Origin of the sequence: Paenibacillus sp. FSL H8-0280, assembly GCF_045040665.1 — a bacterium.
Taxonomy (GTDB): Bacteria; Bacillota; Bacilli; order Paenibacillales; family Paenibacillaceae; genus Paenibacillus; species Paenibacillus xylanexedens_A.
The window spans coordinates 5,305,772-5,767,144 of record NZ_CP150296.1; the positions used below are offsets into that span (position 1 = coordinate 5,305,772).

Sequence of the window (461,373 nt, forward strand, 5' to 3'; positions counted from 1 at the left end):
AACCGCTATTCGATCACTGATATAGCGGACGGCGCCGAGACCGTGTCCGATGAATAGATAAGCGAGCCCCTCCTCCTTCTGGAGCTTTTTCAGGAGATTCAGAATCTGTGCCTGGAGAGAGACGTCAAGAGCGGAAACAGGCTCGTCACACACGATCAGCCTGGGGTTTAGGGACAAAGCTCTCGCAATGCCAATTCGCTGTCGCTGTCCTCCTGAAAATTCATAAGGATAACGACTTTTGTCTTCTTTCGAAATTCCGACTGTTTCAAGCAGCATATCCACCCGATCCCGAACAGACGAACGGCTCTCGAGTCGGTGCGCTAGCAGAGGCTCTGCCAGAATATCACTGATCCTCATCTGGGGGTTAAGCGAGGAGTATGGGTCTTGGAAAATCACCCCTATGCTCGCCCGGGTTCGGCGAAGTTCCCTCTTGCCGAGTTCTGCCAATTCCCGGCCCGCATAGAGAACCCTTCCTTCATAAGGAGTCTCTAGTTGAAGCAACGTGCGACCGACACTCGACTTACCACAGCCCGATTCTCCGACGAGACCGAGCGTTTCTCCTTCGCGAATCGAGAAGCTGACTCCGTCGACCGCCTTGACGTATTCTGTGACCTGAGAGAAAATGCCCTGCCGGATCGGATAATATGTCTTGAGACTTTCTACGCTCAGCAAAGGTGGTCTCTCCTTTTTCAAACCTGGCATCTACAGCTCCTCCCTGAACCGAAGCTAGTCGTTATTCGATCATGGATTGAACGTCCACTTGGCGACATTGTTCGTCAGGCCGACTGTACTGGTCTCAAGGCCTTTGCCAAGGTCTAGATTTTTGGCCGCAGCATACATTTGCTTGTCAGCGAACAGAGCGATAACCGGAACATCGTCGTGCAGGATTTGCTGAACCTGCTTATAAATCTCGAAACGCTTGGATGGCTCCAGCTCCTCCGCTCCTTGGACCAGCAGCTCGTCGACTTCGGCGCTTGAATAGTCTGCGATATTGAAGCTGACTCCTGTCTTGAACAGCCCTAGCACGGAGTTCGGATCGAGAATGAATCCGAGATTAATTATCGTCAAGTCGTAATCGTGCTTAAGTGCTCTTTGATAGGTTGTCGGAAAATCAAGCTTTGTCACTTGTACCTTCAGACCGACTGCTTTCAGATTCTCCGCAATGATGTCAGAAGCTTGTTCACGGATCTTGTTACCTGTCGGAACGACGAATTCAATCGTCTGATTGAAGTCCCAGCCCGCTTCCTCCAACAGTGCTTTCGCTTTCTCCGGATCGTAGCCATACAGTGGTATTTCCTTATTGTAGTAAGGGTGGTTTTGGCCGAGCATGCCATCCACGAGTTCGCCTTGCCCTTTGAGCAATTGATCTACAATAAGCTGGCGGTTCATGGCATAAGCGATTGCTTGCCGCACTTTTGAATCCGGGAACTTCTTCGAATTGATGAACATAATGTTCGGATTGTTCGCATCGCCGTAGCCCGTAGTCACATTCGCCATATTGGCTACCTTGTCAAAATCCTGCACCGGAATAAGACCTACACCCGGAGAAGTCAACTGTATGTCCCCTGTCTGGAGCTGCGCTGCCAGATTTGTCGCCGGCATCATCTTGATGTAAATATTCTTGATATTTGGCGCACCTTCGTAATATTGCTCGTTCGCGGTCAGCTGAACGTACTGGTCCTTGGCGAATTTGACGAACTTGTAGGCCCCGTTGGTGACCGTAGGATTCATCATAAATTCATTTTTGTTCAGGTCCACCGGGGCTACATCTTTCAACATATGCTCTGGCAAAAAGCGGAAGTATGTGCCGAATTGACTCTTGAATTGATTCGTCTCCATCGGGTTTTTCGTTTTGATAACAAAAGTGTAATCATCAACCTTCTCATAAAATCCCAGCTCCGTTTGCCCCTCCTCTCTCTTACCGGCTTCGTTCAGTCCAGTGACAAACGTCATGTTGAGGAGCGTCTTCACGTTAACGTCCGTGAACATCCGGAATGTGAACTCAACGTCGTCCGCCGTGAACGATTCCCCGTCACTCCACTTAGCATTCTTGTTCAGCTTGATGGTGAAGTTCCGGTTGTCCGTCGTTTCGATTGATTCAGCAAGCTTCGGATCGAATCCATATTCGCTGTTCATCGCAACAAGCGTATCGCTCATCAACGAGTTAACGAAAACACCTGCATTGTCCAGATTGAAGACATCGAATGTTGTCACCGGATTCACAAGACCGATATAAAGAGGCTGACCGGAGCCTCCGGAAGCAGAAGCGCTCTCGCCATCCGATCCCGGAGACGTTGTTTTATTGCTGCTAGAATTCGAACCGCAGGCCGCGACCAATACCATTAATAATGTCAGTACTCCGCAAATCCAAACTTTACGCACCCTTTTCATCTGATCTCCTCCACCTGATTATCTTTTTGAATGCCATATTTGAGAGATGCATTGTGGTTTATTGTTTAGGGTCGAGTGCGTCGCGCAGCCCGTCACCTACGAAGTTGATGGCGAGCACCGTCACCAGAATCATGATTCCGGGAGGCAGCCAAAGCCAGGGCTGGTCGGTCATGACGCTAATGGATTGAGCGTCCGTCAGCATATTGCCCCAACTGGCGGTCGGCGGCTGTACGCCCATGCCTAGGAAACTCAGCCCTGACTCCGCCATGATTGCCGCCGCAACACCAAAGGTCGCATTTACGATGATCGGTGCCAGCGCGTTCGGCAGGATGTGCCGGAAGACAATGCGCGGCGTGCTGAGCCCCAGGGCGACTCCAGCTTTAATGTAATCCATTTGCTTGAGCGTCAATACACTCCCCCGGACAAGTCGAGCGATGGACGGCCAGGAAAACAGAGCAAGAACAAGTACGAGCGTCCAAAGCGTTGGGCCAAGCACACTGACGACAACGAGAATAACCATCATGTAGGGGAATGCCATAAACATATCGGTAATTCTCATGACCATCATGTCGACCCAGCCACCAACATAAGCAGACCAAAGACCGATGATCGTTCCAAACGCCACATACAGAGCGACCGTTCCGAACCCAACCGTGACAGCGACTCTCGTCGCGTATAGCAGACGGGACAGCACGTCCCTTCCCACCTGGTCGGTTCCAAGCCAATGGGAAGATGAAGGCGCGGCAGAAAATTCGGCGGTTACCGCATAAGGGCTATGCGGGGAGAGCCACGGGGCAAAGATGGCGATGAGGATAAGCAGCAAGGTAACGACAAGACCGGCGACGGCCAGCCGATGTTTCAGGAAACGCCGGGCCATTTGCCGGAAGACACCCTCGGGCTCTTCTTGTTGAATGGGAAGAATGACTCCTCCGGCGACTGGGGTTTGTACAGCAGACATCGAGTCCGCCTCCTCTCATTCGTGTTCGTTTCACAGCAATAAGCCTTAATTTAATGATATTGGATGCGAGGATCGGCTACCGAGTAGAAAATATCCGTGAGCAGATTGGCGGCCAGCACAATGATGGCAGCGACCAGATTAAGGCCCATGATGGTGGAATAGTCGCGGGACATGATCGATTGGATGGTCAACTGACCGATGCCCGGCCATTGAAACAACTGCTCAACAATGACGGCTCCCCCGAAGAGCATCGGGATTTCCATTCCGACGACGGTAATGATCGGAATCAGAGCGTTGCGTAGCGCATGCTTGTTGGTGACATAAAACTCTTTGAGCCCCTTGGCTCGCGCTGTTCGCAGGTAATCCTGCTTCAGTACATCCAGCATGCTGGCCCGGATATAACGCACTTTGCGTCCCGCAATACCGACGGCTAGTGCTATGGAAGGAAGCACTAAATGACTGATTCGGTCGCCTAACCCTCCTCCTCCACCAAGATCCTCCGTTCCGCCGACGGGAAGCCAGCCCAGTTGAACAGCGAAAATATAAATGCACACGAGACCAAGGAAAAACTGGGGAATCGAGGTTCCGACAAACGATAGTCCAGTCATGAGATAGTCAAATTTCGAGTTTTGCCGGACAGCGCTCATAATACCGATCGGCAGCGCGATCAAAAGGCCAATAAGCAGAGCACAGATGCCGAGCAGCACCGTCTGCCCCAGACGCTCACCGATGAGCGAAATTACGGATTCGCTTGTGCTGAAAGAGTATCCGAGATTGCCGGACAGCAGTTGCCCTAGCCATTTGAAATATTGAATGATGATCGGATCGTTCAATCCAAGCTGCTCCTTACGCAGCTCAAGCAGCTCCGGAGGTGTGTCCGGTGTCATGTACATGTCGATCGGGTTACCCGGCGCAAGGTTGATGATGACAAAATTGATAATTGTAATGCCAAACAAGACGGGAATCGCAATCAGAATGCGGCGAATGACGTAAGTAAACATGCTCTCTCTCCTCTCTTGCGATTTATCCTGTAGTCAATGGATAATGACAAGCCGCTGCGTGTTCTCCTCCTTGCAGAAGAGGCTCCTCCTCCTTGCACTTTGCTTGAACGAACGGACAACGGGTATGAAACCGGCAGCCTGACGGCGGACTAGCGGGACTTGGCACATCTCCCTGAAGAACGATTCGCTCCTGTCCACGCTTGCGGGGATCCGGTACCGGATAAGCATTGAGCAAAGCTTGGGTATACGGATGGCGCGGACTCGCAAAGATCCGTTCCTTCGTTCCGATCTCAACCACCTTGCCAAGGTACATAACAGCGATGCGGGTACTGATGTACTTAACCGCCCCTAGACCATGAGCGATGAACAAATAGGTGAGTCCGAGCTCCCGCTGCAGCTCCTTCAACAGGTTCAAGATCTGTGCCTGAATGGAGACGTCGAGCGCGGATACTGGCTCATCGCACACAATGAGTTTCGGGTTCATGGAGAGTGCGCGGGCGATGCCGATGCGTTGCCGCTGGCCGCCTGAGAATTCATGAGGGAATCTCTGCTTGTAACTGCGGGGAATGCCAACCGTATCCAGAAGGGTATCTATTCTTGCCTCTAGCTCTGCTCCACTGGCCAGACCATGCACCCGCATCGGCTCGGCCAGCAGCTCCTGCACCCGCATCCGGGGATTAAGAGAGGAGTAGGGGTCCTGAAAAATCATCTGCATTTTCGTTCGTTCCCCGCGGAGGTCCGACATTTTGCTTGTCGTAATTTCTTGCCCTTCAAACCAGATTCGGCCGGCCGTTGGATTCTCGAGTCGAATGATGCTCCGGCCGATGGTCGACTTGCCACAACCCGACTCCCCAACAAGTCCTAGCGTCTCTCCTTGGTACAGCTCCAGCGAAATGTCGTCCACTGCTTTGACATTCCCGACTGTACGGGATAACAATCCTCGTTTGATGGGGTAGTACGTCTTTAAGCCTTCGATTTTAAGCAGAGGTTCTTGGGCCACTCTGCGTTCCGCAAGCGTCATATGACCCCCTCCTCTCGCGTCTTCCAGGCACCGGGATCCTGTGACATCCAGCAGCGCACTTGATGTCCCTCCTGAACCGGAAGCAGCTTCGGCGCTTCGGAAAGACATTTCCCTGCGGCAAACTCGCAGCGAGTATGGAATCGGCAGCCCTTCGGCATGTTGGTAAGTGGAGGCACCGCACCCGGGATGGAGGTCAGCATCTCATCGGCATCAGTTTCAATGTGGGGAATGGATCTCATCAATCCTTGCGTGTAAGGATGAAGCGGCTTCTCAAACAGGGTAAACACGTCCGTTTCCTCGACCACCTGACCGGCGTACATGACCACAACCTTGTCCGCCATCTCCGCAACAACGCCGAGATCATGGGTGATGAGCATGATCGAGGCACCCATCTCTTCGCGGAGCTCCTTCATCAGATTCAGAATCTGTGCCTGAATCGTCACGTCCAGTGCGGTCGTAGGCTCATCGGCGATGAGTAGCTTCGGCTTACAGGAAAGTGCCATTGCGATCATCACCCGCTGTCTCATTCCCCCGGATAGAGAGTGTGGGTAGCTCTTCATAATCGCTTCAGGACGGGGGATGCCGACCTTTTCAAGCATTTCGACTGCGTATCTTTCAGCAGCCTTGCCTCTCAATTCGGTATGTAGCCGGATGGCTTCCGTCAATTGATTCCCAATAGTGAACACTGGATTGAGTGAGGTCATCGGTTCCTGAAAGATCATCGCAATATCTCCGCCGCGAATCAGGCGCAACTCGGCCTCAGGCAGCTTCGCGAGATCCTTGTCCATGAACCGTATTTCCCCCTCCCTGATGCTGCCGTTCTTGCCGAGCAGCCTCATGATCGAGAGAGAAGTGACACTCTTACCGCAGCCCGATTCGCCGACGATACCGATGGTTTCCCCCTTCTCCAGCTTAAGGCTGACCCGGTCCACCGAAGTGACTTCCCCTTTTTCCGTTTTGAAAACGGTCCTTACGTCCTTAAGCTCTAGTAGCATGCGCAGCCCCTCCTTTGCCTCAATATTTGGTATGCCGCTAAGCAGTTTTATGTTATGTTTGTTAACATTTAAAAGAACATCCTAAAACCCTATTATGAAGGCACCTGTGAAATCCCACACTTTTTTCTCTTTTTTCTTGGGAAAAACTACATATTTTTCATAGGACACTTATGCTATATTTCAAATATAAGATTTATTTTCTTGCGAACGCCCCCTAATATTTCAATCATGTATCTCTTCTTGTAACTTTATTTAACGTCAATATGACGATTAATTAAAGACACTTTACATTAGCTTTTGGAATCATTTCTTGGCATCCATGCCTCCGTAAGACCAGAAAGGTATCAAATTTTAAGAATTAATAAAAAAGAAGGGAGTGTGGGCCGTGTACAATCTTCTTATCACCGATGACGAGAGCGAAATTCGCAACGGTCTAAGTAACTATTTCCCATGGCATGAATTCGGTTATCAAGTTGTCGGGCAAGCGTGCGACGGTGAGGCTGCACTCGCCTTTATCCAGGAGCAGCCTGTGGATGTGCTTCTCTGTGACATCCGCATGCCCTCCTTATCGGGCATTGATGTAGCAGAACGGCTATATCGACAAGGCTCGGAGGTCAAGGTTGTTCTTCTAAGCGGCTTTAAGGAATTCGAATACGCGCAGTTGGCCGTACAGTATGGAGTCAAGAGATATTTGACAAAACCTACTAAATACACGGAAATCGCCGAAGTGTTCGGACATCTCCGAAGCGAAATGGACAATGCAAAAATGCCTGCCCCTCCCCTCTCTGCATCAACCGCAGAGAGCGTCCTGGCGGACCAGACCATCGAGAAGGTTAAGATTTACTTGCAGGATAACTTGTCCGCCGCCACCCTGGAGAACGCCGCAAAGCATGTTTTTCTTAACCCCTTCTATTTAAGCAAATACTTCAAGACCAAGACCGGCGAGAACTTCTCGGATTATGTGACGAAGCTTCGCATGCAACATGCGGCCGTACTTCTGAAGACTACCTACTGCAAGACGTACGAAATCAGCGAAATCGTCGGGTACAGTAACGCAAAGAATTTCACGCGAATGTTCCGGAGCTTTTTCGGCATGACTCCCAGAGAATATCGGAACGAGGAATAACTTATGATCACGACCACCGTCCGCTTTTTCATCAAGAACCTGTTGACCTTCCTATTGCCCATGCTGATCCCTCTCCTCGTTCTCGGTGCTCTGTCCGCCTTCCTGATCCAGCAGTACGTCGTTCACGGAATTAACAACAACAACATGAACATGCTTAAGCAGACCAAGGAGAACATTGAACTTCTGTTCAATGAACAGAACTCCCTGAACCTGCATATCATCGCCAGCACGACCCAGTTCATGAACCTCAAGGGTATGCTGAACAAGCCCCTGCCATCGGCAGAGGATTACCAACAACTGGCGGTCTTAAAAAATTTTATCGATTCACCCTCCATTGCCAGCCCCTATATTGATTCCATCTATATTTTTCTAAATAACGACAACCAGCGCTACATTTCATCCGTTACCGGAGGCTTCATCGAGCTTGGAGAGGATCCAGACCACTTATGGTACGACAGCTATCTAAAGCATGAGCATTACGAAGCAATCTGGACGGAAAGCCGGGCGGTTCCGCGCTATAATCTGAACGAAGAGATTGAATATGCAGATGTCATTACCATGTACCGCAATTTCAAGGTGTCAGATGACACTCGCGGTGTTATTGTCCTTAATATCAAACGGGAGTATATTGAACGCAGATTGAACGATCTCTCTACAGCAAAAGGGCAACTGCTCGCCGTTGTCGATCAACAGGGCTCTGTTATATTCCGCAATAACGCCCGGTACGAGCTAAGTCCCGAGGAATTGGAACAGGTCATTTCAAGTAAAAGCAACTTTATTACGACACACACTCCGAATGACGAGGCCTTGATCAATATGATTTACTCCAAGACCTATGACTGGGTATTCATCTCCGTCACTCCAAAGCAAACCCTGTACACCGCGCTTAATCGCCTGCTTCGCATCGGGGCTGTGCTGATGATCATGGCGTTGCTCGCAGCGCTTCTGCTAGCCTTTCATTTGACGAAGAAGAATTATTTGGACCTTAAGATCATCATGTCCATTCTCGGCGCAGCAGAACAAGGAAAGCCGCTCCCTTTACACCGCACAAAGGGTAACAGCGTTCACAGCCAAATCATCCGCAGTTTGCTTCAAAATTTTATCGAGCACAACTATATGCGCGTTCAACTTTCAGAGAGCCAGTATAAAACGCAAGCCGCCCAGTTCGCCGCCCTACAATCGCAGCTCAACCCTCATTTTCTCTATAATACGCTGGAGACGATACATTGGAAGGCAGCAGGTTATACAGAAGGGCCGAATGAGCTAACGAGCATCGTGGAGCATTTGTCCGATATTCTGCGGTACTCCCTGGACGGGCAAAATGGACTTGTGCCGCTTAACGTGGAGATCGCCAATACGAAGAGCTACACAGCGATACAGAAAACAAGATATGGGGAGCGATTTTACATTTGGTGGGAGTATGACGCGGAGCTAGAGAAGTACCATGTGCCCAAGCTGATCTTCCAGCCACTGATCGAGAACAGCCTACAGCATGGCTTGAGTCGTTCGGATCAGAAGCTGGCAGTCAAGATCAAGATTCAGCGTTGTGGCAATTCCCTCCGCTTGGCCATCATTGACAACGGCAACGGTATATCGGAGGAGCGAATGGTCGAGCTTCGCACGAGGTTGTTTAGTGATTCGACGGATGCAAACCACATCGGCCTTATTAATACACAGAGAAGAATTCAGCTTGCTTACGGTCATAAAAGTGAGCTTCACATCAAGAGCAAGCCCGGCTGGGGAACGCTAATTGACATTACGCTTCCAATCAGTTAGTTCGTGGATTGGTGACTGGGGTGTTACAATATTTTTCACATGTTTTTCACTTCCAGATGTTTGTCCTGGAAATTTAAAAAGCCCAGTCACTAGGACTGGGCTTTGGTTAAGCATGAGATCTGGCAAGATCCCTGAGCTTCGCTTATTCTTCTGTAGCTTTTTCTTCAGCTGCCGGTTCAGCTTCCTCAGCAGAAGCCGTTGGCTCTTCCTCAGCGGCTTGTGGCGGCATGACGGAAGCGATGATGGACTCAGGTGATGTTATGAGTGTCAAACCTTTGTCCAGTTTGATATCCGCAGCAGTCAAGCGATCGCCAATATCCAATCCGCTGACATCCACCTCAATGGACGTTGGCAGATCTGCAGGCAATCCTTCTACTTCCAGCTGTGTCTCCTGTGTCTGGAATACACCGCCAGCTTTCGAGCCGGCCGCTGTACCCTGGAAGTCGATCGATACACTTACGCTGATCGGCTTGTTCTTGGAAATTTGCAGGAAGTCTACATGCAGCAAACGTCCGTTACGCTCTTGCTGATCCTTGATCAGCACCGGAACCGTTTTACCGCCCTCCACATTCAGGTTGAACATTTCGGAGCGGCCTGTGCGTGCCACTTTCAGCATTTCTTTTTCATCTACATGTATTGAAGCACCTTCAAGTCCCGGGCCGTAAACGACTGCGGGAACTCGTCCGCCTTGTCTTAACAGGCGCAGTGCTGCACCTTTCTTTTCCGTTCTTGGCGTTGCTGTAAGTTGAGCCATTTTTCCGTTGGATTTCATGATTGAACATCCTCCTTCAAGGGATCACTACATTATATTTGTTGGAAAGCGCTGAGGCTTATCACATAGACCATAATGGTCTTTTTTCCTTTGGCCGAATCGTGGGCCATATCTATATTTACCCCAATGATAGAGGATCTCAAACACGAAACAGGACAATTAATTATTTTTTGGCAAGTTATGCGGCTTATAATCAGACCAAAAAAGCAGTCGGAATCTCTTCCAACTGCTGATTTAACAAGGTTTTGACGAACTACGTTCGACGTTATAAATTAAGAAACTATGCGCTATCACGATCCTCTGTTTTTTCGCTTTCACGAATGATCTGCATCTCGTCTGATCCGCTACGGACAATAATGTGTACATCCCCATCTTCAGGTACAATGTCCACGTAACGGTCTCCGCACGTATCTTTAGCTTCCCATTCGTTCAATCGAATGATCAATCCCAGGTGATGCAGACCCGGAGCAACGCGGAAGCGGGCTTCGGCGGCATTTCCGACTTGTTCCAGCCGTACTGCTCCGTCCTCCATACCTGTGCCCCATACCCAGACATCCCAACCTTCATAATGCTGGTCTTCCCGTTCGTATCGAAGCGTGACGGTTCGCGAAATCTGTTTATGAATCGTCACGGCAAGCGTTGCCCGGATTCCTCCAGCTTCAGCAATAATATGGGTTACTCCAGGTGTCATCGCACGTACGATCCCTGCTGCACTCACCACTGCAAGTTCTGGATGAGAAGAGCTCCAGCGTATATTCGAATCCTGAAGCGGCTGACCAAATTGATCCAGAACCAAGGCACGGAAGCGACTGATTCGAGTCATGTACATGACTGGTTCGCCCACAATTTCGATTCGTTCAGCATGACGATAATCCACTTGTAACATACAGCTTGCCGTTATGTCCCCACAGTGGACTGTAATCGAAGCTTCCCCTCGTTCCAGTGCATGGATTGTTCCATCAGGCTGGATCTGAATAATAGCAGGATCAGAAGAAGTCCAGGTAACTGGAGCTTTTTCTACCACATTACCAATGCTGTCCCGTGCGATCGCTCGCAGTTGAGTGGTCTCCTGTGGACTATATACCTGACGAGGAAAACTAATCTCCACTGTTGATGGTTCAGCGCCTCCAGCATGCTCTGTGTCATACAGTACCATTAAGGACCATCGTTCTACCTGAACAGTACCACGAACAGTCTCGATCAAGTCTGTGCCTGCCTGATGATCATTGACTACAACATGCCAGTCCCCTTCACCCAGGTCGACATGCTGTTGGTGCTCCGTTCCGTTATAGATGACCATAATCTGATTCCAGGTGTCCTGATTCGCACCATCATGAAGTATAAAGGCAACTACATTGCCATCCGCACGAATAACACGAAGGTGATTTCGAACCTGTTCAGCATCAATCATACGAAAAGCGGGATGTGTGCGCCGCAAATGAATAAGACCACGATAGTAGTCGAACACTGGTCTGAACCGTGATTTGTTGGCCCATGTGATAGCGTTCACCGCATCCCCGCTCCGATAACTGTTATGATCACCGGCTTTGGATCTGAGCATCTCATCCCCTGAATGCAGAAACGGAATTCCCTGAGAAGTAAGCAGAATGCCGGAGGACAGTAACGAGCGACGAACCATCTCATGATTCAAAACATCATCTGCATCCACATACCGATATGGATCTGCTGCTTTTACCGCCGACTCAGCACTTCCGCCACCCACGGGCTGTCCGTCCTTCCATACGGGAAATCCTAATTCATGTCTAAGGTTCATTGTTGTCGCAATTTTATCCCACAGATTGAGATTGTCATGGGCAGTTACATAATTGACAACTTCCACAGGTGAAGATGTGAAATCATCCAGTGCTCCGGCTAATCCTCTGAGAACCTCATATTCCTGTCCTCCAGCACCCGTGACAAACCCTCTGCCACTGCCATCACTATCGCCCTTGATTGCACTGCGAAAATGATCATTAAATACTGCAAACCCCTGACCTCGCTGGGTTCCTTTTAAGGTTTTACGGTCCAAAGGTGAATCTCCACCCATCCAGGGTTCCCCATAGATCAGAAACGCCGGATCGATCTGCTCCCTCAATTCGCGTGTCAATTCATTCATCGTTTCCGTATCAATCAGGGCCATGAGGTCAAATCTAAATCCGTCCACATGATATTCTTCTGCCCAATATCGGAGAGAATCCAAAATATATTTTCGCACCATTGGACGTTCTGTCGCCAATTCATTGCCTACACCAGAACCATTACTGAGGGTGCCGTCCTCCCGATAACGGTAATAATAGCCTGGTACAATCCGTTCAAAAGGTCCCTCTTCCACGCTATACGTGTGATTATAGACAACATCAAGTACAACGCGAATGCCTTGTCTGTGTAACGATTGAACGAGTGATTTGAGCTCCCGAATTCGAACTGCAGGATCACGAGGATCTGTCGCATACGAACCTTCGGGAACGTTATAATGCTGGGGATCATACCCCCAGTTGTATGGTGCTCTGACATTTGAACCCACATCTGCTGTAGCGAGTTCATTCACCGTCTGATAATCCGCCACAGGCAGAAGATGTACATGAGTGACTCCCAGTTCGGCAAGATGGTCTACGCCAATACTATTGCCTGCTCTATCCGTCAGACCGGATGCCGTGAATGCCAGATATTTTCCCTTATACGGAATGTCTGCATGTGGGTCCGAGGAGAAATCACGAACATGCAACTCATATAACACGGCATCGACAGGACGCAGAAAAGCAGGTTTGACATCCAGGTCCCAATCAACCGGATTGGTGGTCTCCGGATCTATAATAGCCGTTCGTTGTCCATTAGCCGTTACCGCTCTGGCATAAGGATCAACAACCACTTCAATCCGCTGATCATCATGGATAATTCGGTACATATAATAATGTCCTGCCCAATCGCCGCTGAGCTTCAGGCTCCATATTCCGTCCGCATCGCGCGTCAGAGTATGTTCCTGCCCATTTTCATGATCTTGTACTTTACCACTATCGTTGTAATGCCCTTCATCGTCAAAAACCAATATATAAACCTGTTGTGCCGTAGGTGCCCACAATTTAAAAGTACTTGCTGCACGAGTATATGTTAAGCCAAGATCGTTGCCTTCGTAACAAAAAGAAGTCCATTCCGGCATCGTTCCCACCGCCTTTATATCCATTGTTTTCGTGTTGTCCCGATGTTACGGAGCGGGACGTGATTTGTCAACCCGGGGTTGTCTGTACTCATCATATCGGTCCAATTTGCATATTCAATTAGCAATCGCTTTCAAAATATAGGATATGAAAACAAGCGCCATAGATTGACAGCATTTGTACCTGTCCTGACAAAAAAAGTTTGGAATATACAAGAATAAATTGCAGGATGTCATTGGGTTGAGATTAAAATGCACCAACAGGTGCACAACATAAAAAAGGTGGACATATGACGATATATAGTCCTGTGACCAAGGCAATGGTTTCTGACGCATCAACAAATCCCCCTTTCTTACGGGAAAGGGGGATTTGTTTTATCTCAATTTATTTGATTAAATTCGATTGATTGGATATCTTGAACGTGTCCTTGTTAACGATTTTACTAATGGTTTGTTGGTACCCTTCAATTCTTGGCAAGCATTGCGTTCATTAGGAATTGGAATACATCACCGTAAGGGATATCGCATTCACATGTACCTGACCATCCTGTATGGTGCGTATCGTATTAACGTCTGCTTGTCCTTTTTCTACAATCACATTCCATGTCCCTGTGGGAACAGCGATGTCACGGTTTTCTTTTGCCGCGTTGTATATGACAACAATACGTTCCCATGAATCGCTGGTTGCTGTACCGTTCAGTTCATAGGCTAGCAGCCCATTACCTTTTTCGATTAGACGAACATGCTTCTCGATCTCTTCCCGGGTACGAAGCCGAAAGGCTGGATGTTCTCGCCGAAGACGGATCAGCCCACGATAATAATCAAATACCGGCTTGAACAGCTGCTTCTGTTCCCAATGTATCGCATTGACCACGTCTCCACTCTGGTGGCTGTTGGCGTCCCCATATTTGCTGCGAAGCAGCTCATCTCCAGCCGCGATCAGGGGAACACCCTGAGAGGTTAGAACAATACCATTAGCAAGCAGACAACGCCTAACGGTCTCATTCTCCAGAATGTGTTCCGGATCGATCTGCAGGTAAGGTTTAGCCTTCTCTACGGCCTCCTCCACACTCTGGCATCCACGAATACTTCCATCCTCGTCATAGGTGAGGAAATTCAAGGTATCGTGGAGTCCTTGTGTACGTGCGACTTTGTCCCACAGGTTGAGATTATCATGTACCGTTACATAGTTAATCGTCTCGGATGGACCATCCGTAAAATCCTGTATGGCTCCCCGGACGCCAGTCCACAATTCGTCTTCTTTCCCGTCCGCACCCGTCGCAAATCCCGTACCCATGCCATCGCTGTCTCCCTTGATCACTCCGCGAAAATTATCGTTAAACACAGCAAAACCCGCCCCGCGTTGCGTTCCTTTTAGGGTCATATCATCACCAAGCGGCGAATCCAGTGCGCCCCATGGTTCACCATATAACAATATGGATGGGGATACTTCTGCGTGTAACTCCGCTGCAAGCTGTTTCATCGTAGTGGTGTCGATCAGGCCCATCAGGTCAAATCGAAAACCATCCACATGATACTCCTCTGCCCAGTAACGGACCGAGTCGATGATAAACTTGCGAACCATGGTGCGTTCAGTAGCCACCTCATTGCCCGTACCTGAACCATTGCTGTAGGTCCCATCGGCGTTTTGACGATAGTAGTACCCTGGTACAAGTTTTTCAAAAGAGCTGCCTGTCGTATCAAACGTATGATTATATACCACATCCATAATGACACCTATTCCCTTGTTATGAAGGGCCAGCACCATTGATTTGAACTCAAGAATTCGTGTCTCCGGATCATCTGCACGTGATGCATAGGAACCTTCCGGGACATTGTAATGGAGCGGATCATATCCCCAGTTATAGTTGGAGGCATCAGACGTATCACCATCTACTCTGGATTCATCCACCGTCGCAAAATCAAATACAGGTAGCAGATGCACATGGGTAATCCCGAGTTCAACCAAATGATCGATCCCCAGTGTGTTGCCCTCCGAATCACGCAGACCCGTCTCGGTAAAAGCCAAGTATTTGCCTTTATTCGTTATACCAGATGATGGATGAATGGAAAAATCACGTACATGCAGTTCGTACAGGACTGCATCTAGAGGAATGGTCAATTCCGGGCGAATATCATCACTCCATCCCTTCGGATGTGACTGCTCCAGTCTGACAATTACACCCATTTCTCCATTCATGGTCACTGCTCGGGCGTATGGATCTACAGCATGGGTTGAATGTCCATCTTCAAAAGTAGGCTTGTACATGTAACGGTAGCTGTTTAAATCACCCTCCAGTTCCAGAACCCAGATGCCTTGTTCTTTCTTTTGCATAGGTAACGCCTGCTGTTTCCGTTGATTGGGCTCTTCCTCCGGGCTCCCCCCTGTCAAAGGTGGGTACAGAAGTAGTTCCATCTGAACGGCGAACGGTGACCAGACTTTGAAGCGACAGGACTGTGCTTCTAATGTGACACCTAAATCTCTTCCTTTGTATGTATCTTCTGAAATCAATAGTTCCTGCTTATCCTCTTCAATCATGTGTGTTGTTCCCCTCTCGTTGAGAAAATTGATGAATATGGATGGTACGAGTGCTCCTTACCCTTTATACCCGTTCTGCTGCCCAACCATAATCCGAATTACACATAAAAGAAGACAAACGTCATGTAGATTCACATTACGCCTGCCTTCTTTATGGGTAAAACGATACCTCTCTAATGTGGTACCTGGGATTGGAAATCATTTCGGCTGGATTGATCAGCGTGGTACAAAACCACGTCCCCATCTTGCATCGGCCAACTTCTCCCCTGACCATCTACCGGGCTGTTATCAAAACCTTCCATTTGCCATTGATTCATCAACGGTGCATGAATATATTGCAGATGTGGTGCACTCGTATTACCACTGCGCAATGTTTCGATATTGAAGTTAACCACAATGTAACCGCCCCTCAGAAATACCGTTGCCTTCTCATCCAACCGGTTTTGTCTGGCAAGCGACTCGAGATCGGTTCCTTTGGGTACTGCATATACATCTGCTGGCAAGCTATATTCCCCATACCAGCGCTGAATCGCTGCATTTGCCCGATCCACATTAACACTGGAGGGAATATCTGTTTTTGGGCCAATGAGTGTGCGGATCTGTGAAGGAAGAATCATCCAGTCATAACGACCTACCCACGTTTTATGATGAGAGGTCTGATCCACGAAACGAACCATATGTTCCGCCATTGTACCCTGATTGCGTTCCTCCGCCGACAGCTCATAGGTATACTGATAACGCGCTGTATCACCTAACTCCGTACCGGGGACATTCCGCAACCGTGAGTTCAGGACAACAAAACGTTTTTCTAAATCTTGTGCAGATCCGATACGAATGAGTCGTTCCTGTCCTCGATGGTAGTATAAATCCACTTCTTGCCGGGTGGTGCCATTTTTACTCACAAAAGAGAACGTTGGCGTAATTCGGATACCATCCTGTTTCCCAAACATATTGCCCTTGGTTTTCAGATCAAACTTGAAATGGTAACCTGTCTTCACTGCAGCATTTCGGAAACCCTGTACCGGATGACTGCCGGGACGAATAGGCAGTACATAGGGAGCCAAGTTACCTCGGGGATCTCCGTCGATACTGTTTTCTCCGGTCCAATAGCTCACACCTGTTGGTTCCGGGCTGCCCATCCGCTTGCGGAACACATTCTCCCAGTTGTAATCTGAAATATCGGTGATGTGAAAATCATATAATCGTCCGATAACCTCTACAGCAACGGTATCTGCTGCGGCATGATGGGTCAGATTCGTGTTGGCATCCTGTTGTTCTGTGAAGTTTACAGGTGCATTTTCGGCGATATTACGAAACTCAACTTGGTAATTCCCTTCATCTACCCATACAGGAAGATAAAAAGGGGTGTCCAACTGATTTACCGGAATATCCACCCATGTCAGGGCCGGGATAAATTGGCTTTTGGCAGCGTTATAAACATCGAATGGGAAACGAACCTGTTTGATCCGGAAATATTTCGCATAATCATGGTTTCCATAACCAGGGTAATTCGCTACATTCAGATGCTGCCCTGAAGTTGGGATCCGTACAATAAACGGACGCTCTAAAATAAGTGCAGCTCTGGTCGGATCAGGCGTAGTCTTCTGATTATGCGGCTGATCATCTGACACCCAGGCGTAGTTCACAACTGGAGTATGTACTGTCACCGAGTTGATGCCCAAAATGGGGAATTTCTGATCCTGCCCTCCGTTAACATTGCCAGGGAGCAGTCCATACGTAATCTCACCCGTGGTCGGCTGGTTAGCTTTGTTCATCAACGTATTCTTGATCGTCAGACGGTTCTCGTACAGAACATCATCTCCAATCACGCCAGGCTGTGGGATCTCCACAGGTCTTGGAGCAGTTTTCTCCACTGGGGCAGGATCAACAATCGTTGCTCCATTAAAGGTTACCTTGTCGTTATTAACGGTGTTCTCTCTAACCTCAGCTTCAGCTTCAGATTGAAACAATGACGTTTCATCTGGCGTAGAGGGTTCAGTAGAACCACCCGGAACCCCTTTGATGCCAAGATCAATTTCTCGACATGGTGCAGGTTTCACATGACTGGTAACCGCAGTATCCATAGCCGATTGCAAAGTCGGTGGTGTATATGCATTGGGCATAAGGGTCACTGTGTCACCATAACCGCCTAATGCATAGTTAGAGACCTTAGCCTCATTTAACTTGTATACCTCCAGGTTATCGATCTGCCAATAGCTATATGTCCTTGTTACTTGCATCGTTTTATCCCCAGGCACATCACGTTCTCTCGGCTGAGGAGGTGTTCCTGGATCCCCCTCACCACTAGATGCTCTTCCCGGGATCGTCCAGGTTTTATGATAAACCCTTTTCACTTTAACGGTGTAAGTCACCGTCCCTGTCATATTAACCCAACGGTGCTGAAACAGATATTCCTTAGCCAAGACATTGGCATAGAGATCTTCCGAAGTTGGAATACCACGGGTAACATCGAACTTCTCAGATCCCCGATCGTCTGCCTTCAACACACCTCGAACAGACGGGTCCATAACCGATGCTTCAATAACTGTGCCTCTACTCGGTGGGCTGATGGTCACAGGGCAAGCGTTCGCAGGGTCGCCCCCCGGATCGCCATCATTACCACCTTCTCCATTATCCGTGCAGTCCTTCACCTCAAGCACCTGAGTTCCTTGTTCATCCAGTTGCTGGGCTGAATCAAGAAAATGGGCTTTGATAGTAGTGCTACCCACGATCCCTTTTGTCGTAATTTTGCCATCAGCACCAATCGTGGCTATAGTCGGATTCGAGCTCTGCCACGTCAATTTGGGATGAGCCGTCAGTTTATGAACAGTGCGATCCGGTTTGGTTAGAACTGCTTCTGCCTGTAGAGGTGTCGTATTGGCTTTACAAGCATTCGGCAGATTCACAACGAGTCCTGGCTCAGACGCGACTGTTATGGTGGCGGTATCCGAGATCAGATATGTACCATTGTTCCAGATCGCACGCACAGTGACCGTGCCTGGACTTTCAGCTGTTAACATCCCTGTTTTCAACTCTATACTCGCAATCGTCTCGTCAGAAGAAAACCATTTGATCTCTGCCTCTCTTCGCGATACGTCGATGCCCTCATTAAAATCTGTTTCACCATAATGTCTTGTGCTAACTTCGGCTTTCATCTGCTTTGTTTGTCCAATAGTCAAAACCGAATCTGGTGTTACATCGATTTCTTTTTCTTCAACCAGATCACCTTCCCAGATGATGTCCATTGGTGTATGGTAGGCAACGATTTGCTTCACACAGTTTCGAATTGTTTTACCACCATTTTCATAGTCCCTTCGATTAGTAACTGTGTGTGAGCCTCCTGTTTTGGTAATAATTTTTACGATTGTATTTCCTTCTCTTATAATCGTATTACCCACACCAGTATAAGACGACTGTAGTGTAGTTGATTGGTAATCTACGCTTTTAATACGGATTTTATCTAGCATTCTCTGTGTAACAGTCTGTGATTGAAAATCTGGCCAAGATATTGCAGGCCATTCAGAAAAATCGACCTCATTAGGAATTTCCTTCTCATCTGGATATGGAATAGAACATGAATTAGGATTGAGGTTATTCGAAAAAGTTGGTCCAGTAGTGTGATCTGCTTTGAAATTACCATCATCAAGTTGATACCAGTAAACACCTGGATTTGCTATCCTTTTTTCAGACTGTACCGTATTAGATATTTTTTGTTTCTTAGGTCCATATGGATCTGAACTTGCAGCTTCTATTGAGGATGTTAAATTCAAACATAGTATAGTAATAAGAACCATTGAGATAAAAATTAAGGATTTCTTCTCAACATGAGCACACAAAAATATTCCACCACCATTAAGTTTGACTTACATATTCTGAATTTTTAGTATATTTCCACTTTTTTGATTAAAGGAATATGCTCCATTTTTACCTTCTAAAACAGATGTCACCCAAAATCTCTTCTTTATATCTTTCTTAATCAAATCACTCGATCTCTCAGGGATAGTCACTAGGCCATTCTTGAATGCTTGCTTAAGATCCAAACGATTAAATTGTAAAAAACCACTATATAGCCCTCCATTAAAAGTGATTGGATCGGATCTCTCAATTTTTGATGTGAAAGATATATCTGCAAAAGCCATATAGTTGCCTTTGAAAAGATGTGTCTCTGGACCAATGAATAATGTTGCATAGAGACCTTTTGCTTTACCTTGAGTAACATCTACAACAATATATCTATGCAGTGTAACTACACCGGAATTATTGGATAATTTAATTTCTTCTCTTGCTAAATCACTTACTTTAGCGGAGTTATTACTATACCTATAATTACTAATCGTCGTTAAATTCGTCCCCGTCGTGCCGACCTCTCTCATTTCATTCAGGTCACTATACTTCCCGGCATCCGTGCCCTCTACGTCCATATAACGCAGCAAAATGGCTGACACTTCTGCACGTGTGGTGGAATCCGCAGGTTTTAATGTGCCATCCTGAAATCCACCGACAATGCCGGTCCCACGAACTAGGGCAAGATACGGAATCTGCTCGGCACCAATGGTGCCACGGTTCACTTCCGGTGTGGGAAGCAGCGTATTTTTTGTATCATTAAAAGCATCCTGGAAGCTGCTCCCGGACTTGATCAGTCCATTGGCAATCCATTTCATCATCTCGTAACGTGTCAGTTCCGCATTTGGATTGAACCCTTTGGCATAATCATCAGTGTTAATGAATCCTTGTCCGACAAGTTGGCTAACCGCCGCTTCAGACCAATGGCCCTTGAGATCAGCAAAGGAATTCTGCCCCTCTACCTTCTCCAGTCCAGTCGCGCGGGCGAGTATTGTCGCATATTCCCCACGCGTGATTTTACCATTGGGACGAAACGTTCCGTCCTGGTAACCAGAGATCAGATTTTTTTCATAAGCTTTGGCAATTGTTGCTTGAGCCCAGTGGCCCTTGATATCTTTGAACTTGCTAAGGGCACTGTCACTCGTTCCCGATGCAGCATTCGCTGTTGAGGTCAGATGTACGGGTCCAACGGGCAATAGTGTTCCTGCCAATACAACTGTCGTTAACAACCCTACGATCCAAACATTCCGTTTTTTCTTCTTCTCATGTCCTTCGATCTGCTTCTTCAATCTACTCACGCTCCTATGTACCTTAGTATGGGGGGTCTTTGCTTAGTCAACCTAGTCACTTCTCTTCATAACCAAAACCTAAATTTGACATAATAATCAATATTCTACCATGTTGTACTAGGCTATTGGTATTATTTTTCGTCCATCCCCATCACGTCAAGGCGTGCGTGCCTCCTTCCATAGACCCACTTCATTCGCCTAAAACACAAAAAAAGGCCATGAATCCGCAGATTCATAGCCTTATGCTTTAAGGGTGTGGTCTTTCTTATGATATTGGAAAATGAACTCACTCATAGAATAAACCATATCATTCCATTTGATCAACCCTTTTTTTATTCCATCCAGCTTTATTTTCCGTTTAACTCCTTATAGGATGCTTCGAGTTCCGTGATCAATTGATCACCACCGGCTTTTCTCCAGCTTGCGATTTCCTGCTCCCAACCAGCATCATCGATTTTCCCCATAATGTACTTGGTCTGCGCATCCCAGATCATCTGATCCAACTCCTGACCACGCTCGGTATAGATCGCCGAAGACAAGGTGAGTGCCGGATTAGCAATGGCGTACTGCTCATTCTCACGCGCCATCTTTGTACCTTTCATACCAATTGGAACATCGACCAGTTCAGGTACATTATAACCTTCAATACTTAACAGATTATCCCGGTATGGCTTCACTTCACGCTGATAAGCGTCAAAATCCTTAAGTTCGGTTTTCCCATCAGCAGTCTTGCTGTAGTGCACATCAAGCAATCCACGGAGCTGCAACGTGCTTAATTCCTCATCCATCAACTGATCCAGGAACGTAAGAACCTTCTTCAATTGCTCCTCATCCGTAACGGATGCCTTCGGGATGACTAGCATTCCGTAGTTTCCTGGCTCCCCGGCGATACGAATGCCGTCGGTTCCCTGGAACGGAGCCACATCAATCTCTCCGTCCGGAGCATTAGGCGTAAGCCGTTGCTGAGAGGACTTTCCGTTCTGGGCCACACCGTTAAGCTTCATGCCAACCAGGCCGGAATCCATTTTTTTGTCCGCATCAGAAGGGTCCAGGGCAGGGAAATCACTATTAATCAGTCCCTCGCTGAACAGTCGCTTGAAGAGTTTCATCGTATCCACATATTCCGGGGTCAAGAACTCCGGGGTCAGTTTCCCGGCATCATCCACACCCCATTTGTTAACGCCGCCAATACTTACAGCGATCCGCGTCAGTGGCGACGAAACACCCTCATTATACTTTTTGAAGAGCAGTGCACCGTACGTATCTTCCTTACCATTCCCGTCAGGGTCATCCTTACGAATAGAGCGCATCACTTCATACCAGTCATCCAGCGTTTTGGGTATATCCAGCTTCAACGTATCAAACCAGTCCTTGCGATATACGATCGCAGTCCGTCCAATATCCCGGAAGTTCGGAATACCGTAGACCTTGCCTTCAATTTTGATATTGTTAAAATAAGCCTCGGATTGGGCAGTCAGGTTTTTATAATCCTTCAAGTAAGGCCCAAGTTCCCAGAACAGTCCCGTTTTGGCGGCATTAAATGTTGTCGGTACATAATTCACACGCATAATGGTCGGCATCTCGCCTGAAGCAACCATAACATTCACCTTATCATCAAAAGCAGACTGCGGAATCCACTGTACATTGACATCCGTATTTGTATATTCCTCAATCTTCTTTTCAATCCCGTTCTCCTTGGCCGGAATATCACCTACCTGCATTAAAGAGATGGAAATAGGAAGTTTACCTTCCCCTGCAGCAGGCGCTTTTTCTCCCCCGCAACCTGCAAGCAATCCAGCGGACATTGCACCAATTACAACGATTCCGCCTAAACGGGACATTGGACCTTTTGGACTCATGAACCATCTCTCCTTTTTGATAGCCAAATTGTTCAGCAATCTTGCCTCACTTCACTCAAACCAAACATGTATGCGCTATCATAAATGTTCTAAAAAGAAGAACCAGCATTACGCCAGTTCAATCTCCACTCCCGCCAAAATGAACGGAGCGACCGACTTCGGATCATTGATCCGAATGGACTCGGTCACATAATACTCGTATGACCCGTCACGATACGGGCTTCCTCCGAGACCGGCTCCGCCATTACACTGCGTCAAGGACAGCACGCCTTCATGGTCCGTTTGCAGCAGCTGCTGAAGCAGACCCTGATATCCTTTTTCCGCAACCGCTTTGAACTTGCCACTCAGATATCCTTTACGCACACCTTTGGCCAATGCATAGACAAACATTGAGGTCCCGGAAGCCTCCAGATAGTTCCGCTCACGTCCCGGTTGATCCAACAAATGTGGCCATAGTCCGGTCTGTTGATCCTGTACATGCACTAGTGCGTTTGCTACCCGTTCGAAGATACCCACAATCTGCCCGCGCTGCGGATGATCTACCGGCAGATAATCCAATGTATCCACAACCGCCATCACATACCAGCCCATCGCCCGGCTCCAGACATGTGGAGAACATCCGGTCTCTCCCGAACTCCAGCGCTGCTCTTTGCTCTCATCCCAGGCATGGTACAAGAGACCGCTACGCGGATCACGTGTACGTTGCTCCACCAGCAGGAGCTGCAGAGCCGCCTTGTCAAACCACTTCTCTTCTCCCGTCACTGCGCCATACTGGGTCAGATACGGAGTAGCCATGTACAATCCATCCAGCCACATCTGGAAAGGGTAAATCTTTTTGTGCCAGAATCCGCCTTCACTTGTATGTGGCTGTCCCTTAAGCTGAGTCATAAGCAAATCCGCAGCTTTGCGATACTTCTCTTCACCCGTTTTTTCATGCAGCAGGAACAGTGATTTTCCCTGATTGATCTGATCCAGATTATATTCCTCGATCGTATAGGATCGAATGGAGCCATCGTCCTGAACAAAATGATCCATCAGCTCACGGATGTAATCAAAATACTTTTGCTCCCCCGTGTGCGTATACAGCTCCTCTAGTGCTTTCAGCAGGCAGCCATTCTCATAATGCCAAGTGGAGTACAGCTCATGGTTGCGATAACTTTCCATGAACTGCTGTGCCATGCGCACCGATGTGAATTGCAGTGTTTCTTTCATGATCAAGCCTCCGCTTCCGGCTCTTTATTGAGCCTGTTTTTTATAATCTTCGGCATATTCCTCACGTATCTTGTTTCCACCAGCATTGCCCCAATTCTCGATTTCCTTTTCCCAGCCGCTTTGATCGATCTTGCCCATAATGTATTTGGTTTGTGCATCTGCAATTACCTGATCCAGGTCTGCCCCGCGGTCACCATAGGTTGGAGAGTATAACGTCAGCGCAGGGTTTGGCACAGCGTGCTCCGCCAGTTCCTTGGCAAGTGCCGTACCTTTTTCACCCAGTTCGGTATCCTTCAACTTCGGTACGTTATATCCTTCGACATAAGGCAGGTTGTCACGGTAAGGCTTCACTTCACGCTGGAATGCATCGAAGTCACTCATCTCCACCTGATCTTCGCCCACTTTGGTGTAATGTTTGTCTTCCATACCACGCATCAACAGGGTCGCCATCTCAGGGTCCATCAGTTTATCCAGGAAGGAGAGCAGGTTTTTGAGTTCTTCTTCCGATTTCACCGTTGATTTAGGGAATGCCAGGATTCCGGAGTTACCCGTCTGTCCTGCAACACGATCTCCGTTCGCTCCAAGCAAACCAGCGATGTCTACCACACCATCCGGATTGTTTTTGGACAAACGCTCTTGCTGACTTTTTCCGTTTTGAGCAACACCAACACGGATACCGACAACACCGGAATCATACTTTTTCTCCGCTTCCGTAGAGTCGAACACGGCAAAGTCTTGGTTCAGCAGCTTCTCATCGTACAAACGTTTCAGCAGATCCAGCACCTGCATATATTCCGGTGTCATGAATTCCGGCGTGAAGCTGCCATCATCCTCGACCTTCCACTTGTTAGGAGCACCAAAACTTACGCCAAGGCGCGTTGTGAAGGAGTATTGGTCCTCATTATATTTTTTGAAAAGCATCAGCCCAAACGTATTATCCTGACCGTCTCCATCCGGATCGGAGGTTGCCAGCGTCTTGATCGTTTCATACCATTCATCCGGTGTGGCTGGCACCTTGAGATTCAGCTTCTCGAACCAATCCTTGCGATAAATCACTGTAGCCCGCGCAATATCCGAGAATACAGGAACCCCGTAGATCTTGCCCTCTACCTTGATGTTGTCAAAAAAACGCTCGTTCTGTGCCGACAGATTTTTGTAGTCTTTCAGTAAAGGCCCCACTTCCCAGAACACGTCATTACGCATCGCGCTGGTCACCGTTGGGTTATATTGCACCTTCACAATTTTTGGCATATCGCTTGAAGCGATCATCACGTTAATTTTGTCATTATAGGCCGAAGCCGGAATCCACTGGATATCCAGTTTGGTATTGGTATACGCTTCAATCTTTTGCTGAACTTCATTGCCTTTGCTTGGCACATCACCCACCTGTGCAATGGCTATGGACACATTTTGTACGCCGCCCTCGGCAGCCTGACCCTCGTCTGATCCGCATCCTGCCAGCAAACCTGTCACGAGTGCCAGTGTGCTTAAGACAGCTACGGCTTTCTTTTTTGTTGCTTTCATAACATGAAAACCTCCCTTTTTTTATGCAGTCATAGTGAACTGACTTCGAACCATGTGCCGACTCAACCTTTCACCGAACCCAGCATAACTCCTTTTGCAAAGTGCTTTTGCAGGAATGGGTATACCAGCATAATCGGGATTGTGGAGAATACGATAACTGCCATGCGAATGGTGAGCGGCTGGATCTCAGTCTCTTCGATACTTGTGTCTCCGATTCGGCTCTGTGCCAGAATGACAATCTCACGCAGCCAGACTTGGACAGGCCACTTCTCACTATCGTTGATATAGATAACAGCGCTGAAGAAACTGTTCCAGTGGGCCACCGCGTAAAAGAGTGAAAATGTCGCCATGGCTGGCATGGACAACGGCAGTACAATCCGGAACAATACGCTGACATCGTTACATCCATCAATTTTGGCTGCATCCTCCAGTTCGTCGGGAATGGCCTGGAAGAAGTTTTTGAGTACAATCAAGTTAAATGCACTAATAGCGGTAGGCAGCATCAGTGACCATAACGTATCCGTCAGATGCAAAGATTTCACAACAAAGTATGTTGGAATCATTCCGCCACTGAAGAGCATTGTGAACAATACACCCAGCAAAATGGGCTGGCGTCCACGCAAATATCTTCTAGAGAGCGGATACGCCATAAGTGATGTAAACAGCAGGTTAATGAAGGTACCGATCACGGTAATATAGACCGATACACCCAGACTGCGAATCAAGGTATCTGTAGAGAAAATGTAACGGTACGCGGCCAGAGAGAACTCTTTTGGAAAAAGAATGAATCCTCCCTTAGCCACTTCATGCGGACTGGTAAATGAGACAGCCAAAATATAAATGAACGGGATGACCGTCACGATTCCAATCAACAGCAGCAAGCCGTGATTGAGAAAATCAAAGATCCGGTTGCCCCACGTTTTATCCTGTTGCATCTTAATGTTCACTCCTGTCTGGTGAAGAACGTCTGCTCCCGAGGGTTAGTAGACGCCTTCCTCCCCGAATTTTTTGGCCAGCGTATTGGCACCAAGAACAAGCGCCAGCCCGACAACCGATTTGAACAACCCGACAGCAGCACTATAACTGTACTGTGCCTGGGTAAGCCCCTTCGTGTACACGTAGGTATCAAACACCTCGCCCACATCCCGGTTCGTCGGAGTTAGCATCAGGAAGATCTGTTCAAAGCCTGTATCCAGGAAATTGCCCAGACGCAGAATGAGCAAAATGACGATTGTACTGCGAATGGCCGGTAGAGTAATGTGCCAGGTTTGGCGCCAGCGATTGGCTCCATCAATCCGTGCAGCTTCATAGAGCTGTGTATCAACACCAGAGAGTGCTGCAAGGAAGATAATTGTGCCCCAACCGACTTCTTTCCAGATGGATTGTCCAACAATCATCGTTCGGAACCAACCTGGTTCAAGCAGGAACGCCACTTTTTGTCCCGTCAGGTTATAGAGCAATTCATTAATCGCACCACCCTCAGTTGTGAACAGCATGTAGAACACACCGACAACAACAACCCAGGAAACAAAGTGTGGAACATAAACAAGAGTTTGTACAAATCGTTTGAAACGTTCACGGCGAACTTCATTCATCATGAGTGCCAGTACAATTGGCAGTGGGAAAAAGAACACAATGTTATAAATGGCAAGCAAAAACGTATTCCGAAATAATGTCCAGAACTGCGGTTCTCCGAAGAAACGCTGGAAATGTTTGAACCCTACCCAGTCACTTCCCAAGATGCCCTTGTAAGGCGTGTAATCCTGAAAAGCCATCGTGATGCCATACATGGGTATGTATTTGAAAATAACAAAGTAAAGCACACCCGGTATTAACATGATATACAGCCACCGGTTTTTGATAATGTCTCTCCACAGCAGGTTTTTGTCACTGCGGGTAGCGGGCCGTGTTCGAGCCGCCGTTTCGGCTTTCATATTGTCTTCCTCCCCACATTGGAAACGATTACAAAATATCACTTCCTGATTCATGTCTTCATTGTGGAGGATAAACGAATGACTGGCTATCGTCTCGTTTTAGCCTTTTATTTTTCCTTATGTAGCAAGGGTTTAACTCATTTCCATCACAGAGTTCAAAGGCGCAATGAACTGCTTTCAACCTCTATATTCCTGTCTTAACTTCATGGAGAAAAGTGGTCTTTTTCCTTCATCCGAACATAAAAAAGCCTGCCTGCCATGGCGGGCAGAGCAGGTTTGTTTTATCGCTGCTGCTCCCGGTACTTGCCGGGGGTTGTTCCTGTGATTTTGCGAAACGTACGGATAAATGCGGTTGGATTGGTATAGTTTAATTTCTCGGCAATCTCCGATATTTTAAGATTTGTTGTTTGCAGCCAGGTCTTCGCTTTTTCCATACGATACTCTGCGAGATATTCCGTAAAATTGACTCCAGCTTCCTTCTTGAATACCCGACTTAGATACACAGGGTGAAAATTAAGCTCAGCGGCACAGGCTTCTAGCGACAATTCACGATCATAACGTTCCTCGATCAAACGAATCATACGTCTCGCAATATTCATGTATTGGGATTCTTCCTGTTCTCGCCAGAAACGGATGACGGGCAGGAACAGCCGCTTGCGGAACCAATTGGTCATTTCGTCCAATGTGGACAACTTCAGCAAATGTGACATGGATGCTTTTTCACCCAGTACTTCGGCCACATCCCCGCCCTGCTCCTGCACAAGCTGATATACACGAGACAATAACTGAACCATAATGACGGGGTATTCACTGAAATGAAGCTTTTTGTCTGCAAGTAGCCCCAAATATTGCTTAAAGTAGGCGTCCGTTTTCTCTTCATCTCCTTGCTTGAGGGCAGACGCGAGCTGATCCTCGATCATACGTAACTGGGTATACAACGCGGCCTCCATCTGACCACGTGGCTGAATATCCTCGTAATGCAAAATAATACGGCTACCCAGACTTACCCGGCCTTGCAGAGCCTCGCGGCTCTCCTGAACCGCTCTGGGCGTATCTCCGATACATGCGTATGAACGACTGATGCCAATACTTACGGGCAGATTCAGGTAGGTCACGACACGTTCACGAATCCAGTCTGCCTGGGTATGCATCCATTCCTTCAGCTGCACCTCATCCGTCAGTTCGGAGGCAAGTACGGTGACCTGAGCATCATCCAGCATGACTGGGGTGAACCGAACTGCCGAAGGAAGGAGCTCACCTACCATATTGTTGACAGCAAACAGCAGCAGATCGCGATCCTGTTCCTCATATCGTGTCCCTTCCAAGGTATCGATCTGGAGCATGAGTACGCCAAGACTCGCCCACCCTGTCGGGAAATCGTACAATTCTCCCTGATATCTGAAATCTTCTTCCGAGATTTTACCTGTCAGCAGTTTGGTCATAAAAAACTCCTGGAGGTGCACATGCTGCCCCTTCATCTGCTCACGCATCGTTTTCTCCGAACTGAACAAGGTTGACAACTGCTCCTCAATATAGATAAATTCATCCTGACGGCGTCCTGACGGAGCAACTGGGGAATCCAAACCCTTCGTAAATTGCAGCAGTCTGGAGATCGGGGAGTACATCCGCCGACTGCCGTATATGGCGAACAATCCCGTTACACATAACATGACCAGTGTAGCGATACCGGTGACCAATGCAATTTTCTGTGACTGGGCCGTAATCTGTCCAAGAGATACAACGGACACGTATAACCAGCCATTGAGTGGAGATTGCCTATAGCTAACCGCCACTTGGTTACCTTCCACCTCCGCACTGAAGAAACCCTCTGGCTGGCCCGTCGTTTGCACCATTTCCTGAATTTCTTTATTCAGCGCGTCATATTTCCCGCCTTGCTGCATATCGTTCAGAAAATACTTTTGCTCCCGATCCAGAACGTACATATCTCCAGAATTCGTATTTCGGCTCAAAAACGTACTCAGTTCCGTATCGGCGATATCAATCACAAGAAATCCCTTTGGTTTCACATTGGTTGGTATCATCGGGATTTTGAATACCATACTGACCACATTATCCGATGATATAAGGGTAGGTGCCTGTTCGGGTGTTAGTTCACCCATACCTGCTGACACAGGTACACTTTCTTTGGCTGAACTGGCATTCTGAGTGACCCAAAAAAGGCTGTTGGTATAACTTAGGTAGGAGCCAATCCGGTCTCGAATGCTAAAATCATCCAATTTGCCAAAAGAACGCATCGAAACGACCCAATCTTCATCCAGATTAACCAGATAGGCTTGGTCAATGTTCGTAACCGCTTGCAAGTTGTTAAATCCGGATGTCAGATCACGAATCTCCTGAAACTCGCTGCTGTCTAGTGGTTTCTTCATCGCTTGTAGTACCAAGGGCGAATTAACATACTGGATGGATGATAATTGCAGGCTGCGCAGAACTTGTTCTACCCTCATTTGGGTCTGATGCAATATCTGAAGATTGCTCTCACGCACTTTCTGCTCAATGTCACGCGATGCAATTGTATACGAGACGGTACCAATAACAATGACTGGAAGGGCTCCGAGGATCAGGGTAAAGCAGAGCAAACGCAGTAAATACTTCGGCAAGAAGAGCATCCTCCTTTATACGTATGTTTATTAAAATAAATCGCTTTCATTGGATTATTTTACTATTGTTATTTTAAAACCCATTCTTATTCAAGTCCACTCATTTATTCTAAAGGTTGACTTCAAACCAATTTCCAGTTTATATTGGTTGCATATTCCTCAATCAAAGGAGAGATTTTTAATGTCGGTGAATGTTCTTAACTAACCAAGTTTCATATTCAGGAGTTTGGCCTTTCATTGCGCTTGTGCCCATATGGCATACGTGTATTTCATGATGCGCCAGATCCCTGTACTTAGTTAAGAACAGCGGATATCATAAATCGCCTCCGGGATTGTAATTGTCCGGGTCTATTTCCGCGCTGAGTTCAGCGCGGATTTTTTAATATAGACCTTAGTGGACTTTGCTTTCCCATACGTTTAGGGCGGAGAATGACGTTTGTTCATTCTCCGCCCTTTTTGCGTTTTCCAGGAATATGTTTCAGCGCGTCAACTGAAATCCCAACTCAAATTCAAGGAGAGATTACGCATGAATGAAAACACATTAAACAGTTTGGGCTATCCACAAATTCAAAAAAACGTTGCAGACTGCGCCCTGTCTTATCTGGGCAAACGTTATGCCAGAGAACTAAAACCGATGGTAGATGCTCACCTGATCCAGCTCCGGCTGGAAGAAACAGCTGAAGCGGCTGCGTTGATTCGCTTCGGGGCCAGTATCCCCCTCCCTTCACTCGACGGAATGGAAACGATTATGGATCTGCTTGGCACCGGTTATCTATTCAGTGAACGCGACTTCAGTCATCTCGCTCAGTTCCTGCGGAGCTGTGCCCAACTTATGAAATACATGGAGGGCAAATCCGGGGCCGCTCCCACCGTCAGTCGTTATGCAGCATCCATGATTCTGATCGAACCTTTGCTAAGTGAGATCGAGCGCTGCATCCATAGTGGACGCATTCAGGATCAGGCGAGCAAGGAACTGATTCGTATTCGTAAAAAAATAACGGTGAATGCGGAACGCATGAAACGAAAGCTTGATTCTCTAGTGAGTAAACATCGCTCCATCATGCAGGAGCATGTCATCAGCCAACGCGGAGGAAGAACAGTTCTGCCCATTAAGAAAGAGTTCCGTAAACAGGTGAAAGGCAGTGTGCTTGATGAATCCGGGAGCGGGCAAACCGTATATATCGAACCTGTTGAATTAGTAAGTTTACAGATGGAATTGGCCGCTCTGCAAGCGGAGGAGTCCCGAGAGGAGATGAGAATTCTCGGTGATTTAACCTCCCTGGCCGAATCGTATAACCGTGAAATCGCACTCAACACCGAAACGGTAGGTGTATTGGACTTCCTGTTTGCCAAAGCCAAATATGCGGCCACCATGGACGGACGTACCGTTCAAGTCAATACTCAGGGCCACATTAGCCTTCAACGTGCACGTCATCCGTTCATGGGTTCTTCCATGGTTCCCCTTGATTTTGCAATCGGCAGAACTTACTCGTCGCTCATTATTACTGGACCGAATACCGGGGGTAAAACGGTCGCACTCAAAACACTTGGTTTGCTAACCTTGATGATGCAATCCGGTTTGCTTATTCCGGTGGAGGAAGGTGGCGAGATGGCTGTTTATAACGAAGTAGCGGTTGATATTGGTGACGGGCAAAGTTTGGAACAAGCGCTCAGTACATTCTCAGCACATATTCGCAATATGATTGGCATACTGGAACAGGCCAATACGTCAACTCTGGTGCTCATTGATGAGATGGCCTCCGGCACAGATCCCGGTGAAGGTGTTGGACTTTCTATCGCCATGCTGGAGGAACTTCACAGCCGCGGAGCAACCGTTGTGGCGACAACACATTTTGGTGAAATCAAACATTTTGCAGCTGCCACACCAGGATTCGAAAATGCCCGCATGGAATTTGATACCGTTTCTCTCCAGCCGCTGTATCGATTGCGTATCGGAGAAGCTGGTGAAAGCTATGCTTATTCCATCGCATTAAAGCTGGGCATGCCACAGCGAATTATCGAGCGATCCAAGTCCCTGTCAGATCAAAGTATTTCAAGAGATCGTACATTCGTGTTCGCGTCATCTCCTTTGGAAACACCGGTCCTGACGCCTGATCGTTCCGTTGCAGAAGCAGACGGCCCAGCAGAGTTATCCAAGTGGAATCAGTCAAAGCAGTCGAAACAGTCGAAACAGTCAAAGGATTCAATCGGTCTCAACAAAAAGACAACAACCAGAGAGTCGGATTCTCCTGCTCCTGCCAAAACGTTTCGCAAAGGAGATCGGGTGTATGCGGCCTATCTTAATCAGTCGGGCATCGTCTGTGATGTCGAGGATAGCCGTGGAAATATCGGGGTCATGCTCAGAGGACGCAAAGTCAAAATCCATAAGAAACGCCTGACTCTGCATATATCTGCCAATGAGCTTTATCCAGGTGACGATTATGATTTGGACATTGTGCTAGAAACAAAGGAAAATCGAAAGAAGCGTAAATTGATGGGACGCAAACATGTGGAAGGCCTTCAGATCGAATTACCGCCTGAAGAATAGCCGATGGGAGAAACAGATGTAGTGGAATGGTAGTCATATATACACAGTGAATTCCATAATCACCAGCATATTTCTGTTATACTGGGACCAGTATGTTTAACTTCAGCTCGTAGCTATTCACAGGGAGGGAAGAACCCAATGTCTGCAGAACAAGACAATCAAGAGCGCAGCAATATCGATGTTCTTGTCTGCCCATTATGCGGGGAAGCTAATCGCTGTTCCTATGCCGCAGGACATCCGCATTCGGAATGCTGGTGTAACCGGGCTACTTTCCCCGAAGGTGTATTTGACCGTATTCCGGCAGAGCAGCGCCGAAAATCGTGCATATGTCAACGCTGTTTGGATGACTATACCGATAAACACCAACCAAAAGAAGAGCCACACAGTTAACAACTGTATGGCTCTTCTTCATTATGCATCATCTATACTGTTAGCTGGCTAACACTGCTCTTACAGTTGGTTATACTGGGCAACAGCCTGTTCCAGCACCGGATGATGCTCATCCATGGACGTATAATGATGGAGTGCAGCCACAATCCCCTTCTGGCGGATCATGTCCTGCAGTTCAACTGCTTCCGGATCATCGGAGACATCGAATTTGCAGGCAGCTGCCATGCCCATAGCCAGATAAGTCGTTTCGGTTCCATCCGCATAGGCCTGAAGGGCTGGGCGAACCAGACGATCATTCGGAGACAACTTACGCAGCGGGGAACGACCAACACGAGTAACCTCATCGGTGAGATACGGGTTGACGAACCGTCCCAATATTTTGACAATATACTGCTCATGCTCTTCTGGGCTGAATCCAAATCGTTTCACCAGAACTTCTCCGGTTTCCTGCAAGGCACCATATACAATGGATTTCACCTTTTCATCGGCAATAGCCTTCTGGATCGTGTCATACCCATGCACATTACCGATGTACGCAGCAACGCAGTGTCCTGTGTTAACCGTGAACAGCTTCCGTTCGATATACGGCTCCAGATCATCGACATATACGATGCCCTCAATCGGTTTGAATGCAGGAGCCATCTGGGAACGATCCACTACCCACTCGTAAAAAGGCTCCACCTGTACATGCAACGGATCTTCATGCTGCTGAATAGGCACGATCCGGTCTACAGCTGAATCTGGAAAATAAACGTACTGATCCGCAAGGGAACGTACCTCTTCACTGAGCAGAGCATATACATGCTCTTTCAATTGTGTACTGGCTCCAATGGCGTTCTCGCAAGCAATAATGTGAAGAGGGTTTTGAGCAGGACCGGAACTCAGTCTTTTCTCAAGTCCCTTCGCAATACCTGGTGCAATATGCTTCAGTACGTCCACGCCCACTGCGGTTGTAATCAGATCAGCTTCCACCACGGTTTGGGCAACCGTCTCCAGCTGGGTTCCATCGATTGCATTTACACCTGTAACGGTCTCCTGATCCTTGCTCTCGTTAGCCAGTTCCACCGTATACTGCCCCCGTTGCTGGAGAGCTGTTACCAAGGTCTGATTCACGTCGGAGAAAATCACCTCATACCCTGCACGGGAGAGAATCAATCCGATAAACCCGCGTCCAATGTTACCTGCGCCAAAGTGTAGGGCCTTCATAGCTCCATTTCACTTTCCAGAATAGCAATAACTTCTTCGGCAGTTTTAGCCAGGCGCAGAGCCTCCATATTCTCATCCTCAGCACAGATCACCGCGATGCTAGTCAAGATCTCCATATGTTCTCCGCCTTGAGCCGCGATACCAATGACCATATAGGCTTTTTCTTCGCCAAAATCAACACCTTGTGGATACTGAATGACAGAGATACCTGTGGATAAAATGAAAGCTTTGGATTCCTTTGTACCATGCGGAATAGCCAGGCCGTTCCCTACATAGGTCGAGACAATCTCTTCACGTTCAATCATCTTCTCAATGTAATCAGCGGTAATATGTCCCGCATCCTTCAGAATCTGTCCTGCCATACGAATCGCTTCGTATTTGTCCTGAGCCGTCGCATTCATGATGACTTTATCTGTTGTTAACATACTCATAATGGTTGACCTCCAATTTCGATTTTACTGCGATAAAATCCAACCAGTTCCTGGGACAGGTAATGAATGAGTTCATCCCTGATTCCCTTTTCCAGCAATGTAATCATTTCTTCCTGTAATAACAGTGCGCTGATCTCACTGAGAACCTCCAGGCTTTCCTTGGATAATTCTCTGGGACCAAGCATCAAGAGGATATGGGTAACTCCTGCCGGATCATCCGGCGTACGAAGGAGTGGCTCCGCGAGCTGAAACAAGCTAATGGACGGCCTGTAAATTCCCTCACTGCGTGTATGAAATAATGCAAGTCTTGTGCCGGGAATCTTCTGACTCCCCACTGCTTCACGTGCCTCCAACCGTTTTGCGATCTCCCCCGGTTCCTTCAGCACACCAGATCCATGGAGTACGTTGCACATCGCATATACGGTTTTATAGAAACCGATATCTTGGTTATCCAACGGATACACCTGAAACTTGCCAATAATTCGGACGATTTCAACTAAAATAGCTTCCATTCCATCCGGGTCCGAGTAACGACTTGTCGTCTGAACCTCGGCTTCACGAGGCTTGTGATGCTGTCGTTGTAACGTTGTTGTTCGGATAAAATGACGCAGACGTTCGCTCTCTTCAGCCGTAAGCAGTGGACTCACTTTGTAATACTGATGCTCATCCATCGGCAGATCAACAGTGGATAACACCAGATCATATTGATCTGTAGGTATCCGGGCAGCTTCATACCAGGACACGCTGTCCATGATCCGAATCTCAGGAATCTCCTTGGACAGTCGGCTGGAAAGCATGCGTGATGATCCAATTCCGCTTGTACACACGATGATTGCCCTGATCTCCCGTTTCAATGCACGTAACCTCTCAATGGAAGCTCCAAAGTGCATGACCAGGAAACCAATTTCCTCATCCGGAACGTCTGTGCCTGGCCAAGCTTGATGCACGGATTTTTTGACCTCTTCAAAGAGGGAATCATAATCCTTGCGAATCTGCTGCAGTAGCGGATTACGAATCATCTGTTGTCCTTCAATTCGCTCCATTACAGGTTGCATATGACCAAGTAGACCTTCTCGAAGCAAACGATCCTCATGAAAGGCATAATGCGTTCTCGCTTGCATCTGATCAATCAGTGAATGTACCCTGTCTAGTAAAATCAAGTCGTCTATTGGCAACAGCCGCGAAGAATGAATCCGCTGCTCCGTCTCAACTAATAGTCTGTGAAAATAAGCTTGCTCATCTTGGGAGAATGTCAGCCCCAGCTGGGTCGATAACACACCACACAAGCGGGAAGCCATATAAGGTGGAACCTTCATCTCATCCTGCTCTGCGACTTCATCTCCCTTGTTCTCCAGGGGAGGTATACGGCCAATGCCAAAGCCTTTACGAATACGTACAACCGCTACGGATAATTGAATCAGCAACTTCATGTATTGGCGTTCCGGGATGTTCTCCAGCCATTCGATATCTGGTTGCCATAACGCATTTTCGACCGTAAGTACATCACCATGTCCAATCATATCCAACAATTTTTGGTTTACGATGGAGCCCCCTTGTTCAGGTTGTCTTCCGAACAGGTCGGATTCATCCAAAAATTCGAGAGCAAGTGCAGCTATGGCTGTGCGATGAATCGTCTCACTTCCGTTAATCTTGACGCCATATCCACGTCTGCGAACCAGCTTTAGTCCCGCCTGACGAATCCGTGACTCCAGATCGTCCAGATCAGTGGTTACGGTTGATACGGTCACTTTCAGATCCGAAGCCAAGGCGAGTAACTTTACAGGCTCCGGTTCATCCAGCAGGATACAAAGCATGAAGAGCTTACGCTCTTCTGGCGTAAACTCTACATATTCTTTACCCTCTAGTTGCTGGCGCAATACAGCCAGATCATCGGAACTGGCATCGATTCGGATACCGGTTCCTGATTTTTTTTCCAGCTTCATGCCCAAAGGTTCAAGCCATTGTTCAATCATTTGCAGCTCCCGGTGAACCGTTCGGGTACTGACCTTTACTTCAACGGCGATTTCGCCGGCAGTGACTTCATGTGGATGCTCCAGCAGGAACTCCACGATTTCACGTTGTCTTTTGGTAATACTCATATCTCAGCCTCCGGCTCAGGGAAAACAAATGCGTGCAATTACTTCAGACGTTCAACGAGCGCATCGTATTCCGGGCTTTTTAGGAAGTTGTCGATGGATATATGTTCTGCGTTCGGCGCAACGGAGCGGGCACGATCGGTCAATACTTGTTGTGTGATCACCACGTCTGCATCCGGCGGGATATCACTGATAGCCGTATTGGTCACCGTAACGTCAATCCCCTCTGCCTTCATCTTCTTGCGTAGAATGGAAGCACCCATGGCACTTGACCCCATGCCTGCATCACAGGAGAAGACAATTTTCTTCACGTCTGTTTTGACTGTAGAAGAAGCCATATCTGCGGCTCTGTCTGCTTCACGTTGATTAGCCGTAATACCAGCGTTTGGCACGGTTCCTTGACTCTTCATGTCTTTCATCCGACTGGATGCGGACTCCAGATCTTCGTCCTTTTGTTTACCCGTTTTCAGCAACACTGCTGCAACCAGGAAAGAAACGACGGCTGCTACAAGCACCCCTGCGAACATCGGCAGGTATCCACCTTTTGGTGTTAAGAAGAAATACGCGATAATACTACCCGGTGATGGTGCTGAAACAAGTCCTGCTCCGGTGAGCATGAATGTTAATGTACCTGCGACGCCACCCGCAATTGCAGCAAGAATCAGAATCGGTCTCATCAGAATGTAAGGGAAGTAGATCTCATGAATTCCCCCGAAGAAATGAATGATTACGGCACCCGGTGCAGAAGATTTGGCCATTCCGCGTCCGAAGAAACAGTAAGCAAGTAAGATACCAAGTCCCGGACCCGGGTTTGATTCAAGCATGTATAATACGGATTTCCCTAATTCTCTCGCTTGATCTGTTGCAATTGGTGTAAGAATCCCGTGGTTGATTGCATTGTTCAGGAACAATACTTTACCTGGTTCAATGATTAGGTTGACCAGCGGCAGCAAACCAAGATTCATTAAGCCCTGTACACCGGCAGATAATACTTTGCTAATCGCTTCTACAGCAGGCCCGATGCCCAGTAGCGCAAAAATCCCCAAGATCCCGCCAATAATACCGGCTGAGAAGTTGTTAACAAGCATTTCAAATCCGGCTTTAACTTTACCTTCAATCGATTTATCGAATTTTTTGATAATCCATGCGGCCAGTGGTCCGGCAATCATGGCACCTAGGAACATCGGAATATCACTACCCACGATGACCCCTATGGTCATAATGGCACCCACGACACCACCACGCTGACCATGCACCATCGTACCCCCGGTGTAACCAATTAACAGTGGCAGCAAATATTTGATCATCGGATCGACTAGCTGCGCAAGCGTCTCGTTAGGGAACCAGCCTGTTGGAATGAACAGAGCCGTAATTAATCCCCAGGCGATGAACGCTCCCATATTAGGCATGACCATACCACTCAGGAATCGGCCAAAACGCTGAACACCTACCCGTAGCCCACCTTTGGAATTGGACGATTGGTCCAAATTACTCATTGTATTATCCTCCTTGGATCAAGTGATTATGATTTATGAAAGGGGTATCATTTCTCCCCTGCTGTAATCCTAAGCGAGAATGCTCTCCTGTTCAATCAAATGAAAGCGTACTTTCGTCATGAACAATGATGACAACATTAGGTTATGTAATCGTTTTAATTGATGCATAATGGCTGAACCCATTGGTACACAAGGCTTTTCTTGCCTATGACTTTTGTCATTTCCAGAATCATTTTCTAACCTATAGCTTGGTCCAATCAGGTGATTTACATCCACAATCTGCTTCAATCCACATTCAAAACCATTCTTGGAAAGCACAAAAAACCTGTGCAAGCATCCGGCTCACACAGGTCGAAACAATATGAAGCTCATTTCATTTGGTTATAAAATATATGTTAATAAGTACAAGTTCGTTGATGCTATTCTTCCGTATGTTTACGATATGCGTCTGCATTCATCAATGTAGACAATGCTGCTGTCAGATCTCCCTCAACACGGATCTCAATCATCCAGCCTTCCTCGTAAGGAGAGCTGTTCACAAGTTCAGGGGAGTCCTGCAACGAATCATTCACTGCAATAATTGAACCTGTGACGGGAGAGAACAAGTCCGAAACCGTTTTGACCGATTCGATCGTTCCAATGCTGTCCTCTGCTTTTACATTGGTTTCAAGGTCAGGCAATTCCACAAACACAATATCACCCAGCTGATGCTGCGCGAACTCGGTAATGCCAATACGTACAGTATCCTCCCCTACGGTTTGCACCCATTCGTGCTCTTCACTGTACAGGAAATCACTTTTCAATTCGCTCATCGATATCCGCCTCGCTTTTCATTAATGAGTACATGCGTTCTTTGACCTTAACCTTTTTCCCAGAACATAGCGTATGATATTTTTGAATCAAATGTCAAGATACCTCACAATTTATTTGCTGAACACCTCTAAATCCTGTAACCGGATTACACTCTTTCTTCATATACTGGTGAATATTAGAATAGTAAGCGCAGTCTTTCTAAATACACGAACGATAACATTAAAAATAAATTAAATATTCGGTTTTTAATCATTATCTATGATATCGTTCTTGACATCGGTAGTGGATTCACGTTTTAATGAGAGGAGTAAATGTGTTTATTGGACTATGTTATACCCGCGGATGAATGTAAAGGGAGAGATTACCCGTGACACCCGATTCGGGATGTGCATGTGGTAACGCCGAAGGAGTAAACCACCGATAAGCGGGGGTGAATCTCTCAGGCAAAAGGACTTTTACGGGACGCAACTCTGGAGAGCATCTATTCGCCCTGTGCGGGCGTTATGATCACCCAAGGGGAAACCTGCTGCACATCGTAGCGGGGTAACTCTCAGGTACAAGGGACAGAGCCTTAGAATACAGCGTGCTACTTGGCATGCCGATTCTTTGGCCTGTCCTTTTCCTTTTTCCCAAAAAACGAAAAACAGGATGTAGAACGGCGCTGCCATAGCTGCCCTTACCATACTTATGTGATGAAAATATCTAGCTGAAAATTTAAAAATACCCTGGTTCATTGATCCACGATTGTATATCCGGCCGGCTGACGGCCTATGACGAGGTGATTTGATGTCCGATTTGCTTAGAACACCACTCTTCCCACTGTATCAGCAATACGAAGGCGTACGGTGCATTGATTTTGGAGGCTGGGAGCTTCCGGTACAATTTAGCGGAATCCAGAAAGAACATGAAGCAGTACGCGAGCGCGCGGGACTGTTCGATGTATCCCATATGGGCGAATTCACAGTACAGGGTGAGCAGGCTGAAGTTTTTTTGCAACAAATGATGACCAATGATGTGACCACGCTGGTTCCCGGTCAAGCCCAGTACACCCTGATGTGTTATCCAAATGGCGGTGTGGTGGATGATCTGCTCGTGTATAAGCTGGAAGATCAGCATTATATGCTTGTGGTTAACGCCTCCAACATCGACAAGGATTGGGCGTGGCTGCAAGAGCACTTGATCCCCGGCGTAAGTATGACCAACGATTCGGAGCAAACGGCGCTGCTCGCCTTGCAAGGTCCACTGGCTGTAGACATTATCGGGAAAGTTACAGATACGGATGTAAGCTCGATTGAACCGTTTCGTTTTGTGCAGGATGCTGAAGTATGTGGAGTAAAATTACTGTTGTCCCGTACCGGATATACCGGTGAAGATGGCTTTGAACTATATGTTCCTGCGGACCAGGCTGCTGTGGTCTGGAATGGATTAATGCAAGCCGGTGAAGGTCACGGACTTGTACCGACAGGCCTCGGTGCTCGGGATACACTGCGCTTTGAAGCAAAGCTCCCTCTGTATGGACAGGAATTGTCGGCAACTATCTCTCCACTCGAAGCTGGCGTAGGTATGTTTGTAAAGCTGAATGCAGGACCTTTTATCGGACACGAAGCCTTGTTACAGCAAAAAACTGACGGGCCCGCCCGCAAACTGGTCGGCATCGAAGTGTTGGAGCGCGGTATTCCCCGCCCCCACTATCCGATTTACGCCGAAGGCGTACAGATTGGTGAAGTGACAACAGGCACGCAATCACCTACATTGAAGCGTAATCTGGGGCTTGCCCTCATCGACAGCAAATACGCTGCGCTGGGAACCCCGCTTGAGATTGAGATCCGCGGCAAGAAACTGAAAGCGGAGGTCGTGAAGACCCCTTTTCATAAACGGACACGTACGTCGAAGACACCTACTCAAGGAGCTGATCAAGCATGAGCAAGCACCGTTACATTCCCATGACCGAGCAAGATCAGAGCACGATGCTCGCAACCATCGGTGTGGATACGCTGGAGGATCTTTTTCAGGACATTCCGCAGGAGATTCGTTATCAGGGCGAGCTGCCCGTATCCTCCAAACTTGATGAATATGCGCTGACACGTCATATGTCCAAACAAGCTGGCGCCAACGCCAATTTCGAAACACACGCCAGCTTCCTCGGCGCAGGCATATACGATCATCATGTTCCTTCCGTCATCAATCATGTCATTTCCCGTTCCGAGTTCTACACTGCCTACACACCTTATCAGCCTGAGATCAGCCAAGGTGAACTGCAGGCCATTTTCGAATTTCAATCCTACATCTGTGAATTAACCGGTATGGCTGTAGCCAATGCCAGTATGTATGACGGTGCAACAGCTTTTGCGGAAGCCGGTAATCTGGCCGCAGCGGCAACTCGTCGCAAACAGCTCATCGTATCCCGTACCGTTCATCCGGAAGCCCGTCAGGTATTGCAGGCATATGCGCACGGACTCCGTCTGGAGATTGTCGAGATTGGTTATAAGGATGGCGTCACTGACTGGGATGCCCTGCAAACCGCCATATCAGACGATACCGCTGCTGTCATGATCCAGAGTCCGAACTTCTTTGGTGCCGTGGAAAATGTGAAGCAGGCTGCCGACCTCGTGCATGCGCACAAGGGCCTGCTCGTTGTAAGTGCCAACCCGCTATCGCTGGGTCTGCTGGAAGCCCCAGGCAAGCTGGGTGCCGACATCGTTGTAGGTGATGCGCAGCCCCTCGGCATCGCCGCTTCACTCGGCGGTCCAACATGCGGATATTTCGCTGTATCCCAGCCTCATATGCGCCGAATTCCTGGCCGAATCGTAGGCCAGACCACGGATCGCAACGGCAAGCGTGGTTTTGTACTCACACTGCAAGCACGTGAACAGCATATCCGCCGCGAAAAGGCGACATCCAACATCTGTTCCAACCAAGCTTTGCTTGCACTCAGCGCATCTGTGTATATGTCCATCATGGGTAAACTGGGTATGATCGATGTCGCGGATCTGAATTTGCAAAAGAGTCATTACACCCTGAATACATTAACTGCAATTCCTGGAGTTAACCTTACTTTTAATGCACCAACATTTAATGAATTCGTGATTAAACTTCCTGAAGGAACAGACGTGAATGCTCTTCAGTTGAAACTGCTGGATGCGGGCTTTATTGGTGGCTACGAACTTGGACGTGATTATCCGGAGCTTGCCGGACATATGCTGATTGCTGTTACAGAACGGCGCACTAAGGAAGAGATTGACGAATTCGCACGAGCATTGGAGGGATCGCTGTGACTCAGGAAACGACGACAACGACAACATCGGTACAAGGACAATCGGAAGCGAGTACAGCTGTCTCCACTTCGGCTCAATCTGTGTTAGAAAAATTCAACGCACAGACCTTATCTCCTGCTTCGGAACAATCATTGATTTTTGAACTCAGCAGCCCTGGACGTGTCGCTTATTCCTTGCCAGAATGTGACGTTCCTCGCCAGTCTGCCCATACGTTGATTCCCCGGGAAATGCTCCGTTCGGAAGCAGCGGCACTGCCGGAAGTGTTTGAGGTAGATGTTATTCGACACTATACCGCTCTGTCCCGCCGCAACTTCGGCGTAGATAACGGATTCTATCCACTGGGCTCTTGTACGATGAAATACAATCCAAAGATTAATGAGGATGTTGCCCGTTATAACGGTTTTGCCAAAATCCATCCGTACCAGCACGAATCCAGCATTCAAGGTGCACTAGAACTGTTATATACGTTGCAAAACGACCTTGCAGGTCTGACAGGTATGGACGCTGTGACCTTGCAACCAGCCGCTGGTGCCCATGGAGAATGGACTGGACTTATGATGATTCGTGCCTACCACGAAGGTCGTGGCGAACAACGTACCAAAGTCATCGTGCCTGATTCCTCTCATGGTACCAACCCGGCAAGTGCAACCGTTGCAGGATTTGAGACTGTGACAATTCCATCCCGTGCAGACGGACTGGTCGATCTGGACGCGCTCCGTGCGGCCGTTGGTTCCGATACGGCAGCATTGATGCTGACCAACCCGAATACACTTGGTTTGTTCGAGAAAGACATTCAGGAGATTGCATCCATCGTACACCAGGCTGGTGGCTTGTTGTATTACGACGGAGCCAACTCCAATGCCATTATGGGCATTACACGTCCGGGTGATATGGGCTTTGACGTGGTGCATCTGAACTTGCACAAAACGATGAGTACACCTCATGGCGGTGGTGGACCAGGTGCCGGACCAGTTGGTGTGAAGAATCGCCTGATTCCATTCCTGCCTAAACCAATGGTGATCAAGAATGATGATGGTATGTATGCATTCGATCGTGAAGGCGATCAATCCATTGGCCGGGTGAAAGCCTACTACGGTAACTTCGGTATATTGGTACGTGCCTATGCCTACATTCGTACCTATGGACCGGAAGGATTGCGCCGTGTATCTGAATGTGCGGTACTCAATGCTAACTATATGATGGCCCGTCTCGCACCTTACTACGAGATTCCGTATCCGGGTGTATGCAAACATGAATTTGTCATGTCTGGTCGGGGGTTGAAGCAATATGGTGTACGCACACTTGACGTTGCCAAACGATTGCTTGATTTTGGATATCACCCACCTACGGTGTACTTCCCGCTCAACGTGGAGGAATGCATCATGATCGAGCCGACAGAAACCGAAAGTAAAGAAACGCTGGATGGGTTCATTGATACGATGATACGGATTGCCAAAGAAGCGGAAGAGACACCTGAATTGGTCCTGAACGCACCTTACGGAACACCGGTTACTCGTCTTGATGAGACAACCGCGGCACGCAAACCTGTACTGAATTGTGCTTGCAGTTAAGCACTAAGTGTATTACTAATCATGCTCTTGCTGATGTTAACTACACCAGTAAGAGCATTTTTTTGGCTAGACATTACAGGACCTTTCTCCTCGTACTCCCCTTCTAATTCCTATACGTTCGAGCAACAAAAAAAGCCAGTACCCGCTGTAACAGCGGATACCGGCAAAATCGCTGCATCAATGCAGCTCATTATCGGAAAAAGAAAAACCTCAAATCCGGAGGAAACCCCGGCAAAATTACGCTTGAATGCTTTGAACCAATTCAACAACTTGTTCAGCCGTTTGCATATCCAGAGCTTTAGCAGCCAGTTCCTGCATATCCGCACGGGACAGCTTGGTGATCTGACTACGAGCTGGCAGAATGGAGGTTGCGCTCATGCTGAACTCATCCAATCCAAGACCAAGCAGCAATGGAATTGCTGTTTCGTCTCCTGCCATCTCACCACACATACCAACCCATTTGCCTTCACGATGCGCTGCATCGATAACCATTTTAACCAAACGCAAAATGGCTGGGTTGTAAGGTTGATACAGATAAGCTACTCGTTCGTTCATACGGTCAGCAGCCATCGTGTATTGAATCAGATCGTTCGTTCCGATACTGAAGAAATCCACTTCTTTCGCAAATTGATCCGCCAGAACTGCAGTCGAAGGAATTTCGACCATGATTCCGAGTTGAATGCTGTCAGAAACAGCAATACCTTCAGCAACCAGCTTCTCTTTCTCTTCGAGCAAGACAGCTTTTGCTTCACGGAATTCACCGAGTGTTGCGATCATTGGGAACATGACACGCAGGTTTCCATGTACGCTTGCACGCAGCAATGCACGCAATTGTGTACGGAAGATATCCAGACGGTCCAAACACAGACGAACTGCGCGGAAGCCGAGGAATGGATTCATTTCTTTTGGCAGATCCAGGTATGGAAGCTCTTTGTCTCCACCGATGTCGAGTGTACGAACAACGACAGGTTTGCCTTCCATTTTTTCCAGTACCGCTTTGTAAGCATTATACTGAATGTCTTCGGAAGGAAGCTTGTCTCTGCCCATGTACAAGAACTCGGTACGGTACAGGCCTACAGCCTCGCCGCCGTTTTCCAGAACACCCGTTACGTCATTTGGTGTACCAATGTTAGCTGCAAGTTCAACATGAACGTTGTCCACCGTTACCGTTGGCTCATCACGAAGTTTTCTCCACTCTGCACGTTGTGCATCATACTGTTCCTGTTTGGCACGGTATTCAGCAATAACTTCATCAGTAGGGTTAACCAGTACGTGACCATCCAGACCGTCAACAATAATCATATCGCCTTGTTTCGCTTGAGCCAAGATGTCCTTGGTTCCAACAACAGCCGGAATCTCAAGAGAGCGAGCCATAATTGCCGAGTGAGAAGTACGTCCACCAATGTTGGTTGCAAAACCTTTAACAAATTGGCGGTTCAATTGAGCCGTGTCGGAAGGTGTTAGATCCTCCGCAAGCACAATCACTTCTTCATTGATCTCAGCCGGACTCATGAAGTCGATACCAAGCAAGTGATTTAGCACACGTTTGGTAACGTCACGCATATCTGCAGCACGTTCCTGCAGGTAAGCACTCTTCATGTTCTCAAACATGGAGATAAATTGCGATGCCGTTTCGTTCAAAGCAAATTCTGCATTGATCATGTCATCCGCAATTCTAGCTTTAACCGGATCAATTAGTTCCGGGTCATTCAGAATGAGCAAATGCGAAGCAAAAATCTCTGCTTTTTTCTCGCCAAGCTCTTGTAAAGTACGCTCTTTGATCGCCTCAAGCTCAGCCTGGGATTTACCCAGAGCTGAGTCGAGTTTCGCGATCTCTGCGTCAACGTCGTTAATTTGGCGTTTTTCTACAGAGTAGTCAGGATGCTCCAAGATAAACGCCTTGGCGATAGCAATACCCGCCGAAGCCGCGATCCCGGAGACATTAAGCATTAATTTCGCCCAACCCTTCGTTAACCATAACGTCAGTCAAAGCTTGAAGAGCTTCAGCTTCGCCTTCGCCTTCAACGATGATGCTGATAGTGTCGCCTTGTTCCAATCCGAGGGAAAGAACACCCAGGATGGATTTCAAAGTTACTTTTTTACCGTTAGCTTCTGCAAAGGATTCTGCACCTTTGAATTTGTTTGCTGTATTAACCAGGGCTGTCGCCGGACGTGCGTGGATACCATCTTCATCTGTAATTCTGAATGTTTGTTGCATTACAATCATCTCACTTTCAGTAGTTTGGTTTAGGCATTGCATATATTTACACTTGCTTGCCATCGTCGTAACACTTCTTATTTTATCTCAATGATTGGCTGTTCGCCAACTTTCAGCACTCCACTCTTCTTCAGAGTTACTGTGGAGCCCTCTGGCAGGTTAGTGAAAATAACTGGTGAAATGATCGAAGGAGCATTTGCTTTGACATACTCCAGATCCACTTCCATAATCGGCTGACCTGCCGATACCAGATCACCTTCCTGTACCAGTACGTTAAAGCCTTGACCTTTCAGCTTCACCGTATTAACACCTATATGAACAAGCACTTCCTTACCACCATCGGACATGATGCCCACGGCATGTTTGCTTGGAAATACATTAAACACTTTACCATACACAGGAGAAGTTATCGTACCATCATGTGGCAAAATTGCGAATCCATCACCTGTCATTTTCTCAGCAAAGACCGGATCAGGTACGTTTGTAATGTCCAGCAATTCACCATTGACTGGCATGACGATATCCTCAGCAACGATGCGCTCGCCCTGCTCACCTTGTGCCTTCTCCTCTTCAGGAGTTGGTTTGGCAGCTGCTGGCGTTGGTGCTGGAGTTCGTCCTGCAATAATATCCTGCATCTGAGATTTGATCGTGTCGGAACGTGTTCCGAAGATGGCTTGAACATTATTACCCACTTCAAGTACACCAGATGCACCCAATTGTTTCAAACGATCTTTTTTCACATTGGATTTCTCATTAACTTCAATCCGCAAACGAGTAATACAAGCGTCCAGATGTTTGATATTTTCCTTGCCACCGAAAGCTTCGAGAATGTTATGTGGCAGGTCATCCGTTGAACCAGAGCCTCCGCCAGATTCGGTTTCAGGCGTTGCATCTTCACGTCCTGGTGTTTTGAGATTGAATTTGCGAATGATAAACCGGAAACCGAAGTAATAGATCACCGCAAGAACCAATCCGACAATAATAACGTCCCACCAAGGTGTACGGTTCGGAATAATCCCGAAGATCAGGAAGTCAATGAACCCACCGGAGAAGGTCATACCGATCTTTACACCCAGAATTTGCATGGTCATGAAAGACAAACCTGCAAAGATACAGTGTACTGCAAACAGGATTGGTGCTACAAACAGGAACGAGAACTCAAGTGGCTCTGTAATCCCTGTCAGGAACGAGGTCAGCGCAGCTGAACCCATGATCCCTGCAACATACTTTTTGTGCTCCGGTCTTGCTTCATGGTACATCGCAAGTGCCGCTGCTGGCAAACCGAACATCATGAACGGGAATTTACCAACTTGGAATGTTCCTGCTGTGAGAGCAACGCCATCACGTAACTGGCTGAAGAAAATCTTCTGATCCCCACGAATAACATCTCCGGCTTTATTCACATACTCACCAAACTCAAACCAGAATGGGGAGTAGAAAATGTGATGCAAACCGAACGGAATCAATGACCGTTCCACAACTCCGAAGATGAATGCCGACAAGGTCGGACTTGTATCTACCATGAAGTGAGATACAGCATTCAGTCCATTTTGAATCGGAGGCCAGATAATCACCAGAAGCAACCCGATTACAAGGGATACTACCGATGTGATAATCGGAACGAAACGTTTACCTGCAAAGAAACCGAGGTAAGACGGCAGTTCGATTTTGAAAAACCGATTGTAACACAGCGCGGCGGCAATACCTATGATAATACCTCCGAACACGCCTGTACTTAATGTTGGGATACCCAAGATGCTGGCATAACCCGGTACTTCACCGATCATTGCCGGAGTAACACCTACCGCAGATCCTAATGTAACATTCATGACCAGGTAACCGATGATCGCTGCAAGACCTGCAACGCCTTCGCCACCAGCCAATCCGACAGCTACACCGACGGCGAACAACAATGCCAGATTATCAAATACGATCTGACCTGCGTTCATCATAATTGTTGCGATCGAGTTCACCCAAGGGGTGTCGAGCGCCGTTACATACTGCAAGAAATCTGGATTAACCAGCATGTTACCGATTCCAAGCAGCAAACCTGCCGCAGGTAGAATGGCTACAGGCAACATGAGAGCTTTACCTACTCTTTGCAATACACCAAAAAGCTTTTTGAACATCGCGTCGTTTCTCCCTTTCGTCTAATTTATATGTTGTGATGCAAGCAAGGGAACACAAAAAAAAGGCATGAATTAATAAAGTAAACTGTGCCAACCTTGGGGTATAGCATACCCTGTACAAGGAAAGAACAATCACACTTTAATTAACTCATGCCTGATCGAGTCAGTAACACGTCGCTTATGTTTATTCAGTTGCTTGATTACGGAAACCATTGTAGCACCAGTTCTAATCTATTGCAAGCCTTTACACCAAAAAAATAAATTCCGCATTCCATCACTGGAATGATCTCACTTATTCTCTTCTTCCTTCCGCTGATTCAGCCTTTGCAGATGAATGGTCAGATAACCTACCTCTGCAGGATAAACCGGCAGTTTCAGTCTTTTCTCCATTACTTTGGTCAGTTTCCATGCAAGCGAGTACATTTCGGGATACTCCAACTTAAGCAGGGAATCCAACTTATGAAGCTCTTCCACTTTGTCTCCACGGCGAACACGCTCAAGGGCGAACCGAAGATGCGTCAGCAAACGAGAGTAATCCAGCGATTCCGTTTCAAACGAATAATCGAGTTGATCAGACACCAGGTTCACCAAATCAGTGATCAATTGTGAATGCTCACGTACCTGGGATATATTTTGATTGGTCATTGCGCTATAGATATGGAGGGCAACAAAACCAATCTCGTCCATCCCCAGATCTACACCCATTTTCTCTTTGATCAGACGAACAGCGTATTCTCCCATTCGATATTCTTCAGGGTAAATCTCGCGGGTTTCATATAAAAATGGATTTTGTATGATAATGCCCTGCTCCTTGCGTTTTAACGCGAAAGAAATGTGATCGGTTAATGCAATATGGATATGTTCATTCAGAGGAACGTCCGTACGCTCTGCAATATACGTAATAACTTCGTTAATAATCTCGATCAGTGCTTCATCCACCTGTGGAAGAAGCTGTTTGTACTGCTCTTGCTCCTGCTGGTTTTTCAAAATGAACATTTTCTCCACAGCCATCAATGGAATGTGATCACTCGGTTTTCGGTTAAAGCCAATGCCTTTACCAATAACAACGACTTCCCCGTGTTCTGGATGCTGTGCAATGATTACATTATTATTTAGCGCTTTATCTACATGCAAGCTGCTCATTGTTTGCACCTCTTTTTCACACCATCTTAGGTGTGATTAAGTCACACCCTGTTACGAACGAAAAGACACCCGGAGCGGGCAAACCGCGCCGGACGTCTCGCTTAAAAAGTAACAAAAATTCGCCTTAAGGTCAATAGAGCAACCATGCAAGATTCGAAGTGCTTCTTACTCGTCAACTCCAGCTCTTTCCACAATCTTGTCGATTATCGAAGGAGTTGTAACAGCCTCGCTCTGTTGAATGGCAACTGGCGCAGGTGTTTTAGACTTCGTAAGGCCTTTAATCAGCTGCTCTACATCGATGCCGGATACACTTTTGAGCATCTCTGGAGCGGTCGCCATAAGTTCAGTAACATAGTTACTCACTCGTGCTGCACCTTCACCTTTACCTGTATCTACCACCGTCAGTTTATCAATGGATGCAATTGGCTCTGCAATTTTACCAGCCAGTTCAGGCAGCATTTTGACAATGATATCGAGTACAGCTGCTTCGCCAAACTTCTGGAACGCTTCGGCCAGTTTTTCTTTTGCTTCTGCTTCTGCAAGACCACGCAAACGAATAACTTCTGCATCTGCTGTACCTTTGGCAAGTTCCGCATCCGCCATGGCCTGACCTTCAAGTCGCTTCTGTTCAGCTGTTGCTTTGGCATGTGTTTCGATGGAATACTGTACTGCATCAGCTTCACGCATTCTTTTGGCTTTATCCGCTTCGGCAGCCTGCTCTACCGCATAACGATCCGCTTCTGCCTTTTTCTTCACTTCGGCATCGTATTGCTTCTCACGTACGACGATTTCTTTTTCCTGGAGGTCAATCTCACGTTCTTTACGAACGAGTTCAACCTTCATTTCTTCTTCCACCACGGTCTGTCTCGCACGAGCTTCATGGATATGGTACGCCTGGTCGGCTTCCGCTTTGGCTGTATCCTGATCCCGCTTAAACGTGGCTACTTTCAGTTCTTTCTCTTTGGCTGCCTCAGCGATATTGGTATCACGCAGCAACTCTGCTTTTTGACCCTGCTCTTCCGCATTGGCCTTCTGAATACGTGCATCACGCATCGCTTCCGCTTCAGCTATCTCGGCATCTCGCTTCACAGCAGCAATTCTCGGTTTACCGAGAGCATCCAAGTAGCCCTGTTTATCACGAACATCCTTGATGGTAAATGAGACAATTTGAAGGCCCATTTTCTTCAGATCTCTAGCTGCTACACCTTGAACCTCTTGCGCAAACCGATCCCGGTTCCGGTATACTTCTTCCACCGTCATTGTACCGAGGATGGCCCGCAAATGCCCCTCCAGTACCTCCTGTGCTTCGCTTCTCAGCGCTTCAACAGGTTTACCGATGAATTGCTCAGCTGCCGTAGCAACGTCTTCTACAGCGCCTCCAACCTTGATAATAGCTACACCGTCAGCAATAACCGGAACCCCTTGCTCCGTGTATACTTCAGGTGTGGAGACATCCAGCTTGTGGGACAATAAGGAGATAAACTCGGATTGCTGGAATACCGGCAGGATAAATGCACCGCCACCACGAACAATCTTAATTTTTCGGCCAGAATCATCATCGGAGATATTTTTGCTACCCAGGAATGATCCCGTAACGATCATTGCCTCATCCGGTCCAACCGTTTTGTATCTCGCCCAGAAAGCCAAACCTAAAATTAGAATGACACCGACTACAACTATAGGAATCAGCAATACATCCCAATTCAAATTCAAATTATCCATTCCACATCTCTCCCCTTATTCATTCATGATGAGTGCTTAAACTACTTAGGTGATAAGAATACTTTATAAATCTTTAAGTACATTTTCATCCCATTCCGACACACGCAGTACACCATCTACAACATCCACCACGACAACACGGGCTCCCGCCGCAATGGGGAGGTGTTCAAAACTGGATGCCGTTTGAATCGTACTACCGGAAGCAAAACGAATCATCACTTCGCCAAAACCTTTTTCCGGCACCGGAATGGTGATTTCCCCAATTTTCCCGGATAACTCTTTCATCGAAAATGCAATCGAGACATCGCTGTTACGCATCGGTTTGATATATGCGAAGAATACCAGCATGGCTGCAGCAATACCTATAAGCAGGGATAGTATTAGACCGGACATTGCACTTAATGAACTATAACGTGTCAGTAAAATACCTGCCCCACCAAAGGTTGTAATGGAACCAGCTAACACAACGGGTTTGAAAAAATCAAGACCTGGCATTTCGAAGGCTCCGTCCAGCAAGCCGTCAATCAAGTCACCCAGCACAAGGCTGACAACCGCAAATATTGCTCCTCCGATCAGACACCCCCAATAAATTGTCTCCATCCCCTGTTCCTCCTCTCTCTGCCGCAAATTCATCCTAACTGGGCATTCCACATGTAAATAAATACGTAGCTAACATCAAAATGTTTCAAAATCTTTCCTCAAATGTATTCTGAACCCGATAATGGGTATTATCACGACATTCTGTTCTTCTTGCTCCATGTTCCTCCATCATTCACGTGTACAGCCCGAATACATGAAAAAAACCGCAAGCCCCCATGAAGGAGACTTGCGGTTATTGGCAACAGGATGTGTCCTTTCACTTGTCAGTGATTATAGAATTACAGAGAAGCCTTGTAGATGGATACAACATCTTCCCGTTGCAGTTTTTTGAAATTACCGAATGGGCCAAACAGCATCGCTTTGTCTGCCATTACGTCGATCTGGCTATCATCGATATCGTAATCAGCCAAACGGTTAGGTGCACCAATGGATGTCCAGAATTTGCTGAGCGCATCGATACCTTCTTCGGCAATCTGTCTGTCCGACTTGCCTTCAGGGTTCACTTCGAATACATTAATTGCCAGACGTTTGAATCGATCCACATTCACGTCCAGGTTATGTTTCATCCAGTGTGGGAACAAGATTGCCAGTCCACCGCCGTGTGGGATATCATACACTGCGGATACCGCGTGTTCAATATTATGTGTTGCCCAGTCTCCTGCGAGACCCATATTCAGCACGCCATTCAGTGCCATTGTTCCGCAATATAGAATCGTTTCGCGCAGTTCATAGTTCTCCAGATCTTCAACCAGACGAGGTGCTGCGTCCATAACGGTACGCAGAATCGTCTCACAGAAGCCGAGTTGAACCGGTGTGTTGGCATCTAGATGGAAGTAATGCTCCAATACGTGGGACATCATATCCACCATACCGTACACCGTTTGGTCCAGTGGAACAGTGTATGTATTCACTGGATCCAGGATGGAGAATGCAGGAAATGAGTATGCGCTACCCCAGCCCAATTTTTCTTGTGTATCCTGATTCGTAATAACCGAACCTGAGTTCATTTCCGAACCCGTTGCTGCCATCGTCAATACCGTACCCAGTGGAAGAGCGTCCTGTGCAACGGCTTTGCGCTGAGCAAAATCCCACATATCGCCATCATATTTGGCACCTACAGCAATCGCTTTGGAACAATCCAGTACACTGCCGCCACCTACAGCGAGGATCAGGTCGATGTTATTGGTTTTACAGAGGTCTACCCCTTTATGCACCGTAGAAAGACGCGGGTTCGGTTCCACACCAGCCAGTTCAGTCACTTCTGCTCCAGCTTCCTTAAGCAAACCAATTACTTGATCGTACAGCCCACTGCGTTTGATACTGCCGCCACCATATACAAGCAGAACCCGTTTACCGTATTTCGGCACTTCTGTTTTCAATGCTTCCAGTTGTCCTTTGCCGAAAATCAGCCGGGTTGGATTATAGAATTGGAAAGATCTCATATCTATTGTCGCCTCCAATGGAGTTTAGAATTTTTAGTGCAACTCCAATTATAGTACCCTGTTTATAGAAAAACAAATCGATAGTCACTCACTTTATAACAACCCGTTAATCTCCAAATGGGCTCGAAACATCTCGCTCGTTGAAGGCAAATTCTCAGCATCCACCCATGTTTCTGAGGCCCACAATCCAGCCTGTATGAATGCCCGCGGACAATGGATAAAACACTCTTCCACATCTACAATGACAGCCGCACCTATGGTTTTACCACTCCAGCCCATACTGGCGATGAATTCCTCATCCTTGGTAATGGATGCTGTGCCATTAATACGCAGCACTTCATTCATACCCGGAATCAAAAAGAGCATGCCAATACCAGGGTTCGACAACATGTTCAACAACGAGTCTATCCGCCGATTGCCTGGGCGTTCGGGATAAACGAGCCGGTATGTATCATAGACTTTCACAAATCCCGCTCCATCACCCCGAGGTGACACATCACTTTTTCCATCACGATCGGAGGTGGAGAGGAAAAATAATGGTGACATGGATAGAAAGTTCTGAACATGTGAATCCACAAATGAAATTGCCTTGTTACGCACATGTTCATGCGGTTCACCCACCATGCCTTGCAGTTCCTCAGCATCTGTAATCAACGGAATATTCAATGTCTGCTTTTCCAAATCATTAACCCCATTTCCTCAATTCATCATGGTACTCTAGGACTTCACTCCATTATAACTGGCCCGGAGGCTCATTCCAATGCGCACAAAAGACAAGAACTACTAGACGCCAAGAACACCCGCTCATGATTGAGCGGGTGTTCTTGGTTTGTAGACTACTATTCAGTGTATCCCATGCTGCTTACAAAACGATGGAAAGCCTGGCGTCCTGCTTCATCATATTTGTAGACCCCTGCATGTTCCAGAATCTCGGCAAATTTCAAGCCAACTTCCTGCTGTACAATGGCAACGGCTTGTTCTTTGTCCAGGTTAGGACCAAACCGTTCAATCAATTCTTCCGCCCAGCCCAGATGTTTGTTCAACACATGATCAGAAGCTTTGGCGGCTTCAGCAAGTTTGGCATCTCCAGCGAGGATATCCGCGATACTGTCCAGTTCTTCTTTCAAACGACCTGGCAGGATGGCAAGCCCCATCACTTCGATCAGACCAATGTTTTCTTTCTTCAGATGGTGCATTTCACGGTGCGGATGGAAAATCCCTTCTGGATGCACATCATTTGTACGATTGTTACGCAATACAAGATCCATCTCATAACCACCATCTGCACTACGACGAACGATTGGTGTTACCGTATTGTGTGGTACTTGTTCCCCGTCCACTTCACTAAACGCTTCGATATCTACAGCAGAATCACTGTAGACCTTCCACGCTTCATATACGGCGTTGCCCGCTTCAAGCAGCTCTGCAGGATCGTGTGAAGCCAGACGCATTACGGACATTGGCCATTTCACAAGACTCAACGTAAGTCCAGGTGCATCCGCATGGCGGAAGACCGCCTCTGGCTGTGCATTTTGAATCGCGAATGTATGACGTCCACCCTGGAAATGGTCATGTGTCAGAATCGACCCACCTACAATCGGCAAATCTGCGTTAGATCCGATAAAGTAATGCGGGTACTCCCCGACAAACGCAAGCAGTCTGCGCATTGTATCTTTGGTCAGCTTCATCGGCACATGATCATGATGGAAAATGATGCAGTGCTCGTTGTAGTACACATACGGCGAGTATTGGAACAACCAAGGTTCGCTGTTAAGTTCCAGCGGAATGACTCTCAGATTCTGGCGAGCCGGGTGATTCACCCGACCAGCATAACCTACATTTTCACGACACAGTTGGCATTTTGGATATACCGGAGGCGGAAGCAATTTCGCCATGGCAATTTCCTTTGGACTTTTCTCCGGCTTCGACAGGTTGATAGTAATCTCCATGTCTCCATAGGCCGTGTCCTGTGTCCAGTAGACGTTCTTCGAGATCCGATCCATACGGATGTAGTTGGAGTTAATCGACAAGTCATAGAATTGAGATGTGGCCGCCTCAATGCCTTCCGTCTGCTCCGTGTGGCGGAATGCGCGTACCACCTCGGATGGACGAGCCATCAAATGACCCATGATTTTGGCATCCAGCAAATCACGGAACGTATCACTATTTTCAGGAATGAGTCCAATGGAAAATCCATAATCGATCAACGTATCCAGCATAGCCTGTGGGCCATCGGGCACAGTCGTGTCCAACTCACCGGCATAAGGCTCTGAGAATCCGAATTGTTCCAGCAAGAGGTTGCGGCTGTAATCCCAATCCGCCTCCTCGATTAATTGTTTCTGCAAGGCAAATGCAACCAGACGTTCAATGGCATGCAGTGCTTCCTGCTGCTCCGGTGTCCGCTCTGTGGCACCTGCTGCAATATGAGTCTGTGACATAAGGTGTTCGCCTCCTAGTTTTTTCCGTAGCCGTCAGGACGTGATTGGTGCCAGCTCCAAGCGCTTTGAATGACATCTTCCAGATTGGTCCATTTTGGATTCCAACCCAGGACTGATCTTGCTTTTGCAGATGAAGCTACCAGCACAGCCGGATCACCTGCACGACGTGGCTCCTGTACAACCGGGATATCCAGGCCAGTCACTTTTTTAGCTGTTTCGATCACTTGTTTTACCGAGAATCCTGTACCGTTACCAAGATTGAACACATTACTGTTCTCACCTTTACGAAGATAATCTACTGCACGCAGATGTGCATCAGCCAAGTCGCTCACGTGGATATAGTCACGGATACATGTGCCATCTTCTGTTGCATAGTCGTCACCAAACACGGCGATGTGCGGGCGTTGTTTCAATGCTGTTTGCAGTACAAGTGGAATCAAGTGACTCTCTGGTTGGTGATCTTCACCAATTTTGCCGCTGTCATGAGCACCAGCTGCATTGAAGTAACGTAAGGAAACGTATTTGATATCCTGAACTTTATCGAACCATGACATCATGCGTTCCATCATCAGCTTTGTTTCGCCGTATACGTTGGTTGGTTCTGTACGATCACTCTCTTCGATTGGCACTTTCTCAGGCTCACCGTAGGTAGCTGCTGTAGAGGAGAAGACGATGCGGCGTACGTTCGCTGCATTCATCGCTTCCAACAGACAGAGTGTACCAAACACGTTGTTGTCATAATATTTAACCGGGTCTTTCATACTCTCGCCTACGAGTGAGTTGGCTGCAAAGTGAATGACTGCATCGATTGAATTCTCAGCGAACAGCTTCGCCAGAATTTCTTTGTCACGAAGATCCCCTTCATACAACTTACCGCCGAGCAACGCTTCACGATGCCCTGTCTGCAAGTTATCCAGTACAACAACCTCTTCCCCACGTTCCAACAATGCTGCTACCGTATGAGATCCAATATACCCTGCTCCACCTGTCACCAAAATTGCCATTTTACTTCGCCTCCTTCAATTCTTTGACACCATCACCTACACCGCATACATAGAAATCACCTTTGAGACGGGTACGCGCTTCATATGCAGCGCCCACTTCACTTACAAAACGCTCGACATCATTCTCATGCACAAGTGATACGGTACAACCGCCAAATCCTGCGCCAGTCATCCGAGCACCAAGCGTGCCTGGAATCCGCTGAGCTTCTTCAACCATAACATCCAGCTCATCACAGCTTACTTCGTACAAATCGCGAAGCGATTCATGAGAAGCGTTCATCAGCTTGCCGAAGGATTCCAGATCATTGATCCGCAATGCCTCCACCGATGCGAGCACACGCGCGTTCTCTTCCACAACATGTTGTGCACGCTGTCTTACTTTCTCATCTTTGATCTGATCCTGTAGTGTTACGAACTGCTCTGGCGTCAATTGAGCCAGGTAATTCAGTGCAGGCAGCTGTTCCTTCAAGATGGCAAGTGCCTGCTCGCATTGGGAGCGACGTTCATTGTAAGCCGAATCCACCAGACCGCGGCGTTTGTTTGTGTTACCGATGACCAATTTGTATGAGCCTGTACGGAAAGGAACCTTTTCGTATTCCAGTGTGTCACACATCAGCAGGATCGCATGATCCTGAGCACCGTTTGCGACAGCGAACTGATCCATGATTCCACAGTTGACGCCTACGAACTCATTTTCCGCTTTCTGGGACAAAAGCGCCAGTTGAACCGTATCAATATCCGATACACCCTCCAGAGACTGAATCGCAAATCCGGTGAGTACCTCCAGAGATGCAGATGATGAAAGTCCTGCCCCGTTCGGAATCTCCCCGTGGTACAAGAAGTCGTAGCCTTTTGTTACATTCACGCCTTTGCCCTGCAATTCAACCATGACACCAACAGGATAGTCGGTCCATTCTCCGGTTTTTTCCTTACCTATGGAGGAAGTGTCTAGTGCCCCTTCATAAGACATGTTCGTGGAAGCCAGTTGCAACTTGTTGTCCTCACGCTCACGAATGATCAATGTTGTTCCGAATTCAAGTGCTGCCGGAAGCACGTATCCACCGTTATAGTCAATGTGCTCACCGATCAGATTCACACGCCCAGGGGCATGAAATACACGGATGTCCGCTCCACTCTCTCCGTACTTCTCAATAAACTTTTGTTTCAATTCAGTTACGTTCACTGCTGGTGCACCTCGCCTCGTTGTTGTGTTTTTCTTAATGTTATTATATAAGAAAGCGGTGCCTCTTGTAATGCAACCATGTGTGTTTCATATGGATAAATGTGACCTTAAGGCGTATAATGATCGGAGCATCCCGGAAAGAAGGAAACGACCATGTCAGAGCAATCCAACCCCAAGAAAGAATCCCTTGCATCTTCTAACGAAAAAATACAGGAATCACCTTCCGGTAAAAGCGGAGCACTCAGTTATTCGGTTGCCTCCAATCCGGTCTATTATGAACAAGGCGCACTGCATGTCCTGTTTGCCGGGGCAAGCCAGACCCTTCCGGGTCACGCCATCGGACCTAAATTGTTTGATTATTATCTGCTGCATTATGTAGAAAAAGGGGCGGGTACGTTCCGTACCGAACTGCACACCTACGAGTTATCCGCAGGTGATTGTTTCCTCATTCATCCTGGGCAACTGGTAAGTTACCAGTCTCACGCCCGCAACCCATGGCAATATCGCTGGATTGCCTTCACAGGCAGCCAGGCTGGCCAACATACCGAGGAAGCCGGGTTCCGCCCGGAGAAGTCCGTTTTTCATGCTGGACCATCCTGTGGGATATCCGATTGGCTATCCGTGATGCAGGATGCTTTTGCCGAGCGCAAAGAAAGCTCCCATTTCACATCACTGGGTACGTTATATATGATTCTAGCCGAAGCACAGAATCACCTTTCGCAGGGCCAAACCTTAATTCCAGGTGAATCCTCCATCCGACGTACGGTGAAACAGATGATTCAATATATGTCTACCCAATATGCCTATCCTGTCTCCATTGAACAAATGTCTGCGAGTCTTGGATACAACCGCGCGTATTTATCCCGTATTTTCAAACAGGAAACCGGTCTTTCGCCAGTCACTTATCTGCTCAAACTGCGGATCGACAAGTCGCGCCAACTCCTAAGAGAACGCCCGGATCTGTCCATCGAACAGGTATCTGCATCGGTCGGACTGCCAGACGCGCTGTATTTCTCCAAACAGTTCAAACGATTTCACGGTGAAGCGCCTAGCCTGTATCGAGAGAAAATACTGTCCCGCCCACTACATCAGGGGTTACAGAAGAACGCTCAACAAAACAAACGGTGAGCAAGATAACGGCCGGAACCACATACGACAAAAAAAGGTGCATTCCGCCATTATGGCTAAGATGCACCTTTTACACTTTATTTATTTGTCATCAGGCTGCGGAGACAGAATGGATTCAATCCGTTCCAATTCCTCTGTAGAGAAATCCAGCTGACTAAGCGCAGCCACATTCTCTTCAATCTGTGAAGGACGGCTTGCGCCAATCAGCGCAGAAGTTACCCTGCCATTCCGCAGCACCCAGGAGAGTGCAAATTGGGCCAAACTCTGGCCGCGGGCTGCTGCAATCTGGTTCAGCGCACGCACTTTGCGGAGCGTCTCTGGAGAGATGTTGTTTTCATTCAGGAATACCGATGGTCCTTTGGCACGTGAGTCTTCCGGGATACCATTCAAGTATTTGTTCGTGAGCACACCTTGTGCCAATGGACAGAATGCAATACTGCCTGTTCCATACTCATCCAGCACGTCCTGCAAACCATCTTCAATCCAGCGCTCCAGCAGCGAGTATTTCGGTTGATGGATTAACAGGGGCGTACCCAGACCTTTCAGAATTTCGGCAGCCTGTCTTGTCTGCTCTGCGGGATAGTTGGAGATCCCTACATAAAGGGCTTTGCCCGATCGAACAATATGGTCCAGTGCCATCATCGTTTCTTCCAAAGGCGTCTCGGGATCATAACGATGTGAATAGAAGATATCCACATAATCCAGGCCCATACGCTTCAAGCTCTGATTCAGACTGGACACCAGATTTTTGCGTGAACCCCACTCGCCATACGGCCCGGGCCACATATAATATCCCGCTTTGGTGGAGATCACCAGTTCATCCCGATAAGGTTTCAGATCTTGGGCCAGTACCTGTCCAAATAACTGCTCTGCTGAACCTGCCGGTGGACCATAATTGTTGGCAAGGTCAAAGTGTGTAATGCCCAGATCAAATGATCGGGTAATCATATTACGGCCATTCTCAGCGTTATTAATACCGCCAAAATTATGCCACAGCCCCAGTGAAATCGCTGGCAGTTTCAAACCTGAACGTCCAACGCGGTTATATTTCATCGTTTCATAGCGAGTATCGCTTGCTACGTAGACCATCATGAATCCCTTCTTTCCCCAGGTTCCGCCTCTTTTGTCCGGTCTGTGCCGGAGAATGCGGTTGTTCAGTCCATACGTTTAACCAAGAAGCTGGTCCACATTATTCATTACCTCGCCAATCGGATCTGTAATCAGCAAATCAGCCCTGCGGTCATAAGCAGTAGGTGTAGCGTTCAGCAGAACGGTATGTTTTCCCTGAAAATACGTAATTAACTGGGCCGCCGGATATACCGTCAGTGACGTGCCTCCCACGAGTAACAGATCTGCAGAAGACAGTGCATCAATGGAACGATACAAAGTCGTCTGATCCAGCTCCTCTTCGTACAGCACCACATCCGGTTTGATCACACCACCACATGTGGTACAGCGAGGCACGGTATCTTGGGACTGTATAATATCATTCAGCGTATAAAACTGCTTGCAATCCATGCAGGCATTACGATGAATTGAGCCGTGAAGCTCAAAGACATTGCTGTTGCCTGCCTTCTGATGCAGTCCGTCGATATTTTGCGTGATCACTGCCTGAAGTTTCCCCTCATGCTCCAGACGGGCCAACAGTCGATGGCACCCGTTAGGTTCCGCATCTGGATGAAGCATTTTGCCTCGATAAAAATCATAAAAAATATCAGCATGTTGATCAAAAAAATGTCGGCTTAACAACTCTTCCGGTGGATAAGGCGAATGCTGCTCCGTCTGATACAGACCCGCAGCCGAACGGAAGTCGGGAATCCCGCTTTCCGTTGAAGTCCCGGCCCCTCCGAAAAAAACAATACGGGAGCTTTCCTGAATCCAGGCAGCCAGTTGTTCTGTTGCGTTCATCCTCTCTCCTCCTTTTTTTACTATATAAATTGAACTAAAGAATATTTACACTGGCCACTCCATTTTGTAGAAATGTTGAGTTCAATTTATATCGTTCAACCAAACCAGAGTGACTTATATAATCACGCTTATCTCATTATAATGACGAATAATGGCATGGGCATCAACCAGGTGGGATCCTTGATCTAACTGTGGACAGTAACCAAGCGTATAGGATACCTCTGCGTGCCTCCCCATCTGCATATCCCCATTGCTGTCTCCAATGACAACGGCCTCCGCAGGATGGATATGTAATTCACGGCAAGCCAAGAGTGCTGCTTCTCTATCCGGTTTGCCCTGGGTCACCCGATCACAGCCCACAATGGATGTGAAAAAGGAACGTATCCCCATCCAATCCAGATGTGTTTCTGCTGCTGCTGTGCTGTCTGAAGTGACGACCGCCAGTGGTAAGTCCGCTGCCTTGCATTTCTGCAAGAAATCCAGCAATCCTGACATGGGTTCAGCGGATTTGCGCTCTCTTACCGATCTCATGGCTACACTTGAAAATTTGCGTATCGTTGTGATCGCTTCATTCCATGGCATACCTGCCGCATATAACTGCCCGGCAAGCAATCCCGTGCACTCATCCACAGTCGCAATGGCCAGCGGGCCTTGCGGATCATATCCAACAATATGACCTTGGGGATTATGGATGGTGCCCAGAACGTGCTCCCGTTCAACCGTAAATGAAGCTCCAAGTTCATTCATACGTGATTGCAACTGATCCAGTAATGTCTCTGCCCACGGTCCCCATAGCCGGAGAAATTCCAGTAGTGTTCCATCTTTATCAAACAGGATACCTTTACATGGGATCTGCGCTCCATTCACTTGAAGCATGGTCATCCGTATCGCCTCCATCAAGTATGCTATAAATGCATACAGCCCTTAGTGCAGAATAATCAAAACCTACTTGATGGTACTTAACCAAGCCAGAACTGTCTTGACGGTCTGATTCAGCTGTTCTTCTCCACTCACTTCCGGCTCGCCATCTCCTTTTTGATGACCATAATCACCGAACTGGGCGTGGTTTCCACCTTCAATGGTGTAATATACCGTGTCTTCTGGAAGATACATCCGTCCACTCTGATACTTCGTAGCATTCACGACTTCATCTTTAGTACCCAGAATAGATAAAGCAGGTATTCCAAGTGACTTTACGCTTCCTTTTTCATCCGGGTAGGATGCCAGAAAGAAGATCCCGTGAAGTGCATCTGGATGTGCGGCTACATAACGTGCAGCCATGGATCCACCGAGAGAATGTCCACCCATAACAAATTGTTCATCTGGATATGCGGCCAGAATCTCATCTGCCAAGTTTGGCTTAAGCACTGCCAGGTTAACTGGCATCTTGGCAATAATCGTGTGATGACCCGCAGCAGCCAGCTCATGCGCAAGTGGTGCATAACTTTCCGGTTTTACCAGTCCACCAGGATAGAAAAGCACACTTTTCCCAGACGGTTTATCGGGCACAAAATCAATCCAGTTCTCTTGTTCACTCACCGTCACCGGATTGGCTGTTTCCATAGCTGTTTGGGCTGTTTCCTGTGGACCGTATGGTGTGAATAATTTCCACGCAACAAATCCACATCCAATGACAATGAGCGCCAGAAGTACGAGCAGGAATTTCCCAATGCCCCTCTTCTTGCGCCCTGTATTATACCGATTTCTCAACGTTTATCACCTTTCTTCACTTCCGCAGGTGCCGCGGCTAACAGAATTGGGAGCCTTTGTTTATCAGGCTCCCCTTCTACGAATTGAAAAATATTATTCAGCCTTGGCCTTGCGGTAAGCATCCATATATTGTTCCGCTTTGCGACGGACATGACTCAGGTCACCCGTCTTCACAGCTTCCGATGTCAAGTCGGAGCCGATCCCTACAGCGACTGCTCCACCCTTGATCCAATCTCCCAGATTAGACAAGGATACCCCGCCAGTTGGCATAAAATTCGCCTGCGGCATAGGGCCCTTCATCGTTTTGATAATCGAAGGATCATACAGATTACCCGGGAACAACTTCACAATGTCCACACCAAGCTCCAATGCGCGTTGAACATCAGCAATCGTCATCACACCAGGCAGAATCGGAATTCGATACAGGTTGCAGATCTGAACGGTATCCGGATTCAGGGAAGGTCCAACGACAAACTCGGCACCCGACATGATGGCCGCTCTTGCCGTTTGCGGTTCTAGCACCGTTCCCGCACCAATAATCGCGAATTTCTCTGGATCTTGTGTGTTCCAATGGTATACACGGCTTAATTTTTCAATGGCTTTGAGTGCACTGGGTACTGTCATCGTAATCTCGATAACTTTAATGCCACCCGCAATCGCTTGCTCGGCCATGGCAATGACTTGATCCGCAGAATCTGCACGCAGAACTGCCACAACCCCATTGTCCGTAATCTTTTGCAATAGCTGAAGCTTCTTCATTTCATTCTCTCCCTTGTCAATGTGGTGGTTGTGTATACAAGCCTTACATTTAAGAACGAAGATGAGCCATATATGATCTCAGCAGCGACTAGCGCTCAACATGGGCAACGTTGTTCAGCTTGGCCTCGACCTGCCCCCACGTCGGGAGCGCCTCCCAATCGCCAACAGCCTGTATAACCATGGAACCGGTCAAATTGCCGAGACGGGTTGCTTCCTGCGGGGAGTATCCTTTTAATAAACCCGATAAAAATCCCGCGCAGAATCCATCTCCTGCACCTACCGTATCCAGAACATAATCCGCCTTAAAGTACGGAACTTCAGTTAGGGTACCATTCGCCAATACGTAGGTCAAATCAGGGCCACCCTTCACAATGCACACAGCATTCATGGCAGATAAACGCTCAAGTACTTTTTGATCATTTTCTTCGTTATATAGAAGTTTCATCTCGTCCAGACCCGGTAAAAAGTAGTCCGCCAGTTCAGCTAAACGGAGTATAATCGGACGGGCCTCATCCGCAGACCATAGTTTGAGACGCAGATTTGGATCAAAGCTTACTTTCACCCCTGCCTGTTTGGCAATATGTATGGCCGCCTCTACGGTTGCAAGTCCGGACGGGCTTATCGCTGCCGTTATACCCGTAACATGCAATATCTTCGCCCCGGCAATATAGTCGGGATCCAGATCATCAGGTGTGATCGCACTTGCAGCAGATAGCTTCCTATAATAATGCACAGAGGCTTTCCCGGAAGCGTTCTCACGAATCATCAAACCAGTAGGCTCGTGATCACTCAACCTTACCCGGGATACATCTACGCCTTCACCGCGAATGGCTTTCAGAATCATACTGCCGATCGGATCATTGCCCAAGCGTCCAAACCAACCACTGGTATGCCCCAGGCGGGATACGCCAATAGCCAGATTGCTCTCAGCACCCCCGAAAGACTTGTCCAGTGTGGCTGCATATTCCAGCCCTCTTGTATCCTTGGCAGTCAGCAAACCCATACTCTCCCCAAACGTAATAATTTCCGGGCTTGGATAGGGACTCGTTGACATGATTTCTTCCCTCCTTATAATTACATTCCCTCATCTTCTTTTTCTATTGTCATCCTCTATGCAACCGTTGTCAATCCCGTTGCGTTCATTTTGTTGTCACAGCTTTAATAAAAGATAACGCTTACCAATGTGAATTAAATCACAATAGATAATGAACATCCATATTACCCTTATTACAGATGCAAATGAATTTGCAACCAGGGTCTATAAGGGGGCTACACCATGAAAAATCAGACACTGATCCGGGATGATCAGGAATCTTTCTTTTACAATCTGCGCTTTATGCTTATCGTCTGTGTCCTTGCTGGTAATGCACTTGAACCACTCATCACACGTTTTGCAGGAGCGGAAGCTCTGTTCCTGTGGATATATACGTTTCACATGCCACTCTTTGTATGGGTAACCGGGTATTTTGCGACACACTCACTCCAGGGTGCATCTGGGCGAAATGTCCTGAAGCAGATTGCACTACAGTATGTACTGTTTCAGTCCTTATACGCACTAATGGACTTTACCGTATTCCACACACCCCATATGAGGCTATCCTTCTTTGCACCTTACTTGCTGTTATGGTTTCTCGCGAGTCATTTCTGTTGGCGACTGTTGCTTCGTCTGGCGATTTCCTGGAAACCGATATATCGGGTGATTGGATCGATTGCGCTCGGTATAATTGCCGGGTATTTGCCCATCGACGGGTTCTGGCTCAGCTTCAGCCGTACGTTTGTTTTTCTGCCGTTTTTTGTCATAGGTTATGACTATGGAGCAACCATCCGTTCACATCTATTATCCGGTTGGGGGCGAAAAACCGCAGCCATCCTCTCTGCTGCACTGTTGGTATGGATCGGGTATGGTGGTTTGAACATTTCATCCGGATGGTTACTCGGCAGCATGACGTACGCCGAACTGGGTCACCACGAATGGTATGCCGGCATCTTCCGACTTGGAATCTACCTATTGGAGATCGCATCGGCAGCACTGTTCTTGGCCTGGGTACCTTCCTTGACTTCCAGACTGACGGACCTTGGACGACGTACACTCTATGTGTTCCTGCTGCATGGGTTTCTCGTTCGTCTCGCGATCTGGTCCGGAGTCTACAGTTATATGGGAAGCTCGGCGTATATTCCAGTCATACTTGTCATTGCCATACTCTTCGCAGTCACACTGGCTCTGCCGGCTGTACGTCACATGTTCAAACCCGTAATTGAACCGGATATATCCCGATTTTCTTTCAATCGACATGAGGTGTTTAAACGGTCGGCCTAATGCTCTGACGGATCTCTTCACCATCGATTCTATCCTAGTGAATTGTTTCAGGCTGGAAATAAGGTGGTAAATTAGGGATACGCGCTACAAAAAACAACTTATCGTTGTAAGGAGTGATTTGTAATGGCACGTCAACAGACGTCAGAACACAAGATGAGTCGTGAGGAAGCTGGCAGATTAGGTGGCAAAGCGACTTCCAAGAACCATGATCGAAGCTTCTACCAGATGATTGGAAAAAAAGGTGGAGAAGCGACTTCAGATGCCCATGACACTGACTTTTACAAGCAGATTGGTCGCAAGGGCGGCGAAGCAACCTCCGAAACTCATAATAAGGAATTCTATCGTGAGATTGGACGCAAAGGCGGAAGCAACTAATGAATTCCGCTTGCCACATCGAAACATGATCATAGCTTTCCCGTAAATCAAGAAGTCTAATTCCATGAAAATGGTTTGAGGCTTCTTTCTATTGATTGTAGAAATATGACGACGGTTGTGATAGACTCAATAGAAAAACCGGGTGTTCACGGGTTTAAAGCAGCAAAGAATTTCACAAACTACGGGGAGCTCGACACCGGCATGCCGGTCCTTTTTTTTAGAGTACGGATGAAATTAAACGACAGATGCACTGCCATTTACTTTTCCATTCATGTTGCTCAATATTATATATTTGGGGGGAAATACACCATGTCAGCCAAGAAGATGCGTTCCGATATGATCAAAAAAGGTTTTGACCGCGCACCACACCGGAGTTTGCTCCGCGCAGCGGGCGTTAAAGAAGAGGATTTCGGCAAGCCGTTTATTGCCGTATGTAACTCATACATCGATATCGTGCCCGGCCATGTCCACCTTCAGGAATTCGGTAAAATTGTAAAGGATGCTATTCGTGAAGCCGGTGGCGTTCCATTCGAATTCAACACCATCGGAGTAGATGATGGTATTGCCATGGGACACATTGGTATGCGTTACTCGCTGCCAAGCCGTGACATTATCGCGGATTCCGTGGAAACCGTTGTATCTGCACACTGGTTCGACGGCATGGTATGTATCCCGAACTGCGATAAAATTACACCCGGCATGATGATGGGTGCACTCCGTTGTAATATCCCTACCGTGTTTGTCAGCGGTGGACCGATGAAAGCCGGTCGTGACAGCAATGGTAAGGCTCTGTCCTTGACCTCTGTATTTGAAGGCGTAGGCGCTTATCAAGCAGGTAAAATCGATGACAAGAGTTTGCTGGAGCTTGAACAGTTCGGTTGTCCAACGTGTGGATCATGCTCCGGTATGTTCACAGCGAACTCCATGAACTGTCTGGCTGAAGCGATGGGACTGGCTATGCCAGGTAACGGAACCATCCTGGCTGTTGCTCCTGAGCGTCGTGAGTTTGTTAAACAATCTGCTAAACAACTGATGGAACTTATTAAAATGGATCTGAAACCACGTGATATCGTTACTGTAGAAGCGATCGATAACGCGTTTGCACTGGATATGGCGATGGGTGGATCTACGAATACAGTACTGCACACGCTGGCACTGGCTCATGAAGCAGGCATCGAGTATCCAATCGAGCGTATCAATGAAGTAGCTAACCGCGTTCCGCATCTGGCGAAACTTGCACCTGCTTCCGATCTTCACATCGAAGACGTTCATAATGCAGGCGGCGTAAGCGCAGTGCTGAACGAGTTGCTCAAGAAACCAGGCGCAATTCATGGTGACTGCATTACAGTAACAGGTAAAACGATCCGTGAGAACGTTGAAGGAAAAGAAATTCAGGATACAAATGTCATTCACCACCTGGATAACCCGCATTCCGAAAAAGGCGGCCTGGCTGTATTGTTTGGTAACCTTGCACCACAAGGCGCTATCATCAAAGTTGGTGCAGTTGATGCTTCAGTTGGCGGATACCACAAAGGTCCTGCCATCTGCTTTGACTCCCAGGAGCAAGCGCTCGAAGGTATTGCTAACGGCAAAGTAAAAGAAGGACATGTTGTTGTTATCCGTTATGAAGGACCAAAAGGTGGACCAGGTATGCCTGAGATGCTGGCTCCTACTTCCCAGATCGTAGGTATGGGATTGGGTGCCAAAGTTGGTCTGATCACCGATGGACGCTTCTCCGGCGCATCCCGCGGAATCAGTATCGGACATATCTCTCCGGAAGCAGCTGAAGGTGGTCCAATCGCCTTTGTTGAAGAAGGAGACATCATCGAGCTGGATCTGAACAACCGTATCATCGAATTGCACATCAGTGACGAAGAGTTTGAACGTCGTCGCGCAGGTTGGAAAGGCTTTGAACCGAAAGTAAAAACCGGTTACCTGGCTCGTTACTCCAAACTGGTTACCAATGCAAGCAACGGTGGCGTACTGAGTATCTAATTCACTAATAAATAAAGGGTTGCTCTTCTGCCAAATCTGGCGAAGGGCAACCCTTTTCTTTTGCTGGTTGGTGTGATCAGTCCGTTTAGTTCCGCTCTGGCAGTATCTCTTTTTCAATTAACAACGATTCATCTCTGGATTGTTCTAACGTTGCTGCCACCTGCGTCATATGTTGACCGTAACGTTCCAGCAGTACATCCAGCGGCATGGCAATCATCTTGGGTACCAATTGTTCTGTACGCTGTTTCAAACGTTTGGTTCCTGCCGGATGGATCACACTTAACAGCAGTTTCAGGTATACTTTGGATGCAGCACTGAACGGTCCTGGGGGCAATTCTTGTATGGTAAATCCAAATTTTTCTGGGCCTCTGTTAATCATGCTCACACCGTATATCGCCTTGGCAGAGCGTAACTCAGGTTCGAGTGCCACCATGCGTGCCAGATCCGGCAATTGCTGTTCCATGGTCCGAATCATGCGAATAGCCAAATGCATACTGGAACGTGATGTCACTCCAAGTTCAAACAACTTCTGATTGTCAAAATGCAGTTCTATCACCGGATCTCCATTTTGAATAACATGGCCGTCATTCATCTCCACCCGTGCTCCGTGATATACACGTGATCTGAAGTGCAGCATCGGGTCCTCTGGCGAAGCCGTCCGTAAATGATATACCCAGTGGAACAACTTCTCCCAGCCCAGCCATAGGGCAACAACGATTCGTTTCCATAGTTTCAATGGTGTCTGTAATTGCGATTTGTTCTGAGATTCGCTCACTGTGATACCTCCCATCAACGTATCAACGCGTACGCTTTGCAGGCCTAGCCGTTCAGCTTCCTGTAGTACGACTTCCAGCGCCTGAAGCATCTGCTCCGGCGCGTGTGCATCAGCACCAAGGGTCGTTCCTCGATCATGCAGCAGCATGACCTCTCCACCTCTCAGTTCCTTCAGCATCCGTTCGGTCAATCTTTGGGCACCTACTCGGCTTCTCCAGTCTTCAAACATGGAGGACCACAGTACAATCTTTCGTTCTTTCTTGCTGAAAAAATCAAACAAATTCATAATCCCCCACGGTGGACGATAATAACAAGTCTTCACGCCGGTTACTTCATGAATAATCTGACCTGTTCGCTGAATCTGATCTCGAACGGTACGTGGCCGCATGAGCCAGTTCGTCTTGTGAATATAATTATGAATGCCAATAAGATGACCTTCCTCATGTATGCGCTGTATGAGTTCAGGATGACTCGCTGCATGTTCTCCAACGACAAAAAATGTGGCTTTTGCCTGATGCTGACGAAGCAGATCGAGCAGTCTTGGCGTATAATGTGGATCTGGCCCATCGTCAAACGTTAATGCAAATTGTGTATCACTTCTTCCCCGTCGAAATACACGAAAACCAAAAAGCCTGCTGATTAAACTTGGAATAAAGGCGTAAAAAGATGAAAGATACAATAACCACAGTAAAATACTATGAAGTATCGTTGTCATGTTGCAAGCTCCCCACTTCTCCTGCTGAATTACGGTGCACTATGGGCACTATCTAAAATAAACCGCCTTTAATTTTATCATAGTTCAGACTTTTCTTGAATCCTGTTTTCCCAAAAAGATAGCTATCGTGTACAATAAATACAATCTAATTATTGCCATCAAAGGAGCCATGTCCATGCTACCGCTTTACAAAAAATACGGGCGAACTGTCTTTGACATCGCATTGCTCGTATTAACCGTGTATGTGATCATGTACAGTTTCAGTCAATTATACCATGTGGCTGCACCGGTCTTTCTATCATTCATTGTGTATTGGATGATTGAACCGCTGGCCAAATTTTTACATCGCAAAGGATTGCCCAAGACACTTGGAGCCGCCATCTCCGTCTTGTTGTTTCTTGCATTGATTGTCGCTGCCTTTTTTGGGGTAGGCTTGATTATCATTTCACAAATTTCCAATCTTCAAGATAATTTTCCCGTATACATTGAAATGATACAACGTGAATTCACTAATCTGGTGTTATTCATTCAGGACAAGTCAGACGCTCTCCCTGATGGAGTTATGGAAAAAGCGAATGATTATTTTGCAACACTGACCGGGTTCCTGTCCAAATGGGTAACTAGCGGAGCGCAATTCGTCGTAGGTTTCCTCAGTTCATTCTCTTCGTTTATTACGAACTTCGGAATTGCGATTATTCTGGCATTTTTTCTCAGTATCGAGATTGAATCCTGGCGCAAGTTCGCCCGTGCGAAAACGCCCAAAACATTAAAGTTAGCTATTGAATTCATGCGTAATCACGTGTTCAAAACAATCCGCTCGTATCTGAAGGCACAGATGATCATGATGCTCATTACGTTTGTATTGATTTATGCAGGTTTGTTAATTTTGGGAACCTCTAATGCCTTTACCATTGCAGCAGTCTGTGCGGTTTTTGATCTGGTACCATTGCTTGGCGTCCCTGTTGTGTTTATTCCATGGATCGTCTACTTATTCATTATTGGAAATAGTAGCCTGGCGATTGGCCTGATTGTGATTCTGGCAGTGACGATGCTGACAAGACAATTGCTGGAACCGAAAATATCGGGTAACTCGATTGGTGTATCTTCGGCGTACTTGATGCTTTCGTTTATGCTGATCTCCCTTTCGATCTTTGGCCTGGCTGGTGTAGTGTTATCTCCAGTGCTTCTGATCCTTCTGAAAGAACTGTTACAACAAGGATACCTGCAAAAGTGGATTCACCTGCCAAAAGATGAATTTGAATCCTCTCCATTGGTCATGGACCCACCCGTTAATAAGGCCTCAGCGAATTCTGCCGAGTCTACTGTACACCGTCCCATTCCTGCGAAGGATCATGAGGACTCCGCCAAATAGTCCATCACCTTCCTGAAGAGAGCCGTCGCCTGATGTTGGCTGTCAGGAGAGACATTTTGAACAAGAACAGCTACAGCATATTGGGGTTGTTCTACCGGTCCATAACCAATGAACCATTGATTGTTGCGCTTCTCTCCATGTTTCTGTACTTGAGCTGTACCTGATTTCCCTGCAACATGCCACCGTGCACGCTGCAGGGATTTTCCTGTTCCCACACGGACTACCTTATTCATCCAGGATAACAGTTTATGCGCTGTTGCGGGAGCAATCTGTCCTGATGCTGAAGGTGAATCATGCAAGGGCATCTCCAGCATGGTGCCACCATCCGCATATCGAATGCGCTTAACGAGACGTGGGGCACTAACCTTTCCATCATGTAACAGTGTAACGATCAGATTGGCAGCTTGCAGCGGTGTGACCAAGACATCGCGCTGGCCGATTGCTGTCTGTATTTTCGCACCTTCATCAGCAGAAGAAACAGCCTCTGTTCTCACACGCCCGTGATCCTCATGATCAAAGTGTCGTAACACAGGCATTCCTGCCATCTGCTTCCCCTCCCAGCCAATCGGACGCGCGAGTCCCAGACGATCAGCCGTGTTCTCCAGTTGTTCCATACTAAGCCTGCGCGCCGTTTCAGCGAATACGATGTTACAAGACTCAGCGAATCCTTGCTCCAGATTTAGGTCTCCATGCCCGTGCTCCTTCCAGCAAGACAGCCCATATCTTCCGTACTCACCACCACAATGGAATTCTTCTCCATTAGAAACCGCATGATACTCCAAAGCAGCAGCCGCAGTGACAATTTTGAAAATGGAACCCGGTACAGCTCCCTGTACTGCACGATTCCCCCAGGACGATTCTTTAGGGTCCACATGTTGTGGCTGATAGAAAGGACGGGAGATCATGGCACGAACATCTGCGTTAGCGGCATCAAGCACAACAACGGCCCCCTCTTCTAATTTAGATTCTTCTGTCAGCTGCTCCAATCCACGCTGTAAGTCAGCATCCACCGTGGTTTCCACACGTAAAGGATAATGACTATTGGCTGGTGCGATGACGTGCGGCTGTATCTCAGGGATAATCTCTCCACCGCCCGAGACCATACGTGATACCAGCGTAGGGCCAATTCCCCTTAACAGCGGTTCAAGTGTCCTCTCCAGTCCAGCTGCTCCTGCTTTCATGGCAAATGGCTGTTTCACTTCATCCTGATGCCCAGTTAGAACTTTGGAGGACTCAGGCTGTTCAGCCAGATATCCCATCCACTGCATTCCTGTATGCCCCTGAAGATACCTTGTCATCATCGGATAGATGCCAGCTCCTTGCAGGTGCAAACTACGTAGGTGCTCCACCTGGGCAGCGGTCAAATGAACAGGCTGATGTGTACCTGCTGTCCAGAAATGAGGTATACTTTCCTGATTCCATTCCTTCTTCAATTGATCCGGATCGGTATGTAATATAGCTGCCAACTGTATCATCTCGGAGCCTTCTAATGCCCCATACTTGCGTAATGTCTCTAATGGACTTGCCTGTGGAAAAAGAACCAGTCCCCATTGCAGCTTACCGGTCAACGCCTCACCCTTGTAATCCGTAAATTGTCCCCGCCCCGGGTCAAGCATCACCCCGCGTTCACGCTGCAATACAGACATTTCACGTACCGTTCGGTGAAATCCAGGCATCGTCTGATTCACCTGAACGATCTGGACCCATCCCAATCGTAATATAAGCAATCCAAAGACAAGAGTTAGAAGAATACAAGTTATATAGATTCGCCGTTTCGCAAGGAGATGCATCCCAATCTCACCTTTTGTCGTTTTGACATATTATTGCTGATATGGCTTGGAATTATCCGGTAAACAAAAAGAAAACCTGTCCCATGTGCGGGACAGGTTCTCCTCATTGCAATCTTGGCTTGTTACACCGTAAAGCGTGACAAGGTTTCTTTCAGTTCAGTAGACACATTCTCCAGTTTGCCAGACAGATTGACCAGCTGGTTACTGATATTTTGCTGTTCACTGCTCAAGGAAGCTACTTCTTGGGACGTTGCAGAAGATTCTTCAGCTACAGCGCTGACATTGCTCATGGCTTCAGACAACGTACCTTGAGATTTGTTCAAATCTCCAATAGAACCTGTCACCATGCCCAGACGTTCCACAAAGGCACCCATCTGTTCCTGTACGGAAGCAAAGATGACGTTGGTATCTTTAACCGCATCCATCTGTTCCTTGAATAACGGATAAGCTGCCGACAAAGCATCAACGGTCTCATTCATTTCAGTCATGATTTTGTCTGTAATCTCTCCAACCATCTCAATGGATTGTCTGGATTGAGCCGCGAGCTGACGAACCTCATCAGCCACCACCATGAATCCGCGTCCGGCTGCACCGGCACGTGCTGCTTCAATGGTTGCATTCAGGGAAAGGATATTTGTCTGTTTCGTTATGTTTTGCAGCACTTCAAGCACTTTCAGAACAGAAGACGTACTCTCTTTCAGCGAATCAACCTTATTCACCAGTGCACCAATCATTTCTTCTGTCTTCTGAGTTTTGGTCATCAACTGATTCAGATGTTGTGTTCCTGTCTGACTGGACTTCTCTACATGACGAGCAGAATCACCCATCTGTTCATTAGCAGCGATTACACTCTGCATCTGACGAGAGATATTGTCAGTTAATTCATTGCCACGTTCCGCTTCGGTTGCCAAACTGCCTGCACCGCCTGCGATCTCTTCTGTAGCTACTGCGATCTCCGAAGCAGATACAGCCGTTTTCTTGGATGCACTGCTCAGCTCAGAGGCCGTATCCAATACTTCCTGTGCAGAACGATTGGTTTGTTCAACCAGCTTAGTAATCTGCTCCATCATCAGATTGAAGGCAGTCGAGAGCTGACCAATTTCATCCTGGGAGCTATATGGTGTACGAACTTTAAGATTACCTTTCGCACCTTCCTGCATCAGGTCTTTCAATTTGCCGAGTGGACGAGCGATCATACGCACCATCCAGATCCCGATCAATACTGCAATCCCCGCATCAATCAGCGCCATCCACAGGGTCAGAGTCAGAATGCCTTTTGCGTCCTGAACCAAAACAGAGGTAGGTATCATACCAACCAGTTTCCAATTGGATGTATCCATCGTACTGTATACAGCCAGCATTTCCGTAGATTTGCCATCTACCGTATAATCCGTATTCGTACTACCTGCTGGTTCCGTCAACTCTTTGACAAATGCAAGCTCTGTTTCTTGTCCTGTACGATCCGAGATGGAGGATGCAACCACTTTATTATCCGGAGCAATTAGTTGAAGAATAGCTCCTGGCCCCAGATCAAGCGATTTCAATTGTTCCTCCAAAACTTCCAGTTTCAGTTCAATAACCAGAACATACGACTGAGTAGTCCCCTGCAAGTTTTTCATGGAACGTGCAATTTTAAACGTTGGCGTTGAGCCATCTTCCTTGACCTCTGTTGGAAGCCAGCGATAACCGCCCGCCTCAATTAACTCACTGTACCATGCTTCCTGGCGAATGCTGCCCATGGATGAACTGTTGCTGCCGGTACCCATAATGGACTTTGTATCGTCCGTAGGTACCAAATAAATCGCTTCCATAGATTTATTTGTAAATGCAACATTGGACAGTTGCTTGTTGATTGAACTTGAGTTCACGAATGTATCATACGCAGTCAAATTCGTATCTGACATTTTTTGTAGCAAGGACTGCATTTCCGGATCAAAGAAAATCTGTGTGGATGTATCCACAAATCTCTCCAAAATAATGTCCATTTTTTGTTTGGTCTGATCAATGGTCTCCTGATTGGCACGCGAAGCATTTTTCTCTATCGTACCCTTGGCTTTTGAATAGGATAATAGACCTAAACTCACTACAAAAATCATGATCCCCGCAAAAAAGATCAAGAACAGTTTAACCCCTACGGATTTGACCGGATTTGCCTTCCTAATTTGTTTGAAAGAAGACCCTCCAAGGTTTTTCCAATCCCGGTTTTTTAATTGTTTTTTTACCCAATCGGTCTTGATCCAGCCCAGCTTCAATTTACTACGGTCAAACTTAAGTAATTTTTTCCCATTCCCTGTAATTTTACTTTTACCTACTTTTTCTTTCTTCACTTTCTGAACCTGCTCAGGGTTAACCTGCTCGGATTTTATCACTTGCTCCCCACTGTCTTTCTGCTTCTTTTGAACCATTCCCATTCACCTGCCAGTTATTTACTTGTTGGATTTTTCTTTCTCTCCCCTATAAATATGTAGTATTCGACAGCTTTCTTCGTTCCCCTTTCACTTTCCAGAAATATTTTACAACTTTATTCCTATTTTTCTATAAAAAAAAGACCCCCATCTGCCGATAAACGGAGGTCCCCATGTAAATTTCATAACACTATGTTGTTAAATCATAATACAATATTGACACATTGTAGGTATTTGAGCCTACTTCTTTTTTCTCATCATATCGAAGTACGAAACCGGTTGATCTACCTTCATTTTAATCAGTTGCAACGGGTGACGAGCAGCATCTAGAACATTGCCTTCTTCATCCTGTATTTCACCGACCACCTGTTTGAAAAAGTGACCTCCCGGACCGAAAAATTCGATTTCCTGTCCTGGTTTGAAGTGATTGCGCTGTTGAATGGTTGCCATTCCTGTTTCAGCATCATACCCCATGACCAAGCCAGCGAAGTCAAAAGGTACGGCCTTTTCTTCCGGTTCATAGATATGATCTTCATGGTCTGGTGTGTCATAGAAAAATCCGGTATTTAGCGGACGATTCGCCGCTTTGTTCATTTCTTCAACCCATTCAGGTTTCAGAACATAATTTTCCGGGTCTGCCATATAGGAGTCAATAGCTTGACGGTATACGTTAACCACAGTTGCCACATAGTGGATCGATTTCATACGTCCTTCAATCTTGAAACTGTCCACGCCCACATCAATCAACTCGGGAATATGGCCAATCATGCACAGATCCTTAGATCCCATGGAGAATGAATTATCCTGTTCCTGGAACAGAGGAAGCTGATTCTCACCCAGTTTGAATGGCGCAGGTGCCTTCATCTGTATGTCCTCTTCGCTGACCCACACCGTATCTTCTCTCGCATCCTCGAACAGATCATACTTCCAGCGACAAGACTGGCAACAGCCACCCCGGTTGGAGTCGCGATCCGTAAAGTGATTGGAGAGCACACAACGTCCGGAATACGAGGAACACATCGCCCCGTGAATAAAGGCTTCAATTTCGATATCCACATTGGCCTTGATCTCTTCAATCTCTTCAAAGCTGGTCTCACGTCCGAGAACAACACGTGGGAGTCCTTCATCTTTCCAGAACTTCACGGCTTGCCAGTTGAGTGTGGATTGTTGAGTACTTAGATGTACCTCAAGGCCTGGCACAGCACGAAGGGCTACTTCAATAATAGCCGGATCAGCTACGATGATCGCAGAGATTCCCGCATTATAGAGGTTTTGCAGGTATGTTTCGATACCCTCAACATCCTCATTATGTGCATAGATGTTCGTCGCTACGAACACTTTGGCTCCATACTTTTTGGCAAACTCCACACCTTCACGCATCTCTTCAAAACTAAAGTTATCCGCGTTGGAACGCAGTCCATAGGCCTGTCCACCGATATATACGGCATCTGCACCATAATGGATCGCAAATTTCAGTTTTTCCAGATTACCCGCCGGAGCTAGCAGCTCCGGTTTGTCCAGACGGTTACGTTTCCCCGAGAACTTCCGCTGTACCGCCACTGTTTCCATTCTGTTCACCTCGTCTATTAATACACTTGTTCTTTATAGAAAAATCCAAACGACAATTCACGTTCAGGGTCCTGTAACTTCCGCACCTCAGCGAGCCACTCTTCAGAGAACGCATATGCATCAGCATCGGCTACATAACTGTCAATCGCTGTCCGATATGCACGTACAACAGCTTCATTGTAGGTAAGTGATTTTAACATACCTTCAATTTTGAAACTGTGCACACCCGCCTCCATCAACAGATGAAGGTCTTCGAGGATACATATATCCTCAGAGCTCATAATGTGTGTACCGTTAATGTCCTCATAGATCGGGAATTTCTCATCCCGGCGTTCAGCCTCGATCAGGAAAAATCCCCGTTCTTTGCCTAGATGTCCCTCAACCGGCCGCCCTTGATGAGCCATATAACTTTGTACCAGACTGCGCTTGGAATGATAAATATTCGTCATGCCATGCACCTGAACCTGAGCTTCCACCTTCAAAAAAGGAACCATTTCCGTCAACTCGTCCATATTCAGCTCACGGGCAAGTACAACGCGACTCGCTCCCTTGGTTCCCCAATAGTTGGCCGTCGCATAGTTCGTTGAAGTCATCTCTGCGTTCCAGTGCAGCTTCACATGTGGTGCGTATTCCTTCATGGTAGCCAGCACGGATGGATCATTAAACTCCACACCATCAATACCGATTCTGCCAAGTGCTTGAACATATTCAGGCAATTCTTTCAACAGTTCGTTGGACATCAGATTAGTCATGGATACATACACACGCGCCTGATGTTTGGCTGCAATGGCAACCACCTCTGCTGTCTCTTCCACGCTAAAGCTGCCTGGAAGACGCATGCCGAATCGATCATCTCCAATGACCAGAGCATCTGCTCCCGCCTGGAGCAGCACTTCTGCCTCTTTCACATTCGCTGCTGTAACGAGCAGTTCATGTTTCTTACTCATATAATCCCCTCCGCTTATTGCGCAGCCTTACTTTTGGCTATATTTTGCTGGTGTTCCTTATACGTTTTGGCAAATAGATGTCCAGACGAGCCATCCTTTTTAGTCACATAGAACAGATACTCCGAAGCTTCCGGATTTAGCGCTGCTTCAATGGACGGAAGACTTGGACTGGCAATTGGACCTGGTGGCAAGCCTTTATTCAGATACGTATTATACGGACTTTTCACCTTAAGATCTTTGTAAAACAATCGTTCCTTTGGCCTATCGAGCAGATATTGCACGGTAGCATCAATCTCCAGCTTCATATCCTGATTGATCCGATTGTAGATTACACCTGCAACCAGAGCACGTTCCTCGTCCACCACAACTTCTTTCTCCACAAGTGAAGCAATCGTCAGCAGTTCATGCAGGGAAAGGTTCTTTTCCTGAAGCTTGGCTTCCAAATCAGGAATGGAATTGATCTTGGTCTGGAATTCTTCCAGCATCCGCTGCATCACATCATGCGTGGAACTTCCCTTTTTCAGTTCATACGTCTCCGGGAACAGATACCCTTCCAATACGTAGCGAAGTTCTTCATCCACTGGAATATCTTTGATAATATCTACATCGAAGGCCGAAGGATCATTGGCCAGCTTGATGAATTCATCCCGATCTACAACATGCTCATAAGAAAGCTTACCCGCCATTTGCAGAACGTTATAACCCTCCGGAATCGTAAATTTCACCATTTCTTCCGGTACAACTTCGCCACTACTCAGCTTGCTAACAATCTCATCATATGTCACGCCAGGATTCATAGAATATGTACCCGCCATGAAATTAGAACCTAGTTTCTTCCACTTTAAATACCCTTTGAAGGTTAACCCACTTCGGATGAGGCCTTCTTCTTGAAGCTGATCCGCGATTTTCGAAGTTCCCGATCCGCTCTTAATCTCGAATACGACCGGTTCTGTAGAAGCTTCCACAGGACGCATCATACTCCATACGTAACCGCCAGCGCCTCCGGCAAGAACTACAATGATAAGCAGTATGACTACTATTGCTTTCCCTTTCAAAAAAGAAACAACTCCTTTACACAACCAAAAAGAGCGGACTTCTCCGCCCTCCCGGTTTTTTCAATTTGAAGCTGATTAATCTTCGTCAATGGGGAGTGTACACTCATCATACAGCTCCGAGATGTTCTCCCACTCATCATCATCGTCGATCGTAACTAACTCTGGTATGATCTGGTCTTCACTTCCAGGTGATACCCGCAGAAGTTCAACCTCGTCATAAGGTCGCAACGAACTGCGGAGCACCGCGTACTGTTGACCGTTCACTTCGAACTCAGCCAACAAGTCATACGGTTGTGATTTACCGTTCTCTTCCTCGAGCTCAACATGAGCACCGAATGCCAGACGCAGTGAATCTGTCCATTTCAGGTCTTTGCGGCTATATTCCGTCATTTAGTTCGCTTCCTCTTCATCTTCAGCAAGAAATGTATTAAACGTCTCCTCGACGATATCCCATTCGGCATCATCTTGGATGACGAAAAGTTTAATATCGTCGCCCTCTTCTTCATAACGGAATGCATATACATCCGTTTCGCCATCTTCAGGTTCAACCGGAGCAACCATCATGTACTTGGCCTCCGAACCATCTACTTCAAACTTCATGATGACTTCAAATTCCTCTTCATTACCCTCGTCATCCGCAATGTAAATAATTTCCGCTTCTTCTTCCATACCCAGTTGATCTTCAGCCATTGTTGATCCCCCTCACCTTCTACTATTGGCATCCAAATAATTTTGCAAAATCAAGCTTGCGGCCATTTTGTCCACAACCTGCTTGCGTTTTTTCCGACTGACATCCGCTTCGATCAGCGTACGTTCTGCTGCCATGGTTGTCAGCCGTTCATCCCAAAGGTGAACAGGTAAATTCAGTTCATCCCGCAGGCGTTCGGCAAAAGCAATGCAGATCTCACCGCGCGGTCCTACGGTGCCGTTCATGTTTTTGGGAAGTCCGACTACGATCTCACTAATCTCATGCTCACGCACAAGTTCGGCAATCCGAGCGAACTCGCCTTCATCACGGCGGCGTTCTAGCACTTCCAATCCCTGGGCAGTCCAACCGAAGGCGTCACTCGCGGCAACTCCGATTCTTCGGTCCCCATAGTCCAAACCTAATATTTTCATCCATGCTCTCCCATCCTGGGGCCTGCTCAGGTCGATTACAAATAATCGCCTTCTCAAGCTTCAGGCTGTCTTCTGTCGGTTCATTTCCCGCTGCCTGCAAGGCTGCAACACAGCGGAAGCGGCGTACATTACCGGTGATTGGCCAGATAGGAACGTACAAGCTCTTCAATCAGCTCATCGCGCTCCTTTTTACGGACCAGACTACGTGCGTTGTTGTGACGAGGAATGTATGCCGGGTCTCCAGAAATCAGATACCCAACAATCTGGTTGATCGGATTATACTCCTTATCGACCAATGCATCATATACCGTGAGAAGAATCTCTTTGGATGATGCTTCCTGTTCGTCACCTTTCACATTAAATTTAACCGTCTTATCCATGGAGTCCATTGATGACACCTCGCTCCTGCATGAACATGGGGACCATGTCCTGCCGAATTGATTTCTGTTTATATAATAACATATTCTGACTGCCACAAGTAAACAAAGGATAAGGCAATTGTGTTTTTTGCTTGTCCTTTACTGGCTTCAGCATATTGCATCATTCGATTCCACACGCTCTCGGGTACAAAAAACAAACGAACAGAACCATTTCGATTTATTTTTTGACGATTGAAAGCCACTCAATGGATTTATGCATTATGCCCGCTAACCAGCGAAACCGCCAGTTTCAGCGCTTCATCCAGCTTGGTCGCATCCTTACCTCCGGCTTGCGCCATATCTGGACGTCCACCGCCACCGCCGCCGCATACTGCTGCGACTTCTTTGACGATTTTGCCTGCGTGTAATCCTTGTTTTACTTGTTCAGCAGGTACTGCTACAACAAAATTCACTTTGCCGTCCGCTGGAGCACCCAATACGAGTACCGCGTTAGGCAATTTCACTTTCAACTCATCTGCCACTGTACGCAGCGCATCCATGTTCGGAGCATCTACGCGTGCTGCCAGCAATTGTGTATTTCCTGCTTGTACCACTTGATCGGTCAATTGGCCAGCTTCCATAGCACTCAGCTTGCTTTGCAGGGATTCAGTCTCTCTAGCTGCTTCTTTCAGTTGTTGGTTCAGACCTTCAATCCGTTTAGGTACATCAGCCACATTTGCTTTGAGCAGTGCTGCTGATTGTTTAAGCAGTTCCAACTGGCTTTCCACATACAGATATGCGCCGCGGCCAGTTACAGCTTCGATCCGGCGTACGCCGGAGCCAATTCCGCTCTCGCTCACCAGTTTGAAGATTCCGATCTCTGAAGTATTATTTACGTGACAGCCGCCACAAAGTTCCAAACTGTAGTCTCCAACTTGAACGACACGTACAATATCTCCATATTTTTCACCAAACAGGGCCATCGCACCCATTTCTTTGGCTTCATCAATAGCTTTCAGCTCAATGTTCACGTTCAGACGATTCCAGATCTGTTCATTCACCTGACGTTCAATCTCTGTCAACTCTTCCGGCGTAATACTACCGAAGTGAGAGAAGTCAAACCGCAGACGTTGTGGCTCTACGAGCGATCCTGCCTGGTTTACGTGTGTGCCGAGCACATCTTTGAGTGCCTTGTGCAGCAAGTGGGTAGCCGTATGGTTTTTGATAATGTCGCCACGTTTCGCTGAGTCTACTTCGGCGTTAGTCACATCACCTACACGCAGTTCACCAGACTCCACAGTCACCAGATGTACATGTTGTCCAAGTGGAGCTTTGAACAAACCTTGTACTTTTGCTGATACACGAGCACCTCGCAGCAAGCCCTGATCACTCACTTGACCGCCACTTTCCGCGTAGAACGGAGTCTTGTCCAGAACAACCTGACACGTCTGTCCTTCGCCTACAGATTCAACAAGGGCGTCACCAGCTACGATGGCTACCACTTTTGCTTCCGTCAACAGGTCAGTATAACCAACAAACTCGCTTTTAACCTCCAGGTCAGCAAGTGGTCCGCCTTGGACTTTCATGCTCTCGTTCTCTTGACGTCCAGCACGTCCAAGCTCACGTTGTTTCTGCATGGAAGCATCAAAACCTTCACGGTCCACAGTCAGACCATGCTCTGCTGCATAATCTTCTGTCAGGTCAAACGGGAAACCGTACGTATCATACAGTTTGAAAGCTTCAGGTCCGCTAATAACGGTGCGTCCTTCGGATTTGGCTGTGCCGCTGATATCAGCCAGAATAGCCAGACCATCTGTGAGTGTTTCGTGGAAACGCTCTTCCTCGGTTTTGATTACTTTGGCGATGAACTCCTGTTTGTCTACTACCTCAGGGTAGTACATGCCCATCACTTCACCAACGGTTGTAGTCAGTTCATACAGGAATGGACGGTCGAGTCCAAGCACTTTTCCATAACGAACTGCACGGCGAAGCAAGCGACGGATGACATATCCACGTCCTTCATTACTTGGCAGAACGCCATCACCTACTGCAAAAGCAACCGTACGGATATGATCGGCAATGACTTTCAGTGCAACATCAATCTCTACGCTGTCGTTATATTTCACACCTGCAAGAGCGGCTGTTCTTTGAATCATCGGTTGGAACAGGTCTGTGTCAAAGTTGGAATCCACATTTTGCAGAATGGAAGCAAAACGCTCCAAACCTGCACCTGTATCAATGTTTTTGTTAGGAAGCGGTGTGTAGCTACCATCTTTGTTATGGTTGAACTGGGAGAATACCAGGTTCCATACTTCCAGGTAACGTTCGTTTTCCCCACCTGGATACATTTCAGGATCACTCATGTCGTTTCCGTAAGCTTCGCCGCGGTCATAGAAGATCTCGGTACAAGGTCCACATGGGCCTTCGCCGATATCCCAGAAGTTTTCATCCAATTTAATGATACGCTCAGCAGGCAGTCCTACTTTTTCGTTCCACAGTTTGAAAGCTTCTTCATCTTCCGGATATACCGTTACGGAAAGACGTTCCGGATCGAATCCGATCCACTCTTTGCTGGTCAAGAATTCCCAAGCCCATGTTACGGTCTCTTCCTTGAAGTAATCTCCAATAGAGAAGTTGCCAAGCATTTCGAAGAACGTATGGTGACGACGCGTTTTACCAACATTCTCGATATCATTGGTACGGATACATTTTTGGGAGTTCGCTAGACGCGGGTTCTCCGGCTTCTCACGTCCGTCAAAATATGGTTTGAGCGGTGCCATACCCGCATTGATCCACAGAAGAGAAGGATCGTTGTGAGGTACGAGCGATGCGCTCGGCTCGATTTTGTGACCTTTACTTGCAAAAAACTCTATCCATTTGGACCGGATTTCACTGGCTTTCATACTGGATGCCCCCATTAAATTATAATAGTCCGTTGCGTATTCGCTCCGGTTGGTCAACATTGTTTTTGTAAAAATAAACACAAAAAACGCCCCTGAATAATCAGGGACGATGTTATCGCGGTACCACCCTGGTTATTGCTGTTCATCCCTTGCTGCACGGACAAACAAACAATCTCCTCGTTCATGCGAAATAACGGTCGCGCCCGGCAGGGTTGTCCTGCACTCCGAAATTAGCTTTCCGCCGCTTCATCTTTCAAGACTCTTCCAGCCATCAGCTCAGGCTCACCCTGATCTGAAGAAGTCTATTCTCTGAGGAAAGGAACCCTCGGCGTACTTTATTTCATCATCGATTTCATGTTCTCAACATACACACTCATTATATCGGTAGCACAAGCGGGTGTCAACGCGGCCTCGTTGATGTTTTAACCCTGTTATTTAGTCGGTCCTTCGTTTGATGTAATAGGCGAAAAAGTGTTGCACAATCACCTTCAGCACAGCAAAAACAGGTACTGCCAGAATTAAACCTACAATGCCTGCCAGTTCACCTCCGACGAGCAGTGCAAATATAATCGACAGTGGATGCAGATGCAACGTACGTCCCACCACCTGAGGAGAAATAACGTTACTCTCCAACACCTGGCACAGTGTGTTCACAATGACAACAAGTAGTACCATTTTAAACGATACGGTTGATGCCATGACCACAGCAGGAGCAGCTCCAAGGAACGGCCCCAAGTAGGGCACAATGTTAAACACAGCTACAATGCTTGCAAGTAGCAGGGCATACGGCATATCAATGATGATATAACCAATGTAGGCAAAGATACCAACAATGACACAGACAATAAACTGTCCCCGAATGTAGTTCCCCAGTGCAGTATCAATCTCTTTCATCACCGAGACAATCGCTTTACGACGTGAACGCGGAAGATACGCCACAATGGTACGCTCGAATACCTCAAAGTCTTTTAACATATAAAAGATCAGAAATGGCACGATAAACACATTGAATAACACATTAATGGTCGCCCCGATATTGTCCATGAGCACAGTAATTCCCTGAGTTAGTCGATCCTCCATCTGAAAAAACCAGCTGTTCATGCCTGTTCGCACACTTGGCGGCATTAATTTGTGATCCATATTGTTCATCAGGCTCTGGGCACGCATGGATAGTTCCGGCATATGCTCGTTGAGTTCCCCCAGCTGTTCAATCAATACCGGAATCACATTCATCAGAATGACACCAATGCAGGTCAGGAAAAAGGCATATATGAGGAGTACCGCAATCGTACGCGGCACCTTGCGCCCTCCCAGCATGCTGACAATCGGATTAAGTACATAGGATATGATAAGGGCTACGATAAAGGGTGCCAGCACTGTTTTCAGGAAAGCATATATATGAAGCAGTAATGGCCGTAGCAGCCAGATAAAATATAGAATAATCAATCCGAGCAGCAGCCAGATCGCGTAACGGAACAGCTTGTTTTTGGTTAATTGCTCCACTTTGCATCTCTCCTTTTGGACTGGCTCTGAGAGTCAGTATATGTAGGAAAGGTAATATTTATTAACAAAGCGCAGAAGTGGAAGGAGCAATCCGAACTTTTTTTCTTAAACCAAAAAACGCCTCCTTCATCAGAGAAGGAAGCGCATTTTGCAGTATAGGTTAGCATATAATCATACATACACCAGCCGAACCACTATGTAACCGCATCTATATACATCTGCCAACAATTAACGACAGCCTCCCATGACAGACATTGTCATGAAACCGCATATAGAGGAAGTTATTCTGCTTATTAAGAAGAAGCGTGAAGATGAGGGAAGTCTTGTGGCAGCTCGTCCCCGAAAAACAAATCATCCAGGGAGCTCAGCGTACCGTCTTCTTCCACCTGATATACAGACATTTTCTCACCGTTCACCGTTAATTCGATAAAGCATCCCCAGCAATAAAACTGGTGGGAACCAATTTTCCCGATATCTTTGGAACTACAGTTTGGACATTTCATATTCATTCACCTATCCATTAACAGAATGAATGGCATTTTCCAAGCGTTGTTCACTCAGAGACGGCACCATAATGGCACTTTCCCCGATGGACATATCGCTTGTACATGGCAGCCATTTGCGGCCCTCGATCAGATCGGACACAAAACCGTCCGTAATTTCAATCCCTATTATTGTATTTCCCAACTCTTGGTCAAAATAAACATCGGAGACACGCCCGAGCAGCAAACCTTCTTCGGTGAGCACGGACATCTCCTTCAATTTAGACCGACCGAGGAGGTACGTGTATTTTATGTCGTCGGCTCCCGTCTTGCGGACAGCCTGTTGATTACGGATCATGACGGCATCTTCGCCGTAGGCAACGATATCTTGCCACTGCACGATTTTGACATGATTGGTAAACAGACCTTTATTCTCAAGCTCAATGCCTTCGATCTCCCAATCATCATTCACAATGAAATCCTGGATTTTACCGACCTGCTTCCCGTCCTCAACATCAAAAACGGCAAGTCCGATCATTTCCTGAAGCTTCATCGCTGGGTCCCCCTCATCTTCTTATCATTAAATAGGCGCGGCGCTATTGCTAGGTATGCCCAAAGTTGATGAGTGGCAATCAGACGCCGATCATCAAAACCGCTTCTATCCAACCGATGAAATGGAACTTCTTCCCTCCTTCTGTTCCATGTGTAAAGTTCCCCTTAGGGTCTATTACGCAGACGTCCAAGAATGGTTCCAATTTTTTCGGCGGTTATCATGATTTCTTCCGTAGTATTACCCAATCCCCAGCTAAATCGAATCGCAGAGTGTAAAAATGTTTCAGGTAATTTCATCGCTTTCAGCACATGAGAGACTTCAAGTGACCCGGAAGTGCAGGCAGAACCGCTTGCAACAGCAATCCCTTCCATATCCAGATTCATTAACATTGTCTCTGTGGACACTTCCGGAAAGCTGATATTCAGAATGTTTGGCAGCGTATGCTCCAGATGTCCATTCACGTGAAAGTGCTCCGTACCCACATGAATTTCAAGCTGTTCCAACAAAAGTTTACGCAATTCCAAATCATGCTGACGATGCACCTCCGTTTGAGCTGATGCAATCTTGAGAGCCTCTGCAAATCCGGTAATACCTGCGATATTTTCCGTACCAGCGCGCCGCTGACGCTCTTGCAATCCACCGTGAGCTCTTGCTTCCAGCACAATTCCTCGTCGTACATAGAGTGCACCTACGCCCTGAGGTCCATTGATTTTATGCGCTGAGAAGCTGATCAGATCCACAGGCAGTTCCTTACAGGAAATATTCTGGCTACCCAGAGCCTGAACCGCATCGGTATGGAACAGAATATTATGCTTACGTGCAAGCTCACCCACCTCGCGAATAGGCTGAATCGTGCCTACTTCATTGTTGGCATACATCATGGTGATTAATACCGTATCCGGTCGAATGGCCTCTTTCAACTCATCCAGATTAATTCGTCCATAACGATCAACAGATAGATAGGTTACTTCATAACCTTGCCGCTCCAATTCCTGACACGTATGCAAAACAGCATGGTGCTCAATTGCGGTCGTGATGACGTGTTTCCCCTTATCCTGCCTTGTTGAGACTGCTCCGAAAATGGCCAGATTATCACTCTCCGTGCCACCTCCGGTAAATACCAATTCGTCCGGGAAACAGCCCAAAGACGCCGCAATGACATCCCTTGCTCCGCTGACAGTCCGTTTGGCCTCACGCCCAAAGGCATGGATACTTGATGCATTGCCAAATTGTCCTGTCATGACGTTCATCATCGCTTCTGCGACTTGTGGATGCATAGGTGTCGATGCGGCGTGATCCAAATAAATTCGTTTCATTTATCTTCACCCCGTTATATGTTAAATTTCTATCTCATGGCAAACTGTCAAAATTAGAAATTGAAACGGATGCTCTATTGTCACATCTTCGTGTATAATGTTATATATCCATTTCAAAAAGGAGAGAGAGACATGAGTGATCCCATTCTCGGGCAGATTCTGAATCAGCTTCAACAAATGGACAAACGATTCGACAGCATTGATGGACATCTTGGAAAAATAGACCACCGGCTTGATGCTATGGAAGAGAGGCTCGGTGCCGTAGAGAGCAGACTGGACACTGTCGATGACAGACTGAATACCATGGAAAGCAGATTGGACACCATAGAGGAACAAACTAACAACATTCCGCTTCTTCAACAAGCTGTTCTGGAAACATTGACTATTACGAAACGTCTTGACGCTTCCCACTCTGCCTCTGAACGCAAAGTAACTACCGAATTAAATACCCATCAGCACAGCATTGATATTTTGAATCGCCGTCAGTTACGCATGGAAGCTGATATAGAAACCTTAAAAAGTCGCTGATTTACAAGTGATCCAGTTAAGTTCACACTTGACCATCTTGTAAATCCCGCGGCTGAATACATAGCCCTGCTCAATTAAAATGATCTGTAGAAATTGAAGAACAGAACAGAGTACCCATTGGCATGTCTAAAGCCCCCAAGTTGGGGGCTTTATTGTGTCTTGTGTGATGCGAATTAATGATCTTAAATGTAGAACATGTAGCTGTCTTTTTTGTCCTGATCCTGGAAGGTAATCAGGTCTTTCAGTGTTGTGGAATCCAACACTTCCGCAATGCCGTCACGAATACGCAACCACAGATCACGCTTCGCTGGATCATCTTCCTCCGTGAAATCTACTGGAGAGATTGGCCCTTCCAGTACACGGATTACATCGCCTGCAGTCACAGTTGCAGGATCACCCGCAAGGATATAACCGCCGTAAGCACCTCTAATACTTTTCACCAGTCCTGCATTACGTAGTGGAGCAATCAGTTGCTCCAGGTAATGCTCCGAAAGCTGGTTGCGCTCGGCAATGCTTTTAAGTGATGTAGGGCCTTCGCCTGTTCTGGCAGCAAGCTCCATCATGATTGTGAGGCCGTAACGGCCTTTTGTCGATATTTTCAAAGGAGTCACCTCTTTCAATTTTCAGAAACGATTGGAAACTTTATATTTAATCCTATGGTCCATGACCGTATGTTTCACGATCTGTCCACAGCGGAGATGCATTGAGATTAGCATAAACCTTCTAATCCTCCGTATTCCGATCATAACCCTCAGCTAATGTTAACATATCTGCATGCTTTATGGAAAAGAAAGATTGACGATATTCCAAAATGTGCGTCTGTGGTGGACACTATCTAAAATTGGCCGGGTGTATCGTATCTTGAGTCCGGTTATGCTAGAATAAGAAACGAAACACATTTATATATAGAAATGGTGATAACGATGTCCAAAACAATTGAAAATACACGGGTCGTCGTTGGCATGTCCGGAGGTGTCGATTCTTCCGTTACCGCACTGCTGCTGAAAGAGCAAGGTTACGATGTCATCGGCATTTTCATGAAAAACTGGGATGACACCGACGAGTTCGGCCACTGTACCGCTGAAGAAGATTCAGAGGATGTACGCCGCGTATGTGAACAGATCGGCATTCCTTACTACACTGTCAACTTCGAGAAAGAGTATTTTGATAAAGTATTTACCTATTTCCTTGATGAATATAAGTCGGGCCGCACGCCAAATCCGGATGTCATGTGTAATCGTGAGATCAAATTTGGTGAATTCCTGAACAAAGCTCTGGATCTCGGCGCAGATTATGTAGCTACAGGACACTATGCTCGCCTGATTGAAGAAGATGGCACACTCAAGTTGCTTCGTGGTGTGGACAACAATAAGGATCAAACGTATTTCCTTAACGCACTCAATCAGAACCAGCTGTCTAAAGCCATGTTCCCGATTGGTCATCTGCCCAAACCGGAAGTACGCAAAATCGCAGAAGCGGCTGGTTTGTATACTGCCAAGAAAAAAGACAGCACAGGTGTCTGCTTCATTGGTGAGCGTAATTTCAAAGAGTTCCTGAGTAACTATCTGCCTGCCAAAGGCGGAGACATGGTTGATATCGCAACCGGTGAAGTCAAAGGTCGCCACGACGGTCTGATGTACTACACACTTGGACAGCGCCAAGGTCTTGGCATTGGTGGTTCCGGCAATGGTGAACCCTGGTTTGTTGCAGACAAGAACCTGGAGAAGAATCAACTGCTTGTTGTTCAGGGCGATGCCCATGCAAGCCTATACTCCACAGGTCTAACCGCAACGGGTGTGAACTGGATTGCTGGTGCAGAGCACATGCCTAATGTGCCATACCGTTGTACTGCCAAATTCCGCTATCGTCAGCCGGATCAAGGTGTAACATTGACCTGGCAAGAAGATGGAAGTGTGGATGTACAATTTGACCAGCAACAAAAAGCCATTACGCCAGGACAAGCCGTTGTTTTCTACGACGGAGAGGTCTGCCTGGGTGGGGGTACGATCGATCAGGTGCAAAAAATACCTGTACCCGCAATGCAATAATAGAGCTTGTCCATTAAAATGCAGATTATACACAATACCGTGTATCCCTATTAAAAAAGCCGTCTTTCATGTATACCATGAAGGATGGCTTTTTTCCTGCTTATTTTTGCAAAAAAATTAAAAATAGTTCGTTATGCAGTCAACCAGACTCCTGCCCAGGCGGCCAACACCCCAACTACAACCGAACTGATGACGTAGAGCGCCCCGCTTGCATATCGTTGTCGACTCATAAGTCCTAACGTCTCATAACCAAAGGTAGAGAACGTCGTGTACGCACCGCAAAATCCGGTTCCCCAAATCACCCAGATTCCATCTGAGATCATTGCAGATTGGTGCCACCCGTATAACAACCCAAGCAGCAGTGAGCCACTGATGTTGATGATCCATGTTCCCCATGGAAAAGCCATTCCCAGCAAGCCAGAGACCCATTTTCCCAGACTGTAACGCAGTACTGCACCCAGCACACCTGCAAAACCAATCCACAGGATCATGAGGCATCACCCTCTTGTCTTTGTGCTCCCAACATACGATGTCCAAGGCTCATTCCCAGCGCACAGAGCAACAACCCTGCCAACAAACTTACAATCATATAAATAGCGGCACTGATCCATTCGCCCCCTTCGGATAAACGAACAATATCCAGTGTAAACGTGGAGAATGTCGTAAATGCACCAGTAAAACCTGTACCAATCGCAAGTCGAAGTTGTGGTGTTATTTTGCCTGGAACAGCTATGGTAAAGAACCAACCCAAAAAAAGGCTGCCCATCGCATTGATTAACAGCACTGCCCAAGGGAACCCCCCATGGACAGTTGGTATCGCTAACTGTATGGCATATCGGGTTAATGTACCGAGAAATCCACCCGCCCCTATATACAAAAGCTCTTTCATGTTGTGTGCATCTCCCGAGTGATCTGACTGATCTTATAGATCTCTGCGCCGCTGTTGGTTCAGCCTGATCTTCGATTCGTTACCCTGCTCCGTTGCCTCATAGAATACTCTCCGTGAGAGCTGCTTTGGCAAATATTCTTGTTTCACGTAATGCCCCGGATAGTTATGTGGATATTGATAACCCTCATGTCCAAGCTTCACAGCACCCGAGTAATGCGTATCTCGTAAGTGAAGCGGAACTTCTGCCGATTTCACCTCATCAATCGCGTTCATGGCTTTGGAAATGGCGGTGTACACCGCATTGGATTTTGGACTTTCGACCGCGAACAGAATCGCTTGTGCAATGTTCAGCTTGGCTTCAGGCCAGCCGTTATTTCGGTAAGCATCAAGTGCTCCAATCGCCTGAGTCATGGCTTGCGGGTTCGCAAGTCCAATATCTTCACTGCTTGCTGCAATCAGACGCCGAATGAAGGTCATCGGGTCCATGCCGAGCTTCTCCACCGCGTATAGAAACCAAAACAACGCCGCATCGCTGGAACCCCGAATACTCTTGTGAAATGCAGACAGCACATCATACTGTGTGGATTCATCTGCCTTCACAATGGGGCGTCGAATAGACTCCTCAGCTACACTAAGCGTAATATGAATGGACCCATCCATCTCCGGTGGCGTGGTCAACGCAGCCAGTTCAAGCGCATTAAGCGCACGCCGAATATCTCCGTTGGCCATCGTAGCAATATGCTCAAGCGCCTCATCGTCTGCCTGCAGTTCCATGAACCCCAGACCTTTGTCCGCATCGCTCAATGCTCTGCGCATCGCAATTAGGGAATGATCCTTGTTTAGCGATTCTAGCTGAAACAGAGTAGAACGGCTCATCAAGGCCCCATTGACATAATGAAAGGGATTCTCTGTTGTTGCGCCGATAAAAATAATCGTACCCTTCTCTACCGCTGGCAATAACGCATCCTGACGTGAACTGTTAAACCGATGTACCTCGTCGAGGAACAGAATGGTTTTGGTTCCATACAGCTGTTTGTTCGTTTGCGCCTGTTCGATGACTTCACGCACATCCTTAACGGAAGCTTCCACTGCATTCAGACGTACGAACTGTCCTTGCGTTTGCTGAGAAATAATATGTGCCAAGGTTGTCTTGCCACATCCCGGAGGGCCGTATAACAAGATGGACGAAATCTGATCAGCCTCGATGGCGCGCCGGAGTAATTTCCCTGGTCCAATAATATGTTCCTGTCCAATATATTCATCCAGATGCTCAGGCCGCAAGCGGTCCGCGAGCAATCTAGCTTGTGGTTTTGAGTCCTGTTGAAACGAAAATAAATCCATTGCTCATCACTTCCTTAACGGATTGCCTTGCCTTGAATACAATTACACTTCTGATGGTTCTCCACTCTCTATCATATCATACTCTCGCGGTAACATAGCCATAAATGCATGAAGTGCACTGCTGACAAAGGCATCCTTGCGAGTAATAAAATGAGTCATCATGCGATTCATGCCTACGGGGAGTGTATGCGTGCGCAATACTCCATTTTTGATCTGATGCCTAATCACAATCTCTGGTAATAAGGAAATTCCCATACCGGACGTAACTCCACTAATAATCGCTTCAAGGGTTCCGAATTCCATAATTACTGGGCGGGTAACACCACTCATCTCTAACCATTCCTCCAAAACCTGACGATAGGAACACCCCATGCTGTAGACAAGAATAGGTTTACTCTTAAGATCTTCATCCGTAGGACCCATACCAGAATAGACAACAAATAGTTCCTCATCAAATACGGGAATAGAAACGATATCAGGATGATCACAGGGACAGCCTATAAATGCTCCCTCCAATTCATACCCAATAACCTGATCCATAAGCATCTGCGAATTTCCAGTAACCAGTGACAAGGAGACATCTGGATACTGTTTATAATATCTGACGAAAAGTTCCGGTAGTCGCACGGCCGCTGCAGTTTGTGTAGACCCTATTCGCATTGGACCCGCTGGTGTGCTCGTCGCCCGAAGCGCCTTGGAAGCATCATTCAGCAAACCAATAATTTTATCTGCATAGGTCAGCAGCATCTCTCCGGCTGGAGATAACGTCATGCCTCGGTTATGGCGAATGAACAACGTTGTACCCACTTCTGCTTCCAGATGCCGGATTCGTGCCGTTACGTTGGATTGAACATACCCCAGTTTAGAAGCAGCTTTGGTCAGATTCCCTTCCTGTGCAACACACTGAAATATTCTAAGATCCCCGCTCTCCATGGTCCCCCCACTCTGACATCATTCAAAATGATATCCACTTCATTACCAATCATTATACTTCATGTGTAAACCGGACTACAATTCATGTAGATCCCAAACCAGTCATCTGACTGGATGATGATAAGGAGTGTTCAGCATGACATACTGGAAAAATAGAGTTGCTCTGATCACAGGTGGTGGAACAGGTATAGGCCGTGCTGTAAGTGAGATGCTCGCTGAACGCGGAGCCTTAGTCGCTGTCAACTATTCCCGCTCACAAGATGCAGCAAACGAGACTGTTCAACACATTCTGAATACGGGAGGCCAGGCATTCGCCGTTCAAGCTAATGTTGCCAATGATCTTGATGTCCGGCGGATGGTCACTACAGTAACTGAAACCTATGGCCCGATCACTGCACTTGTAAATAACGCTGGAATCACGCACCATATCCCCATGCACGATCTGGAGTCTGTTACAGATGACGTCTGGAATGAGCTGCTTGATGTGAATGTGAAAGGCATGTTTCATTGCGCTCGTGCCGTGACGGAAGGCATGAGACAGGCTGCCGGTGGTTCTATCGTGAATTTGGGCAGCATCGCAGGCAGTACAGGCTCGGGCTCCTCCCTCCCTTACGCCGTCTCCAAAGCGGCAGTTCATGGGCTGACCTTATCACTTGCGCACGCACTCTCACCACACATTCGGGTGAATGCCATCGTCCCTGGCGCAGTTGCTACAAGGTGGTGGGCTGGAAACGAGGAGCGAATGTATCGTCTTGGCGGAGAAGTGTTATTACAGCATATTGCCTCACCTGAAGATATCGCACACATGATCTATGCTGCGCTGGAACAGCAATCCATGACCGGGCAGCTAATTACTGTAGATAGCGGACAGACGTTATGAGCTCCAGTCATGATAGAGATACCCGGATTATCAAACCATTGAAATATACACTATTGATCATTTTGACAACGTTAATCATGGGCACTTCATTTCCAGTTGGCAAGATCGGCATGTTATATGCCCCACCTTTCCTGCTCATGGGCATACGTTATATACTGGCAGGTGGCTTGATGGCCTTGTTCCTTCGTAAACGTCCTCTGCCTACTGGATGGCAGTCATGGTTGAAAATAATCCTTATTGGCCTGTTCCAATCCGCAGGAGTGATGGGCTGCGCCTACTACAGCATGAACTGGATTACATCCGGTGAATCCGCCATTATTACGTTTACCAATCCGCTACTGGTCATTATCCTCAGTGCTCTCTTATATAGAGTGACCTACCGTTTCAGTCAGTGGATCGGTGTTATACTCGGTTTCATCGGGATTATGTTAACCTTTGGATGGCAGATGAGCTTTAGTCCTGGAACCTGGATTGGATTTGGTGGTGCGATCTCCTTTGCCGTGTCCACATTGCTCATCAAACGCTGGGGCGATGGCTACGATACTTTTGTCTTAACAGCCTATCAGATGCTCGCGGGAGGTGCTGCGTTGCTTCTGCTGAGCGTATGGACTGAACAGCCTCACTTTATGGTCAATACCACCTCGGTTATGGCGCTGCTCTGGTTAACGCTTGTTTGCTCCATCATTCAGTTCTCACTCTGGTTTTATCTGCTTCAGAATAGTGACCCAGCCCAAACCAGTTCGTATCTGTTTCTGGCGCCGTTCTTTGGTGTATTATCGAGTTGGATTTTGCTGGGAGAACACGTTCAGTGGTTTGCATTGGCAGGCGGTTTATTTATTGGTGTTGGCATATTCCTGGTGAACCGTCGCTCATCTAAATGAGAAATAGCGTAACATAAACTTGCACTTCTTCATCGTTCTTCCTTGGAAGATTAATCATTTCTCACACAAAAGCAAAAAAGGCATGCGCTTATGGGACTTTCCCATGAACGTCATGCCTTTTGTTGTTTGTTGTATAAGTAAACTCTATTTAACCAAGCTCTGGCCAACCCTGAATGGTTACGGGTTCGCCATCGGGATTATGTGTTGCAGCCGCATAGATTGGCAGTACACCGTCATGGAACAACCACAACTCGTGCAAGGCCCGTGTACAACCAACGTACAACAGCTTTGCATCACCCGCATTTGGCAAATAATGCTTCTGGTCTACGTCTGCCACAATAACGGCATCAAACTCCAACCCTTTGGACAGATAGACAGGCAAAACGGAGTGTCCACCCGTGTACTGCTTTTTGCCACCATCGATCAGGTTTAGATCCCAGCCTGCGGCCTGTAGGTCACGGTGAAGTTCCTCTGCTTCATGCAGTGTACGGGTCAGGATGGAGACCGTTCGGTAGTCTTTAACGGTTAACACCTTCAAAGCCTCTTCAAGGCTCGCCGTCCGCCCTTCGCCTCCATATGCTAATGTCCGAACCGGATCACCACTACGGAAAACAGGAATCGCCGTAATCCCGCTCTTGACACCACGTTCCAGAATCGTGTTTGCATAATCGATGATTTCCATTGTTGAACGATAACTTCGGGTCAATGCAAAGTATGCATTCTGTTCCTCAGGAAATAGAGAACTCATCTCTTCCCACGCATGAACACCACGGTACTCATGAATCCCTTGGGACAAGTCACCCAGTATGGTGAAGGAATGCCCTTTGACGAAACGATCCAATAACGCCACATGGAAAGGTGAAAAGTCCTGGGCTTCATCGATCACAATATGGTCGAATCGCTCCGAACCCTCAATATCATGGACCAATGTATGAATGTATACCAATGCAGGCAGATCCTCTTCACGGACGATATCCTGTTTCAGATCTGTTGCCGTTTGTTTCATGACTAGTTTTGGAATAAGCCCACTGAGCGAGGCTGGCACAGAGCCGCCCTTTGCAGCTTTGAACAGCTGTTTGTATAATGTAAGCGGCTCGTATTGAGGCCATTTTTTGGCATAAGCTTTCTCACGAGTAGACGCTTTTTTCTTGCGTTCTTTGCGCACAGCTTCTGGCATCGGTTTCTTAAGTTCCATCTCAATCCAGCGGTGAACCCGCGCCATGACCCGTTCTTTGCGTTTGGCCAGCGGATAATGTTTGTATTCCTCACCGAACCAGTTCTCGATCTCCGTCTTGCTGAGCACCTTACCATCCCATGGACTGAAGTCCATATCCGGTACGGAATCCGCTTCCATCCCCGAGAGCCACTCTCGAATAAGCTCCATGAAACGGATCGATCCTTTGTAACGTCCAGGTACATCATCATTCAATTCAGGCCGTGCATCAGGTGTTTCGAACCAGGTGTTCAAAGTATCCGACGTATTCGCCAAAGGCATCTCCAGCCCCAGCAGGTTCATCGCCCAATCCGGGAATGTCCGCTGCTGGATGTCCCCCACTCCGAGTTCCGGAAGCACATCCGAGATGTAATCCAGGAACATGTGGTTGGGTGCAAAAATAACCATTTTCTCCGCAGATACTTGCTCCTTGTACTGATACAGCAAAAAGGCAAGCCGATGTAGGGCAACCGTTGTTTTCCCAGATCCCGCTACACCTTGAATGATCAATGCGGTGTTTCTAGCCGCACGAATGATCAGATCCTGCTCCGCCTGAATCGTAGATACGATATCACGCAGTTTGTTATCCTTGTTCTCTCCCAGACGATAAACGAGGAATTCATCAGATACCGCTGGCTGGTCGCTGTCACGGTTATATGTATCCGCCACACGTTCCAATATCCGCTGCCGAATGACAACGTTTCTTTTCAAATATACGAGACCTTCAATAAGACCTTCCGGGGCTTCATACGTAGCGGAGGCTTCGCCTCCGGTAAATGAGTAAAACAGGCTGGCGACAGGAGCACGCCAATCGATGACGAGCGGATGCTCTCCCACCTCTTCGCGGTCTACGCCGATTTTGCCAATATACAGCGGTTTCCGTGCACCACTGCCCTGTTCTTCGAAATCCAAGCGTCCGAAATAGGGTTGCTGCGCGCTCTTGGACAAGGCGGTGCGGCGCTCTTCGCGTCCAGCTTCCAGCACTTGTTCTGTGAAGTCGTGGCCGGTATACACCGGAATGTTCTGCAGCCGTTCTAGCTGACTATCCACTTCCTCCATCGTTCGCTCTAACCTGTACTCTTCTTCTTGATAGGCACTTTGAAAGCTGTCTGACATGTTTCAGTTACCTCCTAAGAATATGTTTTGCTCTGCATCGCCTAGATCTGGAAATACAAAAGGATACTTACTATATCACATAGGGCAATTGAAAGCCACATCCGTTTTGTTGGCTTACTTTTGTAAGACATGATCTCATCTGAATTGATAATTAATGATGGCACTGACAAGCGCACAACAACCAAACAAAATAAACCACCAGGCCCACTTGTTTCTGGCCTGCCTGCGCCTGCCGTTCAATGCGCCGTTAATCCCAATTAGCAGTACGATGGAGGAAAAGCTGATTCCTACGATCCAACCAGCCATGATATCTGCCCCCTTTGTTTTCAGTACACGATCGGTGTCTCATTTCCTGGATTTCAGATGAAAAGCTCCTCCTCGAATATCCACTTGGAATTCACTTTTTCCACTTTTGTGTATTAGATTATTGCTGTCCCCATGAAGGGGAGTCAGATCATATTCACTTTTTAATGCTCCTGATCTTTCTTTAAGTATAATTTGGAAACCTTCGTTATCTGGGATGGAAATCACTACTTTTGATCCTGTGGATACGGAATGCAAGCTCTCCGGCATCTTGAGACAATCCATATTCAATCCTCTGCCTGTAGTTGTATACTGCAAGTGACGGAATTCCCCTGATATGTCGATCTTGGCTGAATGGGATTGAAGATTGAATTTATCTGCACTAAGGTGCTGCCCTTTCACTACGGATGCCAATGCGCACAGTTCAAGCTCATCCATCCTCCCTGATAGATCTACACGACCTGAGGTGATCTTACATTGACAGCGAGTGGCCAGAAGCCGATTCAACCGGAGGTGTCCTCCTGTGGAGATCAGCGAAATACTGTTAAAAACCCGAGCTGGTACATGAATCTTCAATGCTGTTCTACCTACATTTAACCCGATGAGTCCTCTCCTTTTTCTCCCGTCCACAATGCTTAAGGTATCCCCTCGTATGTTAACTTGCATCAGCCTTCGCTTGGAAAACCACGCATCCGCATATTGCATAACGTGAATCAGTTCATCCACACTCGGAAGAACTCTGATATCTCCTGACAACCAATTTAGCTGTATATCTTGAATGGGTTGATCAATGTCTATGCTCTTGCATATGGCAAGCTCACTACTTTTCAACATCTTCTCCCTCTCCATTTCAAACAATCAGGTATATGTTTATTCCGCCTCCGCATAGCCTCCTGTGCTGGCATGGCGATTCGTAATTCGCTGAATGAGCTGTTCGCTAACGATATCTGCTCCCAAGAGCTTCATCATGTGTTGCAAAAACTTAAGCCTTTCCAATGTCTGCTCCTGATCTCTGCCAAATAGAAGAGGGTTGATCCAGATGTTGACGAGCAGCATGAAGATTTCAGCACACTCCAGCGGATATTCGACTGAAATGGACCCATCTTCCTTGCCTTGCTCCATAATGTCGGCAATAATTTGAGCATCCTTCAGAATACCTTTTCTTATGCCGCCAAGAACAAACTGCGGATTCTTGATCTGAGTGCTAAGAACCTGATCAATTGAGTTAGACTGAATTCCAGGATCAACGATAACATTTTCCAAAATACTGATGAGCTTCTGTCTGGCATTTGGAGCATGCGTGTTCTGGATGAGTTCCATAAACATGTCTTCTGCCCGCCCAAGCTCCTTCTCCATCACTGCACTAAGGATATCCTCCTTGGACTTGAAATGATGATATATTGCACCTTTGGACATACCTAATTTTTCTATAATGTCTTGAATACTGGTCTTTTCATATCCCTTTTCGGTAAACATTTGAGTTGAGACTGCCAGAATCAGGTCCAGTGTCTGCTCAGGGTATTTATTTCTAGCCATAAGTTCCTCCTTATTCATACCAACGGTCGGTATCCACAATATAGATTATGTTGGTCTTAATGTCAATATGAGGAATTTAAACAAAAAGAAAAAAGGATCTCCGTTGAAATACCTCATGGGTATAACGGAGACCCTCCAATAATGGAGATTACTCTTCTATTTGTACTATTGCTGCGTTGCCTTCCTGTGCCACAAACTGCTTCTGTGCCAATTCACGATATACCGGATGATTGCTAATTAATTCCGTATGCGTTCCTGTTCCGGTAACATGTCCATGCTCCAATACAACAATTTGATCGGAATCCACCACTGTGGACAAACGGTGCGCGATCACGATCGTGGTTCTGCCTTCCATCAGGTTGGACAAAGCCTGTTGTACTTCATACTCCGAGGTGCTATCCAAACTGGATGTTGCTTCATCCAACATAAGAATATCCGGACTGCGCAGTAAGGCTCGAGCAATAGCAATTCGCTGACGTTGCCCCCCGGATAACTTGATTCCTCTCTCGCCCACTTCCGTGTCATAACCCTGTGGCAGCTTGTCTATGAAGTCGGCAGAATAGGCCATCTCAGCAGCTCGCCTTATCTCATCCATCGTGACCTCACGGCCCAATCCGTACGTGATATTGTCTTTGATCGTACCCGCCATAAGTGGACTTTCCTGAGATACATACCCGATCTTGCTGCGCCAGGAGGCTAACGAATATTCCGTTATGGCTTGTCCCCCATATGAAATATGGCCTGAGTCGGGCATATAAAACTGCTCCATCAAGGAGAACAGTGTTGATTTGCCGCTACCGCTTGGACCGACAATGGCAGTCACCTTGCGCGTGGGAACCGTCAGATTGATTCCGTGCAGCACTTCCTCACCTGTGACATAGGAAAAGTGTACATCATGGAATGCAATCGTCTCATTTCCTTTTGGCGCTACCTTGGTGCTGTCATGTGGCTCTTCTTCATCAGCAAGAATAGCTTGTATGCGCTCTGTTGCACCTACAACTTTCTGTAACCGGGAGTATAACGTTGTGAATTGTCCCATTGGCATAATAACCTGGAACAACAGCAAAATGAACGCAACCAGTTCACCAGGCGACAACAGTCCAGACGCTACGCGCATTCCCCCCACACCCAGAATAACGACTAGAACGGCAGTCATGACAAATGTAAACAAAGGACCGATCAGAGCAAGAATGCGTGCTTCCTGCAAGCCAAAAGCAAACATTTTACGAATCCGGGAATCCCCTGCTTCCACTTCCTGTTTCTCCGTGCCGTAGGCTTTTACCAAGCGAATCTCGCCAATAACCTGACTGAGCACGGACGTAAGACCTGCCATCTCGTCCTGCTGTTTCTTGGAGATCTTGTACATTTTCTTCCCGACCGGTAACAGAATCAACAGCGTAAGTGGCACCAGACTCAGAATAATGAGCGACATCACCCAGTCCAAATAGAACAGTAACGCCACGCCACCTACAACAGCAACGATGTTGGATACAAAGGAAACCAGATAATCCGCGATCAACGTCATGATCTGGCTTGTATCATTCGTAATCCGACTCATCGTATCGCCTGTGCGGTTACGATCAAAATACGGCATTCGTAGCGACAATACCTTGTTCCACAGCTTCGTGCGTAGTGTTGCGACCACGCGTTGTCCTGCGTAATTTAACATATAAATGCTGATACCCGAGGCAATCGCCTGAATCACAAATGCCCCCAGCAACAATAAAATCACAGATTTGTTCAATGCCGAAGTGGTAAGTCCATCAATCAGACCTTTGGTCATCAATGGAACGATCAGTCCGGCTGTTGTTTGAATCAGGGTTAAGATGAGGGCAAGAATCAAAATCAGTTTTGGCGGATTCGTGGAAGCGATAAGCTTGACGAAATCCTTAAATCCCTTTTTTCCTACCTTCGGTTCATTCTGCCCTGTTTGTTGCTGCTCTTCCATTCCCGTTCCTCCCGTTCTCCATCTGCTCACCAGAGATCATACGTATGAACTTACATGACGTTGCCTTTTGTTATTACAAAACTCCATGCAACACAAAATTGGCTAAAAAGAGGATGGAAATGCCATACATGACCACAGGCACCTGTTTACCTTGACCTGCTGCCAGCTTCGCTAATGGATAGGCAATGAATCCAAACGCCATACCGTCCACGATGCTATATGTAAATGGAATCATGACCATTATCAGAAATGCTGGGAATGCCTCTGTGAAGTCACCAAAATCCATATCTTTCACACCTTGCACCATCAGGCCACCAATAATGATCAAAATGGGAGCAATTGCACTGTCTGGAATATAACCGAGTAGCGGAATGAAGAAAAAAGTAGCTCCGAATAACACGGCTGTAACGAGCGGAGTCAAACCTGTGCGACCGCCTGCTGCAATTCCGGCTGTAGTCTCGGCTGCGGCAACCGGAGGACTACTTCCGAATACACCTGCCAGCACGGTGCTAATGGATAGAGCACGCAGACTACCTTTGAACCGCTCTGGACGACCAATCATCTGTGTCTGAGCCGTAATTAATCCGATATTTTCGAACACCACAATGAGCAGTAGCAAAAATACCGCGATCCAGAAGGCAACATCAGCCAGCTTCATCAAAGACAATTCGCCAAATAACCCACCGTATTGACGCAGCGCATCCATCGCTGATACGGACTCACCCGGGTTCACTGCACCAAGTACATAGGCAAGACCTGTCCCGACCAGAATACTGATCAGAAGTCCACCCTGTACGTTCCGTATAAATAAAATCAAGGCAAGCACCAGCGTAACGCAGGCTGTAATGACGTTCGGATCATTGAAGTGCCCAATCGCAACAAACGTAGTCTGGTGTGCGATGACAATTCCACTTTTTTGTAAACCGATAAATGTCAGAAACAAACCTATTCCCACCGTAATCCCGTGTTGCAGATTTTTCGGGATTGCTTCGCTGATCATTTTGTATAGTGACGTAAACGCAACAATGGCAAACAGTATACCTGTAACGGTTACAACGGCCAGCGCTTCTTGCCAGCTTAATTTCATGGAATGTACAAGTGTATACGTAAAAAATGCATTAATCCCCATTCCGGGTACTACGATAATGGGTGATTTTCCGCCAAATGCCATGAGCAAACAGCCTGCAATGGACGTCAGCAGGGTTCCAACCATGGCCGCCTGTAAGGGCATCCCGGCATCGGAAAGAATTGTAGCATTGACCATAACGATATAGACCACGGCAAAATAGGAAATGGCTCCCGCCACAACTTCCTTCTTCCACTGGTCTCCTGGCTCCATGCCAAGACGTCTGGTCATCCATCCGTGTTTCATTTCGTTCTATTCCCCTCTCTCTAATTATAAATTCAACTAAAGAATGTTTACACTTGCCACTCCGATGACAGAATAACCTTTCGATCGCTGTTATCCCCAGATTTTTTGCATTTCCTTCTCTAAGGGGAAAACCCGGTGATAGCGTATGCTTCCGATGTAGCTTTTTTCTGTCCTCTCCGTTCTCGTGTAAAAAGTTAAGTTGAACCTATATGACCGTAAATTCATTATGTATGTATCATCATTTCGCGCAGCAGTGAATATCATACACGGTTTTGACTTTGAAGTACATGACGTAACTCTGACATTTATTTAGGAATACAGTTCGGCTATCATAGACGATTGACGTCCCATCCGCTCCGGTCTTGCGAAGTATGTTCACACAAAAAAGCGCAGATGCCTTATCGGCATCCACGCTGTTCTGTTGGCAGCAAGTTACTGCTGCTTGTTCTCTGCAATTTCTAACAAATCCTTAATCGCAACACTGACCATAATCAGTCCGGCTACCGGAGGCACAAATGAGTTACTCGCAGGTGGCTGTTTAGCCTTGCGAATTTCCGGAGCATTCTCGGGAACGATTTTTTGTGTTACGTCCTCACGCGGTTTCATCGGCTTTTCAGTCGAGAAGACCACTTTCACACCTTTTTTGATGCCGTCTTTACGAAGTGTGGTACGTACAACACGGGCAATCGGGTCCATGGTCGTTTTCGAAATATCCGCAACCTGGAATTTCGTTGGATCCATTTTATTCGCCGCACCCATGCTGGATATCATCGGAATTTTACGTTTCAGGCACTCTTTAATGAGATGGATTTTGTAAATAATCGTGTCGGATGCATCCAGCACATAATCCAGTTCATATTTGAACAATTCCTCATACGTCTCTTCCGTGTAAAACATATTTAATGCAATTGCATCACATTCCGGATTGATCAGTTTCACACGTTCCACCATCAGATCCGCTTTTTTCTGCCCCACTGTCGTAGTCAGAGCATGAATCTGGCGGTTAATGTTGGTGATGTCCACGACGTCTTTATCAATCAGGATGATGCGCCCAACGCCGCTACGGGCAAGAGCTTCTACAGCAATACCACCTACGCCGCCAATACCGAGCACAGCGACTGTACTATTCTTTAATGCATCCAGACCTTCAGGTCCGATCGCAAGTTCTGTTCTTGAAAATTGATGGAGCATTGAGAATCGATGCCTCCTTTATTTCTTTTCCGCTACCGGTTTACGGGCTACACGGATGTGAAGTTGTTCCAATTGAGAGTCATCCACTTCGGATGGTGCATTCATGAGCAGATCCGTTGCACTTGCCGTTTTCGGGAAGGCAATCGTTTCACGTAGATTTGTGCGGCCTGCCAGCAACATCACGAGACGGTCCAGACCAAAGGCAATACCACCATGCGGTGGAGTTCCATATTCGAATGCTTCCAACAGATAGCCGAATTTCTCATTCGCTACTTCTGGTGAGAGTCCAAGGGCAGCAAACATTTTCTCCTGAACATCACGTTTGTAGATACGCATTGAACCGCCACCTACTTCATAACCATTGAGAACAAGGTCATAGGCTTGAGCGCGGATTGCACCTGGATCTGTGTCAAACAGATGTACATCTTCGTCTTTTGGACGAGTGAACGGATGGTGTTCTGCCACATAACGTTTCGCATCTTCATCATATCCGAGGAGCGGGAAGTCCACAACCCAAGCAAATTTGAATTTGCTGTCATCGATCAGTCCGAGTTGACGGCCGATTTTCAGACGCAATGCGCCCAGAACGTCAGCAACCACTTTTTTAGTGTCTGCGGAGAAGAGCAACAAGTCGCCATCTTCAGCACCAGTACGTTCTTTGACAGCTTCGATTTCTTCAGGCGTGAAGAACTTCACGATTGGCCCTTTGAACTCGCCGTCTTTTACTTGAATCCAAGCCAGACCTTTCGCACCGTAACGTGCAGCAAATGGTCCGAGATCATCGATCTCTTTACGGCTCCATGTGCCACAGCCTTTAGCGTTCAGCACTTTCACTTCTCCACCTTTTTCGATGACGGAAGCAAATACTTTCACACCACTGTTTGCTACGATATCGTTCATTTCAACCAGTTCCATACCAAAGCGCAGATCTGGTTTGTCTGAACCGTATTTACCCATTGCATCTGCATACGTAATCCGTTGGAAAGGCAATTCAAGCTCAATGCCTTTTGTTTCACGCAACAATTTGGCCATCAGTTCTTCCATCATTGGCAGCAGGTCATCCTGTTGCAAGAAAGAAGTCTCGATGTCGACTTGAGTGAATTCTGGTTGACGGTCTGCACGCAGATCCTCATCCCGGAAACAGCGAGCGATCTGATAATAACGCTCAACGCCACCCACCATCAGCAATTGTTTGTAGATTTGTGGGGATTGTGGCAAGGCGAAGAATTCACCTTCATGCACACGGCTCGGTACGAGATAATCACGCGCACCTTCCGGGGAGCTCTTAGTCAGGATCGGTGTTTCCACTTCAACGAACTCTTCTCCATCCAGGTAGTCACGGAACACTTTGGATGCTTTGGAACGCAGTTTCAATGTTTCGAACATTTCCGGACGACGCAGGTCCAGGTAACGATATTTCAAACGAAGGGATTCATCAACTTCGACACCATCTTCAATGAAGAATGGAGGTGTTTTGGCTGCATTGAGCACTTCGATTTCTGTGATTTGAACTTCAATTTCGCCAGTAGGCAGGTTTTTGTTAACTGTTTCTGCATCACGTTTAACAACTTTACCCGTTACAGCGATAACATACTCGCTACGTACGCGATCTGCGATTTGCAGAGCCTCACCGGAATAAGCCGGGTTAAAGACAACTTGTACAATCCCGCTGCGATCACGCAGATCGATGAAGAGTACGCCCCCCAAGTCACGGCGGGTCTGAACCCAACCGTTCAATGTTACTGTTTCACCGATGTGTGCGGGTGTTAATGCGCCGCAATGATGACTTCTTTTCATAACCAAACTCCTCATTATGTGAATTTCCGTTCTGTATGGGCAGTTAGTGCCTGCTCTTCAACAGTCCGGTTACGTGTAGATCATGTATTCGAAAAGGCATGTTACCTCTGGCTCGCCAACTTACGCTTAATTTGGAATCGTCGGTGAACCTCAGTACTTTTGCCGGATCAATTGTGTTACTCGAAAGGAAAATTTTGATCTTAATGTCGTACTTCGTGCTTATTTACCTTCGCGAATTGCCGTTACCAGATCATCAAGCTTCACGGTTTGTTGCTCACCCGTATCCATCGACTTGAGGGCGATCTCACCACGCTCCAGCTCGTCATCACCAAGGATGGCAGTGTAGCGGGATTTGAAACGGTCAGCTGATTTCATCTGTGCTTTCATCTTGCGGCCCAGATAATCACGTTCCCCAGACAGTCCAGACTGACGAAGTTTGAACAACAGTCGGTTCACTTCACGATCAGCAGCCTCTCCCAGAGCAACAAAGTATACATCCAGTGGAGCCAGCGTAGTAACCTCAATGTTTTGGTGCTCCAGAATCAGTTGAATACGCTCCAGACCAATACCGAAGCCGATGCCTGGCTGATCAGGTCCGCCGATATCTCCAACGAGACCATTGTACCGACCACCGCCGCCAACCGTATCTATTGCTCCAATCCCTTGGGCTTTTAATTCAAAAGCAGTTAGCGTGTAATAATCCAAGCCCCGAACCAGACGATTGTTCACAGCATAATCCACACCGAAATCATCCAGGTATGCCTGTAGCTTGGCAAAATGATTCAAAGACTCTTCATCCAGACTATCCAGTATCGACGGTGCCCCTACGAATTTGTCCTGATCGACTTTACAGTCGAGTACACGCAGCGGATTACGCTCCATGCGTGACTGACAGTCCTTACACAGGCTGTCTTTCATCGGTCTGAGGAACCCAAGTAACGTCTCGCGGTATTCTGCACGGCTGGTTGAATTACCAACGGAGTTGATTTCCACTTTGACATCCTTCAAGCCGAGTTCTACGCACAACTGGTAGCCCAGTGCAATTACTTCCGCATCAATTGCCGGGTCCAGCGCACCGATGGCTTCTACACCAAACTGGTGAAACTGACGCTGACGGCCTGCCTGCGGACGCTCGTACCGGAACATTGGACCGATGTAATACAGCTTGCTCACATCCGGTTCGCCGTAGATTTTATTCTCTACATACGCACGGACAACACCCGCTGTTCCCTCCGGACGAAGAGTCATGCTGCGATTACCTTTGTCATCAAAGGTATACATTTCTTTCTCAACGATATCGGTAGTCTCTCCTACACCGCGTACAAATAAAGAAGTCTGTTCGAAGATCGGTGTACGAATCTCACGGTAATTAAACCGTCGACACAGATCTCGTGCTTTTTCTTCTACGTACTGCCATTTCTCGACAACTCCAGGCAGTAAGTCCTGCGTTCCAGTCGGTTTTTGAAAAGCCATCTTGATCCCTCCAGCATTGATTTTTTTCTCTAAAAGTTAAAAAATTCTACACGTGATCACTGCGCGGGCAGAACAACCTTACAATCGCTGTTATCCCCAGATTTTTTGAATTAATTTTATAATGTGGAAATCGGGTGATAGCATATGCTTCCGAAGTAGCTTTCTTTCAGAAAGCTTTTAGGCGAATGCTTCGCTTTTACAGGTTTTTTCTGCACTCTCCGTTTTCGTGTATTTCTTTTAAATCAACTTATATAACAAAAAAATCCCTCGCCCTGTCTGCTATGTATAGCAAACAAAGGGACGAGAGATTGTGTAATATACATTCACCCGTGGTACCACCCACATTCCGGAAACCTGACACTTTAGCCGTTCAGGTGATCTCTGATGATTCAAGATTGCATACAGCACCCTGATCAAGCAGATATTCCGCTCTACGTGTAACGCACGTCCTGCGCAGGCCGGCTACTGGTCAACAGATTATCTCTGCTGTGTTCGCCGTCTGTTCTCGGGGAAGTCATTCGTCCGCTCATCAAGAGAATCCTTACAGCCTGGGGATTCCTCTCTGGTCATGTGGGCACGGAGTACTTGGTCCCGTCATCAAATCAGTAATATAGTTCAAAAATCGACTTGTATTGACTATAGTCAACGTATTATTTTCTGATTGTAATGAACCGCAGTGCTAAAGTCAAGGGTTAACACAAAAAGATAGCTCTAAAAAATTTTGCTCACACGCAGCATGGTATGTGGAGTCCACAGAAAATATGGCTAGTAGAAGCTGGATTTATCATATGAATTCCAACTTCTATTCGCTTCTTATTCCTCTATTGTTGCAGCATCCACTTCAACAGATCCGGCGCGCTCGCCCATAAACGGGAATGCATAATGACATATTCAATCGCTTCGTCGGAGTCGCCAATTCCGACAAAGTCAGGGAGGTTATGCGGCAGCCGTTTCAAACCCAACAGGTAATCAGGCACATGTTTGTTCACACCCCGGGCCACACGGTACAGCATTTTGAGCTGGGAGGTGATTCCGTTTTTCTTATACTCCAGAATGATCTTGTCATAGGCAAAGGCCGTTACGGCGTCACCTCTTCCATACTCCTCCAGCAATTGCTCTGCCTGATCCAATTGGTTACTGTATAAATACACAGCAGCGAGCAGGTAACGTGCTCCGGTATTGTCTTCCGTATTAAGCTCCAGAATATGCTCCAGAATATGTGCTGCTTCTTTCGTATCTCCGCCAAACCAGCAGGATTCGGCATAGCTTTTGCATATCCGGATATAGGGACGAGTCTCATGAAGCCCCCAGAAGTCCCCTTTGTTCTCCTCAAAGAACAGTTCGCCCAGTTCACGTTTGCCAGCAGCGATTCCTTCCTTGAGGTAAGATCGTGCATCATTCTCATTGTCCGATTCCTCAGCTAGAATAAGATATGCATCAGAGCTGTCAGGATACATCTCCAGCGCTGTTTCCGCCAGATGTACTTTCCGTTTGGAAGAGCTCGCTTCCCTCGCCTTAGACAGCAGAGCCTGTGCTTTGTCTTTCGATGTGCCTGGACCGTTCAGCATCAATAGCTCGTCCGTTTCACCGCCCATGCCGTATTCTTCGATGTAACTATTCATCTCCTTAACCTTCCGGGAGATCGTGCCTGTCGTTACCTCATATTTATCAGCCAGCTCAGCCTTTGAGACATTGAAGCCGTATTCCTCGGACAACAAATACTCAATTGCAGCAGAGAACGAGCCTGTCTTCTTCACAGTAGGGCGGGTCTGACGGGAGTAGCCGTTCCATAACACCAGAGCTTCCAAAATTACCTCTGGCTCGTATTGGTTCCTCATGTTCTCAATAGTCTGCAGGGCCAGCTGTTCGTGAGCCGGGTGCTCCCATTTCAAATCGCTTGCCACCATCTTTTTCAGCTTGGTCAAGGTCAGTTTACTCTCAGGTTGAATGGAGGCTTCCCGAACCAGTTGCTCCGTTGATATTATCCCCAGTATGGATTCTACTGCAGAGGACTCCTTGTTCAGACAACATTTCTTATATTTTTTCCCACTACCGCATGGGCATAAATCATTTCTTCCAACCTTACTCAAAACTAATTCCCCCTTAAATCTGTCTCTAGCCATTCGCATGAGAACTCTGTTGCTTTAGCATTGTAGGTGTCATTTCTCAAGAGGCATTCTATATAACTTTCAAATTCCATCGATCAAGTAGAAACGGCTGCCCCTTACTTAAATAAAAAAGGCGGGGCCATTTCAGCGATTATATGTTCATCTGGAATATGACGGATCACTCTGGCGATGAGTTCCTCATACTCTCTGTCATAGGATTGAATTCGCCTGAACCCAATCGCTGGAGCTAGATTTACCGTCCAATGTAGCCCAACTATGAAAACAATTCGCTGTAGAATATATAAACCCATCTCTCTATTCTAGCAAAAATTGAATAAAGGGGTAAGCTCTGCCCAAAACATACACATTCTCAGCTCAAAAAAAATAGCCTGCACACGGTGTGCAGGCTCAAAGGATATATAAAAAAAGGGGGTCATGTGTGTTATTATAAGCCCACTATGTTAAAGGCTTATGTATCTAATATTACAGTAATATTACAAAAATGATAGCGCTTTATAAATTAGTTTTTTAATATCCTCCTGATTAAAAAGCCCTTGCACATCACTCGACTATGTGGTCGAGCAGTGCAAGGGCCAAGAAGTATCTACACGTTAATTCAAATCTTCCACATAGGCATGGTTGGAACGAAGCTTATGAACAATCTCGTCATAATCCTCATCCCTTACTTTGGCAGACAGAACATAATGCAGATCATTATAATCGGCCGAAGACACATCTGCAGCATTCAGCATGTCTCCATCCTCATTCACTCTGTCACGAGTATCCCGTTCTGCATCACGGTCCACATTGGCTACCACAGGGATCACATTTTCGCTGGCTGGAACACCAGGGGCTGCACCTACACCCATTGCACCATTGGTACCTACGCCACCTGCTGTATTATAAGGCACCAGTGGCACCATAACACGCGTGTCTCTACCTATCGCACTGTCCAGTTGACCTACTTCCAAATGCTCTGTACGAAACGTCTGAAGTGAAGTTCTTGCTCCCTCTGCCTCGTCCTCGGTTCGAAAATACGCCTGAATATGTTTTGTCATGTCAAACCCTCCTTTTTCGGAATGAAATGCAACGTGAAGTTTGTAAACGTCACGATGTTACGTAGTTAAGATACATCAATGTATGTCAGTTGTACTGGCTGAAGTTATATAACTTTTAGCAGTTCACGTACAAACGCTGGCTCATCTTCAGGCGTACGGGATGTAATATAGTTTCCATCCACAACGGCCTCATGATCCTTGAACTCTGCCCCTGCGTTTACCATGTCATCCTTAAGCGGTGGATAGGATGTAATCGTGCGGCCTTTCAACAGACCAGCACTAGCCAAAATCTGAGGACCATGGCAGATCGCTGCGATTGGTTTCTTCGCACTGTTGATCTCGGTGACAAACTTCAAGATGTGCGCATCAGTTCGCAAATTCTCAGGGGATGATCCACCAGGAATCACGACCGCATCATAATCTGAAGCGGATGCATCAGCGATCGCCTTATCTGTGGTATAGGAGGCCTTTCCTCCTTTACCTTTAAGGGTCTCACCGGCTTTTAATCCGATAATCTCCACTTCATGTCCAGCTTTTTTTACTTCGTCATACGGGACCTGCATCTCCGAATCTTCAAAGTCATTCGCCAATAAAAAAGCAACTTTACTCATAACGTATGTTCTCCTTTCCGTGTTCGAACTTTCTTTATAAAATCGGGTCTTGCAGTACATTGGCACTTCGTTGTGCCTCATTTTGTTATTACCCTCACCAGAGTAATTTATAACAATCCAATGTAATTTCATTTTGTAACGAAGTCGTCAAACGAACACTTAAAAAGTTCTACTCACGACAAAAAGTCCTGATTCGGGAAGGAATCAGGACTTTTTTAGAATCTGTATAATCCAAATATCGGATGTTTATATACCTGTGTAAACATTCAAGATCGCGGAAGATGACTCTGCTTCCCTTTGTCCGAATCCTGAAGTGCCCAGATCGTTGCAACATACTCAGCAGCCGAACGGGCAAGGTGCAATGATTCATACAGGTTGCCAGGGAGCAACAAAGGTTCTGTACGGGTACGTGTTTCTTTCTCAGATTGGCGCATAATTGGATGGATACTCCTTTGATCATGAAATAGTCATCAACGAATTATCCCTTATTATGGCCTGAACCCTATGAAATTATGCACGTGGTTCCTGACGAACCGGACTTTCAAGCATCAAAGTCACGGGTCCCCAGTTGGTAAATGTTACATCCATCATCGCTCCGAAACGCCCGGTTTCCACCTGAATACCTTTATCCCGTAGCAGTTGATTAAACGTTTCATATAACAGTTCTGCCGCTTCAGGTCGGGCCGCAGCCGCAAAGCTCGGGCGCTTTCCTTTGCGACAATCTCCGTACAGGGTGAACTGGGAAACAGACAATACAGCACCGCCAACGTCAAGCAGACTGAGATTCATCTTCTCCTGATCATCCTCAAATATCCGCAACCCACTAACTTTGTCAGCCAGATACTGGGCATCCTTCTCGGTGTCCTCATGGGTAATGCCTACGAGCAGCATTAATCCGGAATCGATCTTACCTGTCAGCTCGTCTCCCACGGTCACCTGAGCCTCTTTACAGCGTTGTACAAGCACCCTCATCTTACAGGCTCCTTACTGCATAATCCGATGCACCGAATAGACATCTTTCACACGTTTGATCCGTTCTACAACGGATTGCAGATGATCCGTATTACGAATCAGAATTGTGACGTGCACCAATGCTAATTTATTTTTATCTGTCCGTCCTGTGACGGCAGATATATTGGTTTTACTTTCGGATACAGCCTGAAGTACCTCGTTAAGCAAGCCATTCCGATCATGGCCTGTAATCTCAATATCCACACTGTAACTTGCTTCGATATTCTCTTCCCACTCGACCTCAATAACACGTGCTGCTTCTTCTCCATCTGCACTTGTCGGGATATTTGGACAGTCACTACGGTGTACGGAAACGCCGCGTCCGCGTGTAACGTATCCGATAATGTCATCCCCAGGTACAGGATTACAGCATCGTGCGAATCGAACAAGCAGATTATCGATGCCTTTGACACGAATACCGTTGGTTGGTCGATTTCTGCGCTCAGGTGCAGGTTTCAGCTCGCGCATCTCGGAATTTAATTCCAGCAAACTGGACTCTTCCTGCTCTTTACGCAGTTTTTCGGTTGCTTTTGTTACAATCTGTGCAGCAGTAATCCCACCGAATCCAACAGCAGCAAGCATGTCATCAATATCGTTAAACGCATATTTTTTGGCAGCTTCCATCAACTTGTCATCCGTCATCCACGCAGAAGGATCAAGCCCCATACGTTTTAGTTCACGCTCACAGCTCTCCCGACCTTTTTCAACGTTTTCTTCACGGCGTTCCTTCTTGAACCATTGCTTGATCTTTGCTCGTGCATGAGAAGATTTCGCAATTTTCATCCAGTCCTGGCTCGGTCCGTAAGAATGTTTAGACGTCAAAATTTCGATGATATCACCTGTCTTCAGATGATAATCGAGCGGAACAATCCGACCGTTTACTTTGGCACCAATGGTCCGATTACCAACCTCCGTATGGATTCGATAAGCAAAATCCAAAGGAACAGAGCCGATTGGCAATTCGATGACTTCTCCTTTTGGCGTAAATACAAATACCAGATCCGAGAAGAAATCCATTTTGAGTGACTCTACGAATTCTGATGCATCCTGTGCTTCGTTTTGAAGTTCAAGAATTTCACGGAAGAACGTAATCTTGTCTTCAAAATGATTTCCGTTCGCAGCGCCTTCTTTGTAGGCCCAGTGAGCAGCAATACCAAATTCAGCAGTCCGGTGCATATCCCATGTCCGGATCTGTACTTCTGTTGGTTCGCCATTGGGACCAACTACCGTTGTATGCAGCGATTGATACATATTCGCCTTTGGCATCGCAATGTAGTCTTTGAAGCGTCCAGGCATCGGTTTCCATAACGTGTGTATAATTCCCAAGGTAGCATAACAATCCTTGATATTATCCACAATAATACGAATGGCGAGCAGATCATAAATTTCGTTAAACTGCTTGTTTTTGGTGGTCATTTTCTTGAACACGCTGTAGATATGTTTCGGGCGGCCCGAAAGGTCTGCCTGAATTCCCATCTCATCCAGCTTGTTCGTAATTCCATCCATAACCGTATCAATATATTGCTCACGTTCTGCACGTTTTTTGTGCATCAGGTTTGCAATTCGGTAATACTGCTGCGGATTCAAATAACGGAGGGCGATGTCCTCCATTTCCCATTTGATTGCAGAGATACCCAAACGGTTTGCAATCGGACAAAAAATTTCCAGCGTCTCATATGAAATCCGGCGCTGGCTTTCTTCCGACTGAAACTTGAGTGTCCGCATATTATGCAGACGGTCAGCCAATTTAATCACGATGACACGGATGTCCTGCGCCATGGCGATGAACATTTTGCGGTAGTTCTCGTTCTGCTGTTCTTCCTTGGAGCGAAACTGAATACGTTCCAGCTTCGTCAAGCCGTCAACAAGCATGGCACACGTATTGCCGAAATGATTGCGGATCTCTTCAAGTGAGACCGTAGTATCCTCTACTACATCATGAAGAAGCGCTGCTATTATGGAGATGGTGTCCATCTGCATGTTCACAACAATGTCGGCAACCGCAAGCGGATGCAGAATATACGGTTCTCCCGATTTTCGCGTCTGTCCATGGTGGGCCTGATCAGCAAATTCGTAAGCTTCTCGTATGCGCACCAGATCGGGTTCTTTGATATATGCCCCGGCCTTCTCGAGTAATTGCTCTATGCCCATTCTGATCTGTTCCGTGTCCTTTCTATACCAAATGGAACCCGTGACAGTGCTGCAACACAGGTTCCCCGTAAAAGTAATTTCCTATAATTATGACGCTTCGCCCGTTTCCCGTCAACTGCTGACGAATAAGAGCGCTTATCCAATTTTTATATTGGTGATCTGAAATACTTCTATCCCATTTCCCTATGACTCACAGGGGATTGGATGTATTTCTTATTTCTTATGTATTATTGCCGTTATTTGCTGAAATAGAAGGAAAATTCATGAAAATATAAATTCCATCGCTTTGCTACGTCAAAAATGTTATTGCTTAATTAAGAGAAACTCTGTAATCTATTGAAAGTTTGTGTTTCGGAAAAGGAGATGAAATTCATTGCAACGTGAAATTCAGGTTAATCAAAAGATGCCACTTGGCTCGGGTTCACTGCTTAGCCTTCAGCATTTGTTCGCCATGTTTGGCAGCACGGTGCTTGTACCAAACCTGTTCGGTGTTGATCCAAGTATGATCCTGCTGATGAACGGGATTGGCACACTGTTGTACATACTGATGTGTAAAGGTAAGATCCCTGCATATCTCGGGTCCAGTTTTGCCTTTATTGCACCTGTCACAATGGTATTAAAACAACATCCAGAGAATGGCTACTCCGTGGCACTTGGAGCTTTTATCATAACAGGACTTGTGTTCTGCCTCGTGGCCCTCATTATTAAATTTGCGGGTACCGGATGGATTAACGTAGTCTTCCCACCAGCGGTTATGGGCGCCATCGTTGCTCTGATCGGTCTGGAGCTTGTACCTGTTGCAGCTGGTATGGCAGGATTGATTAACTCTGATCCTGTTGCTAACCCGAACTGGGTGCCGCAGGCCAAACCCATTATTCTATCCATGGCCACGCTTGGTATCACTGTCATTGGAGCCGTAACGTTCCGTGGATTCCCCAAAATCATTCATATTCTAATCGGAATTGTATCCGGATATGTATTAGGCTATTTTATGGGTCTGGTTGAAAAAAAAGCTATTGCAAACGCTGATTTCATCTCACTGCCAACCGTAACAACGCCTACATTTGACTGGTCCGTTATTTTTACCATTTTACCTGTAGCGCTTGTGGTTATCGTTGAACATATTGGACATTTGCTTGTAACGAGCAGCATTGTAGGCAAAGATCTTTCGAAAGACCCTGGGCTTCATCGTTCCCTGCTTGGTAATGGGGTCTCCACCATTTTGTCCGGGTTTGTAGGATCTACTCCTAATACAACCTATGGTGAGAACATCGGTGTTATGGCACTGACTCGTGTCTACTCCACATATGTCATTGGTGGTGCAGCAGTCATTGCAATCGTACTCTCCTTCTCAGGAACATTCTCGGCGCTTGTGGCTAACATTCCTGTACCCGTTATGGGCGGCGTATCCCTGCTCCTGTTCGGGGTTATTGCAGCATCTGGTCTGCGTATTCTGGTTGAACAGAAAGTCGATTTTGCCAAACCGACCAATCTGCTGCTTACTACACTTGTATTGGTCATCGGACTGAGTGGTACAGAAGTTACCTTCTACGGCGTTCATCTGAAAGGGATGGCATTGGCAACCATCGTCGGAATCCTGATGAGCTTGTTGTTCAAACTGTTTGAAGTGTTGGGTTGGTTGAATGATGATTCGCGTAAACAGCCTATCACTGAAAAAACGCCCGATTAATTTCCATCGTATACACATCAAAAAGCCTGTTCTCCCTAACCTTTAGGTTGGAAGAACAGGCTTTTTGATAATCATTAATGCTGTATATTATTTCCCGGGAAAAGGGAAAAGCGATTCAGGTTTTAATCACAACACTCCAAGTGGAGATTTTAAACTTAGTAGTTCATCAATGTGAATACATCGATTTTCTCTGGCAATTTAGCACGACCATTCAGATCAGACAGTTCGATCAGGAAAGCAGCACCAACAACGTTCCCACCCAATTGTTCAATCAAGTTGATGGAAGTTGCAATCGTTCCACCCGTTGCGAGCAGATCATCTGCGATCAGGACATTTTGACCTTTTTCAATCGCATCTGTGTGCATCGCGAGTGTATCCTTGCCATACTCGAGATCATAACCAACTTCAATCGTCTCTCCAGGCAGTTTTCCACTTTTACGAATCGGAGCAAAACCGACACCAAGAGCGTATGCCAGAGGGGCGCCCACAACGAAACCACGTGCTTCAGGTCCAGCAATAACGTCAATTTTGAGATCAGAAACCATCACTTTCAGTTCATTGATCGCATTGCGGTACATTTCTCCATCTTTCAACAATGTTGTAATGTCCTTAAAGCTGATTCCCGGTTGTGGAAAGTCAGGGATGACACGAATATAATCTTTAAAATCCAAAATAATCTCCTCCTAAAATAAATACACAAACTTCCATCTAAGATACGCCCTTCATCCGGGATATCATCCATTGTGTCAGTTGCGGTGTGGCTGCATCCAGCATCACCTGTTCTATTTCGGCCATGTTTTCGAGCGCCTGATAGTGACGTGAAGCGGTTAGTTCACGCTTAGGCGGGTTATCCACAAACGCAATTTTGCCGTTATCACGGGTAATGAAGGATAACTCTTCGAATACATCCAACATCATCGTAATCATGCGCGGCGAACAACCACACTGACGACTGAGCACAGGAGTAATCTCTTGTTCCTCCACGGGTTCAGCTTTCCATTTCAACACCTGCATATAAATACGCTTAAAGAGTTCTCTGGAAGGCATCTGAAGGCGATCTCGGCGGTTGCCTGATCCGTGCAGAAGGATGATATTCTCAGCTCCACTGAACAAAGCCAGCATGGCATTAAGTTGTTCCGGGGTTTCCGGCGTATCAAACACAAATAACGTCCGGACTTGTTCCTGTCCATAATGCTGTGCAGCAGCATTACACGGAAATAACCCGACCTTTCTATCATATACCCAAAGGCAAGGTTCATACAATGAATTTCCCTCGGAAACATCTGTTTCTTTCCGAACAATAGCACCAACAGAACCAGATTTATATCGCAGATGCACCTCAAGTGAGCTCAAGAAATGTTTCATCGCATTTAAAGGCTCGGCATTACCGCGCAAATCAAACACTTGGACCTGAGGAACATGAATGTCCTGAAGCATCAATTGAGGTTTTCTCATCCCATTCCATTCATTGATGGACAGTTCTCCCATCACATCAATAACGGAACCTGGGAGAAGAAACTCTGCTAACGCTCCCTTGCCAAAAGCGACGGTTTCCAGTTGCTGACCATCCTGTTCCAGAACCAGTTTCAGATGGCGTTTCTCTCGTCCCATTGTTCTGGTTTCCTTCACAGTCACACTTCTCAATACAAACCGTGGCGAAGGATTGCTCATTCCAAAAGGCTGCAATCTGTCGATCTCCTGGATCACTTTCAGCGGAACATCACTGATTCTGCATTCATCATCCGCAAGACGTTGAGGTACAAAGTCCTCTTCAGTTAATACAGATGCAGCAAACTCATTCAAACCAGCCTCAAGTTCTTCCAGCTGATCCCGATGCAAGGTCATACCTGCTGCAGCAGGATGTCCCCCGTAATGGTCCATGGTGTGTTTATTGACTGTGAGCGCCTCATAGATATCCAAGCCATCAATAGAGCGCGCAGAGCCCTTGCAGACACCGCTCTCTGGATCGATCCCAAGGATAAGTGTAGGTCGGTAATAACGCTCCAGCAATTTGGAAGCCACAATACCAACCACTCCGACGTTCCAGCCCTCACCAGCCAATACGATTACATCTGGAACGGATCCTGAACGAAGCTGTATCTTTTGTTCCAACTGTGCCGTTGCTTCTTGTAATATGCCCTCTACGACTTGCTGCCGCTCCCGATTCAAAAGATCAAGCTGGCCCGCAAGCGTATGAGCTTCATCCAGATTCTCGGCGGTGAGAAGCGATACCGCTCTCCCGGCATGATCCAAACGTCCACTGGCATTAATACGAGGCGCCATGGCAAAGGCAATATTAATCGAAGTCACCTGACTCTGATCCACACCACTGATTTCCAGCAATGCACTTACACCAGGAAGACGTGAACCACGCATCGATTCTATTCCATAACTGACAATAACCCGGTTCTCCCCTTCCAAAGGCATCAGATCGGCAACGGTGCCGATGGCAGCGATCTCCATCCATTCACCGGGCACTTCTCCGATTAATGCCTGAGCGAGCTTCAAGGCTACTCCCGCTCCTGCCAAACCTTTAAAAGGATACGGACAGCCCGGAAGTTTCGGGTTAATAAGTGTAAAGGCTTCGGGCAAAATTTCAGGCGGCTCGTGGTGATCTGTCACAATAACTTCGATGCCCAGCGTTGCCGCATAGGCAATCTGTTCAACAGCACTGATTCCGGTATCTACGGTAATAATCAATGAAACGCCTTGTTGATGCGCCCAATCCAACGCATGGTTGTGCAATCCATACCCTTCATTCGAGCGATGAGGGATATATATATCGTACGAAGCCCCAAGATGACGCATCAAATGGATCATGAGCGATGTGCTCGATACGCCATCAGCGTCATAATCCCCGTAGATCAAAATATGTTCTTCCCGCTCCAATGCCAGCTTGATACGTGGCACAGCTTCATTCATGCCGAGGAGAAGATAGGGATCATGCATCTGATTCAGATCAGGATGCAAAAAACGTTCGGCCTCCTTCTCATTGTGCACTCCTCGACTCACAAGCAAACGTCCAACAAGGGGTGAAACGGAAAGCGCCTGCGAGAGTCCCGCAGCCGCCTCCAAATCGATATTCGGTGTATTCCACCGGTATTGCGAATAAAGCAATGATAACGCTCCTTTCCTGATCTACTGGACCCGCGCTTCACTACTGAATTAATGTCGCTTCGTGATCGGGCAGTTCATGATTGGATTTATAGGGATAACCTGGATCATAAGGTATCGCTTGAATCTGTACTTCTTTCACATGACTGAAACGGGTGAGCAGTAGTGTCTTGGCCCGATTAGCAATCTCCTGTGCTTCCAGTATTGAGATTCTTGGATTCACACTAATGACCAGCTCAATCGTAACGTCATGTTCCTGTTCACGTGCAACCAAATGTTCAATGGTAATGATGCCATATACCCGCTGTACGGTCTCTTTGAAATCTGACGCTTCTTCCTGCTCCAGTTCCTGAACGAGTGAGCCATAGACTGTGTCCACAATCATTCGGTAACCCTTGTGAAGCACAAAACAGGAAGCAATCAACGCAGCCGTGGGGTCCAGGTAGAGCAGCATGCTCAAACCCGTCTCTTCACCAGCCATCGATCCTATAATGCCGATTAACACGGTGAGCGAACAATAGAGTGCACGGCGATGTTGCTGTGCATAGGCCAGCGCCTGAGACTGGTTTCGTTTACGGAAATATCTGTACTGAAATTGAAAAATCGCTTCTTTCACAGCCAAAGCTGCAACAGCCACCAAAAGTACCGACTTGCCTGGTGCTTCCGGTTCACTTCCGGAGAGACTACCCAATGCGGAGATAGCAAGTTGTAATCCACCCATGAGGATCAGGACAGATAACAATACTGAGATTCCGGGTCTAGCAACACGTGAATGTTCTTTAAACCGGCCTCTGTGAGCCCTGCTCTTATCGCGTACAGACTTGGAGGGAAAGAGACCAGCCAGGGCAGAACCAGCTTCAGAAGCAGAATACAAGCCGTCAGCGAGCAATGATTTGCTGTTTGCCATATAACCGACTCCCGCTTTGATCACCGCAAGTCCCATATTACCAGCAATACCGCTCCATGTGGCAGCCTGAGCAGATGGGATATGTTCTCTGGTCATGAATATTCCCCCTTAATTCTGTACATAAAGTTGCAAAACCGCGCCTGGCAGACGCGGCTCACAATAAGATGTTTAGTTAGATTCTTTAGCTACTGTTTTTGGCTTTTCCACTTGTTTACCTTTAAGCATCAGCCATAGTGGAGCGGCGATATAGATTGAAGAATATGCACCGAACAGTGTTCCGATAACCATCGCAAGTGAGAACATGCGAATGGATTCTCCACCAAATATGAACAAACAGATTGAAGCTGCAAACACCGTGAATGTTGTATTCAGGGAACGTGTCATCGTTTGAGCCAAACTGCGATTGACTACTTCGCGTAGGTCGGCTTTGGTTGTCTTTTTGGCAAAACGCAGATTCTCACGAATCCGGTCAAAGATAACGATCGTATCGTTGATCGAGAACCCGACAATGGTCAATACTGCAGTAATAAAGGTCAGATCGACTTCCAAACGGAAGATTGAGAACACACTTATTACGACAAATGCGTCATGGAAGAGTGCGATAACCGCAGCCAAACCAAAGCGCCACTCAAATCGAATCGCAACATAGATCATGATCCCGATACTTGCAATGAGTACCGCGTAGATCGCGTTGCGCTCCAATTCTTTGGCCATCTCTGGATCGACGGTATTTACTTCATAGGAAGCCGATGCATCCAGTTTGGTAAATTCCTGTTTAAATTTGCTCTCTTGGGTCTCATCCAGTTCATTGGAGAACCGAACATTTACACGGTCAGCCCCCGGTGTAATGGTAACATCACCCTCATCAACACCGATGTCCTTAACGATAGGTTTAATCTGCTCCGCTGTGATTGCTTTGGATACCGAGATATCCACATTCGATCCAGCACGGAAATCAACTGCATAATTCAAACCCAAAGCCAAAATGCTGATGATCCCCGTAATCGTCAGAATAATCGAGAAGATATAGGCAATCTTACTACCTTTAACATAATCAAAATTCCAATTAAAGCGCACGAATTTCACTCTCCTTCACTCCGAAGTACTTAGGCTTCTTCAACACGTTACCCCGTACAAGCAGGGTCAACAGGAAGCGGGAGAAGAAAATATTCGTGATAATACTGGTGACAATATCAAAAATCAGCACGAGTGCAAAACCTTTAACCGCACCTGTTCCCAAGAAGAACATAACAGCCGCAGCAATAATGGTTGTGATGTTGGAGTCAATGATTGTTCGGAAGGAATGTTTACCACCCGCTTTAACCGAAGACAAGATCGACTTACCACTGCGCATCTCTTCTTTAATCCGTTCGTACGTGATGATATTGGCATCCACCGCCATCCCTATACCCAGGATAAACGCCGCAATACCTGGAAGGGTAAGCACGAATTCTCCTAAATAGAAGATTGCAAGTACCAGCCACGTATGTGTGATCAAGGCAAAACTCGCGATAATACCAGGAATGCGATAAAGCCCAATCATGAACACTAGAATAATAACGGAACCAATCAATCCCGCTTTAATGGTCTGATCCAGAGAAAGCTTACCAAGTGTTGCACCAACACTTTGTGAATACTTCTCTGTAAGTTTCAGTGGCAATGCACCCAGGTTAATGGTGTCACGAAGCTGGTTTGCTTCGTCACGTGTGTAAGCACCCGAAATCTGAGCGGAACCATCTGTCAACTGTTGTCTAACGGTTGGAGCAGATAACAGCTCATCATCCAAATAAATAGCGAGAGGTTGTCCGATCAAACGTTTGGTAATCTCGGAAAATTTGGCTTTGTCTTTCACTTGAATGTCAATCATCGGCTCATTCAATTGAGTGAACACAACTTTGGCTGCATTCTCAACAAATTCATTTCCGCGAAGCTCAATTTTGGTGTATTCGCCTTCCTTGTCGTTCTCAGCTTTACTACGGAAGGTCAGAACAGCCGGCTCTTTCATTTTGGCTCTAACTTCAGCCTCGTCCGTAACCCCTGCCAACTTCAATCGAATCCGGTTGCTTCCTTCAGTGGTTACCTCCGGTTCGCTTGTTCCGAGCGCATTGGCGCGGCTTTCAAGACTTTTGGCCGTTTGCACCAAAGATGCTTTGGTGACTTGTTGACCTGCTTCGAGCGGCTCTGCTTCATATAAGATCTCGTAGCCTCCCTTTAAATCAAGGCCCAAGCGTATATTTTTGAGCAGTTCCGGGCTTGTTCCCACCATTACCCCTGTGGTGACAAGCACGACCAGAATGAAACTGATAATTCTTTTCATGCCGTTCCTAGATCCCCTTTCGTTCTCAATATTCCTATTATAGCGATGCCGTAAAAAGCAGTCAATTTTCAACAAAAAAGATCCCTTTCGTCTAGAAAGAGGACCCCCGGTATGCAGACACGGTCATAAAGTTCATAAAGCTTGTTGCTTTCAGTGACAAAATGTCGTTCACCAGCTGGTGAAGCGGTGGAATGCCCTGTTTTTCATATTTATGACTGACGCAATTCCAGACATCTTTGCTGGTGACATATTCGTAACCGACAAGCCTTAATTCCTCCGCTTTGCTACGGCAGAGCATCTCTATTGACTGTTCCAACTCCACATCATTCATTTCTTCCAACGGGGAGCCTCCCTTCGTACATCCAAGCCTTTATGCGGCATCAATATTACATGATTCGACTTCGCCTGATCATATTCCTTCTTGCTGATTATGGTTCTTTTTGTTAATCGTGTCCAAGTTGTCATGAGAAGATAAAGGACTGGCATAGGATGAAGAACAACGGCTTTGTCCCGTTTATGTTGATAGCCTGTACTTTCAACCGGGAAAGAGGGGTAGTCTTGAAGAAACAGACATTTATCCAGGGGGCCATGATCCTGCTCGCGGCAGGCATAATTAATCGAATACTTGGTTTCATTCCGCGCATTGCGCTGCCACGAGTCATTGGTGCAGAAGGTGTTGGCATCTACCAATTGAGCTATCCCTTTTTTATCGTACTGGTGACATTAATTACGGGTGGTATTCCGCTCGCCGTAGCCAAGCTCGTAGCCGAAGCTGATACCGGTGCCAATCGTTATTCCCCCCAGCGAATCCTGCAAGTAAGCTTAAGCTTTACGTTGACCTTGGGTGTAGTATTCATGTTTTTGTGCATCCTATTTGCACCCTGGGTTACCAAGTACGTGCTCACAGATGAGCGGGTATACCATACGTTCGTTAGTATGAGCCCCATGATTGCCATTATCGCCGTATCTGCTGTCTACAGAGGGTATTTCCAAGGTAAGCAAAACATGATGCCTACTGCCATTTCATCCATTGTTGAAACCATCATTCGTATCGTCTGTGTCATTTGGTTTGCCTGGCTTCTCCTCCCCCACGGGATTGCCCAAGCTGCTGCTGGTGCCATGCTGGGAGCGCTCGTTGGAGAATTCGGCGGTATGCTTGTACTCTTGTGGAAGTATAACAGGCAGAAGAAAGAGTTACCACTCGCTATGCAACAGAACATGTCCAATCTCACAGCCAAACCTTCAGCCAAACCTTTAAACCCAATACCTTCAGTTCTGAAAGAAACGGGTACTCCACAGCCGGGATTAATCCGGCGTTTGCTTGCAATCTCTATTCCTGTTACAGCAGGCCGATTGGTTGGCTCCTTATCCTATTTGGCCGAAACTATTGTTACTGCCCAGAGTCTGGCTCTGGCAGGCATATCCAAAGGGCTCGCTACAGCACAATATGGTGCATTACAAGGTATGATTATTCCCTTGCTGCTGCTGCCGGGGGCACTAACCTCATCGCTCGCGACATCACTTGTGCCTTCACTGTCTGAAGCTTCTGCTCAGGGAGATCGCGCACTGATTCACAAAAGAATGCATCAGGCATTACGCTTGGCACTTGTGACAGGTGCTCCGTTTTCTGTGTTTATGTATGTGCTTGCCGAACCGATGTGTCTTGTTCTGTATAATGATGCATCGATCGGAAGCATGCTGAAGCTAATGGCTCCTTTTGCTTTGTTCATTTATATTCAAGCTCCTCTTCAAGCTGCATTACAAGCTCTTGACCGTCCGGGTAAAGCATTGCTGAATACGTTTATCGGTGCTGTTATCAAAATCACGTTGATTTTAACACTTGCTTCCCGGCCTGAATATGGCATCTTCGGTGCAGTCATCGCCATCTGTGTGAACTCTACGGTAGTTACCCTGTTACATGCCCAAAGCGTACGTAGCCTGCTACAGTTCCGCTTCAAGATGATGGATTGGGTGAAGACGGGTGCAGGAATGTTTATTATGGGAGCAGCGACCCTACTCGTATACGAAGAGACTGCCATGATATTGCCTTTTTGGGTGAGGATGCTTCTCGCTCCTTTAGTCGGGCTTATCGTGTATTTCATCGTTATGGGCTGTACGAAAATGATTGACTTTCATGATCTGTCTCGTGCTCCTTTGATAGGTTCATGGTTCAAACGTCGGTCAGGCAAATGATTTTCATTTTTTATCATCTTTTGGACTGACATATATCTTCCCATTGTGGTCAATGGAGCATATAAATACATCTTTGAAATCCAGAATTCCGTTATGTTGAATTTGATTTTTCAGCCAAAATCTCGTTTTCTGGATGATCTCCAGATTCTGATCCTGGACCTTTCCGTCCATAATTAAGGGTAGTGGCAGACCTTCATATTTAATATTTGGAAATCCGTCAATCTGGTTTTTTCCCGTTTTGGATTTACTGGAAGAAGAATCTTCTAAGTCAGAACCGGAAGAATTGCTGTCGTTAGAAGTATTCTCATCCTTGGGAAAAACGGTCAACTTGCCTGTGGTCTCCAAAATAGCGAAATCAACCTCACCGATACTGTCTACATTCTGTTCACGGAGTTGTTGCAATAGATCATCCAGATTATATCGTTGCTTCCGCATCTCATCCCGGTGAAGAACGCCTTTGGAGATCAAAACAGTAGGTTTGCCATCAATTATCAGGCGAAGACGCCGACTTTTAAGACCTATAAAGGCCATTCCGATCTGTACAATGATCAAGGTAAGCATGGGGGCAATCCCATAAGAGAGTGGTTTATCAATATCTTCAATGACAAAAGCAGCCATTTCAGCAAGCATAATGGACACGACCAGATCAAACATGGATAGCTTACCAATCTCACGTTTACCCATAACCCTCATTGCACAATACACCAGAAAGTACATGAGAATGGTTCGAAAGATATGTGATCCGACATCTGGGAAGTTCACAACAGGGGTCCTCCTTCGAAACTGAGTTTTTAACAGTTAGCTGGGTAGTGCAATCCCTATTTTGACCTGAACCTTACATGCTCATGCAGAAATAATCCGTTCATTTAATGGAAAACAGTTCATAAGTCCGAAGGCTTGACCATACACTGTATTAACTTATAACTTGTACAAGGGGGTTGCTTCATGCAATTGATCCGCCGCTTGGTTTCGTTTCGAGTGTCCAATCCGATTCTGTCAGGCCTCTGTCAGGCTTTTGTATGGATGTTTATCGGGGCATTTATTCTCTCCTTGTTTCTCTGGATGAGCGGAATGCGGGAACAGGACCTCTCGTTGTATACCTATGTTGTTCATGGCTTGTCATTATTGGTTGGTGGTTTTGTCGCAGGCAAACGTTCTGGTGAAAAAGGATGGTACTACGGAGGGATTACCGGAATCGTATATGGACTCCTTGTGCTGTTGATCGGATTTCTCGCGCTGGATGCTTCGTTTAATTGGAAGGATAGTTTACAACTGATTAGCGCGTTCTTCATTTCAGCTCTCGGTGGCATATTCGGTGTTAATACGCATCGCTCCTAACTGACTGGTAAAGAACATCGACCTTCCCTCATAAATCAAAAAAAAAAGAACCGGGTCTCCAGGGAGATCCGGTTCTCTACTAGGGAATACGCCACAAACGTACCCTCGTTATTCTATGTTACAGTAACTATTCAACAGCCGTATCACGAGCTACAGCCGTGCTGATTGCATTACGATCAAATGTAAGCTTAGTTACATCGTTTACACGCAATACAACCACATCGTCCGTAATCTCAGCGATCGTACCGTGAAGGCCACCAATCGTTACAATTTTATCGCCCTTTTTCAATTGGCTCAGCATCGAATTCCGTTGCTTTTGCTTTTTGTTCTGTGGACGAATCATCAAGAAGTAGAAAATTGCAACCATGAGTACCAAAGGTACGATCAAAGATACGATCCCACCGCCTTGCGCTCCTGCTAGAGGCATTCCTTGAAACATTCAAACTCCCCCTTATCGACTATACATACAGATATTGCTTGTTACGCCAGTTCCCTTAAAACCTCAATCAGAAACCTTTGTCATTGTCATGAAGACCATATTGATCGAAAAATTCATCCCGGAAATCAAGCAAACGATCTTCCATAATGGCTTTACGTACATTACGCATCAAATTCTGCAGGAAATGAAGATTATGGATCGTTGTCAAACGCAGGCCAAATGTTTCATCTGCTTTGATCAAATGACGCAGATAAGCTCTGGAATAGTTGCGACAAGTGTAGCAATCACATTCAGGATCTAATGGTCCAAAATCGTTTGCAAACTTGGCATTACGAATTACCAGACGTCCTTGGCTGGTCATCGTTGTTCCGTTACGGGCAATCCGAGTAGGCAGAACACAATCGAACATGTCCACTCCACGAATAGATCCCTCAATCAACGCATCGGGCGAACCTACCCCCATCAAATAACGTGGTTTATTGGACGGCAACAAAGGTAACGTATAATCCAGTACACCATACATCAAATGTTTCGGTTCTCCAACACTCAGTCCACCAATAGCATACCCCGGGAAATCCATGGAAGTCAAATCTGCGGCGCTCTGACGGCGAAGATCTTCATGCATGCCTCCCTGTACGATGGCAAACAGACCTTGATCATGCGGACGAGCGTGACTTTCGAGACAACGTTCTGCCCAGCGGCTCGTTCTTTCGAGTGATTTTTTTACATATTCATATTCAGCCGGATACGGTGGGCATTCATCAAACGCCATCATAATATCGGAGCCAAGTGCATTCTGGATTTCCATGGCCACTTCAGGTGAAAGGAACTTCTTGTCTCCATTCAAGTGGGAGCGGAAGTTAACGCCTTCTTCCGTAATTTTGCGCATCTCGCTGAGAGAAAACACTTGGAATCCGCCGCTGTCCGTCAGAATTGGACGATCCCAGTTCATGAATTTGTGCAACCCGCCAGCTTCACGGATGATTTCATGTCCTGGTCTCAGAAACAGGTGATAGGTATTACTCAAAATAATCTGAGCATCCATTTCTTTCAATTCTTCAGGACTCATTGTTTTGACAGTCGCCTGTGTACCTACAGGCATAAAGGTTGGTGTCTCAATAACACCGTGAGGTGTATGTACACGTCCCAGACGTGCACCGGATTGTTTGCAAGTTTTGATATGTTCATACGTAATTGCTGCCATTGGTTTTAATCATCCTCTAAAAGTTAATCGTTATACCGTTATACTAATATATCAACATGGCATCGCCGAAGCTGAAGAACCGGTATTTCTCTTGGATGGCTTCCTCATATGCCTGCATAATATGTTCCCTGCCTGCTAGTGCACTAACCAACATAACCAACGTGGATTTCGGGAGATGAAAATTCGTAAGCATCCCATCGATCACTTTGAAGGAATAGCCCGGATAGATGAAAATGCTGGTCCATCCGCTGCTCGCTTGCAGTATTCCATTTTCAAATTTGCTGCCTACCGTTTCCAAAGTCCGACAGCTCGTTGTCCCAACCGCAAAAACACGGTGTCCATTCGCTTTAGTCTGGTTAATCAGATCTGCCGTTTCTTGTGACAAGGAGTAATACTCCTCATGCATAACATGATCTTCTACGACGTCGACCGACATCGGTCTGAACGTTCCCAGTCCTACATGAAGCGTAATGAAGGCGACATTAACACCTTTGGCACGAATCTGATCCAACAATTCATCCGTAAAGTGCAGTCCCGCTGTAGGTGCAGCCGCCGATCCTTCATGCTTGGCATACACGGTCTGATACCGTTCGCGGTCATCCAATGTCTCTTTGATATAAGGTGGCAACGGCATCTCACCCAGACGGTCCAGAATCTCCTGAAAGATTCCATCATACGTAAACGTAAGTGTACGTGCCCCCATTTCGCCCTCTTCTTCAATGATTGCCTTCAGTTCCTCACCAAATACGATGACCGAACCGGCTTTCAGCTTTTTACCCGGCTTAACCAGTGCTTCCCACTTGTCACCTTCCACATTTTTGAGCAATAACACTTCCGCTTTTGCTCCGGTATCTTCTTTTGTACCGAATAGACGGGCTGGTAGAACACGTGTATCATTCAGAATCAATGTATCGCCGGGATTCAGAAAATCGATAATATCAGGAAACGTTTGATGATTAATCTCACCACTATCTTTGTTCAAGGTAAGCAAACGGGATGCCGTGCGATCAAGCAACGGCGTCTGTGCTATCAATTGCTCCGGTAATTCAAAATCATATAAGTTCACATTCATTTAGTTTCATTCCTTAACAATAGTCGCATTTTGATAATAGTGTTTCAATATTGCCTGGTAATCATACCCTTCATCTGCCATGCCTTTGGCTCCCCATTGGGACAAGCCCAATCCGTGGCCATTGCCCTGACCGATGAACATGAAGGTCTGACCCTGCGTCACCGCTCTCGCTTGACCATCACCACTCATAACCACAAGTGCATTACTAGATGATGTTCCTGCGCCAGAAGAAGACAATACAGAGGCACCATTTGAGCCGGTTTTACTGGCTGTTTTGCCGTCAGCGCCTAATACAGTATAACTTCCGGTCCCTGCAATATCAAATAGAGTGCTCGGTAATCCACCGAGCGCAGAGCGGTATGTATCGGCATATTTCACCGTCATAGCCTGTCCGTTGGCAGTGACTTCAAGTGCTCTTCCGGAAGGTCCACGCTTGGTCACTTCCAAGGTTGAGATTGAAGCAGGAACAGACGCTGTTGTTTTACCCTGAAGGGATTTAACCAACTGGGCAGACGTGAAAGGTCCTCTCACCCAAGCATAATCGTTGGATTGAGCTACTTTTGCCAGTACAACAGCTTCGTTGCCTGGATTCATTTTGGCTACAGGTTCAACGGTGGATTGAATTAACGGAACGGCACGCACATTGGTATTCTGAGCCGTTACCGTCACTTTTGCCAGTCCTGCATTGGTCTTGGTCGTTAATTCTTTGATGTTGTCCTCACGAATGTACCCGCTAACGCCTGTACCCAGCAGCACATGGTACCACGTATGTAATCCTGCCTGGGCTGATGTATCCCCTGAGCTAACCACATTGGTGAACACACCTACTCCGCCGTTCCATACCTCAGAAGGATGAGCCGTCTGGCCGCCAGCATTGGAGGAGAATACAGCTTCGATGATTTTCCCACCGCTCTTGACCACTTCTCCAGCCGTTGCATCCACTGCACTGGTTACTTTATCGTTCTCCGAACCAATCCCGTTATAGGCTTGGCTGAGCGTTGTATCCACGACATTCGCAATTTTGAAACGTTCACCCTGTTGAAGCGCGTAGGATCGAGCAGCTACGGCTTGAACTTTCAGAGCTTCAGCAGGCCAGGAGGAATACACCTCTGCCCCTACGACAGAGTACAGGTATTGCTCCAGTGGAACGACGTTGACCAACGCCAGATCACCGCTCACGATGCTGATTTCCATATCTCCACGATACGTTCGCTGGGAACGCTCCACTACTTTGATACCATTGCCATTCCCTTGTACTAATGCTTTGGATTCAGTACCTGCAATAGTGTAATGCGGAGCTGTTTTGAGTGCATCCGTACTTAATCCTGCATCCTGGCGGATGATGAGCCCTGCACTATTGTTGACAGGTGAAAGGCTTACCCCCGGAGCTTTGGCTTCCACACTGTTCTTCAATGCGGTTAATTCCGCATCCGTTGAAGCTTCACCCACCCATACCGCGTATGCTTGGCTTCCTCCACTCAGTTGAAGGACTGGATAGACACTACTAACTCCTGCTGATAAAAGGTTGGCTTGTGCTGCCTCTGCTTCCTGAATCGAACCATAGGTTCCAGCAGACAGGCGTTTACTTCCCGTTACAGCTGGCTTTTGACCAGCCAATTGAGCTGCCGCTACCTTTTGTACTCGTGTAACAGCTTGTCCTGCCAGTGCCTCCGTTGCATAGTTGCCTGTGTAGAGCTGGTAAATAGCATTTCCATTCACAGACGTTGTGAACAGCAACGGTTTATCTGCGGTTGCCTGCAACAATTTTGCTGCTGCAGATGCTGCCTTGAAATCCGCTGTTTCCAACACTTTCACTCGAAATCCATCTGCGCTGAAACGGACCTGCCCTGCCAGAAGGCTTACATTTGCGCCACTCTCCGATTGGATGCTCCATTGTCCTGTCGATTCAAGCGTAATGAGTGGTGTAGTTGATTTATACGTACTGCCCAGATTCGCAAACATGGCTACCCGGATCGTCTGTCCATCATTTCCTGCTGCATATGCAGGCACTTGCAGACAACCCACTGTCAAAAGAGCTGCCGCCAGTACCTTCAATCGACGACTCCACTTCTTCGTTTGTATTGCTTTTCCCACAATCAGACTCCTCTCCATGCATTTCTTTCATTTTATATCGGGTTAACACGTGATTATTTCAAGGTTTATGGTGAACGTTCAAATGAGCATGTTCAACAGATTCGATTATTTCCCATCTCTTGGTGGAACAGGAAGACCCAAATGATGATAGGCGAGATCTGTTACGATCCTGCCTCTTGGTGTACGCTGAATCATACCAATCTGAAGAAGATACGGTTCATAAACATCCTCGATCGTCTGACTTTCTTCACCGATTGTAGCAGCAATGGTATCCAATCCTACGGGACCTCCCCGGAAGCTGTTGATCATCGATTTGAGCATCTTATGGTCAATGTCATCCAAGCCACGTGGATCGATCTGGAGACGTTGCAGCGCTTCTTCCGCCAGTGTCTGCGTTATAATCCCATCACCACGTACCTGCGCAAAGTCGCGTACTCGTTTTAACAAACGGTTGGCGATCCTTGGTGTCCCACGTGAGCGTAATGCAATCTCTTCAGCAGCATCTCCCACAATCTCCACACCCAAAATTTCTGTGGATCGTGAGACGATGTAAGCCAGCTCATCAACCGTGTAGAATTCCAATCGACTGATAACACCAAATCGATCTCGAAGTGGAGCAGACAGCAAGCCAGCACGCGTTGTAGCCCCAATCAGAGTGAATGGTGGCAGATCCAGCCGAACGGAACGTGCACTTGGACCTTTACCAATCATAATATCCAATGCCGAATCTTCCATAGCGGGGTACATGACTTCTTCAACCGTACGATGCAAACGATGAATCTCATCAATAAACAGGACATCGCCTTCCTGCAGATTGGTTAACAATGCTGCAAGATCACCCGGGCGTTCAATGGCCGGGCCTGACGTAGTTCGTAAATTAACACCCAATTCGTTGGCAATAATGTTGGCAAGTGTTGTTTTACCAAGTCCAGGTGGTCCATATAACAAAACGTGATCCAATGCCTCATTACGAAATTTGGCAGCTTCAATATATATCTTTAAATTTTCCTTCACCTGATTCTGCCCGATATATTCATTCAGATACCGGGGACGAAGACTCAACTCAACATTTTGGTCCTCCATCATCAGGTTCGCGGAAATAATCCGATCATCCATGTTCATCCCTACCTTTTTTTGCAGGCTACAGCTATATTATAATATGCAATTTGTATTATCCCGTAAACAGCATTTGCAGCGCCTTTTTCATCAACACATCAACGGAATCTGCTGTAGTAACATCCTTTTTCAATTTGAGCCATACTTTATCAAGCTCACTGTCAGTATACCCAAGTGCCTTGAGACCTTCACGTGCCTCATCCCAGGCTGAACCACTTCCCGACTCTTCCGATGGAGGAGCGAACAAACCTGTTGCATACGCTGCCGCGCCAAAGCTATCCAGCTTATCCTTGAGATCCAGAATCATGCGTTGTGCAGTCTTCTTGCCGATGCCTGGCAATTTGGTCAAGAACGTAAGATTCTCCTGATAAATCGCCGTAACCACATGTTCTGGTGTACCTCCAGCGAGTATGCCCAGAGCTACTTTTGGACCGATACCGGATACTTCAATCAGTTTACGGAACAAACGCTGCTCATCCCGTGTAACAAATCCAAACAGCAACATCGCATCCTCACGCACATGATGGTGAGTGTATACGGTAATTTCGCCTTCTTGCTTCGCAAACGCAAATGGATTTGGACAGAATACGCGATACCCTACACCATGAACATCCAGCACAATATAATCATTCTCTACATGAATGAACTGTCCTCTTAGAAAATCAATCATTTTCGCAATACCTCATTCAACTTGGAATTTAATGTATAAGAGTGTGCGTGGCACACGGCTACAGCCAATGCATCCGCTACGTCATCCGGCTTAGGAACGACCTGAAGACGCAAGAACATTTTGACCATCTCCTGTACTTGCTTCTTCTCTGCTTTACCGTACCCCACAACAGCCTGCTTGATCTGCATTGGCGTATACTCTGCAATAGGCAAACCCTTCTGTGCCGCAGCAAGAACCATGACGCCTCTAGCCTGACTGACAGACATCGCTGTTGTAACGTTCCGATTGAAAAAAAGTTTCTCCAGCGCTACTGCGTCCGGTTTGTATTTATCAATCAATTGCACCATACCTTCATATACGTGAAGCAACCGTTCCTCTTCAGGGGTATGAGCTTCCGTCTGAATACATCCATATTGTACGGGTACCACCTTACTGCCGATTTTATCCACAAAACCAAAACCAACAATCGCAATCCCCGGGTCAATTCCCAAAAAACGCAAAACCATCTCTCCCTCACAAAAGCGAACATATGTATCGTTCATTTCATTATAACAAAAGATAGACCCTGCGGCAGGAAAAACTTTGTCTAACTGATTACTCGTCTTTATTCGTGGATTTTTTACATGTTTATTCGTATTTTCAACTATTTCAGTTCAAACGACAAAAAGGACATCTCTTCGATGTCCTTCATCATATTCCACATATTTTTGGGTCTATCGCTTGGTTACGTAACCACCAATGTTATTGCTATTGGCACCGTCGTTTCAGTACTTCACAATTTTAATACCGTAGGCGAGGACGTTTGGATTACCCGCCATTACGGATTAAATGGTGATCTTCATCCACGGCATAGTCACTGAACGTAGAGATTACGCTATCATATTCATCCTTGTCCTGAATCCGAATACCCTGCTGCAATTGCTCTAGTACGCCTTCAGGCAAAGAACTCTCCAACGTCCCAACATCCAACTGAAAGAACGTACGAATAACCTTCTCTTCTGCAGGCTTACCCTCGTACAAATTAAGGTTCCCTACAGCATCTATGCTGATATAAGCCTGTTGTTTACAATGCGGTGAAAGGTCATCTACACGTTGCTTCAAATGCAACTCATCTGATGTTCCAACGGTAGCATCCCATTCCGGATGTTGAGCTAGCAGCATCTTCAACTGTGGTCTAGCCATCTTGCCTAACTGCTCTGTTTCCAATCCGCAGATGTACTTTGTCTCCAAAACCACACTTGTTAAATGATCCGGATCAGAATCAAGTTGCTCTACTAACGCCTGAATCTCCTGTTCTGATCTTGTTTCCTGCGTAACAGGGCCCATCACACTGGTTGCCTCACTAAAATTAGTTGTCAGCAAACGCTCAATCGCCGATGAGATGGACAACCCGCTGTAAGCCAATATCGTAACTGCAAGCAAAGCCGCCGTTATCCATACTGTTCGTTTCCACCGTCTCCAGCGTCTCTTGAATTGTTTTCTGAAGTTAAACGTGTTCACATGAACCCCTTCTATCACTTTTTAAACCTATTGTGACCTAAAGAACGAGGCTTTATGCACAACTAACTTGTGGTCTGAAGAAGGAACAGACATGTGTTAGCTTAGAGAATTTGTCATAGTTAATATCGAACTTGCATTTATAGAATCTTATATTGATAAATATAAAAAAAACACTATCTAATTATAGATAGTGTTTTTAGAGATCGGGATGACACGATTTGAACATGCGACCCCCTGGTCCCAAACCAGGTGCTCTACCAAGCTGAGCTACATCCCGTTATATATACCGGCGAGAGGACTCGAACCTCCACGGTTTCCCACTCGATTTTGAGTCGAGCGCGTCTGCCATTCCGCCACGCCGGCAAATTTGAAGTTATAATGGCGCGCCCTGAGAGATTCGAACTCCCGGCCTTTTGATTCGTAGTCAAACGCTCTATCCAGCTGAGCTAAGGGCGCAAATATTGGAGCGGAAGACGGGAATCGAACCCGCGACCCTCGCCTTGGCAAGGCGATGCTCTACCGCTGAGCCACTTCCGCACACGGTATTATTAATATAAAAATGGCGGAACCGACGGGATTCGAACCCGCGATCTCCTGCGTGACAGGCAGGCATGTTAGGCCAACTACACCACGGTTCCAGATCACTTTCTCAAAGGAAAGTATAATTGCGGGGGCAGGATTTGAACCTGCGGCCTTCGGGTTATGAGCCCGACGAGCTACCGGGCTGCTCCACCCCGCGTCGTTATAAAGTTATATGGTGGAGGCTGAGGGGATCGAACCCCCGACCCTCTGCTTGTAAGGCAGATGCTCTCCCAGCTGAGCTAAGCCTCCATATTATGACCCGTAGGGGATACTCTCACTTCGTTCGAGACTGCGAAGCAGTTGCTAACGAAGTTCATCCTCCGACGAACCTTTGGGATTCTCATCCCTTGTTGAAGCAATAGGTATTGCTATGACCCGTAGGGGATTCGAACCCCTGTTACCTCCGTGAAAGGGAGGTGTCTTAACCCCTTGACCAACGGGCCTTACTGGCTCCCCGAACAGGGCTCGAACCTGTGACAACTCGATTAACAGTCGAGTGCTCTACCAACTGAGCTATCAGGGAATAATATGCATTTGCAGTGCAAATGCAATTCATCGTACAACATCAACATGCAGAGCCTGTTTTCTATGTATGATGAAAGAGTTCGCTTGGCGGCGTCCTACTCTCCCAGGACCCTGCGGTCCAAGTACCATCGGCGCTAGAGGGCTTAACGGTCGTGTTCGGGATGGGTACGTGTGGAACCCCTCCGCCATCGCCACCAAACGCATAGCTTAGCTTACATTTCAGAGTTTTGTTCTCTGAAAACTAGATTCGAAACGAAACACGCGAATGACAACTTGCTATTGGATAAGCCCTCGACCGATTAGTACTGGTCAGCTCCATGCATTGCTGCACTTCCACCCCCAGCCTATCTACCTCGTCGTCTTCAAGGGGTCTTACATACTGGGAAATCTCATCTTGAGGGGGGCTTCACGCTTAGATGCTTTCAGCGTTTATCCCGTCCGTACATAGCTACCCAGCGGTGCTCCTGGCGGAACAACTGGTACACCAGCGGTACGTCCATCCCGGTCCTCTCGTACTAAGGACAGCTCCTCTCAAATTTCCTACGCCCACGACAGATAGGGACCGAACTGTCTCACGACGTTCTGAACCCAGCTCGCGTACCGCTTTAATGGGCGAACAGCCCAACCCTTGGGACCTACTTCAGCCCCAGGATGCGATGAGCCGACATCGAGGTGCCAAACCTCCCCGTCGATGTGGACTCTTGGGGGAGATAAGCCTGTTATCCCCAGGGTAGCTTTTATCCGTTGAGCGATGGCCCTTCCATGCGGTACCACCGGATCACTAAGCCCGACTTTCGTCCCTGCTCGACTTGTAGGTCTCGCAGTCAAGCTCCCTTATGCCTTTGCACTCTTCGAATGATTTCCAACCATTCTGAGGGAACCTTTGGGCGCCTCCGTTACTCTTTAGGAGGCGACCGCCCCAGTCAAACTGCCCACCTGACACTGTCCCCGCACCGGATTACGGTACCAGGTTAGAACCTAGATACGATCAGGGTGGTATCCCAACGTTGCCTCCACGCAAGCTGGCGCTCACGTTTCAAAGGCTCCCACCTATCCTGTACAGATCGTACCCAAATTCAATATCAAGCTGCAGTAAAGCTCCATGGGGTCTTTCCGTCTTGTCGCGGGTAACCTGCATCTTCACAGGTATTAAAATTTCACCGGATCTCTCGTTGAGACAGCGCCCAAGTCGTTACGCCATTCGTGCGGGTCAGAATTTACCTGACAAGGAATTTCGCTACCTTAGGACCGTTATAGTTACGGCCGCCGTTTACTGGGGCTTCGGTTCACAGCTTCGGATTGCTCCTAACCACTCCCCTTAACCTTCCAGCACCGGGCAGGCGTCAGCCCGTATACTTCGCCTTACGGCTTCGCACAGACCTGTGTTTTTGCTAAACAGTCGCTTGGGCCTTTTCACTGCGGCCCCCTCGTGCTATTCACACTACCGGGGCACCCCTTCTCCCGAAGTTACGGGGTCATTTTGCCGAGTTCCTTAACGAGAGTTCTTCCGCGCGCCTTAGAATACTCTTCTCGCCTACCTGTGTCGGTTTGCGGTACGGGCACCTTCACCTGGCTAGAGGCTTTTCTTGGCAGTGTGAGATCATGACCTTCGCTACTACAATTTTCGCTCCCCATCACAGCTCAGCCTTACAATGTGCGGATTTGCCTACACATCAGCCTTACTGCTTAGACGGACATCCATCAGTCCGCGTCACTACCCTACTGCGTCCCCCCATTGCTCATAACGGCTTACGGTGGTACAGGAATTTCGACCTGTTGTCCTTCGACTACGCCTTTCGGCCTCGCCTTAGGTCCCGACTTACCCTGAGCGGACGAGCCTTCCTCAGGAACCCTTAGGCTTTCGGCGGATCAGATTCTCACTGATCTTTTCGTTACTCATACCGGCATTCTCACTTGTATAATGTCCAGCGCTCCTTACGGTACACCTTCAACCCTTATACAACGCTCCCCTACCCCTGATGCAAAGCATCAAGCCATAGCTTCGGTGGTGTGTTTAGCCCCGTTACATTTTCGGCGCAGAGTCACTCGACCAGTGAGCTATTACGCACTCTTTCAATGGTGGCTGCTTCTAAGCCAACATCCTGGTTGTCTGTGCAACTCCACATCCTTTCCCACTTAACACACACTTGGGGACCTTAGCTGATGGTCTGGGCTGTTTCCCTTTTGACAATGGATCTTAGCACTCACTGTCTGACTCCCGGAAGTAAGTCTATGGCATTCGGAGTTTGACTGAGCTTGGTAACCCTTGCGGGCCCCGCACCCAATCAGTGCTCTACCTCCACGACTCTGTTTTCCGAGGCTAGCCCTAAAGCTATTTCGGGGAGAACCAGCTATCTCCGAGTTCGATTGGAATTTCTCCGCTACCCCCACCTCATCCCCGCATTTTTCAACATGCGTGGGTTCGGGCCTCCAGTGCGTGTTACCGCACCTTCACCCTGGACAGGGGTAGATCACCCGGTTTCGGGTCTACGTCCACGTACTAAGTCGCCCTATTCAGACTCGCTTTCGCTGCGGCTCCGGCTCTTCACCTTAACCTTGCACGGGAACGTAACTCGCCGGTTCATTCTACAAAAGGCACGCCATCACCCCTAAAACGGGCTCTGACTTTTTGTAAGCACACGGTTTCAGGTTCTATTTCACTCCCCTTCCGGGGTGCTTTTCACCTTTCCCTCACGGTACTGCTTCACTATCGGTCGCTAGGAAGTATTTAGCCTTGGCAGATGGTCCTGCCGGATTCATACGGGGTTTCACGTGCCCCGCACTACTCGGGATCCGTCTCGGAGGGAACAGACTTTCAACTACAGGGCTTTTACCTTCTTTGGCGGGCCTTTCCAGACCTCTTCGCTTAACCGGTTCCTTTGTAACTCCATGTGAGACGTCCCACAACCCCAAAGAGCAAGCTCTCTGGTTTGGGCTTCTCCGCGTTCGCTCGCCGCTACTGACGGAATCACTATTGTTTTCTCTTCCTCAGGGTACTTAGATGTTTCAGTTCCCCTGGTATGCCTCTACACAACCTATGTATTCAGTTGTGAGTAACTGGAAATTACCCCAGCTGGGTTTCCCCATTCGGACACCCCCGGATCAAAGCTTGCTTACAGCTCCCCGAGGCAGTTTCGTTGTTCGCCACGTCCTTCATCGGCTCCTAGCGCCTAGGCATCCTCCGTGTGCTCTTAGTAGCTTAACCATTTTGTTCCGGTTTCGGTCGCTCGCTTCCCTTGTTTTGCTTGCGCAAAGCCAAAAGTCGCTCTCACCCGATACCATCACAAAAGCAATTTAACTACCTTTATAAACACTTCACTTGTTTACACAAGATCAGCTTAAAGGAATGTTCTAATTCGCGTTTGTTTCGTTTCGATATCTAGTTTTCAAAGAACAAGCTCCATGCAAAAGCAAGCTGTTTGAGAGTTTGAGCTCTCAAAACTGAGCAACGAGTGAGTAACTAGCCGACCTGGCTAGATTTTGTATTTGAATGTTTCCGTTGCAGGAAACGATTCTCCATAGAAAGGAGGTGATCCAGCCGCACCTTCCGATACGGCTACCTTGTTACGACTTCACCCCAATCATCTATCCCACCTTCGGCGGCTGGCTCCTTGCGGTTACCCCACCGACTTCGGGTGTTATAAACTCTCGTGGTGTGACGGGCGGTGTGTACAAGACCCGGGAACGTATTCACCGCGGCATGCTGATCCGCGATTACTAGCAATTCCGACTTCATGCAGGCGAGTTGCAGCCTGCAATCCGAACTGAGACCGGCTTTGTTGGGATTGGCTCCATCTCGCGATTTCGCAGCCCGTTGTACCGGCCATTGTAGTACGTGTGTAGCCCAGGTCATAAGGGGCATGATGATTTGACGTCATCCCCACCTTCCTCCGGTTTGTCACCGGCAGTCTATCTAGAGTGCCCACCCGAAGTGCTGGCAACTAAATATAAGGGTTGCGCTCGTTGCGGGACTTAACCCAACATCTCACGACACGAGCTGACGACAACCATGCACCACCTGTCTCCTCTGTCCCGAAGGAAAGATACATCTCTGCATCGATCAGAGGGATGTCAAGACCTGGTAAGGTTCTTCGCGTTGCTTCGAATTAAACCACATACTCCACTGCTTGTGCGGGTCCCCGTCAATTCCTTTGAGTTTCAGTCTTGCGACCGTACTCCCCAGGCGGAGTGCTTAATGTGTTAACTTCGGCACCAAGGGTATCGAAACCCCTAACACCTAGCACTCATCGTTTACGGCGTGGACTACCAGGGTATCTAATCCTGTTTGCTCCCCACGCTTTCGCGCCTCAGCGTCAGTTACAGCCCAGAGAGTCGCCTTCGCCACTGGTGTTCCTCCACATATCTACGCATTTCACCGCTACACGTGGAATTCCACTCTCCTCTTCTGCACTCAAGTCACCCAGTTTCCAGTGCGATCCGGGGTTGAGCCCCGGGATTAAACACCAGACTTAAATGACCGCCTGCGCGCGCTTTACGCCCAATAATTCCGGACAACGCTTGCCCCCTACGTATTACCGCGGCTGCTGGCACGTAGTTAGCCGGGGCTTTCTTCTCAGGTACCGTCACCTTGAGAGCAGTTACTCTCCCAAGCGTTCTTCCCTGGCAACAGAGCTTTACGATCCGAAAACCTTCATCACTCACGCGGCATTGCTCCGTCAGGCTTTCGCCCATTGCGGAAGATTCCCTACTGCTGCCTCCCGTAGGAGTCTGGGCCGTGTCTCAGTCCCAGTGTGGCCGATCACCCTCTCAGGTCGGCTACGCATCGTCGCCTTGGTGAGCCGTTACCTCACCAACTAGCTAATGCGCCGCAGGCCCATCCCCAAGTGACAGATTGCTCCGTCTTTCCAGTTCTCTTCAGGCGAAGAAAACAATTATTCGGTATTAGCTACCGTTTCCGGTAGTTGTCCCAAACTTGAGGGCAGGTTGCCTACGTGTTACTCACCCGTCCGCCGCTAAGTATCAAGGAAGCAAGCTTCCTATCAACTCCGCTCGACTTGCATGTATTAGGCATGCCGCCAGCGTTCGTCCTGAGCCAGGATCAAACTCTCCAATAAAGTATTGAAAAGAGCGATAAGCTCATTTTGAATCTGACGAGATTAAAAATCTCATTTGTGCTCCAGTCGATTCAAGCCAAGGCTTGTCTCAAACTTTCGCGTTCATTCTGCAAGCAGAATGTTTACTCACTCGTTGTTCAGTTTTCAAAGATCAAACTTGTTTCATCATCTCTTGTGTTTCCCTTGTCAGCCGTGTGTTTCAGCGGCGACTTAAATAATATATCATACGGCTGAATGTAATGCAACAGTTTTTTTCATTTCTTTTCTTTAGTAGTTTTGCATTAGCTAAAGCTATCATATCCGTTCCCTATCTTGTCCTATCATATTAGGTCATGCTCATAGGGTACAAATATTTTAACACATTTATGAAAGGGTTTACAATAACTTCTTAATAAAATACTTTATATCATTTCCTGAGCAACTATATCTCCGTTGTGTGCAACTCAATGTTCACTCAGGTAAGCGGGAAGCCAGCTCTCTATTGCAGAGCTGGCTTCCCGCTTATATAACAGGTACCTCACTTATTCATCAATCGCAATCCTCAGGTTAGTTTTGTATCCATGGATTACGACGCTTTTTATCGGATTTCCGTTGGTTGGAAGTAGCTGCACCCTCTCTGGATGCTTTCCCGGACACGGATACCTTGGATTTATTCTTCAGAGGAGCCTTGTTTGTTCTGCGTTTTGCAGCGGCCGGCTTACTCCCTGCTTGCTTGGACTTCCCTTCCGAATCTGATCCAACCTCTTCAATTGCTACCTGACTTAAGTTAGCGTCTTCACGCCCCCCTTTTTTGCCCCCCTTCCCTTGCCCCTGAGGAGGATACATTTCACCAAATGCTCCAAGCGGGGACGGCGGAACCATGTTCTGAGTAGGGTACGGATTCTGATAAGCATACTCAATAGGCTGGTTTGGCATCGTTGATGTGGACATTTCAGGCGGCATACCGTACGAAGGACCGTACATATTCCAAGCCGGATCCTGATAACCATGAGAAGGATAAGTATACTGAGGCATATGTGTATGTGAGCCACATCCGCATGGAGGGTACGGAAGCATTGAGTATGGAGATATGAAAGGCGGCTGATGATTCATATGACTAGGTGCTGCATACGTTGGGAATGGAGTGTTCACTTCGCCAGCTGGCGCAATCGGAAATGAGTTATTTTGCATTTCTGCGGACAGATTCGGCATAACGTTATTGTGGTTATAACCCTGCTCCGCGCCAGTCCACGGACTGTTAGGCAGATCACTGCCACTATAAGGACTAACTTCCGGAATCCCTGGAAACGACGCATTGTTACTCGCTCCTGCCGTGTACATGTCTTGCTGAGCACCGTACACCTCTTGTACAGGAACCGGGATTTGAACATAAGGGTGCTCGGCAGGCGCATGATGCAACTTATTACCGCAACCACAAGGTTTTTTGGTTGCTGGTGCAACCTCAGTTGGAGACTTTGTATTAGGCATTACAGGCAAAGGCATAATTTCAGGCGATAGATTAGGCATTGTGTATTTCTTGGATTCTGCTACCGGTTTTACATAAACTTCGGGTTTAACCTCTTCTTTTTTATGCGTTTCCTTTTCGGGTTTCACTTCAGGAAGCTCCGGTAACTGCGGCAGTACCTCCAGTTCAGGCTTCACATTCGGCTTCTCCGTATTGACTGGTGGTGGAGCAGGCAGCGGAACAGGAACAGGTACAGGTACAGGAACCTCTGCTACCGGAGCAGGGGGAGTTGGCGCTACTGGAGCCGGTGGTTCCGGTTCTTTGACTCCCGTGTATTCCTTACCTTCAGGTGACAACTTTTCATGAGCAGCAATGTTGCCGGCACCCGAATTAGATGTGCTGTTTCCTTGTGCGTGCATAGATGGAATATAAACTGTCTCCCCCACCAGCAGAGCGTTCGGATTTTTCAACTGTGGATTGGCATTGACCATGTCTTTTAAAGGAACTCCCCAGGCTTGTGCCAACTTCCATAACGAATCTCCTTGCTGCACCTTGTGACTGTGGAGCACACCCTCCGGTTTCGGTGTTACTGGCTCGGCAGGGATTTTGACCTTCATGCCAATATCCAACTTGTCGGGATTTGTGATTTGCGGATTAGCCGCGATCAATTTGTCCAGCGCTACATTGTATTTTTGGGACAGCAGATATAATGTGTCGCCTTTTTTCACCATGTGTATTTTCACAGGGAACTAACCTCCTAGACGTCATACTTGGGCAGTACATTCGCCCATACCGTTACTACATCCTATGCAGAAACCGGGCTAATGACATCAACTAAACAAAAAAAATCCTCCTGTCTCCAAAATCCCCATACTCCAGGTATGCAGAATTTTATCGGACAAGGAGGATTCCTGTTCCCTATGTTATGCAATTCTAACTTAAGATTCCCACACTTTATATCCATCTTTGTCAACAATCTGACGGAATGCTTCCAGCAGTCTCAGCGTTACCGGACCTGCAACTCCCGTGCCGATTGTTCTTCCATCGACTTCATATGCAGCGATAACTTCTGCAGCTGTCCCGGTGAAAAAGACTTCGTCTGCGATATACACATCATGCAGGGTGAATGGTACTTCTTTTAATTCAAGCTCCAGTTCGCCACATAGATCAATAATCGCTTGACGTGTAATCCCTTCAAGTGCTCCGAGATAACAAGGTGGCGTGTACACTACACCATTTTTGATGATGAAGATGTTATCACTTGAACCCTCAGTAACGTAACCTTGGGAGTTCAGCATAATTGCTTCACCAGCACCTGAATAGTTAGACTGGATTTTAACCAGGATGTTATTCAGATAGTTTAACGATTTAATTTTTGGATTCAATGCGTCCGGAATGTTCCGGCGTTGGGATACCGACACGGCTTTCAATCCAGTAAGATACGCTTCCTCCGGATAGATCGCCAATTGCTCCACGATGATGATTACGGATGCCTTAGGGCAACGTAATGGGTCCAACCCCAGATTACCAGGGCCACGCGATACAATAAGACGAATATAACCATTACGCATATCATTACGGCGCACCGTTTCAGCCATGACTTCCAGCATCTCATCAATGGACAGCGGAATGTTCAAACTAATGGATTTCGCCGAATCATACAAACGATCCAAGTGGGCCTTACATCTGAAAATATTTCCGTTATAGATCCGAATACCTTCGAAAATCCCGTCTCCATACAAAAATCCATGGTCATATACCGAAACGGTTGCGTTCTCCTTGGTCACATACTGACCATCCAAATAGATCCATTGTTCTGCCACCGATGACTGCACCTCCATAAAATATCCATTCCCTGTACTCCGAAACGTTATTAACCCGTCCATTGTACACCAAATGACAAGCCATTACTCGCACATTCTACCCCGACTTATGACAACCTTCTAACATTCCCAAACACCATCAGGTCAATTATTTCGAAGGATATGTATAACAAGGATAGCTACCCAGAACGCGCACCTGACAATTCAATGCTTCAATCTCTGCCATGGCTGCGGTAAGCAATACCGAATCTACCGTTTCCACAACATCAATGTAAAAATAGTAACTGCCCAATCGTTTCTTCGTCGGACGAGATTCGAGACGGGTCAAGTTCAGCTTCCGCCAGGCAAAAGCCGACAATACTTGATGCAACGCACCCGGTGCATCTTCTGGCAACGTCACCAGCAAGCTGGTTTTTACATGATCCGGTTCACGTGGAATGTTCACAGGTTCATGGCCGATGAGCACAAAACGAGTGTAGTTGTTGTCATGATCTGTAACCCGCTCAGCCATAATGTCCAATCCATGCTTCTGAGCAGCAAGTTTGGTACCAATCGCTACCCAGCCCTTACCCGGATTTTTTTTCACAATTTCTACAGCTTCGGCTGTACTGTTCACACCTTCAAGGTCGGCCCCAGGCGAATGTAGCCGAATAAAATTCTGACACTGTGGAATAGCCACAGGGTGAGACATAATCTTGGTAATTCTACCAAAGTCATACTCACCACTCTCTGTCTTAAATTCTGAGCCATGTCCAATCACATTCTGGATGGATGGGTATACCCACTCTGCTTGCATCGGAATGTCTACTTCATTCACAAGCCAGTCCATATGAAGACTAACAGAACCTTCAATGGTATTTTCAATCGGAATGACACTGTATTGTGCAATCCCGCTATCCGTTGCTCGAAAAACATCCGAAATGAGCTTGGAGTGAAGCAAATCTAATGGTTCCCCGTTGAAAAGGAAATCAATTGCCTCATGAGAGACTGAGCCTTCAGGTAATACTGCAATTCGTTTCATGCATTAACTTCCCCTTTGATTCTGTCCAGAAAAGGACGTTCGTCTTGATCAGGCAGCACGGTTACACCGTCCAAATCCGGATCGAGCCACAGTGCAGAAGCAGATATGCCCTCCCGCTCCATGGTGTCCAGCAAATATTGTTCCAATCCCGCTTTCCGGGTGTCATGACGATCTACCAAAGTCAATACGGTCGGACCAGCTCCGCTCAGGGCAGCTCCCAACGCTCCATGATCAACAGCATGTTCCAATATCTCAGCCATGCCTGGCACCAATGATGCCCGATATGGTTGGTGAATTCGATCTGACATCGCCTTCTGAATCATATCCAGTCGTCCACTCGCCAAAGCGGCAACGAGCAGTGAAGATCTGCTAATGTTATGCACCACATCAGACATGCCAAATTGCTCTGGAATCACATTCCTTGCTTTTGAAGTAGACAGCTGGAATTCAGGTACAATAACCAAAGCCTGCAGATCCTGGTGTGGTTCAATACGTATATGATCTACCTGTTGACCATTCCATGCAGCCGTAATAATACCGCCATACAGAGATGCTCCCACATTATCAGGATGCTTCTCGAGGGATGTGGCCATATCCAGAAGCTTGGCATCGGATAAAGGAGCACCAATCAATGCATTCGCTGCTGCCAATGCACCAACGATGGCTGATGCACTGCTCCCGAGTCCCCGCGTAAGCGGAATATCGGAATACATGGAAATCTCCAATTCAGGGATGGATACCCCAGCTTCATTGAATACCATCTGTGCAACTTCGTAAATCAAATTCGATTTATCTGTTGGCAGGCCTGTCAAATGATTGCCGTGAAGATGAAATGACGTCTGCTCGGCAGGTTTCATTTCCAACCAGGCATACAAAGACAATGCCATGCCCAGGGTATCAAACCCTGGACCTAGATTGGCTGTGCTTGCAGGTATTTTTACGGTTACCTTTTCACGCAAACTCATACAGATTGCTGCTCCAGTTGTGCAATAGCCGCCATTACTGCTTCTTCCGTATCTTCAACAACAAGTGGCTCAGTCGCTACTGTTTTGATCGCAATATTAGGATCTTTCAGGCCATTACCTGTCAGTACACAAACTACAGTCTCTCCGCCTTTAAAGTACCCTTCACTCTTCAGTTTGTATACACCGGCAAGGGAAGCCGCAGAAGCAGGTTCAGCAAAAATTCCTTCCCGAGAAGCAAGTGTACGATACGCTGTCAGGATTTGTTCATCTGTTACATAGTTGATCTGTCCACCAGATTCCTCAGCTGCAGCCACTGCCGTTTCCCAGCTCGCCGGATTACCGATTCGAATTGCTGTTGCTACCGTTTCAGGTTCAAGGATCGGCTCACCTTTGACAATGGCCATCGCACCTTCCGCTTCGAAACCAACCATACGTGGAAGCGTGTTGGATTTACCTGCCTCTTTATATTCTTTGAAACCTTTCCAATAAGCCGAGATATTACCCGCATTACCGACTGGAATAGCCAAAACGTCAGGCGCTTCGCCCAGTTGTTCAATTACTTCAAACGCTGCTGTCTTCTGTCCTTCAATCCGGAACGGATTCACAGAGTTTACAAGCGTGATCGGATGTTTGGCTGTGATCTCACGCACAATCTCCAGTGCACGGTCAAAGTTACCATTAATCGCAATCACTTTAGCTCCATAGATCATGGCTTGGGCCAGTTTACCCAGTGCAATGTTGTTATTCGGGATCAGTACGATACAATTGAGGCCACCACGTGCGGCGTAAGCTGCTGCAGCTGCTGACGTATTACCTGTGGATGCACACATGATCGTACGGCTGCCCTCTTCCATAGCTTTGGCAACAGCCATAACCATACCGCGGTCTTTGAAAGATCCTGTAGGGTTCAAACCTTCGTATTTGAAGTAAACATTCAAACCGAGCTCCTCAGACAGATTCTCTGCATGAATCAACGGTGTATTTCCTTCCTGAAGCGTAAGCAGGGGTGTATTTTCATTAACTGGAAGGTGCTCTCTGTACGTTTGCAAAAGTCCTTGATATCTCATTGTGGGTAAACTCCTTTATGTTTTAATAATCTGAAATGATGACCTGTTGAACCGGATATGATTAACTTGTACGTTATAACTGAAATAATTGAGATGCCGTATGGGATAAGGACAATTATCCTTCGACCCGGTAGACACTCTTAATGCGGCGAATGACGCTGAGTGATTCAAAATGTTTTAACACTTTATCCATGCTTGCCTTACTTGCATTATGTGTAACGATAATGATCTCGGCATCCGGGTTGTGCTCATTCGGCTGTTGAACAACCGACGCCAGACTGACATCATATTCTGCGAAAATTTGTGTGATTTGTGCCAATACACCGGCTTTGTCGTCTACGTGTAGTAAAATAAAGTTTTTCGACACGATCTGCTCGTCACTTTGTAGTCGCTTAATCTTATAAGGCACAATTGCTTTGAGACCGTTCACGCCAAGTTTAAGGTTTTTGGTAACCGCCACAATGTCAGCTACAACCGAAGTTGCCGTTGGAAGTTCTCCCGCACCCGCACCGTAGAACATCGTCTCCCCTACAGCTTCACCGTGTACATATACTGCGTTGAACACACCGTTGACTGAAGCAATCGGGTGATTCTGTCTAACCATAGTCGGCTGAACGCTGATCGTGATCTCATCGCCAATACGGTCCGCAATACCAAGTAATTTCATCTCATAGCCCAGTCTTTTGGCATACATAATGTCTTCACGAGTTACGGAGGATATTCCTTTAACGGTTACATCCTTCAACTCCACATTGGTACGGAAACCGAGTGTACTCAAGATCGCCATTTTGCGAGCTGCGTCAAGTCCCTCTACATCGGAAGTTGGATCCGATTCGGCATATCCCAGAGCCTGTGCTTCAGCCAGTACTTCTTCATAGGATGCACCTTCCTGACTCATTTTGGTCAGAATAAAGTTCGTTGTTCCGTTCACTATCCCCATAATGCGGGTAATCCGATCAGAAGAGAAACCTTCAATCAGCGTACGAATGATCGGAATCCCTCCAGCAACACTCGCCTCATAGAACACGTCACATTGTTTTTCCTGTGCCTTCGCCAAGATCTCTGTACCGTGCAATGCCATGAGATCTTTGTTTGCTGTTACGATATGTTTCCCACGTTCCAATGCTTCAAGAATATACTCCTTCGTCTGATCAATGCCGCCCATGACTTCAACGATGACATCAATATCCGGATGACGAATGACTTCCCAAGGATCTTCCGTAAGTTTGGCACGGTCTACAGCAATAACACGTTCTTTCTCTGTATTTTTCACTGCGATCTTCTCGATGACAATCGGCGATCCAACCTGACTGCTCAGATCCTCCTGATTCCCTTCCACAATGCGAACGACTCCCGTTCCGACAGTTCCCAGACCCAACAATCCGACTTTTACTGGTTTCACTAACGATCTACCCCCTAATGTCTATTCTTGTCTGTCAGTCCTGTATGTTAAAGCCTATTTAACCTTGGCCTACAATACGCGTGCGTCTTACTCCAGGCATATCTTGCATTCGATCCAGCATTTCACCAATTTCGCCATGAAGATGTGTCGTTTCAACTGAAATGACAACATTGGCTCTTCCCTGAAGCGGTATACTCTGATTAATCGTGAGTACATTAGCTCCATAACCAGCTACATGTCCAAGCACACGAGACAAGATACCCGACTGATGCTCCAGATCAATGGAGATCGTTACAATTCTCTCGCGCTCAAGCTGGTTGATCAGATGAATTCCATCCTTGTACTTGTAAAAGGCACTCCGGCTTAATCCGACCTGTTCAACCGCCTCATGCACTGTTTTAACATCACCAGAAGCCAGTAGTTCTTTTACCTGCATGGTCTTCACCACTGCCTCTGGTAAAATATCTTCCCGTACTAAGTAATAGCGTTCGTTCACAGAACGTCCTCTCCTCAAAGACTCATGTATTCATATAGTGGACATTATATAGGATCTATGACAAAAGGGCAATACATGACACGCCTATTTTTTGAAATACGTTCCTCACAGTATACAAGTTTATCCCTCTCTCATGTCAGGAAAAAACAAAAAAAACGCAGAGTTGCGGGTCAACTTCCCACTTCTCTGCGTTCCTATATCGATCTGTCTCTCCACGGAAGACGGCCACTTAGTAGTAACTGCTGCCTTCCACGAATTCGAATTCAAAGTCTCCAATACGTACGATGGTGCCTTCTACAGCTCCGCGCTTACGCAACTCAGCGTCCACACCCATATAACGCAGTGTACGTGCGAGTTTCAGTATAGCTTCATGTGAGTTCAGTTGCATCCGTTTCATCATGCGGTCAATCTTGGCACTTTCGACAACGAACATTTCATTCTCACGCACAATTTTGAAACCATCGTCTTCTTTTTTGTCCAGACTGTATACTTTACGTTCAGATACATCTGCTACCTCTTCAACCACTCGCTCGTCTGGAACCTGATCCAGCAGATCAGCTGCACGATACAGAAGTTCTTGAATCCCTTTCCGGGTCAAGGATGAAATTGGCATCACTTCAATATCAGGTTGAACCTCACGAACTTGCTGTAAAAATTGCTCCAGGTTCGCTTCAGAGTCTGGCATATCCATCTTGTTAGCTGCTACAATTTGCGTTCTCTCGGCGAGAAGCGGATTGTACAACTTCAATTCGTCATTGATTTTCTGCCAGTCTTCAAAAGGATCGCGTCCTTCCGAACCCGACATATCTACGACATGAACAATAATACGAGTACGCTCGACATGACGCAGGAACTCATGTCCCAGTCCGACTCCTTCATGCGCACCTTCAATCAGTCCAGGCAAATCGGCCATCACGAAACTTCGGCCTTCTCCTACACCGACTACACCCAGATTCGGTGTAATGGTTGTGAAATGGTATGCCCCGATCTTTGGCTTGGCTGACGAAACGACAGAAAGCAATGTGGATTTCCCGACACTCGGGAAACCAACCAGACCAACATCTGCCATAACTTTCAGTTCGAGCACGATGTAACGCTCCTGTCCTTCTTCACCATTCTCGGCAAGTTCAGGTGCAGGATTGTTCGGTGTAGCAAATCGGATGTTACCCCGTCCGCCCCGACCACCACGAGCAATAACAACCTGTTGACCGTGACGTGTCATATCCGCCAGTACTTCTCCACTATCTTCATCCAAGATGATAGTTCCTGGTGGAATGCGTACAATCATGTTCTCCGCGTTTGCACCATGCTGACTTTTATTACGTCCCTTCTCACCACGTGGGGCCTTGAAGTGACGCTGGTAACGGAAATCCATCAACGTACGCAAACCTTCATCCACGCGGAAAATGATGTCAGCTCCTCTGCCTCCATCGCCCCCCGCAGGTCCGCCGTTTGGTACATATTTCTCACGACGGAACGAAATAATTCCGTCCCCTCCGTCTCCGGCTTTTACATAAATCTTCGCTTTATCTACAAACATTGGTTAACCCCTTCTTCCTATATTCCACACGGCATTCTGAATTGTATAAACGTATCCTCAGACGGAAACTGCTCCGTTCTGACTTTTTTTCCTTTGAGTACGGCAGTAAGCTGCCGCAGTGTTTCCGGATCGGGTGTTTGATCCCCATCCAGTCGGACAACCACATCTCCATGATCCTGTCCGAAGTTTAAGGTCAGTTTGCGAACCTCTCCCCAAGAAGACCGGCCGCCGCCATATTGATAGGCCCTGATTGCATCCGCAATCGCCCCGGTAAGTGACTCGCCATCCTCGGGAGAGACCAGAGCACTAAGCTGCAACTCATCTTCTATTTCCACATGCAAGTCCAGCGCAATTCCACTGGCGCGAAAAGACTGAAGATAAAATACGAGGGAAGGAATACCTAATCTGGAGATTCGGCTTTCTTCTGTAACCCGCTCTTTTATTCTTTCCACACATTGCAAGGATTTATCAAGTTTGCCCAGCCGAAGATATCCATATAACACCTGAAGGTCGTTCATCCAGTCGTGTCGATGATGATTTAATGAAGCGATTGCTGTTTTTTCCATGGATTGTATGATGGCTCTACGTTCCGCCTCCGCCTGTTTCTTCATCGCATTCACAGAAATGAGCAATACTGCGACGGACCATAATGCGCACACGACGCTTGAGATCATCGCCGGATACAACATAACGAAAACCAAAGGAATCAGAAGTGAACATGCCGCAATCCACGGCACTCTTTTCCAAGATTTCATGGCTTCTCCCCGTTCTACAAAACTCGGTTGGTCTACACCCACCGTAACCAAGTATAACATGTCTTTTCTGCCAGTTCATTATCGAATAACCGTTGAATACAAAAAACCTTCGGCAAAAATGCCGAAGGCTCCTTAGGCGGAATGCCGATATTACGCTTCTACTGCTGCTGCTACAGGAGCAACATTAACAGGGTAGATGCTTACTTTTTTGCGATCGCGTCCCCAACGTTCGAATTTAACAACGCCGTCGATTTTCGCGAACAAAGTGTCATCTTTACCGATGCCAACGTTAGTTCCTGGGTGAATTTTCGTTCCGCGTTGGCGAACGAGAATGCTACCACCAGTTACAGTTTGACCATCAGCACGTTTAACACCCAGACGTTGAGCATTACTGTCACGTCCGTTCTTCGTGGAACCTACACCTTTTTTCGATGCGAATAACTGAAGATTTAATTTCAACATGATTGGTTGTCCTCCTTCTTTGCTTATTTGAATTGCTGTATTTTAATATACTTCCCGTATGACTCTGCAATATTAGAGAGCATAACCACCATGGATTCGAGTAACAATTGTACCTGGGACCAAGTTTCCCCTCTCTCTAACAAAGGTAAAGAACCACTTAAAAAGCCATTCTTCATCTTGGCATCCATTTCGACACCGGTCAATGTTTCAATCGAGTTCACCGTACCCACTGTAACAGCGGATACCCCGGCACATACGATGTCTTCTCCCCGCTTGGCAAAATTAGCATGCCCTTCAATGGAAAAACGTTCGATGTTCCCGTCCTCATCACGAAAGATTTGAACGATAATCACTTATCGCACCTTCTTTACGCTTTGATTGTTTCGATAGTTACTTTAGTGTACGGTTGACGGTGACCTTGCTTCACATGGTAGTTCTTTTTAGGTTTGTATTTGTATACGATAACCTTTTGTCCTTTGCCATGTTTCTCCACTTTAGCCGTTACAGTAGCTCCAGAAATCAATGGTGTACCTGCTGTCAAACCTTGATCGTTAGATACAGCCAGGACACGGTCGAACGTTACGCTTTCGCCATCGTTCGCAGTCAATTTCTCGATGAACAGAACATCGCCCTCTTGGACTTTGTACTGTTTGCCGCCTGTTTCAATAATTGCGTACATTTGCCTTGCACCTCCTCATGTCTCAGACTCGCCCGTTCTCAGGTGACAGTGTCCTTGCGGAACTGTTCTTATACCCGGCCAGTGCGGTTACAGCATGTGCAAGACCATTAGGCTAAACACATACTTGAAGATTATATCACGCAATATATCAAAAATCAATGCAAAGGTGAAATATATCTTTTTCCCGTACCATGGCAGGAAGAACACGGCTCCACATAGGGTAACGTACTTTCTTCCCGCACTTTCTTACGGGTAAGTTCGAGCAAACCCAGCTTGGTCCAACCCATTACAAACGCTTTGGTCCGATCCTTCTTGAGCTCACCCTCCAAGGTTGCTGCGACTTCATGCCGATTCGAGGCTTCCTCCATATCAATGAAGTCGACAATAATCATGCCACCGATATCTCGCAGGCGCATCAGACGGGCAATCTCCACTGCTGCCTGTATGTTGGTCTCTGTCACGGTCTCTTCCAGACTGTCACCGCCAGCTCCCGTATATTTGCCTGTGTTCACATCCACTACAGTCAGAGCTTCGGTATGATCAATGACAATGTATCCGCCTCCGGGCAACCACACTTTCCGGGCAAAATCCTTATTCAACTGTTCCTGCACACCATAGGCAGCAAAGATGGATTCTGTTCCCCGGTACACCTGTACTTTGGGTTGATAACCAGGACTAATCTCTTCGAGCAATGCTTTTACCTCACGGGCTTGTCCTTCACTATCAGTGATGACTTCGTCACTCCCTGGCGTATACACATCTCTGATGATTCGCTGTACCATGCTATGATCCCGATGCAAGAGGCTTGGCGAAGGCAAACTGTCCGCTTTTTCACGAATCAGATACCACTGCGCGCGTAATGTTTCCAAGTCCGACTTAATGGCTTCATGCTGCTCTTCTCCAGATACGGTCCGAATTATAAGTCCTTCTTCATCCCGCCTCAGTTGCTCCCCAAGTGCCTTAAGACGGGAACGATCCCCTTCACGGGCAATTTTCTTGGATACCGCTACATAGTCAGCAACAGGCATGTAGACAAGCCAACGGCCCGGAAGTGAATAATGAGTCGTCACCCGGGCTCCCTTGCCTCCTACCGGTTCTTTCAGAACCTGAACAATGACTTCCTGACCCGGACGAAGCAACTCCGAGATGGAAGGCTTCACCTTGGGCTGTTTCTCCAGATGGGGATGCAACACATCGTCCACATAAAGAAACGCATTCTTTTTCTGACCAATATCCACAAAAGCAGCTTGCATACCTGGTAACACATTCACGACCCGTCCCTTGAAAAAGGAACCCAGCAGTCCTCGATCGCGTGTACGCTCTGCCGTAAATTCCACAGCTTTGCCTTCTTCCAGAAGCGCCATTTGCATGAGGTTATGTTCATTATGTACTATCATTTGTTTCATGGCTTCACCTCTAGAAGACAATTCAAATCATCCACATCCATTTCAGTATCTTTTCAATTCTCATTGTACATATATTAACCCATTTCAGAACAGGTCCACCAGAACACTACAATTGATCACCATTTTGTTGAAAATAGGAACCGATAATCCGTTGCTCAGGCAAGACGGCCATAATTCGACCCTGTCTGTTCATCACGTATACCATATGGTATCTTTCTCTCTTTAATAGACGCAAAATAGTGTCCAAAGGTTTCGCCGGAAATGAGATTATTGGCTGCGCCAAACTGCCAGTAGCCGCGTGACGAGCGAACGCACCCTCTCGATTCATCAGAAAACGAATAAAGCGATAGGGCACATTTCGGTAATCCGTTACGTTGGAATAGAACAAAAAAAGGCCGATTAACAGAATGTTGAGTGGTAGGCCATAGTCTCCAGTAAACCATCGGCTGATAGCATATAAAATAACCCCTACGCTACACAGAATGCTAATTCTGTAAGTCCACATTAATGTTGTATAGTAGGGTGCCCACAGACTGACAAGTGCCTGAACAATTTTACCTCCGTCCAGAGGAAGTACAGGCAGCAGATTAAATAGGGCAATGAGCAGGTTCCCCTGAATGATATAGTTGAGAAAAACCGGATCGCCCAGATTGCCATACTGCAACAGCAAAACCACACCAACCATCAGCATGTTTTGTAATGGACCTGCCAGAGCAATGATGATTTCCCGGTAGGCCGTGATCGTACCTCCATCTTCGATAACCGCTACTCCTCCAAAAGGAAGCATCTGGATCGACAAGACACGATAGCCCAGAAGTGCTGCAGCCGCAGCATGTCCACATTCATGAATGAATACAATGGCAAACAACGTAATAAGCTCAATAAAATGTCCAGTCAGAAGGGAGGCCATCATGATAATTACAAAAAACGGATGAAACGTAATATGGACTCCCCACACCCTAATCAAGGGCAACAACTTCCGCCGGGTCTACGTACTCCTCCCCCTCTTTGACTGCAAAATAGAGCGTGGCCGGTTGTTCACCACCCGTAGCCTTGAGACTCCCCACTGGATTCCCCGCTTCCACCCAATCATTCACGTTCACTTCACTCTCGTTCAACCGACCGTATATTGCCGTGACATTGCCTGTATGCTGGATGACAACTGTGAATCCACTTGCTGCATCGCCGATAACCTCCATGACACGCCCAGCATCAGAACTTGCGACCTGTATAAGTTCTGCACCTGCGGCATCCGGAACGATCTCAATTCCCTTCATGCTCAGCGCGAATGGCTGAACAACTGTGCCTGAGATCGGTTTCCCCAGTAACTGCCTTACTTTCAATCCGTTCACGGCATCCGTCGTATGTCCGAGGACCGGAAGAAACGAAGGTGTTCCTCCAAAATGCCGTTCATACCAGGCCGCGGCTGAGGAAAAATCCATATCCCGATGGAGTGCATCCGCAATTACTGTTTTGGGTGATGTCGTCCACGATGTATCCAACTGAAATAGCCCCCACACTCCGCCAAATATCATAGCGCTAATAACCGTCCGTTTGAGAAGTGACTTGAACAGGTTGAATCTCGAATGCCCCCCTGGAACGAAATGACCATTCTCTTTTTTCCATAACCATTCCGGATCTCTTTCCTGTATCCCCTCACTAGGCGCAAATGGTTTCGGGTGTATGATCTCATTCTTGTCCAACAGTGAACCTACTTTTTGCTCCTGTAAGACCTCCACAGTGGCACCATCCATCAGTCGCCGAATGCGTTCTTCTCGTCTCTGCTTAATTCTGAGTTTCGTGTTCATGGAATATCCTCCCGCCGAGGCTTGTTTACTACATCCTATGAAGAGGTGGTTGATAATATGAACAAGCCTGCCAGCAGGTAACAAAAAAAGCCGGGCTATAAGCCACGGCTGTCATGTAATCAGATAATGAATAAGTCCATTTAAATGAGTTAACCCATTCCCAAGAACTTTTTGAAACGAGTAAAAGCTCCCTTTTTCTGCTCCAGCTGCATCAATGGGACCGTATCTCCCAGAATGCGTCGTGCAATGTTGCGATACGCAATTGCCGCAAGTGAATCCGGATTCATGACCGTAGGTTCTCCTGAATTGGCCGCTTTGATGACCAGTTCATCATCAGGCACGATGCCAATCAGGTCAATATTAAGTACTTGTAAAATACCATCGATATCTAACATGTCACCCGATTTAACCATATTATTGCGAATTCGATTCACCACCAGCTTTGGTGATTGAATGTGCGAACTCTCCAGCAGGCCGATGACACGATCCGCATCACGTACTGCAGCATTTTCCGGTGTAGTGACCACGATGGCTTGGTCTGCTCCTGCTACCGCATTTTTGAAACCCTGCTCTATACCGGCTGGGCAATCAATAATGACGTACTCAAAATCTTTTTTTAATTCAAGGATAATATCCTTGACCTGTTCTGGCGACACTGAGTTTTTGTCTCTCGTCTGCGCCGCAGGCAACATGTATAATTCTTCGAAACGCTTGTCTTTGACCAAAGCCTGATTCAGACGGCAGCGGCCGTCCGCAACGTCGCACAGATCGTAAATAATACGGTTTTCGAGTCCCATCACGACATCCAAATTACGAAGGCCGATATCGGTATCTACCAGACAAACCTTTTTGCCGAGCAGCGCCAGCGCTGTCCCGATGTTTGCCGAGGTGGTTGTTTTACCCACGCCGCCTTTACCCGAAGTGATCACGATCGCCTCTCCCATGAGCTACACTCCTTTAAACACATTAAAATCTCGGCGTAACCGAACGATATTGCTCATTTTGTCTATCTGCATCTGATTGTCCTGTAAGTAAGCAAATTCCATTCCGGTCTCTCGGCTCTCCCATTCATCGGGAGGACGACTGATGATATCCGCAATCCGTAGCTGCGTCGGTGCAAATACCGAAGCGGCAATGATCGCTTCCTCGTCCCCACCAATTCCGGCATGAGCCATACCTCTGAGTGAACCCAACACATATATATCTCCGGTACACGTCACTGTGCCCCCCGGATTGATATCCCCAAGAAACAGGAGATTTCCTTCATGATGAAGCACCTGACCTGAACGCACCATACCACACATGGTTACAATCGGCGGCGGTCCTTTAACCTCCGGTTGGAGTGCAGGTGAGTCGATGGATCGAATAAGCAGATTCCCTTTTTGCTTCAATATATCGAGGATTGCTTCTTTCTGGTCCTCTGTCACTTCGCGGGCACCCAACTTGATATCCACATGAACAATCGGTCCGGTCAAAATATTTTGATGGCTGTGTTCCAGCTTATAGCGGAGCTCATAGAGCAATTCCTCGAATTCACATTGATCGTCCAACAGGAAAACCAGGCCGTCTCGGATGCCTTTAATCGTTACGTGATTCGATTTTACCGTCATAAGCCTGTCCCTCCCATCTCATTACATTTCGTGCCCGGGGCCCCAAGTTCCTGCTTTGCGCTCCATAAATGTATTTAGGAAGCTTCTTCTGTCTTGCTCCGTCTTTTGCCGATCCGCTCCAGTTGTTTCCGAAGGGGGACATAAATGATCAAGGCAAACACAAAATGAATGAACAAATTAGGAATCATGTATTCAATCAACGCCCAGTCAAAGGTCACGTGGTTAAGTTGGAAGAGCTTGTACAGGAAAAATAGCATGGTGTCATTAAGCAGACTTCCCAAAATGACAACCGATACCATAACCGGCAGTGGTGCACGTGGTGCTTGAAAAATGAGTCCCATCATGTATGCCGATAAGCCCATCGAGAATCCATAAGGTCCAATCATCTCGCCGTAGAATACAACGTCATGCAATAGTCCAAAAAATATACCGAGTACTAGTGCCGTATGACGATGATGATATACAGCGATAAACAAAATTACGATATAGACCAGATTGGCAGAAATACGCATCTGCCAGCCAGAAGGGATGAGCAGCGGCAAAATTGTGCCTTCCACAATGAACAAAAGGAATAGTAACAGGAACAAAACTTGCTTACGTGTTACCATTATTCTTTTACCTCAGGCGGGATAATGACAATCAGCTCTTTCCAATCAAGGAAGCTTGCGTATGGTTTGATAATCGCAGTCCGCGTTAAACCGTACTCCCCAACTTCAACCTTTTCCACTTCACCAATCCGCATATACTTGGGAAAGTTATTGATGATCCCCGAAGAGATGATCTCATCACCCTTTTTGATATTTGAATCCTCCGAGATTTTAGTCATCTTGAGCATGCCCGTCTTCGGATCGTAGCTCTCAATCATACCAAACACTTTCTCTTTACCTACTGCCGTTGCTGCAATGGCATTGGATGTCGGATCATTGGCGTCCATGGACGTTAACAGATTAACCGTTGATGTATATGAGCTGACATGACTGATCACGCCGACCAGCCCTTCCTGGGAGGTAACGGCCATCCCCGGCTTGATTCCCGCATTTTCACCGATATCAATGTTAATGGTTCTGCTATTTGGATCCGAATTGGCACTGATAACCTGAGCAATTCGTGAACCGTAATTATAGCGATTCTTCTGTTCTTCTGTGAAATTGAGCGCTTTCTGAAGTTGCTCATTCACTTGCTCCATATCATTGTACTTCAGCCGATCCCGGGTATAGTGACCCATTGCGATGCGAAGCTCTTCATTCTCATCATATACCGTACGCATGTTCGCTACATCTTTGAAAAAGCCCGCTACATAGGAAGCGGGCTTGTAAAATACGTATTGTACAAATCCAACTGAATCCTTCAGGAATTTCTCCGGCCAGGATAGAGTGGTTCGCGGACTGAGCGTAAAGCCCATTAACGCGATAAATGTAACAAGGCCCACCAGCAAAACAAAAAGTCTTTTGTTGCCTAGCAGTTTAAACAGTTCGAACACCCTCTAACATCCATATTCTCTTCCGAGCCATGCCCGGCGGGGAGACTGTCAGACCTGTAGTCCCTGCGAGAATATCAGCCGATCCTCCCCTGTTAAGCGGGTAATAGCTCATCCCCGGGGTTAACCGGGTCCTCTATAAAGATATCTTGCCACTTGGTCGCTATGCCAAGTTAGGCAAATACCAATTAACGTTTGGAACGAACTGCCGAACTGCTTCTGCTTTTGAACAAATGAATATTCTCTAGCGCTTTACCTGTTCCGATTGCTACACAATCCAGCGGGTTCTCAGCCACAATGACAGGCATTCCTGTCTCACCAGCAAGAAGCTTGTCCAGGTTGCGAAGCAACGCCCCACCACCTGTAAGAACGATACCCCGATCCATGATATCGGCTGCAAGTTCAGGCGGGCATTTTTCCAGTGTTACTTTTACCGCTTCAACAATTGCATTCACGGTATCAGCCAGCGCTTCACTGATCTCGTCCGAAGTAATCGTAATTGTCTTCGGCAGTCCTGTTACAAGGTCACGTCCACGAATTTCCATCGTTTCTACTTGTTCCAATGGCATAGCTGATCCGATGTCCATCTTCAATTGCTCCGATGTACGCTCACCGATCATGAGATTGTATTGGCGTTTGATGTACTGGATAACGGATTCATCCATCTCGTCACCTGCTACACGAACCGAACGGCTCGTTACAATACCACCAAGAGAGATAACAGCCACTTCCGTTGTACCGCCACCAATATCGACAACCATACTACCCGTTGGTTCCCATACAGGCAGATCTGCACCGATTGCAGCAGCAAAAGGCTCTTCAATCGTATAGGCTTCACGTGCCCCAGCCTGTTTGGTTGCATCTTCAACCGCACGTTGTTCTACTGCTGTGATCCCGGACGGTACACATACCATCACGTTTGGATGACGTTGGAACATGGAGCGCTGTTTCTGCGCCTCACGGATAAAATATTTGATCATTGTTGCCGTTGTATCGAAATCGGCAATAACGCCATCTTTCATTGGACGAATGGCACGAATGTTACCTGGTGTACGTCCAATCATTTTTTTGGCGGCTTCACCTACTGCCTCGATGCTATTTGTATCTGTCCGTATAGCGACAACCGAAGGTTCTCGCACCACAATTCCTTTTCCTCGTACATAAACCAACGTATTTGCTGTCCCCAAGTCAATACCCAAATCTTTCGTAAAACCACCAAACATAACATAATCTCCTTTTCTGCCTCATATAGCCGCCCCATTCTGATCCAGAGCGTAATAATTTTATTCCCACGCAATACGTGGAGCTAATATTCGCATTTGTTTTTTTGCATTTGTAAAGTGAACCTATCTTTTACGGACAACGCCGTTAACATTCATAGGAAAACATCAACGCCAACCATTATATTATACTAAGCCCTTCTCCTTCAAACTTACGTACGTTCCATCTCCGATAATAATATGATCAAGCACGTCAATGCCAACAATAGCGCCTGCTTCAATCAGTCTCTTGGTTATTTGGATATCCTCCGGACTGGGCGTAGGATCACCACTCGGATGGTTGTGTGCGCACACAATCGATGCGCTGCTGCATTTGATGGCAGCCCGGAACACTTCACGTGGATGTACAATCGAAGCGTTAAGGCTGCCCATGGAGAGTGTTTCCTGGGCAATAATATGATTTTTGCTATTCAGAAAGAGACACACAAAATGTTCTTTTTGCAAGTAACGCAATTGTTCGATCAGGATATCAGCTGCATCACGCGGTGTACGAATTGAAGTCGACTGTGTAAGTCTGCTTTTGGCAATCCGATGACCCAGCTCAATGCCGGCTTTCAATTGCACAGCCTTGGCATTGCCAATCCCTTTCATCCCGGTCAGTTCTTCCAGACTCAAATCCATCAACGAGCGAATGCCACCCGCTTCGGCCAGAATCCGCTGTGCCATATGCACCGCGGATTCCTGTCTTGTGCCTGTTCGAAGTAAAATTGCCAGCAATTCAGCATGGCTTAAGGCGCCCGCCCCGTATTCCATCATGCGTTCTCTCGGGCGTTCTTCCTGGGGGATGTCGCGCATCATGTATTGAGGCGACTCCATATGTTCCCTCTTTTCATTTCACAACATTTGGCTTCATTCATGTTCGTGGCAACACATGTACGCCGAACCCGTCCAACATATCACTTAGCAAAGATAGCGGCAAGCCAACCACATTAAAATAACATCCTTCAATGCGGTCGATCAGTGAAGCACCAATGCCCTGAATGGCATATGATCCTGCCTTATCTGAAGGCTCACCTGTCTGCACATAAGCACGGATGGTCGCATCCGACAGCTCTTTCATCGTTACATCGGTCTGGCGGTAATGAACTAACGACTGTCCATTGCCGGCATCAATACAAGCGACGCCCGTAAACACCCGATGTACGCGGCCCTGCAGCCGGGATAACATACGTTCAGCATCCGCTTCGTCTAAAGGTTTGCCTAGAATCTCACCATCCAGAACAACAACGGTGTCACTACCAACAATAATGGCTTCCTGCTCGCGGCCTTCAAGCCCGCGATACACGGCAAGCGCCTTGCGCAAAGCAAGTTCCTGTACCGTCTGTTCAGGTGTCCACTCTGGTGGTGTATCTTCATTGGCATGACTTGGTATTACATCAAACGCTAGGTGGAGTGATGCGATCAGTTCTTTGCGCCGAGGCGATGTGGAGGCCAGAATAATAGGGCGCTGTTGTGTGTTATCCAAAATGAACGGCTCCTTATGCCACGGCAACATCCTGTCCGGATCACGATAATAGATGTCACTGGTTTAATTTTTTTCGTCATAACTCGTCATTCTCCTACAGTCTGCGATACAGCCACACAGCGGCAATCATACCGATCAGACTCAGAAGGCTCATTTGAAATTGAAGTGAAATATTATAACTGATAATATCCAGATCAGCCTGTGGCGACCAACGTATGGTCGTGGCTTTCGTAAGAAAGGCTACTGCCTTTACAGGCTGCAGTGCCTTGGCGATCCACGCTCCGGCCATCCAGCCGAGCAGCAGAAACAGCAATAACATGCCGAAGTTTTTTTTCATCGGTAATCTTCCCTCGCCATTTTTTGACACCCACATTATTATACGGGGTTTTGTACGTCAATACAAACACAAATCCGGCAAGGGGAACTATTTCCAGTTCCTTGCCGGATAGGTATTTCCAAGCGTTGTTATGGGAAAGAGCATGTTACTGCTTAATCGCTTCGAGCCATTTTTTCTGCTGCAGTACATATTCCATCAGATCGGACTGCACGGACCACATGTGCACATCATCCGGGTTTTTGTTGTACTCCGAGATAGCCGTAATTGCACTGTTCATTGATTTCTCCATTCCACCAATAATAGGTTGTACATCTGCGGTCAGGCCAGGTGTAAGACTATTCAATCCCGTCAGCCATGACTCGTGCTTATTCTGAATCGCGGTCATCGTTTCTGTAGAGACTGCTGCCGGAGCAGACTGTCCCAGCTGTTGAATGGACAAGGTAGATAATTGTTCAACCAGTGCAGAACTGTTTGTGAAGAAAAGCTGCACATCCTCTTGCTTGCCACCGAATATAGCCGGATTGATCTCAGGGTTCACAATCTCTTTGACGTACAGTTCAACTCCCTGGGCTTTTAGCCTGGAGCTTAGTAGCTTGGCCTCTTCACGATCAGCCGAAATGCCTGCATATACTCGATTGCCATCTTCAGGATCAGAACCTGCGGCTATACCTGCCTGAGCCAGCTCAAGCTTGGCCTGCTCAGCTCGTTCAGGAGAACTGAATACGCCGTATTGAAGTGCATAATACGTGCTGCCAGTCGTAGCTGTCTGAAGCTCTTGCTCTGTACCAGCAGCCCCCTCCTGACCCGTCACGGTGGAAACCGCCTGATTGACTGGCAGAAGATCGCCTGGCTTCGCGGCTCCTTCTTTATTAAAAAATGAAAGAATAACCATACCAAAAAGTGCTCCGGTAACAAGTGCCCCAGTGACAGAACCAATCATTTTCCAGCCCCTTGGAGGGCGATTGCGTTTATAGGAATAGTTTTCCGAATCTGCAAGCCAGTCGTGGCCTTGATCATCATGGGTATTGGACAGATCACGACGCTCTTCCTCCGGATTATCGGTGTGATTAACATAACCGTAACCGGAACGGTTCCCAAAATAATGGGCCTCATCCAAGTTCAAGTTCGAATCATGAGTCACCCGCTCGTCAGGTTCAGGTACAGTAGAGCTTGTCAGCACCGTCTCTCCCCAGTCTCCGGGGATATCCTCAGGCGTCCATGATGGGGTTGTATCCATCTGCTTAGGCGTTAGCGATTGATTATGCGGTAATTCTTCACTTAACGTCACCAATGGACTGGACGCGGATATCCTCTTGTTTTCAGGCTTGTCCGACTCATGATCCCCGAAGCGAAACGTCATTCTAGCATTGCTCACCCGTACCCTCTCCTTTGTCCCATTTATATAAGCTATATGCAGAGACTGGAGAATACATTCCATATAACGCAAAAAACGCCTGCTTCGTATCGAAGACAGGCGATTTCTCAATTGATCTATTTCAAACCTTTGGCTAGTGTATCGCCGACTTTCCAAATATCACCTGCACCCATCGTAATCACAAGATCTCCTGGCTGCAGACGATGCTGCAAATCAGCGACAACTTCTTCTTTTGTAGGAAGGTAACGTGCAGAAGCATTACTGTTTTGAACGATCAGTTCAACCAGTTTGGCTGAGGTTACCCCTTCGATCTGTTTTTCGCCCGCAGGAGAATAGATATCCGTAATAAGCACTTCATCCGCTTCCGCGAAAGCACGACTGAACGCATCCAGCAGGAAGAACGTCCGCGTATAACGCTGTGGCTGGAATACCGCAATAATGCGTTTGCCCGTTGCCTTGGCGGCACTAATGGTAGCTTCAATCTCAGTCGGGTGATGAGCATAATCATCGATGATCAGCATATCGCGCGCCTCACCCAATACCTGGAATCTGCGTTTGGCTCCGTGGAACTGGATGATAGCTGCCACAATCTTCTCAAATGGAATCCCTGCTTCCAGACAGGTAATCACAGTAGCCATCGCATTATAAACGTTATGCTTACCCGGCACTGATAGCTCCACCGTGCCCATAGCAGCACCCTGATGATTCATCGTAAAGGAGATACGGCGATCGCCCAGTACAATATCCGTTGCCGTATAATCTGCTGCACGATCAATACCATAGGTTGTAATCCGTGACTTGAGTTCTGGCAAAATCGCTTGAACATTCTCGTCGTCAGAACACACAATCGCTGTTCCTTCCGGACGAATCTGGCTCAGGAACTGCACATAAGCTCTTTTGAGCTCCTCAAAATCACTGTTGTAATTCTCCAGATGATCTGCCTCAATATTGGTTACAATACCGAGCCATGGATGGTACTGCAAAAACGAACCATCGCTCTCGTCCGCTTCAGCGACTACCCAGTCGCCTTGACCGGCCTTCGCGTTGGTACCCACATTCATGATTTCTCCGCCAATAATGTATGTCGGATCTGTATCACATTTATCCATAACAAGTGCAATCATGGATGAAGTGGTTGTTTTACCATGAGCCCCAGCTACAGCCACACCTTTACGTTCGTTCAACAAACGTGCAAGCATCTGGGAACGATGCAGAATCGGAATGTTCAGCTCTGCAGCTGCTACCCGTTCCACATTATCAGCAGGCGCTGCCGTAGAGTAGACAACCAGGTCTGCTCCAGTGACGTGCTCTGCCGTATGTCCGATATATATTTTCGCTCCCTTGGCTGCCAACTTCTCGGTCAACTCCTGTGAAGCGACATCCGATCCGGTAACGGTGTATCCCATTTCCAACATAACTCTTGCGATGGCACTCATGCCATATCCGCCAATCCCTATAAAATGAACGTGTTCCGATGTATTTAACAAAACTTTCACCAACCTTTTTCAGAATCGGTTTGATGCAAAAGGGCTGCCCGCACATCCGCAATCAGGTACAGTGTGCCGGAGACCACCCCCAGATCTTCCGCTTCCGTCCGTGACTTCAATAGATCAAGTGCCTTTGCCCATTCGGGCTCGACGATGATTTCCAGTTCCTGCTTCGCAATGGCGGGACGTACCCGTTCGACAATCTGCAGCAATTCGGCTGCATCCATTTTGCGTCGGAAATCTGGCTCGGTCAGGATCAGCGTATCCACTAGTGGCAGTATATGCTGCAAATACGCTTCGTGATGCTTATTTGCCAACATACCCATCATCAAAATTAACTTGTTGTGTGGATAGACATCCATAATGCTCTTGGCCAGTGACTCTGCCCCTTCCGGATTATGTGCTCCATCGAGCACAATTCGGGGTTCATCGACGACTTTTTCGAATCTTCCTGCCCAGAAAGCATTCTCCAGTCCAAGTGCAATATCGTTGTCATCCAGCATAAATGCCATGTATTGTCTAAGCAATTCAAGCACCATAAGTGCAGCCGCTGCATTGTCACATTGATGTGAGCCCTGCATGCGTATGCGAACGTCCAGATCACGGAACGGGCCTGTAAAATGAAAAGATTGTCCGTTCTCATTGCTGTCCAGTCTATGATAAGAGAATTGATCTCCAGCCAAATACACGCTTGATTGAAGCTGCTGTGCTTTCTCCTGAATCACCTTCACAGCTTCGGGTTGAGTCGCGCAAGTCACAACGGGTACTCCCGGCTTGATAATACCTGCCTTTTCTCCAGCAATCTGCTCAATCGTATCTCCAAGCACATCCGTATGATCCATACCAATGTTGGTGATGACGGACACAACAGGTGCGACAATATTCGTTACGTCCATCCTTCCCCCTAGCCCCGTCTCCCATACCACAACGTCAGGGTAACACTCCTCTGCATAGTACAGAAGCGCCAGAGCCGTGGACACCTCAAACATCGTGGGTGATCCAAGCGGAGTGGAGGCCATTTCCATGACCAGTGGATGTAATCGGTTCGAGAGCTTAAGCAGGATTTCTTCAGGAATATCCTCACCGTTGTATTGAAAACGGTTTGTAAACTTGGTGATATAAGGCGACGTAAAGGTACCTACATCATATCCAGCCTGAAGAAGCACTGACGTCAAAAAAGCGCAAGTCGAACCTTTGCCGTTCGTTCCCGCGACATGAATAAATTTGAGACGTTGGTGTGGATTGCCTAACATGGACATCAGACTCTCGATTCGTTCCAATCCAGGTCGGATGCCAAAAGGAATAAGGCCATTGATCCAGTCCACGGCCTCGTTATACGTAAGTAAAGGAGTTGCTGCATCTGTCCCGTCTAATTCCGTCATCTGATTCACCTTCGGTCCCGAGTTTGAGTGAAAAAAGCGGCCGGATGGCATAATGGCTCCATCCGACCCAAATATATTAACCTTTAAGTTCCTTGATTCGTGCAATCACTTTATCCCGTTTATCGGAATAATCTGCTTGCTTGGCGCGCTCTTCCTCAATAACTTTGGCAGGAGCTTTGGCAACAAAGCCTTCGTTCGCCAGCTTTTTCTCTACACGGAGAACTTCGCCCTCAAGGTTCTCCAACTCTTTCTCCAAACGAGCCACTTCCTGCTCGATATCAATAAGACCTGCGAGCGGCAAGTATAGTTCTGCCCCAGTAATGATCGCAGTCATTGCCTTGTCCGGTGAGTTTAAATCCAGCCCACTATCGAACTCGGAAGTATTACAGAAACGTTTGATGTAGTGACTGTTACGCTCAATGATGCTGGACGTTTCAGGACTGTTTGCTTTGACCATCAACTCGATCTTTTTGCTCATCGGCACGTTCACTTCTGCCCGAATGTTTCGAACTGCACGAATGGTATCCATCAGCAGGTTCATCTCGGCAACAGCCTCTGGGTTCTCAAGAGCAGGATCATATACCGGCCATGATGCCAGCGTAATGGTCTCACCTTCATGCGGCAGATGCTGCCAGATCTCTTCGGAGATGTATGGCATAAACGGATGAATCAGGCGCATGGTCTGATCCAGCACATAAGCAAGCACGGATTGTGTTTTCTTCTTGGCAACCGGATCTTCCCCATAGAAGGACAGCTTAGCAAACTCAATGTACCAGTCACACAGGTCATCCCAGATAAAGTTATACAACACACGACCCGTTTCCCCAAATTCATACGCTTCGATTAGACGCGTAATATCGCGGGAAGTTTCGTTCAGACGATGCAAAATCCAATAATCCGCTGTACCAAGCTCTCCGCTAATGTCACGTTCCTCATAGGTGAATCCTTCCAGATTCATCAATGCAAAGCGCGAAGCATTCCAGATCTTGTTGGCAAAATTACGAGCCTGCTCTACCCGTTCCCAACGGAAACGGAGATCCTGACCTGGCGTGCTGCTGGTTGAGATCATGTAACGCATTGCATCTGCGCCATATTTCTCAATCACATCCAGCGGATCTACGCCGTTGCCCAGTGATTTGGACATTTTGCGTCCATCTGCATCACGAACAAGACCATGCATCAGCACATCCTTGAACGGAATCTCATCCGTGAATTCCAGTGCAGTGAAAATCATACGTGCAACCCAGAAATATATGATGTCATACCCTGTCACAAGTACACTTGTCGGATAATAACGTTTCAGGTCTTCCGTATCTTCCGGCCAGCCTAGTGTGGAGAATGGCCATAAGCCAGAGCTAAACCAAGTATCGAGTACGTCTTCGTCCTGTCTGAGCTTGCGTCCAGCATACTCTGGCAGCGTTGTTGGATCTTCAGCAGATACGATGATTTCACCCGTTTCTTCATCATACCAGGCAGGAATACGATGTCCCCACCACAGTTGACGGGAAATACACCAGTCACGAACGTTTTCGATCCAGTTCAGATAGGTTTTCTCAAAACGATCTGGAACAAAATTAACTCCTTCGCCGCTCTGTTGTTTCTTAATCGCTCTCTCTGCAAGTGGCTTCATCTCAACGAACCACTGTGTAGACAGATACGGCTCAACAACAGCTCCGGTACGCTCACTGTGTCCAACCTGATGCGTGTGATCCTCGATATTGATCAATACGCCCTGCTCTTTCAAGTCAGCAACAATCTGCTTGCGGCAGTCACTGCGATCCAGTCCCTGATACTTGCCAGCCTCAGCATTCATTGTGCCGCTCTCATCCATTACCGTAATTTGAGGCAGATCATGACGAAGACCTACTTCAAAGTCATTTGGATCATGCGCAGGCGTGATTTTAACAGCACCACTTCCGAACTCTTTATCCACATAATCATCAGCGATAATTGGGATTTCGCGTCCAATGATAGGCAGTACAAGTACTTTACCAACCATATCTGCATAACGCTCATCCTTCGGATGAACAGCAACCGCTGTATCACCCAGCATCGTTTCAGGACGCGTTGTTGCCACTGTAACGTAGCCACTTCCGTCTTTGAGCGGGTAACGCAGATGGTACAAGTGACCCTGTACCTCTTTATATTCAACCTCAATGTCGGACAGAGCTGTCCGGTTCACCGGATCCCAGTTAATGATGCGTTTGCCTCGGTAAATAAGGCCTTTTTCATACAGCTGAACAAATACTTTGCGAACGGCTTGGGACAGACCTTCATCCAGCGTAAAACGTTCACGTGAGTAATCAAGCGACAATCCCATTTTGCCCCATTGCTGACGAATTGTAGTGGCATATTGATCTTTCCAGTCCCATACTTTCTCCAGAAACTTCTCGCGTCCCAGATCATAACGAGTCAGACCTTCTTCACGCAGCTTCTGCTCCACTTTGGTTTGGGTAGCAATACCTGCATGGTCGGAACCCGGAAGCCACAGTGCGTCATAACCTTGCATCCGTTTGGTGCGGATCAGAATATCCTGCAGTGTAAAATCGAGCGCATGCCCAATGTGCAGCATCCCCGTCACATTTGGGGGCGGAATTACAATCGTATACGGCTCGGCATCTTTACGTTGACCGGCTTTGAAATATCCACGTTCCATCCAGGTGGAGTACCATTTATCCTCTGCCGCCTTAGGATCGTAAGTGGTTGGCATTTCTGTTGCAGCTGATTTTTTTTCCTCAGACATGTGTCATTCCTCCGTTACTTCATCATCTTCGCCAAAAAAAACAAAAAAAACCTTTCATCCATCAAAGGACGAAAGGTTAGCTTTCGCGGTACCACCTTTGTTTCACGCCTACAGCAAGATAGACTTCACCCTCTGTACATGACGTGACACTTCAAGCAGATAACGGCTGCTACCGGCCCATCCTACCTCAGAAATAAATGACGATAGATCTCATTCATCTCTTGTATTCAAACAGGCAACTCCCGGGCGACTTCGATCAGTTGGTTCCTGCGGAATCTCACAGCGCTGCAATTCCACTCTCTGAAAGGTCATACTGTCTACTACTCCCGTTCCACGTTGTTCTTCAAAAAACCTACACACATCATACCTTGCTCGTGCGCGATAGTCAACCTGACAACAGTGGATAAAGAGCGCTGGAATGCAGGTTTAGGACGAATCATGCAAAAACCCGCAATCCTCAAGGGGATCACGGGTCGTAACGAAGGCTTTAACTACGGATTAAGGGATGTACAATATCTGACCTTCTTCCACAACCTGCTCAGATAATCGGTTATACAACTGAAGTTCCCTCGTGCTCAATTGATATCGATCTGCAATGGCATCCAGTGTATCTTCTCGCTGAACGATGCACAGTTTCACCTTGCGGAATGGGGTCTGGTCCACGATCGTTCCCAGGAACAGGTTCTTCCATTCCACATCATCAGCTGGATACGTTTCTTCCTGTACCACACCCGCAGGAACTTCATCGCCTCGCTCCACTTCAGCATCGCGTGCCGCTCTGCCCGAGGATAACAAGGAAGAGATACCTACGCCCTCTTCTTGCCGTGGTGCGGATTCCTTTTTGCTGCCAAAAGCAACCTTCAGCTCCGGCTTGTCTTCCGTCTCAGCCACAGGTTCAGGAACAAATGCTTCGTTCTGCACGAACTCGTCTACCCCAGTCGCTTCAAAAGACGGTCGGTCTTCCTCAGCATTGTCTGGTTCGGACGAAGCAAATACACCTTGCCAGTTCTCCGCCTGTGATTCGACCGGGACATCGGCAACTGCCTGGTTCTCCTGCTGAGGTACAGATCTCGCTGATTCGAAGTGCCATACCTCTGGTGCGTCCGGTACATCTGGGGCTGCCAACTCATTAGATGATTGGGCTACAGGCTCTGAGACTGCTTGATCTTCACCTCTCGAGTTCGCAGGCAATGCATCCACGGAAGGCTCGGACCAACCCGAAGACTCATCTTCCAGAGGCAGCAATGGTTCCGACTCAGGGTAAGAAGCTAATCGATCTGCGGTCTCAGCCATAAATGACGAGATCGGAGAAGGTTCGCTGTATTGCTCATGAGATGCCAATTCATCTCCATTCGCTGTCAGAGATGCGGGATCTTCGTTTGCATCAGGTTGTCTGTTTTCGTTAGCGTACTCCGCGCTTTGCTCCTCAGATTGAAGTGGCTCGGCCGATGACGAATTCGCATATTCTTGCTGCCATTCTTCGCTATTCCTTAATGTCTCTTCCCTTGTGGACAGGTCAGCGAATTCCGGAGCACCATATGCAAGTTCTGCTGCATTCGCAAGTCTCTCTTCCTCACTCCGCTGGAGCAGGTACTCTTGTGCAAATGTGTTGGGGTCGCTGCCTGTCTGTGCTGCTTCATCGGAACGGTTGGATTGCTGAGCATCAGGTGAATGAACAACTGTAAACTCATCTGCTGACCACACTTGTGGCTCTTCAACAGGAAAGCCCTCGATGCCTCGCAACGACAACACGCCTGTAATGTTCAGACTGCGATTGGATAACAGATCCACGTCAAAATTTTCGATCTCGATGGAAATATCCTCAATCGATCTGACCCGGTTCAGCGGCACTGTGATCTCCACGGGAATGAAATGTTTGAGCTCCTCTGAAACCTCATTTTCTCCTCTGTACGCACCTGTAAGTAAAAGATGTCCTCTTAATGTGGCATGATCATCCTGCCCTATGACTTGAATGCGCGGGTATAGTTCAATCTCCTCCAATTCCTCAATCGCAGGGACTCCCTCAGACAAATGAACGCGCTCATAAATATCGAACCGCAAACCATAAGGTTGATTCAACAAAGGTGGCGTCCTCCTTTCGGCATATGTTCACCATGATCCTTCTCATGGGACTGATCCATGGTCCAAATCCTTCGTTACCCCATCTATATGCCTTGAATGAGATGAGCATGCCACCTTTTGAAAAACCTTGCTATATATGTTCAACTCATGGATATTAACACTGTCACTCCAATGACAGAACAACCCTCTGATCACTGTTTTCCCCAGATTTTTTTGATTCCCTTCTTCAAAGGGAAAATCTTGGGATAGCTTATGCTTCCGAAGCAGCTTTCTTTCAGAAAGCTTTTAGGCGAACGCTCCGCTTCTTCACGTTATTTCTGTCCTTTCCGTTTTCGTGTAAATAGTTAGTCGAACTTAAATAGTGTATTAATAAATTAACTCTCTCGCTCTGCCAATTGTGTGAAATCGGATGGCCAAGGATCATTCACTTCAATCATGGCTCCAGTTAACGGGTGGCTAAACTTCAGCACCTCTCCATGAAGCGCCTGCCGACCAATGGCATCCGCTCTACCTCCATACAACGCATCACCAATAAGCGGGTGTCCCGCGTAACTTAGGTGTACACGAATTTGGTGTGTTCGTCCTGTATCCAGCTTTAATCGTACAAGGGTTGCTCGTTCCCATACTTCGGCGATCTCCACATGAGTAACAGCTTCCTGTCCACCTTCGGAGACACGTCTACGCTGTTTATGATGCCTATCCTTGCCAATTGGAGCATCAATTTTGCGGAGTTCAAGGGGGATTTGTCCACCTGCAATAGCTACATAATGGCGGCCAATTTCTTTGCGACGCATCGCTTCATCCAGTTTGGCGAGGGCAAATGTATTTTTGGCATACAGGACAGGTCCGGTTGTATCCTCATCCAGTCGATGAACATGGCGTACGCTCGCCTGTATTCCGTTCATTTCATAATAAGAGGCAACCACATGATCCAGCGTGATGGCCTGATCAGCACGGCTTCCATCCGGATGCAGTTTCATGCCTGCCGGTTTGTGCATAACCAGACAGAAATCATCCTCATACAATACATCCACATCAGCCCAGCGTGGCTCAACATCGATTGGCTGGGACGCAAAAAGGGCCAGCCGAAGCCGGTCCCCTGCAAGTTGTATTCCTCGGTTTGCTTTAAGCTGACGGAGCAGTTTCTCCGGAAACTGAAGCTCAGACAATAGCCATTGCTCTGCAGCCATCGGTTTGTCCGAACTGCCTGTTACGGCTTTCCCTGGCATCAGCTCAAGCCATTCCCCGCGGCGTTTCCAACTTTTAATAGTCATAGCGATTGAAGAGCTTTACGATTCGCCTCGATCGTATCGTCAATATCCTGCTCTGTGTGCACACCAGAGACAAACATGCCTTCGTATTGCGAAGGCGCAACACTCACACCTTGATCAATCATGGCCGCAAAATAACGACGGAATTGATCCAGATTGCTTTCTTTGGCAATATCATAATTGGTTACTGGAACGGCACTAAAGAATGGACAAACCATGGAACCCACACGGTTAATGGTTATTGCAATACCCGTCTCAGCTGCATTTTTTTCGAATCCGGCTTGCAAACGTGCAGACAGTGTCTCCAGACGGTCATAGACCTCTGGTGTTAACAATTTGAGCGTCGTATATCCTGCTGCCATAGCCAGCGGATTCCCGCTAAGTGTACCCGCCTGATAGATCGGTCCCGTAGGGGCAATCTGTTCCATCAGATCCCGGCGACCACCATAAGCACCAACCGGGAGTCCGCCACCGATCACTTTACCCAGACAAGTCAGGTCAGGTGTAACCCCATACCGTCCCTGAGCACAGTTCAATCCTACGCGGAAACCGGTCATGACTTCGTCAAAAATAAGCAGGCTGCCATATTGCGTTGTCAAACTGCGCAAGCCTTCAAGGAATCCGGAAGCCGGAGGTACAACCCCCATGTTACCCGCCACAGGTTCCACAATAACAGCGGCCAGTTCTTCACCATAACGTTCAAAAGCAAGCTTCACGGACTCCAGATCGTTATAAGGTACCGTAATTGTATTCACAGCTACGCCTTCAGGCACGCCTGGACTATCTGGCAACCCCAGCGTTGCAACACCTGAACCCGCCTTGATCAGCAAACTGTCCGCATGTCCATGATATGATCCTTCAAACTTCAGAATTTTACTGCGTCCGGTTACCCCGCGTGCCAGTCGAATGGCACTCATGGTTGCTTCCGTACCGGAATTAACCATCCGCACGATATCGATAGAAGGTACACGCTCACAGACCAGTTTTGCCATCTCGGTCTCCAGCAAGGTAGGTGCACCAAAGCTTGTTCCTTTAAGGGCTGTCTCACGCAAAGCCTCAACAACGTCAGGGTGTGCATGTCCCATGATGAGTGGGCCCCACGATCCCACATAGTCAATAAAAACATTGCCATCAATATCGTAGATTTTGGACCCTTCGCCGCGCTCAGCATAGATCGGAGTAAGTCCCACCGATTTGAATGCGCGCACAGGGCTGTTCACCCCCCCGGGTATGTACTGCTTCGCTTCCTCAAACGCGCTGCGTGAGCGCTCATCATTGCGACGATTACCTTGTTGTGCAGTCATGAATATCCTCCTTCATGTAATTTATTTTATTTCTCAGCCAGCCAGCGTGAAGCGTCTTTTCCGTAGTAGGTAATGATCATATCTGCACCTGCGCGTTTCATGCTGAGCAGGATTTCCATGGCGACTTTTTTCTCATCGATCCAGCCTTGAATCGCCGCTGCCTTAACCATGGCATACTCGCCACTTACATTATAGGCAACAAGCGGAAGATCAAATTGATCCTTGATGGTGCGCATAACATCCAGATAGGAAAGGGATGGTTTTACCATCAACATGTCCGCTCCTTCCAGCACATCCGTTTCGGCTTCCCGCAAAGCTTCACGTGCATTGGCCGGGTCCATCTGATACGATTTGCGGTCTCCGAATTGGGGTGTGGAATCCGCAGCTTCACGGAATGGACCATAGAATGCCGACGCGTATTTTACAGAGTAGGACATGATCGGAATATGACTGAATCCATTTTCGTCCAGCCCGGCACGGATCGCCTGTACAAATCCATCCATCATGTTGGATGGTGCAATAATGTCCGCTCCTGCTTTGGCTTGGGACACTGCCGTTTGCACGAGCAGATCAAGGGATTCGTCATTTAACACATCTCCGCAGATGTGACCGTCAATCTCCACGGTGTGTACCATACCGCAGTGACCATGATCCGTGAATTCGCATAGACAAGTATCTGCAACAACCAGCAGTTCTGGGTACCAGGATTTGATCAATCTTGTCGCTTCCTGCACAATGCCATCTTCAGCAAAGCCAGATGAACCAACACTATCCTTAGTCTCCGGAATACCAAACAATAACACCGCTGGAATTCCCAGCTCGGCAATTTCCGTTACTTCCTCCTGAAGACGATCAAGCGAGAAGCGGAATACGCCAGGCATGGATTTAATTTCAGATTTTACATTTTCTCCATACGTTACATAGATCGGTTGAATAAAGTCGTCCACGGTTAAATGGGTTTCTCTGACCATATTGCGAATACCTGTGGATTGGCGTAAACGGCGATGCCGTACAATTGGAAAACTCATACGTGTAAAACCTCCCTGAAAGTTAAATAGAGCAAAAAGGGAAGCGCGCTGGTATCCTATCGAATTCAGCACGCTTCATATGTTGACATGATTACATGGATCAATTTCATAACTCGCTAAAAATGGATTTCGTAACTAAATATAGACAAATTGAACCGTTTTGATCTATATTTAGCCTTGATTGAAGCAGCTAAAGGTATTATGAAATTGATTCCCATGTGTATTAATTTCGAAGAGCGCCTTCTTTGGTGCCTGTCCGTTTCCAGTCGCATAGCACGGTGATCAAGCTATCCATCGTTGCTTCCTCTGCCATCAGTGTAACCTTTAGTCCAGCGGCTTCTGCCGTCTTTGCTGTAACAGGTCCGATACACGCAACCTCCACATCTTTTAATAAAGGCAGAGGATCTTGCAACCCCATACGTTTCAACATACTCATGAAGTTGGTAACCGTCGATGAACTTGTAAAGGTCACCGCATGAATTCCACCTTCTTCGAGTAGCTTAAGCAGTTCATCATCATCCTCACCAGCGAGGATCGTATCGTAGGTGATGGCTTCGGTGACCTGAAGTCCTCGTTCTCTCAACTGATCACGTAACCATGTACGTGCCAGATCCCCGTGCGGAAGCAGTACTTTCTGACCTTCCTTCAATTCACTTTCAAAAGCCTCAAGCATGCCTTCGGCCTGGAAAGGACCTTTGACAACCTCTGCAACGATGCCATGTTTGCGCAAAGCATCTGCTGTGGAAGGTCCTACGGCAGCAATTCTCGCTTGATGAATCGAGCGAATATCCTTGCCTTCCTGTTCCAGATGGCGGAAGAAAAACTCCACGCCGTTCACACTTGTGAAAAACACCCAGTCATAGGTATTTAAAGCACTGAAGGCGTCTTTGACACTTTGCTGCGCAGATTCAGTAGACGGCATGACCGTCTCAATGACCGGAAACTCATACGGTTCCCCGCCGAGTTCCTCAATGCGATTCACCAGTTCACTCGCCTGACTGCGAGCACGGGTCACCAGAATTCGTTTGCCAAACAGTGGCAGCGCTTCTGCCCATTTCAATTGTTCCCTTTGATTGACGACATCTCCTACCACAATAACAGCTGGTGGTTGGAAATTGGCCGCAATCACTTTTGCTTCTATATCTTCAAGGGTACCTGTAAGGGTATCCTGTTCCGCTCGTGTTCCCCAACGAATCAGAGCTACCGGTGTTTGCGCTGGACGACCATGACGAATCAATTGTTCGCTGATATATCCAATTTTGGCAACCCCCATCATAAATACCAGTGTACCCGTTGCATTCGTCACTTTATCCCAATGGATACTGCGATCAAGCTTGTCCGGACTCTCGTGCCCCGTAATAATAGAGATGGAAGATGCATAGTCACGGTGAGTCACAGGAATTCCGGCATACGCAGGTACACTTATCGCAGCGGTTACCCCAGGCACAATCTCAAACGGAATCCCGTTTTTGTACAGCAAACCTGCCTCTTCGCCCACGCGTCCAAAGATCGTTGGATCGCCACCCTTAAGCCGAACCACAACCTTGCCTTCAAGAGCCAGATCAACCAACAGTTGATTGATCTCTTCCTGTTTCATCGTATGCCGATCCGGGCGCTTGCCCACGTAAATCTTGACTGCGCCGGGTTTCATTTGTTTCAACAATCTCGGACTTGCCAAACGATCATAGACTACAGCATCGGCTTTACCGATGGATTCCCACCCTTTTACCGTAATCAGCTTTGCATCCCCAGGACCTGCTCCTACCAAAAAGACCTTTCCCACCATGTCTTCATCCCCTAACTTCTGCCAGTATCTGCTCTGCTCCCCGTTCAATCAATCTCCAAGCCACTTCTTCACCCAGACGAACCGGGTCTTTGCCGATCAAAGCTTCCTTAAGAATCAGTCCACCATCCGGCGTGCCGACCATACCTGTTAATTGTAACGTGTTTTCACCATTCAGGGAATCCGCATCTTCCTGAGGCAGCCATACCGCATGAGCACCAATTGGAACCTGACAGCCCCCATTCAATACACTGAGAAAACGGCGTTCCGCCTGTACAGGAAATGCTGTCTCCGGATCGTTATACAGCTGCAGCAAGTGCAATAGTTCCTCATCGTCTTCACGACATTCGATACCAAGCGCGCCTTGACCCACTGCCGGAAGGCAAGCTGTTTCCGTCAGGTACTCTGTGATCCGGTCTTCCCAGCCCATACGGTACAATCCTGCAGCTGCCAGAATAATCGCATCGAATCCTTCGGTCTCCAGTTTCCGCAGACGGGAATCAATATTGCCGCGAATCGATTCCAATTGCAAATCCGGACGATAGGCCTTTAGTTGACTCGACCGGCGCAGACTGCTTGTTCCGACTCTAGCTCCTTCTGGCAGTTGATCCAGAGTAAGTCCACCATTGGAGATCAGCGCATCCCGTGGATCTGCACGACGGGGAATAGCACCATTGATTAATCCTTCGGGTAACTCGGAGGGCATATCTTTCATGCTATGCACAGCCATATCAATCGTACGATCAAGCATCGCCTGTTCAATCTCTTTGACAAACAAACCTTTGCCTCCGACTTTTGACAACGTTACATCCAGAATGAGATCTCCCTTGGTAACAATCTTATGTACTTCAAAGTCAAAAGCTAATCCTTCCCGCTCACAAATATCACGTAAATCCTGAATGACATGGCCTGTTTGGGTTAGCGCAAGCGCGCTCTGTCTACTTCCAACTTTAATTGTACGCATATCTACACTTCCTCCTGATTACGGGATATCCAGTCCCCGATTTCTTCTTCGGTCCACCACCGAAAATGGCCTGTACGAATATCTTCTAATATGTGCATTTCAGTTAATTGCCGAAGCAACGCACTTCTGAGACTTGAAGATGATACGCGTGACTTCACCTCGGTCCTCATCTGGTGCAAAAACTCAAGGTACGTCTCATACTCATCACCGAATTGTCGTTCGAGTGTGGCACGTATCTCCGCAGCTGCTGCCGGTCCCGCTCCTGCTGTGGATATCGCTATGCTTAATCTCCCACGCCTTACCACGCTTGGCGTAATAAAGCTGCTGTGCTCCGAAGACATTGCGTTATTCACCAATATGCCCGCAGCCTCAGCATCCCGAACCACAGTTGAATTGACCTCTGAATGGTCAGTCGCTGCATATACGAGAAAGGCCCCCCGCAAATCTCCATTGCGGTAGGACCGGTCTATCCATTGAATTCGGGATTCATGATGCAGTTGTTTTAATACGGGAGTAAGCTCCGGACTAATGACCGTAATCTGTGCCTCGGCATGCAGTAATCCCTTAATTTTACGTTCGGCAACACGTCCACCACCAACCACGCAGCACTTCTTGCCTGAAGTATTCACAAATATCGGCGTGTAACGGTCCATCCCCTTCACTCTCCCGTCCAACGATGAAACGCTGAATACGCATTGGATAAAAAACTTATAATGACAAATCCGTACCCAATCAGTGTCCATCTTGCCATGATAATTGTAGAGAACTGTTTCCTTCTCTTAGATACGAAGTACCCCACATAGATGGCTATAGCAAGACCTGTCGCAATAACTTTGAGATCCAAGAGTAGAATCCAGCGTCTTTCCGCCACAATGGATAATACGGCAAGCATCACAGAAACGCCAAGGAGCGGTGTACCTATGAAATTAGCACCATCCATGTATTTGCCGATCACTTCCAGGCTTGGCATCCGTCGCATCGTATCATTCCACTTTTTTTTCTTCAACTTACGGTGCAGGAACAGATATAACATGGCAAATACCGTAGCAACGGTTAACGCCGCAAAACCAAGATTCGCCAAGGTAATATGCATAATGAGTAATCCATGTACCGTTTGCCAGTTATGCAGTGATATCTCTCCGGCCGTAAACCACAGTCGGTTTAATACCGTAACGGAAAAACCTACAACATTTAGCAACAATATCACAAATTCAGAACGCTGGATGCGAGTCATGACAAGAGACATCAGCACAATACTGAATGAAAATATAAACAAAAAATCAAAGGTAGTATAGATGGGGAAATGGCCTTCAGTCCACATGCGCAATATGACATGTGTTACCTGCAATCCCCAAACAACGACAAGAAACCCTGTGCCTGTCCGCTTCGCCCCCGCATTGCGTCGAATGCAGTCCGAGAAATAGAACAGTAGGCTCAGGGCATACATATAGATTAGAGCTTCATAGACTTGTTCAGCAAGGGTCAAGCTGCCCACCCGCCTTATACGCCTGCCGGAGCATAAGCCGGCACGGGGTCTTGCCGGTTTTCGTTAAGGTGAGCAGCTGGTTTCGCCAGAGCTGTGGCATCACTCTGACTCACTTTTTCAGCGGCCACCTCTACTGCATCTTCCAGAGCGAAAATCTGAGTAAACATGCGCAGAGCTTCATCACCTTGCTTCGTGCCTGCCATTTCTTTAATCCGATTAATCGGATCTGTCGTCATTTGGTTCACAATACTCTTGGTCAAACGACGAATGACTTTACGTTGATGTTCATCCAGCTCAGGCAGTTTATTAAACAGGCTATCCATCGTTTCTTCATGAATGGAGACACCTTTTTCCTGCAAAGCCCGAATAACGGGACGAACACCCAACGTTTTGAGCCAATGGTAATAATCCTCCATCTCAAGCTCAATCATTCTCTCAATTTTGGCAGCTTCCACCTTACGCATCTCCAGGTTGCTCTCCACGATTCCTTCCAGATCATCAATGTCATAGAGAAATACGTTGGATAATTCACCAATCGCCGGATCAATATCGCGTGGAACCGCAATATCAATCAGGAACAATGGACGAGATTGACGACGCTTCATGCTCTCTCGTACCACTGCTGCATCCATGACATAACGTTCAGCTCCAGTGGAACTAATCACAATATCAACTTCATTAAGTCGATCTAGTGCCTGTTCCATGGTACAAGGTGTCCCCCGGAACTTGGCTGCCAATTCTTCAGCTCTTGCGAGCGTGCGATTCGCCACGATGACCTCGGATGCCCCGTTGGCATAGAGATGTTTCACGGTTAGTTCACTCATCTTGCCGGCACCCAAAATGAGCACCTTCTTGTCTGTGAACATGCCAAAAATCCTCTTACCGAGTTCAACAGCAGCATAACTGACAGATACGGCGCTTTCCCCAATGGAAGTCTCCGAATGTGCCCGTTTGCCCAATGTAACTGCCTGCTTAAATAACTTATTAAACCAGGTACCTGTTGATTTCTCTTCCTGCGCTTTAAGAAAAGCCTGTTTCACCTGTCCAAGAATCTGAGTCTCACCAATGACCATGGAATCTAGTCCGCAGATGACGCGGAACAAATGGCGCATGGCTTGATCATCTTCATATATATATAAGTGTTGCGTAAATTCTTCCCGTGGTACATTAAACCATTGTTCCATGAATGTTCGAATAAAATAACCACACATGTGAAGACGGTCCACCACAACATACAACTCGGTACGGTTACATGTGGCTACGATTACACCTTCCAATACACTCTTGGTCAGCTTGAGCTGCTGCAGCGCTTCAGACAAGTCCTTTTCTGCAAATGTGAATCGTTCCCTAACCTCTACAGGCGCCGTGCGATAATTCAAACCAACGACAACGATGTGCATTGCAAGTTCACCTGCCTAATAAATTTCCAATCAAAGTGCTTACTGCATATGTCTATCCATTTATGATTGACATGGTTAATTATATCACACATCATAGCCGTGACCGGGTCATTTTTATGAAATGTTTATGAAATCACCATGTTCATCATCATATGCACTGTCATTTATTGTAGTGTCTCACCAAAGTTCACCGTTATGCGTTAAAAAGTGTCGATTATGAATATTCATAACGATACGCATATTAAAACAAATAGCCATGGAATTATTCCATGACTATTTGAGTTTGGGAGGTTATGTGTCCATCCCGATATGTGAACATTGTGTATGCAATATACTTTTATTTAAACCCGTTCAGTCTGGTTGTTCATGTCTGGTGTTTCAACTTGCAATTCGCCCAAACCACGTACCAACTTCTTTGCATACGTTTTTTCAGGCTTTAATACGGATACCAGGTAGTCAATAGCAAGCTGTGGATCTACAGTCTCCCCACAAGTGTAACAATCAATCGCTGCAAAACCTCTCTCAGGATACGTATGAATGGAGAGATGGCTCTCAGACAATAGTACAAGTACGGTCGCTCCCTGTGGATCAAACTGCTTGGACTGTACGGACATCACTGTCGCGCCACATGCCTCCGCTGCTTCAACCATTTGGGCTTCCAGATACTCTGCATTGTTCAGTAGATTAAAGTCGACACCCCAAGTATCAACAGCAACGTGTCTTCCGAAAGTTGAATATTCCATCCTTCGGTTCCCCCTTCCTAGGAATAAAATGTTTGAAAAATTTCATCCGCTAGGACCTACGTCATTCACTTCCCGAGGGAAAAATCTCTCGCAACATATAATGTCCTGAGTGAATCCTGGTTCCTATATTGTTTTCAACGAGATTAAAAATAACATTGAATCTGAGTGAAATCAACCCTTTTCCAGAAGATTGTAAAATAAATATTTTCAATTCGGAATATTCCATCTCACATCAAAAAATCCCCCTGAAACCTCCACATTGGCGAGTGCCACTGCCCGGAAGATACAAGGGAATTCATTACATTCATATACGTTTATAAACATACAATTTTAAGTTAATAGGCTTCAAGCTCAAACAACCGTTTTTGATGTCGAGCAAGGGTCTCATCAATCTGATGGAGCTGATCAGCAGTCGCATCTTTTCTAGTGTCCAGCAGTGAATCGATCTCGGCATACACACGGTTGATTTCGCGTTCTACATCTCTGGCCTGGAACAGATGTTGCAATTCAAGCAACGTATTTTTGTATTCATAGATCACTCGGGTGTTCTCCCCGGTTTTCTCCACAATTTTGCGGACAGTGCCTTGAGCATAAACATACGTCATGGTGAACCCTTTATAGATCCGATGAACGACCCCGTCACCTTTGAAAGTCACAAAGAGCTTCCGGACAACGTTGGTTAAATGCAGATTCACCAGGCGGCAAGATAACTCACAGATATAAAACCCTTCTATGCGGTCAAAAGGGAAATGTACTTCTTCTCCACTTACATCCCCCAGCACAACCTCCTGACAACCATTGTCCAACACCTTAACCCGATGATGAAGCCTGCCGTCTTCTGTCATGCGCAAAAACTGATGCATCTGGGGTTCTGACAATTTCATAGTGGCCTTAACATACTCTGTGGCTAACCGCTGAGCCATACAAATCCCTCAATTCTTTCCCGATTGTTTTGTCTTCCTGCACATGTAGCAGTCATCTCAAAATTCTTCAGGCCGGCAAGGCCGGTATTTTTGGTACTGTTGGCAATATGCACCTATGCTCATTATACACTACCCTAACGCTATTTTTCTCCAGACCCAGATGATGAATTCTCACGAAATCCCATAAAAAACCGGATTAATCTGGATCTCATCATAGATTCACTTAGCATGCTCACTTTCCTGCACTAAAACGGTATACTATCTCGGTTATCCGTTAATTTCGTTGGTTTCTTCCTCATCAGAAGCACCCTCTGCTTCCAGTACTGGTGCATACTTATCTATGCGGGCATGGCGGGTAATGATGTCCCATAACTCTTCTTTCCCCAATCCCTCTTCGGATGAAAACGGCACAAACAAATCCCCTGAACGAAGACCCAGTGATTCTTTAATAACTTTGATATGTTTGGCTCTGCGTGTTTTTGGAATCTTGTCCATCTTGGTTGCTACGACAACCAAAGGCAATCCGTTATGACGAAGCCATTCATTCATCATCTTGTCATCCTTGGATGGCTCATGTCTCATATCCACCATCTGCATAACCAGTTTCAACTCTTCGCGTCCGAGCAAGTATTTCTCCATCATTTTGCCCCAGGCAAAGCGTTGCTCCTTGGAAACTTTAGCGTAGCCATATCCCGGGAAATCGACGAAGTAGAGATCCTGATTAATTTTATAATAGTTCAGTTGCTGTGTCTTACCCGGTGTTGAGCTCGTCCGAGCCAGATTTTTACGATTGATCAAACGGTTGATCAGAGAAGATTTTCCCACATTGGAGCGTCCCGCCAAAGCAATCTCTGGCAGACCGTCCTCGGGGTATTGTTCAGGCCGAACGGCACTGATAATAAATTCAGATTGATTTACTTTCATATTGTATCTTTCCTCTCTTGAACGCCTGTGCTATGCATCACCTGTTGAAGGTATTATGCCATGGATTGTTCTATCATACCAAAAAAACCGTTCCAGCGGACGCCGAAGCCTCCGCAGAACGGTCTACTCTTCATACGAACCTTTCGGATACGTGGATTACAGGTGAATTCCTGCCTGCTCAACAAGTGCATGCTGCAATACCTGATCCATATGGGCTACAGGGACAAACTCCACATCTTCCTTGATGCTGTCTGGAATGTCACGCAGGTCCCGTTCGTTATCCTTAGGCAATAATATTTTTTTATAGCCGGCACGATGGGCTGCCAGTGATTTCTCTTTTAGACCACCAATCGGAAGCACACGTCCACGCAGTGTTATTTCACCAGTCATCGCGATATCCTTGGACACATGTTTGTTCGTCAAGGCTGAGATTAACGCTGTTGCCATCGTAATCCCGGCAGATGGACCATCCTTCGGAATTGCTCCTTCCGGAACGTGGATATGAATATCGTTCTTCTCATGGAAGTCAGGCGAAATCCCAAGCTGTGTAGCTTTGGAACGGGTGTAACTGAATGCGGCTTGTGCCGATTCCTTCATGACATCCCCCAGTTTACCTGTGAGAGTCAATTTACCTGTTCCAGGCACAACTGTCACTTCAATGACAAGGGTATCTCCACCCACTTCAGTCCACGCCAGACCTGTTACAGTACCAATCTGATCTTCCAGTTCGGCCATACCATAACGGAACTTGCCAGGTCCAAGGTAGTCTTTGATCTCATCTGATGAGATGTTAATCTGACCTTCCACACCAGATACGATATTTTTGGCAGCTTTCCGGCACAACGAAGCCATCTGCTGTTCCAGATTACGCACACCGGACTCCCGTGTATATTCACGAATTACACGCAACAACGCGTCATCCGGAATTTCCAATTGCTCTTCTTCCAGACCATGGTCCTGCTTCTGTTTGGGCAACAAATAGTTTTTCGCAATTTGCAGCTTCTCCAGCTCCGTGTAACCAGGGATGTTGAGCATTTCCATCCGATCCAGCAATGGACGCGGAATATTGTGCACCGTGTTGGCAGTTGTTATAAACATAACGTTGGATAAGTCAAACGGCAATTCTACAAAGTGATCACTAAACGTATTATTCTGTTCCGGATCAAGGACTTCAAGTAACGCTGCAGAAGGATCTCCGCGGAAGTCTGAAGCCATCTTATCAATCTCGTCCAGCAGGAATACCGGATTCAGTGAACCTGCCGTTTTCATCCCCTGGATGATACGCCCAGGCATGGCGCCTACATAAGTGCGTCGGTGACCACGAATCTCAGCTTCATCACGTACGCCGCCAAGAGATATTCTTACAAACTCCCGACCCAGTGATCTGGCGATCGAACGGGCAAGTGATGTCTTACCGACCCCTGGAGGTCCAACCAGACAGAGAATTGGCCCTTTGAGCTTCTTGACGAGCTTCTGGACAGCCAGATATTCAAGCACACGCTCTTTGGGTTTTTCCAATCCGTAATGATCTGCATTGAGCACATCTTCGGCTTTTTGAATATCCAAATCATCCGCTGTCATCTGACTCCAAGGAAGGCCAAGCAGCCAATCCACGTAGTTGCGAATGACTCCGCCCTCGGCTGAACTTGCAGGCATCTTCTCCAGTCGATCAATTTCTTTCTCGACCTTTTCTTTCACCTTGTCCGGCAAGCCGAGTTCTTCCATCTGAGTGCGAAGTTCCTCGACCTCACCCGCACGGCCTTCTTTTTCACCCAGTTCTTTCTGGATCGCTTTCATTTGCTCGCGCAAATAATATTCCTTCTGCGTTTTCTCCATCTGTTTCTTCACACGTTGGCTGATCTTGCGTTCAAGCTCCAGCACTTCGCGCTCATTATTCAGGATATCCAGCAATTTCTCCAGACGTTCCCGAACGTCGATGGTCTCCAGAATTTCCTGTTTATCCTTGATCTTCAAGGACAGGTGACTCGTGATAACATCGGCCAGACGCCCTGGTTCTTCGATGTCAGACACCGCTGCGAGTGTCTCTGGTGTCACTTTTTTGGACAGATTAATATAATTCTCGAACTGGTTCAGAACGGTACGCATCAAGGCATCCGTCTCCGGATGGGTGTTCTCCTCTTCAGGCAGCTCTTTAGCCAGTACTTCATAATATTCCTCGTTGTCCGTATATTCAATAATTTCAGCCCGTTCCAAGCCTTCCACGAGTACACGAATCGTACCGTTCGGAAGCTTCAGCATCTGTCTGACCTTGGCCACGGTTCCGATTCTGAAAATGTCCTCTTGTGTTGGTTCTTCAATATTTACTTCGGCTTGGGAACATAGGAGAATCAGATGTTCTTCTACCATCGCTTTTTCTAAAGCCTTGACCGATTTCTCCCGGCCCACATCGAGATGCAGTACCATACTCGGGTAGACGAGAAGTCCTCTTAAAGGCAGTAAAGGAAAACGACGACCTTTCGCTTTGCTCGGTCCCATCGCTTTCGCACCTCCAATGGCTCTCAGGTTGTAGTCATTCATTATTCTATCAAATGTTCACATAAAAAACCAATGAAGGGAAGCGCTTAGCAGCTTCCCGAATCTGTAACCTGTCCTGGACGAGGCACGTCCGCACGCAAATAGGAAGCGGATGCCGGTGGAAAAATCTCCGGTGCAGGTGCAACTGTCTCCTCTGCAAGCTTCGTTTGTTCCATCTGTTGTGATTCCGGAACCCAGGCGAACACTTCACGGAATACGTCCTGTACCGTATCTACCGGGATAACACGCAAGCCATCCAGATTCTCGAAAATGGACTGCCAGTTCTCCGCAGGAATAATAACGGTCTTCGCTCCTGCCTGAAAGGCAGCCTCCACCTTGGCCAGTACGCCACCAATAGGCTTAACCCGACCATGAATACTGATCTCGCCAGTCATCGCTGTCTCATGATCCACAGGGCGTCCCTGAATGGCTGATGTAATGGCAGTCGCCATCGCAATCCCGGCGGATGGACCATCAATAGGCGTCCCACCTGGGAAATTCACGTGTAAATCGTAATCATTCGGACGAATACCCATGGCTTTTAATACGGTTAACACATTTTCAACCGAGCCTTTGGCCATACTTTTTCGCCGGAGTGTACGCGAACCGCCTCCAATCTCTTCTTCATCCACAACGCCTGTAATGTTGATTCGGCCTTGATCTTTAAGAGCCGGAACAGCAGACACTTCGATCTCCAAAATGGTTCCCATATTCGGTCCGTATACCGCCAAGCCGTTAACAAACCCCACCTGCGGCTGTGTAGGGACCTTCCGATCAGGGCGTGGCTGAATCTGACTGCTACCCGCCACCCACTCCACATCAGACGCCTGAAGCGTCTCACGCTTCTCTGTCAGCGCAAGTCCAGCAGCCAGCTGGATGATATTGACCGCTTCACGTCCATTGGTTGCATATCGCTTGACCACATCAACGGCATCCGGACATGGACTGAACCCTATTTTCTGAACAGCATCCTCTGCAATTCGCCCAATCTCCTCAGGCAACAAAGGACGGAAATAAACTTCCATGCAGCGGGAACGCAAAGCTGGTGGTAATTCATGAGGCGAACGTGTCGTTGCTCCAACAAGGCGGAAATCGGCCGGCAGGCCATTTTGAAAAATATCGTGGATATAAGCAGGAGTATGCGTGTCTTCCGAGTTATAGTACGCACTCTCCAAAAACACCTTGCGATCCTCCAACACTTTCAACAGCTTATTCATCTGTATCGAATGTAATTCACCAATTTCATCAATAAAAAGCATTCCCCCATGCGCTTTCGTCACAGCGCCCGGTTTTGGTTGGGGAATACCAGCAACGCCCATGGCTCCTGCTCCCTGATATATCGGATCGTGGACCGAACCAATTAAGGGGTCCGCAATTCCACGCTCATCAAAACGGGCTGTTGTTGCATCCAGCTCAGTGAATTTCGCGTCTGGCTTGAAAGGAGAAGACGGATTCTTCTTGGCCTCTTCCAACACAACCCTTGCGGCAGCTGTCTTCCCGACTCCGGGAGGGCCATAAATAATAACATGTTGCGGATTCGCACTGCATAATGCAGCTTTAAGGGCACGCAGCCCGTCTTTTTGCCCAACAATATCGTTAATGGTAGCTGGACGCGTCTTCTCCGACAAAGGCTTGGTGAGTGAGATTGAACGCAGCTTGCGCAGCTTCTCCAGTTCCTTGCGAGATTCTCGCTCAACGGCACTGCGGTTCGTTTTCTGACCACGTAGCAGGTTCCAGAAATACAAACCAATCACCACTCCAAAAAATAACTGAATCAACATGATGACCATACCAAATTCCATGTCTTCACATCCTCCTATTTTGTCGCTATTCTCATATGAGATCATGCTAATACTTGGTAGTATAGCCTTTTCAACGCGACGTAAACGGGCGATGCGGAATTTGTATGCGAGAAAATAAAAAGCCCGCCATCGCTGGCGAGCTTTTGTTGTAACAAGATATGAATCAATCAGTGCGAACGACCAGGAATAACACCTGTCTCTTCGTAGGCTTCGACGATTTTGTCGATCTCTTTTTTTAATTCCTCAACCATGATTTCTTCAGGCACTTTACGGATCATCTTACCGTGACGGAACAAGAGACCTTCTCCACGAGCACCGGCAATCCCGATATCCGCTTCTTTAGCCTCACCTGGACCATTAACCGCACAACCCAACACCGATACTTTAATCGGCACCTTTAGTTTGGAGATATACTCTTCCACTTCGTTGGCAATGGAGAACAGGTCGATATCCAAACGTCCACACGTTGGGCAAGAGATCAATGTGGCTGCATTTGTAATGAGTCCAAATGTTTTGAGCAGATCACGAGCAACCTTGATTTCTTCTACCGGGTCCGCACTCAGTGAGATCCGCATCGTTGAACCAATACCCATCGACAACAAGGCTCCCATACCTGCGGAGCTTTTGATCGTACCCGAGAACAGTGTACCCGCTTCTGTAATCCCGAGATGCAACGGATACGGAATGATTTGAGCTGCTTTGGTATACGCCTCAATCGCCATCGGCACATCCGATGCTTTGAGAGATACGATGATATCATGGAAATCAAGCTCTTCCAAAATACCAATGTGATACAATGCACTTTCTACCATAGCATCTGCCGTAGGATATCCATACTTCTCAAGGAGATGGTTTTCCAGAGACCCCGCATTTACTCCAATCCGAATCGGAATGCCGCGGTCTTTACAAGCCTTAACCACTTCTTCCACTTTTGCACGTTTACCGATGTTACCTGGATTAATCCGAACTTTATCGATGCCGTTCTCAATCGCAAGTAAAGCCAGCTTATAGTTGAAATGAATGTCCGCTACAAGCGGTATATGAATGCGTTTTTTGATTTCCTTGATGGCTGCGGCAGCTTCCTCATTATTCACCGTTACACGTACCACTTGACAGCCCGCTTCTTCCAGTCGCAGAATCTCTGCAACCGTAGCTTCAACGTCTGCCGTTTTGGTTGTACACATACTTTGGATAATGACTTCGTTACTGCCACCGATCGTTACGTTTCCCACTTTCACGGGACGTGTATCCTGTCTTAAATACATGAGTGATTTCTCTCCCCACAACGTCAAAGCTCCACCCTGACAGAGACATGAATTCGCCTTCTGCCAAAGTGGAGAACTGACAAGTCTATATTTCAGAGTTCAACGGGATTCAGGCCTTTTATTAGGCGCTCTCTTCCTGCTTATCGTCCTTTGATTGGCTTAGTTCAGGCACGACTCTTTTCTCAACAACTTCTTCGGTAATGACACAGTTCGTAACATCTTCACGTGAAGGCACTTCATACATGATTTCAAGCATGATACCTTCAATGATGGCACGTAATCCACGTGCACCTGTGTTACGTTTAATTGCTTCTTTTGCAATCGCGAGCAATGCAGCTGGTTCAAAGACCAGATTCACATTGTCCAGCTCAAGCAGTTTTTGGTACTGTTTGGTAAGCGCGTTTTTTGGTTCGGAAAGAATCCGTACCAGCGTATCTTCATCCAGCGGCTCCAAAGTGGAGATGACTGGCAGACGGCCTACAAATTCCGGAATCAGACCAAATTTCAGCAAATCTTCCGGCAATACCATACCCAGGTATTCACCGGGTTTCAGATCTTTTTGCTCAGAAACGGTATTAAAGCCAATGACTTTTTTACCGATCCGGCGTTTGATCATTTGCTCCAGACCATCAAAGGCACCGCCGCAAATGAACAGGATGTTTGTTGTATCGATCTGAATGAATTCTTGATGAGGGTGTTTGCGACCACCTTGTGGTGGTACAGAAGCCACAGTTCCTTCAAGAATTTTCAAGAGAGCCTGTTGCACACCTTCGCCCGATACATCACGAGTAATGGATGGGTTTTCGGATTTACGCGCTACTTTATCAATCTCATCGATATAAATAATGCCACGCTCTGCTTTTTCCACATCATAATCAGCAGCTTGAATCAGTTTGAGCAGGATATTCTCTACATCCTCACCTACATAACCCGCTTCTGTTAATGACGTAGCATCCGCAATAGCAAAAGGAACATTCAAAATTTTCGCCATCGTTTGCGCAAGCAACGTTTTACCAGAACCTGTTGGTCCTAACAGCAAAATGTTACTCTTTGACAATTCAACGTCTTCAATTTTGCTTTGTGTGTTGATCCGTTTGTAGTGATTATACACGGCAACAGACAATGATTTTTTCGCTTGTTCCTGTCCAATAACATATTGATCCAGAATATTACGAATTTCTTTTGGTTTCGGAATATCTTTCAGGTCTACTTCTTCATCATGACCAAGTTCTTCCTCAACGATTTCGGTGCAAAGTTCGATACATTCATCACAAATGTACACGCCTGGTCCAGCGACCAACTTGCGTACCTGCTCCTGAGATTTACCGCAAAAAGAGCATTTCAATTGCCCTTTCTCATCGTTAAATTTAAACATGAAACCACCCCTTTAGGAATTGATCGGTCTACTGAGCACCTGGTCAATAATGCCGTACGTCTTAGCTTCTTCAGCGCTCATGAAGAAGTCACGGTCGGTATCCCGCTCAATTTTCTCAAGAGGCTGACCCGTACGATCGACGTATATTTGATTCAGTTTCTGACGTGTTTTAATAATCCATTCTGCGTGTATCTTAATATCCGCAGCCTGTCCTTGAATGCCGCCAAGCGGCTGATGAATCATTACTTCGCTGTTTGTCAGCGCATATCTCTTGCCAGGTGCACCGGCTGTCAGCAATAACGAGCCCATGCTTGCTGCCATCCCTACGCAAATGGTAGATACATCCGGCTTGATAAATTGCATCGTATCGTATATACCCATCCCTGCGGTGACAGAACCACCAGGTGAGTTAATGTACAAGCTGATATCCTTCTCAGGATCGTCGGCTGCCAAAAACAAAAGCTGTGCTATGACAAGATTGGCTACATCGTCATCAATCGCACTGGTTAGAAAGATAATGCGATCTTTCAGCAAACGTGAATATATATCGTAAGACCGCTCGCCTCGATTGGTTTGTTCTATAACCATTGGCACCAGACTCATGAGACCAACCTCTTTTCTACATGTAATTAGACATAGGCCACCTGTAAAGCAAACCCAAATTCATTCTAACACTTTCCTGTGACAATGTCATTTTTCACAAGAGGGGTCAGACATCCGTTTGTTTACTTTTTTAGCCTGATCATATTTAACCATGTTTTCTATGTATGTGCAAATTGAAGCCATCCTATGCCGTCTTGCCGTTTTTTATTTGCATGAAGTACATAGGTATGTAAAAAGTGTACACGGATCAATAAAATTAGTGTTCATCCATATAATTACTTCATTTTCTATAAAATGGATGTCACAATTTAAAAATAAGGCACGCAATAATTCACGTGCCTTATCGTTTATTCAACTGACAAGTTGATAACAGCTTGTCTTATTTTTCGTCAGCTTCTGCAACAACTTCTTCAGCTGGAGCTTCAACTGGTTCAACAACTGTGCTGTTCTCAACAAGAACGTCAATCGTTTTGCGCAGTTTAACTTCATCGCGAAGGCTGTCCAGGGAACCATTACCTTCGAGGATGCCACGGATCTCATCAGCAGGACGCTTGTAAGATTCAGCCATTTTCTCGAGTTCTTGATTCACTTCTTCGTCAGATACTTCAATGTTTTCCGCTTTACCTACAGCTTCAAGCACCAGGTTGTTGCGAACACGTTTGGAAGCATCTTCTTGCATTTGTCCTCTCAGGTCAGCTTGAGTCTGGCCAGAGAAGCTCAGGAACATTTCAAGGTTCATACCTTGGTTACGCAGACGGTTGTCGAAATCACGCATCATGTTTTGTACTTCGCTCTCAACCATTGCAGCAGGAATGTCCACTTCAGCGTTCTCAGCCACTTTTTCTACAACTGCATTTTCTTGTGCAGCTTTGGCTTCGTCAGCTTTACGGGATTCCAATTGTGTTTTCAGGTCAGCTTTGTACTCTTCAAGTGTGTCAAATTCGCTAACATCTTTAGCAAACTCATCATCCAATGCAGGAAGTTGTTTGCGTTTGATTTCGTGAATTTTCACTTTGAATACCGCTTGTTTGCCAGCAAGTTCTGCTGCATGGTAGCTCTCTGGGAAAGTCACTTCTACGTCTTTGAAGTCGCCTGTGGAAAGACCCACAACTTGCTCTTCAAATCCAGGGATGAATGTGTTGGAACCCAGTTCCAAGGAATAACGCTCAGCTTGTCCACCTTCGAAAGGTACACCATCAACGGAACCGTCGAAGTCGATTACTGCAACGTCGCCGTTAGCAGCGGAACCTTCGTCGATTACAACGAGTTCAGCGTGACGTTGTTGAAGACGCTCAAGTTCTTCAGCCACTTCTGCGTCAGTTACTTCACCTTTTGCTACAGCAACTTCGATTCCTTTGTACTCACCAAGAGTAACTTCAGGTTTCACAGTTACTTTTGCTTTGAACTTGAATGTTTGTCCTTTAGCGAATTGTTCAACATCTACGTCAGGACGATCAACCGGGAAAATATCCGTTTGGTCGATTGCTTCTGTATAAGCTTCAGGAAGCAAAATGTCGATTGCTTCTTGATAAAGGCTCTCTACACCAAAACGTGCTTCGAAGATGGAACGTGGTACTTTACCTTTACGGAATCCAGGTACGTTTGCTTGTTTAACCACTTTATTAAAAGCTTTGTCGAGTGCTGCAGTTACACGATCTGCATCCACTTCAACCTCAAGAACCCCAAGGTTCTTCTCTATCTTTTCCCAAGTTGCTTTCATTGTATACTTTCCCCTCCAAAATTCACATGTTCACGTAGGCAATCACGTACAAAATAACCATTTTAGTATAAACAAGATTAGATTCTTTTTCAAGGGGAATCCCTTGATACGGTTTAAGGAAAACGTTTCCGGCCTCGATTAACCGTCCAAACCGGCAGATACAAATTGTTTCATGGAACGATAAGCCTGCTCCAGTCGAAAGCGCATCGCGCCTGTCACAGCATACATTGAGCGGGTATTTTCCTCATCATGCGAACCACCCAGACTGTCTGCAACGGTCATATGTAGAGCTGCTGCCCATATATCTGTCATGGAATCATTTTCTTCCAGCATCGATACATAATCACGGGTTCCATACACCGCCATGACATATTGTATCCACAGTTCCTGGGCAAAATAAAAGAGCGTAGGTTCATGAACCTCCGTCTGATCTGCCACTCGTTCCAGAATCTGAACGATTTGGAGCGGGAATTCCTCTGGTCTAAGAGGCACGGTGTCGATCTCGACTTCAACCTGCTCTTCGCCTCTCGTAAACAGGATCATACCTTGAACACCTCGGCGACGCAAGGTTTGCAGCACCCGAAATTGAAGCAGAGGGTGAAGCGACTTATCTTTTAACCAACTGGTAAGTGCCTCGTCAATCTTCGGCAGATCAAGATAGGCCAGCTGCTCCAAAGCCAGCATCGTCTGTTCAGACAGCGGCTCTTCCATTACTGTGCGAAGCATTTTATCTGCATAGCCATCATCCTGTTCAAGCTTCATTCGGGCATGCTGCCGTGCCATGTCTTCCTCACTAATCTCTTCTTTCTCTTCTCGTTCTTCAAGAACAGCAGGCGAGGTTTCTTCATATTGAGGAAACGCAGCCTGAAGCCATTCGAGCAGAGCCCGCCATTCATCATAGTGGCGCTCTTCCTGTCCCTGACATTGCAGCAAAAAGTGAAGCAATTTCATCGCTTCACCATACCGTTCATTTTCAAGCATAACTGTCAATTGAATCTGGTAATAGTCCAGCGTCTTAGGAAACAGCACAATATTGTTGTTATGCTCGGTTTCCGGGGTCGTGGATTCCTTAATGGGAGCACCTCCTCTATATCCTGAATCTCCAGTCGGAATCAACATAAATAGATGTATATATTAAAACGATTGTCGATCTATTTTCTGAGTTCTCCTGATATTCTAACATAACCTTAAATATAATGAAAAAAACGTTACTGCCGCCAAATATCATATACGAAAAATAGTTTAAAATAAAATGCTTGATATTCCTGTATGCATATGATAAAATCAATTTTGCTTGAAAAAATTCATGTCTCAGTAGCTCAGCTGGATAGAGCAACGCCCTTCTAAGGCGTCGGTCGGGGGTTCGAATCCCTCCTGGGACGTATTAAAAGAAAACTTCCTTCGGGAAGTTTTTTTGCGTTCTGGGGATGGGACCCCAACGGTTTGTCGGAGCATTCGCTTCGTTAGCACCACTTCGCAGTCTCGACTGCAAGGAGAGTATTCCTCCTGGGACGTATTAAGAAGAAGCTTCCTTCGGGAAGTTTTTTTGCGTTCTGGGGATGGGACCCCAATGGTTCGTCAGAGCATTCGCTTCTTTAGCACCACTTCGCAGTCTCGACTGCAAGGAGAGTATCCCTCCTGGGACGTATTAAAAAGAAGCTTCCTTCGGGAAGCTTTTTTTGCGTTCTGGGGATGAGAATCCCAACGGTTCGTCGGAGCATTCACTTCGTTAGCACCACTTCGCAGTCTCGACTGCAAGGAGAGTATCCCCCTGGAACTATTTAAAAAGAAGCTTCCTTCGAGAAGTTTTTTTGCGTTCTGGGGATGGGACCCCAACGGTTTGTCGGAGCATCCGCTTCGTTAGCACCACTTCGCAGTCTCGACTGCAAGGAGAGTATCCCCCTGGGACGTATTAAAAAGAAGCTTCCTTCGGGAAGTTTTTTTGCGTTCTGGGGATGGGACCCCAATGGTTCGTCGGAGCATTCGCTTCGTTACATGCTCTATGTCGCTGTATTGGAGCGTCCGCATTTGCTCACTCTATAAGCAACACGTTGAAGTATCGATGTTCTAACGAACACAGGACACTTTATTTGCTCTAAATTCAGCACTGTGGAATTCTAACGAATCTTAGAGAGCTTATTTCACCATTCCGAGGTATTAACTCACTTATTTGCGTTTCATAGCCTGATTAATGTCGCTGAGGTTCGTTAGAATCTGAAAATAGCGGTTTTACTCATTATAAGACCTCGTGGATTCGTTAAAGTTCACAGGGTAGTCAAGACACCCAAAGTCCATTGGGTGTTTTTTCATTTCATTGCTCAACATTGACATGGAATGTTATGCTTACGGAGTGGGTAATGTAACAATCCATACATATTAACTTCTTAGGAAACAGGAGATTTTATCAATGTCATCTTCAATACAGCAACACTCATCTATCCATACCGAGGAAGAACATTCTTCGACATCCAAAAGATTCGGCCTTTTATTAGCAGGCATTATCGTCATCGCCGCTACCATGAGGTCACCGATTACAGCAACCGGACCTGTAGTGGAGATGATCCGCTCAGATACAGGTATCGGCCATACGATGGTCGGGCTTCTGACCTCACTACCTTTGCTCGCCTTTGCAGCAGTCTCCCCCTTTGCACCACGTCTTGCCAAACGTTTAGGACTCGAATCTGCTCTGCTATTGGCTGTTATGATCGTAACCATTGGGGTGGCATTACGCTTGTTGCCTTCCGTTCTCTCCTTATATGCAGGAACCGCAATTTTGGGATGCGGCATTGCATTAAGCAACGTGCTTTTGCCAAGTTTGATCAAACGTGATTTTCCATTACGGGTAGGTATCGTCACCGGATTATACTCTGTATCCATGAATATATTTGGCGCCATCGCCTCCGGTGTGAGTGTGCCCGTAGCAGGAGCCACATCTATGGGTTGGCGTGCTTCGTTAGGCATGTGGGCCCTGTTGTCCATATTGGCGCTTCTCTTGTGGCTCCCCCAGATCGCCGCAGGACGTCAGCGAATGTTATTCATAGCCACACAGAGTGAAGGGACGCCTGTACGTCTACGGACCTCTTCCCTGGCCTGGTTCATTACTTTATTTATGGGTCTGCAATCTCTAATATTCTATACAACGATCACCTGGCTTCCCGAGATTCTCGCTGAGCAAGGATTCAGCCCCACCTCAGCAGGGTGGATGCTCTCCCTGATGCAGATGGTTAGTGTACCGGCTACCTTTATCGTTCCAATCCTCGCCGGCCGAACGCGAGATCAGCGTGTTCTAACTGCGATAACGTGCTCTTCTTTAATTGTCGGGTATGCTTTATTGTTAAGTGGCATCGCTTCGCTCGTTACCATCGGTGTCACGTTGGCAGGAATAGGTGCTGGAGCTTCATTTGGAATGGTAACCATGTTCTTCGTCCTTCGCACAAAAGATGCCAGACAAGCTGCCAGCCTGTCCGGAATGGCTCAGTCCTTCGGATATATGCTTGCTGCAGTGGGACCTCTACTGTTCGGCATGCTTCATGACTGGACAAAAGGATGGACCCTGCCGTTGCTAATACAGGTCATTCTGGCCGTTGCTCTGCTAATCGCTGGGATTCAGGCCAGCAAAAATAGAATGATCGGTTAGCCATACAATTCATTTATAAAAAAACAAAACGGCCTCCATCCTGCAAATCAGGATGGAGGCCGTTCATGCATAGGACAATTCCTTCATTAATTTAATCAATTTCAATGAGGAATGAACTTACTTCACTTTTACCTTAATCGTGTCTGTGCTGGTAACGCCGGCTGCGTTAATTAACTCTGCCCGATACGTATACGTGCCCGATGCTTTCCCGGACAGTGTAGTCACAGCACTTTGTGCATAAGGTGTAGCCGAACGGAGTTCTTGCGTATCGATCAACTTATCATTTTCATAGAGACGATACTCTGTAGCGTTGGTTCCCCACCACAGGTTCATGGTCACCTTATAATGGCCGTTGCCATCCCAGTTATCCTGAGAGAGAACCGCTTTGCCTGGCGTTGCATTGGTAACCCGAACAGTCAACGTCTGACTACGCGTTGTTCCCTTGTCGTTTGTCAGCTCAGCCACATACGTATACGTGCCGTTGGCTTTGCCCGTGATCTTCGTCTGAGCAAACTGCGCCCAAGGCGCGTTGTAAGTCAACTTCTGCGTATCAACCAAAACCCCGTCCTCATATAACTTGTAGCTAGTTCCGTTCTCGCCCCACCACAGGTTCATTGTAACGATATACGCGCCCTCTGGTAAGCCGTTGCCTACCCAGTTATTGTGAGACAATACAGGCGTACCTGGGGCCTTAGTTGCCGGAGTTTCAGGTTCGGTCTCCACAGCTTCCAATTTCAGTGCCGTATTGGCTGTACCCGAAAGCCCCTGTTGGTCTTTTACTGTAAGTTCAACAGCATAATCGCCTGCTTCAATTCCCTCCAAAGGAAGGCTGAAGGTACCATCAGCTTGTACTTCAAAGACTCCTTCTTTATAAACAGATCCATCCTCATTTTTCACAACATACGTTGCTTCCAGTGAAGCTGCCGGATCAAACGTGATGTCCCATCCGCTGGCAAGCGCAGGAGCTACACGGAAGTACAAGTCTTCCACGCTACCATTAAGAACAGCAGACTCATCCTCTTTGAACTCCAACGCTTCTGGTGCAGTTACAGCCGGAGCTGTCTTTTTCACCAAAAATGGCGAAGTGTCTTCCTTATAGGTTTTGCCGTCCGTACCAATAGTAGTGATGTCTACCGTATATAAACCATCCGGAATCTCAGTCACTTCATCGGTTGTGTAATCTGCATATGAGCCGTCCCAAGCAAGGTTGTATCTTGCATTGGCATTGAAGTTAAAATAGTTACCAAAGATGGAGCCGATATAACCATCTTGATAATATCCACCTTCCGGATTAAGACCATCATAGATCTCAATCAGGGCAAAAGTCATCGGATTATAGAACTCCATCGCTACATTAAGGGTATCCAACGTACCATCAGCCTTCAATGGATAGTGGAATGGATTTTTTTCAGTGCCTTTTACGGTTTCAATATATTTAACCCCACTCAACGTAACGTTGAAATGAGCAACATATGGCACAGTAAAAGTATTGGTTCCGTTCGAGAACTCAATGTATCCTTGGGCTTCTGTAGTGGCAGTAACCCCTCGTGGAACGGTGATTGTCACTGCAAGTTCTTCCTCACCATTCAGTGTGAAGGAACTCTTGTCTACGGCAACGGATACACCAGCGACATTACGAGTTGGATTCACATGTACGGTGTAATCCCCACTACTACCATTCAGCGCTTCAACTTTAATTGTTTTGGTAATCGTCTTTTCATCTGTGCTCAGGAAATTACCGTAGTTGATACTTCCGGTGATATTTTCCTTTTCAACAACAGAGCCACTTTCTGTGTATTGAGTTACATCAAGTACTTTGACAAAAGCAACAGGATCAATGGTATTAACAGCCTGAATACGGCCAGCACCTTGATCAAATACATCAAACTTGGTTGTATCCAGCACTTTACTATTGTTCATCAGTGCAACTTTGATATCAAATGGCGTCCAGTCCGGATGTTTCTCAATCAACAGCGCAATCAAACCTGCTACATGAGGTGTAGCCATACTTGTACCTGATTTACGATCATAAGCTTGTGCGTAATCTGCGTCTGGCTCATCCTTGCCGTAGGCAGGAATCGTAGACAAAATGCTTGTACCTGGTGCAACAATATCCGGTTTGATGTCCAGCGTTACCTTAGCAGGTCCACGTGAACTGGATGAATTCATTTCATCGCCCGGAGTTTGGGAACGTTCAAAATCACTAAAGCTCACTTCAACGGCTTGGCCTGCGTCCAGCTCAGCCTTGATCACATCTCCATCTTCCTTGGACATGCTCAGTGTTGGAATGAGTTCAAAGTTATCGCCCAGACTCACACCGATTGGACCCGGAATGTTGTTATATACAATAACAGCCAAGGCTCCGGCCGCTTTGGCATTGGCGATTTTCTCTACAAATGCGAGTTCACCACGCTGTATTAATGCCACTTTACCTGTAAAATCCTTGCCTTCAAAATCAGTTGGCTTACCCAGTGCTGCATATTCAAGCTCATATTTCACTGTCAAAACAGTTTCAGGGTCTGCTGACAGGCTCCATCCCATCAGATCCAGACGGTAAACCGACTCTGTAATAGCCAGTGGAGCTTCAGTCGGAGCAATTACAGATTCTTCTTCCACAGGGGCAGCTTCAGGAGAAGCTTCAACGGGTGCAGAAGGTGATGCAGATGGAATATTTTCTTCCGTTGCAGCTTCTCCTACATTCGGAACTTCAGCTTCGTTAGAAACTGTGTCCTTCACAGCTGCTGCACTTTCCTCATCAGCAGTTGCGGGTACACCTTGCTCTGAACTTTCAGGCTCTTCTGTTCCAGGTGCCGTCCCCAGTTCAGGAGATTGTTCAACCTCTGGCACCGGTTGTTGCTCAGGTTGTGTCTCTTCGCCTTCCTCACCAATCCAGAAGTGAGTATCCGCTGTAATAAGCTGGCTAGGGCCTGTGGAGTTACCTACAGTGATGGCCATGGCAGATGCCCCCGGAGAACCGAGTGTATACCGGTTGGGTCCGTCATTGCCACTGGCAACTACTGCTGTCACACCAGACAACATCGCATTATTCAGGGCTACCGAGGTAATATAACTTGGATCGTTAGCGGCATTCCCCAAAGAGAGATTAATTACGTCCATACCATCTTCAACAGAACGATCAATTCCGCCGAGTACCCATGAGGTTTGACCACTACCATACGGTCCAAGTACACGGTAAGCATAGATATCTGCTTCAGGAGCAACGCCAACAATCCCGTAATCCCCTGCTTCACGAGCAGCAATGGTACCGGCTACGTGCGTACCGTGGGATGTGTAAAAGGCACTTCCCCTTTCATTAAACTCAGGTTCCCCTGAACTTTTCCATTCTTGATATGTCGCTTCATACGGATCATTGTCGTTTCCAACAAAGTCCCAACCGCCTTTGTAAGCTTCCTGCAAATTAGGATGTTCATAGTCAATGCCTGTATCGATGACACCCACTTTGATGCCATTTCCTTTGTAACCCAGATCCCATACTTCAGGTGCACCAATAAAAGGCGCAGTGTCTTTCATGTACGGGTTCACTTCATCTGTCTCCGGCGCTATTGTAACTTCAAGGTCAGGATATACGCTGACCACGCCAGGTATTTGAAGCAATTGTCCCACTTGGTTTCCTTTAAGCTCAATCGCTACACCATTCAGGGCATATGCATATTCTTCTAATACTTCATGTTTGATTTTCTTCTGAGTGAGGCTATGTACAAATGACTGTTGTTGTTGCTCAACTTGAGTCACAGCCTTTGTTTCCATAGAGGAGGTAAAAGATTTTCCGGAGAGGGTTGATTCACCTTGCGCTACTGCAACAGGTTTATTGGAAAGTTCAACGATCACTCGGGTGTTCTCTCCACCCAGACCTTCCAAGCTTTTATCCAAAAATGGATCTGCGGCAAGTTTTGCTTCCCGTCCTGCAAGAATCTCTCTCCATTGTTTGGCTTCGGCTGTACTAGGTAAGTTGTCAAGCTGAATAACTGAATCTGTGGGAGCGGCTCCAGCCGCGGGGAGAATAATGGAAAAGACCATCAGAACACTTAATAACGTGGATATCAATCGTTTACTCAAGGCTTTGCCCCTCCTTTTAAATGTGAATACGTCACCTAATGATGGGTTCCTGCTGTTTGTGCGTACTGCAATACACACTCCAATTTCACCACCTATCTGCAAGAAGGATTGACCCTTGGTAAATTATTCTATCAAAATACCACATTTTCCTTCTAAATACTTACAAATATGATATAGAAATTACTTATATGGGTCTTGAGTATGATAAAAATATCCATTTGTAATTATTTGTCGTTTGAATATTTCATTTTTAAAATAATGCATCAAAAAAAAGACCAAGAGCCTCTTTATCCGAAAGAGATTCCTGGTGTATAGGGGAAGCGTGGTTAGCATACAGAGGATCTTGATAATTCGTTTAACATCGATAAAAATTGCTACATATCACAAAATTCTACTTATTCTGGCTTCACGGCTTCAATACGCAGACGTTTGTAATCGGCATACAGAGCATCATCTTTCCAAAGGTGAGGCATCACGATCTGACTGGTTTCCTTGCATATTTGTTGTATCTCTTCATGACTGAGCCCCTCAAAATAGTCCCCTCCAAAATGAGTCAACCAGCCTACTATACCTTGCTCACCATCTGCCAGTCTGGTAGGACGGTCATAGTGATAGGCCTGTCGCACCACAAATCCACTTTGCTCTAAAATATGGCTATATTCTCCGATCGAAGGAAAGTACCACGGATTGCGTTCCGATGCACGAATGCCCGTGTTTCGCTCCATAACCTCCTCTAATGCATTCACAATGGTCTGCACGTTCCCTTTACCACCAAATTCTGCTACAAAACGTCCTCCAGGCATCAAAGATTTCCATATACTATCCACCACTAATCGCGGGCTTCGCATCCAGTGCAGGGCTGCATTGGAGAAAACGGCATCATACCGTCTATTCGTCTCAAATTGATGACCGTCTCCTTCCACGAACTCAAGTTCAGGGAATTTCTCCCTCGCACGGCGAATCATGTCCAGCGATGCATCCATGCCGATAACTTCAGCTCCAGTCAGAGAAATTTCATGCGTTAAATCCCCAGTCCCGCAACCCAGATCAAGAATGTATTCCCCTTTTTGGGGTTGAAGCCACGAGATCAGGTTTTTGCCGTATCCGGACACAAAAGCCAGTTTGTTGTCATACTCATCTGCTTGCCATTGATTTAATGATTTCATAGATACCACCGTCGCTTTCGTTATTGATATCCTCATTGTGGCATAGAATTGTTTATTCTTTAAATATATAGATTCTATATTGTTTATAGGTATAACCAATAGAAGACTTCCCCTGAACGCAATAAAAACTTCCCGAAGGAAGTTTTTTTTTAATACATACCAGAAGGGATACTCTCCTTCCAGTCGAGACTGCGATGTAGCGCTAACGAAGCGTATGCTCCGACGAACCATTGGGGTTCTCTTCCCCTGAACGAAAAAAAGAAGCTTCCCGAAGGAAGCTTCTTTTTTTTACGTCCCAGGAGGGATTCGAACCCCCGACCGACGCCTTAGAAGGGCGTTGCTCTATCCAGCTGAGCTACTGAGACAAATATGTATAATAAATTTTCGGCGCGGTTCTTATTATACTCTGATTTCTATATTTTTCAATAGTTTTATAAAAAAATTAATAATTATACTTAAATGCGGGCTCAAACATGTACTTTTCGGTATTATTCTCATACTCCAGTCCCTTTGAGAATATGATAGCTTGAACCAGGTTATATTGAGGAGATTGGGACATTTAGAGTAAGATGAACATCAGACATTTTCAATGTCAGAATTGCTGGGTAATCTTTTGCATACATACATTTCAATGATCCATTGAAGGAGAGAATCGTCATGAGACAACTTTTATCAGCCCTATCCTACTTTAGTATTTTCTTTGCTCCGTTCCTGTTTCCGATCATTATATGGATTGTTGCCAAGGATGATTACATTGAGGGACATGCGAAACGCGCCTTATTCTCACATGTATTCCCCTTTCTCGCTGCCATTCCGTTATTTTATTTCTTCGTAACTGCGCATAGTCTGGGTTCCGCCGTTGGGTTTGTCATTCTATTCTTTGTAATCTACGGATTAAGCTTTGTGTACAATGTGGTTAAAGGGATTCAAGTACTGCGCGAGTATGCTTGATCACATCTCCACCTGATCTGACCATCGCATAACAAAACCCGCCGTTCAACAACGGCGGGTTTTTCCAGTTACAGAGAAACAACAACAGGTCACTGTCTACGTATGCTCAACATTAAATTCTATCCCACTATCGCCACATGTGTTGCCGGAGTGTTACCTGTTAAGCCTGCCCGATCAGATAACGCTGAAGTGTTGGACCAAGCAAACCAAACGCAAACAAATCACTTTGAAACCGAGCTTTATCTTCTTCGACTGTCATACCTTCGCTGTTCTCAAATGCGGTATCTGTCGCCTCTTCAAACGCAGTATGCATATTATTGTTATACCAGTCGATCGCCGAATCGGAGTGATTGCGTACAATCCGAACAACTTCCAGCGAATTTCCGGGCTGTGTTGAAGCCACGTATACAAGTAACGACGGATCTCCGGCATTTCCAGGCTGCACTTCAACCTCTGCACAAGACAATCCATCCACCTCGGTTAATCTGCGTATTTTGGCATCTTGAATGGCATACATTCGTCATCGCGCTCCTTTTCCTTTGTGCTTATCATGTACTTTGTTCAATCTGGTATCGTGTCTCTGGTGTGCCTAATCGGTAAATCTCTCGATACACCTGTTGTAATACCGTTTCATAAGCTCGGTTTACGGACTCCTCCGGTGTATCTGGCCATGGGAATACCATGCCAGGAAAGGCCTCTTCCTCCTTTTCCTGCATGAGGCTCAGCAGTCCCAATAATTGCTCCGCTTCCTGCGGCGTTGCCTGAATGATCCATTCATACGAGGTTACCGACGGATCCGGAATAACGGAGCGGCCCATGACAGACACATAATACTTCATACTGTCCATTGCATGTTCTCTCCTTCACAGGCATGTTGAGGCCGTTGTCCCTAGAACTAGTTTCCGAAGAGGACAGACATTTTATGCCTGCTTTCGGCATATATTTGTTACGACCTCTGACGAAAAAGACAACATTTGCTGGTTGCCAGTAACTAAGCAGCCATACGGATGAATGACTCGACCAAGAAAGGATGAACAAACCATGTGCGGTATTACCGGCTTCATACAGTGGAATCGGGATTTGACCCAGGAATCAGAGCTGCTGGTCCGTATGACGGATAGCTTGTCGAACCGGGGGCCCGACGCTTCAGGTACATGGATCTCCAATCCTTGTGCCTTTGGACATCGGCGTCTTAGTGTAATGGACCCCGAGAACGGCGCACAGCCCATGCATGCGTTACAGGGAGATACCTCCTATACCGTCGTGTATAACGGAGAACTATACAATGCACCCGAGTTGAAAAAGGAATTGCTCCAGCGGGGGCATCAGTTCCGCACGCAATGTGATACGGAAGTGTTGCTCGCCTCTTATATTGAGTGGGGACCGGCATGTGTTGACCGGTTTAACGGTATTTTTGCTTTTGCCATATGGGATGGGGGACGCGAACAGGTTTTTATCGCACGAGATCGCCTTGGCGTGAAACCTCTGTTCTACAGTAATAACAAAGACACTCTCGTATTTGGTTCAGAGCCCAAAGCTCTGCTTATTCACCCTGATGTGGAAGCCGCTGTTGGCCCGGAAGGATTGGCCGAAGTGTTTATCGTAGGGCCTGCACGGACACCAGGACACGGCGTATACTCTTCACTGAGCGAACTCAAGCCTGCGCACGCGCTGATCTATAACCGAAACGGGATCCGAACCTATGCCTACTGGAAACTGGAAAGCCAGAATCACGAACATAACCTGGAAGAGACGGCAGCCGAGGTACGATCTCTCTTGCAAGATACACTGGAGCGCCAGTTGGCTTCGGATGTTCCGGTATGCTCTCTTTTATCAGGAGGACTGGACTCCAGTGCCTTGTCTGCATTAGCCGTGGATTATTATAAGCGGACCGGGCAAGGCCAAGTCAGTACGTATTCTGTCGATTATGTGGATAACGCGAAGCATTTCCAGGCGCATTCCTTTCAGCCGGGTGCAGATGGTCCCTGGATTAAGCGAATGGTGGATGAACTCAAGACCGACCATCACTGGATTGAGATTGAGAACGGAGAACTTGTTCATGCACTGACACAGGCCATGTTAGTCAGGGATCTGCCAGGTATGGCCGATGTAGATTCCTCGCTCTATTTGTTCTGTAAAGAAATCAAAAAAGGGGCCACCGTTGCCATTTCAGGCGAAGCAGCGGATGAAGTGTTTGGCGGTTACCCCTGGTTCCATCGAGAAGATATGCTGAACTCCGGTACGTTTCCGTGGTCTGTAGCACCTGATATGCGAGCAGCGTTGTTATCCCCGGATATTCGGGAATGGATTCGGCCACTCGATTATTTGGCAGACCGCTATTCGGATGCAGTGGCTGAAGTGCCTCTGTTGGATGGGGAAACAGGTAAAGCTGCACAAATGCGGGTGATGTCCTACCTGAACATTACACGTTTCATGCCTACACTTCTGGATCGCAAAGACCGGATGAGCATGGGGGCAGGATTGGAAGTACGGGTACCTTACTGTGACCATCGTCTGATCCAATATGTGTTTAACATCCCTTGGGAAATGAAAATAACGGGTGGACGGGAAAAAGGTATTCTGCGTAAAGCACTTGAAGGTGTCCTGCCTGACGATGTGTTATATCGCAAAAAGAGTCCGTACCCGAAAACACATAATCCGCAATATCTGGCCGCGGTCAAACAACAGGTACTTGATATCCTGGATGATCCCACTTCGCCGATTTTGCCTTTGATCGACAAAACTCAGATCCGCAATCTTGCGTCTTCACCAGATGCAGCTTCCAATCTCCCCTGGTTCGGGCAGTTAATGTCCGGTCCCCAGTTATTTGCTTATCTGACTCAGATCAATACCTGGTTGCGGACATATAAAGTTGCCATTCGTTAGAATGACCCACTGATCGCTACTTCGTCAAAAAAGGGTGCCAGAAGAACAGCATAACTGTTGTTCTCCTTGGCACCCACTTGTTTTACATACACAATATGATCATTTATAAATATTGAACTTCACCCAGAAGTATATCCATGATTACACTTTGAATCGACTAACGGACTCCTGTAACTCTTCCGCCATAGAGGAAAGGTCATTAGCCGCCGATGCGATCTCCTGCATGGCAGACAGTTGTTCCTCGGACGTTGCACTGACTTCCTCTGTTCCGGCAGCCGCATTCTCTGTTACTTCCATGATGGTTTTCATCGACACATTGATCTGCTCCACGCCCGCCGCCATTTGTTCAATGGATGCAGATACCTCCTGAGTCTGACCAGCGACATTGCTGACAGCTTCACGAATCTCCTCAAAAGTACCTCCTGCTTTACGGACAAGTTCTATGCCTTCCTGAACCTCAGCGTTTACTTCTACCATGGATTGTGATGCATTATTCATGCCATTGCGTATAGCAGCTACGAATACACTGATCTGTTCCGCTGATTTCGCAGATTGATCAGACAGCTTGCGCACCTCGGTTGCTACCACCTCGAATCCACGACCATGCTCACCTGCTCTTGCAGCTTCAATAGCCGCATTAAGAGACAGCAGATTCGTTTGTGCCGATATTTCGGAGATACTTTCAACCATAGATCCAATCTCATCTGAATGATTGCCCAGTTCTTCTATAACCTTAGCGAGTACACGTACAGTATGATGAATCGAGTTCATCTGCCCAACAGCCGATTGAACCGCATCATTACCAGATATGGTTTTCGCTGACGCATTCGTTGCTTCATCCGACATATTTTGTGTATTCACTGTCATCTGCTGAAAGCCTGTGGACAATTCGTTAATCGTATGAAACCCGTCTCCAACCATACTCACTTGCGTATCCATACCCGTAGCAATCTCTTCCATCGTTGTAGCTACCTGTTCGGTCGCTGTCGCCGTTTGCTCTGTACTTGCCGTTAACTCCTCAGAAGAAGCAGCTACCCGATCTGCATTATGAGCCACCTGATGGATTAAATGACGCAAGTTATCCATCATCTTGTTGAAGGATTCCGCCAGTTCTCCGATCTCATCCCGATTACGAACAACAATCGCCTCACCCGTCAGGTCTCCATCAGCAATTCGGCTTGCAGCCCTTGCCACATGTGCAACTGGTTTGGATATGATTCTCCCCATGCTCAATGCAATTACCACGCCTAAAACGATCGAGATGATACCAATGATCATGATTAAACGAAGTACTTTTTGAATGAGTTGATTGGCATTTACAATGCCAGTGTCCAATGAATTTTGCTGATGTTGTTCCATGGCAGTTACCGTTTCTTCAAATCCGGATATGATCGTTGGACCTGTATCTAACAGCATTCTTGTGATCTCGCTAGTTCTGCCTTGTTTTTTCAATTCAATGACACTCTGTCCAAAAGCATAATATTCCTCCGCACTGCGGTCTGAACGATCCAGAAAATCAATCATCGTTGGGGTTTGAATGCCTGATCTTAATTCTTCGCTGGTTTTACGGTAATCTTCATAAAAAAACTTGAATTGTTGCTCACTTTGATCATTCTCTTCCGTCACAAAATTCCGTAAAGCAACCTGCTGGGATTTCACATCGATGATCATGTTTTTGATCGTGAGCAGTTTCGCGGTACGCTCCCGGATTAAATCCGTAAACGTTTTCTCAACCGAGATAAACTGAGTATATGAGATGACTACAACGGCTACCAATAAAAGAAGTACAGAACCAAAACCTAAAAGCAATTTCCTACTAATGGATACTCTTTTCATTTCATTTCCCCCATACGTTTCAATGTATTTCAATCATGAATTATGTAGTCAATCTGAACGCTAAAATTCTCCCTCCTTTTAATTCAAATAAAATGGATAAATATGAGACTACTTAAAACAGGTTAGTATATTGCGCAATCAAATTTAGGTCTATAGTATCTACCCATACTATAATTTAGGTTTTTATACACGCATAATCGACAATATACTACATCTCTTTTATCCTAAATTACACATTTTGAATCGTTAGACCAAAATAAAAAAAAAGACTTTACCCAGCAGTACTTACTGGTGTAAAGTCTTTATCAATTTCAGCGCATTTCAATTCAAAGTTAACGATTGATCAATACCGGATTACGTTCAAGCAGCCCGCTACCAAAGGTTTCTCTGAATGGAGAATCCTCCATATGGATATAACCGATGTAACAGCCACATTTTTTCATGCGACAAGGCCGATCCGCAGACAAAGCCTGCAAACCATCGCGATACAGATGTCCAATGATCCGGCGATCCTTGTAACACCGCTTCACATGCCCTGACCCTTGTACATAAAATACTTCGGAACCGGCAGCACATCGTTTGCCCAAGCTCTCATAATCCTGCAGATTACCTTCAAAAAGCGGATCAAGCCCACGTAAAAACTGAATCTCTTCCGGTGTATAATACTTGGGCCGATCTTTGAAGGCATTTACCCACATATACACATCATCTGGCAAAGCCTGTCTCATGGACTCAATTGCGGGGAAAGCACTACGGAGTCCGACAGTACCGACACTAAAAGCAAGTCCCATCTGACGCAAGGTCAGACATTGTTTAACAAAAGAAGCCTCTTTTGTCTCACGAGGATGATACGTCGCCCAAAAGGCTGCTTTGCTCGCATCCAACTCCCTTGCCCAATCCAGCTTGACGGACAGGTTGGTTTGAATTGCAACTTTATCCACATGTGGCATATGTGACAGCTCAACCATCGCTTCCCGGTACCAACGACGCACCAAAGCTTCACCATAGGGATTGAAGAATATCGAAAATTGATGCCCAGCACTCTCTTGCTCCCTGACCCAATTCACAAATTGACGCAATTGTTGTTCATCCACTTCCAACGTCTCTTTGGAATCCACGGTTTTGCTAAACGGGCAGTATGGACAGTCGTAATTACAGGAAGACAACTTCCCCCGATAATACAAAGTCGCTCTCATGAGAAAACAAACCCTTCCATCTGTTCACGAATTTCGGCAGATATAAGCCAATCTCCAATCGCATCGGAGTAACCCAGTCCTTCTTCTGTCAGACGCAGCACCTGCTTGCCCTCATCGCTCTCCAACTCCGCCATGCCCTCTGTCAACAGTTCAGCCAACCAGACATAGTCGGACATCACATCGGTACCAAAGCGCTGTTGGTAGTCAGACAACGTCAATCCCTCCCGATGCAGCAAGGCTTTCAGAATAAAGCGACGTCTCTGTTCCTCACGGCTTAACACGATGCCATAATCCGCCACATCGTAGCGCTCAGTTGCCACATAATCGGCAATGATGCTTTGTGTGGCCTTGTAACTCACGCCATACTTGGAAGCATAATGTACTTCACTCGTATAAGAGCGTGCGCCACATCCAAGACCAACCATGCCCTCCTCCTGACAACTATAAGGCAGAAGCACTTTCGAGGACGACTGTTCTTTGGCAAATCTGCGCATCGAATATTGCACATAACCTTTACTTTTTAAAGTCTCACGTGCAGCTTTATACAGTTCCATCCGGATGTCAGGTCCCTGACGGCGAATATCATCTGGCTTCACGATTGTATTTTCCCGTGTATACAAGGGATAGATAAAGATCTCGCCCGGTTCATAGGCCAGAACTCTTTCCAATGAATAAATCCACGATTCAACCGTTTGCCCTGGCAAACCATAGATCAGATCCAGATTTAACAATGGGAAATCATACCGAGTAAGCTTCTCAAGCGCTCGTTCAACTTCCTGCGGTTTTTGTGGACGATAGATGGCAGATGCTTCAGCTTCAATAAAACTCTGAATACCCATACTGACACGATCCACCCTTCGATCCTTCATGATGGCCAGCTTGGCTTCCGTAACGGTATCCGGCGACGTTTCCACTGAAATCGATGCTTGCGCAGGGTCCAGCCCCATCACATGTTCAGCAATATCAAACAGACGATTCAACTGAACCTCATTTAATAATGTAGGCGTTCCCCCACCAATCGCGAACCGCGAATACGGTCTTCGAGATGTAATAGGTGCCCACTGCTTCGCCTGACGTTCCAGCGCATCTACATAGCGTTCATGCGTATCATCCCGTCGATCCGGCAGTGTGAACAGATTACAGAATCCGCAACGAGCAGCACAAAAGGGAATGTGCATATATAAAAAATACGTATCGGTATTCTCTCGTTCCCACAGTGGCCCTAGTGGCAGTGGTGGATCAAGCTCCCGATAGGCGGTCTTGTGTGGGTACGAGTATAAGTAAGAACGATAAGGAAATGCCAGTACTTCACTGAGACTTGTAGCTATATTGGATCCGGACTGTGTGGAATGGCCTGTTGTTGTATGTTGTATATGTTTCTCCATCGGTTTCCTCCTGTCTCCGGTTGTTGTCCTCATAAGATCAATACATTCTATACTAAAAATTCACGGTAAGGCACCGTCCAGACGACATCATGCGCAAGCCGGTGTCCTTGATACCCGTCTTCACCGTAAGCTGTACCATGATCGGAAAAAGCCAGGCAATACGCAGGCCGGGCGCGTTTCCTCATCGCCTCGAACAATGGTCCGAGAGCCTCATCTACATATCGAAGTGCAGCACGTTGAGTCTCCACCGAGTCGTCCTTCGCTCCTTCTACAAAGTAACGATTGGGTCCATGAATGGCAGACACGTTCAAAAACATAAATATCTTTTCATCCGGCGCTGTCTGTTCAAGTAGCTTTAATGCATGCTGTACCTGATGCTCTGTCGATTTGGGGTTGGTTACCCCAAAGTTCATTCGCCAGTAGCTGTGTTGGAAATAGCCAGGCAATACTTTCGCAAGCGGGTTTTTTTTCGTAAAAAAGATGACGCCGCCAATACAGATGGTACGGTAACCTTCAGCTGCGAACCCGGATACGATATCTGGTGTATCAAACAGCCAGGTGTGCGGATGTGTCTTGAGTCCGGTATTCCGGGAATGAAATAGCCTTACATGAGATGCCTTATCTGTATTGGCAGGAGTCGGCATAAAACCACCAAAAAAAGCATGGTGTGCCGCATATGTAAAACTGCCTGGGGTATGGCGCTTCTCCCACGGACCCGAACCACACAGATTAGGACAATTCTCCTCTTCCAGCTTGGCTACGTCATAGCGTAACGTATCCAGCGTAATCATTAACAGATCATGGGAGCCCACAATGGTGTTCATATCAGGCATGTTGAATAGGCTCCTTTCGTAAAAGTTCCATTTCCCACTCGTAGGTTCCCAGGCCATGATGCTCGACCCTGTATAACAGATCTCCAAACGGATTCACATCCAGCACATAGGCACGCGGATTCGAACCACTAGTAAGCATCACATCAATCCCGGCTGACCACGAGTTGGGAAATGCAGACATGGCTGCTTGCGCTGCCGACCGAACCAGCGACATCCGCTGTTCATCCAGCCCTGCTTCAGCAGGCAACATACGTTCATTGCGCAGATGCAGATTGGTAATTGGCGTATGGCTCAGCCGCATAATCGCATGACCTGCCTGTCCACCCGCAACCAGTTGGCGAATATCGTAGGCCCGTTGATCAAGCGTGGCTTTGGGCATCCATCGTTCAATCTGTGCACCTTCTGCACATAACCAGTTCATTAGCGTAGCAATCTCTTCACTGCGGGTATACTTGCGTAGACGTCCTTCATTGAAGAAAATCGTCTTGCCCTGTCTCTGTTCCATCCCCATCGTTGTTACAGCGATTTCATCACCCGTTCGGGGATTGACTTGATAGGCAACAACTCCTGAAGCCCCGGAGCCGCACGCAAGCTTCACAAACACACGATGCATCTCGGCAGCCTTCATTGAGCTACGCAGTTCCATATAATTGCGGATTGGCTGCAAAGTTTGAAGCGCCGGAGGTACATCAACTCCATGTGAAGATAGATGCTGCTGGCATGTTCTTTTGTCAAACATCAATTGGATCTCGGCGGGATCATTCATGAATCGGACTTCAGGCCACATTTCCCGAGACTCACGTCCGATTCGATCCAAACATGCTTTCCAGCCACGAAACCACTGGGCGGGAGCGTAAATTCTTCCCCACTCCTGTTCCAGCGCAAGTGCCTGCTCTGCGGAAAATGCTTCTGTACCCATTCCACCCGTTAATGTTGACGTATCGTTCATAGCTCCAAGGAACAGTAGTTCACGCTCCACTTCCCAATCCTCACCTGGAGCATCAATCCGAATCAGGGGTACAGGCAGATTGAAATCTACTGTATCAGCGATGGTTCGTCCGTGTCTCCAATTCTGGAGCAATTGAGCATATGGCAGTACAACCGCAGGTGTCAAACCCAATCTATGCCTAGCCTCTTGCAGCCCTTGTGTTCGTCGGTTATCAGGGTTTCCGATCAATAAAAAGGGCTGATCTTGCGTTAGATCAGGTACATCTATTGGTTGATGCAGGCTTTCATTCATTTCCTTTACACCTGACATCGACTATTCCGTTAACGATGGATAGCGCCAGTCATCCTCATCACTTTGTTGCTGGTCGCTAACATCTACAGATATACCCGATTGGTTCCAGCGACTGATCATTTCATTGGTCATGTAATGGTAACTTAGATCTAGATGTTTCAGTTTCTTGATTTTGTCACTGGCAAGCAACGCCTCAGCCCCTTCATCGGACAACGTTCCTTGCGATAGATCCAGTACTTCAAGTTGATCCAGAATAGGTGCTTCTGCTGCTGCTTTGGCAATCTCATCCTGAATTTCACTGTCTTTCAGACCCAAGTAAACCAGCTTTGGAAATAATCCTTTTTCTAGCAAAGGGAGTACATCTTCAAGTGATCCATTGAAACCATAATTATCCACACCCAGGTACAGTTCCAGTTTACGCAATTCAGGCAACTTGGCATGGGTGATTGAAGATAAAACTTCTTTCGGGAGACCACCACATATAATAATCAATTCTTCAAGCTTGGCATGTTGGAGTGGTTCCAGACTGAGGCCACTACTGCCCATGACAGAGAATGATTTTAATTCTGGAAAGGCACCTAACAGCGGTGTGAGATTTGTCTGGATAATCCACGATACTTCACATTCTTCGAATCCCATATCTCCAATGAACAGTTTCTTCAATGACGGAAAGCTTGGAGCCGACTCGACGAGCGTTCCCATGAACTCATCAGGTGAATTTTCATATGCCTGTCCCCAATCTCCGATGACCAGACTTTCCAATGAGCTGGCCTCCGGTTTAGCCGCCAGTTCCTTAATTAATTTTTCCATACGAATGCCGTCCTCATAATCATCGTAAGATACAACAAGCTTCACTTCTTGCATGAGTAGATCCCTCCGTTTAAGGTTCATATGTGATTTGTTAGTTTGAATGTTAACCCATACCACACAAGGCTTGCAACTTCTTCCAACTCCAGTCCCAATGAGATTCCCAATCGTGCAATGTAAACCATTTCTCATGTAGGTACAAGAACATATGTTCTGATGTGTAGTCGCAGAAATAGCTATCTTCAATTAGGTATATGGATGGACCTTCACCAAATCCGATCAAACACTTCATTTCATAGAAAAAGCGTTAATGGCGGATGAACCATCCCATCGGAATGCTTCTGTCCTTCCATTAACGCTTTGATGTTCACATATCATGAAGTTAAATCAAGATGTTTCGTATAGTCTTAGCCTTCAAGTCTGGATACAAGCGCTCTCAGCGCATGACCACGGTGGCTAATCGCCTGCTTTTGCTCAAGCGTCAGCTCTGCCATCGTCATCTCGTATTCAGGTACATAGAAGAGTGGATCATATCCAAAACCTCCAGCACCTGCAGCTTGAGCAGTGATCCAGCCTTCCGCAGTGCCTTCCGATTCATACTTATCACCAGTTGTCGGATCATACAGTACCAGCGCACAGACGAAACGAGCCGGACTTAGTAGCGGCTGCTCGGTGTCTTCACCGGATTTCAACGATTCCAGCGTCTCCAGCAACTTCGCATTATTCTGTGCATCCGTTGCTCCTTCGCCTGCATATCTCGCTGAATATACTCCCGGCTCCCCGTCCAACAGATCTACGCAAAGTCCTGAATCGTCTGCCAGAACAGGCAAACCAAGCGCATCACCAACCGCCTTGGCTTTCTTCCAGGCATTCTCCGCGAACGTTACGCCGTCTTCCACCACATCCGGCAGTTCCGGATAGTCAAACATGCTCTTAACCTCTTTGCCAAGCGGTGCGAAAGCATGAGCGAATTCACGGACTTTACCCGCATTGCGGGTAGCAACAATGAGGATTGGGCTGTCCAAACTCATCTTAGGCTTCCCCTAATCCACGCGCGCCGATCTTGAGCGCAATCGGTCCGAGCACTTCTTTTTGACGCTCGATCATTTCCAGAATTCCCTGTTCGCCCAGTTCCAACATGGCGTTCAGCTCACGGCGATCAAATGGTGCTTCCTCACCTGTTCCCTGAAGCTCGACGTATTTACCGCCACCTGTCATCACCAGGTTCATATCCACCTTGGCTTTGGAATCTTCATCATAGTTCAGATCCAGTACAGGCTGTTCACCCACAACACCCACACTTACTGCGGCAATGAAATCCGTAATCGGGAACACTTGCAGTTTGTGCTGTTGGGAGATCTTGTTCACGGCAAGCGCCAGCGCTACAAATGCACCGGTAATGGACGTTGTGCGTGTGCCTCCGTCGGCTTGAATGACATCACAGTCCAGCGTAATGGTACGCTCACCAAGAGCCTGCAAATTCACTACCGAGCGCAGTGCCCGACCAATCAGACGCTGGATTTCCATCGTGCGTCCAGTTAATTTGCCACGATTGGCTTCACGTTGGTTCCGAGTATGTGTTGCACGTGGCAGCATGGAATATTCCGCTGTTACCCAGCCTTTACCCTGCCCTTTCATAAAGGGAGGTACACGTTCCTCTACTGTAGCTGTACAGATCACCTTTGTATCTCCAACTTCAATCAGTACAGAGCCCTCGGCGTATTTATTCGTGTTCACTGTTAAATTCAGCGGGCGCAGCTGTTCGCTGGTTCGTCCGTTTGATCTCATATTTTCTGCCTCCTACGACTTAAGCATCCTGTAATGTTGAGCTTGTTCACACTTTTACTAATCCCTTATATTTTACCAAAGAGTTCGGTTAAAAGCATCCTTAAGCATTCTTCGTTCATTAAATCGGAATTTCGTTGATATATTCAGGCTTGGAAACCGGCGCACTGTAATCTCGGTTGTCGTCACCCATGACCGTTTTTTGGCCGTTCCATTCGATCTGCACTTTGGCATCCTTGCTGGCTGTGTTCTCCGCAGTGGTTAATACGACAGACTGTAACAGCTCGCTTGGCACGATATCCCCTTCGGCAAACATATCATCTTTCAAGGCAACTGTGACCGTGCCATCCTCTGCCGTTTTGACCGATTGTAGCTCCGTTCCGCCTGTCATAACCTCTTCCAGTTCTCCACCTTTGTCAGGTCCTTTGATCAGTTCGTTCAATGCTGCCTGCACCCGATCTTCACCAGGTGTAACCAGACGTGTCACTGGAACATAATATTGGATGCCCGCTGGCGAAGCAGCGGAGAAATAGACCGTTACCGGGCTGCTGTTGGTCACAAACGTATCACCCAGATCCAGATTGATTCCCACAGCCCGATTCAGCGGTTCAGGCAACGGCGTGCTGTTTACCGGCATTTGTGTTAACTTTTTGCCATCCACCCAGATCTGCACATTCTCCACATCAGGCGTTCCCGTTAATGTCCACGTGACAGCTTCTAGCATTTTCCGTTCTTCCTTCGCATCATACTTGGCAAAATTACCCGAGAACTCCACAACCGCCAGCTTGTCATCCGCGTGAATCGTTACATTCTGCACAACCGTTCCCTGCGGGAGAACGCCCTGGAATCCTTCAGGTAGCATACCCGCGTAGGCCCCACCTGTGACAAGTGTATCCAGTGCTGTCTTTGGACTGCTTGCGTCTGTTCCAGAAGGAAGTGTCAGGGATACCGGAGCGAGCAGCCCCTGCTGGTCTTGCAGATATACCGTCGTTAATGGGAGCGTTGCGAGTGCACCATTTCCTTCGGCTGCCTGAATCATGGCTGCTTCCTGAATGGGCGGTGGTGGATCAACAGCTTCGGAAGACTGTGCTCCAAACATGCCGCAGCCTGACAATACCATAGGAATACTCAGCAGCGCTGCTGCCGATACCGTACGCAAAGAATGGATCTTTCTCATGATCACGTTCCCCCTCATCATTTTTACAGTTTGTACTACCATGTATACGAGCCTTTGTCCAAAAAATAACTAAAAGATAATAAGAAAAATGTCTATCAACGCACTTTCACGAAAGACAGACCGTGTTTAGCTGAAATTTTCCATGTGGTAATCGAATTGCTCAACTTCACTGAAACTTATATTTTTATTATCTTAAAGAAACGTAAACCAGGTTAATAACGTATTAGGAAGCAAGAGTAGGGACATTGCTAACTTCAGAGGAGGAATCGCCCATGGAACATCCTGAGCAAGAAAAAATCCCTTACAGCCTGAATAGCCGCAAGGTGGCGGAGGCAACAAGGGAATGGCTGCATAAGCGGGGCGTCACGATCCCTGAGATCGCAGAACTGGTCATGTTATTGCAGCAAAAATATTATCCAGGTCTTACGATGGAAGAATGTATCGAAAATGTGGAGATGGTTCTCCGTAAACGTGAGGTACAGAACGCTGTTCTGACCGGGATTCAGCTTGATATTCTGGCAGAACAGGGGCAGCTCATATCTCCTTTGCAGGAGATGATTGAGAACGATGAAGGACTGTACGGCGTGGATGAGATTTTGGCATTCTCCATCGTCAATGTATATGGCAGCATTGGATTTACGAATTATGGTTATGTGGACAAGCTCAAACCAGGGGTGCTTGAACGACTGAATGACAAGAGCCTGGGGCCTGTCCATACGTTCTTCGATGATATTGTCGGTGCGATTGCTTCGGCAGCGAGCAGTCGAATTGCCCATCGCAAACAATCCGAGCTTGAAGAAGCACTGGGAGAAAAACCTGTCAGTGATGACGCTGTATAATGCGTAACTCGTTTCATATCTGAAGTCATGTGGAACATTGGACATGTGTATGGATGCTTCGTGAAATAACTGTTTAATAAAATAACTGTTCATGGAAAAAGCGGCCTGATGGCCGCTTCTTTTGCATGTGTAACGATACATATTGGATTTCCACGTGTTATTATTTCAGATGTTTAGGTCGTACCGTTCCCACCAAACCAAAACCTTCAACCCAATTCTGCTCAGAAGGTGAACCAGATGTTGCCCGTTTCGGTCCAATCGTAATTTCCGGGCCTTTGCGTTCTCTCAACATGCCACGCAACACCGTGATACCGAGAATGCTGAGTCCGGTAAATACATACATCATCCGCAGGATGATATTGCCAGAATCCGTTCCGGTAACCATGCCGTGAACCAGCAAACCAATGAACACCGGATAGGACAAGAGGTGGAACATGAACCACCATTTGCGGCCCAGCTTGTTCCGCAGGTCACTGGATAAGAGGACGATCACTAATCCGTAGAAAGCTAACGTTCCCAGACCACTGCCAATCGGATGCACGGAGGCGGTAAAAGGAATCAGAAGTTCTCCCCAGGTAAATGGACTGTAATGATCAATATATAACGTTAATGCGTGCACGAGTCCAAGTCCGAAGGCGAGCCAGGTCGTTCGAGTATGCCATTTGAACATGGCTGCTTTTGGTTTGCCTTTGGCCATAGGCATCCCTTGCGCAATGCCCAGAAACACTCCGGCAAAGAGCAGCACATAAGCAGCAATTCCACTAATTCGAATGATATTCCACGTCGGCAGGTAATCTACAATCCATTGTGCCATAACCGGCTCCCCCATATCTGTTAGACTTGTCCTCGTTTAGATCAGACTAAAGCGATGATCCGGATCAAACCCGGGCCAGTGCTCAGCAAGCGTATCCGTATTCCCTCTAAAATAAGTAATTCCATCCCGTGTCATCCACAGGACGTCATGCCGATCGTAATGTCGGTTTAACCAGCCCATCGCTTCAGCACTTCCCAAAATGCAGACCGTCTTGGCAATGATCTCGCATTGCGAAGCATGCTGTCCCATAACGGTACACTGCAATACGTCCGTATCTGCCGGCTCCATCGTCCGAGGGTCAATGAGGTGGTGTGCAAAGCTTCCATCCGTATTCTGCCATTGTCTGCGGGAAATACCCGAAGTGGCAACAGCTCCTCGCTGTAAACGGATCACTCCCGACACAGCACCCTGATTCTGCAAAGGATCTGCTACTTGCAAGGTCCACTGGGAATGGTCTGGTGAACCCCATACTTGGATATCTCCACCCGCGTTAATCAAACCTGCCGGAATATGCAACGTTCGCTGTAACCAGTCTGCGATACGCTCCACTGCCCAGCCCTTAACAATGCCTCCCAAGTCCAACTCAGCTCCGGGGTCCAGATGAACCATCCGGCTACCTTCCCGCTGGATCCAGCTCGGACGGCTGTGGTCATATCGATCTTCCAGCCAGCCTGATGATTCAGGTGTTCTCGTTCGCAATACACGTTCAATTAATGGACGTTTCAATTGTCGTTGCTGCACCTTCTCGAAGCTTAGATCATATCCCGAAGTCTGAAGAGCCTGGGAGATACCCGGTTGAAAAATCCCTTCGGTCAGTCCAATATATCCATAGGCCAAACTCAAAACTTCATCCATCGCAGCGGAGATGGGCATCCATCCGGTTGAAGCATTCAGACGATTTAGTTCACTGTCTGCCACAAATCGGCTGAAGCGCTGCTCCTGCGTCTCAAACCAATTCTTCACCAAGGTTGCTGCATGTTCGGCTTCTTCCCGCCCAGCGGACAGTTGTACTTCAACATCCGTGTTCATCGCACGGAATTGAAATCGGAGCGGACGAGCAACTTGCTCCGTGCGGCTCATGACGCACCTGTACGTGACTGATAGTTGCCACTGCTGTATCCGGAGTCTGTACCCTGGTTATTTTGTCCGATACGCTGAGAATCTGAATAATTCCCCTTGTTACTCGTGCTCTGATCTGGCTGAGCTGCTTGTGTGCTATCGGATGTTCCATTATATTGACTATCATTATTGTCATTGTCCTGCGTGTTCCAGTTGTTGCTGTCCGTTGTACTGTTGATCCATTCATCCATCACATCATCATGCGTATCCACTTGGCTTGAAGCAGTAACGCTTGTATCTGTGCCATTTGCTGCTGCATAGGCCACATCAAAGGCATCCGAAGTTCTTACATATTGAAAGAGTGCAGCCACAGTCAACGTTGCTGCCGCTGAAGCTTGCCATTTTCTCCATTGATTCCGTTTTCTTCTGGTCATCGCTCTTCCCTGCTTTCTTTAGGGTGTGTCTTAAGACACGCCCTAGCGAAGTTCATAGATGTATCATAGGCGCGCTGGCTTAAAAATAGATGAATGAACCGTTAAGAGAGGCTAAAAAGGCCCAGAACAGGTGAATTTCCTGTCCCGAGCCTCTATATAAGATCGTATTATCATTTCATATCGATATCATCATTCCGTTTAGATTTGAAAATAGAACGTGCCATCCGGTTGCTGCTCTTGCTTCACTAGTTCGCGTCGAATTAACTCCTGCAAATGGGCTAACGTCTCACTCATGGCAAACCGCAGTTGATGGGTACCAAGCCGATTGCCAAACATGTGCACACAGATGTCATAAGCATTCGCCGATGACTCCTGAATTCGCTCCGTCATCTTCTGAAGACGTTCCTCGTGATGAGCCAGCAATTGAACTGTCCGTTCGGTGAACTGGGCAAAAGGATTCCGATGTCCCGGATACGCCTGCTTGACATTCAGCTCCCCAAGACGTTGCAACCCTTCCATATAAGACAATAATGGCTGAGGGTCACTGCCGGGCTGCAGACTAATATTCGGTGAAATCTGTGGCAAAACTGCATCTCCGCACAGAATCTCCATGGACTCCGGCGCATAAAAGGATAAATGGCCTGGAGCATGTCCACCCGTCTCCACAGCAACCCAACGTTTCCCGCCCATATTAAGCCATTCGCCATCTTCAATGGGTGTCACCTTCGGAAGTGGCGTGATCTGCGAAGTAAATGCCTTCATATGTTCATGTATCTGTTCAGTCTTGTCTTCCGGCATACCATGACGACCATAATAATCAGGTAATATTGTATTGATGCGTGAATCAGGTCCCCACATATAATCGGCCTCTTGGCGGGAGCGTGTGGACATTCGAACGAGTGCCCCCGTCATCTGTTGCATCCAACCCGACAACCCAAGATGATCGGGGTGATGGTGGGTCAGTACAATTTGACGAATATCGCTAAAGGTCAGGCCAAGATCTGCCAGCGCTTCACTCCACTCCTGTTCTGTTTCCGAATTACGCGGTCCCGGATCTATAATAGTTATCTTCCCATCCGGTTCTGATAACACATAACTATTCACCCATCGCAAAGGAAACGACATGCTGATCTTGACCCGGTGTATGCCCTCTGTCATGGACATCTCTTCTGTGCGCTTCATGTTATCCCCCTTCCAGACTGTCTCTGTTCACTCCACAGGACGACGACCAACAAAAATCATGCGTGGAGAAGTCTGCTCGTCATATTTCTCTTCGTCATAGCCGCCATGTACCTGATCTACCCGGAGTCCAGCGGCACTTAACATCTGACTCAGTTGTTCCCGTGTGTACAACTTCACACGCTCTTGATATACCCGCGGTTCATGTCCGGATGTGGTATCCGTAATGCGAATTTCCTTTTGCACAAACCCTTCCTCAATCTTGCGATACTCCTCAATACGCTGTCCTTCATCCTCTCGAACGGAGTGCTGCACCAGATGACGCGTTACATAAGCCGTATTCATAAAATCAATAATATAGCTGCCACCCGGGCGAAGTATGCGATGAATGGCACGTAATACTTTCAATTGTTCTCCGTCCTCCAGGAAATAACCAAACGATGTGAACAGATTGACTACAGCATCGAAGCCACCTTTCAGCGGCAGTTCACGCATGTCCGCATGACACCAAGATACTCGGTGTTCGGTGTCCATTAGGCGCGCTTCACGTAGAAGCACATCGGACAGATCAACTCCGGTCACTCGCAATCCTGCGTCAGCAAGTGCCATGGAGTGCCGTCCCATACCGCAGCATAGATCCAATACTTCAGCATTGGGCTCAAGCTTCAACCAATTAATCATTTTATGTACTTCCTGATGGGCACCCTGTACATCCCGGTGCTTGTATACGAGAAGATAATCTTCTCCAAAACTCTTTTCATACCATTCCGTCATCCATTCTCGCCCTCCACCTGGTCACTGGCTCTCTATCTATAGTCGCTGTTGTACAAGCCTGATCATTTCCACTAGCTTTAATGTATTGTAACGTCTTTATTCTGCAAACTCAAAAAATTCCAGTAAGTATCCAACATTGAAGAGCCAAAATGCACACGATATAATGTTAGACATACGCCTGCAAATCGGTTAATTATAAGAGGTTGTTCAAAAAGCAACAGGAGGTGTTCTTATGATTCACATCGGACTTACCGGATGGGGGGATCAGGAAGATCTCTATCCAAACCGTACCAAAGCCAAAGACAAGCTCAGTCTATACGGACAGTACTTCTCCACCGTGGAGGTGGATAGTTCCTTCTACGCCGTTCAGCCGCGGGATCGAATGGCACGATGGGCTGCCGAGACGCCCGAATCCTTTGCTTTTATCATCAAAGCCTATCAGGGAATGACCGGACATCTGCGGGGCAAGCCCTACTTCACCAGCACGTCGGAGATGTATAAGGCTTTTCGGGAATCACTGGAACCGGTCATTGAAGCTGGCAAGATGCAGGCAGCCTTGTTTCAATATCCGCCTTGGTTTGAGTGCAATAAGGACAACGTGAAAGAACTTCGTGAAGTAAAACTTCGAATGGAGGGCATTCCTTGTGCTCTGGAATTCCGTCATCGTAGCTGGTATGAAGGTGACATGCGCGAGCGGACGCTTTCGTTCCTGAAAGAGCAGGGCTGGATTCACAGTGTCTGTGACGAACCTCAGGCGGGTTCAGGTTCTATCCCCATCGTGCCACAGGCGACGGATTCCGAGATGACGCTGGTGCGTATGCACGGACGCAATGTGTCCGGCTGGCATCAGAATGGTGCGCCTAATTGGCGCGAGACTCGTTATTTGTACCGTTACAACAAGGAAGAATTGTTGGAATGGAAAGGATATCTGGAGCAATTGCAGAAGCAGAGCAAGGATGTCTATGTTATTTTTAATAACAACTCCGGTGGCGATGCAGCGGCGAATGCCCAGATGATGATGGACCTGCTGGACCAGCCGGTGAAGCCTTTCCCTGACCGTTCTGAACCAGAACAGGAAGAAGGACCGGAGCAGCTGGAGCTATTTTAATGCGTGCTAAAAACGGAGTTATTCATATTATTGGGTGAAGGTAAGTGTATTTATATATTGCTTTATGCAGATCAGATTCGGGATTGGAATAAAACTAAAAGCGGCAAGCCTGAGGGCATTGCCGCTTTCTTTAGCTGGTAATCTACCTATAGAAGGCTATCCACATACATCCGTTCCGTTGCGTCAAACATCAGCGCTGCGCGGCTGTAACCGAAGAATCGATATGCGCCTCACGGAGCTGCTGATTCATTTTATGCGCTTCAATGCCAGCCAAGAGCACAATGCCGATTCCATGGGTATCGTTCAGATTCCACCCCAGATCATCGCGATAATACAAGGCGGTAAACGAGTACCCGGAACCGCGACATACCCCGTATATATTACCTTTATAGTCAATCGACAAACGCGTCATGCCTTCCCATCCTTTGCGTACGGCCTCCAGATAAGGCTCCGGTTGTTCTAGCCACCCTTCCCGAATTCCACGGGCATAGGCGTAGATGAACATCGATGTACAGGAGGTCTCTTCATACGAATCCGGGCGGTTTAGCACCTGATGCCAAAGTCCATTTTCCCCTTGCAGCGCCAGATAACCTTGACTTAAATCACGATAGAAACATAACAGTTCCGGCCGTTTCACATGATCATGCGGCAGAATGGACAACAGTTCGGTTAAGGAGAATAGCACCCAGCCGTTACCCCGTCCCCATGGAATACCTGTCGCCCGACCACGCACAAAATCATACACATGGGACATGATCTGTTGTTCGGGAAGGTAGAGGTATTTACGGAACATCAGGAACTGATTGACCGCATCATCCCAATACGTCGCATCTCCTGTCAACTGACCATAACGCATCAGAAAAGGTGTACTCATGTACAAGTCATCACACCACATCGTCTCCTGACGCATCTCCCCACTGCCGCGAACCCGGTAAAAGGCACCATCCTCCAGACGCTCCTGCTCATCCGTAATGTAGCCCGCAATCCGATCCGCGGTATCTCTTCCCCCACGAATATCGCCAAACTCCATCGCAACAAGCAGCGTAGACCCAAACGAACCGCAATCATCCAGGCTGTCGATGGCAGACAGTTGATTATTGATTCCTGCTGCACCATACCCTTCCCGATCCCAAAGACCATAGCGGTCGAATGAAGTACTCAGTTCAATATGTTGCCGCACGTACTGAATGTAATCATCCCGTCCCAATTCCTGTCCCGTCTGGAGTAGTCCAAGCAGGGTAACGCCGAGCGGATAATTCCACTTTCCGTAATGTGTATTTTCCAGGTAAGGACGAACATGGGTGTCGGGAAGATCTACACGCCAATACACACCTTTTGCGCCATCATCAAATACGGTATCGGTTCGCACGATATCGTCGTGGGATGGTTCAGCACCAGGAGCAAACACACCTGTGTACAGCCAGGGGTCAGAGCATCCCGCAACCGGATGAGGAGGTTTCAATCTCCAGCCTGTGGAACCCGAACGCTCGGCATCTTCCAACGTGAATCCCCATGAGCCGCCGACTTCCTGAATTTCACCTTTCGCGACCAGATCAGATGAACCGTAACGGCGAGGAAGTTCAACGCGGAAATTACCGCTGCTTCCAGCAGAGTATACTTCCGTACCATCCACATACAGAGTCAAAGCACCAGCATGACGGCCTTGTAAAATAACTGGCGTTGATCCTGGCAAGGTTACATCCAGTTTGGACCAGGCGTAAGCAACAGCTAATTGTTCTGTTCCAAAGATGCGGGCAAAAGAACCCATACTCTGCTCCTCTTCTGTCCAGCCCCTGCGCGGATACCAGGAAAGGCCCGTTTCTTCTTCTGTCATGCCGTCACGAGGAAGAGATAATACAGGTTCATCAACGGGTTCCGAATATAACCAGCCCTCCTGACCCTGACGATCTGCCCCAGGAGTGAGGAAGTGCAGCGGGAAATTTTTGAAAGAGGCTGTTCCGTAGATACCCCCGAATCCTACTTCTGTTTTGACAAAACATAGCAACACATCATTCCAGCCATAGTTAACGGAAATCGGAATCTGGGTTCTTCGCTCGGGAAATAACTCCTGCAACAACTCGGACTTGAATACCTCTTCACCATTCACGTAGATCGTCACCGGACTATAACAGTTCAGGCCCGTATTTAACGTTGTATTCTGCTCGCTCCATAACTTGCCCCACACATATACGTATTGCCCTGCACACGCCTCTACGCATTTCTCATTCAGATTCAAGTCGTAGCGATAGTCCCCTAGCCTGCGAAAACCTCCCTGATGATAGGCTCTGAACAAAAATGAATGTTTCGGATGATCACCAATATAACGCTGAGCCACCGTTGTCAATATATCCGGAATTGAATCGTATACCTTGCCTGCAATCGCCTCGTTCTCATGAAAATAACGAATGATCGTCAGCTCCCTTCCTTATACCTTGATTCGTTCGCTTAGCCGCAATGTTTCTCCGCCCTGCACTTCAACAACCTGCTGATTCGCTGTGAACCAAACCGGGATGGCAGACGGATTATGGATGATGGATCGGTCGGCCGAACACTCCAGTCGTTGTACGGCTTTCCAATAGGCGATCACTTCGATGTTTGTCGCGTACCAGATGTCGTTCCTGCCGCCAATCTGCTCACCGAACTGTTCGATGATCTCCCAGTTGTCGTTGTCATTGAACTCATAGCTGTGACCCCAGACGTAGAGCAATAGTGGCGTACCTGTTTTGGAATGTTGGATAAAACGTTTGGCATGCCCCGCCAGATCATGGTTATGATGGCACGTTGGATGCCATTCAAGCGGCCGATCTGGCAACGTGTATCTGCCATGTGATTCAACGGTACGGGCATAATCAATGCCAAGCCACTCCAGCTTTGTACTTAACGCACGGTCGTACCCTCCGTTGGGATAAGCCATGCCTCGTACCGGATAACCGACAAGCTGCTCCAATGCTTTGCGGTCCTCCATAATCTCTTCGGTCAATAGTTCATTCGGAACATAAGGTAGCGTAGGGTGAGTAACCGTGTGAACGGCAACTTCATGTCCCGTATAAAGTTCAGCGACTTCCCCAGCCTCAATGCGGCCTGGATTGCCCAGGGTACCAGAGTTCAGATTAAAGGTTCCCCGCAGGCAATACCGATTACAGATCTCCACCAGTCTGCGATCATGCACCACTCCATCGTCATAACTGAGCGTTAACGCTTTCATCACACCACCTGGATAGCGGTCAAACTGAATACGATGTCCCATCCCTTACTTCCACTCCTTTATCCCAATTCTTCAACAGGTACATGACCTGCATCTTGTAATCGATGATGTTCCGAATCAAAATATGTGCCTTCCAGCAGGCCAATCAACGTGTTGGTAACACGAACTTCAATGTCGTTGTCTCCCGGACGCAACCAGGAGGCCTCTCCCTTCCAACGATACGGAGACCAGCATCTCACACCCAGGCTATGTCCGTTTACCCGCACTTCCACCACATCCTGCACACGCCAATCGCTAAATTCCAGATCAAACGAGGTAACATCTTCCCCTGACTCATCCAGCCAGAACGTGCGTTTATAACTCATTTCCCCGGCAAAATGGGGATACAGTGGCTGCGGTTCAGGTCCGATACGAAGGGCCGTATCCGACTCCCGTACAAGCGAAGCCATGCCTTCATGATGGAACTCCACGCCGAATCTACCTTGTAGATACAAGGGATCAACGATGCCATCCTCATCTTTTGTCACCTGCACAATCACCGTCATTTCGTTGAGACCGCTGTGCAGCAGCTCCGTGATATCACAAGCGATATTATTGTGGTCGGTTATTTCAATTGGATCGAATTGTTTCTTTTCAAGCGGTTGCCCATTAATCTCCATGGACCAACTGCCCGAGATCGCCGCTCTGTCCATAAATAACAGGCATGCAGGCAAAGCCGTTCTCAGTTCAAATGTGGTCGTATATCGACACTCGATGGGATAGGCTAAGGATGCTTTTTTCGGTGTGCCAAACACCTGATTAAACTGGACTGGCAGATGCTGCTGCTCCGATAATTCTGCCGCCTGATCAATAAACGGTTTTACAGCTACATACTGGCTTTCCAAGATCACACCATTAGCATTGGAAGCCTGAAGATGGAATTGTCCCATTCGCAAAATGTTAGGCTGCACCGTTTCCAGTCGCCATGGCCCTTCTGAAGGAACTCTGATCTTACTGGCTTGATTCACCCCTGCCGAAACATTCGCTCCGAACGTCGAACCCGTTTTGTCTGCTACATCCACTTTCGTTGGTTCTGCCTCTTCCTTCGCAGCTTGTAAAGTAAGACGAACAGCATGCGCTTCGTAAGGCGCCAGCGTTAGTGAAATACACCGTTCCCCGCCACTGCTCGTATACGGCAAGGCTTGAAGCTGCCCTGTCTCCAGATCAAGTCGTTCTGCCACGAGACAAGCACCCTCTGCCAGCTCCGTTCCATCCCACAGCTGTCTGGCGACCAGCTTCAATTGACCCTTCAGGTCCTGACCCTCCTGATTGGTCAAGAAAACCATATGCTCCCCAGCCGACAATTCACGGGTGTGCATCAGCAGGGAGGCACTTTCCTCTTCCATGATCCAGCAGATAGGTTCCGGCAATACCTGATCGAGCAGGAGAGAGATCAGCTCCAGCGAAAAGTCATCTCCTTGCCCCGTTCCTGCGGGTAGAAAATAAGCATTCCCCTCACCTTGATGCCACATGGTTTCATGGTTATCGTGATCTGTTGTCACGTTACGGCCCCAGTACACCTCTTGCGGCTGCTCGCCTGCACCAAAGAACTGGGCAGCTTCATCTCCCTCCGGACTTCCCGGCTGAATCGCAATATGCGGAGGCATACCAACAGAGATGACAGTTCCTCCCTGCCGAACAAATCGCTTCACCTGTTCCCAGGCCGCGGCCTCTAGATTCAGGATCGGTGGCAGGATCAACACCTCATAACGTGCCACGCCGATCTGAATGATGCCACCCGTTAAGTCAGCTTCCGCCAATAATTCGGGATCAAGGTGGTCGTAGTCACGTCTGTTTTCGAGCAGATGGGTAGTAATCCGCATCCAGTCCTTCGTCAGGCGCTCCAGTTGCGCTCGTTCTAATTCGTCCTGGCCGCTATACTCGAATCCATGTAGCGGATTACCCATCAGACTCCAAAATGTCGTCGTTGGGTCAAGCACGGCAATACGAATGTCTGCTGTTCCGGTGCTCATGAGATAGCTCAACCGTCCGGTGTAATCCCCTAACTGCCGGAAATGCTTCCAGTAGGGATTCTGCAAAAATTGAGATGGCGGTGCATCATGCTTCGTAAGCCCACCAATCGTATAGAAAAAGGCGTGAAAGTTATAAAAATTGGTGCCCATGGCGGCCATTCGATCGATCATCCACTTGGCATCCTGTAGCGTCATCGACCAGCCCACACTGTGAAAACATTCAATTAGATTGCGGCTTCGGCCCAATTGCCGGGCAAGCGAACTGACCATCTTGGGATTGTCACGCATCTTTTGACCATATCGTTCCAGAATCCACGATAAGGATCGTCCGATTTTCTCATGTGCCGAATCACCACCTGGCATATGGCTGAACAACTGGGTGGTCATCCGTACACCAGGCACTTCAGCCGCATACTGGATTCCTGCTTCCTCACACCAGTCATGCACCTGTTTGTGATAGGACTCCCGGAGAAGCAGATGCAGTGACTGGTAATAGTCATACCGAATCCGATGCGCGTCCGGAACATCACCATATAACAGGGCCGGTAGCGAATCGATCAGACTATAACCACAACGCTCGCTGAAATAACGGGGAAGTTGTGGTGACCAGGGGATACGACCCAGCGGTGCAATCTCATCCGAGAACATACCTTTAATTACGCTTTCAAATTGATCTCCAACCGCTGACTTATAACGCTCATGTGTCAGTTCAATAAAACGACTCATCGCTTCCTTGTGGCAAGGATCAACAAAGTTGCCGTAATATTTGAAATCATCGATCTCTTTTTCCTGAAATATAATCAACTCCCAATCACCCGGGGGAACATCCCACAACAAGCGGAACGCTGTTCGGTAGGTGAAGAACCGCTTGCGGTTATACGAGGTGAGTCCGGTCTCCTGATACACCTGATCGGTCTGGATATTGCCGATTTTGCTGCGCAAGTCAATGGATTCATGCCACAACCGTTTGCCCTGTTCATCTTTGGGAATCGCCTTGGCAACCAAGACTCGTCCCCATGGCAACTCCAGATCCACAGCTTCTCCGCCCTGAACCACCAACTGATGATGCACCAGCTGACGCTGCTTCGCTTCAGGGAAATCAAGGGTCACTTCCCCACCAGCCATCCCGCTTGGATATGGATATTCGTCATATAACCATACCTGCATGCCGTGAGCAGCCGCCGCTTCCACTGCAATCCGCACCTTATCAAACCACGCTTCCGACAGATAGGGAATTTGCAGTCCCTGACGTGGACAGATGAAGAATCCACCTACACCTTGCGCCGCCATCTCAGCCACTTGCCGCTTAACCTGTTCTTCTTCCATATCCCCGTTCCAGAACCAAAAGGGATGGACCCGGTACTGCGCCTCGGGATTTTCAAAAGCATCCCCGTTCCACATGTTGCCTTCCTCCCTGCGTGTCCAAAAGTGTGTGGTGTCCAGCTTTACCAATAACGTTCATTTAAGTTCATATAGGTTTGTTTCGCTTTGATTATACATCAAAAACCATATTCAGGAAGTCATAATTTCCAGAAAGTTGGATGAAATTTGGTTCACGGATCAAGCTATTACAGCGATAAGAAAAGCCCGGCTGTTTCCGTTACGCTGAAAGCACGGCTGCCGGGCTCTGGCTTATACGACTTAATTCAATGCAGCGTACAGTTCATTAACTTCTTTGACATAATCGTCTCCGCCGTTGTTCTTCCACAGAGCAACAGCATCTTCGAACCCTTTCTCATCAATCTGGCCTACGATATATTTGATCCGTGCATCGTTGATGATATTGTCCAGCTGTGGTCCTTTCTGAGCGTAAACATCAGAGATCAGCGGTTCGCCAGGATTGGCAATGACAATCTCTTCGTTGGCTTTCTGCACCTGTGCAACCTTTTCACGGACAGGTGTCTGTTGTACACGAAGCGTTCTGTCTTCCGGCACAAACATCAAAATCTGATTTAAACCCTGCAGGTCGCGGAGCGCAAGCTTGTCAGTGCTCGGTATGATGTAGTCTTCTTTTTTCTCGTATTGCTTGCCTTCCAGTCCGTTGTACAACAATGCCTGCAATTCCGGTTCATTCAGCTGATCCAGAAAACTCAGTACCTTCTTCAGGTCTTCTTCCGTTTTGACACTGCTTTTGGAGATCGCAATCAGGCCGGAGTAGCCGGACGTTGGCATATCACGCAATCCTTTTGGACCTTCCATCGCTTGCAGCACATCCACGCGTCCTATCGCATTGGGGTCTTTATCGAGTATTTTCTGATCCATCCGCTGCGCATTATCTGCTACATCCACCATGACACCTGCTTGACCATTCACAAATGGATCAGGCAGTTTCGTTGCATCCATCACGGCAAAGTCCTTGTTGACCAGACCCTCACTATAAATTTGACGGAAAAATTTCAGAGCTTCCATGTATTCTGGTGTCTCATGCGCCGGAATCAGACCTCCGCTGCCATCATCTCCCCATTTGTTGGGTGCACCAAACCATACCTGCATGTTATCCCACGGGCCCGTGAATTTGCTGGCAACCAGACCGTACGTATCCTCCTTGCCGTTACCGTCTGGATCATCCTTCGTGAACGCTCTCAATACATTGTAAAATTCATCAATCGTCTTTGGCTCTTCCAACCCCAGATTCTCCAGCCAATCTTTGCGGATTGTGACCCCATTACGTCCCAGGGCGCGTGCCCGGTAGATTCCATAGGTTTTGCCATCGATTGAAGCATTGTTAGTGATGATTTCATTCATTTGGCTCAGATTCGGATAATCTTTCAGATAAGGACCCAGCTCCCAGAAAGCCCCGGTTCGGGCCGCATTAATGAAACTTGGGGACTTCCCTAAGACCACCATAATCTGAGGAAGCTTTCCCGAGGCCAGTGTGATGTTGAATTTGTCTTCGTACGAGCTGCTCGGCACCCACTGCAAGTTCACATCCACCTTGGTCAGTTCTTCAAGCTTCTGGATGACTGGACTGTTCTCCGGCGGATTCTCCGCTTCGAAGTTCGGAAGCATAATGGTAATTTCGTCGGTGCCACCCGCAGCGGTTCCTGAACCTGCTTTGTCCGTGGAGCATGCTCCCAGAACTGTACTCAATACCAGTGACGCAGAGAGTAGCAGTGCACCTTTTTTGAATCCCGTTTTTTGTCCCATACGTTCTCCCCCTTGGCTTTAGCCTTTGATTGAACCTAACATGACACCTTTGGCAAAATGCTTCTGCAAAAACGGATACACCAGCAAAATCGGAATGGTACCTACAACGATCACCGCCATTTTGATCGACTGCTCTGGTGGCTGTACAAAATTGGGGTCCATGTTAGCCATATCTCCGACACTGGCTTGTGAGAGCAACACGATCTGTCTCAGCATGACTTGCAGCGGCCATTTGTCACTGTCGGAAATGTACAGCAGTGCCGAGAAAAAATTGTTCCAGTGGCCTACGGCGTAGAACAAGGCAAACGTGGCAATGACCGGCTTCGATAAAGGCAGAACGATTCGCCACAGCACCCCGAGATCCGAACAGCCGTCGATGCGGGCCGCTTCCTCAAGCCCGGGCGGCATTTGCTGAAAAAAGTTTTTGACAACTATTAAGTTAAAAGCGCTGATTGCGCCAGGAAGCATAAGGGCCCAGTAAGAATCGAGCAGTCCCAGTCCACGAATGACGAGGTACGTTGGAATCATGCCACCACCAAATAACATCGAGAAAATCACCATGTTCATCATGACGTTACGGCCCCAGAAGTCACTTCTGGATAGTGGATAGGCCATCGTTAGTGTGAAGAACAGATTGACCAGTGTACCTGCCACCGTGATGAAAATGGAAACACCAATGCTACGAAAGATCGTGGACGAGGAGAAAATATACTCATACGCGCTGAAGGAAAACACCTTCGGAATGAGGAAAAAACTGCGTTCGGTGATCTCGGCTTCTGTTGCGAAAGAATTCCCTATAATATACAGGAACGGAAGGACGGTTAATATGCCCAGAATCCCCAGCATGACGTAATTGAAGATATCAAATACCTTGCCGGCAGGGCTGTTGTATAGACGGCTGTTCATGGGCGCTCCTCCTTAATAAATTCCGGGATGGCCGAATTTTTTCGCAAGTTTATTACTGCCAAGCACCAGTATAATCCCCACCACAGACTTGAATAGTCCCACAGCGGTACTGTAACTGAATGCACCTTGCGTAATCCCCACCGTGTACACATACGTATCAAAGACGTCTGCGACATCCCGGTTGAGGGAGTTGGTCATCAGATAGATCTGCTCAAATCCGGTATCGAGGAAGTTCCCCAGTCTGAGAATGAGCAAAATGACTATGGTCGTACGAATGGCTGGAAGTGTGATATGCCACATCCGCCGTAACCGTCCGGCGCCATCTACAATCGAAGCTTCATACTGCTCCGTGTCCACACCTGCGAGGGCCGCCAGGAAGATAATTGTGCCCCATCCCATCTCTTTCCACATCATCTGCACAATAATGAGCGGACGGAACGAACCTGGACTGGAGAGCACATCAATGGGCTTGCCTGTAATCCAGGCGATCAGGTCGTATAACACCCCGCCCTGCGGGGTCAGGAACACGTACGTGATACTCGCGATAATAACCATCGATACAAAATGGGGTACATAGACCAGCGTTTGAATCGTTCTTTTGAAGAAAGCGACCCGAATTTCATTTAATAACAAGGCGATAATGATCGGTGCCGGGAAAAAGAAGATAAGATCATACAGGGCAAGAACCAGCGTATTGCGTAATAATCGGAAGAAGTCCGGATTGGAGAAAAAGTTCGTAAAGTTCTCTAGCCCTACCCAGTTACTCTCCCGGATGCCCAGGAAAGGCTGGTAATCCTGAAAGGCAATGATGATCCCCCACATGGGCAAGTATTTAAAGATGACAAAGTACAAAAAGCCGGGAAGCACAAGCACATATAACCATTTGTTTCGTTTGATCTGCCTTTTCCAATTGGACTCCTGTTTTAATGGTCTTGTTGCCATATCCGCTTGAGCAGTTGCAGTACCATTGGTATTCCAGTCCGTCTTCCCGTTCATCATGTCTCCCCTTTCTCAACGATGTAAGCGTTATCAAATAACCTGATACTCAGACTATACAGCCGATCTTTTTCCGGCAACCTTCATTTTTTGCATTGCTCCGGCACATTGGCCGAAAAGCCCGCTATAACGCCATTCCCACAAGAAATTGAACATAACGTAGCAGGTAGAATTGCACATTTTTGCGGGTTTATCCTTCTTTGTATCACGGTAAAAAAAAAGAAAACCGACATCCACTAAAGCTGGATGCCAGTCTGAAATGACAAAGATACGAACGGTTATTGTCCAAACCATTGATCGCGATACTGACTCGGGGTAACTCCCTCCTGTTTCTTGAAGATCCGATTAAAATAACTGTGCTGATATCCCACAGCCGCCGCAACATCATTAATTTTCATCGTTGTCTCACGTAACAATTGCTTCGCCGCATCCATTCTCACACGTGTCAGATAATCAATAAAATTAATGCCTGAAACCTGTTTGAAAGCCTTACTCAGTGCATAGGGTGTCATCTGCTCCTCGTCAGCACAGTTTTCCAGCGAAATGTCGCTGCGGTAATGTGTATCGATGTACAACATCGTTCGTTCCACCACCAGTTTCAGCGGTTCCTGCGATCGTACCTCAACCTCTTGTATATACGGTATGAATACCTCATTCATCATCCACTGCCTCATCTGTACAGGTTCACGAATACCGGATAGTTGCTCATACATGTTGTAACCACCAAACAGCTTATAAGGTGTGACCCCCGTTTGCAGCATCATGTGCTGAATACTACCGAGCAATTGAAGCATCATCTGTTGCACCTGAAATTCGGTACTGCCCGTCCGCGTAATTTCACTCATGAATTGTTCCAGCACACGTTCTGCTTCGGCTTGTTTGCCCAGCCTGACCGCCTGTAACAACTCCCGTTCCAGCCCAAGTGGATAGGAAGCTGCTTCATTTCTGCGGAAACACGCCTCATCCTCCAGATCGAGAATCTGACTTCCTTCCTCCACACTGCGATAAGCCACGGCCTGTTCCATCTCAACGAATCGTCCGGGCAGTTCCTGAAGTGAAGCTGCTGGGCGACTGATCATCAAAGTCACCTTCAGTTTGAGTGTTCTTCCAATGACCTCCACAAGCTCCTGCCCCCATAACATCGCTTGTGATTTCACAGGTTCGTCCTGGGGAGCAATCACAAGCATGGCGGAAGACAGGTCATGAAAATTCATGACACTGATTTGCCTGAAATAATTTTTCGCAACTTCCTGAGTGATATTCACTGCTGCAAAAGTGACTAATCCCGTGTCCTGGCTTCCAAATCTGCCTTGCAGCTGCTCATATCCTGTAAAATACATCTGCACTAGCAAATACTGCTGGCCCTCCAGTTCAAATCCAAGATGACGCATGCGCTGCTGGAGATCCTGCTCGTTATAGGCATATAGATGCCCCTGTACAAGTTGTAAGACAAAACTGTCGCGCAGATGGGGAAGCTGCTCCTGCAATTGGCGATGTGCCGTAACACTGCGGGAGGTCAGTTCGTTCCACTGTTGCTCCAGCAGCTCAAACTCATCCAGCTTGGCATCCGTTGGTGTTGTTTCGTTTCTGCCAGGCGTAAGCAGATGCAGCATCCGCGCTACAGGTGAATATATGCGGCGTGAAGCAAACCAGGATAACAATAATCCCAGGATGAGACTGCCTATACTCGCAATGACGATGATTTTGGACACCAGTTTGACTGGCGAAGTGACTGATGTCAAAGGCGCTGCGGAGACGTAAGTCCAGTCTGAATCGATCCGACTCAATGAGCCGTATGACACAGAATAGGTCTGATCCTCATATCGGAACAGGAATGAGCGGCTGCCCGCATGCAGGGCTACTTCTTCTTTTAGCTGCTGCTCAAAAGCAGAAGTCTCTCCCGCCGTTCCCGGATTCCCGGTAACCAGTGTGTTTCCTTCCTGATCCATGAGGAACGTTAAACCTTCGTCGTAAGGAGTAAGCGTTTTCAACAAACTGGCAACTTTCTCGTTATCCAGCGTGATGATCAGTGCACCAAACGGATTAATGCTCTCCCCCGGTATCTTATGTACTAGAACAAGTGCATTGCCTGCATCCGTATGCAGCGGACTATCGTTAGTCGAAGGTTCGGTATCTCTGTTGATGCTGGAAACCCAGTCTGTCCAGTACACGTGGTTCCCCATGGAAAGGTATCGATCATATGCTTGTACTTTCGCTTCATCGTTCAATTCGGTATAATCCCGATTAAACAAGATTGGCTTCGGTTCCTGCAAATACAGCTGTGCTGACTTGATCAGTGGATGGGAACCTTGTAATACGTATAAGGTAGTCACAATCTCCTGCGTTTCATTAAAATAATACACAAAATCCAGTGTTCGCAAAGCATTGCCAAACCTCGGTTCAAAAGCCCAATGAGATAAGTTCATCTCCAGATAAGCCAGCTGGTCATCCACATTGCGTGCCCGGTTCTCGATCTGGTTCTGATGCATCTGATTGAACTCGGTCTCCATTCGGCCAACCACCTGTTGATACATGACGATACCTGTGATTAGCCCGGGAATGCTGGCAATGAGTAAAATCAGCATCAGGCTGTTTCGATAAAATCGCCCTTTATGCCTTCCAGCCTTCAAATCGGATAACCGCTTGAATCTGCCAAATATTCGATCGCTCCTAGTCGGTTCCATCGCTGCTCACCTGCCTGCTTGCATCGAGTCTGACTGTCATGGAAACTTCCTCAACTCCCCTGAGAATATATGGATGAAATCCTTTTCTTGTATTATACGCACAATCCTCAGGTGAATGAAACGATCTGTAACCGATCATTTTTTTAACCAATGTTTTATTAACATGACAAAATGGATTACAATGAGATATAGCAAACATGAAGGAGGCCTTTTTAATGAAAGAACAGACTTATTTTGAACAAAATAGAGAAAAACACCTGGCAGAACTGAATGAATGGTTGTCCATTCCAAGTATCTCTGCCATTTCAGAGCATAAAGAGGATATTAATCGTGCGGCACAATGGGCAGCAGATGCGCTCACACGTGCAGGCATGGAAAACGTAGAGGTCATTCAAACGGCTGGACATCCGATTGTCTATGCAGATCACCTGCATGCACCCGGCAAGCCGACGGCTCTGATCTATGGACACTATGATGTACAACCTGTTGATCCACTTAACCTGTGGGAGACGCCTCCTTTTGAACCTACCGTTCGTGATGGCAAGCTGTATGCCCGTGGTGCAACGGATGACAAAGGACAGATCTTCTTACATATCAAGGCAGTTGAAGCCATCCTCGCCGAAAACAAAGAACTGCCAGTTAACATCAAGTTCTGTATCGAAGGCGAAGAGGAAATCTCCAGCCCGAACTTGCCCATCTATCTGAATGAACATACAGACAAGCTGCGTGCAGACATGGTACTGATCTCGGATACGTCCCTGCTTGAAAAAGGAAAACCGGCGATCTCCACTGGCCTGCGCGGCCTATGCTCCATGCATGTAGATCTGAACACAGCCAATACCGACTTGCACTCCGGTTCATTTGGCGGCGGTGTACCTAACGCACTGCACGCACTCGTATCCCTGCTCGCTTCGTTGCATGATGAGCAAGGCCGTGTAAGCGTAGATGGTTTCTATGACGGCGTACTGCCACTGTCTCCTGAGATGAGAGAAGAATTTGTAAAACAAGGCTTCAATGAAGAACAGCTTCGTCAGGACCTTGGACTGGAGCAATTGTACGGCGAAGAAGGTTACTCGTTCGTGGAACGTGTTGGCGCTCGCCCAACATTGGAACTAAACGGCGTATGGGGTGGTTTCCAAGGCGAAGGTAGCAAAACGGTTATTCCGAAGGAAGCTCATGCCAAAATTACATGCCGCCTTGTTGCGGATCAAGATCCACAACATGTATTGGACCGTATCGAAGCACATCTGCGCGCTCACGTTCAACCGGGTGCAACGCTGCATGTGAAACAGATCGAAAAAGCTTTTGCTTTCAACACTGATCCTTCCAATCCAATTCTGCAAAAAGCAGCAGATGCATATGAGCACGTGTATGGCGTTCGTGCCCTCTTTACCAAAGATGGCGGCTCCATTCCGATTGTTGAGAAGCTCTCACGTGTACTCGAAATCCCTGCTGTCATGATGGGCTTTGGCTTGCCGGATGAGAATCTGCATGCACCGAACGAGCACTTCAACCTGGAGAACTTTGATAAAGGGTTGTTGACGATTGTTCAGTTCTTGAAGAGTTTGTAATAGTTAGGACTCATTTTAAAAATAAGTGCTGGGCAAGGTGCTAGTAGACGTTCCGGTGCCGAATCGTTCTTTCGATCGCTGTTATCCCCGGATTTCCTTGATTCCCTTTCTAAAGGGAGAAATCCGGGGATAAAGGCGAACGCTTCGCTTCTTCAGAATCGATTTCGTCCCCTTCACTACGTTGCGGCTTCTCGCAGACTGATTTTAAGATTGAGCCTAACTATTGAATGGTTAGTGTAATGGGGAGAACAAAAGGACGGCCTTCGGGTCGTTTTTTTTGATTTATTTTATTTCTTTGTTTTTTTGTTTCTTTCGAAAAGTTGTTTCTTGTTTCTTTGGTGAAATTGTGGTTTTTTCATGGCTGCTTTTTATGATGGAGACGATGGAGACTTACTTTTAAATGGATTAGTGTATTAGAGGTAACAACATGGTGACCTTATAGGCCGTATCTTTGAATTTTGTATTCACCATTGCGTTTGCAGCTCGCTTTTTTATGGCTTCTTTAAAGAAATGGATCTGACTTTGATGGGTTAGTGTGATAGCTCACAGAACGATGGGCTTCTAAACATTTTTTCCATTTTTTTCTCGATAACTTCGTTATCGTTGTTCCTATGACTGATTTTATAGACGGGGGCTCGGTTTTAATGGTTTAGTGTATGGGAGATAACATACGCGACGGCTTATCGGCCGTTTTTTTAGATTGATCGGTATCCTTCACTAGGTTTCAGCTTTTACCCTGACTGGGCTACTTTATTGTGACTGGTTTTAGACGACGGCTAACTTTTAAGGGTTTTGCTAGAGATAACTCAAGCGGTGCTCTTCGGCTGTTTGTTTGAATCGATTGATATTTAGAATGCACCCTTATGGAGTATGATGTGGATCGGGTAACGAAGATGGTTGATAGCTACAGGGGGATTTATAGATGGGAGGATCTTTCGGGATTCCTGCGTTTTGACTTGCTTAGTACTCAGGACTTCGGCGCGGGGCTTTTGCCATGAGTGTTTACGTGCTGTTGCGCCCCGGCAAGCTAATCCAAAATGATGAGGTGAATGTTGTGTCTGCTTCTCACCTAACCAAACATGCGCTGGCTCACTCGCTTAAATCACTGATGGAGCATACTCCACTGAACAAGATTACGGTCAAACATCTGGTTGACCATTGCGGCGTGAACCGGCAAACCTTTTATTATCATTTTCAGGATATTTACGCGCTACTTGGGTGGATCTATCAGACTGAAGCGGTGGAGAGCCTTACGGAGTACCGAAGCTACAGCACATGGACGGACGGATTCTATAAAATCTTTTGTTACATCGAGAACAACAAAACGTTCTGCTGCAACACACTCGACTCGCTCGGGCGCACCCACTTGGACACATACCTCTATGAAGTAACCCATGATCTGATCATGGGTGTTATTGATGAGCTGGCCTGTGGGATACAGGTCCGCAGTGAGGACAAAGAGTTCGTCGCCAACTTCTATACCTTGGCCTTCACGGGGCTGATCATCCAATGGATGAGGGGCGACATGCGAGAACCTCCCAAACATATTATTGAGATGCTCAGTGAGCTGATCGAAGGCAGTGTCCTGAGGGCACTGCACAGGTATGAGAATAAGCTGCCATCCACTTAAGGATGCGCGGCTTTTTTCATATGTGATCTAAGCCTAGGTTTTAGACACTTTTCCAAAAGTGACCAAAAATTAGACACTCCCGTTCTTTTGATCATACCTTACGGGACCTGCAAAGTTTACATTAGGGATGTGATTACAGAACCTTTTGGAGGCGAATGATCGTGAAGAAAGAACATGGTAATAAACAGGTCTATTTTGTAGGCGGTGGCATTGCATCATTGGCGGGTGCAGCTTATCTGGTCAGAGATTGTGGCTTTCCTGGAGAACACATTCACATTATCGAAGAAATGCCCATTCTCGGCGGTAGCAATGACGGGGCTGGCAATCCCGATCAAGGATATATCATCCGCGGCGGGCGGATGCTCAATGACGAGGCATATGAGAATCTGTGGGAGCTGCTGGCTTCCATCCCTTCCATCGACCGTCCGGGCATATCTGTCCGACAGGAAATTACCGAATTTGACGATGCCAATCCCACACATTCCAATGCACGACTCATCAACCGTGACGGGAAGGTCGAAGATGTGCTCTCGATGGGCTTTGATATGGCGGACCGTCTGGCGATGGGTAAACTGATTATTACTCCTGAAGACACGCTGGGTAAACTGCGCATCAACGACTGGTTTGGCCCTCATTTTTTCAAAACGAACTTCTGGTATATGTGGGCGACCACCTTCGCCTTCCAACCTTGGCATAGCGCCGTGGAATTCAAAAGATACATGCTTCGCTTTTTTCACGAATTCCCAAGAATTCAAACGCTGGAAGGTGTCACCCGCACACCGTTCAACCAATATGACTCGATTATCCTGCCATTGCATAACTACCTGGAACCGTTTGGCGTAGATTTCACGCTGAAATGTACGGTTACCGATCTGGATTTCAAAGACGGCGACGGCATTACAGTAAGTCGGATGCATGTGCTCAGGGGAGGTGAAGAGGAAGTCATTGACATCCTCGAAGGTGATCTCGTCATTGTCACAAATGGTTCAATGACCGAAGGAGCCGATATCGGCTCCATGACTTCCGCACCGAAACTGAATGGCAAGGGCAGCTCATGGAAGCTGTGGGAGAACATTGCCGCCAAGAAAGCGTTGCTGGGCAATCCTTCTTCTTTTAATGATCATGTGGATGAGTCTAAATGGGAATCGTTTACGGTCACCTTCCAGGATTCGGTCTTCTTTGATCTGATGGAGAAATTCACACGTAACCGGGCAGGCACCGGGGCTCTGGTTACTTTCAAGGATTCCAGCTGGTTCATGTCTGTTGTTCTAGCCTTTCAACCGCACTTCCGCGGTCAGCCGGAGCATGTAAAAGTATTCTGGGGATACGGATTATACCCGGATAACGTGGGCGATTACGTGAAGAAAAGAATGTGCGACTGTTCCGGGGAAGAGATTATGCAGGAGTTGATCGGCCATCTTCATTTCCAAGAACATCAAGATTCCATCATGGCTACAGCCAACTGTATTCCTTGCATGATGCCTTACATTACAGCGCAATTCATGCCTAGACTGAACAGCGACAGACCAAAGGTTGTGCCTGAAGGCTCCACCAACCTGGCCTTCATCAGCCAATTCTGCGAGATTCCCGATGACGTGGTATTCACCGAAGAATATTCAGTCCGAGCAGCACGGATCGCCGTATACACTCTTCTCGGAGAGAACCGGCCAATTGAGCCGATCAACAAGTATCAGTATGATGTTCGGACGCTGTTCAGCAGTTTTGTGACTTCGTTTAGATAACTAGTTATATAGAGGATTCAAATATAGGATGAAAGAATGGTTGGATTAATCGGTGGATGGGGATAGATCTTTGGAGATATCTGTAGAATTCGGTGAGTAACTTTGTGATCTTTAGGAAGCTTTGTTATCTTAATTCTATTGATTGTGCCAAGTTAGTAAGATATGAGTTACTACATGAGTTAGCTTCAGAAGCTTGCATCCCCGTTGAACGAATCAATGAGTGAATATGGTTGTTGCTGAACTGAAGAGTCGTTGTATAAAGCAAATAGAGAGAGTTCCGTCAGCGATGACAGGACTCTCTCTTTCGTTTACTCGTTTACTATGTAAGCCCGACACATAGCTTTCATCGAGATTGCCAACTGTCGTCTAAAGAACCTCACAAGCCTTATTTCTCGAAATTTCGCAGGTTTGATAATCTAACGAATCGTAGACACTTTATTTGTGCTGTAAGCATGTTTGGGTAGCAGAATATCGCTAAATTGTACTAAATAGCGTGTCTGAGATTCGTTACATTTTGTATGACAGCAAAATCATTGGAATAAGGCTTCACAGATTCGTTAGAACTGAGCACCCCTTCGGAGATGACTAATTATGAGATGCATTCGTTGTCATGTCTTGTTGTCGAGATCCTAGTCTATTCTTTCTTGAAACTTAACTTATTACTCTTCCATGTTACTCACGTATACTCTTGTAGTGTTCTTATTATTCTTGGTGTTTATTTTCATTTTTTCGTTGATACTCATCCCTATGAGAGCCACATATTATACTCTACTCTTCCTACTCACGCAGCTTATTACAGCCTACATATCACACTTAGCTTATGTGCGGAATGTTGTGAACTTCAGCATGTGCACAAGCTTGGATAAATGTGCGATCTCCTGCTGGACTCCAGAGGTGTCCGTACCTGCCATGGCCTGATTCGCCCGCAGCGTTCTGCGCGTGTTCAGCATACCTTCGATCAGTTTCATGACCGTGTTGCGTCCACGATGATCGACAATCATATACTTTTTGCGTGCATCCAGCTCTACCCATACGATGTTGCTAAATGATGTGAACAGATGCCTGCGGTACAGCTCCATATCGGTCTCATTGTAATGCTCGCCATAAAAGGCATAATATCCGTGTATGTGCAACTTCTCCGCCAACACTGTGATGAACGGATCATGTTCGAGCATAGCGTTACGTTCCATGTTTCACGCCTCCGTTATGCGTGATCCGCAGATCCCGTCTTTTTGAGATCTATTTTAACATATTGTGCAAGGTGTTGCCTCTACACAGATAAAAGCCAAGTTTTAACTCCGAAGACCGATGCATCACAAATGAAAGTTATTAGCACGATACTAATTTTCTAAATCTAATATGACTCACATATCCGTCTGCCCTTCACCCATACACCCTCAATATCCAGCTCCGCATTCAGAAAAACGATATCTGCCTGTTTTCCTTGAGCCAGGGAACCTGTCCGATGATCAATGCCCAGCAGGCGTGCCGGAGTCAGACTTGCTGCACGTGATGCAGCGTTCAGACTCAGGCCCACTTCCTGTACAAGGTAACGGAAACCGCGAATCATCGTCAGTGTGCTTCCCGCCAATGCGCCGCCGTCCTTCAGTCTGGCCTCACCATGCTTCACGATTACGGGCAGGTCACCGATCTTGTATTCCCCATCATCCAATCCCGCAGCAGACATGGCATCTGTGATCAACACGAGTTGATCGTTATGTTGCTTCAGCTGAGCGAGGATTGAGATCGCCGCAGAGTGAACATGAATGCCGTCGGCAATCACCTCGGCACTGATACGTGGATCACTCAGCACGGCTCCGGCAGCCCCGGGTAACCGATGATGCAACGGTGTCATGGCATTGAATGTATGTACCGCATGATGCAGTCCGGCTTCCACTGCCCGCTCCACCTCTTCATAGGTCGCATCGGTATGGCCGAGTGCCGCTGTAATCCGTTGTTCTCGCAGCCATGAAATGACTTCCAGCGCGCCTTCACGTTCCGGTGCCAACGTAACTTGACGGATAAGACCGGGATATTGCTTTTCCCATGCCTCAAGCCAGGATACATCAGGCAGAATGATATGTTCCGGATTTTGCGCGCCAGGCCATTTCGGACTAAAAAACGGACCTTCCAGGTGTACACCTTCAAGCTGAGCATAAGGCATTTCACCGGAACGGTACCGGTTGACCTCAGCAAGTACGTTATCCAATCGCTCTTTTGGAGCCGTCATGGAAGTCGCAAGCATCGCTGTTGTTCCCTGCGTACTATGAAAAGAAGTGATCTTGTCCAACACCTCCGGGCTTGCATCCATAAAGTCTTCTCCATTCCCACCATGCACATGGATATCAATAAATCCAGGCACAATGAGGCCGCGTTCCGGTACAGACAGCAGCAAAGCCTCTCGCCGAATCTGTTCGGGCAGACCTTCAGGTAACCCAGCATAGAGGATTTTCCCATCCCTCCAAGCTAATACACCGTCTTCCAATATCTCATCTGCAAGGAGCAGTTTGCCCCGAAGAAGAGAAATATTTTCATCACGCTGGCTCCCAGGTTCACGGCTATTCTCCTCGGTCATCTCACCAGCCTCCCAGCCGCACGGTCCAGCAATACCACCACATTTGGATGACATTGCAAAAGCGATGCAGGACAGGCCGTTGTGATTGGGCCCATGAACGCTTCGCGAATAATTTCGGCTTTTTCCTCGCCACGGGCAATAAGCAGAATTTGTTTGGCTTTCAAAATGGTACCAACACCCATTGTAATCGCCTGAGCCGGAACTTCATCAATGCTGTCAAAGAAGCGTGCGTTTGCCTTTCGAGTCTCGTCTTTCAGATCCACAACATGTGTTCGTCCTGTAAGTTCAGTTCCCGGTTCATTGAAGCCAATATGACCATTATGTCCAATACCCAGCAGTTGAAGGTCTACCGGTCCACGATCGTCCAGCCGTTGTTCATAGGAATTACATTCCTGTTCCAGATCTGCAGCCTGACCATCAGGCACTTGCGTTCTGGCAAGATCCATATCAATATGATGGAATAATTGTTCGTTCATGAAACTGCGGTAACTTTCACGATGTTCTGTTGGAAGTCCGACATACTCATCCAGATTAAAAGAGGAAGCCTGTGAGAAGCTAACCAGCCCCTTCTGGTACAACGTGATAAGCTGTTTATATATACCTACAGGAGAACTTCCTGTCGCGAGCCCCAATACAGCCCGTGGTTTGGTCTGCAACAAGCTGGCAATGAGGCCAGCACCCGTGGCGTTTAAATCTTCTTCATTTTCAAAAATTCGTATATTCATCTTCATCTGTCAGGCACCTCCGTTGTGTTGGACTCGATAAGACTGCACATTGTGATAGGATTGTTCCAGTCTGGGGATAAAACGGTCGAAGTCGGCACTTACCATGCCTGTGAACAAAATATCGACCACATGCAGCAGTGCAATACGTGAAGCCATATCTCCACGCCTCATTCCTTCTTCCAGAGAAGAGGTGAACAGCGGGATATCGGATACAGTTGCGAGCGCGTTACTGCCATAGGAAGTCAGTGAAATCGTAGAAGCTCCGGCCTGTTTGGCACAATGCAGGGCATCTATGGTCTCTGGTGTTTCGCCTGAATAGGATACCGCCATCGCCACATCTCCCTCGGCGAGCGAAGATGCGGATGTAATCTGCATATGTGAGTCGGAAAAAGCCGTACAGCTCTTGCCAATCCGCACCAGTTTCTGATAGAAATCCTGTGTAACAATCGATGAGGTAGCTACACCGTACAGATCGATGCGGCGAGCCTGACACAATAATTGCACTGCCTGCTCCAATCTGCCCAAATCCAGCAAACGGGTGGTATCTGCAATAGACGCGAGGTGGTTGGCTTCGATAGCTTCAACAATTTTGGATAGGGAATTGCCCGCTACAATATCCTGATACGCCGTTTCATCAGATGCGTGGGACAATTCTGCGGCGAGTTTCATTTTGAAATCGGGAAATCCCTTGAAATGAAACGACTTGCAAAAGCGGGTTACCGTCGCCGCACTTGTGCCACTCTGCTCTGCCAGATGACTAATCGTCCAGCCGGGAATGTCCGATGGAGATTGCATAATGACTTCGGCAATACGTCGCTCCTGAGACGGAAGGTTATTCAGTTCTTGCTGCAACGCACGTAATATGGCTGCCATGAGGACCTCACTTCATGAAAATTATTTTTATTTATTTTATATAAAATAGGAAAATCATTTTTATATTTTCATTTTAATCAAGACGATCCTGCAAATCAAGAGGAATTTCCCATGGCTTTTGCAATTATGCTGAGCGTGTATAGACCTTCACCTGCTTGATATGCATAGTCGATGTCCTTTATATTGAGAATCGAGATATGATCGTATTATAAGAAGGAGCAATTCAATGAATCGAAGACAACGGAGAAAGTTCATTCCTTCCACCTGGATTATTGCTACCAAACAAACAGAAGGTCGCACCTATTATGCCCTCTATGCTATTGACTGGAAACGTGGAGGTCGATTGAGTTGGGAGGGCTGGAATCAGCTCGAAGACCTGCTGCAATTTCATATTCCGATCAAACGAAAAGCCGGAGGATGGAAATCCGCTTCCCAGCCTGCCGCAAAAATTGCGAAAAGAGCACTCCATCTTCATCTGAACGAAGCAGAGTTCGAGGAATTGGAGCAGCTCTTTTATCAGCCATTTTCGAAGAAAAGATGGAGGGTGTTCATTCAAATGAATAGGAATCAATAAGTGATATGAATTCGGTTATTTCATTTTTTCACGCTAAAACAAAAAAGCCTCTTCCCTTCTTTGGATAAAAGAATAGGAAAGACTTTCGCGGTACAACGATTCAATTCGTTTTAATGCAATTTCCATTCAACTAAACGCTCAACTCAAGTTAACTCGGTCTAATTCATGTCATCATATCGTTTTAAGAATTTGCTGGCTAAGCTGGGGACAGTCATTTGATGAACCGATTGATTTTCAATCTCTTCTGCCAAATCGTCGTCTGTTAGAGAAATGAAGAACGTAATGTCTGCTTTTGCTTGTCCATACCGAGCAAAAATGTCATCTGCTGTTTCATTTACAACTTTGGCGATGATTCGAATGATCTCATCCTTATACTCCTGAACTTCTTCTGTTGCATACAACAATCGGCTGATATGGTTAAAGTGCGTATCCTCGCCATATTGATATTCGGAGCAGCCCCATCTGTAATAGATCTCGTCCTCCTCACTGTCGCATAGCCCTTGCTCTTTCATTCTCGAAATGTGCGCTGCCAGGGATTCCTCGGTATTCACCGCCATAAACAGCGTTACCCAATCACTGTCCGTTCCAAATGCACAAGCATATACTTTCTCATGCTGCACCTTAGCCAACGTCTGTTCCAGATCGGGTAGAAAACTCGCACGAAAATGGTCTTCAAATTCATTTAAGAAACGGTCCATTTAGATCATCCTTTCATGTTTTATATAAGTTGAATACCGAATAGTTACACCTGCCACTTCAATGACAGAATAACCTTCTGATCACTGTTATCCCCAGATTTCTTGTATCACTTTTTAAAAGTGGAAATCTGCGGATAAAGGCGAACACTCTGCTTCTTCAGGTCATTTCTGCCCTCTCCGTTCTAGTGTAAATATGTAGTTTAACTTATATAGATGTAGTACAAAAAAATCCCAAACCCAATTCGTCCAAACCATTGTTTCACTTTCAAGCCTTACCTACAAACTCATCTGCTTGATATATGTAATCATTATGGTCTACTAAAATAATGAAAACAAGCGATGCTACGTTTCGGATATTCCCTCAATTTATTGTTAGTTTCCTCAATCCATGGTCCATACCAGCAAAAAAGCCTTGCCCCATTCTTCATGACAAAGAATAGAGAAAGGCTTTCATGCTGCTACTTAATCCTAACTGTAATTCGCAACTAGATCTTCAGTTCTCCAAGCTTAATCAGCTCGACAACTGCCTGCGAACGACCCTTAACATTGAGTTTCTGCATCACATTCGAAATATGGTTTGAAACACACAAAAAACTATAGCCTACCCAATACGGAATGGATCTCAACATTGTTTGATTTATCAACAGTGATCTTTGAAACTAACTTTCGCAGAATCAGGTTTACTTGGTCTACTTCAGTAAATTGACTCAGATTAGACAATTCCTCAAGTGAAATGTTTATTGCATTAAATTGCTCATTGTCATTCAAAGCTCGTTCTAAATCAGTTTTCATCTTGGATAACTGTTCCTGTTTCTGTTTGATCTCTTGCTCATACTGTTCCTTCTCAAACTCATATTGCTCATCATCAATTTCATCGTTTAACTTTTGCTTTCGGATTTCAAAAAGCAATTTACGTGCATTCTGTATCTGCTTCTCATATTTAACGATTAACTTTCCGGTATCTTTTTTCGCTTTTTTAGTGAAGGTTACAGTCTTCCCCGACTTTGTTTTACTTCTAAGTTTCTCGCTCAATCTTTCAATAAGAGCATCTTTGAAATCGTCGTAAGGAATCCTATTGTGATTTTCACATCCAGTTTCACCCTGTCTTCTTCTTTTAGAACAAACTAAGTAACGATAGCTGTTCTTCTTGCCGTTTGAGGTCACAATGTTTAATGATGATCCACAATGCTTACACTTGATTATACCAGCGAATACATTGACCTTGTTTCTTACCCCTCCACGCTTTCCACCGCCACGCTCTAACCGAATCTCCTGTGCCTTTCTAAATAGCTCCTCACTAACAATTGCTTCATGAGTCTGCTTACCGCTTTCTTCCCATAGCTCCTTGTCACGCTTAACCAACTTTCTAGATTTATCAGAGATATTGTTGATATCGTTATAAACCTTTACAACTGTAAATTTATTAAATATGTTTTTACCTGTATATATCTCATTCGTTAGTATACGCTCTACAGACGTTACTCCCCATTTCCCTCCTCTGTAAGAGGGAACTTTCTCTTTATTCAGATACTTTGTTATAGCTTTCTCACCCATCTTTTGATTGACATACATATCAAAAATGAGTTGAACGATCCTGGCACGTTCATTAGGTATAATGGTTTTCCTATCATCGACCTTTATTTTGTCATAGCCCAATGGTGCAATAGTACCTATATAATTTCCTTTCATTCCAGACTGACGTATACCTCTTCGTGATGATATGCTAATTTGCTCACTCAACTTTTGGTTAACTGCTGAGAATATTTGAAATTTAAACTCGTCATGATCAACTTGTGAATCATAGTTCTCGTCCAAGGATACAACCCTTAAACCAAGCTTATCCACAAGAGTTCTCTTCAAACCTAACGAGTCATACGTATCACGAGAGAATCTAGATAAAGAAGAAAAGAGGATGGTTTTAAAGTAACCCTTACCTGCATCCTCAATTAGTGTCTGAATAGATGGTCTTCCAACAATGGATGTACCACTATCCCTGTCTACATATATGTACTCTTCACAAACCTTTAAACTTAGCTGTCTGGCTTTCTCTTCACAATCCATCCGTTGGTGTTCTGGACTGAACTTTTGTGACTCCTTTGTTGTGGATACCCTAACATATATTGCTGCATCCTCATATCTCATGTGACATTCCCCTCAGTCTGTAGATTTAATTGTGATATCATAGTCTGTAGCAGGGAAATTTTTGATTGCTCTTTGTACTACAGTATCAACTACAAATTGAATTGCTGCTTTTGCTTCTTCTTCGCTACGGTTATCGTCTATAAAAATAAAGTTGAATGATTTAGATTTTTTCTGCTTGTTTGTCTCCTTCATCCGTTGTACACCACCCGTATGACTTTCGTACGGATAATGTATGCGAATGCTGCTTGGACGAATGACAGACAATGTTTTTGCTGCACTTTGGATATTCACTCACCTCCTCACCTTGTATATTCGAGGTGATAGTAGTTGTCACCCTGACACCCACGAGACTACTCAGTATTCTAAGACATGTTCCTTTGTGTTTAGTGTAGTTTAGAGTGCAATGAATAGATGGATTACAATTGAGTCTAGAGATAATCTTGCATGTTATTTTGTTTTGTAATTCTATTCTTGATCCTTCAACTTAATTTGCATTTGTTCAAAGGTAAACGGTTGATGCACATTGTATATTTGACCATCAATCTCTATCTGTCCTATTGGTATGTATCCTTTATACACTTTCTGTTCATTCTCATTACTGTTTACTTCAATGCTTTTTTGACCAGTCGTTGATTGCTCCGATTGAATCAAAACTATTTTTCCATCTTGAGTGTTTTTAAAAACTCCAGTATCGTTTTCTAGCTTAGGTAAACCCAAGTCTTTCTTTGCCTCTGTTATCGAATCATATCTTCTAAATGTGGGAATTACATTGGATTGCTTGTTTCCCATCTCAATTGCATAAACTGGCTTAGCCTGTGCCTTATATGAATTTCCCCCGAAAGTTAATATGGTAACACTGGGAATCCTTTAATTAGAAATGATTCCTACGTCTCTGATTCAGTCAACTTCGATAAGCTTAAGTGGGTAGTTGAATCCCCCCTCCTACATGGGAAAGTATTGAGAACCTTTATCCTCAGATGTTGAAAATGTACAATGAAGACTTGCTAGTTTTGAACAAATTGCAGAAGCCACTAAAACAGACTGGTGGACTATAAAGCAAATGTATAAGGATAAGCGAGCCATTTTGCTTACAACTAAAGAAAGAGGAGTAACAAGACGTGCTCGTGACTTTGAGAGGATATATGATTTGCACTTTGTTGATGGATTAGCTTTTACTCAAATTTATAAGGGATATGGATTAAGTCCAACTTACTGTAAACAGGTGCTCCAAGAAAACATACACAAGTTTTTAAAATAAATACCCCTCAAGAGAATAATATCTCAAGAGGGGTTAAGTTTTACCTATATTTGTTATTTATCTACTTCTCTTTGATGTCTACTGTAATTACAATTCCTCAGATTAGTATTTTTCCTATCACTGCACCCGTATCATTCGTTTGATTGTCCCTCTTGATGCATGGTTACAACCTACCCACATATTGTATATACTACCATTTGAAATTATATACCCCTTCCGAATTATAGCATTTTTATTAGTAAACGCTTTCTTCATGTTATATAATATTTTACTTTCATTCCTATTTTCCAGATATCCGCGTATAAATCAGTAAAAGTGCATATTGTTTGTGTCAGATTTTTGCCGCTCAGTGTCATCCTGATTTCGGGTTTATTGACTCATTCTGATATTTGGACAGTCCATCTGGACAATCACTATGATGAAAAGATAATTAAGCAAGATTGGAAGTTAACCTAATTAAGCCATTCAAAATGGAATTAGGACTTCAAAGGTTTCCCTTTGGTACTACAGCATGGACTAAAAAGCGCGAGTCACAGTGCTGAATTCGCCCCTGTAACCCGCGCTTTTTTATGCTTCTATACATCAATCACTGTCCTATTGAGTAAAAAATCAATTTATAACATCCATTAAGCTCTCATACCCACATAATCAATGGACGTTGAAACTCCGCTCACTTTAAATGATACATTCGATACTTAGACATAAACTTTACAGATGGAGCGCTGAATTAGCAATGAGGACACCTATCAGCTTACTACGGGGTATGGTAAGAGCGGAAAATTCATGTCGGAAGGATTTTTACATACAGACTTCAATTAGTTAATTATTTCCTATAACATCGCTATTATTCCATATATCAGGATTATTGATCGTTTGATTTTCTCCACGTACAGTGAAATCATAACTATCCTTTGCATTAGTATACCAGTCAACAATGACTAACTTTCCATTCGCACTTTGCACAAGAAATTCAGTAGGTTCAGCAAAACTGCCTACATCCTTTTTAACTTGTGCATCTAATTTAAGATAGAAAAAGTTCTTACCCTCTCCAACATACTTTACTTCTGCTGCATCAACATCAACGCCTGTCACCAAATTATGAGTAAGATTGTTCTTAAGGAACAAATCGTATTGAGAGGTGATTTTTTTTTGCGTATATTGTTTAAGGTTTTCGTTATCTATATAAGTATCCAATTCAATGTCAGAACCGTTCCAGATCGCCCTATAATATTCAGACAGAGCATCCGTACACATTTTGTATGCTGTTTCAAAATCTGAAGCGGTTAGACCACTTTCGTCTTTCGCCAAAAAATAGGAGGAATCTTTTGATGAATTTCCTTTTGTTACAGGCGAAACTCTTGTGTTTTCAGCATTATTAATATCTCCAACAACGGGAACATTGTTATTTTCATTGTCACTAGTACTAGTCTGTTCGCATGCACTAAGAGTTAATAAAATCAATAATAACAGGTAAGCACGTTTCATTAAGTTTCCTCCTATGAAAATATTCTCGAACTCCAGATAATTAAGGAGGAGAAATTAGTTTGATGCACAACGCCTCAAAAAACCAATGAAGTGTTGTGCATCTCCCCTCAAATTTTTCACTTGTAATAACCAGTCAATTTTATAACCCTTTTGCTATCACCAGGATAAATTTCCTCCGCCTTTTGGTTGTTGTTATAACTATTTTTACCAGTGCGTCCTGTAACCAACGCTCCAAGAACTGACATCGTATTAGTTTCGTAGTATTCAGTAATAATAGTCGAATGCCGCCAATTATTGTAAGATCCGCTCAAATAAAATTGCAATACATCTCCAATTTGATATGGATAGCCTGCACTAGCATTATATTTGAACGTTGAGTATGTAGTACCCGTCCCAGCCGGACCCTTCGTTGTGTTATTCACCAAAAAATTATACAGGTTTGGTACACCTGACCAGGATGAAGCACGATTACTCAAACTTCTATAATACCAGCCTGTAGAGGCAATACCTGTTCCATTAGTATCGTAAGTAATTGCACCACCAGCGAGTAATGCATGAGATACGAAGTTTGTACAGTCCCAATTTCCAGTTATTTGTGAGAAATCGTAGTAAGAAACATTCGAACCACCACTTGCAGGCTGATCTTTTGCTTTATTATTTTTCGCGTAATTTGCTATCGCTGTCTTATTTAATGAAGATAAGGTTGCAAAAGGCGTAATAACCTGATTAGATGATCCGTCATTTTCTAAACTATTGATTTGTACTGGAGCTTCGCGATCAACAGAAAAATAATCGGTGATTTTATCATTTAATTCCTCTTGTCTTTTAGCGGTATAAGAGCTATCCAGCTTAGAGTTGATATTAACGAGATTACTTATATGATCCCCTTCACCTCTAACATATTCATCATAATAGTCATACGGCATATACCAATCTGAAATAGTAAGCCCTGCATCTGTATTGCGAAATAACATTTTTGACACTTCGCCAAATCCAGACTCCACTTCCATTCCCACGTAATTAAATGAGGCCTCAGTACCTATTGTCAAGAGGATGCCTTCTTCGGTAACTTCAGAGGACAGTAAATTGAATTTCAAGACGTAGTTTTCTTTTTGTGCATTTGCGGCATCTATCACAAATTGTTTTGTTTTCATTTTCTTTTCCAAGTAATCAGACAGTTCGGAATCAAGCAATTCTGTCCTGACAGTTGATTTGTTATCTAATTGCTTTGTTCCGAGATCGATATTTTCATAGTAATTCTTCAACAATTCTTTTGCAAGGGAATAACTAGTTGTCACGGCAGATAAGCTAATCGCTCTATCCTGAGTGTTCAATTCAATTTGTAATGGACTACTGGGTTCAACATACGAATCATCAAAATTATGGTCTGGTAGAATAATATCTTGAGTATCAATCTCAGGTGGGTTACTTTGAGCCTGAGCAGCTGGAATATTCATGGAAAGTACAAGTGCACCTACAATCACATTGCTCATTATTTTTTTCAAAAAAAATCATTCCTCTCATCTCATTTGTATAAAAAAACAATACTACAAACATGAAATTAAAGTTTTTTTTGCAATCACACCTCCTAGAACGATCATTAATAATAATCCTAACAATCGTTTCAATCAGCTATTTTTACGTCCTTAAAAAAGTAAAAACATTACAATTAATTGCAATCTTTCCCAATATAAATTATTCCCTTAAATCTGTCAATGATAATAGAGAAAAACAATAATGTTATAGATTACAGTCCTTCAGCCTAAAGTAGAAGCCGCTGCTAAAAAGGAGAGCACTGTAGCAGAAAAAGTGGCGTATACCAAAAGCAAATCAAGAAACTTAAACATTTGACCACTAAGGTACAAATCGAACGTAGTACAGAGGTTAAAGGTTCAAAAGGTTACATAGCAAGTCTTGAATTAGAAAGGAAATACATTAAGCAAAGTTTGTATTATTCAGAGAAAATTCTTGAACTTTATAATTAATCTGCAAGCACTCCATTGGGTTGGGGTGCTTTTATCGTTCCACTGTTGATTGTTCCGATGTCTGATCATTGTGAGACAACTTAGTACATAATGTTCCCCGAAATGTTCGTGGAAGCTGACCCTCAAATTTGAGGGTCAGGTATGTGTACACTGAGTACACAGTTAAACTTGTCAGATTGTCATGTGGGTAGTATGGGAAATGGTTGATACATAGGACTTATTCGGGGAATCTCGATTAACTAACCCCGCACTTGTTAAGTACGTATCTCTGTTTATTAAGTATCTCTGTTAGTACTTATCCTCTGGTTTTGGGTTAAGATCTTAACCTGAAACAGTAGGACGGTGAGTTAAGATCTTAACTTCAAACTGAGAGACGGAGGGTTAATATCTTAACCGAAAACAATAGGACGGTTTGTGAAGTTCATCATGAACCCGACAAACTATGTATCAAATGTTGGAACACTAAATTTCGTGCAGGTTGCTTCCTCAGAATTGAGGAGCCATATTCCCCACTTGGAGAACATGGTCAGTCCCCAAGATTGGGGAGTCAGTTTAATGATCCCTATTCATGGGCAAGGGGGCGAAATCTGACTGCTTAGAGTTGCTTATTGTAGCAAACAAAAAGGTGACACCAAGTGCCACCCCATTTGATCAAATTATTCTAATCCATAAACTGATTCTAGATTTTCCATGTTCAAGAAATCCTTTTTCAATCTAGCGTAAACATAACCGTCATCGCGTGTACGTCCAACATTATAATACTTACAAATAGCATAATATTCCTCTTTACCAAGTTTACCACTTTTTTTATACAGTTCATGTGCCATATATAACATTCCACTGTTTCTGATATTTGTAGGCGTTAATGTTGGAACTTGATACAGCTCTGATATCTTCTTTATTCTTCTATTGATCAATGCGGAAGCTGCTGGTACGTTACCCTCCACACCTGTACGTGCATCAGCCGCGCCACGAACTATGTAGTCCGTTTTAGTAAGATAGTTTTTGTTGTTTCTCATGCCTTCAAACTCTAATCCATTATTCTTGAAATTGACCTTTTCATTGTTTGCAGTCCTCATGATGTTATATAGCTCATTAGTGATGGGAATTATCCTTGATTCTTTGTTGCCTTCAGATGTTTCATTATATAACTCAACTTCATAACTTATTGAATCACTGGTTATCTGTCTAACTCGTTCCATTTTAAGTGTCAGAAGTTCACTATATTGTCTACCGTATACACCTTCAAATATCCCCAATATAGCCAATTTATCTTGATGGTTAATACAATTTTTTACCCATTTCATAATATTGTCATGATGGAATAGACTCGGCTCACTTGTATCTAAAAATTGTTTGTAAAACTCATCAGAGCTAACCGCGTCAAGTGGATTGATGTTGTCTACACGCAAATCTTGCTCTATAGCCCATCTTATATAATTTTGTATTATGATTCCTGTAGCAATGATTGTAGTCATCTTTGTGGACTTTAATAGAAGGAGTACCTGTTTAATCTCGCCCAAGTTAAAATCATATAGATCACGACCTAATTTAGCTTCAATACTCGAAGCTCTCTTCAGTACACGTCCATATGAGATTCTCGCTGCTTGACTCTGATTTTTCAAGTATCGTTCTTTCACGGCTGAATTGTAGAAGGACTCATCATAGATTTTATTCACACTGTACACCTCTAAATATGGAGTCAAAATACTTGATAATATCCTCACGTATACGCTTGTTTCCGGTTAATACCTTCTTCTTGTTAAGTAGATTTAATAGTTTTTCATCTTCTAGATTAATGCCATTAATGTAATGAGATAACTTCTGTAGAGGAATCTTGTTCTCATACATGTAATGGGATAAAACGATATATCCTATGAACATAAGGGGGTGACTCATCATGTGACTTCCTCGTAGTTTTACATTGATTGAAAAATCTTCTGGATAGCTTCCTACTAAATAAGCAACGAATTCTATCAAGTAATCCGATACTTGAAGCACATCAAATTGCCTTTCCAATTTGAACACTTTATCTACAGCATAAGAAAGGATATCAAAAGTTGTAAGTTCTCCAACTAAATCACTTACTTTGTTAGATGATGCAATCTGTTTCCCGATTTCAGACTTACGTTGCAGATTTGCCACTACTTTATCAGACAATCTCTCTTGAGCTAATTCTTCTCTTCTTTCTTTCTTCAACACGTTAACTGTATTAATCTGACCCAAGTATCTCTGAGCTGTATCATGGTCGTATGATCTTATAGATAATATCAACTCCAAGTCCAAGTGTGGATTGGCTTGTAGAGCAACCACACCTCCTTGTAAGCGATGGAACCTATCGAGAATAGATATAACAGAGCCCTCGTTAATTGTCAGTGTGTTGGACTCCTCATTGTACGTAACAGGGTCTACTTCACTTGAGAATGCATTAAGAGTGATCATGTCTTCAAAATAACTGTTAGAAGCCATTTTATCGGCAATCCTTTTAACACTGGCCTTGTTTACAATGGGAGTCCTAACTATACCTCCTGATTTGTTTGTCTTATAGTTGACTCCACGTTGTGTTTCATCGTCATAAATAATTAACTGGCTGCCGTACAACTTGACTAAGTTTTGAATTGAAATTTTGGTGATGTAGCTATCAAATTTAATCTTTGTACATTCCTCAAAATGGATAGGCAAAGTGATTCTTTCTTGAATTGATTGGCTAAGAATATCCTCAGCACCTCTGATTTCTCGCTTACCAAAATACCTATCTGGGTCGAATAGTTTATCCTCTGTTACTTTATATAAAGCTTTGGTCAGGCCATAAAGCATGGCAACATCTAAATCAGAAACAGACTCCACATTAGATATTATTGAATCAATCTCTTCAACTGGAACATTTAAATCGATTAGTTGAACCTGTAATTGGTGCTTTACTTTTCTCGTTTTAAGAACTACTTCAAGATGAGTCAAAAGGATTTGTTCAACTTCTGTTCTATCTACCTTCATATGTATATTCACTATGTACAGTATAGCACTCGTCAAAGTGATTTTAAACGTAAAGATACATACGGGATTTAAAAAAATGGTCGGTAGGAGTTGACGTGAAGTCAACCAACTATAGGGTGTCACCAAATGACACCACCGGAGAGCAACTTTTTTCACTTCCGGAATTCGGAACCACAGTGACACGATTGTAGATGGCAGGATTGGCTGTGTTGGAATTTTGGGAGTTGGGTTGGCAATATCGAGTAAAGCAAAAAACAGCCGCGTGAGGGCTGTCTAGAAGTTTATTTGTGGTATCTGTGGTTTAAGTGGCGTAAGAACTGATGTTATAAAGCCTGATAAATGTTCAAATAGTTTCCAATAAGATCACCCACACCTTGATAGCTATAATCTGTCTTATAGGCAATGTAAAACAAGATGAGAAATGCAGAGCCACCAACAAGTATAAGTTTGTCCTTTAACGATAATGATCTCATGTACAACCTCCCTTTTTATATAGGGATATTACACCATGCATGCGAACTCACTTTCTACTTTACCGCCTTATCCCTATCTTATTATAAATTTCAAATCGCATCACATTCGAAATATGGTTACGCACCGTTTTCTCGCTGATGAATAACTGCCCTGCGATGTCACGCGTTGTTTTGTCTTGAACCAGTAATTCGAATACTTCGCGTTCACGGTGGGTCAACAAAAATTTGCTTTTATGATCGATACCCTTCAATGTTCACCCCTCCTTGCTCGGGTTGTGTTGGTGTAACAAGGTTAAGGGGATACAGTCAACTCATCTTATGTCAGGTCAAGGGCGTTGGTTCAGTTTTATAAGAAAAATGGGCAGTAAACATGTGATTCATTGTCCAAAGAGAGCGTATGCAATTGTATATGTATTAGAGATCAAGTAAAACAAACATGCCCCTGCAGCGGATGTTACCATCTGCGCAAAGGCACACTTGTTCATCTGTCTTCAGAACTACCGATTCATTCGGTTCATCATGCCATCGTTATTATTACGGTTCATCAGGCCATCGTCAAGGATGCCATCGCGGTGATTCGTATCTGTTCCGTTCGTTGGGAAAATGCGCTCCACCATCGATTGGAACGTATCGATCATGCCACTAACGGGCTTACCGTTACGAATATCTGTGGCATAGTTCTCCACATGCTCCACAAAATCCGGATTGGCTGATACATATACATTCTCGATGTTTGGTGCAAACTGCTTGATTTTGGCTGAAATCTTGCCTTTAATCTCAGCTGATGTGTTATCGTCCGTGCTATCTACACGTTGTCCCTCACTTTTCATACCATAATGCCCATCGTCTGTCCCACGTGCTTTACCGCTGTTTGTCAGACCACGCATCATACCAACGGCGCCTGTGCCCATGGTTCCATAGATGCTGCGGTCATTCCCCATATGGCTGCGATCCGTTGCCGAATTTGTGTTCAGTCCTGGAGCAATCCCGCTAGTGCTGTATGGAGACATTGTGCCCGTACCGCCATTCACACGCATACCACCCATATCGTGATTCATGTTGCCCCCACGCATGGTATCACTGGCATGATTGCGCATCGTTCCATTCAGCATGCTCGTACGACCATTGGACTTGCTTTCCAACTTGCCTGCATGACCATCTGCCAAACGAACCGCGACATAAGCATTACGATCCGTTAACATGACACGGGCGGATTTGACTTCCTTCATCTCCGTGATGCGTTTTGCCAGCTCTTCACTGGATTTCAGGTCAGTCACATTATGCATGCGATAACTTTTTGCACGGATGCCATCCATGCCATTTGTTTCCACACCATAACGGTTAATGCCGTTAGCTTGCTGACGAACACTTTGTGTATGCATATTGTTGGTATCCCGATTCGTGCCACAACCTGTCAAACCGGCCATTACAAAGATTGCAGTAGATAATGATAACGTAATAGCTGTTGCCTTTTTGACTGCTGGCATGTACTCATCCTCCAATGTTTGTTGGTTTTGGTCACAAAGATAGGATGCGCTTCTGTACGTACCGATATGCTGAAAGGATATGGTACCTTACCCTGTAGGTCTGGATCTTCTGGTTTGGGTATTCTGGTTTTGGTCTTTGTGTATTAGTCTTTAGGTTTTGATCTGTGGATCGTGAGATTCTTCGCTATATAAAACAAAAAAACAGTACTGCTTGTTCGCAGCACTGCCTCGAAATAATATTTGTATCTTAATACAATAATATCACTTATCTTCCGCCCCGCTCATTTCCCTTCTGTTGATGAGGAAGTCGTTTCGTCATTTGCAGAACTCGATGACTCTTCCGAAGAAGTTGTGGATGCTTTAATTGTATCCGGGAATTTCTCGGCTTCCGTTAGACTCGTTGCATCCATGGCATATGCCCATTGACCATCCGGCGTAATGACCCAGATCTGATCCGATTCGGATGGCACCGTAATTCCTCGATATACATCTCGAACTTGTTGCCCATTTACCGTCTGTTCAACAGACAGGGTGAATCGGGGAACCGAATTCTTCAGCTCGGACGCTTTGCGCACATCATCTGCTGTCGACAGGTTTTTGATTTTGCCGATAAGAGATACGGCATATGTGGATTCAATCGTTTTTCCATTCAGTGTCCAGGTCTGTTCTGCCGCATCGTTCTTCGATGTCGATGTTAACATCCAAGTAGCTGCTTCACCTTCCCACTCCAGAGACCCAACATTAGTCTCATCCATGTTGAAAGGTGTAGTGTCCAATAAATCACGACGAGACAAAGCTATGCTGGTAATCGCCTCTGTCTGCACGGCAACCACAGAACCCGAATCAACTCGCACATAACGTGCATCATCTGCTGGAAGCTGGCCACCAATAGCCAGTTTGATCTCCCGATTATCTTTGAGTTTGATATCCATACGTGTAGCATCTGTTCCTAATCCGTACTTATCCAGATCCGTTGGCGCTTCTTCCACCACCAGTTCCTGATTCGCACCACTCAGAGCATCCAGCCAACTGCTTACACTGTAACCGTTCAGAGGGTATGCTTTTGGCTCAACCATCTGCCATACGCCATTTTCAAGCGACAAAGTCGAAGCTGCTGCTGCACCGGATGTCTCCTCCGTTGTGTCATGTATTGTAATGGATTGGATATCCCCGGATTGAATACCAAGCAACTTGGCTTGCACCGCTTCTTCTTCTCGAAAATAATTTTGACTGGCCGCGTACACCCAGCCCACAATCAGTACGATGACCACCAGAATTGTTGGGACCCATTTTTTCATACCCGTCTACGCCTCCACCATAAGAGTACACCGATGATAACAAAGATGAGTGGGAACGCGACAATAGCCACGAAGAAAATCGTTCTGGCCTGTTCGCCATTCAGGTATGCCGTCTCATACCCGGCTTGTACCCGTGGGCGAATCGTCAATCCATTTTCTTTCTCACTCAGATAGTTTACCGTATTCAAAATAAAGTCCCGATTGCCGCCATTCGCAATTTCCGAATCCTGCATGAAAATGGACGAGCCCAAAATAACCGCCTTCGGTTTGCCATCCGTCGTATCGGCTGCATACCCTAATTCAACGGGTCCTTGAATGTCCTCTTCGACATCATTGGTTGTTTCATTCTGCAATAAACCGCCGATATTTGTCTCCCCATAACTGTCATTCGAAGAATGAATTAAAGGTGAAAGAGTATATTTATCCTGTTCTTTGCTGGTCAGCGCAATCGACAACGACAACATCGGATACAATTGGCTTGCAGCAAGTTTGTCCGTAATTGCATGTGTACCATACTCCGGCACCACCCAGAGTGGCCCCATCGTACTGGCTTGTTGATTATCAACCATGACCGCATGCTCATCAACGACGCCATAGTCAGCCATCAGAGCATCGATGTTTTTCCAACTGGATTTCATATCTTCTACGAATCCGAGGGATAATAACAGCTTGCCTCCATTACTCAGATAGGTGCGAATGGCCTTCATTTCTGCATCACTGAGATCACGTTGTGGACCTATAATGGCAAGCACATCTGCATCTTCCGGAACCTTCCCGGCCTGATTCAACTGCAACTCTTCCGTCTGCACATTATTTTGTTCCAAGGAAGATTTCAGCGTAGTCATCTGAGCGAGACTCAGCTCTTCATGTCCGGTCAAAAAGACCATTTTATGCATCTCGGTGGATGACATATTCATGAGCGCCTGTGTCAGCTTTTCCTCACCTGTAAATTGATATGATCCGTCACTGCCATCACCTGTCGCGGTGAACAAACTGGCGATATCAATCACTTTGTGTTGATCTCCCTGCTCCAGCACAATGGAGCTGCCTGTTATGCCGTATTTGGATGCAAGCGCAGGTTCCTGCGTCAGATTATACTGTTTTAGCTTCAACTTGCTATTGCGTTTCGTGTATTCCTCGACCATATCCGTGACCTCACGGTTCAGGACGGTGTTGTTGGCATTTTCGACCGTTAACACCAGAATGTTGACGTCATCCTTCACATTTTTGATCGCAGTAAGAGACTGGTCAGACAATGTGTATTGTTTGTTCGAGGTCAGATCCAGCTGGAAGCCGCCAAGTGAATTCAGGAACAGTGTTAGCAAAATAAAGATGCCAATCACCGCTACGGACAGCACGGTACTGTTGGTATGACTTAACCATTTTTTCATCTTCTCACCTCCACCGCTTCCGTTCCACAATTTGAATGCTTAACAGCAGAAACACACCCGAAAGGGTGACATAATACAAGATATCCGGTCCACTAAGTACACCTTTCATGAAGCTGTCGAACCGGTTAGTCAGTGCAAATGGGTCCAGCCACTGTTGCAAAGCAGAACCTGTATTGCCTGCGAATGAATCAAGCATCCACAAAACGAGCAAAATAATAAAACCCGCCACCGCAGACACCATCTGATGCTGGGATAATGTAGAAGCGAACAGTCCAATCGCCATCATGCTTCCGCCCAGGAAAAATAACCCCAGCGCAGACATCCATACTGTCGTCATATCCAATGTCCCATAGAACGACATGATGAATGGATACACCAGACTACACAGGATGAGCACGACCAGAATGGCCAGAGAAGCAAGATATTTGCCAAAAATAATTTCTGTTACCCGTGCCGGAGAAGTCAGCAACAACTCATCCGTTCCCTGTCTAAATTCCTCTGCAACCAGTCGCATCGTTAACAAGGGTACAACAAACAGCAGCATGGATAACGTATCCCCCAGTACGAGTCGATAATCGACAATACTCGGCTGGTAATATACGAAACTGGAGTAGAACAGCAAACTGGTCATCAGTACATATACGGCAAAAGCAAAATAGGACGTCGGAGACAGAAAGTAAGCTTGCAGCTCTTTGTTACATACCGCCATCATTCGTCTCATTTGGGGTCCTCCCCTTTGCCAGAATCGGGCGAGGAATCTGCTGCTGTACTTGCTGCTGTTCCCGATATACTCGACGAGTCGATGTCCGAAGTTACGTTCTGATCCATCTCTGCCCCAGCAACCTTATCCACATCTGCCGAATTTGCGTCTGTGTCTGTGGCCTCGGTTGTCGTCAACTTCAGGAAGATTTGCTCCAGACTCAGGTTCTCCTTCTTCATCTCCAGTATTGGTAATCCTGCACCAGACAAAAGGTAAAACAGCTCCTCCCGGAAATCTTCCGAGTTTTCTCCAGTAAGCAGCATTTTAACCGTATTTGCCGAATCTGAATTAAGTGAAGTATCTTTGGCGGTATTCGCATCCGACGCTTGAATGACTTCACTCCGCACCTTCTCCCAGGGTGTCAGCACATTATGTAATTGCTCCGCAGTGGCCTTCACTTCAATCGACACCTTGAACTGATCCCCCATTGCTGATCCGAAATGCTGAGGTGAACCATCCAGCACGAGCTGTCCCTGATTGATGATCAACATTCGATTACAGAGCGTGCTCACTTCAGGCAAAATATGCGTACTGAGCAGCACCGTATGGTTCTCCCCCAGTTCCCGAATCAGATCTCTGATCTCGATAATCTGATTTGGATCAAGGCCCGATGTTGGCTCATCCAGGACCAGCAGATCCGGCTTGTGAATAATGGCTCCTGCTAGCCCGAGGCGTTGTTTGTATCCTTTGGATAACCCCCGTACCATTTGCCTTTCCCGACCCTGAAGTCCAAGTCTGCTAACCATCTCACTGACCCGCAGCTTAACCTCACGTGCCGGGACATCTCGCAAATTGGCTACGAATTTAAGATAGGACTGCACGGTCATATCCGGATAGAGTGGCGGCGTTTCAGGCAGATACCCAATCTTGGAACGAACACGCTGACCCTGCTCATGCACCGATGCCCCATCCACCATAATGGAACCCGCGGTTGGATGCAGATAGCCCGTAATCATACGCATCGTTGTTGTTTTTCCGGCACCATTGGGTCCGAGAAAGCCAACAATCTCACCACGTTCCATGGTGAAATCCAGTTGATGTACGCCGCGTTGCCCTTCGTAAACTTTGCTGACCTGTTTCACTTCGAGCACATCATTCATCCTTTCCCGTTAAAATACCCGTGCACCATCGTTCGTTATATAAATTCAACTGAAAATATTACACTTGCACTCCGATGACAGAATAACCTTCCGATCACTGTTATCCCCAGATTTTTTTGATTCCTTCATTTCAGAAGGAAAAATCCGCTGATAAAGGTGACCGCTTCGCTTCTTCAAGTTATTTCTGCCCTCTCCGTTATCGTGTAAATGTTACGTTGAACTTATGTAATAGATGATAGACACGGGAAGTTCCTTGTATATTACGGGAGCTATCCTAGCCTCAGCTTAATGACACTTAAAAGGCAGCTTAAAAAAATTTGTCCAAAATGTGAACAATCTGACCAACACCCACACCCTGCGCTTAAAGCCAACGTAACATAGAGTACAGGAGAATGTGCTCCTGACCAAAAGTCAGAGGGTGAATCGTGTGAAAGTATTATTCACGTTTTATGTTCCGAGCGGTGGCGTGGATACGTTAAATCGACTGCGCACCGCTGTTCTGAAACGCCATGGCATTGAAGCGCACCTATTGTATCTCAGCACAGGCTCGGGATTGCAGAACAACAGTGATACACCCATTTTCACCGCGTCCAGTGACGAGGATATCCATCATATCATCCATACTCATCATTATGATGCCATCATTGCTACTTCAGACATCGCTATGCCCGGCCGCTTGAGAGGACTTGGTTATACTGGACGAATTATTTTTGAAGCGCAGGGACTCGGAGCACGCGATCAGGCTCTGGAAACGATACAGATGGGTGTCCCTTACCTTCAAGCCCATTGTGATGCTGCCGTTATACCTCCCACAGACCACCTGCTGGATATGTTCATTCATATCTGTCCTTGGCTTCATCGGTTTGTTATTCCCAATATGCTGGATACGGACACCTTCGCACCAATCTTGGTGGATACCCCACCCTATCCGGTGCTGGCTTGGGTAGGACGACTTGAACACAACAAAAACTGGCGTGAATATTTAATCATATCGAGTGAAATTGTCAAAAAAAATCCAAAAGCCAGACTATGGTTGTTCCACGATCCAACTTTGGCTAATCCAGAAGATGAAGTCATGTTCCGGCACATGCTGGCAGAATACGGGCTTGAGGATCGAATTGGCATCTTTATCAATGTTCCTCATTCTCAGATGCCTGCATATTATTCCATGATTGCCGCTTCAGGGGGCATCATGTTATCCACTTCCCTGCTTGAAGGATTCGGTTATGCTGTCGCTGAAGCGATCAGTTGTGGCTGCCCGGTGCTCAGCACGGATTCGGATGGTGTGCGTTCATTTATCACACATAATAAGACTGGTAAGTTTTATCCAATTGGAAATGTAGAGGCCGCTGTAGCCGAAGCAAGGGACCTGATGAATAACAAGAAACTGCGTGAGTATATTCGCATTCAGGGCAGACAGCACATGAGCTTGTCTTTTTCACCAGATCGATATGCCATTTCTTTTCGTGAAATGATGACAGCACTGCGAATTTTCCATTGAGCATAGCAAAAAAGGCAGTTCAGCAAAATTTCTCTGAACTGCCTTAGTATGGTTTTTATAGAGTCTTAGTGACCCATCATCATCGCGGGATCAGGCGTATCGCCATTTTGCAGTTCTTCTTCCAGCATCGGCTTAGGTTTGCGCAAAATCAGACTGAGCAAACATCCGAACAATGCAATACAAGCGGCCAGGAAGAACGTATCATTGAAACCAGCCACCAAACCATGAACGATAGCGGTCGGCTCTGTACTCGTTGTATTGTCTGCGATTCTTGAAGTAAGGAAACCTGTAAGCCCTGCAACCGCAAAGGACACGACCACTTGCTGTGCAGCCGCCGTGAGCGGTGTCACCCGTCCAACCAACTTACGCGGTGCAGCATTTAATACATGCGTATTGAGTGGCATCATGGACAAGCCCATACCCAGACCCATCATGACCAGAGCCGTTATAATCAGGCCAAGACCTGTCTCTGCCGTAATGGAGGACAGAATAAACAATGCTCCCGAGATAATACCCAGACCCACGAAGGCCAAAGGTCTAGCACCGATTTTATCAAACAACCGACCACCAAGCGGCATACCCACTCCGGAAGCCAATGCCTGTGGCAGTAGAATCAATCCTGTTTCCAGTGCAGTATATCCTTTGATCTGCTGCAAATAAAGTGGGATCAGGATCATCGCACCGAACAGCGCCACTTGTGACACCCATGCGAGAATAATTCCCCGTGAGAAATCAGATGATTTGAATACCCGGAGTTCGAGCAATGGATTTTGATGACGAAGCTCCACAATAATGAACAAAATGAGCGCTACACCACCCACAATGACACCCGTCAAAGTTGTTGCAGACGTCCAGCTCGTTCCACCCTCACTCACACCGTAAGCCAGCATCGAGAACGCAATTGGCGCCAGAATCATGCCGAGCAGATCCAGTGCAGGTGTGCGTCCACGATCTGTATCCGGCAAAAACTTGATACATAGAATGAAAGCTGCAATACCAATGGGCAAGTTAATCAGGAAGATCCAGTGCCAGCTCAGTGATTCAATAAACCACCCGGACAACACCGGACCCAATGCGGGAGCAAGCAACATCGGAATTCCCAGCATCCCCATGATGGAACCTCTTCGCTCAGGCGGAGCCAGACGAAAGACCATCGCCATACCAATAGGAGCAACCATGCCTCCACCAAGGCCTTGAATGACACGGTAAATGATTAATTGCTCAGGTGATTGGGCAATCGAGCATAACACAGAACCCAAGGTAAACATGGCAATCGTGAACAGAAATACTCTTTTGGCACCAAACCGGTCCGTTAACCAGCCTGCCAGTGGAATAACCGCAGACAAAGCCAGGGTATAACCCGTAACCGTCCATTGAATGGTCTTCAGGTCGGTCTCGAAATATTGAACCAGATTCGGAATGGCCACGTTCACCACCGTGCTGTCCAGTATAACCATGATCATACCGACGATAATAGCCAGGAGTGGCAGTATAATTGTTTTGATTGAAAACTCTGCGGGCTCCTGGGATACTGCTGTTTGCTCTTTCACGTTCTCCACACTCTTTTCCAGCCAGAAGATCGCAGGCTTAGCCATGCGTCTCACTCAGCCTATATTGACGACTAATTTCAAACTATCGTTTTAAATCGTCGTTTTAAACTTTCGTTTAATACTGATCTAATTCTAATGAAAATACCTTTGCTGTCAAGCTATTTTTTCAGACAATTCTACTATGGATACACCACAAAAAAATGGAACAGGCACCTTCCCTGCTCCACACGTTGATTAATCATGACTATTTAATTATAACCATATCAATCTGCAAGCTTCATCATCTGATATTCTGACAGTATGCCCAATGTCTGACCGTGAATACTCCGGAAATACATTCGAATAACCAGATGATTCGGAGAAGAGCTGTTGCTGATGATCCTCAGCTCATAAGGCTCGGATGACACATCCAGATTATGAATGACCTGATTACCGCCCGCTCCCCCCGAATTTGACGTTAGGTGAAAAAGGTGTCGGTACAGTTCTCCGTGCATACTGGCTCCACCAACAAATACATCCGTCCCTTCCTCGCCGCCCACATAGGCCAACTCCACATCCATGTACTTGACGGGAACAAATGTCTGTAACAGATTCTCATGAATCTCAAGTAAATATACCGCCACTGTAGATCCCTCCTTCGGAGCACATGAACCTTCCTGTACATAGGATATGCTTCCTCTCGTCCATTGCCATTTGCATTCACCCATTTTCGACCAATTACACGGAAATGCCCGACCTTCCGGTCCTCTTTTTTCATAGAATAAAAGGATAGAAGCTCGGCCGGTGCAGGCCGTGACAAGGAGGTAGCTATGAAAGTTCTGCTCGTTACGTATTGGGAGCTTACACATATGGGAGGCATATGGACATATGTTAAACAACTGGCCGACAGGTTAATCGCACTTGGTGTAGAGGTTGATATCATGGGCACAAATGGTGCCAATAACGAAGTATATGTTCGTAATCTGAACCGCGCTTTCTCCAAGGATAAGGTGTGGCCCATGCTGCAAGCCAAACTCAATCCGACTGATCTGCCACAATTCACTGCCGATCCTCTTCTCGCTTATTATGAACTGAATAGATATGCCTTCGAGATGGCGGCCGCTTATCTGGGGGTGGACCACTACGACGTTATTCATGCGCAAGATCCGGTAGCTGCCGTAGCGATAAAACGCATCTTGAACCGCAATATCCCACTGGTTACAAGCTATCATGGCGCTCTTGCACGCGAAGCCTTTTACGATGCTCAAAATTCCAACCCACAGCTTACCCTCCCTTCATATTTGCAATCCAAGCGTGGACGTTATTTTCTCTCATTGGAAGAGCGAAGTGCAGCACAGTCCGAGCTCATTCTCGTGTCAAGCCACTGGATCAAGAGTACGCTTACAGAGCTTGCCGTTCCTGAATCAAAGTTCAGACAGATTCCCTATGCTGTAGATCTCCCAGCCTACCGTGCCTCAGCAGCTGTGAAGTTCCGCCAGCGACCACCTGCGGGCAAGAAAGTTATTGCCTTTACCGGACGACTTGAATACATCAAGGGCGTTCATGTGTTAATCAAGGCCTTAGCCAGTCTGAAAAATAAACGTTCCGATTGGGTCTGCTGGATCGCAGGAGAAGGCAATCTAACCGATGAATTACGGTCACAGGCCGCGTCAACGGGTATTGGAGCCGATGTTGTGTTCTGGGGCAAGCTGGACAATATTCCTTCCTTCCTGCGCCATGCAGACATCTATGTCCAGCCCAGCCTGCAGGACACCCAGCCGTTCTCCGTTACCGAAGCACAACTGGCGGGTGTACCTGTTATCGTCAGTGGTACAGCCGGCATGCCTGAGATGGTTGAACCTGGACGAACGGGATGGGTTGTTCCTCCGCAGGATGTCGACTCGCTCTGTGAACTGTTGGATGCACTACTTGAGGATGATGTTACCCGGAGAACAGTGGGTACGGCGGCAAAAGCCTGGGCTGAACAACACCGTTCACTGGAAGTGATGGGATTGCGTACATTTCAAGTCTACCAAGAAGCCATCTACAGAGGAGGACATACGATATGACGTTACTTGTACCAAGTGATCTATACAACCGCTGGTTTTCGACTCCTGTTTCCACACCTCACATCAACGTGGATTACGCTGTAATGAATGAATTGATGAAAAAACTGCCTAAAGGATATGTATTTCCCGATCCTGCATCCATGGTGATCATGAATTCAAAAGATTAAGTCGTCCAATGACATACCGGTCTCATATTACATGCCGAAATATCAAACAAGGGGTGTCCCATATGTCATACAAATGACTGAGGACACCCCTTGTTCGTTGTAAAGGGTTCTAACGAATCCACCACACGCTATTTGTTACCTTTTGCACAGGTCTGACATGTAACGAATCACAGAGACGTTATTTCGTCCATCGTGGTCGATTTTCAGGTTCGGAAGCCATTTTCGGAGGAAATAACGTGACTGAGATTCGTTAGGATTTGTTTTTCGTGGTAATTCCCCTAATAAGACGTGGCAGATTCGTTAGCACTTGGGGCTGGGGGAACTCCAGATTTTTCTAATCTGTCGCTAACTTGGAATACATATTCAGATCACTGAACGTTTCGCCTACCCTCTCGTATGCTCTGAGGGTGCCTTCATATGTGAAATTGAGCTTTTGTAATAGCTTGATCGAATTCACATTATCGGGGTCAACCTTTGCTTCCATTCGATTCAGCTTCAAAGTCGAGAATGCATGAACTAACAAAGAAGAGATCGCTTCCGTAGCATATCCTTTCCCCCAGTGTGATCTGGCAATGTCATACCCGATTTCTGCTTTAAGATTGTCAAAATCCAGTGAATTATAACCACATGAACCTATGATTTCGTTGGACTCTTGCGCAAGGATAGAGAACCGAACGGCCTTGTTTTCCTGAGCAAGATCATTCAGAAGATTAATCATGGCTATAGCTTGATTTTCATCCGTAAAATGAGTGATATTCATAAATCTAGTCACATCCGGATCAGACCAAATTTTAAACAAGCTGGCCGCATCCGATACGTTCATTTGTCGCAAATATAACCGTTCTGTGTGTAACTCTGTAATCAATACTCTTACCTCCATTAGTTTATTAATAGTTGGGTTTAAGATATTGATATCTGCGCATAGTCCAGTCCCTTCCGTGTATGAATCATTTCATTATACAGAGACTTCAGCAATCGATCACCCTTTCTGTCCACGAAATCTGTCCATAAAGCAAAAAAAGAGCTTCCACTTATAACACTTAAAAAGTGCTTCATAAGGGTGCTCTCCTGTCTATTTAACACCTATTCCATTCAGCCATCGTTGCCAAATCCATCTACTTCCAGTACCCGCCAACCTGAAGCAAGTTAAACAGAATAGGCCGATGCTTCTCTTGAACTTTTTCCATCTCGGCAACCAGTGCCTTGAAATGGCGCTTGGTCCCCATCGATTCATGCAATCGGTAGCACATCAGAGGTTCATTGTAGTAGAACAGCTCATACATTGGAAACAGCCTCATCCACATCTCATAGTCATGGGTGTAGCGAAAATCAGTGTCGAACAGTCCAAAGCGCTCAAATGCTTCCATCTCTAACATGACAGTACAGCCGTTGATCGGACAACCTTCCAGCAGTACCTGCAACATCTCCAGACGACTGCCCACTTCCGGATGCACCGTATCCAACCATTCACTCTTCTCATTCACATAATGGTAGGCACCATGGCAGAATGAAGCCTTGACCTCTCGCATAAACGTCAGTTGTTTCTCCACCCGATCCAGCAGCATCACATCATCTGAGCTTAGCCAGACAAAGTAATCCCCTGTTGCATGTTTGATGCCCTCATTTAATGCTGTCGCGGTTCCACCGTTTTCTTTGCGAATATAGCGGATGGAATCCATGTATGGCTGTAGCCGCTCCACGTGCTCGGTTGACCCATCATCCACCACGATGACTTCGATATGCGGATACGTCTGGTGAATGGCACTGTGAACAGCCTGCTCGATATAAGCACAATTGTAAAAAGGAATGACGATCGATACTTTTGGCTCCATTCGGGCCTTCCCCTCCTCTTACTGTCTTAGGTAAAATGCTGCGCAAAGAGGGCGTTAATCAGCCATCTTTTGGCTTTCTTAACTGCCCTCCCTACGCTACCCGCCAAGCGTCGCTATTCGCTGCAACAGCGGTTCCCGATATCTGGACCATACCATGGATGCCTCTTTGCCAATGACATCCGCATGACGTACCGATCCCATTCCCCCATGCCACCGATAGGCAGTAAGCGGTTCATTCAGGTATGGGAACCGATGACCGTTCAGTACAATACGCATCCAGAGATCCAGATCATGGGTGTAGGGAAGAAGTTCATCGAACAGCCCCACTCCGCTAAAGAGATCCTTACGAATCATGACCGTGCAGCCGTTCACTGGATTGCCGTTAACAAACCGTCGTAGTAAATCCATATCCGACATCGGTTCAGGCCCACCATGCATTTTGGTAACTGCCGAATGCTCGTTGATATAATGAAAGTTTGTATGTGAGACGAGCACATTCTCACGCTGCATAAACTCCAGCTGATAACGAATTTTATCCGGGTACAGATAATCATCCGAACTGAGCCAGGCTACATAATCACCAGAGGCATGGCGGATGCCATGATTAAGTGCCGAAGCCGTCCCGCCATTGCTTTTGCCAAGCACATTAATATAAGGAAGATAGGGTTGAAGCAACTCTGCATGCCGGGTTGAACCGTCATTCACAACAACGATTTCCACATCGGGATACGTCTGGTTCAGCGCACTCTGAATCGCCTGAGGCACATAAGGGCAGTTGTAGAATGGAATGACAATGGATACTCTCGGATTCAACTTGTCGTCCTCCCTTGCTGGACACGAACATCACTCAGGATATCCTGAAGCGATGTGGCAAATGGAATCATCGGCTGCCAGCCAAGCTTGCGCAGCAGTGATAATTCCTCCTGTTTCCCCGAACCATCCGGACCAGAAGATGCCCCATCCCAGCGAACAGGGACTTCCGCTTCTGTCATGGATAACAGCAGATCTGCAATTTCACCAAGACTGCGCTCAACTCCAGACACCACCGGGTATACTGTACCGCTGGACCCGTGTACCAGGAGGGTCGCATACGCTCTGACGGCATCCCGCACATCCAGAAAGTCACGGGTATTGTCCCGTCCTGACAGACGGAATGCCTCGGTTTTGCCCGCCTGCTCACAGGCAACAACATGGCGTGCAAGCAGTGAACAGATGCCTGTGGAAGGACCCGCACCAATCAGATTGCCTGGCTCCGCCAGCATGATCTGTTGTCCGAAGAGCGACATCCACGACAAGGACACCATCTCTTCCAGCGCTTTACTGAGACTGTATGGATGCGGAGGCTGGGGAATCTGGCCAGGTTCCGGCGTATATTTTAACCGCGATCCTACAATAACGGTTCGTGCTGTCGGACAACTGCGAAGCGCATCCAGCAGATACAGCACGGCCATCACATTGGTCTCCAGGACCAGTAGCGGATCAGACCACGAATCAGGCACTGAATTTTTGCCAGCGAGATGCAGCACATAGTCGGGCTGCACCTCGCCGATCAGATGACGTACTTGCTGTTTATCGTTCAGATCACAGACATGGACTTGTGCACCTTTACCAAATGAATACACATCCGGCCTCCGGACTACCGCTGCAACCACTGCACCAATTTCCCGAAAATAAGATACGGCATGTCGCCCAGTAAAACCGGAGGCGCCTGTAATCAGCACTTTCTTGCCTCTCAGCTCTGCTCCATCCATAATGCCAACTCCTTCAGCATTGTAGAATAATCCGGCAGGTCTGTCTTCACATCCTCGCGAGTGGACAGCAGCGTACGGTCCTGCACTACACTGTCATCACGCACAATCGTCACATCCTGCTTATCCCAGGTCTGCTTGAACAATACAAGCAGGTCATGCTTGCTGACAGGTGCCGGATGAGCTAAGTGGATCAGACCACTAACCGATGAGGCCAGGTAATGGTCTACCCATTTGGCCAGCTCAAGTGTGGTCACACCGTTCCAGAATACGCGGGTATACCCCCCGACTTCACCTGTGCTGGACATAAACCATTGCATCAGACCAATCCCGCCCTGGCGAATCTCGGGTCCAATGATGGACGTACGGATCGTCAGATGACCTTCATCCTGAACTTCGCCAAGTGCTTTGGTGATGGCGTAAGCTGAAGTCCCATCCGTAACATCATCTTCCCGGTATGCTCCCCGTTCTCCGCTGAACACACAGTCCGTGCTGATATGAATCAGGCGTGCACCAATCGTATCTGCAACCCGCCGCAGACGATGTGGCAGGAAACCGTTAATATGATATGCAGTAATTTTGTCCTCATCTGCGAAGTTGTTCAACACACCTACAGCATTAATAATCACATCCGGGTGCACAGCTTCTACCAATCGATCAACCATGAAGCTGTCGTTCACATCCAGGAGCAGACCATTGGGGTCCGTTACATCCCGAGATGTGTAGAAGACGCTGTGTACACCTTGACGGCGGAAATAGTCGACCAGAATATGGCCGGCCATTCCGTTTCCACCAAGTATCAGCAGTTTCATGACAAGAATCCTCCGCGTTTCAGAATTTCACGAATCTCCTCTTTGGTCATGAGTTGGTGTTCAGAACTGAAGCTGTTAAAGGAGACCGGGGGACAATTGGTATAATGTTCACGCAGACCCGGTATGCCCAGAGTAGGAAGAATTACCAGGTACTGCTCATCGTAAACAACGGTGGTCATGCTCTCGAATTCACTCATCAATATTTCATGGATTTTCTCCCCTGGACGAATGCCACGTTCCACAATGCTCACATTCTCCACACCGGAATCCTCAATCAGTACTTCCGCGAGATCAACGATTTTGCAGGTAGGCATCGTCATGACAAAGATCTCTCCGCCGACACTTTCCACCGAAGCTTTGAACAGCAAGGTAATTGCATCCTTCAGCGTAAGAAAGAATCGAGTCATACTCATATCCGTGATGGAGACCTGCCCTTTCTGGCGGATCTGATTCTTGAACAGATGTACCACACTGCCGTTTGTTCCCAGTACATTCCCGCCCCGTACCGTAACAAACTTGGTATCGCTGTGTAACAAATTTGCATATACAATTAATTTCTCGCCGATCGCTTTTGTCATGCCATAGAAGTTGGACGGATTGGCAGCCTTGTCAGTCGAGATATAGATTACTTTTTCCACCTTATTCTCAATAGCGGCTTCAATTACGTTCTGTGTACCAATCACATTGGTTTTGAGTGCTTCGTACGGTTGGTCTTCACACACCGGAACATGCTTGAGCGCTGCCAGATGAAATACATAGTCCACATGCTGGCAAGCCGCCGTCAGGGCGTCCTTGTCACGAATATCTCCAATCCGGAAATGAAGACGTGGGTCTTCAAATTCACGACTCATAGCCACTTGGCTGGACTCGTTCCGGGAATATACAATAATTTCTTTGGGCTGCTGGGGCAGTAGTTGAGCCACAAGTTCATAACCCCATGATCCCGTACCGCCAGTCACGAGTATACGCTTATTTTCAAACATGCATTTTCCCTCCAAGCAGAAATTTAACCACTTTACTGGATACATCTGTGGCTTTGTAACCTTGTGGGCAATCCCAGTCGCTAGACATCTTTGTCATGACTTTCACGCAATCAGCGATGCGCGCGGCATCCAGACCGGAGACTACATTGCTGCCGCAATCGACCGTTTCCGGCCGCTCGGTAGTTCGACGCATCGTTACGGTCGGCACGCCCATAATGCAACACTCCTCCTGCACGGTACCGCTATCCGTAAGTGCACAACGTGCATGACGTTCAAGCATTACAAAGTCGAAGAATCCAAACGGCTCGTGAAACTCCACCAGCGGGTTCATCTCCAGATGCAGATGCTCCGCAATCCGGATCGCTGTACGTGGATGAATACTGCAGATCACACGCAACCCGTGTTCCTCTGCGACCTGGTTCAGTCCTTTCATAATCTCCAGCAAATGAGGGGCATGATCCACATTCTCAGCTCGATGGGCAGTAACCAGGAAGTATTGCCCGGACTTCAGCTTGAGCTTTTTGAGTATTTTGCTGGAACTTACTTGCGCGTCGTAGTGCTGCATGACTTCATAGATGGGATTGCCCGTTAGCACGATGCGCCTGCTTGGTACCCCTTCACTGACCAAATGTTTCTTGCTCTGTTCCGTGTAAGGCATATTAACGGTAGAGATGGCATCAATAACCTTACGATTTTTCTCTTCAGGCACATCCAGGTCGAAGCAACGATTGCCTGCTTCCATATGAATAACAGGAACACCCATGCGCTCAGCCAATATTGCACATAATGCGCTATTGGTATCGCCGAGCAGCAGCAATTTATCGGGCTTCTCCTGCAATATCAGATCTTCCATCTGCGTAAACATCGAGGATAGCTGTCGTCCCAGAGTGGCTGCTTCATCCTGAAGAACGTAATCCGGTGCGCGCAGGCCCATTTCCTTGAAAAAGAGACCGCTGAGACTTTCCGTGAAGTTCTGTCCCGTGTGCACCAGAATATGTTTGGACGCGTACTGGTCCAGCTTGGAGATGATCAGGCTGAGCCGTATGATCTCAGGTCTCGTACCCAGCACCGTCATGATCTTCATCGTAATCCCTGCCTTCATCTTGTATTGGAACCCTTGCGCCCTGCTCGGCTACGTCCCGCTTTGGCAGATTTGCGTCTGCGACTAGCCGATTTCCCCATATGTGGACGCGGTCCCTTCGTTGTACGGGTTCTCCCCTTACGTCTGCCAGTTCCGGAAGTACGTTTCAGCCCCTCACGGTCTCTGCGAGAATGAGGTGCAAGTGGTTTGCGACGACGTTTCCGCGTTTTGCCCCTCTGTTGAATCGGCTTTGCAGCTGGGCCAGTACCTGAAGCAACAGGAGCATCGTGACCCAATGCGATTGGAGGTAATGAGGAATGTGGCAACGCCTGTATGACGGTCAGTGGGAATAATAGTGCCCGAACCGTAGTCGGCTCCAGAACCAGTACAGTGCGTAGTCCTCCCTCCCCATGGGTATACACAGGTCCATTCGGAGGTTGGATATAAGCAAACCATCCGGGAAAACGCAATAACCACTGTGTCACCATCGTATGCAGTTTCGTTCGGTAGGTTTCAACGCCGTAGAGCCTTTCCGCTTCTGTCCGATTACGCCACCCCGTATTCGAGGCCAGCTCTGCATCATCCAGCAAGGTTGTTGCCAAGGTGACAAGTGCTTCGGTATCACCCGGCGGGGCCAAAAATGCATCACTGCCTACGGATTCCATTAATTCCTTCAGTCCACCCTGAGCAAAAGCGATGACCGGTTTGGCAAAATAGAGACCCTCCAGTGCGGTCATGCCAAATCCTTCTTTGACCATGCTTGGGATGACCAGAATATCCATCGCGGTATATGCCAGAGATACGTTCTCTTCAAATGTGGTGAAGGTAAACCGGCGTGAATACCCGGATTTTTTCACCCGTGATACACACTCGTCGTAATACTTTTTATCCGATGCTGCCCCGATAATCCAGAAGCGACAGCGCGAATGTGTTTCACAGATCCTCAAGGCCATATCTACAAAAGGTTTCAACCCTTTGGCATCATATATAAATGAAGAAATATAACCGATACAGGTCTGCGATGATTTGAAACCAAGCTCCTTACGCTTGCGTTCGCGCAGATGAACCCATCGGTCCGGTGCTGGTAACGCGGGTTCCCAAGTTGGGGATATGATGGTCACTTTGTCACCCATGCCGGCTTCCTGGAATGGGGCTACCGCTGTCTCGGATATACCAATAATCCAATCCGCGTAACGGCCAATCATCTGGATCGCCTCGGTTGTATGTTCATTCGTATGAATAATCTCGGTAATCTTCCAGATGATCGGAATCTGAAGGGACTTTGCCGCTACAGCCGGCATCACATTAACACAGGTGTTCGTTAACACTATATCGGGAGCAGTCTCCCGTATTAGGGAGACTGCTTCCTGATACGCTGGCGTATGGCGAAGATGCTCCGCATCATCTGCAATGCCCAGGTAAGGTGTGTACACACCGTGAAGCATCGGCAGAGTGCATATTTTGACCTGAATGCCGAATCTCCGCGCAAGCCCCGCAAGCTTCCCCTCCTGAGGGGCTACGAGCACACATTCAAAGATCGTACCGATCTCTCTCATAAAATGAAGCAGCAGCTTCTCGGCACCTGTAATGCTGCGAGTATTGCACACATGCGAAAATAACATCATCTTTGGTTTCGTTGCCATGGCCGCACGGACCCTGTACACGATTATCCGATACAGGGTACTGTGCACACCTCCTCCCGGCCAGAATTAAGGGAATATGATGGTTAACATTTCATTAATTCTTTTGCCATACGTGTGGTCTTTCAGTGTACGTTCGAGTCCACGAAGTGCAATCTCACGGCGTTCCTTTTCATGAGTAAGATAATATTCCACTTTGTCGAGTAACTCCTGCGGCGAGGAATATGTCTCAATCTCCACACCCGGTTTGTAGAAACGCGCAATGTCATCTCGGGCGTCGGTCAGCTGTAGCGTCGTGGACGCGGCAATTTCAAACGTTCTCGGGTTTGGTGAAGCTGGCGCGATTTTGAGGTGATTATTATTGACGGAATCATCTTCGTGGGATCGATGCAGGTTGATGACAATTTTGGTGCCATTGTACACATCATTGGTCTCCGGCGGACTCATCCAGCGCCCGAGCTCAATCTTCTCGCCATAGGCAGTATAGTCAGGCAGACGGTCCCACCAGATTCCGTTAAATACCGTATTGTGTGACATCAACTGAGGCATGATCGGATTGAAGAAGTATACCCGGTTCCAGTAGGCCGAGCCGATAAAGCTGACATCCCGTTTTAACGGGGAAGGCGTTGTAATCGGAAAGTAATGATTAGTGAATGCGGCAAAAGGGAGGTAGTGAACTGACGCGCAGCCGATTTGTCGATATAGATCGATACAGTTCAGTTCTAACGTGAAGACATGGTCAAAATGTGTCACAATTTCCAGCGTCATATCTGTATAGTACGGGTCATCCGTGAGCCAGATCGCCGTCTGGATACCCGCTTGGCGAATCGCATCGATATGCTCGATGGGGATATCCATTCCATCCAGCACAAGCACAAGGTCAGGACGCGTCTGTAGCGCAATTTCAGAAATCGGTTGACGCGGATCAGAGAGGGTTACTTGAGCTACCATACCCTGTAGCGTGGCCATAATGGCCTCATCCAACGGAGAGTAAGGGAAGCCTTTACCCGAGGATACATACAGCACGTGAAGCTGTCGGAAAGGCAACGGTTCCTGTGCACAATTCACAATATAGTTGGCGCGACCACGCAGATATCCTTCTTCCTTACCTGCGTCATATCCGGCATGTTGCCCATTTTTGCGCGCTTGATCAGCCAGGCTCAGTACGGGTGCATGAATCTTTTTGGTTTTACGGTGTTTGAGAGACATACCGCCACTCCTTTATTTTTTGGGATAGTGTTCTTGTTGATGCTGCACTTCAGACGGGGATTACAAATGTTCCAGCAACTGACCGATCCGGCGAGTGAATGTATGCTGGTTCATCGTGGTGAGAAGTCCCCGCCACGCTATCGCCTGTCGTTCTTCTTCATGCTTCAGATAATAGTGGATCTTGCGCTGAAGCTCTGCTGCGTTGGTGAACGTCTCGATGTCATATCCCGGCTTATAATAACGGGGTAAATCTGCACGTGCATCCGTAATCTGCATTGTGCCGCATGCGCTGATCTCATACGTGCGTGGATTAATTGAGTGACCTTCAAGATGATGTGTATTGCGATTGTCTTCCCCATTCTCGCAAGTCCGGTGAATGTTAATGACAATCTTGGCGCCATTGTAATAATCGACTGTCTCTCCAGGAGCAATCCATCCTTCGTGGATGAAACGGCCTAGTACATCAAAGCGTGCCAACCGATTCCACTGGCTACCCGCAATGAATACTTTTTTGTCCGCAAGAAAAGGGGCCAGCTCATCAAACAAGGCAATCCGGTTCCAGAATCCGGTACCGATAAAACAAATGTCGTGCTGATGCTGCGGTGCCGCGCGCCGCGGTTGAAACATGCCTGGATTCACCGCGAGTGGCATATAGATGACCTGGTTCGCTCCATGTCCCAGATAGAAGGGCACCGCGGCCTCTTCATGCGTGAACACGACATCATAGTGCTGGCAAAGGGACGTTGTATCTTCGGTGAAATACGGATCATCCACAAACCACACGGCAGTTCGGATACCGAGTGCACGTATACCGTTCACCTGCTCCACATGATCTGCGGGAAATACATGCAGACCATTCATGACGAGCACAACATCGGGCCGATGATGACTGGCTTCCTGCAACATCGCTGCTGGCGATCCAACAACGCATTCACGTACAGATTGCTGCAGAGCCAAGGTAACACCTTCATCGATGGCATCGAATCCTTGCGGGATATATAACACCTTCATGTCCCGCAGGGTCGGTTCAAACATCTGCACCCGCTCCATCATGGCTTGACAGCCGCCAAATCTGCGGCCTTCTGCATATCCGCCGCGGTAAGCTGTTTCCGCTTCGGTCAGCGGACGGTGCCTTCGTTTTGCCACATTATTCACCCTGTCTTCCTTCAGGAGATCTCACTTCCAGACTCTCCCCGAGATTGGTCTTCCCTCTAAAGGATATGCCTCGGGGTCAGATGCATCATGGACGGGTGTCCTGCAAGGCGCAAAATTGGCGCATGCCCTCCACATCCGCCTGTACGGGCATGTCCGCTTTTGCGGCGATGCAAATAGCCCGGAGGGATCTGTCCCCCCGGGCTAACTGTTATACAGGTATCATTCCATACAGGAATAATCCTATCTACTCGGTTACTGTGCTTTGTAAGCCAGCTGATGTCCGTCCTCGAATCCCTTGGCGAAACCCGCGTTGAATCCCTCGTTGTACGCCTCGTTGTATCCCTGGCTGTACGCACCGTCCGGGTTCGGATCGGTAGGGGTAGCCGGGACGACTGGTTGTACGGGCTTTGGACTCCGGTGCCGCCGTACCGCACGTTTCTTTTTTTTGAGCCACGCACTGCGTCCTTTAAGTGGGCGTTTGTGAAGAACACGTTTGGCTCTGAGCGCACGCAGTTTGCGAATTTTGCGCAGACGGGCTCCACGGATTAACAAAGCTCTTTTGGTTCTCAGTCGTATTTTCTTCTTCTTTAACATGTCAACATTCCTCCTGTATGTCCCGAACGATACGAATTGCACACCCGGGGTCTTTGAGCCACGGCAAGCCAGGCTCCCCATGCTGGATTCGGGCCAGCCTGATTCCCGTAACCATACGAGCCATTTCTGCCTGATAGCGACTCAGCAAACGAATGTTTTCGGCCAGACTGCGGGCGGATACTTCCGAATGAGCGGTTACACTGGCTACACTGTCCAGAATGCGTGCCAGCGCCTGCTGACTGTGTGCAATGGATTCAATGAGCGCCAGTTTGGCTTCCTGCTCACGCCGCATCAGACTCATTTTCCCATGTCTCCCAGATCCATGCCGCCAAACATGCCACCGTCCATACCGCCGCCATCTTCACTATCGTTCTGCACCATCACCGCTTTGAGATTGTTGCATAGTCCGGTCTCCATCCGGGTTAATCCTTCCAGCAATTCCACCAGCTGATCATGCATTTTGAGCGGCTCGCCTACCTGATCCCCATGCGTCAGAAAGGTATCCCCATTTAAATGATTCAGCGTCCAGTTCCGTACCTTCTCGGCCTCAATCGCTTTTGCCTCCAGGATCAGGGCAATATTCCACTGCATTTTGGCTGCTGCGTCCAGCATCAGAATGAGGCTCTGTTCTCTACTCATGTTCCCTCACCCGCCTTCCGGGCTTATTCTTCCTCTTGAACCGCGATCTCCCGCATGACTTGGGTCAGCGTTTCGGCTACAGCCTCTTCCAGATCTGCAAGGCCCCCCAAGTAAGAGATAATGCTTTTGTTGATTTGCCCAGAGCTATCCAGCAGACCGTCAACGCCATCCAACTCCGGTTCGATATCTGGCAAATGATTGATGATTTCAGACATGCGTACAGCGACTTGGCGTTTGGCATCCAGCACACGTGCGATCTGCTGGTGAGAGTGTGCAATATGTGTGATGATTTCATCGATTTTGCTCTGCATGGTCCTCCTCCTTACCGTCACGGCCTGCTTCACCCATATAAAAACCCGGCCTATCAGCATTTGCCTGTTACAGCATATGCCGGGCCGGGATCGTCAGTTACTATAGCTTGCGCCTATATCGTCAGATGACATAACTCCAGTCGGAAGAATATCGACTGAGGAATTGGCGAGTACGTTCCTGCTTGGGACGTACAAACACCTCCTCCGGGGTTCCTTCCTCCACAATGGAACCTCCATCCATGAAAACAACCCGATTTGCCACCTCACGGGCAAACCCCATTTCATGGGTGACTACAATCATGGTAATCCCCTCTTGAGCAATGGAGCGGATGACAGACAACACTTCTCCCACAAGCTCGGGGTCCAGCGCCGAGGTCGGTTCATCAAACAAAATCACTTCTGGGTTAAGTGCCAATGCTCTGGCGATGCCCACCCGTTGCTGTTGTCCACCTGACAACATACTTGGATACTCATTGATTTTGGCAGACAGTCCGACTTGTTCAAGCACACGCAAGGCACGAGTACGGGCATCGGCTTTGGACATTTTCTGGGCAATAATTAATCCCTCGGTGACGTTATCCAGCACTGTCTTGTGTTTGAACAGATTATAGTGCTGGAACACCATCGCCGTTTTTCGTCTCAACTGCACAATGTCATGTTTGCGTGCATGCTTGCAATCGACGGTTAATCCACTGATCTGAACCTCGCCCTCATCGGCACGTTCCAGAAAATTGACGCAGCGCAGCAGCGTTGTTTTACCTGATCCACTCGGTCCAAGGATCGCTACGACATCGCCCTGTTCCACGGTCAGATCAATTCCCTTCAATACTTCCTGCTTGCCAAAAGTTTTGTGTATGTTGGTTAGTGTAATCATGACACGCCTCCTTTGCTGTACACGGCAACCCGACGCTCAAGCAGAGCAGTGATCCGCTCAGCAATGATGGTCAGCCCCCAATAGATGAACGCTGCGGCGATAAAGGCCTCCAGAAACTTCAGACTGACGGATGCCACCACATCCGCTTTACCGAGTATATCCATCTGAGACACGGTAAAAGCGAGTGTTGATCCATGCAGGAACCCAACAAACATACTGCACAGGTTAGGCAATACCGCCCCGATCGCTTGAGGGATGATAATACGTCTTAAAGCCTGGAATGTGCTCATGCCTACAGCGTGAGCCGCCTCCATCTGGCCGATATCCACAGCAAGAATGCCTGAACGGATAATCTCGGACATATAAGCGCCCGCAGTGAGCGAGAAAGCAATCAGTACAAATACGAGAATTGGAATCGACGAGGATTGGAAAGCCCAACCGTAACGTTCCGCCAGCTTATCGATAATCATCGGAATGCCGTAATAGATGAGAAATAGATGCATCAGCATCGGTGTTCCACGCAGGAATGAAACGTAGAAGTCAGCAACGCGGTGAATCCACCGCACGCGATAAATACGGATCAGAGCCGTAGCCAGACCGATTCCGAAGCCTGCAATCAACGGAACAATCGTAATGACGAGTGTCAGTGGCAATGCCTTCAGGATTTGAAAAAAAGATGTATAGATAAACTGGAGATCAATCGACATATGCTCACCCCGCTATTCGTTTCAGTGAGAGTTCAAAAAGTCTGGTTTTCAGTACCGAGAAGATGGAATGAAGTTAGAAATGGAGTAGCGGAGCGTAGGGAAAACTACGTGAGCAACGGACATTTCGGCTGAATTTCAACTTCGATGCTGATGATGCCGCTAGGCATCCTTCGTAATCAAAAGCGGACTTTTTGAACAACCTCTTTCAGGCGTTTGGCTCGGATTGCCGGTTTGTGTACAACTCTCTTGCGTTCATGACGCTGGAGTCTGCGTTCTGCAAAGGCAAATCCTTTTTCAAGAACAATAACAATGACATAATAGACCACAGACAGACTGATATACACTTCAAGTGCATGCGATGTAGCCGAAATTAACGTCTGCCCTCTGCCCACCATATCCATGACACCAATGGAGAAGGCCAAAGACGTATCCTTTAATGAACCGATTAACGTGTTAGCCATGTTCGGAAAAGCAACAATCAGTGCCTGCGGAACTACAATCCGCCGAAAAGACTGGAATGTGGTCATACCCGCAGCATAGGCTGCTTCCGTCTGACCTTTATCCACACTGCGCACCGCTCCGCGAAAGATCTCGGCAAAGGATGCCGCATCACTAAGCGCATAGGTCACAATGACAAATAACAACGGGTCGGTTCTCGACAGGTCGATGCCAATGGGTTTGAGCAACTCGGGAAGTCCGTAATACACCAGGAACAATTTGATCAGGATCGGTGTGCCCCGCATGAATGAGACGTACAGGGTAGCCAACTGGCTTAGTACCGGAATCCGATACAGCCGGGGAACGGCCAGAAGCACGCCGCCCACCAGTCCGAGCACGATGGAACCACCCAGTACAATCAGTGTTATATGCAAATATCGTAGCAGTTCCGGGATGAAATCCAGAACCAATGACAGATCAAATGATTTTCCCATTACCGCTGCACACCTTTCTCAGACTACTCTTCAACCGTATAGTCAGCTCCAAGCCACTCTGTGCTCAGTTTGCCTAACGTTCCATCTTCTTTGATCGCTTTGAGCGCTTCGTCCACTTTGGTTTTGAGCTCCTGCTCATCTTTGTTCAGAATGAAGTACACTTTGGAGTTGGAGAGGGCATCTCCTACCGTTTTCAACTGAGCATCAACCGCCTTATTCTGATAATCAATGGCAAACTGAGTGCTGATGGTGGCATCTACCCGGCCGGTTTTGATCTGGGTAATGGTATCCTCACCCGCTCCGGAATAAACGATATCAATCCCGTTGCCGTTCGCTGCATTCCATTTCTCAGCAAGTACAGCCGCGTTACTTGTAGCACCAACGATCAGTTTTTTCCCCTTTAGATCCTCAATCGATTTTACTTCCTCATTTTTCTGACTTACGACAATTTTATTTGGAAAAATATTATAGGCTTCATCATTAAACAGGAACTTGGCCTGTCTCTCATCATTCACTTCCATCTGGTGAGCGATCAGGTCAATTTTTTTCGTTTCCAGACTCAGCAGCAGGTTTTTGAAATCCATGGTGCTGAATTCGAATTCGTACTCAGGCAAACGTTTGTCGATCTCCCGGATCAGTTCCACATCATAACCTGTTAACTTGCCATTCTCATCAATGAAGCAGACATTTGGGAACTGTGTACCTGTTCCTACAATGATCTTTTTCACTTTGGTGTCGCCTGCTGCCGAAGCAGATTCTGAATCATTGCTTGCAGTTCCTGTGCTGCATCCAGCCAGTACCGCCAGCATTGTAATGAACAGCAGTGCTGTCCGGAATTTTTGAATCCCCCGTTTTTTAACCATTCCCAATCTCCTCCACAGGCTGTTATCACAGCGAATATGATGTGTACTCCCATTCCTCTAACCTATTAACAAACCATTCTTACTTGTATAGTCGGAATTAGGTTGAACAAAGAATATCATTACAAGTCATCTTAGGGCAATAACTAAACTAATAGGACATCCTGATATGGTTATAGGACTTCTCTATAGTACAAGAAAAAGCCATCCTCCATATCGATTGGCGGATGGCTTCTTCTTGTATGACTCTCACTAATTATACCATTTTGGCGGTGCATCACTTGGTGTATACACTACTCATCTATCTGCGACTCGCCCATTTAATTTTACGTGCAACTTCCACTCGCTGTAATTGTAAGAGACCGATCCGTTCCTCGAACTTCTTGCGTTCGTCCATGGAATGAGCGGCATGAATCTGGTGGCACAGACCTGTCAGTTTGCTGTTGATGTAATCAAACCGTGTCCATAGTTCCTCTTCAGGTGTGCGTTGCTGCTCCGTCGCCGTCTGAAATATTTTGAGTTGGCGGATAAGGGATTGTTGCCATTCCTGATCCTGAATTTGGATGGCAAAATGCAAAAGATCCAGATAGTCATCGATTTGCAACGAAACGCCGCAATCAGATTTAGTATTCATCGTCGTCTCTCCTTATTTCAGTACTTGGCTGGAATCCATTACCTCTATCTTACAGGATCAAGCCCACTGAAAGCGAGTGCTAAACGATTAAATTTGGGGAAAATTTTTATTTTTTTATGTTAAAATAGCTTTACATTTCCATTAAGACCAATTTGGCAGGATATTGATATTGGTACATATGAAATTGGTAATAAAAAACCGCGTTAAGGAAAAAAGTTCTTTCCTCAAAACGGATTTTTCATCATTTTATATATAATATTAACACATATCAAATTAGTCATTTTTGCCATCTCGCTGCTGTCTGGTCATCAGTAACATGAGAAACGAGATGATGATAATGGAGACAGTCCACGCCCAGGCCATGGTCTGATTGCCCGAATCCACAGCGACATAGATTGCCGTGGGTACCGTTTGTGTTTTGCCCGGAATATTGCCTGCAATCATCAGTGTCGCACCAAATTCGCCGAGTGCCCGGGCAAAGCCCAGGATGAAGGCGGTCATCAATGCTCTGCCTGCGAGCGGCAAGGAAATGTAACGAAAGACCTGCCACTCATTCGCCCCAATCGAACGACCCGCATCCTCCAGATCACGATCCACACCACTGAATCCCGATTTCATCGTCTGATACACAAGTGGAAAAGCAACTACCACCGAAGCAATCACCGCAGCCCACCAGGTGAAAATAACCGGTGCGGAGAATATGGCTTCAATCCATTGTCCAAACAGACTTTTACGCCCCAGTATGACAAGTAACAGAAATCCAACCACCGTCGGGGGAAGGACTAGCGGCAGCATAAATGCCGTTTCCAGCAGAATTTTTCCCCGAAATGAAGAACGTGACATCTTCCAGGCTATCGCAATTCCGAGCACAGTGGCCACTACGCTGGATAATAACGCAACCTGAAGCGATAAGCGCACCGGTGACCAGAATACGGACCAGTCTATGACGTTCACATTCATTCCGGAATTGTAAATCCGTATTTCGCGAAGATATCGAGTACTTCAGGGGTTTGTAAATACGCATAGAATTGTTCGGCCTCTGTACGGTGTTTGGTTCCTTCAATAATGCCTATTGGATAATTGGCTGGTGTGTAGCTGTTCTTGTCCACCTCAAACGCAATTTTCACCTGATCCGAAGTAAGAGCATCCGTTTTATATACAAATCCTGCATCTGCATTACCCGTCTCTACATATTGAAGAACCTGTCTAACGTCTTTCCCCTGCACAAGTTTGCTTTCCAGTTCATCCCACAGCTTGGCATTGGTCAGAGCTTCCTTGGCATAGGTTCCCGCAGGAACACTTTCCGGAATTCCAATGGCTACCGTCTTGATGGAGTCGCTGGTGAGATCCGTTTCACTGGTTACTGTGTGGGTCCCATCTGCTGGTACTATGGCCACCAGTGAATTCTGTAGCAGATTCTTCTGATCGCCCGATGCAATCAGGTTTTTATCCACTAGCGCATTCATATTTTTTGTTGCCGCCGATACAAAGACATCAGCCGGGGCACCCTGTTCAATCTGCTGTTGCAAGGCACCCGAGGCGCCAAAGTTAAAATTAAGTTCTATATAAGGATTAGCTAACTCATAATTGGTTTCAATCTCTTTCATCGCATCGGTCAGACTGGCCGCCGCAGAGATTGTCAGATCTACCGTTTCCTGCGGATCGTTATTTCCTGCTGATGAACTTTCACCTGATGCCGCTGGCGTTGAGGTCGTTTGTTCTGCACCCGTGGATGTATCCGTAGTGCCCGTGTTTGCGCCGCAACCAGCCAATACAAGAGCCAGTCCCAGTGACATACTTCCCAACACATATCCGATTCTCTTTCTCATTCATTTCTCCCCCAACGTTATCTTTAGATATAACTAGTTATAATTGATTATATCTAATTATACACAAGACAAAAAAAATAGGAAGGTGATTAAGATCACATTTGATTTTTGTTATCTGTCCTATGCGTGTATTGCGTGTTCTCAGGTTTATGGCATCCCTCAATTAATGATATAGTACAAGAAACATTCATAATAAAACCATAATTGCTCTATACCTTTGAAGGAGGATCTTCACTTATGACGGAGGAGCAATCCTACACAACCGAAGAAATATCCAAGCTGCTCAAAATATCGAAACTGACGGTCTATGACCTAATCAAAAAAGGAGACCTCGTCGCATACCGTGTAGGTAAACAAATGCGAATTGATGCAACCGATCTGGAGGCATATAAACGTCGCTCCAAGCAACTTCAGTCCTCAGCTCAGCGTATCCCGGCTCCTCATCAGACCTCGGCATCAGGAACTCAGCCAGGTCAGAGTGATTTTCAGGGAACTTCCTTACAAACGACTACACCCATTGGGTCTGCGCATGCGATTACTCCAGCAAGTTCTGCTCATGCAATGACTGCTGTATCACGGCATCTGGTCATAACAGGTCAGGATGTCAGTCTGGATATTCTAATGCGCCATATGGAAAAACAAACCCGGAACATCCGTCCGCTACGCTCGTTCATGGGAAGTCTGGATGGGCTTATCTCGATGTATCGCGGTGAGTCCGATCTGGTCAGCACTCATCTGCTCGACGGAGATACCGGTGAGTATAATCTGCCGTATATTCGCAAAATTCTGACGGGACGATCCTATGTTGTGGTGAACTTGCTATCACGTCCTGCCGGACTGTATGTACAGCGTGGCAATCCGCAGAACTTGCAGAATTGGACCGATCTGAGCAAGCCTGAACTGAGACTAGCTAATCGGGAGATAGGTTCTGGTGCGAGAGTATTACTGGATGAGCAGCTTCGGCTGCATGGAATTCCATCCGCAGGTCTGATTGGATATGAAACCGAGGAAAGCAGTCACATGGGCGTGGCTGCCAAAGTCAGTTCAGGTGAAGCTGATGTCGGAGTTGGCATTGAGAAGGCTGCGCGACTTGTGGGTCAGGTTGATTTTATCCCGCTCACTCAGGAGCGCTATGATCTGGTCATGCTCAGGAAGCAAGGTAATGAAGCTTGGACAGAATCTGTACTACGAATTCTCCAATCGCCGGAGTTCAGGCAGGAACTCCAATCATTCGAGGGATATGATGTATCCCGGACAGGTGAAATTTTGTACGAAGCATAGTTATACAAAATACAGCCAAAAACACTCATGCTCAATGGATGTTACACATCACATCATGCATATACAAAACGCCTTGCAATGGCTGCAAGGCGTTTTTGGTGTTTCTTTATATATATAACGCATGATATTGATGAATGGATTCCTTATTGTGGCAAATCGATCTCAAAAATGAACACACCATACGCGGGCATGTTGATCTCATTCTGAAGTGTTGTACCGGACAGTAACTCTTTTGCTTGCTTCTTAAGCTTAATGAGTACTTGTTGATCCGAGTAGTTGAGTAAAAATACATAAGCATTATCCTCACCAGAACGGATACCAAGTTCAACTTCAGACGGTACCTCTACCAGGTCACCCACTGGTGAAGATAGCCCTATTTCATCTAGAATAGCATCTACGACCGGTTCATTGTAAGCCGCACCATAATACCATACCTGCCCCTGACCTACCACACGTTTGGTCAATGCAGGACTACCTGCATAATATTCGGATGTATACTCAGCCATGACCTGCACGTCAGAATGCTCCACATGAAGAACTTCGTTAAATCCGGCCGTTGACGTTCCCTCCTGAAGTCGCTCACTCGCCCCACTCCATTGCAGTTTGGCTGCTGGAATGGTTCCTTTGATTAATGTAAAGTCCTCTACGGTTACACCACACAACTCAGCGACAGCCCCAGGGAACGGTCTCATATAACAATGTCCCTTGAGATCCTTATAGCCGGTGCGGGCACCGAAAAACAGGATTCCACCTTGACTGACATAGGCTTGGAGAAGTTCTGCTGTCTCGTCTGTCATGATGGCCGGGTGAGCATAGATGATCACCTTATATTCGGATAACTCTTCCAGTGTTGTCGTTGGTTGCAGTGTAACCATGTCCGTCGGAATATGACGATACTGGAGCTGCTTATACCAGGAGCGTACACTCTGTTGCTGAAGCGGGCCGTGCCACTCGTCCAACTCTCCGTCCCAGATGTTATCGTAATCCTGCAGGATCGCAACGTCGGCTTGATATGTAGTGCCCGCAATAACACGCCCGATCTTGGCAAACTCTTCCCCTATTTGTGCAACCTCGCGTACCCTTCTGTTGGGTTGATTATGGTAATCATTGATGCCATGCCAGTACATCTCGGTGCCAAATGTTGCCGTCCGCCAACGGAAGTAGACGAGCAGATCTGTTCCGTGAAGAACAGATTGATACGACCATAATCGGATCTGCCCCGGTCTTGGCGTACCCATGCCTATACTGTCAACCCAGCCTCCTGGCCCAGACTGTTGTTCCATGACGCAGAAGTTCGGTGACATATTGCGTACGTTCGACAGTTTCATGCTCCAGGCCCGATCTTGTAATGCGTTATCGTCTGTCCCTGGGAAGATCGTGGCAAACTGCGGATACGAATCATAGGAGAAGAAATCCAACAAGTCCTCTGTCATTTCATGGTTATCCAAGTGTCCAAACGTACCGTTTGTTGTGATCCAATGTTTCGGATCCAGTTCCCGAATGATGTCCACCTGAAGCTTGGCAAATGAAATCGTATTGGCTGATATGAATCTCTTTTCATCCAATGCCAGATGAGGATTTGGCGATTGATTAACCATATTTCGGGTAAGGTGAACTTGGTCCCAGTCGGTATAGGTCTGACTCCAAAAAACAGTTCCCCAAGCCTGGTTCAGGTTCTCCAAAGATTCATAACGATCCTTTAACCATTCACGGAAGGCGACATGATCTGCCTCAGCATAGAAAACATCCATATGACAATTGAATTCGTTATCGATCTGCCATCCGATGAGAGCCGGATGATCTTTATAGGCAATCACCATATTGTGCACGATTTTCTCACATTGCTGTCTGTAGATTGGGCTGCTGTAGTTGGTATGACGCCGCATGCCGTGTTGATACAATACCCCGTCCTTATTCGCGTTTAATACTTCTGGATATTTGGATGTTAACCACGCTGGTGGAGTTGCAGTAGGTGTTCCCAAAATAACACTCAAACCGTATTGATGCGCCAGATCCAGTGCCTTCTGGAAAAAACTAAAATCGAACTGGTCTTCTTCCGGCTCAAAGATGGACCATGCAAATTCAGCCATCCGAATAACTGTGATATTCATCTCTCTCATTCTACGGAAATCGTCCTCCCACAACGCTTCCGACCAGTGCTCAGGGTAATAACAGACCCCCATTTTTAATTCATCCATTTGGATTGATTTTTCCACCTTTAATTGCCCCCTTAACCTGTCATATTGCCTCCATTCTATTGGAACCTTCACATATAATAAATGACAAGATTATGCGACTTATAATAAAATATTGTCATTGTCTAAGATTCAAATAACAGTGAGCTGAATCTATTTCAGTTCACTACATAAAAATATTGCGTTTAAATGGAGGATGCACGTGAAAGAACACATCTTTCTCCCCAAGCCGGTTTTCCCCAGACATGTATGCTTTCCCGATTTTATTGGAGGGTACAGTGACTTTCCGAAGCATCATGTGCATCGAGAATATGGCACCACTGAAATTAACTTGGATCAATGTTATAATCTGCATCTTGTACTTGAAGGTAAAGGATTCCTGGACACGGGAACCGCTTGTTATGAGCTAACGCGTGGGCAAGGATTCCTCTATGGTCCCGGTCTCAGACAAACCTACTACTCAGATTTGGATGATCCTTGGAGTATTCGTTGGATTCACTTCTACGGCATTCGTCTCGAAGAGCTGTTAAATGGAAAAGGTGTTGACGAGCCGTGGCTCTTTCAATGTTCCAACTTCCCGGTGGTTACCGCGCTCATGGATCGATTACTGGAGCTCGGAAGAGGCTATCAGGTGGAGGACGAGCACAGCATGGCAGCAACACTCTATGAACTTCTGACCCGATTGCAATCCGCAGCGAGCCAAATTAATGTTTCTTTAAATCACACTTCAGAGCGAATTCGAGAAGCAGGGAATTATATTCGTTCCCATAGTAACGAGCACATTACACTAGAACACGCTGCCGGAATTGCCGGATACAGTACAACATACTTTAGCCGAAAGTTCAGTCAGACGTTTGGAATCTCCTTCCCTGAATTCCTGATGGAATCCAGGTTATTACATGCGAAACAGCTGCTCGCGACAACCAACCTTTCCATTAAACAAATTACGCTGGAAACGGGATTTTCACAGTCAAGCTACTTCATCCGATGTTTCAAAACCCAGGAAAACGTAACGCCTATGCAATTTCGAATGATGCACAATCATACGTTATAGGCAGATGTTCCTTGAACAAGCTGACGCAAAAGAAGACTCTGCATATAACATGCAGAGTCTTCTTTGGTCATTTTTCATATAAGTTCATTTGTATCTTCGTCCTCGTCAGCCTTATATTCCAATATATCTCCAGGCTGACAATCCAGTGCTTTACAGATCGCATCCAGAGTGGATAAACGGATCGCTTTTGCTTTTCCTGTTTTTAATATGGAAATATTGGCGATTGTGATCTCAACTCTCTCTGCAAGCTCGGTAACCGTCATTTTCCGCTTTGCCAACATCACATCAATATTGATTATAATGGCCATATATTCACCTCAGACCACTAGGTCATTTTCTGATTTGATATCAATTGCTTCCTGTAACAATCTTTGGAGCACAGCGGAGAATACTGCAATGACCAATGAAGCAAAAACAGGAACCACCCCCATAAGAATGAGGCCTGGGGCGTCATCTTTCTCTGCGACAACATAAACAAATGGCAACATCACAAAATAGAGACTACTGATTACAATAGCACAATATTTTATTGTTTTTAAGGATTTCACTGACATTAGAGAGAACGCTTCATTTTTGTCGATGTAGCTCAGCAGACGGAATGCCTGGTACAGTGCAACAATAAACGGAATAACGGACACATACATAACAATCACTATGGGGTATAGTGCACCTGCATAATTCGGATTCACCGGATTGTTCGCTAACCAGGGTATGCCGAATATACATAAGGCAAGAATGGGAACACCAATAAGCAACACAGCCAATTTTAAAAAGATGGTTGTACCTCGCTTCACAAAAAGCACCTCACTTGTTTTAAGTGATATGAATTTATCACAATATTTATCGTTTTACAATAAATTTTTATTGTAAAACAGGTTTTATTTATTCTTTTGCCCGTTAAGAAAGGAAGACCAAAAGATCGCCCCCCCTCTTTGCTTCAGTGATTCTTGGACACAAAAAAAGCCCGATGCTAGCCACTGATGTCGCTAGCTTCGAACTCGGTTGCATATACGCCATATTTGTCTGAATTAACATTAATTTTTACGAATAAAATATACTCTTAACCGATCTCGCTCACGTACGCCAGAACAATCCAGCCTCATCCCGTTCCATCTGTTCGAGCACATTCTCAAAAAAATCTGAACAAGGTGTAATAACATCTACCGGGTTCCAGCTACTTTGTTCATCTCTGGCATACACCTTCCACTGATGATCTTCCCAGTAAAATCGGGCAATATGCATCTTGTCCCATTGATACCGTTCCTCCGCAGGTCTTTCTTCAGTCAGGATCAATTCATTGTGATTCATCTCATATGTCAACTTCACCATCGTACGCAGTGGCGCAGGTACCTTCTCATGAATATATCCATTCATTAAGGACTGAATTCTTCTTAGTGTAAACAAGTCCATCATGAAGATGCACATCCTTTCAGCAAAATACGCCCCTGTTCTAACCGACTCGTACAGCTTCCAGCTCACAACAACCTGCCTTCATGCAAAGGTGTCAGCTACATCCCTTGATCATTTTACCAGCTGGATTTTGTTACACCAGGAATCTGACCTTGATGAGCCAGTTCTCTGAACTTAATTCGAGATACCTTGAACTTGCGTAGATAACCCCGCGGGCGGCCTGTCACTTCGCAACGATTCTTCAAACGAGTTGGAGATGCATTCCGTGGCAATTTCTGCAAGGCTTCGTAATCCCCTTTTTCCTTCAGTTCCCGGCGCAGGTCCGCATATTTTGCCACGATCGCCTGACGTTGCTTCTCACGTACCACTTTTGATTTTTTAGCCATGAATTACAGCTCCTTATCGATTGAATTTATGTTTATTTATCTATATAAATTGAACTAAAGAATATTTACACTGCACACTCCGATGACAGAACAACCTTCCGATCGCTGTTATCCCCAGATTTTTTTGATTCCTTTTACAAAGGGTAAATCCGGGGATAGCGTATGCTTCCGATGTAGCTTTCTTGCAGAAAGCTTGTAGGCGAACGCTCCGCTTCTTCAGGTCCTTTCTGTCCTCTCCGTTTTGTGTAAATGTTTATTTCAATTTATATAGATGTGCTTATATAGCGTTACTCCAATACAGCACACGCATCTTCCGACTTATACGGCTTCCACAGGCCATGGTAGGGGATTGTCAAAATGACCCCAGTCGCCCAGCATTTCTTCGTCACTGAGCAGGCACAGGTCTAGCTCATCTTCAATACTCGCACGTTCCATTTCAATCCCAATCATGACAAGTTCCGTCTGACGATCTCCCCACTGGGCATCCCATTTCTCCAGAACAACCGGCTCGTTACGTAAAATCTCTTCTTTGTCCGCTTCCGGCAAAGCCGCTACCCAATGTCCCGCAGGACCGAACTGAATGGAAGGCCCTGCCTGACTGAGGCTTGCAGCAACATCCCCTTCAGCCGCAAGCCATACCAAACCTTTGGCACGTACCACTTCTTCCGGCCAGTAACTCATGAATTCAGCCAGACGGGATGGATGGAACGGCTTTCTACGGCGATATACAAAGGAACCAATGCCATATTCCTCGGTTTCCGGTGTATGCGACTCTTTCTCCAGCTCCTGAATCCATCCAGCGGATATGCTCACCTTCTCAAAATCAAAGCGGCCTGTATTCAGAATCTCAGACGGATTCACCTGTCCGTTCTCAGTCCGAATGATCTTGGCGTTAGGCTGTAACTTACGGATGATGCCTTCGAGCTTGTTCAGCTCGGTGTCATCGACCAGATCACATTTGTTCAGCAGCAGCACATCACAGGTTTCGATCTGATCAATCAACAAGTCTACGACGTCACGGGTGTCCTCATCTCCGGTCGCCTGATTACGATCCAGAAGACTCTGTCCTGATCCAAAATCATGCCAGAATCGATTGGCATCCACTACCGTTACCAAACAATCCAATCGGGCCAGACTAGTCAGGTCAATACCCGACTCCTCATCGGCGTATGTAAAGGTCTGTGCAACTGGAACAGGTTCACTGATGCCGGTGGATTCGATCAAAATATAATCATACTTGCCTTCGTTCACCAGCTTCTCAATCTCCTGCATCAGATCATCCCGCAAGGTGCAGCAGATACAGCCATTGGACAGCTCCACCAGCTTCTCTTCGGTTCGAGACAAGGTTGTCTCCCCCTTGACCAACGCTGCATCAATATTGACCTCACTCATGTCGTTGACGATTACGGCAACCTTAAGCCCTTGTCTGTTGTTCAACACGTGATTCAAAACCGTCGTTTTCCCTGAACCGAGGTAACCACTCAGTACGGTTACCGGCACTTGCTTTTGTGTCATAGAAATCTACTCCTTATATGTGCAGTCTGTGTAATTCGGACTTTAATAGTAATAATTACGATTAACAACGATGACTATAATCCTGTTAGACGGTCGTTGTCAAACTATTTTTGATTTCAACCTGCAAAAAAACAAAAAAAGGCTGATGACCAGCCCTTGCACTTTCGCATCCTGGGATACGTTTTGGCAAGAAGTGAGTCATAAACCTCCTCTGTAAATGTTCGCAATACATGCGGGATAGGCTAGACAGCGGACTATATCAATATAAATTAGAATTACGCCTGTACCGCGACAATTTCAACAAAACTATATAGATTGAACTGAAAATTCACACAAAACGGAGAGGACAAAAAGAACCTGAAGAAGCGGAGCTACAAGCTTTCTGCAGGAAAGCTACTTCGAAAAAGCATACACTTCGCCTACAAGCTTTCTGAAAGAAAGCTACATCGGAAGCATACGCTATCCCCGGATTTAACCTTTATAAAAAGGAATCAAAAAAATCTGGGGATAACAGCGATCGGAAGGTTGTTCTGTCATCGGAGTGATCCGTGTAAATGTTCTTTAGTTCAATTTATATAGTCACCACAGAACTGCCCTTATTGCCCGCTTCCATCCGTTGCCTGAACACCAACACCAGAACCATCGCTGCAATAGAGAGCAACGTGCAGATCATAAACATGGTCGAATACGAACTTACCTGTACAATAAGCCCCATCGCCAGTCCACCCAGAGAGAATCCAAGGTCATACGAGGACATGAAAATCCCCATGAGTACATATCTGGAATCCGCAGGCAACACAAAAGACAGATATGTGGTTAGTGTTGGATACAACAATGCCAGGGCAAAGCCGCTGAAAACCGCGGAGAGATATACCAGTGGCCCGATGGTTTCTATTAGACTGAGCAACTGGGTTCCCAGTGCTGCACACAGCATCAGTCCTACCATCAGCCAGGTATTCCAGCTACCATCAGACGGGATTTTTTTACGCAAAATAAACCTGCAGAGGATTACAACCAATCCCTGAATCGTCAGAAATACGCCTGCACTCGCCATTCCGGTGGATACCATATACAGGGGAAGAAAGGTCGCTGTTGCCCCAAAAACGCAGGACGCAAACAGCATCACCACACTACTGAGCAGCAGTGGCGTACTGCGCCAGATGCCTCCGAATGAACGAAACATATCACCCAAGGTATACGATTTGTTCTGCACGGTACTACGCGGCAGATCCACATTGTACCCGATCAAAAGTGGCAGAGCCGCCAGTCCAATCATCAGTAGCGTAAACGCCAGATCACTGGCATTTTCCCAGATTTGTATGGCGAGGATCGGAATGACCAGAGAAGGAACCATCGTAAACAGGGTGTACATGGACAACCCTTGGGCCCGGTCTTTGTCCTCCAGCTTTTCCACAATGCCTGCCTGCATCGTCATGGAGAAAAAAGCCGTAGCCACCCCTTGCAGGGCTCGCAACCACAGATACGTCTCCACATCAAAAACAACAAACAGCAGTAGCGTGCCCGCATGCAAAAGCAATAACCATTGCATCACTCGAAGTGGACCATACTTGCCCAGCAGCTGTGCTGCAAAAGGTCTCAAGAGCATACAGGTGAACATATATGCCCCCATCATCAGACCAATCTCAGCCTGGTTCAATCCGGCGGCCTCGCTTCGCAAAGGCAGAATAATCGTCAAAGCTGAATTCGCTGCAAAAAATAAAAAGGCCAGCATATAAAACCGGATAAACGAAAAGGATACCGGATTTAATTTCCCATTGGATGTTGCCGTCATTGAAGACTTCAAACGTTCGTCACCACTTTCTCTTCTGGCAGTCAACTCACAGATGTACCTGTAACGGGTCTCCGCCGTTCATAGGCAAAAACGATCATTACCGCTCCTAGGATAGCACACATCATGTACATAAATGAATAGGAAGAGAAGTCAGCGACGGGACCCATAATCACACCACCCAGAGAAATACCCAGATCCGCCATCGCGATAAATAAACCGATCAGGACGTTCCGGTTCAGTTTAGGCAAGACAAAAGATAAATAGGTCGTGAGTGTCGGATACAGGATCGCCTGACCGATTCCCATGAATACAGCGCCCACATAGAAAAAGACCACCCCGCCTGTCACGGCAAAACTAACACACTGCGCAGCTACGGCGAGCAGACACATGGTGCCCATCATGAAAGGAGAATGCCAACTGCCATCGGAAGGAATCCTTTTTCGAAGCATAATTCGAGCCAGCACCACCGTTCCTGCCTGAAGCATCAGATATACGCCGGCATTCCCGTTTGGTACTTGGCTCGCATACAGCGGAATAAAGGTGGTAATCGCGCCAAATACAACGGAAGCAGCAAGCATTAACACACTGCAACGAAATAAATGTGGATTCTTCACCAACTGACCAAAGGATTCCCACATACTCACGTTCTGCTCCGAAAGATTCTCAGCAGGCTGCTCCTTGTTTGGTTCCATTTTGGCGGTATATCCGAAGACGCCTGTACAGACGGCAATGCCGATCAGAACCACTGTAAAATAATCCATGCCTCCCGCCTGCCATATCCCTAATGCGAGCACAGGTCCCACGATCCCCGGTATGTAACTGAACAGCGAATAATACGAAATGCCCTGTGACCGATCTTTCTCCGGAAGTGCATCAATAATGCCAATCTGCAAGGCCATGGAGAAAAACGCTGTGGATACACCCTGCAAAATACGAGCAAGCAAATAACCGCCAAGTCCCGTAAAGGTATATAAAATCAGGGCAAAGCCATTGATGATCAGAATTAGACGCAATATTTTGATCGGACCCTGCTTTTGAATAATCCGACCTGCCCAGGGTCTGAAGAAAATCGTTGTGAACATATAAGCGCCCATGATCAGTCCAATCGTTGTACCGCTCGCACCCAAGGACTCCCCTTGTAATGGGATGATCACGTTAAGAATGGCATTGGCACTGAAATATAGAAGAACCAATATGTACAAGCGCAGAAAAGGCCAAGACATCGCTCCACTCACAATGGGTGTTCCCCCTAAAATGGTATTAAATGCTTCAATAATTGCTTCGCATAGTCGGACTGTACATCCTTGAGTTGCTTGGTCGGAACGATCTCTACAACCTGTCCCTCTCTGAAAATGATCACCCTGTCACAGATATAAGCTGCCGCCTGTATATCATGTGTGATAAAGACATAACTCAGCTTGTAGATTTCCTTAAGCTCTTTCAACAATTGCAACACCTGAATCTGAACAGACACGTCCAGTGAGCTGATCGCTTCATCAAACACAATGCATTTAGTGGCGGTGGAGATAGCTCTGGCAATGCACACTCTCTGAGCCTCCCCGCCGGATAATTCATGCGGATATTTGGATCTATAGGAAGGGTCCAGTCCAACTTGGTTCAGCAACAGATCCACCTTCTCTGAGTTGCCCTGATCCTTTCGCAGCTTTTGCTGTGCTTGCATCGGTTCCATAATAGCAGCTTCCACGGTAAGAAATGGATTGATAGAGGACGTATAATTTTGAAAAACGGCGCTAATGTTACCCATCCGTACACGTCGATCCTGTACGTCTTTACCATCGAACAAGATCGTTCCACGATCCGGGCGTTCAATGCCCAGAATCAGACGACCCAACGTAGATTTACCACTTCCGCTTTCACCGATGATACCGAGACACTCGCCCTGCTGGCATTCAAAGGTAACCTGTTTCAATACCTGTTGTTTGTACTTGGAGAACAGTCCGCCTTGGTTATATGATTTTTCGATACCTTCCACCTTTAGCATCTATGAGTCCCCCTGCATCAACGCCTTAAAATGATTGCTCAGCTCCAGTCGGGTAGAGACCAGATACTGCGTATAGGCATGCTTCGGCTCTGTCAAAACAGAATGCATGCTGCCGCGCTCTACGATCTCGCCGTCCTTCATGACCATCACGTCATCTGCAATCTTCTGAACGACGCCGAGATCATGGGAGATGAACATCATGGAACAGCCCATGCGTTCACGTAATTGAATCAATTGCTCCACCACTTCATATTGAGAGATTGTATCCAGTGCCGTTGTCGGCTCATCCGCAATAATGAGATCGGGCTCAAGCACCAACGCCAGTGCAATCATGATTCGTTGCAGCATTCCACCGGACAGCTGATGTGGATATTGATTCAAAATCTCGCGTGGGTTTCTGAGCATGACGCTTTCCATGGCATGGATGATTTTCTGTTCAATCTCGCGGGTGTTCCAGCCAAAATGCTGCTGAAGCGTCTCCCGGATATGCACACCAATGACACAGGAAGGATCAAATGCACTCATGCCATTCTGCAAAATCATACACAGATGCTTGCCCCGCTTACGCCGCATCTCCGGTTCCGAAAGCTGGTTCAGGTCTTCGCCCTGAAATAACATTGTGCCCGATTGGCGAATCCATGGCTTGTTCAGTCGCATGATAGCCCTGCACGTGACAGACTTACCGCTTCCACTTTCCCCCACGATGGCCATACAGCTTCCCTGTTTAACTTCGAATGAACTGTCATGAATGATCACTCTACCTGTATTGGTATCCCATACTTTCAAATGTTCAACCTCGACTATATTCATAAGCAGCCTTTCTCACCTCACTTTCGTAAGACTTGTCAGACTTACCTTGAGAGGTCATCAATTTGGGGTCCAGAGCCACTTGAAGCGCATCCGATAGAAAATTAAAAGCAGACACCACCACCACAATGGCCAGGCCCGGTGCCAACATCAATTCAGGTCTGGAGAACATGACTTCCCTCGCCTCATTGAGCATCATGCCCCACTCCGCATGCGGAGCCTGAATGCCAAGCCCCAGAAAGGAAAGGCCGGAGATCTGCAACATCATTGAACACATGGAACCACTGGCAATGACGGCAATATCGGCAAAGGTAACCGGAACAATATGTTTGGTTATAATTCTCAGATTAGGCGTGCCGGAGGCTTTAGCGTATTTTACATAATCCATATCGGAGAATTGCATCACAGATGTTCGAATAACGCGGGCAAACCAGGCCCATTTCATCCACACAAAGGCAATCAAAATATTCTCCAGTCCTGCACCCAAAATGCCAACCACCGCCAGTGTCATCACGTACCCGGGAAAAGACAGCATAATGTCACAGACTCTCATAATCCATGCATCCACTTTCCCCTTGAAGTAACCCGCAATGAATCCAACAATGGCCCCGATCAGAACAGATAGACTGAGCGCAACCAGAACCCATAACACACTTGGACGGATGCCATAGATAAGCCGGGATAATACACATCTGCCCAGATGATCATTGCCTAATAGATACTCCCAGGACGAGGAGGCATAACGAAGCTTCATGTTCACTTGTCCAGGATCATGCGGCGCAATAAGCGGAGCCAGTATGCCCGCCATAAGCGTGGCGATAATCACCACCAAAGAGGTCAACGCAAGCTTGTCTTTGCGCAGATTTTTCAATATTCGCATCAGAATTCCTTTCTCAACCGGGGATTCATCGCCGCATTAATGATGTCGGATAACGTGTTAAACAACACAAAGGTGACAGCCAACATCAGAACATACGCCTGAATAATCGGAAAATCCCTGCTTAAAATGGATTTCACACTGAGCCTACCGAGCCCCGGCCAGGCAAATACATTTTCAATGACCACCGTACTGCCCAACACGATCGGGATTGCCATGCAAAAGATGGACACGGCCACCTGTAATGAATTTCTTAGAATATGCAGGGTAACTTTCTTCTCGCTCAGACCACTTGCCCGTGCATATAACACATAGTCCTCATTCATATTGCTCAGCATGGAACTTCGAACCGTTCGGAAATAAATGCCTGTATAACTCACCGTGATCACAATCACCGGTAGAATGTAGCTTCGATACGAGTCCATACCACTGGTAGGTAACAGGTCCAGCTTGACGGAAAAATACCAAATCATCATGGCTGCAAGCCAGTAGGATGGCATGGCGGTAAGGAAAAAGGAAATACCTCTGACCGATCGATCCAGCAACTTGCCTTCTCTCATGGCACAGATCACACCCAGCAGAATGGACAGCGCAATAATGAATACCGATGAGACAAGTGTTAACTTCAATGTGTTCATAAAAGCAGGGCCCATCAATGACCACACGGGTTCACCAGATACATAAGAGTTGCCAAAGTCCAACTGCACAACAGCCATGATCCAGTTCACATACTGGATCATGAACGACTGACCGAATCCTAGCTCTTCATTCGTTTGCGTGATCAGTTCATCCGTAATCTGCGGAACTTCCTGTGCCTGTAACACAACAACCGCCGGGTCCAAGGGAGATAGATTAATCAGGACAAACGTTATAAATGAAATGATAATCAGTAAAGGGATGGTTAACAGAATCCTTTTGACGATATAACTTCCCATATCCATCTCCGCTCTATTTAAATTGAACTAAACAATATTTACACTACACTCCGATGACAGAACAACCTTCCGATCGCTGTTATCCCCAGATTTTTTTGATTCCTTTTATATAGGGAAAATCCGGGGATAAAGGCGAACGCTCCGCTTCTTCAGGTTCTTTCTGTCCTCTCCGTTTTGTGTAAATGTTTAGTTCAATTTATATATTTAAAATTCATTTGTTCAAATGGCAGTTCATATTGAGTCTGCTTGAACGAGATTCCTTCGAGATTCTCGGGAGCGACTACGGTGACACGTCCGTTGGTAATCGGGATGAAGACTGCTTCATCATGGACGATCTTCATAATGTCGGCATACATGGATTGGCGTGAAGCCTCATCCGTGGAGACCATGACCGCATCAATTTTCTGATATAGTTCATCTGCTTCCGCAATTCCGCTTGTCGTATGCTTATAAGCCGAATCTGATGTAAATGCAGCAATGGTACTCTGTGGATCATAGGCCAGTCCCCAGGTTTGATTAAAGAGCAGATCATATTCCCCGGTGGCTCTCCGATTCGCGATGGAAGTAGACTCTTCGCCCACGATCTCAAGCTGAACACCCAATTCTTTCATCGAATACTGGATCAATTCGGCCTGTATTTTCTGTGAAGACGAGTTGCTGTCATAGTATAATTTCATGGCTAAAGGCTGACCGTTCTTCGTTCTCACCTCTTTACCGTCTGCCAATGTCCAGCCTGCTTGGTCCAGAAGCTGTTTAGCCATCTCCGGATCATACTCCCGTTTCTTCAGGTCCACCTTGGCGTAATTGACATTGGCTGAAAATAGCGTGTCCGCTACAGTCTGCGTTCCGTTGAAGATATCTTTACTGATCGTTTCCCGGTCGATGCCAACCCATAGCGCTTCTCGCACTGCCGTTTCCTGAACCGGACTATTCTGGCGACTGCTATTGGCTACGATGATATTGGTATTCATCGCTTCACTTCGAACCACTTGATAACCACCGGATTTAGCCAATTGGTCCATGGCTTCGACATCGATACTATCTGCTCCCCGGTCATCGGTGAACACAAAGTTGATTTCTCCTTTTTGCAATGCCAGGAATGTTGTTTCTCCAGCCGGAAGAACCTTGGATGTGATTTTCTTGATTGAAGGTACACCACCCCAATAGTCTTCATTGGCTTCAAACGTGGCATTCTCTTCAACTTTATGAGCTGTAAGCTTATAAGGCCCTGTACCGTGGAAACCACTCACTCCGTCTTTGGTTCCACCATCCTTGAAATCCTTGGGTGAAATGAAAACGTAAGGTCTTGTCATGGACAATTCCACCAGAGCCGGATAATAGGCTTCCGACAGCGTCAGCTCCACCGTATGCTCATCGATAACTTTTACACTTGTGATTTTGGTAGACAGCTTGATCCAGGCATGTTTTTCGGCATTCGCCTGTACTGCATCGATATTTTGTTTGACCGCCTCTGCGTTGAACGGCTCCCCATCATGGAATTTCACATCTTGTCGTAGATGAAAGGTATAGGTCTTGCCATCCTCCGAAATATCCCATGATTCAGCCAGCAATGGCTTGATCCCGTCAGGTGTGTTTTCCACCAGAGACTCATATACCATCCCTTGCGCAGGCATGGAGCCTGTATACAGATGGGGATTCATATCATTAATATCTTTGGCAGAAGCATAGATAAGTTCCGTTTGTACCTGGCTATTGGCAGGCTCCGTTTGGGCGCTCTCTTTCTTTGTTGTGCTCTGAGCGCATCCGGCGAGTAAAGCAATGGCAGACACCAGCAATAGTATGGATGTAAAAGTAAGACCCTTTTTCACAGCATTTCCTCCTGATGAGCAAATTAAATTCACACTTTACACAAGACCACTACGTGGTCAGAACAACCTTCTGATCGCCGTTATCCCCAGATTTTTTTGATCTCTTTTCCAAAGAGAAAATCCGGTGATAAATGCGAACGCTTCGCTTCTTCAGGTTCTTTCTGCCCCCTCCGTTACTGTGTAAAAAAAAATTTAATTTGCAATATTTAAATGTAATTAGACCCTTGAAAGTCCGGTGCAAATCATGCGGATATCTTCGTCGAAGGATTGGATGACAAAGGCGTTGGACACACGTTGATTCGGGTGTGCGTCAGCCACTTCCTGAAGCTTTGCTTCATATTTGGCAATAAATTGATCAATCGTTGGGCAGCTCACATCGAGGTGTCTGGCAATGCCCTGAATGATTTTGATGCGGTAGTAATCTTCCTTGGGCATACGGGGGATGTCCAGTTCCCCTTCGCGGTTCATGAACGTTTGACGGAATGGCACTGCTGAAAAGTCAAAATATTTGCCTTTCGAATCGGGTTCCGAGAATGGATCAATCAATAAGGAGGTGTACCGTATGTATAATAAATACTCTTGATGAATGACCTGCAGCTGATTGAAATTCTCGATATCCTGACGTGATATACTCTCTAATCGAACCGGATAGTTGTCATCCGTCATGAATTGAAGCAGGTTGACTCCCTGGATATGGAGCCGGTCCGTAATATTCATAATCTCCTGCCACTGCGCCCGCATATCCCGAATCAATACTTGTGTAATCGGACCTTCAGGATACACCTTGTATACGTATTTCTGAGTATCTGGAGCTCCAAAGATGGCTTCTAATGAGAAGTCATTCATGAACAAGGGTGGATGCACGTACAACGAAATATTTCTCGTTTCCGCCTCCAGTGGGGATCGCATCACTTCCAGCGCAATACCCAAACGCTCATACACTTGGCATAGCTTGCTGACCTGTTCAGACGGGTAACGAGTGGAACCGATATAGACCTTTTTCTTGACCCCTGTTGTGATCACATGATTGGACGGATGTTCGTGCATCCAACGGGTATCTCCAAGGTAGGTAGAGAAACTGATCACTTCCGGCGCTGCATTCCGCTCTCTCATATAATGGGTTACGAGTCGATTCGACCCAAACGTTGGAGAAATCAAAATAACACATTTCAGTTGTTTGATGAATTCCTCATTCATTTGTTCCAACACATCAATATATGCATCGGTGGTAACCGCCAAAATGAGTGTATCCCATTCCCCCTGGGTGGTGTCATATCCCTTGAACACATGATCAATGAAACACTCACCTGCGAGTGGCTGATGTTTCTCATTTTGAATGCTGACCTGAATACGTTGATTGCTCTCTTCGAGGGCTGCAAATATCGACGCTGAACGAACCGATCGTCTCCCCGCAATGCCTATACAGCAATTGAGATGATCTTTGAGCGTGACCGCAAGCTGAATGGATGCAGGCCCGGCTCCGAGTAACAGAATTCGCTGAAGATTGCTCATATATGCCTCCTATATTCAAAGTTCAACCTGGACTCCATTTAGATTAACTTGGACAGCTATGCTTTTTGGTACAACGCAATATCAAACACATCATCCGGGCGCAGGATCGTATCCACCAGCTTCCGCTTGCTGCTATCCGTCGCTCTCATCGGATAATTGAACAAGGACTTCAACTGATCACCGTATCTCATGGCTACAACCACCTGCGCATTCGTCAGGGCATGCAGTTGATCAAGCAGATCATATTTAGGGGCCACGGTAGAGCTGAAAATGATATGGGTTGCTTCCCTGGTATACTCCAGATTTTCCAGCAAGGTTGACTGCAAACGAATCTTCAAACCCGCGCCCAGTGTCTCCACCACTTTTCGCCCGAGTGTAATGGACTCTTCGTCAATATCGATCCCGACAACCTGTGCACCTGTTCGCTTGGCGATGAGTAATGGTGTCATGGGGAATGAACCGGAGCCTACCAACAACACTCTGGAATCGGAGGTGACATGGAAGCTGCCAAATTCTTTATCGATACACTCTTCTATGTTTTTGAAATAATCGGCAATCTGCACATCCCCGTTCTCTAACTTTAATGCACGATATTTCTCCATGATCGCCACACACTGGGCGGATTTATTTCTTAACTGCCATATAAGCGAATCCAGTTCTTCCAGCTCCGAATGCTCCAACTGTTCCCAGGCTGCCTTATTCTCCTGATCAGTCACAAAGCGGGAGTAGTCATTGATCACAGCCTCCAGCTCTGCACTATGCTGAATCGTATGATCATACTTGCTCGCGAGCTTATCGAATTTCTCTGCAAATTCACTCAAACATGTCTGAAAATGGACCAATGTGATCATTTCTTTTCCCCCTACACGTTGTCTCAATCATGTGTCATGTACTTCATGCGTTTACAACGCTCCATTCTGCTGGAATATCTATGAAGGCTTTGCCCTGTGCCACAATCCCAACAGATCCCTCAATCGTAATGCCCCCAAGTTCTGCGCCATTCCACTGGGCTACCACTTTGATCGCACCACCAGGCTGCTTGATGTACTGAGTGATCCCTCTCTGCTGGCTCCATGCGAGATAGGCTCCCACAGAGGCTGTACCCGAGCCACACCCTCTCTCCCAGATCAGACTATCCAGCTCCGGAACATAGATGAGTGGGGCCATTTCTTCCGAGTGCGATTGATATAACAAGATACCGATCAGCTTATCTCCCAGGGTTAGTCCCAGTAGCCTTGCAAGGGTCTGTGCCCTCTTTTTCATCGTATCATCGAAGTCATCCACTTCAATCACGATATGGATGAACTCAGCGTACCGGATGATTACCATATCCAGCTCGATGCCTTCGTACCGGATTGTTCGTTGTTCGATCTGCTTTGGTATCGGCATGGTTACCTGGCAGTCATATTCGTTCTGCTGTTTCTTCACATGGCACATGATCAATTGATCGGTTCCGGAAACCTCCAGCATGATATCCATAGATTCCTGTTGTGCCAGTCCTGCTTCAGATGCGAGGTGTGCTGCAAGTGCCATGCAGGCATTGCCACAGAACTCTCCTCCGGCCATTTCCAGACGTGCCACAGCTTCCGGTCTCCTCTTTGGTTCAATGAATCCCACTTGCTCAGCGTAAACGTTATCATACGACATTAGACGAGCTGCAATATGATTGTATTTTTCTGCTGCATGATCCGTTTTAACCAGAATCGTCATGTTTTGAGTGGGACTGAACTTGATAAAATCGATCTCCTGTTTCATCGCAGCGACTACTCCTGTTCTTCTTTTTTATCTAATAGTAATTATTACGATTAAAGGTCGAGAAAAATATAGCACATCCTTTTGGAGAGCGTCAACAAAATATTTCCATTTAAAAAAATAAAATTTCATAATACCTTTAGCTGCACCTCCTGTAAGAAAACCCAAACAGAGCTGACGCTTCTGCGCCAGCCCTAGCCATAATTAAACCATCTGATAAGATTCAACGAATCGTCGTCCCAAGACCGCTCTTATCAAAAAAATACGAAAAACGGTTGCCGTCGAACGGAACCGTTTCGATCTGGATATGATCCAGTGATTCACTGTACTCATCACTCTTGATGTGCTTGCACATTGTGCAGTGCTTTCTCAGCCAGTGCAGCCAGAAGATGTGCTCCCAGCGGCAGAGCCCGTTCATCCACATCAAAGCCAGGGTGATGCCACTCATGCGGGCCAGAGGTGCCCAGGAAGAGGAACAGACCGGGAACTTCTTTTTGATAAAAGGAAAAGTCCTCACCTGCTGGAGAAGGTAGCGGTCTAACACTGTTCAGTCCAATCTCACTTGCAACTTGCTCCGCCACAGATGCCAGAGCTTCATCGTTGACCACGGCAGGTGGTCCCTGAATCCAGCGAACCGTAGCACGTGTGCCATAGGCCGCCGCCACACCGGCTACCACCTGATTGAAACGCTCGCGAATTCGTGCACGCACTTTCTCATCAAAGGTACGCACTGTGCCATCGAGGATCGCTTCATCGGGAATAACGTTCCAGGCTGTGCCGCTGTGGAGCTTGGTGACGCTGATTACAGCACTCTCCTGTGCTCCTACATTGCGACTCACTATGGCCTGTAATGCCGTAACAATATGTGCGGCAACCACAATTGGATCAATGCCGGCTTCAGGCACGGCTGCATGGGTGCCTACACCTTCCACTTTGACAACAAAACCGTCTGCTGCTGCCATCAATGCGCCTTCCCGAATACCCACCGTACCCACTTGGAGATCAGGCTTGTTATGCAACCCAAATACGGCCCGAACATCGGATAATGCGCCGCTTTGGATCACTTGCCGAGCACCCGTTGCTTTTTCCTCCGAGGGCTGGAATATCAACCGTACTTTTCCCGGCAAACTGGACTCGCGCTGTTTCAGTAATCGTGCAGCACCAATCAGAATTGCCGTGTGTGCGTCATGTCCACATGCGTGCATCTTTCCATCTACCTGGGAGGCAAATTCAAGTTTTGTCTCTTCCTGAATGGGCAGCGCATCAATATCTGCTCTTAAGGCAACCACAGGACCGTCCCCTTGGCCTACTTCAGCGACAAGCCCTGTCCGCAGCGCATATTCGTCTGCAATACGGACGCCTTCCTCTTCCAGCCAACTGCGAATGGCAGCTGTCGTCTCCTTTTCCTCGCCGGACAATTCCGGGTTACGATGCAGGTGTCGCCGAATGGTGATTAAACGTTCCGCGAATTCTTCCGCCCGTTCACCGTGAAGTTCATGCTCGTGGCCCTGTGCTTGTTGCTCAGAATGCTGCTTGGGCTGTTCCAGATCACTTTTCATCACATGGCCTCCCATTCGTATATATTCACTGTTATATTAACTGCCTAATTCTATCCGATTGCAGCTTCCTGTTCCTTGGATTCCAGTGCAAATTCACTGAGTCCCTGCTCTGCCAGAATCTCACGCAACAATTCGAATGAACGAATTCGCTTGGTAAAGTCCCGTGTAGCTGTAGTCACAATGAACTCTTCTACAGCAAACTCCTGCTGGAACTTCAGCAGTGCCTGACCTACGCTTTCCTTCGTACCCCGGGTCACACTTGGCTCCAAAATCTCGATCCGATAGGTTTCGTTCGATTGACGTCCGAATTCTTCCGCCTGTTCCACAGAACCGACGGTAAGCACCTTACCACTCTCCAGATGGATCTTCACCAGCATATGCTCGCTCGCAAGTCCTTCCGCTTCTTCCTCACTCTCGGCCACAATTAACGATATGGCTAGTGCAGCGTAGGGCTCCCGTCCTTGGGAACGATTGAATTGTTCACGATATACACGGATCGCTTCAAGCGCCACCTCTATATTACTGTTAATGAACAGTGAAAAGACATAAGGGAGTCCCAGTTCCGCAGCCATGCCCGCACTATCGACACTGGCTCCGAGCACGTACAGCTCCGCTGGAATATCGGATACGGGTGAAGCAGTGAGACCCGCAAGTGGATGTGATTGATCTTCAAGCGGTTCATTGTGGATGTATCGCTTCACTTGAACAATTTTCTCTTTCAGGGATGCAGCTCCCTGAATACCTTCCTGCAATGCCTGTGTCGAACGGGGTAATCCCCCCGGCGCACGACCAATTCCCAAGTCGATTCTTCCAGGTCCGAGCGCTGCAAGTATATTGAAATTTTCAGCGACTTTATACGGGCTGTAATGTTGGAGCATCACCCCGCCAGACCCCAGACGAATCCGTTTCGTATGCGCAAGCAAGTGGGAGATGAGTACCTCTGGGGAGGAACCTGCAACATGCTGTCCATCATGGTGCTCCGATACCCAGAACCGATGGAATCCAAGCTGCTCTGCCCGCTGTGCCAGCTCAATCGTATGCCGAAAGGCTTCCACCGCCGTTTCCCCTTCATAGATGGGAGTCTGATCCAAAATGCCAACACGAATACTCATATCCTTCTCCTCCTTGGTTGTGCTGAACCACTGTTCTTGAATCACTATTAAGTTGAACTTGAGATGTTACACTTTATCACTCCGATTGCAGTACCATCTTCCGATCACGCTTCGCTTCTTCAGATTGGTTCTGCACTCTCCGTTTTGGTGTAAAAGTCAGATTCAACGTTAGACGCTTTATAACTGCCGCAGCAGTTCCCCGAAGGGTTCTGCCAATGGCGAATATTCTTCCTTTAAAGTAACAACGCTGATCTGCAACGATACACCTGCTACCTCATGTACCTGAATGGGGAACAGCTCCTGATTCTGCACTTCCTTCTTCACCGTGAGTCCCGGGAGAAAGGCAATGCCTGCCCCTTGCATAACCAGTTTCTTCGCCGTCTCCGAATTATCGACATGATATGTAATATTCGGCGGATGTTCCAGCGAGTCGAAAGCCCGGTGAATGCGCAGCCAGTCCAGTGAACCACATTCAAAAAAGACCAGTTGCTCATTCCGGATGGCTTCCATGCTGACATGCCCGCTCTCAATGAATGGATGTCCTTTGTACACATAGAGCTGGATCGGATCTTCATAAAAAGCAACCGTACGGATCGCAGGATGCATGACCTTGCGCACAAAAGCAAGATCGATCTCCTGACCAAGCAGTTTGGCAATCAGCTGATCCGTCGTTGCTGTCGTTAATTTGATGTTAATTTCGGGGTAAGCTTCCTTGATCTTAGGTAGAAAATCGGGAATGACATAGTTAGATACCGATACTGTACTACCGAGCCGAAGAGCATCCGGTGTTGATCGCCGTTGCTGAATCTTCTGCTTGCCCTTCTGAATCACTTGCAGCACTTGCTGCGCATATGGAAGGAATTTCCTACCTTCCTCTGTCAGCACAATTTGCTTGCCAAGCCGATCAAACAACTTGCAGCCCAGCTCCCTTTCCAGTGACTGAATGCGAGCTGTAACCGAAGGTTGGGACAAGAAGAGTACTTCGGCAGCCTTATTGAAGCTTCCATAATGATTGATATATACAAATGCTTCAATATTCTCGATATTCATGAGCGCCTCCGTATCCACGTCCGCAGACGTTTGATCTTATATTGATTTATCCAATATACTTACTTGGTTTTATGATATCGTAATCCCATCCTTTTCCAGTGTCAATATCAATTCTTCCAGCGAGCGATCCAGACGTGTGGTAACATCTGCCGAGAGTACAAATTTTCCATCATCCAATCGTTCAATTCCCTGATCCACAGCATACACGCCACCCAAGATATGTCTTCCACCAAGGGCTGCCAGAACAGGTTTCAATGCATAATCAATGGCGAGCAGATGAGCAATGGAGCCACCGATGACGAGCGGAAGTGTCAACTTACCCCGTAATCCTTCTTGCGGAATCAGATCCAGGAACAGCTTTAGCACGCCGGAGTATGATGCCTTGTATACCGGTGTAGCCACAATAACGGCATCCGCCGCCTCCACGACAGCGAGTGCATCACGAATGAATGAGCTGTCAAACCGAGCTTGCACCAGATCCTCAGCGGGCAGATCCACAACGTGAATAACTTTAACGGTGATACCTGCCTCCGTTAATTTTTGGCTGCTGTAATCCGTCAGACCTGTCAAACGCGAACGTTTGGAAGGTGATCCTGCAATAATGACAACATGTGACATGAATTTCTCCTCCTCAAGCGTAAACGGCTGTCGCCGTCCTCTGGTGGCACAGCTACCGTTTCGCAGTGAAATATAAAAATGGATAGGGTGAAACTTATAAATTCTTATATTTTGGAATAGCGGTCAAGCCGCTCCTTTTACTTTGGGGTCCAGCCGATCGCGAATATCGTCTCCAATCAGATTAACCGCCAGTACAAACAAAGTGATCGCCAGCCCCGGGAACGTACAGATCCACCAGGCAACCGTCAGATAACCTCTACCTTGTGAGAGCAATGCGCCCCAATCCGGTATTTCCTTCAACACCCCAAGTCCCAGAAAACTGAGTCCGGAGCCCGTAAGGATCGATGTCCCTACACCCAGCGTAGCCATGACCAGCAAGGGTGACAACGAATGTGGCAGTACATGTTTCCAGAAAATACGTGTATTGGAACCGCCCAGTGAACGTGTCGCTGTAATGAAAGGCAGACCTTTAACTGATATGACCTGCCCACGCATCACCCGTGCGTAGCCCGGAATGGAGGAAACCGCAACAGCCAGTGCAATGTTCATCAGTCCTGGCCCGAGAGCAGCTGCAACAGACAATGCAAGGAGCACGCCGGGTACAGCCATCAGAATATCAACAGCCCGCATCGTGATGGTATCAACAATTCCTCCGGCATAACCGGAGATAATACCAAGCGCACTACCGACAATACCGCCCACAAGAACGGAAGCAAATCCAATGAGCAGCGAATCTCGGCTTCCATGCACAACTACACTGAAGATATCCCTGCCAAAATAGTCCGTCCCGAACAGGTGCGCAGCAGAAGGAGCCTGCAGAATGGCATCCGTCATCATCTGAGTTGGATCATAAGGAGCAATCCAACCCGGCACAATCGCACATGCCACGGTAAACACGACCACCAGCAATGCTGCATAAAAGAATAATCGGGATACCGCGAGTGAAACGCGATAACGCCAAGGGCGGCGATTCCACAGACGTATACGTCCTACGCCCGCCCATACTTTTTTGTCACCAACCAAAGGTTTCATGCTCATAAGCAACAACTCCTCCTTCCATACTCCGCGTCAGGACACTTCTGACTGTTCCGGCTGTCATCATGTTCGGACTGCACGCCGAACCCGGGGATCAATGTACGAATACGAGATATCCACCAGCAAATTCAAGACCACATAGATAATGGATGTAAAGAAAACAACGCCTTGCACCACGGGCAGATCCTTAGCCATTAGCGCATCCGCAATAATTCGGCCGATCCCCTGTCTAGAAAAGACGGTCTCCACCACAACGGTTCCCGCGAGCAGATCACCAATCAGCATGCCGATTACCGTTACAGCAGGAATAAGGGCATTACGCAGTGCATGACCATACATGATGGCACGTTCCGAAAGCCCTTTGGCCCGTAACGCCACGATAAACGGTTCATTGATCACTTCCAGCATGCTGTTCCGCACCATCCGTACGATAAAACCTGCGCCCACGAGACCCAGCGTAGCCGCGGGAAGAACCAGTGAACTGAATCCGTCGGAACCCATCGCCGGGAACCAGCCAAGCTGTACTGAAAATAACAGGATGAGCAGAATTCCCGTCCAGAAGGTTGGCATGGAAATGCCGAACAGTCCAACGAGCCTGGCGACGAAATCAATCACGCCATTGCGATGAATCGCAGACAATACACCAAGTGTAATTCCAATCGTGATGGCAATGATTGAACTGAGTGCGGTCAAAGCCAGTGTCGCTGGAAAATGTTCCAGTATTTTTGGCAAAACCGGATCCGAATTGATCATTGATTTACCGAAATCTCCACGCAGCATATCACCGAAATAGTTCGCAAACTGGATATAAAACGGTTGATCCAGTCCTAGCTGAACCCGTAGATTCTCGATCATCTCCGGGGTAGCCGAGGACGGGTCCAGCATGAGCAGAACCGGATCACCCGGCAGGAGATACATGATGCAGTACACCAGCACCGAAGCTCCGAAAATAACCAGAAGCGATGTTGCGAGTCGTGACAGTATCGTTTGAACCATACCGGGATATCTCCTTCCTGAATCTGGATTGGTCGTTCCTATAGTGCGTGTTCAAAAAGACCAGTTTTCATATTCGATGCTGATCATGCCATTAGGCATGACTCGCAATCAAAAGTGGACTTTTTGAACAACCTCTGTTAGGGCTGAATGCGAACGTCGTTAAAGAGTGGATACCCCAATGAATCAAACTTGATGCCTTCGACCTTTTTGGATGCAGCGACGGTATACGGGAATACATAGATCGGCAGAATTACCGCTTGCTCAATCAGGTATTGCTGGATTTGATTATAGATCTGAACACGTTTATCAGGATCCGTCTCGACCGCTCCCTGCTCTAACAGTTCATCGATCTTCGGATCAGACAAACCGGACAATGTCGGACGCTCGCCCTCTGCACTCGTATGATAGAAAGCGTACAAGGCATTGGGATCAGAATTGACCTGACTGTTGCCATAGAGATCATAATCCCAGTTCTGATAGATGACTGTTGCTACGTCTTTTGTAATCTCGACTTCAACAGCAATGCCAACCTGTTTCAACTGTTGTTGGATAATGGCGGCGATGTCATTGCGTTTCTCCCGATTGGGCGAACCATCGACATACCGTAGAGTCAGCTTTTGGCCGTCTTTGGCACGAATGCCGTCAGCGCCTTTCACCCAGCCTTGTTCATCGAGCAGCTGATTGGCTTTGTTGATGTCCGGGTTGATGCTTCCTTCCAGCGATGCATCATAACCCAGGATTCCAGGAGACAGTGCAGACCATGCTCGTTCGTAGTTGCCCAGATACAATGTTTTGACAATCGATTCCACATCTACGGCGGATTGTACCGCCTGCCTTACTTTCACATCATCCCAAGGCGCTTTGCGCAGATTGAAAAAGAGTGTATATGGCAATCCCACCGTGTTAGCCTGCAATAGTTGCTGGTTCGGATCGTTTTTCAATGCAGCGATATTTTGCGGTGGAACCGTCTCGGCAGCGAGTACCTGACTACTCTGTACACTTCCGATGCGCGTCGCTTCTTCCGGTACAATCTTGAATGTAATCGTATCCACATGGGGCGCGGCTTTATTTTCAACCGTCTCAGGTCCCCAGTTGTAATCCTTGTTTTTGGCAACGACGATATCCGCATTTTCATCCCATTTCACAAAGGTATACGGACCTGTGCCCACCGGATTTTTACCTAATTGGTCTCCATATTTTTGAGCAGCCGTAGGGGATACGATTCCCAGCAGCGCCTGACTTAAATTGCCAAGAAAAGCTTGCGATGGTGATTCCAGATTTACCTTGATCGTATATTCATCAATGACCTCGGAGGAGCTATAGGGTCTAATCAGGGCTAGAGAATTGGCAGCTTTGGTGGCCGGGTCAATCACCCGGTCCAGATTGTATTTCACGGCTTCCGCATTAAAAGGTGTACCATCGTGGAACTTCACGCCTTCACGCAGCTTGAACGTATAACTCTTGCCGTCCTCGGATACGCTCCATTCCGTGGCAAGCCACGGTTTGATGGAACCATCAGGCAGCTGCACGACAAGATTGTCGTAGATCGTCCGGATGGCACGTACCGTTACGGCAAGCCCACTGCGATGAGGGTCCAGCGTATCGGGTGAAGTTGCAAGTGCAAAAGTCAGGTTGCCTCCTTCGGCTTGCCCGGCCTGCCCCCCGCCTGATGCCTGTGCCGTACTGTTCGTGCTGCCTCCCGCCGCTCCGCAACCGGATAATACCATCACCAATACTGCTGCCAATGCCATATATTTCATCCATGAGATAGACCTGTTCATATCGCTTCCCCCTCTGTGTATACAGGTGTCATTAAATTGATGTTTATACCAATACTCTATATATCCTATGAGTTAAGTCGGTTTTAAGGTAGTACGAAACGTAGTAATTACTTTATTACTGTTTGGAGAACACAACAGACAAAATCAAATGCTCGTTCGCTCCCTATCCGTTATGCCAAATCAGATACAACTTGCTTCTTCGCAGCCGTATAACGGTTAACCGGAATCTGTACCCCAAGGTTACCTCGCAATGTATCGTGTTCATAGTCCGTACGATACAGACCGCGTTCTTGCAGAATCGGAACAACCAGTTCCACAAAATCAGACAATCCACTTGGCAGCTCCGAAGCAATAATGAAACCATCCGCTGCTTCCGTCTCAAACCATTCCTGAATCTTGTCAGCGACCTGCTCCGGTGTGCCCAGGAATTTGCTGCGTGGTGTTGCTGCCCGCAGAGCCACTTCACGCAAGGTCAATCCTTGCTCTTTGGCATCCTTCTTGATCTTGTCGGTTCCACTGCGGAAGCTGTTGCTTCCAATGCCATTCAGCTCCGGGAACGGTTCATCCAATGGATATTGGGAGAAATCATGATGTTCGAAGAAACGTCCCAGGTAATCCAATGCTTTGTCAATCGTGACCAAGCTTGCGATTTCCTGATATTTCTGTTCAGCCTCCTCTTCCGTCCGTCCAACAATAGGATTGATGCCTGGCAGAATAACAATATCCTGTGAAGAACGTCCATAGGAAGCCGCTCGTGTTTTGACATCCTTATAAAATGCCTGTGCATCTTCAATACTGTCGTGCCCGGTGAATACTGCATCCGCTTCTTGTGCCGCCAGCGTTTTTCCATCTTCCGATGAACCTGCCTGGAAAATCACCGGCTGTCCTTGCCGTGAACGGGCAATATTGAGCGGACCTTGTACGGAAAAAAACTCTCCTTCATGATTAAGCGTGTGCAGCTTGGATGGATCGAAGAATACACCGCTCTCTTTGTCTCTTACAAAGGCATCATCTTCCCAAGAGTCCCACAACCCTTTGGTTACCTGTAAATATTCCGCGGCAATGCGATAACGTTCCGGATGCGAAGGGTGACTGCTCTTACTATAGTTCTTCGCTGTACCTTCCAGCGGAGAAGTCACGACGTTCCAGCCTGCACGGCCATCACTGATCTGATCGAGGGAACCGAACTGTCTGGCTACGGTGAACGGATCACTATAGGATGTCGAGAGGGTACCCACCAATCCAATGCGTGAAGTAACGGCAGCCAAAGCGGAGAGGATACTGATTGGTTCGAAGCGATTGAGGAAATGCGGAATGGATTTCTCGGTAATATACAGGCCGTCTGCGATAAAGACCAGATCGAACTTGCCTTCCTCCGCTTTCAGTGCCTGACGTTTGTAGAATCCAAAGTTAACGCTGGCATCCGACAGAACCTCCGGGTGTCTCCATGTGGTGTTGCTTCCTCCAACCCCATGAATAATGGCTCCAAATTTCAAACTGCGTTTCGCTGTCATATGCACTCCGCCTTCCTTGGTTTAGAATCTTCAAAAGAATGATCAAGGGCCAACTGAACTGATTACGTATACAAAACAACTTAAAAGTTAACTATTCCTATGAGTTTGGTTTGTTTTAATTTCACAAATCTTATCACTGCCCCGTAAAAGGGTCAACAGCGTGACTAATAGATTTTTTCTATATGAACATTGAAGATGTAAATAAGACCATTTACATCCCAAGAGAGCTATAACTTATGAACGTTCCGGCTGCTGTACAAATGCGATCTTGCATCATGCAGCAGCCGGAACGGCTTGCTCCAAAGGTATATATCAACTCCCGTTAGACTGCTGCCGCTTCGTCCGCTCGTGCCAGAAGTTCAGCCAGCTTCTCCAGATCAGGTTCCAGCAAGGCTTCAAACTTGCCGTCCCCTCCCACTTCAATGACAGGTACATGCCGAATGCCATATTTTGCTTCAAGCACATCACGCAGCACGTCATTGCCCTGCACTTCAATGTTCTCAAAAGGCTGGTTTCGCTCTGTCAGAAATGCTTTCACTTCCCCGCAGAAATGACAGCCTGTTTTGCTCCACAGCACGACTTTTTTGGTTGATGATGACATCGACATACCTCCTGATTGGTTTTAAGATCAAGGTCTGGGTGATTAACTATGAACGCCCTAGACCTTCAATTCCCATCTGTTAAATAAGAATTATGGCTCTAAATGTACTCCCGTGCCCTTCCTGCGTCAATGGATCTGCTAATAGAATAAACCTATAACCAAATAGAAAGATTAAATTATAAATTTGAAAGATGAAGCATTTTAGAGAAATGAATCGCTTTCACTAGTCTAGCTACCAACTCATATGTAATATTCGGATGCGGAATGAATCAGAGCGATTACACAGGGTACCGCTACATTTTCCATTCCGCATCATGCTGCTGATTCGCATAAACAGATCGCCTGACATTACAGATCGGGGTTCAAGAGCTGAGGTGGGGCGATAATGGGCCAGCCTTCTTCCATCGAATTCAGTTGGTCCGCAGACACGCTGATAATATGCCCAGAATGTACACCCCAACGTTCTGCCGCATAGACCGAAACAAATCGTCTCCGCTTGTCTCCGCTGATCTGATATCGAATCTCGGGTGCGTCCACTGCGGCAACAATACTTCCTTCTGCCCAGCCATGGTGAGAACCATGAACCGCTGTCGTATGCACCTGTTGTGATTCCCTCGGCCATCCATGCACGTCCCCCGCTGATATCAGTGCTTCTCCGGCAGGAATGGCGAGCAGGTCCGGTTTGGCAACCTGAACAGGAGATATTCCACGCGGTACAGGGATGTTCAACTTACGCCGCCGACCGCCGGTTAAAGTATAGACATCTCCTTTGGCATCGGACAGGAACGAACCTTCCGGGTAGAAGTCATAACTGTGTCTGAACTGTAATGCTGGATCTTGGCTACCCTGCGTTGAGATTCGCTGACGCGGATCCATTGGGTTTGTGTCACCCTCCTCTTGTTGACCGGATGGGGTACCAGAGGTTTGTTGTCTAGCCAAGCGGCAGGTTTCGGCAACCAGCGCATGGGGATCTCCCCACTTTTGGCTATAAAATTGCTCGTTATCCTTATTCACTACAGCAAAGTCTTGCTCACCCAAGGCTTTCATACTGACACTTCCGAAGTGGTGGATAAAAGCATCCCCGGCTACCGCAAGCTGGTATCCTGCCAGCTTCACCCGAATGATCCAGTCATCATCTTCGAAATTGCCCACCGCGTACCCTTCGTCCAGATAACCTACCCGTTCCAGCAGCTCCCGTGAGAACAACCAGCAGAACCCGACCAGACGATCGGTTATTCGATGTTTATCTGCATCCGGACGATTATGTGTGGCGGCAAAAGACCACATCTCTTCTACCTCACGGTACGGAACCTCAATCTGCTGATCCCCACCAATATAGTTGGTCACCGGACCCACCACACCAACCTTCGGATCACTGGCAAGACAAGTCATCATGTTATCCAGCCAACCTGGAGTAACGAGCGTATCGTTGTTCAGCACGATGATATGTCGTCCTCTCGCCATCATCAGCCCATGATTGACACCTCCGGCAAACCCCCGGTTCTGATCCAGGGCAGCAACTCTCACCATGCCGCCTTTGCGGCGCATGGCCTCGGCAGTTCCATCCTTGGAGGCATTATCCACGACAATGATTTCGTAGGGAGCAGGCGTATGCTTTTCGATACTGGACACACATTGCAGCACATACTCCCGCTGATTGTACGTGGGGATAATGATGCTAACTCCTTCAAAAACAAGACCAAACGAGCTCTGTCCCTGGCGGACACCTTCGTTGTACCCTCTGGTATACCCCTGTTTGTAGAGCCTGGCGCCTTTCGCTGTGCGCCTGCTTTTGCCTTTACGTCTGGATTTCCGTATTGAGCGACGACCTGCTGCATGCAGGACTGCCATGTCAGATCGCGAGACATCGTGTTGTGTGGCACGGCGGGCCGCTTTTTTTTCGCTGCTTATGCTACCATTCCTGTTGTTTTCACTGCGGCTGTTGTCACTGTGAGTGCTGATATTTGGAATGATATTCAGATGACTGTAACCCTTTCGACGGACAACGTTTCGAGCATTAACCTTGTTGTTACGACCATGACGTTCTTCCCCGCGCTGTTGATCGGGTGTGTTCATGTTGCTCCCTCCATTTCCACTTGTCCGTGAGGCTAACACGCACATGACCAGCCCCCGGACGGTCCACTAGAGTTGAAGCTCTCCTGTTACCAGTTTGTCAGCCAAATGTCCAAAATCCAGAGCGACCTTGCCGAGTTCACCTGCAATTCGCCGACACAGAATGACCGCCGGAATTCCCGCCGCCACCAACGCGATATCAAAAGCATGTTCTGCGGTTTGCTGCATCACCCTCGGTATATCCATAACTCCTGCCACAGAACCAATGATGCCTGTGACATGAATCCCCCGGTTATGCAGCAGTGCCGCAAGCTCTGGTGCCTGGCTACCTATGAGCAGAACCCGCCGTCCTTGCAGCAAGGGCAACACCAGGCCGGACTGATGCAGACTGTAATTGATCGTGGAACTGGTCAATTTCAGCCGGGACCAGTCGATCCCGAAGTAGCGCAATACCGGGAATAACAGCCCCTGGAATGTCGGCGCCCGCGAGATCGGCACGCCAACCCAGTCGGCGGCCTGTATGGCTTCCGCAAGCATCGCGCGGATGTCTGGCGTTGAGCTTGGCACCCCTGCATAGGGCAGAAACGGTGCCAGCTCCTGCACTTCCTGGCCTGGCAGCACCGTATCGGCTGCCAGCGTGAGCAGTTCGCCATCTCCGAGGCGAACGACAGACAAGGGGCGCTGCGCATCCAGCGCCGCCGTGATGTGTCCAGCCATCTCATGAGGGCTGGACAGCCGGGCCAGGCTGGGCGCATATTGGCGGAATCCCGCCGCGATCAGATCTGCCGCCGCCACGGCAGGCAGAATGTGATCCGGCGGGATGTGCTGCGCCACCAGCGCCTCCCCGCCGGCGAATACGCCGTCGCGGTAGCCCTCGGCGTAGCCGCCGGGCACGGCCTCCGCCTGCACTGCGTGCTCCGCGGGCGGAGACGGCAAGCCCTTCGCGCTGCCCGCCTTCGCGCCGGCAGCGCCTCCACGCCCCGCGGGGGCGACACCCTTCGGGTGTGTCGCCTGGCGCGGGGCGGGGCCAGCACCGCTGGCAGGCATCGCCTGTGGCGTGCTGGCTTGCGGTGCTGGCATGGGCGCACGGCGCATCGCCGTGCGCTGCTTGGCGCGGGCAGCGGCACGCCGGCCTCGCGCTGATGCCGGCCTGCGCCCAGCAGTGGCCCGGCGCAGGCCGGCTTTGCCTTTGCCGGTGCGGCTGGCTCTTGCCGCTCTGCTCGCACTCGCAGAGCCAGCTTTGCCTGCTCTGCCAACAACACTGCCTGTGCTGCTCGCTTTCCTTGCAGCAGCCTTATGCGCTGCGCCTGCAGATGTACCCGCTTTGGTCAGGGTACTACGTTTCCCTGACTTCACACCTCTGACTCCAGCAGACCCTGTACCTGCTGCTGTCGGAGTGCCACTGCCCATAAATACGGCCGGGTGGATGCCCCGGGGCTTACCCGACACGGAGGCCCTAGCGGGCCCGGTGCGTGTCACTACTCTCACGCCATTCCCTCCTTTGGCATGCACGAGGATTGTCGCTGCGCAAAGCGCCGGAGCATCCTTCCAGCTCCGGCGCAGAGTGTTCTGCTCCCATGGGGCACCGCACAGCGGCAGCATCAGTCGCATATATTTTAGGGCAATTGTCCTTTCATACGGACAGCTGCTTCCTGGAGCGATTCAAATGTACCTGCATCACTCCAGTATTTCTGCAAAATGTCGTATTCCAGTCCTCCAGCAGACGCGTAGTGATTATTCACATCCGTAATTTCAAGTTCTCCGCGCGCAGACGGCGCAATGTTGCGAATCAGGTTAAATACATGATCGTCATACATGTATATGCCCGTCACACAATAAGAGGTTTTCGGCTGGCTTGGCTTCTCCTCAATGTACGAGATTCGCTCTGGATGCTTTGGATCAAAAACAGGCACCCCGTAACGTCGTGCATCATCCACCTCTTTGAGCAGAACTCGCGCTGTACCAGCAGGTTGCTGCATGTAACGGTCCACATAAGGCTTCAGATCATCGCTGAAGAGATTATCACCGAGAAGCACTACAAATTTTTCGCCAGGAAGAATAAAGGAAGTCGCCAGATCCAACGCTTCCGCAATCCCGCCTGCCTTTTCCTGAATGCGATAAGTCAACTTCACACCATGATCTGCTCCGCCACCAAGATACTCTGTATATAACCCGGCGGAATGTTTGTTGATCACAATCAATAGTTCATCAATGCCTGCCTGGCGGAGCCTGTCGATGCCATACATAATCATCGGATGTTTACCGACTGGAAGCAGATGTTTGTTAATGAGCCGGGTCAGCGGATACAGTCTAGTTCCTGTTCCGCCGGCAAGAATTACACCTTTCATTCCACGTTCCCTCCTTCATCGGATATGTCCATATATTCAAGCGGATCGACATGCCATTTGTTCATAAAAATCGAACGATTACGCTCAAGCAGCTGCTTCCACGCTACCGGATCTGTCTTCTGGAAGCTGGCACTTCCCTGATGATGCACGAGAACATCTCCACATACCAGCAGACGATATCCCTGCAATCTTGCTCTATAACAATAATCGTCATCCTCATAGTGTCCCGGAGAATATGCCTCGTCTAGCAGTCCAACCGATTCCACGACATCTCGTTTCATCAGCATGCACAGACCGACGATCCGGCGCACTTCTCTCCACCTTGAAGAATCTGCAATATTATTGGAATTGGCCAACTCCTGAAAATGTTCCATATCCCGAAACGCCAGTTCAATCTGCTGGATGCCGCTTGCATAATTCGTAACAGGACCCGTGATCCCAATACTTGCGTCACTGTACAGAGCTGTTCGAAGGTTCTCCAGCCAACGGGGCGTGACCGTAACATCATTGTTCAACAGCAACAGCTCATCCCCGCAAGCTGCACGAAGTCCAGCGTTACACGCTGCCGGAAACCCCCGATTGTCCGGGAACCTTACAAATCGAATTCGCTCCAGCGCACAATATTCAGCCGTTCCATCCGTCGAACCGTTATCTACCACGATAATTTCATATGACGCAGGATCGCCCGAGTATTGACGTATGGCATCGATGCAGGGCCTGATCAGATCCAGCCCATTGTAAGTTGGGATAATCATACTCGTCAGTGTCATTAGGCGTTCCTCCTGTAAGCCACTTCTACACGGGAGAGTGTATGTGCCTGGGCTGGATTCCAACCTGTACCCAGCAATGTAGCCAGTGCCTCCAGATGATCTCCGATAATCAATCTGGCGACATCATTCCCACTTCCCGTGTTACCAGGACGCAACCGATTGGAACGAATAACATCCACCTGACTTGGTGCCGAGACGTTCATTCCATGCTGAATAGCTAGACTTTGTGCCTTAGGTGGAACGGCCAGTGATGCTGGCTTCACCATCTGAATCATACGACGAGATAATGCATGAGGCACGGCTGTCATGGAATTGGAACCAAGATCTGCCCTGCCTAATGTTCGGTTCAGATATGCTTTGATCCGGCTTACCTCATCCTGCCCTGCAAACGCAGGAAGCAAAGACGTCAGATTATTCAACGCCACATCCTGTCCCCGATCAACCGCGAACAGAAAGGGTGCAAGCTGTTCAGCCGAGACGACCATATCTCCATCCACAAAAAGTACCGTCTCCGCATCCGTCATCTTGGCTCCAAGTGCCCGGCCCACATCATGTCCTGCCCGATCCGGTTCATAGATTACTGTAAGTCCCGGCTGCCTTAGTACCTGTTTCAAACTGTCATCTGTCGTTCCATTCAGTACCACAATAATATCCGTCAGAGGTAACCGCTTTAGTTGCAATAACACCTGCCCCAGTGTGTGTTCTTCATTACAGGCACAGACAATGGCAGCAGCCGAATGACGAAGAGGTAGTGGCACGATCTGGAATGAATGTCCCGAGGCCTGAGCATAACCCTGCATAAATGTCTTACCTGCTCTCAGGGCTAGCTCGAAATTGCTTAGCTCCGCAACGTTCGCCGCGTGTGCATTCCATACGAGACGTGCATGTTCTTCTGATACTGTGTTGTTCGCCTTTGCCTCGCTTCCTGCAACTTGCCCCGCTTTCCACATCAAGTGCAGATCTACTTGGCCAGACTTTGCTCGGCTTTTTCTTTTTTTTTGAATATCTACATGTTTCTTGTTCCTATGACGCTTGTTCATTACTGTTCTTCCTGCTGTCGTTTGTCTACTTGTTGTCCGCCTGCGGCGGACAACCCCTGAACGTCCCTTCATTTCCTCACCTCCAGCATGCTGCATCATCCGATGCGACATGCTTACCTCGCCAGGTTGCGAACACGTTGCAGATCGGTATAACCTCCGCGGGGACCGAGCGTATCCGTAATCCACTTGATTGCTGCCATATGATCATTCAGTACCACTTGACTTAGCGGATCAGGTCCGCTTCGCTTCTTGATTCGTACTGCATTCATTCTACCCACAGGTACGTGATGAACAGCGCGTACCCGAAGTCCGCCGATCACTGCCTTGGCTTGTGCGAGTGGCGGAACTTCAAGTGAGGATATTCCCATGACCTCAAGTCCTTTTCGGCTTATTGCATGTGGAATAGCTGTCATGGATGCCCCCCGGAGATCGGATCTTGCGAGTATGCTGTTCAACATGTGTTTGGCCTCCACTACCGGATGAACGGGATGATGAGTGACCGGCCCATGGTAGTCGTTAAGCGCCACATCCGTTCCCTTCAGCACAGCCTTCACGTAAGGTGCAAGGTGCTCTGCGGGAATTGCGATATCTGCATCAGTAAATAGCAACACCTGACCGCGCGCCTCCGCTGCGCCTACTTTTCGTCCTCCATCATGCCCCAGCGCTTCGGCATACGTGAGCACTCGTGCTCCAGCCCGTTTGGCTGCGTTAGCCGTACCGTCTGTTGAACCATTCACAACGACAAGCACTTCAGCATCACGGCATATCCGCAGCGCTTCACGTACAACTGCACCAATCCTTTTCTCCTCATTCATAGCAGGGATAATGACCGAGAGCATCGGTCGCTGAGAAACATCCCTGTGTGAAGGAGCATCACTCATGCCATTTTCCGCTCCATTCTCTACTCCATCCTTAGCCTGTGACATCAGCTGTTTGGATGAAATAACGAACGTATAGGCCTTTGTACCCTTTTTGTGTCCAGACTTCCATCTTCGTTTCTTCAGCACTGTTTTTCTTCGTGTCACATTGGATCGGGTTGCATAACGTGCTGTGGTACGGGTTTTGCGCAACAGTTTCACCTCCCGCATTCGATCATCGGCATGCCAAGGGAGTACACGTTATTCTATGTATTCGTGGAGCAGTGGAAACGGCGTTTGTCCTTGCACGAAGCAGGTTCTCCCTGTGAACACGAGGGTACAGGCCTTGCTTTTAGACAAAATACGTCAAATTATGTGAAAAACGCTACCTCTCCCCTACTTCAGACACAATTTTAACAAAAATCTAAATTTGTATCTTTTCCAAAGTTTTACATTGTGATAATATACGTTCCAAGCAGTTTTATTTACAAAAATAACCTTGTGGTGAACGTAAGTTCCCCTATATTTTTTTAATCAATTTATTGACCTTAGGTTGATTAGATTATGACCTCATTCACAGAACCTGTTAAGCAGATACATTTTACTCTTGAGAGGAGTGATGCCGTTCAGAACACACTGCTTTTGTCATTTACGCAAACCCGGATTGAACACCCCAGTTTTCCGTGAACGTATCTTCTACCTGCGCAATTGGACAACCCCCGGCTTTCTGAAAGAGGAACACAATAGACGATTAAACCTTCGGGTTGAACTGAATAAACGGTTATCCTTTTTGTTTGGTGTCGTGCTTAACACTTCCCGAGCTAAAGGCCAAGCCGATTTTGTTCCAATCGTTTCTTGTCTCATTCCACGCTTCAGGTTCAGCCCCACGCTCCGCGCTGCCCAAGTTGCAGACGGAATTCCAACCGAGATTGGCATGATAATTTCCAACAAAAAAATAATTTAAGAATGGGAGAGTTTACTATGAAATTCGCCAAAGTTATGCCAACAATTCTTGGAGGAGCTCTTTTGCTCGCTTCCGTATCCTCTGCTACTGCAGCTCCAGTGTCTGATCAATCCATTCCACTGCAGGCCCCTTATGCCTCTGAGGAGGGTATTCCATTGAACAGTGGAACAGATGACACTATCTTTAATTATCTTGGACAGCAGGAACAATTCCTGAATTCCGATGTGAAATCCCAGCTCAAAATTGTTAAAAGAAACACAGATACATCTGGCGTAAGACACTTCCGCCTGAAACAGTATATTAAAGGTATTCCGGTTTATGGTGCAGAACAGACGGTCCACCTGGACAAAACCGGAGCCGTGAGCTCCGCACTTGGCGATCTTCCACCGATTGAAGAGCAGGCCATTCCGAATGATGGTGTAGCCGAGATCAGCGGAGAAGACGCGATCCAGATTGCAACCGAAGAAGCAACCTCCCGGATTGGAGAGCTTGGCGCCGCGGAAATCACACCTCAAGCTGAATTGAACATCTATCATCATGAAGAAGATGGTCAGACGTATCTGGTTTACATTACGGAAGTAAACGTACTGGAACCTGCCCCTCTACGGACCAAATATTTCATTAACGCAGTGGATGGCAGTATCGTATCCCAGTTTGACCTCATTAATTTTGCCACCGGAACAGGTACAGGTGTGCTTGGTGATACCAAAACCCTGACAACCACCCAATCCGGCAGCACCTTCCAACTGAAAGACACCACTCGTGGCAATGGCATCCAAACGTACACGGCGAACAATGGCTCCTCACTGCCTGGTAGCTTGCTCACAGATTCGGATAATGTATGGACTGATCGTGCAGGTGTAGATGCTCACGCTCATGCGGCTGCTACGTATGATTTCTACAAAAACAAATTCAACCGTAACGGTATTAATGGTAACGGATTGTTGATCAGATCAACCGTGCACTACGGCTCCAATTACAATAACGCCTTCTGGAACGGGGCACAGATTGTCTTTGGTGACGGAGATGGAACAACGTTCCGATCCCTGTCTGGTGATCTGGATGTTGTGGGTCATGAATTGACGCATGGTGTTATTGAATATACAGCCAATCTGGAATATCGCAATGAACCAGGTGCACTCAATGAAGCCTTTGCCGATATTTTCGGTAATACGATCCAAAGCAAAAACTGGCTGCTTGGTGATGATATCTACACACCTAACGTTCCAGGAGATGCCCTACGCTCCCTCTCCAACCCTACATTGTATGGTCAACCTGACAAATACAGCGATCGCTACACAGGCACACAGGACAACGGCGGTGTCCATATCAACAGTGGTATCATCAATAAAGCCTATTTCCTTGCTGCTCAAGGCGGAACACATAATGGTGTGACTGTTACCGGAATCGGTCGGGATAAAGCGATCCAGATTTTCTACAGCACACTGGTGAACTACCTGACACCAACGTCCAAATTTGCCGCTGCCAAAACAGCTACCATTCAAGCAGCCAAAGATCTGTACGGAGCAACTTCCGCTGAAGCTACTGCTATTACCAAAGCGTATCAAGCTGTAGGCCTGTAAAATCTTATTTTATTGTAGTTGAACTTATAATGTACTTATCATAATGGTAACAAAACGTTCAGACACCCCTCACCGTCCGAACGGATCAAGCTGATATCAATCAAAAGCGGTGTCCCGGACAACTCTGGACACCGCTTTTGTCATTTGTGTATTACGGATACAATCCTGCACTATCCTTGCGAAGGTCCCGCAGCAATCCATGACAACAACCCGTACGTATGCTTGCAATCTGCCGTACGTGACACTTCAAGTACCGCTTCATCCTCACTCTGCGACAGCAGGGAAATCTGGAATCCCCGATCATTACTCATGCCCACAATCACATAATGTTCTGAAGCAAATGATTCTTCAAAAACAACAGTTACCTCTGTGCATACTTCACTCTCTGGCAGTACAAAAGCTTCCATCCCGAATTGTTGTACAACCGGTTGTTTGCTTACGCTGCGAACGGGTTGGAAGGCCAGATGTTTGGCCTGAACTGCACCCGATTGCAACTGGTTGCTGCCCACGGCATCGTCACACAGATGCTCCTGTGTAATCGATTGTTCACTCAACATAAACTCCGTAGTTCCAACGATCTCCTGTGACCGTTCAAGCTGTGGTTGCTGAGCCTGGTCTTCCTGATCTGCCTGCTCAGTTATGAACAAAGCTGCCGATGGTTCGCCAAGCTGATCTGTTTGGGATATCAGCTCTTGTTGTTGCTCCAGACCAGCACTCGGTATTGCCTCGACGATTACCTGCTGTGATTGCTGTACACCTTCATTTTCTGGTTGAAGCAATCCCTCTTGTCTTTTGATAGCTGCCAGTTGCTCCAGCGTTTCTCCACTGAACTGACGGATCGCATTCCATATCTCTTCGCTCAGATGCGCTGGACCCACAATCCCCGCATTCAAATGATTAGAGGTAATACTCTGCTCACTCAGTTTGCTGCCGTTCACGCTGCCATCGGCCAATTTGGCACTTGTGACGGAACCATTTTGCAGATGAACCCCGCTTACTGCTTCCTCTTCCAGATGAGTTGTGCGAATACTGCGTTCTTGAATATGATCAGCAAGAATGGTTCCATCCTGGATATGACGAGTTTGCACACTTTTGTCTGCTATGTGGATAGCCGATACCGCACCTTCAAGCAATTTATTACCGTTAACACTGCCGTCAGCCATTTTGGCACTTGTTATGGAACCATTGTGCAGGTGAATCGCACTTACCGATTCCGCTTTGAGGTGGGAGATCCCAATGCTTCGCTCTTGAATATGGTCAGCATGTATGGCTTTCTCTTGGATATGACGGGATTGTACACTTCCATTGGCAATATGGACATCCGACACCGCATCTTCAAGCAGTTTGCTGCTGCTCACACTGCCATCCGCCAGTTTGGCACTCGTTACAGATTCATTTTGCAGATGAACTGCACTTATTGCTTCCTCCTCCAGATGAGACGCACCAATGCTATGCTCCTGAATATGATCAGCAAGGATCGCTCCCGCCTGGATATGGCGAGTTTGCACACTTTCCGATGCGATATGGCTCCCCAATACAGTATCTTCGAGCAACTTGCTGCCGCTAATGCTACTGTCAGCCAATTTGGCACTTGTGACGGACCCATTTTGCAGATGAACCGCACTTACTGCTTCCTCTTCCAGATGGGCTGTGCCTATGCTTCGCTCCTGTATATGACCAGCATGAATAGCTCCTGCCTGAATATGCCCGGTTTGCACACTTTCCGATGCGATATGAATTCCGGATACCGTACCTTCGAGTATCTTGCTGCCAGTTATACTGCCATCCGCCAGTTTGGCACTCGTTACAGATCCATTTTGCAAATGAATGGCACTTACAGACTCCTCTTCCAAATGTGCTGTGCCGATGCTCCGCTCTTGAATATGATCAGCATGAATGGCTCCTGCCTGAATCTTACTGGATTGCACACTATCGTCTGCAATGTGGATATCCGATACGGCTCCTTCAAGCAACTTGCTGCCGGTTACACTGCCGTCGGCCAACTTGGTACTTGTTACAGATCCATTTTGCAGATGAATGGCACTTACTGCTTCCTGTTCCAAGTGAAGCATGCCGATGCTGTGCTCCTGAATATGGTCACCAAGGATTACTCCTGCCTGGATATGGCGGGATTGCACACTTTCAGACGCGATATGGATTCCTGACACCGCATCTTCAATCAACTTGCTGCCGGTTACACTGCCGTCGGCCAGTTTGGTACTGATGACAGACCCATTTTGCAGGTGAATCGCACTTACTGCTTCCTCCTCCAGATGGGTTGTGCCGATGCTCCGCTCCTGAATATGGTCAGCATGAATAGCCCCAGCCTGGATATGCCCGGGTTGCACACTTTCGGACGCAATATGAACCCCCGATACGGTTCCTTCAAGCAATTTGCTGCCGTTGATACTGCCATCCGCCAGTTTGGCACTTGTTACAGATCCATTTTGCAAATGAACCGCACTTACAGACTCCTCATCCAGATGAACTGAGCCAATACTGCACTCTTGAATATGATCAGCAAGAATTGCGCCTTCTTGGATATGACGGGTTTGCACACTTTCATTGGCAATGTGAGTAGCCGATACGCTTCCTGCGGCTAATTTGCTGCCATCCACACTACCAGTCGCTAGTTTGGAGCGTGTCACAGATTCATCCTGCAAAATAATCGTACTTACCGCTTCTTCTTCCAGATGAGACGTTCCGATGCTGCGTTCATGAATATGATGAGGAAGAATTTCACCATCTTGAATATGACGGGAATGTACAGCTCCTTGCTGCAGGTGAACAGCACTTGTCGACTCTGCCTGAAGATGCAAACCACTGATCAAACCTGGCTGAAGGTGAGCCGCTGTAATGGATAAAGGAGCCAGATGGTCTGTTTCGACAGATCCGGGTGCCAAGTGATGCGATGTGACCACCTGTTCAGCAATATGCTCCTCATGAATGATGTCTGGCTTCAGATGCTGTGAGCTCACTACTTGAGTCCCCAAATGGTCAGATTTCACGCTGCCTTCAGCCAGATGGACGGATTGTACAACGGATGGCTGCAAGTGCTCGCTACCTACAGCAGCCGGTTGTAGTTCTGTCCCGGATACCGAGTCTGCTGTCAAATGGTCCGCACTTATGGAGCCATGCCGAAGTTTGTTGCCGGTAATACTGCCATCAGCAAATAATTCCGGTGAGCGTATCTCTTCCGACAAATGTTCCAGTGAAACGGAATGTTGCTTCAGGTGATACCCGCGAATGGTTCCTGCTGGAATATGTTTGGCGTTAATACTCTCTGCCATAATTTTGGAAGAAGTCACGCTGCCGTCTGCCAGTTTAGCTGACGTGACAGCAAAATCTGCCAGTTTATCTGTGGCAACACTCTCTGGTGAAAGCTTGGGGGAGGTAACCGCATGATCTGTTAGATGAGGCGGAAAAATGGACCCGCCCGCCAGCTGGGCTGAAGTTACACTATCAATAGCCAATTTGTCTGTGGTGACCGCGGCCCGTGCAATCGCATCCGTTTCAACACTACCCGGCTGAAGATGAGGTACACCTACGGCATGTTCTGTCAGGTGTTCCGATTTCACTGCATAAGGTCTCAGGGCCTCGGAACCCACGCTGCCTGGAGCCAGATGTGTACCTGTGACTCCACCACTCGCAAGATGCGAGGATATAACACTTCCCGGGGCAAGCGCTCTGCTACTCACCGATGCCGTTCCAAGCTTTTCTGTTGTCACACTTCCATCCGCGAGTTTAACGTCTGTAACGGCACCATCCTGCAATTCATACGTACCCACGGCCGACTCTGCAAGATGCCGCTCACACACCACGTCGTCAGCAAGAGCGTCTCCGGACACACTTCCGGCAGATAGATGAGCTGCCTCGATGCTTCCACTTGCAATGTGAATAGAGTGAATTGCGGAATTGTCCACATGTACCGGAGTAATTCCCCGATTTGCAATGTGTTCCGCACGAATGGACCCTTTGGCAAGATGTTTACCCTGTACGGCTTCATCCGCAATTTTGGAAGAAATGACGCTCTGATCAGAGATCTTGGATGCCGTAATGGACTGCTCCAGCAATTTTGCTGTTCCAACAGACTGGTCTGCCAGTTTGCTACTGGTTACTGCACCTTCTGTCAAATGCTCACTGCCCACTTCTCCATTGCCAATCTGCTCCTTGCCAACGGAATGAGCTCGAATCTGGCTTGAACCGATTGAACCGTCCAGTAGATGTCTTCCACTTAATGAACCCTCAGCCAAATGTCTTGTTTGTATGGATCCATCCTCTATCTGGTCACTTCCAATACTGCCATTTAATAGTTGTGAACGACCGACAGACCCTTCTGCCAGATGTGTCTGTTTAACAGCACCTGCCTGAATATGGTGAGACTCGATGGAGTGTTCTTCGATTTTGCTGCCTGTGACAGCAGCTTCACGAATTTTGGTTGTAGTCACTGCATCGTCAGCCAGTTTGGAGGTATTCACAGCTCCTCCCGTGAGATGCCTTGTATCCACCCCGCTAATCGCGATCTTGTCTCCAGTTACGGCATGATTTTTGATTAATTCTTCCGTTACCAGCATGCGGCTGAGATGTCTTGTGCTGATGGAACCGTCGGCAATTTTAGCCGAATCGATGGCCTGGTTGCCAAGCTTCTGAGAAGTAATACTGCCATCTCTGATTTTCTCGCCTGCAATAGAAGCATTTCGTATTTTGTGACCAGACACAGAACCGTCAATCAGGTGCTCCTCAGATACAGACGCTTCCGCAAGTTTCGCGGAAACAATGGCCCCGTCTGCAATGTGAATGCTGGTCACCGCATAATCCTGCAATGCTTCACTGCCAACCGCATCCGGTTTCAGCTTGGAGGCATCTACAGAGAAAGGAGCCAACTTGCTCTCCGTAACAGCAAATTCACTCAAGTCGTCCGTGTAGATGTAATGTCCGGTATGACCCGGCATCTGGTTCTGGTTCAGGATCTGCAGTCGGTCCTTGTTTGTTGTTTCTTGTTTGATGATACCCACCTCTTCTTCCAGAACAAGCGGAGCCACGCTGCTAACCTGAATCTGCTTATCCGAGCTATCTTCTGTCTCGGTTTCCTTGCTATCAGACTCTACGGGTTCCGGCTTGATTTCGGCTTCGATCTCTAACTCTTCCAGCTCGTTTGTTGAAGCAGGTAGCTCCATTGAGTCGAATAGGAATTCTTCCGACTCCTGAACAGCTCTCGAATCCCTTTTATTCGTATTCAAGCGTTCTTCCCTATTCACAGTGAAACCTGAGTTCATCTTATCTGCCCGGCGATCAGTCAGTTCCAATTCCTTGTATTTCGGGCTCACATGCCGCAGTTTCGGCGTCGGAACCTTCTTTTTGCCATTTTTACTCATGCAGCTTGCTCCTTCCTCTAACGTTCGTCTCCGGCATCATATGCTTCCATCTGGGCATCTGCCACTTCATTTATGACTTTTGCGGATTCCAGAGCACGAATGTACGGGCATCAAGACAGGAAGGTTCGATAATCTTCGTGGAAATAGGCGTGTCAGGGCAGCAGAGGAAAGGCGGCTGTCCACGCCCCCGTCCCAGTCATGTCATAGGATATTATATCTAGGTCGTGTCTGAAAACTCGCTGAAGTGCATCTTTCACCGTCTTTTCGCCCCCTGCTGTGTCACTTTCCCTTGACGTGCCCCGGCACGCCTGCGGAAAACTTCCTTGCTTGGAACGAAAATTCGGCAAAACCTGCTTCCTTCAGAGTTTTAGACACGCCCTGAGCAAGCACTAGTGCTTGGCGATGCATCTTACACACCGGTCTGCGTTATCGCGATGTCTGAGCCATGCGGTGACAGGCCGGCATTCCATGAATGGACGATCCATGGTCGCGATAACATCGAAGGAGGAACGGTCATGCTCCAAGAAACGATCGGCATTATGTTCGATTCACGCATGTACCGGGGGATACCGGCCGGAAGGACCGGTCAGGAGTCACTCGCGAATTATGAACAGGCAGCGGCCAGTTATGGATTAACTCCCTGCTTTTTGAGGCTGGAAGATATCGATTCGGATCAAAAAACATGTCTTGCCTATGTAAAAAAAGAAGGCAGATATGTTCGCGAGCGCATGCCACTGCCCTCCGTCATTCATAACCGATCACTCCAGCTTCGCCGGACGGAACAACATCAGATTACCAAGCTGATGTTGCAGGGTATCCAGGTATTCAACGTTCGCAACCGGTACCGTAAAGATCACATTCATGACATGCTTCATCAGGACCTCGCCTTGCGAGAACACCTGCCCCATGCAGTTAAAGCTACGCCAGAATCTCTGGCCTATATGATGGAACAATATGATGACCTCGTCATCAAACCATGCAGCGGTAGCATCGGTCATGGTATTATGCGAGTCTTCGAGCGAGATGGACAGTGGAAACTAACCTGTGAGACAAAGGCTGCACGCAAAGGGTGGGCTACCTTCCGTTTGAGCAAAGGACAGCTTCCTTCCTCCACCCTAAGGCGGATCTTTCGCCATGCCTACCTCATTGAAGAGCGTATCCCACTGGTACGTTATGAAGGCAGGCCAGTAGATTTGCGGGTATCTGTACAACGTGGCAGCGATGGTCTTTGGGGAATAACAGGCATGTTTGCCAAAGCGGCTCCTGCCCATACGTTTGTCAGCAATATCGCCCAGGGCGGTAAAGTCATGAAGCTCGCAGAGGCCCTTGGATTAGGGGAATCTGGCTTTGACCTGGCTCGACTGGAATACAGAATCGGACTCGTTGCACTTCGAATTGCCCAGAACCTGGCCGCCAGTCTGCCACATCTGGCTGATCTGGGTCTTGATCTCGGGATAACGCGCAGCGGCCAGATCTATTTTATTGAATGCAATGGACGGGATCAGCGTTACGGTTTTCGTAAGGCGGGAATGTCGGAACACTGGAAGGCAACGTACAGCAAACCGATGGCTTATGGGCGTCTGCTGCTGGAACAGAATTCGAGAATTCCGAGACAACCGCAGACATACGATAGGAGACTATATTGATTTCGTGTGCATTCTGTGTCAATATTATGCAGAACGGCCGGTCTTACCGGCCTTGAAGTTCGCATTAACCCTAAGGGGGATATTCATGGCAAAAACGCTGTTGCGATTAATGACCGAGCTTTCTTCGCGCAAATGGATCTCCCGGACTGTGGGAGCCTTCTCCAAAAGCCGGGGAAGTAAGGCATTTATCCCTTATTTTGTCCGGACCTACGACATCCCTGTTCAGGAGGCCGAGAAAGACTGGAAGGAATACCGTTCACTGAACGATTTCTTTACCCGCAAATTAAAGCCGGGCATGCGCCCGTTGGAACTTTCAGAGCATGCACTGATCAGCCCGGTAGATGCCAAGATTACGGCAGCCGGTCCAATATCTGCAGGGACACTCCTGAATGTTAAGGGACAAAATTATACACTTGCTGAATTATTAAATCATTCTCCCCATCTGGAGAAGTACAAGCACGGGTACGGGTTCGTCCTCTATCTCAGCCCTCGCGACTATCACCGCATTCATGCACCTGTCAGCGGCCGCAAAATAGAGAGCGAACACATCAAAGGCAAAGTTTATCCCGTGAATGACTTTGGCCTGACCCATATGAGATCCGTGCTTAGTCGTAACGAACGGCTCATTACGTATATCGCACATGATTACGGTGAAGTGGCGGTTGTCAAAGTAGGTGCGATGAACGTGAGTAGCATACAATATGCTGATACGGACACAAGTACCTGGGCACAAGGCGATGATCTGGCCTATTTTGAATTCGGTTCCACCGTTGTTCTGCTGACGCAGAGTGGCACATTCGAACCAAACCCGGGCTTACAGCCAGGCGATTCGGTCAAAATGGGCGCATTGCTTGGTCGTTTGAAACCGAAGAACTAATGAGTCCATACGCAAATAAAGAGGATGGCGCAGCACCTGTAACCAGGTATTGCGCCATCCTCTTTATGAATTCATATTCATCCATATATACATGCAATACGAAGCTTCGCTCCGTCGTTATTGGTCTGCTGAGTTCTCCTCAAAACCACACATCTTGCAAGTCCTCTGCCGGTTTGAAGCGACGCAGACGGTTCCGGAAAATATTGCATCCCTTCGTAGAGCATCCCCGGTTGCGGACCCGACGTTTTCCGTTCATCACAAGTTCCCCCTTTTGGTCATCTGGAATGCTAGATAATTACCCTTGCATTCCAGACTTGAAACGGTGTCCTGTTTTTCTCATCAGAATTTCATCGAATCTCGGACGGGCTTTTGCCGGTATATTGCTTGAACTGACGACTGAAGAAGAAAATATCCCGGTAACCCAGAGCATCCGCCACTTCGGTCACATTCATGCCGGTATGCACCAGCAGATGTTCCGCCCGTTCAATACGCATGCGGATAATATAAGATTGCACCGATGATCCTACCAGTTCCTTGAACTTGATCGAGAAGTATCGGGGCGATAAGCCAGCCCGCGCAGCCAGATCTTCCACCCGATGTGTAATCCCGGGATGCTGACGCACATAATTGGCGACCTCCTGGATCACATCGGATAACTGGTTGCTTACCTTTTTCTCCACAGGTTCTTCCGTATCGGCGCGCAGCAAATGGATCATCAATTGTTTCAGAATCAATCGGCTCTCTTCATCACGTCCGTACACATCCGATAAAAACAGTCTTACATAACGTGCCAGCAAGTGCTCAAACTCGACCGTTTCCTGTACCTCGCGATAGGACTGAGGAACGTCAGTAACAGGCACGTCCACATCAAAGTGAATATACGTAAGTACCAACGGTTTTTGCTTATTATGTGTTGCAGTAGGATGATCTCCTGGCCTGAACAAAAAACAACTACCCTTGCCAACTTCATACGACTGGTCATTCAGTACAAGCGTTCCTTCACCACTCCATACATAAAATAAATCATAGTTTTGCATCGGTTTTTCCCGTTTCTGCCACTTCCAGCCCGGTTCACAGACAATTTTGGCGACAGCGGGCAAAATAACAAATGATGACGGCGATGCCTGCAGCATGTCGCCACTCCCCCTTGATAGTTAATCTCTATGCATATGGCATCATTCTGATCTGAACCTCACTTCTTCAATCCAGGCCATATGTATTTCAGTATCTTGCATGATTAAATACAACTTGCTCATATATAATCTCTGCTCCTACAGGAGCGAAATGTCTTATCCCATTATACAGCGGAATTCACCGAAACGAAAATGTGCACTTCTCCCAGGCTAGCCGCATTCGCCGGATTCCCTCTGTCATCTCTTCTTTCTCCAGATGTGCAAAAGCAAAACAGGCCGCCGGATGACCTGAAGTCAGCCGATATCGCTCTGCATCACGGAACAATATGCCATCCTCCTGAGCAAGCTTTTTAAATCGCTGATAACTGTCCACATCGCCATTCCAGGTAGCGTAGATATGAAGTCCTGCATCACCAAGCTGCATTGTGAATGCTTCCGGCAACTGTAGTTCCATCTCGCGGACAAAAAAATCATGCCGTTCCCCGTATAACCGGGTTAACCGCCGTAAGTGCCTCAGGTAACCTCCTCTGGTCATAAATTTTGCCAGTGCGCGCTGCTCTAACAGCGCCGGAGGTACCGGTTCATACAGCGCCTTGGCGGCAAGGAGAGGTTCTACCAGGCCAGGTGGCAGTACGGCATAGCCAAGTCGGAACGAAGCAACCATCGTTTGTGAGAATGAACCGACATAGATGACGCGTTGTTCACGATCAAGCACTTTGAGGGGTTCAATTGGTCTTCCACCCCATCGGAATTCACTGTCATAATCATCTTCAATGATGACCGCATTCCGCTTTGAGGCCCACGCAAGCAAGGCACGTCTTCTGTCCAACCCCAGCACGGCCCCTGTTGGAAACTGCCGGGTAGGGGTGACAAATAACGTCTGTGCCTCCCAAGGCTGAGGAATAATGCCTGCGTCATCTACCTCTGCCGGGATGATATGCCCACCACAGGACTTAACGGCATGGGCAATGCCCGGATACCCCGGGTTCTCCAATACAACCGCTGCCCCCTCTGCGATCAACAGCTGGGATAGAAGGGTGATGCCTTGCATTGAACCGCTGAACAATACAATCTGAGATGGTTCAGCCTGGATACCACGTGTCCATCTGAGATGGGAGGCGATGGCCTCACGCAGCTCCGGGTCACCGGCTACACCGCTCGATTCTCGCCAACCACTGCGATGAACCGCTGCGAGTGCACTCTTCCACTCCCCTAACGGGAAATGTTCTGCAGGCATGCGCTGCATTTGAAAATTAATGACGGACGGCTTCGGTGAAGACATCTGAGTCCGCAGGACTTCATGTTGCGTATTCAACATCTGTACTCGTTCGCCCCAGGGAGACAGCTTGAGAACGGCTTCCTGTTTTTCATTTTCCTGAGTGGATAATGTTTCGGTGACAAATGTACCTCTTCCCCGATGAGCATGGACATAACCATCCGCAAGCAGCATGTCGTATACCTGAGCTACCGAACCACGTGACATCTCATATTGTTTTGCCAACTCACGTGTGGAAGGAAGCCGCGTGCCCCCCACCAATGTGCCTGCATGAATAGCATCACGTAACGCATGGTACAATGCCTCATACTTGTATCGATGCTGAAGTTCATAGGTATCCATCGGCAGCCACAATTCCATCATGCACCTCTCTTCATTGGCCTTCATTGGTCTTCATTTATGTTCCCTGACAAATTGGCCTACTAAAGTGAATGTAAATTGGATCTATTTCATTGTCAATGTATGAACTATGGTTATCCATAAGATATGGCGTTCTATTATACATTCAATGATGGGGGAATACACATGAGACGGAAAGAATTCACAGTAGATGAAGAACAGGAAATTACCACATTTCTGGATCAGTGCTCTTTCGGGTTTCTAGGAACGGTCAGCCCGGATGGACAACCACGGGTTACACCGCTGAATTTCGTATATATGGACGGTTGCTTTTATTTCCACGGCAGTCTGGCTGGCGAGAAGATGAAACAGATCAAACAGGATTCGTCGGTCAGTTTTACGGTGGCTGAAGAGTTCTCCCTGATTCCATCCTATTTCAGTGATCCTGAGCTGGCTTGTCCGGCAACTTCTTTCTTCAAAAGTGTCATGGCCTTTGGCCAGGCTGAACCGGTTAAAGATCTGGACATCAAAGGTAAGGTATTACAACGATTCATGGAGAAACTCCAGCCGCAAGGCGGATATGTACCCATTGATGCTACTGACTCGCGTTACACAGGAAACCTCAAAGCTGTAGCCGTTGTAAGAATCGTGCCAAAACGAATCAGCGCCAAGTTTAAATTTGGACAAAACCTCTCCAGTGAACGATTTGATCATATTAGTGGTCAGTTAGAACAGCGCAATGAAGGAAGAGATACTGAAACTGCTGAAATGATGCGGAAATACTGTCCATTTCATCAGCAATAAGTTTCATTTCTTGAGGATTACTCCAAGGTTGAATTCAACGATAACCCACCCGAAAACCCTCTGCAACAACGCGGTAAAGCGATATAACTGTCATATTGCGTAATTTCCGTGACGGGGGCATGTCAAGGTGATATAATGTTAGGCAGTTGAATCACAAAGACTTGGAAGGATGAAAAGAATGAATCCACTGGCTGAACAGTTGAACGAAAGTATTCAGACAGGCAGCAGTCACGTCTACTCCATGCTGTCACAGCTTGGCAAAGAAATTTATTTTCCTAAAGAAGGGATCTTGAGTCAATCTGCTGAAGCAGCAAGCTTGGCCAAGACCCATAATGCCACGATTGGTATCGCCCTGGAGGGTGGTGTGCCGATGCATCTTCAGGTTATTCAGGAGAAGCTGTCTGCATTCCAGCCAAAGGATCTGTATCCTTACGCTCCACCTGCAGGCAAACCTGAATTGCGGACCGTCTGGAGAGACAAGATGCTGAAGGAAACACCTTCGCTTGAAGGCAAAACGTTTGGCAATCCGATTGTAACCAATGCATTAACCCATGGACTGAGTATCGTAGCCGACCTGTTCGCCGATGAAGGGGACGCTGTCATATATCCGGATAAAAACTGGGAAAATTACGAGCTGACCTTCGGAATTCGTCGTCATGGCCAGTTGGTTCATTATCCCCTGTTCGATGATCAGTTGAACTTCAACAGCGATGGTCTGCTTCAGGCTTTGCTTGATCAAAAGGACAAAGGTAAAGCGATCGTACTGCTCAACTTCCCGAATAACCCAACAGGTTATACGCCTGGAGCCGAAGAAGCAGATGCCATTGTGAACACGATTCTTCAGGCAGCTGAAGCCGGTGTTAACGTGGTTGCTGTAACAGATGATGCCTACTTCGGACTGTTCTTCGAAGATTCCATTCATGAATCCCTGTTTGGCAAACTTGCCAACATTCATCCACGTGTGTTGACCGTAAAAGTGGATGGTGCAACCAAGGAAGAATTCGTATGGGGCTTCCGCGTTGGATTCATTACGTATGCCCATGAAGATGCAGCCGTTCTGCATGCATTGGAACAAAAAACACTCGGTATTATCCGAGCAACGATCTCCAGTGGCCCGCATCCTTCCCAGACTTTTGTACTGGATGCGCTCAAAGCACCGGAGTTTGAAGCACAGAAACAGGAGAAGTTCGAGATTATGAAAGGCCGCGCCAATAAGGTAAAAGCCATTCTCGATAGCCGCAAGTATGGAGATGCATGGGACTATTATCCGTTCAACTCCGGTTACTTCATGTGCCTGAAGCTGAAAGACGTTGGCGCTGAAGAACTTCGAAGCCATTTGCTACACAAATATGGTGTGGGTACAATCGCGCTGGGTGAATCGGATCTGCGAATCGCCTTCTCCTGTATTGAAGAATCCGGGTTGGAAGATCTGTATGAAACCATCTATCGTGGAGTTCAGGATCTGCGGACGACTTAGTTAACACAGACCTGTATCCTGAATGATATAAGAACCCTTTGTATAACGGCGACGCTTCATGTCACTGAATATACAAAGGGTTCTTTTGTGTTTTATCAGCCCAAAAGCTTTAATTTCTGGCTTTACCGGGCATCGGCCCAATCAGCCTACCCCCAAGGCACATAATATACGATGTACGCAAGGGCGTGCCAAACAACCACTTGAAAGGGGAATGACCATGTCTGGAGTTGAAGATACAAGAGGCGGTTATGGATGCGGCGGTTACGGAGGATTTACTAACACAGGTGCCATTCTCGTTCTGTTCATCTTGCTCGTGATTATCACTAAATCGTTCCTCTGTTAGTACCAATACACACTTGCGAGAGAACCAAGTGATCTGACTGCATAATTCCATTACAGCACAAAGAAGGGTATACCGGGATACAGCCCGGCATACCCTTCTTTTGTTATCTTTTGTACCTCTCACTGATGAACCCAATGTTATAATCCGAGTTGGTCAGGTGTCCAATCGTTTACTCGTCCTCTTCTTCCTTCAACCACTTGTTACCTTGCGAACGCCGCATGATCACAATCACCAGTATACCCAAAATAAGTGCTACTCCGGTGACAGTCAGTCCGCTTGCTCCAGCAGCCAGCATAGGCAACCACATGAGTAACGCAGCCAGTGCATGTAGATGGAATATGAATCCTAACACCTGAGAACGACGACTTTCTCCCGAGATCGGATAGATCATAATCCAGAACGATTCACTATGACTGCGACGCAGCGCACCTAACTGAACACCTGCAAGCAACAGGAAGAACAGATACACCCCGACACCAAAGTAGCTGCCTGCTGTCCACCAGGATAGTAACATGCCCAGTACAACTAGGCGTAACACGATTGAGAACACTTCGGTTCGAACAAACGTTTTGGTTATCAAGTAACGGTAAGCTTTCCCTGCATTCCAGGGGAGACCACTCCCCAATTTGCTAAGCCAGCGACGCGAACTTACTTTCTGTCCGGATGAAGGTACATCCACAAACCAGCCAAGCGTACGCATAACCCTGCCAGCCTGCCCCTGCTCCACCTGAATCAGTCGTTCCCACGCTACCCGATGTTTCACCGGTATACGCAGGGCGACGACGTAGACAACAGCCAGCAACAGCAGGAACCAGACGCTACGCTGCGGTGGCTGCCACAGCCATGCGCCAACCGCCAGCACAGCCAGTGCCCATCGCAAGAGACGGTATCCTCTTGCCGCGCCAACCTGAACCATTCTTAGCTCTTGCCATGCTCCATAACTGGACAACCCTTTCCACAGCAACAGGAATACGATGAACCAGCCAAATGGCCGTGCATCCAGATCTGCTCTGACATAGAGCGGCCACAGTGTAACAAATACAAGCAGCAAGCCCAGAGTTTTATAGATGATGCCCCGGGCAAAGCTGTTCTTCAAATATTCCTGCATGCGGTATTCCTGTGGTCGCAGGAACACGATATCTGCCGGAAGCAGATATGTACGATAACTGCTAAACAGCACCAGTGGTGCCAGTAGCAGCAATGCAATCCAGCGAATCGGAAATTCCGCCGGAATATTCTGAACAAACGATGTATACCAGGCGGAGAACGCAATGACGAGAAATAAAAAGACCATCGCTACACCACTCTGGATCACATAACCCAGATAAGGAAGAATTCCGTTCCAGAATCCTGTGCGTCTTTGCTTCCATAGCAGCTTGAGATCCATGCTCAATCCCTGCCTTGTACGAGAGAATAGAACATGTGCTCCAGCGTGGCATCCGATTCCCCGAATTGAGAGCGCAATTCATTCAGCGTCCCTTGAGCAATGACTTGCCCACGGTGCAGAACGATAAAACGGTCACAGTAATTTTCAATCGTGGACAGAATGTGTGAACTGAGTAGGATGGATGATCCCGAAGCTTTCATCTCCAGCATAAAATCAAGCAAGGAGCGAATACCCAGCGGGTCCAGCCCCAGGAAAGGCTCATCAATGATGTACAGTGGTGGTCCGGCCACAAAAGCACACATGATCATGACCTTTTGTCTCATCCCCTTAGACAGGTGAGTCGACAAACTTGTACTTTTCTCATTCATACGGAACAGTTCCAGCAGTTTCTCCGTACGTTGTTTGAAATCAGCCTCCGACACATTGTACGCTCTTGCCGTAAACTCCAGGTGCTCCATCACCGTCATCTCATCATACAGTTCGGGTGATTCCGGTACAAATGCCATGGCCGATTGGTAGATCTGCGCATCCTCGTCCCGCTTCTTGCCCATCACTCGTACTTCGCCCTGTTGAGGGGTCATCAAGCCGAGGATATGTTTCATCGTTGTGCTTTTGCCAGCACCGTTTAAACCGATTAGTCCGACCATCTCTCCACGTCCAACTTCCAGATCGATGCCGTGAAGGACCGGCCGTTTGGCGCTATAACCTCCGCTTAGCCCGCTGATTTGCAGAACAGGTGATTGAACGTTTTCCATCTATCCCTGCACCCCTTTCGTCAGATTCTATTCTTCGGAGCGTGGCGTTTTGTCTTTACTCCACTTGGGTGCTCCCTTGTTTTTACGATCCTGGTCGCGCTCCGTGCGGCCTGCATTCCCCGTTGGTTTGCTACCTGCTGGACGCGAATTGGAGATTGTAGCTCGGGTTCCCCCATTACGATTGCCCTGACCTGGTTTGCGATCTCTGGATTGTCCTGGTTTTCTGGAGAACGAATGTCCCTCAGGCCGCGTGTCCGGACGCGGGTCAGCCTCCAGTACTTTACCGCCAAAGAGTACACGTTCTGACAGTTCGATTCCGAGTTCGCGTGCGAATTTACGCATAATAAAGATCTGTGTTTCATCCACAATGGACAAAACGATACCCGAACGTCCCATCCGGCCTGTACGACCTGCACGGTGAACATAGTGCTCCGAGTCAAAGGCAGGGTCATAGTTAATGACCATTGGCAATCCTTCGATATCCAAACCTCTGGCAGCGACTTCGCTGGCAATCAGCAACTGGAGTTTGCCATTACGGAAGGCAGACAATACGTTACTGCGGGTCACTTTGTCAGCATCCCCATACAGCGCAGCAGCGGACAAGCCCAGATGATTCATTTTTGCTTCAACTTCACCGATATCTTCGGTTGCATTCACAAATACGATCGCCCGATCCGGATTGTACTGTCTAACCAGACGACGCAGCATGTCAATTTTGTTGCGGTTTTCTTCTACAAAATAATAATGCTCAAGGCCCGCAGCCGTAGCTCGATCCGGTTCAATTCCGATCTGAACAGGCTCTTTCATCTCACGCTTTGCGAGTCCAGCTGTATGCTCATCAATGGTTGCTGACAGGAAGATCAGCTGACGGTCCCGCAATGCGCTCTTAAGTACAAAGTTCACGTCACTTACGCCGCCAAGTTGGAACACTTGGTCTGCTTCATCAATGACAATGGTGGAAACGTTGTGCATTTTCAGTTTTTTGAGTGTGATCAATTCCTTCAGTCGTCCCGGTGTACCCACAACCAATTGTGGATGCTCACGCAGCTTCTCGATCTGACGTTTAGCTGCTGCGCCACCAATCAGACCCAATACGCCGATCTTACGTTCTTCCGCATAACGCTGCGCTTCACGTACAATTTGCATCGCCAGCTCTTGCGTAGGTGCAATAATGAGTTTCTGCGTACCTTTGATATCCATTTTGATGGATTGTAACAGTGGCAGCAGATATGCCAGCGTTTTTCCTGTTCCCGTCTGGGATTTGGATACGACATCTCGGCCCTCCAAAATAACCGGGATCGTCTGAGCCTGTACAGGTGAAGGTTCGTTAATGCCATGTTTCGCCAAAACGGCCTCCAGATCCTGTTCCACGCCAATTGAAGCAAATGTTTGATTCGTCATGTATGTCCATCCTTTTAATTTATTCATTTTGATGCTAGCCCTGCTTGTACTTACTAAAACCGAAGCCTGTCATCACATTACCTTTCATTATATGCGAAAAAAGCCCGTGTACCAAATCTTATTCCAGAATTGTATGTATACACGCCAAAAAAAAGAAAAGCCCCTCGGCGGAGCCTTTCTTTCATTCCGTATATGATGCCTCGTATCACATTTACTTCTGATTCATTACACCGTGCGACAATCGATCTGCAAGACGAGGAAATAGCTGGTACAACCATATGCCAGCAGAAGCAAGTCTTGGCAGATTCACTTCTTCCTTGCGCTTTTTCATCGCCCGAATCATATGACCCGCAACGTCTTCCGGTTTCAACATCATCCAGCGTACATTATTCACATAATTGCCAGAAGGGTCAGCCCGATGGAAAAATGGTGTATCAATCGGACCTGGATTAATCGTTGTCACCATGACGCCAGTCTTGCGAAGCTCTTGACGCAGCGCATTACTAAATCCGAGTACAGCATGTTTCGTAGCTGTATAGGAAGCGGATTTGGCTGTACCAATTTTGCCAGCCATGGAGGCCACGTTCACAATCTGACCTTTGCCACGTTCCAGCATTTGTGGAAGCACTGCTTTGGTACAGCGGACAATGCCCATGTAATTAACGTCCATCATCTCATCGAATTCCTGTACAGACATCTCTGTCATCGCTGCGAATTTCCCGTAACCTGCATTGTTCAGCAAAATGTCGATTCGTCCGTATTTATGCAATATCGCATCCACAGCTGCCTGAACTTGCTCACTATCCGTAACATCAAGTGTGAGTAATTCATGCGGCCCTTTCAGCGAGGCACCAATCTCCTCCAGCTTGTCCCGTGAACGGGCAGCCAGAATTGGGATGGCTCCTTCTTCTATCAGCATCTGCGCACACAGCGCACCGATACCACTCGATGCACCTGTGATAAACACTACCTGATCTTTCAGCATCCATAATGTCCTCCCGTATTGAACACATATTGCCTTTTGAGGCGTATGGTTCTATTCTACGAGATCATGACCTGAATATCCATCTCACCAATGCCGTCCATCAGCAAAGGAATGCTCAGTGCTTTCGTTGCACTAAATGTAGTCAGATGTTCGGATTTCATCACTTGTGGAGGTGTAATATCGACCACAACACCTTGGTTCGACAGAATCGTACTGGCATTACCACTGATCATATTACCGAGTTCCGAAATCGCACTTTTGCTCATTTCATCCATTTCTGTGATAACGAATCCGCCCATCATCGCAGATACAATTTTCAATGCAACTTGTTCATTAATTCCAAATACAATGTTTCCGCTAAGTTGTCCGGTCATTCCGATCACGATCCAGACATGGTCTTCAATGTACTCTACATTTTTCACGCCAAGACTCCCGGTGGAAGGCGAAACCTGGATGAGCTGTTCAAATACGTTCCGTGCCGATTCCAGGAAAGGATTAATCACTTCCGCTTTCACTGTCTATGTCCCCCTCGCACTGGGTTATTGGTCACACACCAAAAGTCCCATATTCATTAAATTTATTATACTTTATCACGTACAAGAATTCATTAAGAATTCGTTAAACCATGTGTACTATAATTTATCGTCATCCGTGGGGCAAATGTTTATAGCTGATTCTAGCGAATAAACAGCGCTTTTCACTTCTTTTGAAGAAAGCTTTTCGTTCATTGTGCGTGGCAAAAGGCATTTAGGACTTTATTACTGCTTCTCACAACTGTAAAAAAAATCAAATTCTTGTATTCGCGTTTTTTTCACAGTCTCTTGAACTACTTTTGATCCTGATAATTACCTTCATTGCTCTGCTGTCCTGAATCACCTATAATTTAAGATAACGGAACAATAACTAGTTACGGGATTACATCGAACCAAACACTACATAATCAAGAAATTTTGCCTGCAAGGAGGTCACCTATGAACATAAGCCAACTGGAGACACTAATTACCATTTCCAAAACGATGAGCTTCCGCAAGGCGGGAGAACTTCTGAACCTGACCCAGCCTGCCGTCTCGGCCCAGATCAAAAGTCTGGAGGACGAATTCAGCACCGTTCTTGTGGATCGGAACCAACCCGTTACCTTGACAGACCGTGGACAGGTATTTCTGGAGCACGCTGAACGGATGCTCGACATCGTTGATGAGTTAAAACAAAAATTGTCCGATCTCGATGAAACGCCTCAGGGACGTATCGTATTAGGCACAACAACTTCCATTGCTATTCAGATCTTGCCAAGGGTGTTATCCTATTTCCAAGATCAATTCCCGCTGATTAAAACCAGTATTCAGTCCCTTCCTTCATCACAGATCTATACCCAGGTCGAAAATGGTCTGGTTGATATTGGTATCGGTTATCTCACGGAGCGTAATCCCAACCTGAATACATCTGTGCTGTACTATGACACATTTGAACTCGTGGTATCTCCTTCCCATCCGCTGGCGAAGAAAAAACATGCTGCAGTCGATGTACTCCGGAGTACACCATTGATTCTGCTGTCCCCTGATACCGTAGGACGAAGGTTTACGGAAACGATCTTCAAGAAACATAATATTGAACCTAATATTGTAATGGAGTTGTCGAGCAGCGAAGAAGTGAAACGGATGGTCGAGATTGATCTCGGGGCAGCTGTCATCTCCAAACAATCTGTTGCGCATGAGTTGCGTCAAGGTACATTGCGAATGATACCCTTAAGTGAGCTGGAGGTCAGTCACCCTGTCGGTGTCATCTATAAGTCCAGTCGATACCTTAACTCAGCGATGCAGCAATTCATAAGCGATCTCAAAGGTATGCCGGAAACCCAATTCATCAGTTCAGAATGACAATGAGCCATGAGAAAGGAAGGATTCCATATGAAATTTGATCTTCATACACATCATTTTCGTTGTGGTCACGCAGACGGCAACATCCGCGATTATATAGAGGCAGGTATTAAGGCAGGACTTCAGGCCATCGGTATCTCGGATCATACGCCATACTTTGGCAGTGAGCTTGAGCAGGCATTTCCCCGGATCGCAATGGGCAAGTCTGAATTGCAGCATTATGTGGAAGAAGTCCTTGCTCTGAAAGAAGAGTACGCTGGTAAAATCGATGTGCTGCTCGGCATTGAATCCGACTACTTCCCTGCTTATGCAGAATTGTACCGTACCACATTGGGACAGTATCCTTTTGACTATATTATTGGTTCAGTTCATCATACCGAGGATGTGAGTATCTTCAACAAAACCCGGTGGAATGGCCTAAGTAATGCTCGCAAAGTTGAAGTGAAAGAGAGCTATTATTCATTAATCCGGGAATCGGCTCGCAGCGGTATGTTCCAGATTCTTGGACACATTGATGCGATGAAAGGAAACTATCCACCTTTCTCCGAAATTATCGCTGATCAGGCCATTGATGAAACGTTGCAGGTCATTGCAGAATCCAACGTAGCGATTGAAATTAACACATCTGGCAAAACCAAACTTAGCGGTGGCTGGTATCCCTCGGATGCCATTCTGGAACGCGCTCATCATTATGGGGTGAAGGTAACATTTGGATCGGACGCTCATAAACCACAGCGGGTTGCAGACGAGCTGGATGACGTTCGTACACGCCTGAAGGAGATCGGATTCACCGACTGGGTGTACTTCAAGCAGAAACAGATGCAGATTGTATCACTGTAAAATAGAGCAAACACAAAGCCCCCCACAGCGTGCTTGTTTACGCCGTGGGGGGCTTCGTAGTGTCCTATATAAAGAGATACAACTATATTTTGCACGATAACGGAAAGGACAGAAATAACTTGAAGAAGCGAAGCGGTCGCCTAAAAGCTTTCTGAAAGAAGGCTGCATCGGAAGCATACGCTATCAACGGATTTACCCTTTTCAAAAGGGAATCAAAAAATCTGGGGATAACAGCGATCGGAAGGTTATTCTGTCATCGGAGTGGCCAGTGTAAATACTCCACAGTTAACTTATATGGACAAAAAAAATGAACCCGCTCGCGCGGGTCCCAACAGCATTATCTATTATCAAAAAGGGGGTCATGAGATAAGTTTACCCCCTGTCTGTTAGAGTTCAATTGCAGCTATATTTCAATTGTGTAACAAATGATTGAAGTTCGATTCATTCACGTTTGACTACTCTTACTCTATGTCATTGCGGCTTGTCAGATACCAGGGTTTGCAGGTCTTTTTCCTGAAGCGGTCTGACGTATTGTTCCCGGTACATACTGTACACTTTAACATCCATCAGGGATTCTGATCCCTCGTCATCCTCATCATGCAGTACAAACGAGGGAAGACTCCGCTCATAGGACATCCCTATTTTGCTTAGCACCCGTTGTGAAGATACATTGGCCTCATAACAACGTGCTTCCACCCTCCCCAGATGAAGATCGTCAAATCCAAACTGCAGCAGCCGCTGTACCGCCTCGGTAGCCACACCCCTGCCCCAACAGGACCTGTTCAGGATATAACCAATCTGTGCGGTACCATTCTGATCATTCCAGTGCTGGAATGAGGTGATCCCAATCACCTGTTCCTTGCCTCTCCAGCAGATCCCATAATGTAACGAATCCAGCTTGGCGCTGCTGCTCCGTATCTGGTTCAATAAGCGTCTCGCCCGGATTGGCGTGGGCGGGCTTCCCCTATTCACATATCTTATGACTTGAGGATCGGAAAAGAGTTCCGATAATGTGCTGTAATCACTTTGACGTAATGATCGCAGGACAAGACGCTCTGTCCACAAAGCCGGCAGACCTTGAACCAGCATTTTTCGGGTAAGCATGACAATCGCTCCTTTTGCCTAAACGGGCTCTAGTCCGGTAAGACAAGCATGCTCTGATGATGATCCGGCGTAATACCATTTGAACTGATCCACGAACTTTAGTATTCGCATTTTAGTATTAATATATTGCAACATTCAATTCCTCACGCTAAAAGGCCCAGATGCTGACTACTCCTGCAGCCCGCGATAGATACCCGTACGAATCTCACGAATATAGAAATCCAATGCAGGAACATTCGCCGACTGTGCAACCTGTACTTCTCGCTCAATATCATAAGGCACCCTCACAAATTGAACATTGAACGGGGTGTTGTTATCGTTGCAGTCTTCACCCTCCAGAATACAGTAGGAAGCTTGGGGAAGATCGAGTGGATTACCAACACTGCCTGCATTAAACAGTAACTTGCCGTTCATATACTGCAAGTATGCGTTATGCACATCCCCATAACCTACAACATCTGCAACACCTTGCTCAGGCTCATCAGCCGGAGGATCAAACATTGCCAACCTCTTTTCCATCGCGTCCCACGGCTGTACACGATGGTATACACTTTGAGGTGAAGCATGGACCAGACGGATGGTGCGACCGCTCAGTTGAAATTGATGACTGAAGGGTAGGCCCGCCAAGTACGCCAATCGTTCTTCACCCAGCCGCTCTGCTTGCCACGTAAAGTTCTCGTTGTCTTGGTTAACCGCAACCAGTTCATCCCAATTGCCACGGATAACAAGTTCGCACGTCGCTCTCACCTGATCCACAACCTTTACCGGTTCTGGTCCCTTACCCACGAGGTCACCAAGACAAAAGATTCGCTCCACGCCACGACTTCGGATATCTTTTAACACTGCTTCCCAGGCAGTCATGTTGCCATGAATGTCGGATACAATCGCAATTCTTTCCATCTGGATAACCTCCATTCATGTTGAATCCTTTATGTTTTATATTCATCTTATATTCTTTTATGTGGTTGATCCTTTAAGCTCAAAAATCGTTAATTCTGGTCTGCACAGAAAACGAATGGGCAGTTGAGTCATGCCAAAACCACGATTCACATACACAGGCATCTGTGTCTGGGTGGTGTAATATACCCCCTGGACATCCGTGTAATACAATCCTTGAACATACTTGTGTGAACCTCGCGGAGTTGTCAGTGCCCCGATCCAGGGAAAACGTACCTGTCCACCATGGCTATGACCGGAAAGTTGTAATCCGAAACCATAGGGAGTGGCAATGTCGGCATAATCCGGTTCATGCATAAGTAACAATTTCCACACATCATGATCCAATCCCTTGATGGCTTGGGCAGGATCAGGCCTGCCTGTAAGTGCGTCATCCAGACCAGCTATGGCCAGACGTTCGCCCCCTTGTTCAATCACCACATGTTCGTTCCGTAACAAAGTGAATCCAGCTTCACGGAACATGGTTGTCACTTCATTCTGCTGTCCACCCCGATAATCATGATTCCCCAAAACAGCAAATTTGCCATACTTCGCTTGCATGGAGGCGAGTACCGGAATACATTCACGCATCGGCTCTGCTTCCCTCTCGACGATGTCTCCGGTAAAACAAATCAAGTCCGGTTGCTGCTCCTCAATCGTTGCTGCCAGCTTCTTCAGCTCTTTCACCCCGGTATGAAAACCAAGATGGGCATCGCTGAACTGAACGACACGCAAACCGTCAAATGCCTTTGGAAACTTCGGAAGTTTCAGCTCCACTTGCTTGATCTCCAGACGACGCGGTTCCCATAACCAGGCATAACCTCCTGTAAGCAAACTGGCACCCGCCGTCATCAAAACCATACGCAATAAGAAACTTCGGCGAGAGGGATCATGATCCTTTTCTTCCCCAGGAAACACAGACTCTTCTGCACCTGATGCTTTGTGCGAGCGCTGGGACGGCGAGTTGTTGCTGCCCTGACGCGGTGTCTCTGCCATATCTCCCCCTCCTTCTACGCTCTTAATCCATCCCCTTAGTATATCATATTCTGCATGGTTAGCCCGGTTCCTCTGCTTCATTACAAAAAGAAGCCGGGATCTCCGGCATGTTGCTGCACGGGATCACGACTTCTTCTAAGTTGCAGATTACACTTCTGCACATGTTATGACGAGATTATACACCCAACCAGCGTTTGAACATATGCTTGGTCGTTTGTTTGTTCATTTCGGCAATGGAGGTTGTCAGTGGAATGCCTTTGGGACAGGATTGCACACAGTTCTGTGAGTTACCACAGCCCTCGATGCCTCCGTCTTCCATCAACGCTTCCAGACGATCGTCGGCGTTCATCTCCCCTGTTGGGTGAGCGTTGAACAGACGCACTTGGGACAGTGCTGCTGGACCGATAAAGTCTGTTTTCTCATTGACGTTCGGGCATGCCTCCAGACATACACCACATGTCATGCATTTGGACAGCTCATATGCCCACTGACGCTTCTTCTCAGGCATCCGTGGACCTGGACCGAGGTCATAGGTACCATCGATCGGAATCCATGCTTTTACGCGTTTCAGGGCGCTAAACATCCGGCTACGGTCGATGACCAAGTCACGAACCACCGGGAATGTCTTCATGGGTTCGATACGAACGGGCTGTTCGAGCTTGTCGATCAGAGCTGCACATGCTTGACGTGGCTTGCCGTTGATGACCATGGAGCAGGCACCGCAGACTTCTTCGAGACAGTTGGAATCCCAGCATACGGGTGCAATGGATTTGCCATCTGTATTGACCGGGTTCCGCTGAATCTCCATCAGGGCGCTGATCACATTCATGTTGGGACGGTACGGAAGCTCAAATTCTTCGTTGTACGAAGATGACTCCGGGCTATCCTGACGGGTGATGATAAACTTGACGGTTTTGTTGGCTGTAGCTTGTTCCGCCATATCGTTGTCCCCTCCTCTGGTGACGATGATTGGTGTTGCTGATGCGCAAAGTTACTCTTTTGGTGCACGGGTGGCGCTCCGTCAGTGGAATGACCTTCCGACCGCTGTTGCTCCCCCATTTTACTGAATGGATCTCTATTGAATAAAATGGGGTATCAAAGGCGGACGCTTCGCTTCTTCAGGTCAATTCCACTTCCTCCGCTACGTCGTGCACTGGGTCACTTTGCTGGAAACTGCACTCCATTCATGCTGGAGGCAGTATTGAAGTGCTAAAGCATCGCTAGGTGCTTTGCTTCTTCTGGGCATTTCCGCTTCCTCCGCTACGTTGTGCACTGGGTCACTTTGCTGGAAACTGCACTCCAATTCATTGTGGATTGCGGTAATTTTAAATATGCAAGCTTTGCCAATGCGTTGCTTGCTTATGAACAGGTATTTTGGCTTCCTCTGCTGCTTTGTGCACACAGAGTACCTTCGCTGAGAACCTTCACTCCATCACTTTGATGGCAGTAACTTTGAAGAAGCTCTGCTTCTCCAAAGTTCTCCTGCCTCTCCGTTCAGGTGTTTAACTATTCATTGCATGAATAGTGTGGTACTTCTTAATCCTTGGAGTAATCCCGGATACGTGGTGGGATCAGGGATACGTCTACTGGCTCGTACGAGATTTTCGGGCCTTCCTTCGACCAGCTTGCGATAGTCGTTTTCAGGAACTCTTCGTCATTACGTTCCGTGAATTCCGGTTTGTAATGGGCGCCACGACTTTCGTTACGCAGCAGAGCGCCCAGTGTCATTGCTTCTGCCAATTCAATCATGTTCCACAGTTGGCGAGTGAATGCTGCGCTTGGGTTATTCCAACCGGAGCTGTCATACATGTTGATTTTGCCATAACGCTCTTTCAATTCCTTGATCTTGCCAATCGTGGCTTCCAGCTTGTCGTTGTAACGCACAACCGTCATGTTGGCTGTCATCCACTCGCCAAGCTCTTTATGAATGACATAGGCATTTTCCGTGCCCTGCATTTTCAAGATGCCTTCGTACTTGTCGCTTTGTTGTTTGGTGTGTTTCTCAAATACGGAAGATGGGATATCAGCGGATGATTTTTTGAGTCCTTTGATATATTCAGCCGCTTTTGGTCCAGCCACCATACCACCATAGATCGCGGATACCAATGAGTTTGCACCTAGACGGTTCGCACCATGGTATTGATATTCACATTCACCAGCTGCGAACAGCCCCGGAATGTTAGTCATTTGGTTGTAATCTACCCACATGCCGCCCATGGAATAATGGACTGCCGGGAAGATTTTCATTGGGATTTTACGCGGGTCATCACCCATGAACTTCTCATAGATCTCAATGATTCCGCCGAGTTTAACATCCAGTTCCTTCGGATCTTTGTGCGACAGATCGAGATAAACCATGTTCTCGCCGTTCACACCCAGACCCATATCTACGCAGACGCTGAAGATTTCACGAGTCGCGATATCACGTGGAACCAGGTTACCGTAGGATGGATATTTTTCTTCAAGGAAGTACCAAGGTTTTCCGTCTTTGTACGTCCAGATCCGTCCACCTTCACCACGCGCGGATTCAGACATGAGACGCAACTTGTCATCCCCTGGAATGGCTGTTGGGTGAATCTGAATGAACTCCCCGTTTGCGTAATTTACACCTTGCTGATACACCGCACTTGCCGCTGTACCTGTGTTAATTACCGAGTTGGTCGTTTTACCGAAGATGATCCCCGGACCACCACTCGCCAGAATAACCGCTTCTGCCGGGAATGTCTGTACCTTCATCGTTTTCAGATCCTGAGCCACGATCCCGCGACATACACCTTCATCATCCAAAACCGCCTGCAGGAACTCCCAGTTCTCATATTTCGTTACCAGGCCAGCTGCTTCCCAGCGACGTACCTGCTCGTCTAATGCATAGAGCAATTGTTGTCCTGTTGTCGCTCCGGCAAATGCCGTACGGTGATGCTTCGTTCCCCCGAAACGACGGAAATCAAGCAAACCTTCCGGTGTCCGGTTGAACATTACGCCCATACGGTCCATCAAGTGAATGATGCCAGGTGCTGCTTCGCACATCGCTTTAACAGGAGGTTGGTTCGCGAGGAAGTCACCGCCGTATACCGTATCGTCAAAGTGTACCCATGGGGAGTCACCCTCACCCTTGGTATTTACCGCTCCGTTAATGCCGCCTTGTGCGCATACAGAGTGGGATCGTTTAACAGGAACCAGTGAAAATAAATGAACATGGACTCCGGCTTCAGCCGATTTGATCGCCGCCATCAATCCCGCGAGACCGCCGCCCACAATAATTACATTCGTTGATGCCATTGCTGTTCACTCCCTTATAAGTCAGCATTTATACGCTAAATGCTTAAATTAGAACTGTTTTTACTGCGTCAATCATCGAAGTAGCCGTTTGGAAATCAATGCTCCGGAAAGCAAATAGTGAAGCAATAAACATGATGGAAACAATAGCGAACAAGCTCATACATACGTAAGAGGATACACGTTGCGCACGCGGACCAACTGTAATTCCCCAGCTAACGAGGAACGACCACAGACCATTGGCAAAGTGATATGACGCCGCAACCACACTGATCATATATATCGCAAAGGTTATCGGATTCGTCACCGCATCATGTATGACGCCGCCAATCTCTTCATGGGATACATTACCCAGCGCAATCTGTACTCGCGTCTCCCATACGTGCCAGATGACGAATACAAACGTAATAATACCGCTTACCCTCTGTAACGTGTAGCGCCAGTTGCGCTCATTACCGTAACGCCCAACGTTAGGCTTGGCCTGATAGGCAATGTAAAGACCATAAACACCGTGATAGAACAACGGCAGCCAGATAAGTAATGCCTCAATTACAATAACAAGAGGCAAGCCGTTCAGAAATGCAACGGCACCGTAAAAAGCTTCTTTGCCGCCTTCAACTGCCGTGAAGTTCGTCACCAAATGCTCAACAAAAAACAAACTGAGCGGAATGACGCCAAGCAAGGAGTGCAGCTTTCTGGAGTAAAACCCTTTCATAAAATGTCGATCCCCTTTCGCTAAATACAACGTTTTCATAAATGATTTCACTTATCATGACACGAATCCTTTTCCATGAAAAGGTTCGACAAATTGTTCCGTTTTCCCCAGGTGTGAACAACTTGTGTCACGATTCATGTTACTCCTTTTTTTCTTATAAGGGAATTGCAATATAATTATTAAATGTTATAACCTATAGGTATAAGCAGTGAAACATTGGGTTTACAGGCTATACAACATGGAAAACGATTGAGCAAGGGCAAGAATCACATTCATGGAAAAGAGGTTATTGTTCATGTTTGAGGAGTTAAATGCATTTGCAGCGGTCGTGGAGCAGTCCAGCCTGAACCGTGCATCCAAGTTACTGAACTTGTCCCAACCCGCACTCTCACGCAAAATTGCCAAATTGGAGGATGAACTCGGGGTTGCCCTGTTCCACCGCCGTGGCAAACGGCTGGAGTTAACCAGTGTTGGCCAGTTCACCTATACCTACGCTGTAGAACAGAAGCAGCAGCAACAGAAGTTCCTCACCATGCTAGCCCAGTATAAAGACGAAGAACAGAGCACCATTACACTCGGAGCCAGTCTGACGACGCTTCAAACTACGTTACCACCTCTCGTCAATGCCTTCATGGAGAAACATCCAAATGCCGAACTGAAACTTTTGACGGGGAAAACACATGAGATTGTCTCGTTTGTACGTGACAAAAAAGCCGATGTGGGCATTGTCGCCTCCTCCATCAGCGAAGTGGGGCTTAACTGTGTGCCGCTCTTTGACGATCACCTGGAGCTGGTTGTGCCACTTACACACCCCTTGTCCGGTAAGGAAGCCGGGATGGAGCATTTGCAGGATCTGCCGATGATCACGTTCTCCAAAGGTACCTGGTACCGCAAATTAACGGACGATCTCTTCCAGCGCTGTGCCGTGATGCCGGATATTCGCATGGAGATTGATTCCTTCGAAGCGATCATTCGACTTCTGCCTTCCGCCAAAGCTGCTGCTCTATTGCCCAAGTCATATCTTCGTCCACAATTACTCGCGGACAATGATCTTGTTTCTGTTCATTTGCCTCAATTACAACAGACCCGCAGAACAACCTGCATGATCTATGGGGAAAAAGAGGATCTCAGCGAGACCTCCAGACAATGGGTCAAGGAGACGGCTGCACTCTTTACAGCAAAGGCGCCATTGCCCTCACGGAGGGCTACGACGCCTTTGCCTTGATCTGAATCAGCCAGGATCTAACGCCTGGCTTCCATATATAACTCATCTTAATTATCAGCTCTCTTGGCTGATAACCTCTTCTTCAAATCGGTCGATATCTGCATTATTACCAATAATGACCATAATATCCCCCATTTGAAGCGAGTCCAGTGCTGTTGGAGCAATAATGACACCAGCTTCTTTCTGTAACGCTACAATGCTGCAACCAAAACGTACACGTGCATTCAGGGTGGAAAGGGTTTTGTTGTGCAGACAGGCGGGAACCTTCATCTCGACAATACTGTAATCATTGGATAATTCAATGTAATCCAGCAAGTTCGGGGTAACCAGCTGGTGGGCAACCCGAATGCCCATATCCCGCTCAGGATAAACGACACGATCGATCCCCAGTTTATCCAATGCGCGTCCGTGAAGGACGGATATGGCCTTAGCCACGACCGTCTTGACACCCAGCTCTTTTAACAGAATCGCAGTGAGAATGCTCGTCTGGATATCATCCCCGATGGCAACGATACAACAGTCAAAATTACGAATACCCAGGGAGCGCAGCACTTCCTCATCTGTGGCATCGGCTACAACGGCATGAGTGACCAATTCACTCATGTCTTCGACGACTTCTTCATTTTTATCGATCCCGAGCACCTCGTAGCCGAGTTCCATTAATTCCTGTGCCAGACTGGAGCCAAACCGCCCAAGCCCGATCACCGCAAACTGCTGTGTTTTCATTGTTCTTCACGAACCCCTTATCCAATAATCATTTTGCCTTCCGGATACCTGTATAACTCTTTACCCTTTTTCTGCCCAAGTGCATACGCTAATGTGATCGGTCCAAGCCTTCCTGCAAACATCGTAAAACAGATCAGGAGCTTGCCCAATGTAGTCAACTTCAGCGTCAGTCCGAGCGATAATCCCACAGTACCAAAGGCCGATGTTGTTTCAAATAAGATCATCATAAAACTGGCATCTTCTGTGGTACTCAGTGCCATCGTTACAGCTATGATCAACAAGAGTGCCAGCAATGTAATGGTAAGCGCCTTGAAAATCCGTTCCTGTACGAGCCGGTAGCGGAAAAATACGATATCTTCACGTCCTCGCATCATGGCGATGACCGCGCCAGCCATAATCATAAATGTCGTTGTTTTGATCCCGCCTCCGGTAGAACCTGGCGAAGCACCAATAAACATCAGAATGATCATAAAGAACTGTGTTGCCTGCCTCAGCCCGGCAATATCTACCGTATTGGCTCCTGCTGTTCGCGGCGTAACGGACTGGAAGAATGAACCGAGAATTTTGCCACCCCAGTTCAGGCCACCCAGTGTCCGTGGATTGCTGAATTCAAATACGAAAATGACAAGTGCACCAAACACAATTAACAATCCAGTCATTAACAGTACAACTTTGGAGTGCAGAGACAACTTCCGCGTTTTGCGGTAATCCACCAGGTCTGACAACACCACAAAACCGATACCACCAGAGACAATCAGGAACATTGCTGTAAAATTAACCAACGGGTCATACACATAACCGGTCAGACTGCGGAAATCCCCAAACATATCAAAGCCCGCATTGTTGAACATCGAGATCGCATGCCAATAGCCATAATAGATCGCCTGTCCGACTGGCATGTCGAACGACCAGCGAATGGCAAACAGTGTGCCACATATGCCTTCGATAATGAGTGAGTAAATCACAACTTTCCGTATTAGCCGGACGATGCCCTCCATCGTGCTCTGGTTCATCGCTTCCTGTAGAATTAACCGCTCTCTAAGCGAAATCCGCCGTTTGAACGCAATGGCAACCAATGTGGACATTGTCATGAAGCCCAGTCCGCCAATCTGAATCAGAATAGCAATAACAACCTGACCCAGCACCGAGAAATGAGTCCCTGTATCGACCACAACCAAACCAGTGACACAAACAGCCGAAGTTGCTGTAAAGAGCGCATCAATAAATGCAAGACTGTCACCGTTACGGTTGGATGCCGGAAGCATTAACAACAGTGTGCCTACCAATATGATGCCAGCAAACCCTAACACAAGAATACGGGGTGGCGATAATCGCATCCATTGAACATTCAGTTTCACTTGAGTATCTTCCACCTCTTCTAAAATGAAAATAACTCCACACCCCGTGGAGCCTTCTTCATTTGAAATGCTGTTGCCAAACGTTAAACAAGTATGATTCAGATTAAAACGACATATATAATGAAGTTGGAATATATTCTATTCGTTCCCTTGTTGGGCGAAAGACATGCGAATCGTTGCACATTTGTTTCAAAATTATAAGCGCTGCGACGTTTGTAGACAAAACGTTTTTTGTGTAAATCGGATCGAATTCAGCCAAAAAGGGAAGAACTCAGATATGGCGACGGTTGGATCAGATTCTTTCGATCATTTTCATTCATTTTCAAGGATTTACACCTGTTTTCGTTACATCATTGGCATTCGGTGCTTGGCCTGTGCTATGTTAACTTTAATATCCATATTAGATTAAGGAGGAACACCATTACATGAATCCCTTAGGGCAGCCTTTGCAACTCAAGGCTAACTTCAAGCGGCTGGGGTTGCTTGCGGCGATTGGCCTGATTCTATTTTTTGTATTTCAGATCTTTCCTGCTACCTCATCGCAAACAACTGAAATTTCGTCCACATCCTTCATAACCAAGGAGCAGGCGAAGCAATCCGCACGATCATTCGCAGCTTCTGTGAATGACTATACACTGCCAAATGATGATGAAAAAACCCTGGTAACCTACCAGACACATTCGGATATCTACGGGTATATGGCCAAAACCAAACAACTTGATACCTATAACCAAAAATGGGAAACAAGCTATCCTTACGATGTATTCCGCGTTCGTTTGCCTGATCAACACAAAGGCGGATATCTTAATGTTGACGTACATATGAAAACAGGAAAAGTAGTCGGCTTCAAACGGGAACTGCCTTCTTCTCTCTATACCGCCATTGAGGCGGAGCAGGTTAGTGGACGAGTGACCACATCGCAAGCACTTGCTGAAGGCAATATATCGCTGAACGAGAAACAACAGCTGGCGGCTGGCGTTCTGACCGAATTCGGTTATGAAGTGCCGGCACTTCAACTGGAGACTCGCGATGGTGAAGCGGGACTGAAGTATGTGGATTCTGAAAAAGCCATTGGAGACTCCAAGCTTGAACTGAATTTTACGTTTGAAGAGGGGGCGGTACGATCCTTCGATCCTGGCTTCTCGGTCCCGGAATCCCATACCGACTATGTGAAAGATCAAACGCGCCAAGCCAATTGGATGACTTATGGCGGTTATGCATTCCTGACCTTTGTTCTGGGCGTGCTGGCAATCATCTATAGCATTCTGACCCGAGCACATACGTCTTTCAAACGCGGGATCATTCTCTCGCTGGTGTATTTCGCAGCTTCGGTAATTGGTACACTGAACATGATTCCACTCTTTCAGGCACAAGGGCTCTCCAGCTTCATGTTAGCGTTCCTGATGTTAATGCAGGCGGGAATTACGCTCGTCATGAGTGCAACCATCTATCTGTCCCTTGTTGCCGGTGACGGCATGTGGCGTAAAATAGGTCTGAACCCATGGCCTCGTGCCAAAGAACCGGGATATGGAAAATATGTACTTCACAGTATGGTTGCTGGTTACCTGTGGGCATTCATTCTACTGGGTGTGCAATCCATCCTGTTCTTCATTCTGGAGCGAAGCATCGGCACATGGTCAACGACGTCAGCAGATCAATCTACATTTAATATGACCTATGCCTGGCTCTTCCCGATTATGGCCTGGATGGCCGGTATTGGTGAAGAAACTGTTTATCGACTGTTCGGCATTCGCATGATGCAAAAGATTGTACGTAACACGTTTATTGCCTGTCTGATTCCAACCATCATTTGGGCACTTGGACACACATTGTATCCGATCTATCCAGTAATCACCCGTCCCATAGAACTGATGGTGATTGGATTGCTGTTCAGTCTGATCATGCTGCGTCACGGCTTCATTGCCGTTGTATTCGCGCATGTGATCTTCGACAGCTTGCTGATGGGACTCAGCTTGATGTTTATGGGCGATGCCCTGAATATGGCTGCCGGACTCTTCTGGATTGTACTGCCGGCCATCGTTGGATATGTGGTCTACAAATTAAATCCAAAACAAAAAGAGAAGCCGTATGTTACGACTCCTCATCACGAAGTGCTGCAATAATCTGATTTGCCAGTTTGTCACCAATAGATAGAGGCCGGAAGTCTTCGACGCTGGCCTCTTTTATTTTGCGCAAAGAGCCAAAATGCTTCAACAGCAGCTTACGCCGCTTCTCTCCAATACCCGGAATGGCATCCAAACGTGATGTCACCATTGATTTTCCACGCTGTTCCCGGTGGAACGAGATCGCAAAACGGTGGACCTCTTCCTGTATCCGCTGCAACAGGTAGAATTCCTGACTATCCCGAGGCAGGGAGATGACCTCCGGTGGATTACCGATCATCAACTGTGAAGTTTTATGCTTCGCATCCTTCACCAGACCGCATACCGGAATAAACAGCCCCAGCTCATTTTCCAAAATATCAACCGCAGCCGAGATCTGTCCTTTACCACCATCGACCACGATCAGGTCAGGCTGGGTCAGGTTTTCTTTTAATACCCGCTCGTAACGGCGACGGATGACTTCTCTCATCGTTTCATAATCATCTGGTCCTTCAACCGAACGGACCTTGTACTTCCGATATTCTTTCTTATCCGGCTTACCATCGGTAAATACGATCATGGCAGATACCGGGTTTGTACCCTGGATGTTCGAGTTATCAAACGCTTCAATACGGTGAAGCTGATCCAATCCAATAAAACGTCCCAGTCCTTCAGCAGCTTTGGATGTACGTTCTTCATTTCGCTCAATCAAACGGAACTTCTCTTCCAATGCCACACGCGCGTTATCCACGGCCATGGTGATCATCTGGCGTTTCAATCCACGTTGCGGGATGAGCACTTTGATCTCCAACCACTCCTGTAAAGCAGCAGCAACCTGAGTTGGGTCTTCCAGTCCTGATGGAAGCTTTTCAGTAGAAGCAGTTGTATCCGTTATTGGAGCATCCTCTTGCATACTGTCAGGTTGTTCACCTTCTGCCTCAGTGGAACCTCCGTAAGCTGCACGAGTCTCAGCAACCAGTGGCAGTGGCTGGGAAGCGTTACTGTGCTCCACTTGTCCCGTCTGCTCGAATTCTACCGTAACTGCGGCAGGCACCGATCCCTCAGCATCAGATACTGTATCCAAACTGTCGTTATCCGTTGCAAGATCCTTGGGCATTTCCGGCAACAAAATTTCTTGTGGCAATGCCGGATTATCGCTGTAATACTGTGTTACATAGGACATGAAATCACTGTACGCCTCGCCGTAAAACGGGAAGGTTGATACGTGACGTTCAATCATTTTACCCTGACGCATATATAGAATCTGGACACACATCCAGCCTTTATCAATGGCAAAACCAAATACATCACGGTCTCTGGCATCGGCCATCGTAATTTTCTGTTTTTCCATCATTGCATCGATAGCGATTACCTGGTCGCGCAGTTCCTTGGCACGTTCAAAATAAAGATCCTCCGCAGCCTCCTGCATCTTACGCTGCAAATCCTTCTTGATCTCTTCGTGACCACCGCTCAGAAATGAACCAATCTCTTGGGAAATCTGATCATATTGCTCCTTCTCCACTTCCTTAACACAAGGGGCAAGACACTGTCCCATGTGATAGTACAGGCACACTTCTTTGGGCATTACACCACATTTGCGCAGTGGATACATGCGGTCGAGCAATTTTTTCGTTTGATGTGCTGCATACGAGTTCGGATAAGGTCCGAAATATTTGGCTTTATCTTTCAGCACACGCCGGGTTACTTCCAGCCGGGGGTGCTTTTCATTTGTAATTTTAAGATATGGGAATGTCTTGTCATCCTTAAGCAACACGTTGTACCGCGGCATATGTTTCTTGATCAGGTTACACTCCAGAATGAGTGCTTCCATGTTACTGCCCGTCACGATATATTCAAAATCACGGATTTCGGACACCAGCCGCTGGGTCTTTCCGTTATGACTGCCGATAAAATATGAGCGTACGCGATTCTTAAGCACTTTAGCCTTACCTACATAGATAATGGTGCCTTCACTGTTCTTCATCAGGTAACATCCAGACATGTCTGGCAGCAAAGCGAGTTTGTGACGAATCTGCTCCAATGCCTTCTCCTGATCCTGCAAATCATTCATGAATTGATCCATAATTCTGTGAATCCTCCTTCCCGAAGAAAGTATAAATAAAAGGTTACACTAAGCCATTCTGATTACAGTACCGTCTTCCAATCCGTTATCGGATTGTCTCTGAGTCACCTTTTTTTATAAGAAGAAACTAAAGATAATTCACACTGACACTACGATGACAGAACAACCTTCCAATCCCTGTTATCCCCAGATTTTTTTCATTCCCTTTTTCTCAAGGAAAATCTGTTGATAGCGTATGCTTCCGATGCAGCTTTCTTTCAGAAAGCTTTTAGGGGAACGCTTCGCTTTTTCAGGTTTTTTCTGTCCTCTCCGTTACTGTGTAAATAATTAGTTCCAACTATATATCAGAGATGAATCCGGGATAAACGCGAGCACTTAGCTTCTCCAGATCGGTTCTGTACTCTACATTCAAGTGTAAAAAATATTTTTACTTTATATTGTCCTATATAAAGGTATTCGACGCAAAACGCCCCCGGCATGTAAACCGGAGGCGTATGTGTAAGCCTGTAAATTATTGGTGTTTTGCGATAATTCCTTTGAGCGCATCTTTCGAGTTCAGACCAACCACTTTATCTACCGGTTGACCGTCTTTGAAGAAGATCAAAGTTGGAATGCTCATTACGCCGAAGCGGGAAGCAGATTCCGGATTTTCATCCACGTTAACTTTAGCAATTTTCACTGCATCGCCAACTTCTGTGGACAGCTCTTCCAGGATTGGAGCGAGCATTTTACAAGGACCACACCAAGGCGCCCAGAAATCAACAAGAACCGTTCCTTCGCCTTCTACTTCAGCGTTGAAGGATTGATCGGATACGTTAACAATAGCCATGAAATTGTCCTCCTTATATATACTTACGGTTTATTTTAACCTGTAACGTCGTGAACGACACTTCCAGTATAACACAGGTACGTCAAACTTGTGAATTGAACGCTGCAATGTTCATCTTCCCAACATCAAATCTTCACAATTACAGGATGTGGCATACTAACTGCAAAATCTTTACAAACGCTTTCTTTTCCAAGTATACTAAAATTACTCCGGGTTTCAGCCCCCAATACGGGCAAGCTGTTTCCCCATAAGGAGGCAATAACATGGATGCAAATGTGCGGATCAACGACCCGCGTGAACATGTGAACGAGGAACCCCGCAACGATCTATTTGATCTGATTGCGGGTGTTGCCGGCATGGCCGGCCTGATGACAGTGATCTTTTTCGGTATGGTTATCTTCAAATTCCTCACCGAATAGGTTGCTCAGGCTCACGCAGGACCAGAAAAGCCCGGTTTTCGCGACAATGCGAAATCCAGGCTTTTTTTGGGACTACTGTAGCTTTTGATTGCAATCAGCTGAGCTTCTAAATCAAAAGCTCCACCGATAATTTGAAGATTAACCTTGTCCAGAACCGTTTCGTTCAATTAGATCGGTTTAACGTTTACCGCGCTGATTCTCACCCCGAACGGAGATGACATCCACGAATGGACGAATCCGGTCCATGAGACGCTGGCCTTTATTCGATTCCTCGCCGTCCCGATTGGTGAAACTAAGATGTTTTTCCAGCCCATCCAGATTGTAATTGGACGTATAGAAGGTTGGTTTGCGATTCATCCGATAGTTCAGAATGGACCCCATCACATGATCCCGAACCCAAGGGTTCAGATTCTCTGCCCCGATATCATCAAAGATGAGCAGATCACAACTTTTCAAAATATCCGTCATTTCCTTCAGCTTCTGCCCTTCACTGATCATGGATTTCAGATCCTCCACAAAGTCAGGCATATAGATAATGACACCCGTGTGGCCTGCAACCGCCAGTTCATGCAGCAGATAACACATCAGGAACGTCTTGCCTGTCCCGAAAGTCCCTTCCAGAAACAGTCCTTGTGGAGACAATCCGTTCTCCTTGGTCTCCCTAATATAACGAAGCACCTGATTCACTGCCGGAGCACGCATCCGATCCTTGCCCATGATCTCCACGTCGTTGTATCCGGCACTGAGCGCACGCTCGTCCACATAGAAACTGCGAATGCGTTGCTTAATGATATGTTCATTTTGCCGAGCGATATGTTTGGAACAAGGCGCTTTTATATCTATGATTTCGGGTTTACCGTTAAAATGTTCTACTTCCAGTTTGCAAAAGTGGCCCTGAAAATCGTTAGGACAGTTGTCGAGTCCTGGACAATTCGCACAGTTCTTAGAGTCTTTGGCGTACTGAAACAGCTTGCTCAGATCGGTCATGAGCTGTGCATCTTGCAGTTCAGGATGACCTGCGCGGAATTCGCGTACGTACGGATTTTCCATCAATTCCGCCGCAATCCGCCGCGATTGCTCACGAAAGGCAGGGTTCAGCTGCTGAAGCAGTCCTCCCAAGGATTCCATGGCTTCAAGCCCCCTTAATGTTTCAATATAGAATGAACAATTGAAGTGTACCCATGGCCATCTTGATGGCATAGGCACTTTCGATCATTAGCAATTCTACTGTTCATTCTATAGAAAAACAACCAATAACTCAACAGATACATCTGGTAAATAGCGTAACCCTTCCACCACCGTACATGATGCCTAGTTTAGAGTACACTTGCAGTCCTCTACCTTATAGTACGTGTTCAAAACTCTGTTTTCAGACTTATTGAACCACCTTTATTAGCGGCGCAAGCCAACAGTGATGATCTCGCATGAGCCTGTCTGTATGTTCCATTCCTTGTTGGCAAATGATAATGTTGATGCCTCTTCTATGCTGCGGGCATGAAACATCTCGCCCTCTTCCTCCAGGATGTTGCTCTTGTATGCCGTTTCAAATGGCTGTGGATTCGCTTGCGATGTTGCAAGCTTCAACGTGGCAGAGTTGGTGGTCATATTAAACCAGCGGAGCATCACATCACCGGAATCTTCATTCACCTTGAGTGAAGAAAAAGCCAAGCCGTCCCCTTGCCATGCAAACGGTGTGTTGTTAGGTGTCAGATAACCCGGGTGTACTTCAGTCTGTGCCAAAGTCCACGGCACCTGGAACTGATAGGCCTCGATATATGCACCTGACGCTGCACCATTGCCATCGTGAGGGATAATTTCGATCTGGAATGTATGTTCACCGAGGCATTGAGCTTCAGGTGTCGGGAACAAACCCCAGTCTCCGAGTTCGCCCACAGCACGAAGCAGCGTCACAGCGATGGTGTTGCGTCCATCTTGAAGCACTTCATATTCATTCAGGCCCAGATTGGCAACGACCAATCCGGCGTTCTTTTCACTCACATCCACAAAATTCTGTTGATGCTGTGTATTGCTTGGATTCTGCCACTCCGGTGCAGGGGTGTTATCACGTGTTGCAATTTCGAACATGGAATCCACATGATGAACAGCAGATACAAGATCCGTTGGGAAAAGAGCACGCACCCGATGATCCTTCGCCTGATTGTTGAAGGTTGTTTCCATTTGTAATCCTTTTCCATTACGACTCAGTGATATCACTGTACGAATCTGGAGCGGAATCATTTTAGTTGAACGCTGGGCTTTGCGATGTGGATAATAAATCAGTTCTCGCTGTTCCTGATCCAGCATCTCACCCGCCGACTCCGGTATTTCCCAATGATGAATCACTTCGAACGAGGCCAAATATGATGTATCCTCAAGGACCCGAATCTCAGCCTGAAGCGCTTGTGTTGCCAATGCTACTTCATTCTCTGGCTGCTTGAACATATATTCATTACCGATATCGCCCACATTTTCGTATACACCAAGGTCCTTGTAAGTCCGGCCTGTTCGTTTGTCTGTGAGTGTGAATGAACCGTTGTCAGCAATTGTGACGATCAAATGTTGATTTTCCATGCCACGTTCACCACGCAACAGCGTAGTCGTTTTCGACGGAGTACCACTCTTAGCATCATCCGCAAAGTTGACCAATGCATAGGTTTTCAGGCCAAATGCAGCTACATTCTCTGTTTCAAAACGAATACGTACTCGCCGACAACTATACGGCTGACGGAAGCGATCATCTGGCAGATCATAGCCAAATTGCAGACCTAGATCCTCCACCGTACATGGAATGTGATTACCATCTTCATCTACCAGTATGCGATCTGACAGGTCAACGGCTTTCATCTGCGTCGCCATCTCTTCCAATGTATATCCATCCCGGAAATACAACCGAGCCGCGTCCAGTTCCATCTGAACTACACCGCTGCGTTCCCACCCCGTTGTATTAAATACCACAACAGGCCGGGCATTTTCGCCGTAACGCTCAAAGATGGAGGTATCGACAGCTGTAGCAATCTGGCTGGTGCTCTCTTCAATTAAAGCCTCTGCTACATGACGGCTCTTATCAAACCGTGTCACCATCTCGCGGTGCACCTCATCCACACTGCATCCACAGATGCTGTCATGCGGGTGATTTTGCATCAGCGTTTTCCAGGCATACGTCAGTTGATCATGTGGATAGGCATTTCCAAGCAGATAGGCGTAGGATGCCAGGGGTTCAGCCACTTTTTCCAACATGGTCTGCCCCAGTTGGTTCATCTGTTTCAGATACACACGAGCCGAGGCCGTGTTCACCAGAGTTCCCCAGCCATCGGTACGCTGGCTGCGCAGTTCGCCTTTGACCGTGGACAGTTCATGTTCAGACGATGCTCTCAAAGCTTCCAGATAATCCGGAAAGTTCGAGTGAACGAACTCAATATCGGGATATAATTGCTCAGCCATGCGAATCGCTTCCGGCAGGTCTCGCTGAATCGGCTGGTGATCACATCCGTTCATGTACAGCAACTCATTGGTTGATGCATATTTCTCCGCGTCTGCAAGCTTTGTTTCCCAGAACTTGCGAGCCGAAGCCTCGTCTACCGGAACTTCATTCCCGTTGGAGTACCAGTTGGCAAACAATACGCCGAGCACTTTCGATCCGTCTGGTCCTTCCCACATCAGCTCCGAGAAGCTTGATTCATATCCGGCATCCGATACCGTATTATTAAATCCCGTAGGCTTCACTCCACGTCCAAAGAACACATTATCAATGCCTGATTGTTGCATCAGCTGCGGAGTCTGCCCGACCAATCCAAATGTATCGGGAAAGTAACCAATTTTCGAAGGAATGCCGTAACGCTTGGCGTCTTTATGTCCAACCTGCATGTTGCGCACATTGGCTTCACCACTCGTCAGAAACGCATCCTGCAGAATGTACCATGGCCCAATCACAATCCGCCCATTGCGGATATGTTTCTCCAGTCGTTCCTTCTGCTCCGGGCGAACCTGAAGATAATCTTCGATGATAATCGTTTGTCCATCCAAATAAAAGCTTTTATAGTCCGATCCCTCATCAAGCTGATCCAACAGTGAATCGACGAGCTGAATAAGACGCATATGATGCTTCTCATACGGCAAGTACCATTCCCGATCCCAGTGGGTATGCGAAATAATATGTGCTCTCTTTTTCTTGGTCATCGTGTTATCCCACCTCTTTCATCTTGTTGTACAATCTCAACCTCATCAGGGCGATACACCGCAGTCAGGTTTCCAGAAGCATCCGTGGCAAACAGCACCGAACGATTTTTCTCCAATTGGAACGAGTACGATACACCTGTACGTTGATCTCTCACTTGAACTTCATGGTTAAAGGCAAACTCCGATACAAATACGTACAGATTCCCTTTTGGAAAACTCAGCTTCCGGCCGTAGATCCCTGCGATATCTCCGCCAGATATCCATTCCAACTCCTGTTCGATGCTCGAAATTTCAGTCGCATAACGATACAATTCAGCAAGTGGTTCATCCCGTCCGTTTAACTCGAGCGGCAGTGGAGTCCAGATTAATTTCCCTTTACCCAAAGGAAAAACGGTTACTTCATCTGCTGTACCATTACCCCCATGAAGCAAAGTCTCCTTCGCCACCTCGGCGATACGACGCCGTCCATAGGTCACCCGGTGATTCACGCCATTAATACTCAGCAGTTCTTCCCGCTGCACGTTACCCAGACTGCGTTTGCCTACGATATGATCTGCCCGATCAGTTGCCTTCCAGTATGCATCCAGCCCCAGCGGTCCAGTAATAAGCAGGCTCGTACCTTCTTTCTCTGCAAACGTGAGCAATTGATGCAGTGCGTCGCTGTCCATATTATGCGGACTCGGCACGATAATCAGTTTCGGTGGCTGCTGCTCCAACGCTTCCAGATGATATTCGGATAACGCACGGAACGGCAATTTCAGATCATAGGACATCACACGGGTCAGCTTCGTTGTGGCATCATAGGCCAGGGCACGGTTGGAGAAGTCATTGGAATACGGGAATACCACTGCAATATCCTCCAGCTGGCGGTCTTCAAAGAGATCACGAATGCCATGCATGAATCGGCCAAAATCATAAGATACATCCGCCTCTGGCTTCTCCGTACCATCTGCACGCAGGGCTCCGATATGAGACTCATTGGCATTATCCATATAAAAGTTGGTGTTCCAGATCCATTGCACCGCTCCTGCGCCGCCTGCCGAGAAAGCATAGGCGTACTTACGTTCGAGAATGCCACGAAGCTCTTCCTCCGTCCGCTTGGCTCGCCCATCGGGGGTTTCCACATACATGATGCCCGTCTCCTGGATGAGATTTGGTTTGTTTGGCGTTTTAGCGAAAATACCGTCCCAGATCAGATCATCGTTTAACCACCAGGAATGCACCGTTGTATAGTCCACTTCACGTTCATAGAAGAAAGGTGAAGGACGCTGTGCACCAAGGGCTTCGTCCTGTCCCACAGTGACCAGATGATTCGGTACCAGATCCTTGATCGTACCTACAAGCTCTCTTGCCCAAACATTATGCATCTCCATAGAGAAAAGACAATAATCAAGCCAGCGTGTTCCTTTTTTGGCCTTGTGCATGTCCTGTACATCAAAATTAATCTCTTCCGCCTCCGGGATCACCGCGGCTGCAAAGTTCGGAAGCTGCTTCGGTGACATATTCCATGCCTCCTGCAACGCCTCAATCGTCTGATGACGCTGCTGAAGCCAAGCGATATAAGCCTGCTGTTCATATGAATCCCTCGCCGAGCGTGGGCCAGCTGAGAAGATACGCACCGGATCAAACATCGATGGCTCGTTAATCAGATCCCAGTCCACATGTGTTGTATACGTGTGACGACTGACGATGCTGCGGATGAAACGTTTCTGAGCCTCGACACTCTGCGGGTCCAAATACGGATTCGTGCCTTCCCATGTCTCCGGTGTAAAGGAGAAGAAGGTGAATGTGACCTGTAAGCCATGCCGTTTCGCCGTTAAAATAAAAGCATCAATGGCACGAAGCACATCCTCTGCCATATGTCCGTCCACCTGCATCATGTTGCGATAGGCGGTCCAGATTCCCGTCCGAATCCAGTTGATGCCGGCTTTTGCCATCTGAGCCATGTCTCGATCCCAGACATCCGCATTCGGTAGAAAGAGAAATTTCCGTGCCACATCGGAGGTCATGTAGGTCATGCCCACAACAGGGAGAGGACGTCCGTCTTTTACAAAATAGTCTCTGCTGCGGGTAATCACTTCCCCTTCTGCCAGTAGTGCGGCATCTTGTCCCCAGAAACCTTGACGCAAGATTCGAACTTCCCCGTCAGGAGCCTGCGCGTGGCATATGATCCGATACAGCCCACTTTCAATGGAAACCGGGAGAAGTATACGTTCGAAACGCTGCTCACCGGAAAGTTCCATCTCCAGTCGATGGCTCCATACCTTCTCCGTCGTACCACTTGTGCCATCTTCATGCTCGACTGTTATGTCGAATGCCCACAGCTCGGACTCGGTAAGTCTGTTGCCTGCTCGCTGTAAAATCTGGCCTTGAAGTGTGAGTACAGCCCGCTCATCTGGCTCATACGAAGCATAATTCGTTTTCAGGGATAACTCAGTTACACCTTGCGCACAGAATTGCGCCCACTTCACAATCTCGACAGCGCCATCCTGCTCCCAGAATGAGGTGGTCAGCGGCAGATGTACAAACATCCAGCGTGAACCAACAAAAGTCCCGCGGGAGTTTTCCCACAGAACGACCGGAGCGGCGACACTGCGCCCGTCCTTACTCATGCCACGAAGTAATGGGTAAATCTGCGTACTCATTGGTCCTGATGAACCCATCTGGTGGGGCAGATCACTTGTTTTGGTTGTATGTGGAACCAGATTCCATGTATCTGCCTTTTCGAACACCCCCTCTTTCCCAGTGAGAAGCGGGATCTGTTCGGATGACGTGTACGATTGCACATTGGCAGAAGATACGTTCAGTGCCTCATGAATATAGAGTTCCTGATGATACGCGGTCTGCTCGGACTCTACAACCCATGCCCCATTTTCATATCGAACCGGACGTTTGAAGGGCGCACCACCAACACTGATCAGGCTCCCTCCCTGATGCAGATAAGCTGCAATCTCCGTCCAGGCGGACTTGGGAAAATAGGGTGCATGCAGATTGACCAGACATCCTTCACCAGCCGTGGCTTTCAAAACCTCTGCAAGTTCATCGACGTTTACAACGATGATCTCTTCGACTGCTTTCCATGTATTCAGAGCCTGTTCAGTTGGAAAAGCACCATCCAATGGAAACGCAGGATCAGCGAAGATTATCAGCTTTTTATCATTAGGTTGGATACTCATAACAGGCCATCCTTCATGGATTTATAGACCAACTGGGAGAACAGGCTGTTGGACCATGCAAACCATTTTCGTGTAAAAATCGTTGGATCATCAGCGTGGAAGCCTTCATGCATATAACCTGTATCTGCATCTGTCGCTTCGAGCATGCGAATAATCTCCAGTTTCTCCTCGGCAGACTGCGCAGTCAGTCCTTGCATGGACAATCCCATATGCCAGATGTAATCTGGTGGTGTGTGCGGACTTCCGATCCCTTTGGCAACCTTGCCCTCATAATAGAACGGGTTCTCTTTGCTCAGGGCAAAACGGCGCGTATTCTGGTAGATCGGATCATCCGCTGTGACGTAACCCAGATATGGAATGGACATGAGTCCTGGTGTACCCGCATCGTCCATGAGACAGTGATTTCCATAACCGTCCGTCTCGTACGCATAGATTGGTCCAAATTCCGGATGACGATAAATCCCGTACAACTGAATGCCGTGATCCACGTCCTGCTCCAGATCCTTCAATTCCTGCAAAAGCTCCATATCCCGGAACACCCACTCGGCAAACTCCTGCATTTGGCGCAGAGCTACAACCGCGAACATGTTGCCAGGGATATTGTAGTGGAAATCACACGCATCATCACTGGAACGGAAACCGGACCAGATCATACCCGTGTAGTTGACTGGCATACCCTTTCCGTGATTGCGCAGGGAATCTGTTGGGATACCGTTATTGCGAGTAAATCGATATGGAGATTGTTCCATGTGATGCTGTTCGACTTTGAACAGGTCCACGATTTTACGCATAGCTGCCTTGAAACTGGAATCAAAAATGTCGGTCAGCTCGGTTTCCTTCCAATATAAATATGCTAGCCGTACAACAAAACATAATGAGTCGATCTCAAATTTGCGTTCCCACACCCAAGGTGACATCTCGGTCTCGTCCGTAGTGTTCCAGTGCCAGTCGTTGGCCGTCTCATTGAAGGCATTGGCATACGGATCGATGTGAACATATTGGATATGACGTTTAATCAGCCCACCAATAATGCGTTGCAGGTCCTCGTCTTCTTTTGCAAACGGAATGTAATGTACCACCTGCTCCACGGAATCACGCAGCCAGGAAGCCGGAATATCTCCTGTGATGACAAAAGTGGTACCGTCCTCCATCAACTTGGTTGTTGTTTCGATGGTGTTAGGGAAGCAGTTTTTGAATAATTGAAGCAGTTTTGGTCGGTGAGCCAGTTTCTGTTCCGCTTCTTCGAGCACGGCCTGAATGGATTGTGGCAAAGCAACAGGTGGCATGGGGATTTTGGGTAATCTGAACTGTTCCATGGATGAGTGCAACTCCTTAAACAAATTGAATGGTGTAGCTATACAGGATGAAACAAAAAATTTACACGGGACCACTGCGCGGTCAGAAATATCCTCCGATCGCTGTTATCCCCAGATTTTTTTTGTTTCCCTTTTCTAAAGGGTAAAATCTGGGGATAAAGGCGAACGCTTCGCTTCTTCGAATTCTTTCTGCCCTCTCCGTTATCGTGTAAATGTTTAGTTGAACATGTATAGCTCAAAAATATTTCAAAAAGGTTTACCGCAGTAGCACGGTTTGTATTTGGTAAGGTTTAAAAGATAATGTGATCTGGCCATTGGTATGGGCCAGTGGTTGGACCGGTTCTTCAAGTGCGTTGGAGTGGTGGGCTTGCTCAAAGGCATGCGGCCATTGCAATGTGATGGTTTCGCGTTTACCTGATGATTCATAGAAACGAAGTACGGTGCCTTGTCCATCCTCTGCCATTTTGACGGTATCCAGAATGACATGGTTACTATTTAAGTTAATCCAGGAGCCTGTTGCTGGACGTACAGGTGCCGCAATTGCAGTTGCATCTGCAAGTGGATCGACTCCAGTCCCTGTGCTTGGCTGTACCTGCTCTATCTGCTGCTCTTGTTGTATCTGCCCCATCTGTTGCACTTGCTGCGACTGTTGTACTTGTTCTACTTGTTGCACAATCACCTCATGATTTAGTTCAGCGGCCTGTCGTACGGTGTGTGCAGTTCGCCAGTCTCCGTCGTGTGGATATAGGGAATACGTGAATTCATGTTCTCCCAGATCGGCTGTACGATCAGGCCATTTTGGTGCTCGCAGCAAGGACAAACGAATGGTGCTTCCCTGCACGTCGTACCCGTATTTGCAATCATTGAGCAGGCTCACGCCGTATCCATATTCGGATACATCCGCGAAGCGATGTCCACAGACTTCATACTGCGCTTGTTCCCAGCTTGTGTTGCGATGTGTTGGACGTTCCAGTGTGCCAAATGGAATCTCAAACGTAGCCTTGGAGGTCACCACATCAATCGGGAAGCCAACTTTCAGAAGTTTGTGATTCTCGTTCCAGTTCACCTGTGTTTGGAAGTCAATTCGCCGTGAGTCATGATAAAAGACGATATCTTGTGTGATTTCCGATTGATGTAGCTTCCAGCGGAAACGCAGGACATCTTTCGTTGTACCCGCCAGCACCAGCTTTTTCTCCAACAGTTCCACTTCGCCAGCAATCTGTTCCTCATAACGACTGTCGATATCCCATGCATCCCAGAGCGTTGGACGATCGTGGAAGAAGTGAAGTTGATTGCCTCGTTCACCCGGCTTCAACATCTCACGCTCTGCGGTTTTATCCCACAGACGGGTGATCTCCCCACATTTGTTGAACTGCACATGATAAAAGGCAGTATCCCATGTATCATTAAAGGTTGTTTGTGCGGCAAGGTTCTTCATTTCCCGTACATTCGTTTCCCTTGTATTTTCCGGTACCAGCCAAATCGTCTTATATCCAAACGCCGGAATGTCTGTCACGAGAGTAGACATGCTACCATCCTCCCGATCCATCCGCAAGCGCTGGCCTTTTTCATCGATGCCGTAGCGATACAAACCATCCTGCACAGGAAGTTGAACGACCGCACTACGTTTCCAGCCCAGGCTGTTGAATACAACATAAGCTACTAAACCTTCCGGTCCCTCTGTGTTTATACCCGTTGTCAATGCAGCAATGCCTTGATCCAGTCCGGTTCTGCCCAATTCAAATACCTGTACATATTCCTCATTCGAAGTGACGTAGGACTCCGTAATCGCCGATCCCGGTATAATATCGTGGAATTGATTCAGTAAAATCAATTTCCAGCCGTCATGCAGTGCTGAACGCACTTCAGCTTCGGTATTCGCCTCCATATCTGGCAGAGCGAGTGTATTCCACAGCTCAGCTTCTCGATACAGAACCTCCGCTTTCCGATTGTTGCGCTTATTGCGCGCATGTGTCGTGTAGGTTCCCCGATGTAACTCCAGATACAGATCACCATGCCACTTCGGAAGTACAGGTTGCTCCTTTTCAATTCCGGCAAAGAAAGCTCCAGCTGTGCTATAACGGCTCGCAGGCTGTCCAACCATCAGGTCTGCGCGATCCACATACTCCAGCATCTCGCGTGTTACGCCACCGCCGCCATCTCCGTGTCCGTATAGAAGCATATGCTCCGGATGCGCTGCTTTCTCACGGTAGGACTGCCAGTGATCATGAATGTCCTTCGGCAACGTATGCTCGTTAACACCATGATTGAGGTAAGACAGGATCGGTGTGCCGTCAATGCCCACCCAGTGGAAGAGATCGTATGGAAACACATTTGTGTCGTTCCATCCGAGCTTTGTTGTCATGAAATATTCCACATTGCCATGCTTCAAAATCTGCGGCAGGGAGGCACAGTACCCAAACGTATCCGGCAACCATTCGATCTGTGATGTTTTGCCAAACTCCTCCATATAGAAACGCTGACCATATAACATCTGGCGAATCAGGGACTCCCCGCTTGGGATGTTCAGATCCGGCTCAACCCACATGCCGCCAACCAGTTCCCAGCGGCCTTCTACAATCCTCTGCTTCACCCGCGCGTACAGCTCGGGATCATGCTCCTTCAGAAACGCATATAGTAAGGGTTGGCTCTGGGAATAAACATAGCCCGGATATTCATTCATGAGTGCATCCACGGTGGAGAAAGTACGGCTCGTTTTGCGTACCGTCTCACGTACAGGCCACAGCCAGGCAATATCAATGTGGGACTGTCCCACCATATGCTCCAGACCTTCCGCGTTGCCGCCAATCTCACGTACATGATGCTTCAGATTATTCTCAATCTGACGAATACCCTCTCCCTGCTCAATCTCTTCTGCTGACATGCCTACAAATTGATCCATCGCACGATATACCAGTTCTAAAAGGCGAACCCGCCGAAAGTCACTTTCCGGTAGCAACACAGCCGAATCACGCACAATAATGACGGTATACATCAGACTACGAACCGCTTCATTGGGTCTCACCAGCAGGCTCGTAATTGATGTGATCGGTGGCTGAATAACCGCCTGTTGATTCAAGGGGTCCACGGGTTCAGGTACCGGATCAAACATCTCAATCTCAAGTTCCGGAGCGTTTCCGACTTTGGATGGATCAAGCGTGACGTAGGTATGATTGCGGTCAAGGCCCTGATAAGAGTGCCCATTTACCCGAAGCAAGCCTTCTCCGCCTGTCTCAAATACAAGCCCGTAAGGTGCTTGCTGCCATGTAGCAGGGATCTCCAAACTTGTTCTGAAAAAATAAGTCGTTCCCTGTTTACTCGGAAAACGATCAAAATCTTGGCCTTCCGGGTACTCACCCTGATCCTCATACTGTCCTGGCACATGATAATAAGCGCGGGTAATGCCCCAGCTGCGCAGCTGTAATTGCTCCAGCCACTGATGTTCGGACAACTCGCGAATAAATCGTCTGATACGTTCCAACGTCTTACGCCTCCCTTACGGTCAGTTCGGCTATTTGCGTATCGTTTACGCTGCTGCCGATATGAATATGGAATTGTCCCGGTTCAACGACAGGCTTCAAATCACGACCAATATACTGCAGCTGCTCGGCCCCGATGTGGAATTCCACGGTCTGTGTCTCTCCTGGCTCCAGGTTCACTTTTGCAAACCCCTTCAGTTCCTTAGCGGGACGAGTCAGAGAGCTAACCACGTCAGAGATGTACATCTGTACAACTTCTGCACCTGCATAACGGCCAGTGTTGGTCACATTCACCGATACCGTAACTGAATCATCAGTTGTCATGGACGCAGCACTCAGCTGCGGTTCACTGTACTCAAATGTGGTATAACTCAGTCCGTATCCAAATGCATAACGTGGCTCCAGATCCTCTTCGAGGTAACGCTTGCCTCGGGAACGTTTGCCGTTATAATAGATCGGTAATTGGCCGACATGCTTTGGAATGGAGATCGTCAATTTACCCGATGGATTCACATCACCGAATAAAATATCTGCAATGGCATGCCCGCCCTCTTGGCCCGGATACCACGCCTCCAGAATTGCATCGACATGTTCATCTACCCAAGGCTCAGTGATGGGACGACCATTGATGTAAACAACGACAAGCTTCTTGCCGAGCTTGTGAATCTCCTGAATGAGTTCCAGTTGTACTCCGGCAAGCCCCAACGTCATCCGGTCGATCCCTTCGCCGCACTCCATATCGTTCCATGAGTTATCCGATACATTGGAAGCGCCTGTCTTCAGATCGATCGTTCCTTCTCCAAAATCACGCGCACTGGAACCGCCAACCACCATAATGACTGTATCCGCTTGACTGGCAACTTCAAGGGCACGCTCGAATCCTTCTTTCGAATCACCCTTGATCCGGCAGCCTGGTGCATAAAGAACCTGATCTGTACTGCTGTCACCAGTCAAAGGACCAACAGAACTCTTCTCCGTTTGCCCATCCACACGATTAGCCAGCTTACTGCGAATCCCATCCAGTACCGTCGCCACTTTCGACTTCGGTTGCGGAGATGTGTAATCGCCCAGTTGATTGTAAGCCTGATCCGCATTTGGGCCGATCACGGCAATCCGGCCCACATTTGCTAACGAGAGAGGTAGAGTTTCAGCCTCATTTTTGAGAAGTACAACACCTTCCGCAGCCAACTGGCGTGCCAGCTGAACATGCGCTTCACTGCCAATCACTTCTGCTGCCCGATCGGCATCCACATAAGGCTGTTCGAATAAGCCCAGTCTGAACTTCAATGCCAGCACGCGAGAGGCAGCCTGATCCAGAACCTGCATATCAAGCTTGCCTTCTGCCACCGCCTGCACCAGATATTGCCCAAACATCTCACCGGACATTTCCATATCGATGCCTGCCTCAATCGCCTGTACGGAAGCTTCCATTCCATCTGCCGCGACATCATGCCCACTTGCCAGCATGTTGATCGCACCACAATCCGTAATGACCAGACCGTCAAAGCCCCAATCCTTACGCAAAACATCTTCCAGCAATTCCGTATTCACGGTGCAAGGCGTGCCATCAATTTCGTTGTACGCTGGCATGATCGACGCAGCGCCCGCTTCCACCGCTTTGCGGAATGGATACAGATCCACTTCCAGCAGTTCGCGCCAGCCCATATGTACAGGCCCTGCATTACGTCCACCTTCCGAGCTGCCATAACCAACAAAATGTTTCAGCGTTGCCGCTACTGTATCTTCACGGTCAAGACTTTCACCCTGAAGCCCTTCCACGGAAGCAACTGCCAGTTCTCCAATGAGAAACGGATCTTCACCGAAACATTCCTCGGTACGTCCCCAGCGCGGATCACGCACAACATCCAGTACCGGAGAATAGGTGACCGCGCCACCTTGGGCACGTGTCTCCCTTGCTACTGCCTGGCACATCTCCCGATAAAGATCCACATTCCAGGTGCTCCCCAGTAAAAGAGGCACAGGATAGACCGTTCCGTCAATAGCCATATGACCATGCGAGCACTCTTCCCCGATCAGAATGGGAATCCCCAGTCTGGAATGTTCTATTGCATAACGTTGAATCAGGTTAACCGCCTCAGCGCCTTCTCTGGCGGATAGTCCATTTTCCAACGTAACGCCAGTCCACGGATCTGCGCGAAGTGCACCATAGAGGGAGCCGATGCCTCCATTTTCCACTTGCTGTTTAAAGGAATCATTTAACGTGATGTTCCCTTGATCATTCGTATATGTTTGCCAGCCAAATGGCTGAGTGAGTTGGCCTACCTTTTCTTCCGTAGTCATCAGACTCAGCAGGTGTTGTACCCGTTCCTCTACGGATTTGCTTTGGTCCTTGTAAGTCATCATTGCATCTCTCCAATCCTATAACGTGATCCGATTATTCTTTGACCGCGCCCACCGTCAGACCCTGTACGAAATAACGCTGGAAGAACGGATAAGCGAATATAATCGGCAACGTAGCAAGCACAACCATCGCCATTCGGGACGTATCCTGCGGAATGGACTGCATGGCTGCCAGACTCATCGAACTGTTAGCAGAGTTCTGCTGGATAAACTGGATGCTCGACTCAATCCGCATCAGCATGGATTGCAGCGGCACCAGATTCGGATTATCGATATATAACAGCGCATTGAACCAATCATTCCAGTAACCGAGTGTACTGAACAACCCGATGGTTGCCAGTCCCGGCAAGGAAAGTGGAACCACGATTTTCATAAAGGTATAGAACTCACCAGCGCCATCAATTTTCGCCGATTCAATGACTGCATCCGGTACACTGGTGGAGTAGAATGTACGCAGGATCATAATATAGAAGGCATTCATCGCCAGCGGCAGAATCAGTGCCCATAACGTATCTTTCAACCCAAGCAGCTGGGATACGACCATATAGGTTGGAATCATCCCGCCGTTGAACAACATGGTCAGAATCGCAAAGATGGAGAAAAATCTCCGATACCTGAAGCTCTTGCGGGAAACCGCATACGCATACAGCGACATGAGAATCAGACTAATGATGGTACCAAGTACCGTCACCAGAATGGTAACTCCATACGCCCGCAGCAGCGTGTCCCCACTCTGCCAGACAAACTGATATGCCGCGAGACTCCATTCTGCCGGAATCAGACGATACCCATCACGGGCCAGTGCTTTCTCGTCTGTAAACGAGATGATAACTACAAATATAAAAGGAAATACACAGATCAGAGCGAATAGACCTGCGATGATGTTCATGATCACGTTCCAGCCGTTGGATACGTGGTGGAAGTCGCGTTTTTTAACAAACCCTGCTTGAGCCATAGTGGTTCACTCCTTTCCCTTGTCCTAGAATAGGCTGCTATCTTTATCGACTTTGCGCACAACATAGTTGGAGATAATAACAAGCACAAAGCCCACCACGGATTGATACAATCCCGCTGCTGTACTCATGCCGATCTCACCACTAGTTTTCAAACCTCGATATACATACGTATCAATAACATTTGTCACGGAATAAAGCGTACCCGAATCCCTTGGCACCTGATAGAAGAGTCCAAAGTCGGCATAGAAAATGCGGCCTACGGCCAGCAAGGTCATAATCGTGATGATGGGCGACAGCAACGGAATCGTAATATTGCGAATCTGCTGCCATTTGCTTGCTCCATCAATCATGGCTGCTTCATAGAGTGATTTATCAATCCCCAGTATGGAAGCCAGATAGACAACGCTGCTATACCCGATGGTTTTCCATAACGCTACGAATACCAGAATATACGGCCAATATTTCGCCTCAGAGTACCACTGAATTGGTTCCATCCCAAACCAGCCGATAATCTGATTCAACATCCCGCGGTCCATGCTCAAGAAGCTGAATGCGAAGTAACCAACAATAACCCAGGATAGAAAATACGGCAGAAACATACCAGTTTGATACAGTTTGGCGAGTCGTTTATTCACTAGTTCCGAGAGCAGGATTGCCAATGCCACAGAAAATACCAGCCCCAGGAAGATAATGGCAATGTTATAAAAGAGGGTGTTGCGTGTAATGAGCCATGCGTCACTTGTGCTGAACAGGAATTTGAAATTGTCCCAGCCAACCCATTCACTCTTCATCAGACTTGCCCAGAACCCTTCACGGCTGAATCGATATTCTTTGAAAGCAGCCACTGTACCCACAAGAGGCAAGTAGGAGAAGAAGAAGAACCAGATGGCGCCTGGCAGCACCATGAGCAACATGACTCGGTTTCTAATCAGGTTTTTCAAAAATGTAGTCATTGTGGATATCCTCCTTCAGGCTTGAATGAAAAAGGACCGGACGCGATAAGCAGCCGCCCGATCCTTACGATGTACTGTTACTTGTTTTCTGCTCTCCAGGCATCCAGCTGGCTTTGGGCTTCAGCCATTACTTTCTCCAGTCCGGCTTGATTGAACTTCTCAATCACTTGATCCAGATTGGCTGCCGGGTCCAGTGTACCTGTCATCAGTGCTGCCCAATATTGCTCTTTCACGTTCTGTACCGCCGTCAGTTCGGCAGATACATTGCTTGCATCAAAGTTAAAGCTGAGGATCGGGGAATTGACACCTTCAGCGTTAAACTTCTTGAACTCATCCCATTTGTTATCAGGGTCATTGCTGTTCAGATAGAGCAGCATGTTATTCCCAAGGGAGTAAGAAGGCATATCGTAGTTTTTCGATTCAGGCAGATTTTCCATATGCGTGTCATCTACTTTTTTGTAGTGTGTGCCCTCGATACCGGAATCCACCATATTACGCAGCACAGGATCTGTATTCAGCAGGTTCAGGAACTCCATCGCTTTCTCCGGATATTCCGAGTTGGCAGAGATCGCCATAATGGAGCCTTGTACAGATGTATTCGTTATAATTGCTTCACTTGCAGGTGTTGAAACAACTTGATAACCGTAACTTGCAGACCATTGATTGTCCGCGAGTGGCTGAGTCTGTGCACGATCCAGGAACCAGTTGCCCGATGTTGTCAGGTCGTTCGTGGAACCTGTTGTGGCTGCTTCTGCCGATACATAACCGGCTTTGTAATATTTGTGCATCGTCGTAAGTGCTTCTTTCATTTCAGGTGTTTCCAATATGTTCACGAGTTTATAGTCCGTTGTATCCAGCTTGATTGCCATCGGCAGATTCTGAATGACATAGTCATATGGCACGTAAGGAACATAGTTTTTATCCATGGCAAATGGTGTTACACTCGCCTCGTTTTCCTTAATTGTTTTGAGCAGAGGCTCCAGACTGTCTAACGTACGAACGCCAGAGATGTCCAGCTTGTATTTATCAACCAGCATTTGGTTAAAGCGCCATACCTCTTGTTGTGGCAGCTCTTTGTTGGCTGGAATTCCGTAATTGTGTCCATCTACCTTGGAACCGCTGAGGAATGCCGGATCAATGGTCTTGGTAAGATCCTGACCGTATTCAGCAAGCAGGTCATCCAGTTCGAGGAATGCACCTTTTCTAGCATTTTGTACATAATCGAATCCACCAGAAGAAGTGAACAGAATGTCCATTGGCTCACCGGAAGCTACGTTAACCTGCATCTTCTGCGGGTAGTCACCCCAGTCAACCATCTTCATCGTTACCGTGGCATTAATTTTCTCTTTGGTATACTTGCTCACTTCTTCCATCACTTTGTTGACGTCTTTCTGAGGGGTACCGATGGTATACCAGATCAACTCTACGGCGTCATCTCCAGCTCCCCCGGATTCTGAAGCATCTTTGCTTCCTCCACAGGCACTAAGAACAAGTGTAACGGCCATTAACAATGCAAGAACGAGTGAGAAGCGTTTTCTTTGTTTACTCATTTCTTTGATCCTCCCTTTTCGTGTTCCCTTAGGCTCTACTTACTAACTGCTTTAACCTTATCGAATGAAAGCATTTACAAAAAGAAGATAAACTTAAGTTTTCGAGGTACAAATTAAAGAGAAATCGTCCTTGGGCAACTATTTTGTACCTATTTAAATAAATCGCTTACATGAAAGAGACATGCCGGGTAACGTATGCCATGATTTTCATCCATGCCATTCCTGTTCCCGATATGTCTCTTGGCTCTCTGTCCGCATGGTTGGATCTACCCGTCACCGAATTAACCAAACACCTTGAAATCAGTCGGTGAAATTCCTACATATTTGCGGAACTGTTTATAGAAATACCCCGTCTCCCAATACCCCACATTTCGGGCGATCTCATGTACCTTCAGATTGGAATTGCGCAGTTGCTCCTTCGCACGTTCAATCCGGTATTTGTTGATATATTCGGCAAACGTCTCTCCGGTCTCCTTATGGAACAATTGTCCCAAATACACCGGATGCAGATGATAGTGGGCACCCAGCAGCTTCAGGGAAAGTTCTTCTGCGTAGTGTTTGTCGATATGCTGAAGCACCTGATTCACAATCGGATTCTTCAGATCCTGCAATAGGGATTGGATCGTCTGCGACCCAACCTGCTGAAGCGCCCGCACGAGTTCATCAAAAGTACCACTGTCCAGTACAAGTTGAAGCCCTTGTTGGTATATGGCAGACTCATCCGAGTGTTTGATGCTCTCCAGTTCCATTTTGAAGCGAATCACAACTTCCAGTGCGGTATTCTGTAACTCCCCAGGCGTAAGCCCATCGCGATGCTGTTCAAAATCCATACGAATCCGGTCGGCAAGTTGTTCTGTATTGCGGGACAGAATGAGTTTGGCGTATTCCCTCCAATCAATGAAAAAGGTCGCTGTTGAACTTCCGCACCTTTCCAGTATGCCATGGTCGATGACTTTAAGGTCGGGATAAATCATCACATACTGGAGTGCTTTTTTGGCCTCGGCATAACTGGTCGGCGCATGGTACAGCCCTTTCATCATTCTGCCTGCTCCAATGCGCACCGCCGGATGGGTTACGGTTATCTCATCAGATAATGCCTGCAGGCCATCCATCAAATTCTGTTTCTCGTCACTCGTACCCTGAATATTGGCAATAATGACGATGTCTCCATCGATATCATGAAATACGTTCAGATGGCGTCTGTCTCTCAGCATCTCTTCTACACGTTCAAACATGCCGGGTACTTGCCCTTTGTCACGTAGAATGGCCACAGCAACGTCCGGTGCATCCAGCGAAAGGTTCATAAACTGGGCACGTTCTTCAAATTCGGTAGCTGCAATCTGTCCCGTAAGCCATCGATGAAGAATGTTATCTTTCAGAATCTGGATGCCATACGCATCATCGGCTTGAGGTGATACCGTATGATCCAGCTTGGACGCGGTGTTGCTTAGCGTGGATTCCAGTTCCTCCACATTAATCGGTTTGAGCAGATAGTTTTCGATTCCCAGTTGCATGCCTTCCTTCAGATATTCGAACTCATTGAAACCACTGAGGATAATGACCTTAAGCTCAGGTTGTACTCGCCTTGCTTCCCGAATCAGGTCAAGACCATTCATGAGTGGCATGGATATATCCGTGATCAGAATGTCCACAGGCTGAGAAGAGAGCGCCTGTAACGCTGCTTGCCCATTACCTGCATGGCTCACAATTTCCATTCCAAACGAAGACCAGTCCACAATATCGTATAAACCTTCAATGATGAATGGCTCGTCGTCCACAATAAACACCTTGTACATGTTAAACACCTGTCCCTTCTGTATGTGGATAACGCACCCTGATTCGTGTTCCTTCTCCGAGGGTGCTCTCTATGGTGATACCGAACTCTGGCCCATACAGGAAGCGCAATCGACTATGGACACTGCGCAGCCCGAACATCTGACCAGACTCTTCAGGACGTTCCAGTTCTTCAAGGATTTCCGTCAGGCGTGCCGGATCAATGCCTTTGCCATTATCTTTGACTTCCACTTGCACCACATCATCTGTCTCTTCCACAACAATCGATAATCGGTTATCCGAACGTTCTGTCTGAATGCCATGTACGACATAATTCTCAATGATGGGTTGCAGCGAAAGTTTCACCACAGGGTGTTGATAATACGAAGGGTCGATCTGGATCGTATATATGAAAATATCCTTGTAGCGGATTCGGAATAACTCCAGATACAAGCGGCAAGCTTCCATCTCATCCTTCAGCGTATAGTTCTTCTTCTGCTGTACCAGGCTCTTAAACAATACGGATAGGCTATAGATCATCTCGCCGACATCTCTCGCCCCTTGGGATATCGCCCTCATCCGAATCACTTCAAGTGTATTGTAGAGAAAGTGAGGATTGATACGCGCCTGTAATGCAACCAGCTCGGTCTCCTTCTGTTTGATCTCGGCTTTGTAGACCCGTTCAATATACAGATTCAGCTCGTCCAGCATGTCGTTGAAGCTATGTGAGATCTGCCCCAGTTCATCATCACGCGGATCGTCGATGCGAGCCGTGAAGTTGCCGTATTTTACTTTCTGGGTGAAGCGAATAATTCGACGGGTTCGTTTGGCAAAGTTAATAATGAAAAACGCCGGAACCAGCACAGCAAATAAAATACACACAATACTGATCGAGATGATGGTATTGCGAATGCCCGCATAGGTTTCAGCCATCTCTTCCACCGGAACGGTGCCAATGACCACATAACCCTGATCCGCGGAGACAAACTTGTTCACATACATGTTCTGCTCCTTTTTCATCGAATCCATATCCGTCTGATCAAACAGAGAATCGGCCACATTCACATAGGGGTACTGCTTGCCATAATAATGATTGTTGGAGTCGAACAGGACTGTGCCTTTGGCCGACAACACCACGATTTCTCCCTTGAGATTGCTCTCGTAGTTATCCAGCGCGTTACCGATTCCCTCCGAGTCAAAGAAGACAAGAAACTGGCCCAGATTCCGAAGAGTCTGTGTATTGTTAATCGGTACGCGGATGGAATAGAGCGCAGGGTCCCATTGATTGATCTCTTTGCGAATCCAGTAATTGGGTGCACTGATATTGGGCGTTTCCATCGCCATCACGTCCGGAATATAGGAATGAGCTACATTGGCGTCCAGCTTGCGGAACTGCTTGTGTTGATTAAACGTAGACAGATCCTGCTGCTCGGCGCTATACAACATGAGTTGGTTAATCTGCGAATTACGATCCATAATGTTCTGAAAATGTTTCAACACATCGGCCGAATAATCGTCCTGATTGGCGTAATATCCATTGGTCATGTGCTGCACATACTCAGCGTACGAATGATTCATCAGGTAAGTAATGTTGGCCGAGAGTGCCTCATTCTGATGCATGTCCCTCACCATGTTTTGTACCGATTCATACTGCTGATGAATGTACCGATCCACATGTTCCATCGCCGCTTTCTGGATCGCCAGTTCCCGGCGAATCGTGGAGTCGGACACTGACAGGAAGATAATATAAGACAACGTAATAATCGTGACAATCGATATCATCGAGAAAATCAGGAGCATTTTCATAAACATATTATTTTTGAAGAAATTATTGTAAACGCTAACAATTTTCAATTCGCATGTTCCCTCCGATGCTGTTTTCCTGACTTGAATTATACCATCAGGCTTCTGACATTAACTTGTCACCTGTAACTTTTCTTTAGTTTGTACTAGCGATTCTTTAATTTCACCCTATTTAAAAACGCTTTCATCCACTATCGTTAACCATAAGTTTAGCTTTGTGTAAAAGAATACCTTACATTCATTCCACTTGAAGGAGGAACAGCATGACACGCAAACTCAAACCAAAAGCCCTCATTCCCAAGGTAACCGCCATAGTCCTGACTACGGCTCTGCTTGGACAAGTTGTTGCATCATCCGTTTATGCCGGAGACACGCTCCCTTACACCGGTGAAAGTGCCAAAGGGGTGAATCAGCCCTATCAACACGGATACACCTCGGCCCAGATTCTGAACTGGACACCGGAAAGTGATATCCATGGCGATTTACTTCGTGCCCATGTACCCTTGCAGCCCCGTAATGAAGCGTTCGCTGCCACACAGGCTTATCCTGAGCTTAGCCCGGACACCCAGCTATTCACAATGAGTGGTGATTACGGCAATGCATTCTTCGATAGCACACCTTATACCAATGAATTCAGCCAGTATCTGTTTAATTATTGGCAATATACAGACTACTACAGCTATTGGCACGGCATGGCCTCTGCGGGAGTACCTGAGGAGCTGTATGACCCGAGTAAAGAGTGGACGGAGAAATACTTCGAGTTTGGCATTTTGAACATTCCGAATCCGGCCTACACCAATGCAGCCCACAAGAACGGCGTTAAGTCCATTGCTAACATCTTTTTCTCAGACAATGACCGTGGACCACAGACGTACAAACAAATGCTGATCCAGGATGAAAACGGTAATTCCCCTGTCGCCGAGAAACTGGCCGAGATGGCAGAATACTACAACTACGATGGATATTTCTTCAATCAGGAAGAGGTTGCCCGGGGTGTAGCCCCTGAGGACATCGCTTCCTACAAGAAATTCATGAAATATCTAAGAGATAAAGGCCTGTACGTTCAGTGGTATGATTCCACCATCAATACAACAGGCAAAATTCAATACCAGAACCAATTCAATGGGCTTAACAGCCCCTTTGTACAGGATTCCGTTCTCGGCAGAGTCTCGGATTCCATCTTCCTGAACTATGTATGGAACCACAAGATGCTCCGCGATTCCCGTGATCATGCCCTTAGCTTGGGACTGGATCCACTGGAAACCGTATTTGCTGGTGTTGAAGGTGGACATGACAAATTCGGCCGCTGGAAGCAATCCTATGACCTGCGCCATAATCTGGATGAGAACGGTCAACCCATGAATAGCATCGCGACATTAGGTGCCGACTTCACCCACAACGCTCTGGATGAAGAGATGGGCGATGGCAGCACCAATCATCGTGCGGAAGATGAGTACCAGTGGATGACCTTTGTACGTGATCGTGCCTGGTGGTCTGGTCCAAATCAAGACCCGACAGATGCACGTCGTAATGCGTCTGCCGATCTGTCGGATGTGTATGCTTCCGGTGCAAATTGGGATGGAATCGCTGCGTATCTGACCGAACGCTCCGTTATCAACGGCTCTAATTTTGCAACAAGTTTCAATACAGGCCACGGTCTGAAATATTATGAAGACGGCGCTGTCTCGAACGATAAAGAATGGTCCAATATCAACATTCAGGATATCCCTGTCACCTGGCAATGGTGGATGGATAGTAAAGGTGACAAGCTCAGTGTTGATTTTGACTACGGTCCATCTTACGAGAAAGGCGCAAGGTACACATATGACTCCATTGGCGCGTTTAATGGCGGTAGCTCTCTCGTGGTGAACGGTACACTGAACGCGGAGAACTTCCTTCGCCTCTACAAAACCGACCTGTCCGTCAACGGACAATCGAAACTGGAACTGACGTATAACAAACCGTCGACTAGTGACGCTTCCTCCCTGCATGTTGGGTTGATCTTCGAAGATGATCCATCCAACGTGGTCAACGTAAATGTGCCTAATGCAGGCCAGCATACAGAAGGCTGGAAGACAACTTCGCTGGATTTGAGCGCCTATCATGGAAAAACCATTGCCGCTATGGGGTTATCTTTTGACCCGAATGGCAAAGCGATTGAGAATTACCAGATGAATATTGGCGAGATCCGCATTTCCGACGGTTCAGCGGCTGTACCGGATGCACCGACCGGATTCCATATTGCCAAAGCACTGACCAACACCGATGAACTGGTTGTCGCATGGGACATGAAGGACTACTCTGAGGTCAAACAATACAATTTATATGAAAATGGCGCCTATGTGGGCGGCGTGTATGATTCCACTTTTTATATCAAATCGCTAAAACAGCCGTCTGGTGAACTGTCCATTCGTGCGGTTGGTGCAGATGGTACCGAGAGTGAAGCAGCGGTCCTGCCTTATGATCTGAATGCAGCCGTTCAGAATATCGATGTGAAATTCAAAAAGAATGGTGATGCTATTGTAAGCTGGAAAAACCCGAAGAAAGCGAAAGATTCGGGCAAAGATAAAGACAAGGATAAAAATAAAGATAAAGGTAAAGGCAACGAGTCGATTCAGCTCACACTAAAAACTGAATACACGAAAGAACCCTTCACCAAGTCGCTTCAGGTCAAAAAAGGAAAACAATCTGCCGTCCTGACCGGACTTCCGACCAATGGTGAACATTACGTGCTGAACATCGCCATTGGCGACCAAAATCCGGTAACCTATACCGGACAGCTCGCAGATCTTCAGATTACACCATACGCCAAGGAAAAGGTCACGGTAAAAGATGGAAAGTACACACTTGCCCTGCCCGATCTGGAGGACTGGTACAAGATCTATGTATATGAAAATGGGGTGGCACGCGAGTTCGGAGTCACTTACGTTTCGCAGAAATTCCCCTATATCATTCGGGGAAGAACAAAGCTGAGTGAACTTACCTTCACACCAGCGTCCAGCAACAGCTCTTTGAAGCTGGTCATTGAGGATTATGCGGGTAATCAGGCCAGTACGATTTTGAGGTAATACTGCAAGGTATTTTCGCGCCCGCCTGCATACCAGTTGAGATAAAAGCGTACAGCCCTTCACTTCCAAAAGGAAGTTGAAGGGCTGTTCTTGTTGATCTAACAATAAATATTCTGGCCAACAGCTATTAAGCAGCATTCCCGTTAGCATAGTCCTTCGGATGAAATTGAGGATAGATGCTTGCGCAACTGCTTTTTGTCTATTTTATCCACGGCTGTTCTAGGCAAAGTATCCACAATGAACAGTTGAGTCGGCCATTTGTACGAAGCAAGGTGTGGCTCACAGAACGCCCGCACCTGTGTCAGATCTAAACTTTCACCGTCCCGTAACACTATGAAAGCGACGAGTTCCTCGCCTTCTTCAGGAAGAGGATGTCCGATTATGGCCGCCTCGCTTACCGACTCATGGCTCACAATAACATGCTCCACTTCGGCACAAAACACATTGGAACCGCCCACAATAACCATATCTTTCAAGCGATCAAACACATAAAGGTAACCCTCGGCATCCAGACAACCGACATCGCCAGTTCGGATCCAGCCATCGGACATGGTCTCGGCAGTAGCCTCCAACTGGCGCCAATACCCCAGCATGGTCTGTGCACCTCGAACAACGATTTCTCCAGCCTCGCCCGTAACTGTCTCACTTCCGTCCGTATCTAATATCCGAACTTCAAAAGCCTGTTCACCCTGAGCAGCCAGGTCAGCAGGACGACCTACGGATCGAAGGAGATGAGGATCGCCCATATGCTGAGCAGGAAAAAGACAGCTTATGGACATTCCACATTCCGCTTGTGAGTAGTTGTTCACAATGATAACTTCAGGAAATTGCGATACGACCTCCTGTAGTGTATCCGGAGAAATAATGGACCCTCCGCAGCCAATAAGCGACAGGCTCTTCAAGTTTCTCCCCCCGACGGATGCCTCGCGGGTAAGATCACGGAGCAGTTGGCCTACTGTGCTGAGTTGCGTAATCTGATCACGTTCAACAGCTTCCAAAATGCGGTGTACATCTGCCGGGTATTCGTCTAGGAATACAAGACAGCCTCCGGCAGCCATGGTCGCCCACAACTGAAACTTACCCACCAGATGGGATAGGTTGAGCACTAACACACGACGCCTGAGATCATGACCGAAGCCTGCTGAAGGCGTAAGTTGATTCCAAGCTGCCATACCTCGATGCGAATGCATTACCCCTTTTGGTCGACCGGTTGTCCCACCCGTATAAATCAGAACTGCCGTATCGTCTACACTTCGTTTGAAATGGTCTTTTGAAGAGAACGCGGGTTCCTGCTGTAAAAGAGCAGCGAGCGAACTGCTAATCGTCCCTTCTTCGTCTGTCGTGAATAGTTTTGGACAATACCCAAGAAGCTTTACCGTGGCGATAGCGGCTTCGGCATGTTGGTCATCATAAATAACCATATGTGGTTCTGCATCCTGAAATATGGCAGCGAGTTCAGGCACTGTTAGCATAGGAGACGGTACGAGCGGTATAGCACCGATCCCAACTGCTGCATAAAACGCAACAACGAGCTGGGGATCTGGATCACCTAAAAGGGCAATGCGATCACCGGCCCGGAGTCCTTCAACATACAGAGAATGACTAAGTCTTTCAACTAGACCGTAAAGCTCCCCATAACTCATCGTTTGCCCATGTCTCATTAACGCAGGTTCCTCAGGGTATAGACTTGCTGCAATTGGCAATCGTTCGGATAGAAGCAAGCAATTACCCCCAACATTTAAATTTCCATTTTTCCGTTAAGAAAACTACGGAATAAGATGAGAGTAGCATATATCTGGAATAATAAGTAATCATTATCCCCTATTAAAACTATAAATTCTCCTGATATTACAGTTCAGCCAACAGACGATCCTTGCCGTTAACCTTCTCTCTAGCTTAATTAGCCATCATGATTCTCTTCTCTAAAGGTATGAAAAAACGGGTCGTTAGTATTTTTGCAACGATCCCTATTGTCAGTCCGCTAGTTGAAATCAGCAGCTAATCACTTAGATGCCCAGCCGACAGTATTTAACCTCCATCAAAGCCCACTTCTTCGGGAAGAGATTATTCCATTTAGTGCTTGAACAGCGATAAAATCGTCATGACCAGCAGTTATGTGAACTTTCGGATATTAATCCTTATAAGCCTGGACGTAACATATAAAAAAAAGGAACGTTAACATTTCTGCAACGATCCCTATTGTCACCTGTTAGTTGTAAACCGCAGTTGATCACGTTTATTCTTTGAGCATTAAGCTAACGTTCCCCGTTAGCTTAATGCTTCTACTTTAACACTACCCAAGTATCCAATCTCTGGAACTCGAAGGATAGTTTTTTCGTTTCTAGCCATTGAAATGCTTGGAGAACGAGTGGTAAAGAATTGTCAGCAGTTATTTCTTTTCTCGGTAGCCATAATGCACCAAGTGAATCCTGCCCTTCGAACTTTTCAGGAGTCTGAGTAGGAGTACCACCGATTATTTGAACTAAATAAAAGATGGCAATATGATGAATATGAGAAGTGCCCTTTTTGTGTAATTTATAAGGAATCAAAAAATCACATACGCCAACATTTTCTTTTACTTGTACGTTGATACCAGCTTTCTCAAGGAATTCTCCTTGCACCGCCGCTGCTAAAGATTCATTTGCTTCAACTGTTCCGCCAGGTAGGTCATATCGTCGGAAGTATGGACCAGCTCCCTTGTGAATAACTAATAGTTTTTGTCATTCAAACAAATCCCATATGCACCTAAATGACAATGCCAATGCTCATTTTCACTCAATACACACACCCCGCAGAATATATTTCATCACCTTTAATTTCTTAAAACGATTTCCAGTATCCTGCCCGTTAGTTTAATGAGGAACTCATCATCCTAATATAATTTTCCTGTTCTCTACTTTCTGCCATACTATACCTTTAGAGACGGGCTTTCGTACTTAGTATGTGGAATTTGTTTCTACGGTGTGTCGTCCATATAGGTGGTTATTCTATCTTTTTTTGTACTATATAGCAAAATAATGAATAAAAAAGTAACTATTTTCCTTTTCTGGCGTCTTATATATGTGAGGGAAATCCTCAAAACTTGTTATAAGGAGCGTGAATGTTATTGAAATTTAAGAAGACTTGGTTAATTGCGGGTACGTTTTCCCTAAGCTTCAGCTTAATGGGCAAAGTATCAGGAGACCAACTCAGGGCAGGAGAAATCCAAATTCAGGCCTAGTAGCATTCAGTTCTATAATACACTCCCAGGTACGCCGGAAAACGAGAAAAAAAGCCCTCATTAAACATGCAGATGCTTTCGAACTGGTATCTAAGCAATTGCGTACAGACGGTATCGATCTTGAAGAGGAAATGTTATGACGAAATAATAAAAAATAGGAGGTTTTATTATGTTAAAGGCGAAAAAGGCCTTTTTTCCAGTATTAATGATTTTGTCTATTTTCTGTTTAAGTTTATCTCCAAATTTGAGTGTTACAGCACAAGCGGATAACAGCCAAGATTTTGCTGTAGTTATAGGTAATGAAGCCAAGGAATTGATCGATGCAACCCTACATGGAGTAGAAGCAGGTGAAATTGAGAATATCGCCCCTGTCTCTGCTTTTGATTTGGAAAAATCGAGTGTGTACACGGTTGGCGGTGGAGTTACGGTTGTTACAGTTCCTTTGCATGGGGATTACAGCCTTCCTAGTAACGTAACAGTATTCTTCGATGAGGATAATACCGTATTGCAGACAAATGAAATGCTGGTGACCAAGAATGAGGCAGGAAACTTCCGAGTTGAGACGTATTTGAATGGATCAGTTGTTAAATCCGTGGACACTGACAGACCTTATATCACAGATGAAGAAATGCTTGCAGAAGAGCCAGTTAACTCTGGAGTGCAACCAAATAGTGTAGGCGCAGTGGCAGGTTGTCTTGGAGCAGTACTTGGAATTGGTGGTACGGCGGCTTATATTATTGCGGTCGCGTGTGGGGGTTCGTGTGCAGTACCGACACCAGTGACTGCTCCGATATGTGCTGCATGTATTGGTGCATATGCACTTCTTGGTGGTGGTGCTATCGCTGGGGCAGTAGCTTGTTTCAATTACCTGTGAGGTGATTTGATGAACAAGATTTTAGCGATCTCGGTTTTGGGGATGGGTTTAACTGGTGCTGTTTTAATCATCTCAGTTGCTCTGTTGTTTAACTCTCCAATAGGCAATGTGTTGAAGATGGTTACCGCTGCTTCAGCAGCATCGTTTATTGTATTTGCTGTCTCGGCTTTGGTATTTCGTCGGCGATTAGATGCTGAAAAAAGAGAGTAATATATTTATACTTCCTCACTTTAGGACGAATGATTCCCAGTAGCAATCCTAACAAATGTTTCTACTCAAGAAAAAAGCATCTCCTCCAGGAGATGTTTTTTTCTGCTTATCTTCAGAAAATAATGAAATATATCTCCTCCAACATGCATTCTCCCCTACAAACAACCATGCCAGAAAATAGAATCTTCTGTTTTATAATATATAGAGTTTGTTTCTAATGAGCTGTGTCAGGCTCTAACCTCAAATGTCTTACTAATGTCCCTGATCATCTCACAAATCTGAACGATTCGCCTAACATTCTCCGGTTCATTTTCTTCAAGCTCCCTGGCTTTACGCCATAAATACTGATTAAAGAGCATCAGATCCGCGCAGTGGATTTCTATACCTTTTTTTTCATAAAAGTCCAATATAGTTATACATCCCCCATTTTCTTACCAATAGGCTTATATAATGGGCATAAACCGTTCTGCAAGTAAGTTGAAGTAAATCGTACCGTCTTCATGTTCGATCCATTGTCGCTCTGTGTAGAGCGTTTGAATGGTTCTACAAAGTCACTTCTACTAAGCTTACAGCATGTAAGATACTCAGCATCACCTAAATTACCAATCGGATTGCGAAAAATAAAAACGTCACCTTGCCGGGCAACACCCACTGTTTTCCCTTTATATTCAGGTACGTGATCGCTGACCCGCACTTGGGGCGTCCTGGTCTACGGAGAAGCCCTTTTTCTTGATTTAAATACTCATACGTAAACATATACAAAAAAGGATCGTCAGCATTTCTGCAACGATCCCTGTTGTCAGTCCGCTAATTGAAATCAGCAGCTGATCACTTTGATGCCTTCTTAAGTTATATTAAGCTAACGTTTCACGTTAGGTTAATGCACCTCAATTATGCATTTGAATAATTAATCGAGACCACTCCTGGTTAACTACGGAACGAAAGAGTATCCCAAGTACCCGAAGAAGAACTTCGGCTCGTGCCCCTAGTTTGTATCCTCCCATAGTTGAACGGAAAAAAGTATGTTTATATACTAAAAGTGAGACCTTTACATCTAAAGTAATCTTCAACTTGTTTAATTCTTTTCCAATATACTTAACAAAAAGTTCATAACGTCTTTTTAACCATACAAATGATCTATTCATGATGTTTGTAATTATACATGTATGAGTGATCCGGTAGGACGTCCAATTTTTTAAAAAAATAATCCCAACCTTTATTTCGCCTGGCACACTATATAATTGTCAGGAATTACAGATGCAACTATGGAGGCAAAAAATGGACTCAATTGGTAAAAACGGAAAAGAAGCGGCGGAAGCGATTCGGAGCTATGTCAAACCGATTTTCGGTTTTGCGTTAAACCGGGTCAAGCAGCGGGCCGAGGCGGAGGATCTGGCTCAGGAGATTATGCTGCAGTTGTTGAAATCCTTCTCTGGGGTGCGGGACATTAGAAGCCTTGACGCTTACGTCTGGACGGTTGCCCGATACACTTGGGTGAATTGGTTGAAAAAGCGTGCGCACGCCCCCCAAGCGATCGAAATCAACGGCATGTCCGAACTGTCTGCCGCCCCTTCCCGGGAGCCGCTTGACCGGCTGCTGGTAACCGAAGCTTACCGCGAACTGCGCCGAGAAGTCGCGTTTCTATCCGACATCCATCGCCGGATCGTAGTCATGCATTACTACGACGAGCTTAAAATCGGCGATATCGCGATTGCTCTGAACATTCCTGTCAACACGGTGAAGTGGCATTTGAGCGAGGCCAAAAAGAAGTTACGGAAAGGGATGAAACGTATGCGTGCAACAGGAACTTTAAGTGTCAATCCGGTCAGCATGGGGGAAATGGGCCATTCCGGTTCGGCCGGCAGCCTTGGCGAAACCAACGATTTTCTTGGACGCGCCTTGGCGCAAAATATCGTTTACGCGGCTTATCATAAGGCGCGTACCGTACATCAAATCGCGGAGGAGCTCGGAATGCCGCCGTCTTTGCTGGAAGGCGAAGTCCGGCACCTGGCCGATTACAATTTTCTCATCCAAACCTCTCCCGGCAAATATCAAAGCAATACCATCGTCTGGGACCTCTTCGAGTTAGCCGTAGCTGGTCATCAATTCTGGCAAGATTGCGCCGCCGAAGTGGCCGATGTTCATTTCGATGCATTAATGGAAGTTCGCCGGCAAGTCGAGGATAGCGGAGTTTACGTTCCGGACGGCGACTATAACTTCCTGCTCTGGACCTTGCTGCCCAAGAACGTCGAGGAGCAATCATGGCGGAGCATGCCGGCGGGCGAAAACTTCGATGCGGTCGCACCAATGCGAAAGGACGGAGGTCAGTATATTGCCTATGCGGCGTTAAACCAGAGCCACAGTTCCGATCCGGGTTTTGATTTGAGTAGTTACGTCACCTTCGGTCCGTCGCTCCGCTACGTCGAAGACACTCCCTTATACTTGTGGCAATTCAATACGTACTGGAGCGACCGCCAGATGGATTGGCGTTTCCTGGAATACCGGAATGTCGAGATTTGTCATGCGTTCCAACAAGGGGAACTGCCCGACAACGAAGAGAACGCCGAGCAATATTCGTTCCTGCTGGAGAAGGGGTACATCCGCAAGACGGAGGAGGGGTACAAGTTCAATGCGGTTTGGATCGACTCTCCGCAAACGTTGGATCGGTTGAACAAGGCAATGCCTGATTTGTCCGCTCTGTACGCGCCTGCTGTCGGCAAGCTCTACGATAAAATGCTCAACCTGTTCCTGCAAAATCAGCCGAAGCATTTGGAGCCGCAGCTTGCTTATATGGTGAGAGGCAACACCGGCGGAGGCCGGCTGGTCGCTTATATTTTGAAGCATTTGATCGATAACGGGAAGTTGAAACCGCCGTTGCCGCACCAGCAGAAGACGATTTCAACCTGGATGGGGCCGGTCAAGTAAGTCGGTTCGGAAATGATACGAAGAATAGCCGTTCCCGGACGGTGGCCATTTTTACACAAAACTTTGTCTGTCCTGTCCAACGAAGTGATTAGGACATCGCTATTTCACACGGCCCCCTCCTGAATGTATGGAAATGATTAGAAACTACCCATGACGCACATGCGTCATGGGTAGTTTTTGTTCGCAATCGTATCTGCCAGATTACTCCTGTACCTTACGATTTTTATCTTTCTTGTCCGCAACCAACCGTGAGAGGTCAGATGCTCCACATACTCAGCAGATCTATTCAGCAAAACTGCCCGTTAGTTGAGTAAAAGCAGCCAATCACAATGATCAGCTGCTTTCTTATTGTTATTGAGCTAACGTTTCCCGTTAGCTTAATTGGTTGGGGGGTATTAAATTAAAAGATTCCAATCAAGATGAGCTGAATTTGCTTTCCCAGAAAGCCAATACGTTTTTTAAGCTCCTGCATCTCTTTCTCCATTGGTAATCCTCACTTAATACCACATAGCCGAATTGCCTTTACGCTTTGCTTTTTCGGGGTTTAAAAAAAAGTGGAGTGGCGTCGTGTAAAATTATTTTAAAACGATGTGGCTTTTTACCTCCCTTCGGTGTCTAATGAATTGTAAGTTCAGGAGGAGGTATTACTGGTGTCACGAGCTCAAGACAAAAAGAAAATCCCTGTTCTTCCGGAGGATCAGGAGCACATCCAGCATTTCGAAGCCATTTATAATCAATATCGAGATAGAATTCGAAATTATATTGCAGTAAAAACAAATTCAGCAACTGCCGATGACTTAACGCAACAAGCTTTTTTAAAAGCAATGGAAAACTTTCACTTGTTTAAGTATAACTCCAGTATATTTACTTGGCTCTTCAAAATCGCTCAAAATATTGTGAAAAACGAGTATCGCACGAAATCACGAACTAAAGAAATGTTGCACGAAGTAATCGATTTTCAGTCCCAATCGATATCCCTCGATATTGCTAGAGATGTCGATATCCGTCTTGATATTAGTGCTGCATTAGCCCGATTGAATGAATTAGATCAGCAAATCATATCAATGCGTTTTTTCGTCGATTGCACTTTATTGGAAATATCCAAAATCATCGGGATGTCTGAAAGCGCAGTTAAGAACAGACTCTATCGTGCCTTAAACAAACTAAAAAAAGAATTAAAAGAATGGGGTGACATTACAATCATGTCTATTAAAGAATTGATATCAATTGTGGATAAAAGCGAGGCTCCCTCCAAAAATGATGGTATGAACAAGGTATACCATGACTTATTTGAAGAGTTGAAAAGCAATGTAGATCGAATTATTACAATCTATCGTCATCGACCTTCTCAGAAAATCGCTATTGAGATCTATCCGGATCTGCCCACTTTTCATCAAGCAATAAACGAGCCGGATGCGCCCAATTGGTTTATGGGAACCTATGAAGACAATAAAATTAAGATTGTATCCCCACTCAACCCAGGCCCTGAGCATACGTATCAATCGGTACTACGGCACACTATAAGCTTGTTTACAATGTGGTTAGTGAAGGATATTAATCCGTTGGCACCAAAATGGCTTACACACGGTCTCGGCGGGCATGAAGCCAAACAAATGTCACAAGAATATATCGAGTATAGCACCTCCGAATCGATTCAAAATAACGCTGTCCCTAGCTTTCAAGCATTAACAAATGATACCTGGGATTTCGAGAAGATAGGGGGATATGGATTCTCGCACTTGCTCGTAGAATATCTCATCCATTCATACAGTTTAGATGCGCTCAACAAATTCATACGCGATGCCACTGATTTTCAAGGCGCATTTCAAGTATCGGAAACTGAGCTGCATGGGATGTGGGTGCAATATTTAAAATCTAGGCTATGTTAAATTTTGATACTAGTATTTGACCATAACAAAACCACCTTCGAAAAGGTGGTTTTGTTATGGTCTCCCATAGCTCAACAGTACACTATACATTGTTCTATCTAGTACAGCCTTTTAGCACCAATCATTAAACTATCCTGTCCGTTAGTTGAAATAAGCAACTGATCACTTCGATACCCTGCCGACTATAAGTCCTAGGGATATTAAGATTGCATCTGTTTACAAACTGTATTCTAATCATAGAAAGGAGACCTGAGATGATTCGCCTGTTAGCCTTGATTTTATACATCAAAAGGAATTACTTATGTAAGGTCACAGCCACTCACCCTAATTAGAGCGTCTCAACCAACTTCTGAATCTTTGAGTGGGAAATTAAATATACAGGTCCCATTATTTCTATTTTGCCGTCCTTTACACGTATAGCGCTCTCCTGTTCTGCCGCATAAACATCATTCTCTTCAGACAAGGGGAACAGGTAGCCTTGAACAAACGTGGCGTAGTCGCGTTGAGAATGAGATTCATAGGCAAAATGATCAAAACCAATACCATTATAAATGGTACTTGTTTCAACTTCATCAGTGTTATTCAAGCTTAACCATTTTGCAGCCATGTTTAACGCACCGGCGCTGGCACCCATGATAACGGCATCGCTATTCTTAATAACATGCGATAATTCATATTCCGCCAAAAAATCGTTCTGCAAAACAGGATATCCACCACATAAAAAAATGACAGAAGCGTTCTGAATGAATCGCTGGGCATCTTCCTTCTGCATGCGGTAATCAATAAAATGATATTCATCAAAAATAATGTTAGCCTGATTCAACCATGTCCATTCAGAAACATCATCAAAGTTAACTTGCTCATCTTTATAACCAGACGGATTAGCACTAATCATAACAAGCGATTTTCTGTCTTGTATATCCTCCTGCAAACAATGGACCAGCTTCTCAGGAAAAAAATGATTAAACCAACTGAAATAGTAGTGAGTTTTCAAACTTAATTACCTCCATATGTATTCTTTACGTTCATCCATAGGATTCATAGATAACCTCTTTTTATATACATTATACAAAATAATCCAATTTATTGATAGTACATTTACCATAACTCTAACCACGTTAAAAAAAGCCCGGTTCTTCCCCCGGGCAACATACATTTTTGTATGGGTTACTTACTTATAAATTCTACCATCTTCTGATGTAATTCCTTCTCGGAACATTGAAAGATACCATTAAAATCCTGGGGGTTACGGATCAATTTGTTTAACTGGTCTATTCCATATTGTTGAACAACAAACTCTACAAATAGGAACGAAAACTGAAAACCCTTCATCGTTTCGAAATCCCAGGTATCATTATCTAATTGTTCGAACGTTGGGATCTCTAAATTGTGAATAGACTCTTCTATTGTACCTTCAATAAAGTCGTCCTGAGGATATACTTCAATCGTTACTTTCCGCGATCGATGATAATTCTCTATGATTTCATATCTTTACAAATTTATAACGATAAGCAAAGATTGGAATAGTTCTGGAGGGACTCACATCATGTAAATCGACTTTCCAAAATGAAGGAGAGATAATAATGAAATACACCAATGTTTTATTATCAAGCGTAATTGTCTTAGGAAGCATGGGCACGTTATCAACTGCATCATCTTCGTTTCATACTTCTGATAAAATAGCACACATTGCTGCTGGCTCAACATCTGTGAACGCTTCGACATACCAGAATATATCTAAGTTTGAAAAAACAATAAGCTCAAACAAAATTGTCTGGAAAGGTGACAACACCTCTATAACCGCGAACATCTTAAAGCTAGATGCTGCTGCCGATTTTGAGCAAAACATAATTGACACTATTGCAGTTACTCATGGTAAAGAAAAGCACACCCTACAAACGGGAGATTTTGAAGTTAAATTATTGGATATCACTAGTATTGCTCAATCTCCATCGAATGAATGGGTTGCTATCCAAGTAGAAAAAAGTGCCGGCAGCAACCTCATTCTCGTGAACCTTAAAACAGGAAATTACACGATTATAAACGAACGTCTTGAAAAAGCAGGTAAACAAAATGTAGAAACCATTTCATCATATAATTGGTCACCAAAAGAAGACATCATTGCATTTTCTTATGGAAGTACGGAGAAAAGCACGTTAGCAATATACGACACTAAGAAAGACAGTGTTGTTTATCTCCCTCGGGCAACCAACTATATTAGCACCGGTTTAATTTTATGGCATAAGAACGGAAAAAATATGGATTACATTAGTGAGTATCCTTCAGATCAATGGATTCTTTTCAGATACGATACAGGAAGCAAAAAAGTTAAGCCTGTAAAAAAAATCACACAAAAAGAATTTCAGCAGTGGTTTAAATTAGACAAATATTCTACAACATAAATAAAAAAATGATTGGACGGAAAACACGTTTCTTCAGTTCAACTTATATAGCAAAAAGGCGAGTCTCCATTAATCGGAGGACTCGTCTTTTTGGTTTTATTATAAATATTTAAGAAGTTCCTTTTTGTTTACTCGCCTGCATCTGCTGGGCGAATCGCATCATCTCTTCGAACTCTTCCTCAGATACGGCATCCCCATCGGTGCTTATGTCTTGTACAATCGGAATTTCGGGCTTGGCTTTGGTTCCTTTGCCGTATGTACGGGTACGGGTTCCAGCTGCACCAGCAGCCTGTTTGCCTTTGACCTTGGCCTGATCACGAATATATTGGACGGCTTTCTCGTAGGAGTTTACCTGCTTAAGCAACATGTTGGAGGCGATCGCCTCAACAAAGTTACGGTTAATCCGCTGCTCGCCACCGGATACAAGCAATGCCATCAAATAATGAATCAATACATTGATGACTTCACCAGGCAACTTGTAACTCAGATCAATTTTCTCAAATATATCGATGAGATTGTCCGGTACTGCGCCAGGGAAAAATGTCTGCAACAGACGTGTGTATGGCTCATTGCGCAACATCATATTGTATTGATGAATATCACACTTGGTCATAAATTGTGGAGGCACTTCAACGTAGTATTCCATCTGCACTCCATGCTCAACAGGTGGCTCACCGGAGTCTTCTTTCCGCTCTGGCTCCTCCATATGCTGTCTCAGTGCCACGACCTTGGCCGCCTGTACAGTCTGTTGTTCATGACGTTTCTTCGTCTGTCTGAACTGCATGCTCGCCTTATGCTGAAGATCATCCAGAATCAGCTGGCCCTGCGGACTGAAGATATCATCTTCATCCAGCAGACGGCATACATCCTGCACACTGAGGTTGAACTTGTTCACGACATAATTCACAATGCCCAGTTGTTCATGATCGAACCGCAACTGTTCAACATGACGGCGATTGACCGACTCCCGCGGAAAACGCAAAATAATGTCGGCATAGTTCAAACTGTTTTCTTCCGCTGCATCATTTGTGCCTGTCCGCTGGGCCGTAGTCGAAACTTCCGACAATGCTTGCTCCAACTCGTAATCAATTACATGGGTATTCAATTCAAATATATCGTAAAAGGGAACGGAAATATTCTCTTTATTTGCTGCCGGATAAGGCGCGTCCCCATTTTCCACTGCCGAGAAACCGGAACGCAAGGAAAGTACGGCGAATTTGCCTATCTTGTCACGAAGCAACAGTGTCAAATGCTGTGTCCGGAAAAACTCTGCCGGAGAAAGCGGCGGTTGCAGCTCATATTCGTAGATGTAATCATCATTTTCCGGTATATATAACCGTGAAGTCTGAAGTAGCCCCACTGCCTCAAGCTTGGATGTCTGCTCTAACATATATTTGCGCCCCTTCTCACTTGGCTCCAAGCCAAGCGTCATGAACAGCCTCCGTTGCTGTTCAAGCGGCGAATAACCGACCTGTTCACCGGGAAGATGCTGAAACAACAGCCGATACAAGCCAACCGCAAAAGCACCTACCATGGGCTGATATGCTCCTGTAAGCATACGGTCATCCAGGGCGCTAAGTCCAAACTCCCTGTATACGCAGTAGCGATGATGTTCAGTATAATGGTGCAGATTCTTCATGCGCATAGCCTGATCTCCTTCTCCCCAAAAGTATGTTTATCTATTCTATCATAAATGTCTGATCCTCAAATGCTCAAAAACAGGTAAAAAGATGGCCTGTTCTCGCTCCGTTTCGTCCTAGGTCGACATCATTCACGTTTTCGCCGAATTCAGCAATTTCTAAAATAAAAATGTCGAGAGCCGCTAGAATACTATAAAAGCTGTAGCAGCAGAATACAAGGGAATATCTGAAGAGAATGTTCTCCAGATGTATATGAAGTACAATTGTACAATAATCCTTCTAATATAAATGAACAGCAAAAAAGCCTTCCCTTTGTACTCGTAAGCGTTTACGACAAAGACAAGACTTTCACGCGATTACAGTGGCATGTGTTACCTCTTTCCAACAATCTAAAACATTCTGTACCCACCCAAACGCAACTTCTGAATCGTCCAGCCACTGATTACCGCACCAGCCAGTCCAGCGATGCCCGTCATATAGTCTACAAGCTGGAAAGAACCCAGATGTGACATCAGAGATGACGACTGATCCCATAGAGAGTACACAACAATAGGCAGAATTACAATAATGAACAGATAGGAAGGAAACCAGGTTGTCTTCATCAGCATGTTCAGAATGAAACCGATACCAAACATCATAACGAAAAATAATACCATCAATACCAACACAGGTATAAATTGCATCGGGCGACATTCACCTCTTCTTTCACACATTCAGGTTTCACTTCTGGATAGTAGTTAGTGTACCGCAAAAAATGTGGCGAAGCAACGAACTTTCTGGACAAATTTCCCTATATTTATACTCAGTTCATTTGCCCTTCTGCTTCATGTTGGGATACAATGTAAACGATAAAGCAATCACCCGTCCCTTATAATGCGTGTTCAAAAAGACTGGTTTTCAGTACCGAGAAGATGGAATGAAGTTAGAAATGGAGCAGCGGAGCGAAGATAGAGCTACGTGAGCAGCTACAATGTTTCCTAAGGAAACATACTTCGTAAGCCTCCCACTTATTTCGGCTGAATGCCATATTCGATGCTGATGATGCCACCAGGCATGATTCGTAATCAAAAGCGGACTTTTTGAACAACCTCTTATAGGGATTTGGAAATATACCTTGCAGGAGGAACACAACCAATGAACGAAGCCGCATCAACACTGGAGGGCTGGTATGCCCTGCATGATTTTCGCTCGATTAACTGGGCCGCCTGGAAAGCAGCAGATGATGAAGAACGCGCTGTAGCGCTGGACGAGCTGGAGGAATTCTGGAAGGAATGGAAAGAAGTCGAGAATTCATCCCAGGGAAGCACGGTCGTTTATACCGTAGTGGGACAAAAGGCTGACCTTTGCATGATGCATCTGCGTGAAACGCTGGAAGATCTGAAGGCTGTTGAGAACGCGTTTAACAAAACGATGTTTGCCCAATACACAACCAAATCATATTCCTACGTCAGTGTAGTGGAACTGAGCAACTATCTTGGCAAAGAAGGCGAAGACCCGATGCAGAATCCGGAGATTATCGCCCGTCTGAAACCTGTTCTGCCACAACGACAATACATCTGCTTCTATCCGATGAACAAAAAACGTGAGCTGAATGACAACTGGTACATGCTGTCCATGGATGAGCGTCGTACCATGATGCGCAGTCACGGCATGATTGGCCGCAGCTATGCGGGTAAAGTAAAACAGATCATTACCGGCTCTGTCGGTTTCGACGATTGGGAATGGGGCGTTACGCTATTTGCGGATGACGCACTTCAGTTCAAGAAACTTGTCTATGAGATGCGTTTCGATGAAGTTAGCGCCCGTTATGGCGAATTCGGTTCGTTCTATGTGGGAAGTCTGTTGAACGAAGAAACACTGGAAGACATGCTTAAGCTGTAAAATAGTGCAAAGCACAATAAAGCACCGCGACATCTCCTCTAAAGGATATGTCAGCGGTGCTTTATTATCTATCAATATTCTACTACCTCAAGCTTGATTTAGATCTATATTGTTTGAACTATTTATTTACACAAAAACGGAAAGGACAGAAAAAACCTGAAAAAGCGAAGCGTTCGCCTTTATCACCGGATTTTCCCTTTAACAAAAGGGAATCAAAAAAATCTGGGGATAACAGCGATTGGAAGGTTATTCTGTCATTGAAGTGTATGTGTAAACATCTTTAGTTCAACTTATATCGTCTCTAATCTTGCTCCTCATCTACCGCTTTCAGCGATTCGAGGAACTCGGCTGTGGCCCGATCACGGTCACGACCCTTCTCTTTAAGCCGCTCAATCGCAGGCATAATGAGAATATCCACTTCTTTCTGCACAATGTAGGCCAGATCATACTGATCCTGTTCCTCGAGATAACCACCGACCTGCATCAGGGCGTTGTATCGATCCAGCTCTTCACGTGTTAATAGTCCCCGGACCTGAACACTGCAATGTCTCATCCAAAAAACCGCCCTTTCTTCAGGACTAACGGAATACCACCAATGATGAACAGATAACGCAGATCAACCAGCTTCTTCAACTGAGCCGCTTTCCAGCCCTTGTATTTCTTGCCGCCCACAACGGCAATAGCTTCACCTTTACCCAGTGATGCAACCGTGCCTTTGCTCGTAAATACAAAAGGTTGTGGCTGTTTCTTGCGAATGGATGCCACGACGTTCTTAGCGCAGTTCACACCCTGCTGCATCGCAATCTGGGCTGTTGGCGGATAAGGCCGTCCTTCAGCATTGAACACAAGTGAATTATCACCAATGACATAGACATGCTCATGCCCTGGAGCACGCAAGTAGTCGTCTACTTTCACACGTCCTCGCATCACTTCAAGACCTGCCTGTTCAAGCAATGAGTTACCACGAATACCGCCGGTCCATACGACTGTAGCCGCATCGAGCTTTTCACCTTCACCCACAATAACCCCGTCCGGGAGACATTGCTTGATTGGAACACCAATTTTGAAAGTAACGCCCTTCTTCTTGAGCACATTCATCGCATGTTCTACCAGTTCCGGGTCAAATCCAGGCAAGGCCGAAGGAGCTGCCTCTACATTATAGATATGCACATGTTTCGGATTCACGTCGAACTCCTTGCACAGCTGTGGAATACGATCTGCAAGTTCAGCTACGAATTCAACACCACTGAAACCCGCTCCACCTACGACAAACCGAATACGATTTCGTTTGTTATCGTTTTTGTACATCGCAAATTGATATTCGATGTGTTCTCGAATCAGTCTGACCGAGTTAATGCTGCGGATCGTCATGGCGTGATCGAGCATCCCCGGAATACCGAAGGTCTCAGGCTCACCGCCTAATCCAATAATCAGATAATCATAGGATAACGTGCCGTCCTCCAGAATAATCTTCCGATCCTGCAGGCGAATCTCCTTCACGGAAGACTTGACCAGATCAATCTTGAACTCATCAATCAGCTTGGAAATGGGCACTCTTGCATGCTCAATGGTATCCGTGCCGGCTGCCGGCATATGTAGATGTGTAGTAATATAATGATAATCATGCCGGTTCACCAATGTGACGTCGGCCTCGTTATAGTTCAATTCCTTCTGCAGCCGCTGGGCTGTCAGAATCCCGCCATAGCCCGCGCCGAGGATGACGATTTTGGGAATACTGCTCATGTCTATACCCCTTCCGGTTTCACTTGCATCAGCCCGATCTTGGGTGAGATGCAAAATGCACATACTTACAAATATTGATGAGGTCTTGCCCATTATGACGACAAATGTTAACTTCGCGAATTTATTTAAACGTTTGCATCAATTTCATAACTCACTAAAAATGGATTTTATGAAACTAGATATCGACATATCGAACTGTTTTGATCTATATCTAGACTTGATTGAAGCAACTAAAGGGTTTATGAAATTGATACGTTTGCACGCAAGTTATCGTTTCAAGTTGTGAAATTAACCACAAGATTCTACAAAACACGGGATCTGTCTTCATATTACATATTGACTCTAAATTAGACAAAAAAACACATAGTACAGGTCAAGGATATCTGTATTTCTAGTAAAGATCAAGGTTTTTTTTGTTATTTTTCATAACCTTTCATTTCCAATTTCATCCTATTCTCATCTGATCTTCATCAATTGTTCCCAGTTTCGTGACGCCGCTAACTTTGCAACCCTGAATACACCGTTTATAATAGGAAAGACAGTTCAGCACCCATGCCGGTTACGATACGTAGCCTGCACATTCTTTCTGTTAACTACCTATTAAAATATGAAAGGTGTTGTTGATTCTTGACTGCACAAAATTCCAGTCATGATATGACTGATTTACTTATTATCGGTGGAGGCCCTGCGGGTCTGTTCGCCGCGTTTTATGGTGGGATGCGTCAGGCATCCGTTACACTGGTTGAAAGTATGCCACAGCTTGGCGGACAGCTTGCCGCTCTTTACCCGGAGAAATACATCTATGATGTAGCCGGATTCCCGAAAGTAACAGCTCAGGAACTGGTGAATAACCTCGTTGAGCAAATGAATCATTTTAACCCGAACATCCGCCTTGAAGAAAAGGTTGTATCGGTGGAGAAAAAGGATGAACAACATTTCATCGTGAAGACGGATGAGAATGAATATCATGCCAAAGCCGTCATTATTACAGCTGGTGTAGGTGCATTCGAACCACGTCGCCTGGAACTTGAAGGTGCTGCCAAGTTCGAGAAGAGCAACCTGCACTACTTCATCAGTGATCTGAATGCCTTCGCTGGCAAAAAGGTATTGATCAGTGGCGGCGGTGACTCCGCGGTAGACTGGGCACTCATGCTGGAGCCTATCGCTGAGCAAGTGACGCTGATCCATCGCCGGGACAAGTTCCGTGCGCATGAGCACAGTGTCGAAAACCTGATGAATTCCAAGGTGAATGTCGTTACACCGACCGAAATCACGGAACTTCATGGGGATGACACCATTACCAAGGTAACCCTTTCCCATGTGAAAACCAAAGAAACTCAGGAAATTGAAGTAGATGACGTGATCGTTAACTTCGGATTTGTCTCTTCTCTCGGACCGATTGCCGAGTGGGGTATCGAAATTGACAGCAACTCCATCGTTGTTGATTCCCGCATGGAAACATCCATTCCAGGAATCTTCGCTGCCGGAGATATCACAACATACCCGGGTAAACTGAAACTGATCGCTGTCGGATTCGGCGAAGCTCCAACAGCCGTCAACAATGCCAAGGTGTACTTCGATCCGGATGCCAAATTGTCCCCAGGACACAGCAGTAACATGAAACGCTAGTTTTGCTTAAATAACATATATTGATACAAAAAAGGGTATCTTACTCCTGAGTGAATCCATATCAGGAGGGATACCCTTGTCTTATATATGCCCGCTGTGTAACGGTCTGGTTGTACCGGAGCAGGCTTGCCCCCACTGCCTTCAGGGACTGTTAGAATGCGGCAAATTGGATGATTACACCGGACCATACAGCCCCTACGTATTCCAACCTTCCTCTGACACGGCAGACGAAGTCGAAAACGTTTGCAATCATGTGATGTACTGTCACCATTGTCAGACGAGCACGCCATGGCCAGTCTCACTATGGGACTTGTCCGGAAACCTGTAACATTGCCTGCAATGAGGATCTCTAGTGAAGAATGGCAGATACGTCGGTACCCAGTTTGCGCTTATGGATTTCTGCCAACAGCAGTGCGATGAAATCTCGTTCGAGATTCAACTCAATCGCTTTATGGTAGGAATCCAACAACATCTCATCGGATAACATAGCCATTTCCCGCCACAACCTTTCCTTTTTTTTCCTCAAAACTATCATATCAGAGATTCATATAGAGAACAAGCGTTCTTGTTATCCACAACGATATGTGGAAATCCTGTGCATAGTTTGTTGATAAATGGAAAAAATATAGAGTAATCAACGTGTATAGTGTGGACAATATTTATGCACAGGAAGTTTGTACTACTGTCAGAACGTTTATCAGCGTATTTTTTTTGGAATAAATTCATAGTTTCAAGACTTGTTGCGAGTAAATTACCCCGTAATGTAAAATTTCAAACGGTTTTCATACCGTTTTCTTTTATATATTATCGGTTTTTCTTGAATTTTCTTGAGTTTTCCCATTCATTTCCTATTGGGGTCTGGTATTCACTTCCAGAATCCAGATCTTGCCTGAATAATCCAGTCCATAATCAAATCCAAGCTGACCTACACCAGGGAACTGACTTTCCATAATGTACGTACATGTCAGTGTAAGTGAACGCATCTCCCGGCGTTTGTGCCGACCGGATATATGTGGCAGGGATAAACCAAGAGCTCGCCTTCCTGATAACATGGTGCCACCCTTGCTCAGATTCGTCACACAGAGTCCGGGACGAGCGAGTCGCCCTACTAAGGAACGGAATACCCAGCCTCGTTGGGTTTTGACAACTTTGACTCTGTAATCAACCGGTCTCCCTTGAATTGTTGCCAGATGAATGCCTTGCTGGATCAAGTACTTGCGTCTAGCCTTTACACGCACCAAAGAGCGATACATCTGGCTGAAACTGGCGAAAGAACGGGTCGTTTTCATATGGGTGTATCGATAAGCCCCACCGCTGGCCGATACCCGGATAACACCGTAACCTCCGCCTCCTACAATAGGTTTGACATACACCATTCCATAACGACTGAGCATTTGCAGCAGATTACCCGAGTTGAATGCCTTGGTCTGTGGGATATGGACAGCAGCTACCGGGTATTTCATCAGAGCCGCTGTCTTCCGCCATTTGCTTGCAAGTTGTCTCGACATGGGTTGATCTCCTTCCTTGAAACAATAGTCCTTCCTTATACATACTCAACAGAAGCCTTGCTTTCTTGGATGTTTGTCCGCGGCAAGGGCCCCTTTTCCATGTAACCTGTCCCAGGGGAGATGGCGGAAACGGGAACAAGCGCCCGGTTTGCTTTTCAAACAAGTCAATCTGTCGTATGCTACTAAGGAATGGCTTGGAAGGGCTTAAATATGAGGATCTAAGGAGCGTTAAGAACAAATGGAAGCATTTTTCAAATCACTTTATGGCGTAGCCTATTTTGCAATGTCGATCGTTCTCGTAGCTGTTACGGTACTCCTTTTTGTCACAGGTATTCGACTGTTTATGCAAAAGCGTAATCGCGGCTTTGCCGTGAGTTGTCTTATATTTGCCTGTTTCATCGTCTTTATCATTGTTGTTATGTTAACTACGCCCTTCTCTGCCACACCGCCGGGTTCACCGGAAGCCATGGCTGCCCTTCTTCACTTCGGGTAGTTGAACTCTGTAGAAGGAGATGCTTATGACACGTACTAATGAAACCTTAGGAATTATTGATATCGGCTCGAACTCCATTCGTCTAGTTATATATGAACTGGACCAGGACGAAGCCTATCGCATCATTCATGAAGACAAATACGCCGCTCGTCTAAGCAGCGTTGTTGAGTCCGATGGAACCATTCTGCGCCATTCTCTGGATAAAGCCATCACCATCTTGAGTCAATTCAAAGCGACCTGTGAAGCGTATCAGACCAAACTGATTCGCGCAGCAGCTACGGCAGCTATTCGTAATGCAAGCAATGTCCTGGAGATTATTGAATGGCTGGAGACCGAGACGGGGCTTACCATTGAATGTGTATCGGGAGATCGGGAGGCCTATTATGGGTTCCTTGGTGTCACTCAATCCATTGATCTGGCAGACGGTTATGTCGTGGATATTGGAGGCGGCAGCACAGAGATCACGGTCTTTCGGGATCGGAAAAGGTTACATAGCATCTCCCTCCCTATTGGTGCAGTGAATTCACATGCCCGTTACGGGGGCGAAGATCAGTGGACCGAGGAAAATGCACATGCATTATGCAACGAAGTCATTGAGGCTCTCCGCGGACAGGATTGGATTCGTGAGCATCCTGGTCTGCCACTCATCGGACTTGGCGGCACAATGCGTACACTCGCCAAAGTGGAACAGAAGCGTACCCAGTATTCTTTGCCTGTCAGCCATCATTATGAGATCAGTGAGGAAGCGATGGAGAACATCGCTCGCTCCTTACCACATCTCACCTCGGCACAGCGCAAAAAGGTACCTGGGCTCGCTAAAGATCGTGCAGACATCATTGTGCCCGGCGTACTGATCCTGCGAACTGTCTTCCAGTTAATACAGGGAGATCGTTATGTGGTTAGTGGCGCGGGTCTACGAGACGGGTTGTTGCGTGATTACATGGCTGGAGGTCAGCCGGTCGTTCCAGACGCGCTGAAGGACAGTATCCGCAACTTTATCCATTTTGGTCCGCCTATTCCAGAGAAACGTCTGCAACGGATTCATCAGGATATGGTTACCCTGTATACGGCATTACAAGGTACCCCTCCTGATCAAGCAGATGCCCGAATCCTGTATGCATCCTCCATGCTGCACATGGCAGGTAAACAGATTAACTATTTCCGTTATACACAGCACTCGGCCTATTGGATTATGAATTCAAGCATCTATGGACTTTCTCATCGGGAGACCATTCTAAGTGCCAGTGCAGCTGATTATCATCCCAAAAAAAGAACGCCCCAGCTGCTGAATAAGCACCGGGACATTCTGAAAAACTCGGATGAGCGGCATGCTCATCGTTTAGGCTCTCTGCTGCGAGTAGCCGAAGCCATCAATCGATCCGAAAGCATCGCTGCGATTGAAGCAACAAAAGAAAACGACTCGCTGCAGGTGCAATTCACCTGTACAGCTGAGCCGTTACTGGAACTTGATGGCCTGGAAGAGGCCGTCAAGGATCTGAAGGAAGCCTGGGGAGTTACGTTAACGCACTCCATTCAGCAGGCTTCCAAGGGATAATACCCATGGCCTCCGTCTGACTTCTCAGCGGGGGCTTTTCATTTTCTACAAATACATAATTGCCACCAGGCATAAGTTGTCTCGCTTTGACATTATCCATAAGGGACAGATTAAGAATATCGACCAGCATTTTCTTCAGCTCTGGATCAAATACGGGACACATCAGTTCAATTCTTCGATTCAGGTTACGTGTCATCCAGTCTGCACTGGAGATGAATACATCGGGGTTGCCGCTATTTTCAAAATAAAACAACCGTGAATGCTCCAGAAAACGATCCACAATGCTAATGACCCGAATATTCTCACTGAGCCCCTCTACCCCCGGACGCAGACAACATACCCCACGCACAATCAGATCGATCTGCACGCCGGCTTGAGAAGCCTCGTATAATTCATCAATCATTTCCTGATGGGATAAGGAGTTGATCTTGGCAATGATTCTGGAAGGTTTGCCTTTCAGCGCGTGCTCTGTTTCTCTACGAATCAGTGCAAATAACTCATCCTTCATACCATCCGGAGCTACGCGGAACGCCTGCAATGCCTTCGGACCGGAGTATCCGGTAATCTCATTGAACAATTCGGATGCATCTTCCCCAATAATCGGATTGGAGGTGAACAGTCCCACGTCCGTATACACTTTGGCTGTACTCTCATTATAGTTACCGGTTCCTACATGAACATAACGTCTCAGCCCCTGCTGTTCCCTGCGTACGACAAGAATGATTTTGGCATGGGTCTTCAGTCCAACCAGTCCATATACCACGTGACATCCGGCCTTCTCCAGCTTACGGGCCCAAGCAATGTTACGCTCTTCATCAAACCGGGCTTTCAATTCCACCACAACCGTGACCTGCTTACCACTCTCAGCGGCAAGTGCAAGTGCCGGAATAAGGCGTGAATCGCCATTGACCCGATATAAAGTCATCTTGATCGCCAGAACTCTTGGATCTTCCGAAGCCTCCAATATAAAATCAGTGACTGGTTCAAACGATTCGTATGGATGATGCACCAGTACATCACGTTTGCGCAGCAGCTCAAAATGACTTTCTCTTGGCAGAAACTCAAGTGGGTAGACTGGCTTCACCGGACTGTATTTCAGATGTGAGAAACCTTCCAGACTATCTACGAATCCAGCCAGAAAACTCAGATCGAGTGGCCCATCCATTTCGTACACCGGGTCCTGGATATCGAATTCATCCTGCAATTCGAGCAAGGCATCTGGACGAAAATCCTTGCAGACCTCCAGTCGTACAGGAGCTCCTCGGCGTCTGCGTCGCAATTCCTTTTCAATCGCCTCAAGCAGATCTTCCGCTTCTTCTTCATTAATAAACAGATCCGCATTACGGGTCACACGGAATTCCTGTGCAGCAAGCGAGATATATCCGCTGAAGAGCGTATGGATATGATGTTTGATAAGGTCTTCAATCAGTATGAATGTTTTCTTTTTGCTATTCGCCCGAATGGGAGCCTGAACCATCCGCGGTAGATTGGAAGGCACCTGAACAATAGCCATAAATGGCTCGCCCTCTTGCTCCCCTTCCTTCTGAAGCATCACGGACAGGTAGACAGACTTGTTGTGTACCAGCGGGAACGGACGACTCTGGTCAATCGCCATCGGTGTGAGTACCGGAAAAATAATCTCATGAAAGTATTGGTCCATTGCACGCTGCTGTGTCACATTGAGATCGGTATATTCCTGAATGTTCACGCCTTTTTTGGCGAGTAGACGAATGAGTTCACGATACGTTTTATACTGTTCGGCGACCATGGTCCCGGTTCGTTTGATCAATCTGCGGTACAATCCCGAAGGCGTGTATCCTGTAAAATCTTTTTGCGTGAATCCGGCCTTGATCTTCTCTTTTGTCTCCGCCACCCTTACACTGACGAACTCGTCCAGATTACTAGCGACAATGCCGAGAAATCTCATGCGTTCCAGCAGAGGCGTTGTTGGATCCTGGGCCTCCTGAAGTACGCGCCGATTAAATTCAACCCAACTCAAATCACGATTAACGTAGTTGCCTGTTTTGACGTCTCTATGCATGTATGGCCTCCGAATGTGTTGCATATCTATTCTTGGTTAGAAGTTCTCATATAATTGTACTATTCGTAATCAACATCAAGCGTCAGCGCAGTGTAAACGCTACGTAAAATTTATGTAAATGATACCTCATGGCCGCAACTTTTTCCATCCCTTTACAAAGGTCAATAGACAGAGTAAAGTGAAGTACAGTGTGATTTGGTCCGGTTGCTTGTTCTCATTCCAAATATATAAGATTAAAGGAGTATATAATGAAATCCAACAAACCTAGAACGTTACAAAAAAATATAGAGTTTTTCACGGCTGCACTATCCCAATGTATGGTAAGCGCATGGCAGGAAGACCCGGCTGGCGTCTATTGTGAAGTAGGTTGCGGCGTCGTGGAGCGGATCAGTGAAGACAGCGTGCGCATCCGAAACAATGACGGAACAAAGAGTCATTATGCACGAGATATTACGATGTTCCAGACTGAAAAATAATTTTGCATAAATACGTAAAAAAGACTAGCTTTCCGAAACAACGTGTTGTATACTCTTGCCACAAGGAAAGGAGGTGCGTCAACATTTCTAATGTCATGTTGAACGTGTCCCTTACCCGATCCACTAGCTCAAATTAAAAGAGTCTGGTGGAGGCGCGGGATACGGATCAATGTTTCAAAAAGCGCCATGGGTAGAAAAGCCGTCTTCGGACGGCTTTTTGTTTTCTCTTTTTCAGTAGAGAGGTTGAGAAAACACCCAAAATATTGGAAATGGACCCTTTAGTAGAGCAAACCAGGATGGCTATAATTAGGATGCAACTCAACTTAAATCCGAGGAGGCATCTTGTAATGTTTAAAAATGTAAGGGGTTTCAAGACATCCATCATGTTGGCTTTTGTTTTGTTATTCACCTCCATCATGTTGCCCGCAGGTCAGCATGCCAGCGCAGCACCAAGTTTCGCCAAAGGAGCTGACATCAGTTGGGTTCCCGGAATGGAAGCCCAAGGTTACAAATGGAAAGATAAAAACGGCGTACAGCGCGACATCATTGATATTTTGAAAAAAGACTATCAAATCAATTCCGTTCGCATTCGGGTATTCGTTAATCCTTCGAATGATTATGGGAACGGTTACATGAATAAGGATCGTGCGGCTGCACTCGCACAACGTGCCAAGAATGCTGGCATGAGTGTGATGCTTACCCTGCATTACAGCGATTCCTGGGCAGACCCTGGTCAGCAAACCAAACCTGCTGCCTGGAAAAACTATACGTTCCAACAGCTCATGGATGCGGTGTGGAACCACACACGTGATGTCATGACTGCGATGCAAAGCAAAGGCGTTACCCCGGACTGGGTACAGATTGGTAATGAAACAAGCAACGGCATGTTATGGGAAGATGGCAAAGCATCCACCAACATGAAAAACTATGCGTGGTTGGTGAATACAGGCCATAACGCAGTAAAATCCCTGAGCAGCGGTACCAAAACCATTGTGCATCTGGCAGGTGGGGATGATAACGCCCTCTATGTATGGAATATTGGTGGTCTGATTAATAACGGAGCTAACTTTGACATGATTGCCATGTCCCTCTATCCTTCAGCTTCCGGCTGGAACACCGCTGTTACAAATACGGTAAACAATGCCAAGGATATGATCAACCGTTATGGCAAAGAGATCATCATCTCCGAAATTGGCATGGATAATAATCAGGCTGCGGCTGGTAAAAGTTTTGTCGCGGCGATGAAAAACCAAATCCGTAATCTGCCAAATGGCAAAGGAAAAGGTGTATTCTACTGGGAGCCTCAGGCTACACCAGGTTATAACAGTGGATATGGTAAGGGCGCTTGGCAGTCGAATATGATGCCAACTGTTGTCATGGAAGGATTTATTGACTAGGTACGGTGGGTAGAAGTGCGGGCTTTGGGGGGCAGCGTGGTGGGCGTTCCGGGGGCGGATCGTTCTTATGATCGCTGTTATCCCCAGATTTTTATGAATTTCCCTTATTGGGGGAAAATCCGGGGATAAAGGCGACCGCTTCGCTTCTTCAGAATCGATTCCGCCCCCTCCACTACGTTGCTACTCCTTGAGACACTTCTAAGACCGTGTGTAGGCAAATGAATTAGGTAGCAAGGTAAAACAAGGGCTTGAGGCGCTGTTCCCGGGGGGATTAGCGCCTTTTGGCGATGAAGTGCGATGAAGTGCGTTGAGGGGGCAGCGTGGTCGGCGTTCCGGGGGCGGATCGGGCACTCCTAAAGCGTGTCGCAATCAATCGAGGAGGGGTGCATCACTCGGGCTGGAGACTGATGTTCTTTTGGCTTACATATGAATATAATAAGTTTATTGAGATAACACATAGGATCAACTTCTAATTGGAGAGGAGGCATAAGGATGAGTTTTTTAAAAGGGTTCGGTCAGTTAGCTGGGGAAGTTACCGGGAAAGTGTTGGGCGGCAGCGTGAGGGTTGTTGGTGAAATTGCGGGAAGCCCCTTTATCAAAGAAATCGGGAACGGCGTAGAGAAAGCTACGATTAATACAGGCAAAACCGTTGGACAACTGGCTAGTGGTACATATGATCTTGCCAGTGGTGCAATTCGAAAAAATGATACCGCCATAGACACGGGGCTTGCCGATATTGGAGGTGCTGTAACCAATACTGCAAAAGGTGTAGCGATATCAGCCAAGTACGTATATAACAGCGGTAAAGATGTTGTTGTGGGCATGAAAGAGGAAGATAAGGACAGAGTGAAGCTTGGTGCCAAGAATCTTTTAGCTGCTGCTGCGGTAACAACACTCGCTGTCGGTGTCATTGATGCAGTTGATGGGGCTGAAGGTGTAGATACGTAGGATTTGGTTTAGATCACCAATAACACAACAACTGAAGAAATACAGCCTAGCAGGGCAACCAAAATATGGAGAAAACTAAATGAGATTTTTTCAAGTAAAATCCGTTGTCTCTTTTGAATTAAACACGAGTAGATGAACACCGTAACCACAACGGGCAGATATAAATGAAGATCCGGACCATCCGTGCTCGGTAATAGTTTATTAATATATCCACCTATCGTCTCGTTGACCATCATGAACCCATATATACTACCGATTATTGCTGAAACTGCAAACTGAAATAGTATTTGAACTACAGCCTTCTTTACAAAGAATGGATCACGTTTGCGGTAACGGTTATTAACCATCATATATCTGTCGCCTCCTCGTTTTTCTATTACTCTTTTGGTTACTATTTCTGATTACTACTCCTGTATTTTACCATAACGTTGATCAGCCTTCCTTTTTAGTTTTTATCGACCTATCGCTCCCCCACAAACAACAAATTGCCCTCTCCACCTCATTGGCAGAAAGGGCATTTATAACGATTAAGATACCTCTGTTCAGCTTACCTTAGCGAGTCTCGTAGCACGTATCGATGCGGCAGCGTATACGATGAGCGCTGTCCAGATGAGTGCGAAACCAACAAGCAGAACTGGCGAGACCGTTTCCTTGAACACAAACACACTCAGGATCAGCATGATTGTCGGCCCAATATACTGTACAAAGCCGAGTGTGGACAATGACATTCGAGCAGCCGCCCGTGCAAAGAACAGCAGCGGCAACGCCGTCACCACACCGGAAAGCAGCAGTTCGAAGAACATCGGTGCAGGCAACGTCCATGCCGTTGCTTTACCTACTATGGCCAAGTATATCCAGTAGCCCAGTGCAACGGGCAGAACTACAGCTGTCTCCGAAAATAAACCCACAGAAGCGTCTTGCTTAATCTTCTTCTTCGCCAGACCGTACAAGCCAAATGACACGGCCAATGAGATCGCAACCCATGGGAAACGTCCGTAGTCGATAGCGATGATAAGCACCGCGACACCAGCGATGGCAATCGCGAGCCACTGTCCACGGTTTGGCTTTTCATGAAGGAAGACAACTGCCAGTAACACGTTCAGCAATGGGTTCAAATAATAGCCCAGACTTGTCTCAACGACATGACCGTTATTAACCGCCCAAATGAAGATAAGCCAGTTAATAGCAATTAGCAGCCCACTCGCGGTAAGGGACAGCAGGGTCGAACGACTGGTCAGAATGCGCTTCATGTCACTCCAACGACGTTGGACGGCAACGAAAATCCCCATAAAGACAAATGACCAGACAACCCGGTGCGATAAAATCTCACCTGCCGGTACATTTTCAAACAACTTCCAATACAGCGGGAGAACTCCCCACATGATATACGCAATGATCGCGTTGATTAATCCACTATTCATAACTGTATCCCCTCTTATTGCTCTGATATCTCAACGGATTATACGCCTCGATCCTCGTTTAAGTAAAGGGGGTAATAGGTCATACAGGAATCCATGCCTAGTTCAAATGACTTTTTCTTTGAGCAAAATTCCCCGCTTAGCGCTGCCAAATTATACTTTGCGCTTTTTCTTTCTTACTCTCATGAAGAAGATAAAGATCGCCGCAAATACGACTACACCTACGATAAACAAATCCATATCTTGCTCAAACATAAACCACATTTTGTGTTCTACGTTCACTTGTTGTTTTGGTGGATATCCTTCCCCAAATAGCTCAGTTGCTTGGTTCAAATCATTCATTTCGATGGTCAAACTGCACGGACTACTACTTAATTCGCCATCCACTTCGCTAAAGTATATTAAGTATTTGTTACCTTCCTTGAAATCAAATCCCCATGTGAAGTTAGTTGCAATAATTAGTTGAGAGTCAACTTCAGTATTCCAACTCCTCTCAACTTCCACTAAAATATATCTAATTTTCTCTTTGGTCCCCGTAAATCCCTCTTGCTTCAAGTCGACCTTTACTTGCTTTACTTCACCATAAACAGCTCCATCATATATTTCTAACTGTTCTTGGGGACCTCCCGATTCAGCACATGACAAAGCGTTAACATCTTGTGCATTTGAGATAAAGAACACGCTAGATATAAAAAAAATTAACGTGATTATACGAAGCTTCAGTTTTTCCACCTTCTTCTCATAACTTTATTTCGCCATCTTTATTGACCTGTTTAACAGGAAAAATGTTGCATTTTCCCTTGCCGTTAGGTGAATGAACAAAGAAGCAACCAATCGGACACAGTTGGTTGCTCCACTTGGCTTTTTAAGTTTCGTATTTCTTTTTCCATTCTTCACTCCATTTTTGAAAATTTTTTCCCGTTACTTCTTCCAATGTTTTTCCATCCAACGAATATGGTGCCCCATCCATTGCTGCATTTGGGAAGGATGTCCCCCCTATAACTTTGCCTTCACACAGTAATATTGAAACTTTGGATTTATTATCGTTAAACGTTCCCAAAGGATGGTTTGTTACTGTAAAACTATATACCGATATTTCCATCCCAAAATACTGTTCGGGTTCTACTTTTTGAACCCCCCATGTCTGTCTATATGGTATCGTTTCCGTTTTCCCATAGAGTAGTTTGTCTTTGTTTAGAGTGTATTTCTGAACTTGACCATCGTACGAAGAAATTTTATAACCTTTTTCCTTAACATATTCTGTGGCAGTCTTTTGATCACCTATGATCGTGAGTTCATCTGTACCCAACATCGTGACCTCGTTATTGCACCCAGCAATGATAAAAAAAACTAGCCCCAATACAATACTGATAGGTTTAAAATACATCAAGTTCCCCCCGCAACGTGCAGTAGTTTATTCATTTTTTTGACGATTAGTTCATTAAAATGGTTTCACTATTCTGCCATTACATAAAAAAAGCAGCCGACCCTTTTGATCAACTGCCTGAATGGTGGTCATTTCATTAACGTTTCATGGTAGCACCACATTTGATCCTATTTTGGTTACTTTCACTTTCCTCCAACATGAAACACACCAATTACGGTTTCACCATCCTTGTCATACAGTGGAATATCCCATCCGTCTGGTGATCTGCTGTTCTGTATCGCAATAGCTTCTTCAGGTGTTTTTGGTTGCTCGCCATCCATGTCTTTTTTCAGCAGATATCCTTCTGTACCATCCACACCAGTAGCCAAGATTAAATCAGGTTCTGTTTCTGGAGAAGTCGCATATATGTTAGAACCGTATGTCTGTCCATTCTTATTTTTCGGATAAAGAGAAGTGATGTGAATTTGATTCAGCGCATTTTTAACGTTTGAATATTGGGATAACCCTGAACCACTCGATTCATTCATCATAAAAACCACAAAGATCAATAGTATAACTCCATTAGAATACATCTTCACAACTGTTCACTCCCTCATACTTTTGAACTCGCAGCAATTCCAATGAAGAGAAGATGGCTTTCACACAATCAGACTTTCCTCCCAACTTTAGAATAATATAACATAGATTCAAAGGAGTAGTTGGAAGTTGAACTATGATCATCATCTAACCTGTCTAACGTTATTGCAGAACTTCCCTTTTCGATAACACAAAAAAAAAACGGACACCGATCTGTGGAGATCAGCGTCCGTTTGTATGTTCCATATTATCATTTAAAAGTGTTACTTCACTTCGCCAACAACGGTAAAGCGCTCGTTTTTGTGTTGTGGATTCTCGATCTCATCAACCAAAGCAATCGCATAGTCTGCATAGCTGATGTAGCTGTTGCCTTCGCTATTCACGAGAATAACGTCGTTGCCTGCTTGATATTTGCCGGTGCGTACACCTTCTGGATTAAAGAATCCAGCCGGGCTCAGGAATGTCCATTGAATACCTGAAGATGCTTGCAGATCCTGCAAGTTTTGGCCTTGGTTCGTTGCAGTTGCTTTGTAAGCATCAGGGAATCCTGGGGATTCAAAGACACGCAATGTTTTCGACTCATCTGTGAACAGGCTTCCTGCTCCACCCACAACGATCAGACGAGTGTTTGGTACATCTTTCAGGATGTTGATCAACGCTTGTCCTACTTCCACATGCAGGTTTTCTTTACCCGCTGGAGCACCAAATGCATTTACAACCACATCGAACGCTTTAACATCTTCAGCTGTAAGATCGAATACATCTTTCTCCAGCGTATTCAGGCTTTTATCTTCCAATTTGGATGCATTACGAACGATCGCCGTCACTTTATGCCCTCTGTCCGCTGCTTCTTTCAAAATTACACTTCCTGCCTTGCCTGTTGCACCAATGATTGCAATGTTCATCATGATCTCTCCTTTAAAATATCGATATTTTTTATGTTTGAACTTTATAATGTAACTATAGTTGTTACAACTAAGTTTGTCAACCATGATACTTTCAGTACACGCAAAAAAGCCCCTGATATCATACCCGTGCTAAACGGATACAATTCAGAGGCTAGCTATTAAAGGGATTGCAAACTGCTTATTTCATAACAAGATTGAGAAACCGCTGTACAACTCAGTTTCTTAACAATCCTTATCAGGCACACCCGCATCTTCCTTCGTACGGAAAGAAGATCCACAGCCACAAGTGGCTACCGCGTTCGGATTATGGATGGTGAACCCACCCGTCATACCGGACTCTTCAAAATCAATTTCAAGTCCATTCAGATATTTCAGGTTTTCCTTCTCAACTACAACCTTCATGTTCTGAATATCCATATACAGGTCCTCATCGGACTCTTTATCGTCAAAGCCCATGGCGTACGAAAATCCGGTGCAACCGCCCGGTGCTACGCCAAGACGCAGGAACATACCAGGTGTCTCTTGCTGTGCAAGCATCTCTTTCAATCTGTCAGCAGCCGTTTCGCTGATGTTAATCATGCCAGGTCACTCTCCTTTTTCATATAAAATCATGTTCAAAAAGGGCGCTTTTCAGTACCAAGAAGATGGGATGAAGATAGAAATGGAGTAGCGGAGCGTAGGCAAAACTACGTGAGCAACCAAAATGTTTCCTTCGGAAACATACTTCGTAAGCCTCCAGCTTATTTCGGCTGAATCCCATATTCGACGCTGAGATGCCGCTAGGCATCCTTCGTAATCAAAAGCGGACTTTTTGAACTACCTTTCATTAACTCTTCTTTAAATTATACTCCACCCCGTCAAGGGTCTCAAGTCATGTTTGCCTCTTTCCGCGTTCCCCCTCTACTCCTTTTTCTTCCCAGTGTATTGAACCCCCGCGACACGAGGTTTATAATGAATAGGTGGTCGCACTGAAATGTCGATATTTTGTCATGACTTATTCAGGTGACGATCATATATAGAGTTGTAATTTTTTTCACATTTCGAGACTGTCCGCAGTCCCCAATGCATATAGAGTCACATGACTCATTTTAATGAAAAAATTAGCTTTACGTACGCAGCACACGCTGCACCGGGGAAATAAGAGTTAGTCCATATAAGAAGGCGGCAGTTGACCGCATCTTTGCTATGTAGTTCTGTAAGTCAGGTCCTACACACAACTCAATTCCGGTAAAGAACAGGAGGAAACAGTATGTCTACATTGGTAACACCGTTCACAGACAAAAGAATGGCTGAAATCGTTGAGAAAGTGCAGAACGGCGTAAGGCTGAACGTAGAAGACGGCGTATATCTGTATGAAACAGATGATCTGCTGACTTTGGGCCAGCTGGCCAATGAGGCCAACCTGCGGAAAAATGGCAAGAAAGTATATTTCATCGAAAACATGAGTCTTTATTTTACAAACGTATGCGAAGCCCGCTGCGCTTTTTGTAATTTCCGTAAAGACCAGGGTGAAGAAGGCTCCTATACATTATCCGGTCAGGAAATGATCGATTATGTGGAACAGCATATTCATCCGGGCGTACGTGAGTTCCATATCGTAGGCGGACATAACAACCATGTTCCTTTTCAATATTATGTCGATTCCCTGCGTGCTTTAAACGAGAAATATCCGGATGTTACACTGAAAGCTTACACAGCAGCCGAGATTGATTTCTTCACCCGGATTAGCGGACTCAGTATCAGAGAAGTTCTGCAAGAGCTGCAAAAAGCAGGTCTGAAAACATTGACTGGTGGCGGCGCTGAGATTCTCTCGGATGAATATCGCAAAAAAATGCGTGTAGACAAAGCCAACGTGGATCGTTATCTTGAGGTGCACCGTACAGCTCATGATCTCGGCATGCGTACACATACTACGATGTTGTATGGATCGATCGAATCCTATGAGGACCGCGTCAACCATATGGTGCAGATCCGTGAATTGCAAGACGAGACCAACGGATTCATGGTCTTTATCCCGCTTTCCATGCAGCCAAAAAGTAAAAACGCGAGTATTATGCGTCGTAACTCGGCTTATGAGGATCTCAAAACAATTGCGATCAGCCGTCTGATGCTGGATAACATCGATCATATCAAAGCATACTTCATTAACATCGGTCCACAGCTAGCTCAAGTTGCCCTTGGATTTGGTGCTTCGGATGCACACGGCACGATCGTTCGCGAACGGATTAGTCATGCGGCAGGTGCACTCACACCTGAAGGCCTTACACGTAAAGAGCTCATATGGCTCATTAAGGGTGCAGGACGTATTCCGGTAGAACGTGATACGTTCTACAATGAAATTCAAGTGTACGAATAGGATATAACTCCATCCACAATCAATATTGCACCAGCACCACTCCAGAACGCAGCTTTCATTAAAGGGAGACGTTTGAATTCGAGTGGTGCCAACTGCTGATTAATATCTTCAATTTTCAATATCTACTTTTCAATTATTCAAATCATAACAAAAGGAGCAGCTATGTTATTGCATAGCTGCTCCACAGTTTACAGCCCCATTTCAGTGGGACTGATGCAGAAAGGAAGCCGAGTCATGAAAAATTTCGTCATTCTTGGAGGCGGCTATGGCGGCCTCACCATCATCAAGGAACTTCTGGAGGGTAAAATTCCATCCGATACACAAATTATTTTGGTGGACCGCAGCCCCTTTCAGGGATTAAAGACAGAATATTACGCACTCGCAGCAGGAACCGTATCTGATTATGACCTGCGTATCCAATTTCCAGTGAGCGATAAAGTCACTTACCGTTATGGAGAAGTTACTTCGATTGACCTGGAACAGCGTCAGATTGAATTTGAAGGCCAAGACCCGCTCGTGTACGACAAACTTGTCATTGGACTTGGTTGTACAGACCGTTTCCACAATACGCCAGGCGCCGAAGACTACAGCTGTACCATTCAGAGCTTTAGCAAAACACGCGAGACCTACCTGCGCCTTAATGAAGTCAAAGCCTATGGCAATGTGCATATCGTAGGCGGCGGATTAAGTGGTGTCGAGATGGCAGCCGAACTTCGTGAGAGCAGACCGGATCTGAACATCAGCATTTTGGATCGTGGTGAACGTGTATTATCCGCTTTCCCGCAACGTCTATCCGTGTATGTGCATGAATGGTTTAACGAACATCAGGTAGAGACACGCGGGCATATCGCCATTTCACGTGTTGAACCTAATGCTATATATAACCGGGATGAACAGATTCTAACGGATGCTGTCGTGTGGACTGCAGGCATTCAGCCCGTAAAAGTGGTACAGGATCTGGACGTAACCAAAGACCCTCAAGGTCGTGTCGTCCTGAATGAATACTACCAAATCCCGGAATATACCGATGTGTATGTCGTTGGTGACTGTGCCAGTGTCCCTTATGCACCTAGCGGTCAAGCTGCGGAAGTACAGGGTGAGCAGATCGCCCATATTCAGCATGCCCTCTGGAAAGGCGAAAAGCCCAATCCACATCCACTCAAGCTTCGTGGCACACTCGGTGCACTCGGCAAGAAGTCTGGGTTTGGGCTGATGGGCAAAACGTCCATGATGGGACGTGTACCTCGTATTTTGAAAAGTGGTGTGCTCTGGATGTCCAAGCGCCATCTCGGTTAGTCGAGATCGAGCTCGTCCCAGACATCAGCTTCGGCAATTTTGGCCAAAATGGCGTTATATAGATCTTCCACTTTGTCCGTGATGACAACTTCGCCATTCACCAGTGCAAATGGAGTCATAGAACATTGGCCGCAGTTGGTTAGGCAGCCGTATTCAATCACGTCATAGTCTGGATTTTCTTCCAGTTGATCCATGACTTCATCTGTGCCAAAATGCATATTATTGGCACAAAATTCAATAATCGGTCTCATTTAAGTTCACCTGCTTTGTTTGACCATTTTAATTTGTGGCCATTTGTAATATAATATAGGAAGGAAAGGAGTTGAACAATATGAGCGAAAACGCACAAAGCACCATGTATGATGAGGTATCTGATGTGCTTGATAAACTTCGTCCGTTCCTGCAGCGCGATGGCGGTGACGTGGAACTGGTCGACGTGGAGGACGGCATCATTAAGCTGAAACTGGTCGGTGCCTGCGGCAGTTGCCCAAGCTCCACCATTACCTTAAAAGCCGGGATTGAACGCGCCCTTCTCGAAGAAGTTGAGGGTGTACAAGAAGTCGTACAAGTATTCTAATCAATCCTTCACGAAATAAACCTCAAGAGCCTTCGCTTCGCATGAAGCGGAGGGCTCTTTTTTTGTACGCATATTCAGAGTGTCCATGTTCACAGTCACCTTGACCCGTTTCCACGTACAATCCTTCAATTCACCTTTTAAGTATCCTCGCGCTGTATGGTGGGACGAATCGGATCAAGTCCTCCAGATACATCCATAATGTTACCTGTTATAAAATCGGAATGATCAAGGCACAGATACGTTATCACTCGTGCAATATCTTCACCGCTACCTGGGCGCCCTCTTGGCGTTTCCTCGTCGGTGATACCTGCCATTTCATCAATCGTTTTCTCTTTGTTCGCACCACGAATGTCACCTGGACATACCATGTTAACCGTAATTCCATACGGGGCTTCTTCAACCGCGAGTGTCTTTGTAAAAGATACCAGACCCACCTTGGCAGCCGCATATACGGCGCGATGAGGCCAAGATCTCGCTTCTCCAGCATGACTGAAGCCAAAATGGATAATGCGTCCCCATTGCTTGCGTCTCATCTCTGGCAATACACGCTGATCCAGTAACATCGGTCCCAACAGATTTCCCTGCACAAGCATCTGGACCTCAGCTTCAGAATAATCCGCAAATAATCGTCGTTCACGGACAAATGGACCTGCGTTATTCACCAAAATATCAATGCTGCCCAGGTTACCTTCCACCTGCTCAACCAATGAAGAGATATCTTCCACCTTGGATATATCAGCCTGGATGGCAATGCACCGCACACCCTTGGCTATAATCTGAGCCTTTAAAGCCTCAGCTTCTGTTCTGCTGTGTACATAGTTGAGGGCAATATGACACCCCTGATCTGCCAGACTGAGGGCCGTCATTTTACCAAGACCTTTGGCACTTCCCGTTATGAGGGCAATCTTTCCCTTCACGTTCATCCCCCTCTTCAAAGAGCAGTCACTATCCAGTATAAAAGATTTATCGTCCTCCTACAACTCGCTTATCCACAAGGGATTATCCACCTTTAATTCCAAATATATCTTGATTGAAAACAAACACCTATGGTACTGTCGAGGATATAACCCGAAAGGACCACTACATTAATATAATGAACAGAAGATGGATATCATTTCTTACACTTTTAATGTTGAGTTTATTCACAGTCTTTAGTGCTTTACAGGTATCAGCGGCAAGTGAGAATGAGCAAGCACCTGATGAGTACGATTGGATTACTGGACCAGCATCTGTCTCTCTGGACGGTAAGGCCACCCTGGAAGTCCCTGAAAGCCATTCCTATCTGGATAAGCCCAATACCCAACGCTCGATACTTAACAGTGATGGGAAGCCTAACGGGAATGAAATCGGAAGCCTAACCAGCAATAGCGAATTCGGCTCGTGGTATGTTGTGTTCGAGTACGTGAAGACGGGTCATATCCATGATGACAATCAAAATTTGAATGCCGAAGAGCTGTTAAGCAGTTATATCCGAGGCACAGAAGAAGATAACAGAGAACTTGATCCTGAATATAGAACGTACATAACGGGGTGGGAAATCGAACCGGCATATGACAGTGCCAAACATCAGTTGGTTTACTCCCTTGGTTTCAAGAATGCTGATCAGCAAGCCATGGTCAATTACAATGTAAAAATCCTGACACGCGAAGGGTACATCACAGCCATTCTGGTTACAGATACGGCCAACTTTCAACAGAGCCGTCAGGCATTCGAGGAAACCGTACTTCATAAGCTGAGCATCAATACAGGATACACCTACGAGGAGTACAATGCTTCAACTGACAAAACATCCACCATAGGGCTCAACAGTCTTCTGATGGGCGGGATCGGGTACACAGCTTCCCAGAAATTCAGTGCTCTTCTTTTGCTCAAAAAAGGATGGGCTTTGATCCTGGTTGTCGTTCTCGGTCTGATTGGGTGGATCAGATACAAGATCAAAAGCTCACACGGAGAAGAAGAAACACTCTCTCCCTCCGAGAGAACGTACCTGCAAGAAGCAGATGAGCAGCAGTATGCTGATCAGAATGAATTATCTTACTACCGCCAATCTGGACATCAATCTGACGTGGATGAACAAGATAAGCCCTGACCCTTCCCTTGTTGATCCCCACGTCAGCACAGATTAGGAAACATAAAATAAGCCGTATATCTCTTCTAGAGAGACATACGGCTTATTCTTAATAGCTTCACATCATGTCATACATATCGTGAATTATTCAGTTGCAGGTTCAACTGCACCTTTATAACGTTCTTTGATGAATGTTTTCACTTCTTCGGAGTGCAGAGCAGCAGCCAGCTTCTGGATTGCATCTGCATCCTTGTTGTCCTCACGGGAAACGAGGATGTTTGCGTATGGGTTACCTTGCAGATCTTCGATCAACAAAGCATCATTCGCCGGATTCAGGTTTGCTTCAAGCGCATAGTTGGCATTGATGAATACCAGATCCGCTTCATCCAATTGACGTGGCATCATGGCTGCATCCAGCTCGATGATATCCAGGTTCTTCGGATTGGCTGTGATATCTTGAATCGTAGATGTAATATTTGTGTTGTCTTTCAGCGTAATGATACCTTCCTTCGCGAGCAACAACAGTGCACGTCCACCATTGGATGGGTCATTTGGAATTGCTACTTTTGCACCGTCTGCCAATTCATCCAAAGACTTAATCTTTTTGGAGTAGCCACCAAAAGGTTCAACATGAACAGGTGTTACAGAAACGAGGTTGAATCCACGTTCTTTATTCTCTGTATCCAGATAAGGTTGGTGCTGGAAGAAGTTTGCATCCAATTTTTTATCAGCAAGCTGCTGATTGGGTTGTACATAGTCATTGAATGTAACAACTTGCAGACGAATACCTTGTGCTTCCAGTTCAGGCTTGATGCTTTCCAGAATCTCTGCATGTGGTGTAGGTGAAGCTCCAACTTTCAATTCAACTGTACGTGGTGCACCTGCTGAATTGTCTGCGCCGCTATCGGCGTCCTTGTTGTTTCCGCAAGCTGCGAGAACCGCAATCAACATAAGACTAAGTAGAGCAAAAGACCATTTTTTCATGTGTAAAACCCCTTCTCTAATCATTTTTTTCATGTGGCATCCGCATAAATGCATATCCATCATGTTATCTATGTGTTATTTCCTGGTGAAAAATGTAACCAAGCGATCTCCAGCCATCTGGAGAATTTGCACAAGAATGATCATCGACACTACGGATATAATCATGATTTCATTTTGATAACGGAAGTATCCATAGTTAATTGCCAGTGTTCCAAGACCTCCACCACCAACCATGCCCGCCATCGCCGTATAAGAGACAAGTGTAACGATGGTGATCGTTATACCAGCAAGCAGTCCAGGCAGTGCCTCAGGCAGTAACACCCGTCTTACAATCTGTCCGGTCGATGCACCCATCGACTGTGCCGCTTCAATGACACCCCGATCAACTTCTCGCAACGTCGTCTCCACCAAACGAGCAAAATAAGGAGCTGCTGAAATAACCAAAGGAGGTATAACACCGAGCACCCCCGTAGCTGTACCAACGAGTATACGAGTGAATGGAATAAGAGCAACAATCAATATGATAAATGGGACTGAGCGCAAAATATTCACAATCAGGGATAGTATAGTGTACACTGCCCGTGACTTAATCGAAGCAGATCGGGCTGTCATGAACAGCAGAACTCCGAGCGGTAAACCTAAGATAACGGTAAACAAGCCTGATACACCCAAAATTTGCAGTGTCTCAATGGAGGCTTTACCAACCTCTTCCCAGCGAACTGTTGAAAAATCCATCTAACGAAGCACCTCCACATCAAGTCCCTCAGCGGTTAATTCTGATATCGTCCGATCAATCGCATTTGAATCACCCTCGAACCGAACGGTCAGCTGCCCATAAGGAACCTGTTTGATCGTAGAGATTGTACCTTGCAGGATGGCAAAATCCACGCCTGTCTTACGTACTGTTCTAGACAAAATCGCTTCATACGTTTTGTTACCCAGAAAGGATATCTTCACAAGTTTGGAAGCAGCACCTGCCTGCAATTCAACGCCTGCATTTGCCAGAGCGGTCTCTTCCAGAGCAAGTCCAGCTTCATGGTCACGCATCATGAAGTCCCGCGTAATCGCATGCTGCGGCTTCAAGAACACGTCTGTTACAGGTCCTTGTTCCACAATGCCACCTTGATGAATGACAGCCACCTTGTCACAGATGTTCTGAATGACATGCATCTCATGTGTGATCAGCACAATCGTAAGGTTGTACTTTTCATTAATGTCGAGCAATAACTTCAGGATTGAATTTGTCGTCTGCGGATCAAGTGCCGAAGTAGCCTCATCACAGAGAAGTACATTTGGATCACTTGCAAGTGCTCTCGCAATCCCTACACGTTGTTTCTGTCCACCCGATAATTGAGCCGGATATTTGCTGCTATGGTGCTCCAGACCAACCAGTGCGAGCATTTCCTTCACTTTGCGATCAATGGCTTCCTTGGGTGTATTCACAAGCTTTAGTGGAAAAGCTACATTGTCATATACCGTTGCCGAAGATAACAGATTAAAGTGTTGAAAAATCATCCCGATCTTGCGTCTCTGTTGCTGCAATTCGGTTTTGCTCAGTTCAGTCAAGTTGATTCCGTCGACCCATACCTCACCCTCCGTAGGCCGTTCCAGCAAATTAATGCAGCGAATCAATGTGCTTTTGCCCGCTCCAGAATGGCCAATCACACCGTAGATTTCACCCTTTTGGATGCTCAAATTCAGCTCGGATAACGCTGTTGTAGATTTTTTCCCTTTGCCGTACGTTTTCGTTAAACCTTTTAATTCAATCAATCGCACTTGCCCCTTTCCAACCACCTACATGTATCTTTACCCGATCTAAAGGAAAACTCCCCCTAAAGTACAAAAAAAGAGCCCTTTGCAGATACAAAGAGGGCTCTTCACGTGAAAGAATATACCTTCTCATCTGCCAAAATCGTGTCTTGCACCATTTTGTAGGAATTAGCACCTAACATCTATAACGCGAATGATACATGTATCATGTCGTTACAAATCGGTTGCCGGGCTTCATCGGGCCTGTCCCTCCGCCGCTCTCGATAAGAAATATGTTGTTGTAGGATTTTATAAGTTCATGTAGTTTATGCTTTATAATGTGAACGTAACTTTTGAAATATCAATTATATCCGTGTAACATTCGATTGAAACTCAGTATATTCCAAGTATTCCGATTTGTCAAAGGGAATTATTTCTTTTCCATATTTTGTTGATATAACTATAAGAGGCTGTTAACGTTTCACAGACCATATCGACGCCCTGACGCATTTCCTGCACATGCTGATTCAGATCCTCCAATTTCACTTTACCTTGCAAGGTCTGATGTAACTGCCACAGGTCATCGTGCATTTCTGAGTTCATGTAGTGAATTTCCATATTACGTCGTTTGCGCAGCTTGCTCATCGGTTCACGATAAGAGTCCTTGATCTGTATTAATAGCAACGCAAGATCATGATGTTCCCTCGCATAGTCGAACTGCCTTAACACAGTAAAATAAGAAAAATGCGCTTTGGTATTTGAAGTATTCAACTGGAATATTTCATTTAATACCGTTCCAACTTTATCCAGAATGGCAAAGCAGCGGATAAAGCCATCTTTGTAGAAATACACATACCGAGCATACTCGGCTTTTTCAGTCGGCGTCATATCATCCGTTGAACCTGCAACGACCTTTTTGCGAAAATGAGCAGCAGCGAAACAGCTTTGCTCCAGTTCATCCAGTGAGGAGATGAGTCCCTGAGTCCACACATACAGCTTCCGATAGTCATGCGTGGGATCATGGTCCACATGCATTTGTCGCTGAAATAGCTCAAGCGTATGCGCCATTGCGTCCATCGCTGCCTTCAATTTACCTTCGTTTATACGTGGCTTTTCCCCCAACAACGTTCGCAGCATATCTAACCTCCTCTTTTCCAAATCAACAAGAATTCATCACCGTAAACGTAACACATCATCCATTCCGTGTAATTGCTGCTTGCCATAGGTTGCCCTGATCCCCTTGACATCAAACAAAGTCCACCTGTCCAATGATGTACATCACTGGATGGTGGACTTTCATATTTAGGCCAAGTAACTTTAAAAAAGAATGGATCTATATCTTAGAAACGATTAGCCGGGCGATGCAGCTTGTACACCAGGAAACTCATATACGTTAAGACTCCGAACAATATGGCGATATCCAGCATATGAGCAAGAGCTACGAACATGTATACTTCCGGACGGTTCATTGTCACCATCATGAAAATACCAATGACTACTTGCATCAGAATAAGAACAACGGATACCACACCCAGAGTACGCATTTCCTTGTTGTCCGGATGATTACGGTAAGCGAAGTGACCCAGGATTGCGATAACAATCACGAGCGAAGCTGCTGCTGCACGATGAGCAAAAGCAACCGCTACCCCACCCGAAAGCTCAGGAATAATCTGCCCGTTACAGAGTGGAAATCCGGAACAACCGCCGGCAGAATCCGTGTGACTCACAAATGCACCCGTGTATACCACGAGATATGTGTAAATGGTGGAGAACCAGACCAGATTCCTGAATTTTTTGCTAACCCGAGGGTATTTATTCAGGCGCTCCAATCCGCCATCTTTGGCCTCCTGCCTGATGCCCAGCGCCATCATTAGGGAACTGGCAAAAGCAATCAGTGCAAAACCAAAATGCAGTGCCATGACTGCTGAAGATTGGGAGAAGACGACGGCAAAAGCTCCCATGATTCCCTGGACTATAACAAATACCAGGGTTAAGAAAGAGAACAATTGCAGGTCACGGCGTGACTTGCCGAACCGCAGAAAAGCCACAAAAGAGGCAATGGACAACAGTCCAGCCAGTGCACTTACAGCGCGATGGGAATATTCAATGAGTGAAGCCACAGTATGTGCGGGAACGAGTTTTCCGTTACATAAAGGCCATTCTGTTCCACAGCCAAGGCCTGATTCCGTTTTGGTTACGATGCCTCCACCAAAAGTGGCCAGAAACATGACAAGACAGGTTAATACGGTTAACCATTTAAACAAAGTTAAGTGTTTCAATTTTTTCTCACCCGCTGTTGGTTTAAGATGGCGAAGAATATTCTCCGCTTGTTTCGGTACTTTGACACTTATTTCACAACTAAATTCATTATAACGGATAAAATGTTCATTGACGTCGCGCTTTGTGACAAAATGTTAACGTCTGGTGAAATAATGACCGGCAGGTCATTGGGGATATGTACATAAACGTTTCTTATGTAGAACGTGTCGAACACACAAACGCCATTTCCCTATTTCAAGAGAAATGGCGTTCTTTTTATTATACCCTTTTACAACATGAACCTGTCATACTTTTATTATCATTTATGAATCGTGTTGTACACTTCAACTGCTCGATCTAAGAACTGCTCAATCTCTTCTCTCGACTTGCGCAGCTTGTTCACATACCGTACGAGTTCGCGGCCATCTGTATACGCCACAAAGCTTGGAATGCCCAGAATATTCTGTTCTTCACTAACCGTCCCAACCTGATCCACGTCGACCTCAATCAAGGTCAGTTCACGTGCATATTTCTCTTCAACCTCAGGCATAAACGGATCGATGTATTTGCAGTCACCACACCAGTCTGCCTTGAATACGGCAATTGTCAAACGTGGGGATTGGATGGCTACATCAAAAGCCGGTTTGGAAGTAATCTGTTCCATTCGGTTCATCTCCCTTTCTGTACCTTGTCTTACCCTAAGTGAAGCAAATTGGCGAGTGGAAGTCAAATAATCAGCGCATACTTAGAATAACCACATGGTCTGTGAAAATAAACCCAGAACATCATGAAAGGATGTCACATCATGACTTCCACCAGAACCGATTCTTCCAGCGAACAACATCACGGGTCCCTCCTGCAGATGGTCCGTTCCATTCCGGGTGCTGCCCGGGAAATCTGGCGTGGCAAACAGGCTGCATGGCAAGCTTCTGCACAGCTTCGTCACCCTTTGCGTGACATCGAGTGGGATACCGATACGGCAGCTGCCTTACAGTCTGAGGTGGAGCGTTTGTTACCTGCCAGCGGCAAGTCTTTTGCACGCACGGACCAGGTTCAAAGCGCACTCGTCTGCGAAGAAGATTGCATCATTCTGGAAGAGATTAAGACACTGACTCAGGAGCACAATCGGAGTAATATCACCCGCACGGCAGCCTATCTGGAATGTTATGAGCAATGTCCCGAACTGCATTGGGCACTGCTGGCCCATATGGTCTCTCGCAACGGCGGATATCACATGACAGATCTTCAGAGTGACTTAATGCATAATCTACAGAATCAAAGCGATCGCGAGCATATGTATCGGCTGCTGGAGCGGTGCAATGCACTCATTTTCCAGGATGCATATCCCCAGCTTCTGCTGTATATGAACAGTCGCCGGATCGGAAGAAGCTGTTTCCATCTCTTGTCGCACTTTCACGTGTCGGCGTTTATGACGCCGTTTTGGGAACGCTTTTGGCTGGAACGATGCAGTTCACTGCTAAGTGTGGCATTAATTATTAATGAGCAGAACTATATCGAGAGCCGGGTGGTGCAGCATCCTTATTTTCAAAAAGAGGTCCTCTCCAAACCCGCATTCCATCTGCATAATCTGGCAGGTCTGAATCATATCGTCTTCCCTCTTGGACGGGGAGCAGGACTCGCAGGACGCGTCATTGAACATTTTGGCAAACTGGATGAGCGAATCATGTTTGGCAAAGGGCTATATGCCCTGTTGTTTGGCGTGGAGAAAGTACACATACAAGTGTTGGAGTTCGCACGTTCGGTTCCCCATCGTGGCTCGCGCGCTGAATATTGGCCTGACCTGTTTACCAATCGTGAAGACGAGGCGGGTGAACATACATTATTCGCTCAGGCGTTACTGGATGAAGAATGGCTTCCAGAAGGGAAACGATTATATAGTCCAGAACTACTTTCCGTATGGGGGGACACGCCTTATGAACCGATCACCAGACATGACTGGCTTCAGACTCGGGATAGTCTCGGTTACCTGACGGCACCACGTCGGCCATGGCTGTTTGAGATGAGTCACGAACACCGGTATGGCATGCTGAAAACGGCACTGGCTCATGATGCTAAAGCCATCACACACTAATGTTGAAGATTATATGGAACATGCTAATCCACATCATACATGCGAATACCCGAAGTACAGCTAATTTAGGCTTGCTTGCTTAATGCTCAACCCACTCGGCCTAAGCTTTGCCTGAACTAAACAAAAAGCCCTGTCCGCTTCAATAGCAGACAGAGCTTGTACCCTATTCAAAAAAAATTCTGGAGCATGGATGATGCTTTTTGCATTTTTACCCTCTTTGCCCAGCTCCACGTTGAAGACGCATAAGTGGACGAAGAATTTTTTGCAGAATACGAGGGTAACTGCCCAGCTCGTCCTTGCGCAGTACACGCAGCACAACCATGAGAACCAGATACACCACCACAACAAGCATACCAACCACAAGGCAGGTAAACAAGAAGGATACACGCGCTGGCAGGAACAGTCCAAAGATCATATTCCCAATCCAGTTCGTTGCAAATCCTACACCTGCTGCAAGCAACACTGTAATGATAAATCCTTTCCAACGATCTCCCATGATGGAGAAATCAACGATTTTGCGAAGGACCCGCAGATTCAGGTACGTGATGACCAGGAAACAAAGGGCTGTTGCAATAATGATACCGTAAATGCCAAAGATCGGCGCCAGAATCAGACTTGCGATCAGTTTGATCACAACACCTGCTGCGACACTGATCATCGTAATCCGCGGTTTCCCTACCCCGAGTAAAATGGAGTTGGTGGTCATCATCGTAATCTGGAAAATGGTACCGAATGTTAACAAGGCAATGATCGGCGTTCCATCCAGATTGGTAAACAGCAATCCGTTGACCGAATACGCTGCCGCACAAAGTGCAATGACAATCGGCATACCTGTCAGAATCGAAATGCGCAACGCGAGTGTAACCTGACTCTTCAGATGCGCTTCATCCTTGCGGGCAAATGCTGCCGATATGACAGGCACCAATGATTGACTCAAAGCTATTGCCAGAATCGGAGGAATCCCCGCAATACTTTGGGCTTTCGCCCCCAGGATCGCAAGGACGCCTGTCGCTTCTTCGAGCCCGATCTGGCCACTAAGCAGTGGTACCACAAGGGATGAATCGATGAAGTTAATGGCTGGAACCGCAAGTGAAGACAGCACAATTGGAATAGACAGCTTGAAGATATCACTGTAGATACCTCGCATCGGTAACTGCTCTGCACGCTCGTAATTCAATTGGGCCGCACGGTCGCTACGACGCAGCTTCAAGGTGAAGTACAGCATGACACCGAAGGCACCCACACTTCCTAATACCCCACCAAATGAAGCACCCGCAGCAATCGTTTGGTCATCATAATTCCATTGCAGCATGACATAAGCCACGATAACGGCTGTACCTACACGGGCGAACTGTTCCACGATCTGTGAAATACCGCCTGCTGTCATGTTGCCGCGTCCCTGGAAATATCCTCGCATCATTGCAATGGCCGGGAAGAGCAGCAAGGCTGGAGCCAAGGCGCGAATGGCGCTGACTGACTCCGGTACTTTGGAGACATACGTGGCATAATAAGGTGCCGCGATCCACAATAAAGCGGACATGACTACCCCGGCCACAGCTGCAAAGATCAGGGCTGCACGGTAGATCTGTTGAGCTTCACCCGCGCGTCCGAGCGCATAGCGTTCCGATACCATTTTACTAAGTGTACTCGGTATGCCCGCCGTTGCTACAGTTAACAGCATTAAATATACCGTATTGGAGATCGTAAACGATGCGTTACCGATATCGCCGAGGATATGCTCCAGCGGCACCCGTTGAACCAATCCGAGTACTCTTGCGATCAGCGCAGCGGCCGCCAGAATGAGCGTACCCCTAATGAATGTTTCTTTCTTAGACAAACGAATTCCCCTTCTTTCCTCCACACCGGACGTGCATCCCGTTGAAGCTAATCCTGAACGTTTAGGCGAATCTTACCACCCAGATAATAAAGAGAACAATCATGACGATTTGCAAAATAATTTTCATCACAGTACTCGTAAATAGCCCCACAACGGAACCAAATCCAACTTTTGACGCTTTGGAAGGTGAAGACCCTCCGATCAGTTCCCCGATAAAAGCACCGATAAATGGTCCCAGCACCAGTCCGAATGCCGGAATGACAAATGGCCCAATGATAACACCAATAGTACTCAGCGTTGTTGATAACTTGGAGCCACCGAACTTCTTCACGCCCCAAGCGCTGACGACATAATCAGCCACAAACAACACAACAACAATCAGAATCTGAATGATCCAGAACCACACACCAAACGGATCAAAGCTGAAGAACCAGCCGTAGACCAGAAATGCGAAGAAAATCGCTACAGCACCAGGCAGTATGGGATATACCGTTCCAGCCATCCCCACTGCAAACAGCAGTACAATTAAAATCCAGGCAACGGTTGCGAGCAAAGGTTACTCCCCCTTCAAAATATGTTCACGGATCACTTCGACGATGCCGTCTTCATTGTTACTCGCTACGATCAGATCAGCCGCTTCCTTCACCTGCTCCTGCGCATTGCCCATAGCCACACCAAGACCCACGGCCTCAATGACAGCCAGATCATTCAAACTGTCTCCGACAGCAACAACTTCGGACATCTCGATGCCCAGCAGCTTGCAGACTTCGGCTACACCACTGGCTTTGGATACGCCAGCAGGGTTGATCTCAATATTAACGGGTGAAGAATTCGTCATTTGCAGACCACCCATTTGTTGCAGTTCCATCATGATCTGGTGACGGACTTCATCCACTTCGGTATTGAAGCCGAATTTCAACCATTCCAGACCTTCAATATTGTCCGTCCAGCGGTCACGATTGAAGAGTTCTTCCACGGAGTATGCCCAGTACCAGCTGTTATATTTCTCACCGATCTCCTGCATTTTGCGAATCAATGCCGGGTCCATCAGATGACGCATATGCAGATCATGCGGTGCTCTCCAGACCTCACTACCGTTAACGGTAACCATCGGTGTCTCAAGCCCAAGCTGGACCGCATAAGGCATCGCGTGGAATACGGCTCTTCCCGTGGAAAGGCACACATGCACACCACGACGAATGGCAATCTGAATCCACTTGGCGGTCTCCTGTGTAATTTCATGATTATCGTTAAGTAATGTTCCATCCATATCCAATGCAAGCAATTTGTATTTCAGTTCACTCATACAGTAGTTCCTCCTAGGTTGTCTCTCTCCAAGTTGAACTCATGGATATCCATTCAGGCACTACGCGGGCAGAAAACCTTTCGAGTCGTAGTATCTTTGTTTTAGAATTACCTTTTTCTTTAGTGTATTGAGATTATACGAGGTAATCGTTACGTGTACGGATCGTCTTCCGATCGCTGTTGTCTCCGAATTTTCTAGATTCTCTCTTCTTAAAGGTTAGAAATTCGGAGACAAAGGCGAACGCTATCGCTTCTTCAGATCGATTCCGTACCCTTCACTACATCACCTTTGTATTTAGAGCTCATAACACCTAACATCAAGAAGGAAATTCATAAACAAATTTCCCTTCTCTAGGTCCTTTCTGCCCTTTACGTTCCACAATGGTTCTCCAGTTCAACTAAAAGGTTCTCTTTATCTATTTTAAACATTCTCTCACAACAAGATCGCCCGGCATCTGTAAAAACGGACGCTCCGGACGTCACAGCTAACGACATTTTACCACAGATCATCTGTATGCAACAAAATAACCCGTAATCGGCAGGATGACGCTACATTATCATTTTATATTGCATATCTATAATTAGACTCCCCTGCAAAAAGAATAAGACAAGCCACGCAAAAACCGTCTGCAATGCAGACGGCTTCTTGTAATTTTGTTTATTCACCTGTTATTCACTTAAACTTCAATTACCGTGCCGCGAATTTGCGACGAGCGTAACGGAATACGATGCCATGTTTCGGTGACAGCAACAGTGCAAGAACAAACAAAATCCCAGCAACAGCTACCATGCAGCCCGCAATGGAAGCATCCAGGGCGTATGCCATGATGTAACCTCCAACCGAGGATGCTGCTCCGATCAGGACGGCATACAGTATCATTTTGCCCAGACGATCTGTGAGCAGGTAAGCCGTTGCCGCAGGTACAATCAGCATGCCCACAACGAGAATCGAACCAACACTCTCAAATGAAGCTACGGACGTCATCGAAACGAGTCCCATGAGCAGATAGTGGAACAGCACTACTGGAATGCCGCAGGCCGCAGCCAGCGCCGGATCGAAGGCACATAGCTTGAACTGTTTGTAGAACAACCCAATAACGACGAGGATGACTAGAAAAGTGATACCCAGCATCCAGACCGCCCTCGGCCCGACATCCGTACCTCCAAGGGTTAGTGTATCCCACTGTACATAAGCGATCTCACCAAACAAGACACAGTCCAGATCCAGATCAATATGCTGGGCGTTCAGACTAATCAGAATGACCCCTACGGCGAAGAGTGCTGTAAACACAATTCCGATCGAGGCATCCGACGAAAGTCCACCCGCCTGCAAACTCTGTATGAAGAACACCGTCAGTAGTCCAAACACCGTTGCGCCGAGCAGCATCCACAATGAATCTCTGGAACCACTCCACAGGAAAGCAATCGCAATACCAGGGAGAACCGCATGGCTGATCGCATCACCGACCAGAGCCATTCGCCGTAGAATCAGAAAACAACCGAGGATGGCGCAGGCGGAAGATACCAATACGGCCGTCAAGATAATCCAAAACGTTGCCATTACATCTCCCCCCGTTCCTGCTGATTTCGCTGTGTGGCGAGAGTCTGAAGTGTAGCCCGCTCTTCACGCATATACGCCGATTTTGCCTGAATACTACGAAACCGTCGAGCTAATAATCCACGACGCGGAGCCAGCAAGGCTGACCCGGCAAACAACACCGTAGCCGCAAGAACGGTTACAGGTCCTGTCGGCAGATTAGGTACAAGCGTACTGAAGATGGTCCCTGTTGCACCACTCAATGCACCAAATATGCCTGCCAATACCACCATCAGTGCAAGTGAGTCGGTCCAGCACCGTGCCGCTGCTGCTGGGGTTACCAGCAAGGCTGCAACAAGCACGACACCAACGGCTTGTATTCCGGCCACCACCGCGATTACCGTTAAGAGCAAAATGAGCTGCTCTAACATGGCAACTGGCAGTCCCATACCTCTTGCAAAGCCTGGGTCAAAACTCACCAGTTTGAATTCCTTGAACCAGGCAAGACAGGCAATCAGTAATACAAGACATACCCCACCCATGACATACACATCCGTCATGACCATGGATGCCGCCTGCCCAAACAAATATTTATCGAGTCCACTTTGACTTCCGCTCGCCCCATGCTGGATGCGCGTCAGCATCACTACACCAACCCCGAAAAAGACGGTCAGCACAATTCCCATCGCCGCATCCTGCTTGATTCGGGAGTAGCGCGTAATCCACGAGATTCCGAAGGTAGCGACAATGCCAGCCACCAGAGCACCGAACAGGAATAATCCGACCGACTTCGTTTCCGTCAACATAAATGCAATACAGATCCCAGGCAGAGCAGCATGAGCAAGGGTGTCCCCCATCAGGCTCTGTTTACGAAGAAAGGTGAAGGAGCCAATAATTCCGCTACTGAATCCTAACAACAGACAGCCAAGCAATATCCAACGTGTATTGGGGTCCGATAAGATGGCAACGATCCAGTTCCACATGCACTACACCTGGCCTTTCTCCGTCCGGCTTCCGATCATCGCAATCCGGCCTCCGTACGTCTCTTGCAGTGTATCCGGTACAAATACTTCACTTGTCGGTCCACCTGCCACCAGTCGTCCATTGAGCAGCAGCACATGGTCGAAGTATTCCTCGACTGTCGCCAGATCATGGTGAACAACCAGTACGGTCTTGCCTTGTTTCTTCAACTGTTCCAAAAGCGAAATGATCGCTTTCTCTGTGGTGGCATCCACACCTGCAAACGGCTCATCCATGAAATACAGATCTGCGTCTTGCACGAGTGCCCGCGCCAGAAAGACACGTTGCTGCTGCCCACCGGACAGCTGACTGATCTGGCGGTACATGTAATCGCCCATGCCGACTTGCTCCAGGCAGTGTGCCGCCAGGTCTCGCTCCTTTTTCCCCGGACGACGGAACCATCCTAGATGACCATACCGTCCCATCATCACCACATCGAGTGCATGCGTTGGAAAATCCCAGTCCACCGATTCCCGTTGGGGCACATAACCGATGCGGCGACGTTGTTCCCTGTACGATTGTCCGAAGATCCGTACCTCTCCATGCATCTTCGGCACCAGTCCTAGCACAGCTTTGATCAGTGTTGATTTCCCTGCACCATTTGGTCCAAGAATTCCGATGAGCTGTCCTTCCGGAATATCGAAGGATACACTGCTAAGCACCGGCTTTTTGTGATACGCAACAGCCAGATCCCTCACACTAAGAGGAGCCGATGTTGGCTGCGTTCCCTGCAAGTGACTATTGTTCAGTTTCGTAGGAGTTTGTTTCAATAAAGTTGTATCTTCCATAATCCTGTACTCCTCTCTTCATGTGATTCATTATTTCAGTGCTTCTACAATCGTCTCAACATTGTGGCGAATCATACCGATGTATGTGCCTTCTTCCGTTCCCTCAGCCCCCATGGCATCCGAAAACAGTTCTCCACCAATGCTGACCGTATGTCCTTTTTGAGCTGCTCCAGCAATGATGGCTTCCATCGCTTTTGCAGGTACACTCGATTCAACAAATACTGCTTTGATATGGTTATCTACGAGATAATCCCGCAGTTCGCTAACATCTTTTGCACCGTATTCGGCTGCTGTACTGATGCCCTGAAGCCCCATCACTTTCATGCCATAAGCCTGACCAAAATATCCAAATGCATCATGCGCCGTAACCAAAACCCGGCTTGCTTCCGGAATCTCCAGAATCTTCTCGCGCACCTCGGCATCCAGTGCTTCGAGCTTCGCCAGATATGCCTCTGCCTGAGCCTTGAATTCTTCCGCATGGTCCGGGTCCGCCTCCACGAGCGTATCGCGTACGGCTTCTGTCGCATGCATCCAGTGGCTGACGTTAAACCAGACGTGTGGATCATATTCGGTGCCGCCTGTATCTTTGCCTGAGTGCAACTCCTCGACTGGAATAGTCTCTGTAACGGCAGTAACCAGTTTGCTAGAGGACATTTTCTCCAAAATGTCTGTCATTTTGCCTTCGAGATGCAGTCCATTATAGAAAATGACTTTTGCTTGTTCCAGCTTGCGAATATCTCCTTGCGATGCCTTGTACAAGTGGGGGTCAACTCCCGGGCCCATTAGCCCGGTAACGTCAACATATGCCCCGCCTACCTCACGTGCTACGTCAGCGATCATTCCCGTTGTAGCGGTTACTTGCAGCTTGCCACCACTGCTCGTCTCTGCATCACTGGAACATGCCGTAAGTACAACAACCAGAACCAGAGCCGCTAGAGTAATGACCCCCCTCTGAATACTCCTCATTTTCACCATTAACAATTCAACCGACCCCTTTCCCTCTCCTAAAATACTTGTCTACATCTAATTTTGTTGTACAAGGTATTAAGTTTTAATCAAGACTAATAATGTTTCCCTTGTGCAAATTTTATCCGAAGCCAAAAAAAAAGGCAAGGGATTATTTCCCCTGCCTGTCCAAATTCATATATTGTTCACTTCATTAACCTGTTAGATGTGATGTAAAAGCGCTACATCTGCCGCATTTCTTTTACATTACTCGTTGTCTTTTCCTTCGTCTTTCTTACCTTTTGGCGTTCCATCGAGACCATACACTTCATCGTATGCATCGAAGATTTTCCGTGCAATCGGCGAGGCACTGACTGACCCGAACCCACCTTCCGGTACAACAACAGCAACAGCAAGCTTCGGATTATCTCGTGGTGCAAAGGCAATAAATACACCATTCTCTTTTTTGTTCGGTCCGGTCCCCTGCTCTGATGTTCCTGTTTTCCGAGCATAATCGTAAGGGAAACCGTCAAATGAACTTACTTTGGTAACCATTCCTTTGTGCACTTCATTCCAGTGCGCCTCGGCAAAATCAACTTCATTAAGCACCTTAGGTTTGATCTCTTTCACCACATTGCCGTCCGCGTCACGGATTTCCTTCACCAGATGTGGTTCCATCCGTTTGCCCTTATTGGCAAGCATGGTCGTGTATTGGGCGAGTTGCATCGTGGTGTACTTGGCTTGCTGTCCAAAGGAGGCAAATGCCAAACGTGTTAAAGCTGATTCATATTCATCCTTATTATATTCCAAAGTACCTAGGTATTCATTGGGTAAATCGATACCCGTAGACACACCCAATCCGAATTCTTTCATGTGTTCGTCCCATACTTTAACACCCTTAATCGAGCCATATTTGCTCAACAAACGTTTACCCACCATATCGATCATGAACGCATTGGACGATTTCTCGATCGCTTTTCTAGCGGTAATGGAACCATTATACGCAGAATGCGAGTTCCTCACTTGTCGTCCGTCTTTCCCCAGAATGGCATATCCCGGATCGTGATAGGTCTGTCCTGCTGTAAATAACCCCTCTTTCAATCCAATAAGTACACTTAACGGTTTGATTACCGATCCAAGAAGTACTACGGATTCCGCGCGACTAGGCTTGGCATCATTCGGTGGGAACGACTCAGTGGTTCCATTCCGGAACACAAATTTGATTTTGTCATAATCCCAATCGTTCGGATCATAATCCGGCATACTCGCCATAGCCACCACATTTCCCGTATCTACTTCCATGGCTACTGCGTATCCTGTAATTGCCTTGGGCAGTCTGCGCAATTCGTCCGTTATCGCCTCTTGTGCGGCCATCTGAATTTCCTTGTTAATGGTGGAAACCAGACTGTAACCTTTCTCTGGCGGAGTCTGTTTCATCGTGCCCTCTGGCAAATTACGTGAATTAATATCAATGGACTGGTAACCGCTACGTCCACGAAGCTCTTCCTGATACTGAAATTCCAAGCCATCAACTCCAACCTTTTCTTGTTGGGTATAGCGCAGTCCAGGATCACGTTCTGTTGCCTCCGCCTTGCTTATTTCTATATATTTTTTCAAGTTTTCCTGCTGACCTTTGAACTCTCTTGTATATCCAATCACCTGGACGGCAACTCCATCCGGATCATATTTTCGAATGTTTTCTTCCAGTACCATGGCACCTGGATACTCCGCCTTCTTCTCCATAAAATAAGCAATTTCTTTCGTGTTTAGATCCGACTTCACTAGGCGAGGGGTATACCCATGTGCCTTCTGAGATTTGAGATCCAATCGTTTGATGATCTCTTCCGCATCCGGCTGCTCTTTGTCCCCTGGATTAAACTGCTTAAACACAGCCGCCAGATCATGAGCCAGTTCCTCTGCTTCCTGTCTACGTTCATCATTCCGATAATCCTCATATAACAGCACATACAGGGACTGTACAGGTTCGGAATAAGCGAGCGCGACTTCCCCTGTCGCATCATAGATGGGACCACGAACAGGTGCGAGTGGAATGTCTTTGGTATTACGACTCGTTTCCATATACGTCAGTTCAGGACCCTCGACAAATTGCACAAAGGCTAATCTGAAAATAAGGATACTGAATATGACAAATGCCGCGAAAAAAAACAGATTCAGCCTTGCGGTGGAAGGCTTGTTGACGGGTGTATCTTCCTCAGTCATGGGTTTCTTCCTCAATCGGTTAAACATGTTATAAGCCTCTCCCGTTCATTTATAAAAATAAAATATTTAATCCGTCTTGTGAACGTGTTCAATCCTATATTTAATCCTTTCTCATACAAGTCTACCAAAGGTTAGCTGTCACGTCTTTCAATATTTGGTTACATTTTCGTAAACAGAACCGTTACACTACCCAATCTACCGATTTTAATGTAAACACTGACATATCAACGTTATCCCGTTCCCCAGATCGCGTTTACCCTTCCTTTATATAAACGTGGTTCAGCTCATATGGTTACATATTAATGCAACTAATTAGTTCACTCTTACGATCCATTCTCCACGTAAAAACAAAAAAGAGGACCCACGAAGGGTCCCCTCTGTAACCAATGCCTCACATTACTGTGTGCCTGATTCCGAATCTGAATCTTTATTTTTGTCCTTTTTCGGTACACCGTCGAGACCGAATTCCTCGTCATAGGCATCGAAGATCGCACGTGCAACCGGAGCCGCACTGCTCGATCCAAAGCCCCCTTCGGGGATAACCACAGCGACAGCAAGCTTTGGATTATTACGTGGTGCATAGGCGATAAATACACCGTTATCCACCAGTTTACCGCCTACTACCTGTGTCGATGTTCCTGTTTTTCTAGCAAAGTCATAAGGGAATCCACTAAATGCAGATACCTCGGTTGCCATGCCTCGTTGTACTTCATTCCAGTAGGCATCGTTAAACTCCACCGTGCTGAGTACCTTAGGTTTTACTTTCTCGACCACGTTGCCTTCAGAATCCCGGAACTCTCTAACCAGTTGTGGCTCCATCCGCTTTCCTTTGTTCGCCAGCATTGTCGTGTACTGTGCTAACTGCATGGTTGTGTATTTTCCCTGCTGTCCAAAGGAACCATACACGAGACGAGTCAGTGAGCTTTCCGTGTCGTTCATGTAATCCCGTATGCCCAGGAATTCATTCGGCAGATCAACCCCTGTAGATACCCCAAGGCCGAACTGCTTCATGTATTCATCCCATTTGTCAATTCCGGTCGCACCGTATTTTGAGTACATCTTCTTCCCAATCTCATCAATCATGAATACGTTCGAGGAATGACGAATCGCATCACGAGGATACATTGCACCATACACATGCCCTGATGAGTTCTGCACTCTGCGATTGTCCCCACCAAAGGTCGTTGAACCTCTATCCGAATAAACCGTATTGGTAGTGAAGAAACCTTCTTTCAAACCGATCAAGACACTAAGCGGTTTGATGGTGGAACCGAGTAGCACGATCGATTCAGCTCGCTTTTTAGAGTCATCCGGAGGGAATGAACGAATCGTACCATTTTGATACACATATTTGATATCATCATACTGATCATTGGTGATACTGCCTGTTCTCCAGATGTTGGTATCATAATCTGGCATACTGGCAGCAGATACGATTTTCCCGGTATCCACTTCCATCGCAACTGCAAATCCGGTCTTGGCATTTGGATGCAATCGACCGGAAACCTGATTCCGATGAAGCCAACTCAACTGATCCAGAATGGCCTGTTCTGTTTTCACCTGAACGTTTTTGTTAATGCTGGAAATCAGGTCGTACCCTTTCTGCGGAGGGGTAGAACCTGCTACACCTTCAGGTAAATTACGCAAATCAACATCAACGGATGTATATCCGCTTTTGCCGCGGAGAGCATCCTGATATTGCAGTTCCAGTCCATCAAAGCCTACAAATTCATTTTCCGTATACACCAGGCCCGGGTCCGTTTGCGTTTTATTGGCCTCGTCCACCTCTTTGTATTTGTCCAAGGACTTCGAACTTCTGAACTTCTTCAGATAACCGATGGTCTGAACCGCTACCGTATCCGGATCGTAGAAACGTACACTCTCTTCGACGATCTGAATACCTTTGAACTCGTCCTTGTGCTGTAGGAAATAAGCAACTTCTTCCTCGGACAGATCACTCTTGATCAGACGCGGCATAAAACCGTTCGCTTTGCGGGAGTTCAAGTCCATCTCTTCAATAATTTTCTCCACTGTAAGTGACTCTGAATCCTTCAGCTTGTACTGTTCAAATACATCATGCAACCGGGTTGCAATATCCTGTACTTCCCCTATGTTAGGACTCGGTTTCCCATCAACATCCCCATAGTTTTTATAAAGCGTCAGGTAGAGAGACTGAATGGGCTTGGAATAAGCCAGCTTCACTTCACCTGTGGAATCATAGATCGTGCCTCGCACAGGAGGAAGTGGTACATCCTTGGTAATGTTACTTGCTTCTTCCTGACTGAGTTCAGGCCCTTCCACAAATTGCAAAAAGGCCAAGCGTACAATAATAACGCTAAAAATAACAAAGGAAGCGAAGAAAAATACGTTCATTCGGTAACTGAAGCGCCGTTTGTCTGTAAGTTCATCCTTCTCATTGGAATGCTTTTTCATCCATCCTACCTCTTTCATGACTTGATGCATACCGCTCAAACAGATGCTTCGCGGCATGATAACTTGGCAACGTCGTCATATTCCGGACCCATGTCCGTTGTAATGTTAAGCTGACTGATCCTTTAGATGGGTGTCGGCAAAATTCGGAGGATTAAACCAGTCTCCACTGATCGCCCATGTCGGGTCAAGCGGAACCCAGCTCTCGGAATCACTCAAATAAACTTCATTCCACGCATGTGGACCGTACCCTCCCTGGCCGTTATAACCAAGTCCTGTAACAACTTTGACTTCAAGTCCTTGTGAACGGGCCATCACCGCATAGAGACGGGCATAATCAATACATACACCTTTACGCGTATCAAATGTATTCTGTGGGTTCTGTTCATGCCATATGCCCTTTTGCTCATAGTCATCCACTTTACCATAGTCATACTGAATACGTGAACCTACCCAGTCGTATAGCGCTCTTGCTTTGGCTTCATCTGTCGATTGACCTTTGACAACCTCTCTCGCGGCAGATTCAATGTCCGTCGGAATATTGTGGTCGATGACTTCATATTTGCGTTGCAGGATGCCGCCCAGTTCCTTCTGCACAGCCTGCGTGAATACGGGAAGCTTGTCCTTGATAAACGTGCCAGACAACGGTTCAATAACCGATTTGGCCCCTTGCATATAGATCGGAGATGCCTCCACATATCGGCTGAACATACTACCGGGATAAAGACTGACTATCATGAACAAAACCGCAATGACAATCATTCCGCGGACGGAGCCTATGATCGTGCCAATAAATGCACCAGTCAACCGACTAAACATACCTTTAGGCGCACTTTCCTCGGCTGACCCCTGCCTGCTGCTGAAAATAAATGAAGAAAGAAACCCGAGAATCAATCGGATGAGTCCATAGCTAAGTACAAATAAAACAGCGAACCGCATCAGCGGAAAATCTGCAATCGCCGTAACCAACGTATAATACATCTGTTCCCACCGGTTCAACTCACGGTTAGGCATGGCTGAAGCATACTCAGACAGCCACTGCTGTACATATGGTGCAAGCCACAACGTTAAACCGATCGACAACAGAATACCAATGACCGCCATAATGCCATCCATCAGGAACCCGAAGAGTCTGCCTGCTGAACGCGAAGCCCCTCTGGACCAACCCTGCAATAATGAAGCAGCCACAATCAGCAGCAGCATAATCGTGATGCCATTCAATTCCTTTAGGCTGTCCAGCCAATTCTGCAGCACGTACCGATTCCCCCTTTACTACGATGCTGGTGCTGTTTTGTTCTCCTGTGCCTGTTCGACAAACGTACGTATGGTTTCATTGTCGAGTTTCCATTCGCCAAGTGAAATTCCGCGGAAAGTAACATCAACTTTATCCGATTGAGTTCTGCCCTTAATCTCCACATTGGGACTTGTGATGGTGAACGCTCCATCCTGTCCTTTGACGTATTTTGCTTTGGAAGCCTCCTTCAGCATCATGCTGGTTGCTTCCTTCTTCAATGTGTCCATCGTACTGGATTGTACGTCTGTCACTGTCTGTTTGATCTGATCAATGGAGATGCCGCTGTATATCAGTAGAGCCGCAATAATGATGATGGCAATCGCCCATTTCAATACGGTTTTGACCACATTCAGAACAAAGAACAATATGATCAATGCAACCACGATCACCAGCCAGTTCTGCATCACAAACTCTTTGATTACTTCTATGTTCATGACTACACCTTCCGTATTAGAATTCATTCGTAACACTCCCGAATATTATACATGATTTCCGAAGCTGCTGTCAGCTAAGCCCTCTCCCTTAAAAATAAACGGTCTAAGTTCGTCCCGCCGGGCGTACAAGTAGTACCATGAGGTTCTGCCGGGCGAACGGGGAACACGTTCAATACCTGTAATTGGAACATGCATCGCTTAACAAGGAGGGGCTTATGTGAAAACGGCCATCTGGCTATACCTGTTTTTGTTCCTTGCCGTATTTGATTTGCACGCCCAGTATCCCATTCTGACCCCTTTTGCCATCTCGCTGGGAGCCGCCCCTACTTTCATTGGCTGGATGATGGGCATCTATTCCTTAACACATCTTCCTGGCAATCTGATTGCTGGAACACAAATCGATAAACATGGCAGTCGCCGCTACATTGTATTTAGTCTACTCGGTGCAGGATTCATCCTGCTCCTGCAAGCCTATGTCCAGACACCATGGCAACTGCTGGCGCTGCGTTCCATCAGCGGTTTTGTACTGGCCTTCCTGTCTCCTGCATGTCTCGCCCTGCTTGCACAGTTATCCAGCGATCCGGTGAAACAGGGGAAGTATATGTCGGGTCACGGGGTAGTACATACCCTCGCATCTGTGGTATCGCCAGCAGCCGGTGCGATCATTGTGGGTTCCATGGGATTCTCTGCTACATTCTCAGGATTGGGCTATCTGCTTATTCTCACAGGTGTCATTGCTTTCATGACCATGCCTCGTGGTATCGTCAAACAGCATGAGAAAGTAACGGTACCTGCCAAACTTGACGTTTCACCAGCAGATGCCACAAGTGCATTCCTGCCGGTGTCCTGGCGATACTTTGCCTTGCCTCTGGTGATTGCCTGTGCCCAAGGGATTCTCTTCTTCGAATTACCCCTGCGGGGCGGAGGACAATCGTCCATCATGTCTACCGGACTGCTGTTCTCTATTATAAGTATTGGGGCACTCTTCACACTCAGCATGTTATTTCTCAACCGGTATTCCCCCAAGCTGCGTCTGGTTGCTGGCGTGCTGTTAATGTCCTTGTGTTTTTTTGTGATGGCCGCCATTCCGCAAGTTCCGTTGTCCACCGTGTTATTTGTACTTGGGATGTCCAAAGGCATCATCTTTCCAGCTATGGCTACCCTATTTATCCGTCTGAGCGGAGGAAGCAAGTTGGGCCGCATTTTCTCGCTGCAATCCATTGCCACCTCCATCGGCTCTTTCATCGGCCCCATCACTGCCGGGCAACTCCGTGTAGGTTTATCACCCTATTTCATCGCGTTTCTTTTGTTAATGATTGGTATGCTGCTGCTTCCATACTATACATCCAGACGCGAAGCTTCCCTGTCCGATCCCAAAAGTATATTAAATTAGACCTGTATCAAGCTCTTCTTCCCTAACGTTATGACAACAATTAGGCCTGTATTTTCATTAGCTTTGCATCATTCCCCCATTTACAGCTAAACTATATAAAATGGACTAACGTTTTACACGTTGATAAAAGCTAACTGGGAAATTTATCTTTTACAATCACCGAAGGTTTTATCTTATTGAAGATCATTAAGGTTGAACAATTAGCCAAAAGTAGTGAAGGGAACGGAATCGATTTTGAAGAAGCGGTAGCGTTCGCCTTTGTCTCCAAATATTAACTTTATAAAAGTAAATCAGAAATATATGGAGACAACAGCGATCGGAAGAACGATCCGTAACCGGAACGGCCACTGCCAGCTATTACTGACCTAATGATGCACATGAGATAAGATTTCAGAGAATTGTCTTGATGGGTTGTTCTCTCCAGTTAGCAAACGTGTAAAGAAAGGAGTCCATTTTATATAATCAGTCGATTTTCGCTGCAACATTTCCCGGGGAATGTCGACATAAGCTCTCGAACAAGAGGTGAATATCATGCCTATTCATGTCATTGTGGAAGGTAAGAATGACCGAAGCAAACTGAAACGTCTGGTTGGACCCGAAATCAACATTCTATGTACGTTTGGAACACTTAATTCCCTCAAGTTGGAGACCCTGCGCAAGCAAGTCGGTTACGATGAAGTCTTTTTATTTATGGATAATGACAGTTCCGGCAAAAAAATTAGAGGTGTACTTCGGGATGCTTTCCCGGATGCAGTACAGATGTATACACGACGAGGATATGCGGGTGTGGAAGGAACACCTGATGAGTATATCATTGCCCAGCTGGAGAAAGCCGGGTTAGAGACATACATCCAATACCCTGAACATCCTTCCTATTAAAATGAAATACCAAAAGGCTGCCTTTGGGTTGATATCCAACCAGAAGGCAGCCTTTACAGTATGATGATCAGATAATTATTCCTTAATCAGATTGCGAATATCCTCGGCAATGACAGCTGGCACAACGTCCTCTGTATTAAATGCGTTATACACCTTGCGCAGCTGGTTGTTCTCATCCACCAGACCAATCATGTTCATATGGGCAAAATCATCCTTACTCTCCCCATCGATCAGGATCTGGAATGATTCCCTGGCCAACTGTTTGGTTTTGTCCATATCCCCTCGCAAGAAGTACCATCCGGAATAATCCGCGTGGAAGCGGTCCGCAAACGTCTTAATCTTTTCTCTTGTATCGACTTTCGGGTCGAATGAAATAGATACAAATGAGACATCTTTACCAAAGATGTCGTCCTCTTTCAACAGATCCTGCACCTGGGATAACGTAAAGGTCGTAATAGGGCAGACATCCGGACAACTGGTGAAATAAAAGTAGAACAATCGGACTTTCCCTTGAGTATCCTCCAGTGATACTGTACTGCCATCTACATTTTCCATAGAAAAGGATTGGATTTCACGAATCTCGGGTAATTTTTCCTTACTGGCAAATACAGTGCCCCACATCAGATACACAGCCATAATCAGTGCAAGCCCGAGCAGCATCCATGTCCATTTGTACTTTTTCAGCATCTTCCTCGTCCCTTCTGTATCTCCTCTTATGAATACGCATACATATGTGAATCCAAAATCACGTTCGTTTCGCTTTATCCATCTACTGTGACATATGTATTCAAAGAAACCTACTTTTTATGAGATTCTATATTATTGTAACGGTTTAAAGGAATAATGCCCATAAATATTTATGTAACATAACCGGCCGCGTATTCTCTGACGCAATTTCTCTCAGTGTCCGATATAAAGTTTATCATAGGAAATGCCAAAATAGTTTGACAAACTACGTACATTTATTGGGTATGGCACAGGAAATTGTCATAACTTTGAAATTAGGGATGTTTTGCATCCTGACAAACGGATATTATACACTATATATGGGTATCACCTAGATAGAGAAGTAATATGCCTTAGAACGATATACCACACAAAGGAGACGTTTATGGATACCTCTACACATTTTGTCATGGGGATTGGTCTAGCCGGTCTGGCTTATGTCGATCCTGTCGTCGCGGCGAGTCCCATGCTTGCAGCTGCGGTAATGGTTGGCACGATCGCCGGTTCCCAGGCCCCTGACATTGATACTGCGTTACGTCTCAAAAGCAATTCGCTTTACATTCGGAATCATCGGGGCTTGTCACACTCTCTGCCATTTCTCCTGTTATGGGTTTTGCTCATCACCGGCGTCATTGCACTGATATTCCCTGGTGTCCCTATTGGACACGTTGCCACCTGGACCGCTGTGGCCGTAGGCTTTCACGTATTCACCGATCTGTTCAACACCTATGGAACCCAAGCCGCCCGGCCTTTTACGGAACGCTGGATCGCCTGGAACATCATTCATATTTTTGATCCGTTTCTATTCACTACACATGTCATAGCTATCCTGTTATGGGCCTTTGATCTGATCGCCCCTGCACCACTCTTCGTTACGTTGTATAGTTTGACCGGTTTATATTATATATGGCGAACGATTGCTCGTGCACAAGCGGTCAGAAAAGTTAGACGTCTCGACAACAGCCCAGAGCAGGCAAGATACATCGTTATTCCAACGATATCTTGGAACCGCTGGCATGTGGTTAAACGGGTTGAGGACGGCAGTTATGTGATCGGTAAAATGGATGGTTCTAATCTGGTATGGAGTCTGCACGCCTCGTCTTCTACTCATGCGGCCGTTGCTGCTTCACGCAAATCACCGGAAGTCAGTGCCTTCCTCTATTTCACCTCCTATGCGGTGGCAGAGGTTGAAGAACTGCCTGCCGGTTACAAGGTCCGTTGGGCAGATGTACGTTATCGACACCGGAAACAATATCCATTTGTCGCTGTGATTGTGATGGATCGGAATTTTGAAACGATTGATACGTATGTAGGCTGGTTAAGCGATGAGAAAATGGATAAAAAACTTTTATCTGCACGCCCTTGACGAAGTGAGCATGGCAAGGCACAATCAGACATAGGAACTGATACGCGAGAAAGCCCGGAGCGTTTCCGCTCCGGGCTTTCTGTTTATCCTGTTTTGTTGCTGTTGGTTAAAATAAATTATTTGCCAGACCCAGCCAGAGACTGCTCAGCGATTTGTACCAGACGTTTGGTGATATATCCACCCAAAGATCCTGTTTCACGGGAAGTGTAGTTACCATAGTAACCGTCTTGTGGGATAGTTACACCCAGTTCCTGTGCAGCCTCGATTTTCAATTGTTGCAGTGCTGAATTTGCCTGAGGTACCACCAAGTTGTTAGAACGAGATCCTTGAGCCATATTTATAATCTCCCTTCAATCTGTGTCTGTAATGTAATTGCAAGCTTGCAAGATTATTATGGCTCGTAGGCTACAGGTTATACGGAGTTTTACTAAATTTGTAGATGGAGGTTTTTCCCAATGAGTAAAGGTTTGTCTTTATGGTTCGCATTCTCTTCGATTATCTTGTTAACGGTTTCAGCAATTATGATCTCCTACTCCGGTTGGTTTGCTGCACTACTGTTTGTCCTGTCCATTGCCAACATTGGCTGGGGATTTGTGATTCGCGCCAAAAAAGAACGTCAGGAAGTTCGCTCGGCTGCTTCAGAGCCCACTTCTTGAGCAGGTCATTTGATAGTTCAATAATGAACGCATGAATAAAGAGGAGTCCTTCAATAGGGCTCCTCTTTATTTGTGTTAACTATTCATTGCATGAAATGAATAGTTTGTTCAGGACTACTGTTTACGTCTCGGAACAAATCCCATACGTTCTTTCACTGCATCCAACGTTTGAGCAGCAACTTCTTCTGCACGGCGGGCTGACGTATCCAGAACATCGGCCAATTCGCCAGACTCACGAATCTCATTATATCGTTGTTGGAGCGGTTCAATCACAGATACAACCACTTCAGCCAGTTCCTTCTTGAATGGACCGTACATCTTGCCTTCATAACGCTCAGCTACTTCCTTAAGCGTCATACCTGCACATTCAGCATAAATACTCATCAGATTGCTGACTTCCGGTTTGTTTGCCGGATCATATACGACTTCACGTCCCGAATCTGTAGTGGCACGGCTGATTTTTTTGCGAATCACATCCGGCGGATCCAGCAGGGCAATATAGCTGCCAGCGTTAGGGTTACTTTTGCTCATTTTCGAAGAGGCATCATCAAGGGACATTACCCGTGCACCCACCTGTGGAATATACGGATCTGGAATGGTGAAGTACTCCCCATAACGGTGGTTAAAACGTCCTGCCAGATCACGTGTCAGTTCCAGATGCTGCTTCTGATCCTCACCTACTGGTACAAGGTCAGCATTGTATAACAAAATATCAGCCGCCATTAATGATGGATACACAAACAGTCCGGCACCAACGGAATCTTTACCGGATGATTTATCCTTAAACTGAGTCATGCGTTCAAGCTCACCCATGGAGGTCAGCGTTGTCATCAACCAGCCCAATTCCGCGTGCTGCGGTACATGGGATTGCAGAAATACGTTAGATTTCGAAGGATCAATACCTGCTGCAATAAACAGCGCAGCTACCGCTTCCGACTGTTCGCGCAATGCTGCTGGCTCCTGAGCCACGGTGATGGCATGAAGATCAACCACCATGAAATGACATTGGTAGTCATGCTGGAGTTTTACAAAATTTTTGATTGCACCAATATAGTTGCCCAATGTGAGCTTACCGCTTGGCTGAATACCTGAAAGTACTGTTTTCATTGCACATAACGCCTCCCTGATTGTATAAAAAAACTCCTGCCATTCTCTGCGAACGCAAAAAGGCCCCACATCCGCAAGGGACGTGAGACCGTGGTGCCACCCTTATTCGCTTTTCTTCGATTGCTCCTGACCCTGTATCAAGTCAAGCCGAAGAAATGCCTTCATTGTTCCGTAACGTGGATTATACGGCAGACTCTAGTGGGGCAAGCCCATCTCTGGCTTAACCTGTTCAAACCTACACTCAAGGGTCCATTCGGTAAAGAGCTCACACCGGTTCACATCAACCACCGGCTTTCTGAAGAGGATTCTCTTGGCCTACTTATCCCTGTCATCGATTTCAAGTCATTCAATTCTAATAAATGCTTTTAGAGTTCCATCTTAATGCGCACAGGCGTGAATGTCAAAATGAGTTGAACTTTTTTACCCGAGACATCAAAATCTGTTATGATGGAATTGCTTATCCTGTTGCCTGCTTCACACGAAATAGCGCAGGAAATCGCTGGCATGTACACAACGATACGCCTGCAGCAGTAGCTTCATCACAACTGCTTGCAGACAGATTTCAAGTGGGAAAAGGAGCATCGATATGAAACAAGTGACCAAAGGCCAATGGAATGGTTACGACACGTATATCCTACATAGCCGTGAATTGGAAATCACCCTGCTGCCGCGTCTTGGAAATAATATTATTTCTATTCGCGATTTAGTGCAGGACAGAGATGTCGTCCGCCGTCCGGATGAAGACGATCTTGCCTTTTATCTGCAGAAGCCGTACCATTTTGGCGTTCCTCTCCTGATTCCACCAGGGCGCATTCATCGTGGACAATTCGAATATGAAGGCGTTCGTTACCAGTTTGATCAGAACACGGCGAATGACAACCATATTCACGGTCTCCACCGTACCCAATCCTGGTGTGTCAGTGACATTGAGGAAGATGAAGACGGCTGTGCAATTACGACTGAATTACTGACCGAAAATGAAGAGCATTGGATGGCCCAATTCCCGATTCCCCTAAAACTTGAGATGACGTTCAGTCTGCAAAACGCTGTATTTAGCCAGCGTCTTCGAGTCACCAATCTGAGCTCAACGCCTGCTCCTTTTGGGATGGGATATCATACATGGTTTTTGTTAGACGGCAAACCTGCCGACTGGACACTGCAATTGCCTGTTTCCGGAATATACGGACAGAATGAAGAACAACTACCGACAGGTGAACTGGAGTCCCTGGGTGAATGGTCTGCTCTGAACGAAGGCATCAATTTGCAGGGACGTAACTGGGATACCCTGTTGAAAGCTACCGAAGGTGAACCGGCTACGGCTTACTTACGCAGACAAGATGGATATACATTGAAATATTCAGCAGATGAAGCATTTTTCAAACATTGGGTTCTCTTTACCAAAGGTGAATCCGATCAGTTCTTGTGCATTGAACCGTACACTTGGCTCCCGGATGCACCTAATTTGGCTTTATCGGATGAACAAACCGGGTTGATTCGCTTGGAACCGGAACAGCCTGTTGAGTTATTTACACGTATTGAGGTTATACCTCCTACAGACTAAGCGAGCTGATCATGCTCTATTTTGCTTTTACGCATATCACCCTATATTTTGATATCCAAATACAACTTGCCGACCCGCATTGGGTCGGCTTTTTTATGTGTCCTGTGCACGGATATTTATCCATATTTTCCCTTACGCCATATCATGTATATTTCCGTATTCTCTAACCATACTAACATCACCAACCCATAAGGAGGTGACACATATGTACGGAAGTCAAAACCAAGGTAGCGGTAGCCGCTCCAACAACCTGGTCGTTCCCCAAGCAACAGCAGCATTGCAACAATTGAAAATTGAAGCTGCTCAAGAGCTGGGTGTAACTATTCCACAAGATGGTTACTACGGTAACTATACTTCCCGTGAGACAGGTTCTCTGGGTGGATACATCACTAAACGTCTGGTGCAAATCGCTGAGCAGCAATTATCGGGTCGTTCGTAAGCTCGTAATTATTGCTTGAGCCTAAGCAGAATCCAAAAGCAAAAAGCGGCCTTCTTCGGAAGTGCCGCTTTCTCTTGTGCAACTAATTATGAGGTCGACTCCATATCTGAATCCTTGTATGTATTGGTTCTAGGGTAACGAATCATCAAGCTCGCCATATTGTAATTAGACTCCATCGTTGCATCTACCAAAATCATACCTTGTCTTACTGTGAAGTCGTACGATATTTCGCCATGTGTCCAATTACGTTTGAATTTCAACGTCTCCAGTGCCATTGCCCGGAAAGAAGTTCTCTGGGTTTCGTTTAGCCCCCCTTCCTCCACAGCCATCTGCCCATCTCGTCCAGCTATCGGATTATGTCGAATACCGAATTTCCCAATTACGTTGTTTCGTATTTGCACAAAAACTACCCCTGAATCTAACCCTGATAACTCATGATCAAGTTCTTTGAATACCAGATCCAACTGTCTCGCTAATGAAAGCTCATCAATTTTCATATTAACACTCTCCTTATATGCTTATAGTCCTATACAGCAAGGACTTACGACTCATTATATGACATCATATGTGCTCATTCAACAAAGAACGGCAAAGTTGGGTATTTCTAACTATGATTTGCACAATTAATTGCCATTCCACTCCCTTAAACTGAGCTTTTTCACTTATTTACGACAAAATCTTCGAGAATCAAAAATGAGGATTCTGTACAAAAAAAGGCTGCAATCCTGTGTCTGTTAACACGGAATTGCAGCCTTTTCATATATATTCAACCTATTATGTTCAACCTATTTTTCGGTTGCTGTCATCTGCAGAAACTGCTCAATATCGGCAATAACCAAGTCCGCAGCATTTTGCCAGAAATCCGGTTGTGTCAGGTCCGTACCCAAATGTTTCTGGGCCAGTTCTTCGACCGTCATACGTCCTGTATCCCGCAACAAGTCATCATATTTATCTGCAAATGCTGTACCTTCTTGCTGTGCTCTCGCATAGATTCCTGCACTAAACATATAACCGAACGTGTATGGGAAGTTATAGAATGGAACACCTGTCAGGTAGAAATGTAGTTTGGATGCCCAGAAATGCGGATGATCTGTTGCAAGCACACCACAGAACGCTTCCTGCTGTGCCTCCACCATTAATTTGGATAACTCATCCGCGTTGACCAGGCCTTTTTTGCGTTGCTCATAGAAACGATTCTCAAACAGGAACCGGGCATGGATATTCATAAAGAATGCCACACTTCGCTGTATCTTGTCTTCCAACAACGCCAGCTTCTCTTGCTCATCTGTTGCTGCCTGTACCAGGGCATCTGCTACAATCAGTTCAGCAAACGTGGAAGCTGTCTCGGCCACATTCATCGCATAGCGCTGATTCAATGCGGGTAACTCTTCCATAATGTGTTGATGATATCCATGACCAAGTTCATGCGCAAGAGTCGACACATTGGACGGCGTCCCGGAGAAGGTCATGAAAATCCGGGTTGCTTTGCTAAGTGGCAAAGACGTACAGAATCCTCCTGGGCGCTTGCCAGGACGGTCTTCTGCTTCGATCCAGCGTTTCTCAAAAGCCATCTCTGCAAACGAAGAAAGTTTAGGACTGAACTTGGCAAACTGTTCAACAATAGTCATTGCTGCCTCATCGTAAGTGATCTTGCCACTTGATTGGCCTACAGGTGCATCAACATCGCTCCAGCTGAGCTTATCTACCCCCAGCAGTTCTGCCTTGCGCTCCAGATATTGAACAAGCGCAGGCTTCGCCCCGTTAATCACATTCCACATTGTATCCAGTGTCTGACGTGACATCCGGTTGATGGCCAGAGGTTCTTTGAGGATATCATCCCAGCCACGTTTCTCATACAACTTCAGTCGGAATCCTGCGAGGTGGTTCAGCGTGTCTGCACAGAAATCTTCGACATCGGTCCAAGCCTGCTCCCAGTTTGCAAATACCGTCTCCCGTACATTCCGATCACTATCACTCAGCTTGTTGGCAGCCTGTCCTGCGGACAGCATTACCGTTTCTCCATCTTGCTCAAAAGGAATGTTCACCTTGCTGACAATCGTATTATAGAATTTGCCCCAACCATGGTACCCATCCACACCCAGATCCAGGGCAAGACCTTCCAGTTCCGGCGACAGCTTCTCACGAGCCAGCGTGCGACTCTCGTTCAATGCAAATGCCAGCGGCTGAATATCTTCCCGAGCAATCCACGCGTCCCACACCGAATCCGATGTCTGACTAAGTGTATTATCGAACTTCGACTTACTGCCGTTCAGCATCGCAGCAAGGGAACTGATGGCTCCCTGAAGCTGCGTTGCCTTCTTGTCCTTCTGGTTTTGTGATGAGAGGCAGGAAACAAACGCAGAACCTTCCGATACGCGGATATAGCAGCTTTGCAGCAGTTCCAAAATCGGATCAAATGCAGCCGTCTCTTGTAATGAAATCGGTGCAGGTGTTTCGTTCAACAGATGTTGCAGTTTACGTACATCCTCTTCCAGTTCAATCAGATACGCAGCGAATGTCTCGGAGGAAGAACCTCCACTAAAAATGGACTCCAGATCCCATACGGGGTGTAATGGCGTTTTCATTTAATAAGGCACCTCTCTCTATAAATTGGATGGTTAGGATTGAATTAAAAACTGGTTTTATGCGTGCCATATCTCTATACTAGAGAAATAGCTACAGAGGTTGTTCAAAAAGTCCACTTTTGATTACGAATCATGCCTAACGGCATCATCAGCATCGAATATGAAATTCAGCCGAAATAAGCGGATGCTTACGAAGGTTGTTTCCTTTGGAAACAATGTAGTTGCTCACGTAGTTTGCCTACGCTCCGCTACTCCATTTCTAGCTTCATTCCATCTTCTCGGTACTGAAAACCAGACTTTTTGAACATGTATTCATAGTAACTTTCAGGAGGTAAACGTATGAAACCTTTACAAGTATCGGCTGATACAGCCGTCAAATTAGCAGAATCCCTGGGCGTACCTTTGGAGCACCTGATGCACATGCCCCAACATATCCTGATGCAGAAGATTGCGGAACTCGCCAAACAAGAAGCCTCCAAACCTTCCGCACCAGAAGGCGAACAAGAATGATTCCGTTTGAGAACAGCTGGCCTTACGATATTGTGATGGGAGACATCTATGTACAGCAATGTCCCTACTGTCATGCAAGCAACGTGCTGCTCCCCCTCAAACCCAAAGAGCTTGTGCTCATTCGCGAAGGCAAAAAGAAATTACTGGTCTTTCCCTGCTGTAATACAAGCATGACCGTGATCGACAACGACAGTGACTATTTGTTATCCAGCCGTCCTGTCCGTAACTAATGTAAGATCAACCTAGAGGGGGCTGCGCTTCGCAGCCTCTTTGTCTGTTTCCAGCATCTCTTCAGGGAGTTCCAACTTACTTGAAATCATCTGCTCACGCAGCACGGCCCACTGTTCCCTTGAAGCACGAATCATGGCCGCATCTGTGATCCGCTTGTCATGAATGACCTTGCTGAACCATTGCACTGCTTCATTAAACCGTCCTACCCTGCGGTTCAATTCCCCGAGCAAATACAACAGCTTGGCTTCATTGCCACCCGTTCCTTCACGTTCGAACACCTTCACATAGGCTTCCAGGCTAAATTCAAGAAAACGATGTTCCTGTGCATGGTCCTCCATATAACGATACAACCAAGCTATATGATGCAACAGACCAGCAACGACACGATCTTTCTCCCGGATAACCTGTGCGCACAGCAAGGCAAGCTTGTACGTAGCCAGCGCCTGTTCCAGTGTTCGTGCTCCGCTATAATCACGTTTAACCCAGCGGTTACCGATCTGTTCCTTAAAAGCCTTGCGCTGAGCATCATTTAAATGCTCCGTTGCGTTCTCCGTCGTGGCAAACCCGCACTGCGGACAGATGCGAACCACATAAAAGTCTGGATTCTCCAGCTTGTAGTACGCACAAAAATCCGAATCCGTCCGGTAGGGCCTTTTCAAACTTGGTCTTACCCGTGAGGTTTCATACTCGGTTTCGCAATAATGGCAGGTCACTTTCACCTTATACAGCGGCTCTAATTCCAATCTCTTCCATCCCTCTCCCGTACGCTTGTAATCATATTCGGATCTACGGTGTATTCACAAAATGATGTGCAGGCCCGGATAAACGCTGCAGGATAAACGAATGCAAGGGCTCCTCCACACCAATCTGTGTTAAGGCTTGATCCATACATGCAAGCCAAGCCTCAGCCCGTTCAACCGTCACTTCAAAATGCATATGACGGGCACGCATCATCGGATGTCCAAACGCCTCGGAAAACAGCCCTGGTCCTCCAAAAAATTGAGACAAAAACATATACTGCTTGTCGATGACCGGCTGAATATCTTCCGGGAAAAGCGGAGCCAGCTGCTCATTCTGTTGAACGATCGGATAGAAAGCCTCGACCAGTGCGCGAACACCTTTCTCACCGCCAAGATTGTCATAAATACTCAAACTGGGATTCATTCGTCTGATTCCCCTTTCTGATGTCGAATTTTGCCATATATTACACGTTCCGTGAACATTGTGAAAACAGTAACAATATCCAGGCCACAAAAGCCTTTATCTCCATTCTATCAAAAAAAACCAAAAAGTCCTATATAACATGAAATCATCAGGACATGTAACCTGCTATCTGTATATAGGACCTTATTCGAAACATAACACAAAAAAAGCGCCAACCGCTTGGGTTGGCGCACTAGATATTTCATTAATAACTCCGCCAGTCCTCTTCCTCAGAGCGTACCAGCGAGGCACGTATCACATATACAAAAGCACAGACCAGGATTCCGGTGACAAGACTCATGATCATCACTCCATCCGAATTGAATTCCACCTTGGAGACAATTAGGTGACGTTCAGGCGTTTTTCTCATTTTAGCACACATCACTCAAAAACACAGCCACTTTTGCAAGCGCTTTCTACGTATAATTTTGTACTGTTTGTCCACTTTTTTTCATATATTGATGGCAATAACATCACAGACTTCCGCACACCGACCATTCCAAATATAAAGGAGAAGAATTCATGGCTGCTTCACAACGACTCACCCATGTCCTGGTCACACTCGCTCTCCTGATCCTTTGTGTGTTAATGGTCTTGTATCCAGCGGAAACCTGGCATGCAGGTGTACGCGGACTGTCCATCTGGTGGGACGTATTGTTTCCCTCCCTTTTTCCTTTTTTGGTGCTATCCGAGCTGCTGCTCGGCTTTGGCATTGTTCATTTTCTAGGTACCTTGCTGAATCCACTGATGCGTCCATTGTTTCGTGTTCCCGGAAGCGGTGGTTTTGTATTTGCCGTGAGCTGTGCATCCGGTTATCCTACAGGGGCGAAACTGACCGCGCAGTTATGGGAACAAAAGCTGGTTACCCGGGAAGAAGGAGAACGGCTCGTTGCCTTCACTACATCATCCGATCCGATCTTCATGATTGGAGCGGTATCGGTTGGCTTCTTTCATAATGTCGCCATTGCTCCAGTATTGGTTGCGAGTCATTACGCTGCAGCTTTTCTGGTGGGTATGCTCATGCGTTTTCACGGGGGTACAGCAAAAGACTCACACCCAGACAGTTCTTCTGGATCTCCATCGGAGGAGATACCTAGAAACAGACTGGTCCGGGCCATCTATGCGATGCATGAAGCAAGAAAGGCTGACGGACGGGCATTCGGTGAACTGCTGCGCCAGGCAGTCTCCTCATCCCTTCGCCTTATTATTATCGTAGGAGGGCTGGTTGTATTCTTCTCGGTCATGATGGAGCTGCTTGTCCAGACCGGTTGGCTTGGCGGATTATACGGCATAACCGAGCAATTGTTACGACATAGCGGACTGCCTCCATCTTTATCTCCTAGCTTGGTCGGTGGGCTGTTTGAAGTAACGCTGGGGAACAAAGAGGCCGGGAGTGCCGGGGCATCCATCCCCCTCGTCTATAAAGTGGCAGCAGCAGCCTTTGTTCTCTCCTGGGGCGGATTATCGGTCCATGCACAGATTATGAGTGTTCTTAGCAACACACCCATGAGATACGGTCCATTTCTATTTGCCAGAGCAATTCATGCGCTAATCGCACCTGTGCTGGTCCTGCTGTTATGGACACCCCTGATGGGGCGTTCCTCTTCACCCGTTCTCATGGAGCCCGGTTTCATCCCATCGTTATCAACGTATACACCGGACTGGGGACTGATTTTCTTGTCCGGAATGATTGTTTTTGTAAGCCTCATCGTGTTGTTGTTATTCCTTGCTATATTAAGTTCCATTCTCAAGCCTAGACGACATGCCAAAAAATAAGTGGACGATTCATCTATATTTAACTGAATATGCGCCCAAACGTTGTGTTCTTCCGCGGAATTGATTATCATCGGTAGTATAATGACCACAAAGGAGCTTTCATCTTGAGATACTATGTTCAAGACCGCGGAGACCAGTTATCGATTGATCTCAGTCAGCAGTTTCATGCGCTGGCGAAGGAAGAAGGGTTCAAGCTGGATGCAGAATCGCCGGAGATTGTTATCTCCATCGGGGGCGATGGTACGATGCTACAGGCATTTCACAATTTCATCGACCGTATTCCGGATATTGCTTTTGTTGGGGTTCATACAGGCCATCTCGGCTTTTACGCCGATTGGAAGAAGGAAGAATTACGGGAGTTAGTCAGGCTGATGAGTGGCAAAGGAGATCCGGAGCGTCTCAAACCACGCATTGTACAATACCCGCTACTGGAGCTTGAGATTCGGAAAAAGTCAGGGAATTCCTCTTACATCGCCCTTAATGAATTTACGTTAAAAGGTGTAGACGGTACAGTCGTAGCCCAGGTCGATATTAACGATGTGACATTTGAGATGTTCCGTGGGGATGGCATCTGTGTATCCACGCCATCAGGCAGCACGGCATACAACAAGGCCCTTGGCGGTGCCATGGTCCATCCGACCATCGAGGCGATTCAGATTGCGGAGATTGCATCGATTAATAACCGGGTCTATCGTACACTTGGTTCACCGGTTATTTTGCCCAAGCATCATCATTGTGATATTTTCTCCCGCAAGGATCAGCGGTTATTGATGACGATTGATCATGTGAACGTGATGGTGGAGGATCTGATCTCCGTCCGTTGTCAAGTATCCAGTCACAAGGTCAGTTTCGCACGTTTCCGCCCTTATCCATTCTGGAACCGGGTTCGCACGGCATTTCTTGACTAAAATAAACACACCAAAAAAGCGGTCCTTCTCAGGAACCGCTTTTTGCTTTGGCTTGAGGCTGATCCTTGCTCTTCTGAAGCACAAAGTACGCACAGCCAAAGTTACAATATTCATTGATATAATCCACCATACTGGCGATTGTGGAATCCTTTGTCGCTTTTGGATGGTTATCACGGTAAAAACCTTTTAACCTTAACTGGCTATAACCCCAGTCCCCGATAATATAATCATAACGCTCCAGCACTTCACTGTAACGATCACGGAAAACCTCTGGATTCCAGCCTTCTTTGTGGTTCTGGACGATTTCATAATTTTTGCCGCCGATTTGTACAATGACCGGTTCTTTGGGCTTTTCTTCAACCGATTCAACAACTGATTCCTGAACCGGCTCCTCGATCTGCTCCTGAAGTTGGTCCTGAATCTGTTCTGTGATTTTTTCTTCTTCCAATCCGGTATCCTCCATCACGCGTGTGTTGCCGCCTGTTCAGCATGTTTGGTAGCCGATTTCACCTGTTCATGCGCATGGTAGGAGCTGCGTACCATCGGGCCGGATTCGACGTGGCTGAACCCACGTTTTAATCCTTCCTGTTTCAATGCAGCGAACTCCTCTGGCGGATAATACTTTTCAACATACAGATGTTTCTCCGATGGCTGCAGATATTGACCAATCGTCATAATATCACAGTTCACCGCACGAAGATCATCCATTGTTGATAAAATTTCATTATATTCCTCACCTAATCCAAGCATAATGCTTGATTTCGTAGGGATGTTAGGTTGCATTTCTTTGGCACGAGCAAGCAATTCCAGTGAACGTTTATATTTTGCCTTGGCACGCACTTTGTCTGACAACCGCTCAACCGTCTCAATATTGTGATTCAGAATGTCCGGTTTGGCATCCATTACAATCTGCAAAGATTCCCGATCACCCAGAAAGTCTGGAATGAGAACTTCAACGCTGCACAATGGCAGGCGACGCCGTACGGCCTTCACGGTCTCTGCAAAAATCGTAGCTCCCCCATCCTTCAGGTCATCACGGGCTACACTTGTAATTACGCAGTGTTGCAGATTCATCTGCTCTGCTGCTTCCGCCACACGTTCTGGTTCCTGCAAATCAAGCTCCGTTGGCAAGCCTGTATTCACCGCGCAAAAACGGCATGCCCTTGTGCAAATATCGCCCAAAATCATAAAAGTGGCCGTTCGATTGGCCCAGCATTCATAAATATTCGGACATCGCGCTTCCTCACATACCGTATGCAGCGTTTTGGAACGCATCATCGTTTTCATTTCCTGATAGTTATCGCCGGTTGTCAATTTGATCCGAATCCAATCCGGCTTCGGTTCTTTAACACGTTTTGCCAATACATAAACCTTCTTTCTAACTGAAGTTAGGCTGTTGCTCGGAACATATTATACCATGAAAGCGCTGGAAAAACCCCCATTTGTCACATCTTGTGCATTCATGCCCGATATGGACAATTTGTATAATTCGATTCCCCCCAAGAGCTTACATGGATAAAATGAGAACTTTTGAAGAACGCTAACCTTTAGCTTGGTTCATCGGGTACCTTGTATCATTCTAATGGAAAGGGGCTGCTTCCCAGTGCAACAACGCTTGACCTTCAGGCACACGTACCGCTTTTGGATCAAAACTTTACTTGCAGGTACGCTGCTTCTCCCATTCTTGCCTGTTGAAGTTTATAGTGAACCCGCCCAGGCCGCTCCCAAACCACAGGCTACCGAGTTAAAACCCGCAGAAATTTTCGCTGCACGTCGCCATTTATATGAAACCATCGGTCAGATGACCCAGATTCCCTGGTACAGGCTTGCTGCTATTGATCAGTATGAACGAACGATTACTCGTGCACATCCAAAGGATCGCAAGCATCCGGAGCGGCTTACGGGTATCTTCATGACCCCTCCGGCCTGGAGAGGATGGCTAAATCCCGATGAGACGGATCAACATCCGGAATCCATTCTTTTTTTCAAAGGATATGGACGTGATGGTTCAGGAGACGGTATAGCGGATGCCAACAATGATCAGGATGTGTTGTACAGCATGGCTTCTGTTATTCAAGGTTACGGGAACAAACAAGAGGACTTCAACATTGCCTTGTGGGAATATTATCACAACTCCCGTGCCGTGCAACGGATACAGCAATTCGCGAAGTTATATGAGCATTTTGACAATCTGGATCTATTCGGACACGCCTTTCCGGTCCCGCTCGGAACCAACTACTCCTATCGTAGTACCTGGGGGACAAAAAGAAGCTGGGGCGGTTATCGCATTCATGAGGGAACGGATATCTTCGCTCCGCATGGCCTACCTGTGCGCAGTACCTGTTACGGGGTCGTGGAAATCAAAGGCTGGAACCCGTTTGGCGGCTGGCGCATCGGAATTCGGGATTTGAATAACCATTATCACTATTACGCCCACCTCTCGGGTTTTGACAAGAGCGCACGCATTGGTGAAGTTGTTATCCCCGGTCAGGTTGTGGGTTGGGTTGGCAGTTCGGGTTACGGAAAACCGGGCACGCAGGGCAAATTCCCTCCACATCTGCACTATGGGATCTACCGGGACAGCGGACTGCACGAATGGTCGTTCGATCCTTATCCACTGCTGAAACATTGGGAACAGGATGAACGCAAACAAAAGAACAAGAAAAGCAAGTGAGACGAGGATATGCTCGGTATTCGGAAGGAATTCGTAGTACACCTCATGTCTTGATCCAAACCTGTAAACTGCCGGAATTAAGTCGATTCTCTTCGGCTGAGAGTACGATAAGCATTCGAAAAAGGGACCTCTTTAATAGAGGCCCCTTTCTTTGCTTAGTAATTCAAATTTGTGTGTATCATGGGTGCGCGTCCTTATTGAGCTGTAATCCCCCATTCACATCAGGCAGATCATCCGGTTCAATTTCTTCAAGTTCATTCCCTTGCAAACGGTCTGACGGCGTCTGTTGCTGGTTCTGGCTAGGGGGATTCGTAGTTACTCCATTACCGCTTGATACACCCGTATGACCTGATGGCAGCGCAATAGCTGGGGCATTACTACCGTTACTGCCCACTGGCTTGCCCTGATTATCGTAATAATACATTGGCACATCCCCGACAACCAAAAGGTAGGAAATCGGGATTTCCGTATCAACCGTTTCGGGTTCCATGTCGAAGGGCACCACGACCGCGACCTCAGCAATGATGTGAATGTACACTTCCACCAAAATCATGTTAATACCCGCATTCTGCTGACGGGTGTTCAGATCCACTTTGACAGCGCCTTGGGGCTCAATACGAACCGGTATACTCGGGCCAAATGAAGCCAACACCGGACTGCCCAGCGCCTGCCCCAGTGGGATTTTTTCTTTTAACATGTGTACATTCTGCAGCGTGGATTGCACAATATTCATCGTACTTGCAGTGATTCGCATATGCTCATTGTAGTTCAGCATGAAACCGGACACTTTCCCGGCGGTATCCGTCTTCCAGTCAATCAGTCCTTCGTTGGTTTTGCCATCTGCAACCTGTGCTGTAATCGCCTTGTTGATCGCTTCGGTTGCAATCTGCTTCACTCTGATCTTGGCCAAGTGCATGATGGGGGGCTTCATCTTTTTATCCACATAAGCAAAGCCCTGCATCAAACAAAACGCGGTGACCAATAAAATGATCAACCACATTTTGCGTTTGCCACTTGGCGGCTTACGGCGTCTCCGGCTTCGCCATCTTCTTCTCATCATCGAAGTGTCCCTCCCCTGCGGGATGAGCTATAGGCTATATGTTAACCTTATGCACCGTTGTCCCGAAAAAGAAGGACAGTACGTGGACACTGGACAGAAAGTAACAACAACATGAAAGGGACAAGTACTCCTCTTTGGCTAACCTAACCGGAAATCGGAAACTACAATAAACAGAGATAAAAAAACCTTTCACCCGCAGATTACTCTGCAAGGCGAAAGGCTTTATGTTCAGACCAATTCAGGCCATGTCTATCCTTTTATTTCGGAACAGATTCCCAGTCTTTCAGGAAACGTTCAATCCCGCTGTCCGTCAGTGGGTGTTTCCAAAGTGTCGGCAGAAGCGAACCCGGAATGGTGGCAATATGCGCACCGGAAAGGGCTGCATCCTCTACATGTTTGATATTGCGAATGCTTGCTGCGATAATCTCGGAAGGCAGATCATACATGTCCAGAATAAGACGCAGATCACGAATCAATTTCATACCATCCACCGCAATATCATCCAAGCGACCAACGAATGGACTGATGTAGGTTGCACCGGCTTTCGCCGCCATCAGGCCCTGTGCTGCGGAGAAAATCAGCGTAACATTGGTTTTGATCCCTTTTTGCGTTAACTCATGACAAGCGTACAACCCATCTTCGGTCATCGGCAATTTAATGACTACATTCGGTGCCCATTCTGCAATTTCATAAGCTTCCTTCAACATATCCTCGGCTTTGAGACCGATGACTTCAGCACTGACCGGGCCTTTAACAACGCCACAAATCTCCTGAATGACTTCTTTAAATACGCGACCTTCTTTGGCGATCAAAGACGGGTTAGTCGTGACTCCATCCACCAGACCCAGACGTTCGATCCGTTTGATTTCTTCCACATTCCCTGTATCCAAGAAAAATTTCATGATATGTTACCTCCACTTGATGAATTCGTAAACACGATATAAGTCATTACCCGATTCTCATCATATGTTAACAGTTATATATAAAATTAATTTTTCTCTACAGCGTGACCGCCAAATTCATTACGCAATGCTGCTACCACTTTACCTGTGAATGTATCTGTTTCCAGGGAACGGTAACGCATCAGCAAGGATAACGCGATAACCGGAGTAGCGGTTTGAAGGTCAAATGCCGTTTCTACCGTCCAACGTCCTTCACCGGAAGAGTGCATTACGCCTTTAATCTCATCGAGGTTTGCATCTTTGGAGAAGGCACGTTCTGTCAACTCCATCAACCAAGAGCGGATAACGGAACCGTTGTTCCATACGCGAGCCACTTGTTCGAAGTCGAAGTCAAATCCACTTTTCTCCAATACGTCAAAACCTTCACCGATGGATGCCATCATACCGTACTCGATACCATTGTGAACCATTTTGAGGAAGTGACCGCTGCCCGCTTTACCTGCATACAGGTAGCCGTTCTCAACGGAAGTATCTTTAAATGCCGGTTCAACGATTGCCCAAGCTTCCGGGTCTCCACCGATCATATAACATGCTCCATTACGTGCACCTTCCATACCGCCTGATGTACCTGCATCCATGTAGTGAATGCCTTTAGGTTTCATCTCTTCGTAACGGCGGATGGATTCTTTGTAGTGAGAGTTACCTGCTTCAATAATGAT

384 protein-coding genes, 11 tRNA genes, 3 rRNA genes, 2 pseudogenes, 2 riboswitches and 3 other annotated features (2 of these 405 only partly in view) are annotated in these 461,373 nt (G+C 46.9%); of the genes and pseudogenes, 75 read left to right on the plus strand and 325 right to left on the minus strand.

The genetic code is table 11. From position 1 onward, the window contains the following. The 6 genes in view from MHI12_RS23125 to MHI12_RS23150 are tightly spaced (at most 58 nt apart) and all read right to left on the minus strand, a layout consistent with a single transcriptional unit that may run on beyond the window. Nucleotides 1-702: the 5' portion of an ABC transporter ATP-binding protein gene (locus MHI12_RS23125; RefSeq protein ID WP_405170455.1), read on the minus strand. The gene continues 282 nt to the left of window position 1, outside the view; only the first 702 of its 984 coding nucleotides appear in the window; the start codon lies at nucleotides 700-702; the stop codon falls past the left edge of the window. Nucleotides 703-741: 39 nt separating this feature from the next. Next, entirely contained in the window at nucleotides 742-2,391 is a 1,650-nt protein-coding gene (locus MHI12_RS23130; RefSeq protein WP_405170456.1) for an ABC transporter substrate-binding protein, read from the minus strand. A 58-nt stretch (nucleotides 2,392-2,449) separates the two neighbouring features. Further along, nucleotides 2,450-3,349 (minus strand): oligopeptide ABC transporter permease, encoded by a 900-nt coding sequence (gene opp4C / locus MHI12_RS23135; RefSeq protein WP_253440053.1) that lies wholly within the window; start codon nucleotides 3,347-3,349, stop codon nucleotides 2,450-2,452. A 50-nt stretch (nucleotides 3,350-3,399) separates the two neighbouring features. Then, on the minus strand, nucleotides 3,400-4,350 hold the full coding sequence (locus MHI12_RS23140; RefSeq protein WP_253440055.1) for an ABC transporter permease: 951 nt from the start codon (nucleotides 4,348-4,350) through the stop codon (nucleotides 3,400-3,402). A 22-nt stretch (nucleotides 4,351-4,372) separates the two neighbouring features. Beyond that, nucleotides 4,373-5,371, minus strand: coding sequence for an ABC transporter ATP-binding protein (locus MHI12_RS23145; protein ID WP_405170457.1), 999 nt, complete (start codon nucleotides 5,369-5,371; stop codon nucleotides 4,373-4,375). Further along, nucleotides 5,368-6,372: an ABC transporter ATP-binding protein gene (locus MHI12_RS23150; RefSeq protein WP_340967403.1), complete on the minus strand. Its 1,005-nt coding sequence runs from the start codon at nucleotides 6,370-6,372 to the stop codon at nucleotides 5,368-5,370. The genes MHI12_RS23145 and MHI12_RS23150 overlap by 4 nt, the downstream gene beginning before the upstream one ends. 379 nt (nucleotides 6,373-6,751) lie before the next feature. Here MHI12_RS23150 and MHI12_RS23155 point away from each other — a divergent pair, with 379 nt between their 5' ends. After that, nucleotides 6,752-7,492, plus strand: a complete 741-nt coding sequence (locus MHI12_RS23155) for a response regulator (RefSeq protein ID WP_405170458.1) — start codon at nucleotides 6,752-6,754, stop codon at nucleotides 7,490-7,492. 3 nt (nucleotides 7,493-7,495) lie between these two features. Beyond that, nucleotides 7,496-9,268: a sensor histidine kinase gene (locus MHI12_RS23160; protein WP_405170459.1), complete on the plus strand. Its 1,773-nt coding sequence runs from the start codon at nucleotides 7,496-7,498 to the stop codon at nucleotides 9,266-9,268. A gap of 142 nt (nucleotides 9,269-9,410) precedes the next feature. On the opposite strand, the gene MHI12_RS23165 is transcribed toward MHI12_RS23160, so the two are convergent. The 11 genes from MHI12_RS23165 to MHI12_RS23215 form a co-directional block, all read right to left on the minus strand. Continuing rightward, complete coding sequence (locus tag MHI12_RS23165; protein WP_076212356.1) at nucleotides 9,411-10,040, minus strand: 50S ribosomal protein L25; 630 nt, start codon at nucleotides 10,038-10,040, stop codon at nucleotides 9,411-9,413. 280 nt (nucleotides 10,041-10,320) lie between these two features. Beyond that, on the minus strand, nucleotides 10,321-13,197 hold the full coding sequence (gene pulA / locus MHI12_RS23170) for a type I pullulanase (RefSeq protein WP_405170460.1): 2,877 nt from the start codon (nucleotides 13,195-13,197) through the stop codon (nucleotides 10,321-10,323). A 487-nt stretch (nucleotides 13,198-13,684) separates the two neighbouring features. Then, complete coding sequence (pulA, locus tag MHI12_RS23175; RefSeq protein WP_405170461.1) at nucleotides 13,685-15,733, minus strand: type I pullulanase; 2,049 nt, start codon at nucleotides 15,731-15,733, stop codon at nucleotides 13,685-13,687. A gap of 173 nt (nucleotides 15,734-15,906) precedes the next feature. Then, on the minus strand, nucleotides 15,907-19,200 hold the full coding sequence (locus MHI12_RS23180) for a DUF5704 domain-containing protein (protein WP_405170462.1): 3,294 nt from the start codon (nucleotides 19,198-19,200) through the stop codon (nucleotides 15,907-15,909). 396 nt (nucleotides 19,201-19,596) lie between these two features. Further along, entirely contained in the window at nucleotides 19,597-20,874 is a 1,278-nt protein-coding gene (locus MHI12_RS23185; protein ID WP_405170463.1) for an S-layer homology domain-containing protein, read from the minus strand. Nucleotides 20,875-21,212: 338 nt separating this feature from the next. Next, on the minus strand, nucleotides 21,213-22,724 hold the full coding sequence (locus MHI12_RS23190; RefSeq protein WP_405170464.1) for an extracellular solute-binding protein: 1,512 nt from the start codon (nucleotides 22,722-22,724) through the stop codon (nucleotides 21,213-21,215). Nucleotides 22,725-22,832: 108 nt separating this feature from the next. Beyond that, the gene (locus tag MHI12_RS23195) at nucleotides 22,833-23,936 is read right to left on the minus strand and encodes a glycoside hydrolase family 105 protein (RefSeq protein ID WP_405170465.1); all 1,104 of its coding nucleotides are present in this window, start codon (nucleotides 23,934-23,936) and stop codon (nucleotides 22,833-22,835) included. Nucleotides 23,937-23,960: 24 nt separating this feature from the next. Further along, nucleotides 23,961-25,460: an extracellular solute-binding protein gene (locus tag MHI12_RS23200; protein WP_036674498.1), complete on the minus strand. Its 1,500-nt coding sequence runs from the start codon at nucleotides 25,458-25,460 to the stop codon at nucleotides 23,961-23,963. Between the two features lie 62 nt (nucleotides 25,461-25,522). Next, entirely contained in the window at nucleotides 25,523-26,395 is an 873-nt protein-coding gene (locus tag MHI12_RS23205) for a carbohydrate ABC transporter permease (RefSeq protein ID WP_036617041.1), read from the minus strand. Between the two features lie 45 nt (nucleotides 26,396-26,440). After that, nucleotides 26,441-27,394, minus strand: coding sequence for a sugar ABC transporter permease (locus MHI12_RS23210; protein ID WP_017686861.1), 954 nt, complete (start codon nucleotides 27,392-27,394; stop codon nucleotides 26,441-26,443). Nucleotides 27,395-27,675: 281 nt separating this feature from the next. Continuing rightward, nucleotides 27,676-30,012 (minus strand): AraC family transcriptional regulator, encoded by a 2,337-nt coding sequence (locus tag MHI12_RS23215; RefSeq protein WP_405170466.1) that lies wholly within the window; start codon nucleotides 30,010-30,012, stop codon nucleotides 27,676-27,678. Between the two features lie 526 nt (nucleotides 30,013-30,538). Between MHI12_RS23215 and MHI12_RS23220 the strand changes: the two genes are divergently transcribed. Then, a complete protein-coding gene (locus tag MHI12_RS23220) occupies nucleotides 30,539-32,560 on the plus strand; it encodes an endonuclease MutS2 (protein WP_405170467.1) in 2,022 nt (673 codons plus the stop codon). A 138-nt stretch (nucleotides 32,561-32,698) separates the two neighbouring features. Then, nucleotides 32,699-32,950 carry a cysteine-rich CWC family protein gene (locus tag MHI12_RS23225; RefSeq protein ID WP_082762842.1) on the plus strand — a complete coding sequence of 84 codons (252 nt, stop codon included), beginning with the start codon at nucleotides 32,699-32,701 and terminating at the stop codon, nucleotides 32,948-32,950. Nucleotides 32,951-33,010: 60 nt separating this feature from the next. Here MHI12_RS23225 and MHI12_RS23230 read toward each other — a convergent pair whose 3' ends face one another. The 5 genes from MHI12_RS23230 to gcvH form a co-directional block, all read right to left on the minus strand. Then, nucleotides 33,011-34,156: a mannitol-1-phosphate 5-dehydrogenase gene (locus MHI12_RS23230; RefSeq protein WP_405170468.1), complete on the minus strand. Its 1,146-nt coding sequence runs from the start codon at nucleotides 34,154-34,156 to the stop codon at nucleotides 33,011-33,013. Further along, the gene (locus tag MHI12_RS23235) at nucleotides 34,153-34,587 is read right to left on the minus strand and encodes a PTS sugar transporter subunit IIA (RefSeq protein WP_017686856.1); all 435 of its coding nucleotides are present in this window, start codon (nucleotides 34,585-34,587) and stop codon (nucleotides 34,153-34,155) included. The genes MHI12_RS23230 and MHI12_RS23235 overlap by 4 nt, the downstream gene beginning before the upstream one ends. Further along, nucleotides 34,584-36,686 carry a BglG family transcription antiterminator gene (locus MHI12_RS23240; protein ID WP_405170469.1) on the minus strand — a complete coding sequence of 701 codons (2,103 nt, stop codon included), beginning with the start codon at nucleotides 36,684-36,686 and terminating at the stop codon, nucleotides 34,584-34,586. Before MHI12_RS23240 ends, MHI12_RS23235 begins: the two co-directional genes overlap by 4 nt. A gap of 38 nt (nucleotides 36,687-36,724) precedes the next feature. Further along, nucleotides 36,725-38,179: a PTS mannitol transporter subunit IICB gene (locus MHI12_RS23245; protein ID WP_036617026.1), complete on the minus strand. Its 1,455-nt coding sequence runs from the start codon at nucleotides 38,177-38,179 to the stop codon at nucleotides 36,725-36,727. Between the two features lie 419 nt (nucleotides 38,180-38,598). Next, nucleotides 38,599-38,991, minus strand: coding sequence for a glycine cleavage system protein GcvH (gene gcvH / locus MHI12_RS23250; protein WP_047844042.1), 393 nt, complete (start codon nucleotides 38,989-38,991; stop codon nucleotides 38,599-38,601). A gap of 343 nt (nucleotides 38,992-39,334) precedes the next feature. Then, a riboswitch (glycine riboswitch) is annotated at nucleotides 39,335-39,457 on the plus strand. A gap of 321 nt (nucleotides 39,458-39,778) precedes the next feature. On the opposite strand from gcvH, the gene gcvT reads away from it, so the two are divergent. The 3 genes from gcvT to gcvPB all read left to right on the plus strand — a co-directional run bounded on the left by gcvT (nucleotide 39,779) and on the right by gcvPB (nucleotide 43,838). Continuing rightward, complete coding sequence (gene gcvT / locus MHI12_RS23255) at nucleotides 39,779-40,915, plus strand: glycine cleavage system aminomethyltransferase GcvT (protein ID WP_405170470.1); 1,137 nt, start codon at nucleotides 39,779-39,781, stop codon at nucleotides 40,913-40,915. Beyond that, entirely contained in the window at nucleotides 40,912-42,267 is a 1,356-nt protein-coding gene (gene gcvPA, locus MHI12_RS23260; protein WP_405170471.1) for an aminomethyl-transferring glycine dehydrogenase subunit GcvPA, read from the plus strand. Before gcvT ends, gcvPA begins: the two co-directional genes overlap by 4 nt. Before the next feature lie 80 nt (nucleotides 42,268-42,347). Continuing rightward, entirely contained in the window at nucleotides 42,348-43,838 is a 1,491-nt protein-coding gene (gene gcvPB / locus MHI12_RS23265; RefSeq protein WP_405173043.1) for an aminomethyl-transferring glycine dehydrogenase subunit GcvPB, read from the plus strand. Nucleotides 43,839-44,075: 237 nt separating this feature from the next. On the opposite strand, the gene ptsP is transcribed toward gcvPB, so the two are convergent. From ptsP to MHI12_RS23320, 11 genes are all read right to left on the minus strand, one after another. Next, a complete protein-coding gene (gene ptsP, locus MHI12_RS23270) occupies nucleotides 44,076-45,788 on the minus strand; it encodes a phosphoenolpyruvate--protein phosphotransferase (RefSeq protein ID WP_047844045.1) in 1,713 nt (570 codons plus the stop codon). Then, nucleotides 45,781-46,056 (minus strand): HPr family phosphocarrier protein, encoded by a 276-nt coding sequence (locus tag MHI12_RS23275; RefSeq protein ID WP_036617010.1) that lies wholly within the window; start codon nucleotides 46,054-46,056, stop codon nucleotides 45,781-45,783. Before MHI12_RS23275 ends, ptsP begins: the two co-directional genes overlap by 8 nt. A gap of 77 nt (nucleotides 46,057-46,133) precedes the next feature. Next, the gene (gene ptsG / locus MHI12_RS23280) at nucleotides 46,134-48,185 is read right to left on the minus strand and encodes a glucose-specific PTS transporter subunit IIBC (protein WP_036617007.1); all 2,052 of its coding nucleotides are present in this window, start codon (nucleotides 48,183-48,185) and stop codon (nucleotides 46,134-46,136) included. Nucleotides 48,186-48,473: 288 nt separating this feature from the next. Then, nucleotides 48,474-49,328 carry a glucose PTS transporter transcription antiterminator GlcT gene (gene glcT / locus MHI12_RS23285; protein WP_047844046.1) on the minus strand — a complete coding sequence of 285 codons (855 nt, stop codon included), beginning with the start codon at nucleotides 49,326-49,328 and terminating at the stop codon, nucleotides 48,474-48,476. Nucleotides 49,329-49,493: 165 nt separating this feature from the next. Further along, nucleotides 49,494-51,050, minus strand: coding sequence for a flotillin family protein (locus tag MHI12_RS23290; RefSeq protein ID WP_091027708.1), 1,557 nt, complete (start codon nucleotides 51,048-51,050; stop codon nucleotides 49,494-49,496). 63 nt (nucleotides 51,051-51,113) lie between these two features. Further along, on the minus strand, nucleotides 51,114-51,650 hold the full coding sequence (locus tag MHI12_RS23295) for a membrane protease regulatory membrane protein (protein ID WP_047844048.1): 537 nt from the start codon (nucleotides 51,648-51,650) through the stop codon (nucleotides 51,114-51,116). 278 nt (nucleotides 51,651-51,928) lie between these two features. Further along, nucleotides 51,929-53,092, minus strand: a complete 1,164-nt coding sequence (locus tag MHI12_RS23300) for an iron-containing alcohol dehydrogenase (RefSeq protein WP_405170472.1) — start codon at nucleotides 53,090-53,092, stop codon at nucleotides 51,929-51,931. A gap of 93 nt (nucleotides 53,093-53,185) precedes the next feature. Then, nucleotides 53,186-53,773, minus strand: coding sequence for an MSMEG_1061 family FMN-dependent PPOX-type flavoprotein (locus tag MHI12_RS23305; protein ID WP_405170473.1), 588 nt, complete (start codon nucleotides 53,771-53,773; stop codon nucleotides 53,186-53,188). A 158-nt stretch (nucleotides 53,774-53,931) separates the two neighbouring features. Beyond that, complete coding sequence (locus MHI12_RS23310; protein ID WP_405170474.1) at nucleotides 53,932-55,530, minus strand: UDP-glucose--hexose-1-phosphate uridylyltransferase; 1,599 nt, start codon at nucleotides 55,528-55,530, stop codon at nucleotides 53,932-53,934. Between the two features lie 14 nt (nucleotides 55,531-55,544). Continuing rightward, complete coding sequence (gene galE / locus MHI12_RS23315; RefSeq protein ID WP_017686840.1) at nucleotides 55,545-56,534, minus strand: UDP-glucose 4-epimerase GalE; 990 nt, start codon at nucleotides 56,532-56,534, stop codon at nucleotides 55,545-55,547. A 1-nt stretch (nucleotide 56,535) separates the two neighbouring features. Continuing rightward, nucleotides 56,536-57,717 (minus strand): galactokinase, encoded by a 1,182-nt coding sequence (locus tag MHI12_RS23320; protein ID WP_405170475.1) that lies wholly within the window; start codon nucleotides 57,715-57,717, stop codon nucleotides 56,536-56,538. A gap of 153 nt (nucleotides 57,718-57,870) precedes the next feature. Between MHI12_RS23320 and MHI12_RS23325 the strand changes: the two genes are divergently transcribed. Beyond that, the gene (locus MHI12_RS23325; RefSeq protein ID WP_405170476.1) at nucleotides 57,871-58,845 is read left to right on the plus strand and encodes an AraC family ligand binding domain-containing protein; all 975 of its coding nucleotides are present in this window, start codon (nucleotides 57,871-57,873) and stop codon (nucleotides 58,843-58,845) included. Between the two features lie 81 nt (nucleotides 58,846-58,926). Here MHI12_RS23325 and mgrA read toward each other — a convergent pair whose 3' ends face one another. From mgrA to MHI12_RS23355, 6 genes are all read right to left on the minus strand, one after another. Next, entirely contained in the window at nucleotides 58,927-59,934 is a 1,008-nt protein-coding gene (mgrA, locus tag MHI12_RS23330) for an L-glyceraldehyde 3-phosphate reductase (protein ID WP_340915428.1), read from the minus strand. A 78-nt stretch (nucleotides 59,935-60,012) separates the two neighbouring features. Then, nucleotides 60,013-60,753: an NAD-dependent protein deacylase gene (locus MHI12_RS23335; protein WP_405170477.1), complete on the minus strand. Its 741-nt coding sequence runs from the start codon at nucleotides 60,751-60,753 to the stop codon at nucleotides 60,013-60,015. A 114-nt stretch (nucleotides 60,754-60,867) separates the two neighbouring features. Then, on the minus strand, nucleotides 60,868-61,635 hold the full coding sequence (locus MHI12_RS23340; protein ID WP_405170478.1) for an HAD family hydrolase: 768 nt from the start codon (nucleotides 61,633-61,635) through the stop codon (nucleotides 60,868-60,870). Nucleotides 61,636-61,698: 63 nt separating this feature from the next. Beyond that, the gene (locus MHI12_RS23345; protein ID WP_405170479.1) at nucleotides 61,699-62,463 is read right to left on the minus strand and encodes an alpha/beta fold hydrolase; all 765 of its coding nucleotides are present in this window, start codon (nucleotides 62,461-62,463) and stop codon (nucleotides 61,699-61,701) included. 93 nt (nucleotides 62,464-62,556) lie between these two features. Beyond that, the gene (locus MHI12_RS23350; protein ID WP_017686833.1) at nucleotides 62,557-63,222 is read right to left on the minus strand and encodes a bifunctional 2-keto-4-hydroxyglutarate aldolase/2-keto-3-deoxy-6-phosphogluconate aldolase; all 666 of its coding nucleotides are present in this window, start codon (nucleotides 63,220-63,222) and stop codon (nucleotides 62,557-62,559) included. An 88-nt stretch (nucleotides 63,223-63,310) separates the two neighbouring features. Continuing rightward, complete coding sequence (locus MHI12_RS23355; RefSeq protein ID WP_405170480.1) at nucleotides 63,311-64,276, minus strand: sugar kinase; 966 nt, start codon at nucleotides 64,274-64,276, stop codon at nucleotides 63,311-63,313. A gap of 222 nt (nucleotides 64,277-64,498) precedes the next feature. Here MHI12_RS23355 and MHI12_RS23360 point away from each other — a divergent pair, with 222 nt between their 5' ends. The 3 genes and pseudogenes from MHI12_RS23360 (at nucleotide 64,499) to ilvD (ending at nucleotide 67,909) form a co-directional block, all read left to right on the plus strand. Next, the gene (locus MHI12_RS23360) at nucleotides 64,499-65,539 is read left to right on the plus strand and encodes an acyltransferase family protein (RefSeq protein WP_405170481.1); all 1,041 of its coding nucleotides are present in this window, start codon (nucleotides 64,499-64,501) and stop codon (nucleotides 65,537-65,539) included. 123 nt (nucleotides 65,540-65,662) lie between these two features. Further along, nucleotides 65,663-65,905, plus strand: a pseudogene (locus tag MHI12_RS23365) (KGG domain-containing protein); the annotation flags it as partial. 318 nt (nucleotides 65,906-66,223) lie between these two features. Next, a complete protein-coding gene (gene ilvD / locus MHI12_RS23370; RefSeq protein WP_074096200.1) occupies nucleotides 66,224-67,909 on the plus strand; it encodes a dihydroxy-acid dehydratase in 1,686 nt (561 codons plus the stop codon). A gap of 85 nt (nucleotides 67,910-67,994) precedes the next feature. On the opposite strand, the gene MHI12_RS23375 is transcribed toward ilvD, so the two are convergent. After that, complete coding sequence (locus tag MHI12_RS23375) at nucleotides 67,995-69,398, minus strand: polysaccharide deacetylase family protein (protein WP_405170482.1); 1,404 nt, start codon at nucleotides 69,396-69,398, stop codon at nucleotides 67,995-67,997. Between the two features lie 175 nt (nucleotides 69,399-69,573). Between MHI12_RS23375 and MHI12_RS23380 the strand changes: the two genes are divergently transcribed. Next, nucleotides 69,574-70,770: an AI-2E family transporter gene (locus MHI12_RS23380; RefSeq protein ID WP_405170483.1), complete on the plus strand. Its 1,197-nt coding sequence runs from the start codon at nucleotides 69,574-69,576 to the stop codon at nucleotides 70,768-70,770. Here the strand turns inward: MHI12_RS23380 and MHI12_RS23385 are convergent. The 14 genes from MHI12_RS23385 to MHI12_RS23450 form a co-directional block, all read right to left on the minus strand. Continuing rightward, complete coding sequence (locus MHI12_RS23385; RefSeq protein WP_405170484.1) at nucleotides 70,749-72,446, minus strand: peptidoglycan D,D-transpeptidase FtsI family protein; 1,698 nt, start codon at nucleotides 72,444-72,446, stop codon at nucleotides 70,749-70,751. The genes MHI12_RS23380 and MHI12_RS23385 overlap by 22 nt on opposite strands. Nucleotides 72,447-72,682: 236 nt before the next feature. Continuing rightward, complete coding sequence (locus tag MHI12_RS23390) at nucleotides 72,683-74,971, minus strand: methyl-accepting chemotaxis protein (RefSeq protein ID WP_405170485.1); 2,289 nt, start codon at nucleotides 74,969-74,971, stop codon at nucleotides 72,683-72,685. 234 nt (nucleotides 74,972-75,205) lie between these two features. Continuing rightward, nucleotides 75,206-76,534 carry a U32 family peptidase gene (locus MHI12_RS23395; RefSeq protein WP_405170486.1) on the minus strand — a complete coding sequence of 443 codons (1,329 nt, stop codon included), beginning with the start codon at nucleotides 76,532-76,534 and terminating at the stop codon, nucleotides 75,206-75,208. 17 nt (nucleotides 76,535-76,551) lie between these two features. Further along, entirely contained in the window at nucleotides 76,552-77,481 is a 930-nt protein-coding gene (locus MHI12_RS23400) for a peptidase U32 family protein (RefSeq protein ID WP_405170487.1), read from the minus strand. 14 nt (nucleotides 77,482-77,495) lie between these two features. Further along, entirely contained in the window at nucleotides 77,496-78,536 is a 1,041-nt protein-coding gene (gene mltG / locus MHI12_RS23405; protein WP_340913424.1) for an endolytic transglycosylase MltG, read from the minus strand. Between the two features lie 75 nt (nucleotides 78,537-78,611). Further along, a complete protein-coding gene (locus MHI12_RS23410) occupies nucleotides 78,612-78,926 on the minus strand; it encodes a DUF1292 domain-containing protein (RefSeq protein WP_339284013.1) in 315 nt (104 codons plus the stop codon). Beyond that, a complete protein-coding gene (locus MHI12_RS23415; protein ID WP_017686820.1) occupies nucleotides 78,927-79,226 on the minus strand; it encodes a DUF1292 domain-containing protein in 300 nt (99 codons plus the stop codon). 12 nt (nucleotides 79,227-79,238) lie between these two features. After that, nucleotides 79,239-79,655 (minus strand): Holliday junction resolvase RuvX, encoded by a 417-nt coding sequence (ruvX, locus tag MHI12_RS23420; protein WP_062835871.1) that lies wholly within the window; start codon nucleotides 79,653-79,655, stop codon nucleotides 79,239-79,241. Between the two features lie 128 nt (nucleotides 79,656-79,783). After that, nucleotides 79,784-80,044: an IreB family regulatory phosphoprotein gene (locus MHI12_RS23425; RefSeq protein WP_036616950.1), complete on the minus strand. Its 261-nt coding sequence runs from the start codon at nucleotides 80,042-80,044 to the stop codon at nucleotides 79,784-79,786. A 242-nt stretch (nucleotides 80,045-80,286) separates the two neighbouring features. Beyond that, nucleotides 80,287-82,917, minus strand: coding sequence for an alanine--tRNA ligase (gene alaS, locus MHI12_RS23430; protein WP_405170488.1), 2,631 nt, complete (start codon nucleotides 82,915-82,917; stop codon nucleotides 80,287-80,289). Nucleotides 82,918-83,352: 435 nt separating this feature from the next. Next, a complete protein-coding gene (locus MHI12_RS23435; protein ID WP_405170489.1) occupies nucleotides 83,353-84,420 on the minus strand; it encodes an AI-2E family transporter in 1,068 nt (355 codons plus the stop codon). A gap of 293 nt (nucleotides 84,421-84,713) precedes the next feature. Next, a complete protein-coding gene (locus MHI12_RS23440; protein WP_017686815.1) occupies nucleotides 84,714-84,923 on the minus strand; it encodes a hypothetical protein in 210 nt (69 codons plus the stop codon). A gap of 10 nt (nucleotides 84,924-84,933) precedes the next feature. Beyond that, nucleotides 84,934-85,455, minus strand: a complete 522-nt coding sequence (locus MHI12_RS23445) for a PRC-barrel domain-containing protein (RefSeq protein ID WP_017686814.1) — start codon at nucleotides 85,453-85,455, stop codon at nucleotides 84,934-84,936. A 164-nt stretch (nucleotides 85,456-85,619) separates the two neighbouring features. Beyond that, entirely contained in the window at nucleotides 85,620-86,771 is a 1,152-nt protein-coding gene (locus MHI12_RS23450) for a cysteine desulfurase family protein (RefSeq protein ID WP_405170490.1), read from the minus strand. Nucleotides 86,772-86,903: 132 nt separating this feature from the next. Between MHI12_RS23450 and MHI12_RS23455 the strand changes: the two genes are divergently transcribed. Beyond that, nucleotides 86,904-87,299, plus strand: a complete 396-nt coding sequence (locus MHI12_RS23455) for a hypothetical protein (RefSeq protein ID WP_405170491.1) — start codon at nucleotides 86,904-86,906, stop codon at nucleotides 87,297-87,299. A 182-nt stretch (nucleotides 87,300-87,481) separates the two neighbouring features. On the opposite strand, the gene cymR is transcribed toward MHI12_RS23455, so the two are convergent. Then, nucleotides 87,482-87,901, minus strand: coding sequence for a cysteine metabolism transcriptional regulator CymR (gene cymR, locus MHI12_RS23460; protein WP_076212458.1), 420 nt, complete (start codon nucleotides 87,899-87,901; stop codon nucleotides 87,482-87,484). A 321-nt stretch (nucleotides 87,902-88,222) separates the two neighbouring features. On the opposite strand from cymR, the gene mnmA reads away from it, so the two are divergent. Further along, a complete protein-coding gene (mnmA, locus tag MHI12_RS23465) occupies nucleotides 88,223-89,347 on the plus strand; it encodes a tRNA 2-thiouridine(34) synthase MnmA (protein WP_405170492.1) in 1,125 nt (374 codons plus the stop codon). Between the two features lie 131 nt (nucleotides 89,348-89,478). Here mnmA and crcB read toward each other — a convergent pair whose 3' ends face one another. The 4 genes from crcB to MHI12_RS23485 are packed head-to-tail and all read right to left on the minus strand — an operon-like array spanning nucleotide 89,479 to nucleotide 92,510. Next, the gene (gene crcB, locus MHI12_RS23470) at nucleotides 89,479-89,838 is read right to left on the minus strand and encodes a fluoride efflux transporter CrcB (RefSeq protein WP_405170493.1); all 360 of its coding nucleotides are present in this window, start codon (nucleotides 89,836-89,838) and stop codon (nucleotides 89,479-89,481) included. After that, on the minus strand, nucleotides 89,835-90,236 hold the full coding sequence (locus MHI12_RS23475; RefSeq protein WP_036674530.1) for a CrcB family protein: 402 nt from the start codon (nucleotides 90,234-90,236) through the stop codon (nucleotides 89,835-89,837). The genes crcB and MHI12_RS23475 overlap by 4 nt, the downstream gene beginning before the upstream one ends. A gap of 33 nt (nucleotides 90,237-90,269) precedes the next feature. Further along, nucleotides 90,270-91,577 carry a replication-associated recombination protein A gene (locus MHI12_RS23480; protein ID WP_405170494.1) on the minus strand — a complete coding sequence of 436 codons (1,308 nt, stop codon included), beginning with the start codon at nucleotides 91,575-91,577 and terminating at the stop codon, nucleotides 90,270-90,272. Between the two features lie 42 nt (nucleotides 91,578-91,619). After that, complete coding sequence (locus tag MHI12_RS23485) at nucleotides 91,620-92,510, minus strand: LysR family transcriptional regulator (protein ID WP_405170495.1); 891 nt, start codon at nucleotides 92,508-92,510, stop codon at nucleotides 91,620-91,622. A 136-nt stretch (nucleotides 92,511-92,646) separates the two neighbouring features. Between MHI12_RS23485 and MHI12_RS23490 the strand changes: the two genes are divergently transcribed. Both MHI12_RS23490 and MHI12_RS23495 read left to right on the plus strand, forming a co-directional pair. Next, complete coding sequence (locus MHI12_RS23490) at nucleotides 92,647-93,390, plus strand: SDR family NAD(P)-dependent oxidoreductase (RefSeq protein WP_405170496.1); 744 nt, start codon at nucleotides 92,647-92,649, stop codon at nucleotides 93,388-93,390. Further along, nucleotides 93,387-94,271, plus strand: coding sequence for a DMT family transporter (locus tag MHI12_RS23495; RefSeq protein ID WP_405170497.1), 885 nt, complete (start codon nucleotides 93,387-93,389; stop codon nucleotides 94,269-94,271). The genes MHI12_RS23490 and MHI12_RS23495 overlap by 4 nt, the downstream gene beginning before the upstream one ends. Nucleotides 94,272-94,419: 148 nt before the next feature. On the opposite strand, the gene MHI12_RS23500 is transcribed toward MHI12_RS23495, so the two are convergent. The 15 genes from MHI12_RS23500 to MHI12_RS23570 all read right to left on the minus strand — a co-directional run bounded on the left by MHI12_RS23500 (nucleotide 94,420) and on the right by MHI12_RS23570 (nucleotide 113,159). Next, on the minus strand, nucleotides 94,420-96,600 hold the full coding sequence (locus MHI12_RS23500; RefSeq protein WP_405170498.1) for a HelD family protein: 2,181 nt from the start codon (nucleotides 96,598-96,600) through the stop codon (nucleotides 94,420-94,422). Between the two features lie 135 nt (nucleotides 96,601-96,735). Continuing rightward, nucleotides 96,736-96,906, minus strand: a complete 171-nt coding sequence (locus MHI12_RS23505; RefSeq protein ID WP_405170499.1) for a hypothetical protein — start codon at nucleotides 96,904-96,906, stop codon at nucleotides 96,736-96,738. Between the two features lie 39 nt (nucleotides 96,907-96,945). Beyond that, nucleotides 96,946-97,737 (minus strand): DUF4097 family beta strand repeat-containing protein, encoded by a 792-nt coding sequence (locus MHI12_RS23510; RefSeq protein ID WP_405170500.1) that lies wholly within the window; start codon nucleotides 97,735-97,737, stop codon nucleotides 96,946-96,948. A 36-nt stretch (nucleotides 97,738-97,773) separates the two neighbouring features. After that, nucleotides 97,774-98,439 carry a TetR/AcrR family transcriptional regulator gene (locus tag MHI12_RS23515; RefSeq protein WP_405170501.1) on the minus strand — a complete coding sequence of 222 codons (666 nt, stop codon included), beginning with the start codon at nucleotides 98,437-98,439 and terminating at the stop codon, nucleotides 97,774-97,776. Between the two features lie 148 nt (nucleotides 98,440-98,587). Further along, on the minus strand, nucleotides 98,588-100,387 hold the full coding sequence (locus MHI12_RS23520) for an ABC transporter ATP-binding protein (protein ID WP_405170502.1): 1,800 nt from the start codon (nucleotides 100,385-100,387) through the stop codon (nucleotides 98,588-98,590). 73 nt (nucleotides 100,388-100,460) lie between these two features. Continuing rightward, the gene (locus MHI12_RS23525) at nucleotides 100,461-101,759 is read right to left on the minus strand and encodes an NCS2 family permease (protein WP_036616916.1); all 1,299 of its coding nucleotides are present in this window, start codon (nucleotides 101,757-101,759) and stop codon (nucleotides 100,461-100,463) included. A gap of 432 nt (nucleotides 101,760-102,191) precedes the next feature. Next, the gene (locus MHI12_RS23530) at nucleotides 102,192-102,950 is read right to left on the minus strand and encodes a ThiF family adenylyltransferase (RefSeq protein WP_091020457.1); all 759 of its coding nucleotides are present in this window, start codon (nucleotides 102,948-102,950) and stop codon (nucleotides 102,192-102,194) included. An 18-nt stretch (nucleotides 102,951-102,968) separates the two neighbouring features. Continuing rightward, nucleotides 102,969-104,747: an aspartate--tRNA ligase gene (gene aspS / locus MHI12_RS23535; RefSeq protein ID WP_076329184.1), complete on the minus strand. Its 1,779-nt coding sequence runs from the start codon at nucleotides 104,745-104,747 to the stop codon at nucleotides 102,969-102,971. A 219-nt stretch (nucleotides 104,748-104,966) separates the two neighbouring features. Next, nucleotides 104,967-106,220, minus strand: a complete 1,254-nt coding sequence (gene hisS / locus MHI12_RS23540) for a histidine--tRNA ligase (RefSeq protein WP_192133253.1) — start codon at nucleotides 106,218-106,220, stop codon at nucleotides 104,967-104,969. 821 nt (nucleotides 106,221-107,041) lie between these two features. Further along, a complete protein-coding gene (locus tag MHI12_RS23545) occupies nucleotides 107,042-108,310 on the minus strand; it encodes an SEC-C metal-binding domain-containing protein (RefSeq protein WP_405170503.1) in 1,269 nt (422 codons plus the stop codon). 629 nt (nucleotides 108,311-108,939) lie between these two features. Beyond that, the gene (locus MHI12_RS23550; protein ID WP_341008615.1) at nucleotides 108,940-109,386 is read right to left on the minus strand and encodes a hypothetical protein; all 447 of its coding nucleotides are present in this window, start codon (nucleotides 109,384-109,386) and stop codon (nucleotides 108,940-108,942) included. 104 nt (nucleotides 109,387-109,490) lie between these two features. Beyond that, the gene (locus MHI12_RS23555) at nucleotides 109,491-109,997 is read right to left on the minus strand and encodes a type 1 glutamine amidotransferase domain-containing protein (RefSeq protein WP_340964060.1); all 507 of its coding nucleotides are present in this window, start codon (nucleotides 109,995-109,997) and stop codon (nucleotides 109,491-109,493) included. A 266-nt stretch (nucleotides 109,998-110,263) separates the two neighbouring features. Then, nucleotides 110,264-110,431: a hypothetical protein gene (locus tag MHI12_RS23560; RefSeq protein WP_405170504.1), complete on the minus strand. Its 168-nt coding sequence runs from the start codon at nucleotides 110,429-110,431 to the stop codon at nucleotides 110,264-110,266. A gap of 76 nt (nucleotides 110,432-110,507) precedes the next feature. After that, nucleotides 110,508-110,969: a D-aminoacyl-tRNA deacylase gene (gene dtd, locus MHI12_RS23565; RefSeq protein WP_405170505.1), complete on the minus strand. Its 462-nt coding sequence runs from the start codon at nucleotides 110,967-110,969 to the stop codon at nucleotides 110,508-110,510. Between the two features lie 12 nt (nucleotides 110,970-110,981). Then, complete coding sequence (locus MHI12_RS23570) at nucleotides 110,982-113,159, minus strand: bifunctional (p)ppGpp synthetase/guanosine-3',5'-bis(diphosphate) 3'-pyrophosphohydrolase (RefSeq protein WP_036616894.1); 2,178 nt, start codon at nucleotides 113,157-113,159, stop codon at nucleotides 110,982-110,984. A gap of 373 nt (nucleotides 113,160-113,532) precedes the next feature. Here MHI12_RS23570 and uraA point away from each other — a divergent pair, with 373 nt between their 5' ends. After that, the gene (gene uraA, locus MHI12_RS23575) at nucleotides 113,533-114,849 is read left to right on the plus strand and encodes a uracil permease (RefSeq protein WP_405170506.1); all 1,317 of its coding nucleotides are present in this window, start codon (nucleotides 113,533-113,535) and stop codon (nucleotides 114,847-114,849) included. Between the two features lie 155 nt (nucleotides 114,850-115,004). Here the strand turns inward: uraA and MHI12_RS23580 are convergent, their stop codons facing one another. From MHI12_RS23580 to MHI12_RS23605, 6 genes are all read right to left on the minus strand, one after another. Beyond that, nucleotides 115,005-115,520: an adenine phosphoribosyltransferase gene (locus MHI12_RS23580; protein WP_091020472.1), complete on the minus strand. Its 516-nt coding sequence runs from the start codon at nucleotides 115,518-115,520 to the stop codon at nucleotides 115,005-115,007. 37 nt (nucleotides 115,521-115,557) lie between these two features. After that, nucleotides 115,558-117,966, minus strand: coding sequence for a single-stranded-DNA-specific exonuclease RecJ (gene recJ / locus MHI12_RS23585; RefSeq protein WP_405170507.1), 2,409 nt, complete (start codon nucleotides 117,964-117,966; stop codon nucleotides 115,558-115,560). A 40-nt stretch (nucleotides 117,967-118,006) separates the two neighbouring features. Further along, nucleotides 118,007-118,966: a cation diffusion facilitator family transporter gene (locus tag MHI12_RS23590; RefSeq protein WP_405170508.1), complete on the minus strand. Its 960-nt coding sequence runs from the start codon at nucleotides 118,964-118,966 to the stop codon at nucleotides 118,007-118,009. Between the two features lie 72 nt (nucleotides 118,967-119,038). Next, complete coding sequence (secF, locus tag MHI12_RS23595) at nucleotides 119,039-119,947, minus strand: protein translocase subunit SecF (protein WP_091027615.1); 909 nt, start codon at nucleotides 119,945-119,947, stop codon at nucleotides 119,039-119,041. Beyond that, nucleotides 119,937-121,187 carry a protein translocase subunit SecD gene (gene secD / locus MHI12_RS23600; protein WP_051447453.1) on the minus strand — a complete coding sequence of 417 codons (1,251 nt, stop codon included), beginning with the start codon at nucleotides 121,185-121,187 and terminating at the stop codon, nucleotides 119,937-119,939. The genes secF and secD overlap by 11 nt, the downstream gene beginning before the upstream one ends. 91 nt (nucleotides 121,188-121,278) lie before the next feature. Further along, a complete protein-coding gene (locus MHI12_RS23605; protein ID WP_036617497.1) occupies nucleotides 121,279-121,518 on the minus strand; it encodes a post-transcriptional regulator in 240 nt (79 codons plus the stop codon). A gap of 227 nt (nucleotides 121,519-121,745) precedes the next feature. Between MHI12_RS23605 and spoVB the strand changes: the two genes are divergently transcribed. Further along, on the plus strand, nucleotides 121,746-123,380 hold the full coding sequence (spoVB, locus tag MHI12_RS23610) for a stage V sporulation protein B (protein ID WP_405170509.1): 1,635 nt from the start codon (nucleotides 121,746-121,748) through the stop codon (nucleotides 123,378-123,380). Nucleotides 123,381-123,383: 3 nt separating this feature from the next. On the opposite strand, the gene MHI12_RS23615 is transcribed toward spoVB, so the two are convergent. Continuing rightward, nucleotides 123,384-124,097 (minus strand): YetF domain-containing protein, encoded by a 714-nt coding sequence (locus MHI12_RS23615; RefSeq protein WP_405173044.1) that lies wholly within the window; start codon nucleotides 124,095-124,097, stop codon nucleotides 123,384-123,386. A 228-nt stretch (nucleotides 124,098-124,325) separates the two neighbouring features. Here MHI12_RS23615 and MHI12_RS23620 point away from each other — a divergent pair, with 228 nt between their 5' ends. Further along, entirely contained in the window at nucleotides 124,326-124,718 is a 393-nt protein-coding gene (locus tag MHI12_RS23620; RefSeq protein WP_341008623.1) for a TIGR04086 family membrane protein, read from the plus strand. 127 nt (nucleotides 124,719-124,845) lie between these two features. Here MHI12_RS23620 and yajC read toward each other — a convergent pair whose 3' ends face one another. The 66 genes from yajC to MHI12_RS23950 all read right to left on the minus strand — a co-directional run bounded on the left by yajC (nucleotide 124,846) and on the right by MHI12_RS23950 (nucleotide 191,301). Further along, a complete protein-coding gene (yajC, locus tag MHI12_RS23625) occupies nucleotides 124,846-125,157 on the minus strand; it encodes a preprotein translocase subunit YajC (protein WP_036616875.1) in 312 nt (103 codons plus the stop codon). Nucleotides 125,158-125,224: 67 nt separating this feature from the next. Continuing rightward, nucleotides 125,225-126,361: a tRNA guanosine(34) transglycosylase Tgt gene (gene tgt / locus MHI12_RS23630; protein ID WP_405170510.1), complete on the minus strand. Its 1,137-nt coding sequence runs from the start codon at nucleotides 126,359-126,361 to the stop codon at nucleotides 125,225-125,227. Nucleotides 126,362-126,404: 43 nt separating this feature from the next. After that, entirely contained in the window at nucleotides 126,405-127,433 is a 1,029-nt protein-coding gene (gene queA / locus MHI12_RS23635) for a tRNA preQ1(34) S-adenosylmethionine ribosyltransferase-isomerase QueA (RefSeq protein ID WP_405170511.1), read from the minus strand. Nucleotides 127,434-127,439: 6 nt separating this feature from the next. Then, the gene (locus MHI12_RS23640) at nucleotides 127,440-129,527 is read right to left on the minus strand and encodes a SpoIID/LytB domain-containing protein (protein WP_405170512.1); all 2,088 of its coding nucleotides are present in this window, start codon (nucleotides 129,525-129,527) and stop codon (nucleotides 127,440-127,442) included. A 105-nt stretch (nucleotides 129,528-129,632) separates the two neighbouring features. Continuing rightward, entirely contained in the window at nucleotides 129,633-130,643 is a 1,011-nt protein-coding gene (gene ruvB, locus MHI12_RS23645) for a Holliday junction branch migration DNA helicase RuvB (RefSeq protein WP_017686767.1), read from the minus strand. A gap of 55 nt (nucleotides 130,644-130,698) precedes the next feature. Further along, nucleotides 130,699-131,313, minus strand: a complete 615-nt coding sequence (gene ruvA, locus MHI12_RS23650; RefSeq protein WP_036616866.1) for a Holliday junction branch migration protein RuvA — start codon at nucleotides 131,311-131,313, stop codon at nucleotides 130,699-130,701. Continuing rightward, a complete protein-coding gene (gene ruvC / locus MHI12_RS23655; protein WP_017686765.1) occupies nucleotides 131,310-131,813 on the minus strand; it encodes a crossover junction endodeoxyribonuclease RuvC in 504 nt (167 codons plus the stop codon). Before ruvC ends, ruvA begins: the two co-directional genes overlap by 4 nt. Before the next feature lie 307 nt (nucleotides 131,814-132,120). Then, nucleotides 132,121-132,813: a BofC C-terminal domain-containing protein gene (locus MHI12_RS23660; protein WP_341008629.1), complete on the minus strand. Its 693-nt coding sequence runs from the start codon at nucleotides 132,811-132,813 to the stop codon at nucleotides 132,121-132,123. 203 nt (nucleotides 132,814-133,016) lie between these two features. After that, a tRNA-Pro gene (locus tag MHI12_RS23665) sits at nucleotides 133,017-133,090 on the minus strand. Nucleotides 133,091-133,097: 7 nt separating this feature from the next. Then, nucleotides 133,098-133,176: transfer RNA gene (locus MHI12_RS23670), tRNA-Leu, on the minus strand. 16 nt (nucleotides 133,177-133,192) lie between these two features. Continuing rightward, nucleotides 133,193-133,269: transfer RNA gene (locus MHI12_RS23675), tRNA-Arg, on the minus strand. 6 nt (nucleotides 133,270-133,275) lie between these two features. Then, nucleotides 133,276-133,350, minus strand: a tRNA-Gly gene (locus tag MHI12_RS23680). A gap of 23 nt (nucleotides 133,351-133,373) precedes the next feature. Then, nucleotides 133,374-133,451 (minus strand) — tRNA-Asp (locus MHI12_RS23685). Between the two features lie 27 nt (nucleotides 133,452-133,478). Further along, nucleotides 133,479-133,552: transfer RNA gene (locus tag MHI12_RS23690), tRNA-Met, on the minus strand. 16 nt (nucleotides 133,553-133,568) lie between these two features. After that, nucleotides 133,569-133,644, minus strand: a tRNA-Val gene (locus MHI12_RS23695). Nucleotides 133,645-133,766: 122 nt separating this feature from the next. Further along, a tRNA-Glu gene (locus MHI12_RS23700) sits at nucleotides 133,767-133,838 on the minus strand. 4 nt (nucleotides 133,839-133,842) lie between these two features. Then, nucleotides 133,843-133,918 (minus strand) — tRNA-Asn (locus MHI12_RS23705). A gap of 84 nt (nucleotides 133,919-134,002) precedes the next feature. Then, nucleotides 134,003-134,119, minus strand: a 5S ribosomal RNA gene (gene rrf, locus MHI12_RS23710). A gap of 80 nt (nucleotides 134,120-134,199) precedes the next feature. Beyond that, nucleotides 134,200-137,125 (minus strand): 23S ribosomal RNA (locus MHI12_RS23715). Between the two features lie 317 nt (nucleotides 137,126-137,442). Further along, nucleotides 137,443-138,995: ribosomal RNA gene (locus MHI12_RS23720) — 16S ribosomal RNA — on the minus strand. Together the 16S, 23S and 5S rRNA genes with 9 tRNA genes alongside form the textbook arrangement of a ribosomal RNA operon. A 546-nt stretch (nucleotides 138,996-139,541) precedes the next feature. Continuing rightward, nucleotides 139,542-141,182, minus strand: coding sequence for a LysM peptidoglycan-binding domain-containing protein (locus MHI12_RS23725; RefSeq protein ID WP_405170513.1), 1,641 nt, complete (start codon nucleotides 141,180-141,182; stop codon nucleotides 139,542-139,544). 195 nt (nucleotides 141,183-141,377) lie between these two features. Next, nucleotides 141,378-142,262 (minus strand): branched-chain-amino-acid transaminase, encoded by an 885-nt coding sequence (gene ilvE, locus MHI12_RS23730; protein WP_017692630.1) that lies wholly within the window; start codon nucleotides 142,260-142,262, stop codon nucleotides 141,378-141,380. 148 nt (nucleotides 142,263-142,410) lie between these two features. Beyond that, nucleotides 142,411-143,283, minus strand: a complete 873-nt coding sequence (gene pheA, locus MHI12_RS23735) for a prephenate dehydratase (RefSeq protein WP_405170514.1) — start codon at nucleotides 143,281-143,283, stop codon at nucleotides 142,411-142,413. Then, nucleotides 143,280-144,248 (minus strand): homoserine kinase, encoded by a 969-nt coding sequence (gene thrB / locus MHI12_RS23740; protein WP_074096240.1) that lies wholly within the window; start codon nucleotides 144,246-144,248, stop codon nucleotides 143,280-143,282. Before thrB ends, pheA begins: the two co-directional genes overlap by 4 nt. Further along, nucleotides 144,245-145,315: a threonine synthase gene (gene thrC, locus MHI12_RS23745; protein ID WP_405170515.1), complete on the minus strand. Its 1,071-nt coding sequence runs from the start codon at nucleotides 145,313-145,315 to the stop codon at nucleotides 144,245-144,247. The genes thrB and thrC overlap by 4 nt, the downstream gene beginning before the upstream one ends. 115 nt (nucleotides 145,316-145,430) lie before the next feature. After that, on the minus strand, nucleotides 145,431-146,717 hold the full coding sequence (locus tag MHI12_RS23750) for a homoserine dehydrogenase (RefSeq protein WP_017692626.1): 1,287 nt from the start codon (nucleotides 146,715-146,717) through the stop codon (nucleotides 145,431-145,433). Between the two features lie 58 nt (nucleotides 146,718-146,775). Further along, nucleotides 146,776-147,213 carry an ACT domain-containing protein gene (locus MHI12_RS23755; protein WP_017692625.1) on the minus strand — a complete coding sequence of 146 codons (438 nt, stop codon included), beginning with the start codon at nucleotides 147,211-147,213 and terminating at the stop codon, nucleotides 146,776-146,778. A gap of 229 nt (nucleotides 147,214-147,442) precedes the next feature. Then, nucleotides 147,443-148,753: a GTPase ObgE gene (gene obgE / locus MHI12_RS23760; protein ID WP_076216952.1), complete on the minus strand. Its 1,311-nt coding sequence runs from the start codon at nucleotides 148,751-148,753 to the stop codon at nucleotides 147,443-147,445. 17 nt (nucleotides 148,754-148,770) lie between these two features. Then, nucleotides 148,771-149,568 (minus strand): Spo0B domain-containing protein, encoded by a 798-nt coding sequence (locus MHI12_RS23765; protein WP_235193928.1) that lies wholly within the window; start codon nucleotides 149,566-149,568, stop codon nucleotides 148,771-148,773. Between the two features lie 90 nt (nucleotides 149,569-149,658). Beyond that, nucleotides 149,659-149,970 carry a 50S ribosomal protein L27 gene (gene rpmA, locus MHI12_RS23770; protein ID WP_017692622.1) on the minus strand — a complete coding sequence of 104 codons (312 nt, stop codon included), beginning with the start codon at nucleotides 149,968-149,970 and terminating at the stop codon, nucleotides 149,659-149,661. 23 nt (nucleotides 149,971-149,993) lie between these two features. Beyond that, nucleotides 149,994-150,323, minus strand: a complete 330-nt coding sequence (locus MHI12_RS23775; RefSeq protein WP_036605912.1) for a ribosomal-processing cysteine protease Prp — start codon at nucleotides 150,321-150,323, stop codon at nucleotides 149,994-149,996. Between the two features lie 14 nt (nucleotides 150,324-150,337). After that, nucleotides 150,338-150,649: a 50S ribosomal protein L21 gene (gene rplU, locus MHI12_RS23780; protein WP_017692620.1), complete on the minus strand. Its 312-nt coding sequence runs from the start codon at nucleotides 150,647-150,649 to the stop codon at nucleotides 150,338-150,340. Between the two features lie 14 nt (nucleotides 150,650-150,663). After that, nucleotides 150,664-150,748, minus strand: a sequence feature (ribosomal protein L21 leader region). 56 nt (nucleotides 150,749-150,804) lie between these two features. Beyond that, nucleotides 150,805-152,055, minus strand: a complete 1,251-nt coding sequence (locus MHI12_RS23785; RefSeq protein WP_405170516.1) for an Rne/Rng family ribonuclease — start codon at nucleotides 152,053-152,055, stop codon at nucleotides 150,805-150,807. Between the two features lie 106 nt (nucleotides 152,056-152,161). Continuing rightward, on the minus strand, nucleotides 152,162-153,022 hold the full coding sequence (locus tag MHI12_RS23790; protein ID WP_405170517.1) for a M50 family metallopeptidase: 861 nt from the start codon (nucleotides 153,020-153,022) through the stop codon (nucleotides 152,162-152,164). Continuing rightward, on the minus strand, nucleotides 153,015-153,863 hold the full coding sequence (locus MHI12_RS23795) for a peptidoglycan DD-metalloendopeptidase family protein (RefSeq protein WP_405170518.1): 849 nt from the start codon (nucleotides 153,861-153,863) through the stop codon (nucleotides 153,015-153,017). Before MHI12_RS23795 ends, MHI12_RS23790 begins: the two co-directional genes overlap by 8 nt. A 149-nt stretch (nucleotides 153,864-154,012) precedes the next feature. Beyond that, nucleotides 154,013-154,807, minus strand: a complete 795-nt coding sequence (minD, locus tag MHI12_RS23800; protein WP_017692616.1) for a septum site-determining protein MinD — start codon at nucleotides 154,805-154,807, stop codon at nucleotides 154,013-154,015. A gap of 3 nt (nucleotides 154,808-154,810) precedes the next feature. After that, complete coding sequence (gene minC, locus MHI12_RS23805; RefSeq protein ID WP_017692615.1) at nucleotides 154,811-155,473, minus strand: septum site-determining protein MinC; 663 nt, start codon at nucleotides 155,471-155,473, stop codon at nucleotides 154,811-154,813. Between the two features lie 74 nt (nucleotides 155,474-155,547). Further along, nucleotides 155,548-156,081, minus strand: coding sequence for a rod shape-determining protein MreD (mreD, locus tag MHI12_RS23810; protein ID WP_405170519.1), 534 nt, complete (start codon nucleotides 156,079-156,081; stop codon nucleotides 155,548-155,550). After that, the gene (gene mreC / locus MHI12_RS23815; protein WP_091011898.1) at nucleotides 156,081-156,953 is read right to left on the minus strand and encodes a rod shape-determining protein MreC; all 873 of its coding nucleotides are present in this window, start codon (nucleotides 156,951-156,953) and stop codon (nucleotides 156,081-156,083) included. Before mreC ends, mreD begins: the two co-directional genes overlap by 1 nt. A 185-nt stretch (nucleotides 156,954-157,138) precedes the next feature. Beyond that, nucleotides 157,139-158,173, minus strand: a complete 1,035-nt coding sequence (locus MHI12_RS23820; protein WP_017692612.1) for a rod shape-determining protein — start codon at nucleotides 158,171-158,173, stop codon at nucleotides 157,139-157,141. Between the two features lie 183 nt (nucleotides 158,174-158,356). Beyond that, nucleotides 158,357-159,046 (minus strand): DNA repair protein RadC, encoded by a 690-nt coding sequence (gene radC / locus MHI12_RS23825; protein WP_341008643.1) that lies wholly within the window; start codon nucleotides 159,044-159,046, stop codon nucleotides 158,357-158,359. A 37-nt stretch (nucleotides 159,047-159,083) separates the two neighbouring features. Next, on the minus strand, nucleotides 159,084-159,695 hold the full coding sequence (locus MHI12_RS23830; RefSeq protein WP_036673538.1) for a nucleoside triphosphate pyrophosphatase: 612 nt from the start codon (nucleotides 159,693-159,695) through the stop codon (nucleotides 159,084-159,086). Nucleotides 159,696-159,789: 94 nt separating this feature from the next. After that, complete coding sequence (locus MHI12_RS23835) at nucleotides 159,790-160,032, minus strand: DUF4321 domain-containing protein (protein WP_036605903.1); 243 nt, start codon at nucleotides 160,030-160,032, stop codon at nucleotides 159,790-159,792. A gap of 145 nt (nucleotides 160,033-160,177) precedes the next feature. Then, nucleotides 160,178-161,407 (minus strand): SPOR domain-containing protein, encoded by a 1,230-nt coding sequence (locus MHI12_RS23840; RefSeq protein ID WP_405170520.1) that lies wholly within the window; start codon nucleotides 161,405-161,407, stop codon nucleotides 160,178-160,180. 116 nt (nucleotides 161,408-161,523) lie between these two features. Beyond that, on the minus strand, nucleotides 161,524-162,843 hold the full coding sequence (gene murC, locus MHI12_RS23845; RefSeq protein ID WP_244898366.1) for a UDP-N-acetylmuramate--L-alanine ligase: 1,320 nt from the start codon (nucleotides 162,841-162,843) through the stop codon (nucleotides 161,524-161,526). A gap of 56 nt (nucleotides 162,844-162,899) precedes the next feature. After that, nucleotides 162,900-164,276 (minus strand): folylpolyglutamate synthase/dihydrofolate synthase family protein, encoded by a 1,377-nt coding sequence (locus tag MHI12_RS23850; protein ID WP_341008647.1) that lies wholly within the window; start codon nucleotides 164,274-164,276, stop codon nucleotides 162,900-162,902. A 76-nt stretch (nucleotides 164,277-164,352) separates the two neighbouring features. Next, nucleotides 164,353-167,019, minus strand: a complete 2,667-nt coding sequence (locus tag MHI12_RS23855) for a valine--tRNA ligase (protein WP_405170521.1) — start codon at nucleotides 167,017-167,019, stop codon at nucleotides 164,353-164,355. Between the two features lie 61 nt (nucleotides 167,020-167,080). Further along, nucleotides 167,081-167,362, minus strand: a binding site (T-box leader). 155 nt (nucleotides 167,363-167,517) lie between these two features. Then, nucleotides 167,518-169,101 (minus strand): LysM peptidoglycan-binding domain-containing protein, encoded by a 1,584-nt coding sequence (locus MHI12_RS23860; protein WP_405170522.1) that lies wholly within the window; start codon nucleotides 169,099-169,101, stop codon nucleotides 167,518-167,520. A gap of 374 nt (nucleotides 169,102-169,475) precedes the next feature. Continuing rightward, entirely contained in the window at nucleotides 169,476-170,375 is a 900-nt protein-coding gene (locus MHI12_RS23865; RefSeq protein WP_340964105.1) for an RluA family pseudouridine synthase, read from the minus strand. Further along, the gene (hemL, locus tag MHI12_RS23870) at nucleotides 170,372-171,676 is read right to left on the minus strand and encodes a glutamate-1-semialdehyde 2,1-aminomutase (protein ID WP_047841187.1); all 1,305 of its coding nucleotides are present in this window, start codon (nucleotides 171,674-171,676) and stop codon (nucleotides 170,372-170,374) included. Before hemL ends, MHI12_RS23865 begins: the two co-directional genes overlap by 4 nt. 26 nt (nucleotides 171,677-171,702) lie before the next feature. Further along, nucleotides 171,703-172,704 carry a porphobilinogen synthase gene (hemB, locus tag MHI12_RS23875; protein WP_017692601.1) on the minus strand — a complete coding sequence of 334 codons (1,002 nt, stop codon included), beginning with the start codon at nucleotides 172,702-172,704 and terminating at the stop codon, nucleotides 171,703-171,705. Between the two features lie 223 nt (nucleotides 172,705-172,927). Continuing rightward, the gene (gene cobA, locus MHI12_RS23880; RefSeq protein ID WP_405170523.1) at nucleotides 172,928-174,490 is read right to left on the minus strand and encodes a uroporphyrinogen-III C-methyltransferase; all 1,563 of its coding nucleotides are present in this window, start codon (nucleotides 174,488-174,490) and stop codon (nucleotides 172,928-172,930) included. Nucleotides 174,491-174,494: 4 nt separating this feature from the next. Then, nucleotides 174,495-175,451, minus strand: coding sequence for a hydroxymethylbilane synthase (gene hemC / locus MHI12_RS23885; RefSeq protein WP_091037577.1), 957 nt, complete (start codon nucleotides 175,449-175,451; stop codon nucleotides 174,495-174,497). A gap of 2 nt (nucleotides 175,452-175,453) precedes the next feature. After that, entirely contained in the window at nucleotides 175,454-176,104 is a 651-nt protein-coding gene (locus tag MHI12_RS23890; RefSeq protein ID WP_338588369.1) for a bifunctional precorrin-2 dehydrogenase/sirohydrochlorin ferrochelatase, read from the minus strand. Between the two features lie 5 nt (nucleotides 176,105-176,109). Then, nucleotides 176,110-176,937, minus strand: coding sequence for a cytochrome c biogenesis protein CcsA (gene ccsA, locus MHI12_RS23895; protein WP_036605894.1), 828 nt, complete (start codon nucleotides 176,935-176,937; stop codon nucleotides 176,110-176,112). A gap of 14 nt (nucleotides 176,938-176,951) precedes the next feature. After that, nucleotides 176,952-178,337 carry a glutamyl-tRNA reductase gene (hemA, locus tag MHI12_RS23900; protein ID WP_133387117.1) on the minus strand — a complete coding sequence of 462 codons (1,386 nt, stop codon included), beginning with the start codon at nucleotides 178,335-178,337 and terminating at the stop codon, nucleotides 176,952-176,954. A 341-nt stretch (nucleotides 178,338-178,678) separates the two neighbouring features. After that, nucleotides 178,679-179,080: an adenosylmethionine decarboxylase gene (gene speD / locus MHI12_RS23905; RefSeq protein WP_036673526.1), complete on the minus strand. Its 402-nt coding sequence runs from the start codon at nucleotides 179,078-179,080 to the stop codon at nucleotides 178,679-178,681. Nucleotides 179,081-179,415: 335 nt separating this feature from the next. Then, nucleotides 179,416-180,003 carry a hypothetical protein gene (locus MHI12_RS23910; RefSeq protein WP_036605891.1) on the minus strand — a complete coding sequence of 196 codons (588 nt, stop codon included), beginning with the start codon at nucleotides 180,001-180,003 and terminating at the stop codon, nucleotides 179,416-179,418. 267 nt (nucleotides 180,004-180,270) lie between these two features. Then, entirely contained in the window at nucleotides 180,271-180,927 is a 657-nt protein-coding gene (gene yihA / locus MHI12_RS23915; RefSeq protein WP_124117707.1) for a ribosome biogenesis GTP-binding protein YihA/YsxC, read from the minus strand. 156 nt (nucleotides 180,928-181,083) lie between these two features. Next, nucleotides 181,084-183,423 (minus strand): endopeptidase La, encoded by a 2,340-nt coding sequence (lon, locus tag MHI12_RS23920; protein ID WP_338588371.1) that lies wholly within the window; start codon nucleotides 183,421-183,423, stop codon nucleotides 181,084-181,086. 86 nt (nucleotides 183,424-183,509) lie between these two features. Then, on the minus strand, nucleotides 183,510-185,264 hold the full coding sequence (gene lonB / locus MHI12_RS23925; RefSeq protein WP_133387115.1) for an ATP-dependent protease LonB: 1,755 nt from the start codon (nucleotides 185,262-185,264) through the stop codon (nucleotides 183,510-183,512). A 167-nt stretch (nucleotides 185,265-185,431) separates the two neighbouring features. Continuing rightward, on the minus strand, nucleotides 185,432-186,529 hold the full coding sequence (gene ispG, locus MHI12_RS23930; protein WP_076216934.1) for a flavodoxin-dependent (E)-4-hydroxy-3-methylbut-2-enyl-diphosphate synthase: 1,098 nt from the start codon (nucleotides 186,527-186,529) through the stop codon (nucleotides 185,432-185,434). Between the two features lie 121 nt (nucleotides 186,530-186,650). Continuing rightward, nucleotides 186,651-187,904: an ATP-dependent protease ATP-binding subunit ClpX gene (gene clpX / locus MHI12_RS23935; RefSeq protein ID WP_036605887.1), complete on the minus strand. Its 1,254-nt coding sequence runs from the start codon at nucleotides 187,902-187,904 to the stop codon at nucleotides 186,651-186,653. 12 nt (nucleotides 187,905-187,916) lie between these two features. Further along, the gene (clpP, locus tag MHI12_RS23940; RefSeq protein WP_036605886.1) at nucleotides 187,917-188,507 is read right to left on the minus strand and encodes an ATP-dependent Clp endopeptidase proteolytic subunit ClpP; all 591 of its coding nucleotides are present in this window, start codon (nucleotides 188,505-188,507) and stop codon (nucleotides 187,917-187,919) included. 379 nt (nucleotides 188,508-188,886) lie between these two features. Next, nucleotides 188,887-190,227: a trigger factor gene (tig, locus tag MHI12_RS23945; RefSeq protein ID WP_091037594.1), complete on the minus strand. Its 1,341-nt coding sequence runs from the start codon at nucleotides 190,225-190,227 to the stop codon at nucleotides 188,887-188,889. Between the two features lie 138 nt (nucleotides 190,228-190,365). After that, a complete protein-coding gene (locus MHI12_RS23950) occupies nucleotides 190,366-191,301 on the minus strand; it encodes a hypothetical protein (protein WP_405173045.1) in 936 nt (311 codons plus the stop codon). 234 nt (nucleotides 191,302-191,535) lie between these two features. Between MHI12_RS23950 and MHI12_RS23955 the strand changes: the two genes are divergently transcribed. Together MHI12_RS23955 and MHI12_RS23960 are read left to right on the plus strand one after the other, a co-directional pair. Next, nucleotides 191,536-191,609: transfer RNA gene (locus MHI12_RS23955), tRNA-Arg, on the plus strand. 1,025 nt (nucleotides 191,610-192,634) lie between these two features. Next, a complete protein-coding gene (locus tag MHI12_RS23960) occupies nucleotides 192,635-193,864 on the plus strand; it encodes a CynX/NimT family MFS transporter (protein ID WP_405170524.1) in 1,230 nt (409 codons plus the stop codon). Nucleotides 193,865-193,981: 117 nt separating this feature from the next. Here MHI12_RS23960 and MHI12_RS23965 read toward each other — a convergent pair whose 3' ends face one another. The 3 genes from MHI12_RS23965 to MHI12_RS23975 form a co-directional block, all read right to left on the minus strand. After that, nucleotides 193,982-197,941: a S8 family serine peptidase gene (locus tag MHI12_RS23965; protein WP_405170525.1), complete on the minus strand. Its 3,960-nt coding sequence runs from the start codon at nucleotides 197,939-197,941 to the stop codon at nucleotides 193,982-193,984. A gap of 395 nt (nucleotides 197,942-198,336) precedes the next feature. Next, nucleotides 198,337-199,107, minus strand: a complete 771-nt coding sequence (locus MHI12_RS23970; RefSeq protein WP_405170526.1) for a class I SAM-dependent methyltransferase — start codon at nucleotides 199,105-199,107, stop codon at nucleotides 198,337-198,339. A gap of 291 nt (nucleotides 199,108-199,398) precedes the next feature. Next, a tRNA-Arg gene (locus tag MHI12_RS23975) sits at nucleotides 199,399-199,472 on the minus strand. Nucleotides 199,473-199,764: 292 nt separating this feature from the next. On the opposite strand from MHI12_RS23975, the gene MHI12_RS23980 reads away from it, so the two are divergent. After that, a complete protein-coding gene (locus MHI12_RS23980; protein WP_017692583.1) occupies nucleotides 199,765-200,058 on the plus strand; it encodes a DUF4870 domain-containing protein in 294 nt (97 codons plus the stop codon). A 160-nt stretch (nucleotides 200,059-200,218) separates the two neighbouring features. Here MHI12_RS23980 and MHI12_RS23985 read toward each other — a convergent pair whose 3' ends face one another. Together MHI12_RS23985 and MHI12_RS23990 are read right to left on the minus strand one after the other, a co-directional pair. Continuing rightward, a complete protein-coding gene (locus MHI12_RS23985; RefSeq protein WP_405170527.1) occupies nucleotides 200,219-200,575 on the minus strand; it encodes a hypothetical protein in 357 nt (118 codons plus the stop codon). Nucleotides 200,576-200,606: 31 nt separating this feature from the next. Then, on the minus strand, nucleotides 200,607-200,906 hold the full coding sequence (locus MHI12_RS23990) for a hypothetical protein (RefSeq protein WP_017692581.1): 300 nt from the start codon (nucleotides 200,904-200,906) through the stop codon (nucleotides 200,607-200,609). A 193-nt stretch (nucleotides 200,907-201,099) separates the two neighbouring features. Here MHI12_RS23990 and asnB point away from each other — a divergent pair, with 193 nt between their 5' ends. After that, entirely contained in the window at nucleotides 201,100-202,944 is a 1,845-nt protein-coding gene (asnB, locus tag MHI12_RS23995) for an asparagine synthase (glutamine-hydrolyzing) (protein ID WP_074096262.1), read from the plus strand. Between the two features lie 141 nt (nucleotides 202,945-203,085). Here asnB and MHI12_RS24000 read toward each other — a convergent pair whose 3' ends face one another. The 9 genes from MHI12_RS24000 to MHI12_RS24040 all read right to left on the minus strand — a co-directional run bounded on the left by MHI12_RS24000 (nucleotide 203,086) and on the right by MHI12_RS24040 (nucleotide 213,203). Beyond that, nucleotides 203,086-204,780, minus strand: coding sequence for a methyl-accepting chemotaxis protein (locus MHI12_RS24000; protein ID WP_405170528.1), 1,695 nt, complete (start codon nucleotides 204,778-204,780; stop codon nucleotides 203,086-203,088). Nucleotides 204,781-205,112: 332 nt separating this feature from the next. Next, nucleotides 205,113-205,976: an STM4011 family radical SAM protein gene (locus tag MHI12_RS24005; protein WP_405170529.1), complete on the minus strand. Its 864-nt coding sequence runs from the start codon at nucleotides 205,974-205,976 to the stop codon at nucleotides 205,113-205,115. Further along, nucleotides 205,973-207,361 carry an STM4012 family radical SAM protein gene (locus MHI12_RS24010; protein ID WP_405170530.1) on the minus strand — a complete coding sequence of 463 codons (1,389 nt, stop codon included), beginning with the start codon at nucleotides 207,359-207,361 and terminating at the stop codon, nucleotides 205,973-205,975. Before MHI12_RS24010 ends, MHI12_RS24005 begins: the two co-directional genes overlap by 4 nt. Before the next feature lie 47 nt (nucleotides 207,362-207,408). Continuing rightward, the gene (locus MHI12_RS24015; RefSeq protein ID WP_405170531.1) at nucleotides 207,409-208,194 is read right to left on the minus strand and encodes an STM4013/SEN3800 family hydrolase; all 786 of its coding nucleotides are present in this window, start codon (nucleotides 208,192-208,194) and stop codon (nucleotides 207,409-207,411) included. Next, complete coding sequence (locus tag MHI12_RS24020) at nucleotides 208,187-209,434, minus strand: STM4014 family protein (protein ID WP_341008677.1); 1,248 nt, start codon at nucleotides 209,432-209,434, stop codon at nucleotides 208,187-208,189. The genes MHI12_RS24015 and MHI12_RS24020 overlap by 8 nt, the downstream gene beginning before the upstream one ends. A 21-nt stretch (nucleotides 209,435-209,455) precedes the next feature. Continuing rightward, the gene (locus tag MHI12_RS24025; protein ID WP_341008679.1) at nucleotides 209,456-210,298 is read right to left on the minus strand and encodes an STM4015 family protein; all 843 of its coding nucleotides are present in this window, start codon (nucleotides 210,296-210,298) and stop codon (nucleotides 209,456-209,458) included. 350 nt (nucleotides 210,299-210,648) lie between these two features. Then, entirely contained in the window at nucleotides 210,649-211,272 is a 624-nt protein-coding gene (locus MHI12_RS24030; protein WP_017692573.1) for an XTP/dITP diphosphatase, read from the minus strand. 1 nt (nucleotide 211,273) lies between these two features. Beyond that, entirely contained in the window at nucleotides 211,274-212,029 is a 756-nt protein-coding gene (gene rph / locus MHI12_RS24035; protein WP_017692572.1) for a ribonuclease PH, read from the minus strand. 118 nt (nucleotides 212,030-212,147) lie between these two features. Beyond that, entirely contained in the window at nucleotides 212,148-213,203 is a 1,056-nt protein-coding gene (locus MHI12_RS24040; RefSeq protein ID WP_405170532.1) for a GerMN domain-containing protein, read from the minus strand. Between the two features lie 272 nt (nucleotides 213,204-213,475). Here MHI12_RS24040 and MHI12_RS24045 point away from each other — a divergent pair, with 272 nt between their 5' ends. Next, on the plus strand, nucleotides 213,476-214,042 hold the full coding sequence (locus MHI12_RS24045) for a phosphatidylglycerophosphatase A (protein WP_017692570.1): 567 nt from the start codon (nucleotides 213,476-213,478) through the stop codon (nucleotides 214,040-214,042). 160 nt (nucleotides 214,043-214,202) lie between these two features. Here the strand turns inward: MHI12_RS24045 and MHI12_RS24050 are convergent, their stop codons facing one another. The 5 genes from MHI12_RS24050 to MHI12_RS24070 all read right to left on the minus strand — a co-directional run bounded on the left by MHI12_RS24050 (nucleotide 214,203) and on the right by MHI12_RS24070 (nucleotide 218,302). Next, nucleotides 214,203-214,856, minus strand: coding sequence for a ferric reductase-like transmembrane domain-containing protein (locus tag MHI12_RS24050; RefSeq protein ID WP_405170533.1), 654 nt, complete (start codon nucleotides 214,854-214,856; stop codon nucleotides 214,203-214,205). Between the two features lie 36 nt (nucleotides 214,857-214,892). Beyond that, entirely contained in the window at nucleotides 214,893-215,936 is a 1,044-nt protein-coding gene (locus MHI12_RS24055; RefSeq protein WP_405170534.1) for an FAD:protein FMN transferase, read from the minus strand. Beyond that, a complete protein-coding gene (locus MHI12_RS24060; protein WP_341008686.1) occupies nucleotides 215,933-216,349 on the minus strand; it encodes a hypothetical protein in 417 nt (138 codons plus the stop codon). Before MHI12_RS24060 ends, MHI12_RS24055 begins: the two co-directional genes overlap by 4 nt. Nucleotides 216,350-216,547: 198 nt before the next feature. Further along, entirely contained in the window at nucleotides 216,548-217,531 is a 984-nt protein-coding gene (locus MHI12_RS24065; RefSeq protein ID WP_405170535.1) for an MBL fold metallo-hydrolase, read from the minus strand. Between the two features lie 27 nt (nucleotides 217,532-217,558). Continuing rightward, nucleotides 217,559-218,302: a class I SAM-dependent methyltransferase gene (locus tag MHI12_RS24070; RefSeq protein WP_405170536.1), complete on the minus strand. Its 744-nt coding sequence runs from the start codon at nucleotides 218,300-218,302 to the stop codon at nucleotides 217,559-217,561. A 232-nt stretch (nucleotides 218,303-218,534) separates the two neighbouring features. Here MHI12_RS24070 and MHI12_RS24075 point away from each other — a divergent pair, with 232 nt between their 5' ends. Beyond that, complete coding sequence (locus MHI12_RS24075) at nucleotides 218,535-219,410, plus strand: DUF72 domain-containing protein (RefSeq protein WP_405170537.1); 876 nt, start codon at nucleotides 218,535-218,537, stop codon at nucleotides 219,408-219,410. 190 nt (nucleotides 219,411-219,600) lie between these two features. Here the strand turns inward: MHI12_RS24075 and MHI12_RS24080 are convergent, their stop codons facing one another. The 7 genes from MHI12_RS24080 to MHI12_RS24110 all read right to left on the minus strand — a co-directional run bounded on the left by MHI12_RS24080 (nucleotide 219,601) and on the right by MHI12_RS24110 (nucleotide 232,360). Further along, complete coding sequence (locus MHI12_RS24080; RefSeq protein WP_405170538.1) at nucleotides 219,601-221,745, minus strand: glycoside hydrolase family 105 protein; 2,145 nt, start codon at nucleotides 221,743-221,745, stop codon at nucleotides 219,601-219,603. A 90-nt stretch (nucleotides 221,746-221,835) separates the two neighbouring features. Further along, complete coding sequence (locus MHI12_RS24085) at nucleotides 221,836-222,657, minus strand: polysaccharide deacetylase family protein (protein ID WP_405170539.1); 822 nt, start codon at nucleotides 222,655-222,657, stop codon at nucleotides 221,836-221,838. A gap of 17 nt (nucleotides 222,658-222,674) precedes the next feature. Continuing rightward, nucleotides 222,675-226,028, minus strand: coding sequence for a glycosyl hydrolase (locus MHI12_RS24090; RefSeq protein WP_405170540.1), 3,354 nt, complete (start codon nucleotides 226,026-226,028; stop codon nucleotides 222,675-222,677). 240 nt (nucleotides 226,029-226,268) lie between these two features. Continuing rightward, nucleotides 226,269-227,774: an extracellular solute-binding protein gene (locus tag MHI12_RS24095; protein WP_405170541.1), complete on the minus strand. Its 1,506-nt coding sequence runs from the start codon at nucleotides 227,772-227,774 to the stop codon at nucleotides 226,269-226,271. Between the two features lie 18 nt (nucleotides 227,775-227,792). Further along, nucleotides 227,793-228,680, minus strand: a complete 888-nt coding sequence (locus MHI12_RS24100) for a carbohydrate ABC transporter permease (protein WP_017692544.1) — start codon at nucleotides 228,678-228,680, stop codon at nucleotides 227,793-227,795. 12 nt (nucleotides 228,681-228,692) lie between these two features. Next, entirely contained in the window at nucleotides 228,693-229,622 is a 930-nt protein-coding gene (locus tag MHI12_RS24105; protein WP_026081491.1) for a sugar ABC transporter permease, read from the minus strand. A gap of 332 nt (nucleotides 229,623-229,954) precedes the next feature. Continuing rightward, a complete protein-coding gene (locus MHI12_RS24110) occupies nucleotides 229,955-232,360 on the minus strand; it encodes an AraC family transcriptional regulator (protein WP_339310596.1) in 2,406 nt (801 codons plus the stop codon). Between the two features lie 215 nt (nucleotides 232,361-232,575). On the opposite strand from MHI12_RS24110, the gene MHI12_RS24115 reads away from it, so the two are divergent. From MHI12_RS24115 to MHI12_RS24125, 3 genes are all read left to right on the plus strand, one after another. Further along, nucleotides 232,576-233,931, plus strand: coding sequence for a dipeptidase (locus MHI12_RS24115; protein WP_076319745.1), 1,356 nt, complete (start codon nucleotides 232,576-232,578; stop codon nucleotides 233,929-233,931). A 994-nt stretch (nucleotides 233,932-234,925) separates the two neighbouring features. Beyond that, nucleotides 234,926-235,561, plus strand: coding sequence for a TetR/AcrR family transcriptional regulator C-terminal domain-containing protein (locus MHI12_RS24120; RefSeq protein WP_341008701.1), 636 nt, complete (start codon nucleotides 234,926-234,928; stop codon nucleotides 235,559-235,561). A gap of 155 nt (nucleotides 235,562-235,716) precedes the next feature. Then, nucleotides 235,717-237,303 carry an oleate hydratase gene (locus MHI12_RS24125; protein WP_405170542.1) on the plus strand — a complete coding sequence of 529 codons (1,587 nt, stop codon included), beginning with the start codon at nucleotides 235,717-235,719 and terminating at the stop codon, nucleotides 237,301-237,303. Nucleotides 237,304-238,121: 818 nt separating this feature from the next. On the opposite strand, the gene MHI12_RS24130 is transcribed toward MHI12_RS24125, so the two are convergent. From MHI12_RS24130 to MHI12_RS24145, 4 genes are all read right to left on the minus strand, one after another. Then, nucleotides 238,122-238,493, minus strand: a complete 372-nt coding sequence (locus MHI12_RS24130; RefSeq protein ID WP_074096289.1) for a hypothetical protein — start codon at nucleotides 238,491-238,493, stop codon at nucleotides 238,122-238,124. A gap of 164 nt (nucleotides 238,494-238,657) precedes the next feature. Then, entirely contained in the window at nucleotides 238,658-239,878 is a 1,221-nt protein-coding gene (nagA, locus tag MHI12_RS24135) for an N-acetylglucosamine-6-phosphate deacetylase (RefSeq protein WP_405170543.1), read from the minus strand. Next, nucleotides 239,875-240,603 (minus strand): glucosamine-6-phosphate deaminase, encoded by a 729-nt coding sequence (nagB, locus tag MHI12_RS24140; RefSeq protein ID WP_340399286.1) that lies wholly within the window; start codon nucleotides 240,601-240,603, stop codon nucleotides 239,875-239,877. Before nagB ends, nagA begins: the two co-directional genes overlap by 4 nt. Before the next feature lie 9 nt (nucleotides 240,604-240,612). After that, nucleotides 240,613-241,476 (minus strand): MurR/RpiR family transcriptional regulator, encoded by an 864-nt coding sequence (locus MHI12_RS24145; RefSeq protein ID WP_341008705.1) that lies wholly within the window; start codon nucleotides 241,474-241,476, stop codon nucleotides 240,613-240,615. Between the two features lie 226 nt (nucleotides 241,477-241,702). Here MHI12_RS24145 and MHI12_RS24150 point away from each other — a divergent pair, with 226 nt between their 5' ends. After that, the gene (locus MHI12_RS24150; protein ID WP_405170544.1) at nucleotides 241,703-242,050 is read left to right on the plus strand and encodes a hypothetical protein; all 348 of its coding nucleotides are present in this window, start codon (nucleotides 241,703-241,705) and stop codon (nucleotides 242,048-242,050) included. A gap of 158 nt (nucleotides 242,051-242,208) precedes the next feature. Here MHI12_RS24150 and MHI12_RS24155 read toward each other — a convergent pair whose 3' ends face one another. From MHI12_RS24155 to MHI12_RS24230, 16 genes and pseudogenes are all read right to left on the minus strand, one after another. Continuing rightward, on the minus strand, nucleotides 242,209-242,748 hold the full coding sequence (locus MHI12_RS24155; protein WP_405170545.1) for a DUF4303 domain-containing protein: 540 nt from the start codon (nucleotides 242,746-242,748) through the stop codon (nucleotides 242,209-242,211). Between the two features lie 485 nt (nucleotides 242,749-243,233). Next, nucleotides 243,234-243,335, minus strand: a pseudogene (locus MHI12_RS24160) (LuxR C-terminal-related transcriptional regulator); the annotation flags it as partial. A gap of 7 nt (nucleotides 243,336-243,342) precedes the next feature. Next, nucleotides 243,343-244,890, minus strand: a complete 1,548-nt coding sequence (locus MHI12_RS24165; protein WP_405170546.1) for a recombinase family protein — start codon at nucleotides 244,888-244,890, stop codon at nucleotides 243,343-243,345. 12 nt (nucleotides 244,891-244,902) lie between these two features. Beyond that, nucleotides 244,903-245,181 (minus strand): hypothetical protein, encoded by a 279-nt coding sequence (locus MHI12_RS24170; RefSeq protein ID WP_133387092.1) that lies wholly within the window; start codon nucleotides 245,179-245,181, stop codon nucleotides 244,903-244,905. 174 nt (nucleotides 245,182-245,355) lie between these two features. After that, nucleotides 245,356-245,607 carry a hypothetical protein gene (locus MHI12_RS24175; RefSeq protein WP_405170547.1) on the minus strand — a complete coding sequence of 84 codons (252 nt, stop codon included), beginning with the start codon at nucleotides 245,605-245,607 and terminating at the stop codon, nucleotides 245,356-245,358. A 1,360-nt stretch (nucleotides 245,608-246,967) separates the two neighbouring features. Then, complete coding sequence (locus MHI12_RS24180) at nucleotides 246,968-247,633, minus strand: hypothetical protein (protein ID WP_133387089.1); 666 nt, start codon at nucleotides 247,631-247,633, stop codon at nucleotides 246,968-246,970. A 116-nt stretch (nucleotides 247,634-247,749) separates the two neighbouring features. Continuing rightward, nucleotides 247,750-249,138 carry an amidase domain-containing protein gene (locus tag MHI12_RS24185; protein WP_405170548.1) on the minus strand — a complete coding sequence of 463 codons (1,389 nt, stop codon included), beginning with the start codon at nucleotides 249,136-249,138 and terminating at the stop codon, nucleotides 247,750-247,752. 1,136 nt (nucleotides 249,139-250,274) lie between these two features. Then, a complete protein-coding gene (locus tag MHI12_RS24190) occupies nucleotides 250,275-251,297 on the minus strand; it encodes a hypothetical protein (RefSeq protein WP_405170549.1) in 1,023 nt (340 codons plus the stop codon). Further along, nucleotides 251,290-252,612 (minus strand): hypothetical protein, encoded by a 1,323-nt coding sequence (locus MHI12_RS24195; protein ID WP_405170550.1) that lies wholly within the window; start codon nucleotides 252,610-252,612, stop codon nucleotides 251,290-251,292. The genes MHI12_RS24190 and MHI12_RS24195 overlap by 8 nt, the downstream gene beginning before the upstream one ends. Before the next feature lie 323 nt (nucleotides 252,613-252,935). Further along, nucleotides 252,936-253,085 (minus strand): hypothetical protein, encoded by a 150-nt coding sequence (locus MHI12_RS24200; protein ID WP_405170551.1) that lies wholly within the window; start codon nucleotides 253,083-253,085, stop codon nucleotides 252,936-252,938. A 59-nt stretch (nucleotides 253,086-253,144) separates the two neighbouring features. After that, on the minus strand, nucleotides 253,145-253,336 hold the full coding sequence (locus tag MHI12_RS24205) for a LuxR C-terminal-related transcriptional regulator (RefSeq protein WP_405170552.1): 192 nt from the start codon (nucleotides 253,334-253,336) through the stop codon (nucleotides 253,145-253,147). Nucleotides 253,337-253,582: 246 nt separating this feature from the next. Further along, entirely contained in the window at nucleotides 253,583-254,572 is a 990-nt protein-coding gene (locus tag MHI12_RS24210; RefSeq protein WP_341008710.1) for a YhcN/YlaJ family sporulation lipoprotein, read from the minus strand. A 281-nt stretch (nucleotides 254,573-254,853) separates the two neighbouring features. Next, nucleotides 254,854-255,870, minus strand: a complete 1,017-nt coding sequence (locus tag MHI12_RS24215; RefSeq protein WP_405170553.1) for a DUF4340 domain-containing protein — start codon at nucleotides 255,868-255,870, stop codon at nucleotides 254,854-254,856. Further along, nucleotides 255,867-257,261, minus strand: a complete 1,395-nt coding sequence (locus MHI12_RS24220; RefSeq protein ID WP_405170554.1) for a GldG family protein — start codon at nucleotides 257,259-257,261, stop codon at nucleotides 255,867-255,869. Before MHI12_RS24220 ends, MHI12_RS24215 begins: the two co-directional genes overlap by 4 nt. Nucleotides 257,262-257,265: 4 nt before the next feature. Further along, the gene (locus MHI12_RS24225; RefSeq protein ID WP_017692528.1) at nucleotides 257,266-257,982 is read right to left on the minus strand and encodes an ABC transporter permease subunit; all 717 of its coding nucleotides are present in this window, start codon (nucleotides 257,980-257,982) and stop codon (nucleotides 257,266-257,268) included. Then, nucleotides 257,979-259,112: an ABC transporter ATP-binding protein gene (locus MHI12_RS24230; RefSeq protein ID WP_405170555.1), complete on the minus strand. Its 1,134-nt coding sequence runs from the start codon at nucleotides 259,110-259,112 to the stop codon at nucleotides 257,979-257,981. The genes MHI12_RS24225 and MHI12_RS24230 overlap by 4 nt, the downstream gene beginning before the upstream one ends. A gap of 436 nt (nucleotides 259,113-259,548) precedes the next feature. On the opposite strand from MHI12_RS24230, the gene MHI12_RS24235 reads away from it, so the two are divergent. After that, nucleotides 259,549-260,622 (plus strand): glycosyltransferase, encoded by a 1,074-nt coding sequence (locus MHI12_RS24235; protein WP_341008717.1) that lies wholly within the window; start codon nucleotides 259,549-259,551, stop codon nucleotides 260,620-260,622. Nucleotides 260,623-260,687: 65 nt separating this feature from the next. Here the strand turns inward: MHI12_RS24235 and MHI12_RS24240 are convergent, their stop codons facing one another. Beyond that, the gene (locus MHI12_RS24240) at nucleotides 260,688-262,217 is read right to left on the minus strand and encodes a DHA2 family efflux MFS transporter permease subunit (RefSeq protein WP_405170556.1); all 1,530 of its coding nucleotides are present in this window, start codon (nucleotides 262,215-262,217) and stop codon (nucleotides 260,688-260,690) included. 218 nt (nucleotides 262,218-262,435) lie between these two features. Continuing rightward, on the minus strand, nucleotides 262,436-262,795 hold the full coding sequence (locus MHI12_RS24245; protein WP_341008721.1) for a hypothetical protein: 360 nt from the start codon (nucleotides 262,793-262,795) through the stop codon (nucleotides 262,436-262,438). A gap of 186 nt (nucleotides 262,796-262,981) precedes the next feature. On the opposite strand from MHI12_RS24245, the gene MHI12_RS24250 reads away from it, so the two are divergent. Continuing rightward, nucleotides 262,982-264,220: a glycosyltransferase family 4 protein gene (locus MHI12_RS24250; RefSeq protein ID WP_405170557.1), complete on the plus strand. Its 1,239-nt coding sequence runs from the start codon at nucleotides 262,982-262,984 to the stop codon at nucleotides 264,218-264,220. Then, nucleotides 264,217-264,387 (plus strand): hypothetical protein, encoded by a 171-nt coding sequence (locus tag MHI12_RS24255; RefSeq protein WP_179086550.1) that lies wholly within the window; start codon nucleotides 264,217-264,219, stop codon nucleotides 264,385-264,387. The genes MHI12_RS24250 and MHI12_RS24255 overlap by 4 nt, the downstream gene beginning before the upstream one ends. 334 nt (nucleotides 264,388-264,721) lie before the next feature. Here the strand turns inward: MHI12_RS24255 and MHI12_RS24260 are convergent, their stop codons facing one another. From MHI12_RS24260 to modA, 21 genes are all read right to left on the minus strand, one after another. Then, a complete protein-coding gene (locus MHI12_RS24260; protein WP_405170558.1) occupies nucleotides 264,722-265,252 on the minus strand; it encodes a GNAT family N-acetyltransferase in 531 nt (176 codons plus the stop codon). A 250-nt stretch (nucleotides 265,253-265,502) separates the two neighbouring features. Then, the gene (locus tag MHI12_RS24265; RefSeq protein WP_405170559.1) at nucleotides 265,503-266,219 is read right to left on the minus strand and encodes a glycosyltransferase; all 717 of its coding nucleotides are present in this window, start codon (nucleotides 266,217-266,219) and stop codon (nucleotides 265,503-265,505) included. A 96-nt stretch (nucleotides 266,220-266,315) separates the two neighbouring features. Next, nucleotides 266,316-267,032, minus strand: a complete 717-nt coding sequence (locus MHI12_RS24270; RefSeq protein WP_341008728.1) for a glycosyltransferase — start codon at nucleotides 267,030-267,032, stop codon at nucleotides 266,316-266,318. Further along, entirely contained in the window at nucleotides 267,029-267,970 is a 942-nt protein-coding gene (locus tag MHI12_RS24275; protein WP_405170560.1) for an NAD-dependent epimerase/dehydratase family protein, read from the minus strand. The genes MHI12_RS24270 and MHI12_RS24275 overlap by 4 nt, the downstream gene beginning before the upstream one ends. Next, nucleotides 267,952-268,779, minus strand: a complete 828-nt coding sequence (locus MHI12_RS24280; RefSeq protein WP_405170561.1) for a dTDP-4-dehydrorhamnose reductase family protein — start codon at nucleotides 268,777-268,779, stop codon at nucleotides 267,952-267,954. The genes MHI12_RS24275 and MHI12_RS24280 overlap by 19 nt, the downstream gene beginning before the upstream one ends. Then, nucleotides 268,776-269,762, minus strand: a complete 987-nt coding sequence (locus tag MHI12_RS24285) for a polysaccharide biosynthesis protein (RefSeq protein WP_017692517.1) — start codon at nucleotides 269,760-269,762, stop codon at nucleotides 268,776-268,778. The genes MHI12_RS24280 and MHI12_RS24285 overlap by 4 nt, the downstream gene beginning before the upstream one ends. Then, entirely contained in the window at nucleotides 269,755-270,846 is a 1,092-nt protein-coding gene (gene wecB / locus MHI12_RS24290; protein ID WP_076329077.1) for a non-hydrolyzing UDP-N-acetylglucosamine 2-epimerase, read from the minus strand. Before wecB ends, MHI12_RS24285 begins: the two co-directional genes overlap by 8 nt. Before the next feature lie 14 nt (nucleotides 270,847-270,860). After that, the gene (locus MHI12_RS24295) at nucleotides 270,861-272,486 is read right to left on the minus strand and encodes a glycosyltransferase family 4 protein (RefSeq protein WP_405170562.1); all 1,626 of its coding nucleotides are present in this window, start codon (nucleotides 272,484-272,486) and stop codon (nucleotides 270,861-270,863) included. A gap of 66 nt (nucleotides 272,487-272,552) precedes the next feature. After that, on the minus strand, nucleotides 272,553-273,692 hold the full coding sequence (locus tag MHI12_RS24300) for a glycosyltransferase (protein WP_341008733.1): 1,140 nt from the start codon (nucleotides 273,690-273,692) through the stop codon (nucleotides 272,553-272,555). A gap of 60 nt (nucleotides 273,693-273,752) precedes the next feature. Continuing rightward, nucleotides 273,753-274,847 carry a glycosyltransferase gene (locus tag MHI12_RS24305; protein ID WP_405170563.1) on the minus strand — a complete coding sequence of 365 codons (1,095 nt, stop codon included), beginning with the start codon at nucleotides 274,845-274,847 and terminating at the stop codon, nucleotides 273,753-273,755. Nucleotides 274,848-275,099: 252 nt separating this feature from the next. Beyond that, nucleotides 275,100-275,441 carry a hypothetical protein gene (locus MHI12_RS24310; protein ID WP_051446920.1) on the minus strand — a complete coding sequence of 114 codons (342 nt, stop codon included), beginning with the start codon at nucleotides 275,439-275,441 and terminating at the stop codon, nucleotides 275,100-275,102. A 1-nt stretch (nucleotide 275,442) separates the two neighbouring features. Beyond that, nucleotides 275,443-275,742, minus strand: a complete 300-nt coding sequence (locus MHI12_RS24315; protein WP_341008736.1) for a hypothetical protein — start codon at nucleotides 275,740-275,742, stop codon at nucleotides 275,443-275,445. After that, nucleotides 275,739-276,080, minus strand: coding sequence for a hypothetical protein (locus MHI12_RS24320; RefSeq protein ID WP_017692510.1), 342 nt, complete (start codon nucleotides 276,078-276,080; stop codon nucleotides 275,739-275,741). The genes MHI12_RS24315 and MHI12_RS24320 overlap by 4 nt, the downstream gene beginning before the upstream one ends. Before the next feature lie 23 nt (nucleotides 276,081-276,103). Then, nucleotides 276,104-276,391: a hypothetical protein gene (locus tag MHI12_RS24325; RefSeq protein WP_017692509.1), complete on the minus strand. Its 288-nt coding sequence runs from the start codon at nucleotides 276,389-276,391 to the stop codon at nucleotides 276,104-276,106. Between the two features lie 121 nt (nucleotides 276,392-276,512). Then, entirely contained in the window at nucleotides 276,513-277,265 is a 753-nt protein-coding gene (locus MHI12_RS24330; RefSeq protein ID WP_124117626.1) for an amino acid ABC transporter ATP-binding protein, read from the minus strand. After that, a complete protein-coding gene (locus tag MHI12_RS24335) occupies nucleotides 277,262-277,972 on the minus strand; it encodes an amino acid ABC transporter permease (protein WP_253503011.1) in 711 nt (236 codons plus the stop codon). The genes MHI12_RS24330 and MHI12_RS24335 overlap by 4 nt, the downstream gene beginning before the upstream one ends. A 176-nt stretch (nucleotides 277,973-278,148) precedes the next feature. Next, a complete protein-coding gene (locus MHI12_RS24340) occupies nucleotides 278,149-278,904 on the minus strand; it encodes an amino acid ABC transporter permease (RefSeq protein ID WP_036605839.1) in 756 nt (251 codons plus the stop codon). 23 nt (nucleotides 278,905-278,927) lie between these two features. After that, entirely contained in the window at nucleotides 278,928-279,749 is an 822-nt protein-coding gene (locus MHI12_RS24345) for a transporter substrate-binding domain-containing protein (RefSeq protein ID WP_036673581.1), read from the minus strand. Between the two features lie 316 nt (nucleotides 279,750-280,065). Beyond that, nucleotides 280,066-280,398 (minus strand): hypothetical protein, encoded by a 333-nt coding sequence (locus tag MHI12_RS24350; protein ID WP_017692504.1) that lies wholly within the window; start codon nucleotides 280,396-280,398, stop codon nucleotides 280,066-280,068. A gap of 273 nt (nucleotides 280,399-280,671) precedes the next feature. Continuing rightward, complete coding sequence (modB, locus tag MHI12_RS24355) at nucleotides 280,672-281,358, minus strand: molybdate ABC transporter permease subunit (RefSeq protein ID WP_405170564.1); 687 nt, start codon at nucleotides 281,356-281,358, stop codon at nucleotides 280,672-280,674. Beyond that, complete coding sequence (gene modA, locus MHI12_RS24360) at nucleotides 281,355-282,227, minus strand: molybdate ABC transporter substrate-binding protein (protein WP_405170565.1); 873 nt, start codon at nucleotides 282,225-282,227, stop codon at nucleotides 281,355-281,357. The genes modB and modA overlap by 4 nt, the downstream gene beginning before the upstream one ends. A 237-nt stretch (nucleotides 282,228-282,464) precedes the next feature. Between modA and MHI12_RS24365 the strand changes: the two genes are divergently transcribed. Beyond that, the gene (locus MHI12_RS24365; RefSeq protein WP_405170566.1) at nucleotides 282,465-283,508 is read left to right on the plus strand and encodes a substrate-binding domain-containing protein; all 1,044 of its coding nucleotides are present in this window, start codon (nucleotides 282,465-282,467) and stop codon (nucleotides 283,506-283,508) included. Nucleotides 283,509-283,651: 143 nt separating this feature from the next. Here the strand turns inward: MHI12_RS24365 and MHI12_RS24370 are convergent, their stop codons facing one another. Further along, nucleotides 283,652-285,724 (minus strand): beta-galactosidase, encoded by a 2,073-nt coding sequence (locus tag MHI12_RS24370; RefSeq protein WP_405170567.1) that lies wholly within the window; start codon nucleotides 285,722-285,724, stop codon nucleotides 283,652-283,654. Between the two features lie 175 nt (nucleotides 285,725-285,899). Here MHI12_RS24370 and MHI12_RS24375 point away from each other — a divergent pair, with 175 nt between their 5' ends. Next, nucleotides 285,900-286,757: an AraC family transcriptional regulator gene (locus MHI12_RS24375; protein ID WP_405170568.1), complete on the plus strand. Its 858-nt coding sequence runs from the start codon at nucleotides 285,900-285,902 to the stop codon at nucleotides 286,755-286,757. 74 nt (nucleotides 286,758-286,831) lie between these two features. Here MHI12_RS24375 and MHI12_RS24380 read toward each other — a convergent pair whose 3' ends face one another. The 30 genes from MHI12_RS24380 to MHI12_RS24525 form a co-directional block, all read right to left on the minus strand. Then, entirely contained in the window at nucleotides 286,832-287,065 is a 234-nt protein-coding gene (locus MHI12_RS24380) for a helix-turn-helix transcriptional regulator (RefSeq protein WP_036605834.1), read from the minus strand. A 9-nt stretch (nucleotides 287,066-287,074) separates the two neighbouring features. Continuing rightward, nucleotides 287,075-287,551, minus strand: coding sequence for a DUF2975 domain-containing protein (locus tag MHI12_RS24385; protein WP_405170569.1), 477 nt, complete (start codon nucleotides 287,549-287,551; stop codon nucleotides 287,075-287,077). 280 nt (nucleotides 287,552-287,831) lie between these two features. Further along, nucleotides 287,832-288,170: a DUF3024 domain-containing protein gene (locus MHI12_RS24390; RefSeq protein ID WP_405170570.1), complete on the minus strand. Its 339-nt coding sequence runs from the start codon at nucleotides 288,168-288,170 to the stop codon at nucleotides 287,832-287,834. A gap of 113 nt (nucleotides 288,171-288,283) precedes the next feature. Next, the gene (rpsN, locus tag MHI12_RS24395; protein ID WP_036605831.1) at nucleotides 288,284-288,553 is read right to left on the minus strand and encodes a 30S ribosomal protein S14; all 270 of its coding nucleotides are present in this window, start codon (nucleotides 288,551-288,553) and stop codon (nucleotides 288,284-288,286) included. Nucleotides 288,554-288,871: 318 nt separating this feature from the next. Beyond that, nucleotides 288,872-290,068, minus strand: coding sequence for a GTP-binding protein (locus MHI12_RS24400; RefSeq protein ID WP_405170571.1), 1,197 nt, complete (start codon nucleotides 290,066-290,068; stop codon nucleotides 288,872-288,874). Nucleotides 290,069-290,639: 571 nt separating this feature from the next. Then, nucleotides 290,640-291,872: a staphylopine family metallophore export MFS transporter CntE gene (cntE, locus tag MHI12_RS24405; protein WP_405170572.1), complete on the minus strand. Its 1,233-nt coding sequence runs from the start codon at nucleotides 291,870-291,872 to the stop codon at nucleotides 290,640-290,642. 29 nt (nucleotides 291,873-291,901) lie between these two features. Continuing rightward, nucleotides 291,902-293,095 (minus strand): staphylopine family metallophore export MFS transporter CntE, encoded by a 1,194-nt coding sequence (cntE, locus tag MHI12_RS24410; RefSeq protein ID WP_405170573.1) that lies wholly within the window; start codon nucleotides 293,093-293,095, stop codon nucleotides 291,902-291,904. Between the two features lie 14 nt (nucleotides 293,096-293,109). Further along, complete coding sequence (locus tag MHI12_RS24415) at nucleotides 293,110-293,862, minus strand: ABC transporter ATP-binding protein (protein WP_405170574.1); 753 nt, start codon at nucleotides 293,860-293,862, stop codon at nucleotides 293,110-293,112. Then, entirely contained in the window at nucleotides 293,863-294,672 is an 810-nt protein-coding gene (gene cntD, locus MHI12_RS24420; protein WP_405170575.1) for a staphylopine uptake ABC transporter ATP-binding protein CntD, read from the minus strand. Further along, the gene (gene cntC, locus MHI12_RS24425; protein WP_405170576.1) at nucleotides 294,653-295,549 is read right to left on the minus strand and encodes a staphylopine uptake ABC transporter permease subunit CntC; all 897 of its coding nucleotides are present in this window, start codon (nucleotides 295,547-295,549) and stop codon (nucleotides 294,653-294,655) included. Before cntC ends, cntD begins: the two co-directional genes overlap by 20 nt. Next, nucleotides 295,549-296,481 carry a nickel/cobalt ABC transporter permease gene (opp1B, locus tag MHI12_RS24430; protein WP_405170577.1) on the minus strand — a complete coding sequence of 311 codons (933 nt, stop codon included), beginning with the start codon at nucleotides 296,479-296,481 and terminating at the stop codon, nucleotides 295,549-295,551. The genes cntC and opp1B overlap by 1 nt, the downstream gene beginning before the upstream one ends. A 191-nt stretch (nucleotides 296,482-296,672) precedes the next feature. Beyond that, nucleotides 296,673-298,310 carry a staphylopine-dependent metal ABC transporter substrate-binding lipoprotein gene (gene cntA / locus MHI12_RS24435; RefSeq protein WP_405170578.1) on the minus strand — a complete coding sequence of 546 codons (1,638 nt, stop codon included), beginning with the start codon at nucleotides 298,308-298,310 and terminating at the stop codon, nucleotides 296,673-296,675. Nucleotides 298,311-298,526: 216 nt separating this feature from the next. Beyond that, nucleotides 298,527-299,822, minus strand: coding sequence for an opine metallophore biosynthesis dehydrogenase (locus MHI12_RS24440; RefSeq protein ID WP_405170579.1), 1,296 nt, complete (start codon nucleotides 299,820-299,822; stop codon nucleotides 298,527-298,529). A gap of 56 nt (nucleotides 299,823-299,878) precedes the next feature. Then, nucleotides 299,879-300,673, minus strand: a complete 795-nt coding sequence (locus MHI12_RS24445; RefSeq protein ID WP_405170580.1) for an SAM-dependent methyltransferase — start codon at nucleotides 300,671-300,673, stop codon at nucleotides 299,879-299,881. 43 nt (nucleotides 300,674-300,716) lie between these two features. Beyond that, complete coding sequence (locus MHI12_RS24450; protein WP_405170581.1) at nucleotides 300,717-301,577, minus strand: diaminopimelate epimerase; 861 nt, start codon at nucleotides 301,575-301,577, stop codon at nucleotides 300,717-300,719. Nucleotides 301,578-301,906: 329 nt separating this feature from the next. Beyond that, the gene (locus tag MHI12_RS24455; protein ID WP_405170582.1) at nucleotides 301,907-303,133 is read right to left on the minus strand and encodes an amidohydrolase; all 1,227 of its coding nucleotides are present in this window, start codon (nucleotides 303,131-303,133) and stop codon (nucleotides 301,907-301,909) included. A 50-nt stretch (nucleotides 303,134-303,183) separates the two neighbouring features. Further along, complete coding sequence (locus MHI12_RS24460) at nucleotides 303,184-304,245, minus strand: LLM class flavin-dependent oxidoreductase (RefSeq protein WP_405170583.1); 1,062 nt, start codon at nucleotides 304,243-304,245, stop codon at nucleotides 303,184-303,186. 177 nt (nucleotides 304,246-304,422) lie between these two features. Then, nucleotides 304,423-305,295, minus strand: coding sequence for a LysR family transcriptional regulator (locus tag MHI12_RS24465; protein WP_017692495.1), 873 nt, complete (start codon nucleotides 305,293-305,295; stop codon nucleotides 304,423-304,425). Between the two features lie 69 nt (nucleotides 305,296-305,364). Beyond that, nucleotides 305,365-305,913 (minus strand): NADPH-dependent FMN reductase, encoded by a 549-nt coding sequence (gene ssuE / locus MHI12_RS24470; RefSeq protein WP_405170584.1) that lies wholly within the window; start codon nucleotides 305,911-305,913, stop codon nucleotides 305,365-305,367. 123 nt (nucleotides 305,914-306,036) lie between these two features. Then, the gene (locus MHI12_RS24475; RefSeq protein ID WP_405170585.1) at nucleotides 306,037-306,951 is read right to left on the minus strand and encodes an ABC transporter permease; all 915 of its coding nucleotides are present in this window, start codon (nucleotides 306,949-306,951) and stop codon (nucleotides 306,037-306,039) included. A 60-nt stretch (nucleotides 306,952-307,011) separates the two neighbouring features. After that, nucleotides 307,012-307,944 carry an ABC transporter permease gene (locus MHI12_RS24480; protein WP_036605816.1) on the minus strand — a complete coding sequence of 311 codons (933 nt, stop codon included), beginning with the start codon at nucleotides 307,942-307,944 and terminating at the stop codon, nucleotides 307,012-307,014. Nucleotides 307,945-308,081: 137 nt separating this feature from the next. Continuing rightward, on the minus strand, nucleotides 308,082-309,725 hold the full coding sequence (locus MHI12_RS24485; RefSeq protein ID WP_405170586.1) for an ABC transporter substrate-binding protein: 1,644 nt from the start codon (nucleotides 309,723-309,725) through the stop codon (nucleotides 308,082-308,084). A 170-nt stretch (nucleotides 309,726-309,895) separates the two neighbouring features. Continuing rightward, nucleotides 309,896-311,239, minus strand: a complete 1,344-nt coding sequence (locus MHI12_RS24490; RefSeq protein ID WP_405170587.1) for an LLM class flavin-dependent oxidoreductase — start codon at nucleotides 311,237-311,239, stop codon at nucleotides 309,896-309,898. A gap of 322 nt (nucleotides 311,240-311,561) precedes the next feature. Next, nucleotides 311,562-311,840, minus strand: coding sequence for a glutaredoxin family protein (locus MHI12_RS24495; RefSeq protein ID WP_036605813.1), 279 nt, complete (start codon nucleotides 311,838-311,840; stop codon nucleotides 311,562-311,564). Nucleotides 311,841-312,188: 348 nt separating this feature from the next. Then, nucleotides 312,189-313,916, minus strand: a complete 1,728-nt coding sequence (locus MHI12_RS24500; RefSeq protein ID WP_405170588.1) for a glycosyltransferase family 2 protein — start codon at nucleotides 313,914-313,916, stop codon at nucleotides 312,189-312,191. A 66-nt stretch (nucleotides 313,917-313,982) separates the two neighbouring features. Beyond that, complete coding sequence (locus MHI12_RS24505) at nucleotides 313,983-315,524, minus strand: GT-D fold domain-containing glycosyltransferase (RefSeq protein WP_405170589.1); 1,542 nt, start codon at nucleotides 315,522-315,524, stop codon at nucleotides 313,983-313,985. A gap of 5 nt (nucleotides 315,525-315,529) precedes the next feature. Next, nucleotides 315,530-316,261, minus strand: coding sequence for a sugar phosphate nucleotidyltransferase (locus tag MHI12_RS24510; RefSeq protein WP_036605812.1), 732 nt, complete (start codon nucleotides 316,259-316,261; stop codon nucleotides 315,530-315,532). Beyond that, the gene (locus MHI12_RS24515; RefSeq protein ID WP_127547059.1) at nucleotides 316,258-317,031 is read right to left on the minus strand and encodes a glycosyltransferase family 2 protein; all 774 of its coding nucleotides are present in this window, start codon (nucleotides 317,029-317,031) and stop codon (nucleotides 316,258-316,260) included. The genes MHI12_RS24510 and MHI12_RS24515 overlap by 4 nt, the downstream gene beginning before the upstream one ends. Continuing rightward, nucleotides 317,031-318,143 (minus strand): glycosyltransferase family A protein, encoded by a 1,113-nt coding sequence (locus MHI12_RS24520; protein WP_405170590.1) that lies wholly within the window; start codon nucleotides 318,141-318,143, stop codon nucleotides 317,031-317,033. Before MHI12_RS24520 ends, MHI12_RS24515 begins: the two co-directional genes overlap by 1 nt. Nucleotides 318,144-318,184: 41 nt before the next feature. Then, nucleotides 318,185-319,141, minus strand: a complete 957-nt coding sequence (locus MHI12_RS24525; RefSeq protein WP_341008770.1) for a glycosyltransferase — start codon at nucleotides 319,139-319,141, stop codon at nucleotides 318,185-318,187. A gap of 768 nt (nucleotides 319,142-319,909) precedes the next feature. On the opposite strand from MHI12_RS24525, the gene MHI12_RS24530 reads away from it, so the two are divergent. Next, a complete protein-coding gene (locus MHI12_RS24530) occupies nucleotides 319,910-321,475 on the plus strand; it encodes a M4 family metallopeptidase (RefSeq protein ID WP_405170591.1) in 1,566 nt (521 codons plus the stop codon). A 170-nt stretch (nucleotides 321,476-321,645) separates the two neighbouring features. Here the strand turns inward: MHI12_RS24530 and MHI12_RS24535 are convergent, their stop codons facing one another. Next, on the minus strand, nucleotides 321,646-326,850 hold the full coding sequence (locus MHI12_RS24535) for a WIAG-tail domain (RefSeq protein WP_405170592.1): 5,205 nt from the start codon (nucleotides 326,848-326,850) through the stop codon (nucleotides 321,646-321,648). Nucleotides 326,851-327,365: 515 nt separating this feature from the next. Here MHI12_RS24535 and MHI12_RS24540 point away from each other — a divergent pair. After that, nucleotides 327,366-328,496, plus strand: a complete 1,131-nt coding sequence (locus tag MHI12_RS24540) for a YheC/YheD family protein (protein ID WP_341008774.1) — start codon at nucleotides 327,366-327,368, stop codon at nucleotides 328,494-328,496. An 85-nt stretch (nucleotides 328,497-328,581) separates the two neighbouring features. After that, complete coding sequence (gene asd, locus MHI12_RS24545; RefSeq protein ID WP_047841263.1) at nucleotides 328,582-329,373, plus strand: archaetidylserine decarboxylase; 792 nt, start codon at nucleotides 328,582-328,584, stop codon at nucleotides 329,371-329,373. Between the two features lie 347 nt (nucleotides 329,374-329,720). Here asd and MHI12_RS24550 read toward each other — a convergent pair whose 3' ends face one another. Both MHI12_RS24550 and MHI12_RS24555 read right to left on the minus strand, forming a co-directional pair. Further along, nucleotides 329,721-330,506 carry an AraC family transcriptional regulator gene (locus MHI12_RS24550; RefSeq protein WP_278298407.1) on the minus strand — a complete coding sequence of 262 codons (786 nt, stop codon included), beginning with the start codon at nucleotides 330,504-330,506 and terminating at the stop codon, nucleotides 329,721-329,723. Nucleotides 330,507-330,684: 178 nt separating this feature from the next. Next, the gene (locus MHI12_RS24555) at nucleotides 330,685-332,145 is read right to left on the minus strand and encodes a PLP-dependent aminotransferase family protein (RefSeq protein WP_405170593.1); all 1,461 of its coding nucleotides are present in this window, start codon (nucleotides 332,143-332,145) and stop codon (nucleotides 330,685-330,687) included. 162 nt (nucleotides 332,146-332,307) lie between these two features. Between MHI12_RS24555 and MHI12_RS24560 the strand changes: the two genes are divergently transcribed. The 3 genes from MHI12_RS24560 (at nucleotide 332,308) to MHI12_RS24570 (ending at nucleotide 334,745) form a co-directional block, all read left to right on the plus strand. Beyond that, nucleotides 332,308-332,925 carry a pyridoxamine 5'-phosphate oxidase family protein gene (locus tag MHI12_RS24560; protein ID WP_405170594.1) on the plus strand — a complete coding sequence of 206 codons (618 nt, stop codon included), beginning with the start codon at nucleotides 332,308-332,310 and terminating at the stop codon, nucleotides 332,923-332,925. 178 nt (nucleotides 332,926-333,103) lie between these two features. Then, nucleotides 333,104-334,402 (plus strand): aminotransferase class I/II-fold pyridoxal phosphate-dependent enzyme, encoded by a 1,299-nt coding sequence (locus MHI12_RS24565; RefSeq protein ID WP_405170595.1) that lies wholly within the window; start codon nucleotides 333,104-333,106, stop codon nucleotides 334,400-334,402. A gap of 217 nt (nucleotides 334,403-334,619) precedes the next feature. Next, nucleotides 334,620-334,745, plus strand: coding sequence for a YjcZ family sporulation protein (locus MHI12_RS24570; protein ID WP_206759599.1), 126 nt, complete (start codon nucleotides 334,620-334,622; stop codon nucleotides 334,743-334,745). 169 nt (nucleotides 334,746-334,914) lie between these two features. Here MHI12_RS24570 and MHI12_RS24575 read toward each other — a convergent pair whose 3' ends face one another. The 5 genes from MHI12_RS24575 to MHI12_RS24595 all read right to left on the minus strand — a co-directional run bounded on the left by MHI12_RS24575 (nucleotide 334,915) and on the right by MHI12_RS24595 (nucleotide 339,788). Then, entirely contained in the window at nucleotides 334,915-336,132 is a 1,218-nt protein-coding gene (locus tag MHI12_RS24575; protein WP_405170596.1) for an ABC transporter permease, read from the minus strand. Between the two features lie 2 nt (nucleotides 336,133-336,134). Next, the gene (locus MHI12_RS24580; protein WP_036605802.1) at nucleotides 336,135-336,887 is read right to left on the minus strand and encodes an ABC transporter ATP-binding protein; all 753 of its coding nucleotides are present in this window, start codon (nucleotides 336,885-336,887) and stop codon (nucleotides 336,135-336,137) included. 27 nt (nucleotides 336,888-336,914) lie between these two features. Beyond that, nucleotides 336,915-338,288, minus strand: coding sequence for a DEAD/DEAH box helicase (locus tag MHI12_RS24585; RefSeq protein WP_405170597.1), 1,374 nt, complete (start codon nucleotides 338,286-338,288; stop codon nucleotides 336,915-336,917). Between the two features lie 211 nt (nucleotides 338,289-338,499). Beyond that, nucleotides 338,500-339,273 carry an SDR family oxidoreductase gene (locus MHI12_RS24590; RefSeq protein WP_047841269.1) on the minus strand — a complete coding sequence of 258 codons (774 nt, stop codon included), beginning with the start codon at nucleotides 339,271-339,273 and terminating at the stop codon, nucleotides 338,500-338,502. Between the two features lie 56 nt (nucleotides 339,274-339,329). Further along, complete coding sequence (locus MHI12_RS24595) at nucleotides 339,330-339,788, minus strand: chemotaxis protein CheX (RefSeq protein ID WP_405170598.1); 459 nt, start codon at nucleotides 339,786-339,788, stop codon at nucleotides 339,330-339,332. Between the two features lie 456 nt (nucleotides 339,789-340,244). Between MHI12_RS24595 and MHI12_RS24600 the strand changes: the two genes are divergently transcribed. After that, nucleotides 340,245-341,147 (plus strand): LysR family transcriptional regulator, encoded by a 903-nt coding sequence (locus tag MHI12_RS24600; protein WP_036605798.1) that lies wholly within the window; start codon nucleotides 340,245-340,247, stop codon nucleotides 341,145-341,147. Between the two features lie 30 nt (nucleotides 341,148-341,177). Then, complete coding sequence (locus tag MHI12_RS24605; protein ID WP_341008782.1) at nucleotides 341,178-341,987, plus strand: histidinol-phosphatase; 810 nt, start codon at nucleotides 341,178-341,180, stop codon at nucleotides 341,985-341,987. Between the two features lie 471 nt (nucleotides 341,988-342,458). On the opposite strand, the gene MHI12_RS24610 is transcribed toward MHI12_RS24605, so the two are convergent. From MHI12_RS24610 to MHI12_RS24635, 6 genes are all read right to left on the minus strand, one after another. After that, nucleotides 342,459-343,091 carry a GNAT family N-acetyltransferase gene (locus MHI12_RS24610; protein ID WP_405170599.1) on the minus strand — a complete coding sequence of 211 codons (633 nt, stop codon included), beginning with the start codon at nucleotides 343,089-343,091 and terminating at the stop codon, nucleotides 342,459-342,461. A gap of 168 nt (nucleotides 343,092-343,259) precedes the next feature. Beyond that, nucleotides 343,260-343,991, minus strand: a complete 732-nt coding sequence (locus tag MHI12_RS24615; protein ID WP_405170600.1) for a metallophosphoesterase family protein — start codon at nucleotides 343,989-343,991, stop codon at nucleotides 343,260-343,262. A 57-nt stretch (nucleotides 343,992-344,048) separates the two neighbouring features. Further along, nucleotides 344,049-345,023 carry a metallophosphoesterase gene (locus tag MHI12_RS24620; RefSeq protein ID WP_405170601.1) on the minus strand — a complete coding sequence of 325 codons (975 nt, stop codon included), beginning with the start codon at nucleotides 345,021-345,023 and terminating at the stop codon, nucleotides 344,049-344,051. Between the two features lie 175 nt (nucleotides 345,024-345,198). Continuing rightward, nucleotides 345,199-345,963, minus strand: coding sequence for a succinate dehydrogenase iron-sulfur subunit (gene sdhB, locus MHI12_RS24625; protein WP_036605794.1), 765 nt, complete (start codon nucleotides 345,961-345,963; stop codon nucleotides 345,199-345,201). 596 nt (nucleotides 345,964-346,559) lie between these two features. Continuing rightward, nucleotides 346,560-348,302, minus strand: coding sequence for a succinate dehydrogenase flavoprotein subunit (sdhA, locus tag MHI12_RS24630; protein ID WP_036673387.1), 1,743 nt, complete (start codon nucleotides 348,300-348,302; stop codon nucleotides 346,560-346,562). Between the two features lie 43 nt (nucleotides 348,303-348,345). Beyond that, on the minus strand, nucleotides 348,346-349,014 hold the full coding sequence (locus MHI12_RS24635) for a succinate dehydrogenase cytochrome b558 subunit (protein WP_036605792.1): 669 nt from the start codon (nucleotides 349,012-349,014) through the stop codon (nucleotides 348,346-348,348). Nucleotides 349,015-349,309: 295 nt separating this feature from the next. On the opposite strand from MHI12_RS24635, the gene MHI12_RS24640 reads away from it, so the two are divergent. Further along, the gene (locus MHI12_RS24640) at nucleotides 349,310-350,239 is read left to right on the plus strand and encodes a LysR family transcriptional regulator (RefSeq protein ID WP_036673385.1); all 930 of its coding nucleotides are present in this window, start codon (nucleotides 349,310-349,312) and stop codon (nucleotides 350,237-350,239) included. A gap of 54 nt (nucleotides 350,240-350,293) precedes the next feature. Here the strand turns inward: MHI12_RS24640 and MHI12_RS24645 are convergent, their stop codons facing one another. Together MHI12_RS24645 and MHI12_RS24650 are read right to left on the minus strand one after the other, a co-directional pair. After that, nucleotides 350,294-350,965: a TrkA family potassium uptake protein gene (locus MHI12_RS24645; protein ID WP_074096339.1), complete on the minus strand. Its 672-nt coding sequence runs from the start codon at nucleotides 350,963-350,965 to the stop codon at nucleotides 350,294-350,296. Between the two features lie 17 nt (nucleotides 350,966-350,982). Then, nucleotides 350,983-352,302 carry a TrkH family potassium uptake protein gene (locus MHI12_RS24650; protein ID WP_397387058.1) on the minus strand — a complete coding sequence of 440 codons (1,320 nt, stop codon included), beginning with the start codon at nucleotides 352,300-352,302 and terminating at the stop codon, nucleotides 350,983-350,985. Between the two features lie 446 nt (nucleotides 352,303-352,748). On the opposite strand from MHI12_RS24650, the gene MHI12_RS24655 reads away from it, so the two are divergent. After that, the gene (locus MHI12_RS24655; RefSeq protein ID WP_405170602.1) at nucleotides 352,749-354,446 is read left to right on the plus strand and encodes a CPBP family intramembrane glutamic endopeptidase; all 1,698 of its coding nucleotides are present in this window, start codon (nucleotides 352,749-352,751) and stop codon (nucleotides 354,444-354,446) included. Here the strand turns inward: MHI12_RS24655 and uvrC are convergent. After that, complete coding sequence (gene uvrC, locus MHI12_RS24660; RefSeq protein WP_405170603.1) at nucleotides 354,415-356,508, minus strand: excinuclease ABC subunit UvrC; 2,094 nt, start codon at nucleotides 356,506-356,508, stop codon at nucleotides 354,415-354,417. The two genes, MHI12_RS24655 and uvrC, sit on opposite strands and share 32 nt — an antisense overlap. 511 nt (nucleotides 356,509-357,019) lie before the next feature. Beyond that, on the minus strand, nucleotides 357,020-357,337 hold the full coding sequence (gene trxA, locus MHI12_RS24665; protein WP_017692451.1) for a thioredoxin: 318 nt from the start codon (nucleotides 357,335-357,337) through the stop codon (nucleotides 357,020-357,022). 263 nt (nucleotides 357,338-357,600) lie between these two features. On the opposite strand from trxA, the gene MHI12_RS24670 reads away from it, so the two are divergent. Beyond that, nucleotides 357,601-357,756, plus strand: a complete 156-nt coding sequence (locus MHI12_RS24670; RefSeq protein WP_143781130.1) for a YqzM family protein — start codon at nucleotides 357,601-357,603, stop codon at nucleotides 357,754-357,756. Between the two features lie 177 nt (nucleotides 357,757-357,933). Here MHI12_RS24670 and dnaI read toward each other — a convergent pair whose 3' ends face one another. The 11 genes from dnaI to MHI12_RS24725 all read right to left on the minus strand — a co-directional run bounded on the left by dnaI (nucleotide 357,934) and on the right by MHI12_RS24725 (nucleotide 379,350). Beyond that, the gene (gene dnaI, locus MHI12_RS24675; RefSeq protein WP_062837925.1) at nucleotides 357,934-358,884 is read right to left on the minus strand and encodes a primosomal protein DnaI; all 951 of its coding nucleotides are present in this window, start codon (nucleotides 358,882-358,884) and stop codon (nucleotides 357,934-357,936) included. Nucleotides 358,885-359,148: 264 nt separating this feature from the next. Beyond that, the gene (locus MHI12_RS24680; RefSeq protein ID WP_405170604.1) at nucleotides 359,149-361,932 is read right to left on the minus strand and encodes an alpha-mannosidase; all 2,784 of its coding nucleotides are present in this window, start codon (nucleotides 361,930-361,932) and stop codon (nucleotides 359,149-359,151) included. Beyond that, on the minus strand, nucleotides 361,929-365,108 hold the full coding sequence (locus MHI12_RS24685) for a beta-galactosidase (protein ID WP_405170605.1): 3,180 nt from the start codon (nucleotides 365,106-365,108) through the stop codon (nucleotides 361,929-361,931). The genes MHI12_RS24680 and MHI12_RS24685 overlap by 4 nt, the downstream gene beginning before the upstream one ends. Continuing rightward, the gene (locus MHI12_RS24690) at nucleotides 365,105-366,424 is read right to left on the minus strand and encodes a glycoside hydrolase family 125 protein (protein ID WP_074096344.1); all 1,320 of its coding nucleotides are present in this window, start codon (nucleotides 366,422-366,424) and stop codon (nucleotides 365,105-365,107) included. Before MHI12_RS24690 ends, MHI12_RS24685 begins: the two co-directional genes overlap by 4 nt. Nucleotides 366,425-366,680: 256 nt before the next feature. After that, nucleotides 366,681-369,905, minus strand: a complete 3,225-nt coding sequence (locus MHI12_RS24695; protein ID WP_405170606.1) for an alpha-mannosidase — start codon at nucleotides 369,903-369,905, stop codon at nucleotides 366,681-366,683. A 4-nt stretch (nucleotides 369,906-369,909) separates the two neighbouring features. Further along, complete coding sequence (locus tag MHI12_RS24700; RefSeq protein WP_405170607.1) at nucleotides 369,910-372,267, minus strand: glycoside hydrolase family 3 N-terminal domain-containing protein; 2,358 nt, start codon at nucleotides 372,265-372,267, stop codon at nucleotides 369,910-369,912. Nucleotides 372,268-372,298: 31 nt separating this feature from the next. Then, entirely contained in the window at nucleotides 372,299-373,219 is a 921-nt protein-coding gene (locus MHI12_RS24705) for a carbohydrate ABC transporter permease (protein ID WP_405170608.1), read from the minus strand. Between the two features lie 24 nt (nucleotides 373,220-373,243). Then, nucleotides 373,244-374,173, minus strand: coding sequence for an ABC transporter permease (locus tag MHI12_RS24710; protein ID WP_405170609.1), 930 nt, complete (start codon nucleotides 374,171-374,173; stop codon nucleotides 373,244-373,246). 77 nt (nucleotides 374,174-374,250) lie between these two features. Beyond that, nucleotides 374,251-375,723 carry an ABC transporter substrate-binding protein gene (locus MHI12_RS24715; RefSeq protein WP_036673370.1) on the minus strand — a complete coding sequence of 491 codons (1,473 nt, stop codon included), beginning with the start codon at nucleotides 375,721-375,723 and terminating at the stop codon, nucleotides 374,251-374,253. A gap of 281 nt (nucleotides 375,724-376,004) precedes the next feature. Further along, nucleotides 376,005-377,519, minus strand: coding sequence for a response regulator (locus tag MHI12_RS24720; protein WP_405170610.1), 1,515 nt, complete (start codon nucleotides 377,517-377,519; stop codon nucleotides 376,005-376,007). 1 nt (nucleotide 377,520) lies between these two features. Next, nucleotides 377,521-379,350, minus strand: coding sequence for a sensor histidine kinase (locus MHI12_RS24725; RefSeq protein ID WP_405170611.1), 1,830 nt, complete (start codon nucleotides 379,348-379,350; stop codon nucleotides 377,521-377,523). 212 nt (nucleotides 379,351-379,562) lie between these two features. On the opposite strand from MHI12_RS24725, the gene MHI12_RS24730 reads away from it, so the two are divergent. After that, entirely contained in the window at nucleotides 379,563-382,367 is a 2,805-nt protein-coding gene (locus tag MHI12_RS24730; protein ID WP_405170612.1) for an endo-beta-N-acetylglucosaminidase, read from the plus strand. A gap of 143 nt (nucleotides 382,368-382,510) precedes the next feature. Here MHI12_RS24730 and MHI12_RS24735 read toward each other — a convergent pair whose 3' ends face one another. Continuing rightward, complete coding sequence (locus MHI12_RS24735; RefSeq protein WP_405170613.1) at nucleotides 382,511-384,088, minus strand: class I adenylate-forming enzyme family protein; 1,578 nt, start codon at nucleotides 384,086-384,088, stop codon at nucleotides 382,511-382,513. Nucleotides 384,089-384,649: 561 nt separating this feature from the next. After that, nucleotides 384,650-385,072, minus strand: a complete 423-nt coding sequence (locus MHI12_RS24740; RefSeq protein WP_405173046.1) for an NUDIX domain-containing protein — start codon at nucleotides 385,070-385,072, stop codon at nucleotides 384,650-384,652. Between the two features lie 684 nt (nucleotides 385,073-385,756). On the opposite strand from MHI12_RS24740, the gene MHI12_RS24745 reads away from it, so the two are divergent. The 4 genes from MHI12_RS24745 to MHI12_RS24760 all read left to right on the plus strand — a co-directional run bounded on the left by MHI12_RS24745 (nucleotide 385,757) and on the right by MHI12_RS24760 (nucleotide 391,485). Next, a complete protein-coding gene (locus MHI12_RS24745) occupies nucleotides 385,757-386,461 on the plus strand; it encodes a hypothetical protein (RefSeq protein ID WP_405170614.1) in 705 nt (234 codons plus the stop codon). 9 nt (nucleotides 386,462-386,470) lie between these two features. Then, nucleotides 386,471-386,671 (plus strand): hypothetical protein, encoded by a 201-nt coding sequence (locus MHI12_RS24750; protein WP_105408717.1) that lies wholly within the window; start codon nucleotides 386,471-386,473, stop codon nucleotides 386,669-386,671. A gap of 1,278 nt (nucleotides 386,672-387,949) precedes the next feature. After that, a complete protein-coding gene (locus MHI12_RS24755) occupies nucleotides 387,950-389,596 on the plus strand; it encodes an RNA polymerase sigma factor (protein ID WP_405170615.1) in 1,647 nt (548 codons plus the stop codon). Nucleotides 389,597-390,246: 650 nt separating this feature from the next. Further along, nucleotides 390,247-391,485, plus strand: coding sequence for an RNA polymerase sigma factor (locus tag MHI12_RS24760; protein ID WP_405170616.1), 1,239 nt, complete (start codon nucleotides 390,247-390,249; stop codon nucleotides 391,483-391,485). A 328-nt stretch (nucleotides 391,486-391,813) separates the two neighbouring features. On the opposite strand, the gene MHI12_RS24765 is transcribed toward MHI12_RS24760, so the two are convergent. Beyond that, nucleotides 391,814-392,479, minus strand: a complete 666-nt coding sequence (locus MHI12_RS24765) for a Type 1 glutamine amidotransferase-like domain-containing protein (RefSeq protein ID WP_341008811.1) — start codon at nucleotides 392,477-392,479, stop codon at nucleotides 391,814-391,816. Nucleotides 392,480-393,068: 589 nt separating this feature from the next. On the opposite strand from MHI12_RS24765, the gene MHI12_RS24770 reads away from it, so the two are divergent. After that, nucleotides 393,069-393,887 carry a hypothetical protein gene (locus MHI12_RS24770; protein ID WP_405170617.1) on the plus strand — a complete coding sequence of 273 codons (819 nt, stop codon included), beginning with the start codon at nucleotides 393,069-393,071 and terminating at the stop codon, nucleotides 393,885-393,887. Nucleotides 393,888-393,996: 109 nt separating this feature from the next. On the opposite strand, the gene MHI12_RS24775 is transcribed toward MHI12_RS24770, so the two are convergent. Further along, nucleotides 393,997-395,532, minus strand: coding sequence for a helicase DnaB (locus MHI12_RS24775; protein WP_074096359.1), 1,536 nt, complete (start codon nucleotides 395,530-395,532; stop codon nucleotides 393,997-393,999). A 384-nt stretch (nucleotides 395,533-395,916) separates the two neighbouring features. Continuing rightward, the gene (locus MHI12_RS24780; RefSeq protein WP_341008815.1) at nucleotides 395,917-396,210 is read right to left on the minus strand and encodes a YuiB family protein; all 294 of its coding nucleotides are present in this window, start codon (nucleotides 396,208-396,210) and stop codon (nucleotides 395,917-395,919) included. 451 nt (nucleotides 396,211-396,661) lie between these two features. On the opposite strand from MHI12_RS24780, the gene hemQ reads away from it, so the two are divergent. Continuing rightward, nucleotides 396,662-397,408 (plus strand): hydrogen peroxide-dependent heme synthase, encoded by a 747-nt coding sequence (hemQ, locus tag MHI12_RS24785; protein ID WP_149846789.1) that lies wholly within the window; start codon nucleotides 396,662-396,664, stop codon nucleotides 397,406-397,408. A 301-nt stretch (nucleotides 397,409-397,709) separates the two neighbouring features. Here the strand turns inward: hemQ and MHI12_RS24790 are convergent, their stop codons facing one another. Together MHI12_RS24790 and MHI12_RS24795 are read right to left on the minus strand one after the other, a co-directional pair. Beyond that, nucleotides 397,710-397,961: a hypothetical protein gene (locus MHI12_RS24790; protein WP_091037868.1), complete on the minus strand. Its 252-nt coding sequence runs from the start codon at nucleotides 397,959-397,961 to the stop codon at nucleotides 397,710-397,712. Next, entirely contained in the window at nucleotides 397,958-399,151 is a 1,194-nt protein-coding gene (locus MHI12_RS24795) for an NAD(P)/FAD-dependent oxidoreductase (RefSeq protein WP_036605766.1), read from the minus strand. Before MHI12_RS24795 ends, MHI12_RS24790 begins: the two co-directional genes overlap by 4 nt. Nucleotides 399,152-399,805: 654 nt before the next feature. Here MHI12_RS24795 and MHI12_RS24800 point away from each other — a divergent pair. Together MHI12_RS24800 and MHI12_RS24805 are read left to right on the plus strand one after the other, a co-directional pair. Then, on the plus strand, nucleotides 399,806-400,780 hold the full coding sequence (locus MHI12_RS24800; RefSeq protein ID WP_218639193.1) for an NAD(P)/FAD-dependent oxidoreductase: 975 nt from the start codon (nucleotides 399,806-399,808) through the stop codon (nucleotides 400,778-400,780). A gap of 76 nt (nucleotides 400,781-400,856) precedes the next feature. Continuing rightward, the gene (locus MHI12_RS24805) at nucleotides 400,857-401,108 is read left to right on the plus strand and encodes a hypothetical protein (RefSeq protein ID WP_074096361.1); all 252 of its coding nucleotides are present in this window, start codon (nucleotides 400,857-400,859) and stop codon (nucleotides 401,106-401,108) included. 21 nt (nucleotides 401,109-401,129) lie between these two features. Here MHI12_RS24805 and MHI12_RS24810 read toward each other — a convergent pair whose 3' ends face one another. Both MHI12_RS24810 and MHI12_RS24815 read right to left on the minus strand, forming a co-directional pair. Then, on the minus strand, nucleotides 401,130-401,273 hold the full coding sequence (locus tag MHI12_RS24810) for a sporulation histidine kinase inhibitor Sda (RefSeq protein ID WP_017692430.1): 144 nt from the start codon (nucleotides 401,271-401,273) through the stop codon (nucleotides 401,130-401,132). A gap of 355 nt (nucleotides 401,274-401,628) precedes the next feature. Beyond that, nucleotides 401,629-402,288 (minus strand): YheC/YheD family protein, encoded by a 660-nt coding sequence (locus tag MHI12_RS24815; protein ID WP_076253234.1) that lies wholly within the window; start codon nucleotides 402,286-402,288, stop codon nucleotides 401,629-401,631. Between the two features lie 238 nt (nucleotides 402,289-402,526). On the opposite strand from MHI12_RS24815, the gene MHI12_RS24820 reads away from it, so the two are divergent. Together MHI12_RS24820 and MHI12_RS24825 are read left to right on the plus strand one after the other, a co-directional pair. Continuing rightward, a complete protein-coding gene (locus tag MHI12_RS24820) occupies nucleotides 402,527-402,781 on the plus strand; it encodes a hypothetical protein (protein WP_017692428.1) in 255 nt (84 codons plus the stop codon). A gap of 25 nt (nucleotides 402,782-402,806) precedes the next feature. Next, nucleotides 402,807-404,336 carry a Ppx/GppA family phosphatase gene (locus MHI12_RS24825; protein ID WP_405170618.1) on the plus strand — a complete coding sequence of 510 codons (1,530 nt, stop codon included), beginning with the start codon at nucleotides 402,807-402,809 and terminating at the stop codon, nucleotides 404,334-404,336. Here MHI12_RS24825 and ppk1 read toward each other — a convergent pair. After that, complete coding sequence (gene ppk1, locus MHI12_RS24830; protein WP_405170619.1) at nucleotides 404,296-406,377, minus strand: polyphosphate kinase 1; 2,082 nt, start codon at nucleotides 406,375-406,377, stop codon at nucleotides 404,296-404,298. The two genes, MHI12_RS24825 and ppk1, sit on opposite strands and share 41 nt — an antisense overlap. Before the next feature lie 248 nt (nucleotides 406,378-406,625). On the opposite strand from ppk1, the gene MHI12_RS24835 reads away from it, so the two are divergent. From MHI12_RS24835 to MHI12_RS24845, 3 genes are all read left to right on the plus strand, one after another. Further along, entirely contained in the window at nucleotides 406,626-406,853 is a 228-nt protein-coding gene (locus MHI12_RS24835) for a hypothetical protein (protein WP_338588477.1), read from the plus strand. Nucleotides 406,854-407,200: 347 nt separating this feature from the next. Then, complete coding sequence (locus tag MHI12_RS24840) at nucleotides 407,201-408,250, plus strand: glycosyl hydrolase 53 family protein (RefSeq protein WP_100529768.1); 1,050 nt, start codon at nucleotides 407,201-407,203, stop codon at nucleotides 408,248-408,250. 492 nt (nucleotides 408,251-408,742) lie between these two features. After that, the gene (locus tag MHI12_RS24845; RefSeq protein ID WP_405170620.1) at nucleotides 408,743-409,198 is read left to right on the plus strand and encodes a hypothetical protein; all 456 of its coding nucleotides are present in this window, start codon (nucleotides 408,743-408,745) and stop codon (nucleotides 409,196-409,198) included. 8 nt (nucleotides 409,199-409,206) lie between these two features. Here the strand turns inward: MHI12_RS24845 and MHI12_RS24850 are convergent, their stop codons facing one another. From MHI12_RS24850 to MHI12_RS24880, 7 genes are all read right to left on the minus strand, one after another. Next, nucleotides 409,207-409,548 carry a hypothetical protein gene (locus MHI12_RS24850; RefSeq protein WP_405170621.1) on the minus strand — a complete coding sequence of 114 codons (342 nt, stop codon included), beginning with the start codon at nucleotides 409,546-409,548 and terminating at the stop codon, nucleotides 409,207-409,209. 192 nt (nucleotides 409,549-409,740) lie between these two features. After that, nucleotides 409,741-410,619 carry an EamA family transporter RarD gene (gene rarD, locus MHI12_RS24855; RefSeq protein WP_017692421.1) on the minus strand — a complete coding sequence of 293 codons (879 nt, stop codon included), beginning with the start codon at nucleotides 410,617-410,619 and terminating at the stop codon, nucleotides 409,741-409,743. A gap of 150 nt (nucleotides 410,620-410,769) precedes the next feature. Next, the gene (locus MHI12_RS24860) at nucleotides 410,770-411,348 is read right to left on the minus strand and encodes a hypothetical protein (RefSeq protein WP_405170622.1); all 579 of its coding nucleotides are present in this window, start codon (nucleotides 411,346-411,348) and stop codon (nucleotides 410,770-410,772) included. Nucleotides 411,349-411,481: 133 nt separating this feature from the next. Continuing rightward, on the minus strand, nucleotides 411,482-412,003 hold the full coding sequence (locus MHI12_RS24865) for a hypothetical protein (protein ID WP_405170623.1): 522 nt from the start codon (nucleotides 412,001-412,003) through the stop codon (nucleotides 411,482-411,484). Between the two features lie 182 nt (nucleotides 412,004-412,185). Next, nucleotides 412,186-412,581 carry a hypothetical protein gene (locus tag MHI12_RS24870; protein ID WP_405170624.1) on the minus strand — a complete coding sequence of 132 codons (396 nt, stop codon included), beginning with the start codon at nucleotides 412,579-412,581 and terminating at the stop codon, nucleotides 412,186-412,188. 261 nt (nucleotides 412,582-412,842) lie between these two features. Next, nucleotides 412,843-413,484: an NAD(P)-dependent oxidoreductase gene (locus MHI12_RS24875; RefSeq protein WP_405173047.1), complete on the minus strand. Its 642-nt coding sequence runs from the start codon at nucleotides 413,482-413,484 to the stop codon at nucleotides 412,843-412,845. Nucleotides 413,485-413,709: 225 nt separating this feature from the next. Further along, the gene (locus MHI12_RS24880) at nucleotides 413,710-414,066 is read right to left on the minus strand and encodes an iron-sulfur cluster assembly accessory protein (protein WP_062837974.1); all 357 of its coding nucleotides are present in this window, start codon (nucleotides 414,064-414,066) and stop codon (nucleotides 413,710-413,712) included. A 670-nt stretch (nucleotides 414,067-414,736) separates the two neighbouring features. Here MHI12_RS24880 and mqnE point away from each other — a divergent pair. Beyond that, on the plus strand, nucleotides 414,737-415,843 hold the full coding sequence (gene mqnE, locus MHI12_RS24885; protein WP_341008827.1) for an aminofutalosine synthase MqnE: 1,107 nt from the start codon (nucleotides 414,737-414,739) through the stop codon (nucleotides 415,841-415,843). Between the two features lie 234 nt (nucleotides 415,844-416,077). After that, nucleotides 416,078-417,139, plus strand: a complete 1,062-nt coding sequence (locus MHI12_RS24890; RefSeq protein ID WP_036673332.1) for an NAD(P)/FAD-dependent oxidoreductase — start codon at nucleotides 416,078-416,080, stop codon at nucleotides 417,137-417,139. On the opposite strand, the gene MHI12_RS24895 is transcribed toward MHI12_RS24890, so the two are convergent. After that, nucleotides 417,136-417,390 (minus strand): YuzB family protein, encoded by a 255-nt coding sequence (locus MHI12_RS24895; protein ID WP_036605750.1) that lies wholly within the window; start codon nucleotides 417,388-417,390, stop codon nucleotides 417,136-417,138. The two genes, MHI12_RS24890 and MHI12_RS24895, sit on opposite strands and share 4 nt — an antisense overlap. 80 nt (nucleotides 417,391-417,470) lie before the next feature. Between MHI12_RS24895 and MHI12_RS24900 the strand changes: the two genes are divergently transcribed. Continuing rightward, on the plus strand, nucleotides 417,471-417,716 hold the full coding sequence (locus tag MHI12_RS24900; protein WP_053783253.1) for a NifU family protein: 246 nt from the start codon (nucleotides 417,471-417,473) through the stop codon (nucleotides 417,714-417,716). A gap of 137 nt (nucleotides 417,717-417,853) precedes the next feature. On the opposite strand, the gene MHI12_RS24905 is transcribed toward MHI12_RS24900, so the two are convergent. Further along, on the minus strand, nucleotides 417,854-418,633 hold the full coding sequence (locus MHI12_RS24905) for an SDR family oxidoreductase (protein WP_017692411.1): 780 nt from the start codon (nucleotides 418,631-418,633) through the stop codon (nucleotides 417,854-417,856). 176 nt (nucleotides 418,634-418,809) lie between these two features. Here MHI12_RS24905 and MHI12_RS24910 point away from each other — a divergent pair, with 176 nt between their 5' ends. Then, nucleotides 418,810-419,805 carry a DUF2167 domain-containing protein gene (locus tag MHI12_RS24910; protein ID WP_405170625.1) on the plus strand — a complete coding sequence of 332 codons (996 nt, stop codon included), beginning with the start codon at nucleotides 418,810-418,812 and terminating at the stop codon, nucleotides 419,803-419,805. Nucleotides 419,806-419,928: 123 nt separating this feature from the next. On the opposite strand, the gene MHI12_RS24915 is transcribed toward MHI12_RS24910, so the two are convergent. From MHI12_RS24915 to MHI12_RS24940, 6 genes are all read right to left on the minus strand, one after another. After that, complete coding sequence (locus MHI12_RS24915; protein WP_036605748.1) at nucleotides 419,929-420,768, minus strand: MetQ/NlpA family ABC transporter substrate-binding protein; 840 nt, start codon at nucleotides 420,766-420,768, stop codon at nucleotides 419,929-419,931. 75 nt (nucleotides 420,769-420,843) lie between these two features. Next, the gene (locus MHI12_RS24920) at nucleotides 420,844-421,503 is read right to left on the minus strand and encodes a methionine ABC transporter permease (protein ID WP_036673326.1); all 660 of its coding nucleotides are present in this window, start codon (nucleotides 421,501-421,503) and stop codon (nucleotides 420,844-420,846) included. Further along, nucleotides 421,504-422,538 carry a methionine ABC transporter ATP-binding protein gene (locus MHI12_RS24925; protein ID WP_340934490.1) on the minus strand — a complete coding sequence of 345 codons (1,035 nt, stop codon included), beginning with the start codon at nucleotides 422,536-422,538 and terminating at the stop codon, nucleotides 421,504-421,506. A 126-nt stretch (nucleotides 422,539-422,664) separates the two neighbouring features. Beyond that, a riboswitch (SAM riboswitch) is annotated at nucleotides 422,665-422,808 on the minus strand. A 129-nt stretch (nucleotides 422,809-422,937) separates the two neighbouring features. Continuing rightward, entirely contained in the window at nucleotides 422,938-423,654 is a 717-nt protein-coding gene (locus MHI12_RS24930) for a Cthe_2314 family HEPN domain-containing protein (RefSeq protein WP_340028399.1), read from the minus strand. Between the two features lie 203 nt (nucleotides 423,655-423,857). After that, nucleotides 423,858-424,796 carry a heme A synthase gene (locus MHI12_RS24935; RefSeq protein WP_036605745.1) on the minus strand — a complete coding sequence of 313 codons (939 nt, stop codon included), beginning with the start codon at nucleotides 424,794-424,796 and terminating at the stop codon, nucleotides 423,858-423,860. 299 nt (nucleotides 424,797-425,095) lie between these two features. Continuing rightward, nucleotides 425,096-425,440, minus strand: a complete 345-nt coding sequence (locus MHI12_RS24940) for a thioredoxin family protein (protein WP_017692403.1) — start codon at nucleotides 425,438-425,440, stop codon at nucleotides 425,096-425,098. A 141-nt stretch (nucleotides 425,441-425,581) separates the two neighbouring features. Here MHI12_RS24940 and MHI12_RS24945 point away from each other — a divergent pair, with 141 nt between their 5' ends. Then, a complete protein-coding gene (locus MHI12_RS24945) occupies nucleotides 425,582-426,868 on the plus strand; it encodes a DUF2515 family protein (protein ID WP_405170626.1) in 1,287 nt (428 codons plus the stop codon). 208 nt (nucleotides 426,869-427,076) lie between these two features. Here the strand turns inward: MHI12_RS24945 and MHI12_RS24950 are convergent, their stop codons facing one another. The 11 genes from MHI12_RS24950 to MHI12_RS25000 all read right to left on the minus strand — a co-directional run bounded on the left by MHI12_RS24950 (nucleotide 427,077) and on the right by MHI12_RS25000 (nucleotide 440,705). Further along, a complete protein-coding gene (locus MHI12_RS24950; protein ID WP_341008833.1) occupies nucleotides 427,077-428,705 on the minus strand; it encodes a polysaccharide biosynthesis protein in 1,629 nt (542 codons plus the stop codon). 61 nt (nucleotides 428,706-428,766) lie between these two features. After that, nucleotides 428,767-429,207, minus strand: coding sequence for a DUF456 domain-containing protein (locus tag MHI12_RS24955; RefSeq protein ID WP_047841365.1), 441 nt, complete (start codon nucleotides 429,205-429,207; stop codon nucleotides 428,767-428,769). 54 nt (nucleotides 429,208-429,261) lie between these two features. Beyond that, nucleotides 429,262-430,011, minus strand: coding sequence for a Cof-type HAD-IIB family hydrolase (locus tag MHI12_RS24960; RefSeq protein WP_405170627.1), 750 nt, complete (start codon nucleotides 430,009-430,011; stop codon nucleotides 429,262-429,264). Between the two features lie 687 nt (nucleotides 430,012-430,698). Beyond that, nucleotides 430,699-431,571: a metal ABC transporter permease gene (locus tag MHI12_RS24965; RefSeq protein WP_405170628.1), complete on the minus strand. Its 873-nt coding sequence runs from the start codon at nucleotides 431,569-431,571 to the stop codon at nucleotides 430,699-430,701. Beyond that, nucleotides 431,571-432,530: a metal ABC transporter permease gene (locus tag MHI12_RS24970; protein ID WP_405170629.1), complete on the minus strand. Its 960-nt coding sequence runs from the start codon at nucleotides 432,528-432,530 to the stop codon at nucleotides 431,571-431,573. Before MHI12_RS24970 ends, MHI12_RS24965 begins: the two co-directional genes overlap by 1 nt. 3 nt (nucleotides 432,531-432,533) lie before the next feature. Next, nucleotides 432,534-433,355, minus strand: coding sequence for a metal ABC transporter ATP-binding protein (locus tag MHI12_RS24975; RefSeq protein WP_235193917.1), 822 nt, complete (start codon nucleotides 433,353-433,355; stop codon nucleotides 432,534-432,536). A 30-nt stretch (nucleotides 433,356-433,385) separates the two neighbouring features. Further along, on the minus strand, nucleotides 433,386-434,330 hold the full coding sequence (locus MHI12_RS24980; protein WP_405173048.1) for a metal ABC transporter solute-binding protein, Zn/Mn family: 945 nt from the start codon (nucleotides 434,328-434,330) through the stop codon (nucleotides 433,386-433,388). A gap of 237 nt (nucleotides 434,331-434,567) precedes the next feature. Further along, on the minus strand, nucleotides 434,568-436,547 hold the full coding sequence (locus MHI12_RS24985) for a peptidoglycan D,D-transpeptidase FtsI family protein (protein ID WP_405170630.1): 1,980 nt from the start codon (nucleotides 436,545-436,547) through the stop codon (nucleotides 434,568-434,570). Between the two features lie 369 nt (nucleotides 436,548-436,916). After that, the gene (locus tag MHI12_RS24990) at nucleotides 436,917-438,953 is read right to left on the minus strand and encodes a penicillin-binding transpeptidase domain-containing protein (protein WP_338588495.1); all 2,037 of its coding nucleotides are present in this window, start codon (nucleotides 438,951-438,953) and stop codon (nucleotides 436,917-436,919) included. Nucleotides 438,954-439,058: 105 nt separating this feature from the next. After that, nucleotides 439,059-440,153 (minus strand): transglutaminase domain-containing protein, encoded by a 1,095-nt coding sequence (locus MHI12_RS24995; protein WP_405173049.1) that lies wholly within the window; start codon nucleotides 440,151-440,153, stop codon nucleotides 439,059-439,061. 69 nt (nucleotides 440,154-440,222) lie between these two features. Further along, the gene (locus tag MHI12_RS25000) at nucleotides 440,223-440,705 is read right to left on the minus strand and encodes an ATPase (RefSeq protein ID WP_174806458.1); all 483 of its coding nucleotides are present in this window, start codon (nucleotides 440,703-440,705) and stop codon (nucleotides 440,223-440,225) included. Nucleotides 440,706-440,895: 190 nt separating this feature from the next. On the opposite strand from MHI12_RS25000, the gene MHI12_RS25005 reads away from it, so the two are divergent. Both MHI12_RS25005 and MHI12_RS25010 read left to right on the plus strand, forming a co-directional pair. Beyond that, nucleotides 440,896-442,071, plus strand: a complete 1,176-nt coding sequence (locus MHI12_RS25005; protein WP_405170631.1) for an MFS transporter — start codon at nucleotides 440,896-440,898, stop codon at nucleotides 442,069-442,071. Nucleotides 442,072-442,602: 531 nt separating this feature from the next. Further along, the gene (locus MHI12_RS25010) at nucleotides 442,603-442,950 is read left to right on the plus strand and encodes a toprim domain-containing protein (protein WP_036605733.1); all 348 of its coding nucleotides are present in this window, start codon (nucleotides 442,603-442,605) and stop codon (nucleotides 442,948-442,950) included. A gap of 75 nt (nucleotides 442,951-443,025) precedes the next feature. Here the strand turns inward: MHI12_RS25010 and MHI12_RS25015 are convergent, their stop codons facing one another. After that, nucleotides 443,026-443,637 carry an SCO family protein gene (locus tag MHI12_RS25015; RefSeq protein WP_405170632.1) on the minus strand — a complete coding sequence of 204 codons (612 nt, stop codon included), beginning with the start codon at nucleotides 443,635-443,637 and terminating at the stop codon, nucleotides 443,026-443,028. Nucleotides 443,638-444,061: 424 nt separating this feature from the next. Between MHI12_RS25015 and MHI12_RS25020 the strand changes: the two genes are divergently transcribed. Further along, nucleotides 444,062-445,042: a metal-dependent hydrolase gene (locus MHI12_RS25020; RefSeq protein WP_036605731.1), complete on the plus strand. Its 981-nt coding sequence runs from the start codon at nucleotides 444,062-444,064 to the stop codon at nucleotides 445,040-445,042. Nucleotides 445,043-445,158: 116 nt separating this feature from the next. Here MHI12_RS25020 and MHI12_RS25025 read toward each other — a convergent pair whose 3' ends face one another. Then, a complete protein-coding gene (locus tag MHI12_RS25025) occupies nucleotides 445,159-445,377 on the minus strand; it encodes an alpha/beta-type small acid-soluble spore protein (RefSeq protein ID WP_017692386.1) in 219 nt (72 codons plus the stop codon). Between the two features lie 120 nt (nucleotides 445,378-445,497). Here MHI12_RS25025 and MHI12_RS25030 point away from each other — a divergent pair, with 120 nt between their 5' ends. Beyond that, nucleotides 445,498-445,698, plus strand: coding sequence for a hypothetical protein (locus MHI12_RS25030; RefSeq protein WP_017692385.1), 201 nt, complete (start codon nucleotides 445,498-445,500; stop codon nucleotides 445,696-445,698). Nucleotides 445,699-445,812: 114 nt separating this feature from the next. Here MHI12_RS25030 and trpS read toward each other — a convergent pair whose 3' ends face one another. Then, on the minus strand, nucleotides 445,813-446,805 hold the full coding sequence (gene trpS, locus MHI12_RS25035) for a tryptophan--tRNA ligase (RefSeq protein ID WP_036605729.1): 993 nt from the start codon (nucleotides 446,803-446,805) through the stop codon (nucleotides 445,813-445,815). 73 nt (nucleotides 446,806-446,878) lie between these two features. Then, nucleotides 446,879-447,146, minus strand: a binding site (T-box leader). Nucleotides 447,147-447,391: 245 nt separating this feature from the next. Between trpS and MHI12_RS25040 the strand changes: the two genes are divergently transcribed. After that, entirely contained in the window at nucleotides 447,392-448,366 is a 975-nt protein-coding gene (locus MHI12_RS25040; protein WP_036673298.1) for an aldose 1-epimerase, read from the plus strand. A gap of 205 nt (nucleotides 448,367-448,571) precedes the next feature. Further along, nucleotides 448,572-448,805, plus strand: a complete 234-nt coding sequence (locus MHI12_RS25045) for an alpha/beta-type small acid-soluble spore protein (protein ID WP_047841310.1) — start codon at nucleotides 448,572-448,574, stop codon at nucleotides 448,803-448,805. A gap of 86 nt (nucleotides 448,806-448,891) precedes the next feature. On the opposite strand, the gene MHI12_RS25050 is transcribed toward MHI12_RS25045, so the two are convergent. Continuing rightward, nucleotides 448,892-449,302 (minus strand): O-methyltransferase, encoded by a 411-nt coding sequence (locus MHI12_RS25050; RefSeq protein ID WP_405170633.1) that lies wholly within the window; start codon nucleotides 449,300-449,302, stop codon nucleotides 448,892-448,894. Nucleotides 449,303-449,590: 288 nt separating this feature from the next. After that, nucleotides 449,591-451,390 carry a M3 family oligoendopeptidase gene (locus MHI12_RS25055; protein WP_405170634.1) on the minus strand — a complete coding sequence of 600 codons (1,800 nt, stop codon included), beginning with the start codon at nucleotides 451,388-451,390 and terminating at the stop codon, nucleotides 449,591-449,593. A 339-nt stretch (nucleotides 451,391-451,729) separates the two neighbouring features. Here MHI12_RS25055 and MHI12_RS25060 point away from each other — a divergent pair, with 339 nt between their 5' ends. Both MHI12_RS25060 and MHI12_RS25065 read left to right on the plus strand, forming a co-directional pair. Continuing rightward, entirely contained in the window at nucleotides 451,730-451,900 is a 171-nt protein-coding gene (locus MHI12_RS25060) for a YycC family protein (RefSeq protein ID WP_017692379.1), read from the plus strand. Continuing rightward, nucleotides 451,897-452,130 carry a hypothetical protein gene (locus MHI12_RS25065; RefSeq protein ID WP_017692378.1) on the plus strand — a complete coding sequence of 78 codons (234 nt, stop codon included), beginning with the start codon at nucleotides 451,897-451,899 and terminating at the stop codon, nucleotides 452,128-452,130. Before MHI12_RS25060 ends, MHI12_RS25065 begins: the two co-directional genes overlap by 4 nt. A 12-nt stretch (nucleotides 452,131-452,142) precedes the next feature. On the opposite strand, the gene MHI12_RS25070 is transcribed toward MHI12_RS25065, so the two are convergent. The 3 genes from MHI12_RS25070 to MHI12_RS25080 all read right to left on the minus strand — a co-directional run bounded on the left by MHI12_RS25070 (nucleotide 452,143) and on the right by MHI12_RS25080 (nucleotide 453,704). After that, a complete protein-coding gene (locus MHI12_RS25070) occupies nucleotides 452,143-452,874 on the minus strand; it encodes a DUF2225 domain-containing protein (RefSeq protein WP_036605724.1) in 732 nt (243 codons plus the stop codon). A gap of 43 nt (nucleotides 452,875-452,917) precedes the next feature. After that, nucleotides 452,918-453,295, minus strand: coding sequence for a globin (locus tag MHI12_RS25075; RefSeq protein WP_036605723.1), 378 nt, complete (start codon nucleotides 453,293-453,295; stop codon nucleotides 452,918-452,920). A gap of 244 nt (nucleotides 453,296-453,539) precedes the next feature. Further along, complete coding sequence (locus MHI12_RS25080; protein WP_155984997.1) at nucleotides 453,540-453,704, minus strand: hypothetical protein; 165 nt, start codon at nucleotides 453,702-453,704, stop codon at nucleotides 453,540-453,542. A gap of 152 nt (nucleotides 453,705-453,856) precedes the next feature. Here MHI12_RS25080 and ylbJ point away from each other — a divergent pair, with 152 nt between their 5' ends. Both ylbJ and MHI12_RS25090 read left to right on the plus strand, forming a co-directional pair. Continuing rightward, a complete protein-coding gene (gene ylbJ, locus MHI12_RS25085) occupies nucleotides 453,857-455,110 on the plus strand; it encodes a sporulation integral membrane protein YlbJ (RefSeq protein WP_405170635.1) in 1,254 nt (417 codons plus the stop codon). A gap of 104 nt (nucleotides 455,111-455,214) precedes the next feature. Then, on the plus strand, nucleotides 455,215-456,018 hold the full coding sequence (locus MHI12_RS25090; RefSeq protein WP_036673293.1) for an NAD kinase: 804 nt from the start codon (nucleotides 455,215-455,217) through the stop codon (nucleotides 456,016-456,018). A 28-nt stretch (nucleotides 456,019-456,046) separates the two neighbouring features. Here MHI12_RS25090 and MHI12_RS25095 read toward each other — a convergent pair whose 3' ends face one another. Beyond that, entirely contained in the window at nucleotides 456,047-456,466 is a 420-nt protein-coding gene (locus MHI12_RS25095; protein WP_245838390.1) for a YutD family protein, read from the minus strand. A 14-nt stretch (nucleotides 456,467-456,480) separates the two neighbouring features. Continuing rightward, a complete protein-coding gene (gene lipA / locus MHI12_RS25100; RefSeq protein ID WP_405170636.1) occupies nucleotides 456,481-457,380 on the minus strand; it encodes a lipoyl synthase in 900 nt (299 codons plus the stop codon). 241 nt (nucleotides 457,381-457,621) lie between these two features. Here lipA and MHI12_RS25105 point away from each other — a divergent pair, with 241 nt between their 5' ends. Beyond that, nucleotides 457,622-458,692, plus strand: a complete 1,071-nt coding sequence (locus MHI12_RS25105; RefSeq protein WP_405170637.1) for a M23 family metallopeptidase — start codon at nucleotides 457,622-457,624, stop codon at nucleotides 458,690-458,692. Between the two features lie 178 nt (nucleotides 458,693-458,870). On the opposite strand, the gene yunB is transcribed toward MHI12_RS25105, so the two are convergent. The 3 genes from yunB to gnd all read right to left on the minus strand — a co-directional run. Further along, the gene (yunB, locus tag MHI12_RS25110) at nucleotides 458,871-459,752 is read right to left on the minus strand and encodes a sporulation protein YunB (RefSeq protein ID WP_405170638.1); all 882 of its coding nucleotides are present in this window, start codon (nucleotides 459,750-459,752) and stop codon (nucleotides 458,871-458,873) included. Nucleotides 459,753-460,009: 257 nt separating this feature from the next. Continuing rightward, nucleotides 460,010-460,654 (minus strand): fructose-6-phosphate aldolase, encoded by a 645-nt coding sequence (gene fsa, locus MHI12_RS25115; RefSeq protein WP_036605718.1) that lies wholly within the window; start codon nucleotides 460,652-460,654, stop codon nucleotides 460,010-460,012. A gap of 86 nt (nucleotides 460,655-460,740) precedes the next feature. Continuing rightward, nucleotides 460,741-461,373 carry the 3' portion of a phosphogluconate dehydrogenase (NAD(+)-dependent, decarboxylating) gene (gene gnd / locus MHI12_RS25120; protein ID WP_017692367.1) on the minus strand. The gene runs 261 nt beyond the window's last position, so only the last 633 of its 894 coding nucleotides appear in the window; its start codon lies beyond the right edge, outside the window — the gene reads right to left on this strand; the stop codon is at nucleotides 460,741-460,743.

Excerpts from the sequence above, each read along its gene's own strand:
- MHI12_RS23130 (WP_405170456.1), bottom strand. The coding sequence starts at position 2,391 with ATGAAAAGGGTGCGTAAAGTTTGGATTTGCGGAGTACTGACATTATTA.
- opp4C (WP_253440053.1), bottom strand. The coding sequence starts at position 3,349 with ATGTCTGCTGTACAAACCCCAGTCGCCGGAGGAGTCATTCTTCCCATT.
- MHI12_RS23140 (WP_253440055.1), bottom strand. The coding sequence starts at position 4,350 with ATGTTTACTTACGTCATTCGCCGCATTCTGATTGCGATTCCCGTCTTG.
- MHI12_RS23145 (WP_405170457.1), bottom strand. The coding sequence starts at position 5,371 with ATGACGCTTGCGGAACGCAGAGTGGCCCAAGAACCTCTGCTTAAAATC.
- MHI12_RS23160 (WP_405170459.1), top strand. The coding sequence starts at position 7,496 with ATGATCACGACCACCGTCCGCTTTTTCATCAAGAACCTGTTGACCTTC.
- MHI12_RS23165 (WP_076212356.1), bottom strand. The coding sequence starts at position 10,040 with ATGAAATCCAACGGAAAAATGGCTCAACTTACAGCAACGCCAAGAACG.
- pulA (WP_405170460.1), bottom strand. The coding sequence starts at position 13,197 with ATGCCGGAATGGACTTCTTTTTGTTACGAAGGCAACGATCTTGGCTTA.
- pulA (WP_405170461.1), bottom strand. The coding sequence starts at position 15,733 with ATGATTGAAGAGGATAAGCAGGAACTATTGATTTCAGAAGATACATAC.
- MHI12_RS23180 (WP_405170462.1), bottom strand. The coding sequence starts at position 19,200 with ATGCTAGATAAAATCCGTATTAAAAGCGTAGATTACCAATCAACTACA.
- MHI12_RS23190 (WP_405170464.1), bottom strand. The coding sequence starts at position 22,724 with ATGAGTCCAAAAGGTCCAATGTCCCGTTTAGGCGGAATCGTTGTAATT.
- MHI12_RS23195 (WP_405170465.1), bottom strand. The coding sequence starts at position 23,936 with ATGAAAGAAACACTGCAATTCACATCGGTGCGCATGGCACAGCAGTTC.
- MHI12_RS23200 (WP_036674498.1), bottom strand. The coding sequence starts at position 25,460 with ATGAAAGCAACAAAAAAGAAAGCCGTAGCTGTCTTAAGCACACTGGCA.
- MHI12_RS23205 (WP_036617041.1), bottom strand. The coding sequence starts at position 26,395 with ATGCAACAGGATAAAACGTGGGGCAACCGGATCTTTGATTTTCTCAAT.
- MHI12_RS23210 (WP_017686861.1), bottom strand. The coding sequence starts at position 27,394 with ATGAAAGCCGAAACGGCGGCTCGAACACGGCCCGCTACCCGCAGTGAC.
- MHI12_RS23220 (WP_405170467.1), top strand. The coding sequence starts at position 30,539 with ATGAATGAAAACACATTAAACAGTTTGGGCTATCCACAAATTCAAAAA.
- MHI12_RS23225 (WP_082762842.1), top strand. The coding sequence starts at position 32,699 with ATGTCTGCAGAACAAGACAATCAAGAGCGCAGCAATATCGATGTTCTT.
- MHI12_RS23230 (WP_405170468.1), bottom strand. The coding sequence starts at position 34,156 with ATGAAGGCCCTACACTTTGGCGCAGGTAACATTGGACGCGGGTTTATC.
- MHI12_RS23235 (WP_017686856.1), bottom strand. The coding sequence starts at position 34,587 with ATGAGTATGTTAACAACAGATAAAGTCATCATGAATGCGACGGCTCAG.
- MHI12_RS23240 (WP_405170469.1), bottom strand. The coding sequence starts at position 36,686 with ATGAGTATTACCAAAAGACAACGTGAAATCGTGGAGTTCCTGCTGGAG.
- MHI12_RS23245 (WP_036617026.1), bottom strand. The coding sequence starts at position 38,179 with ATGAGTAATTTGGACCAATCGTCCAATTCCAAAGGTGGGCTACGGGTA.
- gcvH (WP_047844042.1), bottom strand. The coding sequence starts at position 38,991 with ATGAGCGAATTGAAAAGTGATTTCCTGTACAGTGAAGAGCACGAATGG.
- gcvT (WP_405170470.1), top strand. The coding sequence starts at position 39,779 with ATGTCCGATTTGCTTAGAACACCACTCTTCCCACTGTATCAGCAATAC.
- gcvPA (WP_405170471.1), top strand. The coding sequence starts at position 40,912 with ATGAGCAAGCACCGTTACATTCCCATGACCGAGCAAGATCAGAGCACG.
- ptsP (WP_047844045.1), bottom strand. The coding sequence starts at position 45,788 with ATGCTTAATGTCTCCGGGATCGCGGCTTCGGCGGGTATTGCTATCGCC.
- MHI12_RS23275 (WP_036617010.1), bottom strand. The coding sequence starts at position 46,056 with ATGCAACAAACATTCAGAATTACAGATGAAGATGGTATCCACGCACGT.
- ptsG (WP_036617007.1), bottom strand. The coding sequence starts at position 48,185 with ATGTTCAAAAAGCTTTTTGGTGTATTGCAAAGAGTAGGTAAAGCTCTC.
- glcT (WP_047844046.1), bottom strand. The coding sequence starts at position 49,328 with ATGAGCAGCTTGCATGTAGATAAAGCGCTAAATAATAATGTAATCATT.
- MHI12_RS23290 (WP_091027708.1), bottom strand. The coding sequence starts at position 51,050 with ATGGATAATTTGAATTTGAATTGGGATGTATTGCTGATTCCTATAGTT.
- MHI12_RS23295 (WP_047844048.1), bottom strand. The coding sequence starts at position 51,650 with ATGGAGACAATTTATTGGGGGTGTCTGATCGGAGGAGCAATATTTGCG.
- MHI12_RS23300 (WP_405170472.1), bottom strand. The coding sequence starts at position 53,092 with ATGAGATCTTTCCAATTCTATAATCCAACCCGGCTGATTTTCGGCAAA.
- MHI12_RS23310 (WP_405170474.1), bottom strand. The coding sequence starts at position 55,530 with ATGTCACAGACTCATATTGCAGCAGGTGCCACAGAGCGGACACCGGAG.
- galE (WP_017686840.1), bottom strand. The coding sequence starts at position 56,534 with ATGGCAATTTTGGTGACAGGTGGAGCAGGGTATATTGGATCTCATACG.
- MHI12_RS23325 (WP_405170476.1), top strand. The coding sequence starts at position 57,871 with ATGTCAGAGCAATCCAACCCCAAGAAAGAATCCCTTGCATCTTCTAAC.
- mgrA (WP_340915428.1), bottom strand. The coding sequence starts at position 59,934 with ATGGTCTACGTAGCAAGCGATACTCGCTATGAAACGATGAAATATAAC.
- MHI12_RS23335 (WP_405170477.1), bottom strand. The coding sequence starts at position 60,753 with ATGAACGCAACAGAACAACTGGCTGCCTGGATTCAGGAAAGCTCCCGT.
- MHI12_RS23340 (WP_405170478.1), bottom strand. The coding sequence starts at position 61,635 with ATGACCATGCTTCAAGTGAATGGAGCGCAGATCCCATGTAAAGGTATC.
- MHI12_RS23350 (WP_017686833.1), bottom strand. The coding sequence starts at position 63,222 with ATGAAGAAGCTTCAGCTATTGCAAAAGATTACGGACAATGGGGTTGTG.
- MHI12_RS23355 (WP_405170480.1), bottom strand. The coding sequence starts at position 64,276 with ATGTCAACGAGTCCCTATCCAAGCCCGGAAATTATTACGTTTGGGGAG.
- MHI12_RS23360 (WP_405170481.1), top strand. The coding sequence starts at position 64,499 with ATGAAAAATCAGACACTGATCCGGGATGATCAGGAATCTTTCTTTTAC.
- ilvD (WP_074096200.1), top strand. The coding sequence starts at position 66,224 with ATGTCAGCCAAGAAGATGCGTTCCGATATGATCAAAAAAGGTTTTGAC.
- MHI12_RS23375 (WP_405170482.1), bottom strand. The coding sequence starts at position 69,398 with ATGACAACGATACTTCATAGTATTTTACTGTGGTTATTGTATCTTTCA.
- MHI12_RS23380 (WP_405170483.1), top strand. The coding sequence starts at position 69,574 with ATGCTACCGCTTTACAAAAAATACGGGCGAACTGTCTTTGACATCGCA.
- MHI12_RS23385 (WP_405170484.1), bottom strand. The coding sequence starts at position 72,446 with ATGCCTGGATTTCACCGAACGGTACGTGAAATGTCTGTATTGCAGCGT.
- MHI12_RS23390 (WP_405170485.1), bottom strand. The coding sequence starts at position 74,971 with ATGGGAATGGTTCAAAAGAAGCAGAAAGACAGTGGGGAGCAAGTGATA.
- MHI12_RS23395 (WP_405170486.1), bottom strand. The coding sequence starts at position 76,534 with ATGGAAACAGTGGCGGTACAGCGGAAGTTCTCGGGGAAACGTAACCGT.
- MHI12_RS23400 (WP_405170487.1), bottom strand. The coding sequence starts at position 77,481 with ATGAGTAAGAAACATGAACTGCTCGTTACAGCAGCGAATGTGAAAGAG.
- MHI12_RS23410 (WP_339284013.1), bottom strand. The coding sequence starts at position 78,926 with ATGACGGAATATAGCCGCAAAGACCTGAAATGGACAGATTCACTGCGT.
- MHI12_RS23415 (WP_017686820.1), bottom strand. The coding sequence starts at position 79,226 with ATGGCTGAAGATCAACTGGGTATGGAAGAAGAAGCGGAAATTATTTAC.
- ruvX (WP_062835871.1), bottom strand. The coding sequence starts at position 79,655 with ATGAAAATATTAGGTTTGGACTATGGGGACCGAAGAATCGGAGTTGCC.
- MHI12_RS23425 (WP_036616950.1), bottom strand. The coding sequence starts at position 80,044 with ATGGACTCCATGGATAAGACGGTTAAATTTAATGTGAAAGGTGACGAA.
- alaS (WP_405170488.1), bottom strand. The coding sequence starts at position 82,917 with ATGAAAGCCAGTGAAATCCGGTCCAAATGGATAGAGTTTTTTGCAAGT.
- MHI12_RS23440 (WP_017686815.1), bottom strand. The coding sequence starts at position 84,923 with ATGAAATGTCCAAACTGTAGTTCCAAAGATATCGGGAAAATTGGTTCC.
- MHI12_RS23445 (WP_017686814.1), bottom strand. The coding sequence starts at position 85,455 with ATGAAGCTTCAGGAAATGATCGGACTTGCCGTTTTTGATGTTGAGGAC.
- MHI12_RS23450 (WP_405170490.1), bottom strand. The coding sequence starts at position 86,771 with ATGAAACGAATTTATTTGGATCACGCCGCATCGACACCTATGCATCCA.
- MHI12_RS23455 (WP_405170491.1), top strand. The coding sequence starts at position 86,904 with ATGAGTGATCCCATTCTCGGGCAGATTCTGAATCAGCTTCAACAAATG.
- mnmA (WP_405170492.1), top strand. The coding sequence starts at position 88,223 with ATGTCCAAAACAATTGAAAATACACGGGTCGTCGTTGGCATGTCCGGA.
- crcB (WP_405170493.1), bottom strand. The coding sequence starts at position 89,838 with ATGATCCTGTGGATTGGTTTTGCAGGTGTGCTGGGTGCAGTACTGCGT.
- MHI12_RS23475 (WP_036674530.1), bottom strand. The coding sequence starts at position 90,236 with ATGAAAGAGCTTTTGTATATAGGGGCGGGTGGATTTCTCGGTACATTA.
- MHI12_RS23480 (WP_405170494.1), bottom strand. The coding sequence starts at position 91,577 with ATGGATTTATTTTCGTTTCAACAGGACTCAAAACCACAAGCTAGATTG.
- MHI12_RS23485 (WP_405170495.1), bottom strand. The coding sequence starts at position 92,510 with ATGGAGAGCGGGGATCTTAGAATATTTCAGTGTGTTGCACAGGAAGGG.
- MHI12_RS23490 (WP_405170496.1), top strand. The coding sequence starts at position 92,647 with ATGACATACTGGAAAAATAGAGTTGCTCTGATCACAGGTGGTGGAACA.
- MHI12_RS23495 (WP_405170497.1), top strand. The coding sequence starts at position 93,387 with ATGAGCTCCAGTCATGATAGAGATACCCGGATTATCAAACCATTGAAA.
- MHI12_RS23500 (WP_405170498.1), bottom strand. The coding sequence starts at position 96,600 with ATGTCAGACAGCTTTCAAAGTGCCTATCAAGAAGAAGAGTACAGGTTA.
- MHI12_RS23505 (WP_405170499.1), bottom strand. The coding sequence starts at position 96,906 with ATGGCTGGTTGGATCGTAGGAATCAGCTTTTCCTCCATCGTACTGCTA.
- MHI12_RS23510 (WP_405170500.1), bottom strand. The coding sequence starts at position 97,737 with ATGTTGAAAAGTAGTGAGCTTGCCATATGCAAGAGCATAGACATTGAT.
- MHI12_RS23515 (WP_405170501.1), bottom strand. The coding sequence starts at position 98,439 with ATGGCTAGAAATAAATACCCTGAGCAGACACTGGACCTGATTCTGGCA.
- MHI12_RS23520 (WP_405170502.1), bottom strand. The coding sequence starts at position 100,387 with ATGGAAGAGCAGCAACAAACAGGGCAGAATGAACCGAAGGTAGGAAAA.
- MHI12_RS23525 (WP_036616916.1), bottom strand. The coding sequence starts at position 101,759 with ATGAAACACGGATGGATGACCAGACGTCTTGGCATGGAGCCAGGAGAC.
- MHI12_RS23530 (WP_091020457.1), bottom strand. The coding sequence starts at position 102,950 with ATGCTCCATCAATTTTCAAGAACAGAACTTGCGATCGGACCTGAAGGT.
- aspS (WP_076329184.1), bottom strand. The coding sequence starts at position 104,747 with ATGAAAAGAAGTCATCATTGCGGCGCATTAACACCCGCACACATCGGT.
- hisS (WP_192133253.1), bottom strand. The coding sequence starts at position 106,220 with ATGGCTTTTCAAAAACCGACTGGAACGCAGGACTTACTGCCTGGAGTT.
- MHI12_RS23550 (WP_341008615.1), bottom strand. The coding sequence starts at position 109,386 with ATGACAAAACATATTCAGGCGTATTTTCGAACCGAGGACGAGGCAGAG.
- MHI12_RS23555 (WP_340964060.1), bottom strand. The coding sequence starts at position 109,997 with ATGAGTAAAGTTGCTTTTTTATTGGCGAATGACTTTGAAGATTCGGAG.
- MHI12_RS23560 (WP_405170504.1), bottom strand. The coding sequence starts at position 110,431 with ATGCGCCAATCTGAGAAAGAAACACGTACCCGTACAGAACCTTTGTTG.
- dtd (WP_405170505.1), bottom strand. The coding sequence starts at position 110,969 with ATGAGGGTGCTTGTACAACGCTGTAAAGAGGCTCAGGTGACCGTGGGA.
- MHI12_RS23570 (WP_036616894.1), bottom strand. The coding sequence starts at position 113,159 with ATGGGCATAGAGCAATTACTCGAGAAGGCCGGGGCATATATCAAAGAA.
- MHI12_RS23590 (WP_405170508.1), bottom strand. The coding sequence starts at position 118,966 with ATGACCAGAGAACATATCCCATCTGCTCAGGCTGCCACATGGAGCGGT.
- secD (WP_051447453.1), bottom strand. The coding sequence starts at position 121,187 with ATGAAAAGAATTATCAGTTTCATTCTGGTCGTGCTTGTCACCACAGGG.
- MHI12_RS23605 (WP_036617497.1), bottom strand. The coding sequence starts at position 121,518 with ATGAATGATGTGGAGTTGGAACAGTCAATAGAGATGCTCTGCCGTAGC.
- MHI12_RS23615 (WP_405173044.1), bottom strand. The coding sequence starts at position 124,097 with ATGTACTTTCTGGTGTATTGTGCAATGAGGGTTATGGGTAAACGTGAG.
- MHI12_RS23620 (WP_341008623.1), top strand. The coding sequence starts at position 124,326 with ATGCAATTGATCCGCCGCTTGGTTTCGTTTCGAGTGTCCAATCCGATT.
- yajC (WP_036616875.1), bottom strand. The coding sequence starts at position 125,157 with ATGTTTCAAGGAATGCCTCTAGCAGGAGCGCAAGGCGGTGGGATCGTA.
- tgt (WP_405170510.1), bottom strand. The coding sequence starts at position 126,361 with ATGGCAGCAATTACGTATGAACATATCAAAACTTGCAAACAATCCGGT.
- queA (WP_405170511.1), bottom strand. The coding sequence starts at position 127,433 with ATGAATGTGAACTTATATGATTTTGAATTACCGGAGCAATTGATAGCA.
- ruvB (WP_017686767.1), bottom strand. The coding sequence starts at position 130,643 with ATGGATGATCGGATTATTTCCGCGAACCTGATGATGGAGGACCAAAAT.
- ruvA (WP_036616866.1), bottom strand. The coding sequence starts at position 131,313 with ATGATTGATTTTCTAAGAGGACAGTTCATTCATGTAGAGAATGATTAT.
- pheA (WP_405170514.1), bottom strand. The coding sequence starts at position 143,283 with ATGAAACGAATTGCAGTATTACCTGAAGGCTCAGTCTCTCATGAGGCA.
- thrB (WP_074096240.1), bottom strand. The coding sequence starts at position 144,248 with ATGAGTTTGCGTGAAAAGGTAACCGTAAAAATACCTGCAAGCACAGCC.
- thrC (WP_405170515.1), bottom strand. The coding sequence starts at position 145,315 with ATGAGATATCAAGGACTTTTGCAAACGTACAGAGAGCACCTTCCAGTT.
- obgE (WP_076216952.1), bottom strand. The coding sequence starts at position 148,753 with ATGTTTGTAGATAAAGCGAAGATTTATGTAAAAGCCGGAGACGGAGGG.
- MHI12_RS23765 (WP_235193928.1), bottom strand. The coding sequence starts at position 149,568 with ATGTTATACTTGGTTACGGTGGGTGTAGACCAACCGAGTTTTGTAGAA.
- rpmA (WP_017692622.1), bottom strand. The coding sequence starts at position 149,970 with ATGTTGAAATTAAATCTTCAGTTATTCGCATCGAAAAAAGGTGTAGGT.
- rplU (WP_017692620.1), bottom strand. The coding sequence starts at position 150,649 with ATGTACGCAATTATTGAAACAGGCGGCAAACAGTACAAAGTCCAAGAG.
- MHI12_RS23785 (WP_405170516.1), bottom strand. The coding sequence starts at position 152,055 with ATGAAACAAATGATAGTACATAATGAACATAACCTCATGCAAATGGCG.
- MHI12_RS23795 (WP_405170518.1), bottom strand. The coding sequence starts at position 153,863 with ATGAACACGAAACTCAGAATTAAGCAGAGACGAGAAGAACGCATTCGG.
- minD (WP_017692616.1), bottom strand. The coding sequence starts at position 154,807 with ATGGGAGAGGCGATCGTGATCACTTCGGGTAAAGGCGGCGTGGGTAAA.
- minC (WP_017692615.1), bottom strand. The coding sequence starts at position 155,473 with ATGACGGTAAAATCGAATCACGTAACGATTAAAGGCATCCGAGACGGC.
- mreD (WP_405170519.1), bottom strand. The coding sequence starts at position 156,081 with ATGGTAACACGTAAGCAAGTTTTGTTCCTGTTACTATTCCTTTTGTTC.
- MHI12_RS23820 (WP_017692612.1), bottom strand. The coding sequence starts at position 158,173 with ATGTTTGGTGGTTTTACGAAAGATTTGGGTATTGACTTGGGGACAGCA.
- radC (WP_341008643.1), bottom strand. The coding sequence starts at position 159,046 with ATGGAGTCGCCTCAATACATGATGCGCGACATCCCCCAGGAAGAACGC.
- MHI12_RS23835 (WP_036605903.1), bottom strand. The coding sequence starts at position 160,032 with ATGAAAAAAAACTTCGGCATGTTATTGCTGTTTCTGCTGCTCGGCTGG.
- murC (WP_244898366.1), bottom strand. The coding sequence starts at position 162,843 with ATGAGTGCCATCGCAAGAGTTATGTTGGAAATGGGATACACCGTTACC.
- MHI12_RS23850 (WP_341008647.1), bottom strand. The coding sequence starts at position 164,276 with ATGACGGAATTAGACGGGACAGATGCAGCAACTCCTTTACTTACGTAT.
- MHI12_RS23855 (WP_405170521.1), bottom strand. The coding sequence starts at position 167,019 with ATGTCTGAGGAAAAAAAATCAGCTGCAACAGAAATGCCAACCACTTAC.
- MHI12_RS23865 (WP_340964105.1), bottom strand. The coding sequence starts at position 170,375 with ATGACTATTAAAAGTTGGAAACGCCGCGGGGAATGGCTTGAGCTGATG.
- hemL (WP_047841187.1), bottom strand. The coding sequence starts at position 171,676 with ATGACTGCACAACAAGGTAATCGTCGCAATGATGAGCGCTCACGCAGC.
- hemB (WP_017692601.1), bottom strand. The coding sequence starts at position 172,704 with ATGAGTTTTCCAATTGTACGGCATCGCCGTTTACGCCAATCCACAGGT.
- cobA (WP_405170523.1), bottom strand. The coding sequence starts at position 174,490 with ATGGTGGGAAAGGTCTTTTTGGTAGGAGCAGGTCCTGGGGATGCAAAG.
- hemC (WP_091037577.1), bottom strand. The coding sequence starts at position 175,451 with ATGCGTACAATTAAAGTTGGAAGTAGACAGAGCGCGCTTGCGCTAACC.
- MHI12_RS23890 (WP_338588369.1), bottom strand. The coding sequence starts at position 176,104 with ATGGACCGTTACACGCCGATATTTGTGAATACTTCAGGCAAGAAGTGC.
- hemA (WP_133387117.1), bottom strand. The coding sequence starts at position 178,337 with ATGCACATCGTTGTCGTTGGTTTGAATTATCGCACGGCGCCTGTAGAG.
- speD (WP_036673526.1), bottom strand. The coding sequence starts at position 179,080 with ATGGAATATTCAACTTTCGGAAGACACGTTGCTGTTGATACTTGGGGT.
- MHI12_RS23910 (WP_036605891.1), bottom strand. The coding sequence starts at position 180,003 with ATGGCTCAGCGGTTAGCCACAGAGTATGTTAAGGCCACTATGAAATTG.
- yihA (WP_124117707.1), bottom strand. The coding sequence starts at position 180,927 with ATGAAAGTAAATCAATCTGAATTTATTATCAGTGCCGTTCGGCCTGAA.
- lon (WP_338588371.1), bottom strand. The coding sequence starts at position 183,423 with ATGGGACCGAGCAAAGCGAAAGGTCGTCGTTTTCCTTTACTGCCTTTA.
- lonB (WP_133387115.1), bottom strand. The coding sequence starts at position 185,264 with ATGGAATTTGGTATGGTCATCATGTTGATTCAGTTATTTTTTGGAGTG.
- ispG (WP_076216934.1), bottom strand. The coding sequence starts at position 186,529 with ATGTATTTAAGACAGGATACACGTCCCGTGAAAGTGGGAAACGTAACG.
- clpX (WP_036605887.1), bottom strand. The coding sequence starts at position 187,904 with ATGTTTAAATTTAACGATGAGAAAGGGCAATTGAAATGCTCTTTTTGC.
- clpP (WP_036605886.1), bottom strand. The coding sequence starts at position 188,507 with ATGAGTCTGGTGCCAATGGTTATAGAACAAACCAATCGAGGCGAGCGG.
- tig (WP_091037594.1), bottom strand. The coding sequence starts at position 190,227 with ATGAAAGCAACTTGGGAAAAGATAGAGAAGAACCTTGGGGTTCTTGAG.
- MHI12_RS23960 (WP_405170524.1), top strand. The coding sequence starts at position 192,635 with ATGTCATCTTCAATACAGCAACACTCATCTATCCATACCGAGGAAGAA.
- MHI12_RS23970 (WP_405170526.1), bottom strand. The coding sequence starts at position 199,107 with ATGAAATCATTAAATCAATGGCAAGCAGATGAGTATGACAACAAACTG.
- MHI12_RS23980 (WP_017692583.1), top strand. The coding sequence starts at position 199,765 with ATGAGACAACTTTTATCAGCCCTATCCTACTTTAGTATTTTCTTTGCT.
- MHI12_RS23985 (WP_405170527.1), bottom strand. The coding sequence starts at position 200,575 with ATGTATGCCATTCAAGATGCCAAAATACGCAGATTAACCGAGGTGGAT.
- MHI12_RS23990 (WP_017692581.1), bottom strand. The coding sequence starts at position 200,906 with ATGGACAGTATGAAGTATTATGTGTCTGTCATGGGCCGCTCCGTTATT.
- asnB (WP_074096262.1), top strand. The coding sequence starts at position 201,100 with ATGTGCGGTATTACCGGCTTCATACAGTGGAATCGGGATTTGACCCAG.
- MHI12_RS24000 (WP_405170528.1), bottom strand. The coding sequence starts at position 204,780 with ATGAAAAGAGTATCCATTAGTAGGAAATTGCTTTTAGGTTTTGGTTCT.
- MHI12_RS24005 (WP_405170529.1), bottom strand. The coding sequence starts at position 205,976 with ATGAGAGCGACTTTGTATTATCGGGGGAAGTTGTCTTCCTGTAATTAC.
- MHI12_RS24010 (WP_405170530.1), bottom strand. The coding sequence starts at position 207,361 with ATGGAGAAACATATACAACATACAACAACAGGCCATTCCACACAGTCC.
- MHI12_RS24015 (WP_405170531.1), bottom strand. The coding sequence starts at position 208,194 with ATGCCTGATATGAACACCATTGTGGGCTCCCATGATCTGTTAATGATT.
- MHI12_RS24020 (WP_341008677.1), bottom strand. The coding sequence starts at position 209,434 with ATGAATGAAAGCCTGCATCAACCAATAGATGTACCTGATCTAACGCAA.
- MHI12_RS24025 (WP_341008679.1), bottom strand. The coding sequence starts at position 210,298 with ATGCAAGAAGTGAAGCTTGTTGTATCTTACGATGATTATGAGGACGGC.
- MHI12_RS24030 (WP_017692573.1), bottom strand. The coding sequence starts at position 211,272 with ATGAGTTTGGACAGCCCAATCCTCATTGTTGCTACCCGCAATGCGGGT.
- rph (WP_017692572.1), bottom strand. The coding sequence starts at position 212,029 with ATGAGATCAAACGGACGAACCAGCGAACAGCTGCGCCCGCTGAATTTA.
- MHI12_RS24040 (WP_405170532.1), bottom strand. The coding sequence starts at position 213,203 with ATGAGAAAGATCCATTCTTTGCGTACGGTATCGGCAGCAGCGCTGCTG.
- MHI12_RS24045 (WP_017692570.1), top strand. The coding sequence starts at position 213,476 with ATGGAACATCCTGAGCAAGAAAAAATCCCTTACAGCCTGAATAGCCGC.
- MHI12_RS24050 (WP_405170533.1), bottom strand. The coding sequence starts at position 214,856 with ATGGCACAATGGATTGTAGATTACCTGCCGACGTGGAATATCATTCGA.
- MHI12_RS24055 (WP_405170534.1), bottom strand. The coding sequence starts at position 215,936 with ATGAGCCGCACGGAGCAAGTTGCTCGTCCGCTCCGATTTCAATTCCGT.
- MHI12_RS24060 (WP_341008686.1), bottom strand. The coding sequence starts at position 216,349 with ATGACCAGAAGAAAACGGAATCAATGGAGAAAATGGCAAGCTTCAGCG.
- MHI12_RS24065 (WP_405170535.1), bottom strand. The coding sequence starts at position 217,531 with ATGAAGCGCACAGAAGAGATGTCCATGACAGAGGGCATACACCGGGTC.
- MHI12_RS24070 (WP_405170536.1), bottom strand. The coding sequence starts at position 218,302 with ATGACGGAATGGTATGAAAAGAGTTTTGGAGAAGATTATCTTCTCGTA.
- MHI12_RS24075 (WP_405170537.1), top strand. The coding sequence starts at position 218,535 with ATGATTCACATCGGACTTACCGGATGGGGGGATCAGGAAGATCTCTAT.
- MHI12_RS24085 (WP_405170539.1), bottom strand. The coding sequence starts at position 222,657 with ATGGGACATCGTATTCAGTTTGACCGCTATCCAGGTGGTGTGATGAAA.
- MHI12_RS24090 (WP_405170540.1), bottom strand. The coding sequence starts at position 226,028 with ATGTGGAACGGGGATGCTTTTGAAAATCCCGAGGCGCAGTACCGGGTC.
- MHI12_RS24095 (WP_405170541.1), bottom strand. The coding sequence starts at position 227,774 with ATGGGACAAAAAACGGGATTCAAAAAAGGTGCACTGCTACTCTCTGCG.
- MHI12_RS24100 (WP_017692544.1), bottom strand. The coding sequence starts at position 228,680 with ATGAACAGCCGTCTATACAACAGCCCTGCCGGCAAGGTATTTGATATC.
- MHI12_RS24105 (WP_026081491.1), bottom strand. The coding sequence starts at position 229,622 with ATGGCAACAAGACCATTAAAACAGGAGTCCAATTGGAAAAGGCAGATC.
- MHI12_RS24110 (WP_339310596.1), bottom strand. The coding sequence starts at position 232,360 with ATGGAACCGACTAGGAGCGATCGAATATTTGGCAGATTCAAGCGGTTA.
- MHI12_RS24115 (WP_076319745.1), top strand. The coding sequence starts at position 232,576 with ATGAAAGAACAGACTTATTTTGAACAAAATAGAGAAAAACACCTGGCA.
- MHI12_RS24120 (WP_341008701.1), top strand. The coding sequence starts at position 234,926 with ATGAGTGTTTACGTGCTGTTGCGCCCCGGCAAGCTAATCCAAAATGAT.
- MHI12_RS24125 (WP_405170542.1), top strand. The coding sequence starts at position 235,717 with ATGATCGTGAAGAAAGAACATGGTAATAAACAGGTCTATTTTGTAGGC.
- MHI12_RS24130 (WP_074096289.1), bottom strand. The coding sequence starts at position 238,493 with ATGGAACGTAACGCTATGCTCGAACATGATCCGTTCATCACAGTGTTG.
- nagA (WP_405170543.1), bottom strand. The coding sequence starts at position 239,878 with ATGACCGAGGAGAATAGCCGTGAACCTGGGAGCCAGCGTGATGAAAAT.
- nagB (WP_340399286.1), bottom strand. The coding sequence starts at position 240,603 with ATGAATATACGAATTTTTGAAAATGAAGAAGATTTAAACGCCACGGGT.
- MHI12_RS24145 (WP_341008705.1), bottom strand. The coding sequence starts at position 241,476 with ATGGCAGCCATATTACGTGCGTTGCAGCAAGAACTGAATAACCTTCCG.
- MHI12_RS24150 (WP_405170544.1), top strand. The coding sequence starts at position 241,703 with ATGAATCGAAGACAACGGAGAAAGTTCATTCCTTCCACCTGGATTATT.
- MHI12_RS24155 (WP_405170545.1), bottom strand. The coding sequence starts at position 242,748 with ATGGACCGTTTCTTAAATGAATTTGAAGACCATTTTCGTGCGAGTTTT.
- MHI12_RS24165 (WP_405170546.1), bottom strand. The coding sequence starts at position 244,890 with ATGAGATATGAGGATGCAGCAATATATGTTAGGGTATCCACAACAAAG.
- MHI12_RS24180 (WP_133387089.1), bottom strand. The coding sequence starts at position 247,633 with ATGAAACGTGCTTACCTGTTATTATTGATTTTATTAACTCTTAGTGCA.
- MHI12_RS24195 (WP_405170550.1), bottom strand. The coding sequence starts at position 252,612 with ATGAAGGTAGATAGAACAGAAGTTGAACAAATCCTTTTGACTCATCTT.
- MHI12_RS24200 (WP_405170551.1), bottom strand. The coding sequence starts at position 253,085 with ATGAGATCATTATCGTTAAAGGACAAACTTATACTTGTTGGTGGCTCT.
- MHI12_RS24210 (WP_341008710.1), bottom strand. The coding sequence starts at position 254,572 with ATGCCAGCAGTCAAAAAGGCAACAGCTATTACGTTATCATTATCTACT.
- MHI12_RS24215 (WP_405170553.1), bottom strand. The coding sequence starts at position 255,870 with ATGAAAAAATGGGTCCCAACAATTCTGGTGGTCATCGTACTGATTGTG.
- MHI12_RS24220 (WP_405170554.1), bottom strand. The coding sequence starts at position 257,261 with ATGAAAAAATGGTTAAGTCATACCAACAGTACCGTGCTGTCCGTAGCG.
- MHI12_RS24225 (WP_017692528.1), bottom strand. The coding sequence starts at position 257,982 with ATGAGACGAATGATGGCGGTATGTAACAAAGAGCTGCAAGCTTACTTT.
- MHI12_RS24240 (WP_405170556.1), bottom strand. The coding sequence starts at position 262,217 with ATGGCTAAGCCTGCGATCTTCTGGCTGGAAAAGAGTGTGGAGAACGTG.
- MHI12_RS24250 (WP_405170557.1), top strand. The coding sequence starts at position 262,982 with ATGAAAGTTCTGCTCGTTACGTATTGGGAGCTTACACATATGGGAGGC.
- MHI12_RS24255 (WP_179086550.1), top strand. The coding sequence starts at position 264,217 with ATGACGTTACTTGTACCAAGTGATCTATACAACCGCTGGTTTTCGACT.
- MHI12_RS24265 (WP_405170559.1), bottom strand. The coding sequence starts at position 266,219 with ATGGAGCCAAAAGTATCGATCGTCATTCCTTTTTACAATTGTGCTTAT.
- MHI12_RS24275 (WP_405170560.1), bottom strand. The coding sequence starts at position 267,970 with ATGGATGGAGCAGAGCTGAGAGGCAAGAAAGTGCTGATTACAGGCGCC.
- MHI12_RS24280 (WP_405170561.1), bottom strand. The coding sequence starts at position 268,779 with ATGAAACTGCTGATACTTGGTGGAAACGGAATGGCCGGCCATATTCTG.
- MHI12_RS24285 (WP_017692517.1), bottom strand. The coding sequence starts at position 269,762 with ATGTTTGAAAATAAGCGTATACTCGTGACTGGCGGTACGGGATCATGG.
- wecB (WP_076329077.1), bottom strand. The coding sequence starts at position 270,846 with ATGAAGATCATGACGGTGCTGGGTACGAGACCTGAGATCATACGGCTC.
- MHI12_RS24295 (WP_405170562.1), bottom strand. The coding sequence starts at position 272,486 with ATGGCAACGAAACCAAAGATGATGTTATTTTCGCATGTGTGCAATACT.
- MHI12_RS24300 (WP_341008733.1), bottom strand. The coding sequence starts at position 273,692 with ATGTCTCTCAAACACCGTAAAACCAAAAAGATTCATGCACCCGTACTG.
- MHI12_RS24310 (WP_051446920.1), bottom strand. The coding sequence starts at position 275,441 with ATGTTAAAGAAGAAGAAAATACGACTGAGAACCAAAAGAGCTTTGTTA.
- MHI12_RS24315 (WP_341008736.1), bottom strand. The coding sequence starts at position 275,742 with ATGAGTCTGATGCGGCGTGAGCAGGAAGCCAAACTGGCGCTCATTGAA.
- MHI12_RS24320 (WP_017692510.1), bottom strand. The coding sequence starts at position 276,080 with ATGAGTAGAGAACAGAGCCTCATTCTGATGCTGGACGCAGCAGCCAAA.
- MHI12_RS24325 (WP_017692509.1), bottom strand. The coding sequence starts at position 276,391 with ATGCAGAGCAAAATCGATGAAATCATCACACATATTGCACACTCTCAC.
- MHI12_RS24330 (WP_124117626.1), bottom strand. The coding sequence starts at position 277,265 with ATGATTACACTAACCAACATACACAAAACTTTTGGCAAGCAGGAAGTA.
- MHI12_RS24335 (WP_253503011.1), bottom strand. The coding sequence starts at position 277,972 with ATGTCGATTGATCTCCAGTTTATCTATACATCTTTTTTTCAAATCCTG.
- MHI12_RS24340 (WP_036605839.1), bottom strand. The coding sequence starts at position 278,904 with ATGGGAAAATCATTTGATCTGTCATTGGTTCTGGATTTCATCCCGGAA.
- MHI12_RS24350 (WP_017692504.1), bottom strand. The coding sequence starts at position 280,398 with ATGAATACTAAATCTGATTGCGGCGTTTCGTTGCAAATCGATGACTAT.
- modB (WP_405170564.1), bottom strand. The coding sequence starts at position 281,358 with ATGAATGTGAACGTCATAGACTGGTCCGTATTCTGGTCACCGGTGCGC.
- modA (WP_405170565.1), bottom strand. The coding sequence starts at position 282,227 with ATGAGAAAGAGAATCGGATATGTGTTGGGAAGTATGTCACTGGGACTG.
- MHI12_RS24365 (WP_405170566.1), top strand. The coding sequence starts at position 282,465 with ATGACGGAGGAGCAATCCTACACAACCGAAGAAATATCCAAGCTGCTC.
- MHI12_RS24375 (WP_405170568.1), top strand. The coding sequence starts at position 285,900 with ATGCACGTGAAAGAACACATCTTTCTCCCCAAGCCGGTTTTCCCCAGA.
- MHI12_RS24380 (WP_036605834.1), bottom strand. The coding sequence starts at position 287,065 with ATGGCCATTATAATCAATATTGATGTGATGTTGGCAAAGCGGAAAATG.
- MHI12_RS24390 (WP_405170570.1), bottom strand. The coding sequence starts at position 288,170 with ATGATGGACTTGTTTACACTAAGAAGAATTCAGTCCTTAATGAATGGA.
- rpsN (WP_036605831.1), bottom strand. The coding sequence starts at position 288,553 with ATGGCTAAAAAATCAAAAGTGGTACGTGAGAAGCAACGTCAGGCGATC.
- MHI12_RS24400 (WP_405170571.1), bottom strand. The coding sequence starts at position 290,068 with ATGACACAAAAGCAAGTGCCGGTAACCGTACTGAGTGGTTACCTCGGT.
- MHI12_RS24415 (WP_405170574.1), bottom strand. The coding sequence starts at position 293,862 with ATGCTAAAGGTGGAAGGTATCGAAAAATCATATAACCAAGGCGGACTG.
- cntD (WP_405170575.1), bottom strand. The coding sequence starts at position 294,672 with ATGAATATAGTCGAGGTTGAACATTTGAAAGTATGGGATACCAATACA.
- cntC (WP_405170576.1), bottom strand. The coding sequence starts at position 295,549 with ATGCGAATATTGAAAAATCTGCGCAAAGACAAGCTTGCGTTGACCTCT.
- opp1B (WP_405170577.1), bottom strand. The coding sequence starts at position 296,481 with ATGGGAAGTTATATCGTCAAAAGGATTCTGTTAACCATCCCTTTACTG.
- MHI12_RS24440 (WP_405170579.1), bottom strand. The coding sequence starts at position 299,822 with ATGAGCAATCTTCAGCGAATTCTGTTACTCGGAGCCGGGCCTGCATCC.
- MHI12_RS24445 (WP_405170580.1), bottom strand. The coding sequence starts at position 300,673 with ATGATCACATTGGTCCATTTTCAGACATGTTTGAGTGAATTTGCAGAG.
- MHI12_RS24450 (WP_405170581.1), bottom strand. The coding sequence starts at position 301,577 with ATGAAACAGGAGATCGATTTTATCAAGTTCAGTCCCACTCAAAACATG.
- MHI12_RS24455 (WP_405170582.1), bottom strand. The coding sequence starts at position 303,133 with ATGAAAAGTGATCTGGAACAGCCCAAGCAGCATTCTGAGCAACAAGCA.
- MHI12_RS24460 (WP_405170583.1), bottom strand. The coding sequence starts at position 304,245 with ATGAGTATTCGTGTTGGCATTTTGGATCAGACTCCCATCTATGAAGGG.
- MHI12_RS24465 (WP_017692495.1), bottom strand. The coding sequence starts at position 305,295 with ATGAATATCGAGAATATTGAAGCATTTGTATATATCAATCATTATGGA.
- ssuE (WP_405170584.1), bottom strand. The coding sequence starts at position 305,913 with ATGTCACATGTTGTCATTATTGCAGGATCACCTTCCAAACGTTCGCGT.
- MHI12_RS24475 (WP_405170585.1), bottom strand. The coding sequence starts at position 306,951 with ATGAGCATGAAACCTTTGGTTGGTGACAAAAAAGTATGGGCGGGCGTA.
- MHI12_RS24480 (WP_036605816.1), bottom strand. The coding sequence starts at position 307,944 with ATGGTTCAAACGATACTGTCACGACTCGCAACATCGCTTCTGGTTATT.
- MHI12_RS24485 (WP_405170586.1), bottom strand. The coding sequence starts at position 309,725 with ATGAACAGGTCTATCTCATGGATGAAATATATGGCATTGGCAGCAGTA.
- MHI12_RS24490 (WP_405170587.1), bottom strand. The coding sequence starts at position 311,239 with ATGACAGCGAAACGCAGTTTGAAATTTGGAGCCATTATTCATGGGGTT.
- MHI12_RS24495 (WP_036605813.1), bottom strand. The coding sequence starts at position 311,840 with ATGTCATCATCAACCAAAAAAGTCGTGCTGTGGAGCAAAACAGGCTGT.
- MHI12_RS24500 (WP_405170588.1), bottom strand. The coding sequence starts at position 313,916 with ATGAACACACCCGATCAACAGCGCGGGGAAGAACGTCATGGTCGTAAC.
- MHI12_RS24505 (WP_405170589.1), bottom strand. The coding sequence starts at position 315,524 with ATGCGACTGATGCTGCCGCTGTGCGGTGCCCCATGGGAGCAGAACACT.
- MHI12_RS24510 (WP_036605812.1), bottom strand. The coding sequence starts at position 316,261 with ATGAAAGGTGTAATTCTTGCCGGCGGAACAGGAACTAGACTGTATCCG.
- MHI12_RS24515 (WP_127547059.1), bottom strand. The coding sequence starts at position 317,031 with ATGACACTGACGAGTATGATTATCCCAACTTACAATGGGCTGGATCTG.
- MHI12_RS24520 (WP_405170590.1), bottom strand. The coding sequence starts at position 318,143 with ATGAAGGGACGTTCAGGGGTTGTCCGCCGCAGGCGGACAACAAGTAGA.
- MHI12_RS24530 (WP_405170591.1), top strand. The coding sequence starts at position 319,910 with ATGAAATTCGCCAAAGTTATGCCAACAATTCTTGGAGGAGCTCTTTTG.
- MHI12_RS24535 (WP_405170592.1), bottom strand. The coding sequence starts at position 326,850 with ATGAGTAAAAATGGCAAAAAGAAGGTTCCGACGCCGAAACTGCGGCAT.
- MHI12_RS24540 (WP_341008774.1), top strand. The coding sequence starts at position 327,366 with ATGCTCCAAGAAACGATCGGCATTATGTTCGATTCACGCATGTACCGG.
- asd (WP_047841263.1), top strand. The coding sequence starts at position 328,582 with ATGGCAAAAACGCTGTTGCGATTAATGACCGAGCTTTCTTCGCGCAAA.
- MHI12_RS24550 (WP_278298407.1), bottom strand. The coding sequence starts at position 330,506 with ATGCTGCAGGCATCGCCGTCATCATTTGTTATTTTGCCCGCTGTCGCC.
- MHI12_RS24555 (WP_405170593.1), bottom strand. The coding sequence starts at position 332,145 with ATGATGGAATTGTGGCTGCCGATGGATACCTATGAACTTCAGCATCGA.
- MHI12_RS24560 (WP_405170594.1), top strand. The coding sequence starts at position 332,308 with ATGAGACGGAAAGAATTCACAGTAGATGAAGAACAGGAAATTACCACA.
- MHI12_RS24565 (WP_405170595.1), top strand. The coding sequence starts at position 333,104 with ATGAATCCACTGGCTGAACAGTTGAACGAAAGTATTCAGACAGGCAGC.
- MHI12_RS24570 (WP_206759599.1), top strand. The coding sequence starts at position 334,620 with ATGTCTGGAGTTGAAGATACAAGAGGCGGTTATGGATGCGGCGGTTAC.
- MHI12_RS24575 (WP_405170596.1), bottom strand. The coding sequence starts at position 336,132 with ATGGATCTCAAGCTGCTATGGAAGCAAAGACGCACAGGATTCTGGAAC.
- MHI12_RS24580 (WP_036605802.1), bottom strand. The coding sequence starts at position 336,887 with ATGGAAAACGTTCAATCACCTGTTCTGCAAATCAGCGGGCTAAGCGGA.
- MHI12_RS24585 (WP_405170597.1), bottom strand. The coding sequence starts at position 338,288 with ATGACGAATCAAACATTTGCTTCAATTGGCGTGGAACAGGATCTGGAG.
- MHI12_RS24590 (WP_047841269.1), bottom strand. The coding sequence starts at position 339,273 with ATGCTGAAAGATCAGGTAGTGTTTATCACAGGTGCATCGAGTGGTATC.
- MHI12_RS24600 (WP_036605798.1), top strand. The coding sequence starts at position 340,245 with ATGAACATAAGCCAACTGGAGACACTAATTACCATTTCCAAAACGATG.
- MHI12_RS24605 (WP_341008782.1), top strand. The coding sequence starts at position 341,178 with ATGAAATTTGATCTTCATACACATCATTTTCGTTGTGGTCACGCAGAC.
- MHI12_RS24610 (WP_405170599.1), bottom strand. The coding sequence starts at position 343,091 with ATGCTTACCCGAAAAATGCTGGTTCAAGGTCTGCCGGCTTTGTGGACA.
- MHI12_RS24615 (WP_405170600.1), bottom strand. The coding sequence starts at position 343,991 with ATGGAAAGAATTGCGATTGTATCCGACATTCATGGCAACATGACTGCC.
- MHI12_RS24620 (WP_405170601.1), bottom strand. The coding sequence starts at position 345,023 with ATGGCAGAGACACCGCGTCAGGGCAGCAACAACTCGCCGTCCCAGCGC.
- sdhB (WP_036605794.1), bottom strand. The coding sequence starts at position 345,963 with ATGGCGGAACAAGCTACAGCCAACAAAACCGTCAAGTTTATCATCACC.
- sdhA (WP_036673387.1), bottom strand. The coding sequence starts at position 348,302 with ATGGCATCAACGAATGTAATTATTGTGGGCGGCGGTCTCGCGGGATTG.
- MHI12_RS24635 (WP_036605792.1), bottom strand. The coding sequence starts at position 349,014 with ATGAAAGGGTTTTACTCCAGAAAGCTGCACTCCTTGCTTGGCGTCATT.
- MHI12_RS24640 (WP_036673385.1), top strand. The coding sequence starts at position 349,310 with ATGTTTGAGGAGTTAAATGCATTTGCAGCGGTCGTGGAGCAGTCCAGC.
- MHI12_RS24645 (WP_074096339.1), bottom strand. The coding sequence starts at position 350,965 with ATGAAAACACAGCAGTTTGCGGTGATCGGGCTTGGGCGGTTTGGCTCC.
- MHI12_RS24650 (WP_397387058.1), bottom strand. The coding sequence starts at position 352,302 with ATGCGATTATCGCCACCCCGTATTCTTGTGTTAGGGTTTGCTGGCATC.
- MHI12_RS24655 (WP_405170602.1), top strand. The coding sequence starts at position 352,749 with ATGAATCCCTTAGGGCAGCCTTTGCAACTCAAGGCTAACTTCAAGCGG.
- uvrC (WP_405170603.1), bottom strand. The coding sequence starts at position 356,508 with ATGGATCAATTCATGAATGATTTGCAGGATCAGGAGAAGGCATTGGAG.
- trxA (WP_017692451.1), bottom strand. The coding sequence starts at position 357,337 with ATGGCTATTGTTAACGTATCCGATCAATCCTTCAACGCTGAAGTAGAA.
- MHI12_RS24670 (WP_143781130.1), top strand. The coding sequence starts at position 357,601 with ATGGATGCAAATGTGCGGATCAACGACCCGCGTGAACATGTGAACGAG.
- dnaI (WP_062837925.1), bottom strand. The coding sequence starts at position 358,884 with ATGGAATCCTTGGGAGGACTGCTTCAGCAGCTGAACCCTGCCTTTCGT.
- MHI12_RS24680 (WP_405170604.1), bottom strand. The coding sequence starts at position 361,932 with ATGACCAAGAAAAAGAGAGCACATATTATTTCGCATACCCACTGGGAT.
- MHI12_RS24685 (WP_405170605.1), bottom strand. The coding sequence starts at position 365,108 with ATGAGTATCCAACCTAATGATAAAAAGCTGATAATCTTCGCTGATCCT.
- MHI12_RS24690 (WP_074096344.1), bottom strand. The coding sequence starts at position 366,424 with ATGGAACAGTTCAGATTACCCAAAATCCCCATGCCACCTGTTGCTTTG.
- MHI12_RS24700 (WP_405170607.1), bottom strand. The coding sequence starts at position 372,267 with ATGATGACTTACAAGGACCAAAGCAAATCCGTAGAGGAACGGGTACAA.
- MHI12_RS24705 (WP_405170608.1), bottom strand. The coding sequence starts at position 373,219 with ATGGCTCAAGCAGGGTTTGTTAAAAAACGCGACTTCCACCACGTATCC.
- MHI12_RS24710 (WP_405170609.1), bottom strand. The coding sequence starts at position 374,173 with ATGACTACATTTTTGAAAAACCTGATTAGAAACCGAGTCATGTTGCTC.
- MHI12_RS24715 (WP_036673370.1), bottom strand. The coding sequence starts at position 375,723 with ATGAGTAAACAAAGAAAACGCTTCTCACTCGTTCTTGCATTGTTAATG.
- MHI12_RS24720 (WP_405170610.1), bottom strand. The coding sequence starts at position 377,519 with ATGTACAAGGTGTTTATTGTGGACGACGAGCCATTCATCATTGAAGGT.
- MHI12_RS24730 (WP_405170612.1), top strand. The coding sequence starts at position 379,563 with ATGACACGCAAACTCAAACCAAAAGCCCTCATTCCCAAGGTAACCGCC.
- MHI12_RS24745 (WP_405170614.1), top strand. The coding sequence starts at position 385,757 with ATGTTAAAGGCGAAAAAGGCCTTTTTTCCAGTATTAATGATTTTGTCT.
- MHI12_RS24750 (WP_105408717.1), top strand. The coding sequence starts at position 386,471 with ATGAACAAGATTTTAGCGATCTCGGTTTTGGGGATGGGTTTAACTGGT.
- MHI12_RS24755 (WP_405170615.1), top strand. The coding sequence starts at position 387,950 with ATGGACTCAATTGGTAAAAACGGAAAAGAAGCGGCGGAAGCGATTCGG.
- MHI12_RS24770 (WP_405170617.1), top strand. The coding sequence starts at position 393,069 with ATGAAATACACCAATGTTTTATTATCAAGCGTAATTGTCTTAGGAAGC.
- MHI12_RS24775 (WP_074096359.1), bottom strand. The coding sequence starts at position 395,532 with ATGCGCATGAAGAATCTGCACCATTATACTGAACATCATCGCTACTGC.
- MHI12_RS24780 (WP_341008815.1), bottom strand. The coding sequence starts at position 396,210 with ATGCAATTTATACCTGTGTTGGTATTGATGGTATTATTTTTCGTTATG.
- hemQ (WP_149846789.1), top strand. The coding sequence starts at position 396,662 with ATGAACGAAGCCGCATCAACACTGGAGGGCTGGTATGCCCTGCATGAT.
- MHI12_RS24790 (WP_091037868.1), bottom strand. The coding sequence starts at position 397,961 with ATGAGACATTGCAGTGTTCAGGTCCGGGGACTATTAACACGTGAAGAG.
- MHI12_RS24795 (WP_036605766.1), bottom strand. The coding sequence starts at position 399,151 with ATGAGCAGTATTCCCAAAATCGTCATCCTCGGCGCGGGCTATGGCGGG.
- MHI12_RS24800 (WP_218639193.1), top strand. The coding sequence starts at position 399,806 with ATGACTGATTTACTTATTATCGGTGGAGGCCCTGCGGGTCTGTTCGCC.
- MHI12_RS24810 (WP_017692430.1), bottom strand. The coding sequence starts at position 401,273 with ATGGCTATGTTATCCGATGAGATGTTGTTGGATTCCTACCATAAAGCG.
- MHI12_RS24815 (WP_076253234.1), bottom strand. The coding sequence starts at position 402,288 with ATGTCGAGACAACTTGCAAGCAAATGGCGGAAGACAGCGGCTCTGATG.
- MHI12_RS24820 (WP_017692428.1), top strand. The coding sequence starts at position 402,527 with ATGGAAGCATTTTTCAAATCACTTTATGGCGTAGCCTATTTTGCAATG.
- MHI12_RS24825 (WP_405170618.1), top strand. The coding sequence starts at position 402,807 with ATGACACGTACTAATGAAACCTTAGGAATTATTGATATCGGCTCGAAC.
- ppk1 (WP_405170619.1), bottom strand. The coding sequence starts at position 406,377 with ATGCATAGAGACGTCAAAACAGGCAACTACGTTAATCGTGATTTGAGT.
- MHI12_RS24835 (WP_338588477.1), top strand. The coding sequence starts at position 406,626 with ATGAAATCCAACAAACCTAGAACGTTACAAAAAAATATAGAGTTTTTC.
- MHI12_RS24840 (WP_100529768.1), top strand. The coding sequence starts at position 407,201 with ATGTTTAAAAATGTAAGGGGTTTCAAGACATCCATCATGTTGGCTTTT.
- MHI12_RS24845 (WP_405170620.1), top strand. The coding sequence starts at position 408,743 with ATGAGTTTTTTAAAAGGGTTCGGTCAGTTAGCTGGGGAAGTTACCGGG.
- MHI12_RS24850 (WP_405170621.1), bottom strand. The coding sequence starts at position 409,548 with ATGATGGTTAATAACCGTTACCGCAAACGTGATCCATTCTTTGTAAAG.
- rarD (WP_017692421.1), bottom strand. The coding sequence starts at position 410,619 with ATGAATAGTGGATTAATCAACGCGATCATTGCGTATATCATGTGGGGA.
- MHI12_RS24865 (WP_405170623.1), bottom strand. The coding sequence starts at position 412,003 with ATGTATTTTAAACCTATCAGTATTGTATTGGGGCTAGTTTTTTTTATC.
- MHI12_RS24875 (WP_405173047.1), bottom strand. The coding sequence starts at position 413,484 with ATGAACATTGCAATCATTGGTGCAACAGGCAAGGCAGGAAGTGTAATT.
- MHI12_RS24880 (WP_062837974.1), bottom strand. The coding sequence starts at position 414,066 with ATGATTAACATCAGCGAAACGGCTGCTGACAGATTGAAAGAGATGCTT.
- mqnE (WP_341008827.1), top strand. The coding sequence starts at position 414,737 with ATGTCTACATTGGTAACACCGTTCACAGACAAAAGAATGGCTGAAATC.
- MHI12_RS24890 (WP_036673332.1), top strand. The coding sequence starts at position 416,078 with ATGAAAAATTTCGTCATTCTTGGAGGCGGCTATGGCGGCCTCACCATC.
- MHI12_RS24895 (WP_036605750.1), bottom strand. The coding sequence starts at position 417,390 with ATGAGACCGATTATTGAATTTTGTGCCAATAATATGCATTTTGGCACA.
- MHI12_RS24900 (WP_053783253.1), top strand. The coding sequence starts at position 417,471 with ATGAGCGAAAACGCACAAAGCACCATGTATGATGAGGTATCTGATGTG.
- MHI12_RS24910 (WP_405170625.1), top strand. The coding sequence starts at position 418,810 with ATGAACAGAAGATGGATATCATTTCTTACACTTTTAATGTTGAGTTTA.
- MHI12_RS24915 (WP_036605748.1), bottom strand. The coding sequence starts at position 420,768 with ATGAAAAAATGGTCTTTTGCTCTACTTAGTCTTATGTTGATTGCGGTT.
- MHI12_RS24920 (WP_036673326.1), bottom strand. The coding sequence starts at position 421,503 with ATGGATTTTTCAACAGTTCGCTGGGAAGAGGTTGGTAAAGCCTCCATT.
- MHI12_RS24930 (WP_340028399.1), bottom strand. The coding sequence starts at position 423,654 with ATGCTGCGAACGTTGTTGGGGGAAAAGCCACGTATAAACGAAGGTAAA.
- MHI12_RS24940 (WP_017692403.1), bottom strand. The coding sequence starts at position 425,440 with ATGGAACAGATTACTTCCAAACCGGCTTTTGATGTAGCCATCCAATCC.
- MHI12_RS24945 (WP_405170626.1), top strand. The coding sequence starts at position 425,582 with ATGACTTCCACCAGAACCGATTCTTCCAGCGAACAACATCACGGGTCC.
- MHI12_RS24955 (WP_047841365.1), bottom strand. The coding sequence starts at position 429,207 with ATGGCTGGAACGGTATATCCCATACTGCCTGGTGCTGTAGCGATTTTC.
- MHI12_RS24960 (WP_405170627.1), bottom strand. The coding sequence starts at position 430,011 with ATGAGTGAACTGAAATACAAATTGCTTGCATTGGATATGGATGGAACA.
- MHI12_RS24965 (WP_405170628.1), bottom strand. The coding sequence starts at position 431,571 with ATGGCAACGTTTTGGATTATCTTGACGGCCGTATTGGTATCTTCCGCC.
- MHI12_RS24970 (WP_405170629.1), bottom strand. The coding sequence starts at position 432,530 with ATGTGGAACTGGATCGTTGCCATCTTATCGGACCCCAATACACGTTGG.
- MHI12_RS24975 (WP_235193917.1), bottom strand. The coding sequence starts at position 433,355 with ATGGAAGATACAACTTTATTGAAACAAACTCCTACGAAACTGAACAAT.
- MHI12_RS24980 (WP_405173048.1), bottom strand. The coding sequence starts at position 434,330 with ATGGTGAAAATGAGGAGTATTCAGAGGGGGGTCATTACTCTAGCGGCT.
- MHI12_RS24985 (WP_405170630.1), bottom strand. The coding sequence starts at position 436,547 with ATGTTTAACCGATTGAGGAAGAAACCCATGACTGAGGAAGATACACCC.
- MHI12_RS24990 (WP_338588495.1), bottom strand. The coding sequence starts at position 438,953 with ATGAAAAAGCATTCCAATGAGAAGGATGAACTTACAGACAAACGGCGC.
- MHI12_RS24995 (WP_405173049.1), bottom strand. The coding sequence starts at position 440,153 with ATGCTGCTGCTGATTGTGGCTGCTTCATTATTGCAGGGTTGGTCCAGA.
- MHI12_RS25000 (WP_174806458.1), bottom strand. The coding sequence starts at position 440,705 with ATGAATTCTAATACGGAAGGTGTAGTCATGAACATAGAAGTAATCAAA.
- MHI12_RS25010 (WP_036605733.1), top strand. The coding sequence starts at position 442,603 with ATGCCTATTCATGTCATTGTGGAAGGTAAGAATGACCGAAGCAAACTG.
- MHI12_RS25015 (WP_405170632.1), bottom strand. The coding sequence starts at position 443,637 with ATGCTGAAAAAGTACAAATGGACATGGATGCTGCTCGGGCTTGCACTG.
- MHI12_RS25020 (WP_036605731.1), top strand. The coding sequence starts at position 444,062 with ATGGATACCTCTACACATTTTGTCATGGGGATTGGTCTAGCCGGTCTG.
- MHI12_RS25025 (WP_017692386.1), bottom strand. The coding sequence starts at position 445,377 with ATGGCTCAAGGATCTCGTTCTAACAACTTGGTGGTACCTCAGGCAAAT.
- MHI12_RS25030 (WP_017692385.1), top strand. The coding sequence starts at position 445,498 with ATGAGTAAAGGTTTGTCTTTATGGTTCGCATTCTCTTCGATTATCTTG.
- trpS (WP_036605729.1), bottom strand. The coding sequence starts at position 446,805 with ATGAAAACAGTACTTTCAGGTATTCAGCCAAGCGGTAAGCTCACATTG.
- MHI12_RS25040 (WP_036673298.1), top strand. The coding sequence starts at position 447,392 with ATGAAACAAGTGACCAAAGGCCAATGGAATGGTTACGACACGTATATC.
- MHI12_RS25045 (WP_047841310.1), top strand. The coding sequence starts at position 448,572 with ATGTACGGAAGTCAAAACCAAGGTAGCGGTAGCCGCTCCAACAACCTG.
- MHI12_RS25050 (WP_405170633.1), bottom strand. The coding sequence starts at position 449,302 with ATGAAAATTGATGAGCTTTCATTAGCGAGACAGTTGGATCTGGTATTC.
- MHI12_RS25055 (WP_405170634.1), bottom strand. The coding sequence starts at position 451,390 with ATGAAAACGCCATTACACCCCGTATGGGATCTGGAGTCCATTTTTAGT.
- MHI12_RS25060 (WP_017692379.1), top strand. The coding sequence starts at position 451,730 with ATGAAACCTTTACAAGTATCGGCTGATACAGCCGTCAAATTAGCAGAA.
- MHI12_RS25065 (WP_017692378.1), top strand. The coding sequence starts at position 451,897 with ATGATTCCGTTTGAGAACAGCTGGCCTTACGATATTGTGATGGGAGAC.
- MHI12_RS25075 (WP_036605723.1), bottom strand. The coding sequence starts at position 453,295 with ATGAATCCCAGTTTGAGTATTTATGACAATCTTGGCGGTGAGAAAGGT.
- MHI12_RS25080 (WP_155984997.1), bottom strand. The coding sequence starts at position 453,704 with ATGAGAAAAACGCCTGAACGTCACCTAATTGTCTCCAAGGTGGAATTC.
- ylbJ (WP_405170635.1), top strand. The coding sequence starts at position 453,857 with ATGGCTGCTTCACAACGACTCACCCATGTCCTGGTCACACTCGCTCTC.
- yunB (WP_405170638.1), bottom strand. The coding sequence starts at position 459,752 with ATGATGAGAAGAAGATGGCGAAGCCGGAGACGCCGTAAGCCGCCAAGT.
- fsa (WP_036605718.1), bottom strand. The coding sequence starts at position 460,654 with ATGAAATTTTTCTTGGATACAGGGAATGTGGAAGAAATCAAACGGATC.